This is a genomic window from Novosphingobium silvae, assembly GCF_009856825.1.
GTDB classification, from domain to species: domain Bacteria; phylum Pseudomonadota; class Alphaproteobacteria; order Sphingomonadales; family Sphingomonadaceae; genus Novosphingobium; species Novosphingobium silvae.
This window is the reverse complement of sequence record NZ_WVTD01000003.1, coordinates 1-332,906: the sequence shown is the minus strand read 5'-3', so window position 1 is coordinate 332,906 and position 332,906 is coordinate 1. Positions and strand designations below refer to the sequence as shown.

The following is a 332,906-nucleotide window of genomic DNA, read 5'->3' as shown; positions in this document are numbered from 1 at the left end:
GTATATCTGACCACGACACGATCAGATCCGCCTGCACATCACCATCACGTCGCATCGCCATCGTCGCTGACCGCCTTCTTTCCGTATCCAGGCTGAATCAGATCACACCGACTTCGTCAACGCGCTGTTAGCCCCGAGAAGCCTCGCACCCGGATCGAGACGAACCGGCCGATCAGCCCCGAGGCCCTGCGCCTGGCGGAAGAGGAAGGCATCGACGTTGCCGTCATCGAGGGATCGGGACGGGGCGGGCGCATCACCCATCAGGATGTGGTGAAGGCACTGCGCGGCCCGTCCACCGCCGCTCCCCGAGGGGTGCTGCCGGTCGGGATAGAGGATCTGAAGATCTTCGCCTCCCCGCTCGCCCGGCGTCTTGCGGCGCTGCATGGCCTGTCGCTGCAGGGGCTGGAGGGCACGGGACCACGCGGCCGCATCTCCAAGGCGGACGTGCTGGCGCTGGTGCCCAAGCCCGCCGCCACCGCTGCGGCAAGTCCCGAAACCCCCGCCTTCGTCGCCGGCGAGAACCGGCCCGAGATCGTGCCCTTCGACCGGATCCGCAAGGTCGTCGCCCAGCGGCTGACGCAGGCCAAGCAGGAGATCCCGCACTTCTACCTGCGCATGTCGGCCAGTGCCGAGGCGCTGCTGGAGATGCGCAAGACGGCCAACGTGGTGCTGGGCTGCAAGGCCTCGGTCAACGACTGGATCGTCAAGGCCAGCGCGGTGGCGCTCGCCCGGCACCCCGATGTCAACGTGCAGGTCCACGGGTCGGAGATCCACCGTTTCCCCCATGCCGACGTATCGATCGCGGTGGCCGGGCCCAAGGGGCTCGTCACGCCGGTAGTGCGACAGGCGAACCTCATGCGCATCGACCAGATCGCGGCCGAAACCCGCCGCCTCATCGACAAGGCGCAGGGCAAGGGCCTGTCGATGGACGATATGGAAGGCGGCACCTTCTCCGTCTCCAACCTCGGCATGTTCGGGATCGAGAACTTCGATGCCATCATCAACCCGCCGCAGGGCGCGATCCTTGCCGTCGGCGCGGCGCTGCGCCAGCCGGTGGAGACCGCGGGCGCAGGCATCTCCTTCGAGACGCGCATCTCCTTCACCCTCTCGGTCGACCACCGCGCGATCGACGGGGCGGCCGGAGCGCAGTTCCTGCAGACGCTGAAAGGCCTGATCGAGGCGCCGGAAGGCCTCTTCTCCTGAAAGGAAGCATGACAATGACCGGAGAGGATACCCTGAGCACCCTGAAGCCCGGCCCGCTGAAGCGTCTGGGCGAGGTCATCCAGCTCGCCTACTTCCCGACGGATTTCGACGCCACGATGAAGTACTGGATCGAGACCGTGGGCGTGGGCCCGTTCTTCGTCCTGAACGACGTCCGGCTCGACGACATGAAGTACAAGGGCGCGGCCACCGACGCCACTTTCACCATGGCCATCGGCTACTGGGGCGACATCCAGATCGAGCTTATCAAAACCGACAGCGATGCGCCTTCGCTCTATTCGGGCGAGTATGCGGTGCGCGACCGGCTGCACCATGTCTGTGTCTTCGTCGAATCGATCGCCGAGGCCCGCGCCGCCTGCGCGGAAGCGGGCGCCGAGGTCATCGTCGAGGGCAAGGTCGGCGCCGACGGCGAGGTGATCTACGTCGATCCCGGCCAGGGCCCGGGTCATGTCATCGAGTACCTCCAGCCGCTCTCGGGCAGCGAGGGCCTGTTCCAGATGATGAAGGATGCCGCCCGCGACTGGGACGGTACCGATCCGATCAGGGTGCTGCAGTAATGACCGAGATTTCCCAGCACGCACAGTACATGGCCGACAAGGTCGAGGCCTTCGTGCGCGAAAGCATCGTCCCTTACGAGAAGGACCCGCGCCGCGACCATCACGGCGCGCCGACCGACGAGCTGGTGATGGAAATGCGCGCGCTCGCCCGCGAGGCCGGGGTGCTCACGCCGCACATCCGGCAGGACGGATCGCACCTCACCCAGCGCGAGACGGCCGTGGTGCTCATCAGGTCGGGCCTCTCGCCGCTGGGCCCGCTCGCCTGCAACACCATGGCGCCGGACGAGGGCAACATGTACCTCATCGGCCACGTCGGCTCGCCCGAGCTGAAGGACCGCTTTCTGAAGCCGCTGGTGGAGGGCAGGGGCCGCTCCGCGTTCTTCATGACCGAGCCTGCCGACTGGGGCGGTGCCGGCTCTGACCCTTCGATGATGAAGACCACCTGCCGCAAGGACGGCGACCACTGGATTATCAACGGGCGTAAGACCTTCATCACCGGGGCGCAGGGCGCGATGGTGGGCATCGTCATGGCCGCGTCCGAGGAAGAGGACACCAGGGGCGGCGCCTGCATGTTCCTCGTCGACCTGCCCGACCCGGCGATCCGCATCGACGAGGTGCCCAACACCATAGACACCTCCATGCCCGGCGGCCACGCCACGCTGACGATCGACAACCTGCGGGTGCCGGCCGAACAGATGCTGGGCGCGCCGGGCGAGGGCTTCAAGTACGCGCAGGTGCGCCTGAGCCCTGCGCGCCTCTCGCACTGCATGCGCTGGCTGGGGGCCTGCATCCGCGCGCAGGAGATCGCGTCCGATTACGCCTGCCGCCGCATGGCCTTCGGCAAGCAGCTCATCGAGCACGAGGGCGTGGGCTTCATGCTGGCGGAGAACCAGATCCTCATCAAGCAGTGCGAGCTGATGATCGACTGGTGCGCGGGCGTTCTCGATTCCGGCTCGCTCGGCACGGTCGAAAGCTCGATGGCCAAGGTCTCGGTCTCGGAAGCGCTGATGAAGATCGCCGACAACTGCGTGCAGGTGCTGGGCGGCATCGGCGTGACCGAGCGCACCATCGTCGAGCAGGTGTTCCGCGAAATCCGCGCCTTCCGCATCTATGATGGCCCGACCGAGGTCCACAAGTGGAGCCTTGCCAAGAAGATCCGCCGCGACTGGCGCAAGGCCCAGGAAGCTCTGGCGACAGCGACATCCCAGCAGACGCAAACCGAACCGGCATGAGCGAGGTCGCGCCCGATCTGTCCGACGCCAACTCCGGCACTTCCGCCGTGCGCGAAGGCTATGGCTTCGACGAGGCCGCGCTGGTTCGCTGGATGGACGCCAATGTCGAGGGCTTCGCCGGGCCGCTCACGATCGAGCAGTTCAAGGGCGGGCAATCGAACCCGACCTACAAGCTGGTGACGCCTGCGCGCAGCTATGTCCTGCGCCGCAAGCCGCCCGGCCAGCTGCTCAGGGGCGCGCATGCGGTGGAGCGCGAGGCGAAAGTTCTCTTAGCACTCCACGGCGCGGGCTTTCCGGTGGCGCAGGTCCATGGCCTGTGCACGGATGACGCGGTGATCGGCACCTGGTTCTACGTCATGGAGATGGTGGAGGGCCGCATCTTCTGGGACGCCACCGTGCCCGGCGTCTCCAACGATGAACGCGCCGCCATCTTCGATGCGATGAACGCCGCGATCGCGCAGCTCCACGCCTTCGATCCCGAGGCGATCGGCCTTGGAGACTACGGCAGGCCGGGTAATTACTTTGCGCGGCAGGTCGGCCGATGGTCGAAGCAGTATCTCGAGGACGAAGCGGCGGGCCGCAACGCCGACATGGACGCGGTGATCGCCTGGCTCGAGGACAACATGCCCGCCGACGACGGTTCCTCCAGCGTCATCCACGGCGACTTTCGCATCGACAACATGATCTTCCATCCCACCGAGCCGCGCGTGCTTGCCGTGCTCGACTGGGAGCTGTCCACGCTTGGCCATCCGCTGGCGGACTTCGCCTATCACGCGATGATGTACCACATGCCCCCGCACATCGTGGCGGGGCTGGGGGAAGCGGACATCGCCGCGCTCGGCATCCCGAACGAGGCGGACTATGTCGCCGCCTACTGCCGGCGCACCGGGCGCGAGGGGCTGCCGGACTACCGGTACTACATGGCCTTCAACTTCTTTCGCCTGGCTGCGATCTTCCACGGCATCAAGGGCCGGGTCATCCGGGGCACCGCCGCCAATGCCCAGGCGCGCGAACGGGCACAGGCGTTTCCGGAACTGGCGAGGCTGGCGCTCGGGTTCACGCAAGCGTAGGAGGAACGGCTTCCGGCGCTTTCCTTGACTTCTCCGGTCCTGCGGACTATGTGCCGCCCTTTCCAGACCTTTCAGATTCTTTCCCGGGAGTGCCCATGGCGCGCGTAACTGTCGAAGACTGCGTCGACAAGATCCCCAACCGCTTCGATCTCGTCCTGCTTGCCGCCCAGCGCGCGCGCGAGATTTCGGGCGGTGCGGAACTCACTCTCGAGCGCGACCGTGACAAGAACCCGGTCGTTGCCCTGCGCGAAATCGCCGAGCAGACCGTGGTTCCTGCGAACCTCAAGGAAACGCTGGTTTCCTCGATGCAGCGCGTCCTGCCCGACGATGACGACGAGATGGACGAAGTCGGCTCGCTGAGCCAGTCGGCCGAGGCTCTGCGCATCACCGCCTCGGCGCCCACGCGCAACACCTCGATCGGCGGCGACTACGACGGCTGATCGTTTTCGTTGACTGTCGCGGCGCGGCGGGCAACGATCACGAGGTGCCTGCCAAGTCGAAACTGCCTCGCATCATCGGTTTCCCGGGGGGAGCGTCCAGAAAGGGCGGTCCCCTTTCGGACGTTGAGCCCCAGCCGCCAAAAGCGCCTCATGGCGGGGCGACGATCGCGATCTACAGCGTAAAAGGCGGGGTCGGGAAGACGACCTTCGCGGCCAATCTCGCCTGGTGCTCGGCCGTGGCAGGCGAACGGCCGACGCTGCTGTGGGATCTCGACGCCGCCGGAGGCTCGGCCTTCCTCTATGGCCTGGAGCCGCAGGATACGCAGCTGGCCGAGGAAGTCTTCGCGCGCGAGCGGCCAGCCACCCGGCTCATCCAGAAGACCGCCTTCGCCGGGCTCGACGTGCTGCCAGCGGACGAATCGATCCGCAGCCTCGATGCGCAGCTTGCCAGGATCGGCAAGCGCAAGCGGCTTGCCCGCCTGACCGAGGAACTCTCGGCGGATTATTCGCGCATCATCCTCGATTGCCCGCCGGTCATGAACGAGCTTTCCGCCCAGATCGTGCGCGCGGCCGACCTCGTGATCGTGCCGCTGCCGCCGTCGCCGCTTTCGGCCCGGGCCTTCGACCTCGTGGTGCGCGAAATCGCAGGCAACACCAAGCGCCACCCGCCGATCCTGCCGGTGCTCTCCATGCTCGACATGCGCCGCGCGCTGCACAAGCAGGCGCAGGAGACGAACCCCAACTGGCCGTCGATCCCTTATGCCAGCGCGGTCGAGCAAGGGGCCGTCCACCGCCAGCCGGTAGGCGCGTTCGCGCCGCAAAGCGCGGCCGCGCTCGCCTTCCAGCGGCTCTGGACCGCGATCGAGAAGAAGCTGCAGGAGCGGCGCTGAAGCGTCGATCTGGCGTGTCGCCGGCCCGTCGCCAGTTTCGACTACGCTGAACCTAGCCGGGCCGAGGCGCGGCAGGGTGCTCCCGAGGCGGCGAAATTTGTGGAGCGCCCGGCCGGGCGGGAGGGCGCACACGCACGAAAGCGCCTGCCTTGGCGGGACGTCACTGCTCGGTCCGCGTTGCCATGCCGGCCGACATGCGGCGCGTGTTCAACGAACGCGGTGCGCGTTCTTCCATGACCTGCTGCCCGCCCAAGCAAAAAGGGGACACCGGTTGTGCCGGCGCCCCCTTCCTGCATTCTCCCGGAGGAGACCTTGTGGCTTAAGCGTTTGCCTCAGGCGCCCTGGGGGGCGGCCCCGCCGGTGAAACGCTTGCCCGACTTGGGAATGGCCGACCCCGAGATCGGACGCGGGGTCGAGGGGCCGCGCGGGCTGGTGGGCCGGTCGAGCGTGCCGCCTTCGAGCAGGGTCTTGATCTCGTCGCCCGAAAGCGTCTCGAACTCGAGCATGGCCTGGGCCAGCGTTTCCAGCGCCTCGGCCTGGTCCTGCAGGATCTGCGTGGCGCGGGCGTGAGCATTGTCCACCAGCAGGCGGATTTCGCTGTCGATCAGGCGGTTCGTCTCGTCGGAGCCCATAGTGCGGTGCGAGCCGCCCATGCCGAGATAGCCTTCCTGCGCCTCTTCGTACTGGAGCGGGCCGAGCTTGTCGGACATGCCCCACTTGGTCACCATCGAGCGCGCCAGGCTGGTGGCGTACTGGATGTCGGAGGAAGCGCCCGAAGACACCTTGTCATGGCCGAAGATCAGTTCCTCCGCCACGCGGCCGCCCATCGCCACCGACAGGTTCGCGAGCATCTTGTCGCGGTGGTAGGAATAGCTGTCGCGCTCGGGCAGGCGCATCACCATGCCCAGCGCACGGCCGCGCGGGATGATGGTGGCCTTGTGGATCGGGTCCGATGCGGGCTCGTTCACGCTGACGATCGCGTGACCGGCCTCGTGGTAGGCGGTCATCTTCTTCTCGTCCTCGGTCATGACCATGGAGCGACGTTCCGCGCCCATCATGACCTTGTCCTTGGCGTCCTCGAACTCCTGCATGGCGACGAGGCGCTTGTTGCGGCGCGCGGCGAGCAGGGCGGCCTCGTTCACGAGGTTGGCAAGGTCCGCGCCCGAGAAGCCCGGCGTGCCGCGTGCGATCACGCGCGGGTTCACGTCGGGAGCGAGCGGCACCTTCTTCATGTGAACGGCGAGGATCTTCTCGCGACCTTCGATGTCGGGCACCGGCACAACGACCTGGCGGTCGAAGCGGCCGGGACGCAGCAGCGCGGGGTCGAGCACGTCGGGGCGGTTGGTCGCCGCGATGATGATGATGCCCTCGTTCGCCTCGAAGCCGTCCATCTCGACCAGCAGCTGGTTCAGCGTCTGCTCGCGCTCGTCGTTCGAGTTGCCGAGGCCATGGCCACGATGGCGGCCGACCGCGTCGATCTCGTCGATGAAGACGATGCACGGCGCGTTCTTCTTCGCCTGTTCGAACATGTCGCGCACGCGGCTCGCGCCAACGCCCACGAACATCTCGACGAAGTCCGAGCCCGAGATGGTGAAGAAGGGGACGCCGGCCTCACCCGCAATGGCGCGGGCGAGCAGGGTCTTGCCGGTGCCGGGCGAGCCGACGAGCAGCGCGCCCTTGGGAATCTGGCCGCCCAGCTTGGAGAAGCGGGTGGGATCGCGCAGGAACTCGACGATTTCCTGCAGTTCCTCGCGCGCCTCGTCGATGCCGGCGACATCGTCGAACGTGACGCGGCCGGAACGCTCGGTCAGCATCTTGGCCTTGGACTTGCCGAAGCCCATCGCGCCCGAACCGCCGCCCTTCTGGACCTGGCGCAGCGCAAAGAAGGCGATGCCGACGATCAGCAGGAACGGCAGGGTCTGGGCAAGGATGTAGAACAGCAGGCTGCCCTGCTCGGCTTCGCGGCCCGAGTACTTGACGTCGTTGTCCTGCAGCAGCTGCGCGAGCGAGATGTCGTTCGGCACGGGAACGGTGCTGAAGTTCTCACCGTTCTTGAGCTTGCCGTCGATGCGGTCCTCGGCGATCTCCACCGATGCCACGCTGCCTTCGGCAACCTTGCTGCGGAAGTCGGAATAAGGGATGGCCGGCCCGGTGGTGGCGCGCGTGCTGAACATCGACACCACCATCAGAAGGGCGAGGAAGATGCCGCCCCATACAAGCAGGCTCTTGACCCAGGGATTGCCGTTGGGCTGGTCGTCGTTCATTTGCGGGAAACCGTCCTTTCAGTCGGCCAATGTAGGCGCACGCGGCTGAATCTCAAGTTACCGAAAGCGCAGGTGCCGTCGATTTGGGCCGGGTTCGTCGCAGCCCCGCCGCGAGCCGCCGGGAATGAGCGATCAGTCCTCATCCGGCGCGGGGTCGGCAAGGCGGGAAAGGGGCAGGACAAGGGTCATGCAGGCGCCCGATTCGCGCCCGCTGCGCAGCTCCATCCGCGCGCCGAGCTGGCGGCACAGCACACGCGAGATGCGAAGGCCTATCGAGTCGGCAAGCTCAGGGTCGAAGCCCTGCGGCAGGCCGCTGCCATCGTCCTCGACGCTGAGTTGGATGGTGCCGTCGAGCCGGACGACGCGCAGGTGGATCGCGCCCGCCTCGCGGTCGGCAAACCCGTGCTCGAGCGCGTTGGCGATCGCCTCGCTGACGATCAGCGCCACCGGCACGGCGCTGTCTGGCTTGAGCACGATGTCGCGCTCCGCCTCGAGAGTGCAGGTGATCCCGGGCCTTGCGCTCGAGGCCATGATCTTGCTGGACACCTCGCCCAGAAAGACGTCGAGCGGGACGAGCTGGCCGTCCTGCCGGTAGAGCTGGCGCTGGATGTTGCCGATCACCTGCAGCCGGGCCGCCGCATCGCCCAGCGCTCGCTTGGCGGTGGGTTCGACGAGGCCGCGCATCTGGAGCGACAGCACCGCGCCCACCATCTGCAGGTTGTTGCCCACCCTGTGCTGCATCTCCTGGAACAGCAGTTCCGCCCGCTCGACCAGATGGCCGCGCTCTTCCGCCAGCTGGCGCACTTCCTCGCGCGCGGCGCGCAGGCGCTGGTTGGCCGCCTGCATGAGGTGGACCAGCAGGATGTCGACCACGACGACGCCCGTGTAGAAGAGCATCGCGGTGACCGTCCCGTGGTTTAGCGCGAAGACGCCGCGCGGCGGGATGAAGACGTACCAGGCGAACAAGCCGCAGAGCACCGCCGCCAGCGCGCCTGGACGCGGGCCGAAGAGGAACGAGCTGAGGATCACCGCGGGGAAGAACGAGACGAACGGGTAGCCGGGCGGAAAGGCGCCGTCGAGCACCCAGCGCACCCACAGTGCTACGAAGCACAGCACCAGCGTCACCGCATACTGCACCTGCGGCCGTTCGGGCAGTAGCGGCAGGCGCTCGGTGAAACGGCTCAAGCTGTTCAAGTCACATCCTATCCGACGGGCCGCCCCCGGCAGGCCCGGTGGGTGCCTGTCGTATCGCATGGAGGGGACGCACGAAAGGCGCGCGGGTTCCGGAAGTGGGGGATATAGCCGTGCGGGGCACTGGCGTGCGATCGTCGCCGCCGGGCGTGCAAAGCGCGGGAAGCGCGGCTATCCAGTCGTCCCGAGAGGCGCCATCGGAGCAGCACCGCGATGAACACAGACGCAGCACCCGTAACCCCCACGCGATGGAGAGGCATGACGGGCGCCGATATCGATGGCGTGGTGGCGGTGGCGCGCTCCGCCTTTCCCGAGCACTTCGAGGCGCGCGCGTGCTTCGAGGAGCGGCTCGCGCTGTTTCCGGAAGGTTGCTTCGTACTGGACAGGGACGGGCAGGTGGCGGGCTATCTCATCGCCTATCCCTGGCCACGCGGGGCGATCCCGCCGCTGAACAGCGCGCTGGGTGCACTGCCGCCCTCGATTGAGGACGTCTACCTCCACGACCTTGCGTTCGCGCCGGAAGCAAGGGGGCAGGGACATGCACGGCCTATCGTGCAGCGGCTCGTGGAGGAGATGCGCGGACGGGGCGCCCGGCGCATCGCGCTCGTCTCGGTGAACGGGACGCGAGGGTTCTGGCAGGCCATGGGCTTCGCGCCGGTGGCGGGTGACGAGGCGCTCTCGCGCAAGCTCGAAAGCTATGGCGAGGGCGCCTGCTACATGGTGCGCGAACTCCAGGGCGTCGAACTCTAGAGCGTCGAACTCTGGGGCGGCGTCAGCCGGGCCCGCCGCCCGAGAACGCGTCCGAGATCGAGCAGGCCGCCGGACCAAGGATGACCACGAAGAGCGTGGGCAAGATGAACAGGATCAGCGGCACGGTCATGATCGCGGGCAGGCGCGCGGCCTTTTCCTCGGCCCGCATCATGCGCTCGTTGCGGAATTCGGCCGAGAGCACGCGCAGCGCCGAGGCGAGGGGCGTGCCGTATCGCTCGGTCTGGATCATGGTGGTGACCACGCCCTTCACCGCATCGAGGTTGACGCGGTATGCAAGGTTCTCGAACGCCTGGCGCCGTTCGGTGAGGAACGACAGCTCGATCGAGGTCATCGAGAACTCGTCGCCCAGTTCGGGGTAGGCGCGGCCCAGCTCGCGCGAGACGCGCTCGAACGCGGCGTCGACGGTGAGGCCGGCCTCGGCGCAGATCACCAGCAGGTCGAGCGCGTCGGGAAGCCCCTTGCGGATCGCGTCGGTGCGCTTGCTCACCATGTTCTGGATGAAGATGTCCGGGCCCTTGTAGCCCAGCAGCACCATCGCCGCGAAAGCGAGGAACTTCTTGAAGCTGCCCCACTCCGGGAAGTAATCGATGCCGTAGATCACCAGCGCGCCCAGCGCGCCCAGCACGATCGGGGCGACGAGCCGCGCGAAGACCACGGCGACGGCCCATTCCTTGTTGCGGATGCCGGCCTGTGCGAGCTTCTGCTCGATCACCTTGATCTGGCTGTCCTGCAGCATCTTCGCGCTGCCCAGGAACGCGCCCATGCGGTCGGTCGTGTCGTTGCGGCGCACCACGCTCTGGCGCTTGCGGGCCGTGGTGACGAGGCCCGACTTCAGCGCCTCGCGCCGCTGGTTGAGCGCCTTGACCCGCTTCTGCATGGGATCGCGGATGGTGATGGCCGAATAGATCGCAAGGAGCATCGCGGCGGCCGCCACGATCGACAGCAGCGTGCCGACGAGCGTGACGTCGAAACCGAGGATGGTGGGGCCGGCGGGTTGGTCGAGCATGTTCGTCGCAGTCCCTGATCAGATCTCGAAGCTGACCATCTTGGCCATGATGAAGGCGCCGATGCCCATCCAGATGCCGCCGCCGATCCCGGCCACCATCAGCCGCTCGTCCAGGAAGAACTCGCCGATGTAGGTGGGGTTGAGCCAGTAGATCATCCCGAAGACGATGAACGGCAGCGAGCCGACGATATAGGCCGAGGCTTTCGATTCCGAGCTCATCGCGCGGATCTTGAGCTTCATCTGCGCGCGCTTGCGCAGCACTTCGGACAGGTTCGCCAGCGTTTCGGCAAGGTTGCCGCCGGTCTCGCGCTGGATGGCGAGAGTGATGCAGAAGAAGTTGAACTCGGGAATGCCGAGGCGGTCGGCGGTGTCCTGCAGCGCCTCCTCCATCGACTTGCCGACCTTCATGCGGTCGGTCACCAGCTTGAATTCCTCGCCCACCGGGCCGGGGATCTCCTGCGAGACCACGGTCAGCGTCTCGGAGACGGGAAGGCCCGAGCGCAGGCCGCGCACCAGAAGGTCGATGGCGTCGGCGAACTTCACGTTGAAGGCGTTGGTGCGCTTCTTGATGAAGTGGCTGAGCGCCATGTGCGGGAGTCCCGCCCCGACGAAGGCGCCGAAGGCAAGGCCCAGGAACAGCGCGCCGCTCTTGAGGAAGACGATGAGCCCCACGAAGACGCCCAGGCCCAGCGAGCCGTAGACGTACTGCGAGATCGTCCATTTCTTGCCCGAGCGGTTGAGGCGCAGCGCCAGCGCTTCCGCCCGCGATGCAGAGCCCGCGATCTTGTGGGTGCGCGGCTTGCGGGCGGCTACGGCGCGGCGCATCTGCGCCTCCAGCCGTTCGCTGCTGTTGGACGAGTGGCGCACTCTCACGCTCTTGAGGCGACGGGTCGACTCGCGCGTGGGGGAAGGGCCGGACAGCGCCGCCCAGAGCAGCAGGAACGCGCCGCCCAGACCGCATCCGACCATGATCAGCTGGAGGAAATTCATCGTCGTCTCGCCGTGCCTTCCGGAGTGCGCCCGCGCCTTACTGCGCGCTCGCCTGCGCCTTCTTCCTTGCTCCCGGCATCATCGACTTGAAGTCGATCTTGCCAAGGAGCGAAGGCTTGGCCGATGCCGTGCGCCCGGCTTCCTCGCGCGCGTCGCCGGTGTCGACGATCGCCTGCGCCAGCTCGCGCATGACCGCGCCCGGGCGGTTCGAGGGATTGGCCTCGGCAAAGGTCTGGCCCAGCTTCGCGGCGCGCGACGCGGCCTTGAGGTCGTAGGGGACGACGAAGTCCAGCTTCGATTCGATGGAGGCCTCGAAGTCCGCGCGGCTGATCTCGGAAAGCGCGGGCTGGACCTTGTTGGCGACGACGAGCACCTGCGTCTGCGTGGCGTTGGCCTTCAGCCAGGAGAGCATGCGGATCGTATCGCGCGCGGAGGCCAGCGTCATCTCGGTGACGAGCACCACGACGTTCACGTTGGCCAGCAGCTGCGGGAAGTTGACCAGCATGTTGCGCGGCAGGTCGATCACCGTCGTGGCGAAGGCGGCGCGGAATTCCTCCTCGAGCTGTACGAAGGCCGAGCCGTCGGTCATCAGCGGCGTGTTCATCGGCGCTTCGGCGGAAAGGATCGCGAGGTTGTCGTTCGCGCGGATCATGGCGCGCTCGATGAACAGGCCGTCGATGCGGCTCGGGTTCTCGATCGCGTCGGTCAGGCCGCGGCCGGGTTCCAGGTCGAGGCACAGCGCGCCCGTCCCGAAATGGATGTCGAGGTCGAGCAGCGCGGTCGGCAGCTTGTGGTCGGTGCTCAGCAGCCAGGCCAGCGAGGTCGCTAGGGTGGAGGCGCCGACGCCGCCGCGCGTGCCGATCACCGCCGTCGAGATATGCGCCGCCGCCGCGCCCGAATCATGGACGCGCGGGGCCGAGAACACCGCCTGCGCGTGCGCCAGCGCATCGCGCACCTGCCCGGAGGAAAGGGGCTTGAGCAGGTAGTCGTGAATGCCGCTGTTGATGAGGTCGCGATAGAGGCGCACGTCGTTCACCTGGCCCACCGCGATCACGACGGTGCCGGGCTCGCAGACTTCGGCCAGCGCATTGATGTCGCTGAGCGGATCGCCGCTTTCCGACAGGTCGACCATCAGGATATTGGGGCTAGCGGTGACGGACAGCGACTGCACGGCGCTGCGAAGGCCGCCCTTCTGGCACTTTTCGCTCGGCCAGCCGAGTTCGGCGGCGATGCTGCGCACCACGCCGGTCGATGTCTCGTCGCACAGGAACGCGGCGAAGATGTCGCGCGCGCCGGGTCCGCCCGATTTCCAGAGTGCGGTCATGGATCAGTTTCCTCCCGTGGTACCGCTGGCCGCGACCGTGGTGCCTTGGCCGGTGGTGGGCGCGGTGCGATAGGCGTTGATCGCCTTCGCCGCGGTGGCCGCGGTGGTCATGCCGGTGTCCTGCTCGCCCCGGATCAGGTCCTCGGGGTTGGCGACCATCGCGGCGATGTTGGTATTGATGGCGCAGCCGTAGTTGGTGGACAGCCCGTTGCCCGGATTGGCGTCGCTCTTCGCGGACCAGTCGGGACAGCTTGGCACCGAGGCGCGGGTGCGGGTGACGATGACGCGCGCGGTGCCGGCGGTGATGTAGCCCACCGTCTGCGGCGCAGCCTCGCCAAGGGTCAAGCCATGGCGCGAGACGAGGGCCTCGACCGTGCTGCGCGTGGCGGGATCGTTCGCGGGATCGTCGATGGCGATGCGGTCGCCGTACTTCAGGCCCATCGCATCGAACCAACCGGCCAGGCGCGCCTGCTCGCCATAGGCGAGGCCGGCAGGACCGGTGGTCACGTCGAGGGCATAGTCCGTGCGTTCGACCACGGGCTGGTGGACCGAATACATCGAGCGGTTCGACGATACGCCCCCGGCACACCCTGCAAGCGCCAGGCCGAGCGCGAGGACGATGCCGGTCGAAAGGACAGGGCCGACCGAGAGGACGGGGCCACCTGCCGCGGTGCGGCCGGGGCGGGCGAACGGAGCGCTGCGCTTCATGTGGGTCATTCTCACTTCAGGCTGAAGCCGGGGCGGGCGGCATCGCTCGCGGCGGCGCGCTTGGCGGACTTTGCGGCTCCGGCGGTGGCTGCGGCGGGGTCGGCCGCGCCGATGCCGGGCGCCGGGGAGGGCGAGGAAGAAGGCGCGGCGGACGGGCCCTGCGTCGGGCCCGGACGCTTGGCACCGCTGGTGCTGTCGCTCTCCATGTTGCCCAGCAGGCGCTGCAGTTCGTTGGGCGAGTTGAAGCCGTCGGTCGGCAGCGCGATCTGCGAGCTGTTCACCGGGTTGACGAGGTAGGGCGTCACGATGATCACCAGTTCCGTCTCGCCGCGGCGATAGCTGGTGGAGCGGAACAGCGAGCCCAGGATCGGCAGGTCGCCGGCGCCGGGCATCTTCTGGATGGTGTTCGCGGTGTTGTTGCTGAGCAGGCCCGCGATCATGAAGCTCTGGCCCGAACCCAGCTCGATCGTGGTCTCGGTGCGGCGGATGCTGAGCGCCGGGATCTCGTAGCCGTTGAGCGTGACCGCCCCCTGGCTCGACAGTTCCGAAACTTCCGGGCGCACGCGCATCGAGATGCGGCCGTTCGAGAGCACGGTGGGCGTGTAGCTGAGGCCGACGCCGTAGCGCTTGAACTCGACCGAGGTGGCACCAAGGCCCTGGCTGATCGGGATCGGGTATTCGCCGCCCGCGAGGAAGTCGGCCGTCTCGCCCGAAAGCGCGGTCAGGTTGGGCTGCGCCAGCGTGGTGACGAGGCCGACCGTCTCGCCCGCGTCGAGCGAGCCGAGCAGGTCGATGCCCAGCACCTTGCCGGTAAGGCCGAGCGTGGTGCTGCTGGAACTGGGGGACACGCCGGTCACGCCTTCGGTCCAGTCGTCGCCGATGCCGATGGCGCCGCCGGGCGCATACTGCGAGAACCTGCCGGTGCCCTGGCCGATCACGAACTTCGTGCCCGAGGTCGCATCGTAGCTGGCGAGATTGACCGAGAGCGACTTCACCAGCGAGCGGCTGACCTCGGCAATGCGCACCTGCAGGTTGACCTGCATCGGCGTCGCCATGCGAAGGCGGCTGATGACGTTGGCGTCCTTGCCGGAATAGGCCTGGACAAGGCGCTCCGCTTCCGCCGCATCCTCGGGCGAGCGAACCGTACCGGTCAGCAGGAACGTGCCCGATCCCATGGTGGATACCGCGATCTTCGCCTCGGGCATGGCAAGGCGCAGCATCTCGTCCACGCTGTCGAGGTTGGAGCCCACGCGCACCGTGCCCGACCACACGACCGCGCCTGCCGCGTTGCTGGCGTAGACCGTGGTGGTGCCCCCGGCCTTGCCGAAGACGTAGAGCTGGCGCGCCGACTTGACCTGCACGTCGGCCACCGAGTCGTTGGCGACGAAGATGTCGGTCATGGGGCCGGCCACCGTGACGAGCTGGCCGTTGCCGATCGACAGCTGGATGTCCTGCGCGGGAAGGGTGACCGACTGCGCCATCGCCTGGGTGGCGACGCCTCCCGCGCCAAGCGCGATGATGCCTGCGGTGGCGGGCGCGGCCGTACAGGCGGCACTGAGCAGGAACTTGACGAGGCTCGACTTCATGGAGGTGCCCTCAGAGGGTGGGTTGCAGGCGGCCATTACTTGGCGCCCACGGGCTCGACGGTGGTGTCCTTGCCGCGCGTCACGCGGACGACGGGACCGGTGCGTACCGGAGCCGCGCCGCCCATTGCCGCCTGCGGAGCAGGGCCGGCAACAGGCGCGGGCGCGGAAGCCGCCGGCGCGCTCGGCACGGTGGAGCGCTGGAAGCGCGAGACGTCGCCGCCGGTCACGTAAGTGGTGTTGCCTTCGATGGGCCGGGCCATCGCCTGCTTCATCAGCGATTCCTCCTCGGCGCGGGTGGCGCCTTCGGGAACCTTGACGTCGCCGCTGGCGAGGATGCGCTCGAACTCGCCCTGGTTGTCGGCGATGGCGCGAAGGGACAGGCTGATCTCGCCGATCTCCTGCGCGACGGCGACCTTCTCGGCGATGCGCGGCGTGACTTCGAGCGTGACGGTGCGGAAGGCGTGGACCACGGTCTTGCCGTCCACCACTTCGCTGTCGGTCGCCTGGTCGGTGGCGAGGACGCGCAGGTTGCGCAGGATCGTCTCGGCGGTGCGCAGCGATTCGCCGCCGCCTTCGCCGCGAACGTCCTGGGTGAGCATGAGGTCGACCCGGTCGCCCGGGAACACGAACCCGCCAACGCCCGTCTTGGCCGAGACCGGGATGGTGATGGCGCGCATGCCGGGCGCCAGCGCGGCGGCCAGGAAGCCACGGTCACCGGGCGCGACGAGGGCGCCCTGGGTCAGCGGCTGCCCGGCGGTGATCGGAAAGCGCACGACGGTGCCGAGCAGCTTGGTCATGTCGGCCTGCCCCTCGACATAATAGGCGTTCTTCACCAGTTCGCCCGGCCAGTTCTGGAAGGAGACCGAATCGGCCGTGATGATCGTTCCCACCGGAAGCGCACGCTGCGCGACGAGGACCTTGGGCCCCACGTTCTGCGCCTGCACGGCCTCTGCCTGCGGCGCGGCGCCGCCCGAGAACATCGTCCTTGCGGCGAAGGCGGTGAAGGCCGCGATGAGCAGCGCCGCTGCGAGCAGCAGCACTTTCTTCCTGTCCATGGCTAGAAACGACCCTTGCAAAAATCCCCGAATTGACTGCCGTTATCGGGTAAATTGGTTAAAAACGAGTTCACCCCGTTTGCGCGGCCATACGGGCGCCGGCGAGCGTCTGTTCGCCCAGCACCCACAGGCCCGCCGCCGAAATGGCGATGCCGTAGGGCACCTCGAGTCGCGACTTCTGGCGCCGCATGATGTGGCGCAGGCCCAGAATGAGGATCGAGCCGGTGACGAGGGCGACCAGCGCCAGCGCCCAAAGCCCGGGAACGTGGCGGGCCAGCGCTTCAACGCTCGCCTCCGCCACCACCGGCCTGCCCGTGGCGACTGCGAAGACGATGGCGGCCACGCACCATACCCACACCAGCGCGACAAGGCCCGCCAGCACGTCGCGCACCGCCTCGCCGGGTACGCGCTGCATGTTGAGCGCGGCCATCGCGATCGAGCCGCCTCCGCCGACCAGCGCCATCAGCACGACCAGGTTCATGAAGCTGGCAGGCGGGAACCACAGCGCCAGCGCGCCCAGCAGCTTGACGTCGCCGCCGCCCATCTGGCCCGTCGCGAAGAGCACGCAGGCCAACGCGAACGTCACGGCGGCAAGGCCCAGCTGGTAGGCGATCGCAATCGGACCCAGCCCCGCCGCCAGCCACCACAGCGGGGCGGCCAGCGCGATCGAGAGATTGAGCCAGTTGTTGATCTCCCGCCGCCTGAGGTCGGTGAAGGCGGCGATCAGCAGCGCCGTTGCCAAGGCGGCAAGCAAAGCATAGGAAAAATAACCGCCCGACATGAGGTTCGTCCCTTCTTGGGCACGCCCCCTACACCAGGGGGCACTACCAAATAGTAACCAAGGTGCCCTGTCGCTCCGTGACGATCCTGTTCGAGACCTGCCGGTGACTGCCGCCCCCGATGCCGCTGCTTCCGGTGCTGCCGCCGCCGCCGCCGCTGCGGCCGCCCAACCTGCGCGCGCGCGCCGGGCGATTCCCGATGCTGCGCGCGAATCGCGCTGGGCCCTCCCCGATGGCCACCTGCTTCGCCGCATCGACTGGCCGGCCGGTCCACGTGGTTCGATCCTGTTCATGCCCGGCCGGGGCGACGCCTACGAAAAGTGGCTGGAAACGCTGGATGGCTGGCATCACGATGGCTGGCAGGTGACGTCGGCGGACTGGCGCGGGCAGGCGGGCTCCGGTCGGCTCGGTCATGATCGAACGACGGGGCACGTCCCCGACTTCGCGGTGTGGGTGGCCGACTATGCCGCGCTCTATGCGGACTGGGCGGCGCGGACCAGCGGACCCCATGTCGCGGTGGCCCATTCGATGGGCGGGCACCTCGTGCTGCGCGCCGTTGCCGAAGGCGCGGTGAAGCCCGACGCGCTGGTGCTGTCGGCGCCCATGCTCGGCATTCATCCCGCCTGGATACCCGCACGCGTGCTGCACCCCGTGGCAAGGACCATCGCCGGGCTCGGCGATCCGGCGCGCCCGGCGTGGAAAGGCGGCGAGAAGCCCGGCGCGCAGCCGCGTGCGCGAAGCCTGCTGCTCACCCACGACGAGAGCCGCTACGACGACGAGCAGTGGTGGCGCCACCGCCGTCCCGAACTGGCGATGGGCGCGGCGAGCTGGGGCTGGATCGAGCGCGCGCTGGCCTCGATCCGCGCTCTTGAAGCGCCCGGCCTGCTCGAAGGGGTGGACGTGCCGGTGCTGCTGCTCGGCACCGCGATCGACGGCCTCGTCTCGTGGCCCGCGATCCGCCGCGCCGCCGCTCGTCTCCCCCGGGGCGAGCTGGTCGGCTACGGGGCGGAGTGCCGGCACGAGATCCTGCGCGAGGTCGATGCCGTGCGGGATCGCGCGCTCGCCGCCATCGCCGCCTTCCTCAATACCCATGCTCCCGCATGGGGGTGAAGGCGATGGGCACGCGTTTCGATATCGTCATCGTCGGCGCCGGAATGGCCGGAGCCTCGCTCGCCGCTGCCATCGGGCGGCGCGCGGGCGTGCTGCTGCTCGAGGCGGAGGAGCATCCCGGCTACCACGCCACCGGCCGTTCCGCCGCGTTCTGGACCGAGAGCTATGGTGGTCCCGGCGTGCAGCCGCTGACCACCGCCTCGGGCCCGGTCCTTCGAACGCTGGGCGTGCTGACACCGCGCGGCGCGCTGACGCTGGGGCGCGCGGGGCAGGAGCCCGAGGTCGAGGCCTTCGCCGCCCGCTATGCCGCCGCCGGGGTGGAGATGCATCTGCTTGGCCGCGCCGAGATCGCCGCGCGCATACCGGGCCTGCGCGGCGGGTGGACCAGCGGCGCGCTTGAGCCCAGCACCTGCGACATCGATGTCGCCGCGCTCCACCAGCACTACCTTGCCGCCGCCGCGCGCGACGGTGCGGCGCTGTGGTGCCGTGCCGGGCTTGCCGGGGCGGAGCGCACGGCCGGGGGCTGGATCCTTACGTTGACGGACGGACGGCGCGTGGAGGCAGGGGTGCTGGTCAATGCCGCCGGTGCCTGGGCCGATCCGGTGGCGCGGCTTGCCGGGCTGGAACCCCTCGGCATCGCTCCCTACCGGCGCACCATCGCCCAGCTCAGCCTCGACGTTCCCCCGCCGGACGACCTGCCGCTGGTGCTGGACGTGGGCGGCAGCTTCTATTTCAAGCCGGAAAGCGGCCGGCTCTGGCTCAGCCCTCATGACGAGACGCCGAGCGCCCCCTGCGACGCCGCGCCCGAGGAAATCGACGTCGCGCTGGCGATCGACCGGCTGGAACAGGTGGTGGACTGGACCGTCCTGCGCCTCGAACACCGCTGGGCGGGGTTGCGCTCGTTCGCGCCCGACCGGCTCCCGGTCTATGGCTTCGCGCCGCGGGACAGGACGTTCTTCTGGTTCGCGGGGCAGGGCGGCTTCGGCATCCAGACAGCGCCCGCCGCCGCCGATCTGGGCGCAAGGCTGCTGCTGGGCGAAAGCGGCGGAGATGTGGATCCCGCGCCCTACGCGCCCGGGCGATTCTGAGCCGGGCGCGTTTCTGAGCCCGGCCGGGCGGCGGTCGCGGGCCTAGGCGGCAGCCTTGGCCGCGTCGCTGGCGAGCTTGTCGACCCGCTCGTTCTCGACGTGGCCGGAGTGGCCGCGCACCCATTGCCAGTCGACCTTGTGGCGCCCGGCGGCCTCGATCAGCTCGTGCCACAGGTCGGCGTTGCGCACCGGCTGGCGGCTGGCGTTGACCCAGCCCTTCTTCTTCCAGCCGTGGACCCACTTGGTGATCCCGTCGATGACGTACTTGCTGTCGGTATGGAGCGTCACCTCGCACGGTTCGATCAGTGCGTTCAGCGCCTTGATCGCGGCGGTCATCTCCATGCGGTTGTTGGTGGTCGCCGGTTCGCCCCCCGACATTTCCTTTTCGTGCGGACCCATGCGCAGCAGCACGCCCCAGCCGCCTGGGCCGGGGTTGCCCTTGCAGGCGCCGTCGGTGAAGACCTCGACCTGCTTCATGCAAGGATGCCCCCGGCGAAGACGCCGGCATTGGCCGGGTCCGCATAGAATTCCAGGCGGCGCGCGAAGGCCATCGGGTCCTTGGGCGTCACCAGTGCGTCGGCCGGCGTGTTCAGCCAGTCGTAGGCGCGGGTGGCGAGGAAACGCAGCGCCGCACCCCGGGCGAGCACCGGCAGGGCGGCGCGCTCGGCATCGCCCAGCGGACGCACGGCGCAGTAGCCCTCGATAAGCGCCTGCGAGAGTTCGGGCAGGAACTGCGTGCCGTCGGGCGTGAAGCACCAGGCGGCGTGCGTGACCATGACGTCGTAGGCGAGCAGGTCGGTGCAGGCGAAGTAGAAGTCGATCAGGCCGGTGACGGTATCACCCAGCATCAGCACGTTGTCCGGGAACAGGTCGGCATGGATCACGCCCGAAGGCAGCCCGGCGGGCCAGTTCGCCGCGAGCAGCGCCAGCTCGCGTTCGACCAGGCGCGCAAGATCGGGGTCGATCGATTCGAGCCCCTCGCGCCCGCAGTCGTTCAGGAGCTGCTGCCATTGCGGCAGCGCCAGCGAGTTCGCCCGCGTTCCGGGGAAGTCGGCCGCCGCGAGGTGGATCTGCGCCAGCGCGCCGCCTACCGCGCGGGCCTGGCCGGGCGTCGGCTCCGAGACCGAGACGCCGGGCAGGAATTCGATCAGCGCCAGCGCCTTGTCGCCCTGCGGGGTGCGGTGCAGGCGGTGGCTTGCGCCGGTGCCGTCGTGCATCGTGCGCGGCACGGGCGCCCCTGCGGCGGCGAGATGGTCGAGCAGGCCGAGGAAGAACGGCAGCTCGGCCACCTCGGTCCGGCTTTCGTAGATGGTGAGGATGAAGCGGCGGCTGGTGCCGCCCGTGTCCTGCGTCTCGATCAGCCAGTTGCTGTTGGAAACGCCCTCGGCGATGCCCTTGGCCGAGGTGAGCGTGCCCACGTCGAAGGCGGCGATGATGCCGTCCATCTCCTCGGCGCCGAGCCTTGTGTAGACTGCCATGCCGTTCAGCGCACCAGCTGGCGGGGGAGCTTGAAGGTCATGTGTTCCTTGGTGGTCACGAATTCCTCCGCCTCCACCCGGCGCAGTTCCTTGATGCGGGCGATCACTTCGTTGACCAGCTCCTCGGGCGCGGAGGCGCCGGCGGTGAGGCCGATCGTGTCGATCCCGGCAAGCCATTCCGGCTCGATCTCGTTCGCGCGCTGGATCAGCCGCGCCACCGAGCCTTCGCGCTGCGCCACTTCGACCAGCCGCAGCGAATTCGAGCTGTTGGGCGCGCCGATCACCAGCACCAGCTGGCACTGGGGCGCGATCTGCTTGACGGCGGCCTGCCGGTTCGAGGTGGCATAGCAGATGTCTTCCGCCTTGGGGGCGGCCACGCCGGGAAAACGCGCTTCGATCGCCCTGATGATCGCGGCGGTATCCTCGACCGACAGCGTGGTCTGCGAGAGGTAGCACAGCTCGGTCCCTTCGGGGAACGTCAGCGTGGCGACATCCTCCTCCGTCTCTACCAGCGTCATGTTGCCTTCGGGAACCTGGCCGAAGGTGCCGATGACCTCGGGATGGCCCGCGTGGCCGATGAAGAGGATGTGGCGCCCGGCCTCGATCTGGCGCTCGGCCTGACGGTGGACCTTGCTGACGAGCGGGCAGGTGGCGTCCAGCCAATCCAGCCCGCGCGCGGTGGCGGCGGCGGGGACCGCCTTGGGCACGCCGTGGGCGCTGAAGATCACCGGCACGCCATCAGGCACTTCGTCCAGTTCCTCGACGAAGACCGCGCCCTTGGCCTTGAGATTGTCGACCACGAACTTGTTGTGGACGATCTCGTGCCGCACGTAGACCGGGGCCCCGTAGATCTCGATCGCCCGCTCCACGATCTCGATCGCGCGGTCGACACCGGCGCAGAAGCCGCGCGGCGCGGCGATCAGGAGGCGAATGGGCGGCTGGCCTTCGCCGGCTTCGGAAACCGAAGGGCTCGTGGACTGAAAGGGCGCGTTCATGATCCGCCCTCTAGCGCTTTGCCGCTTGCATCGCTAGGGCAAGCGCATGCCATTCGAGGAAGTGACGATGAATGCACGCCGCCTGACTGCCACTGTCCTGTGCTCCGCAGCCGCGCTGGCCGCGCTGTCCGGGTGCAAGACCAAGGGGGAGATCGTGGTCGATCAGGGCGTTGGCATCACTTCGGTCCGCACCGCCTGCCCCGCCGTGGGCATCCCGGAATACACGGGCGACATCACGACTTTCCGCGTTCCCAACGACCGGACCGCGCAGAACATCGATCTGGTCGCCAACATGACCGACGTGCGCTCGCAATGCAACGACGGCAGCCAGGCCGGCGCCGACAAGGTGACCGCGGCGATCTCGTTCCAGGTCCTGGCACGGCGCAACGACACGGCGGGCGCGCGCCGGGTGACGCTGCCCTATTTCGTCTCGGTGCTGCAGGGGGGCTCCTCGGTGGTGTCGAAGCGCGTGGGCACCGTCACGCTCGACTTCGCGGACGGCGCACAGCGCGCGCAGGCGAGCGGCACCGTCAACGCCTTCATCGATCGCGGCGCCGCCACTCTCCCGCAGGAAATCCGCGAGCGCATCACCCGCAAGCGCAAGGCCGGCGACACCGATGCCGCCGTCGATCCGCTTGCCGATCCGGAAGTGAAGGCGGCGCTCGCACGCGCCTCGTTCGAAGTGCTGATCGGCTTCCAGCTGGACGAGGGCCAGCTGGCCTATAACGCCACGCGCTGAGGCAGGCACGGCCAATCGCCCGCTGGCGAATGCGGGATAACGCTGGGGGAAAGGTTCAGCGGACGGCAAGGCGGTCGGCGCTGGGGTTCCTTGCGGGCATCACGCAAGGGCTGCCGGTTCAAACCTTTTGTTCGCCGAGGGCCCTAGGGAGAGGCTATGAAGAACTCCCGATGGCCGAGCCCGTGCGGTGCGCGGGGGTGACGGGCAGGGCTCGCATCCCATGCCGTCTTCCCTGAGGGCATACCCTCATCTTCGTCCACGCATCCCTTTGTGGCTGTTCCGGTGTCCACGACCGAAGCGCCGACCGCGCCGGGAACGAAGGAAGCGTCAGCTACACGCTCCCGGCCCGCCGCTTGCTCGATCGTGATCCCAAGGATCGCAATCGATGCTGCGGCGTATAACCTAAATGGTTAAACAAGTCAAGCGTGGCTTCGCAACCGGGCGATGGCGCCATCAATCGCGGCGCGCGCGGCGGTGGCCATGACCTTGCGGTCGGCGCGTTCGTGCGCCTCCAACGGGGGCAGGAAATGGATGGTGAGATCAACTCCGCCGGGCCGGGCAAGGATGCGCAAGGCATTGTCCAGGCCGGGCTCGTCTCCGACCCAGGCGATGCGACGCGCGTCGGAGCCGTAATCCAGCCATACCGGCTGCACCGCCACCGACTGCGCCTCTCCCTCGAGCGCGGAAAGCAGCGAGGACTTGAACGGCAAGGTGCCGCTGCCGTCCGACGTGGTCCCTTCCGCGAAGATGGTCAGGGTGCCGCTCTCGCCTAGCGCCTGGCGCACCTGCGCGACCTGCGCGGCCACGCTGCGCCGCTCGTGCCGGGCGACGAACACGGTGTCGTTGAGCGCGCAAAGCCAGCGCAGCGGACCGATCTGCGCCAGCCCGTCATGCGCGACGAAAGCCGTGCCGGTGGTTCCGGCAAGCGCGGGGATGTCGATCCAGCTGACGTGGTTGGTGACGATGAAGCTGCGCCGCGAAGAAAGGGTGCCGCGCGTTCGCAGGCGCACTCCGGCAATCGCCGCCACCCCGCGCAGGAACAGGCGCGGGGCCGGGTTGCGCCGGGTGAAAGGCGCGAGGGCATAGTAAAGCGGCACGCAGAGCAGCAGCAGCGCCAGCAGCCCTGTCAGCCGAAGCGCGACGAGCGGCCAGGCCCAGGCGGGAACGGCGCTCCGGCCGTCGGACAGGGCGCCTGCCACCTTGCGCTTACTTGCGAGCGGGAACTTCGCCCTCGGGACGTTCCAGCCGGACGCCGAAGAGCTCCATGCGGTGGTCGACAAGGCGGAAGCCGAGGCGCTCGGCGATCTGGCGCTGCAGCGCTTCGAGTTCGGGATCGACGAATTCGATCACCTGCCCGCTTTCGACATCGATCATGTGATCGTGGTGCGCTTCGGGAGCCGCCTCATAGCGGGCGCGCCCGTCGCCGAAGTCGTGACGGTCGAGGATGCCGGCTTCCTCGAAGAGGCGCACGGTGCGGTAGACGGTGGCGATCGAGATGCCCGGGTCGATCGCGGTAGCGCGTTCGTGCAGCTTCTCGACGTCGGGATGGTCGGTGCTTTCCGAAAGGACCTTGGCGATCACGCGGCGCTGCTCGGTGATGCGCAGGCCACGCTCGGCGCAAAGGGCTTCGATGTCGATGGGCTGGTGCACGGGAAACCTGTATTTATATGAAAGAGGCGCACCGGCCTAGATAGGGCGGTGCGCCTGCAATCACAACCGCGATGGGCGGCCTGTCACCGGGCTGCGGCAGTGCAGGGCATCTTTGTCCCCGGGAAATCGCGTTTCCGGAAGGGGGCGCAGGTGCTGATGCCCTGAGAGCTGTCGCGGGTCGGGCCCTGTCAGGGCCGTCCAGTGGCGGGTTCGCGGCTCAGGCGGCGGCCGTCTTGGGCTTGCGGCCGCGGCGTGCGGTCGACTTGCGGCCAAGGCCGATCTTCTTCGCCAGTTCGCGGCGCTTCTCGGCGTAGTTGGGAGCGACCATCGGATAGTCTGCGGGCAGGTTCCAGCGCGCGCGATAGTCTTCCGGCGTCATGTTGTAGTGCGTCATGAGATGGCGCTTGAGCATCTTGAGCTTCTTGCCGTCTTCAAGGCACACGATGTAGTCCGGCTTGACCGACGAACGGACCGAGACGGCCGGCTCGGGCTTTTCTTCCTCGACCGGGGCAGTGGTGCCAAGACCGGCAAGAGCGCCGTAGACGTTGGTGATGAGCGTGGGAAGATCCTCGACCGAAACGCTGTTGTTGCTCACGTGTGCGGCGACGATATCGGAAGCCAGCGTGATGAGCGTTTCGTTGATGTCGGGCTGGATATTATCCATTTTTTAATTGTCCTTTGGTGCGACCAGTCTAGTTTGGGAGATGCAGGCTCGTTGGGCTTGCCGGTCGGGACCACTGGACGATTCAGCACAGAATCGCAAGTTGAATTGGCCTCATAATACGACTTATCTTTGCCAATGTACTGGCCTGGATCAGAATAAAAGGTGCCGATCAGGATATGTCACATGCAAAGGTGACGGCATCAAGGCGTTCACCACCCGGAGTGCGGTAATATTCGCGTCGTTCTCCGATCGAGTAGAAGCCAAATCCTCTATAAAGGCTTTCGGCGGGATTGCCTCGTCTCATTTCCAGAAGAAGACGGCGGGCGCCGCGCCCACTCGCGCCGGTGCGCAGAGTGTCGAGGAGCGATCGGCCAAGTCCTCGTCGGCGATACTGTGGATCAACCGCAAGTAGCAGCAGTTCCTCTTCCTCGTAGCCGGTGCGCGACATGAAGAAGCCCGCCGCATTGCCTCCATCGACGAACGGGACGCCGGCGGGATCGACGAGGGCGTAGTGGCACGTGCCGAAGGCGAGCGCGTCTTCCACCTGGCGGCGGTTCCAGGCTTCTCCGAAGACCGGGTCGAAGGCGGCGCTCATGACTGCCATGATCCGGTCGACGTCGTCGTTCATGCAGCGCTCGCGGGCAGCTTCGCGTCCGGCGCGCGGCCGTAGAGGGGGTGCGCCTCGGCCACGAGCACGGCGGGATCGAGCCGCATGAACGCGCGTGCATCGGGCCAGAGGGCGAGCGCATGGCCATGCCCGCGCGCGGCGACGAGCGCTTCTGCCTGGTTGCCGGCGACAAGCGCTTCCACGGCGCTGGCGGCGGCATCTGCGGGGCGCTGCGAGGCGAGTTTGCGCGTCACGGTGCCGCCTGCGGCGAAGCCTTGCGTGAACCATTCGCCATGCCCGCCTGTCATCGCGACGGCGACGGGCTGGTCGCCTTCCGCCTCGCGGGCCATCGCTGCAACGAGCGCGAGCGTCGGGTAGCCGACGAGCGGCGCGCTCCAGGCGAAGGCGAGCGCCCGGGCCGCGGCAATCCCGACGCGCACGCCGGTAAAGCTGCCGGGGCCGAGGGCGACGGCGATGCGGGCGGCGCGGCCACGGCCGGGAAGGGCCGAGATCATCGGCACCAGCGCTTCGGCGTGTCCGCGTCCCAGCACGCGATGATCGCCCGCGACGAGCTGCGTGCCCGAGAAAAGCGCGACCGAGCAGGCGTCGGTGGCGCTGTCGATCACGAGAGTGGTCGCGGCATCGGCCCCCTGCGAGGTCGGGGCAGCGGGGTCGTGGGCAGGCTCCGTCACGCCGGGTCCGTGCGCGGCGGTCAGGCCGCGCGCACTTCGCTGACTTCGGGGACGTAGTGCTTGAGCAGGCTTTCGATGCCGTGCTTGAGCGTTGCCGACGAGGAGGGGCAGCCCGAGCACGCGCCCTGCATAGACAGGTAGACCACGCCTTCGCGGAAGCCGCGATAGACGATGTCGCCGCCATCGTTGGCGACGGCGGGGCGCACGCGGCTTTCGATCAGGTCCTTGATCTGGGCGACGATGTCGGCATCGGCGGGATCGTCGCCATAGTCCTCGTCCTCTTCGGCGGGGACGGAGAAGCCCCCGGCAGTGCCGCCCGCGAAAAGCGGCGCCTCGGACACGAAATGGTCGAGCAGGATCGAGACGACCTGCGGGCGCAGCGAGGCCCACTCGACGCCGGGCGCCGCCGTCACCGAGACGAAGCCGGTGCCGAAGAACACGCCGGTCACGTCGCCAAGGTCGAACAGCGCTTCGGCGAGCGGCGAGGCCGCCGCGTCCTCGGGCGAGGTGAATTCGCGGGTTCCGGCGGGCATCACCTGCCGCCCGGGCAGGAACTTGAGCGTCGCGGGATTGGGCGTGGCTTCGGTTTCGATGAACATGATCCTGGCGATGTAGGAGAAGTGACCCAAGGGTCAAGTCCAACCGCAACCGGACGAGGGACAAAGCCGCTTGCGATGACGGTTCTATTCACTGGTGCTTAAGCAAGTGCGACCCTATATCTTTCGTGATGACATCCTCTCCGCGCGCCGCCCGCTCGCTCGCCTGCCTGCTCCTTCTTGCGCAGGCCCCGATTCCGCCCTTGCTTGCCCAGGAGGCTTCACCCGCATCGGGCCCAACATCGAGCGTGGCGTCGGGAGCTGCGTCGACAGCGCCGATGGCGGCGCCTGTGGTGGGGCAGGCGGATCCCTGGCTCTATCGCGGCAGCGACATTCCCCGCGATCCCGAGTGGCACTTCGGCGAACTTTCGAACGGCCTGAAGTATGCGGTTCGCAAGAACGGCGTGCCGCCGGGCCAGGTCTCGATCCGCATCCGCGTGGATGCCGGCTCGCTTTACGAGACCGATGCCGAGCGCGGCTATGCGCACCTGCTGGAGCACATGCTGTTCCGCCAGTCGAAGTACCTTCCCGAGGGCACCGCGATCGCCGCGTTCCAGCGCCTTGGCGCGACGTTCGGCAGCGACACCAACGCCGTCACCTCCACCACGCAGACCGTGTTCAAGCTGGACCTGCCCAACGCCACGCCCACCTCGCTCGACGAGACGTTCAAGCTGATGAGCGGCATGGTCACCGCGCCTACGCTCTCGGCATCCAACCTGAAGTCCGACCTGCCGATCGTGCTGGCCGAGATGCGCGAGCGCGGCGGCGCCTCCAAGCGCGTGCAGGACGCCATGCAGAAGGTGCTCTACGCCGGGCAGCCACTGGCCAACCGCGAGCCGATCGGCACGGTGGAATCGCTGACCTCGGCCACGCCGCAAAGCGTGCGCGCGTTCTATTCGCGCTGGTACCGGCCCGACAACGTGGCGGTGATCGTCGCGGGCGACATGGACCCCGCCATGCTGGAATCCTACGTGAAGAAGTGGTTCGCCGACTGGTCGGTCAAGGGCCGGCAGACGCCTGCGCCCAGCTTCGGCCAGCCCGCCGCTCCCAAGGGCGCCGACCCGCGCAACCCGGTGGGCGAGACGCGCGTGCTGGTGGAGCCGGACCTTCCGCCTTCGCTGATGTATGCCGTCCTGCGTCCCTGGAAGCAGGTGACCGACAACATCGCCTACAACCAGGGCCTGATGACCGATGCGATCGCGCAGGCCATCATCAACCGCCGTCTGGAATCGAAGGCGAGGGCGGGCGGCAGCTTCCTTTCGGCTTCGGTCAACCAGGACGATGTCTCGCGCTCGGCCGACGCGACGTTCGTCTCGGTCACGCCGCTCGGGGATGACTGGCGCGCCGCGCTGCGCGACGTGCGGGCGGTGATCGCCGATGCCCTCACCCGTCCGCCCACGCAGGCCGAGATCGACCGCGAGGCTGCCGAGCTTGACGTCGCCTTCCAGGTTCCGGTGGAGCAGCAGCGCATCCTGCCCGGCTCCAAGCTCGCCGACGATCTCGTCAACGCGCTCGACATCCGCGAGACGGTGGCCGCGCCCAACGACGTGTTGCGCATCTTCCGCGAGTCCCAGGCGCTGTTCACGCCCGATGCCGTGCTCAGGCACACGCGCCAGCTTTTCACCGGCACGGTGACGCGCGGCCTGTTCACCGTGCAGGAAGAAGGCAAGGCGACCGACCGCGAACTGCAGCTTGCCCTGGCGGAGCCGGTGAAGGCCGATGCCAGCGTGCGCACGGCGCTTGCTCCGGTCTCGTTCGAGAAGCTGCCCGCCATCGGCAAGCCCGCCAAGGCCACTGCCGATGCGCCGACCGGGCTTCTCGAGATCGAGCAGCTGACTTTCGCGAACGGCGTCAAGGCGCTGCTCTGGCCGGTGGCCGAGGAGCCGGGCCGGGTCATGGTCAAGACGCGCTTCGGCGGCGGCTACCGCTCGGTCGATCCCAAGGACGCGGCCTATATCACGCTTGGCCAGTTCGCGCTGGTGGGTTCGGGCCTCGCGACGCTGGGCCAGGACGACCTCGACCGGATCTCCACCGGCCGCAAGATGGGCTTCAACTTCGAGGTCCAGGACGCCGCTTTCGAGCTGTCCGCCGAAACCCGCCCGCAGGACCTTGCCGACCAGCTCTACCTGTTCGCCGCCAAGCTTGACCTGCCGCGCTGGGACGAGAACCCGGTGCTGCGCGCCAAGGCGGCGGCGAAGATCCAGTACGCCACGTTCGCCACTTCGCCCCAGGGCGTGCTGAACCGCGACCTGCAGTTCTATCAGCGCGGCCAGGACGCCCGCTTCGCGACGCCCACCCCGGATGAGATCGAGGCGACCACGCCCGCGGGCTTCAAGCGCGTGTGGAGCAAGGCGCTGAAGGAAGGCCCGGTCGAAGTGCAGATCTTCGGCGACTTCGACAAGGCCGCCGCGATCGCCGCGCTGGAGAAGACCTTCGGCGCGCTCAAGGCCCGCCAGCCCTATGCCGCCGGCCCCGCCAGCGCGCAGGTTGCGGCGCCCAAGCCATCGGACAAGCCGGTGACCCTCGTCCACCATGGCGATCCCGATCAGGCGGCGGCGGTGATCTCGTGGCCGACGGGCGGCGGCGTCATGGGCATCCGCGAATCGCGGCAGCTGGAAATCCTTACGCAGCTCTTCACCAACCGCCTGATGGATGCCGTGCGCGAGAAGCTGGGCGTGTCCTACGCGCCTTATGTCTTCTCGAGCTGGCCGGTGGACCTTGCGGCGGGCGGATCGATCACCGCGATGGCGCAGCTCGATCCCAAGTCGGTGCCGCTGTTCTTCCAGACCGCCGACGAGATCGCGCAGAACCTGATCCACAACCCGCCCTCGGCCGACGAACTCGCGCTCGTCACCGAGCCGCTGCGCCAGCAGGTGACGCGCGCCGCGTCGAGCACCTCGTTCTTCATGAGCCAGCTCGAAGGCGCGACCACCGATCCCACCCGCATCGGCACCGTTCGCACCGTGCTGACCGACTATACCGTCACCACGCCCCAGGCGATGCAGGCGCTGGCGGCGCGCTATCTGGGCAAGGACAACTCCTGGCGGCTCGAGGTCATGCCCAAGGACGAGGGCGAGAAAGTGGCGCGCAGGTAAGGCCCGGGCGCACGGCGTTCGGGAGGCGCGTCGGATCGGATCCGGCGCGTCCCCAGCGCCGACGCAAAACCCGATTACTCATATCGCCATCCCGGCTTTGCAAAAATTTCTCGCAGGCGTTATGGGCGCGCTCTTGTCCGCGAATGGCGGCAGGTCCGCGCACGGGGCGTGAGGCATCAGGAGTTAAGACAAGTGGCTAGCAACTGGACACCGGAGAGCTGGAAGACGCATGAGGCGCGCCACCTCCCGGTCTATGGCGATCAGGCGAAGCTGGGCGAGGTCGAGGCCACGCTTGCGAAGTTTCCGCCGCTCGTCTTTGCCGGTGAAGCCCGCGCCCTGAAGGCCGACCTTGCAGAGGTTGCCGCAGGCCGCGGTTTCCTGCTCCAGGGCGGGGACTGCGCCGAGAGCTTCGCCGAATTCAGCGCCGACAATATCCGCGACAGCTTCCGGGTGCTGCTACAGATGGCCGTGGTGCTGACGTTCGCCAGCAAGCAGCCGGTGGTGAAGCTGGGGCGCATGGCCGGCCAGTTCGCCAAGCCGCGCTCGGCCCCGACCGAGGTCGTCGGCGGCGTCGAGATGCCCAGCTACTTCGGTGACATCATTAACGGCATCGAGGGCAATGCCGAGGCGCGCCGCAACGATCCCGAGCGCATGCTGCGCGCCTATACCCAGTCCTCGGCGACGCTGAACCTGCTGCGCGCCTTCGCGCACGGCGGCTATGCCAACCTGCGCCAGGTCCACCAGTGGACGCTCGACCACATCGGCCGCAGCCCCTGGGGCGAGAAGTTCTCGCAAATGGCCGACCGCATCGGCGAGGCGCTCGATTTCATGGCCGCCTGCGGCGTGGACCCGACTTCGGTTCCGCAGCTTCAGGGCACCGACTTCTACACCAGCCACGAAGCGCTGCTGCTGCCCTACGAGCAGGCGCTGACCCGCCGCGATTCGCTCACGGGTGACTGGTACGACTGTTCGGCCCACATGCTGTGGATCGGCGACCGTACCCGCTTCGAAGGCTCCGCCCATGTCGAGTACCTGCGCGGTGTCGGCAATCCCATCGGCATGAAGTGCGGCCCCAGCCTCGAGCCCGACGCGCTGCTGCGCATGCTCGACACGCTGAACCCCGCGCGCGAGCCGGGGCGCATCACGCTCATCAGCCGCTATGGCCACGACAAGGTGGAGGCGGGGCTGCCCAAGCTGGTCCGCGCCGTCAAGCGCGAGGGCCATCCGGTGGTCTGGTCGTGCGATCCGATGCACGGCAACGTCATCAAGTCGGACAGCGGCTTCAAGACCCGTCCGTTCGACCGCATCCTCGCCGAAGTGCGCGGCTTCTTCGCCGTCCACCGCGCCGAGGGCACGCATGCGGGCGGCATCCACATCGAGATGACCGGACAGGACGTGACCGAATGCACCGGCGGCGCCATCGCCATCACGGACGAGGCGCTGAAGGACCGCTACCACACCCACTGCGACCCGCGTCTCAACGGCGCGCAGTCGATCGAGCTGGCTTTCGAGATGGCCGACCTGCTCAATCTGGAGGCGACCGCCGGCCAGCGCGCGGCGGCCTGACCTTTGTGCGCCGGGGCGGCTCCGGCAAGCTGACGCAGGGGCGAACGCAAAGGGTGCAGGGAGCATGGCTTCCTGCGCCTTTTGCGTGGCACCGTGGTTGCGGCCTGGCGCAGAAGCTGCAAGAGGCCTGCGCAACAGGTCAGGAGTTCGTTGAAGTGCAGGCAGTCCAACCCGGAGCGACGTTCAAGGACAATCTGGCGATGCTGCCCTCCATAGACGGTCTGGAGCGCATCGAACTGGTCGATCCCTCGGGCGTCACCGTCGCCATGATCGAGAACCGGCCCGGCCAGCAGGGCTCGCTCGCCGTCTACCAGTACTTGGGGCAGGTCTTCCCCGCTCTCGATGCGGCGGCGGCGGAACATGGGCTGGCCGTGTTCGGCGAACACACGCAAGACGCGCGCAGCCGCTCCGGCGCACACCCGAACATCGACCGCCTGCTCGCCGTCGCGTCCGGCGACGAGGCGCTCCTCATCAAGACCGTCAGCGCCTCAGTATAACGGCAGCGGTAGCGGCGGCGACCCGCTCGCTGCCGGGTGCCGCTCTCAGTAGAGGCCCAGGAGCTTGCGCGCGTTGTCGTTGATGATCGCGCTCACGTCCGCCTCGGGCACCCCTTCGAAATCGCGCAGGATGATCTCCCGCGAGCGCGGGAAGGTCGTCTCGGAGTGTGGATAGTCCGACGACCACATGATGTTGCGTCCACCCGGCAGGTCGCGGTTGAGGATGCCGGCGCGGTCCTGGATGAACGAGCCGAAGACATTCGTGTCCATGTAGTAGCTCGGCGGGTTCTTGATCGGGCATTCGGTCCAGAAGCGCTGCTTCTCCCAGGTCCGGTCGTTGTATTCGGCATACCATGCGAACCAGCCCACGCCACTTTCCATCGACCCGATGCGCAGGGCGGGGAAGCGATCGAAGATGCCGTTGTAGATGAATATGCCGATGGGTTCCGCCATCGCCAGCTTGCTCATCGGCATGTCGGGAAGGAAGAATTCCTTCTGCCCGAAGCGCGGCACGCGGGCCCCGAGGTGAAACGTGATGACGAGGTTGTGGTCGCAGGCCGTCTTCCACAGCTTGTCGAAAGCAGGGTCCGAATACTGCAGCGCGCCCTTCTGGTCGCCGGTAAGGGCGGAAACCTGCCCGTCCTTCATGTTGGCGATCCCGGACGAGGTCTTCCACGCATCGGGGTTCTGCGGAAAGGCGGGCAGGTTGATCGCGCGAAAGCCTTTCCTGGCCAGCCGCTCGACATGCGAACAGGTCTCGTCGATGTCGCGCATGGGCACGTAGCCCACCGGGAACAGGCGGTCCGGCGCCGCCGAGCAGAAATCCATCACCCAGTCCTGGTAGGCGACGTAGCTGGCGACGTAGAGCTCGTTGTCGAACGAGCCCAGCGGCCCGCCGCCGAACAGCAGCGCGGCGTCCATGCCGTCCGCGTCCATGTCGGCAAGGCGGGTGGCGGGCTCCCAGACTTTGCGCTGGTCGGCAAGGCGTCCCTTCATCTTGAAGTTCCTGCCCTCGCGCCCGGCCTGGTTGTTGATCATCATGAAGGGACGGCGGCCGCCTTCGAAGCAGATGTAGTCGCCGTCCTCGGCATGCTCGATGTACGGCGCGCGCTCTTTCAGATGAGAAGGGAGGTAGTCCTTCCACATGTCGTGCGGGGGATCGATGTGCGCATCTGCATCGAAGATGGGGCCATAAGGCCAGTCGGTGACAGCGGCATCCTTGATGGCGGGATCTGCTTCGCTCATGGCGCGTCCTCTCTCGGGTTCGCTTATATTCTAAATAGCGAATTCATTATCGCATCTGTGAACGAGTCGGTCAAGCTGGCGTCGTTTCCGGATGCGCCTCAATCCCGACGCAGGACCATCGTGCCGTAGCCGTAGCCCCCGTTGGAGACGAGGCATGTCCGGGCCCCGCGGACCTGCCGCCCGCCGCCGCGCTCCCACAGTTGCACGCAGGCCTCGTGGATATGTCCGTAGCCATGGAACCGCCCTGCGGAGAGCTGGCCGCCCCCGGTGTTGAGAGGCAGTTGCCCTCCGATGGCAATGCGCGCGCCGCCTTCCACGAAGCGGCAGGCTTCCCCCGGAGACACGAGGCCGAGCGCCTCCATCCACATCCACACATGGATCGAGAAACCGTCGTAGATCTGCGCGCAGTCCATCTGCGCGGGGGTAAGCTCGGTTCGGTTCCAGAGCATCCGCGCCGCCCGGATCGCGCCGGGCATCTGCGTGAAGTCGCCCTCGTGGCGGCCCACCCAAAGCCCGCCCGTCGCCATGCCCATCGCGTCAATGCGGATCGGCGGGTTCCGGAGATCGGCTGCCGCATCGCGGTGCGAGAGCACGATCGCCGTGGAGCCGTCGATATGCGAGTCGCAGTCCAGCAGGCGCAGCGGCGAGGATATGACGCGGCTGGCGAGGTAGTCGTCGAGGGTAAGCGCATTCCGGTAGACCGCGTTGGCGTTGTGCGCGGCATTGGCGCGGCTGTTCACGGCGATGGCGCCAAGCTGCGCCTCGGTAGCGCCGTACCTGGCGAAGTAGGCTTGGGCATAGAGAGCGAAGGTGTTGATCGGCGACAGTGCGTTGTAGGGCACTGTCCATGCGTTGTTGCCGTCCACGCGCTCGCGCGGGCCTGCCATCAGGGTGGACGCGCGCGATCTCGCCCGGGCCTGTGCCTGCGCGACGCTGCGGAACACCACCACGTGGCGTGCAAGGCCGCAGGCGATCGCCGTCACCGCGTTGAAGATCGGCGCCATGTGGCTGAAGCCTTCGGCCGAGGCGAGGATCCAGCGCGGCTCGATGCCCAGCACAGCCGCCGCTTCGGAAGGGCTGACGGGCGCGATGCCGCCGCCTTCGCTGCTCTTGCCGGGATAAGTGGCGATGCCGTCGATGTTCTCCACCCGCAGCCCCGCGTCGGCGATGGCGGCAAGGCAGGCGTCGGCGGTCAGTTGCAGGGCGCTGCGCTGCGAGGGGCGGCCCACCTGCGACTGCGCGGCCCCGGTGATGCAGACCCGCTTCTCCGGAAGGTCGGTCACGCCCGCTCCTCGCGGAACATCGGCAGCCAGACGTCCTCGTGCCGCTCGAACTCCACCGTCAGCGCCATCCCCACTGCTACATGGCCTATCGCCGCCAGCACGTTGCAGAAGACGTAGAGCTCGGGCTGTTCCGCCAGTTCGACGACACCGAAGACGAAAGGCACGGCAAGGCCCGGCAGCCATGGTTCGTGGTTGACGGTATAGCTCGCAAGCCGGCCCTTGCCTGAAACGGTTTCGGGCGCGACGGCCTCGCTGCGGCACTGCGCGCAGAGCGGCAGGGGCGGGTGCTGCCAAGTGCCGCAATCGCCGCAGCGCTGGATGCGCAGCACGTCGTCCGCGCCGCAGGTCCAGTAGAAGGCGGTGTCCGGCTCCAGCCTTGGCAACTTGCGGGCAGGCGGCGACACCATCAGAGCACCACGCCCTGCACCTTGAGGTCGATGATCTGCTCTTCGGAGTAGCCGAGGCCCGCAAGCACGGCGTCGCTGTTGGCGCCGAGTTCGGGGGAGCGGGTGGAAGCCAGCGGCTCGCCGTCGAATACCATCGGCAGCCCTACCATGGGGATCTGCGTGCCGTCCTGGCAGTCCACGTGCTTGAGATAGCCGTTGGCAAGGGCCTGCACATCGTCCTTCATCTCGCCGACGTCCTGCACCACGTCCCACTGGCCCTGCTGGCGCGAGAGGATGTCCTTCCATTGCGCTAGGGGCCTGCTGGCGAAGAGTGTCGTGACCTCGGCGTAGCAGGCGGAGATGTTCTCGCGGCGGGCCGCGGCATCGGCGAAGCGCGGATCGGTCGCAAGGTCGGCGCGTCCCGCCGCCTCGCAGAAGGGAGCCCAGTACTTGTCGGCCTGAAGCATGCAGAGCGCCAGGAACCGCCCGTCTGAGGTGCGGTAAGTGCCGACCAGCACGTTGTGTGGCTTGTCGGCGGCGGGCTTGGGGAACTTCTGCACTCTGTCCGCCGTCGCCTGGCAGACGTAGCGCTGCATCGACCAGAGCGCGGTGCCGAGCAGGGAGACATCGACGCTGGACGCCTCGCCCGTCAGCGCGCGCTTGGCAATCGCTGCGCAGATCGCGCCGGAAAGCATGGCTCCCGACAGCGTGTCTCCAAAGGCTGGGCCCGGCGGCCCCACCGGGTGCAGGGCCTCGGCTTCTGTGAGCGAGGAGGAGATGCCGCCGCGCGCCCAGAAGGTAATCGCGTCGTAGCCGCCTTTCTCATGATCGGGGCCGCTTGGGCCGAGCGCGCTGCCGCTGGCGTAGATCAGCTTCGGGAAACGGGCGCGGATCGCGTCCTCGTCGATCCCCATCGCGCGCCGCGCCGGCGGAAGCAGGCTGGTGAGGAATACGTCCGCATCCTCCAGCAGGCGGTAGAGCACCGCGCGCCCTTCCTCGTGCTTGAGGTCGAGCGTGACCGAACGCTTGCCGCGATTGTAGCTCTCCCACGAGAAGTCGATGGCGCCTTTGCCCATGCCCCCGATCGAAAGACCGCGCAGGGGATCGCCCCTCGGCGGCTCCACCTTGACGATGTCTACCCCCAGATCCGCCAGCATTCCGCCGCACGCGGGCACGAAAGCCCACATGGCGACCTCGACGGCTTTGATACCCTGCAGCGGCTTGCCCATCGCCTTTTGTCCCTCCTGTGCCCCGCCTTGCACGCTCGACATGGCGACTGACGCGTGACCGAGTAAATTCGGTATTGCGAAGGATGGAACGAAATGGCGAATTAGGTCAAGCCACGGTGATGATATCGCGGGAAGGGAGAAGACATGTCTCAGGTTCTGGAAAGGCAGGTTCCGTCGCAGCCGCAGATCGAGGTGCCCACAACGCTGGAAGGCGCACTCGACGCGGCGTGGCTTGCGCGGGCTCTGGCGGAGGTCACGGCGGGCCGGGCCATAACGGATGTGCGGCAGGTGGAAGTGATCCGCACCGTCGCCACCAAGGTGCGCATGGAAGTGACGTTCGCCGATGGCCAGGCGCTCGGCCTGTGCCTCAAGGGCCTGCTCGACGTGGACGCGATGACCGCGCGGGGAGGGCCCACCTGCGTTCTGGAGGCCGAGTTCTACAACAAGGTTGCGCCTCTTGTTGACGTGCGCGTGCCCGATTGCCTCGCCACGGTGATCGACCGCGACGGGCAGCAGGCAGTGACGATCATGCGCGATCTCATCGTCGATGGCGCTACATTCTGCTCGGCGCTCGACCCCTTCACTCCCGACGACGCGCTCGCCAGCCTCGACCAGCTTGCGCGCCTCCATGCACGCAGCAGCTTCCTGTCCGGTGCCGACTGGATCCGTCCGCGCGCCTCGGAGCTTGCGCGCATGACCTATGTGACGCCCGAGGCGCTGCAGGAACTGCTCGACGGTCCGCGCGGCACCCACCTGTCCCCCCGCGTGCGCAGTGCGGCGAACCTTGCGGCGGCGATGGCGGAACTCGCCGCGCGCGACGGCGGGCGGCCGCAGTTCATGATCCACGGCGATGCCCACGCCGGCAACGTTTTCCGCGGGGCGGAGGGGATCGGCGTGATCGACTGGCAGCTTCTCCAGCGCGGCGGCTGGGCGCTCGACGTCGCGTACCACCTCAATGCCGTGCTGCCGGTCGAGGTGGCGGAGGTGGAGGAGCGGCGCCTGATGGGGGAATACCTCACCATGATGCGCGGACATGGCATGGCAATGCCTGACGAGGAGAGCGCCTGGGCGCAATACCGCGAGAGCGTGGTCTACGGTTATTACCTTTGGGCGATCACCCGGCGCGTCGATCCGCCGGTCATCGTCCAGTTCGTCGAGCGGCTGGGCAAGGCGGTGATGCGCCACGACAGCTTCGGCATGCTCGGGCTGGCCTGATGCGCAAGGAAAAAGCCACGCCCTCATGGGGCGTGGCTAGTCCGGCCGGTGCGGCCACGGGAACCTGCGCGCTACTCGGTACGCGCGCAGGCTCTTGTCGAGGTCATTGTCCGAAGGCGTAGCGCAGACGCACGCCGTACATGCGCGGCGATCCGTACATGAAATCGCCGATGCCCGATGATTCGTATCCGCCGCCCGAAGAGGTGCGGTACTTCTTGTTGGTCACGTTCTGGCCGAAGGCGACGATGTCGAAGCCGGTGCCACCCACGTCGGTGATGCCAAGGTTCAGGTTGAGCAGGCTGTAGGCCGGAATCTTATTGTTGCCGTCCACGTACTGGCTCGAGGTGTAGGTATAGATCACGCCGAGGTTCAGTTCGCCCACGTTTTCGCCGAGCGGCACCGAATAGTCACCGGAAAGCGTCAGCTTGTGCTTGGGAGAGTAAGTGAGCGGCCCACCAACCTCGCCGCGCGGGATGATCGCCTCGAAGGGGCTGTCGGGCGTGAGTGTGGGCGGGATCAGCTCTTTCAGCTCGGTGTCGAGATACGTGTAGCCTGCCGAGAGCCGCAGTCCCTCCACCGGCGTCACGCCCGCGTCCACCTCGACGCCGCGGATGCGTGACTTGCCTGCGTTGATGATCGCCGCGCCACCCGTGAGCCCGCTGCCTTCCTTGGCAATAAGCGCGCCAAAGACCTGCTGGTCCGAGAAGTCGTTCCAGAAGCCTGCGATGTTGAAGTAGCCGGGAAGTGCGCCGCGGAAGGTCAGCTTGGCACCGATTTCATAGGCGTCGACCTTCTCCGGCGCCGCGGTTTCAAGGCCGGGGTTGGTGAAGTTGACGGTGCCCTGGCGATAGCCGCGCGCGTACTTGATGTAGACGAGCGTGTCGTCCGTGGGCTTGAAGTCGAGCCCGGCAAGCCAGGTCGGCTTGTTCGACTTGTTGACGATGCGCGTGCCGCAGGCGGAAGTGTCGCCGCCGTTGGCGTTCAAGTCCACCGTGGGGTGGTTCAGCACATCGTTGCAGACCCAGTTCGCCACGATCGTCCCGGCACCCGGGATCGTCGCCAGAACGCGCCGGTTGCTTTCCGAGTAGCCGTCGATCTTGTCGAAGGTCCAGCGCCCGCCGAGAGTGAGCGAGAGCTGCTCGGTGAAGTTGTAGGTGCCCTGCGCGAAGACGCCGTGGTTGTCGAAGTCGAAGCGGGTCCGCGACTCCGAGATGATCGCGCCCGGCAAAGTGACGCCGGGAGCGACCGGCACCAGCGGGAGGCCGCCGGTGCAGTCCAGCGTGCCAGGATCGATGCAGTTGCCGTAGATGCCGGTGCGCTGCTGGTTGTAGCCGATCGGGCGGCTCCATTCGAGATAGCCGCCCACGACGAAGTTGAACTTGCCGTCGGCGGAGCGGCCCTGCAACTGCAGTTCCTCGGTGGTCGTGGATTGCGCCGCTGCTTCGTAGCCGGGCTGAGTGCCGAGCTGGACATAATCGAAGCGCTGCCCGGGCAGCGGCCCGCCGCGGGATGCGAAGAACCGGGTGACCGAGTTGTCGGGCACGAAGAAGTTGTCGCTGTAGAGCTGGAACTGGCTCTGCTCGCGATACTCGCCGTAGCTTACGATGTTCTTGATCGTGAGAGTATCGCTTGCCTGCCAGGTCGTGGTGTTGATCGCCTGCCACTGGCGGATGAACATGCGCGGATTGGGGTTGCCCACTTCCACGTCGAGCCGGCCGTCGCCGCGCGCGCTCTGGCGGTCGATCTGGTCGCATGCGGCAAGCGCGGTGTAATAGCGCGTCAGGTTGCCGCCGGTGAGCGGGGAGGCCGGGTCGCGGTCGCAGAACGCGTAGCGCGAGGCATAGCCGTTCGTGTCCGAGCGGCTGTAGTGGAAGATCGTGTAGTTCTCGAGCTCTGGCGTCAGGTCGGCGACAATGCTGAGGCGGCCGTAGAGATAGTCCACGTCGTTGTAGTCGTCCGGTCCGATGCCTGACCGGTTCTTCATGTAACCGTCACGCTTGTTGCGGTCGAGCGAGAGGCGCACCTTGAAGGTATCGGCGAGCGGGGCGTTGAACACCGCCTGTAGGCGCATCTGGTCGTAATTGCCGTAAGTGCCCTCGACAGAGCCTTCCAGCAGGTCGGTGGGCTTGGCGGGCACCAGCATCACGGCGCCGCCGGTGGTGTTGCGGCCCTGAAGCGTGCCCTGCGGTCCTTTCAGCACCTGGACGTTCTGGAGATCGGTGAAGGTGCCCGCGCCCACGGTGTTGCCGCCAGCCGTGCCGCCCTGCGCGCGAACACCCACGACATCGGCGAAGTAGACGCCCACCGTGGGCGCGGTGGACGCGTCCTGATTGAAGCCGCGGAGGGAATATGTCGCCTTTTCAGGTCCGTAGCGCGTGTTGACCGAAAGGGAGGGCGTGAAGGTCGCAAGATCGGAGGCGACGGCGATGTTGCGCTGCTGGATCTGGTCGCCGCTGTAGACGGTCATCGAGATGGGAACGTCCTGCAGGCGTTCCTCGGTGCGGCGCGCGGTGACGATGATGTCGCCCGGGTTGATCGCGCCCGCGCTCTGCGCCAGCGCCGGAGCGGCCCAGCCTCCGCCGAATGCCGCGCCCAGCATCAACGCCGTCCTGAAAATCCTGGTCGTCATGACTGTTCCTCTCCTCCGGAAACTATGTTCTCATCGTGAGCCGAGCGAAGCCGTGGCGCGGCCGGTGTTCCGGTCCGCACGGATTACTGTCATTATTCGGATTTCAGGATGGTGGCCGGGCGGCTTTACTGTGCCGCAACATGGCTGTGCCACGTGCGACTGCTCCCGGCTTCTTTTCTTCTCCCGTGCGTGCCGAATACCGACATCGTTCTTGGCTAGGCAAACAGTACGGCTCTCACGTCCGTTTGCAAGAATAACTCGGGCAGCTTCAGTTCGCCGGGGCGAAAACCATGCTGCTAGAGTGAATTTTGAAATGACCTTGTGACGTATTTGTAACAGGTGTTCAGCATTTCACCCCGCCAGCGTGGCTTCAAGGAGCGCCAGAGTGCCGCTCCAGGCAATCCTGTGCGCCGTCGGGTCATACGATATCCCCTCGGCGATACCGTCATGATCCGGGTCGGTGAAGGCGTGCCGGGCCTGTGAAAACAGAGTGGCCTGGTAGTCCACGCCCGCCCGGTCGAGTTCCGCGCGCAGGGAGTCGAACTCGGAAACGGGGGCATAGGGGTCCCGCCCGCCGGCCCAGACGGCAACATGGGCGGACACTTCGCCTTCCCTGGCCGGGGCATGGGTGGTGAGCAGCGCGTGAAAGGCCGAGACGCTGCGCACGGCCGCGCCGCTGCGGGCAAGTTCCAGCACGCACCTGCCGCCAAAGCAGTACCCAATCGCCGCGATCCGCGCCGCATCGACCCTGGGCATCGCTCGAACCGCCTCGAACCAGGCGACCGCCCGCTCGCGAATGATGTGCGGCTGCTTCAGAAGCTCGGCGAAATGGATGCCGGCGGCCTGCGGCGTAGAGAGGTCAGCTCCCTTGCCGTACATGTCCGCCTCCACCACCAGCCAGCCCTTGCGCGCGAGTTCACGGGCTGCCGCGCGGAAGCTCGGCCCCGGACCGGCGGCGCCAGGGAACATCATCACGGCGGGATGAGTTTCACCACTTTCGGGGCGCGCTGCGAACCCATCGAGGGTCACGCCGTCGTGGTAACATTGAACAGGTTCGAACGTGCCTTGCATCGCGCATCTCCCCATTGCAGGCGACAGTCACTGCGTCGCATATGCGAACGCGGCGTCGGCAACAGGAGTGATCCGAGGGCAGGGTCTTGTCAAAGAGGCCGCCCGAAGCTTCGCCGCAGCGCTGCGGGAGCCATGATCGCTTTGCAGATGCGTGATCCGCGCAGTTCCGTCCGGGGGTATCTGCAGCGGAGCTCCGGGTGGCGACCAGGATGGCGTCCGCGATGGCGCATTGCAGGTGCCGTGCTGGCGGTTCACGTGGTCGTGGTGGCGGCGCTCGTGCGGGCCTTCACTCCCGAGTTTGCCGCCCGCGCCGTGCGAGCGGCGACCAGCGCCTTCACGGTGGAACTGGATGTGCCGCCCACGCCCCCCGCGCCTGAGCCTTCTCCAGCTGCCAGTCCGGTAGCTCGCGCTGTGCCGGAAAGGTCGGGAGCAGCCGGCGCGCCCGGACGCAAGGCAGAGCCGCGCGATGTCGCCGCGCCCGCAGTTCCGCTCGTGCTGAAGCCCACGCAGGCACCGCCTGTGGAAGGCACGGGCGCGGCCGACCAGGCGGGAGCGCAAGAGACGGGGGCGGGAGCCGGAGCCGGCGGCGTCGGTGCCGGCCTCGGAGCAGGCAGTGCGGGGAACGGGCGCGGCGGTGGCGGCGCGGCGATGCCGGCGGCGAAGATCGCCGGAGACATCAACTCCGCCCGCGACTATCCGCGCGCCTCACGCGAACGGCGCATCGGTTCCTCTGTGATCATCGACCTTTCGGTCGGCCCCGATGGCAGGGTGTCCGGGTGCCGCGTCGTCCAGCCAAGTCCCGATAGCGAGGCCGATGCGATCACCTGCCGCCTTGCCAGCGAGCGCTTCCGGTTCCGGCCGGCGCGCGATGCCTCCGGAATGGCCGTATCGGCTGTCTACCGTTGGAAGCAGCGGTGGTTTTACTGAATGGCCTATCAACCTTCAACGTTGCAATGCAGCACACACCGACTAATGATTCGGACCACTCCCGGCCCGTATTCCACGAGCGAGAACCCATGCCCACGATCGTTCCCGTGATCCTCTGCGGAGGCAGCGGCACGCGCCTCTGGCCGCGCAGCCGTGCCGCCAAGCCCAAGCCCTTCCTTCCGCTCATCGGCGACAAGACGCTGTTCGAAGCGGCGCTGCTGCGCTGCCCGGCCGAGGGTGGCTTTGCCGCGCCTGTCGTGGTTACCGGCCACAAGCACCTCGAACTCGTCGAGGCGCAGCTCGGCACGGTCGATGGCGCGCAGGTCATTGTCGAGCCGGCCGCCCGCAACACGGCGGCGGCCATCGCGCTCGCCGCATGCCGCCTGCCCGAAGACGCGATCATGCTCGTCTGCCCGAGCGATCACCACATCGGCAATTCGGATGTCTTCGCAGTCGCTGCAAGGGCGGCCGCGGAGCTGGCGGAAGAAGGGTGGCTCGTGTCCTTCGGGATCGAGGCGACCGCTCCCGAAACCGGCTATGGCTATCTCAAGCGGGGAGAGGCGATCTCCGACACCGCCTTCCGGACGGCCCAGTTCGTCGAAAAGCCGGATCTCGAACGCGCCAAGGCCTTTCTGGCCGAGGGTATTTACGCCTGGAACGGAGGCATCTTCGCTTTTCGCGTCAGGGATTTCCTTGCTGAACTCGAGGCGCACCGCCCGCTCATCGCGCAGGGCGTGGCAGCCGCTGTTGCCGATGGACGCCAGGAAGGGCAGCGCTTCCATCCCGACGCCGGACTGTTCGCGCAGGTGCCCAGCGAATCCGTGGACTATGCCGTCATGGAAAACACCAAGCGCGCCGCGATGGTGCCCGCCGACATGAACTGGTCCGACATCGGCAACTGGCATGCCCTCCACGAGGCGCTGGATCGTGACGAAAACGGAAACTCGGTACGCGGCACCGGCGAGGTCGAGATGGTGGAATGTCGCAATGTCCTTGTCGATAGCGACGGGCCCCGCGTCTCGGTCGTCGGCCTTCAGGACGTGATCGTCGTGGTCGACGGGAACGACATCATGGTCACCACCGTTTCGGGTGTTCAGAAGGTCGGCAAGCTGTCGGGAGCCGTGAACCAGTGAGCATGATGCGATGAGCGCGCTGCTGCCGACCCGGGAGGTCGAAAAGCCCTGGGGCAAGGATGTCCTCCCGGCGCCGTTCAGCGCACCCGAAGGCCGCCGCATAGGCGAAATCTGGTTCGAGCCGCCCGAACAGGTAAGCGAGCTTCTGGTCAAGTACATCTTCACCAGCGAAGCGCTTTCGGTTCAGGTCCACCCGAGCGATGCGCAGACCATGGCCAAGGGCCTTGGCCGCCAGGGCAAGGAAGAATGCTGGCTGATCCTCGATGCGCAGCCCGGCGCGAAGCTGGGCATGGGCTTTCGGGAGCATGTCTCGCCCGAGACGATGCGCGCCGCCGCTCTCGACGGCTCGATCGAGCAGATGCTGCACTGGCACGACGTCGCGCCCGGCGACTTCTTCTACATTCCGGCGAATACCGTTCATGCCATCGGCGCAGGCATCAGCCTGATCGAGGTGCAGCAGAACAGCGACATCACCTATCGCCTCTACGACTATGGCCGCCCAAGGGAACTGCACCTTGACGAGGGCGTAGCCGTGTCGAAGGGCGAACCCTATCCGGTCGAGCGCTACCATGCCCATGTGCCCGCGCGCGGTTCGATGACGCTCGCGGACGGGCCGCTGTTCCTGCTGGACCAGGTTGCCGGCGCACCTTCCGGCGATGTCGCGTCGCGTTACGCCGGGCCATTGCTGGTGATCCCGCGCGAGGGCGAGGTCCGCATCGCCGGAGAGGCGATCGCGCCGGGGAACTGCGGCCTTGCCGCGCGCCTTTCCGATGTCGATTTCGCGGATAACATCGCGTGCCTTCTCGCCAGGGCCTGTGCCGTACCGGAATAATCCGCCATGCACGGCGACATGATCGTACAGACCATTCAACTGGCGCTGACCCCGGTGTTCGTGCTGGTGGCCATCGGCAATATCCTCAACATCCTCTCGACCCGCCTCGGCCGGGTGGTGGACCGCGCGCGGACGCTGCAGGAGCGCCACGGCACCACCGAAGGGCCGCAGCACGACATGGTCGTCAACGAACTGCGGCTTGTCCACCGGCGCATGACGCTCATCACCCACGCGGTTCGCATGATGGTGCTTTCCGGCCTGGCGATTGGCGTGACGGTCGCGATCCTGTTCCTATCGGGCATCAGCGGGTTTGACTGGCATACGGCGGCCGCGATGACGTTCCTGGCCTCCATCGTGCTTCTGCTGATTGCTCTGGTGCTGTTCCTGCGCGAGACCCAGGTGGCGGCGAAGGCGCTGCGCATCCCCAGTGACTATCTCGAACTGCACCGCGAAATCTGATCCGCCACGCGCGCGCCATCGTCCCGGCGGTTGGAGATCGCCCGGATTGCCCTAGTCTCGCCTCCACAAGAGGAGAGCGGGATGAGGACCTGGGCTGAGGCGGCGTCGGCGGGCGGCGTGCGGGACGAATGGAAGCGCGGCTGGCCCGTCATCGTTGCGGCGATGGCGGGCTTCTCGTTCTTCTCGGTGCTGCTTTCCGCGACCGGGCTGTTCATCGCGCCGCTGGAGCGCGCCTTCGGATGGGACCGCGCCACGCTTTCCATGGGCCCGGCGATCGCAACCGCGGTGACCGCGCTGCTTTCGCCTTTCTACGGCGTTCTGATCGACCGGTTCGGCTCGCGCAGGCTGGGGTTGCCGGGAGTCGCAATCACGATGGCCGCCACCTGCATGTTCGCCGCCGCGACGGGCTCTAAGACGCAGTGGGTGGTGATGTGGGTGATCTTCGGCTTCATCCTGACCAGTATCAAGTCAACGATCTGGACGACGGCGGTGGCCGGCACCTTCGTGCGGGGCAGGGGACTTGCACTGGGCCTCGCCGTCACCGGGCCGGCGATCGCGCAGACGCTGGTGCCGCCCCTCGGCAATTTCCTGATCGAGAGCTTCGGTTGGCGCGCGGCCTACATCTGGTTCGGGCTGGGATGGGGCGGTGTGACGCTCGTGCTGTGCTGGCTGTTCCTGTCCGATCCGGATGACCGCAAGGCGGGCCGCGAGCAAGGAGCCTCGCGAGGCGTCGCCGATGCGGGCAAGCCAGCCCGGGCCCGCCCTCCGGGTCTCGGGCGGGGAGAGGCGCTGTGCAGCGTGGCCTTGTGGCAGGTGGCGATTTCCTCCTTCGTCGTCATGGCGATGACGATCGGACTGGCGATGCACCTCTTCCCGATCCTGACGGAATCCGGGGTGCCGCGTTCCCAGGCCGCGTGGCTGCTCTCGCTTGGCGGGATCGCCGGGATCGTGGGCAAGCTGGTGACGGGGGCGCTGCTCGACAGGTTTCGCCCCAACTGGACGGGCAGCCTGACGATGGGGGTGACGGCAGTCACCTTCGCGGTGCTCATCTGGTGGCTCGACTCGGCGCCCGCGCTAGTCTTCGCGCTTGTCGTCAACGGCTATGCGGCAGGCTCGAAAACGCAGATCACCGCTTTCCTGACCGCCGGATATGCCGGGATGCGCAACTTCGGGATGATCTACGGCGTGATGTCGGCGCTGGTGGCGCTCGCGTCGGGTCTTGGACCGTGGATCGCCGGAAAGATTTACGACAAGGCGGGCAGCTACGAGCCGTTCCTGTGGGCGGGTGCGCTCGCCTGCGCGCTGGGCGGGGCGCTGCTGCTGGCCCTTCCGCCAATGCCGCGCTGGCAGGACGGAGACGAAGGCGAGGAACAGGGCCGGGCTCCGTGATCGTCAGGCGATCTGCGCGTCCTCGCCGGTGCGCGGGTCGGGATCGGCATCGTCCTTGCGGATGAAGCTGATCTTGCCTTCCGGCTCCAGGATGGCCCATGCGATCTGGTGCAGCCCCGATATGCCGGCAAGGCGCATCTCGATCGCAAGCTCGTCGTTGTCGATCCGCTCTTCGTTGAGATTGTCGGAAAGCAGCCGGCCGTCGCGCACCAGCACCACCGGGCGGCTCTTGAGCACGCGGCGCATCTTCGGCATGCGGTGGGCGATGAGGCTGAGCACGAAGCTCCAGGCTGCGAAAGTGACGATCGCCAGCCCTGCGCCCGTCAGAGAGAAGTCCTGGTGCGTCACCCCCTGCTGGATCAGGTCGCCCATGACGATCAGGGAAACCAGTTCGAACGGCGCCATCTGGCCCAGTTCACGCTTCCCCATCAGGCGCAGCAGCACGTAGACCAGCAGGAACATGACGGAGGCGCGGATCACGATCTCCATCAGGGCAGCACCGTGATCGAGAGCGGGATCGCCATGAGATATTCCTTGTCGTCCGCGATGGTGATGTCACCGCGCAGCCGGCGAAAGGCGCGCGGCTGGATCTGTCCGTCGAACTTGATCCGGAGGGTTTCGCCGGATTTTACCGGGCCGAAGTGGTAGCTGTAGGTTCCGTCGAGGCCTTCGGCGCTTTCGGCGTCGGGCGCGATGGTGTCGATGCTCATGCCGCGCCAGAGCGGCTGGTCGACGGCCATGACGAGATCCTCGATATCGCGCGAGGGCGTGATGGTGAGAGTGGTCTCGAACCAGTTGCCGCTGCGCAGGATCGGCTCGTGCTCGACCACGACCCGCGCGGAAGGCGAGACGTACGCGACGGTGCTGGAACCCCCGCCGCCAAGGAAGCCGAACAGGCCGCTTCCGAGCACGACGATGAACAGGACGATGGCGAGCGGCGTACGGAACCGGGCGAAGCGCGCGACATCGCAGTGGTAGGCATCGATGCCGTAGGGCGCTTTCGAGAACCTTTCGGATGGCATGGTTCGGTAGAAAACCGCAGCCGCCCCGGGTGTTCCCGCCCAGCGGCCCCACGCTCTGCTCACGCGGCCCGGACGCCAAAAAGGCAGGAACCTCGTGGGAGAGGTCCCTGCCTTTTGCTGTCTTCGTGTCGGAGCGGGATCAGGCCGCCAGGTTGAACGGCTCGATCTCGCCCGAGAGGTAGAGCTTCTTGGCCTTGGCGCGGCTCAGCTTGCCCGAGCTGGTGCGCGGCAGGCTCTTGGGCGGCACCAGTTCGACCACGCAGTTCATGCCGGTGATGGAGCGAACCTTGTCGCGGATCATGTCGCGCAGTTCGAGGCGCTTGACGGGATCGGAAACGCGGCAATGGACCAGCACGGCGGGGGCTTCCTCGCCGTTGTCGGTCTCGACCGAGAAGGCGGCGATGTCGCCGTGATTGAAGCCCGGCAGCTGCTCCACCGCCCACTCGATGTCCTGGGGCCAGTGGTTCTTGCCGTTGATGATGATCATGTCCTTCGCGCGTCCCACGATGAACAGGTAGCCATCGGCCATGTAGCCCATGTCGCCCGTATCCAGCCAGCCGTCGACAAGGCAGGCGGCCGTCGCTTCGGGGTCGCGGAAGTAAGAATGCATGACCGAGGTGCCGCGGCACCAGACCTTGCCGATCTTGTGGTCGCCCAGCTTGCCGCCGTCTTCGCCGCGGATCACCACTTCCATGTCGCGCACGGCCTTGCCGCAGTTGACGATGGCGCGGTAGCGGGCCGGGCGCGAGAGGTCGCGCGGAGAGCCGGAAAGGCGCTCTTCCTCGACCAGCTCGACCCGGATGCCTTCGCCCGGCGGCATGACGGTGACCGCCAGCGTCGCTTCGGCAAGGCCATAGCTGGGAAGGAACGCCGAGGCCTTGAAGCCCGCATCCGCGAAGGCGTTCACGAAGTTCTGCATCACGTCGGGGCGGATCATGTCGGCGCCGTTGCCGGCAAGACGCCAGCGCGACAGGTCGAACCGATCGCTCACCGGGCTCTGGCTGGAGATGCGGCGCGCGCAGATGTCGTAGCCGAACGTAGGCGAGTACGAGATCGACGTGCCCTGGTTGCGGGTGATGAGATCCAGCCATGCCAGCGGACGGCGGGCGAAATCCTCGGTCTTCAGGTAGTCGCCCGAGACCTGGTTGGCGATCAGCGACAGGAAGCAGCCGACCAGGCCCATGTCGTGGTACCACGGAAGCCAGGAGATGCAGCGGTCCTGCGGCTCCAGCTGCATGGCGTGGCTATGGCTGGTGAGGTTGGAGAGCAGCGAGCGGTGCGTGACTGCCACGCCGTGCGGGAAACGGGTGGAGCCCGAGGAATACTGCAGGTAGCAGATGTCGTCCGGATCGGCCTTCGGCAGGTCGACCTCGGGAGCCTCGCCGTTGGCGATCTGGTTGGCGAAATCGGCCCAGGTCGCGTGACCGCAGCCCTGGCGTTCTGCCGCGGCCTGCGTCATCGCGGCGATCTCGTCCGGGCCGACGAGCAGGACAGGGTCCGAGCTGGAAAGCTGGACCGAAAGCTGGTCGATGTAGTTGTCCTTGCCGCCGAAGCTGGTCGGCAGCGGCAGCGGCACCGGCCATGCGCCGGCATAGACGACGCCGCAGAACAGGGCCGCGAAGTCTGCGCCGGTCTCGGCGATGAGGGCCACGCGGTCGCCCTTGGCGATGCCCCGCGCGACGAGCGCATGGGCGATCCTGAGCGCGTCCTTGCGCAGCTCGCTGAAGGGATAGACGCGCGTCAGCGTGCCGCGCGGGTCATGGAAGTTGAACCCGCGCCGACCCTTCGCGGCATAGTCCAGCGCATCGCCGAACGTGCCGAAATCGGCGAAGATGCGCTCCAGCGCGTCCTCGTTGGGGGTCGGTGCAAGTGCCTGACCCGTATTCGGCACCATGCTGATGGTGTCGGCCATAATAGTAACCCGTTGTTGTTATACCGCAAACTTCGCGAGACCGGTGCCTCTAGCCGGATCTACCTGAACCTGAGCTAGCTGCATTTCGCCCCATCACGGTCTCGCGCACTCTCCCCAATCCTGCCCGAGTGTGGCACGAATAGGGCAGCATGTCGGACAAGCGTCGCAATGAGGGGCCGTTTCAGCCCAGCCACCGAAGGCAGGACCGCGATGGACCGCCCCCCCTGAACCCCGCCCGCATCGAGGAACTGGCGCTCGCCTATGTCGCGCGCTTCGCGACGACGCAAGCGAAGTTGCGCCTTTATCTGCAGCGCAAGCTGAGGGAGCGGGGCTGGAGCAGCGAGGACGCGCCGCCCGCGCTGGACGAGCTGGTCGCCCGCTATGCCGCGCTCGGCTATGTCGACGACGCGGCATGGGCGCACATGAAGGCGGGCAGTCTCCTGCGGCGTGGTTACGGTGCCAGGCGCGTGGGCGAGGCGCTGGGGCAGGCGGGGGTGAGCGAGGACCTTCGCGCCATGGAGCGGCCCGGCAGCGGCGAGCAGCGCCGTGCCGCGCTGGTGCTTGCACGCCGCCGCCGGTTCGGCCCTTTCGCGCCGTCCGGCACCGAGGCAGCCGCCGACCCCCGGCGACGCGACCGCCAGCTTGCCGCCATGTTGCGCGCGGGCCATCCGCTCGACATCGCGCGCAGGATCGTGGAGAGCGACGACATGGACCTGCTCGAGGAGTGGGCCGAGTCGGATTTCGGAGACGATTGATTGCGCCTTACCCATACTTCCCGCACGGGCCTTGCGGCCGCCGTGCTGCTCGCCTTCGCAGCCTGCTCGCAGGGCGGCGCGCCCGCTGACGCCAAGCCCTCCGCGAAGTCGTCGGCATCGGCCGCGCGCCATCCCGAATCGGGCCTCGCGATCATCCCGCTCAGCGTGAAGTCGGCGAACGGAACGCATGCCTTCCGGGTAGAGGTCGCGACCACGCCGCAGGAGCAGGCGAAGGGCCTGATGTTCCGCACGCAGATGGGTGCGGACGAGGGCATGGTCTTCGTGAACAAGCCGCCGCGTCCCGCCTCGTTCTGGATGCGCAACACCGTGATCCCGCTCGACATCATCTTCGTTGGCACCGACCACCGCATCCTCAACATCGCCGCCAATGCCCAGCCTTATGACGAGAGTCCGGTGTCCTCGACGGGTGTCACGTCTGCGGTCCTGGAGCTGAACGGCGGCCGCGCGGCGCAGCTCGGCATCAAGCCGGGCGACAAGGTCAGCTGGTAAGGGCAGGCGCGGCGGCGGATATCTCGCCCCGCGCGGGCCTCAATGCGCTTGCCTTCCGGGGGGCATAAAGGCTAGTGCGCCGCACATGGGAATCCTGTCCAAGATCTTCACCTGGTGGGACGGCGCCACCATCGGCACCTCGCTCTGGAGCTCGCGCAACGGCGAGCACGTCGGCACCGACGCGCAAGGTAACAAGTATTACCGCTCCAAGAACAAGAAGGCCGTCACCACCGAAGGCTACGAGCGCCGCTGGGTGATCTACGCAGGGGCCAACGATGCCAGCAACGTGCCGTCCGAATGGCACGGCTGGCTGCACCACTCGTACGACGGCGTTCCCGAAAGCCACCTGCCGGCCCCGCGCATCTGGGAAGTGGACTATACGCCCAACGCCACCGGAACCGGGAAGGCCTACCGTCCGCAGGGCGCGCTGGAGCGGGGCGGCGTGCGCGCCGCCGCTACCGGCGACTACGAAGCCTGGTCCCCGGACGCCTGAGGCACCGGGAATGATTCGGAGGCGGGCTTTCCTCGCGCTGTCCGCGTCTGCGGCGCTCGCCGCCTGCGGAACCGGCGAGCCTGAGCCCGAAGCGCAGGACACCGGGGTTCCGGACGTCATCGCCGGTATGCAGGCAGGTCCTGCGCAGGCCGCCCGCGGGCAGCAGGTCGGCACGCCCAACAAGGACCGCGTGGTCACGCTTGGCGTGCTGAACAAGCGCAACAACCTTACGCAGGACCTGATTATGAAGCCGGGCGAATCGCGCCGGCTGGGCAACCTCGTCGTCAAGGTCGCCACGTGCGAGAAGTCGCTTCCCTGGGAGCGGCCGCAGGAGGAGGGCGCCTTCGTCCAGGTGTTCGTCGAGGAGCGGCGCACCACGGCCGAGAAACTGGCGTGGCGCAAGGTGTTCTCGGGTTGGCTGTTCAAGAACAACCCGTCGGTCAACGTGGTCGAGCACCCGGTCTATGACGTCTGGGTGAAGGCCTGTGCGATGAGCTTCCCCGGCGAGGAAGCGAGCCCGCAGGACGCGGCATCGGCGAGCAGGGCGGCAAAGGCATCGGGCAGCGCCAGCACCTCGCCCGCCGCTACACCTTCGCCGGCGGCCACGCCGTCCGCTGGCGCGCCATCCGCTCCACCACCTCCCGCCGTGGACGCCGATCCGGAACCGGTCGAGGAGCCGCTGGCGAACTGAGCCGGGCGGCGCACGGGCTCTGCCTGGGCCTGGCGCAGCAGGGCCAGATAGCGCTTCTGCGGCATCTCCACTGCGCCGAGCGAGGCGAGATGGGGGGTCATGAACTGGCAGTCGAGCAGGCTGGCGCCGCCGCGTCGCAGCGCCGCGACGAGCCAGGCCAGCGCCACTTTCGACGAATCACTGGCGCGCGAAAACATCGATTCGCCGCAGAACACACGGTCGAACCCCACGCCGTAGAGCCCGCCCACCAGTTCGCGGTCGCTGCCTTCGCCCTGCCACACCTCGACCGAGTGCGCGTGGCCGAGGAAATGAAGGTTCTCGTAGCTTGCCTGGATGCGATGGCTGATCCAGCTTCCGCCTTCGTCTCCCTCGCGCACGCGGCGCGGGGCGGCGCAGGCGTCCATGACTTGCGAAAAGGCGCGGTTGCACGTGACGGTGAATCGCTCGCGGCGCAGGTTCCTGGCCAGCGAGTGCGAGACGTGGAGGCCGTCCAGCGGCAGGATGGCGCGCAGGCGCGGCTCGATCCAGAAGATCTCGGGATCCTCGCGGCTGTCCGCCATCGGGAAGATCCCGCTGCGATAGGCCAGCATCAGGAGCTCAGGCTCGATGATCGGTTCGGATCGGGGGGCGTGCACGGTCATGTCCCTGGCGAAAGAGCAGCTCGTAGCAGAGGCGGGCGACAAGGGGAAATGGGGCTGGTCAGCATCTGGCCTGAGCACCTCTGTCAGGAATGTTGCAATCGCCGCTTGTAATCCGCAGCCGGCCCATCTAGAGGCACCTCCGCCCGCAGGAGTGTAGCTCAGTTGGTAGAGCATCGGTCTCCAAAACCGAGGGCCGTGGGTTCGAGTCCCTCCACTCCTGCCAGCATTTTCACAAGATCGCGATAATCGCCCCTTCGGGGCACATCCGGGTGGGTCGCTGTCGATCCCGCGGGTGGATTGCGGCGGGCAACGGGCGTCGCTAGCATCGCGCGCCTTGCCAATTGCCTCGCGCGGACTAGGAGAACCCGTCCGCCGATTCGGACGCGGCCAGGTCGTTTGCGTCGCGTCTGCCGGATCGGGCACAGCGGGAAAGATCCAGTCGTACATGCACGCCAGCGCGCATCCTGAAGCCGAGCCGCCGCATTCCGGCGAGAGCCGTTTCCGCACAAGCGAGGCCTACCGCCGGACCCGTCATGAGGCGGCATGGCTGGGCTTCGTGCTCTCGTGCCTGGCGATGCTCCCCGTGCTGGTCGCCTGGACCCCGCAGATGACCGACTATCCCTCGCACCTCGCGGGATACAAGATCATGCTCGATCATGGGCACGATCCGTTCCTGACCCGCTACTTCCTGTTCAAATGGGAGTGGACCGGCAACCTTGGCGCCGAGCTGCTGATGGTGCCGCTCACCCCGCTGCTGGGCCTGGAGGAGGCGGGGCGCTTCATCGTCGCGGCCATTCCCTTCCTGACCGGCATGGCGATCATGGCGGTCGAGTGGAGCCTCAGGAAGCGGGTGGGCGTGGGCGCGATCCTGGCTTTCGCGATGATCTGGTCGCCCTCGTTCCTGATGGGCTTCCTCAACTATTCGCTGTCGGTCGCCTTCGCGCTCTTCGCCTTCGCGGGCTGGGTGCGGCTGGAGGGCTGGCGCTGGCGCTGGGCGGCGATGGTGCCGGTCGGCTTCGTGGTGTGGATCTGCCACGTCTCGGGCTGGGGCGTGATGGGCGTCCTGGTGTTCGGCTACGAATGGTCGCGCCGCCGCTCGTGGCTCGACTGGCGTCCCTTCCTCAAGCCCTGGCCGCTGGTCTTCCCGCTTCTGCCGATGCTGCTGGGCATGGGCGCGAACTCCAAGGTCTCGTACGGACGCTGGGGCGTCCTGGAGTACAAGTGGAGCATTCTCTACAAGGCGATGCGCAGCTACGACCAGGTGTTCGACATCACCAGCCTGTGCCTCGTGCTGGCGGTCCTCGTGGCCGCGCTGGCGCTGCGCCGCTTCGATGGACGGGTGGGCTGGGCGGCGCTGATCCTGCTGATCCTGACCCTTGTCGTGCCTCGCCAGATCTTCGGCGGCGACTATGCCGACTATCGCCTGAGCACGGCCGCGCTGCTGGTCGCCTGCCTCGCGATCGACTGGCCGGTGCCGCGCTGGGGTCTGGCGCTTGCCGGCCTGCTGTTCACCTCGCGCATCGCGGTGACGAGCGTGGTGTGGTACCAGGACGCGCAGGTCGCGCGCCAGATGATCGGCGCGCTCGACCACGTGCCCGAAGGCGCGCGCGTGGCCACCGCCGTGGGCATCCCGCGCACGCAATGGCTCTTCGGCCCGTTCGAGCATTTCGGTTCGATGGCGGTGGTGCGCCGCAGTTCGATGGAGAACTCGAACTTCGCGCTGCCCGACGTCCACATGCTTTCGATGCGCGAGACGCGCTATCGCTTCAACGATCCCACTCAGCGCATCCTCTATTCGCCCCGCCAGCGGATCGACCTGCGCAAGTTCAAGCCCGCGCGCCATGCCGACTACCTCTGGTACATCGGCGACAAGCGGCCGGTCGGCATTCCGGACGGGGCGCACGTCGTCTACTCCACGCCCAACTCTTTCCTCGCGCGGCTGCCGAACGTGGTGGACCTTGCAAATCCGGCCGACGGAAGCTAAGTCGCGGTTTCCTTCCGACAAGCGGACTTTCTGAAGCCCCTCCCGACCTCGGTCGGGGCGGCGATGGCCCCTAGCCGGAAGACACGAGAATTTCGCGCCCGGACCTCCCCCGGGCATCGGCAAGCGACGAGAGAGCGACGTAAAGATGGCCAAGACTACTCCCGGCGAATTCATGCGCCAGGTCCAGGTGGAAGCGCGCAAGATCCACTGGCCCTCGCGCCAGGAGACGGTGACGACGGCGATCTTCGTCGGCATCATGACTGTGCTGCTCGCGACGTTCTTCCTCGGCGTGGACGCGCTGTTCGGCTGGATCGTCAGCTCGCTGCTGTCGCTGCTGTGATCATCTAGGACAAGAGACTAAAATGGCCCGCTGGTACATCATCCACGCCTACTCCGGCTTCGAGAACAAGGTGAAGGAATCCATCCTCTCGGAAGCCGAGCGCATGGGTCTCTCGCAGCTCGTCGAGGACGTGCAGGTCCCCGCCGAGACCATCACCGAGGTGAAGCGCGGCAAGAAGGTTCAGGTCGAGCGCAAGACGATGCCCGGCTACGTCCTCGCCAAGCTGCACCTGAACGACGACGTCTACCACCTCGTCAAGAACACGCCCAAGGTCACGGGCTTCCTGGGATCAAGCGGCAAGCCGCAGGCCATCAGCGAGAGCGAGGCCGCGCGCTACTTCGGCGCTGCCGAGGCCGCCGCCGCAACCCCGCGCAAGACCGTCAACATCGACTACGAGATCGGCGATTCGGTGAAGGTCCTCGACGGGCCCTTCGCCAGCTTCAACGGCATCGTGGAAGAGCTCGACTTCGACAAGAACCGCGTCAAGGTGGCGGTCTCGATCTTCGGCCGCGCAACGCCGGTCGAGCTTGAGTTCGAGCACGTCGAACTCAGCAAGTAAGCGCTCGGCGCCGGGACTTTCCCGGCAGTTTCGGCCTTTGAACCGCCTCGCTAGCCCACCCGGCTCGCGGGGCGGTTTGCGTTTGGGCGCCAGTCCTGGCCTGCGCTTGCCTTCCTCGAACGCTCCGCATCGGCGCGGGAGAAGCGCGGTGTTAACCACTGGCGTGGCAAGCCGGGCGCATGATCAAGGCCAGACATCAGGCAGGCGGCGAAAACGGCGGGGATGCGCGGGGACATGCCGCGCCCCCTCTTGGCGCACCCCGGCTTGGCGCTCCGCGGCTTGGCGCGCTAGACGGGTTGCGGGGCGTGGCGGCGTGCGGCGTCGCGTTCCTGTACCATCCGCTGCTCAAGGCCGACGCGCTGATGTCGGGCGACCCGCCGCTGCCGCTGCGATGGCTGCGCGAATGGGGCTGGACCTTCGTCGACCTCTTCTTCGTCATTTCTGGGTATATCTTCGCGCATGTCTACCTTGCACGCGGGGGGCTGCGCCGGGAAGACATGACTGGCTTCGCGGTGGCCCGGGTCGCGCGGCTCTACCCGTTGCACCTGCTGATGCTGCTGGTGTCGGCCGCCATGTTCGCCGGGGCGGACGACAACACCGCCCTCGCGTTCCTGGGCCACCTGTTCATGCTGCAGGGGTTCGTGGGCGAGGTGAGCCATACGTTCAACGCGCCGTCCTGGTCGATCTCGGTAGAAATCGTATGCTACATCGTCTTCGTGCTGGCCGCCGTCCGGGGGGATCGGATCCTGCGCTGGGTGACGGCAGGGGCGATCGCGCTGGCCCTTGCGCATTTCGTGCTGCGCGGACTTCCCGGCGGGCCGAGGATGTTCGACAGCCTGCCGCGCGGAGTGCTGGGCTTCTTCGTGGGCCAGGCGCTATGGCGTTGGCGCGCCGCCCTGGCGAAAGTCCCGGCCGCGTTGCTGGTCCTGGGGCTGGCGGGCGGGCTCGCCATCGACATGGGGCAGGGCAGCTCAATCCCGCCTATCACGCTGCTGGCCTGGCCCTGCGCCCTGTGCCTCGCATTGCGGATGCCCGCCGTGGCAAGCGCCCCGATGCTGTGGCTGGGCGACCGCAGCTATGCGATCTACCTCATCCACTTTCCGGTGCTGCTGGTGTTCCTGCCTTCGATCCAGGGCGCGGCGGGCGGCGCGCAGGCGGCAGCGCTCGTCCTTGCCTACACAGCGCTTGTCCTACTGCTGAGCGATCTTGCCTATCGCCGCTTCGAACTGCCCGCGCGCCGAGCCATCCGCGCAGGGTGGGAGCGACGCGGGAGCATGGACGCCGGGCTCGCCTGAGGGCTCCCTGACGGCCTTGCGAAACGCGCTTCCCTTTTGCGGCGCTTTCCTATAGGGGCGCCCCCTTCGGACTGGCTTTCGGCCCGTTCGATTCCCTGCGGGAGGGCTCTTGCAGCCCGTTGACCGCTAGACATGAGCGTCGGTCCGGTAGTTCCATCGCCCGGCGCGACAGTGTGAAAAGGAGTGGCCCCATGGCCAAGAAGATTACTGGTTACATCAAGCTGCAGGTGCCGGCCGGCAAGGCCAACCCCTCGCCGCCGATCGGTCCGGCGCTGGGTCAGCGCGGCGTGAACATCATGGAATTCTGCAAGGCGTTCAACGCGTCGACGCAGGAGCTCGAGAACGGCATGCCGATCCCGACCATCATCACCGTCTACGCCGACCGCAGCTTCACCTTCGTCACCAAGACGCCGCCCGCCACCTTCCTGATCAAGAAGGCTGCCGGTCTCAAGTCGGGTTCGAAGGAGCCGGGCAAGGTTTCTGCCGGAACGATCAAGCGCTCGCAGCTGTCCGAGATCGCCCAGGTCAAGATGCCCGACCTCAATGCCAACGACATTGAAGCGGCAACGAAGATCATCGAAGGCTCCGCTCGCGCGATGGGCCTCGAAGTGGTGGAGGGCTGAGAACATGGCCAAGACGACCAAGAAGCAGAAGTCGCTGAACGAGAAGCTGGGCGACAACACCAAGCTCTACGCCGTGGGCGAAGCGCTGCAGGCCCTTCGTGACCTCAAGACCACCAAGTTCGACGAGACCATCGAGGTCGCGCTGAACCTGGGCGTCGATCCGCGCCACGCCGACCAGATGGTCCGCGGCATGGTCTCGCTTCCCGCCGGAACCGGCAAGGAAGTGCGCGTCGCCGTGTTCGCCAAGGGTGACAAGGCCGCCGAGGCTCTCGCCGCCGGTGCCGACAAGGTCGGTGCGGAAGACCTCATGGAAGACATGCAGGCCGGCAACCTCGACTACGACCGCATCATCGCCACCCCGGACATGATGGGCGTCGTCGGCCGCCTCGGCAAGCTGCTGGGTCCCAAGGGCCTGATGCCGAACCCGAAGCTGGGCACCGTCACCCCCAACGTGACGCAGGCCGTGAAGGACGCCAAGGGCGGCCAGATCGAGTTCCGCGTCGAAAAGCAGGGCATCATCCACGCCGGCATCGGCAAGATGTCGTTCTCGGACGAGGACCTGCAGAAGAACTTCACCGCATTCGTCGATGCGATCGTCAAGGCAAAGCCGTCGGGCGCCAAGGGCAAGTATGTCCGCAAGGTCTCGATGTCCTCGTCGATGGGCCCGGGCCTGAAGATCGACACCACGGAAGTCACCGGCGCCTGATCCTTCAGGACGGTTGAACGAGATCGGGGCCGGAGGGGAAACCTTCCGGCCCTTTTCGTATGAGCGCGGCGCCCGCCCCGGCGGTGTGTTCCCGCGATGTGGGCAGGCCCATTTACGGGCGTCGTGTTCCGGTGTACGTCTGCACTGTACACATGTTCAGCAACACCTCCGGGAGAGGCGGCCACATGGCTCTGGGTTTCGAAGACATCAAGCAACACATCGGCTCGCGCGTCGCCTGGGACGATCGTACCGACCTTTTCACACCCGAGGCGGCACGCGCGATCCGGGCCAAGGTCGAGGAGCGCACCGTGCTTGTCTTCCCTGGTGCCAACCTCACCGACGCGGAGCAGCTCGCGATCACCGACGCCATGGGCGAGAAGGTGCGGCTCACCGCGCGCAACAACGTCCAGTCCAACGACGAGGACGTCTACCAGGTCACTCTGGACGAGAAGATCAACCCTCAGCCCGAATATGTGCTCGGCACCTTCTTCTGGCACATGGACGGCATCACCGTGGACATGCCGCCGCCCTTCGCGACGCTGCTGTCCTGCCGGATCGCGCCCGACCGGGGCGGAGAGACCGAGTTCGCCAGCACTTATGCCGCCTATGAAGGCCTTCCCGAGGAGGAGAAGCGCGCGCTTGAGGGGCTGAAGGCGGTGCATTCGGTACGAGCCAGCCTTTCCCCCATAGCCGACGCCATCCCCGAAAAGCACCGCGAGAAAGTGCTGGGCATCGGCCTCGTGAAAGAACATCCGCTGGTCTGGACGCACGAGTCCGGCCGCAAGTCGATGGTCATCGGTACCACGGCCGACCACATCGTCGGCATGGAGGTGCCAGCGGGCCGCGCCATGCTCATCCGGCTGCAGGAATGGGCCGCGCAGCCTGCCTTCTCGCTTCGGCACAAGTGGTCACAGGGCGACTTCGTGATCTGGGACAACACCGGAGCGATGCACCGCGCAGTGCCCTACGACAAGTCCACGGGCCGCATGATGCACCGCACGTCGATCGCCGGGACCGAGGCCGTCGCGGCCTAGGGCCACCCGGATCGGCATCTGCGGCAGAGGCCCTGGGTGTCGGTCAGCGCGATTTACCGGGGCAGGGGCTCCAGGTTCGCGGCGGTGTAGCACTCTACCAGATAGGCCAGCGGCGTTCCGTCCGGCAGCACGAGCATGGCCTCGTGCGTCGAAATCGTGTCGGCGGGGCAACCGCGGGCAGGCCCTGCCACGATCGACAGCGGGCGACGGCGGAAGCCGAGGGGGGCGACGACCTTGCCGAACGGCGCCTGGCTCGATCGCAGGGCCTCGTTCATTTCGCGAGAGAGGCGCGCGGGCACGTACCAGTTCCACGCCACGGACAGCACCGTCCCGCCGCAACTCAGGCTGACGTTGCGCAAGGTGACTGCTTCGCCGTCTTTCAGCTCGAGTTTGCGCGCCGGATCATGGTGGGGGCCGGGAGCTGTGGGAAGGCGGGTAGGAGCCTCGGCAGGAGCGAGGACGCGGGCGGTGACGGCGGCGGGGCGTGCGATCTGCCGCAGGGCGCACCATTCCTCGAGGGCAAGGGTGGCGCTATCGTGACGGCGCAGGACTGCCTCGAACTGAGCGAGGGTCGGCACGGGCGCCGGGGCGGGAACTGCGGGAGAGGCCATCAGCGCGAAAGCTGCGATAAGCTCAGATGCCACCCGGCACCGCCGGACGGTCCATCGCGGCGAGCCCTTCGCTCAGCGCCCGGACGCAGGCGGCAAGGTCCTGCGCATCGACCGAGCGGATGACGAAGTTGGCGCCGGTACGCCCCTCGCCCCAAAAGGGATAGGAGCCGATCTGGCAGGTCTCGAAGGCCTTTTCCGTGCGGCGCAGGAGATCGGCCACTTCGCTCTCGCCGACCCAGCAACCGATCGTCTCGGACAGGAGCGGCGCGCCGCCCTCGAGCTGGCCGGAGAGCGCATCCAGCATGCCTGCGGTGATGCTGGGCACGCCGGCCATGATGAACACGTTGCCCCAGCGGATGCCAGGCGCGCCGTTATAACGGTTGGGGATGAGAGCGGCGCCCTCGGGCGTGCGGGCCATGCGCAGGCGCGCCTCGGTCAGTCCGCCTCGGGTTTCGTAGTAATCCTCCAGGATCGCCTGCGCTTCGGGGTGGACCACCACCGGGACGCCGACCGCCTGCGCGATGGCATCGACGGTGATGTCGTCATGCGTCGGGCCGATCCCGCCGGTAGTGAAGAGATAATCGTTGCGCGCGCGCAGCAGGTTCACCGCCTCGACAATGGCGGCAGTGTCGTCTGCCACGACGCGGACTTCCTTGAGGCGGATGCCCTGCACCTGCAGCCAGGCTGCAATTTGGGCGATGTTCTTGTCGTGCGTGCGCCCGGACAGGATCTCGTCGCCGATGACGACAAGGGCGGCAGTGAAGATTCGCGCTGCGGTGGCCATGGGCTCACCGCTAGGACAATTGTACGAAGTTCGCCAGCCCACCCACGAGCCAAGTGACGCGTGCCTGTTCGCGCCGCCCATCGACGGCAAAAAGAAAGGGCCGGTCCGAGGACCAGCCCTGTATAAGTTTTGGGAGAGGATGCCTGAAAGGCCCGATCCTTATGTCGAAATCGGTGCTTTGCTGCAAATGCGAAAAGATTGGGCAAAGTTGCAAGGAATGCATCTAGGGCGCGAATGGCGCGGCCTGTCATCGCAACCGGCGTAATTTCGCTGTTTGAGCAGGTCGCAAGTAGCCTGCGAGAACCCCTGACGAGCCATCGTGATGGCGATTGCAGCGGACGCGCGAATATTCCCGCTGGCGAGTGCGGGCCTTATGCCGGGGAGGAGAGCGCTTTGGCGTTGGTACCCTTGACGGGTATCGGGCCGGCGTTCGGGGGCGGCCCGGTTTGGGGGTCGCCGAAGCGTGTGCGCCTTGCGAACGGCTGGAAAGCACAGGAACAGTCCAGCTCGACCCTCAGCGAAAGTGGCTCGGATCCGGCACGCGGGCTCGCGATAAGGTGCCGGCTCCACAGGTCCCGGGGGAAGCGCTCTCTTATCGGGAGCCGCGCCGTTTGCCCTGGACCCTGCCGCCTCGAAGGACGGCTCGTGAACCCTTCCGGTGCGGGCACAGGTGGGCTTTCATGCCCCCGGCGCCGGCCCGATGATCCGCTTGCCCTGTGTACCTCAGGGAGCGGATGCCGGAGCGTATAACCTATATGGTTCGGAAAGTCAAGCTGGCGGCCAGCATGGCGACGAGGGGCCCACCGGCATCCCGGCATGATCGCGCTCCCACGCCAGAGGCAAAGGAGCCCGCGGAGAATGGCCTGCCAGCTACGAGCACCTGCCGAAAATGGCCAAAAAAAGGGCCGGTCCGAAGACCAGCCCTATGAAAGTTTTGGGAGAGGATGCCTGAAAGGCCCGCTCCATATGCCGCCAGAGGCCGATTCCGGCAAACGCGAAAACCATTACGTCAGTTGCACGTCATGCAACAGTCGTGGTCCGTGCGCTGTGCGTCAACTTTGCAGAACGGCGCCAAAAAGGTCGTGCTCGTCCGCATCTTCTACAAGAACTTCAACGATATCACCGACTTGCAGGCCAGCAGCATCGCGCAGGAACACGTTTCCGTCGATCTCGGGAGCATCCGCTTCGGAGCGGCCCGTTGCACCGACGTCACCGTCTTCGTCGGGCTCGCCCACTTCGTCGATGATGACGGGCAGCACGCGTCCGACCTTGGCGGCGAGCTTGGCGGCGCTGATCGCTGCGGTCTTTTCCATGATGCGCTGGTAGCGCTCTTCCTTCACCTCTTCCGGCACCGGATCGGGAAGGTGGTTGGCCGATGCGCCTTCCACAGGCTCGAAGCGGAAAGCGCCCACGCGGTCGAGCTGGGCTTCGTCCAGCCAGTCGAGCAGGTACTGGAAGTCCGCCTCGGTCTCGCCGGGGAAGCCGACAACGAAGCTGGAACGGATGGCGATGTCAGGGCAGATCTCGCGCCACTTGCGAAGCCGGTCGAGCACCTTGGCTTCGTTCGCGGGCCGCTTCATCGACCTGAGCACCGAAGGCGCCGCATGCTGGAAGGGGATGTCGAGGTAGGGCGTCAGCAGCCCCTCGGCCATGAGCGGAATGACCTGGTCGACGTGGGGGTAGGGGTAGACGTAGTGCAGGCGCACCCAGGGCTTGCGGCCCTGCGAATCGGTGAGCCCGCCCAGCTCGCGGGCAAGATCGGTCATGTGGGTGCGCACATTCCGGTCCTTCCACATGCGCTCCTCGTGCCGCACGTCGACGCCGTAGGCCGAAGTGTCCTGGCTGATGACGAGAAGCTCGCGCGTGCCCGCCTGGACCAGCTTCTCCGCCTCGCGCAGCACCGCATCGATCCGCCGGCTCGCCAGCTTGCCGCGCAGCGAAGGGATGATGCAGAAGCTGCAAGCGTGGTTGCAGCCTTCCGAGATCTTCAGGTACCCGTAATGGCGCGGAGTGAGCTTCACTCCCGCCTCGTCGTAGGCTTGCGGGATGAGGTCGAGATACGGGCTCAGCTCGGGCGGGGCGGCCTCGTGCACGGCTTCCACGACGGCCTCGTACTGGTGCGCGCCGGTCACGGCGAGGACCTGCGGGAACCGGGCGCGGATCACTTCGGCCTCGTTGCCCATGCAGCCGGTCACGATGACCCTGCCGTTCTCGGCGATCGCCTCGCCGATGGCGGAGAGGCTTTCCTCCTTGGCGGAGTCCAGGAACCCGCAGGTGTTGACGAGGACCACGTCGGCGCCGGAATAATCCGCGCTCATCGTGTAGCCGTCGGCCCGCAGGCGCGTGAGGATGCGCTCGGAATCGACGAGCGCCTTGGGGCAGCCGAGGCTGACCATGCCGACTTTCGGCGGGGAGGGGAGTTCTATAGCCATGGGATTGGCGCGCCCGATACGCTCATTAGGCGCGGGAGTCACGAAAAAGCGAATCGGATGCGAATCGATTGCAGGCAAGAGCCTTGCTTGCCTATCGGATCGGCGCCTGCAACACCCCCTATGTTGAATGCACCGGTTGGAACATGAAGGGGTGTCGCGATGGGTCCTGTGAACTGGTTGGCCGTGGTGCTGGCCGCTGCCCTTGCGGTGGCGATCGGGATCGTCTGGCACGGACCGCTGTTCCGCACCGGGCGGCAATTGCTCCCAGGCCATTCCCAGCGGGCGGGGAACTATGCGGTGGTCGCCATGGTGTTCCTGATCAGCGCCGCCATGCTGGGCCACATGTTCGCCCGCATCGGCGCCGAGACGCTGGCGGTGAAGCCCTGGCTCTACTTCATGCAGACCGGCGGTGTCGCCGTCGCCTTCGTGGTCCCGGCCGTATGGCTGACCCATGTCCGCGGCCGCAGCGAGCCTGCGCGCCGCATGGTGGACTGCCTGTTCTGGCTCGTCGCCTACCTTGCCATGGGCCTGGTGTTCTGGCTTCTAGGCTGAGGCTTCCTGCTCGCACGAGGCGGCGACCTCGACGATGACGTCGCCCGCCTCGAGGACATGGGCCTCGGGCTCCCAGAACCCGATGGCGCGGCCGCCGCGATAGATGCGCACCCCCTTGCCGGTGCCGATCCGCTCCAGCGGCAGGCCGACTTCCTCGGGCTTGACGGGGCGCTCCACCAGCTGCACGCGGCCACCCACCGAGGCGAGGTCCGACATGTATTCGGCGATGTGCTGCCCTTCGGCCGAGCCCGCCAGCAGCAGGCCGGTGAAGCGCACCGGGTTGATGACGTTGTCCGCGCCCGCCTGGCGCGCCAGCAGCTCGTTGTCATCCGCGCGTACCACGGCAGTGATGGGGACCCCCGGGGCAAGGTGGCGCGCGGTGAGCACGATCAGGATCGTCGTGTCGTCGCGGCCCGCCGAAATGAGGATCGAACGCGCGAGCCCGACCCGCACGGCGGCCAGCGTCTCGTCGCGGGTGGCGTCTCCCTCAAGCACGTTGCACCCCACCTGCTCGGCCCTCCTGAGGCGCGCGGAGGAGGGATCGACGACGACGATGCACGAGGCCTGCGTGCCGCGCGCGATCAGTTCCTGCACGGCTTCCGACCCGCTGACCCCGTAGCCGAGCACGACGATGTGATCCGCAAGGCGTTCCTGGATGCGCTTCATGCGCCACGTCTCCCAGCTGCGCTTGATGATGAAGTTGTAGGCGGTGCCCACGAAGATGAAGATTACGGCGAAGCGGATCGGCGTGACGATCACCGCTTCGATCAGGCGCGACTTGTCGCTGACGGGCGCGATGTCCCCGAAGCCCGTGGTGGTGATCGAGATCATCGTGAAGTAGACGACGTCGAGGAAGCTGATCGCCCCGTCGTGCGTGTCCTTCAGGCCCTCCCGGTCGATCCAGTGGACCAGCACGACGATGAAGACGAGCGCGAAGGCTGCGCCGAGCCTCAGGCCGAGGTCGGCCCAGACGGGCAGGGCGACGGCGCGCCTCAGCGGCTTGGCCAATGAAGGCCGCGAGCGCCGCTTGGGCGGGAGGGCGCTCACCGGAGGAAGCTCATGGTGCTTTCGGGCGTTCGGGGGGCAGTTCCGCCAGGGGATCGACCGGCTTGCCGTCGCGCCGCACTTCAAAGTGAAGTTCGGCGCCCCGTGCGCGGCCGGTGTCCCCGACCAGGCCCACCCGCTCGCCCGCGGCCACTTTCGCGCCTTCCTTCACCGTGACCCGGCTGAGGAACCCGTAGGCGGTGTGCCAGCCGTTGCCATGATCGATGACGACAAGGTTGCCGAACTGCTCCTTTTCCGGTCCCGCGAAAGCGACGGTGCCGGCGGCGGCGGCGCGCACCATTGTTCCGCGCGGCGCGGTGATGTCGAGCCCATCGTGGTAATCGCTTCCGGCGCCGTCATAGCGGCGGCGTATCGGTCCGGCGACCGGCCAGGCGAAACGCGCGGCGGAAGCGGCGTTGGAGCTGGCCGCCGGGCGCGCTGCGGGCGGGACGGGAGAACGCGTCTTCACGCCCGCTGCGGCGGGGTCGAGCAAAGTCGGGATCAGCAGGTCCTGCCCGGCCTTCACCGGGGCTGCCGGGTCAAGGTTGTTGGCAAGGGCGATCTGCTCCCACGGAACGGCATAGTCCATAGAGATCGAAAAGCCGGTGTCGCCGCTCCTGACCGCATGGTGGCGCGTGCGCGGGATGCGCAGGACCTCTCCGACCCGCACGTCGAAGGGCGGCTGCAGGCCGTTCGCCTCGGCGATCAGGATGCGCGGCACTTTCGCGCGCGCCGCTATGCCGCCCAGCGTCTCGCCCGCCGTGACGCGGTGCGAAGTCTCGCTGGCAAGCCCGGGGGAAGTCGCCGGGGAAGGAGCGCGTGCCTCGATGACGCGCGCGGCAGTGCGCGCCGCCGTGCGGGCAGCCTTGCCCGCGGCGATGTCGGGGGGAGTATCCCCGCGCGCGGGCGCAAGGGGTTGCGCTTTCGGGCTCACCGCCGCCTTGCGCGGGATCGACAGCTTCTGGCCTGCCCGCACGACGAAAGGCTCCGCAAGCCGGTTCGCAGCCGCGATCTCCTTTGCCGACACTCCGGCGCGATTGGCGATTCCGTTCAGCGTTTCGCCCGGGGCGACGACGTGTACGCTCTCTCGCGCCGGGTTCGCCTCCTGCGCGAGTGCCGGGACAGCAGTCAGCAGCGCCCCGGCCAGCAGCATCCCGCGAAGACGAGCCGCGCGCATCACTGGCCGTAGCGCTCCGCCATGGCCTTGAGCGAGGCGTCATGCGTCAGGTCGAGGTGAAGCGGGGTCACCGCGATGTACCCTTCGGCGATCGCCTCGAGGTCGGTCTCGTGTCCGGGCGTATGCTCGATGCCGTGCAGGCCGAACCAGAAATAGGGGAAGCCGCGCGGATCCATGCCTTCCACCACCGAGCCCCGGGCATAGTCATGGAAGCCCTGGCGCACCACGCGAATGCCCTTCACCGCTTCGCCGGCAAGAGCGGGGAAGTTGACGTTGACCAGCGTGCGCGGGGCGAAAGGCTGGTCGAGCAACGGGCGCAGGACCCGGGCGCCCCATTCCTCGGCGGCGGAGAAGCTGACCGAATCGCCCAAACCTTCCCGCGAGTAGACCTGGCTCAGCGCGATCGAGCGCACGCCCGCCAGCGCGCCTTCCAGCGCCGCGGAGACGGTGCCGGAATACGTCACGTCGTCGCCAAGGTTCGCGCCGCGATTGACGCCCGAGAGGATGAGGTCGGGCGGGCCGGGAAGCACTTTCTTCAGGCCCATCGTCACCGCATCGGTAGGCGTCCCCGTTACCGAGAAACGCCGCTCGGCATGCTGGCGCAGGCGCACCGGGCGCGTGAGGGTTAGCGAGTGACCCGCTCCCGACTGCTCCTCGCTGGGCGCGCAGATCCAGATGTCGTCCGAAAGCTGGGCGGCGATCTTCTCCAGGACATAGAGACCGGGAGCGTTGATGCCGTCGTCGTTGGTGAGGAGGATACGCATGGAAGTGCCTTTAACCATCTTGTGCGAGGCCGTCGCCAGCGAAATGCGACCGGGTCAGCCGAGCGCTTCCAGCCTTTCGATCCCACCCATCCAGGGCCGCAGCACTTCGGGCACCGTCACCGAGCCGTCCTCCTGCTGGTAGTTCTCGAGAACTGCGACGAGCGTGCGGCCAACGGCAAGCCCGGAGCCGTTCAGCGTATGGACGAACTCGGTCTTTTTCGCGCTCTCGGGCTTGAAGCGGGCGTTCATGCGGCGAGCCTGGAAATCCCCGCAGTTCGAAACGGAACTGATCTCGCGGTAGGCCTGCTGGCCGGGCAGCCAGACTTCGAGATCGTAAGTGATGCGCGCCGTCGCCCCCATGTCCCCCGCGCACAGGAGCATCTTGCGATAAGGCAGGTTGAGCGCCTGCAGCACCGCTTCCGCCGAGGCGAGCATGTGCGCGTGCTCGGCCTCGCTTTCCTCGGGCCGGCAGATGGTGACAAGCTCCACCTTCTCGAACTGGTGCTGGCGGATGAAGCCGCGCGTGTCGCGACCGGCCGCGCCCGCTTCCGAGCGGAAGCAGGGGGTGAGCGCGGTCATGCGCAAGGGAAGGGTGGCAGGCTCCACGATCTGCTCGCGTACCGCGTTGGTCAGGCTCACTTCGGCGGTGGGGATCAGCCAGCGCCCGTCGGTGGTGCGGAACAGGTCCTCGGAGAACTTGGGCAACTGCCCGGTGCCATAGACGGCATCGTCACGCACCAGCAGCGGCACGTTGCACTCCATGAAGCCGTTACGGCCGGTCTGCGTATCGAGCATGAACTGGGCGAGCGCACGGTGAAGGCGCGCCATCTGACCCTTCAGGAAGGTGAAGCGCGCGCCCGAGAGAAGGGCGCCGGTCTCGAAATCGAGGCCGAGGGCAGGGCCGATGTCGGCATGCTCGCGAGGGGTGAAGGCGAAGTCGCGCGGCGTGCCCCAGCGCGATACCTCGAGGTTGCCGCTCTCGTCCGCGCCCTTGGGTACGGTATCGAGCGGGAGGTTGGGAAGGCCAGCGAGCAGGTCGTTCAACTTTGCCGCGGCTTCCTTCTCTTCGGTCTCGAGCGCGGGAAGGCTGTCCTTCAGGCTGGCGACTTCGGCCTTGAGCGCTTCGGCGGTGGCGGTATCGCCCTGCGCCATTGCCTTGCCGATCGCCTTCGATGCCTCGTTGCGGCGGTTCTGGCTTTCCTGCGCGCGGGTGGCGAGGGCGCGGCGCTGCTCGTCGAGCGCCACGATCTGGGAGGAGACGGGAGCGACCCCGCGGCGGGCAAGGCCGGCGTCGAAGGCTTCGGGATTTTCGCGGATCTGGCGGATATCGTGCATGGTCGCAGCCTATGCCGCGCACAGGTTGCGCCCGCAAGACGCCGCTGAAGGTTATGCCGCCGATGTCGAAGGAAAAAGCCGCAGCGTATCCAAAGCCATCCGGGGAAGGATGGTGGGCGCGGCAGGGATTGAACCTGCGACCCCACCCGTGTGAAGGGTGTGCTCTACCACTGAGCTACGCGCCCGCATCAGTGCGGAAGCGGGCCCCTAGACGGTTCGGATCGAATTGACAAGCGCCGATCTCAATCTAAACGCGACGCCATGACCGAAGAGACCCCCACGCCCGCCCAGACCGGCCCCGACGTGCCGCCCGACCGCATCGCGATCAATCCGCGCAGCCCCTTCTTCGACGAGGAGAAGCTGCGTCGCGGCATCGGGATCCGCTTCAAGGGCACCGTGCGCACGAACGTCGAGGAATACTCGATCCCGGAAGGCTGGATCCGCGTGCAGGCGGGCAAGTCGATGGACCGCCACGGCCAGCCGCTGACGATCAAGCTCTCCGGCCCGGTGGAAGCCTGGTACGAGGACATCGGCGAAGACGCGCCCGTCGCGAAGAAGGACTGATCGTGCATCCGCTTCCCGCTCGTGCGGGGAGCAACGATGCCTTTGATCCGTGCGGGTTCAGTAACGCCCGGCGATGATCGCCCCGATGGGATCGCTGCGGCGCCCCGGCCTTTCAGCGCCCCGTGCCTTTGCCGAACGCATGGACTTCGCCGGGGCTTTCTCCGCGCGGCTGCCTGGCAGCGGGAGCGCCTGCGGCGCGGCGCCGGGCCTCGCGTTATAGATGAAGCCCTCCACCGGCCAGTGCGTGGTTCCCAACCCGCCGCTCGGCGCATACCAGATGCGCACCTGGCTCCAGTCGTTCGCGGGCGAGACGTCGAGCGCGGTCACGTTGCGCTCGATCTGTCCGGGCGAGGACCAATTGGCATGGCTGAGCAGGATCGTGCGCGAATCGATGATCCGGCTGACCGTGGCGACGTGGCCCAGCCGTGAATTGTTGAACGGGCGGATCGCCATCACGGCGCCGACGCGCGGCGCCTGCCCCGTTGCATAGCGCTCCTTCGCCTGTCCCCACCAGGTATGGGCATCGCCGTAGATCTGGATCCCGGACGTGCTGCGGGCGAAAGGCACGCATTCAAGGTGGTCGCTGGCTCGGGGCGCGGCCGGCGCTGTGAGCGCCGCGCGTGGCCCCGCGTCGTCGCGGGCCTCCTCAATGGCGGTGCGCGCCTGCACCGGAGCCACACACCCGGCGGCCAGCGCCAGAACCAATGCTATGCGGTATTCCCTCATGCCCGCCCTTGTGGTGTGGGAAGGTTATCAGCTGTCTGCCGATGGTGGTTAATCACAGCGCAAGGTTTTGTTCCGGGAAACGCCGGAGCAGCGCGAAATTTTACCGCAGTTTCCGAGCGCCTGACCGTCTTGAAGCGCCCGGCAGGGGAACTCGCCGGACGTGCGGCGCTTCCGGAAACCTGACGCGAGGCGCGCAATGCTTGCCAAAAGCGCCGGAAATCCCCAAGCGGTGGGAATCATGCTTCCTCAAGTCATCATCATCGGCCGACCCAACGTCGGCAAGTCCACGCTGTTCAACCGGCTCGTCGGCAAGAAGCTCGCGCTGGTCGACGATCAGCCCGGCGTCACCCGCGACCGCCGCTTCGGCGATGCCGAACTGCTCGGCCTCAAGTTCCAGATCGTCGACACCGCCGGGTGGGAGGACGACGAGGCGGAAACGCTTCCCGGCCGCATGCGCAAGCAGACCGAGGCCGCTCTGGAAACCGCCGACGTCGCGCTGCTGGTGGTCGATGCGCGGGCAGGCCTCACGCCGCTGGACGAGGAGATCGGCCAGTGGCTGCGTGCCTCGCCCGTGCCCGTGATCGTGCTCGCCAACAAGGCGGAAGGCCGCGCTGGCGACCACGGCGTGCTGGAGGCGTACTCGCTCGGTCTCGGCGATCCGATCGCGGTGTCGGCGGAGCATGGCGTCGGCATGGCCGACCTGTTCGAGGCGCTGCTCCCGCACCTCGATCCGCTCCAGCCCGAAGAACTCGAATTCCCCGAAGAGGAAGACGAGGAGGCGCGCCTGTTGGCGCCGCTGAAGCTCGCCATTGTCGGCCGTCCGAATGCCGGCAAGTCCACGCTGATCAACCGCATCCTGGGCGAGGACCGCCTGCTCACGGGCCCGGAGGCGGGGATCACCCGCGATTCCATCGCGGTCGACTGGGATTGGACGGACCCCAAGAGCGGCGATGTGCGCCGGGTACGGCTGATCGACACCGCCGGCATGCGCAAGCGCGCCAACGTGACCGAGAAACTCGAACGCCTTGCCGTCGCCGATGCGCGCCACGCGATCGATTTTGCCGAAGTGGTCGTGCTGCTGCTCGATGCCACGCGCGGGCTTGAGCACCAGGACCTCACCATTGCCTCCAAGGTGCTGGAAGAAGGCCGGGCGCTGATCATCGCGGTGAACAAGTGGGACGTGGCGGAAAATGCCTCGGGCCTGTTCAACGGCATCCGCGGCGCTCTCGACGACGGGCTGGCGCAGGTTCGCGGCGTGCCGCTGTTGACGGTGTCGGCACGCACCGGCCGGGGGATCGACGAACTGATCGCGACCGGCTTCGCGATTCGCGAGGCATGGAGCCGCCGCGTCCCCACCTCGGCGCTGAACCGCTGGTTCGACGATGCGCTTGCCGCCAATCCGCCGCCGGCGCCCGGCGGCAAGCGGATCAAGCTGCGCTACATCACGCAGGCGAAGACCCGTCCGCCGGGCTTCGTCATCTTCGGCACCCGCCTCGACCTGCTGCCAGAAAGCTACAAGCGCTACCTGATTAACGGGATGCGGCGCGAGCTTGGTTTCGACGCCGTGCCGATCCGCCTCAACCTGCGCAGCGCCAAGAACCCGTTCGCGAAGGACTGATCGGCTGTTCCATCGTCCCGGTGGTGGCCGGGACGATGGCGGGCAGGCACAGCCGCACAAGCGAAGAGCGGGTTGCCGCCCCTCAGGACGGGTGGGCGCTCGCTTCCTCGACCGCGTGGGCGGCGAGGGCCGGCGTCTGCACCGGAAGGCCCGTGCGATCACTCTCCAGCTTTGCGCTGCGGCGATGGCGGTGCTGGTTCCAGACCGAGATGAACAGGGCCGCGATGACAGGGCCGATGATGAAGCCGTTCAGGCCGAACAGCTCCAGCCCGGACAGAGTCGCGATCAGCACCACGAAGTCGGGCAGGCGGGTGTCGCGGCCTACCAGGATCGGGCGCAGGATGTTGTCGACCATGCCGATGATGAACACACCGCAGAACACCACGATGGCCGCTTTCCCGGTATCGCCGACGGCGAACAGGTAGATCGCGACAGGCACCCAGATGATGCCCGTGCCGACGGCCGGCAGCAGCGAGAAGAACCCCATCAGCACGCCCCAGATCAGCGCGCCCTCGATCCCCAGGACGGAGAACAGGATGCCGCCGAGCAGGCCTTGTACGACGCCGACCACGACGGTCCCGCGCATGGTCGCGCGCACCACGAGGAGGAAATTCTCGATCAGCGAATCGCGGGTGCCGGGGTGGAGCGGCATGCTGGTGCGCACCATCTCTCCATATCGGTCGCCGTCGCGCAGCAGGAAGTAGCTGAGGTACAGCATGACACCCAGCGCGGCGATGAAGCTCAGCGCGCCCTGGCCCACCGTGAGGGCGCGCCCCGCGACGGTCTGGAGGCCGCTGGTGATGCTGGATCCGAACTGGCGGCGGATGTTATCAAAGTCCGTCAGGCCGTACTCCTCCACCAGGTTGCGCAGGCGGACCGGCAGCGCGTTCAGGATCTGCTGGAAGATGCGGCCGAAATCGATCTGGCCGCTGGAGATCTTCTGGTAGAGCGCCGTCGCTTCGTTGACGATGCTGATGCCCAGCAGGATCGTCGGCACCACGAAGAGCAGCACCAGGCCCAGCAGCACGATGGATGTCGCAAGGTTCTTGCGGCCGCCCATGCGCTCCGCCAGCTTCGCGGTGAGCGGCTGGAACATGATCGCGGCCACCACGCCCCACAGGACGGCACCGAAGTACGGCGCGAGGAGGTAGGCGGCTGCAAGAGAGATGCCTACGACGAGGACGGCGAAGCCGATGTCCTCCGCCGTGAGGCCGCGCTCGCCTCCGGCATCGTCTTGTGCATCGCTGCGCGGTGAATTCATTCTTACCCCCCTGGACAGTCCCGGACGCGATACCCGACCGCTCCTTCCTGGCACAAGTGCCGGATGGGGGCCGGGTTCCCGCATGACTGGCGGCTGAGGAGAGCCGCAGGGAGTGAAGCGCCTCAGTCCTCGGCGGGCTTGCTCTGCAGCTGGCAGTAGTTCTGGATGCCCATGCGCTCGATCATGTCGAACTGCTTTTCCAGGAAATCGACATGCTCTTCCTCGCTCTCGAGGATGCGCGCGAAGATCTCGCGGCTGACGAAATCGCGCACCGATTCGGCGTGGGCGATGGCTTCCTTGAGCATGGGCAGGGCATCGTATTCGAGCGCGAGGTCGGCGCGCAGGATTTCCTCCACCGTCTCGCCGACGCGCAGCTTGCCCAGCGACTGGAAGTTGGGGAGTCCGCCCAGGAACAGGATACGATCGGCAAGCACGTCGGCGTGCTTCATCTCGTCGATCGATTCGTGACGCTCGTACTCGGCAAGCTTTTTGATGCCCCAGTTGTCGAGCATGCGATAGTGCAGCCAGTACTGGTTGATCGCCGTCAGCTCGTTGAACAGGGCCTTGTTCAGGAACTCGATAACCTTCTGGTCACCATTCATCGCGCGGGAACTCCTCAATGTGAGCCGCGGCCTATAGGCGAAACAGGGTCCGGAGTTCAAGTCAGGTCATGTCAGGCGGTGGCAGAGATTCCCATTCCGTTCGACGAAAGCTCGTCGGCGATGATGTCTTCAGCCTCGTCGAGGCACTGGCGGCATTGAGGAGCGCGTCCGAGCGAACCGTAAATGGCTTCGGCACTGCCGCGACAGCGCCGGGCGGCGCAGCGCAGTTCGGTTTCCCGGATGGCATTGCAGATGCACACGTACATGAGCGAATCCTCTAGTCCCGGTTCAATATATGCCGGTGCGAATGGATCGCAATAGCATTTTTGAAAGAGATGGTCAGAGGCGGTTGGTGAGCGCCCTTCGCTCGACGAGCGAGCGCCAGAGCCATTCGAGCGGGCCGCGCCGGAAATGCCGCAGCCACACCGGGCTCCAGCCCAGCATGAGCGCCCAGCCGCCGAGCACGAAGAGCCACTGCTCGAGCGCTCCGAACCTTGCGAACAGGCCAAGGCCCCAGCCGTAGAACAGGAAGGTCATGACCAGGCTGGTGAGGACATAGTTGCTGAACGCCATGCGCCCCGCCGCGATCAGGCGGCGTCCCAGCCATGTGGGTGCAAGCCGGGGAGCGGCGAGCACGAGGAGGCCGGCATAGCCGCATCCACCCAGCAGGTGCGGCATCGCCAGCCCCCAGACCAGCGCGGCGTTCATGGTAAGGGGCGGGAAATGGCGCGGCCATGCCCAGCCCAGGAACAGGCCGGTCAGCACGAGGCCTGCCAGCGTGCAGGCAAGCGAGATTTCCAGCAGGCGCCCGCGGCTGAGGCGGCCGTCGAAGAAGCCGCACCGGTAACAGACCATGCCGATCAGCATCAGCGGCAGCGTCTCGGAGAAGACGCCGGACACCATCTGCACCTGCCAGAACGGCCTTTCCGCCAGCTTGACGCGAAGCAGCTCGATGTACCCGAAACCCGCTTCGCGCAGTTCCTGCGCTGCCCAGGCGTGCATCGGCGCGATGCGGTCGGCGACAAGGCGCAGCTGCGCAGGGCTGGCGACATGATCGCGCAGCGCCGTCTCGGCCGCGATGACGTCCGCGGCATCGAGCATGCCCCACACGTGCCATCCGTAATAGAGGAGCAGCGCCAGCGTCAGAAGCACGGCATTGCCGAGCGGGCGCAGCAGCAGCGCGGCGAACCCGCAGACGGCATAGACGAACAGGATGTCGCCCCACCACAGCAGCAGGTAGTGCAGCAGCCCCAGCAGCATGAGCCAGCCGAGGCGGCGCAGCTGCAGCGAATCGCCATCGCGTCCCTTCGCCTCCGCCCGTTCCCAGAACAGCACGATCCCCGCGCCGAAGAGCAGCGAGAACAGTGCCCGCATCTTGCCTTCGAAAAGGAGGAAGTTGAACGCGAAAGCCGCCTCGTCGATGCGGGTGGCGGGCCAGGGCAGGTTGGGCGAGGTGGAGGCGATCATCGGTCCGGCAAAGCCGCCGATGTTGATGGTAAGTATCCCCAGCACAGCAACACCGCGGATCAGGTCCAGCGTGTCGAGCCGTGGATGCCCCGGAACGGCGCCTGCGACGCCTTGCGTCAGTCCCTGACCGGCAGGCACCCGAAACCGCCCGAGGTGAGACGCGCGCATGCCGCCTGGGCGTCTGCCCGGCTGGCGAAACCGGTCGCCTGGAGCTTGGTCAGCTTTCCGGCGGGGACAAGCGCCCTTGAATGGCCCGCAAGCTCGGGCCGGCTGCGCACTCGCGCCCAGAGCGCCTCGGCGTTGCCGGCCACTCCGAACGCGCCCAGTTGCAGCCGCCAGGGGCCGCCGGGGGACGGAGCGGCCACACGGGGAGCGGCCTTGGGAGATGTGTTCGCGGTTTTGCGCTCCGGCTTTGCCGCTGCGCTTTGCCGTGGGGCAGGCGCCGGCGCACGCTCTGCCGGCGGGACGGCGTTGCTGCGGGTATAGTCCGCTCCGGCACCGGCTGGGCCTTCCGCCAGGGCGGCGGCGGCATCGGGTTTGGGAGCGCCGGGGCCTTCCGCGATGCCGGGCTTAGGAACTGGCTCAAGGGCCGCGAGCGGGGCGCCCAGTTCTGCGGAAGTGTTGAGCCGCTGCCGGTTCGCCTGCGCCTGGCCGGCGATCCGGGCAGCCAGGGGCACGCTCTTCTGGCGATCGGTGAGCGGGATGTGCCGGTCCATCTGCGCCTTTGCGCTGGTAGCCTGCGCAAGGCCTTCCTGCTGCGCCAGGCTGACCAGGGCATAGGCGCGCACCCAGTCCTTTGCGACGATGTCTCCGTTGAAGTGAGCGACGCCCAGAATGTACTGCGCGCGTGCATCGCCGCGTGCGGCCGATGCCTCGAGGTAGGGCAGCGCGCTCTTGCGCTCTCCCCGCTGGAACAGCAGCAGGCCGTAGCTGTCCGCCGCCTGGGCATGGCCGCGCGCGGCCGCCTTGCCGTAGAGGTCTTCCGCTTTCCCGAGGTCAGCGGGCACGCCGCGTCCCAGCTTGTACGCCTGCGCAAGGTTGAACTGCGCGTCGGGATCGCCCCGCTCGGCAAGCGGCCGCCACTGCGCGATGGCGCCGGCATAGTCACCCGCCGACCAGGCATCCACGCCGGCCTTCACGTCGGCCAGCGCAGGGGATGCAGCAAGCACCGAAGCGCCGAGCACTGCCATTCCGGCGCGCAGGAGGGGGGAAAAGGTGCTCAAGTCGGTCGTGCCCGTTCAGCCTCGAGGAAAGTCGAAATCGCCTTCGAAAAGGCGATGATGGTTAAGCCCAGCGACGACCGCCACGCCAGCAATAAGCACCACGAGTCCCATTTCGAACCACCCATGGCCTAGCTGCTAAGCGTTAACGCGCGGTGCACGGCCCGGTTCTGCGTTGCCGAAGACCAAGAGCCGGGCACAAGTAACTACGAGATTAACCGTAAGTTAGGATCGTTCTGCGAATCCCGCGACGGCAGTGGCAGCCTTGGCTCGTCTTCGGGGGGAACGATTTTGCGCGTAGTGGCAATGGCATCGCAGAAAGGCGGATCGGGCAAGACGACCCTGTCCGGCCATCTCGCCGTGCAGGCGCAGCGCGCGGGCGCCGGTCCGGTCGTCCTTATCGACATCGATCCGCAAGGCTCGCTTGCCGACTGGTGGAACGAGCGCGAGGCCGAAATGCCCGCTTTCGCGCAGACCACCGTGGGACGCCTCGCGGCAGACCTGCAGACGCTGCGCCAGCAGGGTTTCAGGCTGGCGGTCATCGACACGCCTCCCGCTATCACTCTCGCCATCCAGACCGTGATCCAGCTGGCCGAGCTGGTCGTCATTCCCACCCGTCCCAGCCCCCACGACCTGAGGGCCGTCGGCGCCACGGTCGACCTGTGCGAGCGTTCCGGCAAGCCGCTGCTTTTCGTCGTCAACGGTGCCACGCCCAAGGCGCGCATCACTGCGGAAGCCGCCGTCGCGCTATCGCAGCATGGCACGGTAGCGCCGGTCACGCTCCACCAGCGAACCGACTTCGCCGCTTCCATGATCGACGGGCGAACCGTGATGGAGGTGGATCCACTCGGCCGCTCCGCGCAGGAAGTCGCGGTGCTGTGGGACTATGTCGCCGACAGGCTGGAGAAGAACTTCCGTCGCACCGTCTTCGCCGCTCCCGCGCCCGGGCTTGCGGCGCTGCAGGGTGCGGCCCGACCGGCGGGCGGCTTCGGCCGACGCGTTGGCGTATCGTGATGGGATTGCCGGATATGAACCGCACCAGCAGCAGCGCCCGCAATGCAGGCTTCACTCTCTGCTCCGCGATGGTGGCGGCGCTTCTGGGTGGATGCGCGGGCCAGCCGCCGATCGCGGGCGCGGGCGGCGCCCCGGTCACGCAGGCGTCTTCCGCTGAAGCGGGCGGCGCTCCGATGGACAAGCTGCTCGCGAAGGCGGAGGCGCGGGTTGCCCGGGCACCGGCGAACGCCTCGGCGCGCGCCGAGCTTGCGCAGACATACTTTGCTGCCGGGCGTTTCGCTTCGGCGGCCACCACGTTCGAGGATGCGATCGCGCTGGGCGACGAAAGCCCGCGCAACGGTTTGAGCCTCGCGCTTTCGTACGTCGGCTCGGGCCGTAGCGCGGAGGCTATCGAGGTGCTTCGGCGCTGGCACGACCGTATCCCGGCAGGCGACGTGGGGCTTGCCCTGGCGCTTGCGGGAGAGCCGGGGAGGGCCGTGGCGCTTCTCACCGACACGCTGCGCGGCGGCGAGAACAACGCCAAGGTGCGCCAGAACCTGGCTTACGCCTATGCTCTCGATGGCCGCTGGTCGCAGGCCCGGGTCGTGGCTTCGCAGGACGTCCCTGCCGACGAGCTCGACAACCGAATCGCGGAGTGGGCCGCGCAGGCACGCCCGGGGCAAACGCAGGTTCGCGTCGCTGCGCTGCTGGGTACCCCGCTGCGCTCCGATACCGGGCAGCCCGCGTCGCTCGCGCTGGGCGGGGCGAGGGAAGGCACCGCCACAGCCGTAGCGATCGCACAGGCGACGCCGCCTGTGACTGCGGTGGCCGAAGAACTGCCTGCGCTGGAGAACGGGCGGGCATTCGGCGAGGCGGCGACGACCGTCATGGCAGCGTCTGCGGAAATCAAAGCGCCGGTTGAGATCGAGCGGCCTGCCGCTGCGCATGTGCCTGCGCCCACTTCGGGAGGCACCACGCTCGAGCGGGCATTCGCGGGCGTGGCGCCGCTGAAGGCGGGCCCTGCAAGGGCGGCACCCGTGCGCGTGCCAGCCGCGAGCGGCCGCCATCTCGTCCAGCTCGGCTCGTTCACCACCATGGCCGGCGCCCAGCGTGCCTGGGGCATCTATCTGCGGAACGATCCTCGGCTCAAGGGCCACACGATGCGTATTACCGAGGCACAGGTGAACGGTCGCCGCTACTTCCGGGTCGCGGCGGAGGGTTTCGATCGCGGTTCGGCCCAGGGCCTCTGTTCCGCGATCCAGGGCCGGGGCGAAAGCTGCCTCGCCTATGCCGACACCCGGGCCAAGCCGGGCGACCGCGCGGCACCGATGCTTGCGCGCAGCCGCTGACGCCGACTTGAAAGCGGACTGAAGACCGGGTGCGCTCTTCGGCTCGAAGCTCCGTGGGCAGGCGGGGCTCCGTCAGGCCATCGCCTTCTTCGCGCGTACTGCGACCCCGCCCTTGAACAGGGCCAGAACGCGGCCCTGCACCGGCTGCCGGTCGAACGGGGTGTTGCCCGCGCTCGCGGCCATCTTGTCCGAATTGACGATCCAGGGTCGATCGGGATCGATCACCGCGATATCGGCTTCGGCGCCGGGCGCCACACGGCCCGCATCCACGCCGAGCAGGCGCGCGGGATTGGCCGAAAGCAGGTCGAACGCGCGGGCCATATCGATCACGCCGTCGCGCACGAGGCTGAGAGTAAGGGGCAGCAGCGTCTCGGCTCCCGCCATGCCGGGCGCCGAATCCGCGAAGGGCAGGCGCTTGTCCTCGGGCCCGCGGGGGTCATGGCCGGAGGCGACGATGTCGATCGTGCCGTCCGCGATGGCGGCGATGACCGCCTGCCGGTCGGCCTCGCACCGCAGGGCGGGCGAGAGATGGGTGAACGTGCGGAACGCCCCGGTCGCCAGGTTGGAGAGCATGAAGTACGCCGGGCTGACGCCGGCCGTCACTCTCGCACCCCGGGCCTTCGCCGCGCGCACGAGGTCGAGCCCGGCGGCGGTGGTGACGTTGCGGAAATGGATCGCGGCGTTCGCCATGTCCGCCAGCGCGATGTCGCGCGCGATGGCGATGGCTTCGGCCTGCGCCGGAGCGCTCGGCAGGCCGAGCCGCGTGGCCATCTCCCCGGCCGTGGCGACGGCGTTGCCGACGATCCCGGCGTCCTCTGCATGAGCGATGACGACCATGCCCAGCATCCCGGTGTACTGCAGCAGCCGCAGCATCGTGCCCGAATCGCCGATCCAGCGCCGCCCGGTGCAGACCGCGCGGGCGCCCGCATCGCGCATCATCGCGATCTCGGCCAGCGCCTTGCCCTCCAGCCCCTGCGTGGCAGCGGCGAGCGGGTGGACCCAGAAGTCCGGCTTGCCTGACTGCGCCGCGAAGCGCACTCGCGCGGGCACGTCGAGCGGGGGGTTCTGGTCCGGCATCAGGCCCGCCCGGGTAATGCCGCCGAAGTGGAACGCCGGCTTGTCGATCGCGAAGACGCCAAGATCGACGAGGCCAGGGGCGACGAGGCCGCCTTTCGCATCGTGGACGTCGTCGCCGCCGAGCGGCACGACGTCCTCGCCTGCCGCCGCGATGAAGCCGCCTTCGCAGCGGATGGTGCCGGCCCTGATCGAGCCGTCGGGAAGCAGCAGCCGGCCGCCCGTGATCGTGAGCGGTGCGTTGGCGCGGCTCATGCCCAGCCCTCCATCTTGCGGCCCTTCCGCGTGAGCACGTCGAGGCAGGCCATGCGGATGGCGACCCCCATCTCGACCTGGGTGGTGATCATGGAGCGCTCCACATGGTCGGCGACGTTGCTGTCGATCTCGATGCCGCGGTTCATCGGCCCCGGGTGCATGACCAGCGCATTCGCCTCGGCAAGCGCGAGCCGTTCGAGCGTGAGGCCGTAGAGGTGGCGATACTCGCGCGGGGAGGGGATGAACTGGCCTTCCATGCGCTCGAGCTGCAGGCGCAACATCATGACGACGTCAGCCCCCTTCAGCGCGGCGTCGAAATCGTGAAATACCTTGACGCCCATCTGCTCGATGTCGGCGGGCATCAGCGCGGGCGGGGCGCAGACGCGTACTTCCGCGCCCAGCGAGGCGAGGCACAGGATGTTGGAGCGCGCGACCCGGCTGTGCAGAATGTCGCCGCAGATGGTCACGCGAAGCCCGTTGAACGCGCGCTTGGCCTGGCGGATCGTCAGCGCATCGAGCAGGGCCTGCGTCGGATGTTCGTGCTGGCCGTCACCGGCGTTGAGGACCGGGCAGTCCACCTTGTCGGCAATAAGCTGCACCGCGCCCGAACTCGCATGACGGATGACGATGGCGTCGGCGCGCATGGAATTGAGCGTCATGGCGGTGTCGATCAGCGTCTCGCCCTTCTTCACGCTCGAGGTGGCGACGGCCATGTTCACCACGTCTGCGCCCAGGCGCTTGCCGGCGATCTCGAAGCTGAGCAGCGTGCGGGTCGAGTTCTCGAAGAAGGCGTTGATGATCGTGAGGCCGGAAAGCAGCTCGCGGCGCTTCTGTGCTCCCCGGTTCATCTCGACCCACTGTTCCGCCTCGTCGAGCAGGAACCAGATCTGGTGCGGGGCAAGGCCCGCGATGCCCACGAGGCCGCGGTGCGGGAAAGCGAGCGCGCCTTCCGGATAGGTATATTCTGGAGGTGTCATCAAAGACCACGCCATAAGCGCGGGAGGGGCGGTGCTCAAGGGGGCAGCTGGCACGATCCCCCGTTGCCGCATCGGGCATCGCCGGCAGAAGAGCCGGGAGGGCGCGCGCGGCGCATCCATCCTCTCCCTTGGTGTGTGGAACCTGCCGCCCGGCCGCCTCTTTCCCATTCGCCTCCGGTGCCGTTAAGACCGCAGGCGAAAGGCAGGTAACTTCATGAGATTCGCGCGCAAGGTCTGGAAGCTGTTGGTGGGCGTGAAGGATGCGCTGGCGCTCGTATTCCTGCTGATGTTCTTCGGCCTGGTCTATGCCGCGCTCTCTGCCCGCCCCGCACCCGGCCGGGTGGAGGACGGTGCGCTGCTGCTGGACCTCGACGGGACCGTGGTGGAGGAAAGGAGCCGGACCGATCCGTTCTCGGTGTTGATGGACCAGGGCGCCTCCGTGCACGAGTTCCAGGCCCGCGACCTGGAGCGCGCGCTTCGCCTTGCGGCGGGCGACACGCGGATCAAGGCCGTCGTCCTCGATCTCTCCCGCTTCCTTGGCGGGCGCTATGTCCACCTCAGCGGGATCGGCAAGGCGATCGACGAGGTGCGCAAGGCCGGCAAGCCGGTGCTGACCTTCGCCTATGCCTATACCGACGATGGAGCGCAGCTGGCCGCCCATGCGAGCGAGGCCTGGGTCGATCCCATGGGCGGCGCGCTCGTTACCGGGCCGGGCGGCAACTACCAGTTCTACAAGGGGCTGTTCGACCGCTTCAAGGTCAACGCGCATGTCTACCGCGTGGGCACCTACAAGAGCGCGGTGGAGCCGTACATGCGCGCGGACTTCTCTCCCGAAGCGCGCGAGGACCTGAAGCTGGTGCTGGATGCGCAGTGGAACGCCTACCGCGCCGAGATCGCCAAGGCGCGGCCCGGAGCGCAGCTCGACCGCATGACGAGCGATCCTGTGGCCTGGCTGAGGGCATCCGGGGGCAACCTTGCGCAGGCGACCAAGGCGGCGGGCCTTGCCGACCGGATCGGCGACAGGAGCGAGTTCGACAAGCAGGTCACCCAGATCACCGGCGAATCCCTGCAGGCCCGCCCGGGCGACCCGGACGCGCCGCCCTTTGCCCACACCACTCTGGCGACCTGGCTTGCCGCCAATCCGACGAGCGCTGAAGGTGCGGCGATCGGCGTGGTCACCATCGCGGGCGAGATCGTCGATGGCGATGCGGGGCCGGGCACCGCAGGCGGCGATCGCATCGCGGGCCTGCTCGACGAGGCGCTCGACAAGGACAAGTACAAGGCGCTGGTCGTACGCATCGATTCCCCGGGCGGATCGGTGATGGCATCCGAGCGCATCCGGCGCGCGATCCTGCGGTGGAAGGATGCGAAGATCCCCGTGGTCGTCTCGATGGGACCACTGGCGGCCAGCGGCGGCTACTGGGTCTCGACGCCCGCGGCCCGGGTCTTCGCCGAGCCTGCGACGGTAACCGGCTCTATCGGCGTCTTCGGTGTCGTCACCAGCTTCGAGAAGACGCTGGCGGACTTCGGCGTGACCAGCGACGGAGTGGGCACCACGCCGCTTTCGGGCCAGCCGGACCTGTTCGCCGGCTTCTCTCCGGAAGTGGACGCGATGCTGCAGGGGACGGTGGAGAACAGCTACCGCCAGTTCCTCGACATTGTCGGCAAGGCCCGGGGCAAGACGGCGCAACAGGTCGATGCGGTAGCGCAGGGCCGCGTGTGGCCCGGCTCGAACGCGCGCGACAATGGTCTGGTGGATGAACTGGGCGGTCTCGATGCCGCGCTTGCCTACGCCGCGAAGCTGGGCAAGGTGGGCAACGGCAAATGGCACGCCGCCTACATCGAGGATGTGCCCGACACCTTCAGCACTCTGGTCGAAGGTCTGTCGTCAGGTTCCGGGGAACAGGCGACGGGGTACGACTTCATGGGCCTTGTCGCTGCTCGCCAGCAGCACCAGGCCCGGTCGGCGGTGGCCCGTCTCGACGGCCTGCTGGGAGCGCGGGGCGTGCAGGCCTACTGCCTGGAATGTGCCATCGGCGCAGAAGCCGCGCGGGAGGACAAGCCGCCACGCCAAGGCTCCATGCTGGCAACCCTGGCGCGCCTCGCAGGCTGGAGGTAATCCAAGGCGCCCCCCGGGACGCATCCCGGGAGGGCGCCTTGTGCCAAACAGGAAAGCGCCGGTCAGTCCGGCGGGGGCAGTTCCACCGGCGCGCTGTCCGGCTGGTCGTAGTCAGGCCCCTCCGCAGGGTTTTCGTCGGGAGCGCCGGGGACACCCGGACCTTCGGGGGTGGGGAACTCGGCGGGCGTATCGCCCGGATTGTCGAACGGGGGCTGCGTGGCCATGGTCGTCTCGCTCCTGAAGTTGCCCCGTCCCGATCCCTGACGTGGGCATGGCGACGGCCTGGCGCAAGGGGCTGTCGCGGGCCCCGCGACTCACGCTCTCTTGCCCTTTTCCGCGCAGCGCATTAAGGGCCCGTCCCTTGAGTTTCCGGCTTCTCTCATGCGGGCGTGGCGGAATTGGTAGACGCGCTGGTTTTAGGTACCAGTATCGAAAGATGTGGGGGTTCGAGTCCCTTCGCCCGCACCAATCCGTCGCGCATGGGAATTGAGCCGCTAGAGTTCGGCCGCAAGGCCCTTTGGATTGCACAGGAAGGCATCGAAATGCAGATCGTCGAAACGACCAACGAAGGCCTGAAGCGCGCCTACACGGTCACCATCCCCGCCGCGGCCATCACCTCGAAGATCGAGGGCGAGGTCAAGAAGATCGCTCCGCAGGTGCGGATGCCCGGCTTCCGCGCTGGCAAGGTCCCGGTGAACCTCGTCAAGAAGCTGCACGGCCCGGCGATCCACCAGGAAGCGCTCAACACCTCGATCCGCGAGGCGATGGACAAGCTCGTCGCCGACCAGGCCCTGCGCCCCGCGATGAACCCCGACGTCTCGCTGGCCGAGGGTTACGAGGAAGGCAAGGACGCCGAGCTGACCGTCAGCCTCGAGATCCTGCCCAAGATCGAAGCTCCCTCGCTTGATGGCCTCAAGCTCGAGAAGCTGACCGTTCCCGTCTCGGACGATGCCGTCACCGAAGCGGTCGAGCGCATCGCCACCCAGCAGCAGCGCTACGAGGCCAAGGAAGGCGAGGCCGCTGACGGCGACCAGGTTATCATCGACTTCACCGGCAAGCTCGACGGCGTCGAGTTCGAGGGTGGCAAGGCCGAGAAGGCGCCCCTCGTCATCGGCGCGGGCCGCTTCATCCCCGGCTTCGAAGAGCAGCTGACCGGCGCCAAGGCCGGTGACGAGCGCACGATCACCGTGACTTTCCCCGAGGACTACCCGGCCGAGAACCTCGCCGGCAAGGAGACGACGTTCGACATCGTCGTCCACGAAGTGAAGGCTCCGGCCAAATCGAAGATCGACGACGATTTCGCGAAGGAGCTGGGCCTCGAGAGCCTTGAGCAGCTGACCGGCCTGCTGCGTGGCCAGCTGGAGCAGGAAACTGCCGGCCTGACCCGCACCGCCATGAAGCGCTCGCTGCTCGACCAGCTTGCCGCCGGTCATGACTTCGAAGTGCCGCCCACGATGGTCGAGGCCGAGTTCTCGCAGATATGGCAGCAGCTCGTCCAGGAAGCGCAGGGCGAGGAAGATCCCGCCGCCGCTCTGGAAGAGATCGAGGCCGAGAAGGACGATTACCGCAAGATCGCCGAGCGCCGCGTGCGCCTTGGCCTCCTCCTGTCGGAAATCGGCCAGGCGAACGGTGTGGAAGTGACCGCGCAGGAAATGCAGATGCTGGTTTCGCAGGCTGCGCAGCAGTATCGTCCCGAGGATCGCCAGCGCTTCTTCGAGTACGTTCAGCAGGACCCGATGATGGCCGCCCAGCTGCGCGCGCCGCTTTACGAGGACAAGGTCGTCGACTTCCTCATCGAGAAGGCTGACGTCACCGAGCGCGAAGTGACCCGCGAGGAACTGCAGGCCGCTATCGAAGCTGACACCGATGGCGCCGACGCTGAAAAGCCCGCCGCCAAGAAGGCTCCGGCGAAGAAGGCCAAGAAGGCGGAAGACGCCGCCGAGGACGTTTCGGCCGATGCTGGCGAGGACGCGCCCAAGAAGGCCGCGGCCAAGAAGGCGGCCAAGAGCTCCGAAGACGCGGCCGAAGGCGAGCGCGAGCCTGCCAAGAAGGCCCCTGCAAAGAAGGCTGCCGCCAAGAGCTCGGAAGACGCGGTAGAGGGCGAGGCCGAGGCCGAGGCTGAAGCCAAGCCTGCCAAGAAGGCTCCCGCGAAGAAGAAGGCTGCCGACAAGGAGGCCTGATCCGCCTTCTTTCGGCCAGAGGCCAGACAGCGGCCCGGCGCAGCGATGCGCCGGGCCGTTTTCGTCGAGGCAGGCAGGCGCGCTGCGGCTTCTCCCCCGCGCATTCCCGATTGATCGGTCAAGGCCCTTGAACATCGCGGCGTGCCACGCGACATAGGCGGTCCAAACCACATGAGGACTCCCATGCTCGACCTGTTCGGCGCTTCGAACGCCCAAGGAAAGTTCACCACCGATCCCGTGACGGGCGCACTCGTGCCGATGGTCGTCGAGCAGACCAGCCGCGGCGAGCGTTCGTTCGACATCTATTCGCGCCTCCTGCGCGAACGCATCGTCTTCGTGACGGGCCAGGTCGAAGACCACATGGCCTCGCTGATCGTCGCCCAGCTTCTGTTCCTCGAGTCGGAAAATCCCTCGAAGGACATCTCGATGTACATCAACTCGCCCGGCGGCGTGGTGACGGCCGGCATGGCGATCCACGACACGATGCAGTACATCAAGCCGCGCGTGTCGACGGTGTGCATCGGCCAGGCGGCCTCGATGGGCAGCTTCCTGCTTGCCGCCGGCGAGCCGGGCATGCGCATCGCTCTGCCGAATGCGCGCATCATGGTGCACCAGCCTTCCGGCGGTGCGCAGGGCATGGCCAGCGACATCGAGATCCAGGCGCGCGAAATCCTGCGCATGCGCCGCCGCCTGAACGATCTCTACGTGAAGTACACCGGCAAATCGCTCGACGATATCGAGAAGGCGATGGACCGCGACACCTTCCTCGAAGCCGAGGAAGCACTGGCGTTCGGCCTCGTCGACAAGGTCTTCGAGACGCGGCCGGAAGGCGACAAGCCGGCCGCCTGACGGCAGGGCGCCCGCCTCGTGGAATCGGGACCGGAGCTTTCAGCCTATGGCAAGGAATTGGCCGTAGGATTGCAAAACCGGTCCACCACGGGGTAGAGTGGACGAGTCGCCTCGTTTGGAGGCTAAAGACGGAAAATGACGAAATTGAGCGGATCTGACGCGAAAAGCACCCTCTACTGCAGCTTCTGCGGCAAGTCGCAGCACGAAGTACGCAAGCTGATCGCGGGACCAACGGTCTTCATCTGCGACGAATGCGTCGAGCTTTGCAACGACATCATTCGCGAGGAGACGAAGGCCGGCATCGCGGGGCGCAAGGACGGCGAAGTCGTCTCTCCCCGTGAAATCTGCGAGACGCTGAACGACTACGTGATCGGGCAGGAACGGGCCAAGCGCGTCCTGTCGGTGGCTGTCCACAACCACTACAAGCGCCTCAAGCACAGCGGCAAGCAGGGCGACGTCGAGCTTTCGAAGTCGAACATCCTGCTCGTCGGGCCGACCGGTTCGGGCAAGACGCTGCTTGCGCAGACGCTCGCCAAGACCTTCGACGTGCCTTTCACCATGGCCGATGCCACCACGCTGACCGAAGCAGGCTACGTGGGCGAGGACGTGGAGAACATCATCCTCAAGCTGTTGCAGGCTTCCGACTACAACGTCGAGAAGGCGCAGCAGGGCATCGTCTACATCGACGAGATCGACAAGATCAGCCGCAAGGCAGAAAACCCGTCGATCACCCGCGATGTCAGCGGCGAGGGCGTGCAGCAGGCGCTGCTCAAGCTGATGGAAGGCACCACCGCTTCGGTTCCGCCGCAGGGTGGCCGCAAGCATCCGCAGCAGGAATTCTTGCAGGTGGACACGACGAATATCCTGTTCATCTGCGGCGGCGCCTTTGCCGGTCTTGAGAAGATCATCGCCGACCGTCTGCAGAAGCGCTCCATCGGTTTCGGCGCGCATGTCGCCGATCCGGACAAGCGCCGCGTGGGCGAACTGCTCCAGAAAGCCGAGCCCGAGGACCTGCTCAAGTTCGGCCTGATCCCTGAGTTCGTCGGCCGCCTGCCGGTGATCGCGACGCTCAACGACCTCGACATCGAGGCGCTGGTCAAGATCCTCAAGGAGCCGAAGAACGCGCTGATCAAGCAGTATGCCCGGCTGTTCGAGCTGGAAGACGTTGAGCTGACCTTCACGGACGAAGCGCTGGAGGCGATCGCCCAGAAGGCGATCGATCGCAAGACCGGCGCGCGTGGCCTGCGCTCGATCGTGGAAGGGCTTCTGCTCGACACCATGTTCGACCTTCCGACCGAGCGCGACATCGCTGAAGTCGTGGTCGATAAGGACGTGGTGGATGGCCGCAAGGAACCCGTCCGCGTCCTCAAGGGCGACAAGGCCGAAGAAGCGGCCTGACGGCGGCGACCCTATCGGGCGATAGAGGCCGCTCACCGCAAGGTGGGCGGCCTCTTCGCATGTGAGAAGCGAGCCGAGGGCGCCGCAGGTATGATATCGTCGACCTTGCTTGGCAGCGCCGGATGCGCGCGACACTCTGGGTCACAGCAGCGACGTGCAGATGATCGGGGCGCGAACAGCGATGGCGCGTGTGGCTGTCTCTTTCCTCGCAGCGAGCAGAACGGCATCTACGCGCTGGTCTGGAAGATCGCCGACGAGGACAAGGCGCGTTCGCACTTCTGCGGCAGGCTGAACCTGGGACTGACGCAGGAAGCATGCATTTCGCTTGGCTTCGCGATCGAGCCGCAGGATTTCCTAGGCGCGCGCCACAAGTTCGTGGGCGCCTGATCGCCGGCGTCAGACCACCCGCTCGCTCTCCAGCGCGCAGGGTGCGTGCTCTCCGGTCTCCACCTGGATCGTGGGGTGGCCGATGCCGAATGCGTGCTCCAGATCATGGGCGAGAGTGCGCAGGAATATATCGCCCGGAAGCCCGCCGGGCATGACAAGGTGTGCAGTCAAAGCGGTTTCAGTCGTACTCATCGGCCAGATATGCAGGTCGTGGACGCGCGACGCGCCGGGCTGCTGCTCCAGGAAGGTCCGCACTTCGGCGCCGTTAATGCCCTCGGGCACCCCCAGCATGCCCATGCACAGCGAATCGCGCATCAGGCCCCAGCTAGACCATGCGATCACGGCCGTGATGACAAGCGAGGTGAGTGGATCGACCAGCGCCCATCCGGTCCACGTGATGATCACGCCCGCGACCACGACGCCTACCGAAACCAGTGCGTCGGCCATCAGGTGGGTGAACGCCGCGCGAAGATTGAGGTCGGACCGGGCCCCCTTCGCGAAGAGCAGGGCGGATAGCGCGTTCACCGCGATGCCGATGCCTGCGACTACCATCATGACCGTGCCGCCTACCGGTGCAGGCTCGGCCATGCGCCGGATCGTCTCGACGAGGATAGCTCCGATTGCCACCCAAAGCAGCGCCGCGTTGGCGATCGCGGCGAGGATGGACGAACTCTTGAGACCGTAGGTGAAGCGCTCCGAAGGCGGGCGGGCCGACAGGACGCTCGCCGCCCAGGCAAGCAGCAGCGACAGCACGTCCGACAGATTGTGCCCCGCATCTGCCAACAGCGCCATCGAGCCGCTCAGCAGGCCCGCGATCACCTCCGTCACCACGAACCCCAAATTGAGCGTAACCGCGATGGCAAACGCCCTTCCGACATTCTCCGCAGTCGGCGTCGGGTGGTGGGCATGACCGTGATGATGCCCATGCCCGTGATGATGCCCGTGATGATGATGATGATGTCCTGCACCCATTGGCGCGAATTGCCACGGCGGCGGGGCGCACCGCAAGCTATGACGTATCATCACCCGCCACCGCAGATGTCGCCATTCTGCTCGCAGCTGCACACAAGGCGGTGATCAGCGGTTTTCAGCTACCGTGGCAATTATACCGCAGTGCACTTGTCTGCATTATTCGTAAGTACCTGAAAAATAAATTGAAAATACCCGAAGAATGCTAAGATGTGACCGATCTGTCACAAAATTTCGTCGCTCGGGAACCAAATGAGTCCCAAGTGTCAGAAAGTTGTCATATGGCGCTGCTCTTAGCAGCCGCAGCAAACGTGCGGCGCGATCACCTCGTCGCATTTGTGAAATTCCAGTCCGACAAGCTCAGGGGCTTTTGATGAAACTTCACTCCCTTCTCACCACGGCGACCAGCACGCTGGCCGTCGGTGCCGCGTTCCTCGCGGTTCCTGCCTTCGCCCAGTCCACCGGCTCGGCCGACTTCGAAGGTGACGCCATCATAGTCACCGGTAACCTCGACCGTGGCGTCGCGGGTGTCCGTATTCCCGATTCTCCCAAGGCGAAGGTCGAGATCGGCCGCGAGATCATCGCTGCCCAGCGCGCTGGCCAGTCGGTGAACGAGATCATCAACCTGGTTCCGGGTGTCAGCTTCACCAACAACGACCCCTGGGGTTCGTCGGGCGGTTCGTTCACCATCCGCGGCTTCGCTTCGGATCGTATCTCGCAGACCATCGACGGCATCCCGCTGAACGATTCGGGGAACTACGCGGTCTACACCAATCAGCAGATTGATCCCGAAGTCGTCGATTCGATCAACGTCAACCTCGGCTCGACGGACGTCGACAGCCCGACCCCCGCAGCAGTCGGCGGCACGGTCAACATCCGCACGCTCGTCCCTTCGGAAGAGTTTGGCGTGATCACGAGCATGTCCTACGGCGACATCGCAGCCGAAGGTTCGGGCGGTGAAGACCGTTCGTTCCAGCGCTTCTTCGCCAAGGTGGAAACCGGCAACCTGAACTCCAGCGGTACGCGCGCCTGGTTCTCGGGCGCCTATGCTCGCAACGGCGCCACCTTCGCCAACTACGGCAAGGTCGAGAAGAAGCAGTTCAACGGCAAGATTTACCAGCCGATCGGTGCTGAAGGCGACTTCGTCTCGCTGGCCGGTCACTACAACGTCAACCGCAACAACTTCGGTGGTTCGCCGCTGAACGCGCAGTCGTTCACGCTGGACAAGGACATCCGCTTCTACGACGTCGCTGGCGGCGTTCCCTGCACCACCAGCACCGGCCCGACGCCCAATAGCTGCGGTTCGCAGTTCGAGCGTCGGTACAACCCGTCGAACACGGGCAACCTGCGCCTGAACTCGCTGTTCCACCTTACCGAGAAGCTCACCTTCTCGGTGGACGGTGCCTATCAGTACACCAAGGCCAATGGCGGCGGCACGTCGATCGGCATCGAAGGCTACAGCAACGGTGGTTACACCGGCGTGTTCTTCCAAAGCCGTCCCGAGATCAGCTCGTCGAGTGCTGCTTACTACTTCTACGGCGACGTCGATCTCAACGGAGACGGTGTCAGCGGTTCGGGCGATTCCGTCCGTATCCTGTCGCCAAGCCAGACGCAGACCAAGCGTTGGGTGGCGATCGCCAACCTCGCGTACGAGATCGACGACACGAACAGCGTCCGCCTTTCGTACAGCTTCGACCGCGCCCGTCACCGTCAGACCGGCCCCGGCGGGTTCCTGAAGCGCAATGGCGAGCCGTACGACGTGTTCCCGATCAACGATCCGATCCTGGACGAATACGGCAACCGCATCGACAAGCGTGATCGTCTCTCCTACGCCACCCTTCACCAGATCTCCGGTGAATACCGTGGCCGCTTCTTCGACGATGCGCTGACCGTGCTGCTTGGCGTTCGCGCTCCCTTCTTCAAGCGTGAACTCAACCAGAACTGCATCACGACCAGCGCAAGCGGTAACGTGAACTGCGTCGGCGCCAGCCTCGTGGACGACTTCCTCGCCGCTAACCCGGGTGCACGTGGACCCATGGAACGCACGGTCAAGTACGACAAGGTTCTGCCGAACGTCGGGGCCGTGTTCAACCTGACGCCGGAAATCAGCCTGGCGGGCAGCTATGCCAAGAACATCTCCGTGCCGAGCACCGATGCGCTTTACGGCACGTTCTTCTACGCGGCCGACGACTCGCTCGCGCGCCGTGTGGCGGAAACCTCGGATAGCTTCGACCTCAGCCTGCGTTACCAGAGCCCGATCGTTCAGGCCTCGATCACCGGCTGGTACTCGAAGTACAAGAACCGCATCGTGACCGCCACCGACATCGACGGCAACTCGACCGATACCAACCTCGGTGCCGTCAAGAAGTACGGCGTTGATGCAAGCGTCGGCGTGCGTCCGGTCGAGCAGTTCTCGCTCTACGCTTTCGCCTCGTACATCAACTCGGACATCCAGAACGACGCGTTGGTGGGCAGCTGCTCCGCAGCGTTCCTTGCCCAGAACCTGTGCTACGTAAGCGATGGTACGTCGTACCTGCGCACCAGCGGCAAGCGTGAGCGTTCGGCTCCGAACTGGCTGATTGGTGGCCGTGCGGAACTGGACCTCGGCGACTTCTCGGCGGGCGCCCAGGCGAAGTACACCGGCAATCGCTACCTGAACGACATCAACTCGCTGAAGTTTGGTAGCTACACCGTCGTCGACCTGAACGTGAGCTACAAGCTGGAAAGCCTTGGCCTCGACAAGAGCGAGATCCAGCTGAACGTCAGCAACCTGTTCGACGAGTTCTACGTCGGCTCGTTCAGCGGCTCGCTCGCTTCGCCGGGCAGCGGCGACTTCGTGAACTTCGGTTCGCCGCGTGCCATCAGCGCAACCCTTATCATGGGCTTCTGATCGCCAAAGCGATCCGCTTACCGTGACAAGAAGGGGAGGAACCGCAGGGTTCCTCCCCTTTATTGTTTGTGCCTCTAGCTTTTCATCCAGGCAGCGGCAGGTATTATTGGCCCCGTCTTTCGTCGAACATGGCGTACCAGAGCCGTGTGGAGGCAAGTCGCGGACGAGCAACGGAACGTGGCTGCCCGGGCAGGGAGCGGTGTAGCCGAAAGGCTCAGAGCGCCATAAAGGTGTGGAACGGCTCCTGTCAGGTTGGCAGAAAAACCGCTCCCGCAGGGGTCGGCGAGTCCTTCGGAGTGCGCAAAAGCCTCTCCGGCGGCACGGCCAGCATCAATGCCTCTGCCGTTGAACGCATCGAGTGCCGGGGAGAATGGCGGTGCCGCGCGCTCGCGATAGCGCGCCCTGAAAGAGGCGTTGAGCGCTGGCCGGAAGCGGTCGAGGACGCGTTGCCTACGCAGAACGGCGATGCTACTTTCGCGCGGGTACCTTCACGTCGCCGTGCCGCTCAACCTCAGGGCCTGCAAGGATGGTCCCTTGCGCATGAGTTTGCTCAACTAATCATCGCTCGCCGCAGGGGCGGTCCTCGAGGATCGCCGACTTACATCATTCGTAGACACATGCGTCGTAGCCTTCGCGCTTCACGGTTCCGATGCGCGCGGCGATGGTGTTGCCGTAGCGGCGGGTAAAGCCGGTCGGGTTCTTGACGGAGCGGGTCTTGGGGCTGGGCAGGGCGGCGGCCATGCGGCCCGCCTCGGCAGGTGTCAGGCGCACGGCGGACTTGCCCCAGTAGCGCTGCGCCCCTGCTTCGACCCCATAGGTGCCGATGCCCGTCTCGGCGACATTCAGGTAGACTTCCATGATGCGCCGCTTGTCCCACAGGTTCTCGATCAGGAAGGTGAACCAGACCTCCAGACCCTTGCGCAAGTAACGGGTCCAGCCTTCGCCCTGCCAGAGGAAGACGTTCTTGGCGGTCTGCTGGCTGACGGTGGAGCCGCCCCGCAGGCGTCCTCCCCGGGCATTGCGCTCCATCGCCTGCTCGATCGCGGCGGTGTCGAAACCGTTGTGGCTGCAGAACTTGCCGTCCTCCGCCGCGATGACGGCGGCGACCATGTTGCGGTCGATATTGCTGAGCGGCGTCCAGTCCTTGGTGATGCCGTTGCCGTCCACCAGCATCGTCACCGTGACGGGTGGCGGCACGAAGCGGTAGAGCACGGTCAGGGCGACACTGATCGCGACGAACCAAAGAATGAGCTTGGCGATGAGACGCATTGAACGGACGAAACCTTGGAGAGGATGTTTGAGCCTCTTTAATCCAGGTTGCGGGCCCTGCGCCAGCGGCTCTGTCGTGCCGCCCCGCCGATGAATGCGTTCGCTACTGCGACCTCTCGTTTGCATGAGCGACACTATGGTCGATACTTGGCCTGAAGCGAAATGGGGGAGGGATGCATGGCATCATCGTTCGCGGCGGGGTGGAGGCAGGTCGGCGTCGGATTCATGCTGCTGGCGGCGACCGGCATGGTGGCGTCCACCTATTCGATTGTGGCAGTCCCTCTGGCACGGGAGTTCCGGCCGAGCCGAACGGTGCTGATGCTGGCTATGACGGTGCTTTCCGGCACGAGCGCGGTGCTGGCGCCTCTGCTCGGGACGTTGATGGACCGACTTCCCCTGCGGCGGCTGATGCTGGCTGGCGGGCTCTGCCTGGCGGCGGGCTATGCGGCGATTTCGCTGACGACCTCGTTCACGCAGGTGCTCATCGTATTCGGCGTGTTGATAGCGCCGGCCAATGTGCTGATAGGTCCCGTTGCGGTCACCGTTCTGCTTTCCCGCTGGTTCGCGCAGAAGCGGGGGAGAGCTGTCGGCATTGCCATTGCCGGGATATCTGCAGGGGGTTTTTGCTTTCCGCTCATCATCCAGGCATTTCTCGACGCCAACGACTGGCGCGCAGCACTGCAACTGCTCAGCCTGGTGCTCCTGGCGTGGACAGTGCCCGTGGCAATGCTGGTTGTCGACCGTCCCGCCGATCGCGGTCTGAACCCTGACGGAGCCTCGGAACCGCCGCTACAGACCCGCCAGGAACTGGCCAGGGCTCCCATCTCGGCTCGCGAAGTGTTGAGCGATCCGACGTTCTGGATCCTTGCGGTGACTGTGAGTATCGTCACTGCCGGGCTGAAGGGTACGATCACCAACCTTGCCCCCCTCGCGATAGATACCGGGATAGCCGCAAGCGACGCGGCCGCGCTGATCTCGGTCTACGCGGCCTGCGGCTTCATCGCGAAGCTGAACTTCGCCGTCCTGTCCGACCGGCTCGGCGCGCGCACCCTCATGTATGTCTCGCTGGCGGGCTTTTCGGCAGGAATGGCGTGCATGACGCAAGCGGCGGGAGGGTACTGGGTGATCGCCATCGGCATCGCGCTGACCGGCCTGTTCGGCGGGCTCATGGTTCCGGCGGAAAGCTACCTTGCTCCACGCGTGTTCGGGCAACGGGCGGTGGGGCGGGCGATGGGACTGCTCTCGGGCACGATTCTGCTGGCCATGCTGGCGACTCCCCCGATCTTTGGCCTCATCTTCGATCTGTTCGGCAGTTATACGGGCGTGTTCTGGACCTTCTCGGGGCTTGCCCTGCTGGCGACGACCTGGGTACGTAAGATTCGCCTTCATCCCCGACAGGAGGTGACGGGGACATGAAAAAGCCGGACCACCCTTGCGGATGGCCCGGCCCGATCTTCATGATGTTGGCGTGTCAACCTGCGGGAAGCAGCCGCTTGTCGGAAGCGATGCGGTTCATCGCCTTCTGCAGCTTTTCGAAAGCACGAACCTCGATCTGGCGAACGCGTTCGCGGCTGACCGAGTACACCTGGCTCAACTCCTCCAAGGTCTTGGGATCGTCGGTCAGGCGGCGCTCCTTCAGGATGTCACGCTCGCGCTCGTTGAGAGCACCCATGGCCTCGACAAGCATGTCGTGGCGCACGCTGGCCTCTTCCGCGTCGGCGACCGTTTCGTCCTGCAGCGGGCGGTCGTCGGCGAGGACGTCCATCCACTGGCCTTCGCCTTCGTCCCGGAGCGAGACGTTGAGCGAGGCATCGCCGCCCATCATCATGCGGCGGTTCATGTTGACGACTTCGGTTTCCGAGACTCCCAGCGTCGTCGCGATCTTGGCGACGTCGTCGGGATGCAGGTCGGTGTCCTCGTAGGCGTCGAGGTTCTTCTTCATGCGGCGCAGGTTGAAGAACAGCTTCTTCTGCGCAGCGGTCGTGCCCATCTTCACCAGGCTCCACGAGCGCAGGATGTATTCCTGGATCGAGGCCTTGATCCACCACATGGCGTAAGTGGCGAGGCGGAAGCCCCTTTCGGGTTCGAACTTCTTGACGCCCTGCATGAGGCCGATGTTGCCTTCGGAGATCAGCTCGGACACCGGCAGGCCATAGCCGCGGTAGCCCATGGCGATCTTCGCGACGAGGCGCAGGTGGCTGGTCACCAGCTGCGCGGCTGCTGCGGGATCCTCATGTTCGGAGTAACGCTTGGCGAGCATGTATTCCTGCTCGGGAGCGAGCACCGGGAACTTGCGGATCTCCGACAGGTAGCGGTTGAGGCTCTGCTCACCACCCAAAGCGGGGACACTCGGCAAATTTCGATTGTTGCTCACGGTTTTTCCGTCCTTTCTAGGTCGGTGCACGGTCTAAGACCCTTGAAGGCGTCTTAACTTGTGCCCACCTCCACATCATAGCACACAAAAGCGATTTCAGTGTCGCAGTTCATCGATCAGTGTCCGCATGTCATCGGGCAGGCTGCTCGCGAAATGGACGCTTTTCCCTGTAACGGGATGGACGAAGCCGAGTTCCGCAGCGTGAAGCGCCTGGCGCGAGAATCGCAGTTCGTTGAGAGTCGCGCGAAGGGATGAGGGCGTTCGTCCATAGACAGGGTCCCCTAATAGCGCATGGCCTATTGACGCCATGTGAACGCGTACCTGATGGGTGCGGCCCGTCTCGAGCCGGCACTCCACAAGGGTTGCGCCCTTCAGCGGCTCAAGGGTCCGAAAGTGGGTGACTGCGTGCTTGCCCCTGCCGTCCTCGACCAGAGCCATTTTCTTGCGATCGTGGGGCGAGCGCGCGATGGAACCGGTGACTGTCCGCGCGGCGGGCACGGGCCTTCCCCCAACGACCGCAAGATAGGCACGCACGATAGAATGATCGGCGAACTGGACGGCGAGGCCTTCGTGCGCCTGGTCGCTCTTGGCGACGACCAGCAGCCCGGACGTGTCCTTGTCGATGCGGTGCACGATGCCGGGACGGGCCACTCCCCCGATCCCGGATAGCTGGCCCCGGCAGTGGTGAAGCAGGGCATTGACGAGCGTTCCGTCCGGATTGCCTGCGGCGGGGTGGACGACGAGGCCGGCAGGCTTGTCGACCACGATCAGATGCTCGTCTTCGAAAACCACCGAAAGCGGGATCTCCTGCGCGACGGCTTCGGCAGCCGCAGCTTCCGGTACGTCGATGGCGAAAGGCGTGCCTGCGACGACCTTGAGCGAGGCCTGGGCGACCGCCGTTCCGGAGAGACGAACCCGTCCTTCGCCCAGCAGCGCCTTGATTCTTTCGCGCGACAGCCCGCTGGCGTCGGCGAGCGCCTTGTCCAGCCGTCCGCCCGGCTCCCCCACGAGCCCTTCGATGATGCCACCGGTATTGATTGCCTTGACCCCCATTGCCAGTAGGATTTGGGGATGGATATCGAGGTGACAAGGGCTGTTCTGGCGACGCTTGTGGAGGAAGCGGCAAAAGCCACGCCGAAGGAATGCTGCGGACTCCTGCTCGGCCGGGGAGCCGTGCTCGATACGGCACGCCCGGTGCTGAATGTCGCCGCAAACCCCCGCCTGCAGTTCGAGATAGACCCGCAAGGCCTGCTGACGGCACACCGGGAGGCGAGGGCAGGTGGCCCCGCCGTGCTTGGCTACTACCACTCCCATCCCACGGGCTCGTCCGTACCGTCCGCCACGGACAGGGAACATTCCACCGGGGATTCGCGCATCTGGGCGATCATCGCCGACAGCGAGGTTGCTTTCTGGCGAGATAGCGGGAATGGATTTGCGCCATTGACGTTCCGCGTCGTCGACTGACGGCGCGCCCGCGCGATGCAGGCTCGGTGAGAACAGAAGACTGAAAGTGCTTGATTCCATGACGACCACGAGTTCGATCGAACTTGCCAGCCTCCTGTGTTCACGCCTTTGCCACGACATGTTGAGCCCGGTGGGCGCGCTGTCCAATGGTCTGGAACTGCTGGCCGACGAGAAGGACCCTGAAATGCGGGCCCGGTGCTTCGAACTGCTGGAGCAGAGCGCGCGAATTTCGGCGGACAAGCTCAAGTTCTTCCGCCTTGCGTTCGGTGCCGCCGGAGGGTTCGGGGAAATGGTGCCGGTGAGCGAGGCCAAGGCTCTGGTCGATGCTCTCGTCGCCAACAACGCGCGTGTCACGGTGAACTGGGCGCTTCCCAGCGATTCGCTTCCAAAGCCCGCGATCAAGACGCTGCTGAACTTCGCCCTGATCGGCATCGAGGCGCTGCCTCGCGGCGGCACGATCGACATCGCTGCCGAATACCGGGACGAGCACAGCGAGCTTGTGGTCCGTTCGGCCGGGGCGCGCATCGCGTTCGACCGCGACGTCGGGCGGGCTCTGGAGGGAACCTTGCCGCCGGGCGATCTCTCGAGCAGGACCGCGCCCGCCGCCATGCTGGATCAGCTTGCCAAGGCGGTTGGGGGGCAGTTGCAATACGTACTTGCCGAAGACGCGCTGGTGCTCGGCGCGATGCTCCCCGGCGTCTGACGCACCGGATGATCGACCGGAGGCTGGAGGCATGAACCGCTGGCTCGTCAACCGCCGGGTGTCCTCGCCCAACTGGAACGAGCGCAAGCTGCCGATCACAATGGTCGTGCTGCACTATACCGGGATGAAGAGCGCCGATGACGCGCTCTCTCGCATGTGTGATCCCGAGGCTGAAGTCTCGGCGCACTACATGATCGACGAGGAGGGCGTGGTCACCTCGCTCGTGCCCGAGGGGAAGCGCGCGTGGCACGCCGGTCACTCCTATTGGCGCGGGGTCACGGACGTGAATTCGGCCAGCGTCGGGATCGAACTGGTCAATCCCGGCCACGAATTCGGCTACCGCCCGTTCCCCGAAGCGCAGATGGATGCGCTGCTTCCCCTGCTTGCCGACATTCTCGAGCGACACGACATCCCTCGCGCCAACGTGGTCGGCCATTCGGATATCGCGCCGGCCCGCAAGGAGGACCCGGGCGAACTGTTCGACTGGGCGCGCCTTGGTCAGCTCGGCCTTGCGCTCGAGATCCCGCGCGCGAAGATGAACCTGTTCTACGACAACCCGGGTGCCTTCTACCTCGCGCTCGAGCGCTTCGGGTACGACATCACCGATGGCCGGGCGGCGGTGGCGGCCTTTCAGCGACGCTGGCGCCCGGCCATCATCGATGGCGAGATCGACGGCGAGATTGGCGGAATCCTGTTCGAACTGCTGTTGGAGCGCGACATCGGCCGTGCTAGGTGAGCCCCCGCGCCGGGGAGCCGGGCAGCCGCGGGGCCAATCCGTTCGCAAGGACGGGGCCGCGAGGAAAGTCCGGGCTCCACGAAACAAGGGTGGCGGGTAACGCCCGCCGGGCGAGCAGGGCTTCCAGGCTCTGCGAAGCTCAGGGAAAGTGCCACAGAGAGCAGACCGCCTCGTCCCGAAGGGGCAGGTAAGGGTGAAAGGGTGCGGTAAGAGCGCACCGCGCTACCGGTAACGGCAAGCGGCAAGGCAAACCCCACCCGGAGCAAGACCGAATAGGGGCTGCGCGTCGGCGTCCACGCAAGTGGGGAGATCGGCGGGTTCGTTTCGGACCCAGGCAGCCCGGGTTGGTCGCTTGAGCGAGGCAGCGATGTCTCGCCTAGAGGAATGGCTGCCGCCGCGGCGTAAGGTCCCTCGATTGGGAGACCACGCCAGGAACAGAACCCGGCTTACAGGCTCCCCGGCGCAACCGGCGAAAACGACATGGCTCAGGCCGCCTCGCTGCAGGCGACAGCGGGATCGCGAGCCTGGAGGAACCAGCGTTCCTCTCCCTGGAGGCCGATCGCGGTCAGCGTTCCGTGCAGGAAGGCGCCGGTGTCGATACCGATGCGGTTGCCGCAAATGTCGGGCTCCGGCGTGATCGTGTGGCCGTGCACCACAAAGCCGCCGTAATCGCCGCGATGGCTGAGGAACGGCTCGCGGATCCAGCGACAGTCACGCCCAGACTGATGTTCGAGCGGAGTATCCGGCCTGACGCCGGCATGCACGAAAACGTAGTCACCCACGCGGACCATCTTCTCGAAGCTGTCGATGAAGGCGAAGTCTTCCTCGGGGATCGCCTCGTTCATGAGCCGCTGCAGGTCCTCCACCTCGGCGGACATGGCGAGTTGGGGATCCACCCCGTAGGACAGGATCGTCTCCAGGCCGCCGAACCTGAGGAAGCTGCGCAGCGAATCGGTATCCGTGCGGCTGACGAGAAGCATTTCCTCGTGGTTGCCCTGGATGAATTCGACGCGGCGACGCGCTCCCCACTCCCTGGCCTTGGCAATCACCCCGGCGCTGTCGCTGCCGCGATCGATCAGATCGCCCAGCAGGATCACCGTCGTATAGGCGCGGCCGCGTGCGGCGTCGTCCTGTTCGACGATGTCGATCAGCTCCTGGAAAAGGTCGGCGCGGCCATGGATATCGCCCACGGCGTAGACGCGCTGACCGGCCGGAATCGAAGGGCTGTGCCTGACGTCGCGGCGGCCCATGAGGTTGCGGAACATGGTGAGCATTTGTTGCGATGCAATATAGTGGCTCGCACAGATGCACAAGCCGGGGAGCTTACGGACAGGTCCGGAGCGAGCCTACCCACGGCTCGGCCCGTCGATGCCTAATATCAGGTATTGATCGACACCCGGCGTCGGCGGCCTTGCCTGCGACATCAGGACCCTTATCTTCGCGCCTCGCATCTCATCCCGATCGCCCCCGCCTTGTCGAAGGCCGCGGCTGTCTTCGGGACGGACCCGTTCACGATCAGACCTCACGAAAGGCCTTCCATGACCCGCTACCTGCACACCATGATCCGCGTCACCGATCCGGACGAGACGATCCGCTTCTTCGAACTCATCGGCCTTAAGGAAACGCGCCGGTTCTCCAGCGAGCAGGGTCGCTTCACGCTGATCTATCTCGCCGCGCCCGGGCAGGAGGACGCCGAGGTGGAGCTGACGCACAACTGGCCCGGCGAGGATGGCTCCGCCGAGGAATACACGGGCGGTCGCAACTTCGGGCATCTCGCATTTCAGGTGCGCGACATCTATGAGACGTGCCAGCGCCTGCAGGATGCAGGCGTGACCATCAACCGCCCGCCCCGGGACGGCCATATGGCCTTCGTGCGCACGCCTGACGGCATCTCGGTGGAGCTGCTCCAGGATGGCAGGCTTGAACCTGCGGAACCCTGGGCGAGCATGCCCAACGTCGGCAGCTGGTAGAGGCGCGCCGCGCCGGTCGCAATGTCGGCCATTACGTCAGTTAACTTTGTGTAATGGCACGCAAAGCTTCTGGCTTACGGGTTTAACCTGACCATAGTCCTGATCCGCAAGGGGTGGCGGGGATTCGGGGCCCCGCCCGTTTCGACATGTGCGGAAAGGGTGGAAGGTGCAGCCGACGCCTGTGCTTCAATATGCCGTCGCCTGGCTTCAGGTGGCCGAGCACGAACTGCTGTTGTTCACCGCGTTCTGGTTCATCCTGGGCGCCATCGACGATTTCGCCGTGGACTTGTGCTGGATCGGGCTGCGGCTGCGAGGGCGATGCCGGGACGAGCGGATCACCCGGCAGGCAGCCGTGGCTCCGCTGGAAGGGCGTGCCGCAGTGTTCATCGCCGCTTGGGATGAGGCGGCGGTGATCGGGCACACCATCTCTCATGCGCTTTCGGCATGGCGGCAGGATGATTTCACCATCTACCTCGGCTGCTACGGCAACGATCCCGCGACAATAGCCGCGGCTTCTCAGGCGGCGGGAAACGATCCGCGGGTGCGGATCGTCATCGGCGACACACCCGGACCGACGACCAAGGCCGACTGCCTCAATCGCATCTACACGGCCCTGTGTGCGGACGAGCGGCGCTACGGGCGACGCTACCGCTCCGTGATCCTCCACGATTCGGAAGACATGGTGCATCCAGCGGAGCTGGCCGTGGTCGATCGCGCTCTTGCCCATGCGGACTTCGTACAACTGCCGGTCCGGCCTGAACTGCAACCCGACTCGCCCTGGGTAGGGGGGCACTACGCGGACGAGTTCACCGAATCCCATGCCAAGGCGCTGGTGGTGCGCGATGCGCTGGGCGCGGCGATCCCGGCGGCAGGCGTGGGCTGCGGCTTCTCGCGCGAGATGATAGCGCGCATCGCATGGCGGCGCGGACAGGGCGGCTCAGCGCCATTCGCGGCGGAATGCCTGACCGAGGACTACGAACTGGGTCTTCTCGTCCGCCGCGAAGGTGGCCGCTCGCGCTTCCTGCGCGTGCGCGACGAGGAGGGCAATCTCGTCGCTACGAGAGCTTACTTCCCCGCCACTGTGGAAACGTCGGTGCGGCAGAAGTCGCGCTGGATTCATGGAATTGCCTTCCAGGGGTGGGACCGGCTTGGCTGGAGCAAGGGCGGGGCGGACCTGTGGATGGCGCTGCGCGACCGGCGAGGTCCGTTGACGGCGATCGTCCTCGCCTGCGGATACGCCCTGGTGGTGGTCGAGGGGCTGCTTGCCCTCGCGGGTTTCAGCGGCTTGCAGGGGGGAGTGCCGCTTTCGCCCGTCCTCGGCTTCATGCTCCAGATCTGCTTCGCCTGCTTCCTGTGGCGCTGCATGCACCGCTTCGGCTTCACGACACGCGAATATGGCATGTTCGAGGGGCTGAGCAGCATTGCCCGCATTCCGGTCGCCAACTACATCGCAATCATGGCGGGGCGCCGTGCGCTCTGGGGCTATGTCCGCTCGCTCAGGGGCATGGCCGTGCGCTGGGACAAGACGAGCCACGAAGGCCACCCGGCAGCGCCCCTTGCGGCAGGCGCACCGCTCGCGGTGGGAGCATTGGCGCGGTGAGCGGCTCGCGGGTATCGCGCGGGCATCCGCTGGTAGCGCTCGTGGCCGTGCTCGCCGGATGGGTGGGCGGTCGTGCCGCCAATTGGGAGATGCCGGTGGCAAGCTCGCTGTCGGCCTCCGCGATGGCGAGCGATGCGATGCCCGGCTACGGCTTCGCTTTCGACCCCAGAGGAGGCCCGCTGTCGTTTCCGGACAGCGCTTTCGGCAGTGCGGCTGGCTTCGCACCGGCACCCGGCCTCGGGCAGCTGCCATATTTCCGATACCCGGCTATGCTGCCGGCATCGCCGGTTCGCGGCTGGAGCCAGCCGTCTCCGGCCGCTTGGCCTCTCGGAAAATATCAGGATTATCCGGCCCACCTACGCGACGATTTCGATCTTTCCGAAGCAGCCCCGCGCTTTTTCGCGCCAGAGCGGGCGGGGATGTCGCCGGCACCGGCCGACGCACCATCGGACGCGGCGGCTGCTGTTCCCGTGCGGCCGAAACGATGGTCGGTCGATGCATGGGCTCTGCTGCGGCGCGATTCGGCAGAAGGCGTTGCATCGCCCGGAGCCTTGCCTGCAACTTATGGGGCGAGCCAGGCCGGTGCCGTGCTGCGCTATCGCCTGGCGCTGGCAAGCGCTTACCGGCCCGCCATCTATCTGCGCACGTCCTCCAGCATGGGGCAGTTGCGAGAGACGAGCGCGGCGCTCGGCCTTTCGGCTCGTCCGCTTCCCTCCCTGCCGGCCTATGCCGCCATCGAGGCGCGGCTGACCGAGCAGGGCGGCCGCCGCCGCTTCCAGCCTGCGGTAATGGCCGTGACCGAACTGCCGCCGTTTTCCCTTCCTGCAGGCTTTCGCGGCGAGGCCTATGCGCAAGGGGGGTACGTCGCGGGCAAGTTCGCGACGCCGTTCGCCGATGGGCAAATCAAGGCCGATCGGCGGCTCTTCGCTTTCGGCAGGATCGAGACGCGCCTTGGCGCGGGGATGTGGGGCGGGGCGCAGAAAGGCGCGGCACGGCTCGATGCAGGACCTTCGGCTTCGCTGGCCTTGCCGCTGGGGCGCGGGATGACAGGCCGCGTCGCGCTCGACTGGCGCTTCCGGCTTGCCGGGGACGCAGTGCCCGAATCCGGACCCGCGCTCACGCTCTCCACAGGGTTCTGATCCCCGCACCTGCAAATCCGACCTTCCCTGCACGGCTTTGCTGCGGTAGCGAGAATGCGGCAATGGACGTCTATCTTCCCATCGCGAACCTGTCGGTCAACGGTCTCATCATCGTCGGCCTGGGAGCGCTCACCGGCCTGCTGTCGGGCATGTTCGGCGTGGGCGGCGGCTTCCTGACGACACCGCTGATGATATTCTACGGCATCCCACCTACCGTGGCCGCCGCCTCCGCGGCGAGCCAGGTGACCGGAGCGAGCGTCTCGGGCGTTTTCGCGCACACGCGGCGGGGCGGGGTGGACTACCAGATGGGTGCCGTCATGGTCGCAGGCGGGATCGTCGGCACAGGGCTTGGCGCGCTGCTGTTCAACCTTCTGGAACAGCTGGGCCAGATCGATACGGTCATCAACATCCTCTACGTCGCCCTGCTTGGGTCGATCGGAGGGCTGATGGCGCGGGAAAGCATCCAGTCGATCAGGGCCGAGCGTTCGGGCATCCCGCTGCCCGCCCGCAAGCGCCGCCATCATCCGATGGTGGCGAGCCTGCCGATGCGATGGCGCTTCTATCGTTCGGGCCTGTACATCTCGCCGCTGGCTCCGCTGATCCTTGGAATGGCAACGGGGGTGCTGACCATGCTCATGGGCATTGGCGGCGGCTTCATCCTGGTTCCGGCCATGCTCTATATCCTGGGCATGAGCGCCAATGTCGTGGTCGGCACCTCGCTGTTCCAGATCCTTTTCGTGACCATGGCGACGACGATGATGCATGCGCTGACCACGCGGGCGGTGGACATCGTTCTCGCCTCGCTGCTGCTGCTCGGCTCTGTGACCGGCGCGCAAGTGGGCGCTCAGTTCGCCCAGAAGGCAAGTCCGGTGAAGCTGCGCCTTATCCTTGCGGTGATCGTCCTGCTGGTGGCCGGGCGAATGGCGCTGGGCCTGGGCTATCGGCCGGACGAGATCTACACGGTCGCCCCGCTGTGAGAGGCATCGGCGCCTCGCTGGTCGCGCTACTGGCGCTTTTGCTGCTGACGGGCGCGCGCGATCCGATCCTGGTTCCGGAAGTTTCGCAGCACGAGGTGAACCTCCAGCAGGGCTTCACGGGAACCGAACTGCTTCTGTTCGGAGCGATCCTGACCCCGGAGGGCGCCCGCGCCGCGCAGGACTACGACATCATCGTCGTTCTCAAGGGCCCGACCCAGTCTGTGGTGCTGCGCGAGAAGCAGAAGGTGGCAGGCGTGTGGATCAACGTCGCCAGCACCGAACTGCGCAGCGCGCCGAGCTACTTCGCCATCGCATCGAGCAAGCCGATCGACCGCATCGTCGACGACAAGACGGCGGCCATCTACGAACTGGGGCTCAAGTGGCTCCAGCTTTCCCCGATCGGGGCCATTGACCCGGAAGAGCAGCAGCGCTTTTCGGCAGGACTTGTCGAACTCAATCGCCGCAATGGCCTTTACCGCGAGGAAGAGGGCGGCGTGAAGGTGAGCGAGCAGGTCCTCTACCAGGCGCGCATCGGCCTGCCGTCACGCGTGCCGACGGGGATCTACACGGCCGAGACTTATGCCGTGTACAAGGGCAGGGTGGTCGCCTCCGCCAGCAGCCAGGTGGAAGTGCGCAAGCTCGGCATCGAACGGGCAATCGCCAACTTCGCCGAGAACTACGGCTTTGCCTATGGCCTTCTCGCCGTGTTCGTCTCGGTTGGCATGGGCTGGCTGGCAGGCCGTCTCTTCGCCCTGATCTGATCCGCGCCGGGAGGGCGGACAGCACGCAACCCCGCTCATCCTGCCCGTGCTCTTAGGCGGAAATTAACGCCGGCTGCGCTACCGTGCCCGAACGGTCGCCACATGGAACAGCGGTAACAGCCAGATATGCAAGTCGACGCTCTCGATCCGGTCCACGCTCAGCAAGGCGCGGCAGGGGCCCGCCACGGGCACGAGCCCATCGGTGTCATCCTCGAGGTCAGCGGCTCGGGCAGCCGGATCGCTCTCGATCTCGAGCGCCTGAACGAGGTCGCGCGTGATGCCGATCCTTCGGTGGCGCTTTCGGGGCAGGTCAGCAGTCAGGTCAAGATCCGGGTGGGGAGCGGCTGGCTTCTTGCCAGCGTGCGTAACCAGAAGCAGGATGCACGCGTGGCGGGCACCGTGCTGTCCGACGTCGACTTCCTCGGCGAAGGACACGAAGAGCCGCTCACGGGTCGCATCCTGAGCTTCCGGCGCGGCGTCACTTTCTACCCGATCCCGGGCGCCCTGGTCTATCCGGCCACCAGCGACGATCTTCGCCAGATATATGCCAGCGACGGACGCTCCGCCATCCAGGTCGGCAACGTCTATCCGACCCGCGACATCCGCGCCGGGCTTTATGTCGACGCCATGCTGGGCAAGCACTTCGCCCTGCTCGGCTCGACCGGCACGGGCAAGTCCACCAGCGCAGCGTTGATCCTGCACCGCATCTGCCAGCATGCACCGGAAGGCCACATTATCATGGTCGACCCGCATGGCGAGTATGCCGCGGCCTTTCGCGACACCGGCATGATCCTAGACGTGTCGAACCTGCAGATGCCCTACTGGCTGATGAACTTCGAGGAACACTGCGAGATACTCCTCACCTCGCGCGGAGACGACCGACAGCTCGATGCCGAGATCCTGGGCAAGGCGCTGCTCGAGGCGCGCTCGAAGAACCGGCTGGCGGAACAAGTGGGCCGCATCACGGTGGATTCGCCCATCCCCTATCTCCTGTCGGACCTCGGCAACATTCTGAACAATGCGATGGGCAAGCTCGACAAGGGCCATACCAGCGCGCCTTACCTGCGCATCAAGAGCAAGCTCGAGGAGCTGAAGAGCGATCCGCGCTATCAGTTCATGTTCTCAGGGATGCTGGTCGGCGACGTGATGGCCGATTTCATCTCCCGCCTTTTCCGCCTCCCCTCGGGCGGCCGGCCGATCTCGATCATCGACGTGTCGGGCGTGCCGACCGAGATCACTTCGACGGTGGTGGCGGTGCTCAGCCGCCTCGTCTTCGACTTCGCGGTGTGGGCACGCGACGAGAAGACGCGGCCGATCCTGCTGGTCTGCGAGGAGGCGCACCGCTATGTCCCGAACGAGAAGAACGCCGATGGTTCCTCGGTAGGGCGTATCCTGTCGCGCATCGCCAAGGAGGGCCGAAAGTACGGCATCGCTCTCGGCCTCATCACGCAGCGCCCGTCGGACCTTGCCGAAGGTGTCCTATCGCAGTGCGGCACGATCATCTCGATGCGCCTCAACAACGAGCGCGACCAGGCTTTCGTGCGCGCGGCCATGCCGGAAGGCGCACGCGGGTTCCTCGACTCCATCCCCGCGCTGCGTAACCGCGAGTGCATCATCTGCGGCGAGGGCGTGGCCATTCCCATGCGCGTTTCCTTCGATGATCTCGAAGAGCACAAGCGGCCCGCCTCAGCCGATCCTTCGTTCACGCAGCTGTGGAACGAGACCGGCGGCGAGGAGGAAATGGTCCTGCGCACAGTCCAGCGCTGGCGCGCGCAGGGACGGTGACGTTCAGCCCTTGAAGGCGTCCCGCCACTTGCCCATGCGGTAGTAGGCAAGCGTGATCGCGACCGTCAGTGCCGAGCCGACCGGATAGGCCCACCACACCGCATCGCCGCCAAGATAAGGCGCTGCGACATAGTAGAAGCCGAGCCGCCCCGGATAGAGGCCGAGGAAGAGGATCACCAGGGGCGCGGCGACTGCGCCATAGGCGCGCATCGTCCCGGTGAGGATCATCGTGACCGAGACGATCACGAAGGAGGCGGTGCAGATCAGCTGGATGTGCTCGGCGATCGGCATGGCCGGGCTCTCCCCGCCAAGGAACAATGCAAGGAGCGGGCGGTCGAAACCGACGATGAGCGCGGCGAGCACCGTCGACATGACGAGGTTCGCGCCAAGCCCGGTCATGGTCACTTTGTCCACCCGGCTGTGGTCGCCGGCGCCAAGCGACTGCGCGACCATGGCACTGACTGCGGAGCCGATGGCGAAAGCCGGCATCTGCAGGTAATTCCATAGCTGCAGCGAGGCTCCATAAGCTGCGGCCGCGTTGAGCCCTTCGCGGTTGACGAGACCGACCATGATGAGGCCCGCGGACGAGACGATCAGCATCTGCGCGCCCATGGGCAGGCCCTTGGCAAGGACATAGCGCAAGTCCTTGCCGCGCGGGCGCAGGTAACCCATCTCGGGTCCACGCAGGCGCAGCGGCAGGTCTTTCGCGTAGATCACCCAGAACTGCAGCGCCATTCCCGCGGTGTTCGCAAGAGCAGTGGCGATGGCGGAGCCCGCGACGCCGAGGGTCGGCAGCGGGCCCACCCCGATGATGAGCAGCGGGTTCAATGCGATGTCGAGGACGACCGCCAGGATCATCGCATAGAGCGGCGTCTTGGAATCGCCCGCGCCCCGCATGCCCATCGCTACCATCATGTTGACGCTGGCAAGCGGCAGTGTGACGAAGATCACGCGCAGGTACGCCAGTGCATCGCTCCTGCTCTCGGCCGGCGTGCCCAGCGCATCGAGCAGGGCCTCCGCGCCCAGCCAGCCTACTACAGCCGTTACCAGCGATATGGCGATGCAGAAGCCGATTCCGGTGCCGAAGGTGCGCCGCGCGGCCTCGATGTTGCGCGCGCCGAAGTGCTGGCCCACGCGGACGGTCGTGGCCATTCCGAAGCCGAACACGGCCGCGAAGACAAGGAACATGACGATGTTCGCGTTCGCCGTGGCGGCAAGCGCTCCTTCGCCGAGCAGGCGGCCGACCCAGATCGCGTTGACCGACCCGTTCAGCGTCTGCAGCACGTTCGAGAGCAGCATCGGCACCGAGAAGAGTAGCAGCGTCTTGAGGATCGGGCCCTTGGTCAGGTCGCCCCGCATGGCGGGCCGGGCGGCGGCCTGCTCTTGCGGCGTGTCGGCGGCAGGCGTTTCCTCGCCAAGGGGGATCGGGCTGGCTTCGTTCATGTCCCTCTCGTGTCCCCCCAGAGGTGGATGTGCAAGCGATCGGTGAAGCGAAGGCCATTGGCTGCGCAGAAATCGGCCAGCCACTCGGACCGGCGGCGGATCACATCGCTGGAGCGGCCCTCGGGCATCAGGAACAGGCGGTTGCCGGGAATGGCATAGGCGTCCTTCAGCGCCATGACTTCCGCGAGGTCCGCTTCCTCGGCGATCACGAACTTGAAGAAGGCGCGGCCGTCTGCCGCCCACGCGGCAAGGCGTTCGGGCAGGAGGGCGAGGGAAGCCGGGTTGCCGCTGTGCGCAAGCTTGGGACTGACGTTATACTGATGAACCAGAAGGTCGAGCGCCGGGTGCGGAGCGACAGTGGAATTGGTCTCCATTTCCACGTGCATTCCGGGACGCGCCGTATTGAGCGCCGTCACCATGCGGGCGAGGGCGGCGCCTTGCAGCAGCGGCTCGCCCCCGGTGATGACGAGACGATCGGGCTCAAGTGCCGCGATGCGTGCCGCAAGCTCGGCCTCTTCCATCACGACCTGGTTCTCGCGCCGCTCGAAGGCCATGGCATCGCGGTGGAAGCGGTTGTCGCCGGTGAAACGCCACGTGTAGGCCGTGTCGCACCATTCGCACGCAAGATTGCAGCGCGACAGGCGCACGAACGTGCTCGGCCGTCCCAGAGACGGTCCTTCGCCCTGCAGCGAGGCGAAGATTTCGGGTTCACCCGGAGTGGTGGTGGCAAGTGTCAGGGGCATGAGATGACAGGTGGTTTACACGGTTTGCGCGGTCCAGGGGAGAAAGGTGTCACCTCGGACCTGAAGGTGTCATCCTGCCGCTTTACGACCCTGAGCCAAGCCGCGGGACCAATTCGCGCGGCCGGGTTTCCCCGCGTCGTTCCGAAGGTGATCCGGAACGACGCGGTGATCCTTAGCCCAGTCGCGCCAGGGCGGCTGCCAGCCGCTCGGCCTCTGCCGCGTGGGCGGCGTGGTCTTCGCGCGCCTTGGCGACGGCTTCCGGCTTCGCCTTTTCGACGAAGGCAGGATTTTCGAGCCGCTTGCCCAGCGCATCCCGCTCCTTGATGGAGGCGCCCTGTGCTTTCTCCAGACGGGTCTTCTCCGCGGCGATGTCGATCACGCCCTCGAGCGGGATCGCCAGCGTGGCATCGCCGGCGCCGACCTGCATGGCCGCGCCCGCAGGAGCGGGCTCGAAGCGGATCGAGTCGAGGCGGGCAAGGCGGTCGATCACCGCCGCGTTGCGTTCGATGATGGCGCGCGTGGCGCCGGAAGGCTCCGCAAGGTAGGCGGTAAGCCGCGCGCCGGGCGCGATGCCGAGCTCGGACTTGGCGCCGCGCAGGCTGCCGACGAGCGCGATCAGCCACTCCACCTCGGCCTTTGCGCCGGTATCGACCTTGACGCCGGGCCGGGGCCACTGCGCCACGATCAGCTCGTGTTCGCGCGCGCCCATCTTGCTCCACAGCTCTTCGGTGACGAAGGGCATGAACGGGTGGAGCATGACGAGGATCTGGTCCAGCACCCAGCCGGCGACGGCCCTGGTTTCCGCATCGAACTGGCCCTTGATGAGCTCGATGTACCAGTCGCAGAACTGGTTCCAGACGAAGTGATAGATGGCGTTGGCGGCCGCATCGAAGCGCAAGTCGGCCATAGCCTTGTCGAGCACGGCGACGGTTTCCACCACTTCACTTACGATCCAGCGGTTGACCGCCGAAGTCGCTGCCGGAGCTTCTACCGAAGTGCTCGCACCAATGCCGTTCGACTGGCAGAAACGCGCCGCGTTCCAAAGCTTGGTGGCGAAGTTGCGGTAGCCCTCGACCCGCTTCTCGTCCATCTTCACGTCGCGGCCCTGGCTCTCCATGGCGGTCATGAAGAAGCGAAGCGCATCGGCGCCGTACCGGTCGATGAGGCCGAGCGGATCGACCACGTTGCCCTTGGACTTGGACATCTTCTGTCCGTCGGCAGCGCGCACGAGGCCATGAAGGTAAAGCCGCTTCCACGGCACTTCCTTCATGAAGTGGATACCCTGCATCGCCATGCGGGCGTCCCAGAAGAACAGGATGTCGAAGCCCGAGACGAGCAGGTCGTTGGGGTAATGCTTGGCCAGGAGCGGCGCGTTGTCTTCAGGCCAGCCCAGCGTGGCGAAAGGCCACAGCGCCGACGAGAACCAAGTATCGAGAACGTCCTCGTCGCGCGTCAGCTTCTTGTTGCCGGCAAGCGCCTGCGCCTCTTCTTCCGTCTCGGCGACGAAGATCTCGCCGTCCTCGGCGAACCACGCCGGGATGCGGTGACCCCACCAGAGCTGGCGGGAGACGCACCAGGGCTGGATGTTCTCCATCCAGTTGAAGAAGGTCTTCTCCCACGACTTGGGAACGATCTCGATTTGGCCGGTGCGCACGGCTTGCATCGGCGGCCCGGCAAGCGTTGCCGCATCGACGTACCACTGGTCCGTCAGCCAGGGCTCGATCACCACGCCGCCACGGTCGCCATAGGGCGTCTGGATCACGCGGTCCTCGACGCGTTCGAGCAGGCCGTCCGCCTCGAGCAGTTCGATCACGCGGCGCCGTGCCTCGAAGCGGTCGAGCCCCAGGAATTCGTGCGGGATCAGCCCGTCGGAAGTCTGGCAGACCCTGGCTTCGGCATCCAGCATGTTGAGCATATCGGCGGCCTTGAAGCCTGCGCGCTTGCCCACCTCGAAGTCGTTGAAGTCATGCCCCGGGGTGATCTTGACCGCGCCCGAGCCCAGCTCCGGGTCGGCGTGCTCGTCGCCCACGATGGGAATCTCGCGCCCCGTGATCGGCAACGTTACCTTGGCGCCGCGTTCCAGCAGCGGCTTGTAGCGCTCGTCGGCCGGATTCACCGCAACGGCCATGTCGGCCAGCATCGTCTCCGGACGGGTGGTCGCAACCATGATGTGGCCCGATCCATCCGAGAGCGGATAGCGGATGTGCCAGAAATGGCCCTGTATCTCGCGCGTCTCCACCTCGAGATCGCTGATCGCGGTCTTGAGCTTGGGGTCCCAGTTCACCAGCCGCTTGTCGCGATAGATGAGGCCCTGGTTGTAGAGATCGACGAAGACCTTCACGACCGCGCGGGTGAAGTGCGGGTCCATGGTGAACTGCTCGCGCGACCAGTCCATCGAGCAGCCGAGGCGGCGCAGCTGACCGGTGATGGTGCCGCCGCTCTCGCGCTTCCACTCCCACACCTTGTCGATGAAGGCTTCGCGCGTGTAGTTCGTGCGCTTGTCCTGCTTCGCTTCGAGCTGGCGCTCTACGACCATCTGCGTCGCGATGCCCGCATGGTCGGTGCCCACGACCCACAGCGCATCCTTGCCCCGCAGTCGTTCGTAGCGGATCACCACGTCCTGCAGCGTATTGTCGAGCGCATGGCCGATGTGCAGCGAGCCCGTGACGTTCGGCGGCGGGTTAACGATGGTGAAGGGCGTCGCATCGGGTCGCTCGGGGCGGAACAGGCCGTTGTTTTCCCAGTGGGCGTACCACTTGGCTTCGATCCGGGCAGGGTCGAAGGTCTTGTCCAGGCCGGTTTCGAGGGCGGTTCCGGAAGTCTGTTCGGAAGTGTCGGTCATGGCGCGGCGCTTTGCCAGCGGCCGGGATTGCGCGCAAGAAGTACCTTGCCGGACGATTGCCGACAGCCACGGGCGGGGGCGAAGACGCACTTCGGCAACAATTCGTCGCCGCCGTGGAACCTCTTGCCGGTCCATCGTTTTTCCACGATACGAGCGATCATGCAGGAATGGGCAGATTTCACCCTGTCGGAAAACGACGAAGGCGCGGACCATGTCCTGACGCTAAGGGGGCCGCTGCGTGTCAATTCCATCGGTAACCTCGATGCGAAGCTGGGGGCGCTCCACGGCGACTTCACCCGCATCGACATGTCCGGCGTCACCGACATCGACACCACCGGCGCATGGCTGGTGCGCAAGTATGCGAATGATCGCGGCCTGGAGATCACGGGAGAGAGCGAGCAGGCCCGGCGCCTGTTCGCCGCGCTCGGCGACATCGACACCCCGGAAGCCAAGCCCGAGCCGCCCCGGTCGCTGCCTACGCGCACGGTGGCGGAGTTGGGCGAACTCGTCTCGAACTGGGGCGACGGGCTGTTCAAGATGCTGGGGTTCCTTGGCGAACTGATGCTGGCATTCGGCCAGGTCATCCGCCGGCCTTCGCGCCTTCGCGGCACGGCGCTCGTGTTCCACATGCAGTACGTGGGCGTGAACTCGCTGTGGATCATCGGCCTGATGAGCTTCCTCATCGGCATCGTGATCGCGCAGCAGGGCGCGGTGCAGCTCGCGCAGTTCGGCGCCGAGATCTACACCATCAACCTGACCGGCCGCCTCTCCATGCGCGAACTGGGCATCCTGATGACCTCGATCATGGTGGCCGGTCGTTCGGGCTCGGCCTTCGCGGCGCAGATCGGCACCATGAAGCTCACCGAGGAAGTGGACGCCATGCGCACCATCGGGGTCTCGCCGATGCAGGCCCTCGTGGTCCCGCGCGTGCTCGCCTCGATGCTGATGATGCCGTTGCTCGGCTTCTACTCCACGATCCTCGCCATCATCGGCGGTGCCTTCATCTCGAACTTCGCGCTCGACATTCCGTTCTGGAGCTTCCTCCAGCGCACCCAGGAAGTGGTGCCGATCACCGACGTGTGGGTCGGCCTGATCAAGGCGCCGGTGTTCGCGCTGATCGTGGCGCTGGCGGGATGCTATCAGGGCATGCAGGTGACCTCCAATGCCGAGGAAGTGGGCGCGCGCACGACCCAGGCGGTCGTCACCGCGATCTTCACGGTGATCGTGCTCGACGCGTTCTTCGCCGTGTTCTTCACGAAGATCGGTTGGGAATGAGCGACCTTCCGCAGGAACGGGCCGAAGACCGGGCGACCACGACGACGGGTGACCATCCCATCGTCGTGAAGGGCCTGCGCAATGTCTTTGGTGACCATGTCATTCACGAAGACCTCTCGCTGGAAGTCCGCAAGGGAGAGATCCTGGGCGTCGTGGGCGGGTCTGGCACCGGCAAATCGGTGCTGATGCGCTCCATCATCGGATTGCAGCAGCCGGCGGCGGGTGAGATCACCGTGCTTGGCCACAGGATCGGCGATGCAAGCGAGGAAGACGACGTCGACCTGCGTTCCCGCTGGGGCGTGCTGTTCCAGGGAGGGGCCCTGTTCTCGACGCTGACCGTCGGCGAGAACGTCGAGGTCCCGCTTCGGCAGTTCTTCCCGGAAATCACCGACGACCTGCGCAGCGACATCGCGCGCTTCAAGGTTCGCCTTTCCGGCCTCGCCGAGGAAGCGGCATTCAAGTATCCGAACGAGCTTTCGGGCGGCATGAGAAAACGCGCCGGCCTCGCCCGTGCGCTTGCGCTCGACCCCGAGCTGCTGTTCCTGGACGAACCCACGGCCGGGCTCGACCCGATCGGCGCGGCCGCGTTCGACAGCCTGACTCGCGAGCTCAAGGAGACGCTGGGGCTGACGGTCTTTCTCATAACCCACGATCTCGACACGCTCTACGCCATCTGCGACCGCGTGGCGGTGCTGGCGGACCGGCAGGTGATCGCAGTAGGCACCATTCCGGAGCTGCTGGCGCTCGACCATCCGTGGATACAGGAATACTTCAACGGCCCGCGCGGTCGTGCGGCGCTCGCCGCGAAGGACGATCCGGCGGTCTCGCCGGAACACGAGGCCAGACCGGCCGTTGACACATCTTCGACCTCGTACGAGGAGCCAGGGGCCGGCACGAACAGGCCCGGCGGAACAGGGGCATAGGCACAGCGATGGAAACACGGGCCAATCACGTCTGGGTCGGGATCGTCACGCTGTTGCTGCTGGCCGCGCTCGCCGCGTTCGTCATCTGGATCGCGCGGCTGAACGAAGGCTCCCAGAACGAATATGACATCTTCTTCAAGCAATCGGTCGACGGCCTCGCCAGGGGCTCCGAGGTCGCTTACGCAGGGGTGCCGTCCGGGCAGGTGACCAAGATCGAGCTGTGGCCTCAGGATCCCAGCTTCGTGCGCGTGCGCGTCAAGGTGGACGAGAAGGTGCCGATCACCGTCGGCACGACCGCCACGATCCAGGCAAGCTTCACCGGCGTGTCCGACATCCAGCTCGAAGGCGCGGTCAAGGGTGCGCCGCTGCTGACGGAGCCGGGGCCCGAGGGCGTACCCGTCATCCCGACGAAGCGGGGTGGCTTTGGCGAGATACTCTCCAACGCGCCGCTGCTGCTCGAGCGCCTGGCCACTCTGACCGAGAACCTGAACCAGCTGCTCAGCGACGAGAACCGTCGCTCGATCACCGGAATCCTTGCCAACACCAACAAGATGACGCGCGACATCTCGCAGGCGACGCCCGAGCTGCGCGCCACTATGGTCGAGATGCGCGGCAGCCTCGCTCAGGCCACGCGGACGTTGGCGGCGTTCGAGGGCGTGGCGCACAAGGCCGACGATCTGCTGGGCGACGAGGGCAGCTCGCTTGCCGACCAGTTGCGCCGGACGCTGGCCTCCGCGCAGAAGTCGATGGAGCAGCTTGACCGCACGATGCAGCACGCTCAACCCGCGCTCGACCAGGTGTCGCAGCAGACGCTTCCCGCCGCCGAAGCCGCTATCCGTGACCTTCGGGCCACCAGCAAGGCCTTGCGCAGCGTGACCGAGAAGATCGACGAGCAGGGTGCGGGCGCGCTGCTGAAGGGGCAGAAGCTGCCCGACTACAAGCCTTGATGGGGACGACGATGGGAACCGCGATGTACCGCCTGCGCAGCCTCGGCCCGAGGCCGGTCCGGAAAGCCGGCTTCATGGCGATCGCCGCCGCCCTCACGCTTTCGGGCTGCGTCAGCCTTGGCACCAAGCCGCCCGATGAGCTGCTTCGCCTGACCGCCGCCGAGACTTCGCCGGCGGGAGCGGTTGCCAGTGCGCAACTGAGCGAGGCGATCGTCGTGCTCGATCCCGAAGCGGATCGCGGGCTCGACGTGCTGCGCGTGCCGGTCATCGTCGATGCCTCCAGCGTCTCGTACCTCAAGGATGCGCTCTGGATCGAGAAGCCCACGCGTCAGTTCCGCTCCCTCCTCGCCGAAACGCTGCGCGCCCGCACCGGCCAGCTGGTGGTGGAAGGCGGAGACTTCGAAGTCACCGGGAGGACTCTCATCGGTGGCCGCCTGATCCAGATGGGTTACGATGCGCAGAAAAGCGCCGTTGTCGTCCGCTTCGATGCCATGCGCACCGATCGGGGCGCAGGTCCGATCCAGACCCGCCGGTTCGAGGCCGTCGTCTCCAACGTGGAGCCCAAAGCGAGGCCAGTCGGCACCGCACTGAACACCGCGGCCAACGACGTCGCCCGTCAGGTCGCCGACTGGATCAAGGGCTGAGCCTCTCGGTAGCGTGAGACTAAGCTTCCTCGCGCTACACCACCTTCAATGTGTCCTTTCAGACACAATGAACCTTTGATGACAGTTCAGGCCATCTCTTTGACTTGCCTGCAATTTCCGGGCCGCTAAGGCGCGCTTCCCGCTGCACTCGACGGCGGCTCAAGAAATTCGCAGGAGAATACCATGAAGACCCTCGCACCGATGATCGCGGCTGCCTCGCTGTTCGTCGCCCCTGCCGCCGCCAACGCACAGGCCTTCGTGCAGGTTGAAACCGGCCTGGACGTGGTCTCGGCCGAGGGCGATTCCAAGACCGACATCGGCTATGGGGGCACAATCGGCTACGACATGCCGCTGTCCAGCGGGATGTTCGTTGGCGTGCAGGCGACTTATGCGGACAGCGCCACGAAGTGGTGCGTGCGCGACGTTGCCGAGGCGGGTGACAAGGCATGCCTGGAGGCGGGCCGCGACGTTGCCGCGCTGATCCGCGTGGGCACCGCCGTCGGACCGCAGGGCAAGCTCTACCTGATGGGCGGCTACGCCAACGCACGCGCTGAACTGTCGTATTCGGGCGACAGCCTCGATGCCATCGGCGACTATTACGGCGTCGACATCGGCGGCGTGAAGGCGCACTCCGACCTCGACGGGTTCCGCCTGGGGGCTGGCTACGAGCACGCGCTGAACGAGAAGTTCTTTGTGAAGGCCGAGTACCGTTACTCGAACTACGAAATGGGCGTGAGCCGCCATAACGGCATGGTCGCTCTCGGCGCGAAGTTCTGATTGCCCGATGATTAGGGAAGGGTGCACCGCAGGTGCCCCTTCCGCAAAAAGGCTCGCGCCGCTTGGTCGGTTGCGAGCCTTTTGCTTTAGGGTTGATTGACCGGCCGGTTCAGCGCGAGAGCTGGGCGAATTTCATGGCCAGGATGAAGGCCTCGAACCTTGCGCCGCGTCGCTCGGCGGCTTCCCAGTCTTCGCCCCAGAGTTCGACCTGCCAGTCCGCCTCCAGTTCCGCAGCCTTCCAGAGCGCCTCGGCATCGGCATCCGGGCGGATCGCCTCCAGCGCGATGACGAGCGATGCCGAGAGGCTGGAGAGCATCTTCAGCGCTGCCAGCTCGAAATCGCTCTTCACGCCCACTTCGGTGCGCAGCCGCTCCAGCGTTTCGGCGGGCTGCGGCTTGTGGATGATACCCGAGATACGGGCGAAGCATACGTCCAGCCTCTCCTCGAATGCCGAAAGCAGCGGCTCCCACACCTCGACCTGCCGCCTGTGGAGCGCCTCGTCCGGATCGGCGCGGTAGCAGAGCGTGTCCGTCTCGGCATAGGGAAGCAGTTCGGCGGCAACCGTCTCACGGGAAGGAGCCACGGCATCGATGGCGAAATCGACGAGATCGCGATAACGGAAGCGCGCCGGATCGATCGTCTCGCCTTGCGAGGACCACTCGCCGGCGAGCGCCTGGGCCAGGGCGCGTGTGGGGACGATCTGCGCGCGGCCGCCGGCGGTGCGTATGCCGCGCCCGTCCAGCACGGCGCGCCATCCGTCCTGTGCCTGCTCGACGCCGGCCTGCTTGTAGAAACGCTTCATGTGTTCCGCTTTACTTGGGGGTCCGCCACTTGCGAACCATGATCGCGGGGAGAAGGAACGCATCGATCAGCCCGTTTACGATGAGGACGTAGCCGATCCAGTCGGGCGTGCTCGCAAAAAGCCGGTTCGACGCCATCAGCATGCCTACGACGACGCAGGCGACCCCCAGTATGCGGGTGCCATTGATCATGGCGAACCGTGCGGCGGCCGGATCGTGTTCGCGTGCGCTCACTTGAGAAGGTGCTCCAGAAGCTGGGCAGGGCTTTCCACCACCACTTCGGCCCCGGCCTCCAGCAGTTCGCGCGGATGATGGTAGCCCCAGTCCACCCCGATACCCCGGACGCTCGCGCTGGCGGCCATGCGCATGTCGTAGACGGTATCGCCAATCATCACGGCCTGGCCGGACTGGGCGCCGGCATCGCAGAGCGCTTCCTCGAGCATGGCGGGGTGAGGCTTGGAGGGATGCCGGTCGGCGGTCTGGCGCGTGACGAACAGATCGGCGATGCCGTTCGCCTCGAGGCAGAAGCCTAGGCCGCGATCGGACATTCCCGTCGCGACGCCGAGCGTCCAACCCGCGCCGTGCAGAGCCCGAAGCACATCTTCAACGCCGGGAAAAAGCGGTTGCGCCACGCGGCCTTGTTCGCGGGCCGTGCGGAACGAGAGCTTGTAGACCTCGGCCATGGCGTTCTGGCGCTCGCTGTCGGCGCCGGGCAGCAGACTGCGGATCGCCTGCGGCAGCGACAGGCCCACCGCGCGGCGGATTTCCCCGCGCGATGGGGCATCGAGCGCAAAGGCAGCGAAAGCGGCCTCCATCGCCTCGCAGATGGGCGCTTGCCCATCGACGAGCGTGCCGTCGCAGTCGAAGACCGCGAGCTTCATCAGCCGCGGCCTCGCGGGGCCCCGCCCGGCTTGCGCGGAGCGGGCTTGCCGCTGCCTGCAGGGCGGCCCGAAGGCCGGCCGCCCGGCTTCGAGGCGGTCGCGGCGCCAGGCCTGGCACCCGGCTTCCTGGTGCCAGGCTTGCCCGGGCCCTTCCCAGGCTTGGAGGGACCGGGCTTCGGCTGGCCTGGCCTCGACTGGCCGGACGGGCTATCCGCGCGCTTGCGGCGTTCGCCCCGGCGTTCCTTCCTGTATTCCTTCGCGTGCTGCTTGGCGGCGCGCTTGCGATCTTCCTTTGTGAATTCCGCCGCCGTCTCAAGCTCGACGTCCCCGTCGGACTCCTCGAAACCGAGCGCCGCCAGCGAGTTGGCGAAATGTTCGGGCAGCGGCGCGGTAACGTCGAGCGGTGCGCCATCGGGGTGCTCGATGTGAAGGCGCCGCGCGTGGAGGTGCATCTTGCGGCTGATCGAACCGGTGAGGAATGCCTCCTGCCCGCCGTACTTGCCATCTCCCACGATCGGGTGGCCGATCGCCGCCATGTGCACGCGCAACTGATGCGTGCGGCCGGTCAGCGGGTGCAGTTCCACCCAGGCGGCGCGGTTGCCGGCGCGGTCTATGACGCGGTAACGGGTGCGTGCGGACTGGCCTTCCTTCTCGTCGACATGCATCTTCTCGCCGCCGGTTCCCGGCTGCTTGGCAAGAGGCAGCTCGATCATGCCATCGTTGATGCTGGGCACGCCCACGACAAGCGCCCAGTAGATCTTCCGGGCGGTACGGCCGGAAAACCGCTTGGAAAAGAACGCAGCGCTACCGGGTGTGCGGGCGATGAGCAGGACGCCGGACGTGTCCTTGTCCAGACGGTGGACGAGGCGAGGGCGGGGGCCTTTTTCCGCGAAGGCATCGAGCAGGCCGTCGACATGCTCCTTCATGCCCGATCCGCCCTGCGTGGCGAGGCCGGGCGGCTTGTTGAGCACGATGGCAGCGCGGTCCTGGGTCAGCACCATCGAATCGGCGAGGGCAATCTCCTCCTCGGTGAGTTCACGGCGCGGGGCGGCAGAGCCGATGCCCGGCTTCGCCTCGCCTCCGGGCGGAACGCGAAGGACCTGCCCGGCGGACAGGCGCGTGTCGACGTCGGCGCGCTTGCCGTCGACGCGCAGCTGCCCCGTCCGGGCCCAGCGCGACACCATGGCGAAACCGACCTTGGGCAGGTGGCGCTTGAACCAGCGGTCGAGGCGCACGCCCTCGTCGTCACGCCCGACGGTGAACTGCCGGACGGTGTCGATATCGGTGCCGGTCATACGGGGCTCCTCATCATCAGTATGCCGAGGAACAGGCCGCCGACGCCTGCGACGAGCGACAGTCCCGTGTAAGAGATGGCAAGCGCGATCTCGCCCCGGCCGATCAGCGAGACGACGTCGAGGCTGAAGGAGGAGAAGGTGGTGAAGCCGCCGAGCAGGCCAACGGCGATGAGCAGCCGACTCGCCTCGGCCTGCTCTGCCGCAGGGCCGCCGGACCGGGCAAGCCAGCCGACGAACAGCCCCATGGCAAGGCTGCCCAGGATGTTCACGGTAAGAGTGCCGTACGGAAAGGCGCCAGCGCGCAGTGGTCCGAGCGTGGCGGTCCAGCCACGGCCGACGAGGAATCGCAGCCAGGACCCGAAGGCGCCGCCGCCCGCCACGTAGAACGAGGCGGCAAGAAAGGATGGTTGAGGCATGAGGGCCGCCTTAGCCGCGAATCGGCAAATCTCCAACCGAAGCGACAAGAAGGAACGCCGCAAGCTACAAGAGCGTGGCAAATTCACGCGAACACACGCTGGGAACGCTCGGTTCGCGGAACATTTCGGCTCTGGGGACTTGTCTTGCGGGCACCACTTTGGTAACGGGCCAGCCAATCGAGCCGCTCCCCCCGCCGGGTGCGGCTGTTTAGGCTCTTGTGGATTCGCGGTTCGCCTCGCCATTTCGTGCAGGGGCGGGCCCGTTCTTATTTTGTGAGGTGTATCGGTTTATGCAGATTCTCGTCCGCGACAACAATGTTGACCAGTCCCTTCGTGCGCTCAAGAAGAAGCTGCAGCGTGAAGGCGTCTATCGCGAGATGAAGCTGCGCCGCCACTTCGAAAAGCCTTCCGAGAAGCGCGCCCGCGAAAAGGCCGCAGCCGTTCGCCGCGCCCGTAAGCTCGAGCGTAAGCGCATGGAGCGCGACGGCGCCAAGTAAGGCCTGTCAGGCGAGCCTTAGGGCCGCCTTCCTGCAGCGTCCTGCAGGGCACCTCAAGATCGCGGCCTGACAAATCCTGAATGGGCAGCTTGAACGCTGGGCCGGGTTGAGCCATGAGGGCGCGGAAATTGCTTTCCGCGCCCTTTGTGCGTCCGCGATCCGGGCGTGCGACAGGCTCGGATCTTCCGTTCTTTTTCGAAACTTCAGTGTCCTTTTTCCCGAGTACGAGGCAGATCCATGACAGAGATTACCCGCGTTCCGCTCCAGCCGATCGCCAAGGGCGCCGTCACGAAGCTCTGGCTGGGCGTTGCCGCGGTTGCTCTGGCCGCCGGCGGCGTTGCCTACGCAGCCCTGCCGCCCACGCCCAGCGTTAAGACGCTGACTGCCGGCACGGGCGATTCGCCGACGATGGAAGACGTGGTGCTCATCAACTACAAGGGCATGTTGATGGACGGCACCGTGTTCGACGAGAACAAGAGCTATCCAAACCCCGTGGCGCAGTTCGTGCCCGGTTTCAGCAAGGCGCTGATGAAGATGCAGCGCGGCGGCAAGTACGAGATCGTGATCCCTTCCGAACTGGCCTATGGTGCGACGCCGCCCGCCGGTTCCCCGATCCCGGCCGATGCCGACCTCAAGTTCGAGGTCGAACTGCTCGACTACAAGAGCCTCGCCGAAATCCAGCAGCAGCAGCGCATCATGCAGCAGCTTCAGCAGATGCAGCAGCAGGGCGCCGTTCCCGGCGCGCCGGGCGCTCCTGGCGCCGGGCCGGCCCCGGTTCAGCCCTGAGCGCTTCGATGAAGTCTGGCAGCGCCGGCCTCTTCGCGGCCGCTCTCCTCGGGGCGATCTTGCCCGGTGCTGCCTGTGCGCAGGCGGCGGCGCCAGTGGCTCCGGCTCCGGCTCCGGCTGCGGCGCCGGAGGTGAAAGTGGAAACCTTGCAGCCGGGCAGCGGCGACAAGGTGCCCGCTCATTCCTACGTGCTCATCAACTACAAGGGCATGCTGACCGACGGCACTGTCTTCGACCAGGCCGACCGGATGCCGATGCCGCTGGACGAGGTGGTCCCCGGCTTCGCCCAGGGGCTCGTCCAGATGCAGCGCGGCGGGCGATACAAGCTGACGATCCCGCCCGAACTGGGCTACGGTGCGCAGGCCTCCGGCCCGATCCCGGCGAACTCCACGCTGGTCTTCGAAATCGACCTTATCGATTACAAGACCGCCGAGGAAATCCAGGCGATCATGGCCCAGGCCCAGGCTGCCCAGCCGCAGGGCGGCGTTCCTGCCCAACCCGCGCAATAAGCGCCATGCACGGCGCGCCCGTGCTTGAAGGCGCCGCGCGCCGATGCTAGCTGCGCGGCTTCGAATACCGCCCGCTGAGCCGCCCTGCGCGGCCGGGCAAATCGTGAAGGAAAAGCCATGTCGGTCGATACCGCAACCGTGGCGAAGATCGCCAGCCTCGCGCGCATCAAGGTGAGCGAGCAGGAACTCGAAGCGATGGTGCCCGAACTCAACGGCATTCTCGCCTGGGTGGAGCAACTGGGCGAGGTTGACGTGACGGGGGTCGAGCCGATGACGGCGGTGATCCCGAACACGTTGCGCCTGCGAGACGACGTCATCGACGCCGACGCCCTGACCGGGGGCAATCGCCGCGAGGCCGTCCTTGCGAATGCACCGGCGGCCGAACACGGCTTCTTCGGGGTGCCGAAGGTGATCGAGTGACGCTTCTGCGACTGTCGAACTTCCATCTCATCGGCTTCGCACGTGTGCAGGCGCCGATTTCTCACTGCCCTGCCGTGATCAGCGGTGTTCCCGCCATCGCCAGGGCAACGGGTGAAGACACATGACCGAAATTACCGATCTTGGCGTTGCCGCCATCCGCGACGGCGTTGCCGCCGGCCAGTTCTCCGCCGCCGAAGTGGCCGAGGCGTTCAACGCCAACGTCGCTGCCGCGCAGGGTGCGCTGAACGCCTTCATCGTCGCCACGCCGCAGAAGGCGCTCGAAGCGGCAAAGACGGTGGACGATGCCCGCGCCAAAGGTGAAGCGCTTGGGCCCATGGCGGGCGTGCCGATCGGCATGAAGGATCTGTTCGCCACGGACGGCGTGCAGACGAGCGCCGCCAGCCACATGCTGGAAGGCTTCGTCCCCCGCTACGAATCGACCGTGTCGCGCAAACTCTGGGAAGCGGGCGCCGGGATGCTCGGCAAGCTCAACCTTGACCAGTTCGCCATGGGCTCCTCGAACGAGAGCAGCCACTTCGGTGCGGTCGTGTCGCCCTGGCGGCGTCCGGGAAGCAACGCCCCGCTTACCGCGGGCGGCTCGTCGGGCGGCTCCTCTGCTGCCATCGCCGCGCGGCTCGCTCCTGCTGCCACCGGCACCGACACGGGCGGCTCAATCCGCCAGCCCGCCGCCTACACCGGCACCACCGGCATCAAGCCGACGTACGGGCGCTGCTCGCGCTGGGGCGTGGTCGCTTACGCCAGTTCCCTCGATCAGGCGGGCGCGATGGCACGGGACGTGACCGACTGCGCGATCATGCTGGAAAGCATGGCTGGCTTCGATCCCAAGGACGCCACCAGTCTTGACATGCCGGTGCCGAACTGGACCGCCAGCCTGTCTGGGGACCTCAGGGGCAAGAAGGTCGGCATTCCGCGCGAGTACCGGGTCGAGGGCATGGCTCCGGAAATCGAAGCGATGTGGGAGCAGGGCATCGCATGGGCCCGGGATGCCGGCGCCGAAGTCGTCGAGGTCTCGCTGCCCCACACGCAGTATGCACTGGCCGCGTACTACATCATTGCACCCGCAGAAGCGTCGTCCAACCTCGCGCGATACGACGGGGTGCGTTATGGCCTGCGCGACCTGCCTGACGGCGCGGGTCTCCAGGACATGTACGCTGCCACGCGTGCTGCAGGCTTCGGAGCCGAGGTCAAGCGCCGCATCCTTATCGGCACTTACGTGCTTTCGGCAGGTTTCTACGACGCCTACTACACCAAGGCGCAGAAAGTCCGCACGCTGATCTCGCAGGATTTCGCCACGGCCTTCGAGGAAGTGGATGTCCTCCTGACCCCGACTGCGCCGACGGCTGCCTTCGCCCTGGGCGAAAACCAGGATGATCCGGTCGCGATGTACCTGAACGACGTGTTCACGGTTCCGGCCTCCCTGGCAGGACTGCCCGCGATGTCGGTGCCTGCCGGGCTGGATGCGCAAGGGTTGCCGCTGGGCCTCCAGATCATCGGGCGGCCGCTCGACGAGCAGGGCGTGCTGAACGCGGGGCTGGCGATCGAGAGCCAGGCACAGTTCGGCACCCGTCCCGAGCGCTGGTGGTAATCCGGAAAGTTGATGGCCATGTTGCGAAGATGCGGCATGGCTGTCGATGGGCCGGATCCCACGCCGGGAAGATGATAGAGCTGCCCGGCGCCGCAGTGTAGCCGGGCGGAAAACGAACCATGGGGCGAAGCGGCATGGCTGGTGCGTCGCTCCCGAAGCGGATCGAAAGACGATGACTGAATCCACCTATCGCATCCAGGGCGCCACCGGAGACTGGGAGGTCGTGATCGGCCTCGAGATCCACGCGCAGGTCACGTCCAATTCCAAGCTGTTCTCCAGCTCGGCCACGGCGTTCGGCGCAGAGCCCAACACGCAGGTCTCGCTGATCGACGCGGCAATGCCGGGGATGCTGCCCGTTCCCAACGGCGAATGCATTCGCCAGGCGGTTCGCACCGGCATGGCCATCGACGCGCAGATCAACAAGTGGTCGCGCTTCGATCGCAAGAACTACTTCTACGCCGATCTTCCGCAGGGATACCAGATCAGCCAGCTCTACCATCCGCTCGTGGGCGAGGGCTCGCTGACGATCGAGGCGGACGAGAAGGCCGGCATCCCGGAGACCAAGGTCATCGGCATCGAACGCATCCACGTCGAGCAGGACGCGGGCAAGCTGATGCACGATCAGCACCCCACGATGTCATACGTCGATCTCAACCGCTCGGGCGTGGCGCTGATGGAGATCGTCAGCCGCCCGGACATGCGCTCGCCGGCGGAGGCCGGGGCCTATGTGTCGAAGCTGCGCACGATCCTGCGCTATGTCGGCTCGTGCGACGGCAACATGGACCAGGGCTCGATGCGCTGCGACGTCAACGTCTCGGTGCGCAAGCCCGGCGATGAGTTCGGGACGCGTACCGAAACCAAGAACGTGAACTCGGTGCGTTTCGTCATGCAGACGATCGAGCACGAGGCGAACCGGCAGGTCGACGTGATCGAGGGCGGCGGCAAGATCGTTCAGGAAACCCGCCTGTTCGATCCGAACACCGGGACGACCCGCTCGATGCGCTCGAAGGAAGACGCGCACGACTATCGCTACTTCCCCGACCCGGACTTGCTGCCGCTCGAGCTGGACGACGCCTTCCTCGAGGAATGCCGGGCTTCGCTCCCCGAGCTGCCTGACGCGAAACGCGCTCGCTATGAAGGTGAACTGGGTCTTTCGACCTACAACGCGGCAGTGCTGACGGCAGACGTCGATACTTTCGGCTGGTTCGAGGCGCTCCTTGCCGAAACCGCCACCGCACAGGGCAAGGCTCCTGCCGAAGTCGCCAAGCAGGCGGCGAACTGGTTGATCTCGGAACTGTTCGGCGCGCTCAACAAGCTTGGCAGGAGCCTGGCGGAATCGCCTATCAGCCCCCAGCAGGCCGCCGAACTTCTGGCGCTGGTCGGCAAGGGCACGATCTCCGGCTCGATCGCCAAGCAGGTGTTGGAGATCATGCTCGAGACCGGCGACGGCGCCGGCGTGATCGTCGAGCGCGAGGGACTGAAGCAGGAATCCGACACCGGCGCGATCGAGGCGAAAGTGGACGAGATCCTTGCCGCCAACGGCGACAAGGTGGAGCAGTATCGCGGCGGCAAGGTCGCACTCTTCGGCTTCTTCGTCGGCCAGACGATGAAGGCCATGCAGGGCAAGGCCAATCCGCAGGTCGTCAACGAAATCCTGAAGTCCAGACTGGGCTGAAGCGCAGTTCCGTCAGGCAAAGTGCCGCGGGGAAGCTCCTGCGGCGCTTTGTGCCTATGTTGCGCAAACGTGACACCGGCAAGGTGATGCGCCGCTTCGACGCCGGATGGACGCGCAGCAGCAACAATGCGCTTGTCTTCGCCTTCGGCAATGTTATCGAGTGGGTAGCGAGACCGGGGGGTCTACCAGAAAATTTCGCGAGCGGGTTTGCTGCCGTGCGGCCTGTTCACGCTCGATCTCACCTGGGGGGGTGAGGGGGTCCGGCACTGCGCCCCGTGCGCGCGCGGTGCCGGACTTTTCACGCGCTGTATGCTTGCTGGCATGCCCTGTCATCGGACAGGGCATGCCGGGCATAGTTTCAGACCTGGCGCGTTCCCGTCAGTTCCATCGACCCGAACATCCCGGCCTTGATCGTGCCGGTAAGTTCGTCGCCCTCTACAGTCGCCTTGCAGTCCAGGTTCATGGGCATGGGCGAAGTCATCTTCATCGACCATGTAAGACGCTGCCCGTCGATCCGGCCATCGTTGATGTCCATGCTGCCAAGGTCGCCGGTTATGTTGCCGGTGAAGCTGTCGCCCTGTCCGGGTACGATCGTAAGCACGCCCTTCTGCCTGCCGAGGGGGGTATTGGTCACGCAGTTGAATGTACCTGCAACCGACATCTTATTCTCCTTGTGCTTCCTCGCCCGGGGCGGGCGAGGCGCTGTCTGCCGGACCCTGCCGCACTTCGACGGGAAGGCCCAGTCCCTTGAGCTGAGGCTCCACGATCCTGCGATCGCCGACGATTACCCAAGTCAGATCGCTGGGCTGCAGGTACTGCCCGGCAGCCGCGCCAATCCGCTTCGCATCGATCGCGCGGTAGGTTGCCGCGAGGCGGACGTAGTAGTCGTCCGGCCTGCCGAGCCGCTCGTTGCGGGTGATGGCGGCGAGCACCTGGCCGTTGGTCTCGAACTGGTTGGGCAAGCCGCGGATCGAACCGTCGGTCACGCGCTGGTACTCTTCGGCGGAGACGGGCTGCTTCGCCGGGAAGGCTGCCATGTCGGCCATGATGGCGCGCACCGAATCGCCGGTGCGGTCGGCCTGCACGGGCGCCATCACCTGCAGGGCGCGCGGCCCGGTGGACTGCGTGACTCCGGTGCGAACGCCGTAGCTCCATCCCTTCTCCTCGCGGATGTCGAGGTTGAGGCGCGAAAGGAAGCCGTCGCCGACGACTTCGTTGGCAAGCGTGAGCGGCTCCTGTCCTGCCGTGCGGCCCGTGAGCGGTAGCACCCGTCCGGCGAAGATGACCGACTGCGGCGAGTTCGGCCGGTCGACGAGGACGATGCGCGCCGAAGGCTTCGGGGTTGCCGCATCGAGCAGCTTGGCCGGGCGAGGCGCGGCCGGAGCCTTCCAACTGCCCAGCGCCTTTTCCAGCAGCGGCTTCAGTTCCGCCATCGTCACATCCCCGACTACGGTGATGCGGGCGAGGTCGGGACGCAGCCACTTGGCGTGGGCGGCGCGCAGCGCGGCCGGGGTGAGGGCGGACAGCGCCGTCTTGGTTCCAAGCCCGTCGCTCGGCTGCGCATAAGGATGATCCCCGAAGAGCTCGGTCCCCAGCGTGCGGCCTGCGAGAGCGGCGGGAGTGGATTCCACCTGCGCGAGTTCGGCTTGTGCCTGTCCGCGCGCGCGCTCGAAATCGGCTTCTGCAAACGCAGGGTTGAGCAGCAGGTCGGCCATGAGATCCAGCGAAGGCGCGAGGTTGGCGCTGAGGGCGCTCAGCATCACGCTGCTGGTGTCGAGCGTGGCGCCTGTGCCGATCGAAGCGCCGAGGCGTTCCTGCTCTTCGGCGATCTGCGTCGCGTTGCGGGTCTTCGTCCCTTCCTCGAGCATACCAAGCATCAGCCCCTGAGTGCCAGGGGTGTCGAGCGCATCGGCCGCATAACCGGCGTCGAAGTCGATCGAGAGGACGAGCTTGGGCACCGCCGTGCGGCGCGCCAGCGTCACCGGAATGCCGTTGGAAAGGGTCGCACGCTCGATAGCAGGGAACGAGAGCTCGCTGACTGGCGCCACCGGCGGCGCGACGCGCTTTGGGGCCGGGGCCAGCTTGGGAGCCTTTTGCCGCGCGTCAGGCTGCGGTGCGGCCTTTTCCTTTTCGTCGCCCCAGCCGCCCATTTCGTTGCCGCTGTCCGTACGCTCGCCGGGTACGATGGCCAGCTTGAAGACCGGGCGGCCCATCCACTTCTGCATGGCGCTGCGGATCTGCTCGGGCGTGAGCGCCGCAATTGCCTGCAGGTCTGCTTTGTAGTGGGCGGGATCGCCCGAGTAGATCTGGCCTTCCGCCAGCGTGGCGCCCTTGCCCGAGAAGCCGCCTACCTGCTCGAGCCCGCCGATCTCGCCCGAAAGGGTGCTCACGACGGCACGGCGTACCTCGTCCGGCGTGGGTCCGGCCGAAAGGAACTCGGCAATGACCTTGTCGAGCGCGGTTTCGGCGGCTGTACGTTCCACGCCCGGTTTCACGTCCATCGACGCTTCCAGCACACCCACCTGTTCGTAAACCTGCGCGGAGGCGCTGACCGACACCGCCTGCTGCGATCCGCGCACGAGGGCGTTGTCGAGCCGCGAACTGGCGAGGCCGCCCAGGATGTGCATGCCCACGCGCAGCGGGGCGGCATCCGGGTCGTTGAGGCCCGGCGCGCTCCACTGGCGCGTCAGGCGAAGGACGGGAACCTGATCGGTCATGTCGCGGGATACCGAAGCGGGCAGGGTGACCGGACCTGCCGCGACGGGTGCCACTTCCGGACCCTTGGGGATCGCTCCGAACCACTTCTCGACGAGCGGGCGCGCAGTGGCGGCATCGATGTCGCCCGAAAGCGCAAGCACCACGTTGTTCGGGCCGTAGTGGTCGGTGAACCACTTGCGCACGTCGCCTAGGCTTGCGGCGTTGAGGTCCGCCATGGAGCCGATGGTTGAGTGACGATAAGGGTGGCCCACGGGGAAAAGGCCCTCTGCCACGGCATATTCGGCAAGGCCGTAAGGCTGGTTGTCCCCCTGACGCTTCTCGTTCTGGACAACGCCGCGCTGCTTGTCGAGCTTGTCCTGGGTCACGGCCGGCAGGAGCGCGCCCATGCGGTCGCTCTCCATGAACAGTGCCAGATCGAGCGCGCCGGTAGGCACGGTCTCGACGTAGTTGGTGCGATCGTACCAGGTGGAGCCGTTGGTTGAAGTGGAGCCTGCCGCTTCCAGCGGGATGTCGAAATTTGGTACGTTGGACGAGCCGCCGAAGAACAGGTGCTCGTAGAGGTGGGCGAATCCCGTCCTGCCGCGAGGCTCGTTCTTGGAGCCGACCTTGTAATAGATGGTGACGCCGACGATCGGCGACTTGCGATCGGTGTGGACGATCGTGGTGAGGCCGTTGGCAAGGACGAACTTCTCGAACGGAATGTCCACGCGCGAGACGAGTTCCTGCGGCGATGCGGCGGCGGCGGCGCCTGTCGAGGGTGCAGAACTGCCCGGCAGCGGCCCGGCGCTGGCGAGCGGAGGCGCCGAAGAAGCGCAGGCAGACAGGGCAAGGGCGGCGGCAAGAGCTGTCACGCTCGACGTGGAAAAGGATCGCATGTTACGAGGTTAGCAGCTTGGCCGGCCGGTGCCAGAGGCAAAAGCCCGGCAATCCCCCAACCTCGCGCCTGTTTTTCACGAGGACGTCGGCGATGCGCCGGGTCTCAGCCGCGCCTGAATATCTGGCCCGAATCAAATCGTGTGATGCGCCATTCGCCATCTTCCTCCCGTCGACACTCCATCTTCACGTCGGCTACGGCGAGTGGGTCGCAATAAGCCTCGAAAGGACCCTCGCCAGGCGCCGCGAAGAAGACGAGCAGGTAGCCGACCCTGACATGGTCCGCGTCCTCGAAGCTGACGCGCAGAGAGGTGATGATGTGACGCATGGTCATGAGACCAGCGCCCGCACGCATCGTCTCGGCGCGGCTCTTGTAGAACGCCTCCACCTGCGCCAGCCCTTCGCGCCACTGGCCGCCGACGTTGTAGTGCACGTCTGCGGACAGGCAATCTGCCTCTCGCATTGAAAGGCCGTTGTGGATGTCGAGTTCGTCGCCCCACTCATAGATCACCTGCTTGATCGCGAGGACGTCTGCTGCCTGCTGGGGTGTAAATCGCGCCACTGGAGCCTCTTCCAATCGTTTCTGGCGGAAGGGTAGGGATCCTCCTGGCCGCATGCCACGCGGTTTGACATCGCGGCAGTCATTACCGCCCTGACGAAGTGCCTTGGCAATCACGCGGCGCGCTCCCATCTTGCCGCTCGGGCAATCCGCCAGAGCACGACTTCACCCAGCGACGCCCTTGTGTTGCATAAAGGCAACACTATATCTACGGGATCAGGAGGCAGATCAACCTATGAATCTCGAAAAGTTCACCGACCGCGCGAAGGGTTTTCTCCAGGCAGCGCAGACTGTCGCTATCCGCCTGAACCATCAGCGCATCACGCCCGAGCATGTCCTGAAGGCCCTTCTCGACGATCCCGAAGGAATGGCGGCCGGGCTCATCCGCCGTGCGGGCGGCAATCCGGCGTTCGCGACTCAGGAACTCGACAAGGTCCTTGCCAAGCTGCCCGCCGTCTCCGGCAGCGGTGCCCAGGGTGCGCCCGGGCTCGACAACGACGCCGTCCGGGTACTGGACGCGGCTGAGCAGGCGTCCACCAAGTCCGGCGACAGTTTCGTCACGGTGGAGCGGCTGCTTCTGGGCCTGTCGCTCGCCACCACCACGCCCGCAGGGCAAGCGCTGAAGGCGGCCAACGTCACCCCGCAGTCGCTGGAAGCGGCGATCACGGAACTGCGCGGGGGGCGCACCGCCGACAGCGCCTCGGCCGAGAACGCCTATGACGCGATGAAGAAGTACGCGCGAGATCTCACGCAGGCAGCCAAGGACGGCAAGCTCGATCCGGTCATCGGCCGCGACGAGGAGATCCGCCGCACCGTTCAGATCCTCGCCCGCCGCACCAAGAACAATCCGGTCCTCATCGGCGACCCTGGCGTGGGCAAGACCGCCATCGCCGAGGGTCTTGCCCTGCGCATCGCCAACGGCGACGTGCCCGACAGCCTCAAGGACCGCAGCCTCATGGCGCTCGACATGGGCGCGCTCATCGCCGGCGCCAAGTACCGGGGCGAGTTCGAGGAGCGCCTCAAGGCCGTGCTCGACGAGGTGAAGGGCGCCGAAGGACAGATCATCCTGTTCATCGACGAGATGCACACGCTCATCGGTGCCGGGGCCTCGGAGGGCTCGATGGACGCGGGAAACCTCCTGAAGCCGGCGCTCGCGCGCGGTGAGCTGCACTGCATCGGCGCCACCACTCTCGACGAGTACCAGAAGTACGTGGAGAAGGACGCCGCCCTGCAGCGTCGCTTCCAGCCGGTCTTTGTGGGCGAGCCGACGGTCGAGGACACGATCTCGATCCTGCGCGGGCTGAAGGAGAAGTACGAGCTGCACCACGGCGTGCGCATAACGGACGGCGCCATCGTGGCGGCGGCGACGCTTTCAAACCGCTACATCACCAACCGCTTCCTGCCCGACAAGGCGATCGACCTCATGGACGAGGCCGCGAGCCGCATCCGAATGGAAGTGGAAAGCAAGCCCGAGGAGATCGAGAAGCTTGATCGCCGCATCATCCAGCTCAAGATCGAGGAGATGGCTCTCGGCAAGGAGACGGACGAGGCTTCGAAGGACCGGCTCGCCACACTGCGGGCGGAACTGGCGAACCTGGAGCAGCAGTCCAGCGAGCTGACCACCCGCTGGCAGAACGAGCGCGACAAGATTGCCGCCGAAGGCAAGCTCAAGGAGCAGCTCGACGCGGCCCGAATTGAGCTGGAGCAGGCGCAGCGCGGCGGCGACTATGCCAGGGCGGGCGAGCTTTCCTATAGCACGATCCCCAGCCTGGAGCGCCAGCTGTCCGAAGCGCAGGCCTCGGCAGGCAACGCTCTCCTGCGCGAGGAAGTGACCGAGGATGATATCGCCGGTGTGGTCAGCCGCTGGACCGGCGTCCCTGTCGACCGGATGCTGGAGGGCGAGCGCGAAAAGCTTCTCAAGATGGAGGAAGCGATCGGCGCGCGGGTGATCGGGCAGAAGGACGCGGTTTCCGCCGTGTCCAAGGCCGTGCGCCGCGCGCGGGCCGGGCTGCAGGATCCGAACCGGCCGATGGGCTCGTTCCTGTTCCTTGGCCCCACGGGCGTGGGCAAGACGGAGTTGACGAAGGCGCTTGCCGGCTTCCTGTTCGATGACGACACCGCGATGGTGCGCATCGATATGTCGGAGTTCATGGAGAAGCATGCGGTCGCGCGGCTCATCGGTGCGCCTCCGGGATACGTGGGCTACGAGGAAGGCGGCGTGCTGACCGAGGCCGTGCGGCGCAGGCCTTACCAGGTCGTGCTGTTCGACGAGGTGGAGAAGGCGCATTCGGATGTCTTCAACGTGCTGCTGCAGGTGCTCGACGACGGACGGCTGACGGACGGGCAGGGACGCGTGGTAGACTTCACCAACACGCTGATCATCCTGACTTCCAACCTCGGCAGCCAGTATCTGACGCAGCTCGACGAGGGGCAGGACGTCGATACAGTCGAGCCGCAGGTCATGGAGGTGGTGCGTGGACACTTCAGGCCCGAGTTCCTCAACCGCCTGGACGAGATCGTGCTGTTCCATCGCCTCGGGCAGGAGCACATGGGCCCCATCGTCGACATTCAGGTCGGGCGGGTCCAGAAGCTCCTCAAGGATCGCAAGATCGTGCTCGACCTTACCGATGCAGCCAAGCGCTGGCTGGGGAGGGTCGGTTACGATCCGGTCTATGGCGCTCGGCCTCTGAAGCGCGCGGTGCAGCGCTATCTGCAGGACCCACTCGCCGAGAAGCTGCTCGCCGGCGAAGTGCCGGATGGCTCCCACCTTCATATCGACGACGGCGACGGCGCACTGGTGATGACGGTGGACTGAGCCGAGCCATCCCTCGGGAAACAAAAAAAGGGGGGCGAAAGCCCCCCTTTTCTCATGTTCCGGAATGATCGCCTCAGAACAGCTTGTCGGTGTTAACCTTGAAGCCGGCGTAGAAGAAGCGGCCCAGGCCAGAAATCGGGTAGCTGAGCATGCCGATGTCGGGCTTCTGGTCGGTCAGGTTGTTGACGCCTGCATAGAACTCGAAGTTGTCGTCGACCGAGTAGGCGACGCGAACGTCGTGCTGCGCCAGTTCCTTGTACCAGATGTACTTCTTTTCCGCCATGTCCGGATCGCCCGCGAGCTGTTCCGTGGTGTAGCGGCGGGTCTTGCTCTGGTAGATGAAGGCGTAGTTCAGTGACAGGTTGTCGAGGTTCCACGTCACGTCCGCGGAACCGCGCCAGCGCGGATTGTACTGCTCGAGCTTGTCGTCATCCAGGTCCGCACCGATGGAGGGTACCTCGGTCATGGTGTCGAGATAGCCGCCGTTCAGGTTGAACACGAAGGAGCCCACGTTATCCGTGCGCAGCACGTAGCGGATGCCGAAGTCGGCGCCCGAGGTGCTGAGTGCCGCGACGTTCTGCGGGCTGATGATGAAGCCGTTGCGGCGCGCCGGATCGTTGCCGTCGCCCAGCACCAGGCCGGTGCCCTGCTCGCGGAAGATGTTCGAGCAGAAGACATTGTCGATCGTCGGCTGGTCGACGCAGAGTTCTGCCAGCTCGGTCGGCGTGGTCGTGTTGACCGCGTCCTTGATCTTGATGTTGTACCAGTCGAACGTCAGCGTGAGGCCCGGAATGAAGCTCGGCTGCAGCACGACGCCTGCCGTCCAGGACTTCGCTGTTTCTTCCGAGAGGTTCGGGTTGCCGCCCGTGAGGCCGCGACGCGAGGTGGTGTTCTGCGCATCCGTGGATGGGCTGAAGTTCGCGATCTGGTCTGCGCTGAGGCCAAGGCCCGACAGCAGCGCGGCGCAGTTGGCGGCGCGATACTGGGTGCCGTTGTTGAGGCGCGAGACGTCGCACGGATCGGTGACGAACTGGAAGGTGCCGGACTGCGGGCGGAAAAGCTCGCCGATGTTGGGCGCTCGCACCGCCTGCGAGTACGAACCGCGGAAGCGCACGTCGGGGATCGGAGCGTAGATGCCGTCGATCTTCCACGTCGTCGTGCTACCCACCGTGCTGTAGTCCGAAAGGCGCAGTGCGCCCGACACGGAGAGCAGCTCGGCATAGGGCATGTCCGAAAGCAGCGGAGCGTTGAATTCGACGAAAGCTTCCTTCACGTCGAACTTGCCGCTGCTCACCGCCATCTGCGCCCAGTCGCGAAGCTCGCCATTGAGGAGCAGGTCGGACGGGGTGTTGCGGCTCTTTTCCTGCCGGTACTCGCCGCCCACAGCGAAGCCGAACGAACCGCCGCCGGGGAAGGTGAACAGCGAATCGAGGTTGCCCGAGATCGAGCCCGACACGACTTCCTGCGAGATCCTGGCATGGCTGACATCGTCGGCCAGCACCCAGTCGAGCGTTGCCTGATCGAACTGGTTCACGCCCAGGACGTTGAGCGGGCGACAGCCGCTGTTCGCGCCAGGCGTGAACGTGGAGGCCGGACCGCCGAAGTTGTTCGGGTCGATGACGCCGTCATACGACAGCGACGAGCGGCAGACGATCTGCCCGGTCGCCGGGTCGCGCACAGCGTCGAGCGCCGCATAGTACCGGTCGGCGATCAGGTTGGCGGTCTGCTTGGTGCGGACCTTGGTCTGGCCGTAGACGTACGAGATGTCGTACTTGAGGTTGCTGCCGAGGTCGCCGTCGAAACCGAGCACGATGCGCTTGGTCTTGCGGGTCGCATCCTCGCCGCGCAGCCCGAAGTCGAGGTGGTCGCGCGAGATGAGCGCACCTTCGGGAGCCGCGCCGGCTCCGAAACGGTCGTTCAGGAAGGCGTTGTCCGGGGCGAGGAAGGTGAAGAAGTCATACGCGGGCTGTCCGACCGAGTAGGCCTGGGTCTCCGCATACTTGCCTTCGGCGTAGAAGCGCAGCGCGGGCGAGAACTCGTAGCTCGCAAGCAGGTTCGCGACATGGCGCGAGGTTTCGGGAAGAAGGTCGCCGAAGTACCCGGCGAGGGGGGTATTCGATCCGCCGACGGCACGGCTGGTGCCGATGATCTGCTGGCCACGGTCGTAGACCAGGCCGCTGCCGGTGTAGTCGGGGATACCGTCGAGATCGAGGTCAACGGCGCCGTCGATCGCGCTGTCCGGCCAGGTGAGATTACCGTAGACGATGCGGTCGGGGACGCTGGGATCGTCGCTGCCGTCGGCGAGCGGAAGATCGTCCTGGTTCTGCAGGATTTCGCGATAATGGGCGGGATCGCCCGAGAACTTGCGCTTGGCCGAACCGAGCCGGTCCTGCTTGTTGTATTCATAGGCAAGCGCGATGTTGCCGCGCCCGTCGCTGAAGTTCTTGCCCGCAAGAGCGCTGAAGTACCGGTTCGCGGCATCGCCCTTGGACGAGATGCCGGACTGACCGCGTACCGAAAGACCTTCGAAGTCACGCTTCAGAACGAAGTTGACGACGCCCGACACGCCGTCCGCGCCGTAGATGGCCGAAGCGCCGCCGGTGAGCACGTCGACCTGTTCGATGAGGTCCTGCGGGATCGTGTTGATGTCGACTGCAGCTGAATTGGCGAGGCCCGAGACGTGGCGCTTGCCGTTCACCAGCACCAGGGTGCGGTCTTCGCCAAGGTTGCGCAGGTTCAGCAGGTTCAGGCCGGTTCCGCCAAAGCCTGCATCCGCGCCGCCAGCCAGCGAGTTGCCGGTGGACGCCGAAAGCGCCGGGTTGCGGAGCAGGATGTCGGTGATGTTGGTGCGGCCGGTCTGCTCGATCTGCCCTGCGGTGATCGCGACGACGGGGTTTGCAACTTCAAGCTCGGGACGAGCGATGCGCGAACCGGTGACGACGATCGCGTCGCCGGCGTCTTCCACGCCGGCATCGTTGGTGGCCGCCGCGTCCTGTGCATGCGCAGCCGGCATCGCGAGAACGGCCAGTGCGGGAAGGACCGCGCCGCCGAGAAGCAGGGCGCTTCTGCTCGAAATCATGAATGTATTCCCTCGTTGCATACGGGCATGCCCCACTCGACCTGCCGCGACCGGCGGAACTATGCCGCGCCTGACCTTATGGTGCCCAAAAATGCGCTTCAGCGGCAACACCCAGTGCAACAAATATGCAATTTTGCAGGCATGAAGTTGCAACATTGCAACAGAGGTCAGCGGCTCCGGAGCCAGCCCGTGACGGAAAGACGCGGTCCGGGGGCCGACCGGCTGACTTCGCTGACGCTGTGAGGCTGGCCGACGCGGAAGATGTCGAGCGTGGCAAAGGATGGCGCCAGACCCTCCACGCGCTGCTGGGGAAGGTGCATCAGCAGGAGGCCGCCCCATTCGATCCGCCAGATCGGGTTGAGGCTAAGGACATAGGCCGCGTGCCGGTTCTTGCCCGCCACTGCGTCGTCGTGCCCGGTCAGGAAGTCGCCCGGCCAGTAGGCCGTTGCCTGGCAATCGGCGAATGCGATCGCCCGCTCGCCTGCCACACTGCGCAGGAGCGAAAGCGCTTCGCCCCCGGACATCCACTGCGCAAAGCGGTGCAGCATGTCCGCATGAGGGGTCCGCGCCTCGCTCTCGTCCGGCACGCGAATCGTCTCGTAGCGGAACTGAAAGCCTTCGCGCGCATCGGCATAGACGGCATCGTCAAGCGCCGTGGCCCGCTCCGGCGCAAGTTCGGCGCGCGTCGAACGGCTCAGTTCGAAGATCTTGGCCCCGCTGTTCAGAACCTGCTTCCAGTCCTCTCGGGCAAGAAGATCGTCGCGCAGGGCCCTCGCTGCTGCCGCTGGCAGGAAGTTCGCTATGCGAACCCGTCCGTCCCGCGCGTAACTTTCGCGATAAGAGTCCACGTCTATCGAGGCGGAAAGCGTGAACTCGGTAGAGGAAAGCGGGGGCAGGGGCGCCTCGCTCATTCCACGCGCCTGCCTTTCACGCCGTGGCGGCCGTTGATCCGCAGCCAGTACGAGCCGAGCGCGGCGCGTTCGATCTCGATCTTGTCGCCCGAGCGAGGCTCGCGCAGGCGCTGCGGGTTCTCGGTGGTCTGCCAGACCGCTCCGTCGTCGAGCACGATGCGGTAGCGCCCGTTCGGAAGCCCGCTTACCGCCCCGATCTCGGCGCTGAGCGTGTTCCAGGTCTCGGCGTCTTCGCCCTTGCTGTCGCCAAGCACATCGGCCTTGGGAGCGAGGAAGCCGAAGAGCGAGCGCCGGATCGTCTTGATCTGCGACTTCTCGAGCACTTTGACATCGCCGCGCTCGATGCTGCCCGCAAGCGCGGTACTTTCGCGATCGTAGCACGCGAGGCGTTCGGGATCGGCCTGGATGGCGCGGCACCGGGCGAGGGCCTCGAGCGCGGGCGGGGGAGTGGCAGTCTCCTGCGCGCCGGCCGACGCCGCCGTCAGGCCGAATGCCACGGGAGCAACAATACGCCAGAAGCTCATGCGATCCTCACCTGTTTCGCCCGGAGACAAACGGCACGAGCCCTGAATGGGTGTTCCTTGCCGCGTCTGCAGGCCGTTGATACGAAAAGTGCGGGGCGAACGAAAGTCGCGCCCCGCACCTTGGTAGCTTGCGGGTACCGTCCGCCGGCGTGACTTGCACACCGGCGGAAAGCATCCGACCTGTCGTCAGAAGTGCATCTTGCCGCTGATGAACAGCGAGCGTCCGAGCACGTCGTAGACGGTGGGGTAGGTGTTCGACTGTTCGCCGTTACCGCCGTTCTGCGTACCGGCGGAAATCGGGGGCTTCTTGTCGAAGATGTTCGAGATACCGCCGGAGAACGTGAAGTTCTCGGTGGCGTCGAAGCTGAACGAGGCGTCGAAGTAGTTCTGAGCCTTGTTGCGCTCGGAAGCGTACACGTAGCTGTCGTCGTCATCCTTGACGGAGCCGAAGTAGCGCCACTGGACCGAGAACGACGCGTTGTCGAAGTCGAGACCTGTACGGAACGTGTGACGCCACTTGGGCAGCGGCACGCCGCACTGCGCACCGAAGCGACCGGCGCACTCGATGGTGTCGCCCGGGACCGGAGCGTAGTCGAACTTCAGCAGACGCGAGCCGTTGAAGCTGAAGATCAGCTTGGTGTCCTGCGAGCCCATGAGTGCGCCGAGCGGGACGCCATAGTTGGCGGTCACGTCGATGCCCGAGGTCTTCAGGCCGCCCGAATTCAGGTTGAGGGCGGTGAAGGTCTCGATCTGCCCCAGCGAGTTGCGGGTGATGAGCGAGCAGTAGTCCTGGTTGAACTCCACGAAGCACTGACGGCCGATCGTGTCGGTCGGGACGGCAGTGATGTAGTCGTCGATCTTGATGTTGTAGTAATCGACGGTCAGCGACAGACCCGGTGCGAACGAAGGCGTGAAGACGCCGCCGATGGTCCACGTCTTGGCCGATTCTTCGGTCAGGTCGGGGTTGCCGCCGACGAAGGTGATCGGGTTCACGAGGTTCGGATCGGCGAGAGCCGCGCGAGCTGCAGGATCGTCGAGGACGGACTGCGGAACGCCCTGCGCAAGGCAGATGTCGCGCAGCTGGCCGGCAGTGGCTGCCGCAGCTGCGTTACAGCCTTCGGCATTGCCTTCGAAGCTGACGGTCTGGCCGAGGAACAGTTCGCTAACGCTGGGGCCACGGATGGCCTTCTGGTACTGACCGCGGAAGGTCAGGTCGCGGATCGGAGCCAGTTCGGCGCCTGCTGCCCAGGTGAAGACATTGCCCGGAGCGTTCGAGTAGTGCGTGGCGCGAGCAGCGCCGTTCAGGTCGAAGCGGTGGACGATGTTGTCAGCAAGCAGCGGGATGCGGATTTCGCCGAAGAACTCGCGAACCGAGTAGCTGCCTCCGGTCGGCTGACCGGCGTTGAAGCCTGCGACGTTGCCCGAGGACAGGTACTGGTCAGGCTGCACCGAACCCGATTCGTTACGCCATTCCGCACCGAGCGCCAGACCGGCGCCGCCGGCACCAAGGTCGAACAGGTTCGAATTGGTGATCGCGAAGCTGGCGACCTGCGTGGTGTACTGCTCGAGGTTGGTCGCATCGATCGACACGTAGTCGATAGCTTCCTGGCTGAGCTGGCCCGCGCCGAAGATGTTGGCCGGAGCACAGCCTGCAGGGGAGCCTTCGGGGCAACCGGCGACGGCGGCAAGGAACCGGTCGATCGCGACGTTGCCGCTCTGGCGCTGCGAGTTCTTCGTACGGCTGTACATGTAGTAGCCGTCGTACGAGAAGCCTGCGCCAATGTCGCCGGCCATGCCTGCGACGATGCGGAACGCGTTGCGCTCGTCGGTGTTGGCGCGCGGACCGATCTGCGCGGTACGATAGTTGAACGTCGCGGTATCGACGAAACCGTCACCATCGGCGTCCAGGCTACCGATGGCCGAGGCGAACGCAGGGCTGTAGAACGCCGAGGCGGTGGGCAGGCGGATGCTGCCGATGACGCCTTCACCATAGGGCGTGCCCTGGGTGATCGGGGTCGGTGCCAACTGCGTCGTCACGCGGTTGTTGACGAACTGCGCTTCAAGGTAAGGCTTGAAGTGCTCGTTGATCTCGTAGTTCGCCATGGCCGAAACCATGAAGCGCTCCTGCGGAACCTGCAGGTAGTTGATCGGCGAGTAGTTGTAGCCGTCGGTCGCCGAGTTGTAGCAGGAGGGCGAACCGGCCGACAGGAAGATGAGGTTGTCGCAGCCAAGGCCAGCTGCCGCGCCGAGGCCCGGAACGTTGATGCGACCGTCAGGCGTGGTGCCCGAACCGCCGGCGAAGAGGCCGCCTTCACCATCGTCGATCAGCGAATCGCGCGAGAATGCGCGTGCGCCGGCGAGGGTCGGCTTGCGCTTGGTGTACTGCGTGAAGAGAGTGACGTTGCCGCGGCCATCGTCGAAGTTCGAGCCGATGGTGCCGCTGATGTCCCAGATCTGGCCGTCGCCGCGATCGGTCAGGTTGTACGAGCTGTTGAGCTCGACGCCCTGGAAATCGCGCTTGAGGACGAAGTTCACGACGCCGCCGATGGCGTCCGAACCGTAGACTGCCGACTGGCCGCCCGTCACGATGTCCACGCGCTCGATCAGCGCGCTCGGGATCGTGTTGAGGTCGACCACCTGGCTGACGTCGTACGACATGTAGCGGCGACCGTCGACGAGGACGAGGGTGCGCTGCGAGCCGAGACCGCGCAGGTTGACGGTGGCGACGCCGCCGCCCGGGTTGTTCGAGGTCGAGCTCTGGGTCGCCTGGATCTGCGGATAGTCGTTGAGGACGTTCTCGATGTTGGCGGAACCGGCCTGCAGCGCGATTTCGCCCGAGCCGACGACCGACAGCGGGCTGGTGGCCTGCAGGTCGGGGCGTGCGAGACGCGAACCGGTGACGACGATGGCTTCGCCTGCTTCGACGGTGTCGTCGGCAGTCTGCGCGAAGGCAGTGCCGCTCATCAGGACGAGCACGGACAGGCTCGCCGCGCCGCGCAGAGCGGCCTTCTGGATGGTTGTTTTCACTTGTGTGTCCCTTGTTGCTTCGTTCGCCTATCCGGGAGCGTGACCAGACCCGGAAAGGAGACCCGTTGCCGACATCGAGGGCTTTCGCATCTCGAGGCCATGGGAAAGGGTTGTTGCTCTATGGCGACATGCTTTCAATCCCATTCGCCCCTGAGCACGATTTGTGTCGGTCGCTGTGGCAAAGGCGCAACAGCCAAGTTGCACAAGGTGCAGGGCCGTGACTGTATGACAAAGATTCACGTGCGTTACGAGGAGCAACGTAGCTGTTGCATATCGGCATTGCGAACATGCTTTGTTGCGCGCGTCATCGCCCGGGTGAAATCCTGTTGCGCTGGCAATCCGCTAGAGCATCCGGTGGATTGACCCGGGAGCGTCATCCACTTAACCGGTTGATTAAATGAAGCGCTTGAAATGCTTGTCGCGGCCCCCTGACACGGCTTAGGGCGTCATGGAAAGGAATGCCTGGAATGAAACTTGATGGCACCATCGCCGCTGTCGTCACTGGCGCGGCCTCCGGGCTTGGCGCAGCGACGGCGCGGGCGCTTGCGGGCGAGGGCGTCAAGGTCGCCATCTTCGACCTCAATGCCGAGGCCGGCGAAGCGCTGGCGGGCGAGATCGGCGGCGTCTTCTGCGCAGTGGACGTGACCAGCGAAGACAGCGTCGCAGCCGGCTTCGCCAAGGCTCGCGATGCGCACGGGCAGGAGCGCGTCCTGGTCAACTGCGCTGGCATCGCCCCCGCCGCCAAGACCGTGGGCAGGAACCGCGAGACGGGCGAGCCTCGAGCGCACGACATGGCGCTGTTCGAAAAAGCGATCGCGATCAATCTCGTCGGCACGTTCCGGTGCGTGAGCAAGTCGGCCGCAGGAATGGCGACGCTGGAGCCGCTGGACGCTTCGGGCGCACGCGGCGCCATCGTCAACACCGCTTCGGTCGCCGCGCAGGACGGGCAGATCGGCCAGGCCGCCTATGCCGCCTCGAAGGGCGGAGTGCAGGCGATGACGCTGCCGCTTGCGCGCGATCTCATGGGCGAGGGCATCCGGGTCAACACCATCCTGCCCGGAATCTTCGAGACGCCGATGATGGCCGGGATGCCGCAGGGCGTGCAGGACGCGCTTGCCGCGATGGTGCCGTTCCCCAAGCGCCTGGGCAAGGCGCAGGAATATGCCGACCTGGCGCTGTTCCTGCTGGGCCACGACTACATGAACGGCGAAAGCATCCGCCTGGACGGCGCCATCCGCATGGGTCCCAAGTAAGTCCGGCGATGAAGGAGCGTGCTGCCCCCGCCGTGCCGAACGCGGACGTCGCCGCACCTCCGGGTGCGCGCGCGCTGCTTCTCGACACGGCCAGCGCGATCATGCGCGACGGCGACGTGATCGACATCTCGTTGTCCGAACTCAGCTTGCGCTCTGGCCTGAACTCGGCACTCGTGAAGTACTACTTCGGCAACAAGGCGGGCCTGCTGAAGGCGCTTCTCGACCGTGACTGGCAGGCCATCGTCAGCAGCGTCGACGCGCTTGTCGCCAAGGACGGGTGGGAGCCGGAGGCCAAGCTGCGCCGGCACCTGTGGAAGGTGGTCGATACGTTCTACGAAGTCCCGTACCTAAACCGCCTGACGATGCGGATGGTGCGCGAGAGCGACGATGCCGAGGCGCGGCGGATCGCGGACTGCTATCTGTCGCCAATCTACCGTGCCTACGAGCAGCTGATCGGAGATGGCGTGAAGGCCGGGGTCTTTCGCGAGATCGATCCCCAGTTGTTCTACTTCACCGTCACCGGCGCGGTAGACCGCTTCTTCTCCGCCCGGCTCGTGCTCAAGCACTGCTTCGATCAGGACACCCTGACCGAGGAACTGCGCGACCGCTATCGCGTGCATACGATCGACATCATCATGGCAGGCATCCTCGCGCGCTGACGGCTTTCCCGTCCCGCGAAGGAAAACCCATGGCTCGCCGCAAGCGCTATCTCACCGCGACGATGCCGGACGGCTACGTCAAGACGATCGGCCCGACTGCCGATGCCTTCACCCACTACTGGCGGATCGTCGCGGAGCTGGAGAACGGCCGCACCGAAGTGTTCTGGGGCCATGCGCGGTCGTTGGCCGAAGCGAGGAAGAAGCGCCTGCCGCTGGCCGAGGCCGCTCGCATGCGCGGGTGGAAACGCTACACCTTTGAGATCGCGGAATTGGTCGAGACGCCGGCCTGAGAAGGGCACGCGTGGGTGCCTGCCGCCGCCCCGTCAGCGTCAGAGCAGCTCCTCATCCAGCTCCATGACCGGCCCCGGACCGGCGGCGATGCGCGCGGCGTGGAGCCCGGCGCGCGGCAGCAGGTACGCGGCGAAATAGCGGGCAAGCGCGGCATGACCGCGCGGGGTCCGCGTGTCGCCGAGCGCAGGAGCTGCGGCAAGGATGCGCAGCCACATCCATCCCAGCGATACCAGCGCGAACAGGTGGAGGTACTCCGTGGCCGCCGCGCCAAGCCGGTCGGGATCGCCTTCGGCAGCCGCGATGACGGAACTGGCGTCGGCGAGCAGCGCAAGCGCGTCGCGTAGCTGCGGCACCAGCGGATGGTCGGCAGCGTGCTCGATATCGGCCTCGATCAGGGCGAGGTAACGGCGCAGCGGCTCGCCGCCTTCCATCGTCACCTTGCGGGCGACGAGGTCCATCGCCTGGACACCGTTGGTGCCTTCGTAGATCTGGGTGATGCGCGCATCGCGCACGTATTGCTCGATGCCCGCTTCGCGGATGTAGCCGTGGCCGCCGAAGACCTGCTGCGCCAGCACGGTCGTCTCGAAGCCGAGGTCGGTGAAGGCGGCCTTGATGACCGGGGTGAGGAGAGCGACGTCGGCATGGGCGGCGGCGCGGGCCTGCGGATCGGGATGCCTGTCGGCCACGTCCATGCGGATCGCGGTCCAGGCGGCGAGCGCACGGGCCGGTTCGATGAAGGCGCGCCCGGCGAGCAGCATCTTGCGCACGTCGGCATGGGCGATGATCGGCACGGGGCCATGGCCATCGGCAGCACGGCCCTGCAGACGCTCTCGCGCATAGCTGCTTGCAGCCTGCGTTGCCGCATCGGCGAGGCCCAGCCCTTGGATGCCGACGAAAAGGCGTTCGGCGTTCATCATCGTGAACATGGCGTTGAGGCCGCGGCCGGGTTCTCCGACAAGCCAGCCGGTGGCGCCATCGTAGTTCATGACGCAAGTGGGCTGCGCGTGGATGCCCATTTTGTGCTCCAGAGCGCCGACCGACATCGCGTTGCGCTCACCCGGCGTGCCGTTGCCGGATGGCAGGAACTTGGGCACGAGGAACAGGCTGATGCCCTTCACTCCCGCAGGCGCGTCGGGCAGGCGGGCGAGGACGAGATGGACGATGTTGTTGCCAAAGTCCTGGTCGCCCGACGAAATGAAGATCTTGGTGCCGATGATCGAGTAGCTGCCGTCCTCGCGCGGGTCGGCACGGGTGCGCAGCAGGCCAAGGTCTGTGCCTGCGCCCGCTTCGGTAAGGGCCATCGCGCCGCACCATTCGCCGGTGGTGAGCTTCTCGAGATAGAGGGACTTGAGCTCTTCCGAGCCATGGGCCGCGAGCGCCTCTGCAGCGCCGCGCGTGAGCCCGGGGAAGAGGCCGAACGAGACGTTCACCGCCGAGACCATCTCGTCGAGCATGATCTGCACCGCGCGCGACAGGCCTTGGCCCCCGTAGGCTGGATCGCCCGCAAGGCTCGGCCAGCCGGAATCCACATAGTCGGCATAGGCCTGCGCGAAGCCGGGGGCGGTCACCACTTCGCCGTCCACGAGCCTTGTGCCGGCCGCGTCGCCGGGCAGGTTGAGCGGAGCGAGCCGCTCCGTGCACATGCGCCCGGCCTGGGCCAGGACTTCCTCTGCCAGTTCCGAGGTTACGTCCTCCAAGCCGGGCAACATCGCCATCTGCGCGTCGAAATCGAGCACGTGCTCGAGCAGGAACCGCATCGCTGCGACGGGAGGCTGGTAGGCGGCAGGCATCGTATCGTCTCCGGCGGGTCAGCGAGTCAGGTGTGCGGGGCGATAACGGGCAGGGCTGGGGGACGCCATCGAGCCCCGGCCCTCGACGGATCGGGTCACGACTGTGCGGCGCTCGTCAACGATTACCGGCAAGTCGCCTTGGGCTATCGGGCGGAAACCGCGCGGCACAGCCCTTCCTGCGCCACGCTGGCGACAAGGCGGCCTGCGGAATCGTAGAGCGCGCCTCGCGCAAAGCCGCGGGCGTGTCCCGCCCAGGGGCTGTCCATCGCATAGAGCAGCCAGTCGTCCACTTGCGGGGTGGAGTGGAACCAGACCGCATGGTCGAGGCTCGCCACCTGCAGGCCCGGCGTGAAGAAGCCCTTGGTATGCGGTAGCACTGCCGTCGAGACGAGCGCGAAGTCGCTGGCGTAGGCAAGCACCACGCGGGCGAGGGCGTCGTCCGGCGAAAGCGGCGCGGAAAGGCGGAACCACAGGAACTGGCGCGGGGTCCCGCTGCTCTCGGTCGCCGGCGGGCCGGGGCGGACTTCGAAAGCGGCGAGGCGCTCCAGCATGGCCTGCGGGAACTCGCGCCCCGCGGCCTCCAGCGCGCTTACCAGGTCGGGGCAGCGGTCGGGTCCGGGGACTTGCGGGATCGGCGCGGCATGCGCAAAGCCGTCCTCGCGTCGGTGGAAGGACGCCGCAAGGTTCAGGATCGGCTTGCCGCCCTGCATGGCCACCACCCGCCGGTTGGCAAAGCTGCCACCGTCGAAATCGCGCAGGACGCGGTAGATGATGGGCCGGGTAGTATCGCCAGCGCGCAGGAAGTAGGCGTGGAGCGAGTGGGCCTGTCGGTCTTCGCCCACGCCGCGCGCCGCCGCGGCAAGGGCCTGCGCCACGACCTGGCCGCCAAACACGCGGCCCGGGCCTTCGGCGGAAGAGGCGCCGCGGAACAGATCGGTGTCGATCTCCTCCACGTCCAGAAGCGTTTTCAGTTCGGCCACTGCCGCGCGCGATACATCGTTCACTTGCCGTCTCCCACCGGCCTGACCGGCGAACCGTTGAGCCAAGCCTGCGCCTGCCGCTCGATCGAGAGCAGTTCGTCCAGCGTCTGCTCGATCGCGCGCTTCTGCTTGCGCAGGTCCGAGATCCGGGCCGACACCTTGTTGTGCAGCGTGCGGACCTGTTCGACATGTTCGGGGTCCACGTCGTAGAGATCGAGGAACTCCTTGATCTCGCGGATCGTGAAACCGAGGCGCTTGCCGCGCAGGATGAGCTGCATCCGCCCGATCTCCCGGCGGGAGAAGATGCGCGTCGTGCCTACCCGCTGCGGCGAGATGAGGCCTTTGTCCTCGTAGAAGCGCAAAGTGCGCATGGTCACGCCAAGCTGCGTCGCGGCATCCTGGATGCCGATCATGTCGGACCGGTCTGTCTGCTCGGGCGGGAGGGGGACCGACGCGGGGGCAACGGGAACGTTCAAGCCGCCGTCCCGCCGCCGTTGCGACGCGCCGCTTCCTCCGTGGCAAGTTCCTTCTTGGAAAGCTTGCCGACCATGGTCTTGGGCAGGGAGTCGCGGAACTCGATGGAGGAGGGAAGCTCGATCTTGTTCAGCCTTTCGCGCAGGAAGGCGAGCAGTGTGTCCTGATCCAAGATGTCCCCCGCATGGAGCACCACGAAAGCCTTCGGGGATTGCCCCCGGTAGGCATCGGGCACGCCGATCACCGCCGCCTCCGCGATCATCGGATGCTCGTAGAGAGCCTCCTCGATGATGCGCGGATAGACGTTGTAGCCACCGCACAGGATCACGTCCTTGATCCTGTCGACGAGGAACAGATAGCCGTCTTCGTCGAGATAGCCAATATCCCCGGTCTTCAGCGCGCCATAGACGAACGTCTTGTCGGTCTCCTCGGGCTTGTTCCAGTAGCCCTTCATGACTTGCGGACCGCGTGCGCAGACCTCGCCCTTCTCGCCCCGCGCGCAGGTGCGGGTGGGGTCGTTGGGATCGCGGATCTCAAGCTGGGTGCCCGGGAAAGCAGGCCCGCAGGAGTTGTCCTTGACGAGGCCGTCCAGCGGGTTGCAGGCGATGATCGGGCTGGCCTCGGACAAACCGTAACCCTCGACCACCCTGACGCCGGTCTTCGCTTCGAACTCGCGCCGCACTTCCAGCGGCAGCGGCGCTCCGCCCGAGATGCACACACGGGTCTGGTCGAACTCGCCGTGAAGCTGCTGCCCGTTGAGCGCGGTGTAGAGCGTGGGGACCCCGAAGAACTGCGTAGGCCTGGTGCGCTTGGCGGTGGCCAGGAAGGACTTCATGTCGAAGCGCGGCAGCAGGATCATCTCTGCGGCGGTATCGACCGAATAGTTGAGCACGGTCGTCAGCGCGAAGACGTGGAACAGCGGCAGGACGCCCAGCGTGCGCTCCTGCTTGTCGGGCATGTGGCCGACGTGGGCGATCATCTGCGCCGAGTTGGCGGCGAGGTTGGCGTGGCTGAGCATCGCGCCCTTGGGCACGCCGGTGGTCCCGCCGGTGTACTGGAGCACAGCCAGGTCATTGGGCAAGCGTTCCACCGGATCGAGCGGCGCGCTGCGGGCGATGAGGTTCTCGAAGCGCACGAAGCGCAAGTCGTGCGGCTCGTGCGCGATGTCGGCGCGCTTGAACAGCAGGAAGGCCCGCCGCTTCAGTGCGGGCAGCACGTCCGCGAAGGGGCACACGACCACTCGCCTCAGGCAGCCGCCATCCTTGTTGCGCACGCCGACCAGCGGCTCCAGCTTGGGCAGCGAGAGTGCGAGGTCGGTGGTGATCATCACCTCGCACCCGGAATCCTCGACCTGGTGGGCCATCTCGCGCTCGGTGTAGAGCGGATTGAAGTTCACCACCACCGCGCCGATGCGCAGGACGGCGAAGTAGCAGATCACGTAATAAGGGGTGTTGGGCAGGCACAAGCCCACCCGCGTTCCCTTGACGACACCGAGGTCCTGCAGGCCACGGGCGGCGCGCTGCGAGAGCGCGCCGATCTCGGCGTATGTCCACTTGCGGCCCATGAAATCGACAGCGGGCCATGAACCATGCGCTTCTACCGCGTGGTCCAGCAGGTCGGTGAGAAGACGCGGCGCGATCGGCGGCATCTCGTCCGTCGGTAGAGGTATCGTGGCGGGAGCGACCCCGCCGATCGTCGCCGCGTCACTCATCAGAAGGCCATCCTTGCACCGAGGGAGAACACGAGGGCGGATGCATCCTGCAGCTCGCCGTCGGTGATGATCGGCGTCTGGGCCGCGGTGCCGGGATAGGCGGCGGTGATGCGATCGATCGGCGCGTCCTTGAAGGTGATGTAGGAAGCCGCGGCGTCGAGCGTGAACCTGGAGTTCATGGAGTAGCTGGTGCCGGCCGAGAAGTTCCAGCGGTTGCTGTCGGGCACGCGGGCGTCACGGTCGCCGTTGCGGGTCGGCGTGATGCCGCGCTGGAAGCCGGTGCGGACCGTCCACTGGGGCGTGACGTCGTAGTCGAGGCCCATCGCCCAGGTCCAGCTGTTGCGGTAGTTCTCCGGGATGGCGGTGTTGAGCGGCGCGCCCAGTTCGATGGCGTCGAATTCGCTCCACCCCATGCGCACGACCTGTGCGTTGAAGGTCAGCTGCGGGCTGAACTTGGCGCGCACGGAGCCGATCGCCTGCCATGGCGTGCTGAACTCGGCCGTTGCATCGACCGTGCGGTTCTGAGCGGCAAGCGGACCTGCCAGCCCCTCGATCGTCAGCGAACCGTCGAGCTTGTGCTTGACCGCCGACTTGTAGGCGAAGCCGAGCGTGACCGGGCCCTCGTGGATCTGCAGGCCGGCCGACCAGCCGATGTCCCAGCCCTTGCCCTTGAGGTTCTGGTGACCGTCGGGCAGCAGCGGCGAGAGGTTGGGCAGATAGTTGCCGAGCGCCGCATCGACGTGTTCGATATTGGCCGCAACGCCCACGCGCAGCCAGTCGGTGGGGGCGAAGGCGATGCTGGGCTGGATGTCGAAGGTGCGCAGCTTGGTCTTGTCCGCGGAATAGCGGGCCCAGCTGTCCTCGTCGTAGTCGGTGGTGAACGAGTACGGCGCGGTCACCGCAAGGCCCACGGCAACCTTGCCGAAGCCATAGGCGACGGCGCCCGAGGGAAGCACGCCGTTGTTGATGGGATTGCGCGATACGGACTGTCCGCCCACCGATGCGGGAGCCTGGCCGGGACGTACGATCAGGGTGTTGTTGTCCACCACGTCGCCGCGCGGGAGAATGACGCTGGCGCGGATCGCCGCTTCGCCGCCCTGCATGTCGGCGATAGAGGCCGGGTTCCACCACAGCGAATCGACGCCGGTGTCGGCAGCCTCGCCGGAGAAGGCGCGGCCCTGTCCGCGAACCGACTGTTCCTGCAAGTAGAAGGCCTGCGCCTGCGCGGTGCCGGCATAGGCGAACGCAATGGCGCTCGCAGCGCCCGCAAGAAGAATGCGGCCTGACTTGGTATGCATTTCGATACTCTCCCTAAGCGAATTGCTTTTCGCGTGTTTTTAACAACCCGGAAGCTTACTTGATCCGCGTCCAGGTCTGGGTCTTGCACAGGGGCCAGACGATGCAGCCCTTGAGCTTGATGGTGTCGGCGCCGGCGGGCGTGATCGTGGCCTTGTAAGTGCCGCCGTCTTCCGGATTGTAGATGGTGCCGCCTGTCCAGGCGCCCTTTTCAAGCTTGAAGCCGCCCAGGATCTGGAGGTCCTTCAGGCGGCGGTCGCGCCTGGCGGCGTCCTTGTTGTTGACGTCCTTGAGCTCAGGATTCTTGCGGAGGTTTTCCGACGACTTGAGCTTGCCGCAGAGCGAAGCGCCGCAGCGAACGATCTCGACGCTGCCGTTCTTGGCAGGCGTGCGCCACAGCCCAACGGCGGTATCGCCGTCGGCAGCGATTGCGGGAACGGCCGACGCCACGCCGGCGGCAACCAATGCCAGCGCAAGGGGTTTCATCACGTGCATTTGAGCGACCTCTCCATCTCTCTACCCGTGTTCGCTTGTGCGCCAGGATCCGCCCCTTCTTCGAAGGTGGCAGGTCGATCCCGACCCGAACGAGAATCGGTCTAACCCAAAATGTGCTTGACGTATAGGGAAAGATTCGCACCTTTAGGGAAGACGTTCGCGAGGAACGAGGATCACAACGGATTCGGTGCGTCAGCCGGGCCGGTCCGCCCATGGAGAGAATGCATGCAAAGCGTCGTGATTGCGGGCTATGCCCGCTCGCCCTTTCACCTGGCAGGCAAGGGCGCACTGGCCCGCGTCCGCCCCGATGACCTTGCCGCGCAGGTGATCCGCGGCCTTATCGCCAAGACGGGCGTAGAGGCTGCCGACATCGAGGACATCATCGTCGGCTGTGCCTTCCCCGAAGGCGAGCAGGGCCTGAATGTCGCCCGCCTCATCGGCCTGCTGGCCGACCTTCCGCTTTCGGTCGGCGGGATGACGGTGAACCGCTTCTGCGGCTCGTCGATGAGCTCGATCCAGATCGCGATGGGCCAGATTGCTATCGGCGCCGGAGAGGCATTCATCTGCGCGGGTGTCGAATCGATGAGCCGCGTGCCGATGATGGGCTTCAACCCGCTGCCCAACCCCACGCTCGCCAAGAAGAGCGCCGCCTACATGGGCATGGGCGAGACGGCGGAGAACGTCGCCACCAAGTACCAGATCTCCCGCGCCGAGCAGGAAGCGCTTGCCGTCGAGAGCCAGAAGCGCGCCGCCGCCGCGCGTGAAGCCGGCAAGCTTGCCGACGAGATCGTGCCGATCGAGACCAAGGCCGGCACCGTCAGCGAGGATGGCACCATCCGCGCCGAGACCTCGGCCGAGGGTCTTGCGGGCCTCAAGCCCGCGTTCGACGCCAACGGCTCGGTCACGGCCGGCACGTCCTCGCCGCTGACCGACGGCGCCAGCGCCGTGCTCGTCACGACCGAGGAATACGCGCGCGCCCGCAACCTGCCGATCCTCGCCCGCATCAAGTCGGTCGCCATTTCCGGCTGCGCGCCCGAGACGATGGGTCTGGGTCCGATCCTGTCCAGCCAGAAGGCGATGGAGCGCGCAGGAATTTCCGCCGCCGACCTCGACGTGGTGGAGCTGAACGAGGCATTCGCCAGCCAGGCGCTTGCCTGCATCAGGGATCTCGGCCTCGACACCGCCAAGGTGAACATCGACGGCGGCGCCATCGCCATCGGCCACCCGCTCGGCGCGACCGGCGCCCGCATCGTCGGCAAGGCAGCCTCGCTGCTCAAGCGCGAAGGCGGCAAGTACGCGCTCGCCAGCCAGTGCATCGGCGGCGGGCAGGGCATCGCCACCGTTCTGGAGGCCGTGGAATGAGCCCTCTTTCGAACGAAAGCGCAATCAAGAAGGTCTGCGTGATCGGCGCGGGTACCATGGGCGCAGGCATCGCAGCGCAGGTCGCCAATGCCGGCGTGCCGGTGCTGCTGCTCGACATCGTCCCCAGGGACGGTGCGAACCGCAACGCCATCGCCGAGGGCGCAGTGGCGAAGATGCTCAAGACCGAGCCCGCGCCGTTCATGAGCAAGTCGGCGGCCAAGCTGGTGGAAACCGGCAATATCGAGGATCACCTCGACAAGATCGCCGAGTGCGACTGGGTGGTGGAAGCCGTGATCGAGCGGCTCGACATCAAGCAGGGCCTCTACGCCAAGATCGAGGCGGTGAAGCGTGAGGGCACGGCTGTGTCCTCGAACACCTCGACGATCCCGCTCGGCCAGCTGGTGGAGGGGCGCTCGGACGCGTTCAGGCGCGACTTCCTCATCACCCACTTCTTCAACCCGCCGCGCTACATGCGCCTGCTGGAGATCGTCACCGGGCCAGAGACCGATGCCGGCGTGGCTGCGAAGGTCGAGCGGTTCGCCGACGTCGCCATGGGCAAGACGGTGGTGAAGGCCAACGACACCCCCGGCTTCATCGCCAACCGCATCGGCACGTACTGGATCCAGCTCGGCCTCAACGCCGCGTTCGACATGGGCATCACGGTGGAGCTGGCGGACGCCATCGCGGGCAAGCCGATGGGCGTGCCCAAGACCGGCATCTTCGGCCTCGTCGACCTTGTGGGCATCGACCTCATGCCGCACCTGCAGGCCAGCCTCACCTCGACCCTTGCCAAGGACGATCCGTATCACGCGATCGCCCGCAGTCATCCGCTGATCGAGAAGATGATCGGCGAGGGCTACACCGGCCGCAAGGGCAAGGGTGGGTTCTATCGCCTCAACAAGGAGATGGGTCGCCGCAAGGAGACTGTCGACCTTGCCACCGGCGAGTACCGTGAGACCGTGCGTGCGGCAGGGCCTTCGGGCGCGGCCGGCAAGGGCGACCTTCGCAAGCTGGTGGAGACGAAGGGCAAGGTCGGCGAGTATGCCTGGGCCGTGCTCGGCGGCACGCTTGCCTATGCGGCCGGCCTCGTCCCCTCGGCGGCGGGCGACGTGGTCGCCATCGATGACGCCATGAAGCTCGGCTACAACTGGAAGGCCGGACCTTTCGAGATGATCGACAAGCTGGGCGCTGCCTGGCTGGCCGCCCGTCTCGAAGCCGAAGGCCAGCCCGTGCCCGAGATCCTGAAGCTTGCGGGCGATCGCACTTTCTACCGGGTCGAGAACGGCAAGCGCCAGTTCCTCGGCCTCGACGGCGAGTACCGCGACATCGTGCGTCCCGAGGGCGTGCTGCGACTTGAGGACATCAAGCTCGCCTCCAAGCCGCTGCTGAAGAACGGTTCCGCCGCGCTCTGGGACGTAGGCGACGGGGTCGTCGCGCTCGAGTTCACCGGCAAGATGAACGCTCTCGACGGCGACGTCATGAAGCTCATCGTCGAGGCCATCGGCCTGGTGAAGGCGCAGTACAAGGCGCTGGTCATCTATAACGATGCCGACAGCTTCTCGGCGGGCGCCAACCTGGGCCTCGCGCTCTTCGCGCTGAACATCGCGGCGTGGAGCGAGATCGAGAAGCTCGTGGCGGGCGGGCAGATGGCCTACAAGGGCCTGAAGTACGCGCCGTTCCCGGTGGTCGGCGCGCCTGCGGGCCTCGCGGTCGGCGGCGGGTGCGAGATCCTGCTCCATTGCGACGCGGTGCAGGCGCATGCCGAGCTCTACACCGGCCTCGTCGAGTGCGGCGTCGGCCTGATCCCGGGCTGGGGCGGCAACGGCGAGATGCTCGACCGCTGGCAGAACAACAAGATGATGCCCAAGGGTCCGATGCCCGCGGTCGCCAAGGTGTTCGAGACGGTCTCCACCGCCTCGGTCTCCCGCTCGGCGGCGCAGGCGAAGGAAATGCTGTTCCTGCGCCCCGACGATGCCATCACCATGAACCGCGACCGCCTGCTCTACGACGCCAAGCAGAAGGCGCTGAGCCTGGTGGAGGGCTACACCCCGCCCGAGCCGCCGCACTTCCGCCTTCCCGGCGAAAGCGGCCGCGTAGCGCTGGGCATGGCGGCCGACGGGTTCCACAAGCAGGGCAAGGCGACGGACTACGACCTCGTGGTTTCCGACGCGCTGGCCAACGTGCTTTCGGGTGGCGAGGCGGACCTCGTCGACACCGTGAGCGAGCAGGAACTGCTGAAGCTGGAACGCGAGACCTTCATGCGCCTGGTGCGCGAGCCGCGCTCGATCGCCCGGGTGGAGCACATGCTCGAAACCGGCAAGCCGCTGCGGAACTGAAGACAAAGGGGCGGCTTCCGGCCCGGCCGGAGCCGCTCGAGGAGAGTGACACATGCAAGTCTATGAAGCGCCCCTGCGCGACATGCGGTTCGTGATCCACGAACTTCACCAGGACGACGGCTTCGGCGAGATCGAGGCGCTGTCCGAGTTCACCCCCGACCTTGTCGATGCGGTGCTGGAAGAAGCGGCCAAGGTGGCGACCGAGGTCCTGCTGCCCCTGAACCGCTCGGGCGACATCGAGGGCTGCACGCTGGAGAACGGCGTCGTCCGTACGCCCAAGGGCTTCAAGGAAGCCTACGACATGTTCCGCGAGGGTGGCTGGTGCGCGCTGGCCTCCGACCCGGAGTGGGGCGGACAGGGTCTTCCCGAAACCGTGAACAAGATGACCGAGGAGATGATCTGCTCGGCCAATCTCTCGTTCAGCCTCTATCCGGGCCTGACCCACGGCGCGACCACCGCGATCGAGGGCTATGCCAGCGACGAGCTGAAGCAGTTCTACCTGCCCAAGATGGTCTCGGGCGACTGGTCGGGCACGATGTGCCTTACCGAGCCGCACTGCGGCACGGACCTGGGCATGCTGCGCACCAAGGCGGTGCCGCAGGACGACGGCTCTTACCTCGTCAGCGGCAGCAAGATCTTCATCTCGGCCGGCGAGCACGACCTGACCGAGAACATCGTGCACCTCGTCCTGGCCCGCCTGCCGGACGCGCCCGAGGGCGTGAAGGGCATCAGCCTGTTCCTGGTGCCCAAGTACCTGCCCAAGGAAGACGGCACGCCCGGACCCTCGAACGGGGTGTCGGTGGCGGCGATCGAGCACAAGATGGGGCTCAAGGCCTCGGCCACGTGCCAGCTGAACTTCGACGGCTCGACCGGCTGGCTGGTCGGCAAGCCCCACAAGGGCATGGAGGCCATGTTCACGATGATGAACACCGAGCGTGTCTCGGTAGGCGTGCAGGGCCTCGGCGTGGGCGAGGCGGCGTACCAGTCGGCCGTCTACTACGCGAAGGAGCGCCTGCAGGGCCGCTCGCTGTCGGGCGTCAAGAACCCCGGCGGCCCGGCCGACCCGATCATCGTCCATCCCGACGTGCGGCGCATGCTGATGATCATGCGCGCCAACAACGAAGGCTGCCGCGCGCTGGGCGGGTGGGTTAGCCGCGCGCTCGACGCCGAGAGGCACGCGAGCGACCCCGAGGTGAAGCAGCGCGCCAGCGACTTCATCGCCCTGATGACGCCGGTGGTGAAGGCGCTCTTCACCGACCTCGGCTATGAAAACGCGAACCTTGCCGTGCAGGTCTACGGTGGCCACGGCTTCATCTCGGAAAGCGGCGTCGAGCAGTACGTGCGCGACGGGCGCATCGCCATGATCTACGAGGGCACCAACGGCATCCAGGCGCTGGACCTCGTCGGGCGCAAGCTGCCCGCGCACATGGGGCGCAACCTGCGCAGCTTCTTCCATCCCGTGTCCCGCTTCATCGAGGCGAACAAGGCGGACGGTCAGTTCAAGCCGATGATCGAAGGGCTGGAAAAGGCCTTCGGCGCGCTGCAGCTCTCCACCGCCACCATTGCCCAGAAGGGGATGAAGGACCCCGAGGAAGCAGGCGCGGCGGCAACCGACTACCTGCGCCTCATGGGGCTGGTGGCGATGGGCTACTGCTTTGCCAAGTCCGCCCTGATCGCGCGCGACAGGCTGGCGACCGGCACGGAGGACGCCGCGTTCTACAAGGCGAAGCTTGCGACCGCGCAGTTCTTCTTCGACCGCATCCTGCCGCAGGCGACCACCGCATTCCTCGCCATCAAGGCCGGCAAAGCCTCGATGATGGCGCTGGACGAAGCGGCGTTCTGACGGGTCGGAGCCGGGCATGGCCTGCGCCGCGTCACGGTGCAGGCGGTGACCAATGAAACCGGGGGCAGGCGCCGGGAAAGCGCCGCCCCCGTCTTGGCGGAGGATTGGAACCCGTTCGATGCGCTTCGGGTCGCGCCGGCATCGAACGAGGCTCTTTTCGCGCCCGAGAACTATATCCCGCAGTGTATGGAACTTGATGCGACGGTGAGCGGCGCTCACTGCAGCATGCAAGTCTAGCCCCATGGAAAAACGCGGCCCGTAGGGGCAGAAAGGACGGATGGGCAAGAAGGGGCGCGCCTGGGCAAGCGGGCGCGTGCGGCTATGGCTTTCGCCATCGTCATCCCCGAAAAAGGAACATCACCATGACGGAAGGACACGGAGCGATTTCCCGGCGCGACGTTCTCAAGACCAGCGCGGCAGGCGCCGCGTTCGCGGGTTCGATGGGCGCGGGCCCGGGGCTGGGCGGCGTCGCCCTCGCTCAGGCCGATGGCGCGGCCCCGCCACAGGGCCGGGTCGGCATGAAGGTCAACGGCAAGCCCGTCACTCTCACTCTCGATACGCGCACCACGCTGCTCGACGCCCTGCGCGAACACCTGCATCTCACCGGCACCAAGAAGGGCTGCGACCATGGGCAGTGCGGCGCCTGCACCGTCATCGTCGACGGGCGGCGCATCAACTCGTGCCTCAGCCTTGCGGTAATGCACGAGGGCGACGAGGTGACCACGATCGAGGGTCTGGGTACGCCGGGCAACCTGCACCCCATGCAGGCCGCCTTCGTGGAGCATGACGGCTACCAGTGCGGCTACTGCACGCCGGGCCAGATCTGCTCCGCCGTCGCCGTGCTCGAGGAGATCCGCGCAGGCATCCCCAGCCACGTCACCGGCGATGTCTCCAAGGCTCCCGCGATGACCACGCACGAAATGCGCGAGCGCATGAGCGGCAACATCTGCCGCTGCGGCGCCTACTCCAACATCGCCGATGCCATGGCCGACGTCGCCGGCATCGCAGGAGACCGCGCATGAGGCCGTTCACCTACGAGCGCGCCACCAGCGCGCAGGATGCCGCCGCCAAGGCCGCCTCGATGCCGGGCGCGCGCTTCATCGCCGGCGGCACCAATCTCCTCGACCTGATGAAGCTCGAGATCGAGACGCCCACGCATCTCATCGACGTCAACGGCCTTGGCATGGACAAGATCGAGGAGATCGACGGCGGCGGGCTGCGCATCGGCGCTCTCGTGCGCAACACCGACCTTGCCGCCGACAAGCGCGTGCGCGAGGATTACGCTGTCCTCACGCGGGCGCTCGTCGCGGGCGCCTCGGGCCAGCTGCGCAACAAGGCGACCACGGCGGGCAACCTGCTGCAACGCACGCGGTGCCCCTATTTCTACGACGTCAACATGCCCTGCAACAAGCGCAAGCCCGGCTCGGGCTGCGCGGCCATCGGCGGGTTCTCGCGCCAGCTCGCGGTGGTCGGCACCAGCGAGGCCTGCATCGCCACGCACCCCAGCGACATGGCGGTCGCCATGCGCGTGCTCGATGCGTCGGTGGAGACGATCCGCCCCGATGGCACCACCCGCGCCATCTCCATCGCCGAGTTCCACAGGCTGCCTGGCGACACGCCGCATCGCGACACGGTGCTCGACAAGGGTGAGATGATCATCTCCGTCGCGCTGCCCAGGCAACGGGGCGGTACGCATATCTACCGCAAGGTGCGGGACCGTGCGTCCTACGCCTTCGCGCTCGTCTCCGTGGCTGCGGTGATCGGACGCGACGGCCGCGGCGCGGTGGCGCTGGGCGGCGTCGCCCACAAGCCCTGGCGGGAAGCGGAGGCCGACGCGCTGCTGCCGAAGGGAGCGGGGCCGGTCGCCGACCGCCTGTTCGCCGAGGCCGCCCCGCGTGAGGACAACGCGTTCAAGATCACCCTTGCGAAGCGTACCATCGCATCCGTCATCGCGGAGGCTCGAGAGGCATGAAGTTCGACACACCCGCAGGGACCAACCCGATCGATCGCATGACGGTGGTGGGCAAGCCCACCCCGCGCATCGACGGGCCGCTCAAGGTCAGCGGACAGGCGCCCTACGCCTATGAGCACCAGGACGTTCCGGGGAAGATGGCTTATGGCTATATCCTGGGCTCGGCCGTGGCCAAGGGCACCATCCGCTCGATCGACACCGCGCGCGCGGAGCGTGCGGCGGGCGTCGTTGCCGTCGTCACGCACCGCAACGCGGGCAAGCTGGGCAAGGGGCGGATGAACACCGCCCACCTGCTCGCCGGTCCGCAGGTCGAGCACTACCACCAGGCCGTTGCCGTCGTCGTCGCCGAGACGTTCGAGCAGGCGCGCGCTGCGGCGGCGCTGATCGATGTCGACTATGCGCGCGACGCAGGCCGCTTCGACCTCGTGGCGGCGAAGCCCGACGCCAAGGAGGGCACCGGTTCCGACGCGCCGAGCGGCGCGGGCGATTTCGAGGGCGCCTTCGCGGGCGCTCCGGTGCAGATCGACGAAACCTACACCACGCCTGACCAGAGCCACGCGATGATGGAGCCGCACGCCACCATCGCCGCGTGGGAAGGGGGCAAGCTCACGGTCTGGACCGCGAACCAGATGATCAACTGGGGGCTCAAGGACCTTGCGGCCACGCTGCAGCTTCCGGTCGAGAACGTGCGCCTCATCTCGCCCTACATCGGCGGCGGCTTCGGCGGGAAGCTGTTCCTGCGCGCGGACGTCCTCATGGCGGCGCTGGGCGCGCGCGCGGCGAAGCGGCCGGTGAAGCTCGCGCTGCAGCGCCCGCTGATGGCCAACAACACCACGCACCGCCCCGCCACCATCCAGCGCATCCGGCTGGGCTGCGCGCGCGACGGCAAGATCACCGCGATCGGCCACGAAAGCTGGTCCGGCGATCTTGAGGGTGGCGGACCCGAGGCGGCGACGCAGCAGACCAAGCTGCTCTACGCCGGCGCCAACCGGATGACCGCGCTGCGCCTTGCCGTGCTCGACCTGCCCGAAGCCAACGCCATGCGCGCGCCGGGCGAGGCTCCGGGCATGATGGCGCTGGAGATCGCGATCGACGAAATGGCCGAGAAGCTGGGCATGGACCCGGTCGCCTTCCGTGTCCTCAACGATACGCAGGTCGATCCCGAGAACCCCGAGCGTCCGTTCTCGCAGCGCAATCTCGTGCGCTGCATGGAAGAGGGCGCGCAGCGTTTCGGCTGGAACCGCCGCAAGGCCAAGCCGGGGCAGGTTCGCGACGGGCGTTGGCTCGTCGGGATGGGCGTGGCTGCGGCCTTCCGCAACAACCTCAACCAGAAGTCGGGCGCGCGGGTGCGCCTCAGCACCTCGGGCGAGGTCTCGGTGGAAACCGACATGACCGACATCGGGACCGGCACCTACACCATCATCGCCCAGACCGCGGCGGAGATGATGGGCGTGCCTCTGGCGAAAGTGAACGTGAAGCTGGGCGATTCCTCGGCACCGGTATCGGCCGGGTCGGGCGGCCAGTGGGGCGCCAACAGCTCCACTTCCGGCGTCTATGCCGCGTGTGTCAAGCTGCGCGAGGCAGTCGTGGCGAAGCTGGGCTTCGGCCCGGGCGAGGCGGTGTTCGAAGGCGGTCAGGTGCGCGTGGGCAACCGTACGGCCGACATCGCCAGCGCCGCGCGCGGCGGCGAGATCGTGGTCGAGGATTCGATCGAGTTCGGCGATCTTGCCAAGAAGTTCCAGCAGTCCACCTTCGGCGCGCACTTCGTCGAGGTGGCGGTCGATCGCTACACTGGTGAGACGCGGGTGCGGCGGATGCTGGCAGTCTGCGCTGCAGGGCGCATCCTCAATCCCACGTCGGCGCGCAGCCAGGTGATCGGCGCGATGACGATGGGCGTGGGCGGCGCGCTGATGGAGGAACTGGCGGTGGACAAGCGCTTCGGCTTCTTCGTCAACCACGACCTCGCCGGCTACGAAGTGCCGGTTCATGCCGACATCCCGCACCAGGACGTCGTCTTCCTTGACGAGGCGGACGACAAGGTCTCGCCAATGAAGGCGAAAGGCGTGGGCGAGCTGGGCCTGTGCGGCGTGGGCGCGGCAGTGGCCAACGCGATCTACAATGCCACGGGCGTTCGCATCCGCGAATATCCGATCACGCTGGACAAGCACCTCGACCGGCTGGGCGAGGTGGCCTGAACGCCGGGGATGCGCTAGAGGAAAAGGGCCGCCGCCGCGCGGCCCTTTTCTTTTTGTCCATCGGAAACCTTGCCGCCATGCCCTTCAGGCGTTCGGATCTCGCCGACCTCAGCTATTTCCTCGCGATCGCGCGGCACCGCAACTTCCGCAAGGCGGCGACCGAGATGGGCGTGTCGGCCTCGGCGCTCAGCCATTCGCTGCGCGGGCTGGAGGAGCGGCTGAAGGTCCGGCTCGTCAACCGCACCAACCGCTCGGTCACGCTGACGGCCGCGGGCGACGACCTGCACGAGGCGATCCGCGATCCCTTCGCCGCCATCCACGAGGCGGAGGACCGGCTGAACCTCCATCGCGACGCGCCTGCCGGGCGAGTGCGCATCAACGTGCCGGACGATGCGGCGACGCAGCTTCTTGCCCCGGTGCTGCCCGAGTTCGTCGCGCGCTATCCCGACGTGGAGCTCGACATCTGTGTCGACAACGCGATGGTGGACGTCACCGAAGGCGGCTTCGATGCCGGCATCCGCTTCGGCGGGACAGTGCCCGAGGACATGATCGCGCAGCGCCTTTCCGCCGATTTCAGCTGGGTGATCGCGGGATCGCCCGCCTATTTCGAGCGGTGCGGCGAGCCGCTCCACCCCCAGGACCTGATGCATCACCAGTGCATCCGCATCCGCCTTGGCAACAGCCGCATCTACAAGTGGGAACTGGAGCGCGGCGAGGAATCTTTCGTGCTCGACGTGCCGGGCGGGGTCACCGTCAACAACGGCAGCGCGAGCCGCGCCCTGGCGCTGCAGGGGCTTGGCCTCATCTACATGGCGTGCGAAGGGATCGCCGACCTCACGCAGCGCGATCTGCTGCGGGTCACGCTGCCGGAATGGTCGTCGCCCGGCGAAGGATATTTCATCTATTATTCCAGCCGTCGGCAGGTCCCGCGCGGGCTGCGGCTGCTGGTCGATCTCATCCGCGAGATGAAGCCGCTCGGCCTCTGAGGACGCCGGAAGGGCTCCCGCAGGCACAGGTCATCGCCCGCTGGCGAGTGCGGGATAACGCCGGGGAAAGGTTCAGCGGACGGCAAGGCGGTCGGCGCTGGGGGTTCCTTGCGGGCATCACGCAAGGGCTGCCGGTTCAAACCTTTTGTTCGCCGAGGGCCCCCGGGAGAGGCAAGGTAACTCCCGAAGGCCGAGCCCGTGTGGTGCGTGGGGCCGGTGGGCAGGGCTCGCATCCCATGCCACCTTACCTGAGGGCATACCCTCATCTTCGTCCACGTATCCCTTTGTGGCTGTTCCGGTGTCCACGACCGAAGCGCCGACCGCGCCGGGAGAGGGAAAGCGTCAGCTACATGCTCCCGGCCCGCCGCTTTGCTCGATCGTGATCCTGAGATCAAAATCGATGCTGCGGCTTATAACCTAAATGGTTATTCAAGTCAAGGTCGGCGGCTCAGAACTCCTCGGTGTCGATCAAGGCCAGGAAATGGGCGGGGTAGCGGTGCCCCGCAACGGTCTGCTGGTTGATGAGCGCATCCGCCCGGGCGAGGATCGCGGGGTCCAGCGCCATCGCGCCGCTCGCATGGTTCTCGTCGAAGTAGGCGATGCGGCGCGTTCCGGGAATGGCGTGGACGTGCTCGCCGCGCGAAAGCACCCAGGCGAGCGACAGCTGTGCGCAGGTCACGCCCGCTTCGCCCGCCAGCTCGGCAAGCTGCGCGATGAGCCCGGCGTTATGCGTCCAGTTTTCGCCCTGGAAGCGCGGCATCGTGCGGCGAATGTCATGCTCGGGCAGCTGCGCGGGATCGCTCATCCTGCCGCCGAGCGCGCCGCGGCCGACGGGAGAAAAGGCGACTAGGGCAATGCCCAGCTCGCGCGTCGTCTCCAGCACCGCCAGCTCGACATTGCGCGTCCACAGCGAATATTCCGTCTGCACCGCCGTGACCGGGTGCACCGCATGGGCTTCGCGGATGTGCGCGGCGGACCATTCGGACACGCCGTAGCCGCCGATCTTCCCGGCCTCGACCGCGCGCGCCATCGCGCCCACCGACTCCGCGATCGGCACGCTCGGGTCCAGCCGGTGCATGTAGAACAGGTCCACATGATCGGTCTTCAGCCGCTTGAGGCTGGCATCGAGCGAGGCAGCGATGGCGGCGGGGCTGCAGTCCACCCCGCGCCTGTCGCCATCGGTCACGATCCCGGTCTTGGTGGCGAGGAGGAATTCGCCGCGCCGGTCCATGATCGCCTCGCCCAGGATTTCCTCGCTGAGCCCGGCGCCATAGATGTTGGCCGTGTCGAAATGGTCGCAACCGGCGTCGAGCGCATGGCGCATCAGCGCCACCGCCTCATCGTGCGGAGGAGCGGCGTTGTAGGCCCAGGCGACGTTCATGCAGCCAAGGCCCACGGGGTGGACGCTGCGGCCGGCGAGGATGCGCTTGGTCATGGTGGTTCGGATCGTCCTTCTGAGGCGAAAGGGGGATTGGGCTCGGACCGGCCCCGGGGCGTGGGGTCGCGCATCGCGGCTTTGCCGTCAACGCCGCATTATCTGCGAACCGTTCGCAATATCGGTGGCAATGTCGGCATGGCGGCTTATGTTGGCCTCAACGACCAGCAGCCAATGGAGACCCGAGTGAGCATGGAAACCCGGCGCGAATCCGACAGCATCGGCGAAATCGACGTTCCCGCCAGCGCCTACTGGGGCGCGCAGACGCAGCGCAGCATCGAGAACTTCCCCTTCGGCGCCTCCGAGCGGATGCCGCTTGCGATCGTCCACGCGCTCGCGCTCGTGAAGCAGGCGGCAGCGCGGGTGAACCGCCGCCACGGGCTCGACGCCAAGCTGGCCGACGCCATCGAGGCCGCCGCCGCCGAGATCGTGGAAGGCAAGCTTGACGACCAGTTCCCGCTCGTCATCTGGCAGACCGGCAGCGGCACGCAGACCAACATGAACCTCAACGAGGTGATCGCGGGCCGCGCCAACGAGATCCTGACGGGCACCCGGGGCGGCAAGAGCCCGGTGCATCCCAACGACCACGTGAACATGGGGCAGTCCTCGAACGACAGCTTCCCGACCGCGCTTCACGTGGCGGCCGCGCGCGCGGTGACGGCCAGCCTGCTCCCCGCGCTGGACCGGCTGTTCGCCTCGATCGACGCCAAGGCGACGGCGTGGGGCGGTATCGTGAAGATCGGCCGCACCCATCTGCAGGACGCGACGCCGGTGACGCTGGGGCAGGAGTTCTCGGGTTATGCCCAGCAGCTGAAGCTGGCGCGCGCGCGCATCGTGCCGGCGGTGGAGGAAGGCGTGGCGGCGCTCGCCCAGGGCGGCACGGCGGTCGGCACCGGCCTCAACGCCGCGCCTGGCTTCGACGCCGACGTCGCCGCCGAGCTTTCGCAGCTTACCGGCCTTTCCTTCCGCCCGGCCGACAACAAGTTCGAGGCGCTGGCGTCGAACGATCCGCTCGTCCATCTCTCCTCCACGCTGGCGACGCTGGCGGTGGCGCTGACCAAGATCGCCAACGACATCCGCTGGCTGGGCTCCGGGCCGCGCTCGGGCCTTGGCGAGATTGACCTGCCCGCCAACGAGCCCGGCAGCTCGATCATGCCGGGCAAGGTCAATCCCACCCAGTGCGAGATGCTGACGATGGTCTCCGGGCAGGTCATCGGCAACCATCAGGCGGCCACGATCGGCGGCCTGCAGGGCGCGTTCGAGCTCAACGTGTTCAAGCCGCTGATCGGCGCGGCGGTGATCCGCTCGATCGACCTGCTTTCGGTGGGGATGGTCAGCTTCGCGGAGCGCTGCGTGGACGGGATTGAGCCGAACCGGGCGCGCATCACCGAACTGCTCGAGCGCTCGCTGATGCTCGTCACCGCGCTGGCTCCCGAGATCGGTTACGACAACGCGGCCAAGATCGCCAAGCACGCGCACGAGAAAGGCCTGACGCTCCGGCAGTCGGCGCTGGAACTGGCGCTGGTGGACGAGGCGACGTTCGACCGGGTGGTCCGGCCTGAAAGCATGATCTGATACGATGGTGAGGGCGCCACCGGGTGGCGCTCTCATTTTTGCAACGATCCGTTCCGATCATTGCGTTTGATCGACAGGGGGTGAGCGGGCAGGGAAGCGGGGCTACACCCGTTGCCTTCGCCGCAGCCCAAACGATCGCGAGACCATGGCCGATACCCCCACTGAGGCGAGCAACGCCGCAGTTCCCTTGAGCGCCGACGAGATCGCCGCGGCAAGCGCCGCGCGCTCGCTTCCGATCCCTGCGTCTTGCGAGGCAGGCGTCGCCGCGAACCTGGCCCTGCTTGCCCGCCATGCGCGCACGATGCGGGGCGAGCCCACGGAGACGCAGGCATGATGGGAGTGCGCGAGACCGCCGCCGCCGTGCGGGAAGGGCGCGTAACCGCCCGCGCGCTGGTGGAGGAATGCCTCGCCGCACTGGTGCGCAGCGACCCGCAACTCGTCGCCGTCACACGCGTCCTTCACGACCGCGCCCGCGCTGAGGCGGACGCGGTGGACGCAAAGGTCGCCGCCGGGCAGGACCCGGGTCCGCTCGCGGGCGTGCCCTACGGCGTCAAGGATCTTTTCGACATTGCCGGGCTGCCCACCACGGCGGGGTCCATGCTCTATGCCGATGCCGCCCCCGCGCCGGCCGACGCCGAGGCGGTGGCGCGGCTCCGGGCTGCGGGCGCGGTGCTGGTCGCCACGCTCAACATGGACGAGTTCGCCTATGGCTTCGCCACCATCAACGCGGCTTATGGTACCACGCGCAACCCGCACGATACGGCGCGGCTGGCGGGAGGCTCCTCCGGCGGGTCGGCGGCGGTGGTCGCGGCCGGGCTGCTGCCTTTCGCGCTTGGCTCGGACACGAACGGGTCGATCCGGGTGCCCGCGAGCCTGACGGGCACTTACGGCCTCAAACCCACGAACGGCGATCTGCCGCTGGGCGGCGTGTTCCCCTTCGCGAAGAGTTTCGACGATGTCGGTCCCTTCACCCGTTCGGCGCAGGACATGGTGCTGGTGTGGGAAGTGCTTTGCGGCCGGAAGGTGGCTGCGTCCGGCGGCACTCCCCGCGTGGCGCGGCTTGGCGGGCGGTTCCGCGAGAACGTGGAGGCAGACCAGCTCGCCGCGATCGACGCGATCGCGCCCGAGGCGCCGCTCGTCGAACTGCCCGAGATCGCGCGCGCCCGCTCGGCCGCGTTCCTCATCACCGCGTATGAGGGCGGGGCGCTTCACCGCGAGGCGCTGGCGGCCGATGCCATGGCCTTCGATCCGCAAGTGCGCGACCGGCTGATCGCGGGCGCACTGCTGCCCGATGCGCTCTACGAGGAAGCGCAGGCCTTGCGGGCCGAGTACCGCGCCAGAATCGCGGCGCTGGTGGCAAATCATGACGTGCTGCTCGCGCCTGCGACGCCCACGGTGGCGCCGCTGGTGGAGGACCCGCGCATCGTGATCGACGGTGCGCTCAGCCCCGCGCGCGCCGACCTTGGCATTCACACCCAGCCGATCAGCTTCACCGGGCTGCCTTCGCTGGCGGTTCCGCTCCGCCGTCCCGGGCAACTGCCGATCGGCCTGCAATTGATCGGCGCACCGGGCGGAGAGGCGGAACTGTTCGCCTTCGCCGCCAAGCTCGAAGCGGCGGGGGTGACGGGTTTCTCGATGCCCGGGCAGCCGGGCGATCTTGCCACGCCTGCGCAGGCGGAGCCTGCAGCGCACGCGGAACCGGTAGGGCAAGGGCAATCGGGAGCGCAAGGGGCCCTGCTTTCGCGGGCCTGAGGGAAAAGCGGCCGGCGCGGCGACGAAATGGCTGGCGCAAGGTCCGCCGGCCGATCACGATGGCCGGACGATGAATTTCGGGATGCACCGCAGGGGGCGGTGGAAGGGGTGACGAGTGACGCAGACTGAGACCATGCCCGAGGGGCGGCAGGCGGAGCCATCCGGCGCGCTCGACCGCTATTTCTGCCTCACCGCGCGCGGCACCACCGCGCGTACCGAGGTGCTGGCGGGCGTGACGACGTTCCTGACGATGGCCTATATCGTGCTGGTCAACCCGGCGATCCTGGGAAGCGCGGGGATGCCCGTCGCCTCGGTCGCGGCGGCGACCTGCTTTGCCGCGGCCTTCGCCTCGATCCTGATGGGCTCCGTCGCCAATGTGCCGCTGGCGCTGGCGCCCGGCATGGGCCTCAACGCCTACTTCAGCTTCACGGTCGTGCAGCAGATGGGCGTGCCCTGGCCGGTGGCGCTGGGCTGCGTGTTCATTTCAGGCATCGCCTTCCTGGTCCTGACGCTGACGGGCGTGCGGCAGCTCATCGTCGCCTCCATCCCGCCCTATCTCTTCGCGGCGGTGGCGGGCGGCATCGGCCTGTTCATCGGCTTCATCGGCTTCAAGGACGCGGGGATCATCGTCGCCAATCCCGCGACTTTCGTGGCGCTGGGAGACCTCAAGGCCCCGGGCGCGGCGCTTGCCATCTTCGGGCTCGTGGTGATCGGCGCGATGAGCGTGTGGAACGTGCGCGGCGCCATGCTGATCGGCATCGTGGCGACCACGCTCGTCGGCTGGATCGCGGGCATGGTCTCGATCAGCCCCGAGCCATACTCGCTCGCCGCGCTGACCGGCACCGCCTTCCAGCTCGACCTTGCCGGCGTGTTCGGTCTTTCGGGGCGGCATGGGCTCGGCCTGCTTGAAATCCTGTTCGTGTTCCTCTTCGTCGACCTGTTCGACAACATCGGCACGCTCGTCGCGGTCACCAAGCGGGCGGGCCTGATGGACGCGGCGGGGCGCATCCCGGGCCTGAACCGCATCCTCATCACCGATGCCACCGCCACCATCGTCGGCTCGATCGCGGGGACCAGCACGGTCACCTCCTACGTCGAGAGCGCAGCGGGCGTGCAGGCGGGCGGACGCACCGGCCTTACCGCCATCGTCACCGGCGTGCTGTTCCTCGCGACGATGTTCGTGGCTCCGTACGCGCAGGTCATCCCGCTGGCCGCCACGGCGCCCGCCCTCATCATCGTGGGCGGCCTCATGCTGCTGCCGCTGACCGAGGTGGAGTGGGACGATCCGCTTTCGGCGATCCCCGCGTTCCTCACCGTCGCGATGATCCCGCTCACCTTCTCGATCGCCAACGGCCTCGCCTTCGGCATCACCGCCCATGCCGTTCTCAAGATCGTGCGCGGCACGGTGCGCCGAACCGACTGGTTCCTGCTGATCCTCGCCCTGCTTTTCGTCGCCCGCTTCGTCTGGATGGGAACCGCCTGATGCGTTCTACTGCCTTTTTTGCCCTCGCTGTCCCCCTCGCTCTCCCGCTCGCCCTCGCGGCCGTTCCGGCAGAAGCGAAGCGGCTGGACGAAACCGCGCGCACGGTTGTTATGACCGCGTTCCAGCCCGAGTGGGACGCGCTTCTGCCCGCCGTCCGGAACGCGCGGGAGCACAAGGTCAACGGCCTGACCTTCGTCACCGGGCGGCTGGAAGGCAAGCCGGTGGTGCTGATGCAAAGCGGCGTGTCGATGGTGAACGCGGCGATGAACACGCAGCTCGTGCTCGACCGGTTCAAGGTGAAGCGGATCGTCTTCTCCGGAATCGCCGGCGGCGTGGATCCGACCCTGTCCATCGGCGATGTGATCGTCGCACAGGACTGGGCGCAATATCTCGAGGTGTCCTTCGCGCGGAAGACGGACAAGGGCTGGGCCCCGCCCGAGCCGGTCGATCCCGAGGCGCCGGGGAACTGGGGCATGATGTTCCCGCGCGGCGTGCGCGTGGGCAATGCCGGAGAGGCAACGCGGCGCCATTACACCTTGCCGGTCGACGCCGGCCTCGTCGAGATCGCGCGCCGGATCACTCCCAAGGTCACGCTCAAACGCTGCATCGGCGGCGAGGGGCAGGCACCGGACAGCTCGCGATGCCTGGCGCAGGAGCCCAAGATCGTGGTCGGCGGCACCGGGGTGAGCGCCAGCGTCTTTGCCGACAACGCCGAGTTCCGCCAATACCTGCAGCAGGCGTGGAATGCGCGCGTGCTCGACATGGAAAGCGCGGCGGTGACGCAGGTCGCCTATGCCAACGCAGTGCCGGCGATCGTCTTTCGCAGCCTGTCCGACCTTGCCGGCGGCGACAGCGGAGAGAACCAGATGAACACCTTCATGGCGCTCGCCTCGGTGAACTCGGCCGAGGTAGTGCGCGCCTTCGTGGCCGCGCTGCCGGATTGATGGGGCGGATCGCATGAAGACCGTCAGCGCTCAGAGCGGCATCGTCACCGCGCCTCACTTCCTTGCCGCGAAGGCCGGGCGCGACGTACTGGCCGACGGCGGCAACGCGGTGGAGGCCTGCGTTGCCGTGGCGGCGACGCTGGCGGTCGTCTATCCCCACATGACCGGGATCGGCGGCGACGGGTTCTGGCTGATCCGCGAGCCTGACGGGCGTGTCCACTCCATCCACGGCTGCGGCGGGGCGGCGGCTGGCGCCGACCTTTCGCTCTACGCAGGGCTGGACGCGGTGCCGACGCGCGGGCCCCTGGCCGCGAACACGGTGGCAGGCACGATCTCGGGCTGGGCGGCGGCGCTTGAGGGGCAGGGCGGGAGCGGGGGCGAGAGCGAGGTCGAGGGCGCGCGCGGGGCGCTGCCGCTCGGACGCCTGCTGCGCGATGCGATCGAACATGCCGAGGTGGGCGTGCGCGTAACCGTCGGCGGAGCGGCCATCGCGGCGGCCAAGGGCGGCGAACTGCGCGAACAGCCCGGCGCCTACGCGCGCATCTTCGAACCCGAAGGCCGCCCGCTTGCCGAAGGGGACGTGCTGCGCCAGCCGCTGCTGGGAGAAACGCTGCGCACGCTTGCCACCGATGGGCTGGAAAGCTTCTACCGCGGCGAGCTTGGCGCGATGATCGCGGACGACCTCGCCGCGCTGGGCAGCCCCGTCTCGGGCGAGGACCTTGCCGCGCACCGCGCGACCCGGCCCGAGCCGCTGCACACGGTGATCGGCGGCGCCGCGCTCTACAACTCCGCCCCGCCGACGCAGGGCTTCGCCTCGCTGCTGACCCTGGCGCTGTTTGACCGGCTGCAGGCCGGTGAGGCGAACGGGTTCGACCATGTCCACGGCCTGGTGGAAGCGACCAAGCAGGCTTTCCTCATCCGCGATCTACACGTGGGCGACCCGGCCCATGCAGCGTTCGACTTCCAGGGCCTGCTGGCCGACCCGACCGCGCTGGACGCGCTTGCCGCGCGGATCGATCCGGCACGCGCGCTGGCATGGCCGCAGCCGCCGCAGTGGGGCGATACCTGCTGGTTCGGCGCCGCCGACGCCGACGGGCGCGTGGTCAGCTGCATCCAGTCCACCTACTTCGAGTTCGGCTCGGGCCTCGTACTGCCCCGGACCGGGATCACCTGGCAGAACCGGGGCAGTTCCTTCCGCCTCGCCGCCGATGGCTGGAATGCCCTGAAGCCCGGCCGCAAGCCATTTCACACGCTCAATCCGGCGCTGGCGGTGTTCGGCGATGGACGGGTCATGGCCTATGGCACGATGGGGGGCGAGGGCCAGCCGCAGACGCAGGCCGCGCTGTTCACCCGCTACGCCCGGTTCGGGATGGACCTGCAGGAGGCGATCAGCGCCCCGCGCTGGCTGCTGGGGCGGACATGGGGCGAGCAGTCCACCACGCTCAAGCTGGAGGACGGCTTTGCGCAAGGGCTCTACGGCGAACTTGCTGCAGCCGGGCACGATGTGGAGCGCGTGGGCCCGCTGACGGCGACGATGGGCCACGCCGGGGCGCTCGTGCGCCTTGGCGACGGTACTTTCCAGGGCGCGACGGATCCGCGCAGCGACGGGGCGGTCGCGGGATGGTAGGGCGCGCGATCTGTCCGCCCCGCACTCAGGCGCGGGCGCACCATGCCGGCTGCGGGCGGCTGCGCGCGGAGTTCTCGCGATGACGGCGCTCGACACCCCCGGCGGGGCGCGCGCGGTCGCCCGGTGCGACGCGCTTGCGGGCGCGCCCTACAGCGACATGGAGGGCGGGCTGTTTCGCGCTTACCTGACCCGGGCCCACCGCGCCGCCGTGGACCGGGTAGCGGTCTGGATGGAAGAGGCCGGGATGACCGCGCGGGTGGACCCGGCGGGCAATCTCGTCGGCACTTACGCCGGCACCGACCCTTCCGCTCCGGCCCTCGTGATCGGCAGCCATCTGGACAGCGTGCGCGACGCCGGACCCTACGACGGGTCGCTTGGCGTGATGCTGGGGATAGAGTGCGTCGCCGCTCTTCACGCGCAGGGCCGCCGGCTCCCCTTCGCGATCGAGGTCTACGGCTTCGGCGACGAGGAAGGCTCGCGCTTTCCCGCGGCCATGCTGACCAGCCGGGCCGTGGCCGGAACGCTCGACGCAGACCTTGCGGCGATCGTCGATGGGCAAGGGGTCTCGCTCGCGGCGGCGCTGGAGCGCTTTGGCGGAGGCCCGGATGCGCCGGGCGGGAACATCGCCGCATACCGGGACGCGCTGCGAGTGCCCGGCCGGACGCTGGCCTATCTCGAAGCCCATATCGAGCAGGGCCCGGTCCTCGAGGCTGACGGGCTTGCGGTCGGCACCGTCACCGGCATCGCCGCCCAGCTGCGCTATGCCCTCACCGTGCGGGGAATGGCAGGCCACGCGGGCACGACCGCGATGCGCCTTCGCCGCGATGCGCTGGCAGGCGCCGCCGCCATGGTCCTTGCCGCCGAGCAGATGGCGCGCGGCGACGATTCCGATGTCGTCGCGACCGTTGGCATGATCGAGGCGCTGCCCGGCGCGGCCAACGTGATCCCCGGCGAAGTGCGCTTCACGCTCGACGTCCGTTCGGGAAGCGAGAAGCGGCGGGACAGGGTTGCGGCCGCCATCCTCGAGCGCTTCCGCGAAATCGCCGCTGCCCGCGCGCTGGAACTGGACGCCGCGCTCATCCACGATCTTGCATCCAGCCCCAGCGACCCCGCGCTGATGGACCTCATGGACGAGGCGCTCGTCCTGGCGGGGCAGCCGGTGCGCCGCCTCGTCTCCGGAGCGGGGCACGATGCCATGAACATGGCGGCGCTGTGTCCCACCGTCATGCTGTTCATCCGCTGCCGCCACGGGATCAGCCACAATCCGGCCGAGCATGTCGGCCCTGCCGATGCGGACATCGCGCTTCGGGTCATGCTCGGCTTTATCCAGCGACTGGGAGAGAGCCTTGCCGCCTGAACTGGACCCGCTTCTGTTCGGAGAGATCGACCCGCCCCAGCGCCTGCTGATGGGCCCCGGTCCGATCAACGCGCACCCGCGCGTCCTTCGCGCGATGAGCGCCGACCTGCTTGGCCAGTTCGACCCTGAGATGACCGGCTACATGAACCAGGTCATGGCGCTCTACCGGCCGATCTTCGGGACGCGGAACCGCTGGACCATGCTGGTGGACGGCACCGCGCGCGCCGGGATCGAAGCGGCGCTCGTCAGCCTGGTGGCGCCGGGAGACGCGGTGCTGGTGGTGAACTTCGGTCGCTTCGGCCTGCTGCTCACCGAAATCCTGCAGCGCATTGGCGCGGTGATCGAGACGGTGGACGCACCCTGGGGCGAAGTGGTGCCGATGGAGCGGATCGAGGCGGCGATCGCCCGCGTGCGGCCCCGGCTGGTCGCCACGATCCACGGCGACACCTCGACCACCATGGCCCAGCCGCTTGACGGCCTTGGTGCGCTTTGCCGCGCGGCCGGGGCGCTCTCTTACGTCGATGCGACCGCGACGATCGGCGGCATGGAACTCGCCGCCGACCGCTGGGGCGTGGACGTGGTGACGGGCGGGCTGCAGAAGTGCCTCGGCGGCCCTTCGGGCTCCGCGCCGATCACCGTCTCGGACCGGGCGGCGGAGCATATCGGGCAGCGCCGCCATGTGGAGCGCGGCATTCGGGGGGAAGGCGCGGTGGACGGGCAGGGGCCGCGCATATCCTCCAACTACTTCGACCTCGCCATGATCATGGACTACTGGTCCGAAAAGCGCCTCAACCACCATACCGAGGCGACGAGCATGCTTTATGCGGCGCGCGAATGTGCCCGCATCGCGCTGGGCGAGGGGCTGGAGGCGCGCTACGCCCGCCATGCCGCAGCAGGGCGGGCGATGACCGCCGGGCTGCGCGCGATGGGGCTCACCGTCTTCGGCGACGATCGCCATCGCATGACGAACGTGACCGGCGTCCATATCCCGCAGGGCGTTGACGGCGAGGCGGTGCGCGGCGCCATGCGCGAGCTTTTCGAGATCGAGATCGGCACCGCGTTCGGCCCGCTGCAGGGCAGGATCTGGCGCCTGGGCGCGATGGGCTACAACGCCATGAAGCACAAGGTCCTCCTCACCCTGGCCGCGCTGGAAGCGTGCCTGCGGATGGAAGGCTTCGCGCTGACTTTGGGGCAAGCCGTTCCCGCCGCGATCGAGGCGTGGGAGGCGAAGTCGTGAACACCGCGCGCGAAACCTTCGCGGGAGACGCTGCCGTGATCCGCGATCTCGTCGGCTACGGCTCCACGCCTCCCGATCCGCGCTGGCCTGGCGGCGCGCGCGTGGCGGTGCAGTTCGTCGTCAACTACGAGGAAGGCGCCGAGAATTCGGTGCTGAACGGCGACGCGGGATCGGAGGCTTTCCTGTCCGAGATGGTTGGGGCCGCAAGCCACCCGGCGCGCGCAATGGCGATGGAAAGCCTCTACGAATACGGCAGCCGCGCCGGCTTCTGGCGCCTGCACCGCCTGTTCGCCGAGCGCGATCTTCCCGTCACCGTATTCGGCGTGGCGCGGGCCATGGAGATGAACCCCGCGGCGGTGCAGGCCATGCTCGCCGCCGGTTGGGAGGTCGCCAGCCATGGCCTGCGCTGGATCGACTACCAGTACGTGCCCGAGGAGGTGGAACGCGACCATATCGCCAAGGCCGTGGCGCTGCACGAAAGGCTCACCGGCGCGCGTCCGCTCGGCTGGTATCAGGGCCGCACCTCTCCCAACACTGCCCGGCTCGTGGCCGAGGAGGGGGGCTTCGCCTACGATGCCGACAGCTATGCCGACGACCTTCCCTACTGGGACATCCGGTTCGGCAGGCCGCAGCTGGTCGTGCCCTATACACTCGACGTCAACGACATGAAGATGGTCGCGCTGAACGGGTTCACCGAGGGAGAGCAGTTCTTCCGCCACATGCGCGACACGTTCGACCAGCTGTGCGAGGAGGGCGGGCGCATGATGTCGGTGGGCCTGCACGCCCGCATTGCCGGAAAGCCCGGGCGCGCACGCTGGCTGGCGCGGTTCCTCGACCACGTGCTCGCCAGCGGGGACGCATGGGTGGCCCGCCGCATCGACATCGCGCGCCACTGGATGGAAGTGCATCCCTATCAGGGAGGGGCCGATGCGGATCAATGACCCGGTGCTGGTGGCGCAGGTCACCCACGCCTTCCACGCCTACGAACTGGCGCTGATGGCCGATGACATTCCGGCGATGGACGCGCTGTTCCACGATGCGCCCACGACCAACCGCTACGGCGTGGGCGAAGTGCTCTACGGCATCAAGGAGATCCGCGCCTTCCGCAAGGGACGTGGCGGTTCTCCGCAGCGCAGGCTCGGGCGCGTCGCGATCACCGTCTACGGCGACGCCTTCGCCACCGCCGATGCCGAGTTCCACCGCGAAGGCAACGAGCGCAGGGGCCGCCAGACGCAGTCGTGGGTCCGCTTCGAGGATGGATGGAAAGTGGTTTCGGCACACGTCAGCCTAGAGGGGAGCACATCGTGACCGCCCTGTTCGAACACAGCCCCTGGGTGGAGGAACGCGCCGATGCGCGGCCATCGAGCGGCAGTCGCCACGCCGACCTTGTGGCCGCCATGTACGATGCGAGCGAGCAGGAGCAGCTCGCGCTGATCCGCGCCCATCCCGAGCTTGCCGGCAAGGCTGCCATCGACCGCACGCTGACCGACGCCAGCGCGGCCGAACAGGCGAGCGCCGGGCTCGACCGGCTGACGCCGGAGGAGTTCGACCGCTTCCACGCCCTGAACGCGGCCTACCGCGCGCGCTTCGGCTTTCCCTTCATCATCTGCGTGCGCCTGACCGACAAGGCCGGTATCCTCGATGCAATGGAGCGCCGCCTCGCCAACGAGCGCGAGACGGAAATCGCGACCGCGCTGGAGCAGATCGGCGAGATCGTGCGGCTGCGGCTCGAGGATCAGGCATGAGCGGCGCGACCGGCCTTCCCGCGCTTGAGGCGCGGCTCGCTCGTGAGTTCGAGCTCATCGGCTTCGATCGCCCTGCCTGGGTCCGGCCGCGCATCGCCTGGGGCGAGACAGCGCTCGACGTGGCGGTGATCGGCGGCGGCCAGTCGGGCCTTGCCGCAGCGCTCGGCCTGCGCCGCGAAGGCGTCGTCAACACCGCCGTGTTCGACGAGAACGAACACGGTATGGAGGGCCCCTGGGAAACGTATGCGCGCATGGTCACGCTGCGAACGCCCAAGCATCTCAACCCCATCGACTTCGGCGTCCCCTCGCTCACTTTCCGCGCCTGGTGGGAGGCGCAGCACGGAGCGGACGGCTGGGCCTCGCTCGACAAGATCGCGCGGGGAGACTGGATGGCGTACCTGCGCTGGTATCGCCGCGTGCTGGGCTTGCCGGTGGAGAACGGCGCCCGGTTGACGCGCATCGAGCCGTTGCCGGGCGAAGGCCTTCACCGCCTGCACTTTGCCGGGCGGGCGCCTGTCCTTGCCCGCAAGGTGGTGCTGGCCACCGGCATCCAGGGCGGCGGAGAGTGGCACACGCCCGCCATCGTGCGCGACAACCTGCCCCGGCACCTTTGGGCCCACACCAGCCATCCGATCGACTATGCCGCGCTGCACGGAAAGCGCATCGGCATCCTTGGCGGCGGGGCATCGGCGTTCGACAACGCGAACCATGCGCTGTCGCAGGGCGTGGCGGGGGCCGAGGTCTTCATGCGGCGCAAGGCCTTGCCGCGCGTGAACCCGATCCGCTTCATGGAGCGCGTGGGCTTCACCGCGCGCTATCCCGCGCTGGACGATGCCACCAAGTATGCCGCCATGGACGCGTTCCTCGGCCACAACCAGCCCCCCACCAACGACACGTTCCAGCGCGCGGCGGCGTGGCCCGGCTTCGCGCTTCACCTCGGCGCGCCGTGGCTGGACGTGGCCGAGCACGCCGGCGGCGGCGTGCGTGTCACCACGCCGCAGGGTCACCACGACTTCGACTTCGTCGTCGTCTCGACCGGCCTGGTGAGCGATCCGGCGCTGCGGCCCGAACTGGGCGAGGTGGCCGACCGCATCGCCCGCTGGGGAGACCGCGTGCTGCCGGTGAGCAGGCGCAACGCACTGATCGACGCGCATCCCTACCTTGGCCCGGCTTTCGAGTTCCTGCCGCGCGAAGGCGTGGACGGCGCGCCGCTGCACGGGCTTTTCGCGTTCAACTATTCCGCGCTCGTCAGCCTCGGCCTTTCCGCCTCGGCGCTGTCGGGCCTGCAGAATGCCCTGCCGAAGCTGGTCAGGGGCGTGGCCGACCAGCTGTTCCTCGATGACAAGGATGAACTTGTGGCCGATTTCCTCGCCTACGACGAGCATGAGTTCCTGGGCCAGTGGCCGCTTGCGGAGCAGGTGGCATGAGCACGCTTTCGACCCATGTCCTCGACACCGCCCATGGCTGCCCGGCGGCGGGAGTGAAGATCCGGCTTTTCGGCGAGGGCGACACCTGGATGTTCGATGGCTTTACCAATGCCGACGGGCGCTGCCCCAGCCTGCCCGAACTGCAGGGCGGGCCGTACCGGATGGAGTTCTTCGTCGGCCAGTATTTCCGCGCCAAAGGCGTGGAACTGCCCGACCCGCCGTTCCTCGATGTCGTGCCGGTGGAGTTCGGCGTCGCGGATCGCGCGGGCCATTACCACGTGCCGCTGCTCGTCTCGCCCTACGGCTATTCGACCTACCGGGGGAGCTGACGTGTCGATGGACCACACGGGCGTGCGCTTCCTTCTCGATGGCGAACTTGTGGATCTGCCGCAGGTGGACCCCGCCGCCACGCTGCTCGACCATCTGCGCTACACTCTGCGCCGCACCGGCACGAAGGAAGGCTGCGCCGAGGGCGACTGCGGCGCCTGTACGGTCCTCGTCGGCTCGCTGGAAGAGGACGGAACGAGCGTGGCGTGGCGAGCGGTCAATTCGTGCATCCAGTTCCTGCCGATGCTGAACGGCAAGGCGCTGACGACGGTCGAAAGCTTAAAAGGACACGACGGAGCGCTTTGCCCCGTGCAGGACGTCATGGCGGCGAACGGCAGCTCGCAGTGCGGGTTCTGCACGCCGGGCTTCGTCATGTCGCTTCATGGCCGCTCGATCGGTGCGAAGGGCTGCGAACTGCCGGTCGCGGACGTGATCGCGGGCAACCTGTGCCGATGCACCGGCTATGGTCCGATCCTGGAGGCGGGCGAAGGCCTCGCGCCCGCCCACGTTGACGATGCGGCAGTGGTCGATGCTCTCGCCGGGATCGCGGGCCAGGGCGCGTCGGGCGAGTGGCAGGGGCGGCGCTGGTTCGCCCCGCGCACCTCGGACGAACTGGCCGGGCTGCTGGCGGCGCACCCGGAGGCGCGCCTCGTCGCCGGTGCGACCGACGTGGGCCTGTGGGTGACCAAGGGCCTGCGCACGCCCGGGACCATGATCTTCCTTGGCGACATCGCCGATCTCTCGCGGATCGAGGAGAGGGACGGGGCGCTGACGCTGGGCGCTGCAGTCCGCTATGCCGACGCCCACGCGGCGCTGGCGCGCCTGCATCCCGAGCTTGGTGAACTGGTGCGGCGCATCGGCGGCCTGCAGGTGCGCAACGCAGGCACCATCGGCGGCAACATCGCCAACGGCTCGCCCATCGGCGATGGTCCGCCGGCGCTCATCGCGCTCGGTGCGGAGCTGACCTTGCGCAGTATTTCGGGGCGGCGGACCATTCCGCTGGAGGATTACTTCCTCGCCTACGGCAGCCAGGACCTGCGGCCGGGAGAGTTCGTCGAAGCCGTGCGCATCCCGCGCCCCGCAGCCGACACGGTGATCCACATCGCCAAGCTCTCGCGCCGCTTCGATAGCGACATCTCGGCGGTTTGCGGCGCCTTCGCCCTGCAAGTGCAGGACGGCATCGTCACCGGTGCCCGCGTGGCCTTCGGCGGCATGGCGGCCACGCCCCGCCGCGCCGCCGCCTGTGAGGCCGCGCTTTGCGGCAAGGCGTTCGACGAAGCGACACTCGCCGCCGCCGCCGAGGCGCTCGGGCACGACTTCGACCCGCTCACCGACGTGCGCGGTTCGGCCTCCTACCGCATCGCCGCCGCCGGGAACCTGCTGCGCCGTCTCTGGCTGCGCGAACAGGGCGTGCGCATCTCGGTGCTGGAGGTGGAAGCATGAGCCTGCCTGAAATCGCTCCTTTCCCTGCCGCGCCGCTGCTTCCCACGCTCTGCGGGAGCGCCTGTCATGGCTGAGCGCGACCCCGCCTGGAAAGTGCTGCCAAAGCCATCCCGCCCGCATGACAGCGCGCGCCTCCACGTCACCGGAGAAGCGCGCTACGCCGATGACGTGCACGAACCGGCAGGCATGCTGCACCTCGCCTTCGGCCAGTCGAGCGAGGCGCGTGCGCGCATCGTGTCGATGGACCTTGCCGAGGTGCGCAAGTCGCCGGGCGTGATCGCGGTCTTCACGGCTGCCGACATTCCCGGCGCCAACGATGTCGCGCCGGTCGCGGGTGACGACCAGCTGCTCGCCGATGGCGAAGTGGCGTGCCATGGTCAGGCGCTGTTCCTGGTGGCGGCGACCAGCCAGCGCGCGGCGCGCGTGGCGGCGCGGCTCGGGCGCATCGAGTACGAACGGCTTGCCCCCGCGATCACCATCGCCGATGCGCGCGCAGCCGGTTCGCACATAGAGCCGGCGCAGCGCATGGCGCGCGGCGATGCCGCCACCGCTCTCGAAGGCGCGGCCCACCGCCTGCAGGGCCGCTTCGCGATGGGCGGGCAGGACCACTTCTACCTCGAGGGGCAGGTCGCCGTCGCCACTCCGGGGGAGGACGGGCAGGTCCATGTGCTCAGTTCCACCCAGCACCCCAGCGAAGTGCAGCACCTGATCGCGCACATGCTGCAGCTTTCCTCGGCGGACGTGACCGTGGAGGTGCGGCGCATGGGCGGCGCCTTCGGTGGCAAGGAGACGCAGGCCGCGCTCTTCGCGGCGGCCGCCGCTCTCGCCGCGCACAGGACCGGACGTCCGGCCAAGTTCCGGTGCGACCGTGACGACGACATGGTCATGACGGGCAAGCGGCACGAGTTCGAGGTGGGCTACGACGTCGGCTTCAATGCGGACGGCCGCCTGCAGGGGCTCTCGCTCCATCTCGCCTCCCGCTGCGGCGCGAGCGTGGACCTTTCGCCCGCGATCAACGACCGCGCGATGTTCCATTCCGACAACTGCTACTACGTGCCCGACGTGGAAGTCGTGTCCGAGCGGCTGAAGACGAACACCGTCTCTGCCACCGCCTTTCGCGGCTTCGGCGGACCGCAGGGGATGCTCGCGATCGAGCGGGTGATCGACCATGTGGCCGCCCATCTCGGCCTGGACCCGCTCGACGTGCGCATGGCCAACCTCTACGGCCCGGGACGCGACACCACGCCTTACGGGATGGAGGTGGCCGACAATGTCGCCCCGCAGATCATCGCTCGCCTGCGCGCCACCTCGCGCTACGACGAGCGGGCAAGGGCGGTGGCGGCTTTCAACGTCGCGAGCCCGGTGCTCAAGAAGGGCATCGCGCTAACCCCGGTCAAGTTCGGGATCAGCTTCACCACCACGCACCTCAACCAGGCGGGCGCGCTCGTGCATGTCTATGCCGACGGGTCGATCCAGGTGAACCACGGCGGCACGGAGATGGGGCAGGGTCTACACGTCAAGATCGCGCAAGTGGTGGCCGATGTCTTCAGCGTTTCACCCGACCTCGTGCGCATCACGTCCACGCGCACCGACAAGGTGCCCAACACCTCGGCCACGGCGGCAAGCTCGGGCGCGGACCTCAACGGCATGGCGGCCTACAACGCGGCCATGACCATCCGCGAACGCCTCTGCGCCTTTCTGTCCCGCGCCTACGCCGTAGGGGAAAGCGAAGTCCACTTCACGCCCGGCGGCGTGCTGGTGGGCGGGCAGACGCTGGCCTTCGGGCAGGTCGCGCGCAAGGCGCACATCGGGCGCATCTCGCTCTCTTCGACGGGCTACTACGCGACGCCGGGCATCGAGTACGACCGCTCGGTCTTCAAGGGGCGCCCGTTCTACTACTTCGCCTATGGCGCGGCGGTGAGCGAAGTGGTGATCGACACGCTCACCGGCGAGCATCGGGTGCTGGCGGTCGACATTCTCCACGACGTGGGCCGCTCGCTCAACCCGGCGATCGACATGGGCCAGATCGAAGGCGGCTTCATCCAGGGGCAGGGCTGGCTGACGAGCGAGGAACTGGTCTACGATGCGAAGGGCCGCCTCCTCACGCACAGCCCGGCGACCTACAAAATCCCCACCGCTTCCGACCGGCCGGGCCACTTCACCATCGAGCTGTGGGACGGCGAGAACGTGGAGCCCACCATCAACCGCTCCAAGGCCGTGGGCGAGCCGCCGTTCATGCTGGCGATCTCGGTCTTCTCGGCGCTGAACCGCGCGGTCGCCGCCGCGGCGCCCGGGCGGCGGACAATCCCGCCGCTGGATGCTCCCGCCACGCCCGAGCGCGTGCTGTGCGCGATCGCCGCTCACGGAGCAGGGGAATGACGCAGTGGATCGGCTGGCTACGGCGGCTCGACCGCAGCGTGCCTGCGGCGATGGTCTCCATTCTCGCCAGCGAAGGCTCGGCTCCGCGCGGCGCGGGCACGCGCATGCTCGTGACGGCGCAGGGGCAGGAAGGCACCATCGGCGGCGGGCAGCTTGAATACCGCGCCGTGGAGCAGGCCCGTGCCTTGCTGGATTACGCACCGGGCACCTGGCGCGTGCAGGACTATCCGCTGGGCCCGCTGCTGGGCCAGTGCTGCGGCGGGCGCGTTCGCATCCTGGTGGAGCGGATCGACCCTGATGCGCTCGACTGGCTGCACGATGCGGAGCCCGGACGCATGCTCGCGACGACGTTCACGGAGGACGGGCTGGAGCGCGCGGTGTTCGAGCGAGAGACCGCCACCCGCCAGTCCGCTCGGGGAGACAGGCCGGCGGCGGGCACTCGCATCGTCGAGCCGGTGGGCGAGCGGGCCCGCCCGGTGTACCTGTTCGGCGCGGGCCATGTCGGGCAGGCGATCGAGCGGCACATGACCGGCCTGCCCCTGCAGCTCGCCTGGTTCGACACCCGGCTCGAGCAGGGCCACATCGACGGCGTCACCGTGATGGCCGAGGAGGACATCGCCACCTGCCTCGAGGAAGCCCCGGCCGACGCGGCGATCCTGATCCTGACGCATGACCATCCGCTGGACTACCACCTCGTCCTCGCCGCACTGGGGAGGGCGGAGCCGGCGGCGTTCGTCGGCCTGATCGGATCGTCCACCAAGATCGCGCGGTTCAGGTCGCGCCTTGCGGCCGACGGCATCGGGCCCGAGGCGCTGGCAAGGCTGACCGCGCCGATCGGCATGCCCGGCGTCAGGGGCAAGGAGCCGGACGTGATCGCGATCTCCGTCTGCGCGCAGCTGCTGACCCTGCGCGGGCAATGAACCACCACGCTGCGCCCGTACGCGCATCATCCCGTTCCCGCTCGCGCCACGGCCGGCGCCGGGCGGTCCGCCAGTCGAGTTTCAGGACATGCTGAAGGCCTACCGCGCCGAACTTCTCTCCGTCGCCCGGGATCCGCGCGATGCGGGCCCCGCCGCCGTGCGGCACGAGAGCGACGGCCTGCTCGTCGTCGAGGACGGCATCGTCGTCGCGCGCGGGCCCTATGCCGAACTGGCGGGCAAGTATCCCGAACCCGAAGTGCTGCCCGGGCTCGTGGTTCCCGGCTTCGTCGATGCCCACGTCCACTATCCGCAGACGGATTGCATCGCCTCCTACGGCGAGCAGTTGCTGGACTGGCTGGACAAGCACATCTTCCCTGCCGAGAAAGCCTTCGTGGACAAGGCGCACGCCGCCGCCGTTGCCGCCTTCTTCCTCGACGAACTGCTGCGCAGCGGCACCACCAGCGCGCTTGTCTATCCCACGGTCCACGCGCAATCGGTGGACGCGCTGTTCGAGGCCGCGCTCGCGCGGCGCATGCGCGTGGTCTCGGGCAAGGTGCTGATGGACCTTGGGCCCGAAGGCCTGAACGACACTCCCGCCACCGGCCGGGCAGAGAGCGAGGCGCTGATCCGGCGCTGGCATGGGCGCGGGCGACTCGGCTATGCGGTGACACCGCGTTTCGCACTGTCCTGCAGCGACGAGCAGCTTGCCGAGGCAGGGGCGTTGCTGGACGAGCACCCCGAAGTGCTGATGCACACGCATCTTGCCGAGAACGTCCATGAAGTCGCCGCCGTCGCCGCCCGCTTCCCGGATGCGGCGGACTACCTCGACGTCTACGACCGCTTCGGCCTGGTGACACAGCGTTCGGTGTTCGCGCATGCGATCCACTTGCCCGAGCGTTCGTGCGCGCGCCTTCGCGAAAGCGGGGCGGGTGTGGCGGTGTGTCCCTCGTCCAACCTGTTCCTTGGCTCGGGGCATTTCGACTTCGGGCAGGCCGACCGGCACGGGCTGCGCCTCGGCCTCGGTACCGACGTGGGCGCGGGGACATCGTTCTCGATGTTGCGCACCGCAGGACTTGCCTATCAGGCGGCACTGGCGCGCGAGGACCGGCTCGATCCGTTCCGCGCGCTCTATCTCGCCACCGCAGGCAGCGCGGCCCTGCTCCATATCGAGGACCGCGTCGGTGCTCTCGAAGTAGGGCAGGAGGCCGACTTCGTGGTGCTCGACTGCGCCGCGACGCAGCTGCTCGCCCGCCGCACCGGAGGCGCCGACCTTGCGACGCGCCTGTTCGCCCTGCAGATCCTGGGCGACGAGCGCGCCATCGCCGCGACCTATGTCATGGGCGAATGCGCGTGGAAGTCCCCAAAGCCTTCCACTTTGTGCTAGATGGACCCGATGACCGACTTTTTCGCTTTCATCGCCGGCCTTCCCAAGGCCGAACTCCACCTCCACATCGAAGGCAGCCTCGAGCCCGAGCTGATGTTCGAACTGGCGCAGCGCAATCGCGTCGCGATTCCCTATGCCAGCGTGGAGGAGGTTCGCGCCGCCTACGACTTCTCCAACCTCCAGGACTTCCTCGACATCTATTACGCAGGCGCGGATGTCCTTCGCACGCGAGCGGATTTCCACGACCTTGCGATGGCGTATTTCCGGCGCGCCGCGGCGGACGGGGTGGTCCATGCCGAGATCATGTTCGATCCCCAGGCCCATACCGACCGGGGCATCGCGTTCGAGGAAGTGATCGAGGGCCTGCTTTCCGCCTGCCGCGCCGCCGAGAGCGAGCTGGGCCTGACGTCCAGCCTCATCCTCTCGTTTCTGCGTCATCTTTCCGAGGAGGCCGCCTTCGCCACGCTTGAGATGGCGAAGCCGTGGCTCGAACATATCGTGGCCGTGGGTCTCGACAGTTCGGAAGTCGGTCATCCGCCCCAGAAGTTCGCACGCGTCTTCGCGGCGGCGCGAGCGCTGGGCCTGAAGATCACCGCGCATGCGGGGGAGGAGGGGCCGCCGGCCTATGTCCACGAAGCTCTGGAAATGCTCGGCGTGGACCGGATCGACCATGGCAACCGGGCGCTGGAAGACGAAGCGCTCGTCGCGCGGCTGGTCGCCGAGGGCATGACGCTGACGGTGTGCCCGCTGTCCAACCTGAAGCTCTGCGTGGTGGACGACCTTGCCGACCATCCGCTCGACCGGATGCTGGAACTGGGCCTGCGGGCGACGGTCAATTCCGACGATCCCGCCTACTTCGGCGGCTACGTGGCCGACAACTACCGCGCCGTGGCGGACGCCCGGGCCCTCTCGCGCGAGGATCTGGTCATGCTGGCGCGCAACAGCTTCACCGGCTCCTTCCTTCCACCCGAGGCGATCGCGGTGCACCTCGATCGGCTCGAGGCTTACGCGGCCCGGTGAACGCCCGGCCGTGGCAGGCGGCGCTTGAGGAGAGCGGGGCGCTGGCGCGCCTCGCCGCCTTCGATCCCCGCGTCGCCGGAACCTTCCCGCTCGGCCTCGACGTTGCCGGGAGCGACATCGACATCCTGTGCCATGCAGCCGACGCGCAGGCCTTTGCAGGTGTCGTCTGGCAGGCCTTTGCTCATCTGGAAGGCTTCTCCATGCACCAGTGGACCTGCGGCGAGCGGGCGGTGGTGGCCGTGTTCCGCGTCGCGGGGCTGCCGTTCGAGGTCTTCGGCTCGCCCTTGCCGGTCGATGTACAGGCGGGATGGCGGCACTTCCTGGCGGAACAGCAACTGCTCGAAACCGGCGGCGGCGCATTTTTCGAAGCCGTCCGGGCGGCGCGGCGCACCGGCTTGAAGACCGAGCCTGCCTTCGCGCATGTGCTGGGGATGAAAGGCGATCCGTACAAGGCACTGCTGGCCCTGGCGCCGCCCCTCAGCTGACCGAGGGCGCGGCGCGGGCCCGCGTTCAGACGTCCCTTGCGCCCAGCCAGTGCTCGTTCTCAGGCGGGACGAAGTTGACGATCCGGTCGATCATCGTCTCGGGATCCTTCTCCACGATCAGCATTGAGCGGTGGCGCGGCTGCAGGAAACCTTCCTCCACGACGTTGTCGATGAACTGGCGCAGGCCGGAGTAGAAGCCATTGACGTCGAGCAGCCCGACCGGCTTGTTGTGATAGCCCAGCTGCGACCAGCACCAGGCCTCGAACATCTCCTCGAACGTGCCGATGCCGCCCGGGAGCGTCACGAAGCCGTCCGCGAGGTTCGCCATCATCGCCTTGCGTTCATGCATGGTCTGGACGACGTGGAGTTCGCTGATGCCCGGATGGTCGTGCTCGCGCGCGCGCAGGGCCTCGGGGATGATGCCGATGACTTCGCCGCCGGCGGCACAGACCGCATCGGCGATCACGCCCATGAGGCCGACCATGCCGCCGCCGTAGACCAGCCCGATGCCCCGCCGCGCCAGCAGCGTGCCGAACTGCTCGGCCGCCTCGCGGTAGAGGGGATTGTTGCCGGGCGAGGAACCCAGATAAACGCAGATGCGCATGCGCCGGCGATCCTCAGCCGAGCCGCTCGGGGACGGAACGGGCCTCGTCCACGATCGCCTCGCGGGTGCCCACCGATTCCCACGGGAACACGAACCAGCGCTTGTCTTCGTCGCGATCGATCTCGTCGACGTAGAGTTCGGCGACGGCCTTGGAACGGGTGTTGTTGATGAGCACGGCGAAGCGCAGGTTCTGCGCGTCGCAGCCGTTGTCGCCCAGCAGCTGGCGGATGTATTCGATCGTGCCGCCGCTGTCGTTGATGTCGTCGACGAACAGCAGGCGCTTCCCCTCGGCGCTCATCCCCGCAACCTTGCCGAGCAGTTCGTCGGCGAAACCGGGCACCTTGGAGGAATGGTCGATCGACAGCATCGGCAGTTCGAGCTGGTGCGAGATGTACACCGCCGGGACCAGCCCGCCGCGCCCTACGCCGATGATGAACTCGGGCTTCCATTCGCCATCGCGGATCTTGCGCGAAAGGACGCGGACCTTGGCAAGGAAGTCCTCGTAGTATTCGAGGTAGTGGAGTTCGGGCTGCGCGTCGTGGCTCATCGGTCGCGAATCCTGTGCGGGCGATGTGGGGAAGATCCAGCCGATAACTTCCGAGCGGCCGCAGGGCAATCGCCTGCGGTCGTTCAATCCGCCGATTGTGCCGGGGACCTTGCGCGCACCCGCATCGATTCGTGGTAGCTGAGCTGCGCAAAGCCGAGTTCGATCTCGGAAAGCACGATCCCCGCCGCGTAGGAAGGCGTGCGTGCGGCGTTGGTGCACAAGGCGAGCGTCATCGGGCGGAGCAGCGCGTCGGAGATGCGCGTGAAGCAAAGCAGGCCCGCCTGCACCTCGGTGATGACGTCGAGCGAGGAGAGGATGCCAATGCCCACGCCTTCCTGCACCAGCGAGGTGATCATCTGGATGTTGTCCGAAGTGGCCTTGCGATCCACTTCCATGCCCGTCGCGCCCATCAGGACGGCGATCTGCTGGCTGACCGCGAGCGGCTCTGCAGGCACGATCAGCGGCGTTCCCGTGCAGGCGGAGAAGCGCGCCTCGCTCTTGCGGGCGAGGGGATGGCCGGGCGGCGCGACGAAGCCGAGGAACACCTCGACGAAGGCGCGCACGGTGAGGTCGCGGTAGGTCTGGGGCTCGAAAAGGATGCCGAAATCCACCTCTCCCGCAGCCACGGCCCTGCGCACCTCGTCGTTGGCGAGCACCCGCACGCCCACGGTGATGCCGGGGTAACGCTCCTGGATCGCGCGCACGGCGGCGGGGATGTATCCCTTGGCCAGCGCGTCGATGATCGCCATCTCGACATGGCCGCGCTTGAGGCCGCGCAGGTCCTCGATCTGGGCGCGGATATCGATCATGTTCTTCTGCCAGCGGTTCCCCGCCCCCATCATGATCTCGCCCGCCGCCGTCAGCCGAAGTCCGGTCGGCAGCCGCTCGAACAGCGGAGTGCCGATGTCGGCCTCGACGTTGAGGATCTGCCGCGCGATCGCCGAGGCCGAGACGTTGAGCTCGTCCGCGGCTTTGCGGATCGAGCCATGACGGCCGACGGCCATGAAATAGCGCAGGAAGCGGGAGAAGGCGGGCATGTGTTTTTTCGGACCTGCTCTAATTTTGGCAACGCTGCGTGGGATTCATTGCGTTTGCTAGAGCCGAGTCAAGTGCCTTACCACGATTGAGATACCGAAGGCTGCGCTGCGGGACCCGCCTGTTCGGACGGGGGCGCACTTTCGGCGGGGTTTGGCAACTTGATGACTGCGTTTCGATCCTGGCGCCTCCTGGGGGCTTGTCGTGGTGCGCTGGCGCTTGCCGGCGTAGCGATGCTGTCCCTGCCGGCCCATGCAGACCCTGCGGGCGAGACGGCGATGGCAGCGCTGGTGGACGAAGTTTCCGGCAATTCGGCGCGGCTGCGGATGGTTCTGCAGGCGATGCCCAAGGGCGCGGACCTGCACAACCATCTCGGCGGCTCGGTCTATGCGGAGGATTTCCTCGACGTGGCGGCGGCCCGGGGGATGTGCGCGGACGAGGGCATAACGCGCATCGCTCCGCCGCCTTGCCCGCCCGAGCGCCAGATCGCGGCGATGGCGAGCGCCGATCCCTTCACTTACGCGAAACTCGTCGATGCGATCTCCACCCGCGGGTACCAGAAAGGCATCGGCCCTGATCTGGTCTCGGGGCACAGCCAGTTCTTCTCCAGTTTCGGCAAGTTCGGCCCGGCGTTCCTGGGAGAAACCCCGCGCTGGCTGGCCGACGCCTATGCAAGCGCTGCGCGCAACAACCTGGTTTACCTCGAACTGATGTACAATCCCGATCGCCTGTCGCGGTACGTTGCGGCAGGCGCGGAAGCCAACGCGCCCGAGGCATCGATGCTCGAGGCCGCATACCGGCGCGACCTTCCCGAGGTCGAAGCCCTGCTCGGGCAGACGATGGAGGATGTCAGCCGCAACCATGCGCAGGCCCGCGCGCGCCTTGGCTGCGACACGAAGGCCGCCCACGAAGGGTGCGAGCTTGCAGTCCGCTACCTGTTCTCTGGCATGCGCGGCGTGGCGCCGGCCATGGCCTGGCGATCCCTGCTCGCCGGCTTCGTGCTGGCCAACAGGGATCCGCGCTTCGTCGGCGTCAACATCGTGATGCCCGAGGACGATCCGGTGGCCCTGCGCGACTACGACCTGCACATGGCCATGTTCCGCTTCCTCGAGGCGAAGTACCCGGACGTGAAAGTGACGATGCACGCCGGCGAGCTGGCGCTGGGTCTCGTGCCGCCCCTCGACCTCGAGGACCACATAGCCAAGGCCATCGACGCCGGGGCCAGGCGGATCGGCCACGGCGTCGGCATTGCCTACGAGAAAGCCGCGCCCGAAACGCTGGCGCGCATGGCGCGCGAGGGGATCGGCGTCGAGATCAACCTGACCAGCAATGCGGTCATCCTCGGCGTGAAGGGGGGCGAGCATCCGCTGCACCTCTACCGCTCGATGGGAGTGCCGGTCATGCTCTCCACCGACGACGAGGGCGTGCTGCGCTCGGACATGAGCAACGAATATGTGCGCGCCGTGGAGCAGCAGGGCCTGCGCTATCCGCAGCTCAAGGAAATGACGCGCGCCAGCCTCGAATATGCCTTCGTGCCGGGCGCCAGCCTCTGGCGCGCCCGCCAGCTGGGCAAGCCGGTGAGCGCATGCTCCGCCTCGTTTTCGGACGCCGGGTGCACGGCTTTCCTCGCGGGCAGCGAGAAGGCGCGGCTGCAGGCTCGCCTCGAGACGAGACTGGATGCCTTCGAGCGGCAGACGGCTCGCTTTGGCCGGGCGCAAGGCGTGAGGGCGGCAGGCGGCGGCTAGCAGGAACAGCGAATTCGCGGATGCCGGAACAGATCAACAAGGCGGCGCGCATGAGACGATCGGTGGGAGAGGAGGAACAAGAAAACCAGCTCACGGCGGGCGGGCACGATGCCTGGTCCAGCCGGATTCAGGGGGCATGACATGATGGACAAGATGGGGTTCGATAAGCGCACGTTCAGGAACCGGGCATACGCCGCCGCGACCGCGCTGCTATGCTGCACGGCGATGACCGCGCCAGCCTTCGCGCAGTCGGCGGATGCCGAACCGGACGGGCAGGAAATCGTCGTCACCGGATCGCTCGGCGCGCTGCCGATCGAGAACGTCGGCTCGGTCTTCGGGTTCGACAAGACGATCGTGGAGACGCCCCGTTCCGCCTCGACGATCAGCGCCGAGCAGATCGAGCGCTTCGGCATCACCGACATCTACGACCTCGTCGCGCAGTCGCCCGGCACTTTCACGAACTCGTTCTTCGGTGTCGGCGGCGCACTCGATATCCGCGGCACTCCCGGCGAGGTCTACTTCCGGGGCGTGCGCCGTCTCGACAACCCCGGCAACTACCCCACGCCTATCGCGGCTTCCGAGCGCATCGACATCGTGCGCGGGCCGGCATCGCCCATCTACGGTCCCTCGAAGACCGGCGGCTACATGAACTTCGTGCCCAAGTCCGCGCGCGTGCAGGGCGGTTCGTACATGTCCTCGCCCGAGGGCAAGGTCAGCTTCACCGGCGGCAGCTGGGAACGGGCCGACCTGCAGGCCGAGTTCCGCGGCCCGGGCCGGATCGGCACGCACGAGTTCGGCTACAGCCTCTATGCCGAGATCGAGAACTCGGGCAGCTACTACGAGAACATGTCGACCAAGCAGACCATCCTGCAGGCGGCCCTCGACACCGATCTCGCGCCGGGACTGCGGCTGGAATTCGGCGGCATGTACCACAATTACAAGGGTCAGCAGAACGGCGGCTGGAACCGCCTGACACAGGAGCTGGTGGACAACAGCACCTACATCACCGGCACTGCCCAGTCGCTCGACACCAACGGCGATGGCCAGATGTCGGTCGAGGAGATCAATGCCGCGATCCCGGGCGGGCTGTCACCCTTCGGCGGCTTCGCCTGCGGCGGCAATCCCTCGCCCACGTCGATCACCGACGCCTGCTTCACGAGCAGCCCCAACAACCTGCTGAACCTCGTCGATACCGGCACCGCCAAGCTCAGCCGCCGCAAGACCCTGACCGGCAAGGATGACCGCCTCGACAACAAGGCGACCACTCTTTACGCCGACCTCGTCTGGGAGGGCCCCGGCGACATCGAGATCAAGAACCAGCTGTTCTACGACAGCTACGAGAACAACAACGAGAACTCCTACGGGTACTCGCAATTCCACGATTCCTACGTGATCGAGGACAAGATCGTGGTCTCGAAGACGTTCGAGAACGATGCCGGCAAGTTCGCTTTCCAGCTCTCCCCCTCGATCCGCTACACGCATTTCAAGCACGGCGAGGATTTCACCTATGAGTACTTCCACCGCGTCGACCTGACGCAGGGGTACACGCCCGCCAGCGACCGCCTGCTCTCGACCGAGTGCGACTGCAACTACACCAGCTACGTCAGCGGCCACTATACGGACCTTGCCTTCGCGGGCCTTGCCGACCTCGACTTCAAGTTCGGCCTCGATATCACGCTGGGCGCGCGGTACGACCGGATCAAGGCGGTGTCGAACTTCAATGCCGCCAAGATGGAAGTCGCCCCCGCCATCGCAGGCGCATCCGACACGGACGGCGCGTGGTCATGGTCGGCAAGCGCCAACTACAAGCTGCCCTTCGGCCTCATCCCCTATGCCACGATCGCGCGCCAGTCGGTGGTGATCGCGGGGCAGGGCGCCGAGATCGCGCCGGAGAACATCGCGGGCGGCACCTTCATCACGGCCTCGAAACTCTATGAAGGCGGCCTCAAGGGCAGCTGGCTCAACGATACACTCTACGCCGCGGTGTCGGTCTACAAGCAGGAGCGCACCGACTACAGCGCGCAGTCCAGCACCGTGAACCAGGCGGTCGAAACCAAGGGCCTCGAAGCGGAAGCACGCTGGGCGGTGGACGAGCACCTGCTGCTGACGGCGGGCTATACGCGCACGAAAGTCTACAACCTCACCTTCCTGGAAGCGGGCAGCACTTTCAGCTTCCTGGGGATCGAGGACCTGGTGAACGTCACCGACCCGACGCTCTATCTCGGCGGGCAGCCCGGCGGCCTTATCCCGATCGCGGACCGTGCGGCCTCGCGCCGCGCGGGCATTCCCACCAACCTCTACTCGCTGACGGGGACCTATGCCTTCGACAACGGCATCGCGCTCACCGCCAGCATGGTGTCGGTGGACTCGGTCTACTCGGGCCAGTCGCGCGCGGTGAAGCTTCCGGGCTACACGCTGTTCGACCTTGGCGCTTCGTACGAGACCGGACCGTGGCTGCTGCGCATGGTGGTGAAGAACGCGACCAACGAGAAGTACTTCCGCGCGAACTTCACCGAGCTGTTCGGTTCCACCATCGTCCTTCCCGAAAGGCCGCGCAGCTTCCAGGCGACCGTTTCGTACAAGTTCTGAACCGACATACCCGGGGGCGCCGGGAAACCGGCGCTCCCGCCACTTTCCGCCCGCGTGGCGGACACGATCATTCGAAAGGCTTCCCATGCGATTCCAGACGCTCGCCACCCTTCTTGCGGGCGCCATGCTGTCCACCGCCATGCCGTCGCCGGCCGCCGATGCGCCGGCGACCCCTTCGATCGCCGGGTGCGAGCCGGGCGGCCCATGCGCCACTCCGCTGCCGGTCAAGGTCGTGGTGGTCTCGCTGTTCGAGATCGGGAAGGACGAAGGCGACGTCGCGGGCGAGTTCCAGTTGTGGAAGACCCGCCGCGGCCTGACCCAGCGCATTCCCTTCCCGCAGGGATTCCACGATCTCTACTACAATCCCGAGACGCAGGTGCTGGGGGTCGTCACGGGCGTTGGCACGGCGCGCTCGACTGCGGCCACCATGGCGCTTGGCCTCGACCAGCGGTTCGATCTTTCGCGCTCCTACTGGCTCGTCGCCGGGATCGCCGGCATCGATCCGGAGGACGCCTCGATCGGTTCGGTGGCCTGGGCGCGCTATGTCATCGACGGCGACCTTGGCCACGAGATCGACGCGCGCGAGATCCCGGCCGACTGGAAGAGCGGTTACTTCCCGCGCCAGACCAAGGGCCCCAACGACATGAAGGGCAAGCCCGACCCGTCCGGCGGCGAGGTCTTCCAGGTGAACCCGACACTGGAGAAATGGGCCTACAATCTCACCAAGGACATCGACCTGCCCGACAGCCCGGCGATCGCCGCCGAGCGCGCCCGCTTCACCGACTATCCGCATGGGCAGGAAGCCCCCTTCGTGCTGGAAGGCGACACGCTTTCAGCCATGACTTTCTGGCACGGCGAGAAGCTGACCGGCTGGGCGAACGACTGGGTGCGCTACTGGAGCGGCGGACAGGGCGAGTTCGTCACGTCCGCGATGGAGGACACCGGCGTGATGCAGGCGGTGACCTACCTCGACCAGATCGGCCGTGTGGACCGCGACAGGGTGCTGGTGCTGCGCGCGGGGTCGAACTTCACCATGCCGCCGCCGGGGATCGACGCGGCGACCTATCTCCTGCGCGAGAACGAAGGCTACGCCGGTCTCGAAGCTTCGGTCGAGAACCTCTACACCGTGGGGTCCAGGGTCGTCGACGAGCTGCTGGACAAGTGGGACCGCTACAAGGACGCGACGCCCTGATGGCGCGCGTGACCGGTGCAGCCTGGCGATCCGGTCACATGCGGCATCCTGCGCGGTTACGTCGAAGGGCTAGAACCGGAAGCCCTTCGACACCGCCCATGCCAGCACTCCGGCCAGCACAAGCCCCACCAGCGCGCGGATCGGCGACCATCCAAGATCGGCCACGGTCTCCCCCTCCTCGGCAAGGCGGCGGCCGGTAAGCATGGGGCGCACGAGGTTCTGGCGCTTCCACACGAGATAGAACAGCACGGCCAGTATGTGCACCGCCGTCAGCGCCAAAAGGACGTTGAAGACGGCCTCGTGCAGGCTGGCGGCGGCCTCGCTCTGCTCGAACGAGACATACGTGGCGAGCGGGCCGGATTCGATGCCGTCCACATCGCTTGCGAACAGGCCTGCACCGACCATGAGGGCGATCGCGGCCAGCAGGGCGACGACGCTCCACCCGCCAAGCGGGTTGTGTCCGTCCGCCGCGTGGCCCTTTCGGCTGCCCAGTTCGCGCACATAGGCGAACACCGCGCGCGGTCCTCGCACGAAGCTGGCGAAGCGGGCGGTTCGCGGGCCAGCGAAGCCCCAGAACAGGCGGAACACCAGCAAGGTCAGGATCGCATAGCCCGACAGCCGGTGCCGCTCCATGTCATGCTGTTCGCCGCTCCACCACGAGAACGCGAGGAGGGCGACCAGCAGCCAGTGGAACAGGCGGATGGTCGGATCCCAGATGCGGGCAGTGGCGGGAGCGGCGGACCGGTTCATCTCAGTTGTCCGCGCGGAACTGCTTGTGGCACGAGGCGCAGGAGCCGCCCACCGCCTTGAACTGCGCCGTCACGGCATCGAGATCGCCGCTGCCTGCCACCGCGACCATCTTGTCGGCCTGCGCGACGAACGCCTTGATCTGACCGTCGAAGGCGGAGCGGTTGGACCACACGGCGGGCAGGGCATCGGTCTTCGCGCCGGAGGATGCGCCGCTGCCGTTGGGGAACAGGCCCGCCTGCGCGCGCCCGGTGGCCGCCAGCGTCTTTGCCGCGGCGACTGCCTGCGGCCTCGAGATCGTGCCGCTGGAAATCTGGTCCTTCAGCACTTTCATCGCAGCGCCCATCTTCTTGAAGTTGGCCTGCCGGGTGGCCACTGCCGTCGCTGCCGGGGAAGCTGCCAGAGCCATCGTCCCCGTCACTGCCACGAGCGTTGCGGACAGGCCGAGAGCGGCAAGCGAAATCGTCTTGGAAAGCGTCATGGTCATGGTGATCCCGTTCGGTTCTTGTGAATCAAGGATGGGCCTCGGCCAGGGCCGGGGCTAACACGGGTGCGGCCTTTTGACCAAAGACTTGATCGTAGATGGCCTTCACCGTAGCCAGGCCGCCTTGCGCCATCGCCGCCGGCGTCGTGCCTCTCGCATCGGCAAGGTCCGCCCGGGCGCCATGGTCGGCAAGGACGCGCAGCATCGCGCCGAGTTCGCCGTGCATCCCCCCGCCAATCACCATGTGCAGCGCGGTCGCACCTGCGGCGTTCGCCGCGTTGGCATCGGGCGCCATCGCCAGCGCCTCTTTCAGCGCCTCCGCGCTGCGCCCGGCAGCGGCGGCGAGGACGACGTTGGTGCCGTTCGCGGCGACGAAGGCGGGTTGCGCGCCTGCCGCGACAAGGGCGCGCATGACGGGGACGTTCCCGTGTCTGGCCGCGATCAGCAAGGGCGGCGTGGGCGGCACCGGCGGCGGTGGCATTCCGAAGTTCGCCTCCGTCACCCAGGTAATGCGCGAGGGGCCGGTAAGGCCGTTCGGATCGGCGCCATTCGCCAGCAGCAAGCCGACGAGGGGCTCATCCCCGCTTGCCGCTGCGACGTGGAGCAACTGTTCGCCGTTGCGATCCCGCTCAGCAAGATCGACGCCGCCGCGCTCCACCAGCATCCGCAGGGCGTCCCAGTTCTTCTGGTAGGCCGCGAGCTGCGGGGCGCTGGTGCTTTCCGGACCGCGATGGGAGACATCGGCACCGGCATCGAGCAGCAGGCGGGTCGTCTCCGCCGATCCGCTGGCGACCGCGAAGAACAGCGGGGTGAAGCCCGCTTTAGTCGTGCGGTCGATCCTTGCGCCGGCTTCCAGCAGCATCGCCGCGCTTTGCGCCTTCCCGGCCGAAGCCGCCCACATCAGCGCGGTCTGGCCGCGACTGTCGGGCGTATCCACTTTCGCGCCGGCTGCCAGCATCCGCTCGACCGTTGCGGCGGTGGAGAAGCGGGCGCAGGTGGCGAGCGGCGTGGTGCCATCGGGCACTGCCCTGCGCACATTGGCGCGGGCCTCGATCAACTGTCCGACGATCTCGGCGTTCCCACGTTCGCACGCAAGGACGAGCGGCGTCAGTCCCTCGGCATCGGCGACGTTCGGCTTCGCGCCCTGCGCGAGCAACAGGGCAACCATCCGGGGTTGCTGCGTTTCGATGGCGCGCGCCAGCAGGCTCTCTCCATAGGCGAGTGTCTCACCCGCGCTGGCGCCCTGATCCAGAGCGGCGCGCGCTGCGGCCACGTCGCCCGCGGCCACCGCCTGCTCAAGCGAAAGGCCATCGGCAAGCGCGGGCGCGCCGAACAGCGGGAGGATAGCCGCGGCCGGCGGAGCGCTGCGTGCCGCCCATGCTGCGGCGCGTTGCCATAAAAGCTCAGCCATCGATGGCATCCCGCAGGGCTGCCGTGCTGTCGCCGAAGCTCTCGGCCGGGACGTCGAGCGACTGCAGACCGGCGAGCATCAGGTTCGACATGCTCGTGCCTTTCTCGACTCGCAGGTGCCGCCCGCCCTTGGCCAGACCACCCGCGACCACGACCGGCAGGTCCATGAAGTCGTGCTCGTTCGAATCGCCGAAGGCAGAGCCCCGGATCACCAGCGTGCGGTCGAGCAGCGATCCCTCGCCGTCGCGGGTATCCTTCATGCGCTGCAGGTAATAAGCGAAGAATTCCATGTGATAGCGGTTGATCTTCCCCAGCTGCGCCATCTTCTCCGGGTTGTTGCCGTGGTGGCTGAGCATGTGATGCGAATCGGGCACGCCGATTTCCGGATAAGTGCGGTTCGACAGTTCGCGCCCGATCATGAAAGTGCCGACGCGCGTGATGTCGGCCTGCATGGCGAGCACCTGCAGGTCGATCATCAGCTTCACGTGCTCGGCGAAGTCACCCGGGATACCCGCAGGCTGTTCCAGGCTGCCGGCCTGCGCGGTGGCAGGGGACGCGGCGCTCCTCTGGATGCGCTTCTCGATCGCGCGGGTGGCATCCAGATACTCGTCGAGCTTGCGCCGGTCCTCCATGCCGAGTTCGCCCGAAAGGCGGCGGGCATCCTCCATCACGAAGTCCAGGATAGACGACTGGCGACGCAGCTGGGCCAAGCGGCCGGCCTCGTCCATGTCGCCGTCGCCGAACAGCCGCTCGAACACGGCGCGCGGGTTGGCCTCCACCGGCAGCGGCACGGAGGGCGTCAGCCACGAGATACCGTTGGTGTAGGCGCAGGAGTAGTTGATGTCGCACGAGCCCAGCAGGCTCGCCTGGTCGATGCCGAGTTCGAGCGAGGCGAGCGGCGTCGCATCTCCAAGGTGCGCGGCGAAGACCTGGTCCATAGAGATGCCGGCGCGAATGTCCGGACCTTCCGTCTGCCTGGCGTGCGCGCCGGTGAGGAAGGCGGGGCACGAGCGGCCATGCCCTGCCGGGCGGTCGCCCATGGCGGCGGCCTGCGGATGGCCCAGGCCCGAGATGACGGAGAAGTTCTCCCGGTGCGGGGCGAGCGGCTCCAGGGTGGGCGGCAGGGCGAAGCCGGCGCCGGTCTCGGCGGGCTGGAAGCCGGGCATCGTCATGCCGTTGGGTGAATAGAACACCTGCAGCCGCTTGGGCCGCGATGCGCGATCGGCCGCACGCGCGCCGGGCATCATCGCCTCGAGAAAGGGCAGGGCCATCGCGGCGCCGGCTCCGCGCAGCAGCGTGCGGCGGGAAAGGACTGGGCGCACCACTCTCATCGCGCAAGCCTCCTGTCTGGGGTTCTCTGGAAGGCCGCGGCCTTGAAGCGCGCGGGGACGCGGCGCAGGGTGAAGGCCGGGCTTGCAACGATGCCGCGAACGATCGTGCGCACCCGGTACCGGTCTGCGGCCGCGTCCGCCGCGATGGCGCGGACGGAGGGCATGTCGTTGGCGCCGAGACCGCGCGCCAGAGCGTAAGTCATCAGCCGCTCGGTGAAGGCGCGGGTGAATTCGTCCCGCCGGTCCATGAGGATGCGCTGGAGGCCCGAGATGCCTTCGAACTTCGCGCCGTCCGGCATGGTCGCCATGGCAGCGATCGACTGCCCTGCATCCACGGTGCGCCATGCACCCACCGCATCGAAGTTCTCCAGAGAGAAGCCGAGCGGGTCCATTTTCACGTGGCATGCCGCGCAGGTCGGGTTGGAACGGTGCAGTTCCAGCTGCTGGCGTGCGGTGAGCTGGCGCCCGTCGTGCTCGGCCTTGAGCGCGGGCACGTCGGGCGGCGGCGGGGGCGGCGCTGCGGCGAGCATGTTGTCGAGGATCCACTTGCCGCGCTTCACCACGCTGGTGTGGTTGCCATAGGACGTCACCGTCAGCACGCTTGCCTGGCCGAGCAGGCCGCCCCGGTGCCATGCCGGATCGAGGCTGACGCGGCGCATGGCGGTCCCGGAAACGCCGGGAATGCCGTAGTGCTCGGCGAGGCGCTGGTTGAGGAAAGTGTAGTCGGCCGAGATGAAGTCGAGCACCGGGCGGTTTTCGCGCAGGACCTGCGTGAAGAACATCTCCGTCTCGGCTGCCATCGCCTGTCTCAGCCGCGTGTCGAACCTGGGGAAGACCTCGATATCCGGCCGCTGCTGGTCGAGGTTGCGCAAGTAGAGCCACTGGCCAGCAAAGTTCGTCGTCAGCGCCGAGGCGCGCGGATCGGCGAGCATTCGGGCGATCTCGGCATCGAGTACCGCAGGCTGGGCCAGCCTGCCCTGCTCGGCAAGGGACAGCAGCCGCTCGTCCGGGATCGAACTCCAGAGGAACAGCGAAAGACGGGAGGCGAGTTCGAGATCGGTGATGCGATTGACGCTGCCGGGCATCGCTCCCGCAGGATCGCGCTCCACCACGAAGAGGAATTCGGGCGAGACTAGCATCGCCTCCAGCGCCGCCTCGATCCCATGCTCGAAGTCCGACGCCTCCCGCTCGGCGGCATAGATGCGCATCAGCGGCGCCATGTCGAAGGCACCGACGGGACGCCGCCATGCCCGCCGGGCGAGCGCGGTGAGGATGCGGGCGGCGCAGGCCTGCTCCTGGGACGACTTGCGAGGCTTGCAGAGGAACACCGCGCGCCGGCTCGGCGTATCGGCAATGCCCTTGGCGTCGAACGGGCCGGCCACATCCACCTGATGCACGTCGCGCGGGAAGTTGCGCTGCGAATAGCGCTGGTGCATCCGGTAGCTGGGAACGCTGAGCGTGCTTGCCAGCTTACCGTCCACCCATACGTCGAGCGGGAGCATGACCGGCTTGTCGAGCGGCACGGGAACCTTGTCCGTGTCGTTGCGCAGCACCTGCACCGCTTCCGACGGGGCGAGCGTGCGGCGGAACGAGAGCGCGATCCGGTGCGATCCGGCCTTCATCGGCACCCGCAGCGAGACCCTGTCCTCGTCCATGCGGTCGGTCTCGTTGTTGCTGTTCGAGTTGAGCCAGGCCGCGATCTCGTATGTCCCTTCGTGGCGGGCATAGTACTTGTGCGCGTACCCCCCGCGCGAGGCGAGGGGCAGGCTCTCCCCTGCGCGCTCGTTCCACGCCGGCACGCCCGAGTTCTGGACCGAACCGTCCTTGGGAACCTGCCACGTCGTCACGATCCCGCGCCGTCCGGTGAGACCGGTGGCGAGGCGGCCGACCTTGCCTGCAACCGCGACGTAGCGCTCCATCAGGGTGGGCGAGACGGAAAGCACGTCGGCAATGTTGTCGAACCCGAAGCCGGAGTTGTCCGCCGGAAGCTCGCCCGCGAAGTCCACGTCGAGGGCCAGCAGGTCGCGAACGGCGTTGGCGTATTCGATCCTGTTGAGGCGCCGGATGGTGGCGCGGCCGGGGTCGGGGCTGGCGGCGAGGTAGCCCGCGCGCGACGTGTCGAGCCAGTTCACGAAAGCGGCGCGCATGGCGGGCGTTGGCTGGTCCTTGCCGTGCGGCGGCATCTCCCCGGCGGCGACGCGGCGCAGGATCTTCTCCCACTCGTCGGCATGGCGACCGGTGCGCAGGTCCCCGGCTTTCAGGTCTTCGACGGAAAGGTCGGCGACCAAGTCGATGTCGTTGTGGCAGCGCGAGCAGTATTCACCCAGCATCGGCTCGACGAAGGCGGCCTGTTCGGCCCGGGTCATCCCTGCAGCAGGAGATGCGCCTTCGCCTTGCACGGCGGCGTAGACGCCGGCTGCGGTAAGCAGCGCGCTCGCCGCAAGCACGATAGTGCCGAGAGTGGGACGCCCGATGAGGCTCATTGCGATGTTCCGACCCCGAGGCCGGATCGCTGCTTGCAGCCCCCGGCGTGCCCTTGCCCCGCTGGACGGCGGGGCCCCTGTCGGAATACCGGACTATCGAGAGGGGGTGTTGCAGTCCATTGCCATTAAATGGACGACGCGTTCGCAAAAACAGAGAGGGCGCCAAGAAGCCGGCGCTGGGCAGCGGCAGTCTTCGTTCGCGATCCCCGGCGCGGCCGGGGGTGACGGGAACGGATCAGAGCGAACCGATGGCGAGGAAGCGCTCTTCGCGCTGCTGCACCAGTTCCGCCGGGGTTCGCACCACCAGCGCTGCAAGTTCGCGGCCGATCGCGTCGGCAAGCGCGCGCGCCGCGGCGGCAGGATCGCGATGAGCACCGCCCACCGGCTCGGCCACCACGCCGTCAATGACGCCTAGCGAGAGGAGGTCCTGCGCCGTGACCTTCATGGCCGTTGCCGCATCCGCCGCCTTGTCGGGCGTACGCCACAGGATCGAGGATGCACCCTCGGGCGAGATCACGGAGTAGATCGCGTGCTCCAGCATCAGCACCTTGTTGGCCGCAGCGATCGCGATCGCACCGCCCGAACCGCCTTCGCCCAGGATCGCGGCCACCATCGGCACTTTCAGCGCAAGGCAGGCCTCGGTGGAGCGGGCGATGGCCTCGGCCTGGCCCCGCTCTTCAGCCTCGACACCGGGAAAAGCGCCCGCGGTATCGACCAGCGTGACCACCGGGAGACCAAACTTGGCCGCCATTTCCATGAGGCGGATCGCCTTGCGATAGCCCTCGGGTTTGGCGGAGCCGAAGTTGTGCTTGATGCGGCTCGGCGTGTCGTGGCCCTTTTCATGGCCGATGACCATGACCTTGCGCCCGTCCAGCGTCGCCAGCCCGCCTACGATCGCCGCGTCCTCGCCATAGACACGGTCCCCGGCCAGCGGCACGAAGTCGGTGAACACGAGGCGGATGTAGTCGAGGAAGTGCGGGCGCTGCGGGTGGCGGGCGACCTGCGTCTTCTGCCAGGGCGTGAGTTTGGCGTAAGTTGCGGCGAGCATAGCCGCGCTCTTCTTGGCGAGCTTGTCGATCTCGCTCTCGATGTCGAGTTCGCTGCCGTTCGCCGTCGCGCGCAGTTCGGCGATGCGGGCTTCAAGCTCGGCAATCGGCTTTTCAAAGTCGAGGAACGAAATCATGCTCATCCAGTCCGTACCGTCGTCGCCACAAGGGGACGACACCACATTGCATTCACTCACCGCATCCCGAACGTGTGCCTGGATCCATCTCGCCGATCGGCCCGCCGCGCGAACCGGGGAATGGACCCTGAAGCACCTTCAGGGTGAGGGTTGGCGCGGGGCGGGCCCCGGAGTGCCCGCCCCACGAACTCAGTCGGCGGCCCGCTTGGCGAGCCATTCTTCCAGCCACTTGATCGTGTAGTCGCCGCTCTTGAACTCGGGATCGTCGAGCAGCGCCTGATGCAAGGGGATCGAGGTCTTGACGCCGTCGATCACCATTTCCTCGAGCGCGCGCTTGAGGCGCATGATCGCGCCGTTGCGGCTGCGGCCCGAGACGATCAGCTTGCCGATCATCGAATCGTAGTAAGGCGGGATACGGTAGCCGGAGTAGAGGCCCGAATCGACGCGCACGTTCATGCCGCCGGCCGCGTGGTAGTTCGTCACCTGGCCCGGCGAGGGCGTGAAGTTCCAGGGATCTTCCGCGTTGATCCGGCACTCGATGGCGTGGCCCTTGAACTCGATCTCGTCCTGCTTGAACGAAAGCGCCTGGCCGTCGGCGATGCGGATCTGCTCGCGCACCAGGTCGACGCCGGTGATCGCCTCGGTCACCGGATGCTCCACCTGCAGGCGGGTGTTCATCTCGATGAAGTAGAACTCGCCGTTTTCCCAGAGGAACTCGATGGTGCCGGCGCCGCGATAGCCCATGTCCGCCATCGCCTTGGAAACGATGCCGCCCATGCGGTCGCGTTCTTCGGGGGTGATGACGGGCGAGGGCGCTTCTTCCAGCACCTTCTGGTGGCGGCGCTGCAGCGAGCAGTCGCGCTCGCCAAGATGGACCGCCGCGCCGTTGCCGTCGCCGAAGACCTGGAATTCGATGTGACGCGGGTTGCCGAGGTACTTTTCCATGTAGACCGTGGCGTCGCCGAAAGCCGCCTTGGCCTCCGAGCGGGCCTGGCCCATCTGGCTTTCCAGCTCCTCGGCCGAGTTCACGACCTTCATGCCGCGACCGCCGCCGCCCGATGCCGCCTTGATGATAACCGGGTAGCCGATCGTCTCGGCCAGCGCACGCGCCTCGTCGAAGTCCTCGATCGCGCCGTCGGAGCCGGGCACCAGCGGCAGGCCGAGCGCGCCTGCGGTGCGCTTGGCTTCCACCTTGTCGCCCATCGTGCGGATGTGCTCGGGCTTGGGGCCGACCCACTTCAGGCCATGCGCCTCGACGATCTCGGCAAAACGGGCGTTCTCGGACAGGAAGCCGTAGCCCGGATGGATCGCGTCGGCCTGCGTGATCTCGGCGGCCGAGATGATCGCGGCGACGTTGAGGTAGCTGTCCTTGGCGGCCGGCGGGCCGATGCACACGGCATGGTCGGCAAGGCGCACGTGCATCGCGTCGGCATCGGCGGTGGAGTGCACCGCGACGGTCTCGATGCCCATCTCGCGCGCGGCGCGGTGGATGCGCAGCGCGATTTCGCCGCGGTTGGCAATCAGGAGGCGCTTGATGGCCATGTCAGTCCCGCTCTCAGCCGATCACGACGAGCGGCTGGTCGAATTCGACCGGCTGCTGGTTGTCGACGAGGATGGCGGTCACGGTGCCAGACTTGGGCGCGGTGATCTGGTTCATGACCTTCATGGCCTCGACGATGAGCAGCACGTCTCCTGCCTTCACGGCCTTGCCCACCGAGATGAAGTCGGGCGCGCCCGGCTCTGCGGCGAGATAGACGGTGCCGACCATCGGCGACTTGACCGCATCGACGGGTACCGCAGCGGCTGCCACGGGCGCCGCCTCGGCAGCGGCGGGCGCGGGTGCGGCTGCGGGAGCAGCTGCCGGGATGGCGGCGGCCATCTGCTGGATCATCTGGCGCGAGACGCGGATCTTGCGCTCGCCATCCTCGACCTCGATTTCGGACAGGCCGGTTTCGGCCAGCAGCTCGGCGAGTTCGCGAACCAGGGCGCTATCGATATTCACGCGACTTCCTTTCGTGCAAGGTAACCGAGGAGCGTTGCCAGCGTGCCTTTGAGGTCCTTGCGGTGGACCACCATGTCGACCATGCCATGGGCATGGAGGTACTCGGCGCGCTGGAAGCCGTCGGGGAGTTTTTCTCGGATCGTGTCCTGGATCACCCGCTGGCCGGCAAAGCCGATGAGCGCGCCGGGCTCGGCGATCTGGACGTCCCCCAGCATGGCGTAGCTGGCGGTGACGCCGCCGGTCGTGGGATCGGTCAGGACTACGATGTAAGGGAGGCCCGCTGCGGCGAGGCGGCGAGTGGCGACCGTGGTCTTGGGCATCTGCATGAGCGAGAGGATGCCCTCCTGCATGCGCGCGCCGCCAGCAGCGGTCAGGATGATGTAAGCGCACTTCTCGGCGATCGCCCGCTCCGCGCCGGCCACGAACGCCTCGCCCACGGCCATGCCCATCGAGCCGCCCATGAACTTGAAGTCCTGCACGCCGAGCACGGCTTTCGCACCCTCGATCGTGCCGAGCGCATTGGTCAGCGCGTCGGGGAAGGGGTTGGCGGCCCGGGCGGCCTTGAGGCGGTCGGGATACTTCTTCGTATCGCGGAAGTTCAGCGGGTTCTCGGGAACCTTGGGCGTGGCAAGAACGGTGTAGCCGGCATCCAGCAGCTGGTCGAAGCGGGCCTGCGTACCAATGCGGCCATGGTGCTCGCACTTGGGGCAGACGGACAGGTTGGCCTCGAAGTCCTTCGCGAACAGCATCTCGCCGCAGCTCGGGCACTTCATCCACAGGGTGTCCGGCGTGTCGCGCTTCGACAGGCTCGAAAGCGAATTGCGTACCTTGCTGAGCCAACTCATTACGGTTCGTACCAATCTAAGCAGATAAAGGGTCGACGAAACCCCGCCGCCGTCGAAATGGGGCGGTGTCTCGGGCACGTCCGGCAAGCGACCCCGGTTGCCCCGTTTCAAGGTGCCGGTGCCGGTACGAGGCGCGCCCATTAGAGGAATCCGCGCACGACCCGCAAGGCAAAACGGCCTTCCCTGTGGGCAACTTGCACTCCGGATCATCGCCGAGGCGTACCGCCAGAGCGATGCGAGGATGTTATTCACCCAAGAAAAACGCGCAATTTCAATGTTATGTGGCAGGCGGTATCCAAAGTCGGATACATTCCTGCCGTCGCCCGCTGCGCGAACTGCGGCGGGTTGCCGGTCTTCAACGTGGCGGGCTTGCGATCCGCTCCCGTCGGTTCGACATTGCGCAAACCTGATCGGGAGTGTGAACGCTGAACCCTGAAGACGATATCCATGGCGCCGTCACCGTGTCCGTTTGGCGCAGCGACTATACCGACGGCGAACGCGCGCGCCGGGACTTGCCGGTTCCCGTGGAGGCGCCCGTGGCCATCGAGACGAATGGCATCGCCTATGCCGTGATGATGGCGACGCCGCTCGACCTCCAGGATTTTGTCACCGGCTTCCTGATGGCCGAAGGGCTCGCGCGGGCGGAGGAGATCGGCGAAGTGGCGCTTCACGCCAGCGCGAACGGCGAATGGGGCACCGGCTATGTCGCGCGCGTCAATCTGCCGGTCGAACGGCTCGGCCCGATCCTGGAGCGAGCGCGGCGAAGGGTGGGGGACAGCTCCTGCGGCATCTGCGGGATAGAAGGCGTGGAGGCAGCGCTGCGCCCCTTGCCGCCGCTTCGCAGGCGGAGCGAAGCGGCTCCGCAGGCGATTGAACGCGCGCTCGCCGCCATGCGCGAGGGGCAGGCGCTCGGCCGGGAGACACGCGCGACGCACGCAGCCGCGTTCTGCGACGAGGCGGGCGGCATGCTGATCGTGCGTGAGGACGTGGGGCGGCACAACGCGCTCGACAAGCTGGTGGGGGCGCTTGCCCGGCAGGGGATCGACCCTGCCCGGGGCTTCATCGTGATGACCTCGCGCTGCTCCTACGAGCTTGTCGAGAAGACCGTGCGCGCAGGCGTGCCGCTGCTGGTGACCGTTTCGGCGCCTACCGACCTCGCTGTCCGCCGGGCCCGGGCGGCGGGCCTTGCGCTTGGCGCGGTGGCGCGCGACGATTCCATGTTCATGGTCGATCCGGGTTCGCCGTTCGTCGAGGAATGAGGGAGCGGTCTTTCCGGTTTTCCTTGTAGTCCGGCGGAGGGACCCATAGATTTCCGGCAGACCCGGGTTTTTCACGAGGATTTGGCTTCCAATGGCGACCAGTGCCACCAGCACGAGCACCGATACTGCAGGCGAACTGAAGCTGACCCCGCCCGATCCCGTGCCCACCGTCCAGCCGGAACGGGCGGCAGGGCTCGTGCCCGTGGGCGACGAGGTGAAGTCCAAGCTGCAGGTGCGCGTGGCGGAGTTCGTCGACGATCTCGTGTCGCAGGACGCCAGTTCGCCCGAGTTCGGGCGCCGGGTCGACCAGCTGACGAACATGGGGCGCAAGGAAATCGCCGACGCCTCGGCCCATTCCAACCGCTTCCTCGACAGGCCGGTGCGGGCGATGGGCAAGGACGAGGGCGTGGGCGCCGACCTTGCCGAATTGCGCCGCACGGTCGAGGCGCTCGACCCCTCGCGGCAGGGCAACCTGATGGCGCCGCGCAAGCTCTTCGGGGTCATTCCCTTCGGCAACAAGCTGCGCAACTACTTCGACAGCTACGCCAGCTCGCAAAGCCACATCAGCGCCATCCTCGCACGCCTGCAGGGCGGCAAGGACGAGCTGCTGATGGACAATGCCGCGATCGACGTGGAGCGGCAGAACCTGTGGGCCGCGCTCGGCAAGCTGGAGCAGATGATCTACATGTCCCGCGCTCTGGACCAGGCGCTTGAGGACAAGGCCAACGACCTCGACCATACCGATCCGGCAAAGGCCAAGGCGGTTCGCGAATCCGCGCTGTTCTATGTGCGCCAGCGCACGCAGGACCTGCTGACGCAGCTGGCCGTCTCGGTGCAGGGCTATCTCGCGCTCGACCTCGTGAAGAAGAACAACATCGAGCTGGTGAAAGGCGTCGATCGCGCCTCCACCACCACGGTCGGCGCGCTGCGCACGGCGGTCACTGTGGCGCAGGCGATGGCGAACCAGAAGCTGGTGCTGGAACAGATCACCGCGCTCAACACCACCACCGCCAGCATCATCGACGCCACCGGCCAGATGCTGAAGGACAACACCGCCCGGATTCACGAGCAGGCAGCGAACTCGACGATCCCGCTGGAAACGCTGAGCCGCGCGTTCCAGAACATCTACGATACCATGGATTCAATCGACACCTTCAAGATGAAGGCGCTCGATTCGATGAAGCAGACTGTGACCGCGCTTGAAGGAGAGGTGGGCAAGTCCAAGGCCTACATCGCCCGGGCGCAAGGCCAGTCCGAAGGGCTCACGGCGGGCGATGGCACCGGCACCAAGTCGCTGCTGGAGGCTTTGGACTAACTCGCGATGGCACAGGTTCCGTCCACCAGGCGCGTCTCGCAGGACATCGTGCGCGCCGCGCGCAGGCAGCGCTCGATCCGCCTCTACAATGCCCGCAAGGAGCTGTGGCGCCATCGCGGACGCCGCGTGCGTCGCGCGTTCCTGGCAATGGCGGGGATCTATATCGCGGGGCTCGTCGCGGCGCTGGCGCTTGGCGGGGTCTCCTTCATGGCGACCCTGCTGACGGTGCTTCTGGGCGTTGCGGTGTTCATCGTGCTGTCGATCTACCCGGCCAGCCCGCGAACCCATGTGGAGGACCTGGGCGCTGCAAGCCTTCCCGAGCTTGCCGGCTCGACCGAGCTGTGGCTGGAAGGCCGCCGCCGCGCGCTGCCCCATGCCGCGGTGGATGCGGTGGACATGATCGGCGTGCGGCTCGAACAGCTGGCGCCGCAGCTCGCCACGCTGGACGAGCGCGGCCCCGCCGCGCGCGAGGTGCGCAAGCTACTGGCCGAGCATCTGCCCGCCATGGTGGACAGCTATACCCGCATCCCCCCATCGCTTCGCGGCAAGCCGGGCGCCGCCGGGACCAGCCCCTCTGAGGAACTGGTCGATGGCCTCGCCGTGATCGCCGACCAGATCGAGGCGATGAGCGTCGACCTCTCTCGCGGCGACATTGATGCACTGGCGACGCGGCGCCGCTTCCTCGAGGTGAAGTACCTCGACCACGAGTAAACGCTGATCGTCTGTGCGGAGCGCGGGGGAACGCGAAACCCGCGCGCGAAGCTTGCAGTTCGTCGCTCCGTCTGCCGCCTATCTCTTCGTGGAAAGCAGCCCGATGATCCCGCCATCCACCCGTATATCGGTGCCACTGATATAGGAGGCGGCCGGAGAGCACAGGAATTCGGCGACGGAGGCGATCTCGTCGCCATGGCCCATCCGTTGCTGCGGAACCATGCCGAGCAGGCTGCGAAGCTGGGCGTTCTCTTCCGCCTCCGCCATTCCCATCGGCGTGTCGATGAAACCGGGCGCGATCGATGCGATGCGAAGCCCCAGCGCCCCGAAAGCCGCCGCCTCCCGCTCGACGAAGGTGATGACCGCGCGCTTGGACAGGGCGTAGCTCATTCCCGGGCTCTCCATGTGCCCGGCGATGGCCGCGTCCTCCCCGGTCATCACGAAAGCGCGAACGGCATCGAGGAGGGCCATGTCGGCAAGCATGTAAGCCGAGACGGAGGAGATCAGGACTGCGGAGCCGCCCGCTTCGAAACGGGGGCGCAAGGCATCCACGAGACGCACGGTGGCGTGATAATTGACCTCGAAGATCCGGCGGCCATCGCTCATCGTCGGCGAAAGCCCGGCCGTGTGAATGAGCGCGGAAAGCGGCGCGTCGCCAAGGGCGTCCACCACGCGGCCGGGAAACTCCGGCGCGGCGATGTCGTCCGCGAGAACGTCTACGCTGCCCGCCGAGGGGCGCAGTTCGTGGGCGAGGGCCTCCACTCGCTCGGCGTTCAGGTCGCATAGCAGCAGCGGGCGCCCCTGCGCGGCGAAGCGCTCGGCGGCGGGCCTGCCCATTCCGCCGGCAGCACCGGTGATGACAACGGTTCCGCTCTGCTGCGGCGACGGAGTGCTCATGCTTTCTCCTCAAGGTCTTTGCGCCGCTGGCTGGGCGCCTGCTCCGCTTGCTAGCGCGCCGCTGCGCGGGCGGCCAGCGGGGCGGCCGCCTGCATCGCCAGGGCGGGGTAGTCGCCCAAGCTCCTTACCCCGGAACCGGAACCGAGCAACGCTGAGGCGGTATCGCAGCAGTTTCCCAATTAAGAGCCATGATCGCTCATAAGTGCTTGCATCGCAGGTCGTCCCGTCGTTCAATCCGGAAAAATGGAAGCACGTGCCGCAATCGGGCCATGAACGCTTCGAGGGGAGAGCCGGGAATGCAGATGACGGGCGAGCAGCGGATCGCGGCGCCGCGTGACAGGGTGTGGGAAGCGCTCAACGATCCGGCTGTCCTGGCGCAGTGCATCCCGGGTTGCCAGAGCCTGGAGCGCGATGGGGATGACCGTTTCACCGCCATTGCCGAAGTACGGATCGGCCCCATCGGGGCACGCTTCAAGGGCGCGGTCCAGCTCTCCGACGTGGATGGACCCAATGGCTACACGATCAGCGGGTCGGGCACCGGCGGCATCGCGGGTTCGGCAAAGGGCGGCGCCCGGGTTCGCCTCTCGGATGCGGGAAGCGGAGAGACGCTGGTCTCCTACGATGTGGATGCGGAGGTGGCCGGGCGGATGGCGCAGCTCGGCGGGCCGATCATCGATGCGACAGCGAAGAACCTCGCCGGCAAGTTCTTCGCGAAGTTCGGAGAGGTCGTCGGGGAAGACGCGCGGGGCGTCGCGAAGTCAGGCATGGCTGCCGACGTGGGGATGGCGGCCGGGGTGGCGGATACGCCCGTCGCGGCCTCTCCGGTCCGGACGCAGGCAGTGGCCGCGCCCGTGCCCTTGTGGGGATGGGTTGCGGCGGTGGTGATGGCGCTCGTAGTGGGCTACATGTTCGGCCAGACGGGCTCCACGACGGCGACGCTGCTGGCGCTGGTGCTGATCGTCGTCACTGCCGCCTGTGCCTATGAGGCGGGACGCCGGGGCTGCGGAACGTGAAGCCCGCGCCGTTCGACTATGTGCGACCGGCGAGCGTGGCGGAAGCCTGCCGCATTCTTGCCGAGGCAGGCGGCGGGGCCACCGTAATCGCGGGCGGCCAGACCCTCGTGCCGCTGCTCAATTTGCGGATGAGCCAGCCATTCGTCGTCGTGGACATCAACGGCATCGACGGGCTGCGCGGCATCTCGCGCGTGGAAGGCGGGACGAGGATTGGCGCGGGGACACGGCAGGCGGATGCTCTCGCCGACGACACGCTGGCGCGGCACTTGCCAGTCGTTGTCGCCGCGCTCGGCCACGTCGGTCATTATCAGACGCGCACTCGCGGGACCGTGGGCGGCTCGATCGCGCTTGGCGAACCGGCAGCGGAGATGCCCGCTGCCGCCGTGGCGCTCGGCGCCCTGATCGAGATCGCGTCGGTTCGTGGCACCCGGCAGGTTCCCGCGCGCGAGTTCTACGTCGGTCCCTACATGACCGTGCTCGAGCCTGACGAACTCGTCACCGGTATTCTCTATCCGGACTGGCCGGAGGGGCACTTTATGCTTTTCCGCGAAGTGGCGCGGCGCCCGGGAGACTTCGCGCTTGTAGGGCTGGTCGGCGCACTGGCAGTCGAGCGCGGAGCCGTTTCGCGCGCAGGCATCGCATGGTTCGGGATGGGGCCGACGCCGATCGCCGCGAACCAGGCCGAAGATGCCCTCGTCGGCACCGCGCTCGCCGGGATCGACGTCGAGCGGGTCGCCAGGCTTGCCGTGGCGGACGCAGCGCCGTTCGACGATCATCACGCCAGCGCCGAATACCGCCGCACCGTGGGCCTGCGCATCTTCGCCCGCACCCTGCGCGAGACGCTGGACATCAGGAGCGCCGCATGAGCGAGCATGGCATCGAAGTAACCGTCAATGGCCACCGCCACGCTGCGCGGGTGGAGGCTCGCACCAGCCTTGGGGAGTTCCTGCGCGAAGGACTGGGCTATACCGGCACGCACCTGGGCTGCGAGCACGGGGTCTGCGGCGCCTGTACGGTCATGGTCGATGGCGCGGCCGTGCGCTCATGCCTGATGCTCGCGGTTCAGGTGGATGGGGCGCAGATCACCACGATCGAAGGACTGGCAGAGGCAGACGGCACCCTGCATCCGGTACAGCAGGCGCTGAGGGACAACTTCGGCCTCCAGTGCGGCTTCTGCACCCCGGGAATCGCCATCTCGCTGGCGTGCGTCATGCAGGAGGAGGCTGGCGCGGGAGAGGGCGCGAGGGAAAACGCGCTCGTCAGGGCGATGTCCGGCCATATCTGTCGCTGCACCGGCTACCAGGGCATCCGCCGCGCTATTCGTCAGCTTTCCGGCCACCAGCCGGCAGCGGACGAAGCGGAGGCAGTGGCGTGAACGTGCAGACGAAGAGCGTGGGCGCTGCCCGTTACGTCGGCTCCCGCCAGCCGCGCAAGGAGGACGGGCGGCTGCTCACCGGGCGCGGCCAGTTCACCGACGACGTGCGACTGCCGGGCATGCTTCACGTCGCTTTCGTGCGCTCCGCCGTCGCGCGTGGACGGATCGTCTCCATCGAGCTGGAGGCTGCGCGCGAGATGCCCGGCGTTCACGCGATCCTGACGCAGGCGGATCTTGCCACGGTCCCGGTGAAGATGCTCAGCTTCTTCTTCACGCCGATCGAAAGCCCGGTGACGCTGCTGGCCGATGGCCGGGTTGCCTGCGTTGGCGATCCCGTCGTCATGGTCATCGCACATAGCCGCGCTCAGGCGGAGGACGCGGCCTCGCTCGTCGAGGTCGTGGTGGACGAGGAGACCCCGCTCGTCACCATCGCCGATGCGAAGACGGGACCGCTGGTTCACCCCGGGCGGGAAGACAACATCGCGGCGGAAATGGGCGACGAGGATGCACTCGAGGCGATCCAGCCTCTTCTCGACGACTGTGCTCATGTGGTCTCCACGCGCATTCGCCACCAGCGCATCGCGCAGTCGCCGATGGAAGGGCGCGCCTGCGTCGCCTCGCCCGATGGGGCCGAGGAGATGACGGTGTGGATGGGCTGCCAGAGCCCGCATCTTGCCGCGCGTTACCTGACGCAGGCGCTTGGAATGCCGCAGGAGGGAATACGCGTGGTCGCCCGGGACGTCGGCGGCGGCTTCGGCCTGAAGAACATCCCCTGGCGCGAGGAGATGGCGGTGGTCGTCGCCGCAAAGATCCTGCGCCGCTCTGTAAAATGGATCGAGGACCGCTTCGAAAGTCTCACCGCCTCAAGCCACGCGCGCGAGCAGGACACCGCGCTGACGCTCGGACTAGACAAAGACGGTCGCTTCCAGGCCGCCTGGTGTGACTATGCCTGCAACAATGGGGCCTGGCCGATGGGCGAGGATGCGAACATCGCCGTCCACATGTTCATGTGGCCCGCCTACCGGCTCCCGGCGTACGGCTTCGTTACGCGGGGCTGGTATACCAACACGATGGGCCTTGGCGCCTATCGGGGGCCATGGGCAATGGAGTCGCTGGTGCGCGAGACGCTGATCGACAAGGCGGCGCGACGGATCGGTGTTGACCCTGTGGAACTGCTTCGCCGCAACCTCCTCTACCTGGAGGATCAGCCGCACACATCCAGCATGGGCATCCCGGTCGAGGACATCACGCCCGGTGAATGCCTGGAGAAGCTGATGGCTAACATCGACTATGCCGCATTCCGCCGCGAACAGGCCGAGGCGCGGGTGGAAGGCCGCTATCTCGGCATCGGCTTTGCGACCTACATCGAGCCTACGGGTTCTGCGGGGTCCATGGCGCCGATGACTGGCGAGACGGTGCAATTGCGGATCGAGCCGACCGGCAAAGTGGTCGCCATGCTCTCCACCCATTCGCAGGGGCATGGCACGGCGACAACAATGGCGCAGGTCATCGCGGAGCAGCTAGGCGTCGCCTACGAGGAAATCACCGTCTACGAAGGCGACAGCGCGATCGGCGCCTTCTCGCCCGGCGCGGCTGGGAGCCGCCAGGGTGTGATCGCAGGCGGGGCGACGTGGCAGGCGGCACGCATGCTGGCGGACAAGGTGCGCGCGGTGGCCGCACACCTCTCCAACGCCAGCGTCGATGCCGTGTCGATCGAGGGGGGCATGGTCCACATCATCGGGGCTCCGGAGATGTCCCGCTCGTTGCGGGAAATCGCCGAGATCGCCTATGGCGAGCCTGCGCGCCTGCCGGAGGGGGCTGCCTCCGGCCTGGAAGCGCAGTATCGCTATCAGCCGCCGCCGATGACCATGACCAGCGCCGCGCATTGCGCGATGGTGGAGGTCGATGCCGAAACCGGCTTCGTGACGATCCTGCGCTGGATCGGCGCCGAGGATTGCGGCACGGTCATCAATCCCGGAGTAGTGGAAGGGCAGATTGCGGGAGGACTGGCACAGGCTATCGGGCAGGTGCTGCTGGAGGACATGCCCTATGACGCGCGGGGGAACCCGCTGGCGGCGACCTTCAAGGACTATCTGATGCCCTCTATCTCCGACGTGCCGGACTTCGAGTACCTCCATGCAAGCACGCCGTCCCGGACCATCGGCGGCATGAGGGGAGTAGGCGAGGGAGGCTGCATCATCGGCCCGCCCACGCTGGTCAACGCCATCGCGGACGCGCTCTCCCCATTCGGTGAGATCGACGAACTGGTCCTGCCGCTGACCCCGGCCCGTATCGTCGATGTGATCGAAGGACGTGACGTCTCGGGTACTCGCGTCCATTGGCAGGCTCTCGAGGCGGTACCGGCGGGGGGAGACGAGGCTGCCGCTCCGCCCTCGGCAGAACCGGGGCAGGCGGCCGGGATCGATGGCGATTGGAACATGGTGCTCAAGACGCCGATGGGCCCGCAGGCAATGGTCGCACACTTCGATACCGTCGGAGAGGCGGTCTCAGGCTATCTAGAGGCGCCCGAAGGTCGACAGGACTTCGCTGGCGGCACGCTTTCCGGCGATCGGCTGAAGTTCGAGATGAAGGTGGAAAAGCCCATGAAGATCACGCTGAAGTATGACCTTCGCTTCGATGGCGCCCACTTTTCCGGCAAGTGCAAGATGGGGATGTTCGGCTCGGCGAAAGTCTTTGGAGAGCGTGCATAGCAGGCCGGCGTTCGGCCGCGCCGGGATGGCGCTCCACTCTGCACTTGCGCAAGTCGCGCTGGCGGTCAGCTGTTCGCGTCTTTCACCGTCTCCATCGCGACGAAGGTGGAAGTGCTGGAGACGTGCGGCAAGCTGGAGATTTTCTCTCCCAGGACCTCTCGATAGCGGCGAATATCGGCGGTGCGGACCTTGAGCAGGTAGTCGAAGCTGCTGGCCAGCATATGGCATTCCTCCACCTCGGGAATTCGCGCGACCGCGCGGTTGAATTCCGTAAGCGCCGCCTCGCGCGTATTCGACAGCTTCACTTCCGCGAAGGCGACATGGTCGAGGCCGAGGCTGGCCGGATCGACGACTGCGCGAAAGCCGCGGATCACTCCGCTTTCCATCAGCCGTCGCAGGCGGACCTGGCACGGTGTCTTCGACATGCCCACCGCCTTGGCAAGGTCGGTCACGGTGATCCGCCCGTCGACGCGCAGGACCGCAATGATCTTGCGGTCCAGTCCATCCAGTTCGACCGGCTTGCCGGGCTTGTTCATCCGATCGGTCCGCCTGATAGGTCGATTTAAGTCAAATCGCGCTGTCAGATGCCTTTGAAAAGTCGGATCGGCAAGAAGGAATCTGATAGCTGCGGTGTGTCCCTTGAATGTCTCGTCGTCCCTGCGAAAGCGGGACCTCGCTTGTCCCTTCGGCGTTTCGCATAGGAACAGGTCAGGTTCTCCACGCGGGGGCGGCGAGCCTTCGTTCCGGATGACATCTGGCAGGATGCACGCACATGACCAATCCCTTCGCCGATTTCGCCCCCGCCGTCCGTGACCTCTCTCCGCTGCGCCGCGCGATCGCGCAGGCCCGCCGCCGCGACGAGGAGCAGTGTCTCGCACCGCTGCTTGACGCCGCCGCGCTGCCCGACGACATGCGCACCGCCGTGCGCGCGACCGCGACGCACCTTGTCACCACGCTGCGCGCCAATCACAAGGGCACCGGCGTCGAGGGACTGGTGCAGGAATATGCGCTTTCCAGCCAGGAAGGCGTGGCGCTCATGTGCCTGGCCGAAGCGCTGCTGCGCATTCCCGATCATGCCACGCGCGACGCCCTGATCCGCGACAAGATCGCCGACGGGGACTGGAGCGGTCATCTGGGCGGGGGCAAGTCGCTCTTCGTCAATGCCGCCACCTGGGGGCTCGTCGTCACCGGCAAGCTGGTGGGCTCGGTCGACGACAGGGGCCTTGGCGCCGCGCTCACCCGCCTTGTCGCACGGGCTGGCGAGCCAGTGATCCGCCGCGGCGTCGATCTTGCGATGCGAATGATGGGCGAGCAGTTCGTGACGGGCGAGACCATAGAGGAAGCGGTGAAGCGCGCCCGCGAGCTGGAGGCGCAGGGTTTCCGCTACAGCTACGACATGCTGGGCGAGGCGGCGACCACCGCCGCCGACGCCGCGCGCTACTATGCCGATTACGAGAACGCGATCCACGCCATCGGCAAGGCAGCGGGCGGCAAGGGTATCTATGCAAGCCCTGGCATCTCGATCAAGCTTTCCGCTCTTCACCCCCGCTACGTCCGCGCCCAGGCCGGGCGCGTCATGGGCGAGCTGCTGCCCGACGTGAAACGGCTGGCGGTGCTTGCCAAACGCTACGACATCGGTTTCAACATCGACGCGGAGGAGGCGGATCGGCTCGAACTCTCGCTCGACCTCCTCGAAAGCCTGGCGACGGACCCGGAGCTGAGGGGCTGGGATGGCCTCGGCTTCGTCATCCAGGCCTACGGCAAGCGCTGCCCCTTCGTGATCGACTGGATCGTCGACCTTGCTCGCCGCGCCGGTCGAAGGATCATGGTTCGCCTTGTGAAGGGCGCGTACTGGGATGCCGAGATCAAGCGCGCGCAGGTGGAGGGGCTTGCCGACTTCCCGGTCTATACGCGCAAGATCCATACCGATGTCGCCTATATCGCCTGCGCGAAGAAGCTGCTGGCCGCGCCCCATGAGGTCTTCCCCCAGTTCGCCACGCACAATGCGCAGACGCTGGCGACGATCTACCATCTGGCGGGCCCCGATTTCTCGCAGCGCCAGTACGAGTTCCAGTGCCTGCACGGTATGGGCGAGGCGCTTTACTCGCAGGTTGTGGGGACGGAAAAGCTCGACCGGCCCTGTCGCATCTATGCGCCGGTCGGCACCCACGAGACGCTGCTGGCCTATCTGGTGCGACGCCTGCTGGAGAACGGGGCCAATTCCTCGTTCGTCAACCGGATCGCCGATCCCGCTGTTCCCGTATCCGATATGGTCGCCGATCCTGTGGAGGTGGTGCGCGCGATGCCCTGGCCGGGTGCCCGCCACGACCTCATCGCGGCGCCGGCCGAGCTGTTCCCCGATCGCCGCAATTCCGAGGGGCTCGACCTCACCGACGAAATCGCGCTCGCCGGGCTTGCCGAAGGGTTGGAAGCGTCCGCTCGCGTCGACTGGAGCGCCCGGGCGGATGGAGCGGAAGGAGAGGCAAGGGCGGTGCGCAACCCCGCAGACCACCGCGATATCGTGGGAACCGTGACGGAGCTTGCTCCCGCGGAGGCTGCAGCGGCCGTCGCTCGCGCCGCACGAAGCGATTGGGCGCAGGTTCCGGTCCAGGCCCGCGCCGCCGTCCTCGAGAAAGCCGCCGACCTGATGCAGGCGCGCATGATCCCGCTGATGGGCCTTGCCATTCGCGAGGCTGGCAAGTCAGCTGCGAACGCCGTTGCCGAAGTGCGCGAAGCCATCGATTTCCTGCGCTACTACGCCGAGGAGGCGCGCCGCACCTTCGGGCCCGAGCAGATCGCCGTCGGGCCGGTGGTCTGCATCAGCCCCTGGAACTTCCCGCTGGCGATCTTCACCGGCCAGGTCTGTGCCGCGCTCGTTGCCGGCAATCCGGTTCTCGCCAAGCCGGCAGAGGAAACGCCCCTGATCGCGGCCGAGGCGGTGCGCATCCTCCATGAGGCAGGCGTCCCGGCTCACGCGCTGCAGCTGATGCCCGGCGCGGGCGAACTTGGCGCCGCACTCGTGGCAGCGCCCGAGACCGCGGCGGTCATGTTCACCGGCTCCACCGAAGTGGCTCGCCTGATCCAGCGCCAGCTTGCCACGCGCCTTTCGCCCGAGGGCCGGCCTATCCCGTTCATCGCCGAAACCGGCGGCCAGAACGCAATGATCGTGGACAGCTCCGCCCTTGCCGAGCAGGTGGTGGCGGATGTGATCGCCTCGGCTTTCGACAGCGCGGGCCAGCGCTGCTCGGCGCTTCGCGTCCTCTGTCTGCAGGAGGACGTGGCCGAGCGCACGCTGGCGATGCTGAAGGGAGCGCTGGCGCAGCTCACGGTCGGCAATCCGGAACGCCTGTCCGTCGATATCGGGCCGGTCATCACCGCCGAGGCGAAACAGGGTATCGAACGCCACGTGGAGGCGATGCGGGCCAAGGGCTGCCGTGTCGAGCAGGTCGCCCTGGATCAAGGCACGCAGCAGGGCACCTTCGTGGCGCCCACGATCATCGAAGTCGCGTCGATCCGCGACCTTGGGCGCGAGGTGTTCGGGCCGGTTCTGCACGTCCTGCGCTTCCGCCGCAGCGAACTGGCGCAGCTTGTGACGGACATCAACGCCACCGGCTACGGCCTGACTTTCGGGCTGCACACGCGGCTTGACGATACGGTGGCGAAAGTGACCGTCGGCGTGCGGGCGGGCAACCTATACGTCAATCGCAACACGATCGGTGCGGTGGTGGGCGTGCAGCCGTTCGGCGGGCGCGGCCTCTCCGGCACCGGACCAAAGGCGGGAGGGCCGCTCTACCTAGGTCGGCTCGTGAGCCATGCGCCGCAGGTGCTGCCACGGGGCGGCACCGCGCCGGGCGTTCTTGCAACGTACATCGAGTGGCTCGATGCCCGGGGCGACGCCGGGGTGGCTCGGCTGGCACGCGAACTGGGCGCGACTACGGGCCTCGGCTTCGAGATGCTGCTGCCGGGCCCGGTCGGCGAAACCAACCGCTATGCCCTTCATTCGCGCGGCCGTGTCCTGCTGAAGCCCGCCACGCGCGAGGGCCTGCTGGGCCAGATCGCCGCCGTTCTGGCGAGTGGCAACACCGCAAAGGTCGATGGCGCCGATCTGCCGCTCGACCTGCCGCGGTCCGTGGCAGAGGCACTTCGCGGACCAGATGACGAGCCTTTCGCGGCCTGCCTCGTCGAGGGAGATGCAGCAGCAGTGCGCGCGGCTTGTGAGCATGTGGCCGGGCTCGCGGGACCGATCGTGCCGGTCCATCGCTGGGACGCACAGAAAGCTGGACCTGCCTGCACCCGCCTGCTCGAGGAAGTCTCGGTCTCGATCAACACGACAGCGGCCGGGGGCAACGCAAGCCTCATGATGATCGGCTGAGGCGGCGTTCCCGTCGAAGAGGACGCTCGGCCACGGATACGCCCTCAGGTGATCGCCTGGGCCTGCGCCAGCGCGGGCCTGTTGCGGGTACGATCTGCCTCTGCGTATCCGTCAGTGTGCGTAGAGATAGGCCGATATGTCCCGTGCAGTGGCCTCGTCGATCCCCTGCTCGGGCATGCCGGTGCCCGGATCGATGTGCTGCGGATGCATGAGCCAGAGCCTCATGGCGGCGGGGCCATTGGGAAGCTTCCCGGCCAGTGTCGCTCTTGACGAGATCCCCGTCAGGTCAGGACCGACCTGACCATTGGCACCTGCAAGGCGCGGAATGACATGGCAGCCTCCGCAGCCGTAACGGCGCAGCGCGGTCTTGCCGCGCTTCCAGTCGCCGCCCGTGATGGCGTTCGCGTGCGTGCGGATCTGTTCGAGGTTCTGCGCATAGAGCACCGCGCCTGAGATCGCCGCCGCTGCCACGCACAGCGCCACCAACGCGGCAAGCCACCGCAGGGCAGCGGGGACCGGCCGGTCAGTCATGCCGGCTCTTCAGCCGGAGAGCCCGGGCAAGGCACGTCATGCAAGGCATGCGGGCACGATGGCGACGGCAAGGGTCTGAAAGGCGATGGCGAGCGCGAAGATACCGCAAAGCGCAAGCGCCAGGCGGGCAAGCCAGGGGTGAGCGAGCTTTGTGTCCGTCGTCCCTCGCAGTGGCCAGGCGAGATACATGGCAACCACGCATCCTGCGATGCTGGCCGCTCCCCATGCGAGGCCCACGGGCCAGAGGGAGCAATCGGCATGGAGCAGCGCCGAAAGCCCCTGTTCGAACAGGAACCAGATCAGCGGCGGTAGCGCCAGCGCGGTCCATGCTCGTGCCCGGATGCTCATGCGGCTCTCGGAGCCCAGTAGACGAGGGCATAGACAGGAAGCCAGCACAGGACCACGAAGGTCCAGTAGTTGGAGTTGTCCTCTACATCGGCGAACTGATCGTCGCCCACCTCATGCGTAAGGAGCCAGGTGCCGATGACCACCGTCTCGCCCCATTCGGTGATCAGGTGCGTGGTGTGGAGCACCAGAAGCAGCCAGACGGCTGAGCCATACGCGCTATCGTACCACGCGACGCCCAGATGCCGGAATTCCATAGCCCGCGCGGCCATCAGCAGGAGCGGGATCACGGACATCGCAAGAGTGCCGATGCGCGTCCCTGCGACGTTCTTGTTGCGGGCACAGCGCAGTACCCACAGGTTGGGTAACTGGCTCAGCAGCATCCCGGCGGTGAACAGGCCGCTCCAGAAAAGACCCGGCGGCTGCGCGCCGCCCGCAGGCCATTCGGAGCTCTGGGTCATGAGATAAAGGTAGGCCGCTGCCGCCAGCGCGAAGCCGGTTCCCTCGATCAACATGAAGCCGATGTTGCCCCACCAGACTAGGTTGCGGGGACCGCGGGCACTGGCGGGCAGGTTCGACAGGTTGCCGACGATTTCGATCTCGCGCGGCGGCTTGCCCAGTGTCGAGGTCATGAGCGCGCCCTCAGCGGACCGCTTGTCGCCCGCGCACGGGTGGGCCAGAACCAGCCGGTGAGAGCGGCGCCGATCGGCAGGAGGCCTGCCGCGATGGCCCAGGGCGTAAAGATGCTGGCGATGAACATCGCCGAAACCGCTGCAGCCGCGACCAGAGGCCAGATCGAGGGAGAGGCGCTCTTCTGGCGATAGACGGGTACCGCATCCGTGACGCTCGTCACCAGCACTTCGCGTCGGTCCACCGCGATGCCGTCGAAGACGGCGATCCGCGATGCGTCCTCCCACATCGGCGTAAGGCTGGAGACGCGCGGCGTATAGGCGAAGTTCCATGCAGGCGGCGGGGATGGGCAGGCCCACTCCAGCGTGGAGCCTCCCCAGGGATCAGGTCCGGACGGCGCGCCGCGCCAGTAGCTTGCAAGGGCATTGCCGACGAACACGAGCCCTCCGAGCACCGCTATCACGCTGCCTGCCGTGGCGACCTGATTGAGCCACTCCCACCCCATCTCCGCCGGGTAGGTGTAGACGCGGCGAGGCATGCCCATCAGCCCCAGCACATGCATGGGGAAGAAGCCCAGGTTGAACCCGCCCACGATGAGAGCGAAGGCAACCCGTCCCCACCGTTCCGACATCAGTCGTCCCGTCGCCTTGGGGTACCAGTAGCAGAAGGCTCCGAAGAGCGGGAACATCGCGCCGCCAACCAGCACATAGTGGAAGTGCGCGACGACGAAGTAAGTGTCGGTCAGTTGCAGATCGAGCGAGGCGGAGGCGGTCATCACGCCCGAGAGGCCGCCGATGACGAAAGTCGCGAGGAAGCCGATGATCCACAGCATCGGCGTGTGCAGCACGACGCGTCCGCTCCAGATCGATGCGATCCAGCAAAATATCTGAAGCCCGGCGGGCAGCGCGATCGCCATGCTTGCGCCGGTGTAGAAATCGTTGCCGAGACGCGGCAGGCCGACGGCGAACATGTGATGGACCCATAGGCCAAAGGCCAGCGCAGCGATGGCGAGGATCGCCAAGACCAGTACGTTGTGCCCGAACAGCGGGCGACGCGAGAAAGTCTCGACGATGGAAGAGACGAAGCCCGTCGCCGGGATGAAGATGATGTAGACTTCCGGGTGCCCGAAGAACCAGAACAGATGCTGGAACAGGAGCACGTCGCCGCCTGCAGCCGGAGCGAAGAAGTGCGTCGAGACAAGGCGATCCGAGATCAGCATCGAGGTCACCAGCATGATCGCCGGCATGGACAGGATCGTCATCAGCGAGGCGATCAGCATGGCCCATAGGAACACCGGCATCCGCGCCAGCGTCATGCCCGGCGGCCGCATCTTGAGGATCGTGGCGGCGACGTTCACCGAGGCGGCAAGGGCGGCCACTTCGGTAAAGGTAATCATCTGTGCCCAGATGTCGGCGCGGTGTCCCGGGGAGTAGGAGGGGCCGGACAGCGGCGGATACTCGAACCAGCCGAGGTCCGGAGTGATGTCCAGCGCATGCGCGATCCACAAGGTCAGCACGCCGCCCAGATAGAGCCAGTAGCTGAACGCGGAGAGGCGCGGGAACGCCATGTTGCGCGTGCCCAGCATCAGCGGCACCAGCCACAGGGCCATGGCTTCCATCACCGGGACCGACACAAGGAACAGCATCGTCGATCCGTGGAGGGAAAAGCTTTCGTTGTAGAGCTGCGGGCCCATGCGCGTGTTTTCGGCCACTGAGAGTTGCCAGCGCATGTCGAGGGCAAGCACTCCGGCCAGGAACATGAGGAGCAGTGCGGTGACGATATAGCGCGCCGCGATGCGCTTGTGGTCGACCGTGGTGAGGAAGCCCCAAAGGCCTGGCTTGTCCTTCCAGGTTGCGTCCAGTGCGTCCATGCGGGCGGGATCGGGGGTCATCGCAGGCCTGCAAGGTAGTGGGCGACCGCATCCGCGTCGGCCGGGGCAAGGGGGATGGCGGGCATCGAGGTGCCGGGCTTCAGCGCCTGCGGCTGTGCGATCCACCCTTGCAGGGCGCCGCGCGACATCGTGATCGTTCCGGCCGCTATCGACCGGCGGGCGCCGACATGGGTGAGGTCCGGCCCCGCTCGGCCCGACGCGGTCGTTCCGCGCACGGCGTGGCAGGCACTGCAGGTGCGCGCGAACACCGCTTGACCGTGCATGCCTCGGCTGTCGCCCACCGGTCGGGCCATGCGCGACTGCCGTGCGAGCCAGGCTTCGAACTGCGCGGGCTCCTCGACCTTCACGTCGAAAGCCATGTGGGCATGCTGCATTCCGCAGTATTCGCCGCACTGGCCCCTGAACCAGCCCGACTGGCGGGGCGTCAGGTCGAGAACGTTGCGTCGCCCGGGGATCATGTCGATCTTGCCGGCGACATTGGGCACCCAGAAGCTGTGGATCACGTCCGCCGACCCCAGAAGCACGCGTGTGGTGCGGCCCCGGGGCAGGTGCAGCTCGTTCGCCGTTTCGATCCAGCGCGCCGTGCCGCCAACGCGATATTCGATCCGCCACCACCACTGGTGTCCGGTGATCCGGACCTCCAGCGCATCTTCTCCCCGAGTGGCGAACAGCGCCCTATCCGCAAGGAAGCTGCCCACGATCAGGATGGTCACACCAAGGACGATGCCGATACCGGTCGCCCACAGGCCGCGGTTCAGCCCTCGCATCGCGCCGTCCCGGTCTTCATCTCTGCCGCGCCGCATAAGGCTCCACACGAGAGCCGCGACGACGACAAGATAGACGATACCGCAAACGGCCAGCGCAAGGAGAAACAGCTGGTGCAGCGTTTCGGCTTGGTCTCCCGCCGGAGCGAGAGGGCTCTGCCTGCCCGAGCAGGCGGCCAGCAAGCCGATCGCAAGGAGCGGAGACGCGCGGTTCATTGCGGACCGTTCCAACTGGAGCCCTGCGCCTCGCCCTTCTGGTCGACCAGAAGGCGGTAGCGCTTTTCAGCCGTGTGAGTGGGCAGGTCGCGCACATATGCGGTGATCTGCCACAATTGTTCGATGGCGATCCGCCTCACGAAGTCCTGTTCGGGATGCCCGCTCGCAACAGAGGCATAGACTTGCGCAAAGCCGCCCCCATGCCGCCACTTGCCATCCGTCAGGTCGCGATCGGCTGGACCGCCTTCGGCATGGCACTGAGAGCAGCCATACCATGCGAAGTACCGGCGGCCTTGGGACACCTGGTATGCGTTTTCCTGATACGCCCCGATGCGCGGATCGGCATCGCCCGAAGGAAGCGTCTGCGGCATCGCAGGTCCGATCGTTCGCGCCTCGTTGCTGCAGGCCGCGAGACATGCGGCCAGCAGAACGAGAATGCCCCCCGGCTTCATTCAGACGAGGATCCGCACCGGGATCCCCTTCGCCGCCGGGGTCTTCGACTGCTGGTCGTGGTACCAGACCGGCATCAGCGGGTTCATCTCCGGATAGTACGCGCCGATGCACCCGCGCGGGAGCAGGAACGGCGTGACGACCAGCCCATCCACCTGCCGATGCACGCCGTCCCCTGCATCCGTGACGAGGCTTACGACCTGCCCGTTGGACAGCTGGGCCGCGGCAATATCCTCGGGGTTCATCAAGAGCACGTCGCGGGTGCCCTCGATGCCGCGCAGCCGGTCCGAATACCCGTAGATCGTCGTGTTGAACTGGTCGTTCGACCGCAAGGTCACGAGGCGGTAGCGGCCTTGCGCATCGTCGAAGCCGATCGAGCGCAGCCTTTCGGGCGCAGTGAACGCGGCCTTGCCGCTTTCGGTCTTCCAGACCCGCTCGCGTGCGGAGTTGCCGCGATAGAAGCCACCCGGGGTGAATACCCGCGCGTTGAAGTCCCGGAACTGCTCCGGATAGGTTTCCTCGATACAGTCGCGAACCTTTGCGTAATCGGCCGTCCACTCGTCCCACTTCACCTTCGGGTTCGGCGGCAGCGTCGCCTTGGCCATCCCTGCGACGATCGCAACTTCCGACTTGAGGTGCCGCGATGCCGGCGTGTTGCGGCCAAGGGATCCGTGGATGCAGGAAAGCGAATCTTCCATCGTCACCGACTGTCGGCCGGTGCCCTGGACATCCTCTTCCGATCGACCCAGACAGGGCAGGAGGTAGGCCACCTGTCCGTTGACGAGGTGGCTGCGGTTCAGCTTGGTGGCGACCTGCACCGTCAGGCGCATCCGGGTCCAGGCTTCCTCCATCTTCTCGCGCTCGGGGATGGCGCGGATGAAGTTGCCGCCGAGCCCGATGAAGGCCTTCACCTCGCCCGCGATGATCTTGTGGCATGCCGCGACCGTGTTCATGCCCTCCTCGCGGGGAGGCTCGAAGCCGAACTGCTGTGCCAGACGGTCCAGCGGCACGAGCTCCGGCTTCTCGGAGATACCCACCGTACGCTGGCCCTGCACGTTGGAGTGTCCGCGCACGGGGGAGATGCCGGTGCCTTCACGTCCGACATTTCCCTTGAGCAGCCACAGGTTGGTGAGTGCGGCGAGATTGTCGAAGCCGTGGACGTGCTGGGTCAGGCCCATCCCGTACATCGCGATGGACTTGGGGGCATCGACGTAGATCTGCGCCGCCTCCTCGATGTCGGCCCGCGAAAGACCGCTTTCCCGCTCGATCTCGTCCCAGCCAACGGCCTCGACCGCGGCTTTCATCTCCTCGAAGCCGCTGGTGTGCTGGGCGATGAAATCGACATCCAGCACGTGCAGCTTCTCGGAGCGCCACTTCGCGTCTTCGGCGGCAAGGACGTGCTTGATCATGCCCGTGATCGCCGCGATGTCGCCGCCGGCCTTGACCTGCAGGTAGAGCGTGGAGATCTGCGTGCTCTTGGGGGTCAGCATTTCCACCGGGCTCTGCGGGTTCTTGAAGACCTCCAGGCCCTTTTCCCGGATGGGGTTGAAAGTGACGATCTTCGCCCCTCGCTTCACCGCCTCCTGCAGCGGGTGCAGCAGCCGGGGGCTGTTCGAGCCGGTGTTCTGCCCGAAGAAGAAGATCGCATCGCAGGTGTGGAAGTCGGACAGAACGCATGTGCCGACAGGCGAGCCAATGAGCTTCTTCAGCGCCACGGATGTCGTCTCGTGGCACATGTTCGAGCTGTCGGGCAGGTTGTTGTGGCCATAGAGCCGGGCGAACAGCGCGTAGAGGTAACTTGTCTCGAGGCTTGCGCGTCCCGACGCGTAGAAGACGGCGCTGCCCGGATCAATGGCCTTCAGCTCCGAGCCGATTGCGGCGAAGGCCTCGTCCCACGAGCATGGGACATAGCGGTCGCTGGCGGCATCGTACCGCATGGGATGGGTAAGGCGGCCCTGCTGTTCAAGGTCGTAGTCCTTCCAGGTTCGCAGTTCTGTGATCGTGTGCCTGGCAAAGAACTCCGGCGTGCAACGCTTGGTCGTCAGCTCCCAGAAGGTTGCCTTGGCGCCGTTTTCACAAAACTCCACGGCATGGGTATCGGCCGGTTTCGTCCATGCGCAGGACACGCACATGAAACCCTTGACCTTGTTCTGCCGTCTCAACGTGTCGAGCGCGCCCGGGCTGGGGCGTTCGCGCAAGCCGACTTCGGCGATGCCCCGCAGGGAGCCCCAACCGCCTTCGGTGCCCTCGTAGTGGACGGTTTCGTCTTCGTTGGTATCGGTCATCTCAACCCCGCAGCCATGGGCCTTGGAAACGCTGCAGCAAAACTCCGGTCCTCTCCGACTTGATCTATGATAGGATGAATGCGGATCGGCATGGCTCGCAGCGGGATCACTGGCGGTGACATGCGGACTGCGCCGAAGCAGTCACCCGATGAGTTGGGCGGAACCCGGATCGGCCGTGTGCTTTATCGCCTTCATGAGGAAGAAGGTCGGGACAGCCTGGTGGGAAACAGGGGTGATCTACCAGATCTATCCCCGCTCGTTTCAGGACACGAACGGGGACGGGGTGGGCGACCTTGCCGGGATCGAGGCAAGGCTGGACCATGTCGCAGCCCTTGGCGTCGATGCAATCTGGCTCTCACCCATATTCCCGTCGCCGATGGCGGACTTCGGCTACGACGTGGCGGACTACTGCGGCATCGAGCCGGCCTTCGGCGATCTTGCCGCGTTCGATAGCCTGATTGCGGCAGTCCACGCCCGGGGTCTCAAGCTGCTGCTGGACTTCGTTCCCAACCATACTTCCGACGAGCATCCCTGGTTCGTCGAAAGCCGTTCTTCGCGCGACAACCCCAAGCGCGACTGGTACATCTGGCGCGACCCGGCGCCGGGGGGCGGCGTTCCCAACAACTGGATCAGCGACTTCGGTGGTTCCTCGTGGGAATGGGACGAGGCGAGCGGGCAGTACTACCTCCACGCCTTTCTCAAGGAACAGCCTGACCTCAACTGGCGGAACCCGCAGGTACGCGCGGCCATGAGCGATGTGCTGCGCTTCTGGCTCGACCGGGGTGTGGACGGATTTCGGATCGACGTGCTGTGGCATATCGTGAAGCATGAAGCCTTGCCGGACAATCCGCTCAACCCCGACTGGTCGCCCGAGATTACCGAGAGGGATCGACTGCTGCAGGTATACTCCACCGATCAGCCTGAAGCGCACGCGATCTCGGCAGAAATGCGGGAACTTGCCGACAGCTATGGCGACAGGGTGCTGGTCGGCGAGATATTCCTGCCGCCGGAGCGTCACGCCCGCTGGTACGGCACGCCCGAGCGTCCACAGGTCCACCTGCCTTTCAACTTCCAGCTCATCGAGAGTCCGTGGGATGCCGCGCATCTTCGCGCCGTGATCGAGACGTACGAGGCTTCGCTTCCAGAGTTCGGCTGGCCGAACTGGGTCATCGGCAGTCACGATGCGCCTCGGATCGCCGCGCGGATCGGAGAAGCGCAGGCAAGAGTGGCTGCGATGTTGCTCCTCACCTTGCGCGGAACGCCGACGCTCTACCAGGGGGACGAACTGGGCATCGGCAACGTCACCATTCCCGTCGAGCGGATGCGTGATCCGCAGCATTTCCGCCAGCCCAGTCTCAACATCGGACGGGACCGCTCGCGCACGCCCATGCCTTGGGACAACTCCGCTTATGCCGGGTTCAGCACTGTCGAGCCCTGGCTGCCGCTGAACGACGATTGGCGCGAGCGCAATGTCGCCACGCAGGAAGCCGATCCGGATTCGATGCTGCGCTTCTACCGTTCCATGTTGGCGCTCAGGCGTGTGCATCCCGCCCTGTCAGCCGGGTCCTTAACACTGCTCGAAGGTGGGCGCGACGTACTGTGCTATGTGCGTGAACACGAGGGAGAGAGGCTGGCCGTGTTCCTGAACCTGAGCTCGGGTCTGCGCCATTGCGAACTGAGGGATTGCGGGAGCATCGATGGGGTGATCGCCTCCACGCTTTCGCCTCGCCCCTTCGACGGCACGCTGCTGCCCGATGAAGGGCTGATCCTGCGTCTTGCGAAGGTATCCTGAGGTGCGGATCGCAATGCTCGCGCCGATCGCCTGGCGCACACCGCCCCGGCACTATGGTCCCTGGGAACTGGTCACCAGCCTTCGGACAGAGGAGCTGGTGGCGCGCGGCGTGGATGTGACGCTCTTCGCGACGCTCGATAGCGTCACTGCCGGGCGGCTCGCTGGCGTCGTTCCTGCGCCGTACTGCGACGATCCCACAGTCGACGCGAAGGTCTGGGAACATCGGCACCTGGCGCACCTGTTCGAACGCGCGCACGAGTTCGACATCATCCATAATCAGGCCGATTTTCCGGCTCACGCTTTCAGTCGCCTGGTTGATACGCCGATGGTCACCACCATCCACGGGTTCTCGTCTGATCGGATCCTGCCGATGTACGAACCTTACGACGAGCGCATCCACTACGTCGCCATCAGCGATGCGGACCGCCATCCGCGCCTGCGCTATGCGGCGACGATCCACCACGGGATCGATCTGGAGGCTTTCCCATTCGAGCCGGACGGAGGAGAAGACCTCCTCTTCTTCGGGCGCATCCACCCGGACAAGGGCGCGCGCGAGGCGCTCGATGTGGCGCGGGGCTCAGGCCGCCGGATCAACCTTCACGGCATCGTGCAGGACGAAGCTTACTTCGCAAGCGAGGTCGAGCCGCGGCTTGACGGGGAGATTGCCCGGTTCTGGGGCCCGGCCGGAGGGCAGGACCGCCTGAACGCGCTTGGCCGGGCGAGGGCGCTGCTTCATCTCGTGAACTTCGACGAGCCCTTCGGACTCTCGGTCGTGGAAGCGATGGCGTGCGGAACGCCGGTCATCGCGACGAGACGCGGCTCCATGCCCGAGATCATCGAGGACGGGGTGAACGGCTTCATCGTCGATACGCCCGAAGAGGCGGTGGAAGCTGTGGCAAAAGTGGGTGCGCTGGACCGCGCGCAGGTGCGCCGCAGCGTGGAGCGGCGCTTCAGTGTCCGGCGCATGGCGGAAGACTACATCGCGTTGTACGAGGCTGTCCTTGCCGGAGATGCTGGCCCGGGCCTCTCGCGAACTCGACTACCAAAGCCGCCGCGGCTCGCCGAGCCTTCCACCTCGGCTCGACGCTAAGCTGTCGCTGGGGACGAGCCTGCGGAACCTAGCGCTCGAACACGGCGGCCACTGCCGCGATCCTCTCGACATGGCAGTATGCGGGGCGTTCAAGCTCCTCGCCGAAGATATCGGGATCGATCTCGCGGTATCGCAGCGAGCAGCCGGCCTCATCTGCGAGGTTCTCGAGTTTCCCGCGCAGATCGTCCTCTCCCTCCACGATGGCGCTGCCGGTGTAGAGTATGAGCCTGCCCTTGGGCGCCAGCCTGTCCAGCGCCAGCTTTGCCATCGTGACCGAAATGTCGCTGCCATTGGCGCCGCCCCCGTTCCGGTACTGCCTTTCGCTTTCGTCGATGATGAACGGCGGGTTGGCGAGCGCCAGGTCGATGGGATCCGTCACATCGTCGAGGTTGGGCGAAAGGATGGAGGTGGCACGGTATCCGGCGGCGCCAAGATTGATGCCGGCAAGCGCGAGCGCACGCGGATTGATGTCGGTGACGGTCAGCCTGACCGGATTGCACCGCCGCGCGGCGACGACAATGCCCACACCCGATCCGGTGCCGATGTCCACGACGTGCATCGAAGGGCATGAGGCGTGCCCCGCGAGTTCGGTCTCGATCAGATCGGCGAAACGATAGCTGTCGGGGCCGAAGAATACCGCATCCGCATCTGTCGTGGGGTATGACGAGTGCAGATAGAGGTCTTCACCAAGCGAGGAGACGCGTACCGCACTACGAAGAAGATCGCCGCTTTGCGTGATGACTTCCTCGCGCGCGAGGCTATCCAGCAGAGGCGGGGGCAGCAGGATGGGCTCGAACGGCAGGTTCCATCCGAAGACATCCCGCAGGGAGCGCGCGAGCGGGCGCTCGTTGCGTGCAATCACGCGCCCATGGGTGGCGGGCGTCGGCGTGATGAACCGGTAATCCTGGGTCTTCAGCCAGACCAGCAAGGCTTGGAGCGCCTGGTTTTGGTCAACCGTCTCTTGCTGCCTCGAAAGGGTGGGCACCATCCAAGCTCTTCCATTCTGGTAAAGCGCTCGGGCGCTTGTCGGCAGAGGTTGCAACCATATCGAGGGACTTCGTAAATGCCTAGGGGGCGTATTCGCCCGAGAAAACGCGCAGGGTCTTCAACCAGAAAAGGGGAGCGAGGCTCCCCTTTTGCCGGCTTTCAGTTGAGATCGCTTGCTCTGCTGAACGCTCAGGGAATTGCGCTGCCAGGTGTCGAGCCACCCGACGACGTGCCGGTTCCGGTTCCCGTTCCCGTTCCCATGTCAGTCCCGGTGCCAGTACCAGTACCAGTACCAGTACCCGTTCCAGTTCCAGTTCCAGTTCCAGTTCCAGTTCCAGTTCCCGGTCCTGTCCCACCAGTGCCCGGAGTACCGGTGCCAGTGCCTCCCGTGCCCATGCTGTCGGTGCCCGATGTCGAGGAGGGAGGAGCCTGACGACGATCCGACCGGGTCCGATCTGAAGTGCCCCGGTGGCGGTCGTGCGTGGTTGTAGTCGACGTAGAGGTGCCGGTGCCTGTCGTCGGGCTGCCGGTCGTCGTGCCAGTGGTGGTGCCGGTGCCGCTACCGGTTCCGGCACCCGTACCCGTAGCCGGCGCCGACTGGGCCAGCGCGCCAAAAGGCATCGCACAAAGCGACAGGGCGACTGCATATCCGAGTTTTTTCATCATCCACTCCTGATTATTATCGTGAACACTTGCTACCGGAGATATCGCCATGCCCAGGCGAAAGGTTTCCGAAGCCTGCTGTCGATCAACTCTCGCAAGCTTAATCTGCGACGAACCCTGCGCTTCTGCCGACCAGTCGCTGTGGGGTGTTCTGACGCCGCCTCGCTTGCGTTGCGGGCGATGCGATCTCGACAGGTGCTGCCTGATAGAGGCGCGCGCTGTCGGATCGGTTTGTCGTGCTTTGGGCATGAGCGCTTTTGCTCGCGGGCAGAAACCGGAACATGCTCAAAGCATTACGTGCAGAGCATCAATTAAGCGGGCAGGGCAATGTCCCCATCTCAAGGAGCCGAACCATGGTGAACACAGCCACCCCCGCTGCGGGCGAGCCTTACGAGTACGCCGACGGTTCGCTTCGCCTGCGCGGGGAACTCTACCGCCCCGTCGGCCCGGCGAACGGCCGCGCGGTGCTGGTCGTGCACGAGGCCGACGGGATCGGCGGGAATGTCCGTCGCCACAGCCGCATGCTCGCGGAGCTTGGCTATGTCGTTCTCGCGGCCGACATGCACGGCGGCGGGCAAGTGTTGGAAGGCGATGCGATGCAGGAGGCGCTCAAGCGCTTCCGCAGTGACCCGGAACAGTTGCGGCGCCGGGTGAGGGCAGGGTTCGACGCCCTTGCCGCGATCCCCGGCGTCGCTTCCGATCGGATCGTCGCGCTCGGGTACTGCTTCGGCGGCTTCGCGGTTCTCGAACTTGCCCGCAGCGGAGCGACAGTGAGGGCGGTCGCAAGCTTCCATGGTCTGCTTACCACCGCGCGGCCCGCCGATGCAGATACCTTGCGAGCGCGGGTCGCCGTGTACACCGGAGCGCTCGATCCGCTGGTTCCGCCCGAACATGTCGCCAGCTTCCAGGCGGAAATGATGCAGGCCGGCGCGGACTGGCAGATGAGCATCTACGGCAGAGCACTGCACAGCTTCACCAATAACGCTGTCGGCGGCCTTGGCGATCCGCGCATGGGTTACGATCGCGAAGCCGACGACGCTTCGTGGAGCGCTATGCTCCAGTTCTTCGACGCGACCTTCGCGACGGATCGCCCCTGAGCGTCAGCAGGGCTCGCGGCGCAGGGGCATCGTCAGGCAGTGGATGCCGCCGCCGCAAGCCGCGAACTGCGAAATGTCGAGTTCGACGACATCGAAGCCTGCCTTGCGGACATCGTCGGCGACAGAGCGCCCGTCCGACGAGCCCTCATCCGCCGAAACCGAGCTCATCAGGATGGTCTTGCCATCGAGTGAAAGGATGTTGCAGCCAAGCCGCCGCGAGGCCTTGTAGCTGACGGGGATCAGTTCAATCCCCTGCGCTGTTATGGCCTCGATGAACCAGTCGTCCAGCACGTCCACGCAGGCGAGTGCACGGTCCTGATCGAGCATGCAGAACATGGTGTCCAGATGCAGGAAGTGCGGGTCGAAGGCATAGCGCAGGACCTGCCAGCCATCCTTCTCGAACGGAGCCGCAAACGCGGATGCACCTTCCGCCGTGGTGCGTTCGCCCGACATGCCCAGGATCAGCAGGCCGGGTCTTGCGACGCATACGTCGCCCCCCTCGATCGTCCCCGAAACGACGCGGTCGTAAGGTTGTACGCCATGACGTGCGAGCGCCGCGAACATCTGGTCCACTTCGCTACGCCGGTGGGAAAGGGCGGGGTTCAGGCCGACCAATCCCCAAGGAGTCGTGACGGCCACATCGCGAGTAAAGCACTGATCGGCAAGATCGGGGTGCGCCGGTACGATGTGGCAGCGGACGCCGCGCTGGGAGAGGGTGCGTGTCAGCGCCGAATGTTGCGCCATCGCCTGTGCCATCGAGACCGAGAACCCGTTGCGAATGCTCTCGCGCGTCACCGAGCAGCAGGGGACCGTCGCCAGGTTCGAAGGCGCACAAAGCACCACATCGGTCAATCGATGGGTCTCGCCCGATACACCGGGCCGCAGGGGCGCAGGGTCGTTCAAAGGCAGGCGCTCTGCCGCGAAATCAAGTTTCATGCTATCTTCTTCCGATCGGGCTGGTTCAGTTCTCGGGAGCCGGTGGGCGCTTCACCACCTGTCTGGCCCACTCGATCTCGCCGGAATCCGGAGGTGTCTCCTCGGGCGAGGCACCCGTTTCCTCGGGTGCGCCGGACGTCTGCGCAGGGTCGGGCTGTTCGCCTTGCACGCCGCCGATCGATTCCTCGACCGTGCTTTCCACATCAGGCTTGGCGGCTTGTGGGTTTTCGTCTTGCTTGTCGGCCATCGTACTCTCCTTGCCCGTCTCAACGGGCTGGACGCGGCCGTGTTCCTGTGCATCGCTCGCGACCATGCGACTGACCCCGCCTGGTGCGCCACGCATGGCGGCCGCAGGGAAATGGAAGAGAGGAGAGGTCTACCGTGGCTACCAAGATCACGGGCTGGAAACTGCCGGAACCGCACCGGAGCGTGCTGCTGCAGCATTACGCGCCGCGCTATCCCAGGTTAGTGGCCGACCACGTCACTCTCAAATTCGGCACCGACGAGACCACGCCTCTGCCGACGCAGACTTGCGGGCGTATCGTCGGGTACACCGACGACGAGAAAGGCGTGGAAGCTCTCGTTATCGAGATCGACGGAAGCACATCGCGAGGAGACGGCAGCCACTACCACATCACATGGTCGCTCGCAGAAGGCCGGGAAGCCAAGGAGAGCAACGAGGTTCTGCAGGCCGGATGGCTTCCGGTGGAGCCGCCGATCGAAATCCCGCTCGATCCAGCACGGTGGGATCGCTGATCCCGCTCATAAGGCGCCGCGCTCGATAGCCGCCTCACAGCCGGAGCCATCGTGAATACCGGCTAAATCATAATTATAGGGGATTGGGAGGCTCGCTTGCGCCGTGGCCCTCCGAAGAGGGCCACATGGCGGAGACGCCGCCCATCGAACTACGCCGATAAGACGCTGAAAAATAAACGGCGCTTTGTGCGGGCCATATGGACGATACCCCGCTTTATACCCCCGCCTCATTTGAGGACAGTTCGGACCAGTCCATCGGCGCACCCACCCAGCGGTCAATCTCAGACTCGTACCAGGCGACGAGCCCGGCGCTGATTCGCACCGGCTTGGGGAAGGTGTTGGTGTTGATGCGGCGATAAATCGTCGTGCGAGAAAGACCAGTCCTTGCCTTCACCTCCGCGAGGCGAAGCAGACTGTTGCCGCGAGGCGCATTGCTCACGAACCCGCCCCCAAGGTCTTGCCGAAGATCTCCGCGAGCTTTGCGATCCCTTTTGGCGTGATGCGGACCTGTTCACTGACCCATTCGGTTCCGTCAGCCTTCGGGCCGCGCTCCACCTTATGGGTGACCAGCCCTTGCCGTTCTCTGAGAGCATGGCCACGCCAGCGGCCGGTGCCGGCGCGGCGGTATATCCATTCGCGGGCATTCAGTTCAGCCTCGAGATCAATCCGGCGCATCTGGAGGAGCTTGGCCGCATCCGTCAGGCAAAAACTGCCGTTGGCCTCGGCGATGAGGCCCAGGGCCTCGACCTTGGATGCGCTTTCTTCGACCTTGCACTCCAGATAGCCGATAGTTTCTCGGCTATCCTCCAGTTCGGCCAGGGCGCCCTGGAGTTCGGTCTCTGCGGCCATTGCCATCGTCAGCAGCTGCATTCGGGAGAGCGCGACCGGCTGGGCGGATCGAGCCTCCAACTCGGCCCAGCGGTCGACCAGTCGGGCAGTGAATTCAGGGCAAAGCTGTGCGACCACGATGATGCTGTCGCGCTTGCCCTGTTCACCGGTAAAAACGTAGACCTTGGTGATGCGCGTGCGGCCCAAGGCGTCGGTTTCGGGTTCATCCCCCATTGGGGGTTGGACGATTACGCCCCGCGCAGCCAGTCGCTCGATGGACTGCTTAACCTTGTCGTGGCGTGATTCGACCAGAAGGGCGATCTCAGCCGAGGTCATGCGTTGCGTGGTGCCTACGGGAGTGTGCCCAATGATCATGCCGCTTCTCCCATGGCAGAACGCCTGCCCGTCACGCCGGATCTGTGATCGCGCGTCGCCCGCGCTGTCGCCAGTTCGGCCTTCTCGAAGGAGGCGCCGCAAGCATCGGCCTGCTCTTTCAGCAGATCCATTAAGGACGAGATCACCGCCCACTCGCGCATGTTGGTGATCGGGCCGGCCTCCACCTTGCCCTGGCGCGACATGGCCTCGTTTGCCACAACATCCAGCGCAGCAGTAATCGCAAACGCCAAGCCATAGATGCGTTCGACGGTCACCGTCCCGTCCCACGCACCTTCCCTGATCTCGGCCAAAAGTTCCGGGGCGACAACGACGCCGGGTGCCGTTATATCAATCTTGTTCATGTAGCAGTCCTTGCTGAACAAGGTCGGGGAAGCGGCTGGAACCCGCGTCCTCGACCGCCTTTCGATTATGAGCAATTTTCCGAGCGAAACGCGGCTTCGAGTTCACTCTTGCGGAAGTAGAGGCGCTTCCCCTTGCGGATAACAGGTAGGTGACCCCGCTCCACAAGGTGATAGATCGCGCGGGGCGTGAGGCCCGCGTAGCTGGCGGCTGCGCTGGCCCCCGCAATCAAATCCGCATTAAGCATTTCGTTACCTCCGCTGGTTACAGGTGTATCCGTATCTCTTAATGTCCTTGCACGGTTTCCGTGTCAAGGGATAGAGGTGTGTCTGTATTCAGGAGGATTCGTGTCAAACTTGAGCGTGACATTCAGTCGGCTAGAGGTGCTGCTCACGACCTATTTTCGGATTGATCCTGATCGCCAGGGTACTTTCCGTGCCCGCATCAAACAGCTGCAACGCTTAAATTTTCCTACCGGTGTCAACGTCGGACGAGGCGCTCGTTTCGAATATGAAATAGAGCACGTCCTCAAACTCATTTTCGCTTTCGAACTCCTCGCCGTAGGCATTCCAGCAAAGCTGGCGACTGACATCGTCGAAAATGGATGGGATCGTATCTCAGCCGCTATTCAGCTTGTGGTAGGAACGTGGAGCTGTTCAGGCGATCAGGACGATATTTATTGCATCGTCGCTCCAGATCTATTGAATGATGCAAGCGAACTCTCGAATGCTGTTTTAGTTTATGAACGGGGTTATTTCGTCGAAGCCGTTTCACGTGACGACTTCAAGCCCGCAGCGATGTTGTCGGTCAATGCGACGAAGTTGATGAGGCGGTTCTACACGCATGGCGATCACGTTCGACTTGAAGAGAGAGAAGTCAAAAATCAAATCAGGCAATGGGAGACCATGGTGCCTGAGTTGTACGGCTTGGCTTGGTCAAATGACTGGCTGAAAATGTCTTGGTCTCGACTGAAAGAACATGCGCCGGTCGATGAGGAGTCCGATAGAATACCATTTTGATGGTGGCCGTAAGCGCGAGTAAGCCATTGCTAAGGGCTTCGCGCACGTCATTGCTCATTGCAGCGTCACTTTTGTATCGCCGACGGTCCGAATATCGTGCCACGTCCTGGCCGCGCCGGTGAACAGCGTCGTCAAATGGGCGTTGGGATCATCCATCCGACCCTGGGCGACCAGCGTGATGGTGATAATTGCGTCTTCGCTCATGTGCTTTCCCCGCCAGGGGTTGGCGCTCGGAGGGTTCTGCAGGGCTGAGGAAGGCTTTGTGGGTCAATGCCCACGCGCACCGCTTCGAGGCACATCTGCATGTCCGCGGTGTCAGCCAGGCGATCGAGGCGTTCCATGATCTCGAATTGAACAGAGCCCAGGAGCCCCACGATCAGCAGCGTTCCGAAGCTGAGTGAGATGGTGCGACTTTGCTGGCTCATGTCGCGTCCTCCGCCGGCGCCGGCACTTCCTCGTAGGCCATCAGCAGCGCGTCGCGGATTGCGGTCGCGCGCGTGTCGCCGCCTTTCAGGCCGGTGACGAAGCTGCCCCATTCCTCAGCGGAGTAGCGGAGCAGCGCCTGAAACATGCGGTCGGGATCAAAGCCCTCGGGTGGTGACGTCAGCACTTTGACGAGGCCGAGGAAGATCGAACCGGAGTGGACGACCTTCTGGTCGGGGAAAGCCTCCGCGATGTTCGTAAGCGCTGCCGAGACGATCTGCTCACCATGCTTACGCAAAGTGCTGGCTATTGATGCCGTGAAGGCGATCTCGCCCGGCTTCCAAGCGGAGGATGCGGTGTTCCGGGTGATCGTCAGACCCGCCTCGGTGACCAGCCGGTTGATCTCGAGCGCGTCTTCGTCGGCAGCGGCAAGCGCGGCGTGGAAGTCGTCCAGCCGGTTCATCGGCTTGCGCGCCCGGTTGGCGCTGATAAACATCCGCGCCTCTTCCTCGGGGCTCTGGTAGTTGAACACGCAGCACGGCATGTGCGGAATGTCGCCGCGCTGCTTGGCCGCTACGGTCCGGTGCTGGCCGTCAATTACGGAGAGCGTTCCATCCGGTCGGCGCGAGACGACGAGTGGCGCGCAGAGGCGCCAGTCGAAGTTCGCCGCGATCGACGCGATCAGTCGGCGCGAGGCCTCGTTGTCGGTCGAGCGCTGGTAGACGGCATCGATGCTCAGCCGGTCGACCTTGATCCACTCGATCGTCGGCGGGTCGCCCAGCGGCTCGGGGTAGGTCCGCTTGCGTTCTTGCTGCTTAGCTTTACCGGCGGCGCGGCCTCGTGCGGCCGGGGTCTTCGCCGCGCAGAACTTGTCGACGTTCTTGCCGGGGCCGGCCGGCGCGGGAGCCGCGCGATCCATCTCCTCGAGTTCGAAAAGCAGTTCGTCCTTTTCGGCGAGGGGACGAGCATAGGCCACGCTGCGGTGAACGACGACGGCATGCCCTACGTGGACTCGAGCCATCACCTCTGCTTTGCCTACCAAGGACCGGATCGTGAAGGCTCCGTTGGCCTCTCGCTCATCGGCGACGTGCGACGCCAGCCAGTCCGGGATCGGGTTTTGCCCGCGGTTGATCCAGAGCGGCCTATTCACATGGGGCTCGGTCATGCCGGTTTCCTTCGTGCAAATTGGGCGGCCTGCATCTTCGCAGCGATGCGATCGACCTTCTCGACAGCCTCGGCGAAGTTCTCGGCCCAGCGCTGGTCCCGCTTCGTCTTGGGCACCTTGCTGAGCATGGCGCGCTCGCGGACCCACCAGTCGAGCATGATCTTGAGGCGTAGCGTCTCGCGGTTGTCGCTCGGCAGCTGGGGCTCGCGGACACGGTGCAGCGGGAACGGGATCACCTGACCCATCACGCCCTCCCGATCGACGGGGACCCGCACGAGTGGGCCAGCTGCTCCTCCCACCATGCAAGGCGAGCCGGAGCGATGGCGCACTCCATGAAGCAGCGTTCGCAGCCGTATGAGCACTGAGGCGACCGAAGGGTCAAGGTGCGGTTCTCGGGAGCCGGGTAAGGTCGCGCCGCGATCCGCCGTGAGAACATGTCGACCATCGCCATCGCGTGGAGGGGGTTCATGCAACCCTCCTGCGCTTAGGGTGGAGCGATGCTGCGATGATGATCCGCACTGCGGCTGGCAGGCCGGGCGTATCGAGCAGTTCGGCCAAGAGCACGGTCGCGCACTGCTCATCCTCACAGCCGATCTCGGGATGAAACCAAGGCTGCAGCGACCGATCTGTGCCGATGGTGACGGCGCCGCCGATGCGCTGCCATGCGAGCAGCCAGGATTCGGCCAGCAACGGCGGGGCCGGGGGGTGGGGAACCCCGCCGCTGCTGACACTCCCGCCCGGGGGGACGGCGGGAATGCTGAAGGGCTGGAAGGTCATGCTGCGGCCTGCGTGGCTTCCGCTGCAGCCGCGAGAACGAGGTCTGGGCGGTGCTCAGCGATATAGGCAGTGAGGGTTCGGCAGCGCCGACCATGATCGAACGTCAGGATCTGCTGGAGGCGACGCTCCTCACGGCGCAGCCGATCGTCATCGGCGTCAATGAAGCCGAAGCTGAGCGATTTGGAGCCGTCACCTTTGATGATGACCGCCAGCGGCATGCCGATTGCTGATGCGCGTTCCACCCAGCCTTGCGGGTCGAAATCGATGTGGCCGGTGGCCAGCAAGCACGCGCCCAGATCGCAGTGATCAAGATCGTTGTAGACCGAACGATAGTAGGTGTCGCCGATGACGCTATCAGTTTCGATTTCCGGCAGGTCGACGTCGAAGAAGTTGCCGCTGTCGCCGTGCCTCAGGTGACTGCCAGCGGTAGGGCCAGCATGCCAGAGGACGTTGATGTAGGCCTTGACGAGGAAGTCGCCGGCCGTTGCGCACGGAACCTCAAAGACGACTGTCGCTGCATGGCAGACGCTATTGCAGAGCCGCCGTTCTTCGGTGTTATCGGAACCTTCGTAATCGGCCTGATCCAGCCAGGCCTTCCGAAAGACGGCGAAGGCCCGTTCCATGGTCGGGCTTGGCTGGGGTCGTGCGGCTGCCGTCAGGCTGCGCTCGAACGCGCCGCCATTAGCCATCCACTCGTCCGTATGGCTGAGCATCGCCTCGAGCTGGAGCAGGATCTCGAATCCGTTGTAGGCCGGGACAGCCACGAACTTGGCTATCGCCACGTCGAGGTTGTCCTGCGCGACTTGGAGGGATTCCGTGTCCGCCGGGTGAGTAGGATGCTCGAGCATATTGCACTCATGGTCGGCGGCTTTCACGCACGTCGTGAGCTTCGCCTTCTCGGCATGGAACTGGGAGTTCATGTGGAAGCGCAAGGTCATGCCTCCTTGATCTGATTGGGGTACAGGCGGAGCCCGCGAGCCACTGCGGTGTCGATCAGATCGCAAGCTTCGTTCATGATCGCTTGCAGGTCGCAGTCCGCTCGAGGGTTCTCGCGGTCGATACCGGCGACGTCGAGCTTCTGGATCGAGTCCGCGAGATTTCGCGCGGGCAGTGCCATGATCGTCATGGTAGCTGCGGTGATGGCGTCGTCGCGTCCAACGGTTAGCTCGCACGCGTCGCCGAGTTCCTCGTTCGCGCGGTCCCAGACCGCATCGAGCGGATGCGGCATTTTGATGATGGCCCAGGTCACGACGCCTGCACCTTCTTGAGCGCCTCGCCGATCGTGAAAGTCGACCTTTCGACACGTTCGATTTCGTCATCGACGACCTCGGCCGTCTCCGAGATGACCTGCGCGCAGACCATGATGCGCTTGAACTCCGTGTCGACCGGCAGCGTATCCGCGGCCTCTTCGATCACGCGCGCCATCTCCATCATTCGCCGGCAGAGGCTCTGGACCTCGATCGCGAGTTTGCCGTTGAGTTCGTTCAGCTCGACAGCGGTCATGCTGGTGTCGGGCATGATCAAGCCTCCCCACGCAGGATGCGGAGGTAGCGGCGGGTTGCCGCGATCTGCTCAGGCAAGCGCTTGGGCGGCGTGTGACCGATCTCGAACGCGAGATGCAGTCCAAGCCATTGCAGTTCGATACGGCCAACGTTGCCTTCGCTTTCGTCAGCGAATTCAGGATCGTGGGCGTCAAGCCGGAAGACGTTGGCGGTGCGCCAGTCGCACGACGGCACGAGGGCGTCGAAGAGGCGCTTGAGCGCGCCGAAATTATGGCAAGCCTCAGTGCGAGACATGAAAACCTCCTGCGGGATTGCGCAGGAGGTTGGCGGATGCTGGTCCCTATACCTGGTGACCGAGCGCGTTTCCCTACCTGCGTAGCGGAGGGTCAGCGGCCCGAGGGCGATCGTCTCCGATGCCCTTTAGGATTATGATTTTCGAAAGACTGTCAACCGGGAATTTCGAATTTCAAAACGCCTGGAGGCCTCCGGTCACGCGCCCGATCACTTTGAAGTCCGTCGAGCCTACCCGAAAAGGCACGTATTCATCGTTGTCAGAAACGGGCTCGAACCTCGCTGGATCGGAACGATAGCGCTTGATCGTGGCCTCCCCCTCGCTGTTTTGAAGCAGGTACAATTTACCGGAGTACAGATCCGTTTGCTCCGGGTCTACGATCGCCACGGAGCCCTCCGGAAGAACCAGGTTCATGCTGTCGCCGACAACATCAAGACCGAACTTACCGCTAGTTTCATTCGGCACCCATATCGCCCGCCGCGCTAGTTCGATCGCCTCCAGCCATTTACCGGCCCCACTCCAGCCAATTACAGGCAATTCACGTCCAGCGGGCTGATCCGAGGTGACGACCTGACCAATCATATTCTGGATCTTGACCGCCTCGTCGAACTTCAGGGCGCGGTCCCCGCGGAGCAGCAAGCTCACTGCCGAAGGCGAAATCGCAAGGCGGCTGGCGATCACTCGCTGCGGGATTCCGGACGCCCGCAAAGCCTCGATCAGCTTCACCGATGGCACTTCGTGTTTCGATTCCGTGGTCATGTTGCCCCCTTAGCATCCGATGAAACCTGCCGATATTTCGAAAAGCTAAATTTTGTATTGAAGTTACGTCATGAAAATCGCATCATCGCCCCATGTCCGAAATCGAAAGTCTGTTTGCGGAGCGAAAGCGCGTCAGCGCTATAGCTCGTGAAATCCGCGCGCCGGTCGGCACTGTTTGGGCCTGGAAGAAGAACGGCGCGATTCCGCCCTGGCGCCGGCCCTCCGTCCTCGCAGCCGTTAACCGCCTCGGCATCGATGTCCCTGCGGAGACGATCGCCTACCTCGCGACCGGGCTCTGAGCCGTGGGCGCGTCAAACGACGTCAGCATCTGGTATCCAACTTACATCGGGGAATTTTTCACGATGACCGCAGCAATGTCGGGCCATGAGGTCGGCGCTTACCACCTCATCATAGCGCAGTTGTGGAAGTCAGGCGGGGCGATCCCAGCCGACGAGGACTATCTTGCCCGCCTTACAAAGGCGACCTCGAAGGAATGGCGGCGGATCAAGCAAACACTCTGGCCGCTTTTCGACATCAAGGACGGCCTGCTGACGCATGGTCCTACGACCGAAGAGATTGGGAAAGCCCGAAAAAATCGCGAGCAGCGCCGGAAAGCTGGCATCGCCTCAGCGGAGAGCAAGCGGCTATCTGCGGCAGAACGGAAAGCAGCAGAAGCGCAACGTCCGTTCAACGGGCGTTCAACGGACGTTGCAACAAACGGCGAGCGACACGTCAACGAAACTCCAACGGCGAGGCAACCCCGCGCGGGTAAAGGTGAAGGTCCCTTCCAAGGGATCACTACCTCTAAGGATAGCACTGACACGCGAGGGCCATTTAGTGTTGGGGCTGGCCGATGAGCGCGCTGCCCCTGTTCGCCCCCGACACGGGCACCGCCGCCAACGCCGCACGCACCAGCGCGACCAACGCCAGCACCGATGCGGGCCGCGCCTCGACCTTCGCGACGGAGGCGTCTTCCTCGGCCACGGATGCGCGGGGCTCCGCCACGAGCGCCACCCAGGCGGCCGGGCTCGCCACGACCGCCAGGAACGACGCGCAGGGCGCGGCTAGCGCGGCATCGGACAGCGCCGCCACGGCAGCCAGCCAGGCGAGCGATGCGGGGACGAGCGCGTCGGCGGCGAGCGATGCGAAGACCGCTGCAGAAACGGCCCGGGGGCTGGCGCAGACCTCCGCCTCGAACGCTGCGACTTCCGAGACGAATGCCAAGGGCTCCGAGAGCGTTGCGACCCAGCAGGCGGGCGTGGCGACGCAGGCCAGGGTTGATGCTCAGTCAGCCGCGAGTGCCGCGTCCACCAGCGCCAGCACCGCCACCACCAAGGCGGGCGAGGCCGGCGCCAGCGCCACCGTCGCCAACAATGCGCGGACGGCCGCAGAGACTGCCCAGGGCAACGCCAAGACGCACGCCGACAATGCCGCCAGCTCCGCGACCACGGCGTCGGGAGCAGCGACGAGCGCCTCGCAGAGTTCCGGCGTCGCGACGAGCGCCGCCCACAACGCGCTTCTGACCGCCGCCAACGGACCGGTCCTGCCTTCTGATTTCAGCGAGGGCGGGCGTTACTGGGCGGTCAACAACGGATTGCCCACTCGGCCATCCCTCGAGACCGCGCCGAACGCTGCCTACACGTTCCCGACGGTTTCGGGCGTGGGCCGGGTGGCGCAGATCGAAGGCAGCGGCAATCGTTCGATCGCGCCGCTGGGGTGGATACCATACAGCGCCGGGCGCGTGGTTCGCTACCAGGTTCGTCATCGCGTGATCAGCGGCGCGGCGAACATCCGCCTGTACCTTGCCAGCCAGACCGAGGCAGGTGGCGATGCCGGCAGTGGAAGCGTCATCCAGACGTCCACCAGCGAATGGCAGACCCTCAGTACCGATCGTTCGGCCGCACCGCCAGCGGGCACCGTCTACACTCGTCCGGTGATCCGAGTGGAGGCCTCCGTGGCTTCTGTCGTCCAGATCTCCCTGATTGCCGTCTTCGACGTCACTTCCGAGGCCGCCGCCTCCGCTTCGGCCACGGCCGCCGCCGGCAGCGCCAACACCGCGAACACCAAAGCCGGAGAAGCCGGGCAGTCGGCAACGGCGGCGAGCGCGGCACGGACCGCTGCAGAGACCGCCCGTGGCGGTGCCCAGACCTCCGCCAGCGACGCCTCTTCGGCCGCCCAGACAGCGCAAGGGCATGCTGCGTCTGCAGCGACGCAGGCAGGCCTCGCCGCCGGTTCGGCGACCACTGCTGGCGAAAAGGCCACGGCGGCGAGCGAGAGCGCGACGACAGCAGGCACCAAGGCCACCGAAGCCGGTACGTCTGCCGGTGCTGCAGAGACGGCGCGGGCCAATGCCGTGACCGCCCGGGGCGCAGCTGAGAGCGCGCGCGATACCGCCGTCACCGCCCGCAACGATGCGCAGGGCGCGGCCACCACCGCAACCCAGCAGGCCCAGCTTGCGACCACGGCCAGGAACGAGGCCAATGGCTTTGCCGGCGCGGCATCGAACAGCGCTACCAGCGCAGCGTCCAGCGCCACCGACGCGGGCTCGCAGGCCGAGATCGCCCGCCAGCACAAGGATACCGCTGTCGCGGCAAGCGGTACTGCGCAAGGCGCGGCCACGAATGCCCAGAGCTATGCCACGCAGGCCGATGGATCGCGCGCCCTTGCCGCGAGCTCGGCCACGCTGGCGTCGTCGTTCTCGACGCAGGCCCTGAGCAAGAACGCCTTCTTCTCCGATCCGGCATGGACCACGCAGAGCGTCCCGCCCTCGTGGGCCCTTTGGTCGAATGACGGCAACCAGTACATCGGTAAGTGGGCCGCCGACACCGGCAACCTGTACAGCGGTCGTGCGGCGCTGCGCATCGCGAGGAGCGCCAACGGCAACAACGGCGTCTCGCAGGTCGTGTCCGGCATTGCCGCAGGCTGGTACGTGCTGGAGGCAGATGTCACCTCGATCAGCGGCAACTGGCTGGGTGCAGGCGTGGCCGTCACCGACGAATCCACGCCGCAGCAGGATCCGCGTCTCAGCTTCGGGGTGGACCCGGACCTTGGGGGTACGGTTCTTGCGGGCGCAGGCGCTCGCAACCGCAAGTTCTCCAAGCTGATCCAGCTTCCCCTCGGGCCGCCAAACGGGCGCGTCACGCTTCACGCCATGTCAGGCTGGTCGGGGTTCTCTACGACGACGAACGCGGCCAACTTCGTCTGGCACAAGTGCCTGATCCGGCCCGCGACGCGCGCGGAGATCGACGGCAAGGACGCGCTGGCCGCCACGGTCACGCAAGGCGCCACCATCTCCACGCAGGGCCAGGCAATCTCGACGCTGAACAGCGACGTCGGCACCCTGAAGACCACCGTCGCCGCGCAAGGCACTACCGTGTCCCAGCAGGCGACGGCGATCTCATCACTGAGCGGCGACGTCGGCGCGCTCAAGACGACGGTGTCCGCGCAGGGAGCCTCGATCACGAGCGGGCAGACCGCGCTGTCGAGCCTTGAAACGCGTATGGCCTCGGCTGAGACAGCCGTGACCACGGCGGGCAACCCGAACCTCCTTTACAACGCAGGCTTCGAGCGAGGAGATCTTTCCTCGTGGAGCCAAGGCGGTTCCACCTGGGGCATCCAGGGCAACCCTACCAACACCTGGGGCGTGTACGCGGTCTCCAATGGCAATATCGCCAACAATGCATCCGCATACCTTGAGACCGCCAGCGTCGGCGTCGATGGCGGCGTTCCTTACACCTTCAGCGCTGATGCAGGGCACTTCATTTCAGGCGGGACCGGCCGGTACTATCTTCAGCTCCTCTGGATGGGCGCCGACAACGCGACCCTCATCTCCGAAGTGGCTGGCCCGGTGCGCACCGCAGGAGACAACTTCGATCCGACGGGCGTGAAGCGTCGCGCGATGGCGGTGACTGCCACTGCTCCGTCGAACGCCCGGTATGTTCGCTGTCGCATCATCTGGCAGAAGACGAGCGGCACTTCGACAAGCATGCACGTCAGGCAGGCGAAGCTGGAGCGTGGATCGGTCGCGACCGGATACTCCGCAGAAGCCAGCGTTCGCCAGTCGTTCGAATCCATCAACGGGCTCTACGCCCGCGCCGCCGTGCGCCTCGATGTCAACGGCTATGTCTCTGGATGGGAAGCCAACAACAATGGCAGCCAGGGCAACTTCATCGTCAATGCCGACAGCTTCGAGATCCGCAAGCCCGCCGGGGGCCCGCGTACCGAGTACAGCAACGGCGTGTGGCGGGTCTAAGCTGGGCCTCGCCTGCGCGAAGAACCCGGATGCGGCATTCGGATCCTGCTCATGGGGCAAGTTCCAGGTGCTGGGCCTGCACTGGTCCAAGCTGCGCTACGCCAGCCCCTATGCCCTGGCGTTCTCGACCGTCGCCAGCGAGGCGGCGCACTATGAGCTGCTCGCCCGCTATATCGAGGTGTTCGGACTGACGGACGAGCTGCGCGCCCTTAGCCGCGATCCCGACGACTGCCGGGCCTTCGCCCAGGGCTACAACGGACCGGCCTACGCTGTCGGCGGCTATCACCAGAAGCTCGCGAGGGCGATGCAGTGAAGCGCGAACCCCTCTCCCTGCGCGACTACATCGGCGTCGGCCTGGTGTTCGCCTTCGTCTCGGTCCTGTTCGGCCTGATGTTCAAGAACATCCCGGAGAAGAACGAGCAGCTGATCGTCTATATGCTCGGCCAGCTATCGGGCTTTGTCGCCACCGTCGTCTCGTTCCACTATGTGCTGAACAAGAGCAGCGAGAAGGCCACGGAGAACACCGGCAAGGCCTTCGACGCGCTGAAGGCGGCGGCTGAAAGCACGCCCACTACGGCCGGGGAGAGCAAGGCCCTGCGCGAGGGGGACTCCGTGACGCTGGAGAAGGCGCCGTGAACCCAATCCCGATCGGCTGGTGCCTCGCGGGCGCCGGGGCGGCTCTGGCGCTCGGTGCCTGGGGCGGCTGGACCGCGAACGACTGGCGCCACGACAGCAAGGCACTCGAAGCTCTGGCCGACGCCACGAAGGCGGCCAACGTCAGTGCGCAGCACATGCGGGAACAGGGCGACCGCTACGAAAGGGACAGGCAGGATGACCAGGCACAATCCACTTTGCGGGAAAGCACCATCAACACGATCTACCGCGACCGGCCGGTGCCTGCTGACTGCGCTGTGCCTGATGCTGCCGGCAGCGTGCTCGACGACGCGATCGCCGCCGCCAACGCCCGCCGGACAGGCCAACCTGGAGGCGGACTGTCCGGCAGTGGAACCGAGGCCGTTCCCGTTCCTTGATCCCGCCAGGCTGCTGTGGGAGGCGCGCCTCGTCGCGCAGTATGGCGACTGTGCGAACCGGCATCATCGGTCGGTCGAGGCGCGAGCGGACCAGTCCAGCCGCTAGATAGAATCGAGCCAGCTTGCAGGGGTCCGACCCTGCAGCCATTCCGCAGCAGCGGTGCGCTCGGGTTCGCCGACCACTGAAAGCGTCGGCCACCACAGTTCAGGCGGGACCGCAAACCACGTCGGATTTCCCGATGAGTTCGGATGACCCATGGGGCGCTCCTCATCACCGTTCCAACGCATCAGCAGGCCAGGGTCGCCCTCCCACTCACACACGGCCAAGGACCAGTGCTGCGTTTCATGGATGACCCGCAGCCGCTTGAGGCGGTCGCGGGGTGAAAGCACTGTGCGGGGATCAACCATTCAAAAACCTCCGCGTAGGAGCAGGGGCGCCCGAGCACTGGCTCGAGGCGCCTTTTTCATGAAGGCCCTTCGGGTGCTGCCAGCCGCTCGATCTTGTCTTTGAAGCTCTCGCGCAAGTCCTGCTCCTGGAACAGGTCATAGGCATGCTGGTAAGCGATCAGGAAGTCCGCCAGATCGTCGCGCAGCAGGGCTCCGAACTTATAGGCCAGTTCGCGGCTGACGGCATACCTACCGGTCAGGACGCCATGCAGCCCGGCCCTGTCGATACCCAGCAGGCGCGCAGTCTTCGCGACATTGAGCCCGTACTCGGGCAGGATCACGTCGCGGATGAACTCGCCCGGGTGCTTCTCGATCGGCGGCTCCTTGTCGACGATCATATCTGCGGGATCGGTGATCTTGTATTCTGAATTGTCGCGCTTGGGCATGAGACACTCCTTCACCCTAGCAGGTATAGAGCGGCACTCTACAGATAGCAACGGAATAGTAGAGCCTCGCTCAACATTTTTCACAGCCGAGAAGCGGGAAGGGGCGGGGTTTCCCCCGCCCGCGCTCTCAGTGGTAATCTTCGTAGTCGAGGAGCCGGACCTCCTGCGCCGCCATATCGACGTGGAAGGTGAGGCGGTAGTTGCGGGTGACCACGAGGCTCCACTTGCCGGGCTGGCCGGGGGTCAGTTCATGAGCCTTCCACGAGGGGATGTTGAGCAGCTGAAGCGGGCTGGTCATCACCTTGATCGCGGCAATCATCTCGACGATCTTGCGGGTTTCCAGAGCGTCGAGCCCCTTGACCGAGGTGCGCGAAGGGCTGTCCACGAGAGCCTTGAGACGCTTATCCCGAACCGAAACGATCTTCATATTGTCCTCCGTTGCTGTTGAGGACCACTCTACACTTTCTGATCATTCGCGCAAGAGAAATGTAGAGCGCTGCTCAACATATTTTGCTTGCAAGGTGTAGTGCCTCGCTCTACAGTCTCTGTATCAGAACGGAGACGACACGATGGCTCAGCATCTCAAGGGATCGCACTTCAACGAGGCGAACGAAGCCTACTCGATCGCCAGTCCTGGGAGCCGCTTCGCCACTCGCGAGCAGTGGCTTGAAGCCTTCGCCGACGCTGCCCGCCCACACTTCGCGCGGGTCGGCGCGCCCCTGCCGCGCAACGTGCGGATCTCGGTCGGCTTCCCCTCGGCCGGCGCGCGCGGCAACGCCATCGGTGAGTGCTGGAGCAGCATCGCCTCGGCCGATGGATACTTCGAAATCTTCCTGCGGCCTTCACTGGAGCGCGACGCCCGCGTGGCCGACGTGCTGACCCACGAGCTGGTCCACGCCGCTGTCGGGCTGGAGGCCAAGCACGGCCCCAAGTTCAAGCGCTGCGCCACTGCTCTGGGGCTCACCGGCAAGATGACTGCTACCGTGGCGGGTGACGGCTGGCGCGAATGGGCTCTCCCGATCCTCGCTGATCTGGGCGCCATGCCTGGCGCGCCGCTGGCCGAAATGCAGAGCGGTCGGAAGAAGCAGGGCACCCGCCTCATCAAGTGCGAGTGCGATGCCTGCGGTTTCACCTTCCGCACGACCCGCAAGCACCTCGACGCCAACGCCGAGGGCCTGCGCTGCCCATCGCCTGAGTGCGACGGCGAGATGCGGGAGAGGTGAGCACGGGGAGGCGTTTAAACGCCTTCATGGCGCGCGAGCCAATGTCGCAAATGAGGAGGGCGGACGGCGAGGTTACGTCACAGCGGGAGGCGTAACCTCGCAAACCAGAGTGCTCTGGCGATCAGCCTTGGTCGTAATCTGGTTCGGGCTCGTCAGGCGGAAAGCCGATTGCTACCCATCGACCATCTTGAAGGCCGCTTATCTTCGCAAGCAATTCCGGGTCTGCCCCGTCGCCAAACGTGACCACATGGCCGTAGGTGACGCCGTCATTGCCGACCTGAGCATCAAGATCGAAGTCTAAGCTTTCGAGCTCGTCAAGGCTCAGCCCGACCTCGGATGCAATCCACGCGCGAAACTCACGCTCTTGTCGCTCTTCAAAGCCTGGGCTGCTCATATCCGCTCCTCCAGTAATGCGATAACGCGCGGGCGCCTCATCGTGCCCACGTCGGATCGTAGTGGCATCTTCGTTATAGCGAAAGCCGGTCGGGCGATGCTCCGGTGAGCTTCGGTCAGCGGTGTATCCGTATCACTTCGTCGCCAATCCAAATTCGCATCCCGGTCTTCTGCGCTTCTGCGCGGGCCCATTCCGCTTCGATGAGCGACAAAGCGGCCTCCATCCTGGCTTTGGATCGTATCTGCTTGCAGCCCATCTCGATGCGATTGAGCGTGTCGACTTGGCCGCGGGTGACCTCGTGGTCGCGAACGATCGCCCGAAAATGTTTTACATTGTGCGTGATCAGGACCAAGCCCTGCTGACGACAGGCGGCGGCGACAACTGGATCGGCTGAACTATCGAGCATCACGTCGCGCAGGCGCGTCACGTCGTGGCCGGAATCCCAAAGGAACCGACCAACATCGTCCGGAACGTCGTTGTCGGTGAAAAAAGGAATGGAGGATTTCCGCCGGCTCAAGCAGCCTCTGGCTGTCGGCGGGCCGCTTCGATGTCGCCATCCCTCAAGGCAGGAAATTGCTCTATAATCTGTGCGTTGGTATATCCCGCTTCGATGTAGTCAACTATCGCTGACACTGGAATACGCGTGCCGGAGAACACCGGCTCCGACGCATGCAAGTGGCGGCGCTTGACTACGTGGCCGACAGCGTCTTCCTGCCGTTCATTCAGCTTCTGGATGTCCTCGCGAGCATCGGCGGTCACAACTTCGAGGGCTATTTCTGCCACAAATTGCCGGCTCGATATCTCGCGCTTTTGAAGCGACTCCGGCTCTGTGAAAACTACCTTGCGATTCGACACCCAGAGCTTCTGCTTGGTCCATTTGTCGTCGCCAAGGTGGTCGAGCGCTCTTTCAACTTTTTTGAGTTCCTGCATCGAAACGCCATGCCTATTGCGCAGCTGATTCAGCACTCGAAGCTTTAGGAGGTCAGTGAAAGAGTAGATGTAGGTGTACGGTTTGCGCGCATCATCGTTGGCTTTGAACGACGGCCGGATGAAGCCATCTCTGTTCCAACGGCGCAACTGGGCACGCGAAAGGCCGGTGAGCGTAGCCACCTGATCTTCGCTAAATGCACCTATGATAGTCCGTTCCATGATGCCTCTATGTCAAACAGCCACGGGGCTATCCAGTTATAAAATTCGTAGGACGCGCGAAGTTGCTGACTGACACCGCTGGCGGCCCTCAGTGCCGCAGCGGCTCAGTCTCGGCGAGCAAAACGGCTTTGACCTTGCCGAACATGCCCTGCCATCGCTGCATCTCGTCGTAGTCGCGAGCATGGTGCAGCTGCCTGACGTGATCGAACACGAGGCGGGCCGCGCGAGGCCCTAGCTGGGCGACCAGATCGCCAGCATAAATCCAGTCTTCCGTCTCGCGCGTACGAAATTCGTCCGCGCTCATGCCGCCGCCCGGCCCTTCGCACCCTGAAGCGCCACCGGGACCGCCAGGAACCACTCCCGTCGACTGGCATCCCAAGACGCGAGTTCCATCTGGATGGCGTCGGCCATCGCTTCTTCCATGCTCTGGCGCCAAGGCGTGCGAGGCCGTCCGAAGGTCGTGATGCGGAAACGGTCACTCATGTTCAGAAACTCGCCCAGTCGAGCTCTGCATCGTCCAGCGCCTCGTGCATGTCCGGATCCGCGCCAAGCGAGTTCAGTCGCTTGCGCACGGTCTCTGGGTCACCATCCTTCGGGAACCCGCGATCGGCCTTCGCGGCTTTCGCGAGCTCGCCTATCAAGCCGCCCCGGTCCGTCTGCTCGAGCAGCCATCGGCCGAAAGACGTGCCTCCGTCCTCCGTCTTGGTGCGTCCGTTGTTGGCCAAACGAGAGTCGGGCGGCACAGGGGTAAAGGCGCGATAGTCTGTCGGCTTCGTAATGTCCTGCCAAGTGCCGCCGCCCGCGGCAATTCGCCCGACCTCGCGACGCAAGTCGTCGAGATCGGCGGCGTTCGTTTGACTGACCACGGTAAAATTCCTCTTTCCGAATCGATGACAGGAATTTAATCTGTTCTCATTATGTTCTCAAGGGTGACGTGATGGGATGGAACGACTTCAGCTTGCCGGCGATCGGCGAGCGCCACGACAACGAGGACGGCACCAGCCGACAGGAAGAGCTGGCGCGGTGTAGGCCCGGCGAGGATGTGCGGCTGGTCCGTGAGCCTGAGAACCCGCACGATCGAATGGCCGTCGCGGTCGTCAGCTGTCGCGGGACCAAGGTGGGATACCTGAAGCGCGACCGGGCCGTCTGGATCGGCAGCAAGATTGATCGCGGCTATGACGTGCGAGCCATCGTCCAGCGCGTGAAGGGCGCTCACCTGGAAGGCGCGACGCTTGGGCTCGTCATGAGGGTGAACCTGGACGGGGAGGAGCCGGAGCTACTTTCGAATGCTCAGGGGTCCATGGGCATTACCGCGAGAAACGGCGCCCCATTTCATCATCTATCAAGTCCCAGACCCGGGCAGGGTCCATTCCGTGCGCTAGACGTTCAAGGCCGATTGTAGCGACCCCTGTCGCCGCTGCAGGATCGGTGCGTACGATCTTCGGCACCAGTATGCCATCGCGGTAGAAGCGGCGAACCCCTTCGCCTTCATCGGCCCAAGTGATTTCTGGATCTGGCGCGAATAGGAAAGTTTCAGGCACGCCACGCTGCTGGGGTGTGATGCAAACGAGGTTCGGACCCATCCCGATAACCGAGTGCAGAACAAATTGGTGCGCCTGTTTCCACCAGCCGACGACATGCGTCGCCTGCTTCGACGGATCCGCATTCACATAGAAGCTGACATTGGCGTGGCATTCTCGAGGCTTCATTTTTGCCCAGGCCAATTTCTCCGCGCTTTCTCGGTAAGCTTGTTTCGCGGACAGCCCCATCAAAATGCTCGCGAGCTTCTGCTCGGCCTCGGACGGCGGCGCGGCAAGTGCCCTGAGTTCGTCCACCATCACCTTCCGAAGCGCTTCCTTGCGCCGCTTTGCCTCGCCCATCACGGCCTCCGGTTTGCTCGATTACTTCTCAAGAAGCGTTTGTGGCAGGCTCAGGCCGTCCGTCAACAGATTGGCCCATTCCTGCGCCAGTTCGCGCCGGCGGTTGAGGTAGGAAGCGCGGTTGTAGGCGAGTTCCACGCGATCCTTCGGAACATGTGCTAGCATCAGGTCGATGATCGCGCGATCGGGTGACGCGCCGACGTGCCCAGCCGTCTGCCACTGCCGCTCGACCCGCTCATTCATCAGGGTTGAGAAGCCAGCGCGCCACCCATGCGGCACATGCCGGCCGTGATAGCCGACGCGGTTATACAGGTAGCCAATCGCGTTCTCGCTGAGCGGCCGGTGTGCGTGTCGGTGCCCGGGAAAGACGAGCTTGCCGCGGCCTGAGATCCGGTATGCGGTGCGGAGCACGTCGACGGCCTGCCAAGAAAGCGGCACGAGGTGGTCGAACGCGTCTTCGCCCTTTCGTTCGAGCACCAGCTTCATGCGAGCGGCGGGAACGCGCCACATCGCCAGAATAGGGCCGTGCCTCTCATCAGACCAGTCCACCCCTTCGAATTCCGACCACTCAGCCCCCCGGATGATCGCCGGACGAACGGCAGTGAGCGCGAGCAGTCTTGAGGCGAGCTTCGTGATTGCGGAGGCATCCGACGATTCGGCGTCTCGGAGTACGCCGCGCAGATCGTCCAGCGCGACGAGGGCTGGCTGGCGCTTCTTCGATGGCATCGGCCGAAGTGCCTTCGTGACCGTGGCGGCCGGGTCGCCTGTCGCGATGCTCTCCGAGATGGCATAGACGAAGATGGCCGATATCCGCTGCCGCAGGCGGTGTGCAGTCTCGATTGCGCCCCGTCCTTCGACCTTGCGGAGCGTGGCGAGTACCGTAGGCGCGTCGATTTCGCTCGGGAGCATCAAGCCCAGATCAGGGAACACATCACGCTCAAGGCTGGTGATGACGTCATTCGCATGGACCTCGGTCCAGCGGACCTTCTGGAGCTCATGCCACGCACGTCCGACCCGCTCGAACGTCAACTCGCGCGCGCGTTCCAGCCGCTCTTGGGCCTTTTCCTGACGCGCTCGCTCCCGGGCACCCGACGGATCTACCTGCTCGCGCAGCTTAGTGCGTGCGTCGTCTCGCTTGCGGCGAGCCTCGCTGATCGTGACCTGGGGGTACGGGCCAAAGGTGAGTAGCTTCTCCTTGCCCTGGAACCGGAACTTCATCCGCCAGGACTTCAACCCTGTGGGAGCTACGTAGAGATAGAGCCCGCCCGAATCTGCGAGCTTGTAAGGCTTGTCACCAGGCGCCGCTTTCTTCGCCTGCACGTCGGTCAGCATCGATACCCCTACCTATGTTCCAATACCCCGCCTCGTACCCCAAAATACCCCGTGATGAGGTGGGACCGATCGGGATCAATCGATGTGGAACATAGCAGGAAACCAAACGCAAAACAGCCGGTCGTGGGACCGGCTGAGTGCGCTTGAACAGCAAGGGTGGCGGAGACGCCGTCCGCCATAAAGACCCCCCCTAGGGGGCCATTTCGACCGGACCTTAACCCAAAACGAAGGTTTTCTGCGGTTAATTTGTCCATCGAAAATCATGGCAGTTGCAAACCGACGCACCAAATGGCACACCGTTGCAGGTGTTTTTGGTGGGTAGATGGTGGTTTGAATGCCGAAGGTTGCGAAGGAACTGAACCCACGCGAATTGGACGCCCTCATCGCTGCCACTGTGGCCGAAATGGGCCAATCAGGCCAAAAGCATAGCGCCCGCATCCCTGTCGGTGGTCGGCCTCCTGGCCTGATGCTTCAGATTACGCCAGCGGGATCGGCATCATGGATTTTCCGGGCGACAATCGGGGGCAAGCGGCGCGAATTGGGCTTAGGGCCATATAGTCCTAACGATCGCAGCCGATCCGTTTCGCTGGCACAGGCTCGCAAGGCGGCTGCGGAGATCAGGGCGGGGCGCGACCCTGTGGCCGACCGACGCGGAACGGAACAGCCGACCACACTCCGCGAAGTGGCCGAAGCGTTCCTGTCCGCCAATCGTGACGGGTGGAAGAACGACAAGCACAAGGCGCAGTGGGAATCCACACTGTCCACGTGGGTCTATCCTCGCATCGGGGACAAGCCTGTCGCAACGATCGACCGCAACGCCGTTGAAGCGGTCCTAATGCAGCCGGTTGATAAAGCGGACGGCAAGCCCCTGTGGACGGCACGGCACGAGACGGCCACACGGGTCCGGCAGCGCGTTGAAGCGGTATTTGCATACGCCATCGCCCGAAACCATCGGAGCGACAATCCAGCTAGCCGGGATGGCCTGTTGCCCATTTTGCCGAAGCTGTCGAAGGAAGCCAAACGGGCCAAGCACCACGCCGCGCTACCCTATGCTGAAGCGCCCGCTTTCATCACCGCACTGCGAGAGCGTGAAGGCACGGCGGCGCAGGCTTTGCTATTCACGATCCTGACTGCGGCGCGATCGGGCGAAGTGCGAAACGCGGAATGGTGCGAAATCGACATGGAGCGCGCAATGTGGACGATCCCCGCAATTCGGATGAAGGCAGGCCGCGAACACGTTGTGCCGCTGTCCGATGCAGCAATGGCGATCCTAACGACCACGGGTGAGGACGATCGCAAGGGGCTGGTGTTCGCTGGTGCGAAAGCAGGCGTGCCGATGTCGGATATGACCATGCCGGCGGTACTGAAGCGAATGGGCCGGGCTGATCTGACCGTCCACGGGTTTCGGAGCACATTTCGAGATTGGGCAGGCGAGACGACTGGCCATGCGCGTGAAGTCATCGAGCACGCATTGGCGCACCAGTTGGCCGACAAGGCCGAAGCGGCATATCAGCGCGGAACACTCATGCCGAAGCGTGTTCGCCTGATGGCAGATTGGGCCGGTTATCTGGACGGGCACAGTGGTGCAAATGTGATCGCGATGACGCGAGGTGCGGCGTGACACTGACGTATAGCACGCACTGGCGCGATGCGATCTGGCGTGCAGGCAGGCAGCATGAGCCGGACGACTTGGCGGCACTCCTGCGATCCGATGAACCGTTAGGGGCAGGAGAGCGCGAATTGCTTGCCTGCTTGGTCGAAGGGGAAATGCGTCGCGCTGCGAACCGTCCATCCCACAAATCGAAGCCGTTAGACCAACGGATGTCCATCGGCGGGGAATATCTTGACCGCACCCTAAATGGAGAGGTCGCTGCATCCGTCGAAGCGGAATTATGCGAGCGCCATAAAGTTAAGCGTGGGCTTCTGCTTAAATGGGTCAACGAGGCGCGGCAATCCGAGGAACTGCGGGGCAATTTTCGATGCCTTTGGTGGGGAATGTGGTTGGTCACATAAGTGTCTGCCTTACGTGACCCGCATTCTTTTGCATCCCGGCGCATCATGCTTTCAATAGGTGGCACCCGAAGCAATGAGGTGCAAACCGATGGCAGAATTTCTCTCAATTGACCGCGTAGCCACGCGCTACAGCACGACAAAACATAGCGTTTACCGCTGGATGCGCGATCAGCGCGACTTTCCGGTGCCCATCGTTTTGCCATCCGGGTTGAAGCGGTGGAGTGTGGCCGAACTCGCTGCATGGGAAAGCCGTAACCGCGCCGACGCCGACTTCAACGCCTGAAACGAAGCGACCCGCCACACCGAAAGCAGGACGGCGCAACGGGTCGGAACAAGGTCAATTCGCACATGAATAATACCGCAACCGCTACGGCGGCGCAACCTGCCGTGCCCGCCGCATTCATCCCGTACCGTCAGTTCGTCACATGGCGCCTTATCCAGCGGCCCGGTGAGCCAAAGCCGCGTAAAGTGCCGTTCGATCCGAAAACCGGCTTGCCTGCCAGCGTGAACGATCCGGGCACCTGGGCCGATCATGCAACGGCCATCGCGGCCCATGCGGCGGGCGGGTGCAATGGCATAGGATTCGTGTTCACCGAGGCCGATCCATTCGTTTTCGTCGATCTGGACGACTGCGCCGATCCGGCCACAGGGCAGTGGAACGCTCAGGCGCAGGCGATCATGGCGGCGCTGCCGGGCGCGTGGGAAGTCTCGCAATCCGGCAAGGGGCTGCACGGCGTCGGCAGGCTGCTCGATCCGGCCCAACTGGCCGACAAGCGCCGGAAATTCAACGGTGTCGAGGTCTATCCGCACGCACGCTTCATGGCGATCGGCGGGGGCGGGTGGCACGGTGAGCCAGCGCAGGATTGGACCGCCACCCTTGCGGGTTGGGTGCCGGATGTCGAGAAGCTGGGGGATTTCCCGGCGGTCGATTGGGCGGATGCGCCGCGCGAAGGTTACGATGGTCCGGCAGATGATGACGAACTGATCCGCCGCGCGACCACGGGCAAGACGCCGCTGGCCCGCATGGGCCTGCTGGCCCCGTTTTCTGCACTGTGGACGGCTGACGGCACTGTCCTGGGGCAATACTGGCCGGATGAATCCCGCGCTTTCGATCACTCATCGGCGGACCTTGCTCTCGCCAACGCGCTGGCGTGGTGGACCGGCTGCAACCCGGCGCGGATGCTGCGTCTGTTCATGCGATCGGCGCTTTGGCGCGACGATGAGCGCAAGGCCCGGCTTGCCATAGCGAAAGCCATTGCCGATCCGAACCGCTCGTACTTCAGTCGGACGCAACGGCTTCGGGATGATGAGCGGATTGGCGACGATCTGGCGGCGGACGCCTTCCCTGAAGTGTTGACGCTGGAACAGGCGACCGCCGATCTAGTGTTCATCGGCAACGGCTCGCTCGTGGTGTCGCGCCGATCCAAGCGGTCGCGGTCAAAGGCCGACGCGGTGAACGAATGGGCAGCATCCAAGCACGCGATCGACACGGGCAAAATCGACAAGTGGGGCGCCCCCGTCATCAAGGAGGTGCCAGTCATCGGGGCATGGCTGGCAAGCCGCGACCGTCGAAGTGCTGACGTGCTCGCATGGGTGCCGGGCGATGGCGAGTTTTGCCGATCACCGGAACGGGCACAGGCTGGTGACAGGGCGTTCAACCTGTGGACGCCGCCCACGGTTTTGCAGCCGCCAGATGACTGGATGGATCGCGTGCAGCCGTTCATTCACCACATCGCCTACCTTGTGCCAATCGAAGCGGAGCGCGTGCGGTTCACACAGTGGCTTGCCCATATCGTGCAGCGTCCGGGCGAATTGCCGCACACAGCCTACCTCATGTTCACGCCGAAGACCGGCACAGGGCGCGGCACGTTGGCCAGCATCCTGACGCGGGTGCTGCGCGGGTACGTCGCGGCCAATGTATCGGCTGACACGCTGTTCGGCGCCTACAATGGGCGGTTGTCCATGAAACTGCTCGCCACCGTTGACGAGGTGCGCGAGGGGAACAGTCGCGAGAGATGGACCAAGGCGGAACAGTTAAAGTCAAAAGTGACAGAGGAATTTCGGCACCTGAATCCGAAGTATGGCGCGCAATCGGTCGAGAAAAATTGCTGCCGATGGCTGATGTTCTCCAATCATCCGGATGCGTTGCCATTCGATAATTCGGATCGGCGCATCATCGTAATCGAAAACCCATCCGAGTGCGCAACGGCGGATTGGTACGCGCGCTTGCACGACGATATGAATGACCCGGCGTTCATCGCATCGGTGCAGCACTACCTGGCCACCCTGTCGCTGCACGGTTTCAACCCGCACGAACACGCGCCGATGAGCGCAGCCAAGGCCAAGGCGCTGGCGTCACTTGTGACCGACGCAGAGGATGCGGTTCGCCAGTTCCAACGGGAATGGCCGGGCGATCTGGCATTTGTGTCCGACCTGCATCGCTTCGTGGCCGATGACGCTAAATCGGAGGATTGGTGCCGCCATGAGGCGACGCGCGCGGGGATGCGGACGGGCGAGCGGTTCAAGGTCAACGGCAGATGGGAACGCGTGCTTATCGTGCGGGGCCAATTGACGCCTGACGATTTGGCAGGTGGAGCGACTCGCCCACAGGTTCGCGACGCTGTGATTCAGGCACGCGCGCAGTTCGCTTTTGGAGCCTAGCGGAACAGTCGGAACAGCAAGAACAGCGATTCCATAAACGAAATTTCGGATTTCAAATTATTATATCTCTGAGGTTTCCGGAAATGGTGTTCTTGCTGTTCCGAGTGTTCCGATGAACGCCCAACTGTGAACGAATTAGTTGCAAGTTGGTGCAGGTGACTTTGACGCGCTTTCATCACCGCGTCACTATTGCATCACCTATACGGAAGGATTAATTATGACGATTTCAGTGAACCATACTGCACACGGCACGCAGATTTCGGACGGGGACCGCATCCAGTTCTTTGCGCCGAATGGTATTGTGGATCATCCCGCCATGAAGGCGTCGCTGGCACCTCTGGTGGCGGCCCTCGCTGGAACCGCCGAAACGATGGCCGAGCGGAGCGCCGAACTTACCGCTACCGGGCGGGTTGCCCTGGCCCGGACGATGTTGTCGCCCACCGCCCCCACGCACTTTCAAGCGGCAGTTCGCGCCGTCCCTGCCGCCCTTGCCGCTGTTGACCGTGAGGACGCCGACATGAGGCCGAAACGGCCAGCCCTGTCCGACGCCCGAGCCGTCGAGCATCGCGGCAACGCGCTGCGCATGAAGCTGCCTGATGTGATCCGCATCGCCAGCGAAGATCACGAATTTCGCAGGGCTGTTGCGGAAGGCTCGCCAGCAATGAGCGGTCTGCCTGCCGACATCCATGCGCGCCTTCAGGCCGACGATGCGCGGGACGCACTGGCAACGGCGTGGGCGAGCCAGCACGCGAAGGCGTCACCATCGGCGGACGATCCCGTGCCCGCCAGTGTCGACATGGCCCCGGCATACGCTTGGGCGGACGCATTCAATGCACGGGTGACCGCCGAACGTCAGGCGATCGCCAGCGTCTCCCCGTTCCTCGCGTCAGTCGTGACCGTAGTTGCCGCTATGACCGACACGACGCGAGACGACGCATTCGCTTTTCTGACGGGCGCAACCCCGTGAGCGGATTGCGCGCACTTCCCCGGCAGGTTCGTCTGCCGGGGTTCGACACGATCAACGCCGACCATCTTCGCATCGCTTTAGGCGTGAGCCGTTCGGTGCTGCATAGATGGCGCAAAGATCATGGTTTTCCAAAGGGATACAGGTGCGGAAACGCCGTTGTGTCCCTGGAAGCAGAAGTCGCGCAATGGCTGCGTGCGCATGGCGTGGAGGTGGTGGAATGACCGAAAATAACGGAAATTTGGCGGCACGCGATGCCAGCGGTCGGTTTGGGCCAGGCAACAGTTTCGGCGGTCGAAAGCTGGGCGCGAAGGGTCGCTTTAATGCGTCGGCCATGGAAAGCCTTGGCAATCTGGTCGGACCATCGTTCACAGTCTTAAAGGACAAATTAGCAGCGGGCGACCTCAAAGCCGCGCTGTTCGTCCTGACTCGGTTTCTTCCGGACAGCCGGGTGATCGACATGCCCAGTAGCGAGCCTTCGGCCTGGGCCGATGCCATGGCTGCTGGCGACATCACCGTGGGCGAAGCGGGCAAGGCGGCTCAGGCGCTCAAAGTTATCGCGGACACGCAGGAAGTTAAGGAACTGCGCCACCGGCTTGATGAACTTGAGGCGCTAATCAGTGCCGCACGGGACGCGCGCTAGTGAGCCGGGTGTCCATCGGGCGGCGACTTGAGCGCTTGTTCGAGCACTGGCGGCCTGGCGATTCATTGGCTGGTCGGGTTGCCCGCATGTCGGACGGTGATCGCGCCCGATACGAGGCGTTCTTGCGAAACAACGCCCGCGCACTTGCCAGTGCCAGCGACGACGCAGGCGAAGCATTCGGGGCATGGCTAGCTGGTACGGTGGCGCTGGATGAACTGCCACTGCGGATTAGCGATGCGATCATGCCTGAAACCGTGAGCGCTCGCGCAGCGATGGCTAGCGGAGATTTCTATTACGCATGGAACCACATGGCGCACCCGGACCGCGCGTGAGATCGGCTCGAGGAAGCAAGCCACTTAATTTTCGTTGGAGAAAACGACATGACGACCACCATCGCATTTCTAATCAACGATCAGCGCGAAACGCTGGTGGTCGATTGGCAAACGAATACCATCCGCCTTGCAACCTTCGCAGCTTACATGGCTGAAACCCCTGACATCATGCTCCACCCGATTCGTGGACTGCTGCACGTCGCACACCGTTGCCGATACGTCCGTGACGCGGAGTTCGGTATCATCGGCAAGGGTACGCAAGCTGTCCTGACGATCAACGCGACCACGGTGTTGCTCATGGCGCAAGGCGGGCTGAGCGAAGATGATCTGCGCCGGTTCCTACCGGAGCATGACGCAGCACAGGCGTGGGCCGACCTGACGGCTGGTGCGATGCGCTGGGCATCCGCTGCATAACGTTGCAAATGGGGATGGTGGGCAGATGGTGATACGCCCACCAACAGGGCGACCCGATCCATGAGAAAATCTAAAGATTTCAGATGGTTAGAGTCGCCTGACCCATAGGCGCATGGCGGAGACGCCGGGATTCGAACCCGGGGTGCCCCCTTAAGGGCACGACGGTTTAGCAAACCGCTGGTTTCAGCCACTCACCCACGTCTCCGGATGCGGCTCAGGCGGGCCCTATAGCGAGCACTATCGGGGGCGGCAAGGGGCGAAGCGCTGGCAAATGTCGATTTACGAGAAAGTTGCTGAAAGCAGCCGAAGGGGATTCGCTCCGCCGCAAAAGCGACTCGGATCGTCGTCCGTTCATTGCGAGGTCAGGCGCCATGGATTCTTGTGGGATGGCACCAATTTGACCGCGCAAGGGGCGCGGGGTGGGGCTCGTCGGCATGTTCGATGAAGAGGGCAGCACACCAGTGGAGGGTCAACTCATGCCTAACCGCAAGCACATTATCGAAGCGGGCGCGCAGGCGGGGCGCCTTCGTGGCCGCGGCCGGATCATCGGGGCAATCGCCGCGCTGCTCGCGCTCGGCACACCGATGGCACCCGCCGTCGCACAGGTAACCACCGTCGACCCGGATGCCGCCATCGACGGCGACCTGGGTCAGGGTACCACATATACGCCAGTGCCGCCCGCTGCAGACCCGGGCAACGGCATGCCCGTCGATGCGCCGCCTCCTGCCGATTGGAGCGGACAGCCGGCGGCTCCGGTAACGCCTGGCTCGCCTGCGCCCGCATCGCCGCCTGCGGTCGTCAACGGCGATACTAGCGCGACCTACCGCGAGGATGACCTGATCGGCGCAGCCGAGGGAGTGTTCGGCAAGGGCGCCAAGGGGCTTGCCGATGTCATCCGCGACCTTCTTGCCAAGCAGGGGGAACCCAACGCCTACATCGTCGGGCGTGAGGCAGGCGGCGCCATCGCCGTCGGCCTGCGCTATGGCTCGGGCACGATGCACCACAAGATCGAAGGGGAGCGGCCGGTCTACTGGACGGGCCCTTCGATCGGCTTCGATGCCGGGGCGAACGCGGGCAGCGCCTTCGTGCTGGTCTACAACCTCTATGATACGCAGGACCTCTACCATCGCTTCGGAGCGGGCGAGGGGCAGGCCTACCTCGTCGGCGGGTTCACCGTCAGCTACCTGCGGCGCGGCAACACCGTCCTGATACCGGTTCGTGCAGGCGCGGGCCTGCGGCTCGGCGCCAACATCGGCTACATGAAGTTCTCGGAAAAGCAGAGCTGGCTGCCGTTCTGACGCAACTTTATTGCTGTCGTGCAAACCGTGGCACTCGCCTGTTGCGCTGAGGTCGAGGCAAGGCTAATGGCCGCCCGCCATGCTCAATGACCTCACGCAACAGCCCGCCGATGCGCTCCTGGCGCTGATCAAGCTCCACAACACCGATCCCCGGGCCGACAAGATCGACCTCGGTGTCGGCGTCTACCGCACGGGCGAGGGGGACACCCCCGTGTTCGCGGCGATCAAGGCGGCCGAGGCGAAGCTGGTCGCGGAACAGGATTCCAAGGCTTACCTTGGTCCCGAGGGCGACATGGGCTTCGTCGAGAAGCTGATGCCCTACATCTTCGGCAAGGACAGCCCCGACATGGGCGGCCGCATCGAGGGTATGCAGACGCCGGGCGGAACCGGTTCGCTGCGTCTCGCGCTCGCGATGATCAAGCGCGCGGGTTATCGCCGCGTGATCGTTGGCAAGCCAAGCTGGCCGAATCACAACCAGATCTGCGCCGATCTCGGCCTCGAAGTGCTCGAGTTCAACCACGCGGCCGGAGGCGCCGCCGACATGGACGCCCTGCGCGCGGCGCTGGCTTCGGCAATGGAAGGCGATGCCATCCTGCTGCATGGCTGCTGCCACAATCCGACCGGTATCGATTATACCGATGCGCAGTGGGACGAGATCGCGCTGCTGGTCGCGCAGAGCAAGGTCCTGCCCGTGCTCGACCTTGCATACCAGGGCCTGGGCCTCGGCATGGAAGAGGACGCATACGGTCTGCGCCGCGTGCTCGTCGCCGTTCCGGAAGCGCTGGTGTGCTATTCGTGCGACAAGAATTTCGGTCTCTACCGCGACCGCACCGGCGCCCTTTATGCCATGGCTGCCGATCCGGCCGACCTTCCGCGCATCATGTCGAACGGCCATGCGCTCGCCCGCGCAAACTGGTCGCAGCCGCCGGACCATGGCGCCGCTGCCGTGCGCTTGGTTCTCGAGGACGAGGCGCTGACCAAGCAGTGGCTCGCCGAACTCGACGAGATGCGCGAGCGCATGCGCGCGGTGCGTGCCAAGCTCGCTGCGGCCGGTCGCACCGGCGGCGTGGACCTGACGCCGATCGGGGCTCAGAACGGGCTGTTCTCGATAATTCCCTTCACGCCTGAGCAGGTGCAGGAAATGCGCTCCAGGCACGGTATCTACTTCGCCGCGTCGGGCCGCATCAACGTCGCCGGGCTCACGATGGGCAACATCGACCAGTTCATCGCGGCTGTCGCGGACGTAACGGGCTGACGCTTCTTTGCACCGGCGTTGACGCAACTGTTCGAAGTTGTGTCAACGCCAGCGCGGCTTGCGCCTCTACCGTTTGGATCAGCTGCGCAAGGACTGCATGCGCTGCAGGTAACGGGCAAGCACGTCGATTTCGAGGTTTACCGCATCCCCTTCCCGCAAGGTGCCGAGGGTCGTCACCTCGGCGGTGTGTGGGATGATGTTCAGGGTAAAATGGCAGGTGCCGTCAGCCTCGTCGCTGACTTCGTTGACGGTAAGCGACACGCCATCGACCGTGATGGATCCCTTGGGTGCGAGATAAGGCGCTAGATTCTGGGGTGCGGCGATCACGAAACGGCGCGAATCGCCAACCGGTGTAATCGAGACGACCTTACCCACGCCATCCACATGGCCGGTGACGATGTGCCCGCCCAGTTCGTCGCCAAGCTTCAGTGCAGGCTCGAGGTTGAGCTGTCGGCCGGCTTCCCACCGGCCCGGTACGGTGCGACTGATCGATTCGTCGGAGATGTCGACTGCAAACCACGCGTCTCCTGCCATGCCGCCTTTGTCGACAACGGTCAGGCAGACGCCCGAGCAGGCGATGGAGGCGCCGATGGCAACCCCCGCAGGATCAAATGGGCAGCCGATGACCGCGTGCAAGTCGCCGTCATGGCGGCTCTCACGGATAGTGCCGATGGCGGTGATGATTCCGGTGAACATTCAGCTAGCTCCCTGCAGGGTTGCAGGCCTCGTAGACTTCAAGGGTATCGCTGCCAAGCTGGCGGCGCTCGGTCATCCGCCATCGTCCATGTGCCTCGGAAAGCGAGCCGAGGCCAATGTCGCCAAGGGCAGAGCGGCCGCCAAGCAGGATGGGGGCGCGGTAGATGAGCAGGCGGTCGACAAGACCCTCGGCCAGGAAAGCGCTTGCAGCGCCCGCGCCGCCCTCCACGAAAAGGTGAAGGATGCCTTCCATGTCCGCCAGGGCAGCGGGAGCTGGAAGCGCGCGCCAACCGTCCGGCACGCCGCCGCGCGTCAATACGAAGCGCTGCGGGCTGCGCCCTTCGAGGCCGGGAAGACGTACATCAAGCCGCGGCGAATCGGCGCGCAGGGTTCCGCCACCGACGAGGATCGCGTCCGCACGCGCGCGCATCGCATGCGTATGGGCGCGGGCCTCGGGACCGGTGATCCACTGGCTTTCCCCGCTCGGCAGCGCGATGCAGCCGTCCAGCGACAGGGCAAGCTTGAGCGTCACCTCCGGCCGGCCGAGGCGCCGTGCCGTAAGATAGCCCGAAAGGCTGCGTGCGCATGCGGGGGAAGACAGGAACTCAGCCTCGATCCCCGCCGCAGCGATGCGGGCCAGCCCGGCGCCTGAGGTGCGGGGATCGGGGTCCATGCAGCCAGCCACCACCCGGGCGAGGCCAGACGCGCACACCAGGTCGGCACAGGCCGGACCACGAGGGGATCGATGCGCGCATGGCTCCAGCGTCACGTAGAGCGTGGCCCCCTGCGCCGCCTCGCCCGCCGCGGCAAGCGCCACGGCCTCGGCATGAGGGCGCCCGCCCGGCTGCGTCCAGCCGCGAGCCACCACGCGGCCATCGCGCACGATCAACGCGCCGACGCCGGGATTGGGGGCACTGAGCGGGCGAGCCCGTGCTGCAAGCGCTGCCGCTGCGGCAAGCCAGCGCGCGTCGGCGCTGCAGGCATTCAGGGCTTCGGGCATGCGCCTACTCGGCGGTAGGGGCAGGAGCGAGCTTGGGATTGGCGATGCCGCCGCGCCGCAGCGTTTCCTCGATCCTGGCGCGTTCGGCCCGGTCGCGCTCGGCTTCCTCCGCCTCGGCTTCGCGGGCGATCTTGTCCACGTCCATGCCCGAGACGCGGCCGATCGTCTTGTAAAGCTCGCGCACGTCCTTGTCGCGCCGCGCCTGCTCGCGCAGCCAGGCTTCCTTGTCCTTCTGGTTGGCGATGTTCTCGGCGAGGATCTGCGCGTCGGTGCGGTGCTCGTCGAGAACGGAGATGTAGGTGACCTTCGGCGGCGGGTGCGGGGCTTTCGCCTCCTGCGTGGTCATCAGGTAGAACACGCCGAACGTACAGGCGGCCGAGACGGCAGCGATGCGCCAGCGGTTGCTCCCCGCCTGCTTCCACACGATGGCGAAGTCGGCAATCATGCCGGTCGGATTGACGTCTTTCCAGTATCCGAAACGCTTGAGCATGGCAGCCATTTAAGCGCTTTTGCCGCTGAACGCTAGCCGAACGGCACGTAGAGAGTGCGACCGTTCGCCTTCAGCCACCGGTTGGCCTCGTGCACCGAGCCTTCGAAGGTGGTCTTGAGGCAATGATGGAAGGCGGGGGAATGGTCGAAGTGCACGAGATGGGCGACCTCGTGGGCCACCACCGAACGTCGCACCATGTCGGGCGCCATGATGAGGCGCCAGTTGATGCGGATCGTGCCGTCGTGAGCGCACGATCCCCAGCGGCGTTGCGCGCTGGAGAGGGCAAGCGTCGGGCAGGGCAGGGCCGCCCTTGCGCAGTAATCGGCAAGGTCGGTCAAGAGAAGTTGCCGGGCCTCCTCCTGAAGCCAGCGCAGGACCCGCGGTGTAAGCGAGGTGGCCGCCCCGCCAAGGCGAAGGTCGCCGTCGTCGACCACCGGCCTGCGCGGCGCGGCAGGGTCATGGACGATACGAAGGTCGTCACCCCGGAAGCGCAGCACGCTGCCATCGCCAATAGCTGACGATGCGGGAATGGCGGCCAGTTGTCCGGCGAGCCAGTCGGTCCGGCTGGTGGCGAATGCGAGCGCTTCCGCGCTGCGGGTCCAGTGCGGAACAGAGATGCGGACCTCGCTGCCGTCGGGAGCCAGCCGCATGGTCATGCGGCGGGCTCGTTCGAGCCGGCGGATCACCACTGGCAAGCGGCGGCCGCCGACGTCGACCATGGGCTCGCTTGCCGGATCGCGCCGCAACCAGTCCAGCACGATGCTCAGTCCTTTCCTCGTGAGGGAAGGATGTCCCAGGGCGCGGCATCGTCATTCCCGAACTCGTCTTCGTCGAGATCGTCATCGTCGCCATAGGGCCAGACGATGTGGTTCTCCAGCGGGCCCGCGATGTCCTCGGAAATGACCTTGCCGGCAACAGACATGCCTGCCTCGTGCACCGTGTCGCGGCTGCCGCTGACGAGGTAGTGCCATTCGGGCAAGGGATCGCCTTCGGCGCGCAGACGATAGGCGCAACTCGGCGGCAACCAGGCATAGCGGCCCGCCGTCTCGGGCGTGAGTTTCAGGCAGTCAGGCACGAAGCTGCGGCGATTGGCATAGTCGCTGCACTGGGCCGTCTTCAGGTTGAGCAGCTTGCACGCGACGTTGGTATGATAGATCTCGCCGGTGTCCTCGTCCTCGACCTTGTGCAGGCAGCACTGTCCGCAGCCGTCGCAAAGCGCCTCCCACTCCTCGCGGCTGAGCTGGTCGAGAGGACGTTCCCAGAAGGGCTTGCCGGAAGGAGGCGGGCTGGTCACTTCACCCACTTGGCGAGTTCGGCGGCGACTTCCTGCGGGCCTTTGTCGATCGGAAGCATGGCGATCGGCTTTCCGTCCGGATCCATCAGGTAGGCGATCCGGCTATGATCCATCAGGTATCCACCGGGCGTTTCCTCGCCCTTCCTGTAATAGGATGCGAAAGCTTTTGCCGCCTTGTCGACCTGCTGGGGCGAGCCGGTCAGGCCGAGGAGGCGCGGCCCGAAGGCGGCGGTCCACTGCCCCACGACTTCGGGCGTATCCCGTGCAGGATCGATGGTGATGAAGATCGGCTGCACCTTCGCCGCCCGCGCAGCATGCGCCTTCTCGAAGGAAGAGAAGCCGCGCATCATGGCCTGCACATCGAGCGGGCAGGCGTCGGGGCAGAAAGTGTAGCCGAAGTAGACGATGCGCCAGCGACCCTTGAAGGAATCCCATGTGACCTGCTTGCTATGCTGGTCGACCAGCGTGAACGGCCCGCCGATCGCGGCGCCCTCGAGCGGCGGCGCCTCGGCCGAGGACTGCTGCTGGCATGCGGCAAGCGAAAGCCCGGTCGCAAGCGCAAGGGCTACAGGGGCGAGACGACGGAACAGGTAGGTCATGGCGCCAGGGTTCATGACCTGCTAAGCGTCCTCATGCAAGGCGCGGGTGGCGGGATCGCGCGAATTACCAGTGTCTGGAGGAAGTTGACGTGTTGAAGATTTCGATCCGCAGCGTGGTGGCCGCCTCGCGAGGGATCCTCAAGGCAACGGGGCTGAGGGCGATGGCTCCGGCGATCGCGATGGGGTTGCTGGTGGCAAGCCCGGCCCATGCGGATTTCTCGGAGGGATACAAGTTCCTCGAGGCGGTGAAGAAGAAGGAAGGCGAGAAGGTGGAGAAGGCGCTGATGGATTCGGCGCAGATCGTCAACGCCAAGGACGTGACCACCGGAGAGACCGCGCTGCACATCGTCACGGCCCGCCGCGACCTGACCTGGCTCAGCTACCTCGTCGGCAAGGGTGCGAACGTCAACGCGGCCGACGATCGCGGTCGCACCGCGCTGGAGCTGGCAGTGAACCTTGGCTGGCGCGAGGGCGCCGCGCTGCTCCTCCAGCAGAAGGCCTATCCCGACACTCCCAACGACGCGGGCGAAACGCCGCTGATCTTCGCAGTGCACCGCAAGGACATGCAGATGATGAAGGCGCTGCTCGAAGCTGGCGCCAATCCCGATCGGGCAGATAACTCCGGACGAAGCGCGCGAGACTACGCGAAGGTGGAAGGCGGCAGCGCCAATCTCACCGAGACGATCAACACGTACGCCAAGAAGAACCTGAAGGCTGCCAAGCCCGTCTACGGACCCACGTTCTGATGGCGACGAATATGACCTTTGATGCTCCTGCCGATGCGACGCTCGGCGATCTGCGCCGCCGTCTTGCGCCAGCCATCGCGGATGCGGCCGTGTTCGACGGCTGGAGCCCCGAGGCGGTGGAACAGGCCGCAGTCGCCAATGGCGTGGACCCGGCGCTCGCGGCTTTCGCGTTCCAGGACGGGCCGATGGCGATGATCGCGGCATGGATCGATCATGTCGACGCAGCGATGGCCGAGAGCGTCGCAGGTGCGGCGCTTTCCAACATGAAGATACGGGAGCGTATCCGTCGTCTCGTGTGGGCTCGCCTCGAGGCCGTGGGGGGGCGGGAAGAGGCGCTCACTCGTGCGCTTTCGATCATGGCGATGCCACAGAACATCGCTGCCTCGACCCGGCTGGGCTGGCGCAGCGCCGATGCCATGTGGCGACTCGCCGGCGATACCGCGACCGATTACAACCACTACACCAAGCGAGCGATCCTGGGCGGGATCTATGCCGCCACGCTTCACGTCTTCGCCCGCGACACGAGCGAGGACAAGGTCGAGACGCGCGCCTTTCTTGATCGCCGGATCGACGGGATCATGCGTTTCGAAAAGGCGAAGGCGCAGTTTCTTCGCACCCCGGACGAACGGTTCAGCGTGACGCGGCTGCTGGGAAGGCTTCGCTACCCCGCAGGCTGAGCTTAGGCTGCCGAACTGGCCTGCCTGAGTTGCACGGCGCACTCGCGATGCGGCCGCTGCCTTTGGTCAACTCAGGCCAACTTCCAGTGTTCGGTCTGGCGCCTGGTCGGCCTCTTCGCCCCGTAGCACCTTCATCCAGAAGCGGACGATGTTCTCTGCGTTCACGCCCCAGCTGAACCGGCTGACGTGCTCGGCGACTTCTGCCTGCGTCGGAGGGGCGGCGAGGATGTCCCGGACGGCTGCGGCAATGGCTTCGGGGCTGCGGGCGGCGATGCGGCCCGCAGTCTCGTCGGCGACGATCTCCCGCGCACCGCCCACGTCGGGTATGACGATGGGAGTGCCGCAGGCGAGCCCTTCGATCCACACATTGGCAAGCCCCTCGCTGGCCGACGGCAGGACCAGCACATCGGCAGCGCACAGGACATGGGGCAGAAGTTCATGGTCAACGAGCCCGAGGAAGTGAACCCTTTCCTCGACGCCGAGCCGCTTCGCCAGCGCTCGCAGCCTTCCTTCGTCCTCGCCTGAGCCGGCCAGTGCAAGCCGCGCTGTGGGAAGCCGGCTGAGCGCCTCGATGACAAGGCCCTGCCCCTTGCGGGGAATGAGCGCGCCGGGCGTCACCAGAAGCGGGCCTTCCGACCAGATCTGCAGGTTGGGCATGGCCGAGACCAACGCCCGGGCGGCGCCGCGCTCGATGGGATGGAACTTCTCGCGGTCGAGGCCGGTATAGTGCACGTCAATGCGGCCGGCGGGCATACCCAGCGCCACCATGTCCTCGCGCAGGGACTCGCTGACGGCGAGCAGTCCGGCCGCCTGGCTCGCGGCCTTCAACATCTGTTCGAGCGCACGGGGACGCTGGCCCCAAAAATGGATGTCCGCTCCACGTGACTTGATGGTCAGGGGCAGACCCAGCTCACGCGCGACGATCGCGGCTGCGGGTCCATCGGGGAAGAAGAACTGGGCGTCCACAAGATCGAAGGGCCGCTCCGCATGCAGGCGCCGGACCAGGGGCAGGATGGCTCGGGCGATGCAGCCCGGATTGGTGTCTCCGCCGATCTTCGGAAAAAGCGGGAACTTGGGGTAGTGGACCGATATTCCCGAGACATCGCTTACCTCGGGAATGGTCTTCAGCCGGGAATAGGGTTCGCGGCCGGACAGGGGCCAGGGAGGGACGCCGATCGGGCTCACCATGGTGAGCTGGACTTCTCCCCGCGCGACGACCGCTCGCATCTGGTTCCCCACGAAGATGCCGAAGGACGGCTTTACCGGGTTAGGGAACAGCGTCGCGATCGAGAGGATGTGCAAGGGAAGCGACGCCTCAGAGTTTGCGGACAAGCATCTCGGCAACCGCCAGCCACGCAGGTTGTTCCACCGTGACCCGGGCCTGTCCACTGGCGGGAGGCAGGATGACGATTGCCTCGTCCGATGCCTCGATCAGGCGACCGAAGGCAAAATGGCCGCCGCCGCGCGGCGCAAGGATGTCGCGGTTGAGCAGCGCCGAGCCGTCCTGCGGCCCATGCTGGCGCAGCCAGACCTGATCTCCCGACCGGTATTCGCCCGTTGCCGCGTCCACGGCAAGGACGACCCATGGCATTTCGGCGGACAGCGCGTTCGGCGCCACCGCCTCGATCGGCTTCCGCAGTGCTTCAGGGCCTTTCTCCCCAAGGGTCGCCACCAGCATCGGCGGTTCGTTGCCTTCGCTGCGGAGGAGAGTTTCGGGCTCCACCCCCAGCGCAGCGGCGATGCGGTTCATCCAGACGAGCGAGAGATTGCGCATACCCGTCTCGAGCCGCCCGATTGTCTGCGCCGTCGTTGGCGGATTGCAGGCGGCGGCGACGTCGGCGAGCGTCCAGCCCTTTTGGAGGCGAATGTCGCGAATGCGGTTGATCATGGCAGGCTCCCGAACCGATCTGGTTTAGGCGCTTTCCTATAAAGAAGAGCGCTTGGCAAGCCCGCGGGCGTTAGCCTTCCACTTGCTCCGCGAGCTCGAGCCAGCGTTCCTCAGCGACCTCCTTCTCCGATCTAGCCTTGGCGATGGCATCGGTCAGGGCGGCGAACTTCTTCGGGTCGCGCGTGTAGAGCGCGGGGTCGGCCATGGCTTCCTCGTCACGGGCGATGGCCGCTTCCAGTTCCTCGATGCGCTTGGGGAGCAGTTCGTAGTCACGCTGGTCCTTGTACGAGAGCTTCCCCTTCCTGGAGGGCATCGGCGGAGGCGGCGGCGCGCCTTCTGCCTTGGCCTTCTTCGCCGAGGACGCGGTGCGCTCCCGCCGCTTGGCTTCCCAGTCGGCATAGCCGCCTGCGATCACGTCGATATGGCCCGACCCGTCGAGACCGAGCGTGACGTTCACCGTGCGATCAAGGAAGTCGCGGTCATGGCTGACGATCAGGACAGTGCCGTCGTAATCGGCGATGACCTCCTGCAGGAGATCGAGCGTCTCCAGGTCGAGGTCGTTGGTCGGCTCGTCCAGGACCAGCAGGTTCGATGTGCGCGCGAACTCCCGCGCCAGCAACAGGCGCGAACGCTCGCCTCCCGAAAGCGTGCCGATCTTTGCCTCGACCATGCCGGGGTCGAAGAGAAAGTCCTTGAGATAGCCCTGCACGTGCTTGCGCACTCCGCGAACGTCGATCCAGTCGCCGCCCTCGGCGATGACGTCGCGAATGCGTTTTTCCGGGCTCATCAGGCTGCGCTGCTGGTCGATGACCGTGGCATTCAGCGTGTTTGCCAGTGTCACCGAGCCCTCGTCGGGCTGGATCTCGCCGGTCAGGAGCTTGAGCAGCGTGGATTTTCCCGAGCCGTTCGCGCCGACTACGCCGATCCTGTCGCCGCGTTGGATGCGCAGGCTGAAGTCCTTGATGACGGCCCGCTCGCCGAACCGCTTGGTGATCTTGTCCGCGACGATGACGGACTTGGTCTTGCTGTCGTCCGCTTGCACCGCCAGCTTGGCGGCCCCCTGCGGTCCCATCATTGCAGCGCGCTGAGCCCGCATTTCCCACAGCTTGGCAAGGCGTCCCTGGTTGCGCTTGCGCCGGGCGGTGACGCCGCGCTCGAGCCAGTGCGCCTCGATCTTAAGCTTGGCGTCTAGCTTCTGCGCCGCGCGCTCCTCCTCGGCGTAGACCTCGTTCTCCCAGGCCTCATAGCCGCCAAAGCCGATGTCCCGGCGCCGGATGCTGCCACGGTCCAGCCAGAGCGTGGCGTTGGTCAGCCGCGTGAGGAACGTGCGGTCGTGGCTGATGACCACGAACGCCCCGTTGTAGCGCTGGAGCCAGCTTTCCAGCCAATCGATCGCCGCAAGGTCGAGGTGGTTGGTGGGCTCGTCGAGCAGCAGCAGGTCGGGCTCGGAGGCGAGGGCGCGGCATAGCGCCGCGCGCCGACGCTCACCGCCGGAGGCGCTGGCAGCTTCGCGGGACAGGTCGATGCCGAGTTGGTCGGCGATGGCCTCCACCTCGTGGCGGGGCGGCGCGTCGGGCTCGTGGATCGCGAAGTCGAGCAGGGTGTCGAAGCCGGTGAAGAAGGGATCCTGCTCCAGCGTCACGACGCGCGTGCCCGGCTGGACCGAGCGGGTGCCCTTGTCGGCATCCCCCGTCCCGGCAATAAGCTTCAGCAGCGTCGTCTTGCCCGCGCCGTTGCGTCCGATCAGCGCGAGGCGATCGCGCGGGCCGATGTTGATGTCGAGGTTCTGGAAGAGCCAGCCGTTGCCCTGGACGAGGCCGAGGCCTTCCCAGCTGAGGATCGGTGCGAGTGCCATGCCGAGGGCACTACAGCCGTGCAGCGGCTATGGGAAGGCGCTCGGCAAATCCTTTCAGCCACCTTCCGCACACATTCAGGACTTGTTCAATGCGTGGGAATTAGGCACCGAAGCCGTGATGAAACGGTTTCCTCCTCCTTTTGCCGCACTGGCCGTCCTTTCTGTACTGGCAGGCGGCCTCCTTTCCATGCCTGAAGCCGCGCGGGCGGATGCCGGCGGCGAGCAGGGGGAAGTGCGCAAGGAGCGCCGCGCAGGCAACGTCCGCCCACTGCGCGAGATAGAACGGCAGGTCATTCCACGCATGAACGGCATGCAGTACCTGGGTCCGGAATACGACCCAGCGGCAATGGCTTACCGCCTCAAGTTCATACAGAATGGCAAAGTCCACTTCGTGGACGTGGATGCGCGCACCGGCAGGATCATCGGCCAAAGCCGGTAAGGTCCACCTGCCGCGATGATGGGAACCTCGGGGGTTTCCATTGCTTGACCGCTTCAGCCATTCGCCCCATTTCAGCTTGGTTCATAGAGGGAGGACCACAAATTGCGCATCCTGATCGTCGAGGATGAGCCCACCTTGGGCAACCAGCTCAAGACCACGCTGGAGCAGAACGGTTATGCCGTCGACCTTTCCGCAGATGGCGAGGACGGGCACTTCCTCGGTTCTACCGAAGACTACGACGCCGTGATCCTCGATCTTGGCCTGCCTGAGATCGACGGGCTGACTGTCCTTGGCATGTGGCGCCGCGAAGGCCGCACTTTCCCGGTTCTCGTCCTTACCGCACGTGACAGCTGGTCCGACAAGGTCGCTGGCCTCGATGCCGGCGCCGACGACTATCTCGCGAAGCCGTTCCAGACCGAGGAGCTGATCGCACGCCTTCGGGCCCTGATCCGTCGCGCCTCGGGGAATACCTCCAGCGAATTGACCGCCGGGCCGGTGCGCCTCGACACGCGCTCGGGCCGCGTCACTCTGGCCGGAGAGCCTGTCAAACTGACGGCGCAGGAATACAAGCTGCTGTCCTACCTCATGCACCACAAGGGCAAGGTGGTCAGCCGTACCGAACTGATCGAGCACATCTACGATCAGGATTTCGACCGCGATTCGAACACGATCGAGGTCTTCGTGACGCGCATCCGTAAGAAGCTGGGCGCAGACGTCATCACCACGACCCGCGGCCTTGGCTACAGTCTCGACGACCCCGCAGAACCCGGCCGCGGCTGAGGCCGGCCTGGCCGGCGCGGGCACGCCGCACAGCGGGCGGCCGGCCTCGACCGGCTCGCTCGCGCGGCGCATGATGCTGATCGCGGCGGGGTGGGTATCGTTCCTCCTCCTCGCGGGCGGGCTTGCTCTCGACCATACGGTCACGGGCATCGTCACGCGCAACTTCGACGAGCAGCTGGGCTACATGCTGACCGGCATGATCGGCTCGGCGGAGATCGGCCCCGACGGCGAGGTCTTCTTCATCCGCCCGCTCGGCGACCAGCGCTTCCTTGAACCCAATTCCGGACTTTACTGGCAGATACGTGCCAAGGGACATGAGGATTTCCCCTCACGTTCGCTGTGGGATCGCAGCCTTGTCGTGCCGGAAGGTCATTTCGACACGCACCCTCACGTCTATGACAGCGATCAGTTCCCCGGCGAACCGCTGCGCGTGCTGGAGCGCTCGATCATCCTGCCGGGGAGTGACACTCAGTGGATGTTCACCGTCGCGGCAAGCCGGCGGGACCTGAACGAACAGATCAAGATGATTCGTTCCATCCTGGTCTACAGCTTCGTCGCTCTGGGCTTCGGCCTTATGCTGATGGCGGGGATGCAGACCTGGTACGGCCTGTTCCCCCTTCGCCATGTGCGCCGGGCGATCCAGAAGCTGCGCGCGACCGGCGCGAGCCGCGTCACCGATCCGCTTCCGCGCGAGGTCGAGCCGCTGGTGGACGAGCTCAACGCACTGCTCGCTCATACCGAGCGGCAGGCGGAAGAGGCGCGCACTCACGCGGGCAATCTGGCGCACGCGCTCAAGACTCCGCTAACCGTGGTGATGAATGCGGCCACTGCCAAGGCGCCCGATCTTGCCGACACCGTAATCCGGGAAGCTGCGGTCATGCGCCGGCAGGTGGACCACCACCTTGCCCGGGCGCGGGCGGTAGGCAGGCGCGCCGTAGGGCAGTCCCGGGCCGATGTGTGGCCGAGCCTGGAAGCGGTTCTGCGCGCGGTGGAGCGGCTCTACGATCAGGCGCGCTTCGATCTTGACGGCAACCATGACGTGGTCGTCGCCATGGAGAAGCAGGACCTCGAGGAGTTACTCGGCAACCTTATCGAGAACGCTGCCAAGTATGGCGGCGGCAGCGTGTTCGTGACGGTGGATGCCACGCCAAACGAGCGGTTCTGCGAGATCTGGATCGAGGACGACGGTGTTGGCATCCCGGAAGCTGAGCGCGTGCGCATCTTCGATCGCGGGGCGCGGCTCGATACCGGCAAACCGGGCACCGGCCTTGGTCTCGCCATCGTCCGCGATGTCGTGGAGATCTATGGCGGCACGGTGGAGCTTGCCGAGAGCGAGGATCTTGGCGGCCTTCTGGTCAAGCTGCGGTTGCCGCGCATCGCGGCGTGAGGCAGGATGGGCCGAAACCATTTCGGGGGTAACCGTTTGCAGGACGGTTGCCCATCGCGGCGGCCCCCGTCAATTGACGCGCATCGCTTTTGCAGGAGTTTTCAATGTCCACGCCCATCAACGTCCCTCTGACTTCGGACGAGATCGAAATGCTGGTCGACGCGCTCGAGGTAGACCTTGAAGGCTATCTCGAATCGGCCAAGGAAGCGCGCGGCAACGGCAACCGCGAAGATGTCACCACCTTCACCGAGGCAGCGACCCGTATTCAGACCCTGATGGGCCGCCTTCAAGGTTTCGTGGAAGAGTGAGCCGGATAGGGGCAGCGCCGGGCGTTGCCCCTTCCTGACCGCCTCGCTGCAGGCGGCCGCCTCCGCCCGCGTCTCGAGACAAGCAGCGGAAAAGGCGAACGGTTAGGCAATCGCTCGCCGTCAGCCACGTGATCCGGGCCGAACTTTCCGGATCGGCTCGATGCCAGGCAAGCCTGAACGTCAGCCTGCGCTTTTCGCCCGCTCGTGGTGGCGGATGACCTCGTCGATGATGAAGCGGATGAACTTCTCGCCGAAGTCGGGATCGAGGTGCGCGTCTTCCGCAAGCGCCCGTAGCCGCGCGATCTGCCGTTCCTCCCGGCCTGGGTCCGACGCGGGAAGAGCGGTCTTCGCCTTGTATTCGCCAACCGCCTTGGTGATCCGAAAGCGCTCGGCCAGCATGTGGATCAGGGCGGCATCTATATTGTCGATGCTGGCCCGGAAAGCGGCGAGAACGGGATCGGCGGCCGGGGTATCCGGCGCGGTGGCGGGGTTGGGCGTGGCCTGGGTCATAAGGGCGCCGCTAGCACGGTGGGCGCGCCTCTGCCAGTCGGCTCGATCTACCGCTTGGTGGCAAATGCACTTGCGTTGCGAGCAGCTTGCCCCCAAAGCCCGGGGCGATGAGTGCAGATGTCGTCGCCCTGCGGTCGCGCAGGCCCCAGCCTTCCCTTGCTCCCATGCTGGCGCTCACGGCCGCCGGCATGAACAGCGTCAACGCCGTCATTCTTGACCGGATGCAAAGCGAAATTCCGCTCATTCCGTCGTTGGCCGGGCACCTGATATCGGGCGGGGGCAAGCGGATGCGGCCGATGCTCATGGTCGCTGCGGCAGAGCTGTGCGGCTACCAGGGCGCGCGCCACCACAAGCTCGCCGCCGCGGTCGAGTTTCTCCACACAGCAACTCTCCTTCACGATGACGTGGTCGACGGCTCCGACATGCGCCGGGGCAAGGCCGCTGCCAATATCGTCTTCGGCAATCCCGCGACGGTGCTGGTGGGGGACTTCCTGTTCACCCGCGCTTTCGAGCTGATGGTGGAAGACGGCAGCCTGAAGGTCCTCAAGGTCTTCTCCAAGGCCAGTTCCATCATCGCTGAAGGCGAAGTGGACCAGCTGACCGCGCAACGCAGGATCGAGACGAGCGAGGAGCATTACCTCCAGATCATCGGCTCCAAGACTGCCGCGCTGTTCGCCGCCGCTACCCGCATTCCCGCCATCGTCGCCGAGAAGAGCGAGGCGGAAGAGCAGGCGCTCGACGCCTATGGTCGCAATCTGGGAATTGCGTTCCAGCTCGTCGACGATGCGATCGACTACGATTCGGAAAGTAGCGAATCGGGCAAGGACAAGGGCGACGACTTCCGCGAGGGCAAGATGACCCTGCCGGTCATACTTGCCTACGCCCGTGGCAATGCCGAGGAACGCAAGTTCTGGGAGGAGGCGATCGCCGGATTCCGAACCGAGGACGAGGATCTCGCCCATGCGGTCGACCTGATCAATCGCCACGGCTGCGTCGAAGCCACTCGCGAACGGGCCCGGCTCTATGCCCAGCGCGCGATCGATGCCATCGCCGGCTTCCCTGCGGGAGAAGCCCGCTCTGCCATGGCAGAAGCCGTCGAATTCGCGGTCGCCCGCCGGTATTGACCGCCTGCATGCGCGGCCGCTTGCGTTTGCGACAGTCTGAAACATTGCCGTAATTGCGGCGCGAGCCCGGCTCGACTAATGAAGCGCCGCCATGCCCTCCGACGCCGATCGGGCAGTCACGGGCTACCAGCCCGGCTCGCCCCGCCAACGCCTGATTTCCACGCTGCTTGCGGCAGGCATCGTCGTGCTGGCGCTGCTGATCGCGATCTACCAGACCACGGTCGCTCCCGAGCTCCGGAAGAAGGCCAGCAATCCGGTCACTTTCGACATTCCCGGAGCCGATGCGGACAGCGGCCGGAAGGCGGCGGAAAAGGCTCCCCGTAGTGAGAAGCGAGAGGACGAGCAGCCTCCACAGGAGGAGGTCCGGGTTGAAGCACCGGTGCCTCCTGTCGAGGTCCCGACCCCTGCGGAAAAGCCTGCTTTCTCGTTCCTCAAGGTGTCCCGCGCTGACATGGCGGCGGCGGACATCGGTGCCATGAAGCGCGCGGGCAGCGGCGCTGCCGCACCGGGCGGAGGAAGCAGCGGTTCCACCTACGGCCCGGGGGAGGGACCCGGCGGCGCAGTGCTCTACAACGCGGACTGGTTCAAGGAGCCCACGGACGCGCAGCTTGGCGGCTACCTTCCGGCGAACGTCCCGCCACGCGGCTGGGGCATGATCGCTTGCCAGACGATCGACCATTACCGCGTCGAGAACTGCCAGATCCTCGGAGAATCGCCGCGCGGCTCCGGCTTCGGGCGCGCGGTGCTCAATGCCGCCTGGCAGTTCCAGGTGCTGCCACCACGCATCAACGGCAAGCCACAGGTCGGCGAGTGGGTGCGCATCCGCATAGACTACGGTGCACGCGGCGCGGGTTGAGGGCTAACGAGCCGTACTCACCTGAAGCGGTTTCGCTTCCGACAGCCCACGCAGCACGTCCTCGATCGCTTTCGGGCGCGATATGAAGAAGCCTTGGGCAAGCGAGAAGCCCGCCAGCCTTGCGCTGACAAGCTGGTTCTCGGTCTCGATGCCTTCGATGACGCATTCCAGCGAGAGCGAGCGGGCAAGGTGCCGGATTGCCGTGATGAGCCTGCGCCCGGCGGCCTCGTCAAGCCGGCGGGAGAAGCTGCGGTCGATCTTCACCATGTCGAGAGGCAACTGATGGAGTGACGAGAGGCTGGAGTAGCCTGTGCCGAAATCGTCCAACGCAATGCGGATGCCGATTTCGCGCAGGCGTTCCAGGGCCGCGCTGGCCTTGTCCATCTCGGCTATCAGGGAGGATTCGGTGATTTCGATCAGCAAGCGCCGGGGATCGCACCCGGATTCGGCGACGCGCGCCAGCACGGCATCGATCGTTCCGGGATTGCCGATGTCGTTGCCAGAGAGGTTGAAGGAGACGCGCAGCGGAGCGGGCAGGCGGGCCAGACCGGTCAGCGCCTTGTCGAACAGGGTCATCGTGACTTCGCGGGCGCGGCCCAGGCGCTCGGAAGAGGCGATGAGGTCTTCTGGTGCGATCTCGCCCAGACGAGGCGAGTGCCACCGGGCGAGGCACTCCACGCCGATCAACTCCAGATCCTCCGTCGCCACGATGGGCTGGAAGACCAGGGAAAGCTCTTCCTCGAGGTCTGCTCCCTGCAAGGCCGCATCGATCGCCTGCTCGGTGCGGATGAGCCGCTCCAGCTTTTCGGAGAACAGCACGCACTGGCCGCGCTTGTGGTTCTTCGCATGGTAGAGGGCGAAGTCCGCGCGGTCGAACAGGAGGTCGGCACTCGAAGCGGTCTCGGGGTAGACAGCCAGCCCTGCCGAACAACCGACAGACACCAGCGCCTCGCCGATGCGGGCGGGCTCGCGGATGGCCTTGCACAGTTCGTTGGCGACATGTTCCGCCTTCTGGGCACCGCCCATCACGATCAGCCCGAACTCGTCCCCGCCGAGCCGCGCCACGATCGTGTCATCGGGGCATTGCCCCATCATGCGTCCGCCCAGAACCTGCAGCAGCCGGTCTCCATGAGCGTGGCCGTGAGTGTCGTTGACGGGCTTGAAGCGGTCGAGGTCGATAAGACCGACAGTGAAGGTGTCTCCTTCGCCCGAGCGCTGGAGCAGGTTTTCGAGAGTGGCGAAGAAGAAGCGGCGGTTGGGCATCCCCGTGAGCGCATCGGTCTGCGCGAGGCGCGCGTTTTCCTCGCCCAGCACCTGGGCCTGCCGGCGCTCGATATGAAGATCGCGCTGCGATGCCTCCAGCTCTACGAAAGCCCTATAGGAATCCCGTAGGATATTCAGGATCACCATGGCGACGAGCACGATGTTGCAGGCAATGGCGATCAGGACCTCGGTGCCGATCCAGACCGAATAGGCCAGGAACGTGCCGAGTACGATGACGCTGACCGCCAGCGCCGCGAGCGGCAGGAAGCTGAGGCAGAACACGCAGCCGAGCAACGTCACGGAGACGAAAACGGCGACATGGCCACGCTCGTACGGCCCTCCGTACTGGTCCAGCCAGAGCGCCCACGCAACGAAAGCGGGAGCCATGAGCACGGCAACGATGACCGTGCGAGACATGCTTCGCCTCGCCTTCTCGGGGTCGAGTTCGGCGGGATTGACCGGCCGCATCCACGTCAGCATGCGGATCATGCATGCCGTGATCAGGATCGCCGGGAAAGTGTAGACCAGTCCTGTGGGCGCGACCGCGCGATGGGTGAACGCAAGAACGGCGGCATTGATGGAAAGCAGCCCGTACATTGGCGGTATGTGCGCGCGCAGCCGCAGATACTGCGCGATGCTGAGGGGGTATTGGCCGGCTCGATGCATTATGAAAGCATTCTGCGTATTGTTGACGAAACAGCGCGGAGTGGGTGTCATATTGATGACAAGTCTTTAGGAAGAGTGGATGCCCGGGACAGTTTGATCCGTTCCGAACATGAACAGACTGTAATTACAGCCGAACCGGTGCGATGGACTCGTGCCTGACGGCGCTTTCCTTGGCCCGGCTAGCGCTCTAGGCAGGAAGTGATGCTTCCGATCCATGCTGCTCTGCCTGAACTGCTCCATGCGCTCCGCAAAACGACCGGTGCTGTGCTCATCGCTCCGCCCGGCGCTGGCAAGACGACCGTCGTCGCGCCCGCCCTGCTGGACCAGTCCTGGTGCACCGGGACCGTGGTGCTGCTCAGCCCGCGCCGGGTTGCGGCCCGTGCCGCCGCTGAACGCATGGCCGAGCAGCTTGGCGAGCCTGCCGGTGAGACTATCGGCTACGTCACCCGCCTCGACGTGAAGCGGTCCGCCCGCACGCGGGTGCTGGTGATGACCGAGGCGATCTTCGTTTCCACAATCCTGTCGGATCCCGAACTGGCGGGCATCTCGGCCGTCCTGTTCGACGAAGCCCACGAGCGCCATCTCGACAGCGACCTGGCTCTTGCGCTCGCAATCGAGAGCAGGGCGGTGGTGCGAGAGGATCTGCGCATACTGGTGATGTCCGCCACGATCGACGGAACACGCTTCGCTCGCCTGCTGGGAGACGCCGCGCCGGTGATAGAGAGCGCGGGCAAGGCGTGGCCGCTGGAACTGCGCTGGCTCGGGCACGCCCCGGATCGCCGGATCGAGGATGCCGCCACCTCGGCAGTGCTCACCGCTTGGCGGGACACCGAGGGCGACGTCCTCGCCTTCCTTCCCGGCGTGCGCGAGATCGAGAGGGTGAGTGAAGGGCTGGCACAGAAGCTTCCCTCCGCACTCGTCCTCCCGCTGCACGGCCAATGCGAACCTTCCGCACAGCGAGCCGCGATCCGACGCGATCCCGACGGACGTCGCAGGATCGTGCTGGCGACAGCCATTGCCGAAACTTCCCTGACGCTCGACGGCGTTTCGGTGGTCGTTGATGCAGGCCTGTCCCGGCGCGCGGAGTTCGACAAGGCTGCCGGGGTCACCCGGCTCGTCACTCACCGTGCGAGCCGGGCTTCCGCCGCGCAGCGCGCCGGCCGCGCGGCGCGGCAGGGGCCCGGTATCGCCTACCGCCTCTGGGAAGAGGCCGCACATGCCGGCCGCCCCGAGTTCGACCCGCCAGAGATGCTGACTAGCGATCTTGCGCCCCTGACATTGACGCTGGCGCAGTGGGGTGCGGGCGACCCGGCAGCTATGGCATGGCTCGACCCGCCCCCGCTCGTTGCTCTGGAAGCGGCGCGAAAAGGCCTTGCTGGGCTGGGCGCTCTCGACCCGCAGGGACGCATAACTCCGTTCGGCCGCAAGGTCGCGAGCCTGCCGATGGATCCGGCGCAGGCGGCGATGATCCTGCGGGGCGCGCAGCTTGGGGCGGGCCAAGGGGCCGCGCGGCTTGCGCTGCTGTTGCAAGAACGCGGCCTTGGAGGGCGCAGCGAGGATCTGGTGCAGCGCCTGGCGCGGTGGAATGCCGATCGCTCGCCCCGCGCCGAGGCTTCGCGCAAGCTGGCCTCGGGCTGGGCACGGCGGGCGCAGGCCTTGGCCGAGAATGCGGTGGGCAGCGATGACGTGCCGCCGGGCATCCTGCTGGCGCTCGGGCGACCGGACATGCTGGCGCGCCGACGGGATAGCTCGGGCGAGAACTGGCTCAGTGCGGGAGGACGGGGCTATGTTCTCGACCCGGTATCCCCGCTTGCCACGCGCGAGTGGATGGTGATCGGCGATGCTCAGGGGCAGGCTCGCGGCGCCCGCATTCTCTCGGGCATTTCGCTGGAACCACAGGAGGTTGAGGCATGGCTCTCCGATATGGTCGAGCGTCGAGCCGTGCTGCGGTGGAATGAGGACGAGGGGCGGGTCGAGGCGCGGCTCGAACGACGGCTGGGGGCGATAACGCTCGCCAGCGGTCCTGATCCGGCGCCCGATCCGGAGGCCATCCGCGCTTTCCTGCTCGAGCGTATCCGCACTCGGGGCCTTGCGCAGATGCCTATGGGCAAGGGTAGCGAGGCGCTTCTGCGCCGTGCCCGCTACGCCGGCATCGCCGCCCTATCCGAGGAGTCCCTGCTCGCCGACCTGGAAGAGTGGCTGGGGCCTTTGCTCGGGCGCCGTCTCGACGGCATTGATAGCGGCGCAGTGCACCAGGCGCTGAGGAATCGTCTCGACTGGGAAGCGCAGCAGGCACTCGAACGACTGGCTCCGGCGGAGTTTCGCAGTCCGGCAGGCAGCACCCATGCCATCGACTACGAGGACGAGGGAGGCCCATCCGTCGAGGTCAGGGTGCAGGCGCTGTTCGGGTTGGACCGGCATCCCGGTTTCGGTCAGCCGCAGCGGCCGCTTCTTCTCAAGCTCACTTCTCCTGCGGGGCGTCCAATACAGACTACGCGCGATCTGCCCGGCTTCTGGCGCGGATCGTGGCGAGACGTTCAACGCGAAATGAAGGGGCGCTATCCCCGGCATCGCTGGCCTGACGAGCCCTGGAACGAGGACCCGAGCCTCAAGACCCGCAACGCGTTCGAGCGTGGCAGGAATGCGTGATCCGGCTGATTGCGTCTTGATTTTTGAGCTGATTCGAGGGCAAGGCATTCGCCCATGAGCGCACGCATCTATCAACGCCCGAAGAACGCCATGCAGTCCGGCAAGGCGCTGCTTGACCAATGGGTTCTGGAGTTTGTCCCGGCCGAGGCGAAGAAGGCTGACCCGCTGATGGGTTGGTCCGGCTCTGGCGACACGCAGCAGCAGGTCGTTCTGCGCTTCCCGACGAGCGAAGATGCGAAGGCCTATGCCGAGCGGTACGGGATCGAGGCGGAAGTTCATTCCACTCCTCCGCGCCGGCTCAAGATTCAGGCCTACGCCGACAACTTCCGTTAATCGCTCTACCTGCCTGCCGGTCTACCGGGCATGGGCAGGTGACCTGTGGCGGATGCCCCTCCATCACAGGCGGTCCGGCGCGTACTGGCGGCGTAAGCGGTCCTTTTCGAGGCGCGATAGCGGGCGACAAAGAAGGCTCATGCCGCGCTGTGATGTCGCGAGCCGGGCAGCGGAAGGTAACCTCTTCGCCGGGAAAGCTTGCGCGGGCGCGCGTATCTACCAGTTTCGCGCCATCCCCCATTGTCAGCGCAAGTCCTGCACAGCATAGCTGCGCACGATGGAATTATCGCGCTTCCTGCCGCTTCTGATCGGACTGCTGCTTGGCATATGGACCATGGCCGCGGCTTGGGCCGTGCTGGCGGCGCGCGCGCGGCAGAAGCGGGCTGAGGGGCAGCTGCGCTCAGCCCGCCGCCTGGGCAAGATGGTCGAGGAATCGCCAGCATTGCCGTTGCTCGTGCGGACCGACGGCCGGATCGAGGCGAGCCCTCGACTGGCGCAATGGCTGGGGCTTGAGGGGATGCCGCAGTTCCTGTCCGAGCTCGATGGAAACGGCCGGGGCCTGCCTGCGGACAAGCTCGCGGAACTGACCGAGGCGGTACGTCGCTGCCAGAAGACGGCGGCACCGTTCCGGATGGTGGCGACGCCGCATGGGTCGAGCCGCAGTCTGGCGCTGCGCGGGCACCTCGCCGATCCGCAGGTCTCGCCCGGCGGAGCGGCCATGGTCTGGATCTTCGATTTCAGCGACAGCGAAACGGAACTTTCGCGCCTGCGAGACGAAGCGGCGCGGGCGCGTGGCGATTTCCATGCTCTGGTATCGCTGATCGAAGCCGCGCCGATGCCGATGTGGTTCCGTCGCCCTTACGGCGAGCTGCAACTCGTCAATCATGCCTACGTCGCGGCGGTTGGCGCCGACAGCGCCGAAGCGGTGGTCGCCAAAGGCACGGAGCTGATCGAATCGGTGGAAGGTCTGTCGCCCGGGCATGTGGCGCGTCAGGCGATGGAAAAGGGCGTTCCGATCGAGCGTATCGTCTCCACCACGATCGGCGGGCAGCGCCGCGCGCTGAGGGTCAGCGACCTCCCGCTCGGCGAAGATGGCGTCGCCGGTTATGCAGTCGACATCGAAGACCTTGAGGAGATGTCGCGCTCCTTCCGCGCCTTCCGCGAAGCACAGCGCGCCATGCTCGACCAGCTCTCCGCCGGTGTTGCGCAGTTCGACGCGAAGAAGCGGCTGACCTTCGCGAACCAGCCGTTCCAGCGCCTGTTCAAGCTCGACGCGCGTGTCCTGCAGGACCCTCCGGCGTTCGAACGCCTGCTGGATGCCGCTCGCGATGCAGGGCGCGTCCCCGAAGCGCGGGACTTTCCGGCATGGCGGCGTGAAAAGGCGGCTTGGTTCGCGTCCGGCACCACGCAGGAAGAGGCCTGGGCTCTGGCGAACGGCACGCACCTTCGCATCGTTGCCCAGCCCGTGCCCGATGGCGGCCTGCTGCTGATTGCGGAAGACCGCACCGAGCAATTGCGCCTTTCGGCCGTGCGCGATACTCTCCTGCGCACCCGAACGGCGACATTCGACAGCCTGTTCGAATCGATCGCCGTGTTCGCGCCGGACGGCCGGATGCAAATATGGAACCGGCGCTTTGCAGCCGATTGGGGGCTCGAAAGCGATTTCCTCGATACGCACCCGCACATCGAAGCACTGCTCCGCAAGATCGCCGCGCGCCTGAAGCGCCCCGCGGAAGCGGAGACGGTGGGCAACGTGATGCGGGCGGCCACGCTCGACCGCTCCCAGAAAGGGGGGCGGATCGCGCTTGCGGATGGGCGAATGCTGGAGTTCGCGGGCGTTCCGCTCCCGGACGGCAACGGGCTTCTTGCAGTGCTCGACATCACGGATTCGCAGAAGGCGGAAGATGCGCTGCGGGAAAGCAACGCCGCACTGATCGAAGCGGATGCGATCAAGACCCGCTTCCTTGCCAACATGAGCAAGGAATTGCGCACGCCGCTGACATCCATCGGCGGCTTCGCTGAAATGCTGGACTTCGGCCTCGGCGGTGAACTCAGCGAGGCCGGGAAGGATTACGTCCGTTCCATCATTGATGCCTCGGCCAAGCTTGGCGAGCACATCGACAGCCTGCTCGACCTTTCGCAAAGCGAAGCCGGGCTGCTTCCCCTGAAGCTGGAGGAGCTCGATCCGATGCCTCTGGTGCGCAGTGTGGTGGAAGAGCGGGCAGGACGGCTCCAGAAGGCCGGATTGACACTCGATCTGCAGGCAAACGGGCTGATGCGCCCACTGGTGGCGGACCGGCGGCGTCTTGCGCGCGCAGTCGGCCACATCGTCGACAATGCCATTGCTGCATCGCCAAGGGGAAGCCGCATCCTCGTACGCCTGACGCGCCGCAAGTCGGCGAGCGGCGAGGGTGACGCCTTGCAGATACTCGTGCAGGACCAGGGCGCGGGGATGGACAGCCGCAGTCTGGCCCGCGCTCTCGACGGGATGAAAGTGAACGCCGACGGCAAGACGATGGACCGCCGACAAGGTCTGGGGCTGCCGCTAGCCCGCCAGTTGGTCGAAGCGCACGGCGGATATCTTCGCCTTGCATCGGAGCCGGGGAAAGGCACCAGCGCTGTGATCGAGCTGCCATGATCGCGCTGCCCGATCTCGCCGCAATGGACAGGCTTGGGCGTGACATCGCAGATGTGCTGCGGCCGGGCGACGTCGTCGCGCTCACCGGTGGACTCGGCGCGGGCAAGACCACGCTTGCCAGGGCCATCATTGCCGGGCTGGGCCACGAAGGCGAAGTGCCCTCTCCCAGCTTTTCCATCATCGAGCCTTACGATCCGCCGGGCGTTCGCATACCCCTTGTCCACGCCGACTTCTATCGGCTCGAGAGCCCTTCGGAAGCGCAGGAGATCGGTCTCGACGACTATCGCGAAGGTGCGGCGCTCATCGCCGAGTGGCCGGATCACGCAGGCGGCTTCGATCATGAGCCGGGCTGCCTCTCCATCGCGCTGGAAGTTGCGGAAGGAGGCAGGATCGCCATTGTCGAAGGCGGTGCCGATTGGTTAGGGCGGATTCCGAAATGACGCAAAACCAAGCCACAAATCCCATGACCCTGCCAGCCGGTCTGGAGCCGTTCCTTGCCGCCGCCGGGTGGGCGCACGCCGAGATCGAAGCGCTTGCCGGCGACGCATCGTTCCGCCGGTACTTCCGCCTGCGCAAGCCCGGCGGAGAGACGGCCATGCTTATGGACGCTCCGCCGCCCAATGAGGATCCGGGGCCGTTCCTGCGCGCTGCGCGCTGGCTTGACGAAAATGGCATGCGCGCTCCACGCATCCTGGCAGAGGATGGCGCCGCCGGTCTGGTCCTGCTGGAGGACTTCGGCGAGGCGCGCATGCGCGATTACCTCGACCAGTGGCCGGACGATGAAAGCGCCGTCTACGCAGCTGCGGTTGGCGAACTCGCCAGGTTGCACCAGCTGCCGCCCGGTCCCTTCCTCGACTATTCGCTGGGCGAGTACCTGCGCGAGGTGCGTCTCTTCATCGACTGGTACTGCCGGGCGCAGGACCTGCAGGTGGACGCCGACGGCTTCGCCCGCGCGTGGGAGCAGACGCTCGGCGATCTCCTGCCGCGCCAGCGACCGGGAGTGACCGTGCTGCGCGACTATCACGCCGAGAACATCATGCTGCTCGGCAGCCTGGAAAAGCAGGGACTGCTCGATTTCCAGGATGCGCTTGTCGGCCACCCTGCCTACGATCTGGTCTCGTTGCTGCAGGACGCTCGCCGCGATGTGACGCCCGAACTCGAGGCGGCGATGTTCGACCATTATGTGCAGCGTTCCGGGGCCGACCCCGACACATTGCTCGCAGACTATGCGCGGCTGGGGGCGCAGCGGAACACAAAGATCGTCGGCATCTTCGTGCGGCTGTGGCAGCGCGACGGGAAACCGCGCTACCTCGATCTCATCCCGCGTGTCTGGGCCCTTCTTGAGCGTGATCTCGCGCATCCGGCGCTGGCGCCCGTCGCGGTCTGGTTCGATGCCAACATTCCTGCGGCCCTTCGGGACGCCGACGGAGGCACGTTCCAGCGATGAGCGCGAAATCTCTGGCAAGCGATACCGCGATGATCCTGGCTGCGGGCCTTGGCAAGCGGATGCGTCCGCTCACCGCCACCCAGCCCAAGCCCCTCGTAAGGGTCGCGGGCAAGTCCATGATTGATCACGCGCTGGACAAGCTCGGCAGCGCAGGCGTGAGCCGCGCGGTGGTGAACGCGCACTACATGGCCGATGCGCTGGAAGGGCACCTCGAGCTGCGCAAGGTGGCGCCTCAGGTCGTGATCTCGGATGAGCGCGATCTGCTGCTCGAGACCGGCGGCGGGATGGTGAAAGCCGCGCCGTTGCTGCCCGATCCGTTCTTCTGCCTCAACAGCGACAATCTTTGGCTGGACGGGCCGTCCGACGTCTTCGCCGAGCTTTCGCAGGGTTGGGATCCCGAAAGGATGGACGCGCTTCTGCTGATGGTGCCGCATACCCGGGCGATGAACTACCGCGGGGAGGGGGACTTCCACCTCGACCCCGAAGGACGGGTCACGCGGCGACGACCAGGCCGGGTCGCGCCTTTCATCTTCACCGGCATCCAGCTCGTCTCCCATCGCCTTCTGCGGGACGCGCCGCAAGGCGCCTTCTCCACCAACGTACTGTGGAGCCGCGCCATCGAGGAGGGCCGTCTCTACGGCATCTCGCACATGGGCCTGTGGTTCGAAGTGGGTGAACCTTCCGCGATCAGGCCGACTGAGGAGTGGATGGCGCGTGCCTGAACGGGCGGGGCCCAGCGTCTACTCCATCGCTGCTCACCGCGGTTTCGCCGATGCGCTGGTGGCCGGACTTGTGCCGCGCTACTCCGAAGGCGAACTTGGCCTCGCGCGGCTGACCTTGCTTCTGCCGAGCCGCCGAACGGTGCGCACAGTGACGGAGGCTTTCGTCCGCCTTTCAGGCACCGGCATGTTGCTGCCGCGCATGACGGTCGTGGGCGATCTGGATCTGGACGAGACACTCGGGCCCTTGCTCGATCCGCTTGGCGCCGCGGATATACCACCTGCCGCCGATCCCATGCGTCGCTGGCTCAGGCTTGCCCATTATCTGCGCGAGGTGGAAGGGCCTGGCGCCGGTAAAGGGGCTGCCCTGCTCCGCCGTGCCTGGGAGATCGGGCAGACGATGGATCGCCTTATCGCCGAAGGCATCGCGCCGATCGATCTGCTCTCGGACCGGGTGATCGGCATCGTCGGCGAAATGGCCGGCCACTGGACCGACAACACCCGCACGTTCCTGATGGTGCAGCAGCACTGGATCGCGGAACTGGCCGGTCGAGGAGAGGTTGACGCGCCCGAGCGGCGCAACCGCCTGTTCGATCACGCAGCCCTGCGTTGGAGCGAGAACCCGCCTGCCAGTCCCGTCGTGGCTGCGGGCGTGACCGGCGCCTCGCCCGCCCTTGCGCGGCTGCTGCGGGTGGTCAGCGAGATGGAACGGGGCAGCGTTGTCCTGCCCGATCTCGATCTATCGCTCGCCGACGAGGTGTGGAACGAACTGGGCACGGCAGGCAAGCCGCTGCAGCACGACGATCCGCCGTTCGCACGTGGCGATGCGGTGACGCACCCGCAGTACCATCTCAAGCTCCTGCTCAATCGCATGGGCATTTCGCGCGCGGAAGTGCAGCCCTGGCATCGCTCGGGGCTGGCAGCCGCGCCGCCAGAGCGCAGCCGTGCGATCTCGAACCTGTTCCTGCCACCCCGTGCCTCCGCTTCTTGGGTAAGCCTTCCGGCGGAACACAGGCGGCTTGCGAACGTGCGGCTGATGGAAAGTGCGCATCCCGGAGAGGAGGCGCAGGCGATAGCCGTGCTCATCCGTCAGGCGCTGGAAACGCCCGAGCGGCGCGTGGCGCTGATGTCGCCCGACCGCGGACTGGCGGCCCGGGTCGTGGCGCACCTGAAGCGGTGGGGTATCGAGGCGGACGATACGGCCGGTCGCCCACTGCCGCAGACGGCAGCCGGCAGGCTCATGTTGCTGCTGGCCGAGGTCATGTCGGAGCAGGCGGCGCCGGTACCTCTCATCGCCCTCCTCGTGCATCCCTTGGCAGGCGGGGAATCGCGAGCGAGCTGGCTGGAGAATGCCCGCAAGCTTGATCTCGCTCTGCGCGGGCCCCGCCCGGGAGTGGGCCTGTCCACCTTGAGCGATGTGGCTGCGAAGGCGCACCTGGGCGAATGGTGGGTGCAGGTGGAGGCCATACTCGCCCCCGTGATGAACCTTGGCGATGCCGCGCCGCTGGAGGCGCAATTGGGGCTGCTGGCGGATGCGGCGGAAGCGCTTTGCGGCGAAACCTTGTGGAGCGGCCCGGATGGCCGGGCGCTGAGTGCTTTCGTCGAGGACCTTCGCGCCGCAGCCGGTGCGGCCGGGACCATGCTCGATCCGCGCGAGCTTCACGCCGTGCTGCGCGATGCGATGGACCGCGTGTCCGTTCGTCCGCCCTGGGGCGGCCACCCACGCGTTTCCATCTATGGTCTGCTGGAAGCCCGCATGAGCCGCGCGGACCTCGTCATCTGCGGCGGTCTCGTGGAGGGCGTCTGGCCGGCGAGCCCTGCACAGGATTCGCTGCTCCCTCCCGCCGTGCTGCGCGCGCTGGGCGTTCCCGGTGCCGACTTCCGCATCGGGCTCGCGGCGCACGACCTGGCCGCTGCGCTTGGCGCGCCCGAAGTCGTGCTGAGCTGGGCGCAGCGGGACGAGGGCGGTCCGGTCATCCCCTCGCGTTTCGTCCTTCGCGTCCGCGCCATGCTGGGCGACCAGCTTCCGCGCCATCTGGAGAAGAACGCGGGCATCGGAGCGGTCCGCCTGGCACGGCTCATCGACGATGCTGCGCCGCTGCCGCCCAGTCCCAGGCCCCAGCCGATGCCGACTGCCGAGCAGCGGCTCGTCGACCTGTCGGTCACCGGCCTCGACCGGCTGCGGGGAGATCCTTATCAGTTCTACGCAAGCGCCATTCTCGCGCTGCGCAGCATCGATGCGCTCGATGCCGAGCCGAGCGCTGCGTGGAAGGGCGATGTTGCGCACCTCATCATGCAGCGCTGGCACGAGGCGGGCGAGCCTGCAGGCGGCCTTCATGCCATCGCGCAGGAAGTGCTGGTCGAGAAGAACGCCCACCCGCTCATGCGCGCGCTCTGGTGGCCTCGGCTGGGTGCAGCTCTGAAGACGTTCGAGAGCATGGTGCTGGAGGCCAAGGCCCTTGGTCGAACGGTGCTGTCCGTGGAAGCGAAGGGTGACATGCTGCACCGGGGCGTTCGCATCCATGGCCGCGCAGACCGGCTCGACAGGCTGGCCGATGGCGGGCTTGCCGTGGTGGACTACAAGACCGGCCAGCCGCCTAGCGGAACCCGCGTGCAGGAAGGCTTCGCGTTGCAACTCGGGCTTGTGGGCCTGATCGCAGAGGCGGGCGGGTTCGAGGGCGTCCACGGTGCTGCCGAGGCGTTCGAATACTGGTCCATGGCCAAGGCAAAGGCGGGCGACATGGGCTACATGTTCGAACCCGTGCTTGAGGGAAAGAAGAAGTCGGGCATCCCTCGCGAGGATTTCCTGCCGGAGACACGGCGGTATCTCGATGATGCGCTGGACCGCTGGATCCTGGGCGCCGAGCCATTCACCGCGCGCCTCAATCCGGAACTCGGCAGCTATGCCGATTACGATCAACTGATGCGGCTCGACGAATGGATCACCTCGCTCGGCAGTTCCGAGGCTGCGCGAACCGCCCTGGACAACGAGGATCGGGCATGAGCGGGCCGGCCACCGTCCATCCCCTGCATGGCAACCAGATGCGTGCAGTCGATCCGCAGGAAACGGTCTGGCTGTCCGCCTCGGCGGGAACGGGCAAGACGCAGGTGCTTTCCTCGCGGGTGCTGCGGCTGCTGTTGCAGCCGGGCGTCGAGCCTTCGCAGGTCCTGTGCCTCACCTTCACCAAGGCCGGTGCGACCGAGATGGCGGCTCGCATCAACGGCACGCTGGCGGAATGGGTTCGTCTTAACGACGTCGATCTCGGCATGCGCCTTGCCGCTATCGGAGCCGATGGCACCGACGCCAACAAGGCGCGCGCGCGCACGCTGTTCGCGGCGGTGCTCGACAGCCCGGGGGGAGGGCTTCGGATAGACACGATCCACGCCTTCTCGCAGTGGCTGCTGGCGACTTTCCCTCAGGAAGCCGACCTCATCCCCGGAAGCCGCCCGACGGACGAGCGCGAGCGTGATCTGCTGGCGCGGCAGGTGCTGTCCGATCTGCTGGTCGATGCGGAAGGCGATCCGCTGGGCGATCCGGAACTGCTGCGCGCGGTGGAGCAACTGTCGCTGCGGCATGGGCCCGATGCGGTGCTGGAATTCCTCCTGCGCTGCGCCTCGGCGCGCAGCGCGTGGTTCGGTCCCGGTGGCTGGCAGGCCGGCGACATGCGGGCGAACGTGCTGCGCCTTCTTGGCCTGCCAGCCAATGCCGACAGGGAAGCGCTCGCCGCTCAGTGCGCCGACGCTGACTTCGATGTCGCCTCCCTGCGCCGCTGCATGGAGGTGAACCATCAATGGGGTACGAAGACCGGCCTCGCCGCGGTCGATACGATGAGCGAGTGGCTGCTGGGCGATGCCGCGCAAAGGCTTTCCAGCCTCGACACGCTGGCCAAGGCTTTCCTGACCGACAAGGGTGAGCCGCGGTCCAGCAAGTCGCAGGACAAGCTCGACCCGGACTATCCGGGCTACTGCTCGCGCGTTGTCGCCTGCATCGCCGCGATCCGCACCACCCGTGCGCTGCTCGATCTTGCCGACCGGCTCGTGCCGGCTCTACGCCTTGGCCGCGCCTTCGCGATCGCCTGGGACGAGGCCAAGCAGCGCGAGGGATTGATCGACTTCGACGACCAGATCCGGCGCGCGGCCGACCTGCTGGGAAACCGCGCGCAGGCCGACTGGATCCGCTACAAGCTCGACCGGCGCTTCGACCACATTCTCGTGGACGAAGCGCAGGATACCAACGCCGCGCAGTGGGACATCATCTTCGCCATGGCGGGCGAGTTCTGGGCGGGCCTTGGCCAGTACGATGACCGCCCCGGCGAATTGATGCGCACGCTGTTCGTGGTGGGCGACTACAAGCAGGCGATCTTCCGCTTCCAGGGCACGTCACCCGAGAACTTCCGCCGGGCAGCCGCCAGAGTTCGGCGCGAAATGGGCGAGGCTGCACAGAATGCGGGCATGCTGCGCAGCAATCTCGCTCCTCGCGAACTGCGGGAGTATGGCTTGGACCGCTCGTTCCGTACCGCGCAGCCTGTGCTTGATTTCGTGGACCGGGCGATCGCCGGGATCGGACATGCGAACTTCGGCCTCGACCGACCCGCCGAACCGCACCAGGGCCAGGACCGGAGCGGTTACGTCGCTCTCTGGCGCCAGGTAGGCGAGGGCGTCGACGAAGAAGCGGATGATGACGCGGGCGAAAGCGAGGACGGGACTGCGCCCAACTGGCTGTCGCGCCCCGATCGCCAGATGGCAGAACGCATCGCGCTGCAGGTGCGGGAATGGCTTGACGCTCAAGGGCCCGGCTTCACGCTGGTGAAGGGCGGCAGGCGACGCGCCGAGGCCGGCGACATCATGGTCCTGGTTCGCCAGCGCAAGGAACTGGCGGGGCTGATCGTTGCGCGGTTGCACGCCGCCGGCGTGCCGGTGGCGGGTGTGGATCGCCTGCGCCTCGGTGCGCCTCTCGCGGTCAAGGACCTCGTAGCCGCGCTTCGCTTCGCGGTGCAGCCGTTCGATGACCTCAATCTTGCCGCGCTGCTTGTCTCGCCGCTGGTGGGCTGGACGCAGGAGCAGTTGCTGGCCCATGCCTGGCGGCCGCCGCATACCCGCCTTTGGGATCACATGCGCCGCTCGCGCGAGCCGGAAGTTGCGGCCGCCATGGCCCAGCTTGGCGAACTTCTTGCCAAGGCGGACTACGATCCTCCGCAGGACCTGCTGCACTGGCTGCTTGTCGGACCATGGCAGGCGCGCCGCCGCCTTGTGGCTCGGCTCGGCACCGAAGCGAACGATCCGATCGACGAACTCGTCAACGCCGCTCGTGCCTATGCGGTGACCGGCACGCCAAGCCTTGCCGGCTTCCTGGCCTGGTTCGATGCGGGAGACGGCGAACTGAAGCGCGAGGCGGACAATGCTTCGGGGCTCGTCAGGGTCATGACCGTCCACGGCTCGAAAGGCCTGCAGGCGCCGATCGTCATCCTGGCCGATGCGACGAGCAATCCCGACAACGCGCGTGAACGCGGCATCGAGTTGACCGATCCGGCCAACGAGAGCCGGGCCGTCCCGCTGCCGCCGCTCTCGAAGGGGGAGAAGCAGGGCCGCATCGCCGAGCGGATCGAGGAGGCGCGCGCTGCCGATGAGCAGGAGCACTGGCGTCTGCTCTATGTCGCTATGACCCGCGCCGAGGAGGCGCTGTTCGTGGGCGGCGCCCTGAGTTCGCGCGATCACGGCGAGCCCAGTCCCAAGAGCTGGTATGCCCGCCTGCGTTCACTGTTCGAGCCTGAGGCGGAGATCCCCGATCCGATCTGGGGCGGGCGCTTCGAGGAGGGCGACAGGGCGGCCCCGGTCATGGCGGTGGCGGGGGCGCCCCAGCTTGACTTGCGCGATCCGCTGCCCACATGGCTTGCCCGCACGGCGCCTGCCGAGCCGCGCCCGCCGCGCCCGCTGGCGCCATCTTCCCTCGGCGAGGAAGATGCGCCCGATCCACCGTTCCCACCAGGCGCAGGCACGGACGCAGCGCGCCGCGGTACTCTCGTCCACAAGCTGTTGGAGCGCCTGCCCGACGTGGAGACGGACCGGCGCGGCAAGGCGGGAGCGGCATGGTTGGAACGGCACGCGGCCGATCTCCCGTTTTCTGAGCGCAATGCCCTGCTCGAAAGCGCGCTTGCAGTGCTTGCCAACCCGGAGTGGGCGGACCTGTTCACGCCCACCAGCCTTGCCGAAGTGCCTGTCGCCGCCGTTGTCGGCGGACAGGTGGTGGCTGGAACGATCGACCGCTTGGTGGTGGAGCCCAGCCGCGTGCGCCTGATCGACTACAAAAGCGCACGGCGGCCGCCTGCTTCCATCGATGCGGTTCCTGCAGCCGTGCTGCGCCAGATGGGAGCCTACGCCGCCGCGCTGGAAGCCACATTCCCCGGCCGTTCGGTGGAAGTGGCGCTGCTCTATACCGCTGTCCCGCGCCTGATCGAAGTGCCGGGCGAGGTTCTGGCGCTTCACAAGCCGCGCTTGACGGCGGGTGAGTAAAGCTTTGCCTCGTTGGCGTTGCGTCCCGCTGTTTCGTTCCTAGATTGCAGACCAACTCGTATTCCGGCCCCGCTTCGGGCCGTCTCCCAGGAGTGATTTCGATGTCCACCATTGCCGTTACCGACGCCAGCTTCGAGGATGACGTCCTCAAGTCCGACAAGCCCGTCCTCGTCGACTTCTGGGCGGACTGGTGCGGTCCGTGCAAGATGATCGCTCCCGCGCTTGAGGAGATTGGCGAGGAACTGGCGGACAAGGTGACCATCGCCAAGATGGACATCATGGCGAACACGGGCATTCCGGCGGAGATCGGTGTAAAGTCGATCCCGCTGCTGGTACTCTTCAAGGACGGCAAGCCCGTAGCCCAGAAGCTCGGCGCAGCGCCCAAGAATGCGCTGAAGGGCTGGCTCGAAGGCGAACTGTAATCGCCTGAGCCTTTATCGGCTATCGGGAAGGCCCCCGTCGCTAAAGCGCCGGGGGCTTTTTCGTTCAGGCTCAGCCAGGCATGTTCGCGACAAGCTCGGCGAACTGGTCCCACAAGGCGGGGCTGGATGCACCGATCAGATCGCGGCGTTCGTATTCATCCACCCGGTACGGACTGCCGTCCGGGCGGGCGGCCTTGCCTCCGGCCTCGTTCAGGAAGAGCACTCCCGCCGCGTGGTCCCAGGGAAGCGTGCGGTTGAACACCGATATGTCGTTCGTGCCCAGCACCAGCCGAGGGTACTGCTCGGCCGCGCAGCGCGGAATGTCGACGAGGCGGTAGTGCGGGGCAATGTGCGTGCAGACCTTTGCGCGGGCTGCCTCGTCGAGGAAGACTGTGGAGATGGCGGCGACTGGGGGATCTTCCCCCGTCGTGCGAGCGACAACACGCGTCCCGTCGATCCAGGCGCCACCCTTGGGTGCCGCCCGGCAGAAGCGTCCTGTGAGGCAGTCAAGGATCCAGCCCCCCAGGATATCGCCGCGATCGGCCAGCGCGACCAGCACCCCGAAAGGAGGTTTGCCTGCCGCGAAGTTGTTGGTGCCATCCAGCGGATCGACGATCCAGCAAAGCCCCTGCTTCAGGCGCTCCATCACCGAAGGATCGGCGAATACCGCTTCCTCGCCGACGACGGCGGCTTCCGGCAGGAGCGCGGCAAGGCGCTCCGTCAGCATCGCTTCGGCGTCGCGGTCGGCGACCGTGACGACATCGTCGGCCGCCTTGTTGTCGATGTCGCAGGCAGCCAGCGTGCGGTATCGCGGTACGATCGCCCGCTCGCTCGCTTCGCGCATGATCGCCTCTACGGCGGTGTTCAGGGCCGGGGTGGTCATGCCGGGTTCTTCATGTGAGGGGGATCATGACTTGCCGGGCAAAGCCCGGGCGGTCGCGGATGCGGGCGTACCATTCAGTCACGGCCGGAAACTCCGGCTTATCGAACGGTAGGCTGAACCAGGTGTAGGCATAGACGCCCATCGGGATATCGCCGATGCCGAACTGCCCGCCCGACAGCCACGGCGTCTCACCGAGGTACTTTTCAAGTACCGCAAGATGGCGGGCGCATTCAGACATTCCGGCTGCGATCGCCGCGTGGTCCCAATTTTCCCTGGCCGTACGGGCGAAGCTGAGGAACGGCGTGCGCTGCGCCTCGGCATAGCCGAACTGCCAATCCATCCACCGGTCGGCCATCGCCCGATCGATGGGGTCGCGGGGGAACCAGCGCTCACCGCCATATTCGGCGGCCATGTAGCGCAGGATCGTGTTCGATTCCCACAAGGCCACCTTGCCGTCCTCGATCATCGGCACGAGCCGGTTGGGGTTCCTGGCGAGGTAATCGTCGGTGTAGCCGAACTTGCCTCCAATATCGTGGCGCACGTAGTTCAGCCCAAGCTCCTCGGCGAACCAGGCGATCTTCTTGACGTTATGGGAGTTCAGACGCCCCCAGATGGTGAACGAAGGCGCCGCCATTCTCAACTCCGGTAGTCCGCGTTGATCGAGATGTAGCCGTGGGTCAGGTCGCAGGTCCAGACAGTCGCGCTTCCGTCTCCAAGGCCGAGATCGACCTCGATGGAGATGTCCTGTCCCCGCAGATGCTCGGCGACGGGCGCTTCGTCATAGTCGGCGAGCGGCACCCCCTCGCGCGCGGCCCACGTACCACCAAAGCCGATGGACAGCCGGTCGCGGTCGGCGGGTTCACCCGCCTTGCCCACCGCCATGACGACGCGGCCCCAGTTGGCATCTTCCCCTGCGATGGCGGTCTTGACGAGAGGCGAATTGGCGATGGCCAGCGCGACCTTGCGTGCACTCTCGTCGGTTACCGCGCCCGTGACGGTGACGGCGATGAATTTCTGCGCGCCCTCGCCATCGCGCACGACGAGGTGGGCAAGCTGCCTGCAAACGTCATGCACGGCCGCAGCGAAGGCGTGGGCTCCCGGGCTCTGGAACGAGGCGAGGGGCGCGTTGCCGGCGCGGCCGGTGGCGAAAGCGAGCACGGTGTCGCTTGTCGAGGTGTCCGAATCGACCGTGATGCACGAGAAGGTGCGCTCGTTCGCGGCCGAGAGGCAGGCCTGCAGGAACCCGGGTTCCACTGCGGCGTCGGTGAACAGGTAGCCCAGCATCGTCGCCATGTCCGGGGCGATCATGCCCGATCCCTTGATGATCGCGCTGATGGTGACCTCGATGTCGCCGATCATCGCCGTCGCCGTCGCACCCTTAGGGAAGGTATCGGTTGTGGCGATGGTGTTCGCCGCTTCCTCCCAGTTGCAGCGCTCCGCTTCGAGCGCCCGGGCGACGCCTTCGCGCGCCTTGTCCTTGGGCAGCGGCACGCCGATCACACCGGTGGACGAGACGAAGACCTGCGTCCGCTCGCAACCGAGGTGCCCGGCAACCTGGTCCATGATCTGCTCCACCGCCTCACGGCCGCGATAACCGGTGAAGGCATTGGAATTGCCCGCGTTCACCACCAGCGCGCGCGCGCGGCCGAACGCCACGTTCGCGCGGCCAAGCTCCACCTCGCTCGAACAGCACAGGTTCCTGGTGAAGACCCCGGCGACCGACGTGCCCTCGGCCAGTTCGACATAGGTCAGGTCGCAGCGGCCCCAGTCCTTGTACCCGGCGCGGACAATGCGAGGCGTGACGCCCGCGATGTCGGGAAGGGCGGGGAAGGGCGAGGCGAGCGGGGAAACGGGATGGGCCATGGCGGGGTGCCTAACGGCTGGATACGGCAGGTCAAGGGAGCTTGGCGGCGGCGATCGCTCAGGGGTCTGCCAAGCCTGCCAAGTGTTCGCGCGCTGGTGAGTGCGAGCGTGGCGCGTGCCCGCTCGTTCCCGCAGGAGAACATCATTTGCCATTGCGCTCAGGCGCCCTCGGCGACCCTACGGCGGTTATTGAACACCGCACTCAGGCGGCCCGACGTCGCTGCGGCAAGGGCGGCGGCGATCAGGATGGCCATCGCTACTCCCGCCAGTCTCCCCGTTGCGCCGCCAAGCTGGTCTGCCGCATTAAGGATCGGGAAGTGGACGGCGTAGAGGGGAAAGGAAATGCTCCCCAACGCTGCGAGCGGCCGCTCTCCGGCCTGCGAGGGCGTGGCGCTCGCGGCGACCCAGAAGAGGGCGGGGAATACCGCCAGGATGACGAACGCATCGCCAAGCCACGTCGGCACGGGTGCGAGGGGAAGCACGGCGATCGCAACGACCGGCGCCGCCAGCGCTATGCGCCAGTCCGCGAGGGGCACGGGTCGGCGGACTTTCCAGACGCGGGCGAGCACGATGCCCAGCACATAGGACCAGCCCGCACGCAGCAGGCCCGCCGGCAGCTGCAGGATACCCGAGCCGAGATCGCCGGAGCCCTCCCATGCGAACGCGGCGGCCAGGCCGATCGCGCAAGCGCCGGCCAGGGCGGCAAGCCCGGCTGTGGAGACACGGTGGAGCCAGCGCGCGTGGACGGCGTTGGCGATAAGCTCAACCATCAGCGACCACTGCGGCGGATTGAGCGGGAACATCGTTGCCATCGGCAGCGGGATCATGGCGAGCGAAACCACCAGCGTCAGCACGCAGGCGAGAACCGGATAGTCACGTCCCAGGATTGCGGCAAAGCCCAGCACCGTCCCGGCAGCGACCATCGGGAAGAAGCGGCGCAAGCGCTGGCGCACGAAGGGACCGGCTCCAAGGCCAGCGGCGAAGCGCTGCTCCAGGGCAAGCGCAAGCACGAAGCCGGAGAGCAGGAAGAACAGGTCGACCAGCAGGTAGCCGCGCGGGAATGCAAGGCCAAGGCCGCCGAGGTCGGCATGGAAAAGGATCACGCCCACTGCGGCAAGCCCGCGCAGGCCGTCAAGCAGGACGAGCCGCCGAGAATGATAGTGGGTGTCGGTCGCGGCCTGTCGCATCGCCCGCATGCTAACCCCACAAGGTAAAGACCAGGTTAGCCGCGGTGGTATTGCACCCGGCCTCGGCGATGGCGATGTTGCGGTTCCCTAGGCATCCATTTGCGTCCCCGCACGGTTCGCGGTGGACAGCGGCAGGCGGCGCCCCTATCTGATCCGGCATGGCCCACCGCCTGCTTCTGACCCTGCTTGCCCTGCTTACGGGCCTGGCCGCACAGATCGGCCCGGCCGAGGCACGTGCATCGCACGTGGCGGACATGCAGCTCGTTGCTCCGCACGAACTGGCGACGACCAAGGCGCCGCGCGCTCCGGCCGGTCTGGCGCGGTTGCCGGGACCGGGATCGCGCACCTCGCGTCTTCATGCTCCCTTGCCTGTGGCCCGTGTGCCGGTTGCAGTGGCGACGGTGTTCACCGGGATCGACCGCGCGCGCGAATAAGGCGCAGCCGCTACACTTCGCCTCCTCGCGAGCTTCTCGACGCGCCCGGCTGTTTCGGGGCGCGCACTTCGATCATACGCAATCACGAAAACACAGGGGTTCACCGCCATGCTCGGCGCACTCGTCAAGTCCATCTTCGGCTCGTCCAACGAGCGATACGTCAAGTCGCTCGACAAGATCGTCGGGCAGATCAATGCTTTCGAGCCCGTCCTTGAAGCCATGAGCGACGAGGAACTTGCGGCTCAGACCCCCAAGTTCCGCGAGATGCTGGCGAACGGCTCCACGCTCGACGACCTGCTGCCCGAAGCCTTCGCAACCGTGCGCGAGACATCGAAGCGCGTGTTCGGCATGCGCCACTTCGACGTGCAGCTGATCGGCGGCATGGTGCTCCATCGCGGTGAAATCGCAGAAATGCGCACGGGCGAGGGCAAGACGCTGGTGGCCACCACCGCCACTTATCTCAACGCGCTGGAAGGCAAGGGCGTCCACGTCGTCACCGTGAACGACTATCTCGCCCGCCGCGACGCGGAGCAGATGGAGAAGCTGCATGGCTTCCTCGGTCTCACCGTGGGCGTGATCGTGCCCAACCTCAACGAGTGGGAACGCCGCGAGGCCTATGCCGCCGACATCACGTACGGCACCAACAACGAGTTCGGTTTCGACTACCTGCGCGACAACATGAAGCACGAGCGCAGCCAGATGGTGCAGCGCCCTTTCAACTTCGCGATCGTCGACGAGGTGGACTCCATCCTCATCGACGAGGCGCGCACGCCGCTCATCATCTCGGGCCCGACCGACGACAAGAGCGAGCTTTACGTCCAGGTCGATGCGATCGTGAAGCAGCTGGTCCCGGAGGACTACGAGGCGGACGAGAAGACCAAGAACATCTCGCTCACCGAGGACGGCGTCGAGAAGGCAGAGCGCATGCTCGAAGCCGCCGGCCTGCTCGAAGGGTCGAACCTCTACGACGTCGAGAACACGCAGGTGGTCCACCATCTCGACCAGGCGCTCAAGGCGGTGGTCATGTTCAAGCGCGACACCGACTACATCGTGAAGGACGACAAGGTCGTCATCATCGATGAGTTCACAGGGCGCATGATGGACGGCCGCCGCTGGTCCAACGGCCTCCATCAGGCGGTCGAGGCCAAGGAAGGCGTGCGCATCGAGCCCGAGAACCAGACGCTCGCCTCGATCACGTTCCAGAACTACTTCCGCATGTATCCCAAGCTTTCGGGCATGACCGGCACCGCCGCGACCGAAGCGGGCGAGTTCTACGACATCTACAAGATGAACGTCGTCACCATCCCCACGAACGTGCCGGTGCAGCGCATCGACGAGGAGGACGAGTTCTACAAGAACACGCTCGACAAATTTGCCGCCATCGCCAAGCTGATCCGCGAGAAGAACGAGAAGGGCCAGCCTGTGCTGGTGGGCACCGTTTCGATCGAGAAGTCGGAACTGCTGTCGGACTTCCTCAACAAGGAAGGCGTCAAGCACTCGGTCCTGAATGCGCGCTTCCACGAGATGGAAGCGCACATCGTCGCGCAGGCAGGCTCGCTCGGCGCCGTGACCATCGCCACCAACATGGCGGGCCGCGGCACCGACATCCAGCTTGGCGGCAACATCGAATTCCGGGTCGAGGACGAGCTTCGCGACATGGCCGAGGGGCCGGAACGCGACGCCGCCCTGGCGAAGATCAAGGCCGAAGTCGCCGAGCAGAAGCGCCTCGTCCTCGAGGCCGGCGGCCTGTGCGTTATCGGTACCGAGCGTCACGAAAGCCGCCGCATCGATAACCAGCTGCGCGGCCGTTCGGGCCGCCAGGGCGATCCGGGCATGTCGAAGTTCTACCTCTGCCTTGAGGACGACCTGCTGCGCATCTTCGGGCCGGACACGCTGTTTTCGAAGATGATGAACAACAACCTCGCCGATGGTGAGGCGATCGGCTCGAAGTGGCTGTCCAAGGCCATCGAAACCGCGCAGAAGAAGGTAGAGGCGCGCAACTACGAGGTGCGCAAGCAGGTCGTCGAGTACGACGACGTGATGAACGACCAGCGCAAGGTCATCTACGAGCAGCGCGCCGACATCATGGACGCCGAGACGGTGGACGATGTCGTCCTCGACATGCGTCATGACACGGTGAACGCGATCGTCGCCGATGCCTGCCCGCAGGGCTCCTATCCCGAGCACTGGAAGGTGGACGAACTCAAGGAGCGCGCGAAGGACGTGCTCGGCATCGACATTCCGCTCGACGCCTGGATCGAGGAAGACGGCCTCGAACCCGACGAGATCGAGGAGCGCATCTCGGCGATGGCGGACGCGCACATGAACGAGAAGATGGCGAAGGACGATCCGGCAATCTGGCGCCAGATCGAGAAGTCCATCCTGCTCGACCGGCTCGACCACTACTGGAAGGAGCACCTCGCAACGCTCGACGCGCTGCGCCAGGTGGTCTTCCTGCGCGCCTACGCCCAGAAGACGCCGATCAACGAGTACAAGCAGGAAGCGTTCAGCCTGTTCGAGCGCATGCTCGATACCATCCGCGAGGACGTGACGCGCATCATCTCCGTCAGCGAACTGCGCATGCCCGAGCCTGTGCAGCTGCCCGAACTGCCCGATTTCCTGACCGGTCACATCGATCCCTTCACCGGCCTCGACAACTCGAACGACGGCGATGGTTCGGCCCTCAACCCGGAGCTGTTCGGCAGCTTCGCCGGCAGTCCGCAAGGTGTGACTGACGGCGTACCCGCCGCAGCCGATGGCGCAGGCCCCGACGGCGACCCTTTCGCCGGCCTTGAAATCAGCCGCAACGCGCCTTGCCCCTGCGGCTCGGGCAACAAGTACAAGCACTGTCACGGCGCTCTCGTCTGATCCATTGATCGCGGGGTGAAGGGCGCTGTCCGGCGAAAGCCGGGCGGCGCCTTTTCGCGTGAAGCCCTTCCATGGGCCTTCGTCTCGTTGCGCAGCGGCGACGAACCGTCGGGCGGGCCGAAACTCTCCGATGCTCCCTTCGTTGCTTTGCGCGAAGGAGATGCACGATGACCGACAATGCCGAAATGATCCATGAGGATGGCCTGCCCGGGCACGAGAGCCAGCTTGAACCCAAGCCCGAGTGGCAGCCGCGCTATTCTGGCTCGGGGCGGCTGGCCGGCAAGGTCGCGATCATCACCGGGGCGGACAGCGGCATCGGGCGTGCTGTCGCTGCGCTTTACGCGCGCGAAGGTGCCGACATCGCGATCGTGTACATTCTCGAGGACGACGATGCGGCCGAAACCAAGCGCATCGTTGAAAGCGAGGGGCGCCGAGCCATCACCATCAAAGCTGACGTCGGCTCACGCAAGATGTGCAGCCGGATCGTGGAGGAGACGCTCACGGCGTTCGGCAAGGTCGACATCCTCGTCAACAACGCGGGCGAGCAGCACCCCGACAAGGAGATCACCGACATCACCGAGGAGCAGTTGCTGCGCACCTTCCAGACCAACATCTTCGGCATGTTCTACATGGTCCAGGCCGTGCGTCCGCACCTGAAGTCGGGCGCGGCGATCGTGAACTGCACCAGCGTCACGATGTACAAGGGCAGCAGGGAACTCCTGGATTACAGCTCCACCAAGGGAGCCATCACGGCGTTCACGCGCTCGCTTTCGGAAAACCTTATCGAGCATGGCATCCGCGTGAACGCGGTGGCGCCCGGTCCGATCTGGACGCCGCTGAACCCCTGCGGCGGCGCGAGCGAGGAGAAGCTGGCGACTTTCGGCGAGGATACGCCCATCGGTCGTCCCGGCCAGCCGAACGAGGTGGCGCCTTCGTTCCTGTTCCTCGCCTGCGAGGATGCCAGCTACATGACCGGTCAGGTCCTCCATCCCAATGGCGGCATCATCGTAAACGGCTGACGGCATACTCGAAATCTGTCATTGCATGTTCATGACCGGCACCTAGTTGGGCCCCCGAAAGGGGACTCAACATCATGAAAACTCGCGCATTCGCACTCGCGGCGGTCAGCCTGCCGGCGCTGCTTCCCGCCATGGCGCAGGCACAGGCGGCGAGCACCGGGGGCGGTGGCAGCGACATCATCGTCACCGCCCAGCTGCGCGAGCAGGATCCGATCGAGGTGCCGATCACGCTGAGCATGGTAGGCGAACGGGACCTCGACCGCCTCGGTATCGACGAGTTCGACGAACTTTCGCGCTACGTGCCCGGGTTCAAGGTGCAGAACCAGTCGCCGAACAATCCGGGCTTCGTGATGCGTGGCATCACTTCGGACAGCGGCACGGCGTTCAACGAGCCGCGCGTCTCCGTCTTCCAGGACGGTGTGTCGATCTCGAAGTCGCGCGGCTCCTACGTCGAACTGTTCGACATCGAACGCGTGGAGATCGCCAAGGGACCGCAGTCGACGCTCTATGGCCGCGGCGCGCTCATCGGCGCCGTGAACGTGATCCAGAACAAGGCGCGGCTCGACCGCTACGAGGTTGCAGGCGAAGCGTCCTACGGCAACTACGACGCATGGTCGGTGGAAGGCATGGCCAATGCCCCGCTGAACGATGACATGGCGGTCCGCGTCGCCGGTCGGATCCGCAAGCGCGACGGCTACGTCGAGAACCTGCTGGGAGGTGCTGACTTCAATTCGGTCGATACCCGTGCTGTGCGCGGTAGCTTCCATGGACGCAGCGGCGGCCTGACTTTCGACCTCATCGGCAACTACCAGAAGGACACGCCGAACGGCACCGCCTTCAAGTCCATCGCCTACAGCCCGACCGATCCTGCGACAGGTGCGGTGATCGGCACGCGCGGCCGCAACAGTGCGGCGGCGCTCGCTCCCGGCGCCGGCTTCGAGGGTGGCAAGGGCCTTGGCCTGGACCGCCAGGTCTGGGGCGTGACCGGCATTGCGAATCTGGAGATCAGCGATCGCTTCACGCTGACTTCCACTACCGCATACCGCCGCTTCGACGCGCTCGAGATCTTCGATGCAGACGGCCTCTCGCTGCCGATCCTGACTGCGGGCGAGGATGCACGGGGTCAGCAGACCAGCCAGGACTTCCGCCTGACTTTCGAGGACGGCCCGATCACCGCCGTCCTGGGCGGCAGCTATTTCCATGAGACCGGAACGCAGCGCACTCCCGCGCAGTTCGACGAGCGCATGGTGCTTGGCCGCCTGGCTGGCGTGCTGAACGGCGGCGGCGTCATTCCCGGGCGCCCGGCCACTGACCCGGCTCCCGCCGCGCTGTTCTCCAGCCCTGCTTTCACCGGCGCACTCCTGCAGGGCGTGGCCGCAAGCTACGGCGTGCCGCTTTCGGCAGCGCAGGCGCAGGCCATCGGTGCGAACCTGAAGCCCACTCACCTGGAAACCTCGACGAACGGCGCCACCACGCGCGCCTTCGACGTCTTCGGCGACGTGACTATCCGCGTCACCGATTCCTTCGAGATCGACGGCGGCTTGCGCTATTCGCATGACGACAAGACCAGTACGTTCAGTTCGGCAGTGGTCAACGGCCGCTCGGTTCTGGGTGGATTGATCGGCGCGTTGAGCCAGCCCGCCGCTGTGCGAACCGCTCTGCTGCAGGCGCTTGCGGTGCCGGGCGCGGCCTCGATCCCGCCTTCCGCCGCCTACCCCGTGCCGCTGTTCGGCCTCGGCACCCAGCCAACCGCCGGCAACGGCGGCGTGGACGAGGACAGCCTGAAGAACGGCGGTTTCTCGTGGCGTCTCAGCGCCCGCTATGCTCCGGGCGCGGACAGCAGCATCTATGCGACTTACGCGCGCGGACGCCGCCCGGCGGTCCTGTCCGCCAGCGCTCCCTCGACGCCGACCGGACCCACTCGCTTCTCGGTGCTTGATCCCGAAACGGTCGACAGCTTCGAACTGGGCGCCAAGACCGCGCTGATGAACCGCACCCTGTTCCTGGACGGGGCGGCGTTCTTCTACCAGTACGACAACTTCCAGACCACCGTGCAGCAGGGCACGCAGTTCGTGCTGACCAACGCGGGCAAGGCGGAAAGCTACGGCTTCGAAGGCCAGGTGCGCTGGGTGCCGAGCGACGCGCTGACCCTCTTTGCGAACTATGCCTGGAACCACAGCCGCTTCAAGGCAGGGGTGCGCGAGGGCAATCGCTTCCGCCTCTCGCCCGACCACAGCGCCTCGTTCGGTGCCATGGCCTCGCTTCCTGCAGGACCGGGACGCGTGGTCTTCACGCCCAGCGTCACCTGGCAGTCCAAGGTCTTCTTCGACGACGACAACGATCGGCCGGACCTGCAGCAACCGCCCGCCGCGCTGGTGGCCGACAATCTTCAGGACGAGGTCCAGGGTGGATACGCCCTTGTCAACGCACGCCTTGGCTACGAGGCGGCCGACGGCGGCTGGCGGGTGGAAGGCTTCATCGAGAACGCTTTCGACAAGAAGTACATCATGGACGCGGGCAATACCGGCGACAGCCTTGGCCTGCCCACCTTCATCGCCGGTGCGCCGCGCTTCTATGGCATCTCGGCAAGCTTCCGCTTCGGAGCCGACAAGTGAGGGTGAACCGGCGCGCGGCGCTCGCCGCTCTTGGTGCAGGCGCAGTCCTGCCGCAGATGGCTTCGGCCGCGCGGCAGGCGGGCGGCACCTTCGACCACGGAGTTGCCAGCGGCGACCCGCACTCCGCGGGTGCCGTGCTCTGGACCCGCGTCACACCGGCGGACGGGACGGGCAGCGATGCCATACCCGTGCGCTGGCACGTGACTGCAGGAGAGGGCGGCAAACCGGTGGAGAGCGGCACGGCCCACGCGCGCGCCGCGCGTGACTTCACCGTCAAGGTCGAGCCGCAGGGATTGAAGCCCGGGTTGGAGTATCGCTACTGGTTCGAACTTGCCGACGGCACGCGCTCGCCTACGGGCCGCTTCCGCACGCTTGCGCGCGGACACGCGGAAAAGGTCGTGCTGGCGGTCGTGTCCTGCCAGCTCTACCCGGGCGGCTTTTTCACCGCCTACGATGACATAGCGCGGCAGGAGAGCCTCGACGCGGTCGTGCATCTGGGCGACTACATCTATGAATATGGCGCGGATGGCTATGGCGCAGGCATCGGGCAGAAACTCGGCCGCGTGGTGGAGCCTGCGCACGAAATCGTCACGCTGGCCGACTATCGCATCCGCCACGCGCAGTACAAGCGCGACGCGAGCTTGCAGGCCGCTCATGCCAGGGCTGCGTTCATCTGCGTTTGGGACGATCACGAGACGGCCAACGATGCTTGGACGGGCGGCGGCGAGAACCACCAGCCCGCTACCGAGGGGGACTGGTCTGCGCGCAAGGCTGCCGCGATGCAGGCCTATTTCGAGTGGATGCCCATCCGCGACCCACGCGGCGGCGATCCGTGGGAGGCGATCAACCGCAGCTTCGACTTCGGCGATCTCGCAAGCCTCATGATGGTCGAGACGCGGCTTCTCGCCCGGTCCGAGCAGGCCGGCTTCAAAGGCGAGACGCCCGGCGCCTCGCAGATCGCAGGCGTTCTTGCCGAGCGGAACCGGGCGGACCGCGAGATGCTGGGCGAGCCTCAGCGCGCCTGGCTCGAAAAAGAGCTTGCCGCTTCCGTCGCCGCGGGCAAGCGCTGGCAGGTGCTAGGCAACCAGGTTGTCATGGCGCGCGTCAACGGACCCGACATGGCAAAGCTTTTCGGAGCCGAAAAGGCCGCGGCGATGATCGGTACCCTCGATCCGGCAACACGTGCGCAGGTCGAAGCCTCGCAAGTCGGCTTTCGCGCCGGTCTGCCCTACAACCTCGACGCCTGGGACGGGTATCCCGCGGCTCGCGAGCGGCTGTATCGCAGCATCCGCAAGACCGGCGCGACGCCGCTCGTTCTTGCGGGCGACAGTCATGCCTTTTGGGCCAACGAACTGAAGGACGACGCCGGCGCTCCGGTGGGAGTGGAGTTCGGCACGTCAGCGATCAGCAGCCCCTCGGTGGGCGACGCCATTCCGGCTCTGCCGCTTGGCGACCTGCTCGAGAAGGTCAGCCCGGAAGTCCGCTTCTGCGACCAGCGGGCCAAGGGCTACATCCGCCTCACCCTCACACACGAGGGTGCGCAGGGCGAATACGTAGCGATGTCCAGCATTTTCGAGCCGAAAGCCACCGCCCGCACCATCGCGCGGGTGACGGTGCCTGCTGGCGGACGGACCCTTCAACTGGAACGGGTCCAGTCGAAAGCCTGACTCAGGATGAAGGCCGGCCGGTTTCCCAGAGGCGCCGGCCGGCGCCGCGCCGCGGTTCCGAGTTACGGGGGCAATGATCGCGAGAATGGCGACAGTAGCGAAAACAAGCTTCAGGCGTGACAAGCCGAGCGCTCGACTGATGTCACGTGATCTTGCGATCTCGCTATACTGCCGCCCCTCAGGCGCCGCCTATCACATGCGATTGTTGCGCGTTTGACAGGAGATCATCGTGGCGTCTTCTGACGCAGCGCTGCGGGGATGGGCAGGAGTTCCACCTTACTGGTCGCGACATCGTAGACGGCGGGCACCACCGTCAGCTTGCCGTCCTTTACGGCGGTTTCGATCACGGTGGAGGAATTAATCAGCGTGGCGGCGTGGATCACCGCGTTCTGGCGGGTCACGGCCATCGGGTCGTCGCGCTGGCTCATGTAGATCGCCGGCAGGATTGAAGGGAACAGGGCGCTGACCTGTCCCGGCACCTCCGGATTCTGCATGGCCGCCTTGATCGCGCCGCAGTTGGAATGGCCCATCACGACGATAGCCTTGATGCCCAGCACCGCAACGCCGTATTCGAGGCTGGCGATGATCTCTGGCGTGGTGATGTTGCCCGCCACCCGCGTGACGAACAGGCGGCCGATGGGTTCATCGAAGACCATCTCCACGGGCACCCGCGAATCCGCGCAGGACAGCACCCCGACGCTCGGCCACTGGCCCTCCGCCGCGCGGGCGCGGATGATAGCGAGGTCCTTGGTGTGCGCGGTGGGTGCGCCCGCGACGAAGCGGGTATTGCCGGCCATGATCTCAGCCATGGCCTGTTCCGGGGTGATGGCGGCGTTCGCCTCTGCCCCGGCGGCGGCGGCGTCCATGCCCGAAAACGCGAGGGGAGCGACGATGCCGGTCGCGGCAAGCGCGCCAAGCACCTGGCGTCGCGAGGGCCCGCAGTCGCAGGCGTCAGATGGTGTGATGCCCCGAGTGGAAACGGGCGACGGAACGGTAGAAAGCGCATTGCTGTCAGTCATCGTTACCTCCTTGCAGCGTCAGGCCATGGAACTGATCGTCGATCTGAAGCGGGCGAGAGCGATGAGGAAGAAGGCTACGCCGATGGCGATAGTGGCGGCGAACTCGGGCCAGACGACGTCTAGCCCGGCGCCGCGGAAGAGGATCGCCTGGCCCAGCTTCACGAAGTGAGTGGTCGGCGCCACCAGCATGACGTCCTGCACCAGCTGCGGCATCGATTCGCGCGGCGTGCTTCCGCCGGAAAGCATCTGCAGCGGCAGCAGAACAAGGATCATGAGCATGCCGAACTGCGGCATGTTGCGCGCAATCGTCGCGAGGAAGATGTCCATCGAGGTGGTGGAGAACAGCACCAGCGCCGCGCCTGTGAAAAAGAGCGGCAGCGATCCCGCGATGGGCACGTGCATCAGCGCCTGGACGACGAGGTTGATCGACAGGGCCGACGCGAGCAGCACGACGAGCGCCATCGACCAGACCTTGGACATCATGATTTCGAACGGGGTCACCGGCATCACCAGCAGATGCTCGATCGTGCCGTGCTCACGCTCGCGGATCAGCGCGGCGCCGGTGAGAATGATCGAGAGCATGGCGATCTGGTTGATGATCTGCGCCAGCGCCCCGAACCACGACCGGTTGAGCGTAGGGTTGAAGCGGGCTCTGATCGCAAGGTCCACCTGTGGCACCGTGTTGGTGCGCATGCGGTTGACGAACTCGTTCACCTCGCCGTTGACGATCTGCTGGATATAGCCGCTACCGGTGAAGGCCTGGCTCATTCGCGTGGCGTCGGTGTTGAGCTGGACTTCGGCGCCCCGGCCTGCGAGCACGTCGCGCTGAAAGCCATGGGGGATATGCAGCACGAAAGTGAAGTCGCCTGCATCCATGCCGGGGTCGACCTCTTGCGGGCTGATCATCCTGGGCGGCACGAATTGCGGTGGATAGAAGGCAGAGACAATCCGCAGCGACAATGGGGACTCGTCCTCGTCCACGATGGCGATGGCGGCGTTGTGCAGCGTCTCTGGCGTCGAGTTGGCGGAGGTGTAGACCGATACCGTGAACGTGAAGACGATCAGCACCAGCATGATAGGATCGCGCCACAGGCTCCACAGCTCCTTCACGCCGAGCCGATAGATGTTGGAGAGCATGGGAGCCGGCATGTCAGGCGTCCTGTTTCTTCAGGAGCAGGATGGCGAGCCCGACGATCACCGGGGCAGAGATCGCCAGCGGCACCAGCGATCCGGCAACGTCGGAAAAGCCCAGCGCCTTTGCGAAGATGCCGCGGCTGATGGTGAACATGTGGCTCGCTGGGTAGATTTCACCCATGATCCGCGCCCCGCCCTCCATCGACGAGACCGGGTCGGTCATGCCGCCAAAGGTCGTCGCCGGGATCATCGTGCCGATCATCGCAAGGAACATCGCCGCGATTTGGCTGCGCGTCAGCGCCGAAGCGAGCAGCCCCATGCCTGTGGCGGAGACGCAGTAGATCGTCGCTGCAAGCAGCAGCGTCAGAAAGCTGCCTTTCACCGGCACTCCGAACACGAATAACGCCATCATCACCATGAGCAGGAAGTTGATGAGCGCCAGCGCTACGTAAGGTGCTTGCTTGCCGAGCATGAACTCGGTGCGGGTGACGGGCGTTACGTAGAGGTTGATGATGGAACCGATTTCCTTTTCCCGCACAACAGCCAGCGCGGTCAGCATCGCGGGCAGCATCAGCAGCAGCAGCGGGATCACGAGGGGCACCATCGCGGGCAGGCTCTGCACGTCCGGGTTGTAGCGATAGCGGTTCTCCAGCGTGAACGTGCCGACGCTCGAGCCTGATCGTCGGCGCGCCTGCTCGGCCAGCCAGTGCTGGTGCAGCCCCTGTATATAGCCCTGCACCGTCTCGGCGCGCTGGGGGTTGGCGCCGTCGAACCAGGCGCCGATCGCTGTCGGCCTTCCGGCGGCGACATCGCGTCCGAAACCGGGCGGAATTTCTATCGCCAGCGACAGTTCGCCGTTCTGCAGTCGCAATTCGAGATCGTCATAGCTGAGGATCGGCGCGTGTTCTCGGAAGTAGGTGGAGCCGGAGATGTCGAGCGCGTAGTTTTCGCTGAGCGCGGTGCCGTCCCGGTCGAGCACGGCGTAGGACAGTTCGTTGATATCCGTCGTCATCCCGAAGCCGATCACCAGCATCAGGATCAGCGATCCGACCAGCGCCAGTGTTGCGCGGACGGGGTCGCGCTGCAGTTCCAGCGATTCGCGCCAGGCGTAAGTCAGGCAGCGCTGGAAGCTGAACCCGCCCCCGGTCTGGGGATGAGCGCTCGTGTGCCCGGATGCCGCGTCTCCGGATGCAGGAAGCGCACCGTCCGCCTGCCGCGTGTCGCCGCCCGCATCGACGAGATAGCCGATGAACGCCTCCTCAAGGTCGGCGGCTCCGCGCTTGTCGATGAGGTTCTGCGGCGCGTCGCTGTCGAGCACGTGTCCGGCATGCATCATCGACATGCGATCGCAGCGCATCGCCTCGTTCATGAAGTGGGTGGAGATGAAGATCGTCACCTTGTCGCGCCGTGAAAGGCTCACGAGCAAGCGCCAGAACCCGTCGCGCGCGACAGGATCGACGCCCGATGTCGGCTCGTCGAGGATCAACAGCTCGGGGCGGTGAACCATCGCAACGGCAAGGCTGAGGCGCTGGCGCATGCCGAGCGGCAGGCTGTCGGGCAGTTCCTCCATCACATGGATGAGATCGAAACGTTCGGCCATCTCCTCCACGCGTGCCGGAATGTCGGCCGCCGGGACGTGGAACAGCCGCGCGTGGAGTTCCAGGTTCTGCCGCACCGTCAGTTCGCCGTAGAGCGAGAACGCCTGGCTCATGTAGCCGACGCGGCTGCGGGTGGAGATATCGCTGGAGTCGACTTCCTTGCCGAACAGCCAAGCCTTGCCCTCCGTCGCGGGCAGCAGGCCGGTGAGCATCTTCATCGTGGTCGACTTGCCGCAGCCGTTGGAGCCGAGGAAGCCGAAGATCTCCCCCCGGCGAATCCGGAAGCTGACGTGATCGACGGCGGTGAAGTCCCCGAAGCGCATCGTCAAGCCCTGCGCCTCGATGGCGATGTCATCCTCGTCTGCCTGAAGAGGCGGGATCACCACAGCCGTGTGCCCGCGCTTCTTCTCTTCCGGCAGCAGCGCGATGAAGGCGTCTTCCAGCGATGTCGTGCCGGTGCGCGCGAAGATTTCCTGCGGGGTTCCGGTATCCAGCACGTTGCCGTCGTCCATCGCCACCAGCCAGTCGAAGCGCTGGGCCTCGTCCATGTAGGCGGTCGCCACGACGACGCTCATGGCGCCTTGCGTCTTGCGGATGTCGGCGATGAGATCCCAGAACTGCGCGCGGGCGAGCGGATCGACGCCGGTGGTGGGCTCGTCAAGGATGAGCAGGTCCGGGTCGTGGATCAGCGCGCAGCACAGCCCGAGCTTCTGCTTCATGCCGCCCGAGAGCTTGCCCGCCGGACGCAACAGAAAGGGATCGAGCCCGGTCGCGCGGGTCAGCTCGTCGATGCGGCGGCGGCGCTCGGGGCCGTCATGGCCGAACAGGCGGCCGAAGAACTGCAGGTTCTCCTCGACGGAAAGGGTGGGGTAGAGGTTCTTGCCTAGCCCCTGCGGCATGTAGGCGATGCGGGGACACACGGCGAGGCGGTGCGCCTTGTCACGCATATCGCCGCCGAGCACCCGGACTTCGCCCTCCTGCACCTGCCGGGCGCCCGAGACGAGGGAGAGGAGGCTGGACTTACCAACCCCATCGGGGCCGATCATGCCGATCATCAGCCCGGCTGGAATGTCGAGGTCGATCCCGCGCAGCGCCTCGGTCTTGCCGTAGCGCAGGCGAACTCCCGATAACCGGACGACGGGGTTGGCCGGGACGGCGGGAGCCTCGGGCGAAGTCACGCTCCGCGTCTCAACGCGGCTGCTGCCTGGGTCCGGCCGGCGCTCCCTTGAGGTCGAGCGAGGCGGGCCATGCGACGCCCGGGTCGGTCTTGACGTAGGCCATGCCGGGCAGCCCGGTCTTCACCAGCGTGATGTAGCGGCGCAGCAGCACCGGATCGATGCGCACCTTGACGCGAAACATCATCTTCTCGCGCTCGCTCTGGGTCTCGACCGTCTTGGGCGTGAACTGCGCGACATCGGCCACAAAGCTGACCTTGGCGGGAATAGGGTTGTCGGGGAGCGCATCGAGCACGATGCGCGCCTCGCTGCCGATGCCAAGCCGTCCGGCCGCCGTTGCGGGCAGGAAGAAGGTCATCGTCACGTCGGTGAGATCTACCAGGCTGACGACGCGGCCTCCGGCGCTGACCACTTCGCCGGGCTGGGCGATGCGATACTGGACCCGTCCGTCTCGCGGGGAGCGCAGAGTGCTGTCTTTGATGTCGGCTTCGATCCGCTGGATGGTCGCCTGCGTGGCGGCGACGCGCGAGCTGGAGCCAATGACCTGGTTGCGCGCGTTGGTGACCGCGACTTGTGCGGACGCGACTTGCGCACGCGCGGCCTCGACCGCGGCGGACGAGCCTTCGACCTGAGCGGCGTCGTCGTCGCGCTCCTGCGTGGAAGTGGCGCCTTCCCGTGCGAGAGTGTCGGATCTCCCGAGCCGCTTGCGAGAAGCATTGAGTTCGGCCAGCCGCTGGCGGACGGTGGCTTCGGCGGCGGCCTTCTCTGCCTCGCGCTGGGCGACCTGGGTTTGCGCCACCAGCACCGCGTTGCGAGCCTCGGCCAGCTGGGCCTCGGCTTCCGCCTTCTGGGCGTTGAGCACATCTTGGTCCATGTGGGCGATCGGATCGCCGGCCTTCACCATCTGCCCGTCATTGACGACGATATCGCGGATGCGGCCGGGAGATTTGGAGGCGACGTCGATCTCCACCGCTTCAAGCCTGCCGTTGCCACCGGCGATACCGTCAGGCAGGCCGGACGGCTTGAGCAGGGTATAGAGCGCGAAGGCCGCCACGGCCACCGCGGCCACGATCAACCCCCTCGTGATCCAGGTCCTGCTCATCGTCACTGCCCCTCTGTGATTGCGCGAGTATTCACCGGAAAGCCGCCGCCGAGAGCGGAATAGAGCGCCACGATGCTGGCGAGTTCGGCTCGGCGCAGTTGCACCAGCGTCTGTTCGGCGTCAAACAGGTCGCGCTGCGCGTCGAGCACTTCAAGATAGGCGGAGCGGCCGTTGTCGAAGCGCAGCTGTGCCAGGCGGCCTCGCTCGCGCTGGGCCGAGACCAGCCGCCGGGTGGTGTCGATCTGAAGCGCCAGCTGCCGGCGGCGGACGAGAGCGTCGGCAACGTCGCGGAACGCGGACTGGATCGTTCTCTCATACGTCGCCACCGCCTGTTCGCGCCGTGCGCGGGCGACATCGAGGTTACCCGCAAGCCGCCCGGCATTGAAGATCGGCAGGGAAACCGTGGGCGTGAAAGTCCAAGCATCGGTGCCGCTGGCGAACAGACCGTCGAGGTCGGAGCTGGACGTGCCGAAAGCGCCGGTCAGGCTGATGTTGGGGAAGAACGCGGCGCGCGCGGCGCCGATGTCGGCATTGGCGGCGCGCAGCTGGTATTCCGCTGCGACCACGTCGGGCCGGTTGACCAGCAGCTCCGACGGCAGGCCCGGCGGCGGGGTGAAGTCGGGCAGGGCATCGCCGGCAAGGCCCAGCGTGCCGGGCGCGATATCGACTGGGCTGCCGACCAGCAGTGCCAGGGCATTGCGGTTGACCGCACGGTCCTGATCCATTGCCTGCAGCGTCAACTGGGCCTGGTTCATCAGGATTTCGGCCTGAGCCATGTCAAGCCGGGTACCCGATCCCACCTCGTAGCGCCTGCGCATGATGCGCAGCGAATCTTCACGCGTGGTCAGCGACTGGCGGGCCAGCGCGGCGCGTTCCTCGTACTCGCGTTCAAGAAGATAGCCGAGCGCGATTTGACCTATCAGGTCGGTGGCGACGGCACGGCGCGATTCCTCGCTGGCAAGGTAGCGTTCCCGCGCGGCTTCGCGGAGATTGCGCAGGCGCCCCCAGAAGTCGATATCCCAGCTGGCGCTTAGCTGGGCGGTGATCTGCCTGATGTCGACAGACTGCTCGGTCCCGGCGATAAGCGTACGGCCACGGGTGCCGGTGGCCACACCGTCAAGCTGGGGGTAAAGCGCAGCACCTTCGATCCGCCATGCGCCCCGCGCCTCGGCCACGCGCGCGGCGGCGAGGCGGATGTCGCGGTTGTTGGCAAGCGCATCGGTAATCAGCCGCTGCAGCTGCGCGTCGCGAAAGAAGGTGCGCCAGTCATAATTGGCAATCGAGGTGCCCTCGACTGCGTCGGCGTAAGTTTGGGGAACGGGCAGCCCCGGCCGTTCGTATGGCGGAGCGAACGAACACCCGGATATACCGAGCAGTATGGTAGCTGCAGTTATATGACAAAGTTGCCTTGTAGTGGGCCGGCGTGAGGCTTTCATCCAGAAAATCCGATTAGAGGAAAGTCGGGTTTGCTGAAAAGCTATATGCTCAATTTTGGTGTGCGCCGCGAAATGGGGCAAGAGGTGTCTAAGCGCCTTTACTGGGACACTATCGATTCCCGGTTGATCAAAGTCAACGTTTCTCTATCTTTAGCGCCAGGCGCGGTTTGGCATTGAACGATGGTCGCCAAGTGCTAGCTTGCTGCATTGCAAACAGCCGAGGCTACGTCGTCATCGTCTCTTCCGCCCCGTCTCGTTCTGCGTGGCGCAAGCTGCGCAACCTGATCATCCTTCTGCTTGTGGTGAACGTCATGCTTGCTGCGGCCGTCGCCTTCCTCTTCCTCATGCAGTCCGCGCCAGCGGCACTGCGCAGCGCAACTGCCGAGCCGCGCGTCGTAACTCCGCGCGGCGACCTTGCGGCGGACGAGCGCGCGACCATCGAGCTGTTCCGCAATGCGCGCGATTCAGTGGTATTCATCACCACGCGCCAGCGGGTGGCGGACTTCTGGACGCGCAACGTCTACACCGTGCCGCGCGGCGGCGGCTCGGGCTTCGTGTGGGACGAGGCCGGGCATATCGTCACCAATTTTCATGTCATCGAAGGCGCCTCCGAAGCGACGATCCAGTTGGCCGACGGCCGCCAGGCCAGTGCCCGGCTGGTCGGGGTCAGTCCGCAGCACGACCTTGCGGTGCTGCGGATCGGCGGGGCAGGCTTCGCCATCCCGCGCCGGGTGCCGATCGGGACGAGCCGCGATCTACAGGTGGGGCAGAACGTGTTCGCCATCGGCAACCCTTTCGGCCTTGACTGGACCCTGACGAAAGGCATCGTCTCGGCTCTCGATCGCTCGCTCCCGAACGAGAGCGGTCCGGACATCCGCCATCTGATCCAGACTGACGCGGCGATCAATCCGGGCAACTCCGGCGGGCCGCTTCTGGATTCAGCGGGGCGGCTGATCGGGGTCAACACCGCGATCTACAGCCCGTCCGGTGCATCGGCAGGGATCGGCTTCGCGGTGCCGGTCGATACCGTGATGCGCGTGGTGCCGCAGCTGATCGCCACCGGCCGCTACGCTCGCCCGGCGCTGGGCATCGACAGCGACGACGAGATCAACGACAGCCTGAAACGCACCTTCGGCGTCGATGGCGTATTCGTCCTGCGCGTGGAGCCCGGCTCGGGCGCGGAGCGGGCAGGGTTGAAGGCGGCCGCCCGCACTGTTCGCGGTGTAGTGCCGGGTGATGTGGTGGTGGCGCTCGCCGGGAAGCCGGTTTCACGCTTCGGTGACCTGCAGGCCCGCCTCGACGACTACCGCATCGGAGAGGCGGTCGAACTCACCCTGCTGCGGGCCGGGGAGAGGCGCAAGATTACGGTCGCGCTAGGTGCGGGAACCGAGTGAGAGTCGGCCCCGGGAATGGTCAGCAGAAGCCACCCGGATACATTGGTATGACGACGCAGGTGTAAACTGAGACAGTATCGCGCAGTGTAGTATTGCGGAGTACCGAACCTTCGGGGCGTCCGAGCGGTTCATGGATCGCTATTCGTACAATTCTTTTCGAATGGAGTTCACCATGCAGACCATGAAAGTCGCCATTGCGCGGCAATTTAAAGCTCCGCTGTCTATAGAAGAAGCTCCCATACCAGTGCCGGGCTGGGGGGAGGTTCTTGTCAAAGTCGTCGCGAGCGGCGTCTGCCATACAGATCTGCATGCGATCGACGGCGACTGGCCGGTCAAGCCCGCCCTGCCGCTGATCCCGGGGCACGAGGGCGTGGGCCATGTCGTCGCCATCGGGCCGGGTGTGGAAGGGTTGAAGGAAGGCGACGCGGTCGGTGTGCCGTGGCTGCACCACGCCTGCCGGGCGTGCGAATACTGTGAGAGCGGCTGGGAGACGCTGTGCGAAAAGCAAGCGAACACCGGCTACAGCGTCAATGGCGGCTATGCCGAATACGTGATCGCCAGCGCGCCGTTCGTCGGCCATCTGCCCGCGCAGACCGACTTCGTGTCGATGGCGCCGATCCTGTGCGCCGGGGTCACCGTCTACAAGGGCCTCAAGGAGACCGAGGCGCGTGCGGGCGAATGGGTGGTGATCTCGGGCATGGGCGGGCTCGGACATGTCGCGGTCCAGTACGCCAAGGCTATGGGCCTGCAGGTTATCGGGATCGACATCGGTGCGCCAAAGCTGGAACTGGCAAGGTCGCTTGGCGCCGACATCGCCCTCGACGCCACGGACCCCGACCTTGTCCAGACTGTCCAGCGCGAGACCGGTGGCGGCGCGCATGGCGTACTGGTCACCGCCGTGTCTCCGGCCGCTTTCGGGCAGGCCATTTCCTGTGCCCGCCGCCGTGCGACGGTGAGCCTCGTTGGTCTGCCACCGGGTGACTTCCCCGCCCCGATCTTCGACGTGGTGCTCAAGCGGATTACCATCCGCGGTTCCATCGTCGGCACTCGCCGCGACCTGAGCGAGGCGATCGCGTTTGCGGCGCAGGGCAAGGTCAAGGCACAAGTCGCCTCGCGCCCGCTCGACGAAGTCAACGATGTACTGGACGACTTGCGCGCCGGCAGGATCGAGGGCCGCGTCGCCCTGACAATGTGAGGGACAGCAGCGCGATGCCGGTCTCGCTGCAGGGAACACGCGTGATTTGGCGGAGCATGGTTCCGGCCCTTGCGGGCCTGACCATGCTTCCGGCGTTGGCCGGTTGCGCGGGATTTCCGGCGTCCTACTCGTCCGGACCGGGCAATGTACCGCACGCTGCTGCTCCGGTGACCGGTGATGCGGCAAGGGGCAGCGCGACCCTGGACGTGCTGACCTTCAACGTGGAGGGCCTGCAATGGCCCGCTCGCAGTGGACGCGCGCCGCACTTGGCTCAGATCGGCCGGGTACTGCACGATCTCGGCGCCCGCGGTCAGGCGCCCGACGTCGTGCTGTTCCAGGAAGTGTTCTCGGCCGCTGCGATACGGGCGGTGAAGGCAAGCGGCTATCCGTACATGGTAGGCGGCCCCGGACGTACTTTTTCGAGCGTGGACCGGGCCGCCGACGCGCACCGGGAAGGTCGCGTCCGCCCGACCAAGGGCGAGATCGGCTTCCGGTTCGTCGGCTCGGGCCTCGTAGTCGCCAGCCGCTGGCCAATCACGCTGACCCGAAGAGACGCCTATTCGCGCAAGACCTGCGCCGGGTTCGACTGCCTTTCCAACAAGGGCGTGGTGATGGTGCGCGTCGCCATACCCGGGGTGCCGGAGCCGATCGACATCATCGACACTCACATGAATTCGCAGAAGGCCTCGAAAGTGCGGCTGGAGCGTCACTTGGCAGCGCACCGCTACCAGAGCGAGGAACTGGGACTTTTCATCAATCACTATCACACCGCCGGAGTGCCGCTGGTGCTGGGCGGTGATTTCAACATGCGCCATTCCGACGCGCGCTTTGCGGAGTTCAAGTCCCGCATTCCGTTCACGCTGGTCCACGAATACTGCGCCGTATCCAAGCGGTGCGACGTGCGCATGTCGTGGGACGGGGACGAGCCCTGGATGGATACGCAGGACTTGCAGTTCTACGCATCCGGCGCGCGCGTGCAGGTGGTGCCCCGGCGGGTCGAGGCGATGTTCGACGGATCGCCCGGTAGCCCGCAACTGTCGGACCATGACGGCTTCCGGGTGATCTACCAGCTAAGCTGGGGCGGATCTTCAGCCATCAGCCCGTGACGTTGTACCCCGCATCGACGTAAATCGTCTGGCCGGTGATCGTCGGCGCCCGGGGGGAGAGGAGGAAGGCTGCCATGTCGCCGACCTGTTCGATGGTGACCAGTTGGTGCAGCGGCGCGGTTTCCACCGCTCTCATCATGAGAGCATCGAAGTGCGACAGGCCCGAGGCCGCGCGGGTGCGTACCGGCCCGGTGGACAGCGCATTCACCCGTATCCTCGAAGGGCCGAGGTCGGCCGCGAGGTAGCGTACGCTCGCCTCCAGCGCGGCCTTGACCGGCCCCATGATCCCATACCCGGGAACGACCTTTTCCGAGCCATAGAAGCTGAGCGTCAGGATCGACCCGCCGTTCTTCATCAGCGGCGCCGCCCGTGCAGCAAGCCGGATCAGCGAATGGCACGAGACGTCCATGGCAGTCGCGAAGCCCTGTGCGGATGAGTCCAGCACGCGGCCGTGCAGATCCTCCTTCGGCGCGAAGGCGATGGAATGGAGCAGGAAATCGAGGCTGCCCCACTCGCGCGCAACGGTATCGAACAGGGTGTCGATCTGTTCGGGCCGCGTCACGTCGAGCGGAAGGAAGATCGGCGCCTCTACCGCGCGGGCCAGCGGCTCCACGTGCGGACGGGCCTTGTCGCCAAGATAGGTCAGCGCCAGCGCGGCGCCTTGATCGCGCAGCGCGCGGGCACAGCCCCAAGCCAAGGACTGGTCGTTTGCGACGCCGACGATGAGGCCCTTCATGCCGCCGCCTCCGTTCGCGCTTCCAGCAAGGCGCAGGCATGGATCGCCATCATGCGCTCTTCGTTGGCAGGGATGACAAGGCTCTCTACCGAGCCGAGGAAGCCCAGCCGGTCGCGGATGGCGATGCGCAGGCCGGGGGCATTCTCACCGATGCCGCCAGTGAAGACGAGAGCGTCGATCCCGCCCATCGCCACCGCCATCGCGCCGACATACTGGGCGACGTGGTACGTGAAGTAGTCTAGCGCGAAGGCGGCCTGTGGATCTTCGCTGGCGACCAGCGTTGCGACATCGTTGGTGAGGCCGGACAGGCCCTTCAAGCCAGATTCCTCGTAAAGCATGCGGTCGAGCGCATCGGCGTCGAAACCGAAGCGGCGCATCATGTAGGTGACGGCGCCCGCATCCAGCGCACCGCTGCGGCTGCCCATCGGCAGTCCGTCGAGCGCGCTCATCCCCATCGTCGTGTCGATGCTGCGGCCATGCTGCAGCGCGCAGAGGCTGGCGCCGTTGCCGAGGTGCGCGGCGACGACCCGCCCCTGCGCAAGATCGGGGCGCTGTTCAGCCAGCACGCGGGCGATCCATTCATAGGAAATGCCGTGGAAGCCGTAGCGCCGCACGCCGGCCTTCCGCATGGCTGCGGGCAGGGCGAAGCTGTGGACCAGTTCGGAGTGCCCGGCGTGGAATGCGGTGTCGAAGCAGGCGACGTCGATCGCGCGTGGGGCAAGGCGGCGTGATGCGGCGATGCCGGCAAGGTTGTAGGGTTGGTGCAGCGGCGCCAATGGGCAGAGCGCATCGAGCTCGGCAAGGGTCTCGGGCGTTACTATTACCGGCCCGGTAAAGCTGGCGCCGCCGTGGACTATGCGGTGAGCGAACGCGTCGATCCGCCATCCGTCGTCATGATCGTCGATGCAGGCGATGACGGCGGCGAGCGCGGCCTCCTGGTCGGCACCGGACAGGGGAAGGGATATGGTCGCCCCGGTTTCGATGACCCTGGCCTCAAGGCGGCAGTCGGTGCCGATGCCGGTGACCTTGCCTGCCATCAGCCTCTCGAGTCCGTCGCGGGCGAAGACGCGGAATTTGAGGCTGGAAGATCCGGTGTTGAGTGTGGCGATTGCCGGAGTTGCGGTCAAAGAATTTCCCCCGAAGCGCGCGCCTGCGCCATGAGCGCGGCGATGGCGCAGGACAGCAGCCGCGCCCGTTCGCTGTCGGCGCGGCTGGTCAGTAGGACCGGTACCCGCGCGCCCAGCACGATCCCGGCAGCTTCCGCCCCGCCGAGGAAGCTCAGTTGCTTGGCCAGCATGTTGCCCGCCTCGATGTCGGGCACCAGGAGGATGTCGGCGTTACCGGCAACGGAAGAGACGATCCCCTTTTCGCGCGCAGCCTCGCTGGACACCGCGTTGTCGAAGGCGAGCGGGCCGTCGATCACGCAGCCGGTGATCTGCCCCCGGTCGGCCATCTTGCACAGCGCGGCGGCATCGAGCGTCGCCTGCATGCGCGGGTTCACCGTCTCCACGGCGGCGAGCACGGCGACCTTGGGCATCTCTTCGCCGCCGAACAGCACGCGCCACAGGTTCACCGCGCTTTGGACGATGTCCGCCTTGGCGGAAAGGTCGGGCGCGATGTTGACGGCGGCGTCGGTGATGATGAAGGGCTTCGGGCTTGAGGATAGCGCCGAGCAGTTCGTCGCTATGAAGCGACCCCTTCATGATCGCGCCAACTTTGCCCGTACCGGCCAGCATTGCGGCATGCGCGGCAGCTTCGTGGCTGTGCTCGGTGTCGATGATGTTCCATTGAGTGACGGCAAGCACCGCCTGATCGATCGCATCCTCGATCCGCCGACGCGGCCCGATCAGTACGGGATCGATCAGCCCGCGCGCGGTCGCATCGGCGGCGGCTTCCATGGCGATGGCGGTGACGGGATGTACGACGGCGGTGGATACCGGCGAAATCCGGCTGCACCGCGCAAGCAGATGGTCGGTCGCCTCGGTCATGCGGCGGGTGCTTCGGTCCGATTGGAGCGGGCGGAAGGCATGGTTTCCGTCAGGGTCATCGTGGGTGATCCGGTGCAGAGGGCATGGTCGGGCGAAGAGCGCTGGGCCGAGCTTCAGGGCTGGGTTTGAGAGACTATGCGATCAGGAGCGTAAGTGATGTGACAAAAGACGACAATCCCTTTCGGGCCTGGGTCAAAGAGAATTGCCGAGAGCGGTTGCATCGATCTTGTGTTCAGCAGGGCGTCCTGGTGTGTCGTGTACCTCCAGAGCCTGAGAAATCGCGCCAAGCGGGCTAGTTAATCGAGAAGTAAGCCAATAAACTCGAAATCGTGTCTTGCACTTGTCTCATTTTGCGGTGCAATATCCTGCGATTACAACGTTCGGCGTGGCGATGCGCTCTGTCATCGACCCGTAACTTTCCCTGCAAGATCCACCCTCGATGCCGGAAGTGGCGTCACGGCAGTTTCGAAGGAAAGGCATATGACCCGATCCGCCGACCTCCCCCGGTCGTCATCGCCCGAATTGCCGGCGGACACTCCCTGGCATGCAATCTCATCGGCCGAGGTTCTCGCCGCGCTGGCCGTCACGAAGGCAGGGCTTTCCGACGCTGAAGCGGCCCGCAGGCTCGAACGGTACGGGCCGAATGCGCTGCCTGAAGAAGCGCGGGTCCACCCCTTGCGGCGCTTCCTGGCGCAGTTCCACAACCCGCTGATCTACTTCCTGCTGGCAGCCGCCATCGCGGCGGTGGCACTGTCCCACGCAGTCGATGCCATCGTCATTCTCGCCGTGGTGATCGTGAACGCCATCGTGGGCTTCGTGCAGGAGGGAAAGGCGGAAGAATCGCTGAACGGCATGCGCTCGCTGATCTCGGCCCATGCGGTGGTGCAGCGTGAAGGGCGCAGGCAGTCGCTGGATGTGACCGATCTTGTCCCCGGCGACATAGTCCTGCTGGAGCCGGGCGACCGGGTGCCGGCCGACCTCAGGCTGCTGAGGGCACGGGGACTGGCGATAGAGGAAGCGGCGCTTACCGGCGAATCCGTCGCCGCCGAAAAGCAGGAAGACGCCGTCGCCTCGGATGCACCGCTGGGAGACCGGACCTCGCTCGCATTCTCGGGCACGCTGGTCGCCAAGGGACAGGCGACGGGCGTGGTTGTCGCCACGGGTGCGGGAACGGAGATCGGTCGTATCAGCGGAATGCTGCAGGCAGTGCCGGTGCTGGTCACTCCGCTGATCCGGCAGATCAACCGCTTCTCGCACCAGTTAACCTTCACGATCCTGGGTGCCTCGATCCTGCTGTTCGCCTTTGCCGTGCTGGTCAGGGGCTTCGTCTGGGATGATGCCCTAATCGCCGTCGTCGCCGTGGCGGCGGGCGCCATCCCCGAGGGTCTGCCTGCGGTCATCACCATCACCCTGGCCATAGGTGTCAGGCGCATGGCGGCGCGCAAGGCGGTCATCCGCAAGCTTCCTGCGGTCGAAACGCTGGGCGCAACTTCGGTCATCTGCACCGACAAGACCGGCACGCTCACCCGCAACGAGATGACCGTACGGCACGTCTTTACGGCCAGTCGCTCGCTGGAGGTCGCGGGCTCGGGCTATGCGCCGCAGGGCGCCATTACTCAGGAGGGCGCCACCGAGGAGGGCATCGACGACGCCGCTGCGATTATGGAGGCGGCTCCGATCCTGCGTTGCGGCATGCTCTGCAACGATGCTCGACTGGCCGAGGAAGCGGGGGAATGGTCGGTCACCGGCGATCCGATGGAAGGCGCGCTTCTCGCGTTGGGCATGAAAGCGGGGCTGGACCACGTCCACCTTTCGGTCGAATGGCCAAGGGTGGACGAGATCCCGTTCGATGCGGCCTATCGCTACATGGCGACGCTGCACCGAGGGCCGGACGGAGAGCACGTGGTCTTCGTGAAGGGAGCGCCCGAGGCGGTGCTGGCACTCGCCGGGCCGCAGGACGATCCGGCGCGCTGGGACATGTTGTCCGGCAAGGCAGCACGGCTGGGTGAGCGCCTGCTCGGCTTCGGCATGATGCGGCTGGAGCCCCGGGAACGCCTGCGGGTGGAGGACCTTGAAGGGCTGACGATGCTTGGCCTGATGGGCTTCATCGATCCTCCGCGTGACGAGGCTCGCCAGGCGATCGCCGAGTGCCGCAGCGCCGGCATCGCTGTGAAGATGATCACCGGCGATCACATCGAGACAGCGCGCGCCATCGCTCGCCAGCTCGATCTTGCGGATGATCCGGTGGCCATGACCGGGGCGGAGCTTGAAAGTCTGAGCGACGCGGAACTTGAGGAGGTGGTAGGCGGCGTCAGCGTCTTCGCCCGCGCAAGCCCGGAACACAAGCTGCGCATCGTACGTGCGCTGCAGGCGCGCGGCGCGATCGTGGCGATGACCGGTGACGGGGTGAACGATGCCCCTTCACTCAAGCAGGCGGATGTAGGCACCGCCATGGGCCTTGCAGGGACCGAGGCGGCGCGCGAAGCCTCGCAGATGGTGCTGCTGGACGACAACTTCGCCTCGATCGTCGCGGCCGTGCACGAAGGACGCACCGTATACGACAACCTGCGCAAGGTGATCGCCTGGACCCTGCCGACCAACGGCGGCGAGGCGATGCTGATGGTGCTGGCCATCCTCCTGGGCTTCACACTGCCGATGACGGCGACGCAGATCCTCTGGATCAACCTTGTCACCACGGTGACGCTGGGGCTGGTGCTCGCCTTCGAGCCGCCCGAGAGCGAAGTGATGCAGCGCCCTCCGCGGCGGGCGAACGCCTCGCTGCTATCGCCTTTCCTGCTGTGGCGGGTGATCTTCGTATCGATCCTGTTCACGGTGCTGATGCTGGCGGTCTTCTTCGTGGCGCAGGCACGTGGAGAGGACATTGCGACGGCGCGAACGCTGGTCGTGAACATGCTGGTCGTGGCGGAGATATTCTACCTCTTCAACGTACGCTATCTGCACATGCGATCGCTTACCCTGCGCGGTGCGCTGGGTACGAGAGCGGTTCTGCTGGCCGTGGGCGCAGTGCTCCTCGCGCAACTGGCTTTCACTTACCTGCCGGTGATGCACGACATCTTCGGTACGCAGCCGGTGTCGTTACTGGACGGGATCATCCTGATCCTTCTTGGCATGGTGCTCTTCGTCGTACTCGAACTGGAGAAATGGGTAATGAAGCGCCTCGACTGGTTCGAGGAACTGCATGCCTGAGCGCTGCCGCCGACGGGGCAGAGACAAGGATCGATAGATGACCGCACCGATTGTCGTAGCGACCGACCTGACCGCCCGCAGTGACCGCCCGCTCGATCGCGCGGTGATGCTGGCCGAGCAGCGCGGGACGCGGCTCGTCGTCGTCCACGCATTGGAAGAGCGCGCCGATATGGACCTCCGGAAACAGATGCAGCGCGCACGCGAGGCACTCGAAGGGATGGTCGAAGACTTCAGCGTGCCTTTCGAACTGGTGATCGAGCGTGGTTCGGCGCCGCAGGTATTGGCGGATGTTGTGGAGGCACAGCACGCCGCGCTCGTCGTCGTCGGGGCGGCGCGTTACAACCACGTGTCCGACTTCTTCCTCGGGACGGCAGTGGACTATCTCGTCCGGCGGGCAAAGGCACCGGTGCTGGTGGTGAAGGAGCGGCCGCGCCTGCCCTACGATGGTATCGTTGTCGGCACGGATTTCTCCGAGCGATCGGCCCGAGCGGTGATTGCCGCTGCGGAGCTGTTCGACGTGCCGGTCACACTGGTCAACGCCTTCGGCAGGCCTTTTCCGAGGCGGCTGGGCGAAGATGCATCCCTGGAACTTGGCAAGCAGTGGTCGCACGAGGAAATGGCGCGTTTTCTGGCGTCACCGGCGCTCGCCCCCTGGCTGGGCCGCATCACGCACCACAGCGTGGAAAGCGATCCCGCAGGTGCGATCGAGAAGTTCGCCAAGCTCTACCGCAGCCCTGTCGCGGTGGTCGGCTCGCATGGCTGGGGCAGCATTGCCCAAGTGCTGCTGGGCAGCCGTGCCTCCGACCTTCTGACTGCCATCTCGCACGACATCCTCGTCGTGCGCGATGGCCTGAATGCCTGATAGTCTCACTGCCTGAAAGGATCGTATATGCCTGATATCCGTACCTTGCTCGCGCTGGCTGCTCTTGCGGCATCGATACCTGCGACTGTCCGTGCCGAGGACGAAGTCTCGCAGCGCAGTGCGCCCGAGGCAGGCGACCCCGAGGCCCGGCGCAAGGCTCTGAACGAGGAACAGGCTGCCCGCGCACGCCGCGATGTGGAGGACCACCGCCAGCAGGTGGCTGCGCACGCCGCTGCCATCGCCACCATGAATGCCCGAAAAGCGCGTGACGATGCCGCCTTTGCTGAGGCGATGCGCCAGCACGATGAACAAGTGGCGGCCTACGAGGCAGCCAGGGCCGAATGGGAACGCACAAATCCGGCCTGCAGGCGCAAGGATCCGGTGGGATGCCCGCGTTGAGCCTGTCGGCACTACGGCATTTGCCATGGTGCGTAGCAGGCTTCGCACTCATCGCCTCGCCTCCAGCCTTGGCGCAGGGCGCAAAGGCGAGTTCGCCTCCGGAGTTTGCGCGCAAGATAGAGCATCTCAAGCCCGGCGAATGGGTCTGGGCACCCGAGGTCTCTCCCAGCGGCCCGGTCCTCATCTACGTCGATCTCTCCCGCCAGATCGCGCTCATCTATCGCAACGGAGTGCGCATCGCGGCCACGACCATATCCAGCGGGAAAGCGGGCCATGAAACGCCGACCGGCGTGTTCACGGTTCTCCAGAAGGACGCGAAGCACCGTTCCAGCACGTACAACAACGCGCTGATGCCGTTCCAGCAGCGGCTGACGTGGGACGGTGTCGCGCTGCACGCCGGAGGCCTTCCGGGCTATCCCGAGACTCACGGATGCATCCACTTGCCCTATGGGTTCGCGCGAGAGCTTTTCGCGATTACCAGCCTCGGTGTCACGGTTGTGGTCGATGGTGACGCCGCCAGCCACGTGCGGACGAGCGACAACAGCCTGCTCGCCCCGTTCGACGCCAAAGGCCAGGCGAACGCCGCCGGGCCGCTTCACGGGGCCGAGTATCGCTGGACTCCGCAACTGGCACCAACCGGCCCGCTCAGCATCATCGTGTCCAAGACGGACCAGCGCATAGTCGTCGTGCGGGGCGGGGTGGAGATCGGCCGCAGCGCCGCCCGGATCGACGACGACGACACCGGCTCGCACGTCATTACCCTGACCATGAAGAACGGTAAGCAGCAGTGGGTCTACGTCGGCATGAACGGCCATGCGGAAGACGAGGCGCGCGAAGTAGATGAGGCGGTGATCAACCGCGTGCGCATGCCGCGCCGGTTCTACCAACTGGTCAAGGCGCAGTTGCGCGTGGGCTCGACCATCCTCGTGACGGCGTCGCGTGTGGGCGCTGAACCGCTGGAGCACCTCACGATCATGGACGCTGTGGTGCCGCAGCCCTGATGTCCGCGCATCACAAGTTCTCAAGCGCACTCCATCTCCCAAGGACCGCCATCCTGAAGATCGCCGTTACAGGCGGAACGTCAGGTAGGCGGCGGCATAGAACAAGTCGCGTCCCGGTTTGAACTTCTCGGAAACGTCGCCGTAGATCGTGTAGAAGCCCACTGTGGTGAACGGGTTGAGGGCATAGCGGCCGGCTGCCGTGGCCCGCTTTCCGAAGAACCGGGCATCGGTCTCCTCCGCGCTGCGCAGCACTTGCCCGCCCAGTGAATAGACGCCGTCACGGATCGAGGTGCGCCATAGACCGGCCGCCGAGAAGTCGAGCGTCAGTTTCGCTGTCGGCTGGAGCGTCAGCATCGGCTGGAAGATCGTCAGGTTGTGAGGCCCGAGGTCGCCGTTGTAGGTAAGGGGCTTGGGGAAAAGCGGGCCGTAGGTTCCGAGCTTTCCGTCGCCCGGATTGCGGTCGCCCGAACCCACGTCGACGCGCAGTGCCAGCTTGGGCTTCCACCCTCCCTGCCAGCCGTGGGCGAGGGTGCCGGTGACGTAATAGGCATCGATGTCGAGGTTGCCGAACGAACCCCATTGCCTGATGCCCTCCACATCGACGCTCCAGGCATCGGCTTTCCCGGCGTAGCGCAGCGAGAGCGTGCGGCGCCGGTCGCGCGCGGCGGGCGCGGTGGCGAAGGACACGCTGGCGCGGTCGGACGAGACAAACAGCATTTCGGCCCGGCCGGTATGGGTTCCGGCTCCGAAAGTGCGCCCGGCGTGAAGCCCGGCCAGATCGTAGTCGTGGTTGGTGTCGTCGTCGAACGTGCCCAGCTTTTCCAGCACTGCATGGCCGGTGAGGAAGCCGCCGTCCCAGGGTCCCATTGTGCCCATGACGCGCAGGAGGTCCAGCGAGCGGCGTGTGTTGGCGCCTTCGCGCATGTCGAACACCGTCTGGTTGCCGATGCCGATTTCCTGGCGGCCGAAGCGCGCCGTGACCCGAGCGGGCCCGACCGGCACATGCGCCTCTACAAAGGCCTGGTTGAAGTCCAGCCGGCCTTCCTCGATCGGCGCGACCACGGAGTCCAGCCCGGTGCTGGTGGCGTGTTCCAGGTCGACGAAGGCGCGGAACAGGCCCTCGACCTGCAGGTCGCCCCAGACCCGGGTGCGCTGCTGGAAGTTGCCGTCGTCATCCTGCGGGCCGCGCCCCCAGCGCTCGCCGATGCGCAGTTCGGGCCGCAGGCGCAGCTCTCCGCCGAGCGAGGCATATGTGTTGCCGGCCAGCGGGATGTACTTGATCCGCGTCCAGAGGTTGGCGCGCCGCACGGCGCGGAAGCTGGAATAGTCCTCATCATGGTTGATTGGCTTGAAGGCCGGCTTTGGCGCCTTTGCGCCGTTCGGACTTTGCGGCGCTGCGATTTCGGTCACCGTGGGCGAGGCGGGCTGCGCCGTGCCGGGCGTCTCGGTGGTAGCTTGCGCCGATACCGGCGTGGGGAATTGTGCGGGTACCTGGGCAGTGGCTGCGGTCAGGGCATGCGCCATGATCTGGAACATCGATACTCTCCCGATTTTTCGTTTTTCTGAAAGGAGCGGCTCCGTTCGCAGCCGCTATGTCGTCGCCGCCTTGAGCCGGGATCTGGACGTGAAAGTCTGGAGCAAGTGCACGGCGAGGCCGAAGATCAGGCCCCAGAACGCGGAGCCGAGACCCGCCAGCGTCATGCCCGAGGCGCTGACCGCGAATGTAACGAGCGCTCCGTCGCGGCCCTGCTCGGCGCGCAAGGCGGTGCTCAGCGAGCCGGAGACGACCGGAAACAGCGCCAGGCCGGCGAGCGCGGCAATCAGGGTGTTGGGCAAAGTGGCGAACAGGGCCAGTACGGTCGCGGCGAAGGCGCCGAAGATCAGGTAGGTCACGCCGCCCGCGATCCCCGCAAGATAGCGCTTCGCCGGATCTGGGTGCGCGTCCGGGCCGAGGCAGATCGCAGCGGTGAATGCAGCCAGGTTCAGGCCATGGCAGCCGAACGGGGCCAGCAGGATCGAGCCGATGGCGCTGGCCGAGACGATCGGGCGCGCGGATGGTGTGTCGTAGCCAGCGGCGCGCAGCACGGCGATGCCGGGAAGGAACTGCCCCGTCAGCGCCACGATGGCCAGCGGCAGGGCAATGCTTGCCGTGGCGGCCCAGTCGAACCTGGGCGTGGTCCAGACCGGCATCATCAGGCGAGGGATGCCCACTGTGCCCGAGAGGCCGCCGTCAAACATGGTAAGCGCGACGCCCGTCACCAGCACGGCCACGACGGCATAGCGCGGGGCGAGCACGCGTCCGGCGAAGAACGCGGCGATCATCGCGATTACCATGACGGGCGCGGAAGGCACGGCGGCGATCATGTCGATCACGAAGCGGAACAGGATGCCCGCCAGCATGGCCGCCGTGATCGCGGCAGGCAGGCGCTTCATCAGCCGGTCGAACGCCCCCGAAGCGCCCACGGCCAGTACGGCGAGGTTGGCGACGATATAGGCGCCCACGGCCGTGGCGAAGTCGGTTTGCGGCAGCATCGTCACCAGCAGCGCCGAACCCGGCGCCGACCACGCTATGACGATGGGTACGCGCCAGCGCCAGCTCAGCACGATGCCAAGGAGCCCGCTGCCGATCGAGATCGCCCATATCCACGAGGCAACCACCGCCGGCTCCAGCCCTTGCGCGGCCTGGAACACGATCACCAGAGGTCCGGCGTAGGATATGGTGGTGGCGATGATCCCGGCGATGATCGCCGGGATCCACGATGTCTGGCCTTGTGCCGGGACAGTCTCGAGGGTGGTGGTCATGATCGTCCGCTCACGCCGCAAGGGCGTAGGCGTCCCGGCTTTGCTGCTGGCGGCGGCTCACCATGTAGAGCCCGGTCGCCGCGACGGAGACGAGGCCCGGAATGGAGAAGGCGAGAAAGTTGAGCGCCATCGGAAGTTCCGCCGCGAGCAGCAGTCCGCCCAGCATCGGTCCGACGATCGCGCCGACCCGGCCCATACCCGAGGCCCAGCCCAGTCCGGTGGAACGCACCGAGAGGCTGTAGAACTCCGCGACGCTGGCATAGAGCAGGATTTGCGTGCCGGTGGTGCCGGCGCCGGCAATGAAGATCAGCAGGTACAGCACTGGCATGATGGCGTTCAGGCCGAGCAGGGCGATGCACAGCGCGCCAAGGGCGAAGTAGGCCATGACAACGCGGGGAAGCCCGAAACGATCGGCCAGACGGCCGCCCATGATCGCTCCGAACATGCCACCGAAATTGAGCGCGAGCAGGAACGAGAGGCTGGATCCGAGGCTGTATCCAGCACTGCGCATCAACTGCGGCAACCACGAACCCAGCGCATAGACCATCAGCAGGCAGCAGAAGAAGCACAGCCACATGGACAGCGTGCCCAGCGTGCGGTCATGCCGGAAGAGTTCTCCGACCGAGGCGCGGCCCGCGTCGGCCTGGCGCAGTACCAGCGGCGCGCCGGAGGCAGCTTCCGGGGAAAGCTGGCGAAGGATCGCGCGGGCCTTGTCCTGTTCGCCTTTGCGCACCAGGAAGCCGACCGATTCCGGCAGGCCGCGCAGGATCAACGGAAGCAGCGCCAGCGGCACGGCGGCGGCCAGGAACATCGCCTGCCAGCCGAACCGGGGCAGCAGCCAGATGCCCAGCCCGGCCGCGACCATCCCGCCCACGGCATAACCGCTGAACATCAACGCCACGAGCGTGCTGCGCATCCGCTTGGGAGCATATTCGTTCGTCAGTGCAACGGCATTGGGCATCAGTCCGCCACAGCCCAGGCCCGCCGCGAAGCGCAGCACGCCGAACATCGTCGGCGTCGTCACGAAGCCGTTCAGGAACGTCGCAGCGCTGAACAGGGTGAAGCAGATGGTGATGCACTTTTTGCGGCCGATCCGGTCGCCCAGCGGACCAAAGAGAAGCGCGCCGGACATCATGCCAAACAACGCCCAGCTTGCCAAAGAACCGGCTTGTGGCGCGGTAAGTTGCCACTGCTCCATCAGCTTGGGAAGAACGACGCCGTAAATGAATACGTCGTATCCATCGACTATGAGCAGCAATGCGCAGGCTACGATTATCCTTAGGTGAAGGTTACCGAACCTGGATTCGTCGACAAGACGATTTACATCGATACCTTGCATATCGATTCCTCTCCCATTTCACATTGTGTGATTTTCCGGAAAAGTGAATGACCTGCAGAGGTTCAACAAATACCGTTTAAGTCCGATGCGAATACGCAGCGGGTATCGCCGGAAACGTACCGGTCACAATTCCTCGCCAAGCGCGGCAGGCACGTCGTAGCCCCATTGTGCATATTGCCGCGCGATCACCGATGCCATGAGCGCCAGTTCGGGAGAGCGGTCTCCCGGGCGGTGGCTCATGATGATGGGGGAGGTGGCGGGCTCCACCAGTTCGCGAAAGGCGACATCGTGGCTGCGCGCGCGGCGCACCGATTCCGGGACGATGGCCATGCCTTCCTCCGCCGCCACGAGGCCGATGGCGATCTGCAGTTCGCGCGCCTCGTGAACGATCCGCGGCTCTATCGAATGGTCCCGAAACAGCGAGATAACCTGGTCAGCATAGCTGGGGCGGGGCGCGCGCGGGTAGATGATTTGTGGCTCGTCGGCCAAGTCGCGCAGGGAGATCGGCCCGCTTCCGCTGGCCAGCGGATGATCGACCGGGAAGGCAGCCACCAGTTTCTCGTTGCGCAGGATGATGCGGCGAACCGATGGATCCTCGAAGCGGATGCGCCCGAACCCGACATCGATGCGCCCGTCCTTGAGCGCGGCGATCTGATCCAGCGTGGTGGCTTCCACCATGACCAGTTCCACGTTCTCCGCCGCCTTGCGGAATTCGCGGATCAGTTCGGGCAGGCGAGCATAGATGGTGGAGGCGACGAAGCCGATCACCAGCCGCCGCCGCTTGCTGGTGGCGGCGGCCCTTACCATCGCCTCCACGTCCTCCATGCGCGCCAGCACCTGCAGCGCCTGTTCGTGGAGCAGGCGGCCGACGGCGGTGAGCCGCAGCGGGCGCACGCCGCGATCTAGCAGCGGCGCGCCGACATGCGCCTCCAGCTGCTGGATCGCGCGCGAAAGCGGCGGCTGGGCGATGTGCAGCCGCTCGGCGGCGCGGTTGAAGTTCCCTTCGTCCGCCACGGCCACGAAATAGCGCAGAAGGCGCACGTCCATCACTATAGTATACCTCTCAGGTATAGGCCTGTGACCGCATTGATCTTTGCGGCCGGTGCGACCGATGCCTAACTTTCCCTTCGAAAGCTAAACATTCGGGAGAGTCGCTGCAATGGCCCTGTTGAGCCAAGCTGATACCTTGATCGTCGATGTGCCGACGATCCGCCCGCATGTTCTGGCTATGGCCACGATGCATTCGCAGGCGATGGTGATCGTGCGCCTTACCGACAGTGATGGCGTCGAAGGCATAGGCGAGGGTACCACCATCGGTGGCCTCAGCTATGGCGAGGAGAGCCCCGAGAGCATCAAGTCCGCCATCGACACCTATATCGTCCCGGTCCTGAAGACCTGCGATATCGCCCGTGTCGGCGCGACGATGGTCAAAGTCGCCAAGTGCGTGCGCGGCAATCACTTCGCCAAGTGCGCGGTGGAAACCGCACTGCTGGACATGGCCGGCAAGCGGCTGGGCGTGCCGGTCTCTGACCTCATCGGCGGCGGCCGCGTGCGTGATGAGATGCCCGTCGCCTGGACCCTCGCCAGCGGCGACACCGCGCGCGACATTGCCGAGGGTGAGGAAATGCTCTCGCTGCGCCGGCACCGCATCTTCAAGCTGAAGATCGGCAAGCGCGACGTCCGTGACGACGTCGCCCATGTGGGCGCGATCTGCAAGGCGCTGGGCGACCGTGCCAGCGTGCGCGTGGACGTGAACCAGAACTGGAGCGAGGCGCAGGCCAAGCGGGGCATGGCGATGCTGCAGGACGTGGGCTGCGACCTCGTCGAACAGCCCATTGCCGGGGACGATATTGCGGCGATGGCCCGCCTCGCCACGACGCGAGGCGTGCCGTTGATGGCCGACGAGGCGCTGCACGGCCCGCGCACGGCGCTGCGCATTGCCTCGGCGGCGGCAGCGGGCGTCTTCGCGCTGAAGATCGCGCAGTCTGGCGGCTTGTTCGCCACCGCCGAAGTCGCCGCCATCGGCACGGCGGCGGGGATCGGTCTTTATGGCGGCACGATGCTGGAAGGCGGCGTGGGCACGGCAGCTTCGGCCCATGTCTTCGCCACCGTTCCCGAACTTGCGTGGGGCACCGAACTGTTCGGGCCGCTGCTGCAGACCGAGGAAATTCTCACCGCACCGCTCGGCTACGGCGATTTCGCGGTGAAGGTGCCCACCGGCCCTGGCCTAGGCATCGCGCTCGATCCCGACAAGATCGCCTTCTTCCGGCGTGACCGCTCGACCACCGTGGCCGCCGCACCCATCCTTCACGCCGTAAACGCAGGAGCCTGAGCCATGCTGTTCATGGTCGAAATGGACGTCAACATCCCACTGGACTTCGATGCCGAAGAGGCGGGGAAGATCAAGGCCGCCGAGAAGGCCTATTTTCAGAAGCTTCAGCAGGCAGGCACCTGGCGGCACATCTGGCGCAAGGTGGGGCTCTATTCGAATGTCTCGATCTTCGATGTCGAGAGCAATGCGGCGCTGCACGACACGCTCATGGGCCTGCCGCTCTACCCCTTCATGACCATGAAGGTCACGCCGCTCTGCCGGCACCCATCCTCCATCCATGACGACGATCGCTGATCGCCGGAGCCACTGCATACAGTCCCTGGGAGAGAACAAAATGGACGTCAGCTTTGTAAAGACCCCGGAAATCCAGCAGCTGCTCGACCGCGCCGCGGGCGTGAACGAGAGCGGCGGCAGCCCGCGCCTCAAGGCGATCATGCGCGACCTTACCGAATCGGTGATGGAGCTGATCGTCCGCCACGACATTTCCGAAAGCGAGTTCTGGCTCGCCATGAAGTACCTGTCGGACAGCGCGGGCGAAATCGGGCTGATCGTTCCGGGCATTGGCCTTGAGCACTTCCTCGACCTCTACATGGATGCCAAGGACGCCGAGGCCGGCCTCACTGGAGGCACCCCGCGCACTATCGAAGGGCCGCTCTACGTCGCCGGTGCGCCGCTGGTGGAAGGCAACGTGAACCTTTCCGTCGATGAGGACGAGGGCACCACGGTCCTGCACATGACCGGCCATGTCACCGGGCCCGACGGCGAGGCGGTTCAGCAGGCGATCGTCCATGTCTGGCATGCGAATTCGAAGGGCTGGTATTCGCACTTCGATCCCACCGGTGAGCAGACCCCGTTCAACAACCGCCGCCGCATCAAGCTTGGCAAGGACGGGCGCTATGCGTTCCATTCCAAGCAGCCGAGCGGCTATTCGGTGCCGCCGGGCGGTTCGACCGACCAGCTGATGCAGGCGCTGGGCCGCCATGGCAATCGTCCGGCTCACGTCCACTTCTTCATTGAGGCGCCGGGCTATCGCACGCTGACGACGCAGATCAACTTCGGCGACGATCCCTTTGCCGAGGACGACTTCGCCTTCGGCACCCGCGAGGGTCTGCTGCCCGTGCCCAGCCGCCAGGGCGACAGCGCCTATATCCAGTTCAACTTCCAGATGCAGCGCGCCGCCGACGATAGCGACGAGCGATTCTCCTCGCGCGCCCGCGCCGAAGCCGAGCCGCAGCCCGAAACAGAAACGGCCTGACCACAAACAATGACGGGAGACAGGACCATGTACGAACGCCTCATGCACCGGATCTCGACGGCCGTCGTCGATGACGTCGAAACCGGAGAGTTCCGCTGCCGCCGGGACGTCTTCACCGACCCGGCGCTGTTCGAGCTGGAAATGAAGTACATCTTCGAAAGCAACTGGGTGTACCTTGCCCACGAAAGCCAGCTTCCGAAGAAGAACGACTACTTCACGACCTGGATCGGGCGCACGCCCGTGATCCTGACCCGTGCCAAGGACGGCGGCTTCAACTGCGTCGTAAATGCCTGCGCGCATCGCGGCGCCAAGCTGTGCCGTCGCAAGCGCGGCAACCAGCCGCTGTTCGTCTGCCCCTTCCACGGTTGGAGCTTCAAGACCGACGGCAAGCTGCTCAAGGCCAAGGACGCCAGCACCGGCGCCTATCCGGACAGCTTCGACCACGAAGGCTCGCACGACCTCACCCGCGTTCGCGTGGAGAGCTATCGCGGCTTCGTGTTTGGTTCGCTGAACCACGACGTGCTGCCGCTGAAAGAGCATCTTGGCGAAACCAGGGTAATCATCGACCAGATGGTCGATCAGGCGCCCGAGGGGTTGGAAGTGCTGACCGGCAATTCCACCTATACCTTCGACGGCAACTGGAAGATGCAGATGGAGAACGGCTGCGACGGCTATCACGTCAGCTCCGTTCATGAGAACTACCAATCCACCATGGGCCGCCGCGCCGAAGGCGGCACCAAGGCGGTGGACGCCAACGGCTGGTCCAAGGCGCCCGCCAGCGGCGTCTACGGCTTCGAGCACGGTCACATCCTGCTCTGGACGCAAGTGATCAATCCCGAAGTGCGGCCGATCTGGAATCAAAAGCCGGACCTTGACGCCCGGCTGGGCGAGGACCGGGCCAGGTTCATCATCGAGCAGACGCGCAACCTCGCGCTCTACCCCAACGTGTTCCTGATGGACCAGTTCTCCACCCAGATTCGCGTCGTCCGCCCGATCGACGTGCACACCACCGAGGTGACGATCTACTGCTACGCCCCGAGGGGCGAGAGCGCCGAGAACCGCGCCCACCGCATCCGCCAGTACGAGGATTTCTTCAACGTCACCGGCATGGGCACGCCCGACGATCTGGAGGAGTTCCGGTCCTGCCAGAAGGCCTACGAAGGCGCGGGCGAACTGTGGAACGACCTCAGCCGCGGCGCCAAGCGCTGGATCCACGGCCCGGATGCCAATGCCTCAGCGATGGGCATGAACCCGCTGCTCTCCAGCGAGCGCAGCGAGGACGAGGGCCTGTTCGTGCGCCAGCACGAGTTCTGGGCGCAGATCATGCTCGACGGGCTGGCCAAGGACGCGGCCAATCAGCCGCCGATGATGGAGGCGGCGGAATGAGCACGCTCGACATAACGCGCGAGGCCCGATCCGAGGCTCTCTCGTACCGCGACATCTGCGCTTTCCTCTACCGCGAGGCGCGCCTGCTGGACGATCGGCGGTTCGACGAATGGCTGGAATGCTATTCCCAGAATGTCGAATACTGGATGCCCGCGTGGACCGACGATGACGAGCTCTGCACCGACCCGCAGAGCGAGATTTCGCTGATCTACTACGCCAACCGGCAGGGGCTGGAAGACCGCGTCTACCGCCTCAACACCGAGCGGTCCTCCGCCTCTACGCCCGAGCCGCGATCTGCGCACTTCATCGGCAATGTCGAAGTGCTGGAGAGCCGGGAAGGGCAGGTGGACTTGCGCTACAACTGGCACACGCTCAGCCACCGCTACCAGCAGACGCAGCAGTTCTTCGGAACCACGTTCCTGACGCTGGATACTTCTGGCGATGCGCCCACGATCCTGAAGAAGAAGATCGTCCTGAAGGACGACTACATTCATCAGGTCATCGACATCTACCACGTCTGAGGAGGTGGGGATGATCTTCAAGGCACGTTTCGCAGGCAAAGTCATGGTCGTGACCGGCGCCGCGCAGGGCATCGGGGCGGGTGTCGCGACCCGTGCGGCTGCCGAAGGTGCCATCGTGGTGCTGGTCGACCGCGCCGAGTTCGTGAGCGAGGTGGAACAGGCCATCGTCGCCGAAGGCGGAAAGGCAATGTCCGTCTGCTGCGATCTCGAGACTTATGAAGGCGCGGCCGAGGCGATGGCCAGGGCCGTCGCATCCTTCGGCCGCATCGATATCCTGATCAACAATGTGGGCGGCGCGATCCGGATGCGACCCTATGCCGAGTTCGAGCCGGCGCAGATCGATGCGGAAATCCGACGCTCGCTGATGCCCACCCTCTACTGCTGCCACGCGGTGCTGCCGACCATGCTGGAGCAAGGCGCGGGAACGATCGTGAACCTGTCATCCAATGCCACGCGCGGTATCCGCCGGGTGCCTTATTCGGCGGCCAAGGGCGGGATCAACGGCCTCACGCAGAGCCTGGCCATGGAATATGCCGAGGCAGGCATTCGTGTCGTCGCGACGGCGCCGGGCGGCACCAGCGCTCCGCCCCGCCGTGTTGCCCGGAACGCCGAAGGCGACAATGCGGCAGAGCAGGCATGGATGGCCGAGGCGGTCGCGCAAGTCACCGACTCCGCCTTCTTCAAGCGCTACGGAACGCTCGAAGAGCAGATCGCCCCGATCCTGTTCCTCGCCTCGGACGAGGCCAGCTACGTGACCGGAACGGTACTCCCCGTTGCCGGCGGCGATCTCGGGTAAGACGGAGACATAAGATGTCCAAGATTTACGACAGCCCACGGGTCGCCCTCGAAGGCCTGCTGTTCGACGGCATGACGATCATGTCGGGCGGCTTCGGCCTCTCGGGCAATCCCGAAAGCCTGATCCCCGAAATCCGCGCGGCGGGTGTGCGGGACCTGACGGTTATCTCCAACAACGCGGGCGCAGACGGGTTCGGCCTGTGGATGCTGCTGGAGAGCCGGCAGGTGCGCAAGATGATCTCGTCCTATGTGGGCGAGAACAAGCTGTTCGAAAGCCAGTACCTCTCGGGCGAACTCGAACTTGAACTCAACCCGCAGGGCACGCTGGCCGAGCGTATTCGCGCCGGCGGGGCGGGCATTCCGGCGTTCTACACCAAGACGGGCGTCGGCACCGTGGTTGCCGAAGGAAAGCCGGTAGAAGTGTTCGAAGGCGAGGAATACGTGCGCGAAACCTGGCTTCGGGCCGACCTGTCGATTATCAAGGCCTGGCGCGCGGACGAGGAAGGCAACCTGATGTTCCGCAAGACCGCGCGCAACTTCAATCCGAACATGGCGACGGCGGGCAAGGTCACAGTGGCCGAGGTGGAAGAGATCGTCCCCGCCGGCACCTTCGATCCTGACTGCATCCACACGCCGGGCATCTATGTCGATCGCGTGGTGCTCTCCACCATCAACGAGAAGCGCATCGAGAAGCGCACTGTCCGCGAGAGGGAGACCGTCTGATGAGCTGGACCCGCGACGAAATGGCCGCCCGCGCCGCGAAGGAACTGCGCGACGGGTACTACGTGAACCTCGGCATCGGCATCCCCACGCTGGTCGCGAACCATGTGCCCGAAGGCATCAAGGTCACGCTGCAGAGCGAGAACGGCATGCTCGGCATCGGCCCGTTCCCTTACGATGAGGACGTCGATCCCGACCTCATCAACGCGGGCAAGCAGACGATCACCGCGCTGCCCACCTCCAGCTTCTTCTCCAGCGCGGACAGCTTTGCGATGATCCGCGGCGGCCATATCGACATGGCCGTGCTGGGCGCGATGGAAGTCTCGGCCGAGGGCGACCTCGCCAACTGGACGATCCCGGGCAAGATGGTGAAGGGCATGGGCGGGGCGATGGACCTTGTCGCCGGCGTGAAGAAAGTGATCGTGGTGATGGACCACGTATCCAAGCACGGCGATCCCAAGATCCTCCCCGCCTGCACCCTGCCGCTGACCGGCAAGCGCGTGGTCGACATGATCGTCAGCGACCTTGCCGTCTTCGCGATCGACCGCAAGCAAGGCGGCCTCACGCTCGTCGAACTCGCCCCCGGCGTGACGCTCGACGAGGTGGCCGCCAAAACCGGCGCGCCTTTCGCCCATCGGCTGGAAATGGCGTAGGAGGTGGATAGCCTGGTGCCGAAGCTGATAGTTGTCGACCGCTCGGGACACGAAACCGCGATCGAGGCCAGAGAGGGCGCCACCGTGATGGAGGCGATCCGCGACAATGGCTTCGACGAATTGCTCGCGCTCTGCGGGGGTTGCTGCTCCTGCGCCACCTGCCATGTCTTCGTGGCCGAGGATTGGGCGGACGCGGCCGGCGCACCGGGAGAGGACGAGAACGACCTGCTCGATTCCTCCGACCATCGCGGCGCGCACTCGCGCCTATCGTGCCAGATCGCCCTCACCCCAGCGCTGAACGGCCTGCGCGTCACCATTGCCCCGGAGGATTGAACCATGCCTTTCACCCAGGTTCCCGGCGCCCGCCTGTATTGGAAGCGCGACGGCCGCGACGATGCCCCCGCGCTGGTGCTGCTCAACTCGATCGGCACGGACATGGATCTGTGGGACGATGCCCTGCCGCATCTGCGCGAACGTTTTGCCCTGTTGCGGATCGATACCCGTGGCCACGGCGCCTCGACGGCCGAGGGGGGAGACTTCTCCTTGGCCAGACTCGCTGACGATGTACTGGCCGTAGCCGACGATGCCGGGCTGGGGACCTTCGCGCTGGCGGGCGTGTCGCTGGGCGGCATGATCGGCATGGAACTGGCGCTGCGCGCGCCAGAGAGGGTCACGAAGCTGGCGCCGATCTGCACCTCGGCGACGATGGACAGGGCGGCATGGCAGGATCGCATCGTCAAGGTGCGCGGGGAAGGTATGGCCGCCATCGCCGATCTGGCGATGGGCCGCTTCCTCTCGGACAGGGCAGAGCCTGCCATACGCGAGACGGTGCGCCGCCAGTTGCTGGCCATGGATGCGCAGGGCTACGCGGGCTGCGGTGCGGCGATCCGTGACATGGACCTTGCGGATCGCATCTTCGGCATCGCTTGCCCGGTGCTGGTCGTCACCGGCACGCGCGACACATCGACGCCGCACGAAGGGCACGGCGAGCATCTCGTCTCCCGCATCCCTGACGCGGTCCACATCGCGCTGGAAGCAGCTCATCTCGCCCCCCTCGAAGCCCCCCAGGCGCTGGCTGCCGCGCTTACCTCCTTCCTCGAAAGCTGATCCCGTGACCGAAGCCTTCATCTGCGACGCCATCCGCACCCCCATCGGCAAGCTGAACGGTTCGCTCGCCACCGTCCGCGCGGACGATCTGGCCGCCCTGCCGCTCAAGGCGCTGATGGAGCGTAACTCGAATGCCGACTGGGCCGGGCTCGACGATGTGATCCTGGGCTGCGCCAATCAGGCAGGCGAGGACAACCGCAACCTGGCGCGCATGGCCGTGCTGCTGGCGGGGCTGCCGGAGGGCGTGCCGGGCGTGACCGTCAACCGGCTGTGTTCCTCCGGCCTCAACGCGGTCGGCATGGCGGCGCAGGCGATCCGCAGCGGTGATGCGGACTTTCTAGTCGCCGGAGGCGCCGAAAGCATGACCCGCGCGCCTTATGTCATGGGCAAGGCGGACAGTGCTTTCGGACGCGGCCAGAAGATCGAGGACACGACGCTGGGCTGGCGCTTCGTCAATCCCGCGATGAAGGCGGCCTACGGCATCGACACCATGCCGCAGACCGGCGAGAACGTCGCCGAGCAGTGGCACGTCAGCCGCGAGGAGCAGGACCGCTTCGCGCTCACCAGCCAGCACAAGGCAGCGGCGGCGCAGGAAAGCGGCCGCTTCGCCGCAGAGATCGTGCCGGTCTCGATCCCGCAGAAGAAGGGCGATCCCATCCTCTTCGCCGCCGACGAGCATCTTCGCGCGACCAGCATCGAGGCGCTGGCGAAGCTCAAGCCCGTGGTGAAGACCGACGGCACGGTGACGGCGGGCAACGCCTCCGGTCTCAACGACGGTGCGGCGGCCATGCTGGTCGCCAGCGAGGAGGCGGCGAAGCGCCACGGCCTCACTCCGCGTGCCCGCATTATCGGCATGGCCGCAGCGGGCATTGCCCCGCGCGTGATGGGCGCCGGCCCGATCGAGGCCGCGCGCAAGGTTCTCGCCCGCAACGGCATGAGCGTGGAGCAACTCGACATCATCGAGCTGAACGAAGCTTTCGCCAGCCAGGCCATCGCCACCTTGCGCGATCTCGCTATCGATCCTTTCGACCCGCGCGTGAACCCCAACGGCGGCGCCATCGCGCTGGGTCACCCGCTCGGCATGTCGGGCGCGCGCATTGCGATGTCGGCGGTGGAGGAACTCCAGCGACAAGGTGGGCGCTACGCGATGGCCTTTATGTGCATCGGTGTCGGGCAAGGTCTTGCCGTGCTGATGGAGCGCGTCTGATGATGGATCGGGCAGACGTCGTCATCGTGGGAGCGGGTCATGGCGGGGCGCAGTGCGCCATTGCCTTGCGCCAGAACGGGTTCACCGGAACCATCACCGTCATCGGCCGCGAGCCTGAGTACCCTTACGAGCGCCCCCCGCTCTCCAAGGAATACTTCGCGCGCGAGAAGACGTTCGACCGGCTCTATATTCGTCCTCCCACGTTCTGGGCGGAAAAGGACGTCACGTTCCTGCTCGGCACCGAAGTGACCAAGGTCGATGCCGAGGCACATGAACTGACGCTCTCGAACGGCTCCACGCTGTCGTACGGCAAGCTGGTCTGGGCGACCGGGGGCGATCCGCGCCGGCTTTCGTGCTCGGGCGCGGAGCTTGCCGGGGTCC

General features: G+C 66.2%; 316 protein-coding genes, 4 tRNA genes, 1 other RNA gene and 2 pseudogenes. 173 read left to right on the top strand and 150 right to left on the bottom strand.

The genetic code is table 11. The features are described 5' to 3' along the window. Positions 1-96: 96 nt before the first annotated feature. The 7 genes and pseudogenes from GR702_RS22655 to GR702_RS06565 all read left to right on the top strand — a co-directional run. Positions 97-258 (top strand): annotated as a pseudogene (locus GR702_RS22655) (E3 binding domain-containing protein); the annotation flags it as partial. A 12-nt stretch (positions 259-270) separates the two neighbouring features. Next, on the top strand, positions 271-1,203 hold the full coding sequence (locus GR702_RS06590; RefSeq protein WP_337192540.1) for a 2-oxo acid dehydrogenase subunit E2: 933 nt from the start codon (positions 271-273) through the stop codon (positions 1,201-1,203). A gap of 14 nt (positions 1,204-1,217) precedes the next feature. Next, on the top strand, positions 1,218-1,778 hold the full coding sequence (locus GR702_RS06585) for a VOC family protein (protein WP_160985191.1): 561 nt from the start codon (positions 1,218-1,220) through the stop codon (positions 1,776-1,778). Beyond that, on the top strand, positions 1,778-3,010 hold the full coding sequence (locus GR702_RS06580; RefSeq protein WP_160985156.1) for an acyl-CoA dehydrogenase family protein: 1,233 nt from the start codon (positions 1,778-1,780) through the stop codon (positions 3,008-3,010). The genes GR702_RS06585 and GR702_RS06580 overlap by 1 nt, the downstream gene beginning before the upstream one ends. Further along, entirely contained in the window at positions 3,007-4,080 is a 1,074-nt protein-coding gene (locus GR702_RS06575; RefSeq protein WP_160985155.1) for a phosphotransferase, read from the top strand. Before GR702_RS06580 ends, GR702_RS06575 begins: the two co-directional genes overlap by 4 nt. Positions 4,081-4,175: 95 nt before the next feature. Further along, positions 4,176-4,520 carry a DNA-directed RNA polymerase subunit omega gene (rpoZ, locus tag GR702_RS06570; RefSeq protein WP_160985154.1) on the top strand — a complete coding sequence of 115 codons (345 nt, stop codon included), beginning with the start codon at positions 4,176-4,178 and terminating at the stop codon, positions 4,518-4,520. A 164-nt stretch (positions 4,521-4,684) separates the two neighbouring features. Beyond that, a complete protein-coding gene (locus tag GR702_RS06565; protein WP_337192542.1) occupies positions 4,685-5,410 on the top strand; it encodes a ParA family protein in 726 nt (241 codons plus the stop codon). A gap of 332 nt (positions 5,411-5,742) precedes the next feature. Here GR702_RS06565 and ftsH read toward each other — a convergent pair whose 3' ends face one another. Beyond that, entirely contained in the window at positions 5,743-7,674 is a 1,932-nt protein-coding gene (gene ftsH, locus GR702_RS06560; RefSeq protein WP_160985153.1) for an ATP-dependent zinc metalloprotease FtsH, read from the bottom strand. A 132-nt stretch (positions 7,675-7,806) separates the two neighbouring features. After that, complete coding sequence (locus GR702_RS06555) at positions 7,807-8,868, bottom strand: sensor histidine kinase (protein WP_237449583.1); 1,062 nt, start codon at positions 8,866-8,868, stop codon at positions 7,807-7,809. Positions 8,869-9,123: 255 nt separating this feature from the next. Here GR702_RS06555 and GR702_RS06550 point away from each other — a divergent pair, with 255 nt between their 5' ends. Then, entirely contained in the window at positions 9,124-9,615 is a 492-nt protein-coding gene (locus GR702_RS06550) for a GNAT family N-acetyltransferase (protein ID WP_160985152.1), read from the top strand. 22 nt (positions 9,616-9,637) lie between these two features. Here the strand turns inward: GR702_RS06550 and GR702_RS06545 are convergent, their stop codons facing one another. The 7 genes from GR702_RS06545 to GR702_RS06515 form a co-directional block, all read right to left on the bottom strand. Beyond that, on the bottom strand, positions 9,638-10,642 hold the full coding sequence (locus GR702_RS06545; RefSeq protein ID WP_160985151.1) for a type II secretion system F family protein: 1,005 nt from the start codon (positions 10,640-10,642) through the stop codon (positions 9,638-9,640). 18 nt (positions 10,643-10,660) lie between these two features. Further along, complete coding sequence (locus GR702_RS06540; RefSeq protein ID WP_160985150.1) at positions 10,661-11,632, bottom strand: type II secretion system F family protein; 972 nt, start codon at positions 11,630-11,632, stop codon at positions 10,661-10,663. 37 nt (positions 11,633-11,669) lie between these two features. Further along, a complete protein-coding gene (locus tag GR702_RS06535; RefSeq protein ID WP_160985149.1) occupies positions 11,670-12,956 on the bottom strand; it encodes a P-loop NTPase family protein in 1,287 nt (428 codons plus the stop codon). A 3-nt stretch (positions 12,957-12,959) separates the two neighbouring features. Beyond that, a complete protein-coding gene (locus GR702_RS06530; RefSeq protein WP_237449582.1) occupies positions 12,960-13,673 on the bottom strand; it encodes a CpaD family pilus assembly protein in 714 nt (237 codons plus the stop codon). 2 nt (positions 13,674-13,675) lie between these two features. Next, a complete protein-coding gene (locus GR702_RS06525; protein ID WP_202408083.1) occupies positions 13,676-15,250 on the bottom strand; it encodes a type II and III secretion system protein family protein in 1,575 nt (524 codons plus the stop codon). Between the two features lie 35 nt (positions 15,251-15,285). Beyond that, complete coding sequence (gene cpaB / locus GR702_RS06520; RefSeq protein ID WP_160985147.1) at positions 15,286-16,305, bottom strand: Flp pilus assembly protein CpaB; 1,020 nt, start codon at positions 16,303-16,305, stop codon at positions 15,286-15,288. A 70-nt stretch (positions 16,306-16,375) separates the two neighbouring features. After that, positions 16,376-17,086 carry an A24 family peptidase gene (locus GR702_RS06515; RefSeq protein WP_160985146.1) on the bottom strand — a complete coding sequence of 237 codons (711 nt, stop codon included), beginning with the start codon at positions 17,084-17,086 and terminating at the stop codon, positions 16,376-16,378. Positions 17,087-17,276: 190 nt separating this feature from the next. Between GR702_RS06515 and GR702_RS06510 the strand changes: the two genes are divergently transcribed. Next, positions 17,277-18,194, top strand: coding sequence for an alpha/beta hydrolase (locus GR702_RS06510; RefSeq protein WP_337192541.1), 918 nt, complete (start codon positions 17,277-17,279; stop codon positions 18,192-18,194). A gap of 5 nt (positions 18,195-18,199) precedes the next feature. Next, complete coding sequence (locus GR702_RS06505; protein ID WP_160985144.1) at positions 18,200-19,282, top strand: NAD(P)/FAD-dependent oxidoreductase; 1,083 nt, start codon at positions 18,200-18,202, stop codon at positions 19,280-19,282. A gap of 42 nt (positions 19,283-19,324) precedes the next feature. Here GR702_RS06505 and rnhA read toward each other — a convergent pair whose 3' ends face one another. The 3 genes from rnhA to ispH are packed head-to-tail and all read right to left on the bottom strand — an operon-like array spanning position 19,325 to position 21,755. Further along, positions 19,325-19,759 carry a ribonuclease HI gene (gene rnhA, locus GR702_RS06500; RefSeq protein ID WP_160985143.1) on the bottom strand — a complete coding sequence of 145 codons (435 nt, stop codon included), beginning with the start codon at positions 19,757-19,759 and terminating at the stop codon, positions 19,325-19,327. Then, positions 19,756-20,760 (bottom strand): homoserine kinase, encoded by a 1,005-nt coding sequence (gene thrB / locus GR702_RS06495; protein ID WP_160985142.1) that lies wholly within the window; start codon positions 20,758-20,760, stop codon positions 19,756-19,758. Before thrB ends, rnhA begins: the two co-directional genes overlap by 4 nt. 5 nt (positions 20,761-20,765) lie before the next feature. Next, complete coding sequence (ispH, locus tag GR702_RS06490; protein ID WP_160985141.1) at positions 20,766-21,755, bottom strand: 4-hydroxy-3-methylbut-2-enyl diphosphate reductase; 990 nt, start codon at positions 21,753-21,755, stop codon at positions 20,766-20,768. Positions 21,756-21,822: 67 nt separating this feature from the next. Here ispH and GR702_RS06485 point away from each other — a divergent pair, with 67 nt between their 5' ends. Continuing rightward, positions 21,823-22,494 carry a hypothetical protein gene (locus GR702_RS06485; protein ID WP_160985140.1) on the top strand — a complete coding sequence of 224 codons (672 nt, stop codon included), beginning with the start codon at positions 21,823-21,825 and terminating at the stop codon, positions 22,492-22,494. Between the two features lie 419 nt (positions 22,495-22,913). Here the strand turns inward: GR702_RS06485 and GR702_RS06480 are convergent, their stop codons facing one another. From GR702_RS06480 to GR702_RS06455, 6 genes are all read right to left on the bottom strand, one after another. Continuing rightward, positions 22,914-23,693: a 1-acyl-sn-glycerol-3-phosphate acyltransferase gene (locus tag GR702_RS06480; protein ID WP_160985139.1), complete on the bottom strand. Its 780-nt coding sequence runs from the start codon at positions 23,691-23,693 to the stop codon at positions 22,914-22,916. 7 nt (positions 23,694-23,700) lie between these two features. Beyond that, on the bottom strand, positions 23,701-24,144 hold the full coding sequence (locus GR702_RS06475) for a transcriptional repressor (RefSeq protein ID WP_160985138.1): 444 nt from the start codon (positions 24,142-24,144) through the stop codon (positions 23,701-23,703). 217 nt (positions 24,145-24,361) lie between these two features. Further along, entirely contained in the window at positions 24,362-24,808 is a 447-nt protein-coding gene (locus GR702_RS06470; RefSeq protein WP_160985137.1) for a Ros/MucR family transcriptional regulator, read from the bottom strand. Between the two features lie 169 nt (positions 24,809-24,977). Then, on the bottom strand, positions 24,978-25,436 hold the full coding sequence (locus GR702_RS06465; protein WP_160985136.1) for a GNAT family N-acetyltransferase: 459 nt from the start codon (positions 25,434-25,436) through the stop codon (positions 24,978-24,980). Continuing rightward, on the bottom strand, positions 25,433-26,107 hold the full coding sequence (gene tsaB / locus GR702_RS06460) for a tRNA (adenosine(37)-N6)-threonylcarbamoyltransferase complex dimerization subunit type 1 TsaB (RefSeq protein ID WP_160985135.1): 675 nt from the start codon (positions 26,105-26,107) through the stop codon (positions 25,433-25,435). Before tsaB ends, GR702_RS06465 begins: the two co-directional genes overlap by 4 nt. Before the next feature lie 20 nt (positions 26,108-26,127). Continuing rightward, on the bottom strand, positions 26,128-26,706 hold the full coding sequence (locus GR702_RS06455) for a NifU family protein (RefSeq protein ID WP_160985187.1): 579 nt from the start codon (positions 26,704-26,706) through the stop codon (positions 26,128-26,130). A 128-nt stretch (positions 26,707-26,834) separates the two neighbouring features. On the opposite strand from GR702_RS06455, the gene GR702_RS06450 reads away from it, so the two are divergent. From GR702_RS06450 to GR702_RS06440, 3 genes are all read left to right on the top strand, one after another. Beyond that, entirely contained in the window at positions 26,835-29,798 is a 2,964-nt protein-coding gene (locus GR702_RS06450) for a M16 family metallopeptidase (protein WP_160985186.1), read from the top strand. A 192-nt stretch (positions 29,799-29,990) separates the two neighbouring features. Next, positions 29,991-31,364, top strand: coding sequence for a class II 3-deoxy-7-phosphoheptulonate synthase (locus GR702_RS06445; protein WP_160985134.1), 1,374 nt, complete (start codon positions 29,991-29,993; stop codon positions 31,362-31,364). A 155-nt stretch (positions 31,365-31,519) separates the two neighbouring features. Continuing rightward, a complete protein-coding gene (locus tag GR702_RS06440) occupies positions 31,520-31,861 on the top strand; it encodes a DUF2322 family protein (protein ID WP_337192539.1) in 342 nt (113 codons plus the stop codon). 45 nt (positions 31,862-31,906) lie between these two features. Here the strand turns inward: GR702_RS06440 and GR702_RS06435 are convergent, their stop codons facing one another. From GR702_RS06435 to GR702_RS06420, 4 genes are all read right to left on the bottom strand, one after another. Next, positions 31,907-33,106 (bottom strand): amidohydrolase family protein, encoded by a 1,200-nt coding sequence (locus tag GR702_RS06435; RefSeq protein WP_160985133.1) that lies wholly within the window; start codon positions 33,104-33,106, stop codon positions 31,907-31,909. Between the two features lie 98 nt (positions 33,107-33,204). Then, complete coding sequence (locus GR702_RS06430; protein ID WP_160985132.1) at positions 33,205-34,389, bottom strand: thiolase C-terminal domain-containing protein; 1,185 nt, start codon at positions 34,387-34,389, stop codon at positions 33,205-33,207. Continuing rightward, positions 34,386-34,796, bottom strand: coding sequence for a Zn-ribbon domain-containing OB-fold protein (locus GR702_RS06425; RefSeq protein ID WP_160985131.1), 411 nt, complete (start codon positions 34,794-34,796; stop codon positions 34,386-34,388). Before GR702_RS06425 ends, GR702_RS06430 begins: the two co-directional genes overlap by 4 nt. Beyond that, the gene (locus GR702_RS06420) at positions 34,796-36,046 is read right to left on the bottom strand and encodes a CaiB/BaiF CoA transferase family protein (RefSeq protein ID WP_237449580.1); all 1,251 of its coding nucleotides are present in this window, start codon (positions 36,044-36,046) and stop codon (positions 34,796-34,798) included. Before GR702_RS06420 ends, GR702_RS06425 begins: the two co-directional genes overlap by 1 nt. Before the next feature lie 102 nt (positions 36,047-36,148). Here GR702_RS06420 and GR702_RS06415 point away from each other — a divergent pair, with 102 nt between their 5' ends. Continuing rightward, entirely contained in the window at positions 36,149-37,219 is a 1,071-nt protein-coding gene (locus GR702_RS06415) for a phosphotransferase (RefSeq protein ID WP_160985130.1), read from the top strand. 103 nt (positions 37,220-37,322) lie between these two features. Here GR702_RS06415 and GR702_RS06410 read toward each other — a convergent pair whose 3' ends face one another. Beyond that, entirely contained in the window at positions 37,323-39,848 is a 2,526-nt protein-coding gene (locus GR702_RS06410) for a TonB-dependent receptor (RefSeq protein ID WP_160985129.1), read from the bottom strand. Positions 39,849-40,199: 351 nt separating this feature from the next. After that, entirely contained in the window at positions 40,200-40,919 is a 720-nt protein-coding gene (locus GR702_RS06405) for a dienelactone hydrolase family protein (protein ID WP_160985128.1), read from the bottom strand. Positions 40,920-41,159: 240 nt separating this feature from the next. Between GR702_RS06405 and GR702_RS06400 the strand changes: the two genes are divergently transcribed. From GR702_RS06400 to GR702_RS06380, 5 genes are all read left to right on the top strand, one after another. Continuing rightward, positions 41,160-41,846, top strand: coding sequence for a TonB family protein (locus GR702_RS06400; RefSeq protein ID WP_337192538.1), 687 nt, complete (start codon positions 41,160-41,162; stop codon positions 41,844-41,846). Between the two features lie 89 nt (positions 41,847-41,935). Beyond that, a complete protein-coding gene (locus tag GR702_RS06395) occupies positions 41,936-42,979 on the top strand; it encodes a mannose-1-phosphate guanylyltransferase (protein ID WP_160985127.1) in 1,044 nt (347 codons plus the stop codon). Between the two features lie 10 nt (positions 42,980-42,989). Then, the gene (locus GR702_RS06390) at positions 42,990-43,811 is read left to right on the top strand and encodes a class I mannose-6-phosphate isomerase (RefSeq protein WP_160985126.1); all 822 of its coding nucleotides are present in this window, start codon (positions 42,990-42,992) and stop codon (positions 43,809-43,811) included. A gap of 6 nt (positions 43,812-43,817) precedes the next feature. Then, complete coding sequence (locus tag GR702_RS06385; protein WP_237449579.1) at positions 43,818-44,270, top strand: DUF2721 domain-containing protein; 453 nt, start codon at positions 43,818-43,820, stop codon at positions 44,268-44,270. An 81-nt stretch (positions 44,271-44,351) separates the two neighbouring features. Continuing rightward, on the top strand, positions 44,352-45,659 hold the full coding sequence (locus GR702_RS06380) for an MFS transporter (protein WP_160985125.1): 1,308 nt from the start codon (positions 44,352-44,354) through the stop codon (positions 45,657-45,659). Between the two features lie 3 nt (positions 45,660-45,662). On the opposite strand, the gene GR702_RS06375 is transcribed toward GR702_RS06380, so the two are convergent. From GR702_RS06375 to GR702_RS06365, 3 genes are all read right to left on the bottom strand, one after another. Next, a complete protein-coding gene (locus GR702_RS06375; RefSeq protein WP_160985124.1) occupies positions 45,663-46,148 on the bottom strand; it encodes a DUF421 domain-containing protein in 486 nt (161 codons plus the stop codon). Beyond that, positions 46,148-46,681 carry a hypothetical protein gene (locus GR702_RS06370; protein ID WP_160985123.1) on the bottom strand — a complete coding sequence of 178 codons (534 nt, stop codon included), beginning with the start codon at positions 46,679-46,681 and terminating at the stop codon, positions 46,148-46,150. The genes GR702_RS06375 and GR702_RS06370 overlap by 1 nt, the downstream gene beginning before the upstream one ends. 139 nt (positions 46,682-46,820) lie before the next feature. Beyond that, complete coding sequence (locus tag GR702_RS06365; RefSeq protein ID WP_160985122.1) at positions 46,821-48,593, bottom strand: fatty acyl-AMP ligase; 1,773 nt, start codon at positions 48,591-48,593, stop codon at positions 46,821-46,823. A 149-nt stretch (positions 48,594-48,742) separates the two neighbouring features. On the opposite strand from GR702_RS06365, the gene GR702_RS06360 reads away from it, so the two are divergent. The 4 genes from GR702_RS06360 to GR702_RS06345 all read left to right on the top strand — a co-directional run bounded on the left by GR702_RS06360 (position 48,743) and on the right by GR702_RS06345 (position 51,042). Continuing rightward, positions 48,743-49,348, top strand: a complete 606-nt coding sequence (locus GR702_RS06360; RefSeq protein ID WP_160985121.1) for a regulatory protein RecX — start codon at positions 48,743-48,745, stop codon at positions 49,346-49,348. Next, on the top strand, positions 49,349-49,858 hold the full coding sequence (locus GR702_RS06355; protein WP_160985120.1) for a DUF192 domain-containing protein: 510 nt from the start codon (positions 49,349-49,351) through the stop codon (positions 49,856-49,858). Positions 49,859-49,943: 85 nt separating this feature from the next. Beyond that, a complete protein-coding gene (locus tag GR702_RS06350; protein WP_160985119.1) occupies positions 49,944-50,351 on the top strand; it encodes an NADH:ubiquinone oxidoreductase subunit NDUFA12 in 408 nt (135 codons plus the stop codon). A gap of 10 nt (positions 50,352-50,361) precedes the next feature. Continuing rightward, positions 50,362-51,042 carry a DUF2155 domain-containing protein gene (locus GR702_RS06345; protein WP_160985118.1) on the top strand — a complete coding sequence of 227 codons (681 nt, stop codon included), beginning with the start codon at positions 50,362-50,364 and terminating at the stop codon, positions 51,040-51,042. Between the two features lie 32 nt (positions 51,043-51,074). Here the strand turns inward: GR702_RS06345 and aat are convergent. Then, positions 51,075-51,632 (bottom strand): annotated as a pseudogene (aat, locus tag GR702_RS22280) (leucyl/phenylalanyl-tRNA--protein transferase); the annotation flags it as partial. 198 nt (positions 51,633-51,830) lie between these two features. Between aat and GR702_RS06335 the strand changes: the two are divergent. From GR702_RS06335 to GR702_RS06300, 8 genes are all read left to right on the top strand, one after another. Then, positions 51,831-51,906: transfer RNA gene (locus tag GR702_RS06335), tRNA-Trp, on the top strand. Between the two features lie 222 nt (positions 51,907-52,128). After that, positions 52,129-53,667, top strand: coding sequence for a hypothetical protein (locus GR702_RS06330; RefSeq protein ID WP_160985116.1), 1,539 nt, complete (start codon positions 52,129-52,131; stop codon positions 53,665-53,667). A 145-nt stretch (positions 53,668-53,812) separates the two neighbouring features. Continuing rightward, positions 53,813-54,007, top strand: a complete 195-nt coding sequence (gene secE / locus GR702_RS06325) for a preprotein translocase subunit SecE (protein ID WP_160985115.1) — start codon at positions 53,813-53,815, stop codon at positions 54,005-54,007. 22 nt (positions 54,008-54,029) lie between these two features. Next, positions 54,030-54,566 (top strand): transcription termination/antitermination protein NusG, encoded by a 537-nt coding sequence (nusG, locus tag GR702_RS06320; RefSeq protein ID WP_160985114.1) that lies wholly within the window; start codon positions 54,030-54,032, stop codon positions 54,564-54,566. Between the two features lie 179 nt (positions 54,567-54,745). Beyond that, positions 54,746-55,861, top strand: a complete 1,116-nt coding sequence (locus GR702_RS06315) for an acyltransferase family protein (protein WP_160985113.1) — start codon at positions 54,746-54,748, stop codon at positions 55,859-55,861. Between the two features lie 191 nt (positions 55,862-56,052). Beyond that, positions 56,053-56,484, top strand: a complete 432-nt coding sequence (rplK, locus tag GR702_RS06310) for a 50S ribosomal protein L11 (protein WP_160985112.1) — start codon at positions 56,053-56,055, stop codon at positions 56,482-56,484. A gap of 4 nt (positions 56,485-56,488) precedes the next feature. Continuing rightward, positions 56,489-57,190, top strand: coding sequence for a 50S ribosomal protein L1 (rplA, locus tag GR702_RS06305; protein WP_160985111.1), 702 nt, complete (start codon positions 56,489-56,491; stop codon positions 57,188-57,190). A 185-nt stretch (positions 57,191-57,375) separates the two neighbouring features. Further along, a complete protein-coding gene (locus tag GR702_RS06300) occupies positions 57,376-58,224 on the top strand; it encodes a TauD/TfdA dioxygenase family protein (RefSeq protein WP_160985110.1) in 849 nt (282 codons plus the stop codon). 53 nt (positions 58,225-58,277) lie between these two features. Here the strand turns inward: GR702_RS06300 and GR702_RS06295 are convergent, their stop codons facing one another. From GR702_RS06295 to rimO, 3 genes are all read right to left on the bottom strand, one after another. Beyond that, positions 58,278-58,868 carry a hypothetical protein gene (locus GR702_RS06295; protein WP_337192537.1) on the bottom strand — a complete coding sequence of 197 codons (591 nt, stop codon included), beginning with the start codon at positions 58,866-58,868 and terminating at the stop codon, positions 58,278-58,280. Next, positions 58,858-59,619 (bottom strand): competence/damage-inducible protein A, encoded by a 762-nt coding sequence (locus GR702_RS06290; RefSeq protein WP_160985109.1) that lies wholly within the window; start codon positions 59,617-59,619, stop codon positions 58,858-58,860. Before GR702_RS06290 ends, GR702_RS06295 begins: the two co-directional genes overlap by 11 nt. A gap of 1,052 nt (positions 59,620-60,671) precedes the next feature. Further along, entirely contained in the window at positions 60,672-62,051 is a 1,380-nt protein-coding gene (gene rimO / locus GR702_RS06285; protein ID WP_160985108.1) for a 30S ribosomal protein S12 methylthiotransferase RimO, read from the bottom strand. A gap of 159 nt (positions 62,052-62,210) precedes the next feature. On the opposite strand from rimO, the gene GR702_RS06280 reads away from it, so the two are divergent. After that, positions 62,211-62,603 (top strand): DUF1761 domain-containing protein, encoded by a 393-nt coding sequence (locus tag GR702_RS06280; RefSeq protein ID WP_160985107.1) that lies wholly within the window; start codon positions 62,211-62,213, stop codon positions 62,601-62,603. On the opposite strand, the gene GR702_RS06275 is transcribed toward GR702_RS06280, so the two are convergent. The 5 genes from GR702_RS06275 to GR702_RS06255 all read right to left on the bottom strand — a co-directional run bounded on the left by GR702_RS06275 (position 62,595) and on the right by GR702_RS06255 (position 67,108). Further along, positions 62,595-63,650, bottom strand: coding sequence for an NAD-binding protein (locus tag GR702_RS06275; RefSeq protein WP_160985106.1), 1,056 nt, complete (start codon positions 63,648-63,650; stop codon positions 62,595-62,597). The genes GR702_RS06280 and GR702_RS06275 overlap by 9 nt on opposite strands. A 10-nt stretch (positions 63,651-63,660) precedes the next feature. Beyond that, positions 63,661-64,824, bottom strand: a complete 1,164-nt coding sequence (locus GR702_RS06270) for a LysM peptidoglycan-binding domain-containing M23 family metallopeptidase (RefSeq protein ID WP_237449578.1) — start codon at positions 64,822-64,824, stop codon at positions 63,661-63,663. After that, positions 64,824-65,588: a 5'/3'-nucleotidase SurE gene (surE, locus tag GR702_RS06265; RefSeq protein WP_160985105.1), complete on the bottom strand. Its 765-nt coding sequence runs from the start codon at positions 65,586-65,588 to the stop codon at positions 64,824-64,826. The genes GR702_RS06270 and surE overlap by 1 nt, the downstream gene beginning before the upstream one ends. Before the next feature lie 54 nt (positions 65,589-65,642). Beyond that, positions 65,643-66,923, bottom strand: coding sequence for a serine--tRNA ligase (serS, locus tag GR702_RS06260; RefSeq protein WP_160985104.1), 1,281 nt, complete (start codon positions 66,921-66,923; stop codon positions 65,643-65,645). 110 nt (positions 66,924-67,033) lie between these two features. Then, a tRNA-Val gene (locus GR702_RS06255) sits at positions 67,034-67,108 on the bottom strand. Positions 67,109-67,184: 76 nt separating this feature from the next. Here GR702_RS06255 and GR702_RS06250 point away from each other — a divergent pair. Continuing rightward, on the top strand, positions 67,185-67,487 hold the full coding sequence (locus tag GR702_RS06250; RefSeq protein ID WP_160985103.1) for a DUF3297 family protein: 303 nt from the start codon (positions 67,185-67,187) through the stop codon (positions 67,485-67,487). A 57-nt stretch (positions 67,488-67,544) separates the two neighbouring features. Here the strand turns inward: GR702_RS06250 and GR702_RS06245 are convergent, their stop codons facing one another. Next, positions 67,545-68,213, bottom strand: coding sequence for a CHAP domain-containing protein (locus GR702_RS06245; protein ID WP_160985102.1), 669 nt, complete (start codon positions 68,211-68,213; stop codon positions 67,545-67,547). 238 nt (positions 68,214-68,451) lie between these two features. Here GR702_RS06245 and der point away from each other — a divergent pair, with 238 nt between their 5' ends. Beyond that, entirely contained in the window at positions 68,452-69,831 is a 1,380-nt protein-coding gene (der, locus tag GR702_RS06240; protein WP_160985101.1) for a ribosome biogenesis GTPase Der, read from the top strand. An 82-nt stretch (positions 69,832-69,913) separates the two neighbouring features. On the opposite strand, the gene GR702_RS06235 is transcribed toward der, so the two are convergent. The 5 genes from GR702_RS06235 to GR702_RS06215 form a co-directional block, all read right to left on the bottom strand. Continuing rightward, a complete protein-coding gene (locus GR702_RS06235) occupies positions 69,914-71,092 on the bottom strand; it encodes an AI-2E family transporter (protein ID WP_160985100.1) in 1,179 nt (392 codons plus the stop codon). A 122-nt stretch (positions 71,093-71,214) separates the two neighbouring features. Next, the gene (gene bfr, locus GR702_RS06230; RefSeq protein WP_160985099.1) at positions 71,215-71,694 is read right to left on the bottom strand and encodes a bacterioferritin; all 480 of its coding nucleotides are present in this window, start codon (positions 71,692-71,694) and stop codon (positions 71,215-71,217) included. A 71-nt stretch (positions 71,695-71,765) separates the two neighbouring features. Further along, positions 71,766-71,960 carry a (2Fe-2S)-binding protein gene (locus GR702_RS06225; protein ID WP_160985098.1) on the bottom strand — a complete coding sequence of 65 codons (195 nt, stop codon included), beginning with the start codon at positions 71,958-71,960 and terminating at the stop codon, positions 71,766-71,768. A gap of 73 nt (positions 71,961-72,033) precedes the next feature. Continuing rightward, the gene (locus GR702_RS06220; protein ID WP_202408082.1) at positions 72,034-73,329 is read right to left on the bottom strand and encodes a DUF418 domain-containing protein; all 1,296 of its coding nucleotides are present in this window, start codon (positions 73,327-73,329) and stop codon (positions 72,034-72,036) included. Beyond that, positions 73,278-74,384, bottom strand: a complete 1,107-nt coding sequence (locus tag GR702_RS06215) for an SPOR domain-containing protein (protein ID WP_337192536.1) — start codon at positions 74,382-74,384, stop codon at positions 73,278-73,280. Before GR702_RS06215 ends, GR702_RS06220 begins: the two co-directional genes overlap by 52 nt. A 288-nt stretch (positions 74,385-74,672) precedes the next feature. Here GR702_RS06215 and GR702_RS06210 point away from each other — a divergent pair, with 288 nt between their 5' ends. Both GR702_RS06210 and GR702_RS06205 read left to right on the top strand, forming a co-directional pair. After that, entirely contained in the window at positions 74,673-75,395 is a 723-nt protein-coding gene (locus GR702_RS06210; RefSeq protein WP_160985097.1) for a ParA family protein, read from the top strand. A gap of 14 nt (positions 75,396-75,409) precedes the next feature. Then, entirely contained in the window at positions 75,410-76,723 is a 1,314-nt protein-coding gene (locus GR702_RS06205) for an SPOR domain-containing protein (RefSeq protein WP_160985096.1), read from the top strand. Between the two features lie 72 nt (positions 76,724-76,795). Here the strand turns inward: GR702_RS06205 and GR702_RS06200 are convergent, their stop codons facing one another. Together GR702_RS06200 and GR702_RS06195 are read right to left on the bottom strand one after the other, a co-directional pair. Further along, on the bottom strand, positions 76,796-78,052 hold the full coding sequence (locus GR702_RS06200) for a dihydroorotase (protein WP_160985095.1): 1,257 nt from the start codon (positions 78,050-78,052) through the stop codon (positions 76,796-76,798). Beyond that, positions 78,049-79,029: an aspartate carbamoyltransferase catalytic subunit gene (locus GR702_RS06195; protein ID WP_160985094.1), complete on the bottom strand. Its 981-nt coding sequence runs from the start codon at positions 79,027-79,029 to the stop codon at positions 78,049-78,051. The genes GR702_RS06200 and GR702_RS06195 overlap by 4 nt, the downstream gene beginning before the upstream one ends. 214 nt (positions 79,030-79,243) lie before the next feature. On the opposite strand from GR702_RS06195, the gene sppA reads away from it, so the two are divergent. Then, on the top strand, positions 79,244-81,148 hold the full coding sequence (gene sppA / locus GR702_RS06190) for a signal peptide peptidase SppA (protein WP_160985093.1): 1,905 nt from the start codon (positions 79,244-79,246) through the stop codon (positions 81,146-81,148). A gap of 62 nt (positions 81,149-81,210) precedes the next feature. Here the strand turns inward: sppA and GR702_RS22040 are convergent, their stop codons facing one another. Beyond that, entirely contained in the window at positions 81,211-81,372 is a 162-nt protein-coding gene (locus GR702_RS22040; protein ID WP_202408081.1) for a hypothetical protein, read from the bottom strand. Between the two features lie 159 nt (positions 81,373-81,531). On the opposite strand from GR702_RS22040, the gene GR702_RS06185 reads away from it, so the two are divergent. The 5 genes from GR702_RS06185 (at position 81,532) to GR702_RS06165 (ending at position 85,962) form a co-directional block, all read left to right on the top strand. After that, positions 81,532-81,616 (top strand) — tRNA-Leu (locus tag GR702_RS06185). Positions 81,617-81,690: 74 nt separating this feature from the next. After that, positions 81,691-83,328, top strand: coding sequence for a trigger factor (gene tig, locus GR702_RS06180; RefSeq protein ID WP_160985092.1), 1,638 nt, complete (start codon positions 81,691-81,693; stop codon positions 83,326-83,328). 183 nt (positions 83,329-83,511) lie between these two features. Then, positions 83,512-84,177, top strand: coding sequence for an ATP-dependent Clp endopeptidase proteolytic subunit ClpP (gene clpP, locus GR702_RS06175; RefSeq protein ID WP_160985177.1), 666 nt, complete (start codon positions 83,512-83,514; stop codon positions 84,175-84,177). A gap of 135 nt (positions 84,178-84,312) precedes the next feature. Beyond that, a complete protein-coding gene (gene clpX, locus GR702_RS06170) occupies positions 84,313-85,575 on the top strand; it encodes an ATP-dependent Clp protease ATP-binding subunit ClpX (protein ID WP_160985091.1) in 1,263 nt (420 codons plus the stop codon). A gap of 90 nt (positions 85,576-85,665) precedes the next feature. Continuing rightward, the gene (locus tag GR702_RS06165) at positions 85,666-85,962 is read left to right on the top strand and encodes a hypothetical protein (RefSeq protein WP_160985090.1); all 297 of its coding nucleotides are present in this window, start codon (positions 85,666-85,668) and stop codon (positions 85,960-85,962) included. 9 nt (positions 85,963-85,971) lie between these two features. Here GR702_RS06165 and GR702_RS06160 read toward each other — a convergent pair whose 3' ends face one another. After that, positions 85,972-86,934: a cation diffusion facilitator family transporter gene (locus GR702_RS06160; protein WP_160985089.1), complete on the bottom strand. Its 963-nt coding sequence runs from the start codon at positions 86,932-86,934 to the stop codon at positions 85,972-85,974. Positions 86,935-87,304: 370 nt separating this feature from the next. On the opposite strand from GR702_RS06160, the gene GR702_RS06155 reads away from it, so the two are divergent. Further along, on the top strand, positions 87,305-89,821 hold the full coding sequence (locus GR702_RS06155; protein WP_160985088.1) for a TonB-dependent receptor: 2,517 nt from the start codon (positions 87,305-87,307) through the stop codon (positions 89,819-89,821). Between the two features lie 603 nt (positions 89,822-90,424). Here the strand turns inward: GR702_RS06155 and mtgA are convergent. Next, on the bottom strand, positions 90,425-91,090 hold the full coding sequence (gene mtgA, locus GR702_RS06150) for a monofunctional biosynthetic peptidoglycan transglycosylase (RefSeq protein WP_160985087.1): 666 nt from the start codon (positions 91,088-91,090) through the stop codon (positions 90,425-90,427). Positions 91,091-91,267: 177 nt separating this feature from the next. On the opposite strand from mtgA, the gene GR702_RS06145 reads away from it, so the two are divergent. After that, the gene (locus GR702_RS06145; RefSeq protein WP_160985086.1) at positions 91,268-92,506 is read left to right on the top strand and encodes an MFS transporter; all 1,239 of its coding nucleotides are present in this window, start codon (positions 91,268-91,270) and stop codon (positions 92,504-92,506) included. A 55-nt stretch (positions 92,507-92,561) separates the two neighbouring features. Here the strand turns inward: GR702_RS06145 and rpoH are convergent, their stop codons facing one another. Then, positions 92,562-93,464 (bottom strand): RNA polymerase sigma factor RpoH, encoded by a 903-nt coding sequence (gene rpoH, locus GR702_RS06140; RefSeq protein WP_160985085.1) that lies wholly within the window; start codon positions 93,462-93,464, stop codon positions 92,562-92,564. Positions 93,465-93,560: 96 nt separating this feature from the next. After that, positions 93,561-94,517 (bottom strand): RluA family pseudouridine synthase, encoded by a 957-nt coding sequence (locus tag GR702_RS06135; RefSeq protein ID WP_160985084.1) that lies wholly within the window; start codon positions 94,515-94,517, stop codon positions 93,561-93,563. 18 nt (positions 94,518-94,535) lie between these two features. Between GR702_RS06135 and GR702_RS06130 the strand changes: the two genes are divergently transcribed. The 4 genes from GR702_RS06130 to rnpB all read left to right on the top strand — a co-directional run bounded on the left by GR702_RS06130 (position 94,536) and on the right by rnpB (position 96,832). Next, entirely contained in the window at positions 94,536-94,928 is a 393-nt protein-coding gene (locus GR702_RS06130) for a M67 family metallopeptidase (RefSeq protein ID WP_160985083.1), read from the top strand. 58 nt (positions 94,929-94,986) lie between these two features. Then, positions 94,987-95,631: a histidine phosphotransferase family protein gene (locus GR702_RS06125; protein ID WP_160985082.1), complete on the top strand. Its 645-nt coding sequence runs from the start codon at positions 94,987-94,989 to the stop codon at positions 95,629-95,631. A gap of 31 nt (positions 95,632-95,662) precedes the next feature. Continuing rightward, positions 95,663-96,367, top strand: a complete 705-nt coding sequence (locus GR702_RS06120) for an N-acetylmuramoyl-L-alanine amidase (RefSeq protein WP_160985081.1) — start codon at positions 95,663-95,665, stop codon at positions 96,365-96,367. 9 nt (positions 96,368-96,376) lie between these two features. Continuing rightward, positions 96,377-96,832, top strand: an RNA gene (gene rnpB, locus GR702_RS06115) — RNase P RNA component class A. 20 nt (positions 96,833-96,852) lie between these two features. Here rnpB and GR702_RS06110 read toward each other — a convergent pair. Next, positions 96,853-97,641 (bottom strand): metallophosphoesterase, encoded by a 789-nt coding sequence (locus GR702_RS06110; protein WP_160985080.1) that lies wholly within the window; start codon positions 97,639-97,641, stop codon positions 96,853-96,855. Between the two features lie 264 nt (positions 97,642-97,905). On the opposite strand from GR702_RS06110, the gene GR702_RS06105 reads away from it, so the two are divergent. The 6 genes from GR702_RS06105 (at position 97,906) to GR702_RS06080 (ending at position 104,599) form a co-directional block, all read left to right on the top strand. After that, the gene (locus tag GR702_RS06105) at positions 97,906-98,337 is read left to right on the top strand and encodes a VOC family protein (protein ID WP_160985079.1); all 432 of its coding nucleotides are present in this window, start codon (positions 97,906-97,908) and stop codon (positions 98,335-98,337) included. 166 nt (positions 98,338-98,503) lie between these two features. Continuing rightward, positions 98,504-99,937, top strand: coding sequence for a glycosyl transferase family protein (locus tag GR702_RS06100; protein WP_160985078.1), 1,434 nt, complete (start codon positions 98,504-98,506; stop codon positions 99,935-99,937). Continuing rightward, the gene (locus GR702_RS06095) at positions 99,934-101,076 is read left to right on the top strand and encodes a hypothetical protein (RefSeq protein WP_160985077.1); all 1,143 of its coding nucleotides are present in this window, start codon (positions 99,934-99,936) and stop codon (positions 101,074-101,076) included. The genes GR702_RS06100 and GR702_RS06095 overlap by 4 nt, the downstream gene beginning before the upstream one ends. 62 nt (positions 101,077-101,138) lie before the next feature. After that, the gene (locus tag GR702_RS06090) at positions 101,139-102,053 is read left to right on the top strand and encodes a sulfite exporter TauE/SafE family protein (RefSeq protein WP_160985076.1); all 915 of its coding nucleotides are present in this window, start codon (positions 101,139-101,141) and stop codon (positions 102,051-102,053) included. Beyond that, entirely contained in the window at positions 102,050-102,814 is a 765-nt protein-coding gene (locus GR702_RS06085; RefSeq protein ID WP_160985075.1) for a TIGR02186 family protein, read from the top strand. The genes GR702_RS06090 and GR702_RS06085 overlap by 4 nt, the downstream gene beginning before the upstream one ends. A gap of 126 nt (positions 102,815-102,940) precedes the next feature. Further along, positions 102,941-104,599, top strand: coding sequence for an ATP-binding protein (locus GR702_RS06080; RefSeq protein WP_160985074.1), 1,659 nt, complete (start codon positions 102,941-102,943; stop codon positions 104,597-104,599). 3 nt (positions 104,600-104,602) lie between these two features. On the opposite strand, the gene GR702_RS06075 is transcribed toward GR702_RS06080, so the two are convergent. From GR702_RS06075 to GR702_RS06065, 3 genes are all read right to left on the bottom strand, one after another. Then, complete coding sequence (locus tag GR702_RS06075) at positions 104,603-106,042, bottom strand: MATE family efflux transporter (RefSeq protein ID WP_160985073.1); 1,440 nt, start codon at positions 106,040-106,042, stop codon at positions 104,603-104,605. After that, complete coding sequence (locus GR702_RS06070; RefSeq protein ID WP_160985072.1) at positions 106,039-106,785, bottom strand: 7-carboxy-7-deazaguanine synthase QueE; 747 nt, start codon at positions 106,783-106,785, stop codon at positions 106,039-106,041. Before GR702_RS06070 ends, GR702_RS06075 begins: the two co-directional genes overlap by 4 nt. Positions 106,786-106,957: 172 nt before the next feature. After that, positions 106,958-109,627, bottom strand: a complete 2,670-nt coding sequence (locus GR702_RS06065; RefSeq protein WP_160985071.1) for a valine--tRNA ligase — start codon at positions 109,625-109,627, stop codon at positions 106,958-106,960. 159 nt (positions 109,628-109,786) lie between these two features. Here GR702_RS06065 and GR702_RS06060 point away from each other — a divergent pair, with 159 nt between their 5' ends. From GR702_RS06060 to GR702_RS06040, 5 genes are all read left to right on the top strand, one after another. Next, positions 109,787-110,902 carry an ABC transporter permease gene (locus tag GR702_RS06060; protein WP_160985070.1) on the top strand — a complete coding sequence of 372 codons (1,116 nt, stop codon included), beginning with the start codon at positions 109,787-109,789 and terminating at the stop codon, positions 110,900-110,902. Beyond that, entirely contained in the window at positions 110,899-111,825 is a 927-nt protein-coding gene (locus tag GR702_RS06055) for an ABC transporter ATP-binding protein (protein ID WP_160985069.1), read from the top strand. Before GR702_RS06060 ends, GR702_RS06055 begins: the two co-directional genes overlap by 4 nt. 8 nt (positions 111,826-111,833) lie before the next feature. Next, entirely contained in the window at positions 111,834-112,772 is a 939-nt protein-coding gene (locus GR702_RS06050; RefSeq protein WP_160985068.1) for an MlaD family protein, read from the top strand. An 11-nt stretch (positions 112,773-112,783) separates the two neighbouring features. Further along, entirely contained in the window at positions 112,784-113,416 is a 633-nt protein-coding gene (locus GR702_RS06045; RefSeq protein WP_160985067.1) for an ABC-type transport auxiliary lipoprotein family protein, read from the top strand. A 183-nt stretch (positions 113,417-113,599) separates the two neighbouring features. Further along, positions 113,600-114,193: an outer membrane protein gene (locus GR702_RS06040; protein ID WP_160985066.1), complete on the top strand. Its 594-nt coding sequence runs from the start codon at positions 113,600-113,602 to the stop codon at positions 114,191-114,193. A 109-nt stretch (positions 114,194-114,302) separates the two neighbouring features. Here GR702_RS06040 and GR702_RS06035 read toward each other — a convergent pair whose 3' ends face one another. From GR702_RS06035 to crcB, 5 genes are read right to left on the bottom strand one after another with little or no spacing between them, the layout of a single operon-like run. Beyond that, positions 114,303-114,995 carry an ATP12 family chaperone protein gene (locus GR702_RS06035; RefSeq protein ID WP_160985065.1) on the bottom strand — a complete coding sequence of 231 codons (693 nt, stop codon included), beginning with the start codon at positions 114,993-114,995 and terminating at the stop codon, positions 114,303-114,305. A 10-nt stretch (positions 114,996-115,005) separates the two neighbouring features. Then, positions 115,006-115,227, bottom strand: coding sequence for a hypothetical protein (locus tag GR702_RS06030; RefSeq protein WP_337192535.1), 222 nt, complete (start codon positions 115,225-115,227; stop codon positions 115,006-115,008). Continuing rightward, positions 115,224-115,874: an HAD-IA family hydrolase gene (locus tag GR702_RS06025; protein WP_160985064.1), complete on the bottom strand. Its 651-nt coding sequence runs from the start codon at positions 115,872-115,874 to the stop codon at positions 115,224-115,226. Before GR702_RS06025 ends, GR702_RS06030 begins: the two co-directional genes overlap by 4 nt. Next, a complete protein-coding gene (locus GR702_RS06020; RefSeq protein ID WP_160985063.1) occupies positions 115,874-117,169 on the bottom strand; it encodes an RluA family pseudouridine synthase in 1,296 nt (431 codons plus the stop codon). Before GR702_RS06020 ends, GR702_RS06025 begins: the two co-directional genes overlap by 1 nt. Beyond that, positions 117,166-117,585: a fluoride efflux transporter CrcB gene (crcB, locus tag GR702_RS06015; protein WP_160985062.1), complete on the bottom strand. Its 420-nt coding sequence runs from the start codon at positions 117,583-117,585 to the stop codon at positions 117,166-117,168. The genes GR702_RS06020 and crcB overlap by 4 nt, the downstream gene beginning before the upstream one ends. 290 nt (positions 117,586-117,875) lie before the next feature. Here crcB and rpsU point away from each other — a divergent pair, with 290 nt between their 5' ends. The 6 genes from rpsU to gatB all read left to right on the top strand — a co-directional run bounded on the left by rpsU (position 117,876) and on the right by gatB (position 123,078). Further along, a complete protein-coding gene (gene rpsU / locus GR702_RS06010) occupies positions 117,876-118,082 on the top strand; it encodes a 30S ribosomal protein S21 (RefSeq protein WP_160985061.1) in 207 nt (68 codons plus the stop codon). A gap of 237 nt (positions 118,083-118,319) precedes the next feature. Further along, complete coding sequence (locus GR702_RS06005; RefSeq protein ID WP_160985060.1) at positions 118,320-118,868, top strand: FKBP-type peptidyl-prolyl cis-trans isomerase; 549 nt, start codon at positions 118,320-118,322, stop codon at positions 118,866-118,868. Positions 118,869-118,876: 8 nt separating this feature from the next. Then, a complete protein-coding gene (locus tag GR702_RS06000; RefSeq protein ID WP_160985059.1) occupies positions 118,877-119,377 on the top strand; it encodes an FKBP-type peptidyl-prolyl cis-trans isomerase in 501 nt (166 codons plus the stop codon). 117 nt (positions 119,378-119,494) lie between these two features. After that, positions 119,495-119,797 (top strand): Asp-tRNA(Asn)/Glu-tRNA(Gln) amidotransferase subunit GatC, encoded by a 303-nt coding sequence (gatC, locus tag GR702_RS05995; RefSeq protein WP_160985058.1) that lies wholly within the window; start codon positions 119,495-119,497, stop codon positions 119,795-119,797. 121 nt (positions 119,798-119,918) lie between these two features. Next, the gene (gatA, locus tag GR702_RS05990) at positions 119,919-121,403 is read left to right on the top strand and encodes an Asp-tRNA(Asn)/Glu-tRNA(Gln) amidotransferase subunit GatA (protein WP_160985057.1); all 1,485 of its coding nucleotides are present in this window, start codon (positions 119,919-119,921) and stop codon (positions 121,401-121,403) included. A gap of 172 nt (positions 121,404-121,575) precedes the next feature. Further along, positions 121,576-123,078, top strand: coding sequence for an Asp-tRNA(Asn)/Glu-tRNA(Gln) amidotransferase subunit GatB (gene gatB / locus GR702_RS05985; RefSeq protein ID WP_160985056.1), 1,503 nt, complete (start codon positions 121,576-121,578; stop codon positions 123,076-123,078). A 358-nt stretch (positions 123,079-123,436) separates the two neighbouring features. Here gatB and GR702_RS05980 read toward each other — a convergent pair whose 3' ends face one another. From GR702_RS05980 to GR702_RS05970, 3 genes are all read right to left on the bottom strand, one after another. Then, positions 123,437-123,739 (bottom strand): hypothetical protein, encoded by a 303-nt coding sequence (locus GR702_RS05980; protein WP_160985055.1) that lies wholly within the window; start codon positions 123,737-123,739, stop codon positions 123,437-123,439. 1 nt (position 123,740) lies between these two features. Further along, on the bottom strand, positions 123,741-126,671 hold the full coding sequence (locus GR702_RS05975; protein WP_160985054.1) for a M16 family metallopeptidase: 2,931 nt from the start codon (positions 126,669-126,671) through the stop codon (positions 123,741-123,743). 104 nt (positions 126,672-126,775) lie between these two features. Continuing rightward, positions 126,776-127,231, bottom strand: a complete 456-nt coding sequence (locus tag GR702_RS05970) for a nuclear transport factor 2 family protein (RefSeq protein WP_160985053.1) — start codon at positions 127,229-127,231, stop codon at positions 126,776-126,778. A 232-nt stretch (positions 127,232-127,463) separates the two neighbouring features. Between GR702_RS05970 and clpB the strand changes: the two genes are divergently transcribed. Further along, positions 127,464-130,043, top strand: coding sequence for an ATP-dependent chaperone ClpB (gene clpB, locus GR702_RS05965; RefSeq protein WP_160985052.1), 2,580 nt, complete (start codon positions 127,464-127,466; stop codon positions 130,041-130,043). Between the two features lie 73 nt (positions 130,044-130,116). Here clpB and GR702_RS05960 read toward each other — a convergent pair whose 3' ends face one another. The 4 genes from GR702_RS05960 to GR702_RS05945 all read right to left on the bottom strand — a co-directional run bounded on the left by GR702_RS05960 (position 130,117) and on the right by GR702_RS05945 (position 137,584). Then, entirely contained in the window at positions 130,117-133,122 is a 3,006-nt protein-coding gene (locus GR702_RS05960) for a TonB-dependent receptor plug domain-containing protein (protein WP_160985051.1), read from the bottom strand. Positions 133,123-133,289: 167 nt separating this feature from the next. After that, positions 133,290-134,033, bottom strand: a complete 744-nt coding sequence (locus GR702_RS05955; protein WP_160985050.1) for a 2OG-Fe(II) oxygenase — start codon at positions 134,031-134,033, stop codon at positions 133,290-133,292. Further along, positions 134,030-134,557, bottom strand: a complete 528-nt coding sequence (locus GR702_RS05950; protein ID WP_160985049.1) for a hypothetical protein — start codon at positions 134,555-134,557, stop codon at positions 134,030-134,032. Before GR702_RS05950 ends, GR702_RS05955 begins: the two co-directional genes overlap by 4 nt. A 186-nt stretch (positions 134,558-134,743) precedes the next feature. Next, a complete protein-coding gene (locus GR702_RS05945; RefSeq protein ID WP_160985048.1) occupies positions 134,744-137,584 on the bottom strand; it encodes a TonB-dependent receptor domain-containing protein in 2,841 nt (946 codons plus the stop codon). A 467-nt stretch (positions 137,585-138,051) separates the two neighbouring features. Here GR702_RS05945 and GR702_RS05940 point away from each other — a divergent pair, with 467 nt between their 5' ends. From GR702_RS05940 to GR702_RS05930, 3 genes are read left to right on the top strand one after another with little or no spacing between them, the layout of a single operon-like run. After that, positions 138,052-138,837: an SDR family oxidoreductase gene (locus GR702_RS05940; RefSeq protein ID WP_160985047.1), complete on the top strand. Its 786-nt coding sequence runs from the start codon at positions 138,052-138,054 to the stop codon at positions 138,835-138,837. Positions 138,838-138,845: 8 nt separating this feature from the next. Then, positions 138,846-139,496, top strand: coding sequence for a TetR family transcriptional regulator (locus tag GR702_RS05935; RefSeq protein WP_160985046.1), 651 nt, complete (start codon positions 138,846-138,848; stop codon positions 139,494-139,496). Positions 139,497-139,525: 29 nt separating this feature from the next. Beyond that, positions 139,526-139,786 (top strand): hypothetical protein, encoded by a 261-nt coding sequence (locus GR702_RS05930; RefSeq protein ID WP_160985045.1) that lies wholly within the window; start codon positions 139,526-139,528, stop codon positions 139,784-139,786. Between the two features lie 39 nt (positions 139,787-139,825). Here GR702_RS05930 and GR702_RS05925 read toward each other — a convergent pair whose 3' ends face one another. The 6 genes from GR702_RS05925 to GR702_RS05900 form a co-directional block, all read right to left on the bottom strand. Continuing rightward, positions 139,826-141,577 carry an acyl-CoA dehydrogenase gene (locus tag GR702_RS05925; protein ID WP_160985044.1) on the bottom strand — a complete coding sequence of 584 codons (1,752 nt, stop codon included), beginning with the start codon at positions 141,575-141,577 and terminating at the stop codon, positions 139,826-139,828. A 143-nt stretch (positions 141,578-141,720) separates the two neighbouring features. Then, positions 141,721-142,581, bottom strand: a complete 861-nt coding sequence (locus tag GR702_RS05920) for an acyl-CoA thioesterase domain-containing protein (RefSeq protein ID WP_160985043.1) — start codon at positions 142,579-142,581, stop codon at positions 141,721-141,723. After that, positions 142,578-142,970 (bottom strand): MerR family transcriptional regulator, encoded by a 393-nt coding sequence (locus GR702_RS05915; RefSeq protein WP_160985175.1) that lies wholly within the window; start codon positions 142,968-142,970, stop codon positions 142,578-142,580. The genes GR702_RS05920 and GR702_RS05915 overlap by 4 nt, the downstream gene beginning before the upstream one ends. A gap of 59 nt (positions 142,971-143,029) precedes the next feature. After that, positions 143,030-144,742 carry a long-chain-fatty-acid--CoA ligase gene (locus tag GR702_RS05910; RefSeq protein ID WP_160985042.1) on the bottom strand — a complete coding sequence of 571 codons (1,713 nt, stop codon included), beginning with the start codon at positions 144,740-144,742 and terminating at the stop codon, positions 143,030-143,032. Beyond that, complete coding sequence (locus GR702_RS05905; protein ID WP_160985041.1) at positions 144,742-146,040, bottom strand: OmpP1/FadL family transporter; 1,299 nt, start codon at positions 146,038-146,040, stop codon at positions 144,742-144,744. The genes GR702_RS05910 and GR702_RS05905 overlap by 1 nt, the downstream gene beginning before the upstream one ends. Before the next feature lie 55 nt (positions 146,041-146,095). Continuing rightward, a complete protein-coding gene (locus tag GR702_RS05900) occupies positions 146,096-146,533 on the bottom strand; it encodes a DUF2147 domain-containing protein (RefSeq protein WP_160985040.1) in 438 nt (145 codons plus the stop codon). Between the two features lie 225 nt (positions 146,534-146,758). Here GR702_RS05900 and GR702_RS05895 point away from each other — a divergent pair, with 225 nt between their 5' ends. The 7 genes from GR702_RS05895 (at position 146,759) to GR702_RS05865 (ending at position 157,227) form a co-directional block, all read left to right on the top strand. Then, positions 146,759-147,895, top strand: a complete 1,137-nt coding sequence (locus GR702_RS05895; RefSeq protein WP_160985039.1) for a thiolase family protein — start codon at positions 146,759-146,761, stop codon at positions 147,893-147,895. Next, complete coding sequence (locus GR702_RS05890; RefSeq protein WP_160985038.1) at positions 147,892-150,231, top strand: 3-hydroxyacyl-CoA dehydrogenase/enoyl-CoA hydratase family protein; 2,340 nt, start codon at positions 147,892-147,894, stop codon at positions 150,229-150,231. The genes GR702_RS05895 and GR702_RS05890 overlap by 4 nt, the downstream gene beginning before the upstream one ends. 52 nt (positions 150,232-150,283) lie before the next feature. After that, complete coding sequence (locus tag GR702_RS05885; protein ID WP_160985037.1) at positions 150,284-152,074, top strand: acyl-CoA dehydrogenase C-terminal domain-containing protein; 1,791 nt, start codon at positions 150,284-150,286, stop codon at positions 152,072-152,074. A 362-nt stretch (positions 152,075-152,436) separates the two neighbouring features. Further along, positions 152,437-153,096 (top strand): aldehyde dehydrogenase iron-sulfur subunit PaoA, encoded by a 660-nt coding sequence (gene paoA / locus GR702_RS05880; RefSeq protein WP_160985036.1) that lies wholly within the window; start codon positions 152,437-152,439, stop codon positions 153,094-153,096. Next, the gene (locus tag GR702_RS05875; RefSeq protein ID WP_160985035.1) at positions 153,093-154,046 is read left to right on the top strand and encodes an FAD binding domain-containing protein; all 954 of its coding nucleotides are present in this window, start codon (positions 153,093-153,095) and stop codon (positions 154,044-154,046) included. Before paoA ends, GR702_RS05875 begins: the two co-directional genes overlap by 4 nt. Then, positions 154,043-156,241 (top strand): aldehyde oxidoreductase molybdenum-binding subunit PaoC, encoded by a 2,199-nt coding sequence (gene paoC, locus GR702_RS05870; RefSeq protein ID WP_160985034.1) that lies wholly within the window; start codon positions 154,043-154,045, stop codon positions 156,239-156,241. The genes GR702_RS05875 and paoC overlap by 4 nt, the downstream gene beginning before the upstream one ends. Before the next feature lie 77 nt (positions 156,242-156,318). After that, the gene (locus tag GR702_RS05865) at positions 156,319-157,227 is read left to right on the top strand and encodes a LysR substrate-binding domain-containing protein (protein ID WP_160985033.1); all 909 of its coding nucleotides are present in this window, start codon (positions 156,319-156,321) and stop codon (positions 157,225-157,227) included. 448 nt (positions 157,228-157,675) lie between these two features. On the opposite strand, the gene GR702_RS05860 is transcribed toward GR702_RS05865, so the two are convergent. After that, positions 157,676-158,662 (bottom strand): aldo/keto reductase, encoded by a 987-nt coding sequence (locus tag GR702_RS05860; protein WP_160985032.1) that lies wholly within the window; start codon positions 158,660-158,662, stop codon positions 157,676-157,678. Between the two features lie 192 nt (positions 158,663-158,854). Here GR702_RS05860 and fumC point away from each other — a divergent pair, with 192 nt between their 5' ends. The 19 genes from fumC (at position 158,855) to GR702_RS05765 (ending at position 179,767) form a co-directional block, all read left to right on the top strand. Next, complete coding sequence (fumC, locus tag GR702_RS05855; protein ID WP_160985174.1) at positions 158,855-160,237, top strand: class II fumarate hydratase; 1,383 nt, start codon at positions 158,855-158,857, stop codon at positions 160,235-160,237. Positions 160,238-160,382: 145 nt separating this feature from the next. Continuing rightward, the gene (locus GR702_RS05850) at positions 160,383-160,571 is read left to right on the top strand and encodes a hypothetical protein (protein ID WP_160985031.1); all 189 of its coding nucleotides are present in this window, start codon (positions 160,383-160,385) and stop codon (positions 160,569-160,571) included. Next, a complete protein-coding gene (locus GR702_RS05845) occupies positions 160,568-161,989 on the top strand; it encodes an AtzE family amidohydrolase (protein ID WP_160985030.1) in 1,422 nt (473 codons plus the stop codon). The genes GR702_RS05850 and GR702_RS05845 overlap by 4 nt, the downstream gene beginning before the upstream one ends. A 133-nt stretch (positions 161,990-162,122) precedes the next feature. Beyond that, positions 162,123-163,472, top strand: coding sequence for an NCS2 family permease (locus GR702_RS05840; RefSeq protein WP_160985173.1), 1,350 nt, complete (start codon positions 162,123-162,125; stop codon positions 163,470-163,472). Continuing rightward, the gene (locus GR702_RS05835) at positions 163,472-164,416 is read left to right on the top strand and encodes a 5'-methylthioadenosine/S-adenosylhomocysteine nucleosidase (RefSeq protein WP_160985029.1); all 945 of its coding nucleotides are present in this window, start codon (positions 163,472-163,474) and stop codon (positions 164,414-164,416) included. Before GR702_RS05840 ends, GR702_RS05835 begins: the two co-directional genes overlap by 1 nt. A gap of 13 nt (positions 164,417-164,429) precedes the next feature. After that, complete coding sequence (locus GR702_RS05830) at positions 164,430-166,043, top strand: gamma-glutamyltransferase family protein (RefSeq protein WP_160985028.1); 1,614 nt, start codon at positions 164,430-164,432, stop codon at positions 166,041-166,043. 79 nt (positions 166,044-166,122) lie between these two features. Then, positions 166,123-167,400, top strand: coding sequence for an allantoate amidohydrolase (locus tag GR702_RS05825; protein WP_160985027.1), 1,278 nt, complete (start codon positions 166,123-166,125; stop codon positions 167,398-167,400). Positions 167,401-167,449: 49 nt separating this feature from the next. Further along, positions 167,450-168,637 carry a pyridoxal-phosphate-dependent aminotransferase family protein gene (locus GR702_RS05820; protein WP_202408102.1) on the top strand — a complete coding sequence of 396 codons (1,188 nt, stop codon included), beginning with the start codon at positions 167,450-167,452 and terminating at the stop codon, positions 168,635-168,637. A gap of 35 nt (positions 168,638-168,672) precedes the next feature. Next, entirely contained in the window at positions 168,673-169,578 is a 906-nt protein-coding gene (gene puuE, locus GR702_RS05815; protein WP_160985172.1) for an allantoinase PuuE, read from the top strand. Then, a complete protein-coding gene (hpxZ, locus tag GR702_RS05810) occupies positions 169,565-169,945 on the top strand; it encodes an oxalurate catabolism protein HpxZ (RefSeq protein WP_160985025.1) in 381 nt (126 codons plus the stop codon). Before puuE ends, hpxZ begins: the two co-directional genes overlap by 14 nt. Continuing rightward, positions 169,942-170,382 (top strand): 2-oxo-4-hydroxy-4-carboxy-5-ureidoimidazoline decarboxylase, encoded by a 441-nt coding sequence (gene uraD, locus GR702_RS05805; protein WP_160985024.1) that lies wholly within the window; start codon positions 169,942-169,944, stop codon positions 170,380-170,382. The genes hpxZ and uraD overlap by 4 nt, the downstream gene beginning before the upstream one ends. Beyond that, a complete protein-coding gene (locus tag GR702_RS05800; protein ID WP_160985023.1) occupies positions 170,379-171,809 on the top strand; it encodes an FAD/NAD(P)-binding protein in 1,431 nt (476 codons plus the stop codon). The genes uraD and GR702_RS05800 overlap by 4 nt, the downstream gene beginning before the upstream one ends. Continuing rightward, a complete protein-coding gene (gene uraH, locus GR702_RS05795; protein ID WP_160985022.1) occupies positions 171,806-172,138 on the top strand; it encodes a hydroxyisourate hydrolase in 333 nt (110 codons plus the stop codon). Before GR702_RS05800 ends, uraH begins: the two co-directional genes overlap by 4 nt. Positions 172,139-172,145: 7 nt before the next feature. Further along, a complete protein-coding gene (gene xdhA, locus GR702_RS05790) occupies positions 172,146-173,579 on the top strand; it encodes a xanthine dehydrogenase small subunit (protein WP_160985171.1) in 1,434 nt (477 codons plus the stop codon). Positions 173,580-173,645: 66 nt separating this feature from the next. Continuing rightward, a complete protein-coding gene (xdhB, locus tag GR702_RS05785; RefSeq protein ID WP_160985021.1) occupies positions 173,646-175,958 on the top strand; it encodes a xanthine dehydrogenase molybdopterin binding subunit in 2,313 nt (770 codons plus the stop codon). Continuing rightward, positions 175,955-176,878, top strand: coding sequence for a xanthine dehydrogenase accessory protein XdhC (gene xdhC / locus GR702_RS05780; RefSeq protein ID WP_160985020.1), 924 nt, complete (start codon positions 175,955-175,957; stop codon positions 176,876-176,878). The genes xdhB and xdhC overlap by 4 nt, the downstream gene beginning before the upstream one ends. Positions 176,879-176,966: 88 nt before the next feature. Next, complete coding sequence (guaD, locus tag GR702_RS05775) at positions 176,967-178,262, top strand: guanine deaminase (protein ID WP_160985019.1); 1,296 nt, start codon at positions 176,967-176,969, stop codon at positions 178,260-178,262. A gap of 9 nt (positions 178,263-178,271) precedes the next feature. After that, positions 178,272-179,282, top strand: a complete 1,011-nt coding sequence (locus GR702_RS05770) for an adenosine deaminase (RefSeq protein ID WP_160985018.1) — start codon at positions 178,272-178,274, stop codon at positions 179,280-179,282. Further along, the gene (locus GR702_RS05765; protein WP_160985017.1) at positions 179,279-179,767 is read left to right on the top strand and encodes a DUF4269 domain-containing protein; all 489 of its coding nucleotides are present in this window, start codon (positions 179,279-179,281) and stop codon (positions 179,765-179,767) included. Before GR702_RS05770 ends, GR702_RS05765 begins: the two co-directional genes overlap by 4 nt. A gap of 25 nt (positions 179,768-179,792) precedes the next feature. Here GR702_RS05765 and GR702_RS05760 read toward each other — a convergent pair whose 3' ends face one another. The 3 genes from GR702_RS05760 to GR702_RS05750 form a co-directional block, all read right to left on the bottom strand. Continuing rightward, entirely contained in the window at positions 179,793-180,371 is a 579-nt protein-coding gene (locus GR702_RS05760; protein WP_160985016.1) for an LOG family protein, read from the bottom strand. Positions 180,372-180,384: 13 nt separating this feature from the next. Beyond that, complete coding sequence (locus GR702_RS05755; protein ID WP_160985015.1) at positions 180,385-180,918, bottom strand: phosphoribosyltransferase; 534 nt, start codon at positions 180,916-180,918, stop codon at positions 180,385-180,387. An 83-nt stretch (positions 180,919-181,001) separates the two neighbouring features. After that, positions 181,002-181,955: a LysR family transcriptional regulator gene (locus tag GR702_RS05750; protein WP_160985014.1), complete on the bottom strand. Its 954-nt coding sequence runs from the start codon at positions 181,953-181,955 to the stop codon at positions 181,002-181,004. A gap of 162 nt (positions 181,956-182,117) precedes the next feature. Here GR702_RS05750 and GR702_RS05745 point away from each other — a divergent pair, with 162 nt between their 5' ends. From GR702_RS05745 to GR702_RS05735, 3 genes are all read left to right on the top strand, one after another. Further along, positions 182,118-183,698: an adenosine deaminase family protein gene (locus tag GR702_RS05745; protein WP_160985013.1), complete on the top strand. Its 1,581-nt coding sequence runs from the start codon at positions 182,118-182,120 to the stop codon at positions 183,696-183,698. 141 nt (positions 183,699-183,839) lie between these two features. Continuing rightward, a complete protein-coding gene (locus GR702_RS05740) occupies positions 183,840-186,287 on the top strand; it encodes a TonB-dependent siderophore receptor (RefSeq protein WP_160985012.1) in 2,448 nt (815 codons plus the stop codon). Between the two features lie 85 nt (positions 186,288-186,372). Beyond that, entirely contained in the window at positions 186,373-187,479 is a 1,107-nt protein-coding gene (locus GR702_RS05735; protein WP_160985011.1) for a purine nucleoside permease, read from the top strand. Between the two features lie 69 nt (positions 187,480-187,548). Here GR702_RS05735 and GR702_RS05730 read toward each other — a convergent pair whose 3' ends face one another. The 10 genes from GR702_RS05730 to GR702_RS05685 form a co-directional block, all read right to left on the bottom strand. After that, positions 187,549-188,229, bottom strand: a complete 681-nt coding sequence (locus GR702_RS05730; RefSeq protein WP_160985010.1) for a cytochrome b/b6 domain-containing protein — start codon at positions 188,227-188,229, stop codon at positions 187,549-187,551. 1 nt (position 188,230) lies between these two features. Then, the gene (locus GR702_RS05725; protein ID WP_237449577.1) at positions 188,231-188,713 is read right to left on the bottom strand and encodes a c-type cytochrome; all 483 of its coding nucleotides are present in this window, start codon (positions 188,711-188,713) and stop codon (positions 188,231-188,233) included. 25 nt (positions 188,714-188,738) lie between these two features. Further along, on the bottom strand, positions 188,739-190,121 hold the full coding sequence (locus GR702_RS05720) for an ankyrin repeat domain-containing protein (RefSeq protein ID WP_202408078.1): 1,383 nt from the start codon (positions 190,119-190,121) through the stop codon (positions 188,739-188,741). Beyond that, the gene (locus GR702_RS05715; RefSeq protein WP_160985008.1) at positions 190,114-191,451 is read right to left on the bottom strand and encodes a DUF1552 domain-containing protein; all 1,338 of its coding nucleotides are present in this window, start codon (positions 191,449-191,451) and stop codon (positions 190,114-190,116) included. Before GR702_RS05715 ends, GR702_RS05720 begins: the two co-directional genes overlap by 8 nt. After that, positions 191,448-193,934 (bottom strand): DUF1592 domain-containing protein, encoded by a 2,487-nt coding sequence (locus GR702_RS05710; RefSeq protein WP_160985007.1) that lies wholly within the window; start codon positions 193,932-193,934, stop codon positions 191,448-191,450. The genes GR702_RS05715 and GR702_RS05710 overlap by 4 nt, the downstream gene beginning before the upstream one ends. A 235-nt stretch (positions 193,935-194,169) precedes the next feature. Then, complete coding sequence (locus tag GR702_RS05705) at positions 194,170-195,117, bottom strand: acetyl-CoA carboxylase carboxyltransferase subunit alpha (RefSeq protein ID WP_160985169.1); 948 nt, start codon at positions 195,115-195,117, stop codon at positions 194,170-194,172. 189 nt (positions 195,118-195,306) lie between these two features. Continuing rightward, complete coding sequence (gene accC, locus GR702_RS05700) at positions 195,307-196,659, bottom strand: acetyl-CoA carboxylase biotin carboxylase subunit (RefSeq protein ID WP_160985006.1); 1,353 nt, start codon at positions 196,657-196,659, stop codon at positions 195,307-195,309. 13 nt (positions 196,660-196,672) lie between these two features. Further along, positions 196,673-197,119 carry an acetyl-CoA carboxylase biotin carboxyl carrier protein gene (gene accB / locus GR702_RS05695; protein ID WP_160985005.1) on the bottom strand — a complete coding sequence of 149 codons (447 nt, stop codon included), beginning with the start codon at positions 197,117-197,119 and terminating at the stop codon, positions 196,673-196,675. Next, entirely contained in the window at positions 197,116-197,964 is an 849-nt protein-coding gene (gene accD, locus GR702_RS05690) for an acetyl-CoA carboxylase, carboxyltransferase subunit beta (RefSeq protein WP_160985004.1), read from the bottom strand. The genes accB and accD overlap by 4 nt, the downstream gene beginning before the upstream one ends. A 248-nt stretch (positions 197,965-198,212) precedes the next feature. After that, positions 198,213-198,413 (bottom strand): hypothetical protein, encoded by a 201-nt coding sequence (locus tag GR702_RS05685; protein WP_160985003.1) that lies wholly within the window; start codon positions 198,411-198,413, stop codon positions 198,213-198,215. Between the two features lie 12 nt (positions 198,414-198,425). On the opposite strand from GR702_RS05685, the gene fdhD reads away from it, so the two are divergent. The 3 genes from fdhD to GR702_RS05670 all read left to right on the top strand — a co-directional run bounded on the left by fdhD (position 198,426) and on the right by GR702_RS05670 (position 201,249). Further along, a complete protein-coding gene (fdhD, locus tag GR702_RS05680) occupies positions 198,426-199,223 on the top strand; it encodes a formate dehydrogenase accessory sulfurtransferase FdhD (protein WP_337192534.1) in 798 nt (265 codons plus the stop codon). Positions 199,224-199,314: 91 nt separating this feature from the next. Then, on the top strand, positions 199,315-200,538 hold the full coding sequence (locus GR702_RS05675; RefSeq protein WP_160985002.1) for a toxic anion resistance protein: 1,224 nt from the start codon (positions 199,315-199,317) through the stop codon (positions 200,536-200,538). A 6-nt stretch (positions 200,539-200,544) separates the two neighbouring features. Beyond that, positions 200,545-201,249 (top strand): hypothetical protein, encoded by a 705-nt coding sequence (locus tag GR702_RS05670; RefSeq protein WP_160985001.1) that lies wholly within the window; start codon positions 200,545-200,547, stop codon positions 201,247-201,249. A gap of 78 nt (positions 201,250-201,327) precedes the next feature. Here the strand turns inward: GR702_RS05670 and GR702_RS05665 are convergent, their stop codons facing one another. Beyond that, on the bottom strand, positions 201,328-202,146 hold the full coding sequence (locus GR702_RS05665) for an SDR family NAD(P)-dependent oxidoreductase (RefSeq protein ID WP_160985000.1): 819 nt from the start codon (positions 202,144-202,146) through the stop codon (positions 201,328-201,330). A 296-nt stretch (positions 202,147-202,442) separates the two neighbouring features. On the opposite strand from GR702_RS05665, the gene GR702_RS05660 reads away from it, so the two are divergent. From GR702_RS05660 to GR702_RS05645, 4 genes are read left to right on the top strand one after another with little or no spacing between them, the layout of a single operon-like run. After that, positions 202,443-203,159: an SRPBCC family protein gene (locus GR702_RS05660; RefSeq protein ID WP_160984999.1), complete on the top strand. Its 717-nt coding sequence runs from the start codon at positions 202,443-202,445 to the stop codon at positions 203,157-203,159. Continuing rightward, complete coding sequence (locus GR702_RS05655; protein ID WP_160984998.1) at positions 203,156-204,025, top strand: FAD binding domain-containing protein; 870 nt, start codon at positions 203,156-203,158, stop codon at positions 204,023-204,025. Before GR702_RS05660 ends, GR702_RS05655 begins: the two co-directional genes overlap by 4 nt. Then, entirely contained in the window at positions 204,022-204,534 is a 513-nt protein-coding gene (locus GR702_RS05650) for a (2Fe-2S)-binding protein (RefSeq protein ID WP_160984997.1), read from the top strand. The genes GR702_RS05655 and GR702_RS05650 overlap by 4 nt, the downstream gene beginning before the upstream one ends. Before the next feature lie 2 nt (positions 204,535-204,536). Next, positions 204,537-207,245, top strand: a complete 2,709-nt coding sequence (locus GR702_RS05645) for a xanthine dehydrogenase family protein molybdopterin-binding subunit (RefSeq protein WP_419880283.1) — start codon at positions 204,537-204,539, stop codon at positions 207,243-207,245. Positions 207,246-207,310: 65 nt separating this feature from the next. Here the strand turns inward: GR702_RS05645 and GR702_RS05640 are convergent, their stop codons facing one another. After that, positions 207,311-207,781: an Lrp/AsnC family transcriptional regulator gene (locus GR702_RS05640; RefSeq protein WP_160984995.1), complete on the bottom strand. Its 471-nt coding sequence runs from the start codon at positions 207,779-207,781 to the stop codon at positions 207,311-207,313. Positions 207,782-208,017: 236 nt separating this feature from the next. Here GR702_RS05640 and putA point away from each other — a divergent pair, with 236 nt between their 5' ends. Beyond that, the gene (putA, locus tag GR702_RS05635; protein ID WP_160984994.1) at positions 208,018-211,617 is read left to right on the top strand and encodes a trifunctional transcriptional regulator/proline dehydrogenase/L-glutamate gamma-semialdehyde dehydrogenase; all 3,600 of its coding nucleotides are present in this window, start codon (positions 208,018-208,020) and stop codon (positions 211,615-211,617) included. A gap of 111 nt (positions 211,618-211,728) precedes the next feature. Here putA and GR702_RS05630 read toward each other — a convergent pair whose 3' ends face one another. The 7 genes from GR702_RS05630 to GR702_RS05600 form a co-directional block, all read right to left on the bottom strand. Beyond that, the gene (locus GR702_RS05630; RefSeq protein WP_160984993.1) at positions 211,729-212,148 is read right to left on the bottom strand and encodes a c-type cytochrome; all 420 of its coding nucleotides are present in this window, start codon (positions 212,146-212,148) and stop codon (positions 211,729-211,731) included. A 36-nt stretch (positions 212,149-212,184) separates the two neighbouring features. After that, positions 212,185-212,496 carry a hypothetical protein gene (locus GR702_RS05625; protein ID WP_160984992.1) on the bottom strand — a complete coding sequence of 104 codons (312 nt, stop codon included), beginning with the start codon at positions 212,494-212,496 and terminating at the stop codon, positions 212,185-212,187. Further along, positions 212,493-213,125, bottom strand: a complete 633-nt coding sequence (locus GR702_RS05620) for a cytochrome c oxidase subunit 3 (protein WP_160984991.1) — start codon at positions 213,123-213,125, stop codon at positions 212,493-212,495. The genes GR702_RS05625 and GR702_RS05620 overlap by 4 nt, the downstream gene beginning before the upstream one ends. Then, positions 213,122-215,014 carry a cbb3-type cytochrome c oxidase subunit I gene (locus tag GR702_RS05615; RefSeq protein WP_160984990.1) on the bottom strand — a complete coding sequence of 631 codons (1,893 nt, stop codon included), beginning with the start codon at positions 215,012-215,014 and terminating at the stop codon, positions 213,122-213,124. The genes GR702_RS05620 and GR702_RS05615 overlap by 4 nt, the downstream gene beginning before the upstream one ends. Beyond that, positions 215,011-215,994 (bottom strand): cytochrome c oxidase subunit II, encoded by a 984-nt coding sequence (gene coxB / locus GR702_RS05610; RefSeq protein ID WP_160984989.1) that lies wholly within the window; start codon positions 215,992-215,994, stop codon positions 215,011-215,013. Before coxB ends, GR702_RS05615 begins: the two co-directional genes overlap by 4 nt. Beyond that, positions 215,991-216,365 carry a cytochrome c gene (locus tag GR702_RS05605; protein WP_160984988.1) on the bottom strand — a complete coding sequence of 125 codons (375 nt, stop codon included), beginning with the start codon at positions 216,363-216,365 and terminating at the stop codon, positions 215,991-215,993. Before GR702_RS05605 ends, coxB begins: the two co-directional genes overlap by 4 nt. Positions 216,366-216,446: 81 nt before the next feature. Then, positions 216,447-218,729, bottom strand: coding sequence for an FdhF/YdeP family oxidoreductase (locus GR702_RS05600; RefSeq protein WP_160984987.1), 2,283 nt, complete (start codon positions 218,727-218,729; stop codon positions 216,447-216,449). A 193-nt stretch (positions 218,730-218,922) separates the two neighbouring features. On the opposite strand from GR702_RS05600, the gene GR702_RS05595 reads away from it, so the two are divergent. Further along, complete coding sequence (locus GR702_RS05595) at positions 218,923-220,521, top strand: alpha-amylase family glycosyl hydrolase (RefSeq protein WP_160985167.1); 1,599 nt, start codon at positions 218,923-218,925, stop codon at positions 220,519-220,521. A 1-nt stretch (position 220,522) separates the two neighbouring features. Next, positions 220,523-221,611, top strand: coding sequence for a glycosyltransferase (locus GR702_RS05590; protein ID WP_160984986.1), 1,089 nt, complete (start codon positions 220,523-220,525; stop codon positions 221,609-221,611). Positions 221,612-221,639: 28 nt separating this feature from the next. On the opposite strand, the gene GR702_RS05585 is transcribed toward GR702_RS05590, so the two are convergent. After that, entirely contained in the window at positions 221,640-222,599 is a 960-nt protein-coding gene (locus GR702_RS05585; RefSeq protein WP_160984985.1) for a methyltransferase, read from the bottom strand. Positions 222,600-223,079: 480 nt separating this feature from the next. Here GR702_RS05585 and GR702_RS05580 point away from each other — a divergent pair, with 480 nt between their 5' ends. Continuing rightward, the gene (locus tag GR702_RS05580) at positions 223,080-223,274 is read left to right on the top strand and encodes a hypothetical protein (protein WP_160984984.1); all 195 of its coding nucleotides are present in this window, start codon (positions 223,080-223,082) and stop codon (positions 223,272-223,274) included. Between the two features lie 340 nt (positions 223,275-223,614). After that, on the top strand, positions 223,615-224,358 hold the full coding sequence (locus tag GR702_RS05575; protein ID WP_160984983.1) for a dienelactone hydrolase family protein: 744 nt from the start codon (positions 223,615-223,617) through the stop codon (positions 224,356-224,358). Positions 224,359-224,361: 3 nt separating this feature from the next. Here the strand turns inward: GR702_RS05575 and GR702_RS05570 are convergent, their stop codons facing one another. Beyond that, positions 224,362-225,294, bottom strand: coding sequence for a dimethylarginine dimethylaminohydrolase family protein (locus GR702_RS05570; RefSeq protein ID WP_160984982.1), 933 nt, complete (start codon positions 225,292-225,294; stop codon positions 224,362-224,364). Positions 225,295-225,319: 25 nt separating this feature from the next. Then, on the bottom strand, positions 225,320-225,541 hold the full coding sequence (locus GR702_RS05565; RefSeq protein ID WP_160984981.1) for a hypothetical protein: 222 nt from the start codon (positions 225,539-225,541) through the stop codon (positions 225,320-225,322). 134 nt (positions 225,542-225,675) lie between these two features. Here GR702_RS05565 and GR702_RS05560 point away from each other — a divergent pair, with 134 nt between their 5' ends. After that, the gene (locus GR702_RS05560; protein ID WP_160984980.1) at positions 225,676-226,050 is read left to right on the top strand and encodes a hypothetical protein; all 375 of its coding nucleotides are present in this window, start codon (positions 225,676-225,678) and stop codon (positions 226,048-226,050) included. 214 nt (positions 226,051-226,264) lie between these two features. Here GR702_RS05560 and GR702_RS05555 read toward each other — a convergent pair whose 3' ends face one another. Genes GR702_RS05555 through GR702_RS05540 form a run of 4 tightly spaced genes read right to left on the bottom strand, consistent with a single transcriptional unit; the run spans position 226,265 to position 227,860 of the window. After that, positions 226,265-226,489 (bottom strand): AlpA family phage regulatory protein, encoded by a 225-nt coding sequence (locus GR702_RS05555; RefSeq protein WP_160984979.1) that lies wholly within the window; start codon positions 226,487-226,489, stop codon positions 226,265-226,267. Beyond that, complete coding sequence (locus tag GR702_RS05550; RefSeq protein WP_160984978.1) at positions 226,486-227,253, bottom strand: phage antirepressor KilAC domain-containing protein; 768 nt, start codon at positions 227,251-227,253, stop codon at positions 226,486-226,488. Before GR702_RS05550 ends, GR702_RS05555 begins: the two co-directional genes overlap by 4 nt. Continuing rightward, positions 227,250-227,636: a hypothetical protein gene (locus tag GR702_RS05545; protein WP_160984977.1), complete on the bottom strand. Its 387-nt coding sequence runs from the start codon at positions 227,634-227,636 to the stop codon at positions 227,250-227,252. Before GR702_RS05545 ends, GR702_RS05550 begins: the two co-directional genes overlap by 4 nt. 44 nt (positions 227,637-227,680) lie before the next feature. After that, entirely contained in the window at positions 227,681-227,860 is a 180-nt protein-coding gene (locus GR702_RS05540) for a helix-turn-helix domain-containing protein (RefSeq protein ID WP_160984976.1), read from the bottom strand. Positions 227,861-227,969: 109 nt separating this feature from the next. Between GR702_RS05540 and GR702_RS05535 the strand changes: the two genes are divergently transcribed. Continuing rightward, positions 227,970-228,632 (top strand): hypothetical protein, encoded by a 663-nt coding sequence (locus GR702_RS05535; RefSeq protein WP_160984975.1) that lies wholly within the window; start codon positions 227,970-227,972, stop codon positions 228,630-228,632. Between the two features lie 54 nt (positions 228,633-228,686). Here GR702_RS05535 and GR702_RS05530 read toward each other — a convergent pair whose 3' ends face one another. The 10 genes from GR702_RS05530 to GR702_RS05485 form a co-directional block, all read right to left on the bottom strand. Then, entirely contained in the window at positions 228,687-228,836 is a 150-nt protein-coding gene (locus GR702_RS05530; RefSeq protein WP_160984974.1) for a hypothetical protein, read from the bottom strand. 217 nt (positions 228,837-229,053) lie between these two features. Further along, a complete protein-coding gene (locus GR702_RS05525; RefSeq protein ID WP_160984973.1) occupies positions 229,054-230,220 on the bottom strand; it encodes a DUF6551 family protein in 1,167 nt (388 codons plus the stop codon). After that, entirely contained in the window at positions 230,217-230,465 is a 249-nt protein-coding gene (locus GR702_RS05520) for a hypothetical protein (protein WP_160984972.1), read from the bottom strand. Before GR702_RS05520 ends, GR702_RS05525 begins: the two co-directional genes overlap by 4 nt. After that, positions 230,465-230,689 (bottom strand): hypothetical protein, encoded by a 225-nt coding sequence (locus GR702_RS05515; RefSeq protein ID WP_160984971.1) that lies wholly within the window; start codon positions 230,687-230,689, stop codon positions 230,465-230,467. Before GR702_RS05515 ends, GR702_RS05520 begins: the two co-directional genes overlap by 1 nt. Continuing rightward, complete coding sequence (locus tag GR702_RS05510) at positions 230,686-230,997, bottom strand: hypothetical protein (protein WP_160984970.1); 312 nt, start codon at positions 230,995-230,997, stop codon at positions 230,686-230,688. Before GR702_RS05510 ends, GR702_RS05515 begins: the two co-directional genes overlap by 4 nt. Beyond that, positions 230,994-231,935 (bottom strand): hypothetical protein, encoded by a 942-nt coding sequence (locus tag GR702_RS05505; RefSeq protein WP_160984969.1) that lies wholly within the window; start codon positions 231,933-231,935, stop codon positions 230,994-230,996. Before GR702_RS05505 ends, GR702_RS05510 begins: the two co-directional genes overlap by 4 nt. Further along, positions 231,932-232,246, bottom strand: a complete 315-nt coding sequence (locus GR702_RS05500; RefSeq protein WP_160984968.1) for a hypothetical protein — start codon at positions 232,244-232,246, stop codon at positions 231,932-231,934. The genes GR702_RS05505 and GR702_RS05500 overlap by 4 nt, the downstream gene beginning before the upstream one ends. Next, positions 232,243-232,515 carry a hypothetical protein gene (locus GR702_RS05495; RefSeq protein WP_160984967.1) on the bottom strand — a complete coding sequence of 91 codons (273 nt, stop codon included), beginning with the start codon at positions 232,513-232,515 and terminating at the stop codon, positions 232,243-232,245. Before GR702_RS05495 ends, GR702_RS05500 begins: the two co-directional genes overlap by 4 nt. A 2-nt stretch (positions 232,516-232,517) precedes the next feature. Further along, complete coding sequence (locus GR702_RS05490) at positions 232,518-232,793, bottom strand: hypothetical protein (protein ID WP_160984966.1); 276 nt, start codon at positions 232,791-232,793, stop codon at positions 232,518-232,520. A gap of 172 nt (positions 232,794-232,965) precedes the next feature. Continuing rightward, on the bottom strand, positions 232,966-233,550 hold the full coding sequence (locus GR702_RS05485) for a LexA family protein (protein ID WP_160984965.1): 585 nt from the start codon (positions 233,548-233,550) through the stop codon (positions 232,966-232,968). Between the two features lie 92 nt (positions 233,551-233,642). Here GR702_RS05485 and GR702_RS05480 point away from each other — a divergent pair, with 92 nt between their 5' ends. From GR702_RS05480 to GR702_RS05460, 6 genes are read left to right on the top strand one after another with little or no spacing between them, the layout of a single operon-like run. Further along, a complete protein-coding gene (locus GR702_RS05480; RefSeq protein ID WP_160984964.1) occupies positions 233,643-233,849 on the top strand; it encodes a hypothetical protein in 207 nt (68 codons plus the stop codon). A 3-nt stretch (positions 233,850-233,852) separates the two neighbouring features. Further along, positions 233,853-234,407 carry a YdaU family protein gene (locus GR702_RS05475; protein ID WP_337192533.1) on the top strand — a complete coding sequence of 185 codons (555 nt, stop codon included), beginning with the start codon at positions 233,853-233,855 and terminating at the stop codon, positions 234,405-234,407. Then, a complete protein-coding gene (locus tag GR702_RS22275; RefSeq protein ID WP_237449576.1) occupies positions 234,404-237,802 on the top strand; it encodes a hypothetical protein in 3,399 nt (1,132 codons plus the stop codon). The genes GR702_RS05475 and GR702_RS22275 overlap by 4 nt, the downstream gene beginning before the upstream one ends. Continuing rightward, on the top strand, positions 237,699-238,115 hold the full coding sequence (locus tag GR702_RS22270; protein WP_337192532.1) for an N-acetylmuramidase domain-containing protein: 417 nt from the start codon (positions 237,699-237,701) through the stop codon (positions 238,113-238,115). Before GR702_RS22275 ends, GR702_RS22270 begins: the two co-directional genes overlap by 104 nt. Further along, a complete protein-coding gene (locus GR702_RS05465; protein WP_160984961.1) occupies positions 238,112-238,438 on the top strand; it encodes a hypothetical protein in 327 nt (108 codons plus the stop codon). The genes GR702_RS22270 and GR702_RS05465 overlap by 4 nt, the downstream gene beginning before the upstream one ends. Next, a complete protein-coding gene (locus GR702_RS05460; RefSeq protein ID WP_160984960.1) occupies positions 238,435-238,833 on the top strand; it encodes a hypothetical protein in 399 nt (132 codons plus the stop codon). Before GR702_RS05465 ends, GR702_RS05460 begins: the two co-directional genes overlap by 4 nt. 102 nt (positions 238,834-238,935) lie before the next feature. On the opposite strand, the gene GR702_RS05455 is transcribed toward GR702_RS05460, so the two are convergent. The 3 genes from GR702_RS05455 to GR702_RS05445 form a co-directional block, all read right to left on the bottom strand. After that, positions 238,936-239,241, bottom strand: coding sequence for a hypothetical protein (locus GR702_RS05455; RefSeq protein ID WP_160984959.1), 306 nt, complete (start codon positions 239,239-239,241; stop codon positions 238,936-238,938). Positions 239,242-239,297: 56 nt separating this feature from the next. Continuing rightward, positions 239,298-239,666 (bottom strand): helix-turn-helix transcriptional regulator, encoded by a 369-nt coding sequence (locus GR702_RS05450; RefSeq protein WP_160984958.1) that lies wholly within the window; start codon positions 239,664-239,666, stop codon positions 239,298-239,300. Between the two features lie 127 nt (positions 239,667-239,793). Continuing rightward, the gene (locus tag GR702_RS05445) at positions 239,794-240,093 is read right to left on the bottom strand and encodes a type II toxin-antitoxin system RelE/ParE family toxin (protein WP_160984957.1); all 300 of its coding nucleotides are present in this window, start codon (positions 240,091-240,093) and stop codon (positions 239,794-239,796) included. Positions 240,094-240,235: 142 nt separating this feature from the next. On the opposite strand from GR702_RS05445, the gene GR702_RS05440 reads away from it, so the two are divergent. After that, positions 240,236-240,889, top strand: a complete 654-nt coding sequence (locus GR702_RS05440; protein ID WP_160984956.1) for a SprT family zinc-dependent metalloprotease — start codon at positions 240,236-240,238, stop codon at positions 240,887-240,889. A gap of 121 nt (positions 240,890-241,010) precedes the next feature. Here the strand turns inward: GR702_RS05440 and GR702_RS05435 are convergent, their stop codons facing one another. From GR702_RS05435 to GR702_RS22650, 6 genes are all read right to left on the bottom strand, one after another. Then, entirely contained in the window at positions 241,011-241,283 is a 273-nt protein-coding gene (locus tag GR702_RS05435; protein ID WP_160984955.1) for a hypothetical protein, read from the bottom strand. Positions 241,284-241,398: 115 nt separating this feature from the next. Next, positions 241,399-241,800: a DUF5615 family PIN-like protein gene (locus tag GR702_RS05430; RefSeq protein ID WP_160984954.1), complete on the bottom strand. Its 402-nt coding sequence runs from the start codon at positions 241,798-241,800 to the stop codon at positions 241,399-241,401. Next, entirely contained in the window at positions 241,797-242,432 is a 636-nt protein-coding gene (locus GR702_RS05425) for a DUF433 domain-containing protein (protein WP_160984953.1), read from the bottom strand. Before GR702_RS05425 ends, GR702_RS05430 begins: the two co-directional genes overlap by 4 nt. A gap of 88 nt (positions 242,433-242,520) precedes the next feature. Beyond that, positions 242,521-242,736, bottom strand: a complete 216-nt coding sequence (locus tag GR702_RS05420) for a hypothetical protein (RefSeq protein ID WP_160984952.1) — start codon at positions 242,734-242,736, stop codon at positions 242,521-242,523. Further along, the gene (locus GR702_RS05415; RefSeq protein WP_160984951.1) at positions 242,733-242,915 is read right to left on the bottom strand and encodes a hypothetical protein; all 183 of its coding nucleotides are present in this window, start codon (positions 242,913-242,915) and stop codon (positions 242,733-242,735) included. The genes GR702_RS05420 and GR702_RS05415 overlap by 4 nt, the downstream gene beginning before the upstream one ends. Before the next feature lie 2 nt (positions 242,916-242,917). Next, positions 242,918-243,298, bottom strand: a complete 381-nt coding sequence (locus GR702_RS22650; protein WP_337192531.1) for a hypothetical protein — start codon at positions 243,296-243,298, stop codon at positions 242,918-242,920. 71 nt (positions 243,299-243,369) lie between these two features. Here GR702_RS22650 and GR702_RS05405 point away from each other — a divergent pair, with 71 nt between their 5' ends. Further along, positions 243,370-243,834 carry an HIRAN domain-containing protein gene (locus tag GR702_RS05405; protein ID WP_160984950.1) on the top strand — a complete coding sequence of 155 codons (465 nt, stop codon included), beginning with the start codon at positions 243,370-243,372 and terminating at the stop codon, positions 243,832-243,834. Here GR702_RS05405 and GR702_RS05400 read toward each other — a convergent pair. Both GR702_RS05400 and GR702_RS05395 read right to left on the bottom strand, forming a co-directional pair. After that, positions 243,740-244,312 (bottom strand): hypothetical protein, encoded by a 573-nt coding sequence (locus GR702_RS05400; RefSeq protein WP_160984949.1) that lies wholly within the window; start codon positions 244,310-244,312, stop codon positions 243,740-243,742. The genes GR702_RS05405 and GR702_RS05400 overlap by 95 nt on opposite strands. A gap of 21 nt (positions 244,313-244,333) precedes the next feature. Beyond that, a complete protein-coding gene (locus GR702_RS05395) occupies positions 244,334-245,644 on the bottom strand; it encodes a tyrosine-type recombinase/integrase (protein WP_160984948.1) in 1,311 nt (436 codons plus the stop codon). 334 nt (positions 245,645-245,978) lie between these two features. On the opposite strand from GR702_RS05395, the gene GR702_RS22540 reads away from it, so the two are divergent. The 8 genes from GR702_RS22540 to GR702_RS05355 all read left to right on the top strand — a co-directional run bounded on the left by GR702_RS22540 (position 245,979) and on the right by GR702_RS05355 (position 252,671). Further along, entirely contained in the window at positions 245,979-247,265 is a 1,287-nt protein-coding gene (locus GR702_RS22540; protein WP_202408077.1) for a phage integrase central domain-containing protein, read from the top strand. A 480-nt stretch (positions 247,266-247,745) separates the two neighbouring features. Further along, positions 247,746-247,940, top strand: coding sequence for a helix-turn-helix transcriptional regulator (locus GR702_RS05385; RefSeq protein ID WP_160984947.1), 195 nt, complete (start codon positions 247,746-247,748; stop codon positions 247,938-247,940). Positions 247,941-248,005: 65 nt separating this feature from the next. Further along, positions 248,006-250,318, top strand: a complete 2,313-nt coding sequence (locus tag GR702_RS05380) for a phage NrS-1 polymerase family protein (RefSeq protein ID WP_160984946.1) — start codon at positions 248,006-248,008, stop codon at positions 250,316-250,318. Between the two features lie 139 nt (positions 250,319-250,457). Continuing rightward, positions 250,458-251,285: a hypothetical protein gene (locus GR702_RS05375; protein WP_160984945.1), complete on the top strand. Its 828-nt coding sequence runs from the start codon at positions 250,458-250,460 to the stop codon at positions 251,283-251,285. Then, on the top strand, positions 251,282-251,506 hold the full coding sequence (locus GR702_RS05370) for a helix-turn-helix transcriptional regulator (RefSeq protein WP_103729444.1): 225 nt from the start codon (positions 251,282-251,284) through the stop codon (positions 251,504-251,506). Before GR702_RS05375 ends, GR702_RS05370 begins: the two co-directional genes overlap by 4 nt. Further along, a complete protein-coding gene (locus tag GR702_RS05365; protein ID WP_160984944.1) occupies positions 251,503-251,925 on the top strand; it encodes a hypothetical protein in 423 nt (140 codons plus the stop codon). Before GR702_RS05370 ends, GR702_RS05365 begins: the two co-directional genes overlap by 4 nt. Before the next feature lie 86 nt (positions 251,926-252,011). Next, the gene (locus tag GR702_RS05360) at positions 252,012-252,257 is read left to right on the top strand and encodes a hypothetical protein (RefSeq protein WP_160984943.1); all 246 of its coding nucleotides are present in this window, start codon (positions 252,012-252,014) and stop codon (positions 252,255-252,257) included. A 48-nt stretch (positions 252,258-252,305) separates the two neighbouring features. Next, positions 252,306-252,671, top strand: a complete 366-nt coding sequence (locus GR702_RS05355) for a hypothetical protein (protein ID WP_160984942.1) — start codon at positions 252,306-252,308, stop codon at positions 252,669-252,671. A gap of 113 nt (positions 252,672-252,784) precedes the next feature. On the opposite strand, the gene GR702_RS05350 is transcribed toward GR702_RS05355, so the two are convergent. After that, positions 252,785-252,876 (bottom strand) — tRNA-Ser (locus GR702_RS05350). Between the two features lie 271 nt (positions 252,877-253,147). Between GR702_RS05350 and GR702_RS05345 the strand changes: the two genes are divergently transcribed. Then, a complete protein-coding gene (locus tag GR702_RS05345) occupies positions 253,148-253,969 on the top strand; it encodes a DUF1134 domain-containing protein (RefSeq protein WP_160984941.1) in 822 nt (273 codons plus the stop codon). Between the two features lie 79 nt (positions 253,970-254,048). Beyond that, complete coding sequence (locus GR702_RS05340) at positions 254,049-255,224, top strand: amino acid aminotransferase (RefSeq protein WP_160984940.1); 1,176 nt, start codon at positions 254,049-254,051, stop codon at positions 255,222-255,224. Positions 255,225-255,302: 78 nt separating this feature from the next. Here the strand turns inward: GR702_RS05340 and GR702_RS05335 are convergent, their stop codons facing one another. From GR702_RS05335 to GR702_RS05310, 6 genes are read right to left on the bottom strand one after another with little or no spacing between them, the layout of a single operon-like run. Beyond that, positions 255,303-255,920 (bottom strand): riboflavin synthase, encoded by a 618-nt coding sequence (locus GR702_RS05335; protein ID WP_160984939.1) that lies wholly within the window; start codon positions 255,918-255,920, stop codon positions 255,303-255,305. 4 nt (positions 255,921-255,924) lie between these two features. Beyond that, positions 255,925-256,920, bottom strand: coding sequence for a bifunctional diaminohydroxyphosphoribosylaminopyrimidine deaminase/5-amino-6-(5-phosphoribosylamino)uracil reductase RibD (gene ribD, locus GR702_RS05330; protein ID WP_160984938.1), 996 nt, complete (start codon positions 256,918-256,920; stop codon positions 255,925-255,927). Positions 256,921-256,924: 4 nt separating this feature from the next. After that, on the bottom strand, positions 256,925-257,419 hold the full coding sequence (locus GR702_RS05325; RefSeq protein ID WP_237449574.1) for a hypothetical protein: 495 nt from the start codon (positions 257,417-257,419) through the stop codon (positions 256,925-256,927). Between the two features lie 23 nt (positions 257,420-257,442). Then, positions 257,443-258,168, bottom strand: a complete 726-nt coding sequence (locus GR702_RS05320) for a M48 family metallopeptidase (RefSeq protein WP_337192530.1) — start codon at positions 258,166-258,168, stop codon at positions 257,443-257,445. Positions 258,169-258,173: 5 nt separating this feature from the next. Further along, on the bottom strand, positions 258,174-258,713 hold the full coding sequence (locus tag GR702_RS05315; RefSeq protein ID WP_160984937.1) for a YcgN family cysteine cluster protein: 540 nt from the start codon (positions 258,711-258,713) through the stop codon (positions 258,174-258,176). Beyond that, entirely contained in the window at positions 258,701-259,303 is a 603-nt protein-coding gene (locus GR702_RS05310) for an SCO family protein (RefSeq protein ID WP_237449573.1), read from the bottom strand. The genes GR702_RS05315 and GR702_RS05310 overlap by 13 nt, the downstream gene beginning before the upstream one ends. Positions 259,304-259,392: 89 nt before the next feature. Between GR702_RS05310 and GR702_RS05305 the strand changes: the two genes are divergently transcribed. After that, positions 259,393-260,049 (top strand): ankyrin repeat domain-containing protein, encoded by a 657-nt coding sequence (locus GR702_RS05305; RefSeq protein ID WP_337192529.1) that lies wholly within the window; start codon positions 259,393-259,395, stop codon positions 260,047-260,049. A gap of 11 nt (positions 260,050-260,060) precedes the next feature. After that, on the top strand, positions 260,061-260,726 hold the full coding sequence (locus tag GR702_RS05300) for a COQ9 family protein (RefSeq protein WP_160984935.1): 666 nt from the start codon (positions 260,061-260,063) through the stop codon (positions 260,724-260,726). Between the two features lie 66 nt (positions 260,727-260,792). Here the strand turns inward: GR702_RS05300 and GR702_RS05295 are convergent, their stop codons facing one another. From GR702_RS05295 to GR702_RS05285, 3 genes are all read right to left on the bottom strand, one after another. Next, complete coding sequence (locus GR702_RS05295) at positions 260,793-262,028, bottom strand: glycosyltransferase (protein WP_160984934.1); 1,236 nt, start codon at positions 262,026-262,028, stop codon at positions 260,793-260,795. A gap of 13 nt (positions 262,029-262,041) precedes the next feature. Then, complete coding sequence (locus tag GR702_RS05290; protein ID WP_160984933.1) at positions 262,042-262,614, bottom strand: helix-turn-helix domain-containing protein; 573 nt, start codon at positions 262,612-262,614, stop codon at positions 262,042-262,044. Between the two features lie 70 nt (positions 262,615-262,684). Next, positions 262,685-264,469: an ABC-F family ATP-binding cassette domain-containing protein gene (locus GR702_RS05285; RefSeq protein WP_160984932.1), complete on the bottom strand. Its 1,785-nt coding sequence runs from the start codon at positions 264,467-264,469 to the stop codon at positions 262,685-262,687. Here GR702_RS05285 and GR702_RS05280 point away from each other — a divergent pair. From GR702_RS05280 to GR702_RS05265, 4 genes are all read left to right on the top strand, one after another. Then, on the top strand, positions 264,468-264,908 hold the full coding sequence (locus GR702_RS05280; RefSeq protein WP_337192528.1) for a PepSY domain-containing protein: 441 nt from the start codon (positions 264,468-264,470) through the stop codon (positions 264,906-264,908). The genes GR702_RS05285 and GR702_RS05280 overlap by 2 nt on opposite strands. A gap of 102 nt (positions 264,909-265,010) precedes the next feature. Beyond that, on the top strand, positions 265,011-265,688 hold the full coding sequence (locus GR702_RS05275; protein WP_160984930.1) for a response regulator transcription factor: 678 nt from the start codon (positions 265,011-265,013) through the stop codon (positions 265,686-265,688). 70 nt (positions 265,689-265,758) lie between these two features. Continuing rightward, the gene (locus GR702_RS05270) at positions 265,759-267,075 is read left to right on the top strand and encodes a sensor histidine kinase (RefSeq protein WP_202408092.1); all 1,317 of its coding nucleotides are present in this window, start codon (positions 265,759-265,761) and stop codon (positions 267,073-267,075) included. Between the two features lie 104 nt (positions 267,076-267,179). Next, positions 267,180-267,383, top strand: a complete 204-nt coding sequence (locus GR702_RS05265) for a hypothetical protein (RefSeq protein ID WP_160984929.1) — start codon at positions 267,180-267,182, stop codon at positions 267,381-267,383. 180 nt (positions 267,384-267,563) lie between these two features. On the opposite strand, the gene GR702_RS05260 is transcribed toward GR702_RS05265, so the two are convergent. Further along, positions 267,564-267,893 (bottom strand): chorismate mutase, encoded by a 330-nt coding sequence (locus tag GR702_RS05260; RefSeq protein WP_160984928.1) that lies wholly within the window; start codon positions 267,891-267,893, stop codon positions 267,564-267,566. A 107-nt stretch (positions 267,894-268,000) separates the two neighbouring features. On the opposite strand from GR702_RS05260, the gene GR702_RS05255 reads away from it, so the two are divergent. Next, positions 268,001-269,017 carry a polyprenyl synthetase family protein gene (locus tag GR702_RS05255; protein WP_160984927.1) on the top strand — a complete coding sequence of 339 codons (1,017 nt, stop codon included), beginning with the start codon at positions 268,001-268,003 and terminating at the stop codon, positions 269,015-269,017. 91 nt (positions 269,018-269,108) lie between these two features. Further along, positions 269,109-269,873, top strand: a complete 765-nt coding sequence (locus tag GR702_RS05250) for an energy transducer TonB (RefSeq protein WP_202408076.1) — start codon at positions 269,109-269,111, stop codon at positions 269,871-269,873. 3 nt (positions 269,874-269,876) lie between these two features. Here the strand turns inward: GR702_RS05250 and GR702_RS05245 are convergent, their stop codons facing one another. After that, positions 269,877-271,802: a putative bifunctional diguanylate cyclase/phosphodiesterase gene (locus GR702_RS05245; protein WP_202408075.1), complete on the bottom strand. Its 1,926-nt coding sequence runs from the start codon at positions 271,800-271,802 to the stop codon at positions 269,877-269,879. Between the two features lie 201 nt (positions 271,803-272,003). On the opposite strand from GR702_RS05245, the gene hrpB reads away from it, so the two are divergent. The 9 genes from hrpB (at position 272,004) to trxA (ending at position 286,520) form a co-directional block, all read left to right on the top strand. After that, positions 272,004-274,451 (top strand): ATP-dependent helicase HrpB, encoded by a 2,448-nt coding sequence (gene hrpB, locus GR702_RS05240; protein WP_160984926.1) that lies wholly within the window; start codon positions 272,004-272,006, stop codon positions 274,449-274,451. A 54-nt stretch (positions 274,452-274,505) separates the two neighbouring features. Continuing rightward, on the top strand, positions 274,506-274,784 hold the full coding sequence (locus GR702_RS05235; RefSeq protein WP_160984925.1) for an ETC complex I subunit: 279 nt from the start codon (positions 274,506-274,508) through the stop codon (positions 274,782-274,784). A 277-nt stretch (positions 274,785-275,061) separates the two neighbouring features. Continuing rightward, positions 275,062-277,422: a sensor histidine kinase gene (locus tag GR702_RS05230; RefSeq protein WP_160984924.1), complete on the top strand. Its 2,361-nt coding sequence runs from the start codon at positions 275,062-275,064 to the stop codon at positions 277,420-277,422. Next, the gene (gene tsaE, locus GR702_RS05225; protein ID WP_160984923.1) at positions 277,419-277,862 is read left to right on the top strand and encodes a tRNA (adenosine(37)-N6)-threonylcarbamoyltransferase complex ATPase subunit type 1 TsaE; all 444 of its coding nucleotides are present in this window, start codon (positions 277,419-277,421) and stop codon (positions 277,860-277,862) included. Before GR702_RS05230 ends, tsaE begins: the two co-directional genes overlap by 4 nt. Positions 277,863-277,885: 23 nt before the next feature. Then, on the top strand, positions 277,886-278,869 hold the full coding sequence (locus GR702_RS05220) for an aminoglycoside phosphotransferase family protein (RefSeq protein ID WP_160984922.1): 984 nt from the start codon (positions 277,886-277,888) through the stop codon (positions 278,867-278,869). Further along, positions 278,866-279,591, top strand: a complete 726-nt coding sequence (locus GR702_RS05215) for a nucleotidyltransferase family protein (protein WP_160984921.1) — start codon at positions 278,866-278,868, stop codon at positions 279,589-279,591. Before GR702_RS05220 ends, GR702_RS05215 begins: the two co-directional genes overlap by 4 nt. Further along, positions 279,584-282,592 (top strand): double-strand break repair protein AddB, encoded by a 3,009-nt coding sequence (gene addB, locus GR702_RS05210; RefSeq protein WP_160984920.1) that lies wholly within the window; start codon positions 279,584-279,586, stop codon positions 282,590-282,592. Before GR702_RS05215 ends, addB begins: the two co-directional genes overlap by 8 nt. Continuing rightward, entirely contained in the window at positions 282,589-286,098 is a 3,510-nt protein-coding gene (gene addA / locus GR702_RS05205) for a double-strand break repair helicase AddA (protein ID WP_160984919.1), read from the top strand. Before addB ends, addA begins: the two co-directional genes overlap by 4 nt. 101 nt (positions 286,099-286,199) lie before the next feature. Continuing rightward, on the top strand, positions 286,200-286,520 hold the full coding sequence (gene trxA / locus GR702_RS05200) for a thioredoxin (protein WP_160984918.1): 321 nt from the start codon (positions 286,200-286,202) through the stop codon (positions 286,518-286,520). A 70-nt stretch (positions 286,521-286,590) separates the two neighbouring features. On the opposite strand, the gene GR702_RS05195 is transcribed toward trxA, so the two are convergent. From GR702_RS05195 to GR702_RS05180, 4 genes are all read right to left on the bottom strand, one after another. Further along, positions 286,591-287,403: an inositol monophosphatase family protein gene (locus tag GR702_RS05195; protein WP_160984917.1), complete on the bottom strand. Its 813-nt coding sequence runs from the start codon at positions 287,401-287,403 to the stop codon at positions 286,591-286,593. A gap of 10 nt (positions 287,404-287,413) precedes the next feature. After that, positions 287,414-288,037: a glutathione S-transferase family protein gene (locus tag GR702_RS05190; protein WP_160984916.1), complete on the bottom strand. Its 624-nt coding sequence runs from the start codon at positions 288,035-288,037 to the stop codon at positions 287,414-287,416. A 2-nt stretch (positions 288,038-288,039) separates the two neighbouring features. Then, complete coding sequence (argJ, locus tag GR702_RS05185; protein ID WP_160984915.1) at positions 288,040-289,266, bottom strand: bifunctional glutamate N-acetyltransferase/amino-acid acetyltransferase ArgJ; 1,227 nt, start codon at positions 289,264-289,266, stop codon at positions 288,040-288,042. A gap of 158 nt (positions 289,267-289,424) precedes the next feature. Further along, on the bottom strand, positions 289,425-290,453 hold the full coding sequence (locus GR702_RS05180; RefSeq protein WP_160984914.1) for an acyltransferase family protein: 1,029 nt from the start codon (positions 290,451-290,453) through the stop codon (positions 289,425-289,427). Between the two features lie 158 nt (positions 290,454-290,611). On the opposite strand from GR702_RS05180, the gene GR702_RS05175 reads away from it, so the two are divergent. The 5 genes from GR702_RS05175 to GR702_RS05155 all read left to right on the top strand — a co-directional run bounded on the left by GR702_RS05175 (position 290,612) and on the right by GR702_RS05155 (position 299,056). Continuing rightward, entirely contained in the window at positions 290,612-290,887 is a 276-nt protein-coding gene (locus tag GR702_RS05175) for a hypothetical protein (protein WP_160984913.1), read from the top strand. Positions 290,888-290,995: 108 nt separating this feature from the next. Further along, complete coding sequence (secA, locus tag GR702_RS05170) at positions 290,996-293,755, top strand: preprotein translocase subunit SecA (RefSeq protein WP_160984912.1); 2,760 nt, start codon at positions 290,996-290,998, stop codon at positions 293,753-293,755. Positions 293,756-293,922: 167 nt separating this feature from the next. Next, a complete protein-coding gene (locus tag GR702_RS05165; RefSeq protein ID WP_160984911.1) occupies positions 293,923-294,774 on the top strand; it encodes an SDR family oxidoreductase in 852 nt (283 codons plus the stop codon). Positions 294,775-294,848: 74 nt separating this feature from the next. Continuing rightward, entirely contained in the window at positions 294,849-297,389 is a 2,541-nt protein-coding gene (locus GR702_RS05160; RefSeq protein WP_160984910.1) for a TonB-dependent receptor, read from the top strand. Further along, positions 297,386-299,056 (top strand): alkaline phosphatase D family protein, encoded by a 1,671-nt coding sequence (locus GR702_RS05155; protein ID WP_160984909.1) that lies wholly within the window; start codon positions 297,386-297,388, stop codon positions 299,054-299,056. Before GR702_RS05160 ends, GR702_RS05155 begins: the two co-directional genes overlap by 4 nt. Before the next feature lie 224 nt (positions 299,057-299,280). Here the strand turns inward: GR702_RS05155 and GR702_RS05150 are convergent, their stop codons facing one another. From GR702_RS05150 to GR702_RS05130, 5 genes are read right to left on the bottom strand one after another with little or no spacing between them, the layout of a single operon-like run. Beyond that, positions 299,281-300,075, bottom strand: a complete 795-nt coding sequence (locus GR702_RS05150) for a carbonic anhydrase (RefSeq protein WP_237449572.1) — start codon at positions 300,073-300,075, stop codon at positions 299,281-299,283. 18 nt (positions 300,076-300,093) lie between these two features. Further along, positions 300,094-301,224, bottom strand: a complete 1,131-nt coding sequence (locus tag GR702_RS05145; RefSeq protein ID WP_160984908.1) for an ABC transporter permease — start codon at positions 301,222-301,224, stop codon at positions 300,094-300,096. Between the two features lies 1 nt (position 301,225). Next, entirely contained in the window at positions 301,226-303,985 is a 2,760-nt protein-coding gene (gene rbbA / locus GR702_RS05140) for a ribosome-associated ATPase/putative transporter RbbA (protein ID WP_160984907.1), read from the bottom strand. A 10-nt stretch (positions 303,986-303,995) separates the two neighbouring features. Continuing rightward, complete coding sequence (locus tag GR702_RS05135; RefSeq protein ID WP_202408074.1) at positions 303,996-305,084, bottom strand: HlyD family secretion protein; 1,089 nt, start codon at positions 305,082-305,084, stop codon at positions 303,996-303,998. Positions 305,085-305,086: 2 nt separating this feature from the next. After that, positions 305,087-306,520, bottom strand: a complete 1,434-nt coding sequence (locus tag GR702_RS05130) for an efflux transporter outer membrane subunit (RefSeq protein WP_160984905.1) — start codon at positions 306,518-306,520, stop codon at positions 305,087-305,089. Between the two features lie 173 nt (positions 306,521-306,693). Here GR702_RS05130 and GR702_RS05125 point away from each other — a divergent pair, with 173 nt between their 5' ends. The 3 genes from GR702_RS05125 to GR702_RS05115 all read left to right on the top strand — a co-directional run bounded on the left by GR702_RS05125 (position 306,694) and on the right by GR702_RS05115 (position 310,215). Further along, positions 306,694-307,914 (top strand): S1C family serine protease, encoded by a 1,221-nt coding sequence (locus GR702_RS05125; RefSeq protein ID WP_237449571.1) that lies wholly within the window; start codon positions 306,694-306,696, stop codon positions 307,912-307,914. 172 nt (positions 307,915-308,086) lie between these two features. Then, complete coding sequence (locus GR702_RS05120; protein ID WP_160984904.1) at positions 308,087-309,109, top strand: zinc-dependent alcohol dehydrogenase; 1,023 nt, start codon at positions 308,087-308,089, stop codon at positions 309,107-309,109. A gap of 41 nt (positions 309,110-309,150) precedes the next feature. Continuing rightward, a complete protein-coding gene (locus tag GR702_RS05115) occupies positions 309,151-310,215 on the top strand; it encodes an endonuclease/exonuclease/phosphatase family protein (protein ID WP_337192527.1) in 1,065 nt (354 codons plus the stop codon). Here GR702_RS05115 and fabI read toward each other — a convergent pair. Genes fabI through GR702_RS22830 form a run of 3 tightly spaced genes read right to left on the bottom strand, consistent with a single transcriptional unit; the run spans position 310,205 to position 312,569 of the window. Further along, positions 310,205-310,951 carry an enoyl-ACP reductase FabI gene (gene fabI, locus GR702_RS05110; protein WP_160984902.1) on the bottom strand — a complete coding sequence of 249 codons (747 nt, stop codon included), beginning with the start codon at positions 310,949-310,951 and terminating at the stop codon, positions 310,205-310,207. The genes GR702_RS05115 and fabI overlap by 11 nt on opposite strands. Beyond that, positions 310,948-312,078 (bottom strand): acetate/propionate family kinase, encoded by a 1,131-nt coding sequence (locus GR702_RS05105; protein WP_160984901.1) that lies wholly within the window; start codon positions 312,076-312,078, stop codon positions 310,948-310,950. The genes fabI and GR702_RS05105 overlap by 4 nt, the downstream gene beginning before the upstream one ends. After that, the gene (locus tag GR702_RS22830; RefSeq protein WP_474100217.1) at positions 312,075-312,569 is read right to left on the bottom strand and encodes a phosphate acyltransferase; all 495 of its coding nucleotides are present in this window, start codon (positions 312,567-312,569) and stop codon (positions 312,075-312,077) included. Before GR702_RS22830 ends, GR702_RS05105 begins: the two co-directional genes overlap by 4 nt. On the opposite strand from GR702_RS22830, the gene GR702_RS22825 reads away from it, so the two are divergent. The 5 genes from GR702_RS22825 to GR702_RS05080 all read left to right on the top strand — a co-directional run bounded on the left by GR702_RS22825 (position 312,547) and on the right by GR702_RS05080 (position 318,408). Further along, entirely contained in the window at positions 312,547-313,068 is a 522-nt protein-coding gene (locus tag GR702_RS22825; RefSeq protein WP_474100216.1) for a hypothetical protein, read from the top strand. The two genes, GR702_RS22830 and GR702_RS22825, sit on opposite strands and share 23 nt — an antisense overlap. A 351-nt stretch (positions 313,069-313,419) precedes the next feature. Then, the gene (locus GR702_RS05095; protein ID WP_160984900.1) at positions 313,420-316,146 is read left to right on the top strand and encodes an HAD-IC family P-type ATPase; all 2,727 of its coding nucleotides are present in this window, start codon (positions 313,420-313,422) and stop codon (positions 316,144-316,146) included. 37 nt (positions 316,147-316,183) lie between these two features. Then, positions 316,184-317,008: a universal stress protein gene (locus GR702_RS05090; protein ID WP_160984899.1), complete on the top strand. Its 825-nt coding sequence runs from the start codon at positions 316,184-316,186 to the stop codon at positions 317,006-317,008. 27 nt (positions 317,009-317,035) lie between these two features. Continuing rightward, the gene (locus GR702_RS05085) at positions 317,036-317,407 is read left to right on the top strand and encodes a hypothetical protein (protein ID WP_160984898.1); all 372 of its coding nucleotides are present in this window, start codon (positions 317,036-317,038) and stop codon (positions 317,405-317,407) included. Beyond that, positions 317,395-318,408 (top strand): L,D-transpeptidase family protein, encoded by a 1,014-nt coding sequence (locus tag GR702_RS05080; RefSeq protein ID WP_160984897.1) that lies wholly within the window; start codon positions 317,395-317,397, stop codon positions 318,406-318,408. The genes GR702_RS05085 and GR702_RS05080 overlap by 13 nt, the downstream gene beginning before the upstream one ends. A 66-nt stretch (positions 318,409-318,474) precedes the next feature. Here the strand turns inward: GR702_RS05080 and GR702_RS05075 are convergent, their stop codons facing one another. From GR702_RS05075 to GR702_RS05060, 4 genes are all read right to left on the bottom strand, one after another. Continuing rightward, positions 318,475-319,944, bottom strand: coding sequence for an alginate export family protein (locus GR702_RS05075; RefSeq protein ID WP_160984896.1), 1,470 nt, complete (start codon positions 319,942-319,944; stop codon positions 318,475-318,477). Positions 319,945-319,998: 54 nt separating this feature from the next. Continuing rightward, positions 319,999-321,210 (bottom strand): benzoate/H(+) symporter BenE family transporter, encoded by a 1,212-nt coding sequence (locus GR702_RS05070; RefSeq protein WP_160984895.1) that lies wholly within the window; start codon positions 321,208-321,210, stop codon positions 319,999-320,001. 10 nt (positions 321,211-321,220) lie between these two features. Beyond that, positions 321,221-322,549 (bottom strand): MFS transporter, encoded by a 1,329-nt coding sequence (locus tag GR702_RS05065; protein ID WP_160984894.1) that lies wholly within the window; start codon positions 322,547-322,549, stop codon positions 321,221-321,223. A 123-nt stretch (positions 322,550-322,672) separates the two neighbouring features. After that, the gene (locus GR702_RS05060; protein WP_160984893.1) at positions 322,673-323,596 is read right to left on the bottom strand and encodes a LysR family transcriptional regulator; all 924 of its coding nucleotides are present in this window, start codon (positions 323,594-323,596) and stop codon (positions 322,673-322,675) included. Positions 323,597-323,708: 112 nt separating this feature from the next. Between GR702_RS05060 and GR702_RS05055 the strand changes: the two genes are divergently transcribed. From GR702_RS05055 to GR702_RS05000, 12 genes are all read left to right on the top strand, one after another. Next, positions 323,709-324,881, top strand: a complete 1,173-nt coding sequence (locus GR702_RS05055) for a muconate/chloromuconate family cycloisomerase (RefSeq protein WP_160984892.1) — start codon at positions 323,709-323,711, stop codon at positions 324,879-324,881. A 3-nt stretch (positions 324,882-324,884) separates the two neighbouring features. Further along, positions 324,885-325,175: a muconolactone Delta-isomerase gene (gene catC, locus GR702_RS05050; protein WP_160984891.1), complete on the top strand. Its 291-nt coding sequence runs from the start codon at positions 324,885-324,887 to the stop codon at positions 325,173-325,175. 40 nt (positions 325,176-325,215) lie between these two features. Next, positions 325,216-326,136, top strand: coding sequence for a dioxygenase family protein (locus GR702_RS05045; RefSeq protein ID WP_160984890.1), 921 nt, complete (start codon positions 325,216-325,218; stop codon positions 326,134-326,136). Between the two features lie 27 nt (positions 326,137-326,163). Next, positions 326,164-327,522, top strand: coding sequence for an SRPBCC family protein (locus GR702_RS05040; protein WP_160984889.1), 1,359 nt, complete (start codon positions 326,164-326,166; stop codon positions 327,520-327,522). Next, positions 327,519-328,043, top strand: a complete 525-nt coding sequence (gene benB, locus GR702_RS05035; RefSeq protein WP_160984888.1) for a benzoate 1,2-dioxygenase small subunit — start codon at positions 327,519-327,521, stop codon at positions 328,041-328,043. Before GR702_RS05040 ends, benB begins: the two co-directional genes overlap by 4 nt. Before the next feature lie 10 nt (positions 328,044-328,053). Next, complete coding sequence (gene benD, locus GR702_RS05030; RefSeq protein WP_160984887.1) at positions 328,054-328,839, top strand: benzoate diol dehydrogenase BenD; 786 nt, start codon at positions 328,054-328,056, stop codon at positions 328,837-328,839. 14 nt (positions 328,840-328,853) lie between these two features. Further along, positions 328,854-329,561 carry a CoA transferase subunit A gene (locus GR702_RS05025; protein ID WP_160984886.1) on the top strand — a complete coding sequence of 236 codons (708 nt, stop codon included), beginning with the start codon at positions 328,854-328,856 and terminating at the stop codon, positions 329,559-329,561. Next, a complete protein-coding gene (locus tag GR702_RS05020; RefSeq protein WP_160984885.1) occupies positions 329,561-330,211 on the top strand; it encodes a 3-oxoacid CoA-transferase subunit B in 651 nt (216 codons plus the stop codon). The genes GR702_RS05025 and GR702_RS05020 overlap by 1 nt, the downstream gene beginning before the upstream one ends. 15 nt (positions 330,212-330,226) lie before the next feature. Beyond that, positions 330,227-330,544 carry a 2Fe-2S iron-sulfur cluster-binding protein gene (locus tag GR702_RS05015; RefSeq protein WP_160984884.1) on the top strand — a complete coding sequence of 106 codons (318 nt, stop codon included), beginning with the start codon at positions 330,227-330,229 and terminating at the stop codon, positions 330,542-330,544. A gap of 3 nt (positions 330,545-330,547) precedes the next feature. After that, positions 330,548-331,318, top strand: coding sequence for an alpha/beta fold hydrolase (locus tag GR702_RS05010; protein ID WP_160984883.1), 771 nt, complete (start codon positions 330,548-330,550; stop codon positions 331,316-331,318). A gap of 4 nt (positions 331,319-331,322) precedes the next feature. Next, positions 331,323-332,525, top strand: a complete 1,203-nt coding sequence (pcaF, locus tag GR702_RS05005; protein WP_160984882.1) for a 3-oxoadipyl-CoA thiolase — start codon at positions 331,323-331,325, stop codon at positions 332,523-332,525. Positions 332,526-332,527: 2 nt separating this feature from the next. After that, positions 332,528-332,906 (top strand): FAD-dependent oxidoreductase (locus tag GR702_RS05000; RefSeq protein ID WP_160984881.1); only part of this gene is annotated, 379 nt, incomplete at its 3' end.

Excerpts from the sequence above, each read along its gene's own strand:
- GR702_RS05270 (WP_202408092.1), top strand. The coding sequence starts at position 265,759 with ATGATGCTGATCGCGGCGGGGTGGGTATCGTTCCTCCTCCTCGCGGGC.
- GR702_RS05940 (WP_160985047.1), top strand. The coding sequence starts at position 138,052 with ATGAAACTTGATGGCACCATCGCCGCTGTCGTCACTGGCGCGGCCTCC.
- GR702_RS06075 (WP_160985073.1), bottom strand. The coding sequence starts at position 106,042 with ATGAACGAAGCCAGCCCGATCCCCCTTGGCGAGGAAACGCCTGCCGCC.
- fumC (WP_160985174.1), top strand. The coding sequence starts at position 158,855 with ATGGAAACCCGGCGCGAATCCGACAGCATCGGCGAAATCGACGTTCCC.
- GR702_RS05615 (WP_160984990.1), bottom strand. The coding sequence starts at position 215,014 with ATGACCCCCGATCCCGCCCGCATGGACGCACTGGACGCAACCTGGAAG.
- GR702_RS05175 (WP_160984913.1), top strand. The coding sequence starts at position 290,612 with ATGGCCCACCGCCTGCTTCTGACCCTGCTTGCCCTGCTTACGGGCCTG.
- GR702_RS05025 (WP_160984886.1), top strand. The coding sequence starts at position 328,854 with ATGTCCAAGATTTACGACAGCCCACGGGTCGCCCTCGAAGGCCTGCTG.
- GR702_RS06535 (WP_160985149.1), bottom strand. The coding sequence starts at position 12,956 with ATGACCGCACTCTGGAAATCGGGCGGACCCGGCGCGCGCGACATCTTC.
- GR702_RS05135 (WP_202408074.1), bottom strand. The coding sequence starts at position 305,084 with ATGAGCAGGACCTGGATCACGAGGGGGTTGATCGTGGCCGCGGTGGCC.
- GR702_RS22270 (WP_337192532.1), top strand. The coding sequence starts at position 237,699 with ATGGCAGCCAGGGCAACTTCATCGTCAATGCCGACAGCTTCGAGATCC.
- GR702_RS06080 (WP_160985074.1), top strand. The coding sequence starts at position 102,941 with ATGCAAGTCGACGCTCTCGATCCGGTCCACGCTCAGCAAGGCGCGGCA.
- GR702_RS05585 (WP_160984985.1), bottom strand. The coding sequence starts at position 222,599 with ATGGTGCCCACCCTTTCGAGGCAGCAAGAGACGGTTGACCAAAACCAG.
- fabI (WP_160984902.1), bottom strand. The coding sequence starts at position 310,951 with ATGAAGGGCCTCATCGTCGGCGTCGCAAACGACCAGTCCTTGGCTTGG.
- GR702_RS05650 (WP_160984997.1), top strand. The coding sequence starts at position 204,022 with ATGAGCGAGCATGGCATCGAAGTAACCGTCAATGGCCACCGCCACGCT.
- GR702_RS06470 (WP_160985137.1), bottom strand. The coding sequence starts at position 24,808 with ATGGATAATATCCAGCCCGACATCAACGAAACGCTCATCACGCTGGCT.
- GR702_RS06315 (WP_160985113.1), top strand. The coding sequence starts at position 54,746 with ATGATCAAGGCCAGACATCAGGCAGGCGGCGAAAACGGCGGGGATGCG.
- benD (WP_160984887.1), top strand. The coding sequence starts at position 328,054 with ATGATCTTCAAGGCACGTTTCGCAGGCAAAGTCATGGTCGTGACCGGC.
- GR702_RS06485 (WP_160985140.1), top strand. The coding sequence starts at position 21,823 with ATGAATGCACGCCGCCTGACTGCCACTGTCCTGTGCTCCGCAGCCGCG.
- GR702_RS06200 (WP_160985095.1), bottom strand. The coding sequence starts at position 78,052 with ATGAGCCGCGCCAACGCACCGCTCACGATCACGGGCGGCCGGCTGCTG.
- GR702_RS05325 (WP_237449574.1), bottom strand. The coding sequence starts at position 257,419 with ATGGCTGCCATGCTCAAGCGTTTCGGATACTGGAAAGACGTCAATCCG.
- GR702_RS05975 (WP_160985054.1), bottom strand. The coding sequence starts at position 126,671 with ATGCGATCCTTTTCCACGTCGAGCGTGACAGCTCTTGCCGCCGCCCTT.
- GR702_RS05605 (WP_160984988.1), bottom strand. The coding sequence starts at position 216,365 with ATGCCGCAGACGCTTCCTTCGGGCGATGCCGATCCGCGCATCGGGGCG.
- GR702_RS05845 (WP_160985030.1), top strand. The coding sequence starts at position 160,568 with ATGATGGGAGTGCGCGAGACCGCCGCCGCCGTGCGGGAAGGGCGCGTA.
- GR702_RS06110 (WP_160985080.1), bottom strand. The coding sequence starts at position 97,641 with ATGCTCACCATGTTCCGCAACCTCATGGGCCGCCGCGACGTCAGGCAC.
- crcB (WP_160985062.1), bottom strand. The coding sequence starts at position 117,585 with ATGCCTCAACCATCCTTTCTTGCCGCCTCGTTCTACGTGGCGGGCGGC.
- GR702_RS05090 (WP_160984899.1), top strand. The coding sequence starts at position 316,184 with ATGACCGCACCGATTGTCGTAGCGACCGACCTGACCGCCCGCAGTGAC.
- coxB (WP_160984989.1), bottom strand. The coding sequence starts at position 215,994 with ATGAACCGCGCGTCTCCGCTCCTTGCGATCGGCTTGCTGGCCGCCTGC.
- ftsH (WP_160985153.1), bottom strand. The coding sequence starts at position 7,674 with ATGAACGACGACCAGCCCAACGGCAATCCCTGGGTCAAGAGCCTGCTT.
- GR702_RS05360 (WP_160984943.1), top strand. The coding sequence starts at position 252,012 with ATGTCGGACGGTGATCGCGCCCGATACGAGGCGTTCTTGCGAAACAAC.
- GR702_RS06025 (WP_160985064.1), bottom strand. The coding sequence starts at position 115,874 with ATGAAGCTCGCGGTCTTCGACTGCGACGGCACGCTCGTCGATGGGCAA.
- GR702_RS06060 (WP_160985070.1), top strand. The coding sequence starts at position 109,787 with ATGCAGGAATGGGCAGATTTCACCCTGTCGGAAAACGACGAAGGCGCG.
- secA (WP_160984912.1), top strand. The coding sequence starts at position 290,996 with ATGCTCGGCGCACTCGTCAAGTCCATCTTCGGCTCGTCCAACGAGCGA.
- GR702_RS06435 (WP_160985133.1), bottom strand. The coding sequence starts at position 33,106 with ATGAGCGAAGCAGATCCCGCCATCAAGGATGCCGCTGTCACCGACTGG.
- GR702_RS05915 (WP_160985175.1), bottom strand. The coding sequence starts at position 142,970 with ATGATCGGCATCCAGGATGCCGCGACGCAGCTTGGCGTGACCATGCGC.
- GR702_RS06165 (WP_160985090.1), top strand. The coding sequence starts at position 85,666 with ATGATATCGTCGACCTTGCTTGGCAGCGCCGGATGCGCGCGACACTCT.
- bfr (WP_160985099.1), bottom strand. The coding sequence starts at position 71,694 with ATGAATGGTGACCAGAAGGTTATCGAGTTCCTGAACAAGGCCCTGTTC.
- GR702_RS05420 (WP_160984952.1), bottom strand. The coding sequence starts at position 242,736 with ATGAGCGCGGACGAATTTCGTACGCGCGAGACGGAAGACTGGATTTAT.
- GR702_RS05450 (WP_160984958.1), bottom strand. The coding sequence starts at position 239,666 with ATGCCCAAGCGCGACAATTCAGAATACAAGATCACCGATCCCGCAGAT.
- GR702_RS05310 (WP_237449573.1), bottom strand. The coding sequence starts at position 259,303 with ATGACCTACCTGTTCCGTCGTCTCGCCCCTGTAGCCCTTGCGCTTGCG.
- GR702_RS06250 (WP_160985103.1), top strand. The coding sequence starts at position 67,185 with ATGACCGAAGAGACCCCCACGCCCGCCCAGACCGGCCCCGACGTGCCG.
- GR702_RS05415 (WP_160984951.1), bottom strand. The coding sequence starts at position 242,915 with ATGAGTGACCGTTTCCGCATCACGACCTTCGGACGGCCTCGCACGCCT.
- GR702_RS05860 (WP_160985032.1), bottom strand. The coding sequence starts at position 158,662 with ATGACCAAGCGCATCCTCGCCGGCCGCAGCGTCCACCCCGTGGGCCTT.
- GR702_RS05865 (WP_160985033.1), top strand. The coding sequence starts at position 156,319 with ATGCCCTTCAGGCGTTCGGATCTCGCCGACCTCAGCTATTTCCTCGCG.
- GR702_RS06280 (WP_160985107.1), top strand. The coding sequence starts at position 62,211 with ATGGGTCCTGTGAACTGGTTGGCCGTGGTGCTGGCCGCTGCCCTTGCG.
- GR702_RS05080 (WP_160984897.1), top strand. The coding sequence starts at position 317,395 with ATGCCCGCGTTGAGCCTGTCGGCACTACGGCATTTGCCATGGTGCGTA.
- GR702_RS06220 (WP_202408082.1), bottom strand. The coding sequence starts at position 73,329 with ATGCGCGCGTCTCACCTCGGGCGGTTTCGGGTGCCTGCCGGTCAGGGA.
- hrpB (WP_160984926.1), top strand. The coding sequence starts at position 272,004 with ATGCTTCCGATCCATGCTGCTCTGCCTGAACTGCTCCATGCGCTCCGC.
- GR702_RS05905 (WP_160985041.1), bottom strand. The coding sequence starts at position 146,040 with ATGCATACCAAGTCAGGCCGCATTCTTCTTGCGGGCGCTGCGAGCGCC.
- GR702_RS05165 (WP_160984911.1), top strand. The coding sequence starts at position 293,923 with ATGACCGACAATGCCGAAATGATCCATGAGGATGGCCTGCCCGGGCAC.
- GR702_RS05495 (WP_160984967.1), bottom strand. The coding sequence starts at position 232,515 with ATGCCCGACACCAGCATGACCGCTGTCGAGCTGAACGAACTCAACGGC.
- GR702_RS05960 (WP_160985051.1), bottom strand. The coding sequence starts at position 133,122 with ATGATTTCGAGCAGAAGCGCCCTGCTTCTCGGCGGCGCGGTCCTTCCC.
- GR702_RS05955 (WP_160985050.1), bottom strand. The coding sequence starts at position 134,033 with ATGAGCGAGGCGCCCCTGCCCCCGCTTTCCTCTACCGAGTTCACGCTT.
- GR702_RS06245 (WP_160985102.1), bottom strand. The coding sequence starts at position 68,213 with ATGAGGGAATACCGCATAGCATTGGTTCTGGCGCTGGCCGCCGGGTGT.
- GR702_RS05435 (WP_160984955.1), bottom strand. The coding sequence starts at position 241,283 with ATGAGCAGCCCAGGCTTTGAAGAGCGACAAGAGCGTGAGTTTCGCGCG.
- tsaE (WP_160984923.1), top strand. The coding sequence starts at position 277,419 with ATGATCGCGCTGCCCGATCTCGCCGCAATGGACAGGCTTGGGCGTGAC.
- gatA (WP_160985057.1), top strand. The coding sequence starts at position 119,919 with ATGACCGAAATTACCGATCTTGGCGTTGCCGCCATCCGCGACGGCGTT.
- GR702_RS05250 (WP_202408076.1), top strand. The coding sequence starts at position 269,109 with ATGCCCTCCGACGCCGATCGGGCAGTCACGGGCTACCAGCCCGGCTCG.
- GR702_RS06505 (WP_160985144.1), top strand. The coding sequence starts at position 18,200 with ATGGGCACGCGTTTCGATATCGTCATCGTCGGCGCCGGAATGGCCGGA.
- GR702_RS05890 (WP_160985038.1), top strand. The coding sequence starts at position 147,892 with ATGAGCCCTCTTTCGAACGAAAGCGCAATCAAGAAGGTCTGCGTGATC.
- ispH (WP_160985141.1), bottom strand. The coding sequence starts at position 21,755 with ATGAACGCGCCCTTTCAGTCCACGAGCCCTTCGGTTTCCGAAGCCGGC.
- GR702_RS05440 (WP_160984956.1), top strand. The coding sequence starts at position 240,236 with ATGGCTCAGCATCTCAAGGGATCGCACTTCAACGAGGCGAACGAAGCC.
- mtgA (WP_160985087.1), bottom strand. The coding sequence starts at position 91,090 with ATGCGTCTCATCGCCAAGCTCATTCTTTGGTTCGTCGCGATCAGTGTC.
- GR702_RS06055 (WP_160985069.1), top strand. The coding sequence starts at position 110,899 with ATGAGCGACCTTCCGCAGGAACGGGCCGAAGACCGGGCGACCACGACG.
- GR702_RS05825 (WP_160985027.1), top strand. The coding sequence starts at position 166,123 with ATGACGGCGCTCGACACCCCCGGCGGGGCGCGCGCGGTCGCCCGGTGC.
- GR702_RS05565 (WP_160984981.1), bottom strand. The coding sequence starts at position 225,541 with ATGGCCGACAAGCAAGACGAAAACCCACAAGCCGCCAAGCCTGATGTG.
- GR702_RS06005 (WP_160985060.1), top strand. The coding sequence starts at position 118,320 with ATGACAGAGATTACCCGCGTTCCGCTCCAGCCGATCGCCAAGGGCGCC.
- GR702_RS06130 (WP_160985083.1), top strand. The coding sequence starts at position 94,536 with ATGGATATCGAGGTGACAAGGGCTGTTCTGGCGACGCTTGTGGAGGAA.
- GR702_RS06020 (WP_160985063.1), bottom strand. The coding sequence starts at position 117,169 with ATGACCGGCACCGATATCGACACCGTCCGGCAGTTCACCGTCGGGCGT.
- rnhA (WP_160985143.1), bottom strand. The coding sequence starts at position 19,759 with ATGAAGCAGGTCGAGGTCTTCACCGACGGCGCCTGCAAGGGCAACCCC.
- GR702_RS05840 (WP_160985173.1), top strand. The coding sequence starts at position 162,123 with ATGCCCGAGGGGCGGCAGGCGGAGCCATCCGGCGCGCTCGACCGCTAT.
- GR702_RS06575 (WP_160985155.1), top strand. The coding sequence starts at position 3,007 with ATGAGCGAGGTCGCGCCCGATCTGTCCGACGCCAACTCCGGCACTTCC.
- GR702_RS06410 (WP_160985129.1), bottom strand. The coding sequence starts at position 39,848 with ATGACGACCAGGATTTTCAGGACGGCGTTGATGCTGGGCGCGGCATTC.
- GR702_RS05230 (WP_160984924.1), top strand. The coding sequence starts at position 275,062 with ATGGAATTATCGCGCTTCCTGCCGCTTCTGATCGGACTGCTGCTTGGC.
- GR702_RS05850 (WP_160985031.1), top strand. The coding sequence starts at position 160,383 with ATGGCCGATACCCCCACTGAGGCGAGCAACGCCGCAGTTCCCTTGAGC.
- GR702_RS06415 (WP_160985130.1), top strand. The coding sequence starts at position 36,149 with ATGTCTCAGGTTCTGGAAAGGCAGGTTCCGTCGCAGCCGCAGATCGAG.
- accD (WP_160985004.1), bottom strand. The coding sequence starts at position 197,964 with ATGAGTTGGCTCAGCAAGGTACGCAATTCGCTTTCGAGCCTGTCGAAG.
- rplK (WP_160985112.1), top strand. The coding sequence starts at position 56,053 with ATGGCCAAGAAGATTACTGGTTACATCAAGCTGCAGGTGCCGGCCGGC.
- GR702_RS05380 (WP_160984946.1), top strand. The coding sequence starts at position 248,006 with ATGAATAATACCGCAACCGCTACGGCGGCGCAACCTGCCGTGCCCGCC.
- GR702_RS05575 (WP_160984983.1), top strand. The coding sequence starts at position 223,615 with ATGGTGAACACAGCCACCCCCGCTGCGGGCGAGCCTTACGAGTACGCC.
- GR702_RS06225 (WP_160985098.1), bottom strand. The coding sequence starts at position 71,960 with ATGTACGTGTGCATCTGCAATGCCATCCGGGAAACCGAACTGCGCTGC.
- GR702_RS05835 (WP_160985029.1), top strand. The coding sequence starts at position 163,472 with ATGCGTTCTACTGCCTTTTTTGCCCTCGCTGTCCCCCTCGCTCTCCCG.
- GR702_RS05660 (WP_160984999.1), top strand. The coding sequence starts at position 202,443 with ATGCAGATGACGGGCGAGCAGCGGATCGCGGCGCCGCGTGACAGGGTG.
- secE (WP_160985115.1), top strand. The coding sequence starts at position 53,813 with ATGGCCAAGACTACTCCCGGCGAATTCATGCGCCAGGTCCAGGTGGAA.
- GR702_RS05665 (WP_160985000.1), bottom strand. The coding sequence starts at position 202,146 with ATGAGCACTCCGTCGCCGCAGCAGAGCGGAACCGTTGTCATCACCGGT.
- gatC (WP_160985058.1), top strand. The coding sequence starts at position 119,495 with ATGTCGGTCGATACCGCAACCGTGGCGAAGATCGCCAGCCTCGCGCGC.
- GR702_RS05485 (WP_160984965.1), bottom strand. The coding sequence starts at position 233,550 with ATGACCACGGAATCGAAACACGAAGTGCCATCGGTGAAGCTGATCGAG.
- GR702_RS06585 (WP_160985191.1), top strand. The coding sequence starts at position 1,218 with ATGACCGGAGAGGATACCCTGAGCACCCTGAAGCCCGGCCCGCTGAAG.
- GR702_RS05195 (WP_160984917.1), bottom strand. The coding sequence starts at position 287,403 with ATGACCACCCCGGCCCTGAACACCGCCGTAGAGGCGATCATGCGCGAA.
- GR702_RS06105 (WP_160985079.1), top strand. The coding sequence starts at position 97,906 with ATGACCCGCTACCTGCACACCATGATCCGCGTCACCGATCCGGACGAG.
- GR702_RS05900 (WP_160985040.1), bottom strand. The coding sequence starts at position 146,533 with ATGCACGTGATGAAACCCCTTGCGCTGGCATTGGTTGCCGCCGGCGTG.
- GR702_RS06205 (WP_160985096.1), top strand. The coding sequence starts at position 75,410 with ATGAACCGCACCAGCAGCAGCGCCCGCAATGCAGGCTTCACTCTCTGC.
- GR702_RS05455 (WP_160984959.1), bottom strand. The coding sequence starts at position 239,241 with ATGGTTGATCCCCGCACAGTGCTTTCACCCCGCGACCGCCTCAAGCGG.
- clpP (WP_160985177.1), top strand. The coding sequence starts at position 83,512 with ATGCTCGACCTGTTCGGCGCTTCGAACGCCCAAGGAAAGTTCACCACC.
- surE (WP_160985105.1), bottom strand. The coding sequence starts at position 65,588 with ATGCGTATCCTCCTCACCAACGACGACGGCATCAACGCTCCCGGTCTC.
- GR702_RS05255 (WP_160984927.1), top strand. The coding sequence starts at position 268,001 with ATGAGTGCAGATGTCGTCGCCCTGCGGTCGCGCAGGCCCCAGCCTTCC.
- GR702_RS05180 (WP_160984914.1), bottom strand. The coding sequence starts at position 290,453 with ATGCGACAGGCCGCGACCGACACCCACTATCATTCTCGGCGGCTCGTC.
- GR702_RS05045 (WP_160984890.1), top strand. The coding sequence starts at position 325,216 with ATGGACGTCAGCTTTGTAAAGACCCCGGAAATCCAGCAGCTGCTCGAC.
- nusG (WP_160985114.1), top strand. The coding sequence starts at position 54,030 with ATGGCCCGCTGGTACATCATCCACGCCTACTCCGGCTTCGAGAACAAG.
- GR702_RS05770 (WP_160985018.1), top strand. The coding sequence starts at position 178,272 with ATGACCGACTTTTTCGCTTTCATCGCCGGCCTTCCCAAGGCCGAACTC.
- GR702_RS05490 (WP_160984966.1), bottom strand. The coding sequence starts at position 232,793 with ATGTCTCGCACTGAGGCTTGCCATAATTTCGGCGCGCTCAAGCGCCTC.
- GR702_RS05235 (WP_160984925.1), top strand. The coding sequence starts at position 274,506 with ATGAGCGCACGCATCTATCAACGCCCGAAGAACGCCATGCAGTCCGGC.
- GR702_RS05710 (WP_160985007.1), bottom strand. The coding sequence starts at position 193,934 with ATGAGCCTCATCGGGCGTCCCACTCTCGGCACTATCGTGCTTGCGGCG.
- GR702_RS05365 (WP_160984944.1), top strand. The coding sequence starts at position 251,503 with ATGACCGAAAATAACGGAAATTTGGCGGCACGCGATGCCAGCGGTCGG.
- GR702_RS05520 (WP_160984972.1), bottom strand. The coding sequence starts at position 230,465 with ATGGGTCAGGTGATCCCGTTCCCGCTGCACCGTGTCCGCGAGCCCCAG.
- GR702_RS05085 (WP_160984898.1), top strand. The coding sequence starts at position 317,036 with ATGCCTGATATCCGTACCTTGCTCGCGCTGGCTGCTCTTGCGGCATCG.
- clpB (WP_160985052.1), top strand. The coding sequence starts at position 127,464 with ATGAATCTCGAAAAGTTCACCGACCGCGCGAAGGGTTTTCTCCAGGCA.
- GR702_RS05625 (WP_160984992.1), bottom strand. The coding sequence starts at position 212,496 with ATGAGCATCCGGGCACGAGCATGGACCGCGCTGGCGCTACCGCCGCTG.
- GR702_RS05525 (WP_160984973.1), bottom strand. The coding sequence starts at position 230,220 with ATGACCGAGCCCCATGTGAATAGGCCGCTCTGGATCAACCGCGGGCAA.
- GR702_RS06420 (WP_237449580.1), bottom strand. The coding sequence starts at position 36,046 with ATGTCGAGCGTGCAAGGCGGGGCACAGGAGGGACAAAAGGCGATGGGC.
- GR702_RS05395 (WP_160984948.1), bottom strand. The coding sequence starts at position 245,644 with ATGCTGACCGACGTGCAGGCGAAGAAAGCGGCGCCTGGTGACAAGCCT.
- GR702_RS05670 (WP_160985001.1), top strand. The coding sequence starts at position 200,545 with ATGGCACAGGTTCCGTCCACCAGGCGCGTCTCGCAGGACATCGTGCGC.
- GR702_RS05290 (WP_160984933.1), bottom strand. The coding sequence starts at position 262,614 with ATGATCAACCGCATTCGCGACATTCGCCTCCAAAAGGGCTGGACGCTC.
- benB (WP_160984888.1), top strand. The coding sequence starts at position 327,519 with ATGAGCACGCTCGACATAACGCGCGAGGCCCGATCCGAGGCTCTCTCG.
- GR702_RS05020 (WP_160984885.1), top strand. The coding sequence starts at position 329,561 with ATGAGCTGGACCCGCGACGAAATGGCCGCCCGCGCCGCGAAGGAACTG.
- GR702_RS05935 (WP_160985046.1), top strand. The coding sequence starts at position 138,846 with ATGAAGGAGCGTGCTGCCCCCGCCGTGCCGAACGCGGACGTCGCCGCA.
- GR702_RS06515 (WP_160985146.1), bottom strand. The coding sequence starts at position 17,086 with ATGTCGGGCGGTTATTTTTCCTATGCTTTGCTTGCCGCCTTGGCAACG.
- GR702_RS06290 (WP_160985109.1), bottom strand. The coding sequence starts at position 59,619 with ATGGCCACCGCAGCGCGAATCTTCACTGCCGCCCTTGTCGTCATCGGC.
- GR702_RS06455 (WP_160985187.1), bottom strand. The coding sequence starts at position 26,706 with ATGTTCATCGAAACCGAAGCCACGCCCAATCCCGCGACGCTCAAGTTC.
- GR702_RS06065 (WP_160985071.1), bottom strand. The coding sequence starts at position 109,627 with ATGACCGACACTTCCGAACAGACTTCCGGAACCGCCCTCGAAACCGGC.
- uraH (WP_160985022.1), top strand. The coding sequence starts at position 171,806 with ATGAGCACGCTTTCGACCCATGTCCTCGACACCGCCCATGGCTGCCCG.
- sppA (WP_160985093.1), top strand. The coding sequence starts at position 79,244 with ATGAGATTCGCGCGCAAGGTCTGGAAGCTGTTGGTGGGCGTGAAGGAT.
- GR702_RS05060 (WP_160984893.1), bottom strand. The coding sequence starts at position 323,596 with ATGGACGTGCGCCTTCTGCGCTATTTCGTGGCCGTGGCGGACGAAGGG.
- GR702_RS06300 (WP_160985110.1), top strand. The coding sequence starts at position 57,376 with ATGGCTCTGGGTTTCGAAGACATCAAGCAACACATCGGCTCGCGCGTC.
- GR702_RS06385 (WP_237449579.1), top strand. The coding sequence starts at position 43,818 with ATGCACGGCGACATGATCGTACAGACCATTCAACTGGCGCTGACCCCG.
- GR702_RS06530 (WP_237449582.1), bottom strand. The coding sequence starts at position 13,673 with ATGACCCACATGAAGCGCAGCGCTCCGTTCGCCCGCCCCGGCCGCACC.
- GR702_RS05705 (WP_160985169.1), bottom strand. The coding sequence starts at position 195,117 with ATGATTTCGTTCCTCGACTTTGAAAAGCCGATTGCCGAGCTTGAAGCC.
- GR702_RS05570 (WP_160984982.1), bottom strand. The coding sequence starts at position 225,294 with ATGAAACTTGATTTCGCGGCAGAGCGCCTGCCTTTGAACGACCCTGCG.
- GR702_RS05400 (WP_160984949.1), bottom strand. The coding sequence starts at position 244,312 with ATGGGCGAGGCAAAGCGGCGCAAGGAAGCGCTTCGGAAGGTGATGGTG.
- GR702_RS22275 (WP_237449576.1), top strand. The coding sequence starts at position 234,404 with ATGAGCGCGCTGCCCCTGTTCGCCCCCGACACGGGCACCGCCGCCAAC.
- GR702_RS05595 (WP_160985167.1), top strand. The coding sequence starts at position 218,923 with ATGAGGAAGAAGGTCGGGACAGCCTGGTGGGAAACAGGGGTGATCTAC.
- GR702_RS05980 (WP_160985055.1), bottom strand. The coding sequence starts at position 123,739 with ATGTCGGTTGCAGGTACATTCAACTGCGTGACCAATACCCCCCTCGGC.
- GR702_RS05425 (WP_160984953.1), bottom strand. The coding sequence starts at position 242,432 with ATGGAACGGACTATCATAGGTGCATTTAGCGAAGATCAGGTGGCTACG.
- GR702_RS05010 (WP_160984883.1), top strand. The coding sequence starts at position 330,548 with ATGCCTTTCACCCAGGTTCCCGGCGCCCGCCTGTATTGGAAGCGCGAC.
- GR702_RS05150 (WP_237449572.1), bottom strand. The coding sequence starts at position 300,075 with ATGACTGACAGCAATGCGCTTTCTACCGTTCCGTCGCCCGTTTCCACT.
- GR702_RS06395 (WP_160985127.1), top strand. The coding sequence starts at position 41,936 with ATGCCCACGATCGTTCCCGTGATCCTCTGCGGAGGCAGCGGCACGCGC.
- xdhC (WP_160985020.1), top strand. The coding sequence starts at position 175,955 with ATGACGCAGTGGATCGGCTGGCTACGGCGGCTCGACCGCAGCGTGCCT.
- GR702_RS06380 (WP_160985125.1), top strand. The coding sequence starts at position 44,352 with ATGAGGACCTGGGCTGAGGCGGCGTCGGCGGGCGGCGTGCGGGACGAA.
- hpxZ (WP_160985025.1), top strand. The coding sequence starts at position 169,565 with ATGCGGATCAATGACCCGGTGCTGGTGGCGCAGGTCACCCACGCCTTC.
- GR702_RS06050 (WP_160985068.1), top strand. The coding sequence starts at position 111,834 with ATGGAAACACGGGCCAATCACGTCTGGGTCGGGATCGTCACGCTGTTG.
- thrB (WP_160985142.1), bottom strand. The coding sequence starts at position 20,760 with ATGGCAGTCTACACAAGGCTCGGCGCCGAGGAGATGGACGGCATCATC.
- GR702_RS06160 (WP_160985089.1), bottom strand. The coding sequence starts at position 86,934 with ATGGGTGCAGGACATCATCATCATCATCACGGGCATCATCACGGGCAT.
- GR702_RS05130 (WP_160984905.1), bottom strand. The coding sequence starts at position 306,520 with ATGAAAGCCTCACGCCGGCCCACTACAAGGCAACTTTGTCATATAACT.
- GR702_RS06045 (WP_160985067.1), top strand. The coding sequence starts at position 112,784 with ATGGGAACCGCGATGTACCGCCTGCGCAGCCTCGGCCCGAGGCCGGTC.
- GR702_RS06135 (WP_160985084.1), bottom strand. The coding sequence starts at position 94,517 with ATGGGGGTCAAGGCAATCAATACCGGTGGCATCATCGAAGGGCTCGTG.
- GR702_RS06090 (WP_160985076.1), top strand. The coding sequence starts at position 101,139 with ATGGACGTCTATCTTCCCATCGCGAACCTGTCGGTCAACGGTCTCATC.
- GR702_RS06425 (WP_160985131.1), bottom strand. The coding sequence starts at position 34,796 with ATGGTGTCGCCGCCTGCCCGCAAGTTGCCAAGGCTGGAGCCGGACACC.
- paoA (WP_160985036.1), top strand. The coding sequence starts at position 152,437 with ATGACGGAAGGACACGGAGCGATTTCCCGGCGCGACGTTCTCAAGACC.
- GR702_RS05510 (WP_160984970.1), bottom strand. The coding sequence starts at position 230,997 with ATGACCTTCCAGCCCTTCAGCATTCCCGCCGTCCCCCCGGGCGGGAGT.
- GR702_RS06580 (WP_160985156.1), top strand. The coding sequence starts at position 1,778 with ATGACCGAGATTTCCCAGCACGCACAGTACATGGCCGACAAGGTCGAG.
- GR702_RS06350 (WP_160985119.1), top strand. The coding sequence starts at position 49,944 with ATGGGAATCCTGTCCAAGATCTTCACCTGGTGGGACGGCGCCACCATC.
- catC (WP_160984891.1), top strand. The coding sequence starts at position 324,885 with ATGCTGTTCATGGTCGAAATGGACGTCAACATCCCACTGGACTTCGAT.
- rimO (WP_160985108.1), bottom strand. The coding sequence starts at position 62,051 with ATGGCTATAGAACTCCCCTCCCCGCCGAAAGTCGGCATGGTCAGCCTC.
- paoC (WP_160985034.1), top strand. The coding sequence starts at position 154,043 with ATGAAGTTCGACACACCCGCAGGGACCAACCCGATCGATCGCATGACG.
- GR702_RS05285 (WP_160984932.1), bottom strand. The coding sequence starts at position 264,469 with ATGGCACTCGCACCGATCCTCAGCTGGGAAGGCCTCGGCCTCGTCCAG.
- GR702_RS06270 (WP_237449578.1), bottom strand. The coding sequence starts at position 64,824 with ATGCGCGCGGCTCGTCTTCGCGGGATGCTGCTGGCCGGGGCGCTGCTG.
- argJ (WP_160984915.1), bottom strand. The coding sequence starts at position 289,266 with ATGGCCCATCCCGTTTCCCCGCTCGCCTCGCCCTTCCCCGCCCTTCCC.
- GR702_RS05215 (WP_160984921.1), top strand. The coding sequence starts at position 278,866 with ATGAGCGCGAAATCTCTGGCAAGCGATACCGCGATGATCCTGGCTGCG.
- GR702_RS05340 (WP_160984940.1), top strand. The coding sequence starts at position 254,049 with ATGCTCAATGACCTCACGCAACAGCCCGCCGATGCGCTCCTGGCGCTG.
- GR702_RS06550 (WP_160985152.1), top strand. The coding sequence starts at position 9,124 with ATGACGGGCGCCGATATCGATGGCGTGGTGGCGGTGGCGCGCTCCGCC.
- GR702_RS05725 (WP_237449577.1), bottom strand. The coding sequence starts at position 188,713 with ATGACCATGACGCTTTCCAAGACGATTTCGCTTGCCGCTCTCGGCCTG.
- GR702_RS05730 (WP_160985010.1), bottom strand. The coding sequence starts at position 188,229 with ATGAACCGGTCCGCCGCTCCCGCCACTGCCCGCATCTGGGATCCGACC.
- GR702_RS05755 (WP_160985015.1), bottom strand. The coding sequence starts at position 180,918 with ATGAGCCACGACGCGCAGCCCGAACTCCACTACCTCGAATACTACGAG.
- GR702_RS06145 (WP_160985086.1), top strand. The coding sequence starts at position 91,268 with ATGGCATCATCGTTCGCGGCGGGGTGGAGGCAGGTCGGCGTCGGATTC.
- GR702_RS05065 (WP_160984894.1), bottom strand. The coding sequence starts at position 322,549 with ATGCAAGGTATCGATGTAAATCGTCTTGTCGACGAATCCAGGTTCGGT.
- GR702_RS06155 (WP_160985088.1), top strand. The coding sequence starts at position 87,305 with ATGAAACTTCACTCCCTTCTCACCACGGCGACCAGCACGCTGGCCGTC.
- xdhB (WP_160985021.1), top strand. The coding sequence starts at position 173,646 with ATGGCTGAGCGCGACCCCGCCTGGAAAGTGCTGCCAAAGCCATCCCGC.
- trxA (WP_160984918.1), top strand. The coding sequence starts at position 286,200 with ATGTCCACCATTGCCGTTACCGACGCCAGCTTCGAGGATGACGTCCTC.
- GR702_RS05245 (WP_202408075.1), bottom strand. The coding sequence starts at position 271,802 with ATGCATCGAGCCGGCCAATACCCCCTCAGCATCGCGCAGTATCTGCGG.
- GR702_RS05745 (WP_160985013.1), top strand. The coding sequence starts at position 182,118 with ATGACTGCGTTTCGATCCTGGCGCCTCCTGGGGGCTTGTCGTGGTGCG.
- GR702_RS06345 (WP_160985118.1), top strand. The coding sequence starts at position 50,362 with ATGATTCGGAGGCGGGCTTTCCTCGCGCTGTCCGCGTCTGCGGCGCTC.
- GR702_RS05885 (WP_160985037.1), top strand. The coding sequence starts at position 150,284 with ATGCAAGTCTATGAAGCGCCCCTGCGCGACATGCGGTTCGTGATCCAC.
- GR702_RS05720 (WP_202408078.1), bottom strand. The coding sequence starts at position 190,121 with ATGGCTGAGCTTTTATGGCAACGCGCCGCAGCATGGGCGGCACGCAGC.
- GR702_RS06360 (WP_160985121.1), top strand. The coding sequence starts at position 48,743 with ATGTCGGACAAGCGTCGCAATGAGGGGCCGTTTCAGCCCAGCCACCGA.
- GR702_RS05040 (WP_160984889.1), top strand. The coding sequence starts at position 326,164 with ATGTACGAACGCCTCATGCACCGGATCTCGACGGCCGTCGTCGATGAC.
- accC (WP_160985006.1), bottom strand. The coding sequence starts at position 196,659 with ATGGCCATCAAGCGCCTCCTGATTGCCAACCGCGGCGAAATCGCGCTG.
- GR702_RS05505 (WP_160984969.1), bottom strand. The coding sequence starts at position 231,935 with ATGACCTTGCGCTTCCACATGAACTCCCAGTTCCATGCCGAGAAGGCG.
- GR702_RS06125 (WP_160985082.1), top strand. The coding sequence starts at position 94,987 with ATGACGACCACGAGTTCGATCGAACTTGCCAGCCTCCTGTGTTCACGC.
- GR702_RS06375 (WP_160985124.1), bottom strand. The coding sequence starts at position 46,148 with ATGGAGATCGTGATCCGCGCCTCCGTCATGTTCCTGCTGGTCTACGTG.
- GR702_RS06465 (WP_160985136.1), bottom strand. The coding sequence starts at position 25,436 with ATGAACGACGACGTCGACCGGATCATGGCAGTCATGAGCGCCGCCTTC.
- GR702_RS22040 (WP_202408081.1), bottom strand. The coding sequence starts at position 81,372 with ATGGCCACGCAGCCCCCGTTCGACAATCCGGGCGATACGCCCGCCGAG.
- GR702_RS05675 (WP_160985002.1), top strand. The coding sequence starts at position 199,315 with ATGGCGACCAGTGCCACCAGCACGAGCACCGATACTGCAGGCGAACTG.
- GR702_RS05685 (WP_160985003.1), bottom strand. The coding sequence starts at position 198,413 with ATGGATATCGTCTTCAGGGTTCAGCGTTCACACTCCCGATCAGGTTTG.
- GR702_RS05335 (WP_160984939.1), bottom strand. The coding sequence starts at position 255,920 with ATGTTCACCGGAATCATCACCGCCATCGGCACTATCCGTGAGAGCCGC.
- GR702_RS05735 (WP_160985011.1), top strand. The coding sequence starts at position 186,373 with ATGCGATTCCAGACGCTCGCCACCCTTCTTGCGGGCGCCATGCTGTCC.
- GR702_RS05190 (WP_160984916.1), bottom strand. The coding sequence starts at position 288,037 with ATGGCGGCGCCTTCGTTCACCATCTGGGGGCGTCTGAACTCCCATAAC.
- GR702_RS06120 (WP_160985081.1), top strand. The coding sequence starts at position 95,663 with ATGAACCGCTGGCTCGTCAACCGCCGGGTGTCCTCGCCCAACTGGAAC.
- GR702_RS05120 (WP_160984904.1), top strand. The coding sequence starts at position 308,087 with ATGCAGACCATGAAAGTCGCCATTGCGCGGCAATTTAAAGCTCCGCTG.
- addA (WP_160984919.1), top strand. The coding sequence starts at position 282,589 with ATGAGCGGGCCGGCCACCGTCCATCCCCTGCATGGCAACCAGATGCGT.
- GR702_RS05830 (WP_160985028.1), top strand. The coding sequence starts at position 164,430 with ATGAAGACCGTCAGCGCTCAGAGCGGCATCGTCACCGCGCCTCACTTC.
- GR702_RS05925 (WP_160985044.1), bottom strand. The coding sequence starts at position 141,577 with ATGCCTGCCGCCTACCAGCCTCCCGTCGCAGCGATGCGGTTCCTGCTC.
- GR702_RS05540 (WP_160984976.1), bottom strand. The coding sequence starts at position 227,860 with ATGCTTAATGCGGATTTGATTGCGGGGGCCAGCGCAGCCGCCAGCTAC.
- der (WP_160985101.1), top strand. The coding sequence starts at position 68,452 with ATGCTTCCTCAAGTCATCATCATCGGCCGACCCAACGTCGGCAAGTCC.
- tig (WP_160985092.1), top strand. The coding sequence starts at position 81,691 with ATGCAGATCGTCGAAACGACCAACGAAGGCCTGAAGCGCGCCTACACG.
- GR702_RS05280 (WP_337192528.1), top strand. The coding sequence starts at position 264,468 with ATGCCGAGGGCACTACAGCCGTGCAGCGGCTATGGGAAGGCGCTCGGC.
- ribD (WP_160984938.1), bottom strand. The coding sequence starts at position 256,920 with ATGCCCGAAGCCCTGAATGCCTGCAGCGCCGACGCGCGCTGGCTTGCC.
- GR702_RS05405 (WP_160984950.1), top strand. The coding sequence starts at position 243,370 with ATGGGATGGAACGACTTCAGCTTGCCGGCGATCGGCGAGCGCCACGAC.
- guaD (WP_160985019.1), top strand. The coding sequence starts at position 176,967 with ATGCTGAAGGCCTACCGCGCCGAACTTCTCTCCGTCGCCCGGGATCCG.
- GR702_RS05385 (WP_160984947.1), top strand. The coding sequence starts at position 247,746 with ATGGCAGAATTTCTCTCAATTGACCGCGTAGCCACGCGCTACAGCACG.
- GR702_RS05930 (WP_160985045.1), top strand. The coding sequence starts at position 139,526 with ATGGCTCGCCGCAAGCGCTATCTCACCGCGACGATGCCGGACGGCTAC.
- GR702_RS05640 (WP_160984995.1), bottom strand. The coding sequence starts at position 207,781 with ATGAACAAGCCCGGCAAGCCGGTCGAACTGGATGGACTGGACCGCAAG.
- GR702_RS06040 (WP_160985066.1), top strand. The coding sequence starts at position 113,600 with ATGAAGACCCTCGCACCGATGATCGCGGCTGCCTCGCTGTTCGTCGCC.
- cpaB (WP_160985147.1), bottom strand. The coding sequence starts at position 16,305 with ATGGACAGGAAGAAAGTGCTGCTGCTCGCAGCGGCGCTGCTCATCGCG.
- GR702_RS05145 (WP_160984908.1), bottom strand. The coding sequence starts at position 301,224 with ATGCCGGCTCCCATGCTCTCCAACATCTATCGGCTCGGCGTGAAGGAG.
- GR702_RS05715 (WP_160985008.1), bottom strand. The coding sequence starts at position 191,451 with ATGAGAGTGGTGCGCCCAGTCCTTTCCCGCCGCACGCTGCTGCGCGGA.
- GR702_RS05095 (WP_160984900.1), top strand. The coding sequence starts at position 313,420 with ATGACCCGATCCGCCGACCTCCCCCGGTCGTCATCGCCCGAATTGCCG.
- GR702_RS05875 (WP_160985035.1), top strand. The coding sequence starts at position 153,093 with ATGAGGCCGTTCACCTACGAGCGCGCCACCAGCGCGCAGGATGCCGCC.
- GR702_RS05070 (WP_160984895.1), bottom strand. The coding sequence starts at position 321,210 with ATGACCACCACCCTCGAGACTGTCCCGGCACAAGGCCAGACATCGTGG.
- GR702_RS05910 (WP_160985042.1), bottom strand. The coding sequence starts at position 144,742 with ATGAGTGACGCGGCGACGATCGGCGGGGTCGCTCCCGCCACGATACCT.
- clpX (WP_160985091.1), top strand. The coding sequence starts at position 84,313 with ATGACGAAATTGAGCGGATCTGACGCGAAAAGCACCCTCTACTGCAGC.
- serS (WP_160985104.1), bottom strand. The coding sequence starts at position 66,923 with ATGCACGATATCCGCCAGATCCGCGAAAATCCCGAAGCCTTCGACGCC.
- GR702_RS06035 (WP_160985065.1), bottom strand. The coding sequence starts at position 114,995 with ATGAAGCGTTTCTACAAGCAGGCCGGCGTCGAGCAGGCACAGGACGGA.
- GR702_RS05630 (WP_160984993.1), bottom strand. The coding sequence starts at position 212,148 with ATGACTGACCGGCCGGTCCCCGCTGCCCTGCGGTGGCTTGCCGCGTTG.
- rpsU (WP_160985061.1), top strand. The coding sequence starts at position 117,876 with ATGCAGATTCTCGTCCGCGACAACAATGTTGACCAGTCCCTTCGTGCG.
- GR702_RS22540 (WP_202408077.1), top strand. The coding sequence starts at position 245,979 with ATGCCGAAGGTTGCGAAGGAACTGAACCCACGCGAATTGGACGCCCTC.
- GR702_RS05800 (WP_160985023.1), top strand. The coding sequence starts at position 170,379 with ATGAGCGGCGCGACCGGCCTTCCCGCGCTTGAGGCGCGGCTCGCTCGT.
- GR702_RS05445 (WP_160984957.1), bottom strand. The coding sequence starts at position 240,093 with ATGAAGATCGTTTCGGTTCGGGATAAGCGTCTCAAGGCTCTCGTGGAC.
- GR702_RS05820 (WP_202408102.1), top strand. The coding sequence starts at position 167,450 with ATGGGCCCCGGTCCGATCAACGCGCACCCGCGCGTCCTTCGCGCGATG.
- GR702_RS05300 (WP_160984935.1), top strand. The coding sequence starts at position 260,061 with ATGACCTTTGATGCTCCTGCCGATGCGACGCTCGGCGATCTGCGCCGC.
- GR702_RS06235 (WP_160985100.1), bottom strand. The coding sequence starts at position 71,092 with ATGAATTCACCGCGCAGCGATGCACAAGACGATGCCGGAGGCGAGCGC.
- GR702_RS06405 (WP_160985128.1), bottom strand. The coding sequence starts at position 40,919 with ATGCAAGGCACGTTCGAACCTGTTCAATGTTACCACGACGGCGTGACC.
- GR702_RS06450 (WP_160985186.1), top strand. The coding sequence starts at position 26,835 with ATGACATCCTCTCCGCGCGCCGCCCGCTCGCTCGCCTGCCTGCTCCTT.
- GR702_RS06330 (WP_160985116.1), top strand. The coding sequence starts at position 52,129 with ATGCACGCCAGCGCGCATCCTGAAGCCGAGCCGCCGCATTCCGGCGAG.
- GR702_RS06370 (WP_160985123.1), bottom strand. The coding sequence starts at position 46,681 with ATGCCATCCGAAAGGTTCTCGAAAGCGCCCTACGGCATCGATGCCTAC.
- GR702_RS05260 (WP_160984928.1), bottom strand. The coding sequence starts at position 267,893 with ATGACCCAGGCCACGCCCAACCCCGCCACCGCGCCGGATACCCCGGCC.
- GR702_RS05355 (WP_160984942.1), top strand. The coding sequence starts at position 252,306 with ATGACGACCACCATCGCATTTCTAATCAACGATCAGCGCGAAACGCTG.
- GR702_RS05160 (WP_160984910.1), top strand. The coding sequence starts at position 294,849 with ATGAAAACTCGCGCATTCGCACTCGCGGCGGTCAGCCTGCCGGCGCTG.
- GR702_RS05055 (WP_160984892.1), top strand. The coding sequence starts at position 323,709 with ATGGCCCTGTTGAGCCAAGCTGATACCTTGATCGTCGATGTGCCGACG.
- GR702_RS06070 (WP_160985072.1), bottom strand. The coding sequence starts at position 106,785 with ATGCCCCTGACACTTGCCACCACCACTCCGGGTGAACCCGAAATCTTC.
- GR702_RS05345 (WP_160984941.1), top strand. The coding sequence starts at position 253,148 with ATGCCTAACCGCAAGCACATTATCGAAGCGGGCGCGCAGGCGGGGCGC.
- GR702_RS05550 (WP_160984978.1), bottom strand. The coding sequence starts at position 227,253 with ATGATCATTGGGCACACTCCCGTAGGCACCACGCAACGCATGACCTCG.
- GR702_RS06525 (WP_202408083.1), bottom strand. The coding sequence starts at position 15,250 with ATGAAGTCGAGCCTCGTCAAGTTCCTGCTCAGTGCCGCCTGTACGGCC.
- gatB (WP_160985056.1), top strand. The coding sequence starts at position 121,576 with ATGACTGAATCCACCTATCGCATCCAGGGCGCCACCGGAGACTGGGAG.
- GR702_RS06540 (WP_160985150.1), bottom strand. The coding sequence starts at position 11,632 with ATGAATTTCCTCCAGCTGATCATGGTCGGATGCGGTCTGGGCGGCGCG.
- GR702_RS05950 (WP_160985049.1), bottom strand. The coding sequence starts at position 134,557 with ATGAGCTTCTGGCGTATTGTTGCTCCCGTGGCATTCGGCCTGACGGCG.
- GR702_RS05760 (WP_160985016.1), bottom strand. The coding sequence starts at position 180,371 with ATGCGCATCTGCGTTTATCTGGGTTCCTCGCCCGGCAACAATCCCCTC.
- GR702_RS05740 (WP_160985012.1), top strand. The coding sequence starts at position 183,840 with ATGATGGACAAGATGGGGTTCGATAAGCGCACGTTCAGGAACCGGGCA.
- GR702_RS06365 (WP_160985122.1), bottom strand. The coding sequence starts at position 48,593 with ATGGCCGACACCATCAGCATGGTGCCGAATACGGGTCAGGCACTTGCA.
- GR702_RS05220 (WP_160984922.1), top strand. The coding sequence starts at position 277,886 with ATGACCCTGCCAGCCGGTCTGGAGCCGTTCCTTGCCGCCGCCGGGTGG.
- GR702_RS05895 (WP_160985039.1), top strand. The coding sequence starts at position 146,759 with ATGCAAAGCGTCGTGATTGCGGGCTATGCCCGCTCGCCCTTTCACCTG.
- rplA (WP_160985111.1), top strand. The coding sequence starts at position 56,489 with ATGGCCAAGACGACCAAGAAGCAGAAGTCGCTGAACGAGAAGCTGGGC.
- GR702_RS05530 (WP_160984974.1), bottom strand. The coding sequence starts at position 228,836 with ATGAGCGAAGACGCAATTATCACCATCACGCTGGTCGCCCAGGGTCGG.
- GR702_RS05620 (WP_160984991.1), bottom strand. The coding sequence starts at position 213,125 with ATGACCTCGACACTGGGCAAGCCGCCGCGCGAGATCGAAATCGTCGGC.
- GR702_RS05600 (WP_160984987.1), bottom strand. The coding sequence starts at position 218,729 with ATGACCGATACCAACGAAGACGAAACCGTCCACTACGAGGGCACCGAA.
- putA (WP_160984994.1), top strand. The coding sequence starts at position 208,018 with ATGACCAATCCCTTCGCCGATTTCGCCCCCGCCGTCCGTGACCTCTCT.
- GR702_RS06195 (WP_160985094.1), bottom strand. The coding sequence starts at position 79,029 with ATGACACCTCCAGAATATACCTATCCGGAAGGCGCGCTCGCTTTCCCG.
- GR702_RS05075 (WP_160984896.1), bottom strand. The coding sequence starts at position 319,944 with ATGTTCCAGATCATGGCGCATGCCCTGACCGCAGCCACTGCCCAGGTA.
- rpoZ (WP_160985154.1), top strand. The coding sequence starts at position 4,176 with ATGGCGCGCGTAACTGTCGAAGACTGCGTCGACAAGATCCCCAACCGC.
- GR702_RS06390 (WP_160985126.1), top strand. The coding sequence starts at position 42,990 with ATGAGCGCGCTGCTGCCGACCCGGGAGGTCGAAAAGCCCTGGGGCAAG.
- GR702_RS06545 (WP_160985151.1), bottom strand. The coding sequence starts at position 10,642 with ATGCTCGACCAACCCGCCGGCCCCACCATCCTCGGTTTCGACGTCACG.
- GR702_RS05515 (WP_160984971.1), bottom strand. The coding sequence starts at position 230,689 with ATGAACCCCCTCCACGCGATGGCGATGGTCGACATGTTCTCACGGCGG.
- GR702_RS05480 (WP_160984964.1), top strand. The coding sequence starts at position 233,643 with ATGTCCGAAATCGAAAGTCTGTTTGCGGAGCGAAAGCGCGTCAGCGCT.
- GR702_RS05750 (WP_160985014.1), bottom strand. The coding sequence starts at position 181,955 with ATGCCCGCCTTCTCCCGCTTCCTGCGCTATTTCATGGCCGTCGGCCGT.
- xdhA (WP_160985171.1), top strand. The coding sequence starts at position 172,146 with ATGGACCACACGGGCGTGCGCTTCCTTCTCGATGGCGAACTTGTGGAT.
- GR702_RS05265 (WP_160984929.1), top strand. The coding sequence starts at position 267,180 with ATGTCCACGCCCATCAACGTCCCTCTGACTTCGGACGAGATCGAAATG.
- GR702_RS06000 (WP_160985059.1), top strand. The coding sequence starts at position 118,877 with ATGAAGTCTGGCAGCGCCGGCCTCTTCGCGGCCGCTCTCCTCGGGGCG.